We start from the raw sequence: 454635 nt of genomic DNA, 5'->3' as shown, positions 1-454635 counted from the left end.
CGTTCGCGCCGTCCGGCTCGACCCCGACGATCCGGGTGGTGGGGGACGCCTCCTTCACCGCCGCCGCGATGCCGCTGATCAGGCCCCCGCCGCCGACCGGCACCAGCACCAGGGCCGGGGCGGGGCCGTCGGCCAGCAGCTCCCGGCCGATGGTCGCCTGACCGGCGATCACGTCGGGATCGTCGAAGGGCGGCAGCAGGTGGTAGCCGCGGTCGGCCGCGAGGCCCTGCGCGGCGTCCAGCAGGTCGTGGGTGAGGACCACCTCGGCGCCGAGCCGGCGGACCGCGTCCACCTTGGTGGGCAGCGCGCCCGGCGGCATGCAGACCACGGTGGGCAGGGCGAAGGCGCGGCCGACGAAGGCCACCGCGATCGCGTGGTTGCCGGCGGAGAAGGCCACCAGCCCGGCCGGCATGCCCTCCCGTTCGGCGCGGGCGAGCAGCGCGTTCATCGCGCCCCGGGCCTTGAAGCTGCCGGTGTGCTGAAGGTTCTCCGCCTTCACCGAGATGCGGAGGCCCAGTTCCGCGCTGAGCGTGGGTGCCGCCAGCAGCGGGGTCCGGACCACCCGCCCGTCGAGGCGCTTCTCGGCCGCCGTGATGTCGTCGCCCGTCACCAGCCGCATTCGCAGGAGCCTAGCCCGCCGCAACGCGCGGCGGCACCCGGAACACCGGGTCAGCCGGCCGCGGAGCTGGGCAGCGGGTCGGCGGGGGCGTCGGCGACCGCGAAGACCACCACGTTGTCGCGGTAGTGGCCGCGGCGCCGAGCAGCACGGCGCCCGCGGCGGCCAGCAGCCGGCGCGGCGCGGTACGGAGCAGGTGCATGTCTGCCTCCGGAAGCGGTCCGGCCGGTGTGGCCCGGCCTCCAGGGTCCCGTCCACGGGACCCGGCCGCACGTCGGCCGTCCGGACGAACGGACCCGCTGTCCGTCTCCGGAGTGGGCCGTGCCGACGACCGCCCCGCGCGCTCGGTACGGTGCCGTCATGATCGATGCACGCCGCGGGACCGCCGACGACGCCGCCGAGCTGGTCCGACTGCGCGGGCTGATGCTCGCGGCGATGGCCGGTACGGCCCCGGCGCCCGGTCGGTGGCAGGACGCCGCGCGGGCGACCCTACGGGACGGGCTGGCCGAGCCGGCGGAGCTGATGGCCGCCTTCGTCGTGGACGCGCCGGACCGGCCGGGCACGTTGGCCGCCTGCGCCGTCGGCACCATCGAGCGTCGGTTGGGCGGGCCGGCCAACCCGAGCGGCCTGGTCGGATACGTCTTCAACGTCTGCACCGACCCGCGGCAGCGCCGACGCGGCTACTCCCGGGCCTGCATGACGGCCTTGCTGGACTGGTACCGCCGACGCGGGGTGCGCACCGTCGACCTGCGCACCTCGGAGCCGGCGCAGCCCCTCTACCGATCGCTCGGCTTCCAGCTCACCCGCGACCCGGCGATGCGGCTGGCGCTCCCGGCCGAGCCGCTGGACTGACCGTCGGGCCGGGGAGCGGATCCGCTCCCCGGCTGCGGTGGTCAGCTGTCGGCGTACCGACGGGCCGCGGCGAGGGCGGCGCGCAGCCGTTCCGCGTCGACCGGCGCCGGCCGCTCCCAGTCGTTGGCCGGATCGGCCGAGTAGAGCGCGGCGTACGCGGTGGTGTCCCGCTGGAAGCGCCACCCCTCGGCGAGCGCGCCGACGTCGACCGCGTCGTACCCGAGCGAGTCGAGGAACGCGGTGACGGTGGCCTTGGCGGCCGCGTCGTCGCCGGCGATGGGCAGGGCGGTGCGGTCGGCCGCGCCGGCCGGCCGGGCCAGGGCGAGCAGGTGCTTGAAGTAGATGTTGTTGAAGGCCTTGACCACCCGCGACTGCGGCAGGTGCCGCTGGAGCAGCTCGCTGGTGGTGGTGGACTCGTCGTCCAGCTCCGGGAACCGCTCGTCCCGCTCGGGGTAGTAGTTGTTCGTGTCGATGACGATCGTGCCGGCGAGCGGCTCGGCGGGCACCGCGCGGTAGGCCCGCAGCGGGATGGTGACCACCACCAGGTCACCGGCCGCCGCCGCCTCGGCGGGGGTGGCCGCGCGGGCCCGGGGGCCCAGCTCGTCCACCAGATCCTTGAGGGTCTCGGGTCCGCGTGAGTTGCTGAGCACCACGTCGTGACCGGCGGCGACCGCCAGTCGGGCCACGGTGCCGCCGATGTTGCCGCTGCCGATCAGTCCCACAGTTGTCATGTCCGGTGCCAACCCGACGCCCGGCGACGGAATTCCCGACCGCCGCGCTTGGCCATTCGGCGACGCGTTGAACTACACCCACCTCGGCATCTCCTACCACCCGACGGCCGCCGGGCAGGCCGGCGGCTACTACCCGGTCTTCCGCGGCGCGGCCGGCTGACCGAGCTCCGTCCGGGACGGGTCGGTCCCGTCCCGGACGCGAGCGCGCTGTCGGATCCCGCGGTCAGTGCGTCAGGCGGGGAGGACCTTCTCGACGGCGGCGCGCAGCTCGGGGGAGTCCGGGGTCACCGTCGGGGCGAACCGGGCCGCCACCGTGCCGTCCGGGGCGACCAGGAACTTCTCGAAGTTCCACCGGATGTCGCCGGTGTGGCCCTCAACGTCCGGCGTGGACACCAGCTCGGCGTAGAGCGGGTGCCGGTCCGGGCCGTTGACCTCGACCTTCTCCGTGAGCGGGAACGTCACGCCGTAGTTGACCTGGCAGAACTCGTCGATCTCGGCGGCTGTGCCGGACTCCTGGCCGCCGAACTGGTTGCACGGCACCCCGAGCACCGTCAGCCCCCGGTCGGCGTACTCGTCGGCGAGGGCCTGCAGGCCGGCGTACTGGGGGGTCAGCCCGCACCGCGAGGCCACGTTGACCACCAGCAGGGCGCGGCCCCGGTATCGCGCGAGGTCGGCGGGGCCGCCGGTGAGGGCGTCGATCTGGACGTCGAAAACGGTCATGCCGCCGAGGCTACGCGCTCCCCGGACCGGGCGCGGCGAGGCCCGTAGAAATCGATGTATGCACATCTTGACGAAGTGATGACGGCGTGAGTAGCGTCTCAGCATCCAATCTGGAAAGTTTCCTAACTGTTTGGGGAGACGCCACATGAAGAGATCGCTCCGCCGGTCCCTCTGGGCCGGTGCCGTGGTCGCGCTGGCGGTCGCGGCGGTGCCGATGGCCACCGCCTCCGCCGCCGCCAGCGTGACCGCCACGTTCGCCAAGGTGCAGGACTGGGGGACCGGTCACGAGACGAAGGTGACCGTCACCAACGGCACCAGCGCCAGCGTCGACACCTGGCGCATCGAGTTCGACCTGCCCTCGGGCACCACGATCAGCACCTTCTGGGACGCCGACGTCACCAGCAGCGGCAACCACTACGTCGCGGTCAAGAAGAGCTGGGCCGGCCCGCTCGCCCCGGGGGCCAGTTTCAGCTGGGGCTACAACGGCACCGGCCCGTACGCGGGGCCGCTGAACTGCACCGTCAACGGCGCGTCCTGCTCCGGCGGCGGCACCCCCACCACCGCGCCGCCGCCGACGACCGCGCCGCCGACCACCACCCCGCCGACCACCGCGCCCCCCACCACGACGCCACCGACCACCACACCCCCGACCACGACCCCGCCCAGCGGCGACAAGAAGGTGGTCGGCTACTTCGCCGAGTGGGGCGTCTACGCCCGCAACTACCACGTCAAGAACATCCACACCAGCGGGTCCGCCGCCAAGCTCACCCACATCCTGTACGCCTTCGGCAACACCACCGGCGGCCGGTGCAGCATCGGTGACAGCTACGCCGACTACGACAAGGCGTACACCGCGGCGGACAGTGTGGACGGCGTCGCCGACACCTGGGACCAGCCGCTGCGCGGCAGCTTCAACCAGCTCCGCAAGCTGAAGAAGATGTACCCGCACCTGAAGGTGATCTGGTCCTTCGGCGGCTGGACCTGGTCGGCCGGCTTCACCCAGGCCGCGCAGAACCCGGCCGCGTTCGCCGACTCCTGCTACAGCCTGGTCGAGGACCCGCGCTGGGCGGACGTCTTCGACGGCATCGACGTCGACTGGGAGTACCCCAACGCCTGCGGCCTCCAGTGCGACAGCAGCGGCCCGAACGCGTTCAAGAACGTGATCAGCGCCCTGCGCACCCGGTTCGGCTCGTCGGCGCTGGTCACCGCGGCGATCACCGCCGACGGCAGCACCGGTGGCAAGATCGACGCCACCGACTACGCCGGCGCCGCGCCGAACCTGAACTGGCTCATGCCGATGACGTACGACTACTTCGGCGCCTTCAACCCGCAGGGCCCCACCGCCCCGCACTCGCCGCTCACCTCGTACGCGGGCATCCCGCAGCAGGGCTTCAACTCGGACGCCGCGATCCAGAAGCTCAAGAGCAAGGGCGTACCGGCGAACAAGCTGCTGCTCGGCATCGGCTTCTACGGCCGGGGCTGGACCGGGGTGACGCAGTCGGCCCCGGGCGGCACCGCCACCGGTCCCGCCCCGGGCACCTACGAGCAGGGCATCGAGGACTACAAGGTGCTGAAGAACACCTGCCCGGCCACCGGCACCGTCGGCGGCACCGCGTACGCCAAGTGCGGCAGCAACTGGTGGGGCTACGACACCCCGTCCACCATCGGCGGCAAGATGACCTACGCGAAGAACCAGGGCCTCGGTGGCGCCTTCTTCTGGGAGCTCTCCGGTGACACCGGCAACGGCGAGCTGATCGGCGCCGTCAAGGGCGGTCTCGGCTGAGCCGAGTGCCGACGCACCACCCCACCCGGCGGGGAGGGACCACACCCGTCCCTCCCCGCCCGCACCTCCGTCCGGCCCCGGGCAGCCCGCTCGCGGTGCTTCCGAGGCGAGAGCCCGTATGCCGTCCGGAACGCCCGGCTGAAGTGGGCCGGGTCCCGTCGTCAGTCCGCCATGACGCGGAGCCGCTCGACGGCGTCGAGGCGATACCCGACGCCGCGCACGGTGGTGATGATCGGGCCGCGCCCGGCCAGCTTCTGCCGGATCCGCCGTACGTGCACGTCGACGGTACGCGCCCCGCACCAGTCCTCGTATCCCCAGACCTCGCTCAGCAGCTGTCCCCGGGTCAGCACCTGGTGCGGATGGCGGGCCAGGAAGAGCAGCAGGTCGTACTCAAGCCGGGTCATGGCGGTCGGAGCGCCGTCGAGCAGGGCGGTCCGTCGAACCGGTCGCAGCACGAGTGCCGGCTCTGCCGGTCCGGGCGCGACCCGCAACCGGCGCGCCGGTGCGAGGCGAGCGTCACGGGGGTGCGCCGTCGCGGTGTCCCCGGCAACGTGAGCCGCCTGGGCGGGGATGTTCTCGATCCGCGCTCCGCCGCGGGCGACCGCGCAGAGCCGCTCGGCGAGGTCCTGGGCGGCCTCCGCGGCGGACTCGACGGCGCGGATCACGATCGAGATCTCGACGGTGACAGCGGGCTCGTCGGCGTCGTCTGCCGTCCGGCCGCGGAGCGGTGCCGGCGGCAGCAGGATGAGGCGGGACGACATGTCAGCCCCGCCGGGCACCCGCGAGCACGGGTGCGGCCTGGATGGGGATGAGGTGCCGGGGCGTGCCGACGGCTTCCGGCTCGACCCGGGGCGCGACCAGGAGCGGGTCGACCTGGATGCGGTCGATGCCCAGCGGGGCCAGCATGGCCCGCAGGGCGGACTCGCAGAGCCGGGTCCACGGCTGGTCCGCGCCCATCGCGTTGGCGAGCTTGTCCGGCGTGGTGAAGGCAAGACCCACCCGCTGCCCCTGTGGGAGCCGGCCGGTCCGCACGGTCAGCAACTGCCGTCCGGGCACGGTACGTACCGGGACGACGTAGGTATCCGGGACCTCGTCCATCGTGGTTGCCTTCCTTCCGTTGTGGCCGCCCGACCGGGGGGCGAAGCTCGACGTTACGACCGGGGTTCGCGGGGACTGCCGCCCCGCTACACGATTCGCACGGCGACCCGGCCAATCACTACGCGTCCTTGACGCCGACCGCGCCGACCGCGTCGACTGGCCGCCGCGGCACGGCATCCGCGGTGTCCCGAGATCGGTCACCGGGTGAACCGTTCGAGGTCACGGCTGAAGCGGCGGATGGTGTCCGCGCGGGCCCACGCCGGCGCGGGCACCGCCACGACCGGCACGGCCGCCCGCGTCACGCAGTACCGGGTGACGTGCCCACCGCCCGCACCGAACCGGCCACGACGAGGCGTGCCCACGACGAGGAGGTCGGTCTCCCGGCAGGCGTGGTCGACCAGCACCTGCCCGGCGTAGCCCTGCTCCACGACGATTCGCACGGTCACGTCCCAGGGGACGCTGCCGAAAGCCCCGTGGAACACCTCCCGCACGTAACGGTGAGCCGCCCGGGCGTACTCCTCCCGCCAGAGCTGGGGCATGATGCCGGGACGCCAGAGCGGTGTGAACGTCCACGCCCGTACGGCGTGCAGGTGCGCGCCGTCGCGGCGGGCCAGCTGCACGGCGGTTCGGAGCGCCTGCAACCCGGCGAAGGACCGGTCGACGCCGACCACGATCCGGGGGGCGGGGGACGGGCGGCGGCTCATGCGGGTGACGGGACGCGTGCCGGGGCCGCCTGCGCGGTGGGTGGTTCGGCGGCATCGGAGAGGTCGAGCGCGCGGAGGATGGTGTGCGTGACGACCACCTCCGCGCCGCCGCGCCGCCGGAGGTCCGCCACGGCGCGGTGCAGCACGGTCAGGCTGGCCGCGGAGAGCCGGACCACCGCGTCGATGTCGGCCGCGATCCACCAGGCCCCCACGGCGCATGGTTCGGTGCGCAGGTACTCCAGCAGGTGGCTCCCGGGCGTGGCGGTGGTCAGCCGGACGCAGACCAGCGCCTCGTGCCGCCGTTCCGGCTCCTTCGGTGCGGTCGGCGGGCCGACCAGCCCGTCCGGCCCCTGGGCCGACGGTGGTCCGGCGTCCGCCGGCACGGGCCCGGGGACCTGCCGTCCCCTCCGCCATGACGTCATGTGAACATCGTTCCGCGGCGTTGGCGGCGGTTCGATCGCTGATACGGCGATTTGACGGAGGAGCGGTCTTTCTTGACGCTCCGTTGACGGGTGCGCCCGGGGGCGGCTCAGCGTAAGGAAAGTTAACAGAAAGTTTCGACCGCGACGGGCGGTTCATGTGAAGGCGCAGATGTGACAGACTCGCCGCTCGGCATGTCCCGATGTCCGCGCCGATGGAAGGAGACCGATGGGCCTGACGCACCCGAGGGTGGCGAGCGCTGTCGCTCTGCTCGCGCTCCTGCCGCTCACCCTGGCCGGCTGCGGCTTCGGCGGGAACGACGACGCCCAGGCCCCGGCGACCCGGACGGAGCGCGCGCCGGCCGAGGAGGCCGCCGCCAAGTCCCGTGAACGGGTGCAGGCGTACCTCGACGCGATGGCGGCCAAGGACACCGACGCCGGCCGCAGCCAGCTCTGCGCCCCCATGCAGAAGCCCTTCGACGCCGCGGCCACCGGCCCGAACGGCGACTTCGCCGACCACTTCACCGTCCCGCAGGCCACCATCACCGACGTCCGGTCCGGCCCGCACGGGCAGGAGGTGAGCACGGCGGTCACCGTCGCCGTCGGCAGCCGCAAGGCCACCCGGCCGCTGCTGTTCACCGTCACCCGCAGCGGCGCCGACTGGTGCATCTCCGCCGAGGCCCCGGGCGGCAGGACCCCCGAGCCGGGCGTCACCCCCTGACCGCGCACCGGCGCTGACCTGCGGCCGGCCCGGCTGTGTCGGTGATCTCCCAACTGCCGGAACCGTCCCCCTCGGCGGCGGGCCGCCCCGGCCGTCGCCGTAGGCTTTCTGTCATGCGCCATGAGTGGCATCAGTTGAGTCACCCCGCGGTGGGTAGCCCGGGCCTGCAGACCAGTCGTCCGACCGTCGACTCCGCCGAGGACGCGGCCCTCGGCCTGGACCGCTGGCGGGAGCTGCCCCGGGCGCAGACCCCGCCCTGGCCGGACCAGGCCAAGGTCGCCGAGGTCTGCAAGGTGCTCGACACCGTGCCGTCGGTCGTCGCGCCCTACGAGGTCGACCAGCTCCGGCAGCGGCTCGCGCTGGTCTGCGAGGGCAAGGCGTTCCTGCTCCAGGGCGGCGACTGCGCCGAGACCTTCGCCGACAACACCGAGAGCCACCTGCTGGCCAACGCCCGCACGCTGCTCCAGATGGCGATCGTGCTGACCTACGGCGCGTCGCTGCCGGTGGTCAAGGTGGCCCGGGTCGCCGGCCAGTACACCAAGCCCCGGTCGCTGCCGACCGACGCGCGCGGCCTGCCCGCCTACCGCGGCGACATGATCAACTCGCTGGAGACGACGCCGGAGGCGCGGGTCGCCGACCCGCAGCGGATGATCCGGGCGTACGCCAACTCGGCCGCCGCGATGAACATGCTCCGCGCGTACCTGGCCGGCGGGCTCGCCGACCTGCACGCCGTGCACGACTGGAACAAGGGCTTCGTCAAGAACTCCCCGGCCGGCGAGCGCTACGAGGCGATCGCCCGGGAGATCGACCGGGCGCTGGCCTTCATCCGGGCCTGCGGGATGACCGACGACGAGGCGCTGCGCACCGTCACCCTCTACTGCTCGCACGAGGCCCTCGCCCTGGAGTACGACCGGGCGCTCACCCGGGTCTCCGGCGAGCGGGCTTACGGCCTCTCCGGGCACTTCCTCTGGATCGGCGAGCGGACCCGGCAGATCGACGGGGCGCACATCGACTTCATCTCCCGGATCGCCAACCCGATCGGGGTGAAGCTCGGCCCGACCACCACCCCGGACGAGGCGATCGAGCTCTGCGAGAAGCTCAACCCGGACAACATCCCCGGCCGGCTCACCCTGATCAGCCGGATGGGCAACCACCGGGTCCGGGACGCCCTGCCGCCGATCGTCGCCAAGGTCACCGCGGCCGGGGCCAAGGTGGTCTGGCAGTGCGACCCGATGCACGGCAACACCCACGAGTCCTCGAACGGCTACAAGACCCGGCACTTCGACCGGATCGTCGACGAGGTGCTCGGCTACTTCGAGGTGCACCGCGGCCTGGAGACCCACCCGGGCGGCCTGCACGTCGAGCTGACCGGCGAGGACGTCACCGAGTGCCTCGGCGGCGCCCAGGGCATCGAGGACCTCGACCTGCCCGACCGGTACGAAACCGCCTGCGACCCGCGACTGAACACCCAGCAGTCGCTGGAGCTGGCCTTCCTGGTTGCGGAGATGCTGCGTGGCTGATCTTGTTGATTTTCGGTCCGACACGGTGACCCGGCCCACCGCCGGGATGCGCGAGGCGATGGCGACCGCCGAGGTCGGCGACGACGTCTACGGCGAGGATCCGACCGTCGCCGCGCTGGAGGCCGAGGTCGCCGCGCTCTTCGGGCACGAGGCGGCGCTCTTCGCCCCGACCGGCTCGATGGCCAACCAGATCGCCCTCCAGCTCGTCGTGCCGCCCGGTGACGAGCTGCTCTGCGACGCCGACGCGCACGTCGTCACGTACGAGATCGGGGCGGCGGCCGCGTACGGCGGAATCTCGTCGCGGACCTGGCCGGCGGTCGGCGCGGAGATCGACCCCGACCTGGTCGCCGGGATGGTCCGGCCCGACGGCTACTTCGCCGTCCCCACCCGGGCGATCGCCGTGGAGCAGACCCACAACCGGGGCGGCGGTGGGGTGATCCCCCTCGCCACCCTGCGCGAGCTGCGCCGGGTCGCCGACGACAACGACCTCGCCCTGCACTGCGACGGCGCCCGGATCTGGCACGCGCACGTCGCCGACGGCGTGCCGCTGGCCGAGTACGGCGCGCTCTTCGACACCCTCTCGGTCTGCCTCTCCAAGGGCCTCGGCGCACCGGTCGGCTCGCTCGTCGTCGGCAGCGCCGAGAAGATCGCCCGGGCCCGGTTCGTCCGCAAGCGGATGGGCGGCGGCATGCGGCAGGTCGGCATCCTCGCCGCCGCCGGCCGGTACGCCCTGGCCCACCACGTCGACCGGCTAGCCGACGACCACGCGAAGGCGGCCCGGCTGGCCGAGGCGATCGCCCCGTTCGGGGTGCTCGCAGCCCCGGTCCGGACGAACATCGTCCCGCTGGACCTGACCAAGCACCCGCTGGACGCGAAGGCCCTCGCGGCCGCGGCCCGGGCGGAGGGCGTGCTGATCTCGGTCCTCGGCCCGCGCGCCGCCCGCCTGGTCACCCACATGGACGTCGACGACGCGGCGATCGATCGCGCCGCGACCGCCCTCACCCACCTCCTCCGCGCCTGACCCGCCCACCTGCCCTGTTGATCAAGAAGTTTGCGTCTGATTCCGGCTCCGGGCGGACGCAAACTTCTTGATCAACACGTTGCCCCCGGGGGGTGAGGGTCAGGGGTGGAGGCGCTTGAGGGTGGCGATGTCGGCGGCGTGGCCGACGTGCTTCTCCGAGGGGGTCTCCACCACGATCGGGATTCCCTCGGTGGCGGGGTGGCGCATCAGCTCGGCGAACGCCGGCTCCCCGATGCTGCCCTTGCCGATGTTCTCGTGCCGGTCCCGGGTCGAGCCGACGAGGTCCTTCGAGTCGTTGGCGTGCACCAGCTTCAACCGGTCCGCGCCGACCGTCGCCACCAGGGTGTCCAGCGTCGCGGTCATGCCGCCCTCGGCGGCCAGGTCGTGCCCGGCCGCCCAGGCGTGGCAGGTGTCGAAGCACACCCCCAGCCCGGGGTGCCGTTCCACCGCGTCCAGGTAGGGGCCGAGCTGCTCCACCCGGGAGGCCAGCGACCGGCCGCCGCCCGCGCTCGGCTCGACCAGCAGCATCGGGCCGCCCGTCGCCGCCGCCTCGTCCAGCAGCGGCAGCAGCGCCTCGCGGACCTGCCGCATCGCCGCCTCCGCGTGCCCCGCGTCCACCGCGCTGCCCGCGTGGAACACCACGCCCCGGGCGCCGATCGCCGCCCCCCGGCGCAGCGCGTGCGCCAGGGTCAGCGCCGACTTCTCCACCGTCGCCGGGGTGGGGGAGCCGAGGTTCACCAGCAGCGACGCGTGGATGTAGACCGGCACGCCGCGCTCGGCACAGCCGTCCCGGAACAGCGCGTCCTGGGCCGGGTCACCGGCGGGCAGCGCCCAGCCGCGCGAGTTGGAGACGTAGACCTGCACCACCTCGGAGCCGGTCGCCTCGACGTACGGCAGGGCCGCCTTCGCCAGGCCACCCGAGGTGGGAGTGTGTGAGCCGACCGGCCGGTGCGCGTTCACAGGCAGGTGATCGTGACCGGGGTGCCCGGGGGCACCTGCGAGTTCTCGCCCGGGTTCTGGAAGCGGGCCACGCCGTTCGGGTTGAGCTGGATGCTGGTCGGGAAGCCCTGACTCTCCAGCACCTGCTTCGCCTGCTGACAGGGCAGGTCGATCACCCGGGGGACGACGACCGCCGCGGGGCCCTTGCTGATCTCCAGCCTGACCTGGGCGCCCTTCTCCACGCCGGTGCCGTCCGCCGGGCTCTGACCGAGGACCTCGTCCTTCGGCTTGTCCGAGTCCTTGTACGTCTCCACCGGGGTCAACCCGAGCTGCGCCAGCGTCGCCCGGGCCTCGTTGACGTTCTTGCCGACCAGGTTCGGCACCGAGATCGGGGCCTTGCCCTTGCTCAGCACGACGGTGACCTTGCTGCCCGGCTTGACCACGGTGCCCACCTTCGGCTCGGTGGCCACCACCACCCCGGCGGGCAGGTTGTCGTCGTACCGGGCGGCGCCCTTGGCCACCACCAGCTTGGCGTCGGTCAGCTCCGCCTGGGCCAGCTCGAAGTCCTTGCCCAGCACGTCGGGCACCGGCAGCCGCTCCGGCCCGAGCGACAAGGTGAGGGTGATCGTGCCGCCCTTGACGATCCGGGCCGCGGAGACCGGGTTCTGGCCGAGCACGCTGTCCTTGGGCGCCTTCTCGTCGTACCGCGGCTCGGCGTAGGCCAGGGTGAAGCCGGCCCGGGCGGCCCGCGCCTCCGCGTCGGCCTTGCTCAGGCTCACCAGCTGTGGGGCGACCGTGTACCGCCCCACCCCGAACCACCAGCCGCCGAGCGCGGCCACCAGGCCGAGCACCACGGCCGCCGCGGCGATCGCCAGCCGGCCGCGGGGCGAGCCCAGCACGCGGGTACGCAGCCCGGTCAGCCGGGCGCCCACGTCGACGCTCGCCGGCGCGGCCCGGCGGCGGTGCGGGCGTTGCCCGCCGCCCTCGGGCAGCCGGGCCCAGGCGGGCCGCTCGGCGGGGCGGACGGCGGCCACCGCCATGGTCGGCTGGGACATCGGCGTGGTGTCGCCGAGCCGGCGCAGCACCGTGGTGTGCGAGTTCGCGTTGCCCAGGTCGTCCCGGGCCACCTGCACCTCGGCCAGCAGCGCGCCGGCGTCGGCCGGCCGGGCCCCCGGATCGCGCCGGGTGGCCCGGGCGACCAGGTCGTCGAGTGCCCGGGGCAGGCCGGGCACCAGCGTCGAGGGGACCGGCACGTCCCGGTCGACGTGCTGCCAGGCCACGTCCACCGGCCGGTCGCCGTCGTACGGGACCCGGCCGGTGAGCATCTCGAACAGCACGATCCCGGCCGAGTAGACGTCGGTGCGGGTGTCCGCGCGCCCCTCGGTGACCAGCTCCGGGGCGACGTACGCCACGGTGGCCATCAGCTGGTTGCCGTTCTCCTCCTCGGCGCTCGCCTCGACCGCCCGGGCCAGCCCGAAGTCGGCCACCTTGACGACGCTGTCGACGAGGTTGGCCGGGCCGCCGGTGGGCGCCTCGGCGACCAGGACGTTCTCCGGCTTGACGTCGCGGTGCACCAGGCCGGCCCGGTGGGCGGCGGCGATCGCGGCGAGCATCTGCTCGGCGATCGCGAGGGCCTCGTCCGGGTTGAGCCGGCGCCGCTCGGCGAGGACGTCGCGCAGGGTGCGCCCGCGGACGTACTCCATCACCAGGTAGGGAAGGCCGCCGTGGGTGCCCTGGTCGTAGACCGCGACCACGTTCGGGTGGGTCAGCCGGGCGATGGTCTTCGCCTCGTCGGTGAACCGTGCCACGAAGCCCGCCATCCGGGTCCGGGCCTCCGGGGCCTGGGTCGGATGAATGATCTTGACCGCCACGGTGCGCTCGAGGCGCTCGTCGGTGGCGGTGTACACGGTCGCCATGCCGCCACGGGCCACGCGACCGCGAATGCGGTAGCGCCCGTCGATCAGCGAGCCCAGCAACGTGTCGGCGACCTGTGTGTCCATCGGCAGGCAGTCTATGTGTCGGAAGGGTGAAGGTTGAACAGGATGCTACAGCCGGAGTCCAACCCGCCCTGTCCCGCCGCGCTCGCCCGCCCGCGGGCTCCCGGCGGCAGCGTCGGACGGGGGTGCCGTTGCCGGGTCCGTACCGGGCACGTGGCAGGGTGGTCGGGTGACCGATTCCGTACCCGCCGACCAGGCCGCCACCGGCGCGGACCTGCCCGGACCGACCGACCCGGCCGCCTGGCTGACCCTGCCGGACGTCGCCGAGCGGCTCGACCTGTCGATCAGCAAGGTCCACCAGATGATCCGGGACCGCGAGCTCCTCGCGGTACGCCGCGACGGCGTCCGTCGGATCCCCGCCGACCTGGTGGCCAACCGCACCGTGCAGAAGCACCTGCCCGGCGTGCTCAACCTGCTCGCCGACGCCGGCTACGACGACGAGGCGGCGCTGCGCTGGCTCTACGAGGAGGATCCCACCCTCCCCGGCACCCCCGCCGTCGCCCTCGGCGGCGACCTGGCCCGCGAGGTCAAGCGCCGCGCCCAAGCCCTCGGCTTCTGACCCCGTCCCGCCCGCCCTTCGGTGCGGTGATCATGAAGCTGTCGCCCGTGACACCGGCGTGTCCCGACAACAACTTCGTGATCACCGGGCCGGCGGGCGGGCCGGGCGGAGGTGGGGTCAGTCGGTGCGGCGGGTGGCGGCGATGGCCAGGTCGACGAGGGCCTGGCGGGCCTCGGTGTCCAGGTCGACCGTGGTGAGGGCGGCCAGGGCGCTCTCGGTCAGCGCGCCGATCCGCTGTTCGGTGCGGGCCAGCGCGCCGCTGTCGGTGATCAGCTCGCGTAGCCGGGCCACCCCGGCGCCGTCGAGCCCGGGGTCGCCGAGACCGCCGAGCAGCAGCTCCCGGCCGGTGTGGTCGAGCGCTTCCAGGGCCGCCGCCACCAGGTAGGTCCGCTTCCCCTCGCGCAGGTCGTCGCCGGCCGGCTTGCCGGTCTGCGCCGGATCCCCGAAGACCCCCAGCACGTCGTCGCGGAGCTGGAACGCCTCGCCCAGCGGCAGCCCGTACGCCGAGTACGCCGACCGCACCTCGGCCGGCGCGTCGGCCAGCGCGGCGCCGAGCAGCAACGGCCGCTCGACGGTGTACTTCGCCGACTTGTAGCGGGCCACCTTGCCGGCCCGCTCCAGCGAGGTGTCCCCGGTCGCCTGGGTCAGCACGTCGAGGTACTGCCCGACGGTGACCTCAGTGCGCATCTCGTCGAATACCGGACGGGCCCGGGCCACCGTGCGCGGGTCGAGGCCGGCGGAGTGCAGCAGCTCGTCCGACCAGACCAGGCAGAGGTCGCCGAGGAGGATCGCGGCGGCGTCGCCGAACCCGTCCGGGTCGCCGCCCCAGCCGGCCGAGCGGTGCCGGGCGGCGAACCGGCGGTGCACCGCCGGCTCACCGCGCCGGGTGTCCGAGCGGTCCATCAGGTCGTCGTGGATCAGGGCGCTGGCCTGCACGAACTCCAGCGCGGCGAGGGTGGTCACCACCTGGTCGGAGTCGACGCCGCCGGCGCCCCGGTAGCCCCAGTAGGCGAAGGCCGGCCGGAGTCGCTTCCCACCGCCCAGCACGAACGCCTCGATCGCCTCGGCGACCGGTGCGAGGGCGTCGTCGACACCGGTCATCCAGCCGCGTTGGCCGGCGAGGAACTCGGTCAGGGCCTTGTCGATCCGCTGACGCAGGCCGGCGCGGTCGACGGGGGAGACGGGAGCAGCGTGGGTCACGCCAGAACGCTAGCCGGTCCCCGCCGGTCGCGTCGTGTCGCCGGGTCGGCGCGCCGCGCGGAGCGACGACCGGGGTGGCCGGCCGCGGGCCGGCCCGGGTGCGGCCGCCGCCCCGACCGGCAGGTACGGGCGGGCCGCCGCGAGGAGCGCGGCGTAGCGCCGTACCGCCGGCTCGTCGCGGTGCGCGGCGAGCCGTCGACGTACGTCGGTGAGCTGGCCGATCGCTCGGGGCGAGCCCGACCGGACGGCGTCGAGCAGTGCGTCGCCGGCCACCGCGCAGGCCTGCTCCACCTCGCCGAGCTGGAGGTGGCCCCGGGCCAGCCAGGCGCCGTAGACCGCCGCCCGGCGTGGGCGGCCCCGACCGTGCACGGCGGCGCGCAGCAGCGGTGCGGCGGGTCCGGGGCGGCCCAGCGCGACGAGGGTGCGCCCCGTCATCGCCGCCAGCTCCGCGTCGTCGAGCCAGTAGAGCCAGGGTGGTTCCCGGTCCGGCTCCGGCCCGGTCATCCGGCCGGCCGCGGCGAGCGCCTGCCGGGCGGCCCGCTGCCGTCCACCGAGCGCGGCGGCCAGCGCCACCCGGTGCAGCAGCAGGGCCCGCAGCCCCGGCGAGGCGGCGCCGCGGGCCCCGGCGTACCCGGTCCGGGCCAGGGTCAGCGCGCCCGCCGCGTCCCCGGCGCCGGCGAGCAGGTGGCTGGCCGACCCGAGCACGTGCCCGGCGAGGGCGGGGTCACCGGCGGCGACCGCGGCGCGCAGCGCCAACCGGTAGGCGTCCAGGCCGCCGGTCAGGTCGCCCGTGTCGGCGGCGAGCCAGCCGGAGAGCTGGGCCGCCTCGGCGAGGACCGGCAGCAGCCGGCGGCGCGTTCCCGGGCCGGCGCCGGAGAGCGTCCGGGCCGCCCGGCGGAGTCGGCGGGCCGCGTGACCGGCCAGGTCCGCCCCGCCGAGCAGGTCGTCCCACCGGCGCAGCTCGGCCAGGTCGTCGACGCCCGGCCCGCCCCCGCGCGGCCCGGCGCGCAGGCCCGTCCCTGTCGCGTCCGGGCCCGCCCCTGTCGCCTCCGCGCCCGGCCTGGCCGGGCCGGGGCAGACCACACCGGGCCCGCCGGTCGGTCCGGCGGGGGCGGGGCCGGGCAGCCGGCCTAACGCCGGGCCGCCGAGCGCGGCGCCGGCCGGATCGGCCAGCCAGCGCTGCGCGAGGGCCAGCAGCGCCGCCCTCGACCGGGCGCCGCCCCGGGCGGTCGCCGACGCGCCGCCGGGGTGGCGGCTGCGCGCCGCGGCCTCGGCGAGCAGCTCGCCCGGCACGTCGAGGACGACGGCGAGCCAGCCCAGCCAGAAGCCGCCGGGGAGCCGGAGCTGCCGTTCCCAGCGGGAGACCTCGTGCCTGGTGAGGGTGGGCACGCCGGAGGCGGCGCAGAGCTCGGCGGCGATCCGCTGCTGACTCCAGCGGCGGGCCAGCCGCAGCTCGGCCAGGAGCGGCCCGAGCAGGCGCGGGCCGGGTGGCGGGAACGGGGTCATCGGTCCTCCGCTGGGCGTCGACGCGGTCGGGCGGCGCGGACACCCGGCCAGACCTGGACCGGACCCTCCGCGTCGCGGATCGTGCTGACCCCCGCGCGGCCCCCGGGAACCGGCCACCGGCCGGCCCCACCACGCTGCCCCGTTTCTACCCTCGGGGTACGACGCTCCCGGCGGCCGCCGTCCGCCCGCTGGGAAGCTCATGGGTGCCTCGAGCGCCGACCGCTAGAGTCGATTCGTGGCGCTCGGTCTTCCCTCGGTCCTCCCGAATCCCCAGCCGGCGATCGGGGAGCTGATCCGTGCTGGCCAGCCGACCTTCTCCTTCGAGTTCTTCCCGCCCAAGACGGAGCAGGGGGAGCGGCTGCTCTGGCAGGCGATCCGCGAGCTGGAGTCGCTGCGCCCCTCGTTCGTCTCGATCACCTACGGCGCCGGCGGGTCGACCCGGGACACCACGGTCGCGGTGACCGAGCGGATCGCCACCGAGACCACCCTGCTGCCGATGGCGCACCTGACCGCGGTCAACCACTCGGTCGCCGAGCTGCGGCACGTCATCGGCCGGCTGGCCGGTGTCGGGGTGCGCAACGTGCTCGCCGTGCGGGGCGACCCGCCCGGCAACCCGGGCGGCGAGTGGGTGCCCCACCCGCAGGGCGTGCAGTACGCCGAGGACCTGGTCCGGCTGGTCCGCGACGCGGGTGACTTCAGCGTCGGGGTGGCGGCCTTCCCGTACAAGCACCCGCGCTCGCCCGACGTGGCCAGCGACACCGCGCACTTCGTCCGCAAGTGCCGGGCGGGGGCGGAGTTCGCCATCACCCAGATGTTCTTCGACGCCGACGACTACCTGCGGCTGCGGGACCGGGTCGCGGCGGCCGGCTGCATCACCCCGATCCTGGCCGGGGTGATGCCGGTGACCCAGATCGGCACCATCGAGCGGTCGGTGCAGCTCTCCGGGGCGCCGTTCCCGCCCGCGCTGGCGGAGCGGTTCGAGCGGGTCGCCGACGACCCGGAGGCGGTCCGCCGGCTCGGCATCGAGCAGGCCAGCGAGATGTGCGCGACGCTGCTCGACGAGGGTGTGCCGGGGATCCACTTCATCACCCTCAACCGGTCCACCGCCACCCGCGAGGTCTGGCAGCGCCTCCAGGCCGGCGCGCGGGTGTGACCACCCGTCCCGCCGACACCGGCAGCGCCCTTCTACGTTGATCCGTGGTGGGCACACAGCTGAACTGGGACCAGTACGCGACGGCGTGGGCGCGGCTGCACGGCGGGTTCGACCCCCGGGTGGCGGCGCCGGTGGTCCGCGCCTGGCTGCGCTTCGCCTACCACGTCGGGTACGTGTTGGGCCGGCTCCGGGTCGGGCCGACCCCGGTCACCGTGGTCGGGGTGCTGCTGTGCTTCTGCGTGCCGCTGTTCGTCGGGCGGGCGGGGAACGGCCCGTTCCTGGCGGCGCTGTTCGTGCTGCTCGCCGCGGTGGCGGACAGTGTCGACGGCGCGGTGGCGGTGGCGACCAACCGGACCACCCGGCTCGGCTACGTCTACGACTCGGTTGCCGACCGGCTGGGCGAGGCCGCCTGGCTGACCGCGTTCTGGCTGCTCGGCGCGCCGGGCGCGCTGGTCGCCGCCGCCGGTGGCCTCTCCTGGCTGCACGAGTACGTCCGGGCCCGGGCGGTCTCCGCCGGCATGCGGGAGATCGGCGTGGTGACCGTGGGGGAGCGCCCCACCCGGGTCTGTGTGGCCCTGGTCGGGCTGCTGGTCGCCGGGCTGACCGGGCTGATCGACGTGGATCTCCCCGCCGGCACGATCACGATGGCCACCACGGTCTGGGTGCTGCTGGCCGGGTTCGGCCTGGGGCAGCTCCTCTCCGCCGTCCGCCGCGCGCTGATCGACGCCGGCTGACCCGCCCCCGCGCGCACCACCGACGGGGCGGGGCTACCAGGCCGGGCCGATCTCCTCGGCGACGATCTGGGCCGACATGGTGACCATCGGCAGGCCGCCGCCGGGGTGGCTGGAGCCGCCGACCAGCCAGAGCCCGTGGGCCGGACCCCGGTTGGCCGGGCGGAGCAGCCCGCCCGCCGTGCCGTAGATCGTCCCGCCCGGCGCGCCGGTCGCGGCGTCCAGGTCGGCCGGGGTGCGGATCTCCCGGAACACCAGCCGGTCCCGCACGTCCGCGCCCCGCTCGGCGAGCACGTCGAGGATCCGGTCGGCGTACGCCTCGGCGAGCCCCGGGCGACGCCAGTCGACCGCGCCCGGGGCGGTGCCGTGCCGGGCGGCGTTGACCAGCACGAACCACGCCTCGTGCCCGTCCGGGCGGACCATCGGGTCGTCGGCGACGGTGACGAAGACGGTCGGGTCGACCGCCGGCCGGGCCCGGACCCCGCGCCCCGGGTCGCCGAAGACCGCGTCGAACTCGGCGTCGTGGTCGCGGGGGAAGAAGACGTTGTGGTGGGCCAGCCCGGAGTCGCCGCGGACCCCGAGCAGCAGCACGAAGCCGGCCAGGCTGCGGTCGGTCAGCCCGGTCAGCCGGCGGGGGCTGGGCAGCAGGTCCCGGTAGACGGTGAGCGCGTCGACGTTGGCCACCACCACGTCGGCGGGCACGGGCGCGGCGACGCCGGCGAGGCGTACGCCGTGGACCCGGCCGCCCACCGCGTCGATCCGGGTGACCGTGGCGCCGGTCCGCACGACCACGCCGAGGTCGAGGCAGCGGGAGAGCAGCGCGTCCGCGAGGGTGCCCAGCCCGCCGCGCAGGTACCAGCCGCCGAAGGTCAGCTCGGCGTAGGGGACGGCGACCAGCGCGGCCGGGGCCCGGCGCGGGTCGGCGCCGGTGTAGGTGGCGTACCGGTCGAGCAGCATCCGCAGCCGGGGGTCGGAGAGGTGCCTGCGACCCAGCCCGCGCAGGCTGCGGCCGGGCCCGATGGCGGCCAGGTCGCCCAGCCGCCAGGCCAGCCCGGCCAGGTCGCGGGGGGAGTCGATGGCGCGGCGCAGGATGTCCCGGTGCGACGCCTCCCAGACCCGGGCGGCGCGCCGCCAGAGCCGCTGCCAGTCGGCGGCGGCCCGGTCGCCGAGCGCCGCGCCGATCCGCGCGGCGAACTCGGCCGGGTCGGCGCAGGAGTCCAGGGCGGGCCCGTCGCCGGGGAAGACGTGCCGGACGATCGGGTCCAGCGGCGTCAGGTCGAGGTACTCATCGAGCTTGGCCCCGGTCGCCTCGAACAGGTCGTGGAAGACCTGCGGCAGGGTGAGCAGGCTCGGCCCGGTGTCGAAGTGGAACGACCCCGCCGGGGTGTCGTGGGCGTACCGGCCGAGCTTGCCGCCGACGGTGTCGGCCCGCTCGAAGACGGTGACCTCGTGCCCCGTGACGGCCAGCCGGGCCGCGGCGGCCAGGCCACCCACGCCGGCGCCGATGACCACGATCCGCGCCATGCCGCGCCTCCTAGCTGACCGGGCGGCCCCGCCAGGACAGCCGGCGCCGCTTCCGCAGATGGTACGACCGGAATGTCAGCCAACCGAGGACCACGACCGACACGGGGTGTGCCAGCGCGTCGGGCCAGGCCCGCCCGCCGGTGGCCCGGGCGCTGAACGCCCGCCCGGCGACGCCCAGCGCGTAGGTCGCCAGGGCGAGCGCCGCCACCACCGGCGCGCCGGCCGCCAGCGCCGCGACCGCGACCAGCGGGGGCACCGTGTAGAGCAGGAGCAGCAGCGTCACCACGACCGCCGCTGCCGCCGGGTGGCCGAAGGAGGCCCAGAGCGACTTGGTGTAGCCGTCGCGCAGCTGCGGCCAGGTCTCGTACATCCGGCAGGCGGCCAGCTTCGAGCCGTCGGCGAGGGCGATCCGGCCGCCGGAGCGCTTCACCGCCCGAGCCAGCTCGATGTCCTCCAGCACCTTGTCGGCGACCGCCGCGTGCCCGCCGGCCCGCAGGTAGCCGGCCCGGTCGACGACGAGGAACTGCCCGCCGGCCGCCGCCAGGGACGGCCGCGGCGAGCGCTCCATCGCGCGCAGCGGCAGGAAGCTCAGCCACAGCCACTGCAGCAGCGGCTGCACCAGCCGGTCGGCCCCGCCGCGCACCAGGATCCGGGGGTACGGCGACAGCAGCGCCGCCCGGGCCGCGCGCAGCTCGGTCACCGCCGCGGCGACGGCGTACGGGGCGAGCACCACGTCGGCGTCGACGAAGGCCAGCACGGTGGCGCCCGGGTCGGTGCGGGTGGCGAGCTGCCAGCAGGCGTGCGGCTTGCCCAGCCAGCCCGGCGGCGGGGCGACCCCGGTGAGCAGGGTGAGCCGCGGGTCGTCGCCGGCCACCCCGCGCACCACGTCGGCGGTGCCGTCGGTGGATCCGTCGTCGAGCACCACGATCCGCAACCCGGGCACGCCCCGCTGGGCGAGCAGCGCGCGCAGGCACGGCTCCACCCGGTCGGCCTCGTCGCGCAGCGGCAGCAGCACCGCCACCGGTTCGGTCACCTCGACCGGACCGGCGTCGGGGCGGCGCAGCCAGCGGGTGGCGTTGACCCAGGTGTGCGCGGTGAGTGCGGCGACCGCGACGACGAGCGTGAGGACGGCGGTCATGCCGCCGCGTCGACGCCGGGGCGTGGCGCCCGGTGCGGCTCCCGCGGGTCGGCGCCGTCGCGCCGGGCGCGCAGCAGCGTCACCGTCAGGGGCACGGCGGTCACCGCCATGCCGACCGCGCCCCAGACCGCCGAGGCGGGCAGGCGGAGGAAGACCGCGTGCGCCAGCACGCTGGAGAAGTACGTCCACAGGTAGAGCCCGAACATCGGGGCGTCCCGCCCGTCGGCGCGGTCGGCGGTGGCCCCGGCGAGGGGGCGCAGCGCGCTCATCAGCAGCACCGCGAAGAGCAGCCAGCCGAGGTAGTTGCTGACCGGGATACCGGGCAGCCCGGGCAGCGCCGGGGTGGCGTCCCGCCACACCCAGTACCCCTCGGCCACCATCTGCGGGTCGAGGAAGAGGTCCCAGGCGGCCAGCCCGACCGCGGCCAGTGCGATCCGCCCGGTTCGGGACGAGGTGAGCCGGATCGCGGCCAGCCAGGCCGGCCAGGCCATCCAGGTCCAGGCGAGCGGGATGATCAGCGGCACCCCGGCCAGCTTCGGTCCCAGCTCACCGGAGTAGTCGTAGCTGCCGAACGGGACGCCGGTGGCCACCCCGGCCGCCTCGATCGCGAACCCGCCGCCGGTGGCCACCGCGACCAGCGCCCCCGCCGTACGCGCACCCCGGCTGAGCAGCGCGTGGCCGACCGAGAGCAGGTACCCGAGCACGACGGTGGCCACGGTCAGCCCGGCCCGGGTCGTGCCGCCGGTGAGCGGGTAGCAGATCTGGGCGAGGACCAGGACGGCCAGCAGCGCCCAGGGCAGCCGCCGCCGGATCACGTCGCGGCGGGGCCGGGCGCGGCGGCCGGCGCGGGCAGCGGCAGGTCCCGGCCGAGCACGCCGAACGGCCGCTCGTCGCCGGGGAAGTGGAAGTGGCGCAGGATGTCGACGAAGCCGAACCGGCGGTACAGCCGCCACGCCCGGGACTTCTGCTCGTCGGCCTCCGGCGTGGAGAGCAGGGTGGTCGTCCCCTCCGCCATGCTGAGCAGCGCGCGCAGCTGGCCGGCGCCCAGGCCGTGCCCCTGCGCGGGCGGCCGGACGTGCAGCTCCACCACCTCGAAGCAGTGGGTCAGCCACCGTCGGCGGGCGTCGCCGTCGAGCGCCCGGTACACCTGGTCGTGCCACCACTGCCCGGCGGCGCCGAGGTAGCCGTACCCGAAGCCGGCCAGGTGGCCCTCGGTGGTGAGGCTGGCGACGGCCCGGAAGCCGGGGCGGCGGACGTGGGTGGCGATGTAGCCGCGCCGGGCATCCAGCAGGTCGGCGCGGTAGCCCATCGCCTCGCCGTAGACGGCCACCACGTCGTCCAGCCGCCGGACCAGATCGTCCGGCGTCCACCGCACCAACCTCATGCGCGTCCTCTCGCAGTTTCCGGATCGCCCTCGGCGACCCACCCGAGCACCGTCCGGTCGCCCAGCACGTCGCGCACCTCGAACCGCGCGAAGAGCTCCTCCGCGTACCACCCCTCGGTGGGGGTGCGCGTGATCGCGGCGCGGTGCTCCGGGTGACGGTACGCGAACGCCACCAGGTCCGCCGGATCGCGCCACACGCTCACCGTGCCCTGCCAGCCGAGTGGGGCCTCGCCGACGCCGAACCGGGCGAGCAGCCCGGGCGCGGCGTGCAGGGCGGCGGCGACCGGCGGGATCGCCCGCCAGAAGGTGACCGCCCGGCGGGCCCGCAGCCGGGCCCGGGTCAGCGCCAGCACCGGCCCGTCGACCCGGCCACCGGGCGGGTCGCCGAAGGGGCGGACCCCGGACCACTCGCCCCGGCTGGTCAGCGGGCGCAGCTCCACCCGTACGGACGCGCGGGCGATCCGGGCCCACGAGCGGCCCACCGGCGAGTCGTCGAAGCCGGCCGCCGCGGCGGGGGAGTCCCACACCACCAGCGCGGCCCACCGGGTCAGGTCGGCGTCGGCGGGGCCGAAACCGGTGCCGGTCCCGGTGCCGAGCAGCTTGCCGAACCGTACGCCGGGGGTGCGGCGCAGCCGGAGCGGGTGCAGCGCCATCCGGGCCAGCGCCCGGGGCACCGCGGTGCGGGGGATCCGCCACACGTGCAGCGTGACCAGTTCGGGAGCGCTCACGCCACCTCTGCCGGGGTCCCGGCGGTGATCCGCAGCAGCTCCGCGTACGTGGTGGGGAAGACCGCCTGGGGCACACCGCCGGCGGCCCACACCTCGTCGTGCCCGGCGAGGGCGGTGTCGACGAGGGTGCGCAGCGGCCGCGGGTGGCCGACCGGGGCGACGCCGCCGATCACCTGACCGGTGTGTTCCTTGACGAACTCGGGGGTGGCCCGGCGCAGCCGGGTGACCCCGATTGACGCGGCGAGGCCGGCGACGTCCACCCGGTGCGCGCCGGAGGTGAGCACCAGCAGGGGCCCGTCGTCCGCGTTGAAGATCAGCGAGTTGGCGATGGCGCCCACGCCGACGCCGAGCGCCTCGGCCGCCGCCGCGGCGGTGTGCACCGCCTCGGGCAGCAGGCGGACCTGGCTGGCGTCGCCGGCGCCGTCCCGCGCGCCCGCGTCGTCGAGCGCCCGCTGCACCGCCTGCACGTTCGGGTGTGGCTGCATGCCGGTCATTCTTCCCGGTCCACCGTCCCCCGGTTCACCCGACCACGCCGCAACTCCCACCGGCGGGGGGTCAGGGGCGGCGGGTCCGGATGAGGAGGTCGACGCCGTCGAGGATGCGGGCCAGTCCGAAGTCGAGGGCCTGGTCCTGGGCGGCGTGCGCGGCCGCCGACCCCACCGCGGCGAGCAGCGCCGGGAAGCGCTCCTCCCGGCCCCGGAGCAGGGCCGTCAGGCCGGATTCCAGCGCCTGCTCGGGCGTGCCGGTATCCATCGCCGCCACCTGCTGGGCCAGGTTGCGGGCGTGCCCGAGCAGGAGCACCGCGACGTCCAGCATCTCGCCGCCGTTCAGGCCGGTGCCGGTGAGGGCGGCGAGGGCCCGCTCCAGCCAGCCGAGCTCGTTCGGGCCCATGACCCGTGCGCCGACGGTGGCCGTCAGGGCCCAGGGGTGCCGCCGGAAACGGTCGAACAGCTGCCGGGCCCAGTCGTCGAGCTGGTCGCGCCAGCCGGCGCCCTCCGGTGGGGCGGGGGGTTCGCCCACGGCCGTCTCGATCATGAGGGCGACCAGCTCCGCCTTGCCGGGGACGTACCGGTACAGCGCCATCTTGGTGACGTCCAGGGACTCGGCGACCCGCTGCATGGTGAGGCCGTCGAGCCCGTCGGCGTCGGCGATCGCGATGCCGGCCCGGGCGATCGCCGTCAGGGTCAGCGTGGGGCGGGGCCCACGCCGCGGCGGGCTCGGCGTCCCCCACAGCAGCTCGTGGAGCGTGCGCTTGTCCGCCGCACCACCGGCACCCGCCCGGTCCATGGGCCTCCCTCGATCGGTCTTGTCGGAACCCGAAACTGTGTCTAGAGTACTCTGTATCCAACGGACACAGTTCTGATTCGACGGGGGAACCGATGTCTCACACCCTTCCGCTGCGCGGCCGGCACGTCCTGGTCTCCGGGGCCGGGGTCGCCGGGCCGGCGCTGGCCTGGTGGCTGGCCCGCTACGGCGCCGAGGTCACCGTGGTCGAGCTGGCCCCGGCCCTGCGCGCCAGCGGCTTCGCGGTCGACTTCCGCGGACCCACCCACCTCGGCGTGCTGGCCGCCATGGGGGTGCTCGACGAACTGCGCGCCCGGCAGACCCACGCCGGGGCGATCAGCTGCGTGGACGAGCACGACCGGGAGATCTTCCGGCTGCCGGCCGAGTTCGCCGGGGGCGAGCTGGAGGTCTACCGCCGGGACCTCTCCCGGATCCTGTACGAGCGCGGCGCCGACCGGGTGGAGTACCTCTTCGGGGACGTGATCATCGCCCTCGCCGAGACCACCGACGGGGTACGCGTCGACTTCGCCCGCGCCGCGTCGCGCACCGTCGACCTGGTGGTCGGCGCGGACGGGCTGCACTCGGGTGTACGGCGGCTGGTCCTCGGCCCGGAGTCGGCGTACGTGCGGCACCTCGGCTACCACCTGGCCGGCTGGGACCTCCCCAACGAGCTGGGGGTGGGCGCCGTCCCCCGGCAGTACAACGTCCCCGGGCGGATGGCCAGCGTCGCCGCCGACCAGCGTGACCCGGACCGGGCCGGCGCCCTCGTCGTCTTCGCCGCCCCCCGGCTCGACTTCGACTGGCGTGACCTCGACCAGCAGAAGAAGCTCATCGCGGACGCCTTCGCCGGGCTGGGGTGGCACGTGCCGCACCTGCTGGCCGGCCTGCGCGACGCCCCGGAGCTGTACTTCGACTCGATCAGCCGGGTGCGCGTGCCCCGCTGGCACACCGGCCGGACGGTGCTGCTCGGCGACGCGGCCTGGGGCGTCACGCTCGGCGGGATGGGCGTCGGCACCGGCGTCGTCGGTGCGTACGTGCTCGCCGGCGAGCTGGCCCTGGCCGGCGGCGACCACCGGGTCGCCTTCGCCGCGTACGAGAGGCGGCTGCGCGCCTACGCGATGCGCTGGCAGCGGGGCGCCAGCCCGGGCCGGTTCCTCGCCCCCGCCAGCGGATGGGGGCTGTGGCTGCGCAACCGGCTGCTGGCCACCCGGCCGGTCCAGTCGATGCTCCTGCGCAGCACCGGCTCGCTGGCCACCGATCTCGACCTGCCCGACTACCCGGCGCGGGTCTGAGCCGCCGGCCGGGTGCCGGGCCAGTTCGGGGTGGCCCGGACCCGACCGGCGGCGTCCACCAGCGGGCCGGCGTACCCGTCGAGGGTGGCCAGCCAGTCGAGCGCGTCCGCGCCCCGGGCGACGGCCGCGGTCGCGTACACGTCGGCCCAGAGCAGGTCGGGGCCGACCACGGTGACCGACCGGACGGCCTCGGCGGGCCGGCCGGCGCGCGGGTCCACGATGTGCGCGCCGCGCCGCGAGGTTCCCGACGTGGCGACCGCGCCGCGCTCCCGCTCCAGCACGTCGAGCAGCCGTTCGGGGCGCCCGGGGTCCTCCACCCCGACCCGCCAGGCGGGCCGGCCCGGCGCGGTCCACAGCAGCACGTCCCCGCCGGCGTTGAGGCAGCGGTCGTGGTCGGGCAGGTCGGCCAGCCACCGCGCGGCCCGCTCCACCGCCCAGCCCTTGACCAGGCCGGACGGGTCGAAGCCGGTGCCGCCGGCCGGCAGCGGCAGGCGGTCGGCGTCGAACCACCCGTCGGTCCGCAGCCGGGCCAGCTCGCAGAGCTCCACCACCTCGCGCACCACCGGCGCGGCGGTGGCCGGGTCGGGCCGCCGGCCGCCGAGCCGGCCCAGCACGCTCTCCGGCCGGTACGTGCTGAACACGGCGTCGATCTCCCGCAGCTCGGTGAAGACCCGCTCCACCCGCTCCGCCACCGGGTCCGTGCGCACCAGCGGTCCGCGCAGGTGCACGCTGACCGGCAGCCCCATCACCTGCAGCACCCAGGCCCGCCGGTCCAGCTCCGCCGCCAGGTTCATGGTCACCACCCCGTTCACTTCAGGTGCGTCGCGTCGATGGCGGACTGGAGGGACTCGCGGTAGCCGTCGCTGGTGACGGTGGCCCCGGAGACGGTGTCGATCTGCGCGCTCTGCGCGGCCAGGGCCTGCTGCCGCAGGATCGGCACCGCGTAGTCGTTGATCTCCTGGTCCCGGTGGTTGCCGTCCGGCACCCGCAGGGCGGTGACGTCGGTGATCTTCCCGGCGGAGACGGTGATCTGGACCTGCACCGGCCCCCACCGGGTCTGCGCCACCGACCCGGTGGCCTGCCCACTGGCCGAGGAGCCGTTGGACGACGAGCCGCCCGACGAGTCCGAGCCGGTCGGGTCCGAGCCGTCGGGTCCGAGCCGCCCGAGTCGTCGGTCGCGGTCCAGGAGCCCGCGGCCGAGCCGCCGGAGCCGGCGGCGATCGCGCTGCTCTCCCCGCCGGGGCCCATCGTGCTGGTCTTGTAGCTGAACAGCAGCACCAGGGCGGCCACGGTGGAGAGCAGCCAGACGGTGATCCGTCGCATGGATCCTCCTTTCGCGCCTGTCACCAGGCGAAGCGTTCGTGATGGGTGTGCGCGTCGGGCACCCCCGCCGCCCGGGTCGCGGCGCGGGCCGCCTCCACCCAGCCGTCGGGGCCGCAGAGGAAGACGTCGTGACCGGCGATGCCGGGGGAGAGCCGGCGCAGGGCCTCCGCGTCGGGCCTGCCCTCGGCGTACGCCGGCAGCCACGCGGGCCGCCGGGCCCGGGGGCCGACCAGCAGGTGCACCACCACCCCGCGCTCCGCCGCGAGCCGGTCCAGCTCCGCCCGGAAGGCCAGCTCCTCGGGGGTACGCGCGCGGTACAGCAGCACCGCCTCGCCCGGGGCGTACGGCAGCTCCCAGAGCAGCGCCAGCAGCGGGGTGATCCCGACGCCGCAGGCGAGCATGGTGACCCCGCCGCCCCGCCAGTGCTCCCCGGTCAGCCGCCCGTACGGCCCCTCCAGCAGGACGCGGGTGCCCGGGCGCAGGGTGCCCATCCGGGAGCTGTCGTCCCCGAGGTCCTTGACCGTGATCCGCATCAGGTCCCCGGACGGGGGCGCCGACAGCGAGTACGGGTGCGCCCGGGACCAGCCGGGGCCGTCCAGGAACCGCCAGAGGAAGAACTGCCCGGCCCGGGCGGGCAGCCGGTGCAGGTCGCGCCCGCGCAGCCAGACCGAGGTGATGCCGGGGGCCTCGGGGACCACCGCGGCCACCTGGACCCGGTGCCGCAGCGAGCGCCGGGCCGGCAGGCCGAGCCGGAAGACCAGCACGCTGGCCAGTGCCAGCAGGTACACCGTCCACCAGTAGGCGCGGGCGGCCGCCGAGTCGACGAAGTCGGACCCGGTCCAGAGCTGGTGCGGCAGCGCCAGGGCGATGCCGAGGTACGCGTACAGGTGCAGCAGGTGCCAGGACTCGTAGCGCAGCCGGCGCCGGGCCGCCCGGACCGAGGTCACCACCACCAGCACCAGCAGGGCCAGCGCCGCGGTGGCCAGCAGCATCCCCGGGTACGTCGTGACCAGCTCCCAGGTCTCGACCAGCACGTTGCGCCGGGCGGTCCCGGCGTACCCGAGGGTGGTCAGCAGCACGTGGGCGAGGAGCAGGTGGAACGAGGTGAAGCCGGCGAGCCGGTGCCAGCGGGCGATCCGGTCCTGGCCGAAGCGCCGCTCGATCAGCGGCACCCGGGCCATCAGCACCACCTGGATGAGCATCAGGTCGGCGCTGACCAGGCCGGTGAGCCGACCCAGCGAGGTGAGGCCGGTGGCGAGGCCGCCGAACAGCTCCTGCACCCCTCGGTCCGCGGTCCAGAGCGCGGTGACGACCAGCAGGCTGAGCACGGCCGCGCTGCCCGCGACGTCGGCCCACCAGCCGGGGACCGCCGGGAGGGTGCGACGCGTGGCTCGCCGGTCGGCGACGGCGACGGTCACCGGACGGTGGTCTCGGTACGGCTTACGACGTTCATGTGGTCAACCCTGCGATGACCACCTCCGTACCGCCTTTGCCGTTGCTGTGCGCGAACTGAGAATCCGCAGCGGCCGACGGCGTGTCGGTCGGACCGCCGGATCCGCTCCGGTCCCGACCCGGGACGGCATCGACGACGATCGCGTCCGGAGCTGGCGCACGGGGCGCCCGACCGGGCGGTAGACAGTGTCTACGAACCTTGGTAGACAGTGTCTATGGATGAGCGGGACGGTGGCCTCCGCGCCCGGTTGGTCGAGGCGGGCGTCGAGCTGGTGACGCGCGAAGGCGCGGACGCCCTCTCGCTGCGCGAGATCGCCCGTCGGGCCGGTGTCTCACACGGCGCGCCGCGCCGCCACTTCCCCACCCACCGGGCGTTGCTGGCCGCGATCGCGCGGGAGGGCTATCTGGATCTCGGCCGACAGGTCGCCGGGCTGCTCGGCGAGGGTGACCGGGATCCGTACGACCAGCTGCTCGCGCTGGGCCGGCTGTACCTGGACTTCGCGCGCACCCACCGCGGCATGTTCGAGCTCATGTTCCGGCACGACCTGTTGCGGGGCAACCACATCGGCCTGCGGGAGGCCGGCGCCCGGCTGTTCGAGGTCCTCGTCGACCTGGTCGTCCGCGCCCGGCCCGAGCCGCCCGACGCGCCGTCCCCCGCCGTCGTCGCCGGCGCGTTGTGGGCGAACCTGCACGGCATCGCCCAGCTCCGGCTCTGGGGAAGCCTGCAGATGGTGGTGGGCACCGATGACGCCGAACCGCTGCTGCGCCGCGCGGTGGAGGCGCATCTGAGGCGATGAGTCGTGGACCGCGCCTCCCGGTTCGTCGCCGAGTCGACGGGCGGACCGTTGAGCACCGACCGCACCGAAAGGGAGCACATGCAGATCGCCATCCTTCTCTTCGACCGGTTCACCGCGCTCGATGCCGTCGGGCCCTACGACGTCCTGTCCCACCTGCCCGGCGCTGAAACCGTGTTCGTCGCGCAGCGGGTCGGGCCGGTCGTCAACGAGGTGGGAAGCCTGCACCTGACCGCCACGGCGGCCTTCGCCGACGTGCCCCGACCGGATGTCGTCGTGGTGCCCGGCGGGCCCGGCTGGCACGCCCAGATGACCGACGGCCCGGTCCGGCGGTGGCTGCGGGCGGCCGACGAACACCGCCTGGACCGCCTCGGTGTGCACCGGGTCGCTCCTGCTCGCCGGGGCCGGCCTGCTCGCCGGTCGGCGGGCCACCACGCACTGGCTGGCCGCCGACGAGCTCGCCCCGCTGGGTGCCGTCCCGGTCGCCGAGCGCGTGGTGATCGACGGCAAGTACGTCACCGCCGCCGGGGTCTCCGCCGGCCTGGACATGACGCTCACCCTCGCCGGACGCATCGCCGGTGACGCCGTCGCCCAGACCGTCCAGCTCGCCCACGAGTACGAGCCCCGACCGCCCTACCGGGCGGGCTCTCCCGACCTGGCGCCCCGGGAGATCGTGGCCGCGCTGCGCGCCCGCCGTGACGCCATCCTGTACTGACGCGGAGGAAACGTGTTGCTGCAAGCGGCCGCACGGCTGGTGGTCGCCCCGCTCGCCCGGCTGCTCTACCGGCCCGTGGTGACGGGGCGCGACAACGTGCCGGCACGGGGGCCGGTGATCCTCGCCGCCAATCACCTCTCCGTCATCGACAGCGTGGTGATCCCGCTGGTGGCGCCACGGCCGGTCGCCTTCCTCGCCAAGGCCGAGTACTTCCGGCGTCCCGGGCTCAGGGGCTGGCTGACCCGCGCCTGCCTCACCGGGATCGACGCCGTACCCGTGCCGCGGGGCACCCACCGGGCCGCCCGGGCGGCACTGGACGTCGCCCTCGGTGTTCTCGCCGACGGACGAGCCTTCGGTATCCATCCCGAAGGGAGCCGGTCGCGCGACGGGCGGCTCTATCGTGGCCGTACCGGGGTGGCCTGGCTCGCGCTCGCCTCCGGCGCTCCGGTAGTTCCCGTCGCCGTCCTCGGCACCGACCGGATCCAGCCCGTCGGCGCCCGACTGCCCGGGATCGGCCGGGTGACCGTGCGCTTCGGCGCGCCGCTTCACTTCGTGCCGCCGCCGTCGGGCAGCGCCGGTCAGGTGCGTCGCGCGGTCACCGACGAGATCATGGCCGCCATCCGGGAGCTGTCCGGCCAGGAGGCGGCCGAGGGCTACAACGAGCTGTCCTCCCCCACGCCGTGACGGCGACCCGGACGGTCCCGGCACTCTCGCGCGTCACACGTTGCATTTTCGTCGGAGGGGAGGTGTACTGTCAGGGCAGTTAGAACGAGTGTTCGATTCAGTCGTACGCCCGTTCCAACGCCCGGGAGAGGTGTTTCGCGGCGCCGGCTCCCGGGAGGTGCGGTTCCGCGGACCGCACCGCACCGGGTTCCGGACAGTCGCGAGTCCGGCCCCGTCAGGCAGGATCGTCGCCCGCCGCCCACGACCCCCGGGCGGCGGGCGACGAACCCGCCGGTACGCCGGCCGGGTGTGGTGTGGGGAAGCGTCCACACCCGGCCGGCCCCACCACGGTGCGTCTTCCTCCGCACCACCCGCTCCGGGCGCCCGCTCGGCGGATCCGATCCGTCATGCGACCGCGCCCGCCCCGGCCACGCGGAGGAGACCACCATGCCGACCAGTCCGGCTCAGGCACCGACGGTGCCGGCGCACGTGCTGCCGCACCGCACCCCCGCCCAGCTGCTCGCGGTGGCCCGCCACGGGCTGGCCGAGGCCGCCCGGACCCGTCCCGACGGTCTCCGGTACGCCGCCGCCCACCTCGCCGCGCTGCGCGCCGCCGCCGCCCTGCTCGCCGCCCGGGCCCGCCCCGCGCCCACCCGTCGCAACCGGATCACCAGCGTCTGGGTCCTGCTCTCCGGCGTCGCCCCCGAGCTCGACGAGTGGGCCCGCTACTTCGCCGCCGGCGCCGGCAAGCGGGCCGCCGCCGAGGCCGGCATCCCCCGGGTGGTCACCGCCCGGGAGGCCGACGACCTGCTCCGCGCCGCCGAGCAGTTCGTGACGGTGGTGGAGACCGCGCTCGGCCTGGCGCACCAACCGGCGCTCGACGGGCTCGCCGCCTGAGTCGTGGCGTCCGGCCACCACCGGCGGGACCCGGGGTGGCCGGACGCCGCCCGGCGCGTGTCCCGCCCGGCGCGGCAGCCGCCGCGCTTTCTGATCCAGCAGCACACGACGGGGTAGGTCCCCGCGCGACACGACGGGGGGTTGGTCCGATGGCGGGCCGCATGGTGGTCGGTTCCGCCGCACTGGCCGGTCTGGTGCGTCCGGCGAGCGCGCCCGACCCGGCCGGCGGCCACCGGGTGCTCCCGGTCCGGCCGGAGCTGACCGGGCTGCTGCCCAATCGTGGGCTGCGCCGCGGCAGCACCATCGCCATCGGCTCCGGGCAGCCCCGGCGCAGCGGTGCGACCTCGCTGATCCTGGCGCTGCTCGCCGAGGCGTCCCGGGCCGGCTCGTGGTGCGCCGTGGTCGGGGTCCCCACCTTCGGGGCCGGCGCGGCGGCCGAGGCCGGAATCGCCCTGGACCGGCTGGCCCTGGTGCCGAACCCCGGGCCGGAATGGCCCACCGTCGTCGCCGCGCTCATCGACGGGGTGGACGTGGTGGTCACCGCCGTGCCGACCACGGTCTCCGCCTCGGTCGCCAACCGGCTGGCCGCCCGGGCCCGGCAGCGCGGCAGCGTGCTCGTCCCGTACGGCCGCTGGGACGGCGCGGACGTCACGTTGCAGGTGGTCCGGGGCGTCTGGGAGGGGCTCGGGCCGGGCCGGGGGCGGCTGCGACGCCGGGAGGTGACCGTCTCGGCGCGCGGGCGCGGCGCGGCCGCCCGCCCGAAGGAGATCAAGGTCTGGCTCCCCGGTGACGGACTCACCCGGGTCATCCCCCGGGCGACCGGGGTGGCCGGGGCGGGCGCCGGGCGGCTCCGCCCGGTGACGCCGGCCGCCTCGGCTGCCCTCGCCACCCCGTCCCGCCGCGGCGCGCTCACCCTGGTCGGGCCGGCATGACCGCCGCGCCGGTGCGGACGCTGCTGCTCTGGTGCCCGGACTGGCCGGTCCTCGCCGCGGAGATCGTCGACGGGGTGCCCGCCACCGACCCGGTCGCGGTGCTGCACGCCAACCGGGTGGTCGCCTGCTCCGAGCGGGCCCGCGCCGAGGGGGTGCGCCGGGGGCTGCGCCGGCGCGAGGCGCAGGGGCGCTGCCCGCAGCTCACCGTCGTCGAGTACGACCCCGGCCGGGACGCCCGGGCGTTCGAGCCGGTGGTCGCCGCCGTCGAGGAGGTGGCCGCCGGGGTCGAGGTGGTCCGCCCCGGGGCCTGCGCGCTGGCGGCCCGGGGCCCGAGCCGTTACCTCGGCGGCGAGGAGGCGGCGGCCGAGCGGATCATCGAGCACGTCGCCCAGTCCTGCGCGGTGGAGAGTCAGGTCGGCATCGCCGACGGGGTCTTCGCCGCCGGGCTGGCCGCCCGGGACGGGCGGATCGTGCCGCCCGGCGGGACGCCGGAGTTCCTGGCCGCCCTGCCGGTCGAGGCGCTCGGCCGCCCCGCCCTGGTCGACCTGCTGCGCCGGCTGGGGGTGCGTACCCTCGGCGACTTCGCCGCCCTGCCCGCCGGCGACGTGCTGGCCCGGTTCGGCTTCGACGGGGCGCTGGTCCACCGGCTCGCCGCCGGGCAGGACCACCGGCCGCTCGCCGTCCGGCAACCCCCGGCCGACCTGACCGTGACCGCCGACCACGACGAGCCGATCGACCGGGTCGACGCCGCGGCGTTCGCCGCCCGGACGCTGGCCGAGCAGCTGCACGAGCGGCTCGCCGCGTACGGGCTGGCCTGCACCCGGCTCGGCATCGAGGCGGTCACCGCGCACGGTCAGGAGCTGCACCGGGTCTGGCGGCACGACGGCCTGCTGACCGCCGCGGCCATCGCCGACCGGGTGCGCTGGCAGTTGGACGGCTGGCTCTCCGGCAGCACCGGCCGGGGCGGCGCCCGCCCGACCCGGCCGACCGCCGGGATCATCCGGCTGCGGCTGGTGCCGGACGGGGTGCTCGCCCAGGCCGGCCTGCAACCCGGGTTGTGGGGGGAGACCGGCGAGGAGCGGGAGCGGGCGCACCGCGCGTTGAGCCGGGTGCAGGGCATCCTCGGCCCCGAGGCGGTGGTCACCGCCGTGCTCGGCGGCGGCCGGTCCCCGGCCGACCAGACGCGGCTGGTGCCGTGGGGCGATGAGCGGCTCCCGGCCCGGCCCGGCCCGCCGGCGCTGCCGGACGAGCCGGCCGCGGCTGGCGCCGACCGGGCTGCCGGTCGGGGTGGTGGCATCCCGCCCTGGCCCGGCCGGCTCCCGCCGCCCGCGCCGGCGGTGGTGCTGCCCAGCCCGCTCGCCGCGGCCGTGCACGACGCCGCCGGCGAGCCGGTCGTGGTCAGCGCGCGCCTGGCGGTGAGCGCCGCGCCGGCCCGGCTCACCGTGGGTACGGGCCGCCCGGCGGAGATCGTCGGCTGGGCCGGCCCGTGGCCGGTGGACGAGCGCTGGTGGGCGCCGGCCGAGGCGCGGCGGCGGGCCCGGTTCCAGGTCTGCCTCGCCGACGGCGCCGCCCTGCTGCTGGCGGTCGAGGCCGGCCAGTGGCTGGTGGAGGCGATCTATGACTGAGCGGGGACGGTCCGCGACCGGGTCGGGGCGGTTCGGCTCCGGTCGGGAGACGGGTGTCCCGGTGAGCGGTATGACTCTCCGGCATATTTATGACCCACCGGCATATCGCTCACCGACCGTTCCCTCGTCGGCGGGGTCGGTCGCCGCCCGGTGGCCGGTCGCGCCGGTCGCGCGGGTCACCGTCGACCGCCGGACGCGGCCGTACCCGGCGCTGCCCGAGGCCGCTCCACCCGGAGCGGCGGGATGAGCTTCCACAACCCCAACCTGCCCTGGTCCGAGCTGGAACGCGTGCTCTCCGGCCGCCCCGGCGACGGGCGCTCCGGCGACGGTGGGCGGCCACGGGGCGGCCGGTCGCGGGGCGGCCGGGCGCGGGACGAGCGGCACCTGCACGTGGTGGATCCCCTCGCCGTGGACGCCGACGGCGGGGACTCCCCGGCCTGGAGCCGCAAGCGGCAGCACTACGAGCCCCCCGAGCTGCCCCGCCCGGACGGCACGGTGCCCTACGCCGAGCTGCACGCGCACACCAACTTCAGCTTCCTCGACGGCGCCAGCCACCCGGAGGAGCTGGCCGAGGAGGCCGCCCGGCTGGGGCTCACCGCGCTCGCCGTCACCGACCACGACGGCTTCTACGGGGTGGTCCGCTTCGCCGAGGCGGCCCGCGCGCTGCACCTGCCGACCATCTTCGGCGCGGAGCTCTCCCTCGGGCTGCCCGGCCCGCAGAACGGCGAACCCGACCCGCTCGGCCGGCACCTGCTGGTGCTCGCCCACGGCCACGAGGGGTACGCCCGGCTGGCCGCCACCATCTCCCGCGCCCAGCTGCGCGGCGGCGAGAAGGGCCGCCCGGTCTACGGCGAGCTGGAGGAGGTCGCCGCCGAGCTGCGCGACCACGTGCTGGTGCTGACCGGCTGCCGCAAGGGGCACGTGCCGGGCGCGCTGCTCACCGAGGGCGTCGACGCGGCGGCCCGGGAGCTGGACCGGCTCACCGCGCTCTTCGGCGCGGAGACGGTGGCGGTGGAGCTGACCGACCACGGCCACCCGGTCGACGCCGACCGCAACGACGCCCTCGCCGAGCTGGCCGCCGCCGCCGGGCTGCCCACGGTGGCCACCAACAACGTGCACTACGCCACCCCGGGCCGGCGGCGGCTGGCCACCACCGTGGCCGCGGTGCGGGCCCGGCGCAGCCTGGACGAGATCGACGGCTGGCTGCCCGCCGCGGCCACCGCCCACCTGCGCAGCGGCGCGGAGATGGCGGCCCGGTTCGGCGCGTACCCGGGGGCGGTGGCGCGGGCCGCCGAGTTCGGCGCGGAACTCGCCTTCGACCTGCAACTGGTGGCGCCGCGGCTGCCGGCGTACCCGGTGCCGCCGGGGCACACCGAGATGAGCTGGCTGCGGCACCTGACCGAGCAGGGGGCCCGGGAGCGGTACGGGCCGCGCGAGGCGCACCCCGAGGCGTACGCGCAGCTGGAGCACGAGCTGCGGATGATCGACGAGCTGGGCTTCCCCGGCTACTTCCTGGTGGTCTACGACATCGTCGCGTTCTGCCGCGCGCAGGACATCTACTGCCAGGGCCGGGGCTCGGCGGCGAACTCGGCGGTCTGCTACGCGCTGCGGATCACCAACGTGGACGCGGTCCGGCACCGGCTGCTCTTCGAGCGCTTCCTCGCCCCGGAGCGGGACGGTCCGCCCGACATCGACGTGGACATCGAGTCCGACCGCCGGGAGGAGGTGATCCAGCACGTCTACGCCCGGTACGGCCGGGAGCACGCCGCCCAGGTCGCCAACGTCATCTCCTACCGCCCCCGGTCGGCGGTGCGGGACGTGGCCAAGGCGTTCGGCTTCTCGCCCGGCCAGCAGGACGCCTGGAGCAAGCAGATCGACCGCTGGGGCTCAGTCGCCTCGGTCGACGTGGAGGACATCCCGGAGCAGGTGGTCGCGTACGCCAACGAGTTGCAGACCTTCCCCCGGCACCTGGGCATCCACTCCGGCGGCATGGTGATCTGCGACCGGCCGGTGATCGAGGTCTGCCCGGTGGAGTGGGGCCGGATGCCCGGGCGCAGCGTGCTCCAGTGGGACAAGGACGACTGCGCGGCGGTCGGGCTGGTCAAGTTCGACCTGCTGGGCCTCGGCATGCTCTCCGCGCTGCACTACGGCTACGACATGATCGGGACGACCCTCGACCTGGGCGACATGACCCTGGACGACCCGGAGGTCTACGACATGCTCTGCCGGGCCGACTCGGTCGGGGTGTTCCAGGTGGAGAGCCGCGCCCAGATGGCCACCCTGCCCCGGCTCAAGCCCCGCTGCTTCTACGACCTGGTGGTCGAGGTGGCGTTGATCCGCCCCGGCCCGATCCAGGGCGGCTCGGTGCACCCGTACATCCGGCGCAAGAACGGCCAGGAGCCGGTGACGTACGCGCACCCGCTGATGCGCAACGCGCTGGAGAAGACCCTGGGCGTGCCGCTGTTCCAGGAGCAGCTGATGCAGCTCGCCATCGACCTGGCCGGCTTCGACGCGGCCGGCGCCGACCAGCTGCGCCGGGCGATGGGGGCGAAGCGGTCGGTGGAGCGGATGGCGCAGATCGCCGACCGGCTCTACGCCGGGATGGCCGAGCGGGGCATCACCGGCGAGCTGGCCGACGACGTCTACCGCAAGCTCACCGCATTCGCCAGCTACGGCTTCCCGGAGAGCCACGCGATGAGCTTCGCCTACCTGGTCTACGCCAGCTCCTGGCTCAAGCGCTACCACCCGGCGCCGTTCCTGGCCGCGCTGCTCAACGCCCAGCCGATGGGCTTCTACTCGCCGCAGACCCTGGTCGACGACGCCCGCCGGCACGGCGTCGAGGTGCGCCGGCCGGACATCAACGCCAGCGGGGCGAAGGCCGTGCTGGAGTCGACGCCGGAGACCCGGTGGGGAAGTCAGCCGGGGGAGCCGCCGCACGCCTGGGGGTTGGGCGGCCCGACGGTCCGGCTCGGGCTGGGCAGCGTACGCAGCCTCGGTGACGACGTGGCCGAGCGGATCGAGGCGGAGCGGACGGCCAACGGGCCGTACCGGGACATGCCGGACCTGGCCCGGCGGGTCGGTCTCACCGCCGCGCAGCTGGAGGCGCTGGCCACCGCGGACGCCTTCGCCTGTTTCGGGCTGACCCGGCGGCAGGCGCTCTGGGCCGCCGGCGCGGCGGCCCAGGACCGGCCGGGCCGGCTGCCCGGCACGGTGACCGGCGCGGCCGCGCCCACCCTGCCCGGGATGGAGGCGGTGGACCGCCTCGTCGCCGACGTCTGGGCCACCGGGCTGTCGCCGGACAGCCACCCGGCCCGGTTCATCCGCGACCGGCTCGACACCCTGGGCGCGGTGCCGATCGCCCGGCTCGGCCGGGTGGAGCCCGGCCAGCGGATCCGGGTCGGCGGGATCGTCACCCACCGGCAGCGCCCGGCGACCGCGGGCGGGGTCACCTTCCTCAACCTGGAGGACGAGACCGGAATGCTCAATGTCACTTGCTCCCCGGGCCTCTGGCAGCGCTACCGTCGAGTCGCCCGCACCAGCACCGCACTGGTGGTGCGGGGCCGGTTGCAGCGGCACGAGGGAGTCACCAGCCTCACCGCGGACCGGCTGGACGCGATCGAGCCTCCCGTGGCTCCGGCATCCCGGGATTTCCGCTGAGCGGAGTGATCCACATTACGGTTTCCGGGGCCGGTAGGCGGGAGACTTCCGGCACGCGCGGGCAGAGTGGCCCGCCCGGCATGGGGGAAGAACGATGACCCTGAACAGCACGCACATCGGTGGAGTGGCGAACGCCCGGCGCACCCGGCTGGCCGCCGGTTGGTCGCCGGCTTCCGACCCGGAGGCCCGCGAGTACCAGGTGACCGACGGCCCGGTGGCCAACGCCCACCGCTCCCGCGCGGAGGAGCAGGACCCCGCCGGCGGCGGCGAGTCCTGACCCGGAGCGCCACCACCGGCCTGCGGGAGTCGGGTGGCGCGGGTGACTAGGCTCGACCGGGTGGAGCAGACTCGAACGCTGACCCCCCGTACCGCCGTCATCTGGTCGGTGCTCCGGGGCGAGCTGGAGCGCCGTGCCGGTGAGCGGCTCACCGTGCTCGACGTCGGCGGCGGGACCGGCGGATTCGCCGTTCCGCTCGCCGAGGCCGGTCACTGGGTCACCGTGGTCGACGCCAGCCCCGACGCGCTCGCCGCGCTGGCCCGCCGGGCCGCCGAGGCCGGGGTCGCCGACCGGGTCCGCGCGGTGCAGGGCGACGGCGACGCGCTCGCCGGGCTGGTCGAGCCGGCCAGCGTCGACCTGGTGCTCTGCCACTCCGTCCTCGAGGTGGTCGACGAGCCGGCGTCGGTGGTGTCGGCGCTGGTCGGCGCGCTGCGCCACGGCGGCGCGGCCAGCGTGCTGGTGGCCGGCCGGGCCGCGGCCGTGCTCGGCCGGGCGATGAACGGTCACCTCGACGTGGCCGCCGCGCTCGCCGCCGACGCGCACGGCAACGCCGGGCCGCGGGACACCCTCCGCCGCCGGTACGACGTCGACGGCGCCGCCGCGCTGCTGACCGACGGCGGCCTCACGGTCGAGGAGATCCACGGGGTACGCGTCCTCGCCGACCTGCTCCCCGCCGCGGTGGCGGACGGCCAGCCGGCCGCCCTGGTCGAGCTGGAGCGGGCCCTGGCGGCCCGGTCGCCGTACCGGGACCTCGCCGCCCAGCTGCACCTCTTCGCCCGCCGCCCGGCATGACCGGCCCGTCGCCCGCCTCGGCCGGGCGACCCGGTCCGCTCGACCCGGTCGCCCCGCGCTACGGCGGCGGCAGCCTCGCCGACGTGCTGCCCAGCGCCCTGGCGGTGCTCGGCGTCCCCGGTGCGGTCGACCTGCTCGGTCTGGGTCCCCGGCTGGCCGGGGTACGCCGGATCGCCGTGCTGCTGGTGGACGGGCTCGGCTGGTACCAGATCCCGACCGCCGCCCCGTACGCGCCGACCCTCGCCGGCCTCGCCGCCACCGTCGGCGCCCCGCTCACCTCCGGCTTCCCCTCCACCACCCCGACCAGCCTGGTCAGCCTGGGCACCGGCGCCGCCTCCGGCGCGCACGGCGTGCTCGGGTTCAAGGTCCGGGTCCCCGACACCGACCGGGTGCTCAGCCACATCGAGTGGGCCGGGGACCCGGATCCGCTGGCCTGGCAGCCGGTGCCCACCCAGTACGAGCGGGCCCGCGCCGCCGGCGTCGCGGTCACCGTGGTCAGCCGCCCCGAGTACGCCGGCAGCGGCCTCACCCTCGCGGCCAACCGGGGCGGCGACTACCGGGGCGCCTCCGAGGTCGACGGGCTCGCCCGGCAGATGCTCACCGCCCTCGCGGCGGGCGCCGGCCCGACCCTGGTCTCCGGCTACCACCCCGACCTGGACCGCACGGCCACCTCACCGGGGTCGACTCGGCGCCCTGGCGGCTCGCCGCCGCCGGCGTGGACCGGCTGCTCGTCCGGCTGGTCGACGGGCTGCCGCCGGACGCCGCACTGCTCGTCACCGCCGACCACGGCCAGCTCAACGTGCCGCAGGGCCGGCGCGTCGACTTCGACACCGACGCCCGGCTGCGGGCCGGGGTGCGGGTGATCGCCGGCGAGCCCCGGGTCCGCTACCTGCACGTCGAGCCGGGCGCGGTCGCCGACGTGACGGCCGCCTGGTCGGCGGTGCTGGGCGACGCCGCGCGGGTGACGACCCGCGACGAGGCGGTGGCGACCGGCTGGTTCGGGCCGGTGCCCGAGGAGCACCTGCGCCGGATCGGCGACGTGGTGGTGGTCTGCCGCGACACGTGGGCGGTGGTCGCCACCCGGTCGGAGAAGCCGATGGAGTCGCGCCTGGTGGCGTACCACGGCGCGGACACCGCGGCCGAGATGACCATCCCGCTGCTGGTCGTCCGGGGCTGACCGGCGGCCGCCGGGTGGTCGGACCGTTCGGTTGTCGGACCCGGCGGCTAACCTGCGGGGATGGGCCGCAGCCAGTCGTTGCCCCGGGGCGACGATCCGCGCTTCGGGCCGGACGCCGACGACACCGGCTGCTCGATCCTGCACGTGGACATGGACGCGTTCTTCGCCTCGGTCGAGGTGCGCCGCCGCCCCGAGCTGCGCGGCCGGCCCGTCGTGGTCGGCGGCATCGGGCCGCGCGGCGTGGTCAGTTCCGCCAGCTACGAGGCCCGCCGGTACGGCGTCCGCAGCGCCATGCCCACCGCTCGGGCCCGGGCGCTCTGCCCGCACGCCGTCTACCTGCCGCCCGAATTCACGCAGTACACGGCGGCCTCCCGGGCGGTGATGCGGATCTTCCGGGACGTCACCCCGCTGGTCGAGCCGCTCTCCCTGGACGAGGCCTTCCTCGAGGTGGCCGGCGCCCGGCGGCTCTTCGGCTCGCCGGTGGAGATCGCCCGGCTGATCCGCCGTCGGGTCGCCGAGGAGCAGCGGCTGAGCTGCTCGGTCGGGGTGGCGCCGAGCAAGTTCGTGGCCAAACTCGGCTCCACCCGGGCCAAGCCGGACGGCCTGCTCGTGGTGCCGGCGGCCCAGGTGCTCGACTTCCTGCACCCGCTGCCGGTGTCGGCGCTGTGGGGGGTGGGGGAGCGGTCCGCCGAGGCGCTGCGCCGCCTCGGCCTGAGCACCGTCGGCGACCTCGCCGAGGCGCCCATCGGCCTGCTCCGCCGGGCGGTCGGCGAGGCCTCCGCCACCCACCTGCACGAGCTGGCCTGGGGGCGGGACCCGCGCCGGGTCAGTCCGGAGCACGTGGAGAAGTCGATCGGCGCGGAGGTGACCTTCGACGTCGACGTCGTCGACCCGACGGAGATCCGCCGGTCGCTGCTCGCCCTCGCCGAGAAGGTCGGCGCCCGGCTGCGCGGCGCCGGGCAGGTGGGGCGGACGGTGTCGCTGAAGGTCCGGCTGGCCGACTTCCGCACGGTCAACCGGTCCCGCACCCTGGGCGTGTCGACCGACACCGCCCGGGAGCTGTTCGACACCGCCTGGGCGCTGTGGACCGCCCTCGACCCGGGGGAGCCGATCCGCCTGGTCGGCGTACGGGTGGAGGGGCTGGCCGCTGCCGGTGAGACGCCGCGCCAGCTCACCCTGGGGGCGCCGGAGCGCGGCTGGCGGGAGGCGGAGGCGGCGGCCGACGCCGCGGCTGCCCGATTCGGGCGGTCCGTCATAGGTCCGGCCAGTCTTCTCGGCAAGCGTCATCCGGGTCGAGACGAAAATCCGACCCGGCCATAGGTCGTCCCGCTTTCCGACGCGCGAGCCCCCTCGTAGACTTGCGGGTAAGCAGCCGGTTGGCTGCCACGGTCTGTCGGCCCGAGCGGGCCGACCAACGTGACCGGGGAGGAGTGCCGTGCCGCTCTCGGAGCACGAGCAGCGGCTGTTCGAGCAGATCGAGCGGTCGCTTGCCGAGGACCCCAAATTCGCCTCGGCCGTGCGCGCCAGCGACCCGCGTTTCCACGCGCGGCGTCGCGTGCTCGTCGCTGCCGGCGTGGTCATCGCTGGTTTGGCCCTGTTGGTCTACGGCGTCGTGATCACGACCCCGCTGCTGTCGGTGGCGGGTTTCGTCATCATGCTGGCGGCGCTGGGCTACGCGGTGCAGTCGCACCGCCGGTCCCAGTCGCCGGACCTCCACGTGGTCGGCGGCACGACGAGCCGCCGTCGCCCCCGTGGTCGTACGGGTCGGCGGGGGTCGTTCCTCGACCGGATGGAGGACCGGTGGCGGCAGCGCCCGGAGGGGCACCGCTGACCGCGTCACGCTGCTGACCACGTCGCACCGCTGAGGCGGGGTGACGCGACGGCGTGTCGTCGGATTCGTCCGGCGAGCGTGGTCGCCCTTCTGCGCCCTGCTGCGCCCCCCACGAGCCGGGCGAACCGCCTTCCCGGCGATCCTGCACCCGGCGCCCCTTGAACCCCGGCGGCTGGGCGGTGTCCCGTCCGCCGGCGGGGGAGCGCCGGCGGACGGGACCCGGTCAGCGGGCCAGGCGGCCGGCCAGCAGGCGACGCGGACTCCACCGCACCACGAGGTGCCGCACCTGGCCGGCCGCGGCGACCAGCCGGGTGGAGGCGTCCGAGATGGCCCGCCGCCAGCGCAGCAGCACCGACGGCGGCAGCACGGCCGCCAGCAGGCGGGTACGTCGGTCGGCCTGCGCGGCGAGCGCCCCGCGGACGCTGCGCAGCGCCGGGTGCAGCGCCTCGCCGGTGAGCGGATCGCGCGCGTACCGGGCCCGCTCCTCGGCGCGGCCGAGCAGCCGGGCCGCGGTGGCCGCCGAGGCGTCCCCGGTGAGCGTGTCCCGGACCAGCCGGTCGGCGGTCGCCCGGGGCGTCTCCGTCCGGTCGACCGGCACCCGGAAGTCCACCAGCGTGTCCAGCAGTTCGTCCCAGGCGGCGTGGGCGTCCGCGCGGGCCCGGTCGGCGTCCGCACCGACCATCACCTCGCGGGCCCCACCCGGGCTGCCGGGGCCGGCGTCCAGCACGGTGGCCGTCGGCCCGTGCGCCCGGGCGCGCCGGCGCCGGCGCAGCGCCCTGCGCAGCAGCGCCGGCGCGGCGAGCAGCGCCAGCAGGGCGAGCGCGCCGGCCGTCCACCACGGCCAGACCGGGGCCTGCCGGGTCGGGCCGCCACCGTCCAGGGCGAGGCCCCCGTCGGTCTCCTTGTCGGTGCGGTCCGGCCCGTTCGGACCGGCCGAGGGGTCGGCCGCGCCCGGGGCGGACGTGCTGCCCGTCGTCGGGTTGGTCTCCTCCGGAGCGTCGGTGTCCGGGGCCCAGGGCGACCGGATCGAGCCCTGGATGCTCGCCGCCGGGGTGGCGTCGAACGGCACCCAGCCGATGCCGCCGAAGAAGACCTCCGTCCAGGCGTGCAGGTTCCGGTTGGTCAGCACGTACGCGCCGCCGCCGGAGTTGCTGCCGTTGGCGAAGCCGAACGCCACCCGGGCCGGGATGCCGGCCCGGCGGACCAGCCACGCCAGCGCGGCGGCGTACTGCTGGCAGAAGCCGACCTTGGTGGCGAGGAAGTCGGTGATGTCGTCGCCGCTCGTGCCGCCCTTGGTGGCGAGCGAGTAGGTGAAGCCGTTCTCGACCGAGAAGTAGTCGTAGATGGCCCGCACCTTGTCGTAGTCGTTCTGCCTGCCCTTGACGAGCTGGTCGACCAGCTTGTCGACCTCCCGTACCACCGGGGCCACGGTCTGCTGGCGCAGCACCGGGTCGTCGGCGGAGAGCGACGGCGCCGCGCGCAGCGCCGAGGGGTTGTACGTCGAGCGGACGTAGTCGAACGAGTAGCGCTTGCTCCGGGAGTTCTCCCGGTTGGAGAAGAGGATCTGCAGGTTCGGGTCGTAGAGCCAGCTGCCGCTGAGGTCGTCCGTCTTCACCGGCTCCGCGTACACCGGCAGCAGGGGCATGTTGAGGTTCTTGGTCACCTCGACGGTCGCCCGGTAGTGCTGCTGCTCGACGCCCCGGCCGGCCCGCTCGGTCGGGTCGGGCAGGCGCCGGTTGGCCGGCTGGCCGGTCGGGACCCGCACCCGGAAGCCGTCCGGGCGCAGCTCGTCGGCCACCCCGAAGCGCAGGTAGAACGGGGACGCCTCGGTGGTGGTGACCTTGACCAGGTCGGTCACGTCGGACTGGTTGAGCTGGCCGCTCAGCGCGGCGAAGAGGTCGATCCGGCCCGGGCTGCCGCCCTGCCCCGGCCGCCCGGTGCCGTTGCCCGTCCCGGAGCCGACCGCGTCCATCAGGCCACCGGTCATCCCCGGCACGACCAGCGGCAGCGCCACGGCCAGCGCGACGCCGACCACGGCGAGCCGGCGACCGGCGGCGGCCAGCGGCGACGCCTCCCACACGTCGACGTCCCGGCCCTCGCCGGTGAACCGGCGGCCGAACCGGCGCACCCGGTCGACGTTGTCGGTGACCAGGAGCCAGAGGTACCCGCAGGCGCCCACCACGAACGGGGTCGCGGGGACGCTGTCCACGTAGACCGCCACCGGCACCGAGTAGATCGCCAGCATCGGCAGGCCGGCCAGCGCCGGCCGGCGCAGCCCCACGGTCAGCACGTCGACCACGATCGCGACCCCGCCGATGCCGAGCACCGCGAGGAACAGCAGCGAGTCGACGTCGGGCACCTGCACGCCGTACGACCGCATGTCCTGCACCGACGCGCCGAGCAGCTCGCCGAAGTGGCCGAAGGTGCTCGGGGTGGGCAGGAACGCGAGCACCTCGGTGCCGCCCGGGAAGATCCAGGTCAGGCCGAGCAGCAGGCCGGCGAGCATGGCCAGCACCTGGCCCCAGAGCGGGGCCCGGACCAGCCGGCTCAGCGCGGCCGCCCCGGCCACCACCGCCACCACGATGGCCGCCTGGATCAGCCACGTCCAGCGCTCGAAGATGGCCGACAGCGGCGCCGCGGCCAGCAGGGTCGCCGCGGCGGCGACGAAGCCGAGGTTCCGGGTCGCGGTCACGAGGTCGTCCTTCCGGTCATCGCACGCCCCCGGCGACCGTCTCGGCGAGCGCCGCGCGCAGCGCGAAGCCCTGCGAGCCGCGGGCCGCCTGCGGCCACAGCACCGGCAGCCGGCCGCCGTGGTCCACGCCGATCACCCGCCACCCGCTCTGCAGCAGGGCGAGCGCCGCGGCGCCGTGCGCGTGCTCCGCCTCGGCGCGGGCCTTCGGCGGGAGGTTGAGCCAGGTGGAGCTGTCCAGCACGAAGCCGACGCAGGTGGCGCCGTTGCCCCGCAGCCCGCCGAGCAGTTCCGCCTCGGCCGTGCTCAGCGAGCCGAACAGGCCGATGATCAGCCCGCCGTCGGCCCGCTGCCGGACCCGGTGCACCAGCGTGGCGATCTCGGCCCGCTTGTCCAGCCGGACCTCGGCGAGGTGGTCGAGGAGCACCCCCTCGCCGGTTCCCTCGGTCGCGTCCACGTCGGTGTCGGAGCCGGTGACCAGGCGCAGCTTGTAGCCGGCCTGACGCAGGTGCACCGCGATGCTGGCCGCGGCGGACACCGCCCACTCGAAGCTCGCCGTCGGGCCGTCGCCCCGGTGGCCGAAGGCGCGGGTGTCCAGCACGACCGTCGCCCGGCTCTCCCAGGGCTGCTCCTCGCGACGCACCATCAGCTCGCCGGTGCGGGCGGTCGACTTCCAGTGCACCCGGCGCAGGTCGTCGCCCATCCGGTACTCCCGGGTGGCCGCGTCGTCCTCGCCGTGCACCGCCACCGAGCGGGCCCGGCTGTCGCCGCTGCCGGCGTACTCGCCGGGGAGGCGGACCGAGGGGAGCGGGGTGACCTGCGGGATGACGGTGAGGTGGTCGGTGCTGGGGAAGGCGCGGGTCAGCTCGCACAACCCGAACGGGTCGGTGAGCCGGACCACCAGCGGGCCCACCTCGTACCGGCCACGCACGTCGGCGCGGACCGTGTACGCCACCGAACTGGCCTGGTGCGCGCCGAGCCGCTCCAGCACCACCCGGGGTCGACTGCCCAGGGCGTACGGCAGCCGGTCCTCCAGCAGCAGGGTGCCGGTGGGCAGCCGGGACAGGTTCTGCAGCCGCAGCACCACCCGGGAGCTGGCCCCGACCGGCGCCCGGTGCGGCTCCAGGGACCGGTTGCAGGCGAGCTTGTAGCGGCTGCGCCCGACGTAGGCCGCCGCGAGCAGCGGCAGGACGGCGAGCAGGATGGCCACCCGCAGCAGGTCCTTCTCGCCGAGGATGCCGGCGGAGACCGCGGCGGCCACCGCGGCCGCCAGGAAGGAGCGGCCCCGGGTGGTGAGTCCGCGCAGGCCGTCGCGCACCTCACGGCCTCCGCGGCTCGAACGGACCGCGGCCGTTGCCGGTGGCGGGCCGGGTGTCGTACGGGGAGCGCTTGCGGTCGTGCGGCAACGGCAGCCGGTGCACCAGCTCGGCGACGATCGCGTCGGTGGTGCGGCGGGCCAGCTGCGCGTCGGCGGTCGGGATGATGCGGTGCGCCAGCACCGGCACCGCGAGCGCCTGCAGGTCGTCGGGGAGGACGTAGTCGCGCCCCTCCAGGGCGGCCACCGCGCGGGCCGTGCGCAGCAGCTGGAGGGTGGCCCGGGGGGAGGCGCCGAGGCGCAGGTCCGGGGCCTCGCGGGTGGCGGTGACCAGGTCGATCGCGTACTGCTTGACGGCGTCGGCGACGTGCACCTGCCGGACGGTGGCGATGAGCTGGCGGACGGTGGCCGCGTCGGAGACCGGGCGCAGCTCGTTCAGCGGGTCGGTGGCCCCGTGACCGTCCAGCATGGCCAGCTCGGCGCCGACGTCCGGGTAGCCCATCGCGATCCGAGCGGTGAACCGGTCGCGCTGCGCCTCCGGCAGCGGGTACGTCCCCTCCATCTCGATCGGGTTCTGCGTCGCGATCACCATGAACGGGGTCTGCAGCTGGTAGGTGACCCCGTCGACCGTGACCTGCCGCTCCTCCATGCACTCCAGCAGGGCGGACTGGGTCTTCGGCGAGGCCCGGTTGATCTCGTCGCCGACCACCAGGTTGGCGAAGACCGCGCCGGGGCGGAACTCGAAGTCGTGGTTCTCCTGGTTGTAGACGCTGACCCCGGTGACGTCGCTGGGCAGCAGGTCGGGGGTGAACTGGATCCGGCGCACCGAGCAGTCGATCGAGCGGGCGAGAGCCTTGGCCAGCTTGGTCTTGCCGACGCCGGGGACGTCCTCGATGAGCAGGTGACCCTCGGCGAGCAGCACGGCCAGGGCGAGCCGGACGGTCGCCGTCTTGCCCTCGATCACCTGCTCGATGTTGGTCACGATGGCTTCGCTGGCAGCGCGGAACTCGTCGTGCGGCAGCAGACCGCCCACCTCGTCCCAGGTCTGTTGTGTCACGGGCCTCCTCCTCGTCGCCGGACGGCAGCTCTGTATAGAGCACCTGGACCCGCCGTTGGGTTCGCGACGTGCGAGCCTCGTCTGCCGCAAAAATCTCACTGGTTCTCAGGCTAACCATGTTTACCGCTGTCGCCGACCCCCGCAGCCGGTCGGTCGGTTACGCCCGGAATATTCGTCAGGTCGGGGGAATCGGGCGGTCACGGGCCGTCGTCGCCGGGCCGTCCGGGGGCCGGTCCAGCCCGGCGCGCGTCCCGACCAGCGGTAGTGGTCGGCGTGGACGGCCGCGGGGCGGGTACACTCCCGGGCATGGCCGGAGTCTTCCTGCTTCTTACCGGGCCGTGCTGATGCGCTGACGCGCGACAGCACGGCGGCCCCTCCTGCGCGAGGGGCTTTTTTGTGCCCTGAGCAGAGCTCCCCACATCCGACCTGAAGCGCCGAGGAGACGCCATGAGCGAGGCAGCCGCACCGGCGACCGACATCCCCCCGTTCCGGTACACCGCGACCCTGGCCGGCGACATCGAGCACCGCTGGCAGGAGACCTGGGCGCGGGAGGGCACCTTCCACGCGCCGAACCCGACCGGGCCGCTGGCCGACCCGGACCATCCGCGGGCGGGCGCGGAGAAGCTGTACGTGCTGGACATGTTCCCCTATCCCTCCGGCGCCGGCCTGCACGTCGGTCACCCGCTCGGCTACATCGGCACCGACTGCTTCGCCCGCTACCAGCGGATGGCCGGGCGGAACGTGCTGCACGCGATGGGCTTCGACGCGTTCGGCCTGCCCGCCGAGCAGTACGCGGTGCAGACCGGCACCCACCCGCGGACCACCACGGTGGCGAACATCGAGCGGTACAAGGAGCAGCTGCGCCGGCTGGGCCTGGCCCACGACGAGCGCCGCACGGTGGCCACCATCGACACCGACTTCTACCGCTGGACCCAGTGGATCTTCCTGCAGATCTTCAACTCCTGGTACGACCCGGACGCGAAGAAGGCCCGGCCGGTCGCCGAGCTGATCGCCGAGTTCGAGGGGGGCACCCGGCCGACCCCGGACGGCCGCCCCTGGTCCGAGCTGACCGTGGCCGAGCGGCGGGCGATCGTCGACGACCACCGGCTGGCGTACGTCTCCGAGGCGCCGGTGAACTGGTGCCCGGGGCTGGGCACCGTGCTGGCCAACGAGGAGGTCACCGCCGACGGCCGCTCCGAGCGGGGCAACTTCCCGGTCTTCAAGCGCAACCTGAAGCAGTGGATGATGCGGATCACCGCGTACGGCGACCGGCTGCTGGACGACCTGGACACCCTGGACTGGCCGGAACCGATCAAGCTGCAGCAGCGCAACTGGATCGGCCGGTCCCAAGGGGCGCACATCGACTTCCCGGTCGCGCCCACTGGTTCCGGTTTTGCGGGCGAAGCCCGCATCGGAGTATTCACCACCCGGCCGGACACCATCTTCGGCGCCACCTACATGGTGCTGGCCCCCGAGCACGAGCTGGTCGACCTGCTGGTGCCGGCGAGCTGGCCGGAGGGGACGAAGGACGCCTGGACCGGCGGGCACGCCAGCCCGCGGGCGGCCGTCGAGGCGTACCGGAAGGCCGCCGCGGCCAAGACGGAGGTGGAGCGGCAGGCCGACACCCGGGAGAAGACCGGCGTCTTCGTCGGCGCGTACGCGACCAACCCGGTCACCGGCAGCCCGATCCCGATCTTCATCGCCGACTACGTGCTGGCGGGCTACGGCACCGGCGCGATCATGGCGGTGCCGGCGCAGGACGAGCGGGACTGGGCGTTCGCCGAGGTCTTCGACCTGCCGATCGTGCGTACCGTGCAGCCGGCCGGCGGCTTCGACGGCAAGGCGTACACCGGGGACGGGCCGGCGATCAACAGCGCCGCGCCCGACCGCGGCCTGGACCTGAACGGCCTGGGGGTCGCCGACGCCAAGGCGACGATCATCGCCTGGCTGGAGGCGAACGGGCACGGCGCCGGCGCGGTGACCTACCGGCTGCGCGACTGGCTGTTCTCCCGGCAGCGCTACTGGGGTGAGCCGTTCCCGATCGTGTACGACGAGACCGGCGCCGCCATCGCGCTGCCCGAGTCGATGCTGCCGGTCGAGCTGCCCGAGGTGGACGACTTCTCGCCGAAGACGTTCGACCCGGAGGACGCCGGCAGCAACCCGGAGACCCCGCTGTCGCGGCGGCGCGACTGGGTGGAGGTGGAGCTGGACCTGGGTGACGGGCCGAAGCGCTACACCCGGGAGACAAACGTGATGCCGCAGTGGGCCGGCTCCTGCTGGTACGAGCTGCGCTACCTGGACCCGACGAACTCCGAGCGGTTCGTCGACCCGGCGAACGAGGCGTACTGGATGGGGCCGCGCGGGGCGGGCGACTGCGGGGGCACCGACCTGTACGTCGGCGGCGCCGAGCACGCCGTGCTGCACCTGCTGTACGCCCGGTTCTGGCACAAGGTGCTGTTCGACCTGGGGCACGTCTCGTCGTTCGAGCCGTTCCGCAAGCTGTTCAACCAGGGCATGATCCAGGCGTACGCGTTCCGGGACTCCCGCGAGGCCGTGGTGCCGGCGGAGGAGGTCGTCGAGGTCGACGGCCGCTTCTTCCACGGCGAGGCCGAGGTGCGTCGCGAGTACGGCAAGATGGGCAAGTCGCTGAAGAACGTCGTCACCCCGGACGAGATGTGCGCGGCGTACGGCGCGGACACCTTCCGGGTGTACGAGATGTCGATGGGCCCGCTGGAGGTGTCCCGCCCCTGGGACACCCGGGCGGTCGTCGGGTCGTACCGGTTCCTGCAGCGGGTCTGGCGGGCGATCGTCGACGAGCAGACCGGTGACCCGCGGGTCACCGACGTGCCGGCGGACGAGGCCACCCGGCGGCTGCTGCACCAGGTGGTCGACGGGGTCCGCGGCGACATGGAGGGGATCCGGTTCAACACCGCGATCGCCAAGCTGATCGAGCTGACCAACGCGCTGACCCGGCTGTCCGCCACGCCGCGGGAGGTGGCCGAGCCGCTGGTGCTGATGCTGGCGCCGTTCGCCCCGCACGTCGCCGAGGAGCTGTGGCGGCGGCTGGGCCACGACAGCTCGCTGGCGTACGCGGACTTCCCGACCGCCGACCCGGCGGTGCTGGTCGCCGAGACGGTGACCTACCCGGTGCAGATCAACGGCAAGGTCCGCGGCCGGATCGAGGTTCCCGCCGACGCCGACGAGGAGTCGGTGCGGGCCGCCGCGCTGGAGGCGGTCGCCGGTCAGCTGGCCGGCAAGGAGCCCCGCAAGGTCATCGTGGTGACGGGCCGGATGGTCTCGGTCGTCGCCTGACGCTCGCCGGCCCGGAGGCGCGCCCCAGCTCGGGGCGCGCCTCCGGCGTGTCCGGGTCAGGGCTCGCGGTGGTGGGCGGCGGTCACCGCGACCAGCGCGGCCACGACGGGCCAGACCGCGAAGACCACCCAGGAACCCCGGACGGTCGGGGGACAAGGCCGTCAGGCCAGGACGCCGGCCTCGACCGTGGCCCGGTGGACGCGCAGCCACTCCTGCGAGTGCCGAACCGCGTCGCACCGGGGCGCCAGGCCGACGCCGGCCCGGTCCGGGTGCCGCAGCAGCGCGGCGACGAAGCCGGCGTTCGCCGGGGGCGTGCGGCGGACGGTGTCGCCGACCCGGACCACCTCGGCGGGCATCAGCCCGGGACCGCCCGGCGCTGCCGTTCGGCGCGCCACCAGCGGTGGATCAGCACCACGCTGGCGATCAGGCCGAGGCTGGCCGGCGCGGCGGCGTACCAGTTGACGTGGCCCGGCGAGCCGACCGCCGCGCCGATGGCGGCGTAGCCGAAGGCGGTCGGAGCGGAGGCGATCACGCTGCCGGCCAGGAACGGCAGCACCCGGGCGCCGGTCGTGCCGTAGCCGTAGCTGACCAGCCCGAAGCTGGCGATCGGCAGCAGCCGGACGGTGACGACGCCGAACACGCTCTGCCGGGCGAACCAGCCGTCGAGCCGGGCCAGCCGGCCGCGCACCCGTTCGGCGACGAAGTCCCGGCCGAGCAGGCGGCCGACGGTGAAGCCGAGCGCCGCCGCCAGCAGCGCCGCGCCGAGGGCGTACGCGGCGCCCTCCAGGGGACCGAAGATCGCCCCGGCGGCGAGCGTGACGAAGGTCCGCGGGACCAGTGCCACCAGCAGCAGCGCCCCGCCGATGATCGCGGCGACCGGGGCGTACCCGTCGACGGAGTCGGCCAGCCGGGGGAGTTGGGCCGGGTCCGGCCGGGGCACCAGGAGCAGCAGGACGGCGAAGCCGGCGAGCAGCGCCAGGAGCAGGGCGAAGCGGCGCGCCGACGGCTGTCGGAGCAGCCGCCGGACGGCGAGGATCACGCCCGGGCGGCGGCCGCCACCGCGGCGCGGCGTTCCGAGCGGAGCCGCTCGGACCAGGTGTCGTCGAGCGCGGGGAGCTGGTGGATGCCGGTGGCCCAGCGCAGCAGCAGGTCGGCCAGGGCCGGGTTGCGGGCCAGGGCGGGCCCGTGCGAGTACGTGCCGAGCAGCTTGCCCCGCCACGCGCCCTCGGTGCCGCCGTCGTTGCCGACCCCGGCGGTGACCCGGGCCAGCGGCGACACGCCCGGTCCGAGGTGGGTGCGTCCGCCGTGGTTCTCGAAACCGGTCAGCGCGGGGACGCCCAGCCGCGGGTCGACCTCGCCGGCCAGCTCGCCGACGGCCCGGGTGGGGCCGCGGTCGGAGGAGAGGTCGAGCAGCTCCAGCCCGGCGCACTTGGTGCCCTTGGCGAAGAACGAGGTGCCGAGGAGCTGGTAGCCGGCGCAGACGCCGAAGACCACCGAGCCCTGGGCCACCGCGCGGTGCAGGCCACCGTCGGCGAGCAGCCGCTGGGCGCCGAGCGCCTGCGGGCCGTCCTCGCCGCCGCCGATCAGGTAGATGTCGGCGGTGGCGGGCAGCCGCTGGTCGGAGCGGACCTCCAGCACCTCGACCGGCATGCCGCGCAGCTGGGCCCGGCGGGCCAGGATCAGCATGTTGCCCCGGTCGCCGTAGGTGGAGAGCAGGTCGGGGTAGATCCAGACGATGCGGAGGCTCTCAGTTGACACGGTCCAGCTCCGCTCGGATGTCCTGGAAGGCGGTGTAGTTGGCGATGACCTCAAGGCGGCCCGGTGGCACCGCCCGGATCGCGTCGTCGAAGGTCCGGACGTGCTGGAACGGCACGCCGTTGACGTCCAGCCGGACGGCCAGGTCGTACGCCCGGTCGCCGGTGATCAGGACCTGCCGGCCGCGCAGCGGGGCGAAGTCGACGTCGAAGAGCCAGGAGGTGTCCAGCCCGTCGGGGTCGCGGGCGTTGATGGAGAGCAGGGTGGGCGCCTCGTCGGCCATGTCGAACGCCTCCAGCCAGCTGGCCGGGTTCTTGGCCAGCAGCAGCCGGATGTTGCGCCCGTCCCGGTCCACCTGGGCGTAGCGGCCGGCGACCGAGGCGACCGTGCCGAGCCGGGAGACCGCGTCCACCGGGCGGACGCCGAACTCGGCGGCGACGGCGAGGGCGGTCGCCGCGTTGCCCAGGTTGACCTTGCCGGGGAGCTGGAGCTGCACCTTGTGCCAGGCGCCGGTCGGGTCGAGCACGCCGTCGTCCTCGACGGTCCACTGCGGCTCGGGGCGGCGCAGCGGGCAGCCGGTGCACCACCACTGCTCACCTGAGCGCTGGATGGTGGAGCCGCACTCGGGGCACACCCACGAGTCGTCGTGCCAGCGCTGGCCGGCGCTGAACCAGCTGACGTGCGGCGGGATGTGGCCGCGGGCCGGGTCGGCCGGCGGGGTGGCGGCCCAGACCACCATCGGGTCGTCGGCGTTGGCGACCACCCGCACGTCGGGGTGCTGGACCAGCGCAGCGCGCCAGAGCTGCGCCATCATGGCGACCTCCTTGGCCCGGTCGAGCTGGTCGCGGGAGAGGTTGAGCAGCGCCACGACGTGCGGCTCGGTGGCCTCCAGCACCTGGGCGAGGTAGTGCTCGTCGACCTCCAGCACGGCGTACGGGGTGCTGCCGGCCTTCGCCAGGGCCGAGGTGTGGCCGGTGGGCATGTTGGCGCCGAAGGAGTTGGTGGCGACCCGGCCGAGCACGCCGACGGCCGCGGTGGTGAGCCGGGTGGTGGTGGTCTTGCCGTTGGTGCCGGAGACCAGGGCGATCGCGCGCCCCGCCGCCAGGTGTACGAGCAGGTCCGGGTCGATCTTGAGGCCGATCCAGCCGCCGATCACCGAGCCGTCGCCCCGGCCGGCGGCCCGCGACAGCGCCGCGGCGGTCCGCGACACAGAGCTGGCCACCTTTGCCCGCAGGGGCATCTTCGCGTCCGTCACCCGAGCGAGGTTACCGGACCCGTGGACCCGCCAGATCGCCGCCGACGGCGATCCGTTCGGCCGGGGTGGCGCGGCGGACGGCCGGCCGGCGTTCGGCCGGATGGGGTCGATCAATGTCGGGTAGCGGACGCCGCTCGGGGGCGGCTCCGGCCCTCCACTCCGCTCCACCCCTTCTGACGTGCTCTTTTGCGCTCGGAAACGCCGCGCCACGCGGGCGTTTCTGGTTGCGGGTGGAGGGAAGTGGAGTAGAGTGGGGCGCAATGGTGAGGCCGGGAGGGCCGCACCGGCCCGGGGGGTCAGCGGCGCCGCGAACGCCGCTCAGGGCGAGGGGGTTGGGCCGATGTTCCTCGGCACCCACACTCCGCGCCTGGACGACAAGGGCCGGTTGATCCTTCCGGCGAAGTTCCGGGATGAGCTGGCGGGGGGTGTCGTGATCACCAAAGGGCAGGAGCGCTGTCTCTACGTCTTCCCGATGCCCGAGTTCCAGCGGATCGCGGAGCAGTTGCGCGCGCAGCCGATGACGCACAAGGCGGCCCGGGCCTACAGCCGGGTCTTCTTCGCCAGCGCGCACGACGAGGTCCCGGACAAGCAGGGCCGGGTGACCATCCCGGGGCACCTGCGCTCGTACGCCGCCCTCGACCGCGATCTGGTCGTGATCGGCGCGAGCACCCGGGTGGAGATCTGGGACAGGGCGGCCTGGGAGGCCTACCTCGCGGAGAGCGAAGACGACTTCGCCGACATCGAGGAGGGGGTGCTGCCCGGCGGTCTGTAGGGCGTGGCGACGCCCGGCGTACTGCGAGATCTCCAGCCGCTTTCGAGTTCCTGGCACCCCTTCCCCGGTGCCAGGCGCACGATCCGTATCGGGGGGCCGCGGCCTCCGGCGGGCGGGGAGCGGATGGGGATCTGGCGGTATGGCGAGGCGTCGTGGCGACGACAGGACGCGACAGGACGGAAGCGGGTTTCAACCAGTGGGGGTCGACATGGGGGAGCTACGTGGCACGCACGTGCCGGTGCTGCTCGAGCGGTGTCTCGAGTTGCTGGCCCCCGCGCTGGGTCGGAACGGACGCACCGTCCACGTCGACGCGACGCTCGGGCTCGCCGGGCACGCCGAGGCGGTCCTGGAGGCGCACCCGAACACGGTGCTGATCGGCCTGGACCGGGACACCGAGGCCCTCGCCCACTCGCGGGTCCGGCTGGCCCGGTTCGCCGACCGGATCCACCTCGAGCACGCCGTCTACGACGAGCTGCCCGAGGTGCTCGACCGGCTCGGCTACCCGGCGATCGACGGGATCCTGTTCGACCTCGGCGTCTCGTCCCTGCAACTGGACGCGCCCGACCGCGGGTTCGCGTACGCGCAGGACGCGCCGCTGGACATGCGGATGGACCAGACCCGGGGGGTGACCGCCGAGGAGGTGGTCAACACGTACGGCCACCCGGAGCTGGCCCGGGTGCTGCGGGTGTACGGCGAGGAGAAGTTCGCCGGGCGGATCGCCTCGGCGATCATCCGGGAGCGGGAGCGGGCCCGGATCACCTCGTCGGCGCGGCTGGCCGAGCTGGTCAGGGAGAGCATTCCGGCACCAGCCCGACGAACCGGTGGACACCCGGCAAAGAGAACGTTTCAGGCTTTACGGATCGAGGTAAACAAGGAGCTGGCAGCGCTGGAGACGGCGCTGCCGGCCGCTCTCGACAAGCTCACCGTGGGCGGCCGCATGGTGGTCCTGTCCTACCACTCGCTGGAGGACCGGCTCACCAAGCAGGCGCTCGCCGACCGGGTCCGCAGCAAGGGCCCGGTCGACCTCCCGGTCGAACTGCCCGGGTCGGGCCCGACGTTCCGGCTGCTCAGCCGGGGTGCCGAGCTCGCCGGGGAGGCGGAGGTGGCCGCGAACCCGCGGGCCGCCTCGGTGCGGCTGCGGGCCGCGGAGCGGCTCGACCCGGAGGCGGCCCAGCAGGGGCGTACCGACCGCGAACGGTACCGCCGCCGGGTCAAGGCGATGCACCAACCGGGGACGGGGTCACCGGGATCCGCGACGGATTCCCGGTCGACCCCCGGGGACGGCAGTGGGACGGACGAAGAGGGGGAGGGGACATGAACGTCAACAAGCGCGACGGCCGGGACACCGGCATCAGGCAGCGCGCACCGCGGTCGGGGGGCCGGACCGCGGCGCAGCGCACCACGCGAGGGGCGACCGCGACGGCGGAGGCCGACCGGCTCGACCGCCGGGAGGAGAACCGCGCCCGGGGGGCGCGCGAGTTCCCCACCCAGGGCAGCGCCGCGCTGCGGCCGGCCGAGCGGACGAAGGCCACCGCGGCGGGGTCGCCGCGGCTGCGGGTCGCCCCGCCGCCGCCGGTCTCCGTGCCGCGGGCCCCGTTCGTGGGGCTGATCCTGGTGCTGGTGGTCGGCGGGGTGCTCGGCATCCTGCTGGTCAACACGAAGATCAACGAGAACGCCTTCAGGCTGGAGAAGCTCCAGCAGCAGCAGGCCAAGCTCGACGTCGACCAGCAGCAGCTGGAGAAGGAGATCGCCGAGCAGAAGGCGCCGGGCAACCTGACCGCCAACGCCCGCAAGCTCGGCCTGGTCGAGTCCGGCGAGCCCGCGTACATCCGGCTGCCGGACGGGAAGACGATCGGTGTTCCGCACCCGGCGGAGGGCGCGCCGGCCATCACCAGCCAGCAGGGCAACGGGGGGTAGTCAGGTGCCCCCGAGATCGGAGGAACCGCGCCGGGACCCCACGGGCTCCCGGCGCGGCTCGTCCCGGGGCGGTCGGGGCGCCGACCCGCGCTCGGGCGAGCCCGGCGTCGGCGGGATCTCCGACGCCCGGGCGTACACGCCCCGGGGGCGCACCATCCGCGAGGGCGGCGGGGCCGCCCGCTCCGCGCCCACCGGGGGCGCGGAGCAGCGGCGTACCCCGCGCAGCAGCCGCTCCGGCGACCCGTTCCGTCCCGCGTTGCAGGTGCTCGACGGCGGTCGCGCCGGCGCCGGCCGCACCGGCCGGCGGGAGACCGCCGCGGGCGGCCGGGCCGGCGTGGTGCGGACCGTCTCGCCGCGTCCGACGCGGGAGCCGTTCGACGACGACGAGGCGCCGGCGCCGCGCCGCCGGCCGGGCCCGCGCCGGCCGGACCGGCCCGCCGCCCGGCGGCCGTCGCGCAAGCCGCGCCGCCCGCCGAAGCTCGCCGACCCGCGCCGCCGGCTGCGGCTCGGCACGCTGCTCACCCTGACGCTCTTCGCCGCGATCGGCATCCGGCTGGTCTTCCTGCAGACCGTGGACACCCCGGCGTACGCCGACGGCGGCGTCACCGACCGGCTCGCCGTGGTCGACCTGCCCGCCCCGCGCGGCGCGATCCTGGACCGGACCGGCGCCCCGCTGGCGCACAGCGTCGAGGCGCGGTACGTCTTCGCCGACCCGACCCGGGTCAAGGACCGGTTCGCCACCGCCCGGCTGCTCTCCCCGCTGCTCGGCGTGTCCGCCTCGGACCTGGCCGCGAAGATGAAGCCCCGCAAGCTCCCGACAGGCAACCCGTCGCAGTTCGAGTACCTGGCCCGCGGGGTCGAGATCGGCAAGGCGAAGCAGATCATGGCGCTGGACCTGGCCGGCATCGGCGTGCACCGGGACGAGCGGCGCGAGGTGCCCGGCGGCGACCTGGGCGCCAACCTGATCGGCTTCGTCAGCCAGGACATGGTCGGCCTGGAGGGGCTGGAGGCGAAGTACGACGACCTGCTCCAGGGGCAGGCCGGCAAGAAGACCTACGAGGTCGGGCAGGGCGACCTGGCCGCGCCGATCCCGGGCGGCTACAGCCAGACCACCCAGCCCAAGCCGGGCAGCTCGCTGGAGCTGACCATCGACCGGGACCTCCAGTTCCAGACCCAGCGGATCCTCACCGCCCAGATGGCCCAGACCAGGGGCAGCGTCGGCGCCGCCGTGATCATCGACGTGCGCACCGGCGAGGTGCTGGCCCAGGCCAGCAACCCCACCTACGACGCGGCGGACCCGGAGGGCAGCAACTGGACGGACCGGGAGGACGCGGCGACCAGCTTCGTCGTCGACCCGGGCTCGATCCACAAGGCGATCACCTACGGCGCCGCCCTCCAGGAGGGCGTGATCACCCCGGACACCACGTTCCCGGTCGCCAACACGATCACCAAGGGCGACACCACCTTCCGGGACACCCACCCGGCCAACGGGCAGAAGATGAGCATCCCCGGCATGCTGGCCTTCTCGTCCAACGTCGGGACCATCGAGATCGCCGACAAGCTGGGTCGGGACCGGCTCATCGACTACCAGAAGCGGTTCGGGCTCGGCCAGCCCACCGGCGAGGGCATGCCGGGGGAGGCGTCCGGGCGGCTGCTCCCCGCCGACCAGTGGAGCGGCTCGTCGGACGGGTCGGTGCCGATCGGGCACAGCGTGGACGCCACCCCGCTGCAGATGGCCGCCGCGTACGCCGCCATCGCCAACAACGGGACGTACGTCCAGCCGCACCTGATCAAGGAGGTGATCGGACCGGACGGCAAGAAGACCCCCGGCCCCGTCCCGATCACCCGCTCGGTGCTCAGCCCGCAGAACGCCGCCGCGCTGCGCACCATGCTGGAGGCGGTCACCACGGTCGACGGGCCCGATGGGCGGGCCACCGGCCTGGCCGCCGCCGTCCCCGGCTACCGGGTGGCCGGCAAGACCGGTACCGGGTTGCGGTACGCCGAGGGCAAGCTGCAGCCCGGCGAGGTCGGCTCGTTCATCGGCATGGCCCCGGCCGAGCATCCCCGGTACGTGGTGGCGGTCTTCGTCTGGAGTCCCGGCGGCGAGGGCGGCGCGGTCGCCGCGCCGGCCTTCCGGGAGATGATGGGCTACACCCTGCGGCACTACCGGGTGCCCCCGTCGGCGACCAGCAGGTCCCCCAAGTTCGAGGTCTTTCCGCGCTGAGCGGGGCGGACGGGACATCATCGGTGAGTGGCGACGAACCACCGGGGCGGCTGTGCGGTCGGAACCCGGACGACCGGGTAGGGTCTGACGCCGTGCCCGGCAATCCACGTCCCCGTACCGTGAATCCCGTCCGGCTCGGCGACCTCGCCGGACGGCTCGCCGTCGCGCCGCCCGAGGGCGCCGCCGAGGTGGCCGTGACCGGGGTGACCCACGCCAGCCAGGAGGTCCGCCCCGGAGACCTGTACGCGGCGCTGCCCGGCGCCCGCCGGCACGGCGCGGAGTTCGCCGCGGGAGCGGCCGAGGCGGGCGCGGTGGCCCTGCTGACCGACCCGGCCGGGGCCGAGCTGGCCGCCGCGGCGGGCCTGCCGACGCTGGTGGTCGACGACCCCCGGGCGGTCCTCGGCGACGTCGCCGCCGCCGTCTACGGCGACCCGACCGCGGGGCTGACCGTGATCGGGGTGACCGGCACCGCCGGTAAGACCTCCACCAGCTACCTGATCGAGTCGGGGCTGCGCGCCGCCGGCCACACCACCGGCCTGATCGGCACCGTGGAGACCCGGCTGGGCGACCTGGTGATCGACAGCGTCCGGACCACCCCGGAGGCGACGGACCTGCACGCCATGCTCGCCGTCGCCCGGGAGCGCGGGGTGAGCGCGGTGGTCATGGAGGTCTCCAGCCACGCCCTGGCCATGGGTCGGGTCGGCGGGGTCCGCTTCACCGTCGGCGGCTACACCAACTTCGGCTCCGACCACCTGGACTTCCACGCCGACTCGGCGGACTACTTCGCGGCCAAGGCGAAGCTCTTCGACGGGCGCTGCGAGGTCGAGGTGCTCAACCACGACGACCCGGCGCTGCGGCCGCTGTTCAAGCCGGCCACGATCAGCTACTCGGCGGCCGGCGACCCGACCGCCACCTGGTGGGCCGACGGGATCGACGGCGAGGGGTACGCCCAGCGCTTCACCGTGCACGGCCCGGACGGGCTGGCCCTGCCCGCCGCGGTGGCGTTGCCGGGCCGGCACAACGTGGCGAACGCGCTGCTGGCCGTCGCCACCCTGGTCGCCGCCGGGGTGGACCCGGGCACCGCGGTCGCGGGGGTCTCCGCCTGCGGCGGGGTGCCGGGGCGGCTGGAGCTGGTCAGCGGCGACGCGCCGGTGCGCGGGGTGGTGGACTACGCGCACAAGGCGAACGCGATCGAGGCGGTCCTGGTCGCGTTGCGCGAGCTGAGCAGCGGGCGGTTGATCTGCGTGATCGGCGCGGGTGGCGACCGGGACCGGGGCAAGCGGCCGGTGATGGGCGCCGCCGCGGCGGAGGGAGCCGACGTGGTGCTGGTGACCGACGACAACCCGCGCACCGAGGACCCGGCCGCGATCCGGGCCGAGGTGCTCGCCGGGGCGTACGCGGCGAACGCCGCCGCCCGGATCATCGAGGCGCCCGGCCGGCGGGCCGCCATCGCCGAGGCGGTCCGGCTGGCCGAACCGGGCGACGTGGTGGCGCTGCTGGGCAAGGGGCAGGAGCGTGGCCAGGAGATCGCCGGCGAGGTGCTCCCGTTCGACGACCGGGTCGAGCTGGCCGAGGCGTTGCGCGCCCGCTTCGGAGACCTGGCGGGTCGACGGTGATCCCGCTGACCCTGGCCGAGGTCGCCTCGGCCGTCGACGGGCGGCTGCTCGCCGCCGACCCGGCGGCCCGGGTGACCGGGTCGGTCGAGTTCGACTCCCGCAAGGTCGCCCCCGGCGGGCTCTTCGTGGCGTTCCCCGGGGAGAAGGTGGACGGGCACGACTACGCCGCCGGCGCGGTCTCGGCCGGCGCGGTGGCGGTGCTCGGCACCCGGGAGGTCCCCGGCGTGCCGATGGTGCTGGTCGACGACGCGCTCGCGGCGATGGGGCGGCTGGCCCGCACGGTGGTCGACCGGCTGCCCGGGCTCACCGTGATCGGGCTGACCGGCTCCTCCGGCAAGACCACCACCAAGGACCTGATCGCCCAGCTCACCGCGCGGCTCGGCCCGACCGTCGCGCCGCCCGGCTCGTTCAACAACGAGCTGGGCCACCCGTACACGGCGCTGCAGGCCGGCCCGGAGACCCGCTACCTGGTGATGGAGAAGGGCGCCCGCGGGGTGGGGCACGTCCGCTACCTCTGCGACGTGGTGCCGCCGCGGATCTCCGTGGTGCTCAACGTCGGGGTGGCGCACATCGGCGAGTTCGGCTCGGTGGAGACCATCGCCCTGGCCAAGGGGGAGCTGGTCGAGGCGTTGCCCGCCGACGGGCTGGCCGTGCTCAACGCCGACGACCCGCTGGTCGACGCGATGGCCACCCGGACCCGGGCCCGGGTGGTCCGGTACGGCGAGTCGGCGAACGCCGACGTGCGGGCGGTGGAGGTGACGCTGGACGGGCGGGGGCGGCCGTCGTACACCCTGGTGACCCCGGAGGGCAGCGCGCCGGTGCGGCTCGGGCTGACCGGGCGGCACCAGGTCTCCAACTCGCTCGCCGCCGCGGCGGTGGCCCGCGAGCTGGGGATGCCCCTGGTCGAGCTGGCCGTCGCCCTGGGCGAGCTGGGGCTGGTCTCGACCCGGCGGATGGACGTCTTCGAGCGCTCCGACGGGGTCACCGTGATCGACGACTCGTACAACGCCAACCCGGCCTCGATGGCGGTCGCGCTGCGGGCGCTGGCGGGCCTGCGCGGGCAGGGGCGTACCGTCGCGGTGCTCGGCTACATGGCCGAGCTGGGGACGTTCGAGCGGGAGGGGCATGAGCAGGTCGGCCGGCTCGCGGCCGAGCTGGGCGTCGACCGGTTGCTCGTGGTGGGCGAGCCGGCGGCGCCGATCCAGGAAGGCGCGACAGCGGTAAGTGACTGGGGAGGAGAGTCGGTGCTGCTCACCGATCAGGCGGCGGCCGTCGAGGTGCTGCGGGGCGAGCTACGTCCGGGGGACGTGGTCCTGGTGAAGGGCTCGCGGTACCGCACCTGGGAGGTGGCCGACGCGCTGCGCGAGGCCACCGGGGAGGGGGTCACCTCATGAGGGCGGTCATCGTCGCCATCGGGGTCGCCTTCCTGATCTCGCTGCTCTGCACCCCCATCGCGATCAAGGTGTTCACCCGGCTGAAGGCCGGCCAGCCGATCCGGGCCGAGGGCCCGGCCATGCACCAGGGCAAGAAGGGCACGCCGACGATGGGCGGCGTGGTCTTCATCCTGGCCACGGTGATCGCGTACGTCGCCGGTCACCTCGCGCTGACCACCCTGCCGGACGCGCAGATCGCCCAGGTGGAGCCGACCATGACCGCGCTGGTCCTGCTCGGCCTGATGGTCTTCTCCGGCGCGGTCGGCTTCATCGACGACTTCCTGAAGGTCCGCAAGCGGCACAGCGGCGGCCTGAACAAGCGCGGCAAGCTGGCCGGCCAGATCCTGGTCGGGGCGATCTTCGGCGTCGTGGCGCTCTACTTCCCGAGCAGGATGTACGACGCCACCGGCACCCGGACGAACGCCGAGACGGTCGGCAGCACCACGCTCAGCTTCATCCGGGACATCCCGGCGCTGGAGATCGGCAAGGTCGCCTCGATCATCGTGATCATCCTGGTGGTGATGGCGGCGACCAACGGCGTCAACCTCACCGACGGCCTGGACGGCCTGGCCACCGGCGCCTCGGTGATGGTGCTCGCCGCATATGCGCTGATCGCCTTCTGGCAGTATCGGCACTGGTGCGCGGACCCGAACTACACCGAGGCGTACTGCTACACGGTCCGGGACCCGCTGGAGATCGCGCTGATCGCCGGGGCAGCGGCCGGCGCCTGTGTCGGCTTCCTGTGGTGGAACACCTCGCCGGCCCGGATCTTCATGGGCGACACCGGGGCGCTCGGCCTGGGCGGCCTGATCGCCGGCATGGCGATGTCCACCCGGACCATCCTGCTGCTGCCGATCATCGGCGGGCTCTTCGTGATCATCACGATGTCCGTGGTGATCCAGATCATCTCCTTCCGGACCACCGGCAAGCGGGTGTTCCGGATGTCGCCGTTGCAGCACCACTTCGAGCTCGCCGGCTGGAGCGAGGTCAACATCGTGGTCCGGTTCTGGATCATCGCCGGGATCGGCGTGGCCATCGCGCTGGGCCTGTTCTACAGCGAGTTCCTCGCCGCGGTCACCTGAGCCGGCACACCGACGATGCGAAGGAGGGGCCCTGGTGGCCCCTCCTTTCGCGTTTCGACACGCCGACCGGCCGGTTGGGCCACGAGCGGGCCGGCGCAGCCGCGATGATGGGCGGGTGGGGGAGGAACGAGACACCGAGGGCACGACCGAGACGCAGACCCGCCGACCGCCCGCGGCGGCGCGGCCGGCGGAGCCGCCGGGCGCGCTGTTCGGGCTGGACGCGGCCGGTGGGCTGGCCGCGCTGCGCGGCCTGCTGGCCCGCCCGCTGGCCTCCTACTACCTGCTGCTCTCCAGCGCCGGGCTGCTGCTGCTGATCGGCCTGACCATGGTCTTCTCGGCGACCAGCGTGAAGGACTACGCCGAGGACGGCGACGCCACCGCCTCCCTGGTCAAGCAGACGATCTTCGCGGTGATCGGCATCGTGGCGTTCTGGGCCTGCCAGCGGCTGCCCGCCCGCACCTTCCGGGCGCTGGGCCGGCCCGCGCTCGGCGTGGCCGTGGCGTTGCTGCTCATCCTCAATGTGCTGGTCGCGCTGGAGTCGCTGTTCCGGGTCAAATCGGTCGGCCCGCTGCACGCCGAGCTGCTCTGGCTCTACCTCGGGCCGATCCAGGTCCAGCCCGCCGAGCTGGCCAAGTTCGCGCTGGCGCTGTGGGGCGCGCACGTGCTGGTCCGCAAGGGGGCCGCGCTGGGCTGGTGGAAGGAGCTGGCCGCCCCGCTCTTCCCGGTGGTCGGCCTGCTCTTCGTGCTGGTCGGCTACAACGACCTCGGCAGCATGCTCTGCCTGCTGGCCCTGGTCGTCGGGCTGCTCTGGGCGGCCGGCGTTCGGCTGCAGGTCTTCGCTGCGCTCTCCGCGGTCGGCCTGGCCGGCGTCGGCCTGCTGGTCGCCGCCGCGTCCCTGGGCGCCGGCTCCGGCTCCCGGGACGCCGACAACTACCGGCTGGCCCGGCTCACCTCGTTCCTCGACCCGGCCAACTGCTCCCGGGACGACTGCTACCAGATCATGCAGGCGCGCAACGCGATCGAGCACGGCGGCTGGTTCGGGGTCGGGCTCGGCAAGAGCAGCTTCAAGTGGGACTGGCTGCCCGAGGCGCACAACGACTTCATCTTCGCGATCATCGCGGAGGAGCTGGGCGTGGTCGGCTGCACCGTGGTGCTGGTGCTCTTCGCCGTGCTGGCGTACACCGGGCTGCGGATCGCCCGGCGGGTGGAGGACCCGTTCCGCCGGCTCGCCGCCGCCGGCGTCACCGCCTGGCTGGTCGGCCAGGCGGTGATCAACATCGGTGGGGTCACCGGCCTGCTGCCGCTGACCGGCGTGCCGCTGCCGTTCATCTCCGACGGCGGCAGCGCCCTGGTGGTCACCCTGGCGGCGATCGGGATGCTCGCCTCGTTCGCCCGCGCGGAGCCGGACGCGGCCCGAGCCCTGCATGCCCGTCCGCCGGCCCGGTGGGTCCGACTAGTCTGGGCCCCGTTGCCGCCGCTTCCCGGCCGGCGACGCCGCCCGGCGTCGCCACCGGGCGACCGTGGGTCCGTACCCCGGTCCCGGGCGCGGCGGGAGGACGACCAGGCCGCGACCCGCGGCGCCCGGCCGAGCCGGACGCGCGCCGGCACGGCGAGCGAGAGGAGGCGCTGATGGGTCCGCTGCGTTCGGTGGTGCTCTGCGGAGGAGGCACGGGTGGGCACATCTACCCGTTGCTCGCGTTCGCCGACTGCCTGCGCCGACACGACCCGGGCGTCCGGATCACCTGCCTCGGCACTCCGAAGGGCCTGGAGAACGAGCTGATCCCGCCGGCCGGCTATGACCTGCGGCAGATCCCGGCCTACCAGCTGCCCCGCTCGGTGAACATGAGCCTGGTCCGCACCCCCGACCGGATGTGGAAGGCGGCCCGCGCGGCGGGCAAGGTGATCGACGAGGTGCAGGCCGACGCCGTGGTCGGTTTCGGCGGGTACGTCTCCGTCCCCGGCTACCTCGCCGCCTGGCGGCGCGAGCTGCCGATCGTCATCCACGAGGTGAACGTGCCGCCGGGCGTGGCGAACCGGCTCGGGATGAAGTTCACCAAGAACATCGCGGTGGGCTTCCCGCACCAGCCGGTGCAGGCCGAGTCGCTGCGCGACGCCCGGGTGGTCGGCGTGCCGCTGCGGCGGGGGATCGCCGGGCTGGACCGGGCGGCCATGCGGAACGCCGCACGCGCCCACTTCGGACTCCGCCCCGACCTGCCGGTGCTCTTCGTAGCCGGCGGCTCGCAGGGCGCCCGCTCGATCAACCTGGCGGTCTCCGGGGCGGCCAAGGAGCTGGCTCGCAACGGCGTGCAGGTGCTGCACGTCATCGGCGCCCGCAACGAGCCGGTCTCGGTCCCCACCGACCTGCCGGTGCCGTACGTGACCCTGCCCTACCTGTCCGAGATGGAGCTGGGCTACGCGGCCGCCGACCTGATGCTGGCCCGGGGCGGGGCGATGACCTGCGCCGAGGTGGCCGCGATCGGGCTGCCCGCCATCTACGTGCCGTACCCGCACAGCAACCAGGAGCAGAAGCGCAACGCACTGCCCGTGGTGGAGGCCGGGGGCGGGCTGCTCGTCGACGACGCCGAGCTGACCCCGGACTGGCTGGAGCGGACGGTCATCCCGCTGATCCGGGACCCGCAGCGGCTGGCCGCGATGGGCGCCGCCGCAGGCGCGTACGGGCGCCGCGACGGCGATGCCGCGCTGCTGAACTTCGTCTACGAGGCGGTGGCCCGATGATGCCGGCCACCGCGACGGGAAGGTACTCGGAATGAACACCGCGCAGTTCACCCCCGCCGGCACGCTGACCGCGGAGGACCTGGGCCGGATCCACCTGATCGGGGTGGGCGGGGTCGGCATGAGCGGCCTGGCCCGGCTCTTCCTCACCCGGGGGCTGCCGGTCTCCGGCAGCGAGCTGCGGGAGTGGCCGTCCCTGGCCGGCCTGCGGGCGCTCGGCGGCACGATCCACATGAGCCACGAGGTGTCCAACCTCGACGGCGTGGACACCGTGGTCTACTCCTCGGCCATCCCGCAGGACCACCTGGAGATGGTCGAGGCGCGCCGGCGCGGGCTGCGGGTGCTGCACCGCTCCGAGGCCCTGGCGGCGGCGATGACCGGCCGGCGGACGGTGGCGGTCGCCGGCACCCACGGCAAGACCACCACCACCTCGATGGTGACCATGGTGCTCCAGCAGGCCGGCGCCGACCCGTCCTTCGTGATCGGCGGGGAGATCTCCGAGGTGGGCTCCGGCGCGCACCACGGCACCGGCGAGTACTTCGTGGTCGAGGCGGACGAGAGCGACCGCTCCTTCCTGATCTACCGGCCGTACGTCTCGATCATCACCAACATCGAGGCGGACCACCTCAACACGTACGGCGACCTGGCGAACCTGGAGGCGACGTTCGCCGAGTTCGCCCGGCTCACCGACCCGGACGGGTTCATCATCACCTGCGCCGACGACGCGGGCGGCCGGCGGCTGGCCGCGACGCTGCGCGCCGAGGGCCGCCGGGTGTGGACGTACGGCGAGTCGCCCGACGCCGACCTGCGGCTGAGCGAGATGACCTCCTCCGCGCAGGGGGTGCGCTACCTGGCCGAGATCGATGGCCGCTCGCTGGGCGAGATCCGGCTGCCGCTCCCGGGCCGGCACATGGGGCTCAACAGCGCCTCCGCGGTGCTCGCCGCGTACCTGCTGGGGCTGCCGGTCGAGGCGGCGGAGGCCGCGCTGGGCGCGTTCCCCGGCGTCCGGCGGCGCTTCGAGCGCAAGGGCGTCGCGGACGGCGTGCTGGTCTACGACGAGTACGCGTACCACCCGACCTCGATGACGCTGGCCCTGCAGACGCTGCGCGAGGTGGCCGGCGAGGGCCGGTTGATCGTGGTCTTCCAGCCGTACCGGCTGTACCGCACCCGGGACCTGCAGGCCGAGATCGCCGCGGCGCTCGGCATCGCCGACGAGCTGGTGCTGCTCGAGGTCTTCGGCCCGGGTGAGCTGCGCCAGCCCGGCGAGGGCTCGGCCGCGCTGATCGAGGCGGTGCCGCTGCCGGCCGACCGCAAGGTCTTCGTCGACTCGTGGGACGAGGTGCCGGCCGAGGTGGCCCGCCGGGCCCGACCGGGCGACGTCGTGGTGACCATGGGCGCGCCGCCCATCTCGCTGATGGGCGACCAGCTGCTCGACGCGCTGCTGGCCCGGACCGGCGGCGCGACGGCCATGGGCGCCGCCGTCGACACGGACGGCGCGGCCGCCACGGCCGGATGAGTCCCGGCCCGGCCCGGGGCCGGACACCCGGCCCGGACGGCGGCGCCGGCCGGCGCGGACCGGTGCGGCGCTGGCAGCTGGTCCGGGCCGGCACCGACGCGGTCCCGCCGTCCACCCGCCGGTTCATGGCCCGGGCGCGGCAGCGCCGGATGCGGGCCGCCCTGCCCTGGGCGGTCACGGTCGGGGTGCTCGCGCTGACCGGGCTGGTCGCCTGGACCGTGCTGGGCACCGGCCTGTTCGGCGTCCGCGAGGTCCGGGTGGTCGGCGCGAAGCTGGTCACCCCGGTCGAGGTGCGGGACGCGGCGGCGGTCCCGGACGACCAGCCCCTCGCCCGGGTGGACCTGACGGCGACCGCCCGGCGGGTCGGCGCGCTGGCGCCGGTGGAGCGCGCGTCGGTGTCCCGGGACTGGCCGGGCACGCTGGTGATCCGGGTGGTGGAGCGGACGGCCGTGGCGGCGGTGCCGCAGGGGGAGCAGTTCGCCGTGATCGACCGCGCCGGCGTGGTCTTCCGGACCGTGCCCCGGGCCCCGGACGCGCTGCCGCTGGTCCAGGTCGGCCGGCCGGGGCCGGACGACCCGGGCACCCGGGCGGGGCTGGCGGTGCTCGCCGTGCTCAGCCCGCAGCTCCGCGCCGAGCTGGTCTCGGTGGACGTGGCCGGGCTGGCCCGGATCACGCTGCGGCTGCGGCACGACCGGACGGTGGTCTGGGGGGACGCCACCCGGGGGGCGGACAAGTCGCGGGTGGCGACCGCGCTGCTCGGTCGGCAGGCCGACACCATCGACGTGAGCGCGCCGGACGTGGTCACCTTCCAGTGATCCGCCGGGCAGCGGGGGTGTCCGGCGGCGGGCGGAACGTGACTCGTCCCGCTATGGGCGGCGACACGCCGGGCGGGTCCTTGGCTCTCGGCGTGGAGGCGCTTACGTTGCCCCGAAGAGGATCAGTGGTTGACATAACTGTAAGCCTCTAGTAGAGGGTGAGGGTTTCGACCCACGCCCTCGCTGGGAACTGCGTCGACCGCCGGTCTGGCCAAGCCGTGTGGGGTCGGCCCATGCCAATCTCGAAGGGAAAGGACCGGAGATGACACCTCCGCACAACTACCTGGCGGTCATCAAGGTCGTCGGCATCGGGGGTGGCGGCGTGAACGCCGTCAACCGGATGATCGAGGTTGGGCTCAAGGGCGTCGAGTTCATCGCGATCAACACCGACGCGCAGGCGCTGCTGATGAGCGACGCCGACGTCAAGCTCGACGTGGGCCGGGAGCTGACCCGGGGGCTCGGCGCCGGGGCGAACCCGGACGTCGGCAAGAACGCCGCCGAGGACCACCGCGACGAGATCGAGGAGGTGCTCAAGGGCGCCGACATGGTCTTCGTGACCTGCGGCGAGGGCGGCGGCACCGGCACCGGCGGCGCGCCGGTGGTGGCGAACATCGCCCGCAAGCTCGGCGCGCTGACCATCGGCGTGGTGACCCGGCCGTTCTCGTTCGAGGGCAAGCGCCGCCAGGTGCAGGCCGAGTCCGGCATCGACGAGCTGCGCAACCAGTGCGACACGCTGATCGTCATTCCGAACGACCGGCTGCTCGCGCTCGGCGACCGCAACATCTCCATGATGGACGCCTTCCGGACCGCCGACCAGGTGCTCCTCTCCGGTGTCCAGGGCATCACCGACCTGATCACCACCCCGGGTCTGATCAACCTGGACTTCGCCGACGTCAAGAGCGTGATGAGCGGCGCGGGCAGCGCGCTGATGGGCATCGGCAGCGCCCGCGGCGAGAACCGCGCGGTCGAGGCGGCCGAGGCGGCCATCTCCAGCCCGCTGCTGGAGCAGAGCATGGACGGCGCCCGCGGCGTGCTGCTCTCCATCGCCGGCGGGTCCGACCTGGGCCTGTTCGAGATCAACGACGCCGCGCAGCTGGTCACCGACGCGGCCCATCCGGAAGCCAACATCATCTTCGGCGCGGTGATCGACGACGCGCTCGGCGACGAGGTCCGGGTCACCGTGATCGCGGCCGGCTTCGACGGGGGCACGCCCGCCTACAAGGCGGCCGAGCCGACCCGCAAGCCGAACCAGAACCAGCCGGCGCAGTCCGGCACGCCGGTCGCGCCGCCGGCCACCACGGCGGCGCCGCAGCAGTCGCCGCGCCGGGTGCTCTTCGACGACGTGGACGTGCCGGACTTCCTCAAGAACGGCTCCTGAGCCGCGCCGATGACGGAGACACCAGCCACGGTACGACCGGACCGGCGTGCCGAGCTCACGGCCGGGCTCGCCCGGGTGCGGGCCCGGATCGCCGACGCCTGCGCCGCCGCCGGCCGGGACCGCGCCGAGGTCACCATGATCGCGGTGACCAAGACCTACCCGGCCGGCGACGTGGTCGCGCTGGCGGCGCTCGGCGTCGCCGACATGGGGGAGAACCGCGACCAGGAGGCGGCCGCCAAGGCCGCCGAGGTGGCGGCGGCCGGGGTGACGCCGCGCTGGCACTTCATCGGCCAGTTGCAGCGCAACAAGTGCCGCTCGGTGGTCCGGTACGCCGACGTCGTGCAGTCGGTCGACAGCGTCCGGCTGGCCGGGGCGCTGGACGCCGCGGCGGCGGCCAGCCCGGACCGGGACCGGCCGCTGGACGTGCTGGTCCAGGTCAGCATCGACGGGGACCCGGCCCGGGGCGGGGCGCTGCCGGACTCGACCGACCCGGACCGCGGCCTCGGCCCGGTGGCGGAGGCGGTGGCCGGCGCGGGGGCGCTGCGGCTGGGCGGGCTGATGGCGGTGGCGCCGCTGGGCTGGGAGCCGGAGCGGGCGTTCGCCCGGCTGGCCGAGGTGGCGGAGTGGTTCCGCCGGCGGCATCCGGCGGCGACCATGCTGTCGGCCGGAATGAGCGGGGATCTGGAAATCGCGATCGGGTACGGCGCGACACATGTCCGCGTCGGCAGCGCGTTGCTCGGAATGCGCCGCACGCTGCGGTAGCCTGACCGCGAAAGAAGCAAATTACATCAGTGTTGTTAGGAACGGCATCCCGTTGTCGGGGGCCATGGCGGGCGGACCGCGAATCGCGCGCCAGGGGATTGCCGATCCGGTCCGGTGGGCATCGTTGTCCACTAGTGATCAAGCGATACGGCACGGGGGCGCGTGCCGCACGGCGGACGGAAGGGCGCGGGATGGGTGCACTGCGCAAGGCGGGGGTCTGGCTCGGTCTGGTCGAAGAGGACGACGAGCGGGCCTACGAGGACGGTGGCTACGACAAGGGTGGCTACCGTGACTCGCGCTACCGGTCGAGTCGTTACTCCGAGGAGTTCGCCGACGAGGAGGACGACGAGTCCGAGGAGCCGCCGGCGACGCGGTCCCGGGTCGGCGACCGGGGTCGGCTGACCGAGCGCGCCTCGAGTCGCGCGGCGGAGGCCGACCGCGCCGAGAGCGAGCGGCCGGAGCGGGTCGAGCGGTCGAGCGTCCGGTCGATCACCCGGTCGGGGGCCGGGGAGACGTCGGGCGCGCTGACGTACCACACCCGGGACAACCTCGCCCTGGCGCCGCAGGTCCAGCCCCGCGAGCGGGCCGTGGTGGCGGAGGAGGAGCAGCGCTACCAGATCACCACGCTGCACCCCACCACCTATCGGGAGGCGCGCACCATCGGCGAGCACTTCCGCGACGGCGTGCCCGTGATCATCAACCTCACCGAGATGGACGAGGCGGACGCCCGCCGACTGGTCGACTTCGCCGCCGGGCTGGCGTTCGGACTGCGCGGTACGATCGAGCGCGTGACCAACCGGGTGTTCCTGCTCTCACCGGCCAATGTCCAGGTCACCGCGGAGGACAAGGCCAAGATTGCTGAGGGCGGCTTTTTCAGCCTGAGCTAGCCCGCCCGACCGAGGGACGTCGCCTGCCGTGTTGTCGATCCTGTTCCAGGTGCTGTATCTGCTCACCTATTTCTTCCTGCTTGTGCTTCTGGCCCGATTTGTCCTTGGGGCCGTCCTCGCATACGGTCGCCGCTGGCAACCGGGCCGTGGAGCATCGGCGGGACTGGAATTGGTGTGGAGCGTCACTGATCCGCCTCTGCGGACGTTGAGGCGTGTGATCCCTCCGCTGCGGATTGGTACCGTGAGCATCGACCTGGCTTCCCTTGTGCTCCTGGTTATCCTGTTCGTGCTGATGGAGTTCGTGTTAGACCGGCTGATCAGGAACTTCTCCTGACCAGCGCGCGCTTTCGCGGCCGCAACTGACCCGAGGAGTTTCGATGCCGCTGACCCCGGCCGACGTACACAACGTCGCCTTCAAAAAGCCGCCGATCGGCAAGCGGGGGTATGACGAGGAGGAGGTCGACGCCTTCCTGGACGAGGTCGAGCGCGAGCTCGCCCGTCTGATCGAGGAGAACAACGAGCTGCGCGCCCAGGTGGAGCGCGGCGGTCGCGGCCCCGCCCCCGCCGGTCCCGGCGGCGACCCCCGTCTCGCGGCCGAGCTCAACGACGTCAAGGCCCAGCTGGACCGGGTGCAGCGCGACAAGGCGGCCGCCGAGCAGGCGGCCCGGGCGATGCAGGCCGAGCTGGAGCAGGTCCGCGCCCAGGGCGGCCCGGCCGTCGGCGGTGACGGCGAGCAGCAGGCGCTGCGGGTGCTGATGATGGCCCAGCGCACCGCCGACGACCACGTGTCGGACGCCCGTCGCGAGGCCGACCAGCTGCTCTCCGAGGCCCGTTCCAAGGCCGAGGAGGTCACCCGCGAGGCCCGCGCCAAGGCCGACGCGCTGGAGCGCGACGCCCGCCAGCGGCACCAGGAAGCCATGGGCGGCCTCGACGCCAAGCGCACCGCGCTGCAGAAGCACATCGAGGAGCTCAAGCAGTTCGAGCGGGAGTACCGCACCCGGCTCAAGGCGTACCTGGAGAGCCAGCTGCGGGACCTCGACGGCCGGGCCCAGGGCCTGGAGGCCGAGGTCAACCGCACCGAGGGCAATCGCTCCGGTGGTGGCAACAACGGCCTCGCCGCCGCCAGCCTCGCCGGCTCGTACGGTGGCGGTCGCTCGGGCTCGCTGGAGCCCGGCCGCTGATCCCGCCGTCGGCGGCCGTCCCCGCGATGGCCGCCGACCGTTCGCAGACCGACCCGATGCGGCGGGGGTGAGCCGTGACAGTCGCCAGCATCCTGCTCATCCTCGTCGCCGCCGTGCTCCTGGTGGCCGGGTTGGCCGGCGGGTCAAGCCCGCTGCTGATCACCTCCATCGCGGCCAGCCTGCTGGCCGCCGTCGCCCTCGTCGTGGGTGCCCGCCAGGCAGCCGCCACCCGGGCGGCGACCGGCCGGACGCGTCCGGCCGGGCCGGCAGGGCCGCGCATGGCGTACGGCGCGGGCGTCGGGCAGCCAGAGATTCCGCTGCAGCACGTCCCTCCGACGGTTGGCACCGGGTGGCGGCAACCACCCGGTGCGCCGTCGGGCTCCGACCTGCGGCCACGGCCGGCCCCGGGGCCCGGCGCCGACGAGCCGCTCGACGAACCGGACGCCCAGCAGGTCCGGCCCGACGACGAGGCGCTCGTCGCCCGACTGGCCACCCCGGTCCACGTGGTGCAGGGCCGGCCGCGGTACCACCTCGCCAGTTGCCCGCACCTGCTCGACCGGGTGCCGTCCCGGATTCCGGTGGCCGAGGCGGTCGAGCTGGGCTTCACCCCGTGCGCCCGGTGCGCCCCGGCCACCGCGCTGCTCGCCGACTCGCGACCGAGCTGAGTGCCGGTTCCCATGGACGACACGCTCACCGTCGCGGTACGGGTGAAGCCCGGCGTCTCCCGGGCCCGGGTCGGCGGCCGCTTCGACGGTCCGCACGGGCCGGCCCTGGTGATCGCCGTGAACGCCCCGGCGGTCGACGGCCGGGCCACCGAGGCGGCCCGCCGCGCCCTCGCGGACGCGCTCGGCGTCCGGGCGGCGGCGGTCTCGCTGCGCACCGGCGCGGCCAGCCGCGACAAGCTCTTCCTGGTCGAGCGCCCGCCGTCGGAGCTGCCCGGGGTGCTGCGCCGGCTGCGCGACGGATCGGCCGAGTGACGGCAGACCGGGCCGGCCGCGGATGACCCCCGGGCTGGATCTCGCGCTGCTGCTCGGCGCGGCCGTCCTGCTGGTGGCGGTGGGCGCGGTGCGCTTCTCCACCCGGCTCGGGGTGCCCAGTCTCCTGGTCTACCTCGCGCTCGGGGTGGCGATCGGCGAGGCGGGCCTGGGGATCCGCTTCGACGACGTCGAGCTGACCCGGGTGCTCGGGTTCTGCGCGCTCATCGTGATCATCGCGGAGGGCGGGCTGAGCGCCCGGTGGAGCACCCTGCGTCCGGTGCTCGGGCTGGCCGCCGCGCTCTCCACGGTCGGCGTGGTGGTCAGCATCGTGGTCGTCGGGCTGGTCGTGCACCTGCTGCTCGGCCTGGACTGGCGGTTGGCGCTGCTCTACGGCGCGGTGCTCTCCTCCACCGACGCGGCGGCCGTCTTCGCCACCCTGCGCCGGCTGCGCCTGCCGCCCCGGCTGGTGGCCACCCTGGAGGCCGAGTCGGGCATGAACGACGCCCCGGTGGTGATCCTGGTGGTGCTGCTGTCCCGGGCCGCTCCCGCCGCCCACCCCTGGTGGTACGAGGTCCTCCTGGTCGGGTACGAGCTGGGCGCCGGCGCGGCGGTCGGGGTGGCGGCCGGGATCGCCGGTCGGTGGGCGCTGCGCCGGGCCGCGCTGCCCTCGGCGGGCCTCTACCCGATCGCGGTGGTCGGCTTCACCGTGCTCGCGTACGCCGCCGGAGCGGTGCTGCACGCCTCCGGCTTCCTCGCCGTGTACGTCGCCGGGGTGCTGCTCGGCAACGCCCGGCTGCCGCACCGCCAGGCCATCCTGGGCTTCGCCGACGGGCTGGCCTGGCTGGCCCAGATCGGCCTCTTCGTGCTGCTCGGCCTGCTGGTGTCGCCGGGCCGGCTGGACGCCGCGGTGCTGCCGGCGGTGGTGGCCGGCCTGGCCCTGGTGCTGGCCGCCCGGCCGCTGTCGGTGGCGGTCTCCGCGCTGCCGTTCCGGTTCAACCTGCGCGAGCAGGCGTTCCTGTCCTGGGCCGGGCTGCGCGGCGCGGTGCCGATCGTGCTGGCCACCATCCCGCTCTCCGAGCGGGTCCCGGGCGCGGAGCAGCTCTTCGACGCGGTCTTCGTGCTGGTGGTGATCTTCACGCTGGTGCAGGCCGGGACCCTCGCCCCGGCGGCGCGCCGGCTCCGGGTGACCGCTCCGGCCGAGGCGGCCGAGATCCGGGTCGAGACGGCCCCGCTGGAGCGGATGCGGGCGGACCTGCTCCAGCTGGAGGTGCCGCCGGGCTCCCGGCTCGGCGGGGTGCACGTGGACGAGCTGCGGCTGCCGGTGGGCGCCTCGGTGACCCTGGTGCTGCGCGACGGGTCGGGTTTCGTGCCCGGGCCGGACACCCGGTTGAAGGTCGGCGACAGTCTGCTCATCGTCGCCGCCGCTGGGGTCCGGGACGAGGTGGAGCGGCGGTTGCGGGCGGTCAGCCGCCGGGGCCGGCTGGCCCGGTGGTTTGGCGAGTACGGCGAGGACCGGGACGAATAATCTGCTAGCGTTCCCTTTGCCCTAATTGGTGGCTGTTCGGGGCTGAATCGCGGAGCAACGGTGCGGCACGTTGTCGGACGCCTGTACGTTCCGTATTCTTGCCACCCTCCGGAGTGCGCGGCCCTGGTCGCCGTGCGCCCGTTTCGTACATGGGGGACGCCGAGGCCGGTGGCCCCTGCCCAGGCACCGCACCGCCGACCGCCGCGCATCCCGCGGCCGAGGGAGCTGACGATGGCGAAGCCAGCCGATACCAGGACCGCCGGCCGCAAGCCGGTGGCGAAGGCCACCCGCAGCGCGGCGGAGACCGAGAAGATCCGGGCGGCCCTGGCGGCCCGGCGGGACGAGCTGCGAGCCGAGTACGATCAGACGCTGAGCGAGATCACCGAGCTGCAGCGCGACCGGCTGACCGACTCGGCCGGGGACGACCAGGCCGACACGGGCACCAAGACGTTCGAGCGCGAGCAGGAGATCTCACTCGCCAACAGCATTCTGGAACGGATCACGCAGGTCGAGCGGGCCCTGGAGCGGCTCGACGAGGGTGGTTACGGCTGGTGCGAGCGGTGCGGCAACCCCATCCCGGTGGAGCGGCTCGCCGCCTTCCCGTCGGCCACCCTCTGCGTGACCTGCAAGCAGCTGGAGGAGCGGCGCTAGGCCCGCTCCCCGGCGGCGGAGTGGAGACGGTGAGCGATCACCGCCGAGAGCGTCGATGGGGAGCAGATGACCGCAGCACCGCCCGCCGGAGCCGGCACCGCTGAGTCGGGCGGCGGCACGCCCCGACGTCGGGCGGTCGGGGTCCTCCTCGGCGTCGCCCTGGTCGCGCTCCTGGCCGACCTGGTCACCAAGCAGCTCGCGCTCAGCGCGCTCACCGGCCGGGGGCCGGTATCGCTGCTCGGTGGCGCCGTCTACCTGACGCTGACCCGCAACAGCGGGGCGGCGTGGAGCATCGGCTCCGACCACACCTGGGTATTCCCGCTGATCACCATCGGGGTGATCGGCTGGATCGCCTGGATGGCCGTGCGGTTGCGGTCGGTGCCGTGGGCGGTCTCCCTCGGCCTGGTGCTGGGCGGGGCGCTCGGCAACCTCACCGACCGGATCTTCCGCGCGCCCGGCCACTTCATCGGGCACGTGGTCGACATGATCAGCCTCTTCGACCCGTACGGGCAGGTCTGGCCGGTGTTCAACCTGGCCGACAGCTCGCTGGTCTGCGGCGTGCTCCTCGCCGTGCTGCTGGAGCTGACCGGCCGGCAGCGCGACGGCCGCCGGGCCGGCGACGAGCCGACCGCCGTGGCGGAGTCCGGCGACGGGGCAACCGCCGGCAGCGAGCAGCGGGGGCGGGCATGACCTCGGCCTTCGCCGCCGGCGGCGACCACCGCTCCCTGCCCGTGCCGGACGGCCTCGACGGGATGCGGCTGGACCAGGCCGTGTCCCGGCTCTTCGGGCTCTCCCGGACGGCCGCCGCGGCGCTGGTCGACGCCGGGGACGCGCTGGTCGACGGCACCGTCCGGGCCAACTCGCACAAGGTCAAGGCCGGCTCCTGGCTGGAGGTGACCCTGCCCGCCCCGGTCGCCCCGCCGACCGTGGTCCCGCAGGCCGTGCCCGGCCTGACCGTGGTCTACGCCGACGACGACATCGTGGTGGTGGACAAGCCGGTCGGCGTCGCCGCCCATCCCAGCCCCGGCTGGACCGGCCCGACGGTGATCGGCGCCCTCGCCGCGATCGGCCACCGGATCTCCACCAGCGGCGCCGCCGAGCGCCAGGGCGTGGTGCACCGGCTCGACGTGGGCACCACCGGGATCATGGCGGTGGCCAAGAGCGAGCAGGCGTACACCGCGTTGAAGCGGGCCTTCAAGTACCGCGAGGTGGAGAAGCGCTACCACGCCGTGGTGCAGGGCCACCCGGACCCGCTGCGCGGCACCATCGACGCGCCGATCGACCGGCACCCGCACCACGACTACCGCTGGGCGGTGGTCACCGGGGGCAAGCCGAGCATCACCCACTACGACACGCTGGAGGCGTTCCCGGCGGCGAGCCTGCTCGACGTCCGGCTGGAGACGGGACGCACCCACCAGATCCGGGTGCACTTCTCGACCCTGCGCCACCCGTGCGTCGGGGACATCACGTACGGCGCCGACCCGACCCTCTCGGCCCGGCTCGGGCTGAGCCGGCAATGGCTGCACGCCCGCTCGCTGAGCTTCGCGCACCCGCGTACCGGCGACGAGGTGACCTTCGTCAGCGAATACCCGGAGGACCTGGCGCGCGCGCTGGAGATCCTGCGCGACTGACCCCGCCGCGCCGACTTACCGACCGCCCGACGAGGGGATGACCCGTGCCCGCCGACCGACCGCCGCGCCCGCGCCCTGGGCCGTCGAGGTCCGCGGTGCTGACCTGGGTGGCGCTGCTCTGCGCGGTCGCGGTGCTGTTCGCCGCCGCCCGGGCCGGGCAGCGCGAGCCGGTGGGCGACCGCACCGTCGGCGAGGTCACCCGGGTCGGCGTGGCGGCCGGCGACCCGGTGCCGGCGTACCTGCGCGTCGCCGCCGACGAGCTGGCCCGGCTGACCGACCCCACCGGACCGGCGCCCGGCACGTACGCGCTGGTCTCCTTCTCGGCGTACCTGACCCCGCAGCGGGTCGCGGCGACGCTCGGCGCGACGCCGGTCTCGGCGGTGGTGGCCCGGGTACCGCTGCCCGGCCGGCAGACCGAGATCGTCCGGATGGCCGCGCTGCGCGTACCGCAGGACGTGGTCGCCGGGATGGCCGAGGTGGCCGCCCGCAAGGACGGGGAGGCCGCCGACTACCGGGCGCGCGCCGCCGCCCCGGCCGCGTCCGCCGACGCCGAGCTGCGCCGGCTGTACGACACCGGCGCGCGGGTCGCGGCCGAGGAGGCCGCGGCGTACCGGTCGGCGTGCGCCTGCGTGTACGCGGCGGTGACCCGCGCCACGTCGGTCGCGCTGCGCGGCCTGGCCGCCCGGCCCGGGGTGCGGGCCGTCGACCCGGCCCCGGAGGTGAGCCGGCTGGACCGGACGGTCTTCACCCCACCGCTGCCCGAGCAGCGTGACGTCGCCCGGCCGCCGGCCGACGCGGGGCTGGCGCCCGCCACGCCGGCCGGGAGCGCCCCGGCGGTGGCCGATTCGTCGGAAGCCGCACCGACGGTGAGCGACTCCTCACCGGGCTCCGCCGGGTCCACACCGGGCGGAACGCCGCCCAGCACCGCCCCGACCTCCCCGGACGCGGCCGGCGGGGGTTCACCGGGGGCTCACCGGTGAGTATGCCCACCGGGGGATGTGCGCGGACAGGTGTGGTCCGAATAGGGTTTCGTTCGTAGCCTGTCAGGCGGAGATCGATGTGGCTGGGGAGGGCGAGCCTTGGACGGCAGCGAAACCGGCTGGGGTCGGCAGGCTGAGCCGGCACCGCGGTGGCGGGCGCTGCTCGACCGGGCCCGGCTCGGCCGCGGCGCGGAGCAGGCCGAGGTCGACCGCCGCGCCGAGGAGCCGGCCGCGCCGCCTCCCGAGGCGCCGCCCCGGCGCGGCGAGGGCAACGGCTGGTCCGGGCGGGCGCGGGCGATCGGGCACCCCGCCGAGCTGTCGTACGGCGCCGAGCCGGCCTACCGCGTCGAGGCGACCTACAAGGTCGAGCCGGCCTACCGGGTGGACCCCGGGTACCAGGCCGAGCCGCGCTACCGGGCGGAGCCGGCCTACGGCGCTGAGCCGGCCTATCCGGCGGAGCCCGGCTACGCCGCGGAGCCGGCCTACCGGGCCGAGCCGCCGTACCGGGCGGAGCCCGAAGCGGGCTACCCCGACCGGGAGCCGCGCCGGGGGTCCGCCTCCGTCGAGTCCCGGTACGCGGCCCTGGACAACGGCTACCAGCACGAGCCCCCGCAGGTCGAGTCCCGGTACGCGCTGCTGGACAACGGCGGCTACCGGCCGGAGACGTACCAGCAGCCCGAGCCCGCCCACCAGCCGCCGGAGCCGGTCGCCCCGGCGCCGGCCGGGTACCAGCAGCCGGCGATCGCCGACTCCTACCCGGCCCGGATCGCGCCGGCCCGGGTCGAGTGGCGGGCCCCCGTCCCGGAGAGCGAGCTGGACCGGGCCGCCGGCGTGCTCCGCCGCGAGCTGGGCACCCCCCGGGTGCTCGCCTTCGCCAACCCGAAGGGCGGGGTGCACAAGACCACCGCCACCGTGCTCGCCGCCGCCACCGTGGGCAGCGTCCGCGGTCGCGGGGTGCTCGCCTGGGACGACAACGAGCTGCGCGGCACCCTCGGCCTGCGCGCCGGCAGCGCCCGGCACGCCCGGACCATCCGGCACCTGGTCCACGACCTCGCCCAGATCGAGATCCTGGAGGGCGAGACCCTGCTGGAGCACCTCGACGACTACCTGCGGCACGCCTCCGACGGCTCGTACGACGTGCTGGCCGGGGAGGAGAGCCCCCGGTTCGCCCAGCGGCTGGACCAGTTCACCGTCAAGCGGGTGCTGGAGCTGCTGCGGCGTACCCACGACGTGGTCTGCGTGGACACCGGCAACAACGTGGAGAGCTCGAACTGGCGGACCGTCATGCAGGCCGCCGACCAGCTCGTGGTGACCACCGTGCCGCGCGAGGACGCCGCGTTCAGCGCGGACTGGATGCTCGACCTGCTGCACGAGGTGGGGATGGGGGAGCTGGCCGACAACGCGGTCACCCTGATCTCCTGCCCGACACCGGGCCGCTCGTCGCTCCAGGACGACCTGGAGCGGCACTTCGCCACCCGGACCCGGGCGGTCGCCGTGGTGCCGTACGACCCGGCGCTGGAGACCGGCTCCTCGATCGAGTACCACCAGCTCCAGCCGGAGACCAGGCAGGCCTGGCTCAAGGCCGCCGCGGTGATGCTGGAGCCGTTCGCCCGCTGACCGCCACCGCCGCCCCACGACTGACCGCCGCCTGAGAGGATCATCGGGTGAGTTCGGACACCCCTGATCCCGAGCGGGCCGCGCACCGGCCCGGCGAGCCCGGTCGCGCCGGCGCCGAGCCCGAGCCCGGGCAGCCGGCCGGGTACCCACCCGCCGGCCTGCCGGTGCCGGCCGGCACCCCGGCCGGCGCGCCCGGCGCCGACCCGTTCGCCTGGGCCGGCCCGGGAGCCGAGCACCGCCCGGCGACGGTCGCCGGGCCCGGCGGGCCCGCCGTGACCGCCCGACCCGCCCCCGGGGTCCGCCGGACGGTCGGGCTGACGCTGGGGGTGGCGCTCCTGCTGGCCGTCCTGGGCGCCCCGCTGGGGCTGCTCTGGGCGGCCGTCGCGCCGGACATCCCGGTCGTGAAGACCGCCGAGGGGGCGATCTACGCCACGCCCCAGCCGGAGCAGCCGATCGCCGCCGACGGCTGGTTCAGCCTGCTCGGACTCGGCTTCGGCGTGCTCGCCGCAATCGCCCTGTGGTTCCTGCTGCGCCGCCGCCGGGGCCCGGTCGGGCTGCTCGCCGGCACGTTGGGCGGCCTCGGCGCGGCGGTGGTGGCCTGGCAGGTCGGCCGGCGGATCGGGCTCTCGACCTACCAGCGGCTGCTGGAGACCGCCCCGGACGGCCAGGCCTTCACCAAGCCGGCCGACCTGCGGGCCGGCGGATTGGAATGGTTCGTCGTCCCCTACGGCAACCTGCTGCTGCCCGCGTTCGGCGCCGCGGTGACGTACACCCTGCTGGCCGGCTGGTCGCGCTGGCCGTCGCTGCGCCCGGAGCCGCAGCTCTACGGGGCCTGGCCGCCGCCGGCGGCGACGGCGGCCGGTGGCTGGGGCGTCGGCCCGGCGGAGGGGCTCAGTTCGGCGCCGGCGGACCGGCCAGCTCGCTCAGCGGCACCGGAACCGCCCGGACCTGACGCAGCAGAGCCGCCTCGCGGTTGAGCAGTCGCAGCTCGGCGCGGAGCCGGCCGGCGGTGTCGTCGATGTCGAGCAGCCGCTGCCGGTCGGCGACCGTCAGCGCGGCGGTGGCCGCGACCAGGTGCGACAGCACCGTCGGGTCCTCCGGCAGCTGCTCGGAGATCTCCTGCGGGTCCGGCCGGATCAGTCCCAGGTACTGCCGGAAGACCGAGATCACCCGGGCGGCGAGCAGGTCGGCGACCTCGTCCGTGCCGGTCGGCTCGGGCAGCCACTCCACCGCTGCGGTGAGGTACGGCGCCGAGCGGTCGTCGACGTCGGCGATCCGGAACCGCCGCCGGCCGACGGTGACGATGTCGAAACCGCCGTCGGCCAGCTCGGTGACCTGCCGCAGCTCGGCGGTGCAGCCCACCTCGTGCAGCGTCACGTCCCCGCCGCCGGGCGTCGGGGTGACCTCCCAGCCGGCCCGGATCGCCACCACGCCGAACTCGCGCGGCGCCCCCTCGGGCAGCCCGACCAGGTGGCGCACCAACTCCCGGTAGCGCTCCTCGAATATGTGCAGCGGCAGCACCAGCCCCGGGAAGAGCACCGTTCCGAGCGGAAACACCGGCAGCCGCGCAGTCACGCGTCGAGCGTAGTGCGGTTTCCACTGAAGGATCCAGACGACGAGGCATGAACCGCGGTCGACATCCCCCGTACGACACTTTGCCAACGGCGGGCAACGCGGCGGCGTTCATCGACAGCGCCTCAGTTCGATCGAGACCCGTCGGCGTGTCCCGGCTCACCGTCCCGGCGTACGGGCGGCGCGGGTCGGCTCCGGACGGGCCGCCTAGACTCGCAAGGGTGCTGAATCGGATCGACCTGCGCGGCGGGGTGCGTGACCCACGCCACCTGCTGCCCCGTGCCCAGCTCGACGTGTCGGTGGCCGTCGAGCGGATCCGCCCGCTGGTGGAGGCGGTCGGGGAGCATGGTTACCCGGCGATCCGGGAGGCGAGCGAGCGGTTCGACGGCATCTCCCCGGAGCGCCTGCGGGTGCCCGCCGAGGCGATCAAGGAGGCCGAGGGGACCCTCGACCCGCAGGTCCGCGCCGCGCTGCTGGAGTCGATCACCCGGGCCCGCAAGGTCCACGCCGACCAGCGGCGCACCGACCACACCACGCAGGTGGTGCCCGGCGGCACGGTGACCGAGCGCTGGGTGCCGGTCGACCGGGTCGGCCTGTACGTCCCGGGCGGCCTGGCGATGTACCCGTCGACCGTGGTGATGAACGTGGTCCCCGCCCAGGCGGCCGGGGTCCGCTCCCTGGTGGTGGTCAGCCCGCCGCAGCGGGACAACGGCGGCCTGCCCGACCAGCGTGTCCTCGCGGCCTGCGCGCTGCTCGGCGTCGACGAGGTCTACGCCGTCGGCGGCGCCCAGGCGGTGGCGATGCTCGCGTACGGCGCGACCGTCGACCCGGACGGCGCGGAGCGCTGCGACCCGGTCGACATGATCACCGGCCCGGGCAACATCTGGGTGACCGCCGCGAAGCGGCTGCTGCGCGGCGTGGTCGGCATCGACGCCGAGGCCGGCCCGACCGAGATCGCCATCCTCGCCGACGACACCGCCGACCCGGCGCACGTCGCCGCCGACCTGATCAGCCAGGCCGAGCACGACCCCCTGGCCGCCAGCGTGCTGGTCACCCCGTCGGTCGCCCTCGCCGACGCGGTCGAGCGGGAGCTGGCCCGGCAGGTGCCGGCCACCAAGCACGTCGAGCGGGTCACCACGGCGCTCACCGGCGAGCAGAGCGGCATCGTCCTGGTCGACGACCTGGCCGACGGGCTGCGGGTGGTCGACGCGTACGCGGCCGAGCACCTGGAGATCCAGACCGAGAACGCCCGGGAGTGGGCACTGCGGGTCCGCAACGCCGGGGCGATCTTCGTCGGCGCCTGGTCGCCGGTGTCGCTCGGCGACTACTGCGCCGGCTCCAACCACGTGCTGCCCACCGGCGGCTGCGCCCGGCACTCCTCGGGCCTGTCGGTGCAGTCCTTCCTGCGCGGCGTCCACCTGGTGGAGTACACCCGGGACGCGCTGCGCGACGTCGCCCCGCACGTGGTCATCCTGGCGACCGTGGAGGACCTGCCGGCGCACGGCCAGGCGGTCAGCGCCCGCTTCGCCGAGGAGAGATCGTGACGACGCTGGACGACCTGCCGCTCCGCGACGACCTGCGCGGGCTGAAGCCGTACGGGGCGCCGCAGCTCGACGTGCCGGTGCGGCTGAACACCAACGAGAACTCCTACCCGGTGCCCGAGCCGGTGGTGGACGCGATCGGCAAGGCCGTCGCGGCCGAGCTGCGCGACCTCAACCGCTACCCGGACCGGGACGCCGTGGCGCTCCGCGCCGACCTGGCCGGCTACCTGGGCCACGGGCTCACCGTCGACCAGGTCTGGGCGGCCAACGGGTCCAACGAGATCCAGCAGCAGCTGCTCCAGGCGTTCGGCGGCCCGGGGCGGACCGCGCTCGGGTTCACCCCGGCGTACTCGATGCACCCGCTGCTGGCGCTCGGCACCGGCACCGGCTGGATCCCGGCCGCGCGCGGCGCCGACTTCGGGCTGACCGCCGCCGACGCGGTGGCCCAGGTCCGCGCGCACCGCCCGGACGTGGTCTTCCTCTGCTCGCCGAACAATCCGACCGGCACCGCCCTCGACCCGGCGGTGGTCGCGGCGGTGCTCGACGAGGCGCCCGGCATGGTGGTGGTGGACGAGGCGTACGCCGAGTTCGCCCGCCCCGGCACGGTCAGCGCCCTGGCGGTGCTGTCCGGCCACCCACGGCTGGTGGTCACCCGGACGATGAGCAAGGCGTTCGGCTTCGCCGGCGGGCGGCTGGGCTACCTGGCCGCCGACCCGGCCGTGGTGCAGGCGGTCCAGCTGGTCCGGCTGCCGTACCACCTCTCCGCGCTCACCCAGGCCGCGGCCCGGGCGGCGCTGGCGCACCGCGACGCCCTGCTCGGTACGGTCACCGCGATCATGGCGCAGCGCGACCGGATCGTCGGCGAGCTGCGCGCCCGGGGCCACCGGGTCGCCGACAGCGACGCCAACTTCGTGCTCTTCGAGGTGGGCGGCGACCAGGCCGCCGCCTGGCGCATCCTGCTCGACGCCGGCGTGCTGGTCCGCGACGTCGGCCTGCCCGGCTGGCTGCGGGTCACCGCCGGCACCCCCGCCGAGACCGACGCCTTCCTCTCAGCGATGGAGAAGGTCCGTGAGCGCGAGGAGTGAGCCGCTCTCGCGAGCCCCGCAGTCGCGAACGAAAGGTTGCACAGCATGAGCCGGACCGCCCGGGTGGAGCGGATCACCAAGGAGACCAAGGTCCTCGTCGAGATCGACCTCGACGGCACCGGCAAGTCCGAGATCGAGACCGGCGTCGGCTTCTACGACCACATGCTCAACCAGATCGCCCGGCACGGCGGCTTCGACCTGACCGTGCGCACCGTCGGCGACCTGGAGATCGACGCCCACCACACCATGGAGGACACCGCGCTCGCCCTGGGCGCCGCGTTCGACCAGGCGCTGGGGGACAAGGCCGGCATTCGGCGGTACGGCTCGGCCACCGTCCCGATGGACGAGGTCCTGGTCCGGGCCGCGGTCGACCTCTCCGGCCGGCCGTACGTGCTGCACGACGAGCCGGCGCTCGCGCCGTACATCGGGCCGGTCTACCCGACCAGCATGACCCGGCACATCTGGGAGTCGTTCGGCCAGGCGGCCCGGATCACCCTGCACGTGGACGTGCTGCGGGCGGCCCGGCCCGGCGGCCACCCGGACGCCCACCACGTGGTCGAGGCCCAGTTCAAGGCGGTCTCCCGCGCGCTGCGCGAGGCCACCGCGATCGACCCGCGCAACGCCGGGGCGATCCCCAGCACCAAGGGCGCGCTCTGATGAGCGCGCGGAGCGCAGCGCAGCGGAGCACCGCAGTCGCGAATGAAGGATGGCACTGATGAGCGCGAGGAGCGCAGCGCAGCGGAGCACCGCAGTCGCGAATGAAGGACGGCACTGATGGGGACCGTGCTGTTGATTCTGGCCGGCGTGCTGGTCGGCGGGACCTGGTCGTTGCAGAAGCAGGGCGCGGCGCGGGCCGCGGTGGTGGTCACCGGGGTGCTGGCCGCGCTGGCCACCGCCGGCGGGCTGCTCTGGCTGCTGCCCGGGGAGGGCTGATGACCACGCGGATCGTGGTGCTCGACTACGGCTCGGGCAACCTGCGTTCGGCCGAGCGCGCCCTGGAGCGGGCCGGCGCGGACGTCACGGTGACCGACGACCTGGCCGCCGCCGCCGAGGCGGAGGGCCTGGTGGTGCCGGGGGTGGGCGCGTTCGCCGCCTGCATGGCGGGGATCGAGGCGCTCGGCGCCGGTCCGGTGATCGCCGAGCGGGTGGGAGCCGGCCGTCCGGTGCTCGGCATCTGCGTCGGCATGCAGGTGCTCTTCGAGCACGGTGACGAGCACGGCGTGGTGACCAAGGGGCTCGGGCTGCTACCCGGCGGGGTGACGAAGCTGCCCGCCGAGCGGCTGCCGCACATGGGCTGGAACACGGTGCGGCCACCGGAGGGCTCGGTGCTGTTCGCCGGTCTGCCCGCCGACAGCCGGTTCTACTTCGTCCACTCGTACGGGGTGAACGACGTGGCCGGGCTGGCCGCCGCGGGCGCGAAGGTCACCACCGCGCACCACGGCACCGACTTCGTGGCGGCCGTGGAGCGGGGCCCGTTGTCGGCCGCCCAGTTCCACCCGGAGAAGTCGGCGGACACCGGCGCCGCGCTGCTGCGCAACTGGCTCGCCACCCTGTGAGCGCGAGGAGCGAGCCGGGTCTGCGAGCCCCGCAGTCGCGAACCATGGTGGGCCGGTGAGCAAGGAGCGGGCCCGCCGTCGGGCGGCCCGCCAGGCCGAGCTGGAGGCCGAACGCGCCGTCCGCCGCCGCCGGGTGGCCCGCCGGGAGCGCCGTCGCGCCGTCGTACGCCGGCTGACGCCGAAGGTGCGGCGGGGCCGCACCGGCCGGCTGGCCCGGCACACCCGGGGCGAGCGGGCCGCGATCGTGCTGCTCACCGGGGCGACGCTGGCCGGGATCTGGTATTTCGTGGACGACCTGGCGCTGCGACTGGCGTTGATCGTGTTGTTACTGCTGGTCCTGCCGGCGATCGTGGTGATCGCCCTGGACCGTCGTACCTGAAGCGAGGAGAAGAGCGTTGAGCCTCATCCTGTTGCCCGCCGTGGACGTCGCCGACGGCCAGGCCGTCCGGCTCCTGCAGGGCGCCGCCGGTAGCGAGACCACCTACGGGGACCCGCTGGAGGCCGCGCTGGCCTGGCAGTCCGACGGCGCGGAGTGGATCCACCTGGTCGACCTGGACGCCGCGTTCGGCCGGGGCACCAACGCGCACCTGCTCGCCGAGGTGGTGCGGCAGCTCGACGTCAAGGTCGAACTCTCCGGCGGGATCCGGGACGACGAGTCGCTGCACGCGGCGCTGGGCACCGGCGCGGCCCGGGTCAACATCGGCACCGCCGCGCTGGAGGACCCGGAGTGGTGCGACCGGGTCTGCGGCGAGTACGGCGACCGGGTGGCGATCGGGCTGGACGTGCGGGGTCGTACCCTCTCGGCGCGGGGCTGGACCCGCGACGGCGGTGACCTGTACGAGGTGCTGGAGCGGCTCGACAAGGCCGGTGCCTCCCGCTACGTGGTCACCGACATCACCAAGGACGGCACGATGCGCGGGCCGAACCTGGACCTGCTGCGCGAGGTCTGCTCCCGCACCGACGGCCCGGTGATCGCCTCCGGCGGCGTCTCGACGCTCGACGACCTGCGCGCGCTGGCCGGCCTGGAGCCCGTCGGCGTGGAGGGCGTGATCACCGGCAAGGCGCTCTACTCGGGCGCGTTCACCGTGGCCGAGGCGCTGGAGACGCTGCGGGCCGCCGGGTGACGGCCGTCGCGGGGGACGGCGCGGCCGTGACCCGGCTCGGTTCGGGTGGCCCGTGGGAGGCCGTCTACGGCTACTCGCGGGTGGTCCGGGCCGGGAACCTGGCCTGGACGGCGGGTTGCACGTCGACCGTCGACGGCCGGGTGGCGCACGTCGGGGACGCCGCGGCGCAGACCGCCCAGGCGCTGCGGATCGGCCTGGACGCGCTGGCCGAGGTGGGCGCGGAGCTGGCCGACGTGGTCCGGACCCGGATGTACGTGACCGACCGGAGCTACGCCGACGAGGTGGGCCGGGCGCACAACGCGGTCTTCGGGGCGGTCCGCCCGGCGGCGACGATGGTGGTGGTGGCCGGGCTGATCGACCCGGAGCACCTGGTGGAGGTCGAGTTGGAGGCCTGGCTCGGCGACCGGTGACCCCGGCCGCCCCGACCGGACGGCGGGTGGGCGCGGTCACACCACCACCCCGATCGGTTGTGCACAACTTTATTGGACGCTACGGTTTTCGACGTGACCGATGATCTGGTGCTGCGCCGGCAGGTGTGCTTCGCCCTCTACGCGGCGTCGCGCGCCCTCACCGACGTCTACCGGCCCATCCTCGACGAGCATGGGCTGACCTACCCGCAGTACCTGGTCCTGCTGGTGCTCTGGGAGCGCGGCGACGAGGCCCCCACGGTCTCCGAACTCGGCGCCCAGCTCCGGCTCGACTCCGGCACCCTCTCCCCGCTGCTCAAGCGCCTCGAGGCGGCGGGCCTGGTGGTCCGCAGCCGCTCGGCACGCGACGAGCGCCGGGTGGAGGTGGGCCTCACCGAGCGGGGCCGGGAGCTGCGGCAGCGGATGGACGAGGTGCCGCTGCGGGTCGCCCGCGCCACCGGCCTCACCGAGGCCGAGCTGATCAACCTGCGCGACACCCTCACCCGGGTCACCGAGACGATCCACCGACAGAAGGAGCAGTGACATGCAGGTGCTCTACACCGCCTCCGCCCGCGCCACCGGCGACGGCCGGGACGGCCACGTCCGCACCTCGGACGGCACGTTCGACCTGGACCTGGCGATCCCGAAGGAGATGGGCGGCGCCGGCGGCGCGGCCAACCCCGAGCAGCTCTTCGCCGCCGGCTACGCGGCCTGCTTCCACTCCGCGCTGCGGCTGGTCGCCCGCCGGGCCAAGGCCGACGTCAACGGCTCGGTCGTCGAGGCCGAGGTGGGCATCGGCCCGAACGGCAGCGGTGGCTTCGGCCTGACCGTCGCCCTCGTGGTCGACCTGCCCGCCGTCGAGCGCGCCGCCGCCGAGCAGCTGGTCGAGGCCGCCCACCAGGTCTGCCCGTACTCGAACGCGACCCGTGGCAACATCGAGGTCGCCCTCACCGTCCGCGAGGCCGCGTCGGCCTGAGCGCCGGCCACAGCCCCGACCCCTCGCGTACGAAAGGACGAACTCCGATGAGCGCCAACCGTGAGATCCACCTGGCCTCCCGCCCCCAGGGCTGGCCGACGGCCGAGAACTTCCGCCTCGTCACCACCGAGGTGCCCACCCCGGGCCCGGGCCAGATCGTGGTCCGCAACCAGTTCATGTCGGTCGACCCGTACATGCGGGGCCGGATGAACGACGTCAAGTCGTACGTGCCGCCGTTCCAGCTCGACGCCCCGCTCGACGGCGGCGCGATCGGCGAGGTGGTGGCCAGCGAGGCCGAGGGGATCAAGCCCGGCGACACCGTCCTGCACGGGCTGGGCTGGCGGGAGTACGCGCTGCTCGACGAGAAGGCGGCCCGCAAGGTCGACCCGAGCCTGGCGCCGGTGAGCGCGTACCTGGGCGTGCTCGGCATGACCGGCCTGACCGCGTACGCCGGTCTGCTCGACGTGGCCGCGATGAAGCCCGGCGAGACCGTCTTCGTCTCCGGCGCGGCCGGCGCGGTGGGCAGCATGGTCGGCCAGATCGCCAAGCTCCGGGGCGCCTCCCGGGTGATCGGCAGCGCCGGCTCGGCGGCCAAGGTCGAGCGGCTCAGGGCGCTCGGCTTCGACGCCGCCTTCGACTACCACGACGGGCCGGTGCGCGACTCGCTGAAGGCCGCCGCCCCGGACGGCATCGACGTGTACTTCGACAACGTCGGCTCCGAGCACCTGGAGGCCGCGATCGGCGCGCTGAACCTGCACGGCCGGGTCGCCATCTGCGGCATGATCGCGCAGTACAACTCCAGCGAGCCGCCGGCCGCGCCGCGCAACCTGGCGCTGGTCATCGGCAAGCGGCTAACCCTGCGCGGCTTCCTGGTCAGCGACCACGGCCACCTGCGCGACCAGTTCGTCCAGGAGATGTCCGGCTGGCTGCGCGACGGCAGGATCTCGTACGACGAGACGATCGTCGACGGCATCGAGAACGCCCCGGATGCGTTCCTCGGCGTGCTGCGCGGCGAGAACCTGGGCAAGATGCTCGTCCGGGTGTGACCCGGAACTCGGTCACGGCGGTCGGCCCGGTCGGGTCGGCCGCCGTGCCGTTCGCGTTGGATAGGCTCGCGGCATGACGGTGGCGGTACGGGTGATCCCGTGTCTGGACGTGGACGCCGGTCGGGTGGTCAAGGGGGTCAACTTCCTCGACCTGCGCGACGCCGGCGACCCGGTGGAGCTCGCGGCGGCGTACGACCGGGCCGGCGCGGACGAGCTGACCTTCCTCGACGTCACCGCCTCCGCCAGCGACCGGGGGACCATGCTCGACGTGGTCCGCCGCACCGCCGAGTCGGTGTTCATCCCGCTGACCGTCGGCGGCGGCGTACGCCAGGTCGCCGACGTCGACACGCTGCTGCGCGCCGGCGCCGACAAGGTCGGCGTGAACACCGCCGCGATCGCCCGGCCGGAGCTGATCGCCGAGATCGCCGACCGGTTCGGCCGCCAGGTGCTGGTGCTCTCGCTCGACGTCCGACGCGCGCCTGCCGGCACCACCCCGAGCGGCTTCGAGGTGACCACCCACGGCGGTCGCCGGGGCACCGGGATCGACGCCGTCGAGTGGGCGCGGCGCGGCGCGGAGCTCGGCGCGGGGGAGATCCTGCTGAACTCGATGGACGCCGACGGCACCAAGGCCGGCTTCGACCTGGCGCTGATCCAGGCGGTCCGCGCGGTGGTCGACGTGCCGGTGATCGCCAGCGGCGGCGCCGGCGAGGTGGCGCACTTCCCGCCGGCGATCGGCGCGGGCGCGGACGCCGTGCTGGCGGCCAGCGTCTTCCACTTCGGCGAGCTGACCGTCGGCCAGGTCAAGGACGCCCTGCGCGGAGCCGGCCACCCGGTCCGCTGACCACCAGGGTTCGGGCCGGGGTCAGCCGCGGCCGGAGTGGCCCTCGGGGGAGCGGCGCGGGGCGGGGATCGAGCGGACCGCGTACTCCTGGACGGCGGCGGCGTGGTCGTCCTCGGCGAGGCTCCAGTCGGTGGTGCCCGGGGTGTGCCGACGGCTCAGCACCCCCTGCACGGTGTCCACCGTGGTCGCCACCCCGGCGCTGGGCCGGGTGCGCCAGAGCCGTTCCCCGTCCGGCGTGAGCCGGAACCAGCCGTCCGAGACGCTGACCAGCCCGGCGCCGGCCAGCCGGCGGACCGCGCCCTCCACCTCGTGCCGTTCGGGGATGGACTGGTTGAGGTGGTCGGCGGTGGAGAGCACGTCAGCCAGGCGCACGCCCTCGGGCCGCCGCGTCGAGGCCGACCGACGGTGTCGGCCGGCGCCGCTCGCGATGACCAGTGAGACGAAGATCCACGCGTCGGTCCAGCGCCATCCGTTCTCCCCCATGCACGAATGATGCCCGGCGCCGACGGCGGAGAAAACACCCGGTTTTCCACTGGCGCATCACCGCAGCTCACCGCGGGTCCGGGCGATCCCATCCGGTGGCGGTCGGTGGGCCACCGGTGGCCGTGCGTGTCCGGGGGCCGCGATCGGGGCGCGGCAGGGGCCGGGCCGGGGGAGCGGTCAGGCCGCCTCGGTGGCCGGGCCGGTCGTGCAGACCGCCGGGTCCGGGGTGGACCGCGCCGGCTCCGGCCGGGGGGCCACCGCGAAGAGCGGGATGAACACCTGGGCCAGCGGGCCGATGGCGAGCGCGTAGGCGACGGTGCCGAGTCCGACGGTGCCGCCGAGCAGCCAGCCCAGCGCCAGCACCGTCACCTCGATGACCGTGCGGACCAGCCGGACGGACCGGCCCGGGCGGCGGGCGACGTACCCGGTCATCAGGCCGTCGCGCGGGCCGGGGCCGAGCTGCGCGCCGAGGTAGAGGCCGGTGGCGGCGCCGTTGGCCACGATGCCGACGACCAGCAGGCCGATCCGGATCGGCAGCGGTCCGCCGGATGGCAGCACCGCGAGGGTGGCGTCCACCACCAGGCCGATGACCACGACGTTGCTGACCGTGCCCAGGCCGGGGCGCTGCCGCAGCGGGATCCAGAGCAGCAGGACGAGGGCGCCGACCCCGATGGTGACCGTGCCGAAGGAGAGCCCGGTCTGCCCGGCGAGGCCCTGGTGGAACACGTCCCAGGGGTCCAGGCCCAGTCCGGACCGGATCATCAGCGCCATGCTGACCCCGTAGAGGGCGAGCCCGACGTAGAGCTGGCTCAGCCGCCGGGTCGGCCGGTACCGGAGATTGCCAATCGCTGCCATGCATGCCACCCTAGGGGCCAATCTCGGCACTTCAAGGAGCCAATTTGGGAGGGGTGGCCATGACGAGTCAGGTGCGTGGCACCCAATTGGCCCGGCTGCTCGGTCAGTGGCACGCGCTGCCCGGCCGTCGGCGCAGCCCGGACTACGCCGCGCTCGCCGCCGCGGTCCGCGGCCTGCTCGCCGACGGCCGGCTCCCCCTGGGGGTACGCCTGCCAGCCGAGCGGGAGCTGGCCGAGGCGCTGCGGATCAGCCGGACCACGGTCACCGCCGCGTACCGGGAGCTGCGGGAGACCGGCCACCTGGCCAGCCGGCGGGGCGCCGGCAGCTGGACCATGCTCCCGGGCACCCACCGGGTGGCCAGCACCGGCCTCTGGACCCCGCTGGACGACCGGGACATGATCGACCTCGGCGTCGCCGCGCTGGCCGCGCCCGCCCAGCTCGTCCCGGCCGCCCGGGCCGCCGCCGAGGACCTGCCGCGCTACCTGAGCGGGGCCGGCTACCACCCGACCGGGATCATCGAGCTGCGCGAGGCGGTCGCCCGGTCGTACACCGAGCGGGGCCTGCCCACCAGCCCCGAGCAGATCATGGTCACCAGCGGCACCCAGCACGCGCTGGACCTGGTGCTGCGGCTGGCGCTGTCGCCCGGCGGCGGGGTGCTGGTCGAGTCCCCGACCTACCCCAACGCCCTCGCGGCGCTCGCCGCCCGCCGGGCCCGGATCACCACCCACGGGCTGGCCGCCGACGGCGCGGGCTGGGACGCCGACCTGCTGCTCGGCAGCATCCGGCAGACCCGGCCGAAGCTGGCGTACCTGATCCCGGAGTTCCAGAACCCGACCGGCCACCTGATGGCGGCCGAGCTGCGCGAGCGGGTGGTCGGCGCCGCCCACGCCGCCGGCACCGACCTGGTCATCGACGAGTCCTTCGTGGACCTGCCGCTGGACGGCACCGAGCTGCCCCCGCCGACCGCCACCTTCGACCGGCACTCCCGGGTCATCTCCATCGGCGGGATGAGCAAGCCCTACTGGGGTGGCCTGCGGATCGGCTGGGTCCGCGCCTCCGCCCCGCAGGTGCAGCGGCTGGCCGCCGCCCGGGTCGGGGTCGACATGGCCAGCCCGGTGCTCGACCAGCTCGTCGCGGTGCACCTGCTGGCCGACGCCCCGGCCATCGTGGCCGCCCGCCAGAGCCAGCTCACCACCCAGCGCGACGCGCTGATCGGCGCGATGGCCGAGCGGCTGCCCGACTGGCGGGTCACCGTCCCGCGCGGCGGCGTGACGCTCTGGGCCGAGCTGGACGGCCCGATCTCCAGCGCCCTGGCCCGGGCCGCCGAGGAGGTCGGCGTACGACTGGCGCCCGGCCCCCGGTTCGGCCTGGACGGCACCCTCGAACGGTTCCTGCGGCTGCCCTTCACGCTGCCGGCCGCCGACCTGGTGGAGGCGGTGGGCCGGCTCGCCGCGGTCCGCTACGACCTGGACCGCGCCGGCCGCCCGCAGTGGCGGGAGCCCTCCGTCATCGCGTGAGGCCGGCCACGCCCCGGCGGCGCACCGGACCTTCGGGGACACCGGTGGTCCGGGCCGGCTGCGAGACTGTGCGCCGTGACGGACGGGACGCGGCGCGCGCCGCGGATGCGGGTGATGACCGAGGGCGCCACGGTCACGCCGTTGGAGCTCTTCTTCGACCTGGTCTTCGTCTACGCGCTCACCCAGGTGACCGCGCTGATGGCGACCGACCTCACCTGGCGCGGGCTGGGCCGGGGCATGCTGGTGCTGGCCCTGCTCTGGTGGTGCTGGTGCTGCTACGCCTGGCTCGGCAACACCGTACGGGCCGACGAGGGCGTGGTCCGGGTGGCCCTCTTCGCGGTCATGGCCACCATGTTCGTGGTCGCGGTGACCATCCCCGAGGCCTTCGTGGACCTGCCCGGTGGCCTCTCCGGCCCGGCGGTCTTCGCCGCCTGCTACCTGGTCGTCCGGGTGCTGCACCTGGTGATCTACTGGCACGCCGCGCGGGGTGACGACGGACTGCGCCGCCAGGTGCTGCGCGCGGCGCCGCCGATGCTCGGCGGGGCGACCCTGCTCTTCGCCGCCGCGCTGCTGCCCCAGCAGCTCAGCGAGGACCCGCAGCGGGTCGGCACCATCCGCACCCTGCTCTGGGTGCTCGCCCTCGCCATCGACTACGGCGGCATCATGGCCATCGGCGCCCGGGGCTGGCGGATCTTCTCCGCCGCGCACTGGACCGAACGGCACGGTCTGATCATCATCGTGGCGCTCGGCGAGTCTCTCGTCGCGATCGGCGTCGGGGTCACCGCGCTCCCGATCTCCTGGCCGATCATCGTCGCCTCGGCGTTCGGCATCGCGGTCGCCGCGTCGCTGTGGTGGGCGTACTTCGACGTGGTGGCGATCGCCGCCGAGCGGGTGCTGCACCGGGCCCAGGGTGCCGAACGGGCCGCGCTGGGCCGGGACTCCTACACCTACCTGCACCTGCCGATGGTCGCCGGGATCATCCTGCTCGCCCTCGGCTTCAAGAAGGTCCTCTCGTACGTCGGGGACGACAGCCACCACCGGCTGACCGACCCGCTGCACGGCCTTGGCCTGCTCGCCCTCTACGGCGGGGTGATCCTCTACCTGCTCGGGCACCTGGGCTTCCGGCTCCGCAACATGGGCTCGGTCAACTGGCCCCGGGTGGCGGCGGCGGGCCTGCTGGTGGTGCTGCTGCCGGTCGCCGACCACCTGCCCGCGCTGGCCGCCCTCGGGCTGCTCGCCCTGGTCTGCGCCGGCATGGTCGCCGCCGAGGTGGTGCTCTTCGGCGAGGCCCGCCGGGCGCTGCGGGACGCCTTCCTCGACGAGCACGGCGCGGGCGCGCCGCCCGGCCGCTAGGCCTCCGATCCGGTACGGATCGGCGGATCGGGGCCAGTGTCGGCCCGGCCGCTGCTGGCGACGGTGGCGGTGCTCGCCTTGGTCGCCCCGGTGGCCGCCCGGCTGCCGGAGCTGGCGGCGGTGGCGCTGCTGGCGTTGCTCTGCCTCGCCACCACGGTGGCCGAGACCGTCAATGAGGACGGGCGGCGGCGGCAGATCCGCCAGCTCGCGCTGGAGGAGCAGATCGCCGCCGAGGTGGAGCAGAGCCGGTGGCGCCAGCGCCACCTGTGACCGTCCGACGAACCGGCGGCCGTGCCCCGGGACGGAGGGGCACGGCCGCCGGCCGCTACGGGTGGATCAGAGCTCGGCGAGCGTCCCGGCGTACATCTTGTCGATCTCGGCGGCGAAGTTGCTCTCCACACCCCGGCGCTTGATCTTCAGCGACGGGGTGATCTCGCCGTGCTCGATCGTCAGGTCGCGGGGGAGGATGGCCACCTTCTTGATCGTCTCCCAGCGGTTGAGCTTGGCGTTCAGTTCGGCCACGTACCCGTCGACCATCGCCTGCGCCTCCGGGGAGGCGACGACCTCCGCGTACTCCTTGCCCTCCAGCGGGCCGCCGGCCGCCCAGCCCTTGATCGCGTCGGGGTCGAGGGTGACCAGCATGGTGCAGTAGTTGCGGGCCTGGCCGATGACGATCGCCTGCGAGGTGTACGGGCAGATCGCCTTGAACATGCCCTCGATGTGCGACGGCGCGATGTACTTCCCGCCGGAGGTCTTGACCAGATCCTTCTTCCGGTCGGTGATCCGCAGGTAGCCGTCGTCGTCCAGGCTGCCGATGTCGCCGGTACGGAAGAAGCCGTCCTCGGTGAACGCCGCGGCAGTCTCCTCGGGCAGGTTGTGGTAGCCGCGCATCACCGGCGTGCCCCGGACCAGGATCTCGCCGTCGGTGTCGATCTTGCACTCCAGGTCGCCCATCGCGTTGCCGACGGTGCCGATCCGCAGCCCGTCCGGCGGGTTCACGAAGTTGCCCGCGCTGGTCTCGGTGAGGCCGTACCCCTCGGAGATGGGCAGGTTCGCGGCGGCGAAGAAGGTGGCGATCTCCGGGCTCAGCGGGGCCGCGCCGGAGACCAGCACCCGGATCCGGCCGCCGAGCCGGGCCTGGAGCTTGCTGAACACCAGCTTCTCGGCCAGCGCGTACTTCAGCTTCAGCCCGGCCGGAACCGGCTTGCCGGCCTGCTCCAGGGCGACCTTCTCCTTGCCGGTGCGCACCCCCCAGGCGAAGATCTTGGCCTTCGCGCCGCCGGCGGTCTGGGCCGTGGTGACCGCCTTGTTGTAGACCTTCTCGAAGACCCGGGGCGCGCCGCACATCAGCGTCGGCTTGACCACGGCGAGCAGGTCGACCAGCTTGTCCACCCGGCCGTCGACGTAGGTTGGCAGGCCGACGTGGGTGGCGCCGCAGAGCAGGGTCTTGCCGAACGAGTGGGACAGCGGCAGCCACAGGTACTGCAGGTCGTCGTCGCGCAGCAGGCCCATCTCGGCCTGCGCCACGCCCTCCCAGCACCAGCCGCCGTGCAGCAGTTCGACCCCCTTGGGCCGTCCGGTGGTGCCCGAGGTGTAGATCAGGGTGGCCAGGTGCTCCGGGCCGATGCCGGCGACCAGCATGTCGATCAGGTCCGGCTCGGCCTCGAGGGTCCGCGCCCCGCGCTCCTCCAGCTCGGCCAGGGTGAGCTGGGGAACGGCGGCGGCCGGGTCGGGGTCGCCGTCGAAGAGCACCACGTGGGTCAGCGCCGGCAGCTCGGCGCCGGCGATCTTCGCGGCCTGGGCCGGGTTCTCGGCGAAGAGCACCCGGGACCCGGAGTCGGCGATGATGTAGGTCGCGTCCTCGGGCTCGGTGGTCGGGTAGACCGTGGTGGTCGCGCCGCCCGCGCACATGATGCCGAAGTCGGCGATCACCCAGTCCAGCCGGGTGTTGGCCAGGATCGCCACCGGATCCTCCAGGCCGACGCCGAGTCCGTGCAGCCCGGCGGCGACCGCCCTGGCGCGCCGGCCGACCTGCTCCCAGCTCAGCCAGACCGGTCCCGAGTCGTCGGCTGCGGGATGGGCGAAGGCGTGGCGGTCGGGGGTCGCCGCCACGCGCTTGAGGAACATGTCGGGGATCGAACGGTACGGTACATCGAGAGCCATCGCTGTAGCCGCCTTCAGAGGGTGGAGAGACGTGACGGGGGTCACGTCATTCTGCGGTTACCGAAGAGTATTGCCTGCACGGGGGCAGCGGCTAGCCCCCATCCCGCGGCGGCCGGCGTCCCGCGACGTGGAAGGCCGGATCAGGCGTACCGGGAGACGGCGAGCGACCAGTCGTAGGTGGCCCGGATCCAGTTCCGGCGGGTGACCAGGAAGGCCTGGACCGACTCGTCCCCGGTGCCCGTCAGCGCGGCCTCCCGCTCGGCGTACGCGGCCAGGCCCTCGTTGAACCGCGCCGCCGCCGCCCGCAGCGCCGCCTCCTCGCCCTGCCCGGCCTCCCCGGCGATCGTGGTCACCAGGTTGTGCACGTCCGGCGCGCTGCTCAGCTCCTTGCCGTAGGAGAAGAGGTCGTTGCACCAGCAGACCAGGTCCGCGGCGAGGCCGTCCAGCGCGGCCAGCGCCGGGTCGGCCCGCCGGCCCGCACCGGGCAGACCGTCGTACGCCAGGTCGGTGAGGGTGAAGCTGGGTCGGGCCCCGCCGGTGTGCCGGCGCATCTGCACGTACTCGGCCACCCCGGGCACCCGGCGGTGCTCCCGGTTCGCCGCCTCCCAGAGCAGCGCAAGCAGGTACTCCCGGAGCTGGCTGATCAGCCGCAGCAGCAGCGTCGGCCGGTGCAGGGCGCGGGCCCGCCGGCAGAGGTCGTCCAGCCCGACGCCGAGCGGCCCGGCCGCCACCGGCCGCGGCGCCGCCGGATCACCGTGCCCGTCCAGCACCTCCAGCAGCTCCGCCACGGTGGGCGCGAGCCGGGTGGGGCTGGCACCGAGCCCGTCCTCGTCGCAGGCGTCGTCCATCACGAACAACCAGGAGATCAGGTCGGTCAGCAGCCGCAACCGGTCGACCGGCGCATCCGGGCAGGCCCGGCCGGCCAGCTCCGCCGCACCGGCTCCGCGCAACCGGCGCAGGCCGGCCGCCGTGGCCACCAGGCCGAGGTCGCGCGCCCATCCGGTGCTCTCCCCGGCGACCAGCTCGACGGCCGCGTGCCGGCGTGCCGGGAAGGGAGGTTCGCGCAGTGCCGAGACCGCGAAGCTCCGCATCCGTGCCCCCTGCCCGCCACTCCCGGTCGGGGCGGCGGGCAGCAGCGTACGGGAGCATCAATCGGCGCCGGTCGCTGGGTCGAGGTCGGCTCACATTGCCTGGTGACCGTTCCCGCACACCCGGTCAGAAGCCCAGGCTGGCCGCCCGCAGCCGGTCGGCCGGGGTGGCCGGCCCGTCGATCTGCACCCGGGACACCCGCTGCCGGCCGGAGAGGAAGAGGGCCAGCTCTCCCGGCGCGCCCACCAGCCGCAGCCGCTCCCCGCCCCGGCCGACGGTGAGCTCACCGAACCCGGGCGCCTGGACGAGCAGGTCGGCGGGGAACCGGCGCAACGCCACCCGGGCCAGCATGGCGGCCCGCTTCCAGAGCACCGCCGACAGGCCGGCCGGCAGATCCCGGGGCAGCCAGCCGGGGCGGGCCCGCCGCACGTCCTCATGGTGGATGAAGAACTCCATCGTGTTCGCCAGCTCGTCGGTGAGCGGGTTGCTCACCGGGCTCCAGGCCGGTGGGCGGCGTACCTGCGCCACCAGCTCCGGGTACGGGCGGGCGGCGACCCGGCGGCGGACCGCCTCGGCGTACCGGCGCAGCGGCGGCAGCAGGATGCCCGCGGCGGCGTCCGGCCGGCGCTCCCGGACGATCAGGTGCGCGGCGAGATCCCGCGTGCCCCACCCCTCGTTGACCGTCGGCGCGTCCGGTCCCAGGTCCAGCAGCAGGTCGGCGAGCGCCTCGCGCTCCGATCGGGCGTACCGCGGCATGGCCCGATCGTAGGGCCCCGGCGGCGTCCCGGCGCGCCCGGCGCGACGCGGCACTGCCGCGCCCGGCGTCGAGGTGACCGACCGCGACGCCGACCGCCCTGGTCGGCGCCCCGTCGCCGGGGGAGTGACGCTGGACATATCCGCCCGGCTCGGCGGAGCTGGCACGGACCGGTAAGGATGAGGGAGATAATTGCGGCTTACGGCGGGGGAGAGCGTGGCGAGCGGGACAAGTCGGGACGTCCTCGGCAGAGGGCTGTGGGTCCTCGGCCGGGCCATCCGGGAACAGCCGCGGATCTTCACGGTCGCGGTGACCGGGAGCGTGCTCTTCGGCCTCATGGTGATCGCCAGCGCGTTCGTGGTCGGCCGGGTGGTCGGCGACGTCGTGGTGCCCGCGATCGCCCGCGGCTCGGTCGGCGCGGGGGTGCTCGCTCTGGCCGCCGCGTCGCTGTTCGGGATCAGCGTGCTGCGGGTGGTCGGGATCTTCGGCCGCCGGCTCGGCGCCGGCTACATGCAGTTCCGGCTCCAGGCCGCATACCGCCGCCGGGTCACCCGGCGCTACCTGGACCTGCCGCTGTCCTGGCACCACCGCAACGCCACCGGCACGCTGCTCTCCAACGCCAACTCCGACGTGGAGGCGGCGTGGTATCCCATCGCGCCGCTGCCGTTCGCGGTCGGCACCCTGGTCATGCTGATCGGCGCCATCGTCTCGCTCTTCCTCACCGACTGGGCGCTCGCCCTGGTCGGCCTCGCCGTCTTCCCCGCGCTCTTCGCGCTCAACGTGGTCTACTCGCGGCGGATGGCGCCCCGCCAGGCCCGGGCCCAGCGGCTGCGCGCCGAGGTCAGCGGCATCGCCCACGAGAGCTTCGACGGCGCCCTGGTGGTCAAGACGATGGGCCGGGAGGCGCAGGAGACGGCGCGTTTCGCGTCCCGCGCCGGCGAGCTGCGCGACGCGCTGATCTCCGTCGGCCGGCTGCGCGGCATCTTCGACCCGATGCTGGAGACCCTGCCCAGCCTCGGCACCCTCGCCGTGCTGGTGGTCGGCGCGGTCCGGCTCCGGCAGGGCGCGATCAGCGTCGCCGAGCTGGTCAGCGTCGCCTTCCTCTTCACCGTGCTGGCCTTCCCGGTCCGGGCCATCGGCTGGGTGCTGGCCGAGCTGCCGCGCAGCGTCGCCGGCTGGGACCGGGTGCGCCGGGTGCTCGACGCCACCGGCGAGATGCCGTACGGCGACACCGTCCTCGATCCGGCCGCCCCGACGCCGGCCACGCTCGCCTTCCACGACGTGCACTTCGGCTACGAGCCGGCGGAGGCGCACCTGCCCGGCGCCGAGGTGCTCGGCGAGGTGAGCTTCACCGTGCCGGCCGGGAAGACCGTCGCCCTGGTCGGGCCGACCGGCGCCGGCAAGTCGACCATCGCGTCGCTCGCGGTCCGGCTGGTCGACCCGCGCGCCGGCACCGTCACGCTGGACGGCGTCGACGTCCGGGACCTCACCGCCGCCTCGCTCGCCTCGACGATCGCCCTGGTCGCCCAGGTGCCGTTCGTCTTCGACGACACGGTCCGGGCCAACATCACCCTCGACCGGCCGGGCATCGGCGACGACGAGGTGTGGGCGGCGCTGCGGCTGGCCGAGGCCGACGGGTTCGTCGCCGCCCTGCCCGACGGGTTGGACACCATGGTCGGCGAGCGGGGCACCTCGCTCTCCGGCGGCCAGCGGCAGCGGCTCACCCTGGCCCGCGCGCTCGCCGGCCGGCCCCGGCTGCTGGTGCTCGACGACGCCACCAGCGCGGTCGACCCGCGGGTCGAGGCGGCCATCCTGGCCGGCCTGCGCGCTCCGACCGGCGGCTCGGGCGCCGCCGCGTCGATCCTGGTGGTCGCGTACCGGCGGGCCACCATCGCCCTCGCCGACGAGGTGATCTACCTGGAGCAGGGGCGGGTCCTGGCCCGGGGCACCCACCCCGAGCTGCTGGCCACCGTCCCCGGCTACGCCGACCTGGTCACCGCGTACGAGCAGGCGGAGCACGACCGCGAGCAGCCCCGGACGTACGACGAGGTCACCCCGTTGACCTCCGGCCTGGAAGTCGAGGTTGACCGGTGAGTACCACCACCAAGGAGCCGGAGCAGGAGGCCGAGTCGACCTGGCGGACGCTGCGGCGGGGGCTGGCGCTCTCCCCGGAGCTGAAGACCGGGCTGGCCGGCACCGTGGCGCTGGCGCTGGCCTACATGATCGGGCGGGTCGCCGTCCCGGTCGCCGTCCAGCGCGGCATCGACCACGGCATCGTCGGCGGCCTGGACCTCGGCGTGGTGTGGCGGGTGGTCGCCGTCACCGCGGCCGTGTTGGTGATCACCACCACCTGCGGTTACCTGATGATGCGGCGGCTCTTCACGGTCAGCGAGACCGCCCTGGCCGGGGTGCGGACCCGGGCGTTCCGGCACGTGCACGACCTGTCCATGCTGCACCAGCAGTCCGAGCGGCGGGGCTCGCTGGTGTCCCGAGTGACCAGCGACGTCGACCAGATCACCACGTTCCTCCAGTGGGGCGGCGTGATCCTGATCGTCAACCTCGGTCAGCTGGTGGTCACCACGATCGTCATGCTGGCGTACTCCTGGCAGCTCACCCTGGTGGTGCTCGCCGCGTTCGCTCCGGCGGTGCTGGTGATCCGGCTGCTGCAGCGCCGCCTCGCCGGCGCGTACGGCCTGGTCCGGCAGCGGATGGGCACGCTGCTCGGCACCATCGCGGAGAGCGTGGTGGGGGCTCCGGTGATCCGGGCGTACGGGATCGCCGGGCGGACGGCCCGGCGGCTGGACACGGCGATCGAGGGGCAGCGGCAGGCCCAGCAGCGGGCCATCCGGATCAGCATCGTGGGCAGCTCGGTGGGGGAGCTGGCGGCCGGCCTGGCGCTGGCCGGCGTGGTCGTCGTCGGGGTGACCCTGGGCGTCGACCGCACCCTGTCGATCGGTCAGCTGACCGCGTTCCTGTTCCTGGTGACGCTCTTCATCCAGCCGGTGCAGATCGCCACCGAGGTGCTCAACGAGGCGCAGAACGCGATCGCCGGCTGGCGCCGGGTGCTGGACGTGCTGGACGTCGCCCCGGACGTGGCCGACCCGGGCACGCAGGGGCGGGAGCTGCCGCCCGGCCCGCTGGACATCCGCTTCGCCGGGGTGACCTTCGCCTACCCGGGCGGCCCGCCGGTGCTGCACGACGTCCGCCTCGAGATCCCGGCGAAGAGCCGGGTGGCCGTGGTCGGCGAGACCGGCAGCGGCAAGACGACCTTCGCCAAGCTGCTCACCCGGCTGATGGACCCGACCGCCGGCGAGGTGCTGCTCTCCGGGGTGCCGCTGCGGCAGGTCCGGTTCGACTCGCTGCGCTCGCGGGTGGTGATGGTGCCGCAGGACGGCTTCCTCTTCGACGCCACCGTCGGGGAGAACGTCCGCTTCGCCCGGCCCGAGCTGACCGACGAGCAGCTGACCGCCGCCTTCACCGAGCTGGGCCTGGCCGACTGGCTGGACGGGCTGCCGGCGGGGCTGGACACCCCGGTCGGCGAGCGCGGCGAGGCGCTCAGCGTGGGGGAGCGGCAGCTCGTCGCACTCGCCCGGGCGTACGTCGCCGACCCCGACCTGCTGGTGCTCGACGAGGCGACCAGCGCGGTCGACCCGGCCACCGAGGTACGCCTCCAGCGCACCCTGGACGCGGTCACCCGCGGCCGGACCACGCTGGCCATCGCCCACCGACTCTCCACCGCGCAGGCCGCGGACGAGGTGATCGTGGTGGACCGGGGCCGCGTCGTGCAGCGCGGCCCGCACGACGAGCTGGTCCGGGACCCCGAGTCGATCTACGGGCTGCTCTACGCCTCCTGGCTGGAGCAGACCCGGTAGGAGAGGCCTCCCGCCGGCGCCGGCCCGCATCCGGCGCCGGCGGCGCTGCCGGCAGGTCCCCGGGCTGCGCCGCCGCTGCGGTCACCGTGCCTGACGGCAGCTCGTAGCCCGCGGCCGGTCAGGCGGAGAGGTCGCCGGTGAGGTAGCGCTGCACGGTCGGGCCGATCGCGGCGGCCAGGGTCTCCGGGTCGGCGGAGGCGACCGGCTCCAGTCGGACGACGTAGCGGGTCATCGCCAGCCCGAGCATCTGGGTGGCCACCAGCGAGCCGCGCAGCGGCAGCTCGGCCGGGTCGATGTCGAGGTGGTCGAGCACCCGGCGGAACACCTGGGTGACCAGGAACTCGCGCATCAGGCGGGCGGTCCACTCGTTGTTGACCGCCGACCGGAGCAGGGCGACCGCCGGCGCTCCGGCCGGGGAGTCCCAGACCCCGAGGAACGTCCGGACCAGCCGCTGGCCGACCCCGTCCGGGCCGCCGGCCAGCACGCGCGGCAGCAGCTCCGCCGGGTCGATCGGCACGTTCATGGTGGTCCGGAAGAGCTCCTCCTTGGTGCCGAAGTAGTGGTGCACCAGGGCCGGGTCGACCCCGGCGGCAGAGGCGATGCCCCGGATCGAGGCGGCGTCGAAGCCACGCTCGGCGAAGGCCGCCCGGGCCGCCGTGAGGATCGCCTCCCGGGTGTCCGGGTTGCCGGGCCGCCGGCCGGTCCGGCGGGCCATCATTCGCTGCGCCGCCGCAGGGTGGCCGCGGCGAGCACCAGGGCCGCCACCGCCGCGCCGGCCACCACCGCCAGGTCCCGCCACATGGTGGCGGTCGGGTCGACGTGCCGGCCGACCTCCTGCAGGGCCTCGACCGAGTACGACAGGGGGAGCACGTCGCTGACCGCCTGGAGCCAGCCGGCCATCTCGCCGCGGGGCACGAACAGCCCGCAGAGCAGCAGCTGCGGCACCGCCACGACCGGCAGGAACTGCACCGCCTGGAACTCGGTGCGGGCGAAGGCGCTGCAGAACAGTCCCAGGGCCACCGCCAGCACGGCGTTGACGACCGAGATCAGCACCACCAACCCGATGCTGCCGGCGGTGTCCAGGTCGAACACCCAGTACGCGACCGCCGAGGCGATGGTCGCCTGGAACGCGCCGGCGAGCCCGAACGCGATGCCGTAGCCGAAGAGCAGGTCGAGCTTGCCCAGCGGGGTGGTGAGCAGCCGCTCCAGGGTGCCGGTGGTGCGCTCGCGCAACATGGCGATGCTGGTCACCAGGAACATGATGATGAACGGGAAGAAGCCCAGCATGATCAGCGCCACCCGGTCGAAGACCGCGGGCTGCCCCGGCGGGGTGGGCTGGTCGACGTACATGAAGTAGACCAGGGTGAGCAGCACGGTGGGCAGCACCACCAGCAGGGCGACGGTGCGCCGGTCGTGACCGAGCTGGCGCAGGATGCGGCCGGTCGTCGCGGCCAGGATCCGGGGATTCATGACTGCTCCTCCCGTCCGGCGTGCCGCTGGCCCGCCTCGTTCGCCCTGATCAGTCGCAGGAAGGCTTCTTCCAGGTCGTTGACGCCGGTGGCGGCGCGGACCGCGTCCGGGGTGTCGTCGGCGATCAGCCGGCCCTCCCGGATGAGCAGCAGCCGGTCGCAGCGGGCCGCCTCGTCCATCACGTGGCTCGACACCAGCAGCGTCGTCCCGGCCGCGGCCATTTCATGGAACCGGGCCCACAGGTCGGCCCGGAGCACCGGGTCCTGGCCGACGGTCGGCTCGTCGAGGACGACCAGCTCGGGATCGCCGACCAGGGCGCAGGCCAGCGAGGCCCGGCTGCGCTGACCGCCGGAGAGGGTGCCGACGAGCTGACCGGCGGCGTCGGCGAGCCCGACGTCGGCGACCGCCCGGTCGGCCTCGGCGTGGCCGCGGCCGTGCAGGGCGGCGAAGTAGCGGGCGTTCTCCCGCACGGTCAGGTCGGCGTAGACGCTGGGCGCCTGGGTCAGGTAGCCGACCCGGCGGCGCAGCTCCGGCACCCCGGCCGGCCGGCCGAGAACGGTGACCGTGCCCGACCTGACGGTCTGCACCCCGACCAGCGCCCGCATCAGCGTGGTCTTGCCGCTGCCGCTCGGCCCGAGCAGCCCGGTGACCGTGCCGCGGGGCACCGCGCAGCTGATGCCCTGGAGCACCCGCCTGCGTCCCCGGTCGACGACCAGGTCACGGACCACCACCGCATCCTCCATCGCCCGCCTCCAAAACTCATCATCCGTTGAACTCAACGGTAGATGAATTGTCCGCCCACGCGCAACGGTTGACTTCGAGTGCCCTCCAACTGGAAGCCTGGGGGCGTGGACATCAGCACGCGGGAAATGAGCCTCACCGTCGGTGAGGCGGCGGAACGGGTCGGCCTGACCACCTACACGCTGCGCTGGTACGAGCAGGAGGGGCTGGTCGCCCCGGTCGGCCGGGACTCCGCCGGCCGGCGGCGCTACACCGAGGGCGACGTCAACTGGTTGTTCCTGCTCACCCGGCTGCGTCGGACCGGGATGCCGGTCCGGGACATGCGCCGCTACGCCGAGCTGGCCCGCCAGGGCGACCGGACGCTGGGCGCCCGGCGGGCGCTCTTCGAGGCGCACCGGGCCCGGGTGCTGGCCCGGATGGCCGAACTGGAGGAGGACCTGAAGGTGCTCGACTACAAGATCGACGCGTACCGCAGGGCGGAGGAGGAGAGCGCATGATCCGGCGACGAGTGGGTGCCACCGGGCCCGAGGTCTCGGCGATCGGCCTGGGCTGCATGGGGATGAGCTTCGCGTACGGCCCGGGGGACGACGCCGAGTCGACGCGGACCCTGCACCGCGCCCTCGACCTCGGCGTCAACCATCTGGACACCGCCGACATGTACGGCTTCGGCGCGAACGAGCGGCTGCTCGCCCCGGTGGTGCGGTCCCGCCGGGACGAGGTCTTCCTGGCCACCAAGTTCGGCAACCGCACCACCGGCGACAGCTTCGGCGGCACCGGCACCCCGGGCGCCTTCGTGGACAGCAGCGCCGCCTGGACCCGGGAGGCCTGCGACGCGTCGCTGAGCCGGCTCGGGGTGGCGAGCATCGACCTGTACTACCTGCACCGGCGCAACCCGGAGACCCCGATCGAGGAGACCGTCGGGGCGATGGCCGACCTCGTGGCGGCCGGCAAGATCCGGCTGATCGGGCTCTCCGAGGTCAGCCCGGCGACCCTGCGGGCCGCGCACGCGGTGCACCCGATCTCCGCGGTGCAGATGGAGTACTCGCTGTTCAGCCGGGACGTCGAGGGCGAGATGCTGGCGACCTGCCGGGAGCTGGGCGTGTCGCTGGTGGCGTACTCGCCGGTCGGGCGGGGGCTGCTCACCGGGGCGATCACGGGTCGCGACCAGCTCGCCGAGGACGACTGGCGGAAGACCGTGCCGCGGTTCGCCGAGGGCAACCTCGACGCCAACCTGCGCCTGGTCGAGGCGGTCCGGGCGGTGGCGGGGGAGATCGGCTGCACGCCCGCCCAGGCGGCGCTCGCCTGGCTGCTGGCCCAGGGCGAGGACATCCTGCCGATCCCGGGCACCAAGCGGGTCCGCCACCTGGAGGAGAACGCGGCGGCGGCCGACATCAAGCTCACTCCGGAGCAGCAGGCCCGGCTCCGCGACGCGGTGCCGGCCGGGGCGGTGGTCGGGGAAAGGTACACCGCGGCAGGAATGCGAACCGTCGGGCACTAGCCCCGCCACCGGACACCAGCCGGCCGTCGCGCCCTCCGCGCCCGGTGGTCGGGACGCGGCGCCGGTCCCGGCGCCGCGTGCGGGACAATGGGTCACTGTGCCCGCCTCTGACGCGCCGCTGACCGGCGCTCCCGCCACGTCCGGCGAACCCGCGGCCCCCGGCCCGGTCCGCCCGTCCCGGCTCGACCCGGCCGTCGCCGCCCGGTTGCGCCGTACCCCCGACGGCCTGGTCGCCGCGGTGGTGCGCCAGCACGACACGGGCGAGGTGCTGATGGTCGCCTGGATGGACGACGAGGCGCTGCACCGCACCCTCACCACCGGCCGGGCCACCTACTGGTCGCGCAGCCGGCAGGAGTACTGGGTCAAGGGCGCCACCTCCGGCCACCACCAGCACGTCCGCTCGGTCGCGCTGGACTGCGACGGCGACGCCCTGCTGGTGAGCGTCGACCAGGTCGGCGCGGCCTGCCACACCGGGCACCGGACCTGCTTCTTCACCGAACTGCCGGTGACCGCCCCGGAGGCGACCTCATGACCGACGGTGCGGTCAGCCCGGACGAGGCCACCTTCACCGACCTGGCGGCCCGCTGGCGGGTCGTCCCGGTCACCCGGCGGCTGCTCGCCGACGCGGAGACCCCGGTCGGGGTCTACCGCAAGCTCGCCGGCGGCCCCGGCACCTTCCTGCTGGAGTCGGCCGAGCAGGGCGTCGGCTCGGCCGGGATGGCCTGGTCCCGGTACTCCTTCATCGGCGTCCGCAGCAGCGCCACGCTGACCGAGCGGGACGGCGCCGCGGTCTGGACCGGCGAGCCGCCGGCCGGCCTGCCCGTCGACGGCGACCCGGTGCGGGTACTGCGGGAGACCGTCGCGGCCCTCGCCGGGCCGGCCTGGGACCCGGCCAGCGGCATGCCGCCGCTGACCGGCGGCATGGTGGGCTATCTCGGGTACGACCTGGTCCGCCGCTTCGAGCGGTTGCCCGAGCTGACCGAGGACGACCTCGGCGTGCCCGAGCTGGGCATGATGCTCGCCACCGACCTGGTGGTGCTCGACCACTACGACGGCTCGGCGATCCTGGTCGCCAACGCGATCCTGCCGCCGGCGGACGCGCCGGACCGGGCGCCGCTGGTCGCGGCGGCGTACCACCACGCCGTGGGGCGGCTCGACGCGATGACCACCGCGCTGTCCCGACCGATTCCGCCCATGATCTCGACGGTCGACCGGCCGCCCGCGGGCGAGGTGGTCAGCCGCACCCCGGACGGCGGCTACCCGAAGGCGGTGGAGGGGGCGAAGGAGGCGATCCGGGCCGGCGAGTGCTTCCAGATCGTGCTCGCCCAGCGCTTCGAGCGGGAGACCCACGCCGACCCGCTGGACGTCTACCGGGTGCTCCGCACCACCAACCCCAGCCCGTACATGTACCTGCTGCGCTTCGACGGCTTCGACATCGTCGGCTCCTCGCCGGAGGCGCACCTGAAGGTCAGCACCGGCGCGAACGGCCGGCGGCGGGCGCTGCTGCACCCGATCGCCGGCACCCGCCCGCGCGGCGGCACCCCGGAGGCCGACGCCCGGCTCGCCGCCGAGCTGCTCGCCGACCCGAAGGAACGCTCCGAGCACGTGATGCTGGTCGACCTGGGCCGCAACGACCTGGGCCGGGTCTGCCGGCCCGGCACCGTCGAGGTGCCGGAGTTCGCCACCATCGAGCGGTACAGCCACGTCATGCACATCGTCTCCACCGTGGTGGGGGAGCTGCGGGAGGACCGGACGGCCTTCGACGCGCTCGCCGCGACCTTCCCGGCCGGCACCCTCTCCGGCGCGCCGAAGGTGCGGGCCATGGAGATCATCGAGGAGCTGGAACCGGTGCGGCGGGGACTCTACGGCGGCACGGTCGGCTACTTCGGCTTCGGCGGCGACCTGGACATGGCGATCGCCATCCGCACCGCGCTGATCCGCGACGGGCGGGCGTACGTCCAGGCCGGGGCGGGCGTGGTGGCCGATTCCGATCCCGCCGCCGAGGACCAGGAGACCCGGAACAAGGCCGCCGCGGTGCTCGCCGCGATCGCCGCCGCCGAGACCCTCCGGCCGGCCCGATGAGCGCCGCGCCCGAACCCGCCGCCGACCACCCGTCGGCCACCGCTCCGGCCGGCCCGCCGGTCGCGCGGCGGCGGCGCGAGCTGACGTACGCGGTGCTGCTCTGCCTGGCCGGGGCGGGCCTGGCGTTCTGGGCGGCCACCCGGACCTGGTCGGTCGAGCTGACCGCCCGCGGGTCGTTGCCGCCGTCCCGGCACGCCCGCAGCGGCGCGGACCTGCTGCCGTGGGTCTCCGCGCTGGCGCTGGTCGCGCTGGCCGGTGGCGGCGCGGTGCTCGCCACCCGGGGTCGGGTCCGGCGCCTGCTGGGCGGACTGCTGACCCTGCTCGGCCTGGCCGTGGCGGCCGGCGGCGGGTACGGCCTGACGGCCGACTTCGGCGGCGGGGTCAGCCGGCAGTGGCCGGCGCTCTGCCTGCTCGGCGGGCTGGTCGCCGCGGCCGGCGGGCTGGTCACCGCGCTGCGGGGTGCGGACTGGCCGGCGATGGGGGCCCGCTACGAGCGGCCGGGTCGGGCGGCGGAGCAGCCGGCGGCGGACGGCCCGGCGGTCGGCCGGGGCACCCGGGACGCCTGGGACGCGCTGGACCGGGGTGAGGACCCGACGGTCAGCTGACCGACTGCGGGTGGCGCACCTCGCGGCGGTCCCGCGCGGCGGCCCGGGCGGCGGCCAGCTCGGCGACCAGGCGGTCCAGCTCCCGACGCTGCTCGGCGCGGGCCCGGTCGGCGCAGACCGCCTCCCACGCGTTGCCGCGGGCGGTCCGCATCCGGCCGTCGCCGACCACCGCCCGTTCCAGGGTGTGCACCACGCCGACGGCGAGCGAGGCGACGGTCCGGGAGATGGTGGTCAGTCCGATGGTCGGGCTCGGCCCGTTGGTGCTCATGGTCACCCCGCACGAGATCGTTGGCGAAGGTTGGCGGACGCCTCATCGAGTCTGCCCGAGGAGGATGCTGCCCGGCTCAGGTTTCGCGGCCGTGACGGCCAGGTCAACTGTGCCTTCGGGGGGACGACCTGGACAGGGCCGTTCGTCCTTGAGCTTGGTCACAACATCGACCGGCATCGTCGTCCTGCGCCCCGGGTCCGGCCATGGTGAGATGGAGCATGGGCGGCGATCTATGGGCGGTCGACGAGGGCTCAGGGGCGGAGGTGACGCCGGTCGATGGGCACCGTGGCGCTACGTGACATTCCGTTCACCGGAAGTCCGGCATCATGCCACAGCCCATCTCGTGAGGAGCGCCATACCCCCGGCACTCGTGGCCAGGTGGCGCCCCCTAGCATCGGCCCATGACACCCGGAGAGGGGAGTCCGTTGGTGACTGCTGAGCATGCGCACGCGGAGGGGGACGAGGCCGGGTCGGCGGCGTCCGTAAGCGTGCTCGACGAGATCCTGGCCGGCGTCCGGGAGGACGTGGCCCGACGGCAGGAGCAGGTTCCGCTGGAGCGGATCCGGGAGCTCGCCGCCGCCGCGCCGCCGCCGCTGGACGCGTACGCGGCCCTGCGCCGGCCCGGGGTGGCCGTGATCGCCGAGGTGAAGCGCTCGTCGCCGTCCAAGGGGCGGCTGGCGGAGATCGCCGACCCGGCCGACCTGGCCGGCGACTACGCCGCCGGTGGCGCCCGGGCGATCAGCGTACTGACCGAGGGCCGCTGGTTCGGCGGGTCGCTCGACGACCTGGCCGCCGTGCGGGCCGCGGTGAACGTCCCGGTGCTCCGCAAGGACTTCGTGGTCTCCAGCTACCAGGTGCACGAGGCGCGGGCCCACGGCGCCGACCTGGTACTGCTGCTCGTCGCCGCGCTCGAGCAGAACGCGCTCGTCGGGCTGCTGGAGCGGATCGAGTCGCTCGGAATGACCGCGCTGGTCGAGGTGCACACCGAGGAGGAGGCCGACCGGGCCCTGGAGGCCGGCGCGCAGGTGATCGGGGTCAACGCCCGTGACCTGCGTACCCTGGAGGTCGACCGCTCGGTGTTCGAGCGGATCGCGCCCGGCCTGCCCAGCAGCGTCGTCAAGATCGCCGAGTCCGGCGTGCGCGGCCCGCACGACCTCATCCGGTACGCCTCGGCGGGTGCCGACGCGGTCCTGGTCGGCGAGGGCCTGGTCACCCAGAAGAGCCCCCGCGAGGCGGTCGCCGAGCTGGTCAACGCCGGCAACCACCCGGCCACGCCCCGCCCGGTGCGCTGACCCGCGCCGGGGAGAGTCCGCAGCGAGAGGAAGCCCGCGATGAGCGCCAACGCGTCGGCCCCGGCCGGCCAGGTCCCCGACGCCGCCGGCCACTTCGGTCGGTTCGGCGGCCGGTTCGTGCCGGAGGCGCTGGTCGCGGCCCTCGACGAGCTGGACGCGGCGTACCGGAAGGCGATGACCGACGAGGCGTTCCTCGCCGAGTTCGACGCCCTGCTGCGCGACTACGCCGGCACCCCGTCGCTGCTCTACTCCGCCGAGCGGTTCTCCGCCAAGGCGGGGGCGCGGATCCTGCTCAAGCGGGAGGACCTGAACCACACCGGCGCGCACAAGGTGCGCAACGTGCTCGGCCAGGCGCTGCTCACCAAGCGGATGGGCAAGAAGCGGGTGATCGCGGAGACCGGCGCCGGCCAGCACGGCGTGGCCACCGCCACCGTCGCCGCCCTGTTCGACCTCGAGTGCGTGGTCTACATGGGCGAGGTGGACACCCAGCGGCAGGCGCTGAACGTGGCCCGGATGCGGATGCTCGGCGCCACCGTCGTCCCGGTCACCACCGGCTCGCGGACCCTCAAGGACGCGATGAACGAGGCGATGCGGGACTGGGTCGCCAACGTCGACGACACCCACTACCTGATCGGCACCGCCGCCGGCCCGCACCCGTTCCCGGAGATGGTCCGGGACTTCGTGCGGGGCATCGGCGCGGAGGCCCGCCAGCAGTGCCTGGACCTGACCGGCGCGCTGCCCGACGCGGTCGCGGCCTGCGTCGGTGGCGGTTCCAACGCGCTCGGCATCTTCCACGCGTTCGTGCCCGACACCGACGTCCGGCTGTACGGCTTCGAGGCCGGCGGCGAGGGCGTGGAGACCGGCCGGCACGCGGCCAGCATCACCGGCGGCAGCTCCGGTGTGCTGCACGGCACCCGGACGTACGTGCTCCAGAACGAGGACGGCCAGACCATCGAGTCGCACTCGATCTCGGCCGGGCTGGACTACCCGGGCGTCGGTCCGGAGCACGCCTGGCTGCACGACAGCGGCCGGGCCAGCTACGCGCCGGTGACCGACACCGAGGCGATGGCCGCGTTCGAGCTGCTCTGCCGGACGGAGGGGATCATCCCGGCGATCGAGAGCGCGCACGCGCTGGCCGGCGCGCTGAAGATCGCCCCGACGCTCGCCGCCGAGCTGGGCCGGGAGCCGGTCATCGTGGTCAACCTCTCCGGCCGGGGCGACAAGGACGTGCACACCGCCAGCGAGTACTTCGGCATCCTCGACAAGGAGTGACAGCGTGAGCCGCATCGGGGTCGCCTTCGACAAGGCCCGCGCCGACGGGCGGGCCGTGCTGGTCGGCTGCATGCCGGCCGGGTTCCCCACCGTCGAGGGCAGCATCGCCGCGATGACCGCGATGGTCGAGGCGGGCGTGGACGTCATCGAGGTGGAGATCCCGTACTCCGACCCGGTGATGGACGGCCCGGTGATCCAGAAGGCCAGCGACATCGCCCTGGCCGGCGGGGTGCGCACCGCGGACACCCTGCGCATCGTCGAGGCGGTCGCCGCCACCGGCGCGCCGGTGGTCACCATGACCTACTGGAACCCGATCGAGCAGTACGGCGTGGACGCCTTCGCCCGCGACCTCGCCGCCGCCGGCGGCACCGGCCTGATCACCCCGGACCTGATCCCGGACGAGGCCGACGAGTGGCTGGCCGCCTCCGACGCGTACGGCCTGGACCGGACGTTCCTGGTCTCCCCGTCCTCCACCGACGCGCGGCTGAAGATGACCGTGGAGCACTGCCGGGGCTTCGTCTACGCCACCGCGATCATGGGCGTCACCGGTGCCCGCGCGCAGACCTCCGACGCCGCGCCGATCCTGGTCTCCCGGCTGCGCGAGGTCACCGGCCTGCCGGTCGGCGTGGGGCTGGGCGTGGGCACCGGCGCGCAGGCCGGCACGGTCGCCGGATACGCCGACGGCGTCATCGTCGGCAGCGCGCTGGTCCGCTGCCTGCTCGACGCGCCGGACCAGGCCGCCGGCCTGGCCGCGCTGCGTACGCTCAGCGCCGAGCTGGCCGAGGGCGTCCGCACCCCGCTCCGCTGAACCGCGGCCTTGGACGGGCGGGCGTGGCGTGCCGCTTCCGTGCGCCCGGTCGGGCCCTGCTTCGTCCCCCCGCGCCCCGACGCCGGTATTCGCTGACGGAGGCTACGAAGCTGATGTCGCAGATGACTCAGCCCGGCCGGCGCCGCCAGGCTTTGCCGCGAGCCGAGGCCACTCCTTGCGGGTAAGTGTGCGGATCCTGAACGGACGGCGAGGCGGCTGCCCCGTGAATCATTTGCGACATCAGCTTCGTAGGGGGCGCCGGGCCCAGGCGACGGCGCCGGCGCGGGCGGTGACGGCGCGGGCGGCGACGGCGCGGGCGGCGACGGCTCAGCGTCGGGCGATCGGGGTGTCGTCCGGCTCGGCCCGTTGCCCGGGCGCGACGAGGTCCCCGCCCGGGCCGCGCGCGCCGGGATCTCCGCCGGCCCCGACGGCGGACGGGCCGGCCGCTGGTCGGGCCGGCTCCCGCCCGGCGTCCCGCAGCACCCCAGAGCGGCCGGCCAGCGCGTCGGCGACGGCCGCCCGGGTGATCGGGGTGACGGCGTCCGGCAGCTCGGCCGGGGCGTGCCAGCCCAGGTGGCAGCCGCCCACCGGGTCTCCGGTCGGCGTCCCCCCGGTCACCCGGGCGCGGAAGACGTGCACCAGCACGTCCGGTAACGGCCCGCACCGGCCCGCGGCGGGGGGCGGAGCGCCCGGGTCGCCGAGCCGGTAGAGGCCCACCAGGTCGACGACCCGGATCTCCCAGCCGGTCTCGGCGCGGATGTTCCGGAGCACCGCCGCGGCGGGGCTCTCGTCCCGGCGCAGCCGCCCGCCGGGCAGCCCCCAGCGGCGCTCGCCCCGGCCCTGCCGGCAGAGCAGCACCCGACCGGCGTCGTCGCTGACGACCGCCGCGACCGCCCAGGTGAGCGCGCTCATGGACAAAGAGCCTACGACCGCGCAAACCAGAAGTCAGCCGGCCGGCGAAGCCGATCGGACCGGGGTGCCGCGGAGCCGGCCCGCACCGGTAGCGTGTGCACCCGTGACCCACGCCCCGATGACCCCCCTGGCGGCCCTGCCCAGCCCCAGCACCGCCGTCTGGCAGCTCGGACCGGTTCCGATCCGGGCGTACGCCCTCTGCATCATCGTCGGCATCGTGGTGGCCTGCCTGGTCACCGAGCGTCGGCTGCGCCAGCGCGGCGTCGCACCGGGCGCGGTGCTCGACATCGCCGTCTGGGCGGTGCCCACCGGCATCATCGGCGCCCGGATCTACCACGTCATCACCTCGCCGGAGAAGTACTTCGGCGCCGACGGGCAGCCGCTCAAGGCGTTCGCCATCTGGGAGGGCGGTCTCGGCATCTGGGGCGCCGTCGCCGGTGGCGCGCTCGGCGCCTGGATCGCCGCCCGGCAGCTCGGCATCCCGTTCGCCGTGGTCGCCGACGCGCTGGCGCCGGGCCTGCCGCTGGCCCAGGCCGTGGGCCGGTTCGGCAACTGGTTCAACAACGAGCTGTACGGCGGCCGAACCTCCCTGCCCTGGGGGCTCGAGGTGCACGTGATGGACCCGGACAACCCCGGGCACGCGCTGCGTGACGACGCCGGCAACGCGGTCCTCCTGCCGGGGCTCTACCACCCGACCTTCCTCTACGAGGCGCTCTGGAACATCGGCGTCGCCGCGCTGGTCCTCGTCCTCGACCGGAAGCTGCGGCTCGGCAAGGGCCGGGCGTTCGCGCTCTACGTGATGGGCTACACCGTGGGCCGGTTCTGGATCGAGCTGATGCGCACCGACGAGGCGAACCACATCCTCGGCCTGCGGCTCAACGTCTGGACCGCGGCGCTGGTCTTCCTCGGCGCGCTGATCTACTTCCTCCGGGTCCGCGGTCCGCGGGAGTACCTCATCCCGGTCGGCACGCCGGCGACGCCGGTCCCGCCGGCGGGCGGCGACGTGTCGCAGGTCGACCTCTCCGCCCGGGAGGCCGGGCCGCGGGCGGTCGCGCCGGAGGGCTACCGGGTGGTCAGCGAGGAGCAGTTCCGCGCGTACCAGGAGACCGGCGCGGTGCCCGACGAGCCGACGGAGACCACGCCCGAGGAGGGGACCGCGGGCGACGGCACGGCCGTCGCGGACCCCGACGACCGGGCCGAGCCGCACGACCGGATCGAGCCGCACGACCGGATCGAGCCGCACGACCGGATCGAGCCGGACGAGCGGACCGAGCCGGACGAGCCGGACGATCGGGCCGGCGCGGCCGGCGCCCGCCCCGCCGACCGGGACAGCTGAGCGGGGCGGCGATGCGTACCGCGGTGGTGGTCGGCGCCGGGCTCGGCGGGCTGGCGGCGGCCGGCGCGCTGGCCCGGTCCGGGTGGCGGGTCAGCCTCCTCGAACGGGCCGACCGGGTCCGCCCGGAACCGACCGCCCTCGTGCTGTGGCCCAACGGGGTACGCGCGCTGCGCGCCCTGGGCCTCGGCGCGGGCCTCGACGCGATCGCCACGCCGCTGGCCGACGGCGGCGTCCGCCGCCCGGACGGGCACTGGCTGGTGCAGCCCCGCGCGACGCCGGCGGAGCGGATGCCGGTGGTGGTGCACCGGGAGGACCTGCACGACGCGCTGATCGCCGGCCTCGGTGACCGGGTGGAGCTGCGGACCGGGGTGGCCGTCCGCACGGTCCGCGCGGTCCCCGGCGAGCGCCCGGCGGTCGGCGACGGCCGGCACACCGTCGAGGCGGACCTGGTAATTGCCGCCGACGGCACCGACAGCGAGATCCGCCGCCAGCTCGCCCCCGAGGCGGGGGTGGTCAGCTCCGGCTGCGCCGCCTGGCGCGCGGTGATCCCCTGGTACCGGGCGCCGAAGCTCCCCGCCGACCAGCCCGTGGGCGGGGAGACGCTGGGCGCCGGTTACCGCTTCGTGGCCGCCTCGCTCGGTGAGCGGGGCACGGCGGGCGGATCCACCCGGGGCGGCATCTACTGGGTGGCCACCGCCGCCGGCGCGCCCCGCCCCGAGCCGCCGGAGACCCAGCTCGCCCTGCTCAAGCGCTGGTATGCCGGCTGGCCCGCGCCGATCGCCGAGCTGCTCGACGCGACCGACCCGGCCGACCTGGTCCAGCAGGAGATCCGCGAGCTGCGTCCGCTGCCCCGGGCGTACGGCTTCCGGGCCGGCCCGGGCGGCGTGGTGCTGCTCGGCGACGCCGCGCACGCCATGCCGCCGCACCTCGGGCAGGGCGCCTGCCTCGCCTTCGAGGACGCCGCCACGCTCGCCTCGCTGCTGCGCGAGTCCCGGCTGCCGGACGCCGTGCAGGCGTACGACCGGTTGCGTCGCCCCCGCGCGGCGACCATGGTCCGGCAGACCCGCCGGATGTCCGCGGTGCTGCAGACCCGCGGCCGCCTGGCCCTGCGGGCCCGCGACGCCGCCCTCGGCACGATCAGCCCCCGGCTGCGCAACACCGCCGCCTCCGCCGCCGCCCAGTGGCACCCGCCCGCCTGAGCCCGGACGCCCCCGCTCACCACGGCGGGTTCGGGGGGCCGGTCAGCCGATGAGGGCGGCCGGTTCGGCGATGCAGGCGGTGCCGACGCGGCGGAAGCCGACCCTCAGGTAGACCCGTGCGATCTCCTCGCTGCCGGCGGAGAGGAAGATCAGGTCGGTGCCGGCGGCGCGCAGCTCACGGGCCAGGGTGGCGGTGACCGCGGCGCCGAGGCCACGGCGACGGGCGACCGGCAGGGTGGCCACCCCGGCGATCTCCGCGACGTCGCCGACCCGCATCGCCATCCCGCTGGCCAGCGCCCCCTCGTCGGCGGTCTCCGCGAGCACCGAGATCCGCCGGCCGTCCGCGATCCGGACGCCCTCCTCCTCCAGCGCGGCCACGTCGAGCCGGGCCAACGTCGCGTCGCGTTCCGCCGGTCCGGCGTCGCCCCGGGCGGTGCCGCCGTTCGAGAAGCCGACCGCCGCGACGGCCCGGCGGATCGCCACGTCGGCGGCGAAGCCGGGGGAGGCGGGGTCGAGGACCCGCACCGGTACGTCGCTGAGCGTTCCCGGGTCCGGCAGGCCGGCCGGGTCGAGCACCATCAGCGGCGCCTCCAGCACGCTCAGCCCGGCGGAGCGGGCCACCGCGAGCAGGTCGGGGGTGACCTCGTGCACCCACTCGAACGTTTCGGGCAGCCCGAGCTCCCGCTGCCGGGTCCGGACGGCGGTCACGTCGGCCAGCGACGGCGGCGTGGTGGCGTCGAGCCGGGGGCGGGCGTAGAACGGCCAGCCGAGGCCGTCCCGGACGAAGAGGACCAGGGCGCCGTACTCCTCCGTGCGGGCCCCGTCGCGGGGCACCGCGTCGTAGAAGGTCTCCAAGCGGTCGAACAGCTCAGCGCGTACGACATCCACCGCGCGAGACTACACGTCCCAGATTCTGGAAGTGTGATCAATCCGAACTGGCCTTGCGCGGCACGCCCTAACGTAGACTCAATAAACCCACAAGGGCCGACGTCGTCCCGACCATGATCCAACCTGAGTGACGACAGGAGGCCCGGTGGCCTTTCCGTACCCTCTCAGCCCGCAGTCGGCCCCGCCCGCGACGGGCCTCTACGACCCCGCGCAGGAGCACGACGCGTGCGGCGTGGCTTTCGTGGCCGACCTGCACGGACGCCGGTCGCACGAGGTCGTCGCCAACGGTCTCGGCGCGCTCTGCCGGCTGGACCACCGGGGCGCCCGGGGCGCGGAGCACAACACCGGTGACGGCGCCGGCATCATGATCCAGGTGCCGGACGCGTTCCTGCGCGCGGTGGTCGACTTCCCGCTGCCGCCCGCCGGCCGGTACGCGACCGGCCTGGTCTTCCTCCCCGACGACGACGCCGGCGAGGCGCTGGCCCGCCGCGTGGTGGAGAAGTACGCCCTGGTCGAGGGGGCCGACGTGCTCGGCTGGCGGGACGTGCCCACCGACCCGAGCGGCCTGGGCGAGACGGCGCTCGCGGCGATGCCCCGGGTCCGGCAGCTCTTCCTCGCCGCGCACCGGCTGACCGACTCGCCGGCCGGCCCGGGCGGGTCCCCGCTGGCCGGGCTGGACCTGGACCGGGTGGCGTTCTGCGTGCGCAAGCAGGCCGAGCGGGAGACCGCCGAGCGGGGCGTGCCGGCGTACTTCCCGTCGCTGTCCGGGCGGACCATGGTCTGGAAGGGGATGCTCACCCCGGACCAGCTCCCGGCGTACTACCCGGACCTGACCGACGAGCGGGTGGTCAGCGCGATCGCGCTGGTGCACTCGCGCTTCTCCACCAACACCTTCCCGTCCTGGCCGCTGGCCCACCCGTACCGGTTCATCGCGCACAACGGCGAGATCAACACGATCCGCGGCAACCGGAACTGGATGCAGGCACGAGAGGCGCTGCTGCGCACCCCGAACATCCCGGGCAACATCCGCCGGGTCTTCCCGGTCTGCACCCCGGGCGCCTCCGACTCGGCGAACTTCGACGAGGTCCTGGAGCTGCTGCACCTGTCCGGCCGGAGCCTGCCGCACGCGGTGCTGATGATGATCCCCGAGGCCTGGGAGAACGACCCGGAGATGCGCGTCGACAAGCGCGCCTTCTACCGCTTCCACGCCAGCCTCATCGAGCCGTGGGACGGGCCCGCCTCGGTCGCCTTCACCGACGGCGAGATCGTCGGCGCGGTGCTGGACCGCAACGGGCTGCGCCCTGGCCGCTGGTGGCGGACCGCCGACGGCCTGGTCGTGCTGGGCAGCGAGGCGGGCGTGCTCGACCTCGACCCGGCCCGGGTGGTCGCCAAGGGGCGGCTCCAGCCCGGGAAGATGTTCCTGGTCGACACGGTCAACCACCGGATCGTCTCGGACGACGAGATCAAGGCCGAGCTGGCCGCCGCCCAGCCGTACGACGAGTGGCTGCACGCCGGCCTGATCGACCTGGGCGACCTGCCGCCGCGCGAGCACATCGTCTACACCCACGACTCGGTGCGCCGCCGCCAGCAGACCTTCGGCTACAGCGAGGAGGAGTTGAAGATCCTGCTCGCGCCGATGGCACGCAGCGGCGCGGAGCCGATCGGCTCGATGGGCACGGACACCCCGATCGCCCCGCTGTCGACTCGGCCGCGGCTGCTCTACGACTACTTCCACCAGCTCTTCGCCCAGGTCACCAACCCGCCGCTGGACGCCATCCGCGAGGAGCTGGTGACCAGCCTGGCGTCGACCATCGGGCCGGAGGGCAACCTGCTCGACCCGGGCCCGGCGAGCTGCCGGCAGATCGTGCTGCCCTACCCGGTGATCGACAACGACGAGCTGGCCAAGATCCTCTCCATCGACGAGGACGGCGATCTGCCCGGCTTCAAGGCGGTCCGGGTCTCCGGGCTCTACCGGGTCCGTGACGGCGGCGCCGGCATCAAGGCCCGGCTGACCGAGATCTGCCGGCACGTCTCCGAGGCGATCGAGGACGGGGTCCGCATCCTGGTCCTCTCCGACCGGGACTCCAACGCCGACCTGGCGCCGATCCCGTCGCTGCTGCTCACCGCGGCGGTGCACCAGCACCTGGTGCGGGAGCAGACCCGTACCCAGGTGGCGCTGATCGTGGAGTCCGGCGACTGTCGGGAGGTGCACCACGCGGCCGTGCTGATCGGCTACGGCGCGGCAGCGGTCAACCCGTACCTGGCCTTCGAGTCGGTCGAGGACATGATCTCCACCGGCGCGTTGGTCGGCATGGAGCCGGCCAAGGCGATCCGGAACTACGTCAAGGCGCTCGGCAAGGGCGTCCTGAAGATCATGTCGAAGATGGGCATCTCGACGGTCTCGTCGTACTGCGGCGCGCAGGTCTTCGAGGCGGTCGGCCTGGACACCCGCCTGGTCGAGCGCTACTTCCGCGGCACCCCCAGCAAGATCAGCGGCATCGGCCTGAACGAGATCCACGCCGAGGTGGCCGCCCGGCACGCCCTGGCCTGGCCCGCCCCCGGCGCGCAGAGCTCCGACCGGCTGGAGGTCGGCGGCGAGTACCAGTGGCGCCGCGAGGGCGAGCTGCACCTGTTCAACCCGGAGACGGTCTTCCTGCTCCAGCACGCCACCCGCAGCCGGCAGTACGACGTCTTCCGGCAGTACACCGCCAAGGTCGACGAGCTGGCCGCGCAGGCCGGTTCGCTGCGCGGGCTGTTCACCCTGCGTACCGGGGTGCGCCCGCCGGTGCCGCTGGACGAGGTGGAGCCGGCCAGCGAGATCGTCAAACGGTTCGCCACCGGCGCCATGTCGTACGGGTCGATCTCGGCCGAGGCGCACGAGACCCTCGCCATCGCGATGAACCGCCTCGGCGGCAAGTCCAACACCGGCGAGGGCGGCGAGGACGTCGAGCGGCTGCACGACCCGGCCCGCCGCTCCGCGGTCAAGCAGATCGCCAGCGGCCGGTTCGGGGTGACCAGCGAATACCTGGTCAACGCCGACGACCTCCAGATCAAGATGGCCCAGGGCGCGAAGCCCGGCGAGGGCGGCCAGCTCCCCGGCAACAAGGTCTGGCCGTGGATCGCCCGGACCCGGCACGCCACCCCGGGCGTCGGCCTGATCTCCCCGCCGCCGCACCACGACATCTACTCCATCGAGGACCTCGCCCAGCTCGTGCACGACCTGAAGTGCGTCAACCCGGCCGCCCGGGTGCACGTCAAGCTGGTCAGCGAGGTCGGCGTGGGCACCGTCGCGGCGGGCGTGGCCAAGCTGAAGGCCGACGTCATCCTGATCTCCGGCCACGACGGCGGCACCGGTGCGTCCCCGCTCAACTCGCTCAAGCACGCCGGCACCCCCTGGGAGCTGGGCCTGGCCGAGGCGCAGCAGACGCTGCTGCTCAACAAGCTCCGCGACCGGGTCACCGTGCAGGTCGACGGCCAGCTCAAGACCGGCCGGGACGTGCTCATCGCGGCGCTGCTCGGCGCGGAGGAGTTCGGCTTCGCCACCGCCCCGCTGATCGTCGAGGGCTGCGTGATGATGCGGGTCTGCCACCTGGACACCTGTCCGGTCGGCATCGCCACCCAGAACCCGGTGCTGCGCGAGCGCTTCAACGGCAGGCCGGAGTTCGTGGAGAACTTCTTCCTCTTCCTCGCCGAGGAGGTCCGCGGCTACCTGGCCGAGCTGGGCTTCCGCTCCGTCGAGGAGGCGATCGGGCAGACCGAGCTGCTCGACCTCACCCCGGCGATCGACCACTGGAAGGGGCACGGGCTGGACCTGTCGCCCGTACTCCAGCTGCCGGAGCTGCCGGCGGACGCCGCGCGGCGCGGGATCCGGGCCCAGGACCACGGCCTGGAGCTGGCCCTGGACAACGAGCTGATCGCGCTGGCCGAGCCGGCGCTGCGCGACCGCACGCCGGTCCGGGTCGAGGTGGCGGTGCGCAACGAGCACCGCAGCGTCGGCGCGATGCTCGGCGGCGAGGTGACCCGCCGCTTCGGCGGCGCGGGCCTGCCGGAGGACACCATCGAGTTCCTGCTGCACGGCACCGCCGGCCAGTCGTTCGGCGCGTTCCTGCCGCCCGGGGTGACCCTGCGGCTGCACGGCGACGCCAACGACTACGTCGGCAAGGGCCTCTCCGGCGGCCGGCTCATCGTCCGCCCGGACACCGCGGCGCCGTTCGTCGACGGCGAGGCCGGGCCGGGGGAGCGGGCCGAGGACCAGATCATCGCCGGCAACACCATCCTGTACGGCGCGACCGGCGGCGAGGTCTTCCTGCGCGGCCGGGTCGGCGAGCGCTTCGCGGTGCGCAACTCGGGCGCGGTGGCCGTCGTCGAGGGCGTCGGCGACCACGGCTGCGAGTACATGACCGGCGGCACGGTGGTGGTGCTCGGCGAGACCGGGCGCAACTTCGCCGCCGGCATGTCCGGCGGCACCGCGTTCGTCTGGCGGCTCGACCGGGCGCGGGTCAACGCCGAGCTGGTCGACCTGTCGCCGCTGCGCGCCGAGGAGCGGGACCGGCTGCACGAGCTGGTGCAGCGACACTTCGCCGAGACCGACTCGGCGGTCGCCGAGGAGCTGTTGAAGCGTTGGCCGGAGGCGGTGGAGGAGTTCACCGCCGTGGTGCCCCGGGACTACCGCCGGGTGCTGGAGATCATGCGGGCCGCCGAAGCCGCCGGCCGTGACGTCGACGACGCGGTGATGAGCGCATTGGCGGCGCACGCCGCCCCGACACCGCAGTCGGCGCCGTCCGCTTCGTCCATGCCGGTGCCGCCCGCCCCGCGGGCGGTCGCCCAGGAGGTGGCTCGTGCCTGACCCGAACGGTTTCCTGCGCTACAACCGGCGGCTGCCGGCGCGCCGCCCGGTGCCGGTGCGGATCTCCGACTGGCGGGAGGTCTACCCGCCAGCCGGCGAGGAGCTGATCCGCGAGCAGGCGACCCGGTGCATGGACTGCGGCATCCCGTTCTGCCAGAGCGACACTGCCGGGTGCCCTCTTGGGAATCGAATCCCGGACTGGAACGACCTGGTCCGGACCGGCAACTGGGACGCCGCGGTGGAGTCCCTGCACGCCACCAACAACTTCCCCGAGTTCACCGGCCGGCTCTGCCCGGCGCCCTGCGAGGCCGCCTGCGTGCTCGGCATCGGTGGCGGGGAACCGGTCACCATCAAGCAGGTCGAGGTGGAGATCGCCGACGCGGCGGTGGCCCGCGGCGGGCTGCGGCCCCGCCCGGTGCCGGCGCCGACCGGCCGGTCGGTCGCCGTGGTGGGCTCCGGGCCCGCCGGGCTCGCCGCCGCGCAGCAGCTCGCCCGCGCCGGTCACGCCGTCACGGTGTACGAGCGGGACGACGCCCTGGGCGGCCTCCTCCGGTACGGCATCCCCGACTTCAAGCTGGAGAAGCAGCACATCGACCGGCGGCTGGCGCAGCTCGCCGCCGAGGGTGTCGAGTTCCGCACCGGGGTGAACGTCGGCGTCGACGTCACCGCCGAGCAGCTGCGCGCCGAGCACGACGCGGTGCTGCTGGCCTGCGGCGCCCTGCAGGGCCGGGACACCCCGGAGACGCCGGGCCGCCAGCTGCGCGGGGTGCACCAGGCGATGTCGCACCTGGTGGCCGCCAACCGGGTGGTCGCGGCCGCCGGTGAGGGCCGACCGGCGCTGGCGACGCTGGCCGACGGCACGCCGATCGACGCGGCCGGCAGGCACGTGGTGATCATCGGTGGTGGCGACACCGCCGCCGACTGCCTCGGCGTGGCCCACCGGCAGGGTGCGGCCGGCGTCCACCAGCTCGACCTCTACCCGGAGCCGCCGACCAGCCGGGACGCCGACCGCGACCCGTGGCCCACCTGGCCGTGGGTGCTGCGCAACTACCCGGCGCACGAGGAGGGCGGCGAGCGGGTCTTCGCCGTCGCGGTGCAGGAGTTCGTCGACGACGGCACCGGCCAGGTCAAGGGCGTCCGGATCACCGAGGTGAGCGTGGAGAAGCGGGACGGCCGGCGGATCGTCACCGCGCTGCCCGGCTCCGAGCGGGAGCTGCCGGCCGACCTGGTGCTGCTGGCGATCGGCTTCGAGGGCACCGAGGAGCAGCCGCTGCTGACCCAGTTCGGGGTGGCCCGCAACGCCCGCGGCGCGGTCGACGCCCGGTCGGACTGGCAGACCGACGCCGACGGGGTCTTCGTCGCCGGCGACATGCACCGGGGCGCCTCGCTGATCGTCTGGGCCATCGCCGAAGGGCGGGCCGCCGCCGCGGCGATCCACTCGTACCTGGGCGGGGTCGGCGCCCTGCCCGCCCCGGTGGACCCGGCCCGGCAGCCGCTCGCCGCCCGCTGACCCCGGCCCCACCCGACCCGAACACCCCCGTCCGGAGACACTCGTCCCGGATCGGGGTGTTCGGCGTCGGCGTCCGGTCCGTGACGGGGGCTACCCGCCTGGTGGGGCGTGCCCACCGCCGGGCGCCGCCGAGCCGGTGAACCTGCTCACGAAGGCGGCGAATCGGTTTGACCTCGGGTCAGACTTGGCGGCTGCCGCACCCACCGTGGTGCGGCTTTCTCATGTCGTCGAAACGGGGAGGCCGCCGTGGCCCTCGGAGCCACGTTCGCCGCACTGCGCCACCGGAACTACCGGATCTGGGCGGGCGCGGGGTTCGTATCGGTGATCGGGACCTGGATGCAGGTGCTCGGCGTCAACTGGTACGTGCTCGCGCAGACCCGCTCGGCGACCTCGATGGGCCTGGCCGTCCTGCTCCAGGCCCTGCCGACGCTGCTGCTCAGCGTCTGGGGCGGGGCGCTGGCCGACCGGCTGCCGGCGAAGCCGCTGCTGATCGCCGCCCAGGCGGTGCACGCCGCCCTTGCCGCGGGGCTGGCGGTGGTCGCCGTCACCGGCGTCGGCGGCCTCCCGGCGATCTACGCGATCGCCCTGGTCACCGGCGCGGTGTCGGCGATCGAGGGGCCGGTGTCGGGGCGCTGGTCGTCGACCCTGGTCGACCGGGAGAACCTCGGCAACGCCCTCGCGCTCGGCTCGCTGACCAACTCCGCCGGGCGCATCCTCGGCATGAGCGTCGGCGCCGTGGTGGTCGCCGCCGTCGGCCCCGCGCTGCTCTTCGCCATCAACGCGGCCAGCTTCGTCGCGGTCGTCGCCGCCCTGTTCGCCGTACGCGAGCGGGAGCTGTACCGGGGAGAGGCCGCGACGGACGCGGTGGTCGCCGCCGGCGACTCCGCCGTACGCGAGCGGGAGCGGCGCGCAGGCGAGCCGGCGGACGGCGGCATCCGGGCCGGCTTCCGCTACCTGCTGGGCCAGCCGGTCGTGCTGGTCGCGCTGGCGCTGTCGTTCGTGCTGGGCAGCCTGGGCCGCAACTACCAGGTGACCATGGCGGCGATGAGCGACGGCCCGCTGCACGGCGGGGCGTCCGGCTACGGCCTGCTCTCCACCGTCTTCGCGGTCGGCACGGTGCTCGGCGCGCTCGTGGCGGCCCGCCGCCGGGAGCTGGGCTACGGGATGCTGGTCGGCGCCGGCCTGCTGGCCAGCGTGCTGCAGATCGTCGCCGGGCTGGCCCCCGGCACGCTCAGCTTCGCCGCGGTGATCCTCCCCGTGGCCGCGGCGGCGGTGGTCATCGACACCACGGTCGGCGCCCGCGCCCAGCTCGACACCGACTACGCCATGCGCGGTCGGGTGCTGGCCGCCCTGGCGGTCACCGGCTCGGTCTCCGCCGCGGTCGGCGCGCCCCTGCTCGGCTGGCTCTCCGAACACGCCGGCCCCCGGCAGACCCTGGTGCTGGCCGGCGCGGTGACCGCGGTCACCACCGCCGCCGCGGGCGTGGCCCTCGACGGGCTGCGCGGCCGCCGGCTGCGCCGCCGGGTGAGCCTGGTGCTGGGCGCGCCCGCCGTGCGCCGGCCGGCGCGCCGGGTCGCCGCCACGGCCGCCCGCGTCGTCCGGCCCGTGACCCCGGCCCTCGTGCCCGCCGGCCCGGCCGCGCTGCCCCGGCCGATGGGGAGCCTGCCGGCCGGCCTGCGCCTGGCCGGGCTCCGTCCGGGGTCCGGGCGGCTGCGGTCCAGCCGGGCCGTCCGGGCAGCCCACGAGTGCGCGGGCTGCGCGCCGCCCCGGTTCCGCCGGCGCCCCCGGCTGGCCGGCGCGGCCCGGCTGATCGGCGGGGCCCCGACCACCCACCTGGCCGACTGCCCGCATTCCGGCTGACGTCGGCCGGGGTGCGCCTCGGGCGCTACCAGGCTGATGTCGTGAATGACTCGGGCGGGCCGGTGTCCGCGGCCGCGGTTCCGACCGGGTGTCGGCCACCGACCACACTCGGCCTGGCGCGGTCGACCTTGGGTGTGAGCGAGGACATGGCGCTCGCGCCCGGTGGCGGCGCTTCCGGGACCGGGCGCGACGAAGATCATCGTTACGCTGCGAACATGGACGTCGAGAAGCGCCTGCGCCGGGTGCGCGGGTGGCTGTGGGTCGTGGTGCTGGGTCTGTTCCTCAGCGGGGTGACCGCGTTTCCACTGGAGATCGAGGTGCGCTGGCTGCTGCGGGCGCTGGACCCGCTCTCCGGTCAGCTCCCGGCGCTGGTCGCCTGGATCGAGCGGGTCCACACCGGACTGGTGGAGACCGGGGACCGCTATCCCTTCATGCGCTACGGCACCGACTGGCTCGCCTTCGCCCACCTGGTGCTCGCGGTGGCGTTCTGGGGGCCGCTGCGGGACCCGGTGCGCAACGTCTGGGTGGTCCAGGTCGGCATGATCGCCTGCGCCGGGATCGTGCCGCTGGCGCTGATCTGCGGGCCGGTCCGGGACATCCCCTGGTTCTGGACGCTGGTCGACCTTTCGTTCGCGGTCGGCGCGTTCCCGCCGCTCTGGATCGCGTACCGGCACATCCGCGCGATCGAGGCGGCCACCGCCCGGCTGACTGATTCACCGGTGACATCAGCTCCGTAGCGTCTGCTCGGACCACCGCGCCGGGCCCCGGGCAGTGCCGACCGACGGCTGGGCCACCGACGGGCAGTGCCGTCCGACGGGCCGGCCGGGCGCCCACTCCGGCGGCCCGGCGGCCGGCGGTCCACCCACGGACCGCCGGCCGCCGGCAACCCGGGCTGCCGGCCCGCCTGACCGCCGGACGGCCGGCGGCCCCTCGTGAGGACCGCCGGCCGTGGTGTGGCGCGGGTCAGGCGTCGGCGGCGACGTCCGCGTTGCTCGGCCGGCCCCAAGGGCCGGTGATGGCGAAGACGTAGCCGGGGGTCTGGATGTTGGCGAAGAGGATCTTCCCGTCCGCGCTGAACGTCGGGCCGGTGAACTCGCTGTCGTTGAGCTCGTTGCGGGCCAGCGGGAACGCCTTGCCCTCCGCGGTCACCCCGACCAGGTGGGACACCCCCTCGCCGTCCTCGGCCAGGATCACCCCGCCGTACGGGGAGACGGTGATGTTGTCCGGCCCGTCGAAGTTTCCGGCGTCGGCGTCCGGGTCCTGGTTCACGCCGAAGATGGTCTTCAGGGTGACCGTCTCGGTCTGCGGGTCGTAGAACCAGACCTGGCCGTCGTGCTCGTTGGTGCTGCCGTCGGAGAGCCGGGCGAAGCTGGCCACGAAGTAGGCCCCACCGTCGGCCCACCAGGCGCCCTCCAGCTTGCGGCTGCGGGTCACCTGCTCGTCGGTGAACTGCTTGCGGACCGAGACGGTCTTCGCGTCCCGGTCCGGCACGTCCACCCACTCCACCTTGTACCGGGTGCCCGGCGTGGTGGCCTCGGACAGGTCGGCGACGTGGTTGCTGCCCAGGTAGCAGCTCATCGCCTGGAGGCTGCCCACGGTGTCGCCGTCCGGCCGCTGCGCCAGCGCGCGCAGCGCCCCCTTGCCGCCGCGGAAACCGGCCGGCGGGGTCCACCGGAAGTACAGCCCGTTCGGCCCGCCCGCGTCCTCGGTCAGGAAGATCGCGTGGGTGTACGGGTCGACGGCCACCGCCTCGTGCGAGTACCGGCCGAGGAACTTCAGCGGCACCGGGTTCTGGTTGGCGGCCCGGTCGTGCGGGTCGACCTCGAAGACGTACCCGTGGTCGTAGAGGAACTTCCCGCCCTTGCGCTGCTCGGTCTCCTCGCAGGTCAGCCAGGTACCCCACGGGGTGATGCCGCCGGCGCAGTTGTTGTGCGTGCCGGCCACGCTGACGTACTCGCGCAGCCGCCGGCCGTGCCCGTCCACCTCGATGGTGGTCGTGCCGCCCTCGGCGCCCGGGTCGTAGGTCAGACCAGCCAGCGCCGGCACCGGGTACGGCTCGCCGCCGCCGATCTCGTGGTTGTTGACCAGCACCGAGCCCTCGCGGCCGAGGAAGCAGCCGGTGCCGTCGGCGTCGCTCGGGGTCGGCTGACCGGACTCCAGCAGGGTCGCGCCGGCCTGCGCCACGATCGTGTACGAGAAACCGGGCGGCAGCGCCAGCAGGCCCGCCGGGTCCGGCACCAGCTCGCCGTAGCCGACCGCCGGACGGGTGGCGGCCAGGGCGGTCGCCGGTCCCGCGATCGCTTCCAGGTTGCCGGCCAGCACGATGCCGAGGCCGCCGGCCGCGCCGCCGCGCAGCACGGCGCGCCGGGAGATGGGGGAGGAGGTCACGTCGTCGCCTTCCTGTTCACCATTGTTGTTCCGTTGAGCAGGCAAGCGGGACCGGGCCAACGACGCCGGCGTGGCTGGCGGCAGCCAGGTGAACAGTCGACCAACCCTCGGTGCGCCGCGCGCCGTGCCGGGTCGCCGAGGGTCCGTTAGGGTTCGGATCGATCGTGGACCGCGGCGGCGTCGGGGGGCAAGGGGTGGGCAGGCTCGCGTCGGCGTACGGGCAGGCGGTCGCCGCGCACCGCGAGGCCGTACGGCGCTGGGAGAACGCCCGCCGGGCGTTCGCCGCCGCCGGACCGCCGGCCCCCGACAACGCGGAGCTGGTCGCCCGGCTGGCCCGGGTCGGCGCCGACCTCGCCGGCCCGCCGCCCGGCGCCGCCGACCTCACCGCCGCCCCCGTGCCGGTACGCGTCGGGGAGGCCACCACCCTGGACGGTGCTTTCCCGGTGCTGCTGCCGCTGGCCGGCGGCGCCCACCTCGCGGTGGACTGCGACGCCCGGGATCCCCGGGTCGGCGAACTGCTGCGGGCGGTGGTCGTGCGGCTGCTCGCCGCCGCCCCGGCCGGCGCGGTCCGGGTCGCCGGGATCGACACGGTCGCCTTCGGGGCCGCCTTCCTGCCGCTGCGCCCCCTGCTCGACGCCGGGGTGCTGGCCCCGCCGGCCACCACCGCCGTCGACGTGGCCGCCCTCCTCGACGAGGCGGAGCGGCACGCCCGCGCCGCCCAGCACGGCGGCCCGGCCGACCTGGAGCTGCTGCTGCTCGTCGCCGCGGCCGCGCCGCCGCCGCGGGAGCTGGCCCGGCTCGCCGCGTTGACCCACGCCGGCGCGGACGCCGCGGTCTGCGTGCTGCTCGCCGGTCACCCGCCGACCGGCCCGGGTGACGCCCCGCCGCCGCTGGGCGCGACCACCCAGCTCCGGCTGAACGAGCGGTACGCGCTGGTCGGCGACCCGCCCGGGCAGCCGTACAGCGCCGACGGCAGCGGGCTGGCCGCCGCGGTGCTGCTCGACGGGGATCCGCCGGCCGCCTCGGTGGCCGCGCTGGGCGCGCGGCTCGCCGCGGCCACCCGGCGCGCCGAGGCGCTGCGCTTCACCGACCTGCTCCCCGCCCGGCGCTGGGGGGAATCGGCCGGGCCCGGACTGCGTACGGTGCTCGGCCGGGCCGGCCGGGAGCAGGTGACGGTCGCCTTCGACGACGCCACCCCGCACTGGCTGGTCGGGGGTCGCACCGGGGCGGGCAAGACGGTGTTCCTGCTCGACGTGCTCTACGGGCTGGCCGCCCGGTACGCCCCGGCGGAACTCCAGCTCCTCCTGCTCGACTTCAAGGAGGGGGTGAGCTTCACCGAGTTCGTCCCCACCGAACGCGACCCGTCCTGGCTGCCGCACGCCCGCGCGGTCGGCATCGAATCCGACCGCGAGTACGGCGTGGCCGTGCTGCGGGAGCTGCGCGCGGAGCTGACCCGGCGGGCCGACCTGCTCAAGCGGCACGGCGTCACCAAGCTCGCCGACCTGCCCCCGGACGCCCGTCCGCCCCGGATCGTCACCGTGGTCGACGAGTTCCAGGTGCTCTTCGCCGGCAACGACGCCCTCGCCCGGCAGGCCGTCGACCTGCTGGAGGAGCTGGCCCGCAAGGGCCGCTCGTACGGCCTGCACCTGGTGCTGGCCAGCCAGAGCACGACCGGCGTCGAGGCGCTCTACGGCCGGGCCGAGGCGATCTTCGGCCAGTTCCCGCTGCGGGTGGCGCTGCCCGGCGGGGGCGGTGTGCTCGACCCGCTGAACGACGCGGCGAAGGCCCTCGGGATCGGCTCCGCCGTGGTCAACACCGCCGGCGGGGCGGCGGGCGCGAACACCGTGGTCCGGTTCCCGGACGCGCACGGCGCCGCCGCGGACCTGGCCACCCTCCGCCACGAGCTGTGGGCGGCCCGGCCGGCGGGTTCGCGGCCACCCGCCGTCTTCCGGGGGTACGAGACGCCGCGGCTGACCGACGATCCCACCTGGGCCGGGCTGCGGCCGGGCGGCGACGTGCCGCTCGCCCTGGTCGGCCGCGCGGTCGACGTGGCCGGCAGCGCCGCCGGGTTCACCCTGGACGCCAGCCCCGGCCGGCACCTGGCCGTGGTGGGCACCTCCACCGCCGGGGCGGACGTGCTCCGGTCGGCCACCCTCAGCCTGGCCCGGCAGCACGCCCCCGGCACCGCCCGCTTCCTGCTCGCCCCGCTCGCCGCCGGGACGGGCGACCTGGCCGACGACCTGGCCATGACCCTGGCCGCCGCCGGCCACCCGGTCGAACGCCTCGACGCGGCCGCCCTGCCGGACCGCATCGCCGCGCTCGCCACCCCGGACGCGCCCGGTGGCTCCGCCGACAGGGCCGCCGTCGACCCCGCCGGCCCCGCGCCCGACGCCGCCGGCCGGACCTACCTGGTGGCGTTCGGCGTGGACGCCGCGTCCACCGCACTGGGTGCCACCGACCCGGCCACCTTCCGCTCCGGTCACGAGGACCTGCGGGCCCTGTTGCGCCAGGGGCCGGGCCACGGGGTGCACCTGCTCGGCTGGTGGCGGGGGCTGCGCCGGCTCGCCGAGGACCTCGGCGGCGCGCAGAACCGGGACGACGTAGCCTGCCTGGTCGCGTTGAACGTGCCCGGCGCCGAACTCGGCCTGCACCTCGGCGTGCACGACCTCAGCTACACCCCGCGCGCCGGCCGGGCCCTGCTGGTGGACCGGCACGACCATCGCGTCCGGCTGATCGTGCCGTTCGTCCACGAGGGACCCGAGCCGGACGGGGGCGACGACCGGTGACGGCGTTCGAGGAGTACGCGGCGCTGGCCCGGCAGCTCGCCGGCCAGCGGCGTGGCGCGGACCGGGCCGCCACCGCCGAGGCGGAACGCCGCCGGGCGCTGCACGCCGGAGTCGACCAGCTCGGCCAGCGGCTCGCCGCCCAGCGGCAGCGGCTCGACCAGCTCGGCCGGGCCATCGGCGCCGCCGCGTCCGCCGCCGTGCCCCGCGCCGGCCTCGCCCCGTCCGGCGGGGACCTCGCTGCCGCGTCCGGGTCGGCGGTGCCGTCGGCCGCGTCGGCCGCGCCCGCCTCGACCGTCGTGGCGCCGTCCGGTCCCGGTCACCCCGGGGCGGCGGGTCCCGGCGGCGCAGCCGCCGCGGCGGGGCGGCCCGAGGTCGGGGCGTACCCGCAGGGGGTGGTGGCGGCGACCGGCGCGACGCCGACGACGGGCGCCGGCACGACGGGCGCCGGGGTGCCGGCCCCCCGCGTGCCGGAGGCCGACCCGGCGGCCGAGCTGGCGGCGGCCCGGCAGCTCGCCGACGAGGCGGACCGGCACGGGCAGCAGGCCGACGCGCTCGCCCGGCGGCCCGCGTTGCTGCCGACCTGGTCCCCGCTGGCCCGGGCGGCCGCCGTCTACACCTGCTCCGCACTGGCCGGGGCGGTGCTGATGCTGGCCATGGTCGTCGCCTCCGGCCTGGAGGTGGTCGGCCTCGGCGCCCTGTACGCCTCGATGTGCGCCGGCCTGCCGGTGGCGTCGTTCGTCGCCGGCTACCTGGTGCTCGGCCGGTGGGGGCGACCGGTGATCGACGGCGGTGCCCCGCCGTCGCGGTTCGTCCCGCTCGGCTTCGTGATCTGCGTACTGCTGGTGCCGCTGGTCTACTGCGCCTACCTGCTGGCGTTCCGCGTGCTGCGCTGAGCCGGCCGCGGCTCGTCCGCGTCGTCCAGCGCCAGCCGGGCCACCTCGGCCGCGCAGCCCCACGACAGGGTGACGCCCGCGCCGCCGTGGCCGTAGGCGTGCACCAGCCGCCGCCCGGGCGGACCCTCCGACGCCACCGCCACCCGCGGACCGCCGTGCCGGCCCGGTCGCAGCCCGACCCGTTCGGCGAGGACCGGCGCGGCGGCCAGCTCCGGCACCAGGGCCACGCACCGGCGCCGGATCGCCGCCGAGGTGGCCGGGTCGGGCCGGGTGTCCCACTCGCCCGGCTCGAACGTGCCGCCCAGCACCACGTCGTGCCGGCGCGGGTGCACGTAGGTGATCCCCACCGGGTTCTCCTCGTCGCGGACCGAGGTGGTCAACCCCGGGTTCGCGACCAGCACGACCTGCCCCCGTGCCGGGTGCACGGCCGGGTCGTCGGCGAGCCGGCCGGCGGCCAGCCCGGTGGCGTTGACGACCGTCGGCGCCAGGGCGAAGCCGTCGGTGAGCCGGTCGAGCCGGCCGCGCAGCAACCGCCCGCCGACGCTGGCGAACCGCTGCCGCAGCCAGCCCAGGTACGGCAGCATCTCCACGGTCGGCGCGGTGAACCGCAGCTCCGTCGAGTACGGCCCGCTGCCCGGCCGGGCGACCAGGTCCCCGGTCGCCGCCGCCCACCAGGGCGGGCCCGCCCACGGCCGGCGCAGCAGCATCCGGGTCGGCCGGGCCACCACCCCCGGCACGCCCGCCTCGGCCTGCCGGCCCAGCTCGGCGTGGGTCTCACGGGCCCAGCGCAGCACCCGCGGGTCCTCCTCGGTGTGGCTGGGGTACCAGACCGCGGCGGCCACCGCCGAGACGGTGTCCGCCGGGTCGTCGGCGGCCATCAGGGTCACCCGCGCGCCCCGCTCCCGCAGCCGCACCGCCGTCGTCAACCCGATGATCCCGCCACCGACCACCAGCACGTCCGCCCGGTTCGTCATCGTCGGGCCTCCCCCGTCGGGCCGCCCGCGGCGGGCGGCTGGACCTGGATCGTCTCCCCGGCGGGTCGGCGCGGTCCACACCACCCGGATCCGCGACCTGGTCCGTGGCCGGGGCGGCCGGCTCCGGCTGGCGTACACCCGCTCGGCGCGGGGCGGCCGGGTGGACGCGCTGATCGCCCGTTTCCGGGCGGAGAACCCGGAGGTGGAGGTGGTTGCCGAGACCGGCTGGACGGCGCCGAACGTCGCCGGCCTGCTCGCCGGCCGCCTCGACGCGGCCTTCGTCCGCCCGCCGGTGCCCGAGCCGGGCCTGACCTGCCGGATCGTCGACACCGAGGAGCTGCTGCTGGCCGTGCCGGCGGGGCATCCGCTCGCCGCCGGCCGCCGCCGGCTCGACCGGGCCGAGGTGGTCGACCTTCCCGCGGTGATGTGGCCGCGGGAGAACGGCCCCGGCATGTTCGACCGCACCATCGCCCAGATCTGGCCGGACGAGGGCTTCCGCCTCGTCCGCCAGGAGCCCGACGACGAGCAGTTGCTGCGGGCGGTCGCCGAGGGGGACGCGGTCGCGGCGGTGCCGGCCGGCCGGGCCCGGGCGCTGACCGTGCCCGGGGTACGGCTGCGCCGGTTCACCGCTCCCACCCCGACCGTCAACATCGGACTCGCCTGGCGTCGGGGCACCACCAATCTCGCGGTACGCCGCCTCGCCGCCCTGCTCGCCGCCGACTGACGGGTGCCGGCCGGGCCGTTGTCGTGTCAGGATTCAGCACCGGCCCGCGGCGTGACCCGGCCGGAGCGGTCCGACCAGGGGAGGGCGCGTGAGCGCGGCGCAGATCATGGCGAGGCTGGCGGCGGCGGCCCAGAAGCTGGACGAGGCGAAGGCCAAGACGGCCGCCGCGGCGCAGGACGCCGCCGAGGCCCGGGCGCTGGTCGCCGGCGCCCTCGAGGGCGTGGCGGCCGGCCCGCTGATCGGGGTGATCGACGCCTACCGGCAGGCCCTGACGCAGGCCGTGCAGGGCGGCGAGCCGGCGAAGCAGCACGTCCAGGAGACCATCGCCAAGGTGCGGGCGCTGGGCAGCTGACGGCGGTCACCGGGCCCGGGCCCAGGTGAGGAAGCGGTCGGCCAGGTTCTCCGGCGCGGCGTGCCCGTTGAGCTGGGAGAGCTGGGCGCCGGCCTCGGCCATCAGGGTGCTCAGGTGCACCAGCAGCGCGGTGCGGTCGGCCCGGTACTCGACCAGCAGGGCCAGCCGCGCCGGTTGGCAGGGCCACTCGACCCCGCAGGCGCGGCAGCGCCACAGTGGACGCATCGGCAGGTGCGGTCGGGACTGCCGACTCACTGCGGGCCGCCGTTCTGCCGCCACCCGCCGGCCCGCCATCGCTGCGCCCGGGGTTGCCGGCGCGGCCCGGGTCGGGCGTGGGGAAGACGTGGGTCGGGGTGGTCGTCCACGTTGGCCGCTCGTTGAGCAGTGTCCGTTGCTGGGGGACAGGGAGCGTCGGTTCGGGCTTGCTGCGCCAGAACAGGAAACGCATGGGGAGGCCTCCTTCAGAGTGGATGGGATCGCCTCGACGGCGTTGGCGGGGTGGCCCTGCGCCGACGCCGCCGGGCTGCTCGCCTCCACCGGTCCCGCCGACAAGGCGAGGAGTGGTCGAATAGCGGTGCTGACCAGGGAGTACCGCTATGCCGCCAAGCCCCAAGTGGGTTGAGCTTGCCGAGCACATCCGCAAGCAGATTTCCTCGGGCGAGTTGTCGCCCGGAGAGAAGCTGCCCTCCACCTCGCAGCTGTGTCAGATCCACGGCGTCTCCGCCATCGTCGTGCGGAACGCGATGCTGACCCTCAAAGCCGAAGGCCTCGTGGTGGGCGTGCCAGGAGTCGGTGTCTTCGTCGCCGACCGCTGAGGCCGGCCCCTCGCTGTGGCCAGGCCGACCGGCCCGGCGCTGACCTTCGCCCCTGCGGCCTGGCGCGCCGTCGTGGCCCGGGTTGGCGAGCGGGCCTGACCCACCCGTACCCGAAACGGCGCCGCCCCGGCTTCCCGGGGCGAGCGCCCGCGTTTCCGGCCCCCGGTCGACCGTCCACTATGCCGGATTGTGCCTCCGGCGCGATAACTGGTTACCGGCGCGTAACTTTCCATTGACGATTGTGAAATCTACCACGCATCATCGTTTCCACGATCGATCGGATCCCCCCACCCACCGTCCCGGCTCCCCGGGTGCCTCCCACCGGAGGTGCAGCCATGCTGCTCCGAACGATCCTCGCCGCCACCACCGTCGCCGCCCTGCTGGTCCCGGCCACCGCCGCCCAGGCCAGCCCCCACCGCGCCGCCCCCACCACCAGCGCCGCCATCAGCGCCGTCGCCACCACCGCCCGCACCGCAGCGAGCGAGGTGACCGCCGCCGCAGGCGCCAACCCCGTCATCGTCGTCGGGGGACTGATCGGGGTCTCCATCGCGTACGAGCCGATCGCCGCCCGGTTGCGCGCCGACGGCTTCCAGGTCTTCATCTACCAGCTCCCCGGGCTCGGCTTCGGGGACATCCGCGAATCCGCCCGCGCCCTCGCCGCCTACGTCGACCAGGTCCGCGCCGCCACCGGGGCGGCCAAGGTCGACTTGGTCACCCACTCCGAGGGCGGCCTGGTCGCCCGCTGGTACGTCAAGTTCCTCGGCGGCGTCGACAAGGTCGACCACTACCTCAGCCTCGGCAGCCCCCAGCAGGGCACCTACGCCGCCAACATCCTGAAGTTCATCGGGCTCGGCAGCTGCGCCGGCATCATCGCCTGCCAGCAGATGTCGATCGGCTCGGACCTGCTCACCGCCCTCAACGGCGGCGACGACACCCCCGGATCGGTGCGCTGGAGCACCGTCCGGACCTGGCAGGACGAGCTGGTCTGGCCGATCGCCAACGCGGCCCTCGCCGACGGCGCCACCAACGTGCTGATCCAGTCGTGGTGCCCGCTGCGAGTGGTCGGCCACCTGGGTCTCGTCCTCGACGGCACCACCTACACCGTGGTCCGCCAGGCGCTCACCGACGCCACGATCCGCCCGAACTGCTTCGCCCTGTAGACCGCACGACGCGGCCGGCCGCCGAGGTGGCGGCCGGCCGTCGCGCGTACCGGAAGTCAGGTGGCCTTGGCGAGCGCCTCGAACTCGTCGTCGGTCAGCCGCACCTCGGCCGCGGCGATGTTCTCCTCCAGGTGCGCCACGGAGGACGTACCGGGGATGGGAAGCATGACCGGCGACCGGCGCAACAGCCAGGCGAGCGCGAGCTGCGCGGGCGTCGCGCCGTGCTCGGTGGAGATCGCATCCAGCGGACCGCCCGGCTTGGCCAGGTTGCCGGTGGCGATCGGGAACCACGGGATGAACGCCAGGTCGTTGCGCTCGCAGTGGTCGAGCACGTCCTCCGCGCTGCGGTCGGCGAGGTTGTAGAGGTTCTGCACCGAGACGATCGGGGTGATCCTCCGGGCCGCCTCGACCTGCTCGACGGTCACCTCGGAGAGCCCGACGTGCCGGATCTTGCCCTCCTGCTTGAGCAGCGCCAGCTCACCGAGCTGGTCCTCCAGCGGCACCTTCTCGTCGATCCGGTGCAGCTGGTAGAGCCCGATGCTGTCCAGGCCCAGGTGGCGCAGGCTCAGCTCGCACTGCTGGCGCAGGTACTCCGGGCGGCCCACCGGCCGCCAGTCGCCGGGGCCCGAGCGGGTCAGCCCGGCCTTGGTCGCGATGACCAGGTCGTCGGCGTACGGGTGCAGCGCCTCCTTGATCAGCAGCTCGCTGACGAAGGGGCCGTACGAGTCGGCGGTGTCGATGAACGTCACGCCCAGCTCGTACGCCCGGCGGAGCACCCGGACCGCCTCGGCCGGATCCTTCGGATCACCCCAGACCCCCGGCCCGGTGATCTGCATCGCCCCGTAGCCCAGCCGGTCCACCTGGAGGTCGCCGCCGATCCGGTACGTCCCGGAGGCCTTCGCGGGCTGCTTGCCGGCTTCGATCGCCATGAACGGTCCCCAATCCTGTCCGTCGTCGTCAACGTCCCGATTGTTCCCGGGACCCGGCGAGTGCGACGCCGAGACCCGGATTGTGGGTGCGGACACGCTCAGCCGACGTGCCGGATCACCACCAGGGCCTGGTCGTCCTCGCCGCCGGCGAGGTCGGCCAGCAGCGCGTCGGCGATCGCCTCCACCGGTCGGTCACGGACCGCCTCCACCGCCCGGTGCAGCGCCGCAACCCCCTCGTCGTACCCCTGGTCGCGGCGCTCCACCAGCCCGTCGGTGTACGCCACCAGCAGGTCACCCAGGCCGAACGGCACAGTGGTGACCGTCATCGGCTCGTTCACCATGCCCATCGGCAACGCGTTGACGGTGTGCACCGGCTCCGCCGGCCGGCCCCGGGGCAGCAGCACCGGATGCGGGTGACCGGCCCGGGCGACCCGTACCTCCCCGGCCACCGGGTCGACCACCATCACCAGGCAGGTGCCGAGGAAACCCACCCCCAGCAGGTCGGTCAGCCGGAGCAGCACCTCCTCCAGCGGCACCCCCAGCCGGATCAGCGTGTCGAGCATGGTGCCCAGCTGCGCCATGTCGGCGGCCGCCTCCACCCGGTGCCCGACCACGTCGCCGACCACCACCGCGAGCCGGTCCTGGTCCAGCCGGACCAGGTCGTACCAGTCGCCGCCGAGGTGCAGACCGCTCATCGCCGGCTGGTAGCGGGTGGCGATCTCCAACCCGCTCGGGGTGCTCCGCGCCGAACTGCGCAGCCGCCCGGCCAACCGGGTCACCAGGTTGTGCTCGGCGGCAGCCAGCCGGACCGCTCCAGGGTCTGCTCGCACAGATCGGCGAGGGTGTCCAGCAGCGTCAGGTCGTTCTCGCGCAGCGGCCGTTCCCGCCGCCACCCGAAGCCCAGTGCGGCGATCGGCCGGCGCTGCGCGTCGAAGAGCGGCAGCGCCACCGTGGTGACCATGCCGTGCGCCCCGACCGGATCCGGCGCGTACCAGCGGCGCAGCCGCTCGGCGTTTCTCGATCTTGCCGGGCCGCGATCCCGCGGGACGAAGGGCCCAGCACGTCGGCTACCGGGCCGGCCCGGGGGCAGTTGCGGCGAGCGCCCGCTACGGCGGTCCGGCTCGTGCGACGCTGTGGCCGGGTCGGACGTACGTCGGGAGGGGGCGCCATGCCGGACACGCCGCAGGTCGACTTCGCGCTCGACACGTTCGAGTGCATCGTGCTGTACCCGGGGCCGTCGGGTCGGGCCCTGCCGGACGAGACGGTGCAACGGTTGCAGGCCGAGCATCTCCAGCATGTGCAGGCGCTGCAACGGCGGGGCATCATCCTGGTCTCCGGCTCGGTGGACGGACCGGCCCGCGAGCCGGACCCGCCGATCGGCTTCGGCCTGGCCCGGACCGGCTCGGTGGACGACGTCCGCAGCGTGATGGAAGCCGACCCGGCCGTGCAGGCCGGCCTCTACCGGGTGGACGTGCTGACCTTCCTCTGCCCGTCCGGCTCCCTGGAGTTCCCGCTGGCGACGACGCAGCGCTGAGGCCGCGTCTCCGCTCCGGCTGCCCGCCCGACCACGCGTTCCACCTCGGCCGCACCCCCCGGGCCCGGCGCGGACCCGACTCCAGGAGCACCCAGTCGGGGTACGAGGGCGAGCGGTACGATTTCGGCCGCGCGGTCGCCGATGCCCGCCGAACACACGACGTTTCCGGTGCGGTTCCGTCCGCCCGCTGCGCGGGGATCGCGCGTCGTTGGACAAAAGTTCCGCAGTCCGCAAGGGGTCGGCCGGTAGGCCGAACCGAAGGAGAGACTAGCCTGATGGGCGTGACACGCCGCGCGAAGATCGTCTGCACTCTCGGCCCCGCCACCTCGTCCCCGGAGCGCATCCGGGGCCTGGTCGAGGCGGGCATGAACGTGGCGAGGCTCAACTTCAGCCACGGCAGCCACGAGGACCACGAGTCGGTGTACCGCCTGGTCCGCGAGGCGGCCGACGCGGCCGGTCACCCGGTGGCGATCCTCGCCGACCTGCAGGGCCCCAAGATCCGGCTGGGCCGGTTCGCCGACGGCCCGCACGAGTGGCGCACCGGCGACTCCGTCGTGATCACCGGAGACGACATCCTCGGCACCAAGGACCGGGTCTCCTGCACCTACCGCAAGCTGCCGCAGGAGGTGAAGCCGGGCGACCGGCTGCTGATCGATGACGGCCGGGTCGCGGTCGAGGTCAGCGACGTCACCGGCAACGACATCCGCGTCCTGGTCACCGAGGGCGGGCCGGTCTCCAACAACAAGGGCGTCTCGCTGCCCAACGTGGCGGTCAGCGTGCCGGCGATGTCGGAGAAGGACGCCGCGGACCTGCGCTTCGCGCTCGGCCTGGGCGTCGACCTGATCGCGCTCTCCTTCGTCCGCTCGGCCGAGGACATCAAGCTGGTGCACGGCATCATGGCCGAGGAGGGCGTGTTCCGCCCGGTGCTGGCCAAGGTCGAGAAGCCCGAGGCGGTGGACCACTTGGAGGCGATCGTGCTCGCCTTCGACGGCGTGATGGTCGCCCGCGGCGACCTCGGCGTCGAACTCCCGCTGGACCAGGTGCCGCTGGTGCAGAAGCGCGCCGTGCAGCTCTGCCGGGAGAACGCCAAGCCGGTCATCGTGGCCACCCAGATGCTCGACTCCATGATCGAGAATTCCCGGCCGACCCGCGCCGAGGCCTCGGACGTGGCCAACGCGGTGCTCGACGGCGCGGACGCGGTGATGCTCTCCGGCGAGACCAGCGTCGGCAAGTACCCGGTGCTGACCGTCAGCACCATGGCGAAGATCATCACCACCACCGAGTCCGGCTCGATCGGGGTGCCCCGGCTCCAGCACGACCCGCGTACCCACGGTGGCGCGCTCACCGTCGCCGCCTCGTCGATCGCCCGCGCCATCGGCGCCAAGGCGCTGGTCGCCTTCTCGCAGACCGGCGACACCGTCAAGCGGCTGAGCCGGCTGCACTGCGACCTGCCGCTGCTGGCCTTCACCCCGGTCCCCGAGGTGCGTAACCAGCTCGCCCTCTGCTGGGGCGTGGAGACCTTCCTGATGCCGTTCGTCGAGCACACCGACGACATGTTCCGCCAGGTCGACCAGGCGCTGCTCGGCCTCAACCGGGCCAACCCCGGCGACCACGTGGTGATCGTGGCCGGCAGCCCGCCCGGCACCCCGGGCTCCACCAACACCCTGCGCGTGCACCAGCTCGGCTCGCTGGTCGACGCCGCCTCCGCGCGGGCCCTGCGGTGACCGAGCGTCCGCCGGCCGGCCAGGCCGCGGTCGACCAGCTGCTGGAGGTCCTCGACCTCGACCACACCGGCGAGATGACCTTCCGAGGGATGAGCCCGCCGGTCGGCCCGCAGCGGGTGTACGGCGGTCAGGTCGCCGGCCAGGCACTGGTCGCCGCCGGACGCACCGTCGACCCGGAACGCTTCGTGCACTCGCTGCACGGCTACTTCGTCCGCCCCGGGGACCCGGTCGAGCCGATCGAGTACCAGGTGGAGAACGTCCGCGACGGGCGCTCCTTCTCGGTGCGCCGCTCGGTGGCGTTCCAGCACGGTGAGCCGATCTTCTTCATGTCGGCGTCGTTCCAGCGGCAGGAGGAGGGGCTGGACCACCAGGCCCCCACCCCGCCGGACGTGCCCGGGCCGGAGGACGTGCCCACCATGACCGACCGGCTCTCCCGCTACCCGGAGCGGCTCGGCATCTGGGGGCAGATCCCGCGCCCGATCGACGTCCGGTACGTCGGCGAGCCGGGCTGGGTCCGCCCCGGTGACCGGCCCGCCGACCCGTACCAGCGGGTCTGGATGCGGATCGACGGCAAGCTGCCCGACGACCCGCTGCTGCACGCCTGCGCCCTGACGTACGCCTCCGACCTGACCCTGCTCGACTCGGTGCTGTCGGTGCACGGCGAGGTCTGGGGCCCCGGCGGCGTGGTGGGGGCGAGCCTCGACCACGCGCTCTGGTTCCACCGGTCGTTCCGGGCCGACGAGTGGTTCCTCTACGACTGCTGGAGCCCTTCCGCCTCCGGTGCGCGGGGGCTGGCCACCGGCCGGATGTTCACCACCGACGGCCGGCACATCGCCAGCGCGGTGCAGGAGGGGTTGCTCCGCCGCGTCGGCGCCTGACCGGCCGGGGCCGGGTCGTGACCGATCGGCCGAGGGTCGCCACCCCGGGCGGCTGATCAGCGGACTAACCTTGCCGACATGCGTCTCTCCGCCCGGGTCGACTATGCCCTCCGCGCGGCGGCCGAGCTGGCCTCGGTCGCCGACGGCACGGCGGCCGAACGCAGCCGACCGGTGACCGCCGAGCAGATCGCCCGGGCCCAGGAGATTCCGCCGAAGTTCCTGGAGAGCATCCTGCTCCAGCTGCGCCGGGGCGGGATCGTGCACGCCCAGCGCGGCCCGGAGGGCGGCTACTGGCTGGCCCGGCCGGCGGCGGAGATCTCCCTCGCCGAGGTCATCCGGGTGATCGACGGCCCGCTGGCGCACGTCCGGGGGCAGCGACCGGAGCAACTCGGCTACCAGGGCGCCGCGCGGGCCCTGCAGGACGTGTGGATCGCGCTGCGGGCCAGCGAGCGGGAGATCCTCGACCTGGTCACCATCGCCGACGTGGCCAATGGCACGCTGCCCGGCCGGGTCAACGAGCTCGCCGCCGATCCGCGCGCCTGGAGCTGACCCGCGCCTCACCGGGTCCGTCCGGCGCGTCCCATCAACCGGATAGGGGACTTGACCGGAGCGTCTCCGTGCCGCATTGTCGACCAAGTCGATAGGAGATACCGAAAAGTCAGGGGGCGCTCGTGCGCAAGCTGCTGATCCTCGCTCTGGTCGGGCTCGCGGCGCAGCTGGTCGACGGCGCGCTCGGCATGGCGTACGGGTTGACCTCGTCCACCCTGCTGCTCTTCGCCGGGGTGGCGCCGGCCGCCGCCTCCGCGTCGGTGCACCTGGCCGAGATCGGCACGACGCTCGCGGCCGGGGTGGCGCACTGGCGGTTCGGCAACGTCGACTGGCGGGTGGTCGGCCGGATCGCCGTGCCGGGAGCGATCGGCGCGTTCGCCGGCGCCACCTTCCTGAGCTCCATCTCCACCGAGGCCGCGGGGCCCTGGATGGCCGCGATCCTGTTCACCCTCGGCGCGTACCTGCTGGTGCGCTTCTCCCGACCGCTGCGCGCCAACCGGGCCGCCGGCCCGCTGCGCGGGCGGTTCCTCGGTCCGCTCGGCCTGGTGGCCGGCTTCGTCGACGCCACCGGCGGCGGGGGCTGGGGGCCGGTGGCCACGCCGGCGCTGCTGGTGTCCGGCCGGATGGAGCCGCGCAAGGTGATCGGCTCCGTGGACACCGCCGAGTTCGTGGTGGCGGGCGCGGCCAGCGCCGGCTTCCTGATCGGACTCGGCGCCGAGGGCTTCCTGCTGCCCACCGTGGCGGCGCTGCTGGTCGGCGGCCTGGTCGCCGCGCCGATCGCCGCCTGGCTGGTCCGGATCGTCCCGGCCCAGCTGCTCGGCGCCACCATCGGCGGGGTGATCGTGCTGACCAACGCCCGGACGCTGATCCGCGCCGGCGAGCTGGGCGGGCCGGTCCCGTCCCTGCTCTACGTGCTGCTCGCCGCCGGCTGGCTGGTCGCGCTGGTCCTGGCGGTCCGCGCGTTGCGGCGTGCCCGCCGGGCCCGGGCCGTCGCCGACGCGGCGCTCGCCGCCGACGCCACCCCGGCGACGACGGTCGCCACCGACGCCAGTGGGACGGTCGAGCCCGCGATCGCCGACGCGGACGGGTCCCGTCGACTGGCTGCGGCCGTCGAGGGCTGATCCGCTCCTGACGGCTGCGCCTCGGGGGGCGGATCTCGCCCCCGCCCGGCGCTGGCCGACGAAGGTCCGTGACCACCGACGTGGCCGCCGCGAGATCTCGACGTATGTCACCGACGGTTGCAGCCCAGCGCGGCCGGCTTCCCCGCACCATCCCCTTTGCTCTGCTTCAACCGACGCAACACCCCCTTGACCAGCGCCATCCTCGTTCGCGGCTGGCGGTGGCCCGCCGGGTCCCGCGACTCTGCGTCACTGTTGCCTCCGGTGAAGCAGAGCAAAGGATGTCCGCGAGACCCTGCCGGCCCGGCCGCCGCTCGCGATGAGGGCTGTCCGGTGTGGACGGCTGGCCTGTGCGGGCGGCTGGCCGACGCCCTGGCCAGTAGTCGTCCTCTTCGGCCTCGCGATCGGCGCGCTGATCGGACCGCTGGCGGGTGTGGGTGGCCCGGCCGGCACGGAGCCGCCGCCCCCACGTCGCGCGCTGGCGGTCGCGTGGGCGGGCGCCGGCCCCGAGCCGGTCGTCGTCGGGTCAGCCGGCCAGCAGGCCTTCGGCGGCTGTGGAGAGCAGGTCCCACGCCTCGTCGACGTGCTTCTCGGTGGTCAGCGGCGAGCCGACCGCCAGCCGCAGCGTGTACCGCCCTTCCACCCGGGTGTGCGTCAGGTGCACCCGCCCGGTGTCGTTGACCCGGCGCAGCAGCTCGGCGTTCGGCTCGTCGCCCGCCCGCAGCCGGAAGCAGACCAGCGAGAACGGATGCGCGGCGGTCAGTTCGAACCGGTCGTCGGCCTCGATCCGTTCGGCGAAGCGGTCGGCGAGGGCCACCCCGGTGCGGATGTGCGCCCGCAGCCCCTCGACCCCGTACCAGCGGAGCACGAACCAGAGCTTGAGCGCCCGGAACCGCCGACCCAGTGGCACCTGCCAGTCCCGGTAGTCGAGCACCGCGCCGGACTCGGTCGCGGCGTTGCGCAGGAACTCCGGCATCACCGTCAACGCCTCGATCAGCTCGCCCCGGTCGGCCACCCAGAATGCGTCGCAGTCGAAGCCGGTGAGCAGCCACTTGTGGGGGTCGAAGCAGTAGGAATCGGCGTGTTCCAGGCCGGCGTGCGACCAGCGCAGCTCCGGGCAGACCGCGGCCGCTCCCGCGTACGCGGCGTCGACGTGCAGCCAGACGCCGTACTCCGCGCAGATTGCGCCGATCTCCGGCAGTGGGTCGACGGCGGTGGTGGAGGTGGTCCCGATCGTCGCCACCACGATGGCCGGCGTCGCCCCGGCGGCCCGGTCCGCCTCGATCGCCGTCCGGAGCGCCTCGGGGCGCATCGCGTGGGTCCGCGGGTCCACCTCGACCGCTCGGACCCCGTCCGCGCCCAGCCCCGCGATCCGGGCGGCCTTCTCGATGGAGGAGTGCCCCTGGGTGGACGTGTACGCCCGGTAGCGCCGGTCGATCCCGTCCACCCGCCAGCGGCCCTTGCTGGCCCGATGCAGTGCGGCGAGCGTGGCGACCAGCGTGGCCGAGGACGCGGAGTCCTGGATCACTCCGCCGCCCCGGCCGGTGGAGCGGAAGCGCTCCGGCAGGTCGAGCAGCCCGGCGAGCCAGTCCAGCATCACCGTCTCCAGCTCGGTGCAGGCCGGACCGGTGGCCCAGAGCATGCCCTGCACGCCGAGACCGGAGCTGACCAGGTCGCCGAGAATGCTCGGCCCGGAGGTGTTGGCCGGGAAGTAGCCGAAGAAGCCCGGATGCTGCCAGTGGGTCAGCCGCGGTGCGATCACACTGTCCAGATCGGCCAGCACCGCCTCGACCGGCTCGCCCCGCTCGGTCGGGCCGGCCGGCAGCGCGGCGGCCACCGCGCCCGGCGGGTCCTGCGAGGTCACCGGTCGCTGCCCGAGCGTCGCCCAGTAGTCCGCGATCCAGTCGACCACCGCGTAGCCGGCGCGCCGGAACTCCTCGGGGTCCATGTGCTCTGCCATGACCCCGAGTCGATCAGGTGGGCCGCCCCCGGATCAAGGGGCGGCACGGTTCGCGGAAACCGGCCCGGAAAAGCAGGCACCGGGTCGCCGACCGCGGAATCCGCACAGTCGGCGACCCGGTGCACCACACCGCAGCACCCCCGACCCGTCCCGACCGGGAATGCCGTACCACCACCGGTCACAAAGCTATGGGAGCTCCGCGACGGTGGGGTGACGTCGCTATGAAGAGCGTGTTTCAGCCGTTCCGACGCAGGCCACCGGCCACCTTCTCGGCTACCAGCTCGAAGGAGCGCACCCGGTCGGCCACGTCGTACACCATCGTGGTCAGCATCAGCTCGTCCGCGCCGGTGCGCTCCAGCAGCTCGCCCAGCTGCCGGCCCACCGTCTCCGGCGAACCCATCGCCTGGCCCTCCCGGCGCTGCCGGACGAAGTCGCGCTCCACCTCGTCGTACGGGTACGCCGCCGCCTCCTCCGGGCTGGCCAGCGGCTCCGGGCGACCCGAGCGCAGCTTCAGGAACGACAGCGAGCTCGGCCCGGCCAGCCACTCCGCCCGCTCGTCGGTCTCCGCGCAGACCACGTTCACCGCGACCATCGCGTACGGCTGCTCCAGCCAGCGCGACGGCCGGAAGCTCTGCCGGTACAGCGCCAGCGCGGGCAGGGTGTTCTGCGCGCTGAAGTGGTGCGCGAACGAGAACGGCAGCCCGAGCAGCCCGGCGAGCTGGGCGCTGAACCCGCTCGACCCGAGCAGCCACACCGCCGGGGACTGGCCGCGCCCCGGGGTGGCCGTGATCGGCCCCGGCTCCTCGCCGCTGAAGTAGTTCATCAGGTCCGCCAGCTCCCGGGGGAACCCCTCGGCCGACAGCCCCTCCATGGTTCGGCGCAGCGCCAGCGCGGTCACCTGGTCGGTGCCCGGCGCCCGGCCGATGCCCAGGTCGATCCGGCCCGGGTGCAGCGCCTCCAGGGTGCCGAACTGCTCGGCCACCACCAGCGGCGCGTGGTTGGGCAGCATCACCCCGCCCGAGCCCAGCCGGATCGTCGAGGTGTTGCCGGCCAGGTGGGCGAGCAGCACCGCCGGGGCGGAGCTGGCGATCGCCGGCATGTTGTGGTGCTCGGCCACCCAGAACCGGCGGTAGCCCAGCTCCTCGGTGCGGCGGGCCAGCTCGGTGGTGTGCCGCAGCGCCTCGCCGGAGGTCGCCCCACGGGCCACGGGAGCAAGATCAAGAACAGACAACGGTACGTCGATCACGCGTGGAGCAACCCCTCCCACGCCGGAATTGTTCCGGCTGGTGCTCTAGCCCATACCGCGCGCCTGCTCGAAGATCAGGCTGGTCTGGGTGTGCTGCACTGCCGGATCCACCGCCAGGTGGTCGAGCACGAAGTCCCGCAGCGCGTCCCCGGAGGCCGCCCGCACGTGCAGCACGTAGTCCTCCGCGCCGGCCACGTGGAACACCGACACCACCCCCGGCAGTCGGACCGACCGGGCTCGGAACGCGTCCACCGCCGCCCGTTCGTGCGCGGTCAGCCGCACCGACACCAGCGCCTGCAACGGCAGTCCCACCGCGGCCGGATCGACCTCGGCGTGGAAGCCCCGGATCGCCCCGCACTCGCGCAGCGCCCGGGTCCGGGTCAGGCACGTCGACGGCGCCACCCCCACCCGCTCGGCGAGGGCGTTGTTCGGCAGCCGGCCGTCGGCGGCCAGCTCGGTCAGGATCGCGCGGTCGACGTCGTCCAGGGCCGCGAACGGCCGCACATCATTCGGTGCAACGGGCATGTGAGCATCCTTCACCGAACCGTGGAACGTTGGAAGGGCTGGCAGCAGAATCTTCTTCGCACCTATTGCCTCTTGCTGGGCTGATGTTCGACCCTTCCGGTCATGACAGCCGTGGACACCAGAGCCGTGCACGCCGGGCGCGACGACCTCGCCGGTCTCGGCGTCCACGTGCCGCCCATCGACCTCTCCACCACCAACCCGCTGCCGTCGGTCGACGACGGCGGCGACGCGTACGAGACCCTCGCCACCGGCGGCACCCTCCCGGCCGGCGGCAGCGCCGTCTACCAGCGGCTCTGGAACCCCACCGTGGCCCGGTTCGAGACCGCGCTCGCCGAACTCGAGGGCACCGCCGAGGCCGTCGCCTTCGCCAGCGGCATGGCCGCCCTCACCGCCGCCCTGCTCGCCGCCACCCGCGACGGGAAACGCCACGTCGTCGCCGTCCGCCCCCTCTACGGCGGCACCGACCACGTGCTCGCCACCGGCCTGCTCGGCACCGAGGTCACCTGGGCCCGCCCGGACGAGGTCGCCGCAGCCGTCCGCCCCGACACCGCGCTGGTCATCGTCGAGACCCCGGCCAACCCCACCCTCGACCTGGTCGACATCGCTGCCCTGGCCGACGCCGCCGGCGACGTCCCCCTGCTGGTCGACAACACCGTCGCCACCCCTGTGCTCCAGCAGCCCGCCCGGCACGGCGCCGCGCTGGTGCTGCACAGCGCCACCAAGAGCATCGGCGGCCACGGCGACGTCCTCGCCGGCGTGGTCGCCTGCGATTCCGGCTGGGCCACCCGGCTGCGCCAGGTCCGCGCCGTCACCGGGGCGATCCTGCACCCGCTCGGCGCGTACCTGCTGCACCGCGGCCTGCAGACGCTGCCGCTGCGGGTCCGCGCCCAGCAGGCCGGGGCGGAGAAGCTGGCCAGCTGGCTCGCCGGCCACCCCGCCGTCGAGCGGGTCCACCACCCGTCGGTGTACGACCCCGCCGGGCTGGTCGGCCGGCAGATGTCCGGCACCGGCAGCCTGCTCGCCTTCGAGGTACGCGGCGGCGCGCCCGCCGCGGCGGCCGTCGCCGGGGCCTGCGAGCTGATCACCCACGCGGTGTCGCTCGGCGGGGTGGACACCCTGATCCAGCACCCGGCGTCGCTGACCCACCGGCCGGTGGCGGGGGAGGCCAAGCCGTGCGGCGGGCTGCTGCGGGTCTCCGTCGGGCTGGAGGACCCGGAGGACCTCCGTGCCGACCTGGAACGGGCGCTCGCCGCGATCGGCTGAGCGCCCCTCAACCCAGGTCGCGGCTCTCCAGCACCCGCCGGGGAGAGCCTTCCCGGGCCACCCGCAGCATCGCGCGGCCGACCAGCTCGGTGGTCGTGACCTGACCCGGGAAGAGCCGGCGCAGCACCGGATAGAGCGGCGTCGTCATCCGGTACAGCACCCGGTACCAGCCGGTCTTCGACACCGCGCCGTGCATCGGCTGGATGAAGCCCGGTCGGAAGGCGTACCCGTTGGGCAGGAGCGCGAGCACCGCGTTCTCCGTCCGGCCCTTGACCCGCGCCCACCTGGCCCGCCCCCGCTCCGACGAATCGGTGCCGGCCCCGGAGACGTAGACGAAGGTGAGGCCGGGGCTCGTCGCGGCGAGGGTGCGGGCCGCCGCGAGCGTGTAGTCGTAGGTGACGCGGGTGTAGTCCGCCTCGTTCAGCCCGGCCGCGGAGACCCCGAGGCAGTAGAAGCAGGCGTCGAGGCCGGCGAGCTCGTCGGCGATCGGGGCGAAGTCCGTGAAGTCGCGGTGGATGATTTCGCGCAGCTTCGGGTGCCGTAGCCCGGTGCCGGTGCGGCCGACGACCAGCACGCTCTCCACGTCATCGGCGAGCAGGCACTCCCGCAGCACGCCCTGCCCGACCATGCCGGTCGCGCCGAAGACGACGACCCTCATGCGGCGTCGGGACGGGTGCGCGGGGCGGGTGCCGGGGATCCGGTGGGGGTCATGGCAGGAGCATAGGCCGGTCAGGACTTCGGGCCGACGTGCCGGTCGAGGGCGGCGACGGCCTCCCGGCGGGCGACGGAGAGGGAGTTGCGGCGGTTCATCCTCCAGTCGATGCCGAGCAGGTCCAGCGCCCACCGGCAGAGGCCCATGATGTCGGCGGACTCGTTGATGAACATGTAGCGCGGGTAGACGTATCGCTTGCCGCGGACGGTGATCCGATTGCTGCCCCGCCAGCCGTCGGAGTGGAAGAGGCCGCGCAGGAAGTCGCCGGGGTGGCGCTCGACGATCTCTCGCTGCCAGTCGGCCAGGACGATCGGGCGCTCGTGCTTCTTGCCGGGCCCGTGCTGGGGGAAGAGACAGGGCCAGTGGACGCCGTAGCTCTGCACTCCTACGCACCCCTGCTTCTGGACCCGTTGGACGGAACTCGCCATGACGTCCCGCATCGCACGGTCGCAGAGTTCGATCAGGTTCGGCCAGGCGTCCGAGCAGTAGATGCGGAGGACGGGGACGTGCGCCGTAGTGACCAGATGGCCGTCGCCCAGGTAGAGGCCGAGGAGGTAGACGTAGGACGCCGGGTCTGTCGGATTGTCGACGACTGAACGGCAACGGAAGCAGCGCACCTGGCTGCCCAGTTGCTTCGGTTCCGCTCGATCCTTGCACCAGTGCCGAGCTGTCGGGTAGGGCAGGCCGAGGTGGCGGGCGACCTCTGCGACAGTGTTGCCGGCCAGGTACTGCTGACGGGCGCGGGAGCGGATCTCAAGCGAGTGCACGGGTTCATTTTCGAACGCCCGTACGACACTTTGGTGCCCCCGGTGGGACTCGAACCCACACTGTCGGAGGTTTGAGCTCCGTCTCTCTTCCGGTTGGAGTACAGGGGCCTTCCGTGATTCGGCGTTGACAGACTACCCACTACGCTAAGGGCGGCGACACCCGGCACGGCGGGTGTCGGGCTCAGACTGGTGGGAGTGGCTCGTGGCCGAGACGCAGACGGACGCTGAGCGCAGGCGGGTGCTGATCGCCGAGGACGAGGCGCTCATCCGGCTTGACCTGGCCGAGATGCTGGTCGAAGAGGGTTACGAGGTGGTCGGCGAGGCCGGTGACGGCGAGACCGCCGTCAAGCTCGCCGAGGAGCTGAAGCCGGACCTGGTCATCCTCGACATCAAGATGCCGATCATGGACGGGCTGGCCGCCGCCGAGCGGATCGCCGGCGCCCGGATCGCCCCGGTGATCATCCTGACCGCGTTCAGCCAGCGGGACCTGGTGGAGCGGGCCCGGGCGGCCGGCGCGATGGCGTACCTGGTCAAGCCGTTCCAGAAGAGCGACCTGGTGCCGGCGGTGGAGATCGCCCTCTCCCGCTACTCGGAGATCGCCGCGCTGGAGGCGGAGGTGGCCGGCCTCACCGACCGGCTGGAGATCCGCAAGACCGTGGAGCGCGCCAAGGGCGCGCTGATGACCACGTACGGGATGAGCGAGCCGCAGGCGTTCAAGTGGATCCAGCGCACCGCGATGGACCACCGGATGACCATGAAGGAGGTCGCCGAGCGGATCCTCACCGAGACCGCCGGCGGCGAGGTGACCGAGCCCGCCTCCTGACCGCCCGTCCCACGTCCCGATCGCCCCGCACCCCCGCGCGATCGGCGCACGTCCGCGCGGCGGACCGGTCGCGAAGGCCCGCGCTCGACGGATCGCCGGCGCGGGAATTCGCGCGTCGGCGCCCCCCGTAGCTCGTCGGCGGTCGATACGATCGCGGCCATGCGTGCTCGGCGTCCCCTGGCGGTGCTCGGCCTGGCGGCCGTGCTGCTGGCCGGCTGCCGGTCGACCGGGCACGCCGACCCGGCGCCGGAGCCGGCCCGCCCCGCGTGGCAGCCGGTGACGCTGCCGGCGCCGCCCGGCGCGTCCGGGCGGCTGCTGCTGCGGGACGCGACGGCCTGCGCGGGCCGGTGGTTCGTGGTGGGGGCGGTCGCCGACGCGGCGGGTGGCACCCGCCCGGCGGCCTGGACCAGCGTCGACGGCCTCGCCTGGACGGCGCTGCGTCCGGTGCCGCGCAGCCCGTACGGCGAGGAGAACGTGCTGACCGCGGCGGGCTGCCGGGACGGCCGGCTGGCCGCGGTGGGCGGCAGGAGCGGCGGCGTGCACGGCAATCCGCGGATCAGCACCTGGCGGCAGGTCGCCGACGGCTCGCTGGTGGAGGTGCCGGCCGAGTTCGAGGTGTTCGGCGGCCCGGACGCGGTCAACGTGGGCCGCATCGCGGGGGGCCCGCGCGGCTGGCTGATCGCCGGTAACCGGGCCACCGGGGCGGCGGCCTGGGTCTCCGCCGACGGGACGGATTTCCGGCTGGTGAGCGGGGTGCCGGGGCTGGCCACGGAGGCGGCCGGCCGGCCGTGGGCGGCGGACGGCACGGCGACGGCGTCGGGGTGGCTCATGGTGGGCTCGGTGCTGCCGTCGGGGCGTACCGGCGTCGATCCGGCGGTGTGGACCTCGCCGGACGGTCGGGCCTGGCGGCGCGCGGTGCTGCCGGCCGCCGGGGCCGACGCGGACCTGCAGCGGGTGGTCCGGGTGGGGGAGCGCGCGGTGGCCGTCGGCCGCCGGGGTGACGGCCTGGGCGCCTGGCTGGGTGACGGCGGGAGCTGGCGCGCGGGCGGCGGTTTCGGCGGCGCGGGGACGGCCCGGCCGGGCCGGGTATGGGGGCTGGCCGCGGTCGCCGACGGTGCGCTCGCGGTGGTCGCGGGCGGGATGACCGGTGCCGGGTGGTTCTCCCGGGATGGCGCGGCCTGGTCGCCGGTGGCCCTGCCGGTGGCGGTGCCGCCGGGCAGCGACCGCACGGTGGCGGTGGCCGGTGCCGGGGAGGCCGTTCTGTTGCTGGAGGACAACAACTTTGGGGCCACGATCTGGTCGGCGCGCGGGCCGTGGAGCCCCGGCTGACCTTCCCACCAGCGGGTTTCCGCCCGGTGTCGGATGTCCGATTTTCCCATCTCGCGGGCGCGTGTGTTACAGCACATCCGTGAATCCGGCCACTCAACGTAACGGTTAGGTCAACCCCGCTATCTAGGTCTTACGGCATACCCCGCCGGTGGGATAACGTCCCGGCCCAGACCGGGATCGCGGTCGGTCCGGCCAACCTTCGCAAGGTCCAATTCGCGGTGGGTGGTCCGGGCCTTCGGACGGAGGAGGGTACGAGCCGTGAGGCAGAAGCTCGCACGGGTGCTTGGTGGCGTGGCCATCACCGCGCTCGTTTTCAGTGGCGCGGCCTGCAAGGCCGACAGCGGTAATGAGGCCGGCGGCGGGAAGGCCGCCTGCGACCTGAAGATCGGCTTCTTCGGCCCGCTGACCGGTGACGCCGCGGGTCTCGGTATCCACATGCGCAACGGCACCAAGCTGGCCATCGACCAGTACAACAAGGACAACGCGGACTGCAAGGTCAACCTGGCCGAGTACGACTCGCAGGGTGACCCGGCCAAGGCCGCCCCGCTGGCCCAGCAGGCGGTCGGCGACAGCAAGGTCGTCGGCATCATCGGCCCCGCCTTCTCCGGCGAGTCCGAGGTGGCCGACCCGATCTTCGACCAGGCCGAGCTGCCGATCATCACCCCGTCGGCCACCCGCCCGAGCCTGAGCACCAAGAACTGGAAGATCTTCCACCGGGGCGTCGGTAACGACACCTCCCAGGGCCCGGCCGCCGGTCGCTACATCAAGAACGTGCTCAAGGCCGACAAGGTCTACGTCGTTGACGACCAGTCGGCGTACGGCGCGGGCCTGGTGGACGAGGTCAAGAAGATCATCGGCACCCCCGCCGGCGAGGACAAGATCCAGGTCAAGCAGACCAACTTCTCCGCCGTGGTGACCAAGATCCAGAGCAGCGGCGCGAACGTCCTCTTCTTCGGTGGCTACTACACCGAGGCCGGCCTGCTGCTCAAGCAGCTCAAGGGCGCGGGCTGGAAGGGCACGATGGTCGCCGGTGACGGCGTCAACGACGCCAACTTCATCAAGGTCGCCGGCGAGCAGGTCGCCGAGGGCACGATCCTGACCTGCCCGTGCGCCCCGGCCACCGCGGCCAAGGGCACCTTCGTGACCGACTACAAGGCGGCCTTCGACAACGCCGAGCCGGGCACCTACGCCGACGTGTCGTACGACATCACCAAGATCATGCTCGAGGGCATCAAGGCCGGCAAGGGCACCCGGGCTGACCTGCTGAAGTTCATCAACGAGTACAACAAGGCGGGCGGCGCCACCGGCGTGACCTACAAGTTCGAGGCCAACGGTGAGCTGGACCCGACCCAGGTGCTGGTCTGGGCGTTCAAGGTGAACGCGGGCAAGGTCGTCCCCGACATCGAGATCCCCAAGGCCTGACCGGTTCTGTCCGGTCCCGCCACGGGACACCAGGTGTGTGCGGCCGGGAGTCTTCCTCCCGGCCGCGCCGCTTGGCCGCAACAGTTGGAGCCCTCACTTGAACTTCGATGAGCTGTTCGGGAACTTCCCGGCACTGACCATCACCGGGCTGGAACAGGGCGCGATCTACGCGCTCGTCGCCCTCGGTTACACCCTGGTGTACGGCGTCCTGCGCCTGATCAACTTCGCCCACTCCGAGGTCTTCATGGTCGGTACCTTCACCGCCCTGTGGACCTGGGAGGCCCTCGGCTACAACCAGAACTCCCCGGCGCCGGCCTTCGGCCCGCTGATCGTGGCGATCCTCGCCGGCCTCGCCGTCGCGATGGTCGCCTCGGCGGCGACCGCGGTCACCGTCGAACTGGTCGCCTACCGCCCGCTGCGCCGGCGGAACGCCCCGCCACTGGCCTTCCTCATCACCGCCATCGGCGCCTCGTTCGTGCTCTCCGAGTCGTTCGGCATCAGCACCGAGCGCGCGCCGTTCGGCATGCCGACGCTGATCCCGTCGGAGACGGTCTTCACCGTCTTCGGCGCCGCGGTGACCAACGTCCAGCTGCTGATCCTCGCCGTGACCCTGCTGATGATGGTCGGCCTGGACCAGTTCGTGAACCGCAGCCGGCTCGGGCGGGGCATCCGCGCCGTCGCCCAGGACCCGGACACCGCCGCCCTGATGGGCGTCAACAAGAACCGGGTCATCCTGCTGGTCTTCGTGCTCGGCGGCATCATGGCCGGCGTGGCCGCCCTGCTCTGGGACGTCCGCTACGGCTACACCAAGTTCAACGTCGGCTTCCTGATCGGGCTCAAGGCGTTCTCGGCCGCGGTGCTCGGCGGCATCGGCAACCTGCGGGGCGCGCTGCTCGGCGGTCTGCTGCTAGGGGTGGTGGAGAACTACGCGGCCGGGCTCTTCGGTGGAGAATGGAAGGACTTCACCGGTTTCGTGCTGCTGGTCGTGCTGCTGATGTTCCGGCCCACCGGCCTGCTCGGCGAATCTCTCGGGAGGGCGCGCGCATGACCGCCACCGTGAACAAGGGACGGACCTCGGCGCTCAAGGGTCGCTGGGCGGCGATGCCGAAGCAGGTGCGCTGGACCGCGATCGCGGCGCTGGTGGTACTGCTCTACATCCTGCCCAACAAGTGGTTCTACGAGTACCTGGGCTTCCCGATCGGCAGCGAGTACTTCGCCTTCTACACCACCAAGTCGGATTTCGCGGCGGTGCTCTTCGACACCGCGATCTTCGTCCTGCTGGCGGTCGGTCTGAACGTCGTGGTCGGCTTCACCGGCCTGCTCGACCTCGGCTACTTCGGCTTCTACGCGGTCGGCGCGTACACCGTGGCGCTGTTGACCTCGCCGGAGAGCCGGTTCGGAACGAACTGGCCGTGGCTGGCGGCGGTGCCGGTGGCGATCGCGGTGGCGATGATCTCCGGGGTGATCCTCGGTGGTCCGACCCTGCGGCTGCGCGGTGACTACCTGGCCATCGTGACCCTCGGCTTCGCCGAGATGATCCGGCTCTACGCCGCTCGGCAGGACGGCCTGCTCGGAGGCCAGCGGGGCATCCCGCAGGTGCCGCACCCGCCGGGCACCGGCTCGGACGGCAAGCCGCTCTTCGGCGTGGTGGACTCCAAGCCCTACTACTGGCTGATCCTGACCCTGATCATCGTGATCATCTTCGCGATGCGGAACCTGGCCAACAGCCGGGTCGGCCGGGCCTGGGTCGCCATCCGGGAGGACGAGGACGCCGCCGAGATCATGGGCGTGCCGACGTTCAAGTACAAGCTCTGGGCGTTCGCCATCGGCGCGGCGGTCGGTGGCCTCACCGGCGCGATCTTCGCCGGCAAGCAGACGTTCATCAACTCGGACAGCTTCCAGCTGGAAAGCTCGATCCTGGTGCTCGCCGCGGTCATTCTCGGCGGTGCCGGCAACATCAAGGGCGCCATCGTCGGTGGCGCGATCACCTGGTACCTGCCGGAGTGGCTGCGCGGCGCCGGCGACCTGATCGGGGTCGAGTTCAACGCGGCCGAGTACCGGATCCTCATCTTCGGCCTGGTCGTCATCGTCATGATGATCTTCCGACCGCAGGGCATCGTGCCCAACCGGCGGCGGGCGGCCGAGTTCGCAGACCGGCGCAAGGAAGCGGTTCCCCAGGAGACGGTGCCCAATGAGTGAGCCGCAGATGCACAGCGAGCGGGACGAGACCAGCGAGCGGGACATCGCCGACGACGGTCGCAGCACCGTCGGCACCCCGCCGGAGAAGGGTTCGGACACGCCGGTGGAGTCCACCCCCGGCGCCACGGATCCGGCCGGCCGGGAGCCGCTGCTGGAGGTCGACCACGTCACCCTCCGCTTCGGCGGTGTGGTCGCCCTCAACGACGTCGCGTTCACCCTGTACAAGGGGGAGATCCTCGGCCTGATCGGCCCGAACGGCGCCGGCAAGACGACCTGCTTCAACGCGATGACCGGCGTCTACCGGCCCACCGAGGGCGAGATCCGGTTCAAGGGGCAGCGCACCAACGGCAGGCGCCGGTCCTGGATCACCAAGGCCGGCATCGCCCGGACGTTCCAGAACATCCGGCTCTTCCCGGAGATGACCGCGCTGGAGAACGTGATGGTGGGCGCGGACGCCCACCACAGGACCAGCGTGATCTCCGCGATGTTCCGGCTGCCCCGGCACTGGCGGGAGGAGCGGCAGGGCCGGGACAAGGCGTACGAGCTGTTGCGCTTCGTCGGTATCGAGCGGCGCGCCGGCGAGCTGTCGCGCAACCTCTCGTACGGCGAGCAGCGGCGGTTGGAGATCGCCCGGGCCCTGGCCACCGATCCCACCCTGCTCTGCCTGGACGAGCCGGCCGCCGGCTTCACCCCGGCGGAGAAGGAGGAGTTGCTCGGCCTGATCCGTAAGATTCGGGACAACGGCACGACGGTGCTGCTGATCGAGCACGACATGCGTCTCGTCATGGGCGTGACCGATCGGATCGTGGTGCTGGAGTTCGGCAAGAAGATCGCCGAGGGCCTGCCGGCCGAGGTCCGCGAGGACCCGAAGGTGATCGCGGCGTACCTGGGGGTGCCGACCGATGCTGCTTGAGATCAAGGACCTGACCCTGCTGTACGGGCGGATCCAGGCGCTGCACGGGATCAGCCTGGCGGTCAACGAGGGTGAGGTGGTGGCCCTGATCGGCGCCAACGGCGCCGGCAAGACCACCACCATGCGGGCCATCTCCGGGCTCCGCCCGGTGGCCCAGGGCTCGATCGTCTTCGACGGCACGGACGTCACCCGGATGCGGGCCGACCTGCGGGTGGTCCGGGGCATCGGGCAGGCGCCCGAGGGCCGGGGCGTCTTCCCCGGCATGACCGTCCTGGAGAACCTGGAGATGGGGGCGTACACCCGCCGGGACCGGGGCGGCATCGCCGAGGACATGAAGATGGTGATGGACCTCTTCCCCCGGCTGGCCGAGCGGCGCAAGCAGGCCGGCGGCACCCTCTCCGGCGGTGAGCAGCAGATGCTGGCGGTCGCTCGGGCGCTGATGGCCCGGCCGCGACTGCTGCTGCTCGACGAGCCCTCGATGGGGCTCGCCCCGATGCTGATCCAGCAGATCTTCGAGATCATCACCCGGATCAACGAGCAGGGCACCACCATCCTGCTGGTGGAGCAGAACGCCCAGCAGGCGCTCTCTCGCGCCCACCGGGGGTACGTGCTGGAGACCGGCCGGATCGTCAAGGAGGGGTCCGGCCAGGACCTGCTGCACGACCCGGCGGTCAAGGAGGCGTACCTCGGCGTTGCCTGAGGTCGTACCGACGCGGCCGGCCGCCCCTAGCGGGGTGGCCGGCCGTGGGCGTTTTCGCGCCGGGCGCGCCGGGCGCCGGTTTTCCGGCGCCGGCGCGGTAGCGCGGCCGGAGGGATGTCGGTCGTACGGACTAGAGTCGCTGCCGTGACAGCTACGACGCCGCGCCTGCTCCTCGTCGACGGACACTCCCTGGCATACCGGGCGTTCTTCGCCCTGCCGGTGGAGAACTTCTCCACCACGACGGGCCAGCCCACCAACGCGGTGTACGGCTTCACCTCGATGCTGATCAACGTGCTCCGCGACGAGCAGCCCAGCCACATCGTGGTCGCCTTCGACGTCTCCCGCCGCTCCTTCCGCACCGACCGGTACGCCGAGTACAAGGCCGGCCGCAGCGAGACCCCGACCGACTTCAAGGGCCAGGTCAGCCTGGTCAAGGAGGTCCTCGCCGCGCTGCGCATCCCGGTCGTGGAGAAGGAGGGCTACGAGGCGGACGACGTCATCGCCACCCTCGCCTGCCAGGCCCGCGACCAGGGCATGCAGGTGCTGATCACCAGCGGCGACCGGGACGCGTTCCAGCTCGTCGGCGACAGCGTCACCGTGCTCTACCCGCGCAAGGGCGTCTCCGACCTGGCCCGGATGGACCCGGCCGCGGTCGAGGCGAAGTACGGCGTCGGCCCGCAGCGCTACCGCGACCTGGCCGCCCTGGTCGGCGAGACCAGCGACAACCTCCCCGGCATCCCGGGCGTCGGCCCGAAGACCGCGGCCAAGTGGATCAACACGTACGGCGGGGTGGAGGGCGTCATAGCCCGGGCCGACGAGATCAAGGGCAAGGCCGGCGACAGCCTGCGCGAGCGGCTCGCCGACGTGATCCGCAACTACGAGATCAACTGCCTGGTCTCCGACCTGGAGCTGCCCGTCCGCCCCGAGGACGCCCGCTGGCAGGGCTGGGACCGGGAGGCCGTGCACCAGGTCTTCGACACCCTGCAGTTCCGCATCCTGCGCGACCGGCTCTACCAGTACCTGGAGGCCGTGGAGCCGGAGGCCGAGGCCGGCTTCGACCTGACCGGGGAGGTGCTCACCGAGCCCGGCGCCCTGGCCGGCTGGCTGGAGACGCACGCCCCGGTCGGCGCCCCCGTCGGGCTGGCGGTCAAGCTCGACACCGGCCCCAACCGGCGGCACACCGCCTCGGTGACCGGAATGGCCCTGGCCACCGCCGCCGGCGCGGCCGCCTGGTTCGACCCGGCCACCCACGAGCCGGCCGACGAGTCGGCCCTCGCCGCCTGGCTGGCCGACGGCGACCGCCCCAAGGTGCTGCACGACAGCAAGCCGGCGGTGCTCGCCTTCGCCGCGCACGGCTGGGAGCTGGCCGGCATCGCCCGGGACACCCAGATCGCCGCCTACCTGGCCCGCCCCGACCAACGCTCCTACGACCTCACCGACCTGGCGCTGCGCTACCTGCACCGGGAGCTGCGGGTCGACGCGCCGGAGACCGGCCAGCTCACCCTGGAGGGGCTGGGCAACGACGGCGCGGCCGAGCAGAACCTCATGCTCCAGGCCCGGGCCACCCTCGACCTGGCCGACGCGATCGACGCCGAGCTGTCCCGCGACGGCGAGCAGTCCCTCCGGCTGATGGCCGGGGTGGAGCTGCCGCTGATGCGGGTGCTCGCCGCGATGGAGCGCACCGGCATCGCCGCCGACACGCACTACCTGTCGGAGCTGGAGGCGCACTTCGCCGCCGAGGTGAAGGCCGCCGCGCAGGGCGCGTACGCGGCGGTCGGGCGGGAGTTCAACCTCGGCTCGCCCAAGCAGCTCCAGGAGATCCTCTTCAACGAGCTGGGCCTGCCGAAGACCAAGAAGATCAAGACCGGCTACACCACCGACGCCGACGCCCTGCAGTGGCTCTACGCGCAGCAGCCGCACCCGGTGCTGGCGCACCTGCTGCGCCACCGGGACGTGGCCAAGCTCAAGTCGACCGTCGACGGGCTGCTCAAGTCGGTCTCCGACGACGGCCGGATCCACACCACCTTCAACCAGACGGTGGCGGCCACCGGCCGGCTCTCCTCCACCGAGCCCAACCTGCAGAACATCCCCATCCGCACCGAGGAGGGCCGGCGGATCCGCCGCGCCTTCGTGGTGGGGGAGGGCTACGAATGCCTGCTCACCGCCGACTACAGCCAGATCGAGATGCGGATCATGGCGCACCTGTCGTCGGACGACGCGCTGATCGAGGCGTTCAACTCGGGCCACGACTTCCACGCGGCCACCGCCTCGTCGGTCTTCTCGGTCGAGGTCGGCGCGGTCACCCCCGACCAGCGGCGCAAGATCAAGGCGATGAACTACGGCCTGGCGTACGGGCTGAGCGCGTTCGGCCTGTCCCAGCAGCTCGGGATCAGCGCCGAGGAGGCGCGCGGGCTGATGGAGAACTACTTCGCCGGCTTCGGCGGCGTCCGCGACTACCTGCAGGAGGTGGTCGCCCGGGCCCGCCAGGACGGCTACACCTCCACCATCCTCGGCCGCCGCCGGTACCTGCCCGACCTGGTCAGCGACAACCGGCAGCGCCGGGAGATCGCCGAGCGGATGGCGCTCAACGCCCCGATCCAGGGCTCCGCGGCCGACATCATGAAGGTCGCCATGCTGCACGTCGACAGCGCGCTGCGCGACGCCGGGCTGCGCTCCCGGATGCTGCTCCAGGTGCACGACGAGCTGGTCGTCGAGGTCGCCCCGGGTGAGCGGGAGGCCCTGGAGGCGCTGGTGCGCAAGGAGATGGGCGAGGCGTACCCGCTGTCGGTGCCGCTGGAGGTCTCCGTCGGCGAGGGCCGCGACTGGAACAGCGCCGACCACTGACCGGCCGTCGTCCCCGTCCGGGCGCCCCGGGTGGGGACGGGGCGACCCGGTCAAACCTTCGCCCGCGCCGCGCGTCGAGGCTGCTCGTCCAGGCCCACGGCGTCGGTGGCTACCGGGTGGTCCGGGCGGTGTTCTCGGGCACGAGGGCGGTCAGCTCGGCGACCTCGGCGTCGGTCAGCCGGATGTGTGCGGCGGCGATGTTCTCCCGCAGGTGGGTGAGGCTTGTCGTGCCCGGGATGGGCAGCATCGCGGGGGACCGGTGCAGTAGCCAGGCCAGTGCGATCTGCTGGGGCGTCGCCTCGTACCTGGCCGCGAGCGGGGCGAGGGCGTCGGCGATCTGGTCGGCGTTGTCCTCGCCGTCGCGGAGGCTGACGGGATGCCAGGGTGAGAACACCGCGCCGGACTGCTCCGCGGCCGCGAGAAGGTCCGCGCCGGTGCGGTTGCCGATGTTGTACAGGGCCGTCACCGCGGCGATGTCGGCGATCGACCGGGCGACCTCGAACTGGGCGGCGGTCAGGTTGGACAGGCCGATGTGCTTGAGGTACCCCTCTTCCTGCATCTTCTTCAGCTCGCCGATCTGCTCCTCGAAGGGAGCGTCAGTGGCGTAGCCGCTGTGCAGGTAGTAGAGGTCGAACCGTTCCAGGCCGAGGCGCTGCAGGCTCATCATCGCCGACTGGCGGAGGTACTTCGGGTTGCCCACCCAGCCGAGGGTGGAGTAGTCGAATCCGCCCCGGACGAAGCCGCCCTTGCTCGCGATGACCAGGCCCTGCGGGTAGGGGTGCAGTGCCTCGCGGATGAGGAGTTCGTTCGTGTGCGGGCCGTAGACGTCGGCGGTGTCGATGAAGGTCACTCCCTCGTCGACGAGCGCGCGGAGCAGCGCCACTCCACCGTCGTGGTCGGGATACGGACCCCAGACCTGCTCTCCGGTGAGCTGCATCGCGCCGAAGCCGACGCGGCCGACCTGGAGATCGGCGCCGACCGTGATCGTGGGCAGGGAGGGCGTGGGTTGACGTGGCATGGCCATCTCGATTCAGCTCAAGATCCGATAAGGCGGAGCGATCCTCTGGCTTACCGGAGGAAGCCTCCACGTGCTCGTGGAGGGCTCCTGGCCTTCAACCCGGGCGCGTATCGGGCCGCCCGCGACGCGCTCTACGCCGCAGCGGGAGCGGGCGCCGCCACCCTCGCACCGCCGGAGCGGGCAGGGCCGATCGGCCGCCGGCGGTCTCCGACCCCGCCGTCCGCGCCGGGGTGAGCCGGCCGGCACCGCTCAGCCCTTCAGCGGGTCGTGGCCCCAGTTCATCAGCGACCAGCGCCACCTGGTGTGCCGGATGTCGCCGGAGGGGCGCTGTGCCATGTGCCGGTGCACGTACCCGATGACCTTGCGCATGTGCTTGTAGTCGGCGGCGTCGAGGTCCGCACGCCTGCGGCGCAGCAGGTCGATGATCTTTCGGCCGGATTCGTGGCCGACCGACTCGCCGCCCTTGGTGCCCTTCTTCCGCCAGCCGACGTGCTTGGACTCGTCGGTCTCCAGCCACGTCGACAGCTCGCCGGGCTTCATGTTCACCGCGTCGGTGAACTCGCGATAGGTGTCCCGGCCGCCATCATTTCGGCTCATGGCGCAGCGCCTGCGGTCGGTGGGCGACGTCCCGGCCCGAGTCGTCGTTGCGGATCCGGTACTGCGGGTCATCCTCCGACGCGTTCACGGGGTGCCCGCGGATGTGCGTCCGGTCGATGAGCTTCTCCTTGACCACGCCGTGCGCCCGGCCGCTGTGGCTGGCCCAGGAGACGTGGTCGCCCGGGTGGAACTCCTTCTCGGCCATGCCCTCGGGTACCCGGAGGGCAGGGCCGAAAACGACCGTTGAACGGACTACCCCTCGGCGGGCTTCTCGGCGACGAAGATGGCGGTGCCGGGGAAGAGACGGCCGCGCAGCGGGCTCCACTGCCCCCAGATCCCCTCGTGCCCCTCGGGCCACTCCGGCTCCACCAGGTCCAGGAAGCGGAACCCGGCCCCGACGATCTCCCGGATCCGGTCCCCGAGGGTGCGGTGCTGCTCGACGTAGGCGGCCACCCCGCGCTCGTCCTGCTCGACGTAGGGGGAGCGGTCGAAGTACGAGTGCACCGCGGTCAGCCCGCCCTCGCCGGGGTCGTCGAGGAAGATCCAGCGCATCGGGTGGGTCACCGAGAAGACCCAGCGGCCGCCGGGGCGCAGCACCCGGAACACCTCCCGCATCACCGCGGCCGAGTCGTCGACGAACGGGATCGCGCCGAACGCCGTGCAGGCGGTGTCGAACGCCGCGTCGGCGAAGGGCAGGGCGAGGGCGTCGGCCTGCACCAGCGGCACGCGTACGCCGGTGCTGGCGGCGGCGAGCGCGGCGTGCCGCAGCATGCCGGCGGAGAGGTCCAGGGCAACCGGCCGGGCGCCCTGGGTCGCCAGCCACCGGGCGGCCGCCGCGGCGCCGCTGCCGAGCTCCAGCACCCGGCGGCCCGCGAGGTCGCCGAGCAGTCGGGCGTCGGCCTCGCGCAGCCCCTCGGGGCACCAGACGAAGTCCACGTCGCCCAGGAACGCGCCATGCTCCGCCTGATACTCGTCGGCGTCGGTGTCCCACCAGCCCCGGTTGGCCCGGCATACCTCGGCGTCGCCGACCCGGCGTCGGGTCACCCTGTCGTCATCCACCCGGTCACGCTAGGCCCCGCCCCCCGTTCCCGGCCCATCGGCCGCACCGAGCGGTGGGGCGGGTGGTGCGGATGTGACGGACGAGACAGCTGTGGCACCTTACGTTCGAAATCTCCGCTTTCGCAGCTGACGAGGTCGCGAGGAGACGGGAGGGCTTGCACGCTGTGGTAATACAGCGGGTAGGCTAGACGATGCGCTCGCGGATCGTGTGCCTCGGCAGGGAGCAGGTGCGCGGTCACCGGAGCCACTAATGATCTTCACTTGGCGATCGTTCGGTGTGCCCGGCGGCGAATCCGCTGGCGCGAAAAGGTCACCGCGACACCACGCCTGCTGTGACAACCCATCCGACCGGAGCAACCGCCCACATGACGAGCAGCATCGAGGCCCCCTCGAGCGCCACCCGGGTCACCCACGACGATCTCGGTTCCGAGGAGGCATTCCTCGCCGCGATCGACGAGACCATCAAGTACTTCAACGACGGCGACATTGTCGAAGGCACCGTCGTCAAGGTCGATCGGGACGAGGTCCTGCTCGACATCGGCTACAAGACCGAGGGTGTCATCCCCTCTCGGGAGTTGTCGATCAAGCACGATGTGGATCCCGCCGAGGTCGTCTCGGTCGGTGACCACATCGAGGCCCTGGTCCTCCAGAAGGAGGACAAGGAGGGTCGTCTGATCCTCTCCAAGAAGCGGGCGCAGTACGAGCGGGCCTGGGGCACGATCGAGAAGATCAAGGACGAGGACGGTGTCGTCCGCGGCTCGGTCATCGAGGTCGTCAAGGGTGGTCTCATCCTCGACATCGGGCTGCGCGGCTTCCTGCCCGCCTCGCTCGTCGAGATGCGGCGGGTGCGTGACCTGCAGCCGTACGTCGGCCGCGAGCTCGAGGCCAAGATCATCGAGCTGGACAAGAACCGCAACAACGTGGTCCTGTCCCGCCGGGCCTGGCTGGAGCAGACGCAGTCCGAGGTGCGCACCGAGTTCCTCAACAAGCTCCAGAAGGGGCAGGTCCGCAAGGGCGTCGTCTCCTCGATCGTCAACTTCGGCGCGTTCGTCGACCTGGGCGGCGTGGACGGCCTGGTGCACGTCTCCGAGCTGTCCTGGAAGCACATCGACCACCCGTCCGAGGTCGTCGAGGTCGGCCAGGAGGTCGAGGTCGAGGTCCTGGACGTCGACCTGGACCGCGAGCGGGTCTCGCTGTCGCTGAAGGCGACCCAGGAGGACCCGTGGCGGCAGTTCGCCCGCACCCACGCGATCCAGCAGATCGTGCCGGGTAAGGTCACGAAGCTGGTGCCGTTCGGCGCCTTCGTCCGGGTGGACGACGGCATCGAGGGCCTGGTCCACATCTCCGAGCTGGCCGAGCGCCACGTGGAGATCCCGGAGCAGGTCGTCCAGGTCGGCTCCGAGGTCATGGTCAAGGTCATCGACATCGACCTGGAGCGCCGCCGGATCTCGCTGTCGCTGAAGCAGGCCAACGAGGGCTTCGTCGAGGGCGAGGAGCACTTCGACCCGACCCTCTACGGCATGGCCGCGACCTACGACGCCGAGGGCAACTACATCTACCCGGAGGGCTTCGACCCGGAGACGGGCGAGTGGCTCGAGGGGTACGACAAGCAGCGCGAGACCTGGGAGAACCAGTACGCCGAGGCGCGTCAGCGCTGGGAGGCCCACACCAAGCAGGTGCAGACCTCCCGCGCCGCCGACGCCGAGGCCGCTGCGAACCCGGCTCCGGCCGTGCCCGCCGGTGGCACCACCACCACGACCACCACGGCTCCGAGCCGGCAGGCCGAGGAGCCGGCTGGCACCCTGGCCACCGACGAGGCGCTCGCCGCTCTGCGGGAGAAGCTCGCCGGCGGCAAGTGACCCGCTGACGACGACGGGCCCCGCCCCCGCGATCCGGTTCCACCGGGTCGCCGGGGGCGGGGCCCTCGCCATGTCCGGCGTCGTCCGGTGCCGGCCCCGTTTGGCAGCGGACGGGTGATCGGGTTGACTGGTCCGGTGCTGATGGTGGGACTGACCGGTGGGATCGGGTCCGGCAAGAGCGCCGTGGCGGCCCGGCTGGCCGCGCTCGGCGCGGTGGTGATCGACGCCGACCAGGTCGCCCGTGAGGTGGTCGCCCCGGGCAGCGCCGGGCTGGCCGAGATCGTCGCGACCTTCTCCGACCGGGTGCTCGACGCGCACGGCGCGCTGGACCGGGCGGCGCTGGGCGCGGTCGTCTTCGCCGACGAGTCGGCCCGCCGCCGGCTGGAGGCGATCACCCACCCCCGGGTGCGGGCGCGTACCGCCGAGTTGGTCGCCGCGGCGCCGTCGCACGCCGTCGTGGTCAACGACGTACCGCTGCTGGTGGAGGTGGGGCTCACGCCGACGTACCACCTGGTGGTGGTCGTGCAGACGGCGGTGGCCACCCGGCTGGAGCGGTTGACCCGCGATCGCCGCATGGACCCCGCGGAGGCCGAGCGGCGGATCGCCGCGCAGGCCGACGACGCCCGCCGGCGCGCGGCGGCCGACGTGGTGCTGAGCAACGACGGAGACCTGGCGGAGCTGCACGCGGCGGTGGACGGGCTGTGGCGCGACCGGCTGGTCCCCTACGAGGAGAACCTGCGGGCGCGGCGGGCGGTCCGGCCGGAGCAGGCGGTGCTCACCGAGCCCGACCCGACCTGGCCCGAGCAGTACGCCCGGCTGGCCGCCCGGATCCGGCACGCGCTCGCCCCCGCCGACCTGCGCATCGAGCACATCGGCTCGACCGCCGTCCCCGGGCTCGCCGCGAAGGACGTCATCGACATCCAGCTCGGCGTGCCGTCGCTGGCCGAGGCCGACGGGCCGCTCGCCGAGCGGCTCGCCGACGCCGGCTTTCCCCGGCTGCCCGGCGAGTGGTGGGACAACCCTCGTCCGGCCGGCAGCGGACGGTGGGAGAAGCGGCTGCACGGCAGCGCGGACCCCGGCCGTCCGGTGCACCTGCACCTGCGGGTGACCGGCTCCCCGGGCTGGCGGTACGCCCTGTTGATGCGCGACCACCTGCGCGCCGACCCGGACCAGCGGGCCGCCTACCTGCAACTCAAGCGGGAGCTGGTGGCCTCGGCCCCGGACGGCGCGACCTACGGCACGCTGAAGGACCCCTGGTTCGACGAGGAGCACCTCCGGGCCGAGGAGTGGGCCGAGCGGACCGGCTGGCGGCCCTGACGGCCCGACCCTGACCGGCCGCCGGCCGGCTTCGTCGGGTTCTCGTTCCGGTCGGGGCGGCTCGACCGGCTCAGCAGGGCTTCACCGTCCTGCGGGCGGAGGCGTGGTCGTGGGCAGCGCCGGGACCCGCCCCGGGGTGAGGTCGAGCTGCGCCCACACGCCGCGCCCGGTCCGCAGCTCCACCCGGCGCAGCAGCCCGGCCCGGTCGATCCAGTAGCGAAGTTGGCCCCGCAGCTCGATCACGTCGACGGTGCGCCCGGCCAGCCGGTCGCCGCGTAGCCGGACCGCTGAGCGGGCGTCGACCGGCGGGCCAGCCGCCCGCAGTGCGGCGCCGACCAGCCGGTCCAGGTCGTCGGTCGCGCGCGTGGGGCGGGGCCAGGAGACGCCGGCCGGCGGCGGCAGCGGCGGTCGGGCCGGCAGCTCCGCCGTGCCGCCGTCCGTCGGTACCTGCACCCGGGCGACCCGGCCCGCCCGGTGGCGCAGCAGCGTCCGGCGTCCGGGCGTGCCGGCCTCGCTCACCGCGAGGTACGCGGCGGAGCCCGCCCAGTCCAGCCAGCCGGCGGCGCGCAGGTTCGCGGTCGGGTCGAGCGGCGCGGTCCCGGTCAGCGCGGCGCCGCCGGCGGCCCGCAGCCGGGTCGGCAGCCGGGTCAACCGGTCCGCCTCGACGTCGCTGAGCGCCCGCGGCAGACCGGGCCGGCCGCCCAGGGCGTCGACCGGTCGCAGCGTCGGCCGGTCGCTGCGTTCCAGCTCCACGGTGACCGGTGTGTCGTCGGGCAGCCGGCCCGTGAGCCGGTGCAGCCGGCCGTCCTGGTCGAGCCAGAGCCGGAACTGCCGGACCGGTGCCGGGGTCGCCGGGGACACGGCGGCCGGGCCGGCGGTGAGCGGTGCCTGGAGCAGGTCCACCGGGGTGCCGGCGGTGGACTCCCGGCCCAGCCAGCGCGCCTCGGCGGCGACCGCGTCGGGTCGGTCCCGGCCGAGGGCGAGGAGCAGGTCGCGCACGGCGGTCAGGCCGCGGCCGGGGGGAGGTTCGCGCAGCTGCCAGCGGTCGGTCGGGGGCAGCAGTGGTGGGGAGGGGGTGGCCGCCGCGGTCGGGTCCGGCCGGGCCACCAGCGCCGTCGGGGTGGCCTGGACCAGCCCCCGGTCCGGGCCGGCGCCCGGGCCGCCGACGTCGAGGTAGAGCAGCGGCCGGGCCCAGTCGACCCAGCCGACCAGTTCGGTCCGGGCCGCCCCGGCGCCGACGGTGACGCGCACCCCGGAGCGGACGTCCCGGTAGGCGGTGACCCGCATCGCCGCCAGCCGCTCCGCCTCGGCCGCGGTCAACGGGCGGGCCGGGTCGGCCGGCTCGGGGGCGTCCCAGCTCGCCAGCCCGGCGACCAGCGCCGCGGCGGAGGCCGTCGCCACCACCCCGAGCGCGAGCAGGATGCTCCGGCGCCGGCCCGGGCGCCCGGGCGGGTCCCCCGCGCCGTCCGGCTCGGTCCGGGGGTCGGGGTCGGTTCCGTGGTCGGCCCGGGCGGTGCCGGTGGGCGGTGCGGCCGACCCGGTGGGCGGTGCGGGGATCCGCCGGCGCCGGCCGGGGCGGCCGGCGGCGGGTGCGGGGGTGGGGCGGGGGGGCCGCCCGGGAGACGTCTCCACAAGTGGATAACGCGGCTGCGGGAATCGGGTGACGAGCAGGGGCGCTCGCGGCGGCCGGTCAGCGCCTCCAGCGCGACCACGTCGGATGCGCACGCCGGTGATGTCCGGGTGCTGCGACCCTCGGTGCCGGGGGCGGCCGTCCCCTGAGGGGGGCCACCGGCCCGGTCGGCCGCCGCGAGCGGCCTACGTCGAGAGCCTAGCTCGGTGAGATGTGGCACACAATGGGAATATCGAAGCCGATCACGGACCCTCCGTGGTCGGCCCGGAACTGTCGGACCTGCGGCGTACCGTTTAGTTCATGGCGCTCGACATTCCCCGGCTCGACGGCCGCTTCCAGGTCGTCAGCGACTTCCAGCCGGCCGGTGACCAGCCGGCTGCCATCGATGATCTTGAGCGTCGGGTTCGGCGCGGCGACCGCAACACGGTGCTCCTCGGCGCGACCGGCACCGGCAAGAGCGCCACCACGGCGTGGCTGGTCGAGCGGCTGCAACGACCGACCCTGGTGATCGCGCCCAACAAGACCCTCTGCGCCCAGCTGGCCAAGGAGTTCAGCGAGCTGCTCCCGCACAACGCGGTGGAGTATTTCGTCTCCTACTACGACTACTACCAGCCCGAGGCGTACATCCCACAGACCGACACCTACATCGAGAAGGACTCCTCGATCAACGAGGAGGTCGAGCGGCTGCGGCACAAGGCCACCATGTCGCTGCTCACCCGGCGGGACGTGGTCGTGGTGGCGACGGTGTCGGCGATCTACGGTCTCGGCACCCCGGAGGAGTACCTCGACCGGGCCGTCCGGATCCGGGTCGGTCAGGAGATCGAGCGGGACAAGCTGCTGCGCCGGCTGGTCGACATTCAGTACAGCCGTAACGACATGGCGTTCAACCGGGGCACCTTCCGGGTCCGCGGCGACACGCTGGAGATCATCCCGGCGTACGAGGAGCTGGCGCTGCGGATCGAGTTCTTCGGCGACGAGGTGGAGAAGCTCTACTACCTCAACCCGCTCACCGGCGACGTGGTTCGCGAGGTCGACCATCTGCTGATCTTCCCGGCCACCCACTACGCGGCCGGGCCGGAGCGGATGGAGCGGGCGATCACCGACATCGAGACCGAGCTGGGTGAACGGCTGGCGGAGCTGGAGCGGCAGGGCAAGCTGCTGGAGGCGCAGCGGCTGCGGATGCGCACCACGTACGACATCGAGATGATGCGTCAGGTCGGCTTCTGCTCCGGCATCGAGAACTACTCCATGCACATCGACGGCCGGCTGCCGGGCAGCCCGCCGCACTGCCTGCTCGACTACTTCCCGGACGACTTCCTCACCGTCATCGACGAGTCGCACCAGACGGTCTCCCAGATCGGCGGCATGTACGAGGGTGATGCGTCCCGCAAGCGGATGCTGATCGACCACGGCTTCCGGCTGCCCAGCGCCGCCGACAACCGGCCGCTGCGCTTCGACGAGTTCCTGGAGCGGGTCGGCCAGATGGTCTACCTCTCCGCCACCCCCGGCCCGTGGGAGCTGGAGCAGGCCCAGGGGGAGTTCGTCGAGCAGGTGATCCGCCCGACCGGCCTGATCGACCCGCAGGTCATCGTCAAGCCCACCAAGGGTCAGATCGACGACCTGATGCACGAGATCAAGCTGCGTACGGAGCGGGACGAGCGGGTGCTGGTCACCACGCTGACCAAGAAGATGGCCGAGGACCTGTCGGACTACCTGCTGGAGAACGGCATCCGGGTGCGTTACCTGCACTCGGAGGTCGACACGCTGCGCCGGGTGGAGCTGCTGCGCGAGCTGCGCAAGGGCGAGTACGACGTGCTGGTCGGCATCAACCTGCTGCGGGAGGGTCTCGACCTGCCCGAGGTCTCCCTGGTCGCGATCCTCGATGCGGACAAGGAAGGCTTCCTGCGCAGTGGCCGGTCGCTGATCCAGACCATCGGCCGCGCCGCGCGTAACGTCAGCGGCCAGGTGCACATGTACGCCGACAAGATCACCCCGTCGATGGCGGGCGCGATCGACGAGACCGACCGCCGGCGGGCCAAGCAGATCGCGCACAACGAGGCGCACGGGATCAGCCCCGAGCCGCTGCGCAAGAAGATCCACGACATCCTCGACGACATCTACCGCGAGGCCGAGGACACCGAGAACAGCCGGGTCGGCGGTGCGGCGCGACAGCTCTCCCGGGGCAAGGCGCCGGTCAAGGAGACCCGCAGCCGCAGTCGGGCCGGCGGCGCCGCCCCCTCGCGGGAGGGGATGGCCCGGGCCGACCTGGCCAACCTCATCCAGGAGCTCAACGACCAGATGCTGGCCGCCGCGCGGGAGCTGCAGTTCGAGCTGGCGGCCCGGATCCGGGACGAGGTCGCCGACCTCAAGAAGGAGCTGCGAGGGATGGACGCCGCCGGCGTGAAGTGACGGACGGAGGCCGGGGATGGGCGCGTTCGAGGTCAGAGCCGATTGGTTCGGTAGTAGTGGGGCACGAGGCCGGGGAACTTCTGCCGCAGTCGGCGGGAGGATTGTTGAGGGAGTTGACCAGCTTCGACAGGGCGACCGTGGGCGGGAAGTTCACCAGCACGTAGACGTTGCTGTCCTCGCCGTTGAACTCGGTCAGCTTGCAGTCGAAGTTCGCGCACACCGCCCGCATGATCGCCTCCATTCGGTTCACCTGTGGGGCGGCGAACGGTTGGTGCCGGGACTTGTCGCGGAACCAAGTGGGCATGCAGGAAGCGCAATATCGACCGACATGCAGCCCGTTCGTTGTGTCGTAGGGCGATGGAAGACTGTCCGATGTGCAGCTTCGGTACAACTATCGGGTCTATCCGACGCCGGGCCAGCAGCAAGCGCTGGCGCGGGCGTTCGGCTGCGCGCGAGTGGTGTTCAACGACGGGCTGCGCGCACGGCAGGCGGCCCGGGACAACGGCGAGCGGTACCTGTCGGACGGCGAACTGTCAAAACGGGTGATCACCCAGGCCAAGCAGACGCCTGAACGGGCGTGGCTTTCCGAGGTGTCCACCGTCGTGCTCCAGCAGGCCCTCGCGGACCTGAATGCCGCGTACAGGAATTTCTTCAACTCGCTGACCGGCAAGCGCAACGGCCGCACGGTCGCCCCGCCGAAGCTCCGTTCGCGCAAGGACAACCGGCAGGCCATCCGCTTCACGAAGAACTCCCGCTTCCGGCTGCTGGACAACGGGCGGCTGAGATTGCCGAAGATCGGCGACGTGGCGGTGCGGTGGTGCAGGGCGCTGCCGGCCGAACCCCGCTCGGTCACGATCATGCGGGACGCTGTCGGGCGGTACTTCGCCTCGTTCGTCGTGACCACCACCGACAAGCCGCTGCCGCCGGTCGACGTTGAGGTGGGTATCGACCTGGGTCTGACCCATTTCGCTGTCCTGTCCGACGGCACCAAAATCGCGGCGCCGAAGTTCCTGCGCCACGCCGCCGGCAAGCTCAGGCGGTTGCAGCAGGACCTGTCCCGCAAGCAGCGGGGCAGCGCAAATCGCAAGAAGGCCGTCGTCAAGGTCGCCAAGGCGCACTCCCGGGTGGCCGACAGCCGGCGGGACTGGCAGCACAAGCTCTCGACACGGATCATCCGCGACAGCCAAGCGGTGTACGTCGAGGACCTGTGCGTGACTGGTCTCGCCCGGACCCGGCTGGCCAAATCCGTCTACGATGCCGGCTGGTCACAGTTCGTGCACATGCTGGAATACAAAGCCGCCCGATACGGGAGAACGTTCGCCCGCATCGACCGGTTCGCGCCCACCTCACAGAGGTGCTCGGTGTGCGGCCGGATCGACGGACCCAAGCCGCTGAACATCCGTTCGTGGACCTGCCCCTGCGGGGCCGCCCACGACCGGGACATCAACGCGGCCAGAAATGTGCTCGCGGCGGGACGCGCCGAGAGCCTAAACGCCTGTGGAGCGCGAGTAAGACCGGCACCCGTGCCGGCACCGTGCCGAGAAGCAGGAATCCGCCCGGGCGCAGCGCCTGTTCCAGGCGCAGCGCGGAGGGAATCTCCATCCTTTACGACGGAGAGAGCGTCAATACGACCAGTCCCACCTGACTGATCGTGGAGTTCCGCGAGTTCGCCAGGGAAACCGCGGCCGGACTGCTCGTGTCAAATCTGCCCAGTCCCGTCTGAGCGCGGGGTGGCACGGGTGCATGCGAATCGTCCCGACGGTCGGTCGCACTGTGCGAGCGAGGTATTGCCCTGAGTGATGGCCGTGCGTACTCTCCCTCGGTGGGAGGCTGGGATGCCGTTGTCAGCAAGTCCTGTCATCCGGCGGGTGCGGCTCGGCGCCGAGCTGCGCCGGCTACGCCACCGGGAGTCGCTCACTCTGGAGCAGGTCTGCGGCCGGCTCGGCTGGGCGTCCACGTCCAAGTTGTCCCGCATCGAGCTGGGCCAGAGCCGGCCGGATCTGGCCGACGTGCTCGACCTGCTCGACGTCTACGCGGTGCCGCCGGGCCAGCGGGAGGCGCTCATCGTCATTGCCCGGGACGCGGCGACCGGCCGCGGCTGGTCGAAGGCGCTGGGCGAGATGGGGGAGCGGCAGCGGGCGTACGCGGAGCTGGAGGCGGGCGTCGCCCGCCTCGTCGAGTACCAGCCCGCCGTGCTGCCCGGGCTGCTCCAGACCCCGGCGTACGCCCGCCTGCGGGTGATTGCCGGCGCGCTGCCCGACGACGAGGTGGACGTCGAGGCCGACCTGCGGGCCCGGCTCGCGCGGCAGGAGGTGCTGCGCCGGGCGGACCCACCCGAGTACACCGCGCTGCTCGACGAGCGGGCCTGCGATCGGGGCGGCACGCCGGTCGAGGTCTGGCGGGAGCAGCTCCGCCAGCTGGTGACCCTCGCCGACCGGCCGAACGTCACCATCCGGCTGGTGGCGCGGGACGCGGCGCCGCACGGCGGCGTCGAGCCGTTGACGGGGTTCTCGCACTACGCGTTCCCCGACCCGGCCGATCCCCGGACGGTGCTGGTGGAGACGCTCACCACCGATCTCCGCCTGGTCACCGAGCCCGACGTGGCCCGGTACGAGCGGCTGGTCGAGTGGTTGCTCGCGGTCGCGCTGTCGGCCGAGGAGACGGCGGCGGTGCTGACCCGGCGGGCCGAGCAGACAGCGGTGCCGCGCCCCCGCGCCGCGCCGGACGTCCCGGTCCCGGACACCCGCTGAGCGGGCCCGCCAGGTGGACGGCGGTCCGCGAGGCCGTGCCGTGCCGGTTCACCGGTGGCGCTGGAAGCCGCCCTCGGAGTCGATCACCTGGCCGGTGATCCAGTCGGCGTCGGCGGAGCAGAGGAAACGGACCAGTCGGGCGGCATCCTCCGGGGTGCCCCAGCGGCCGGCCGGGAAGTGCCGGGCCACCGTGGCCAGTCGCTCCGGGTCGGCGTAGCCGGTGTCGGTCGGGCCGGGGTTGACGCAGTTGACCGTGATGCCGTTGGGCATCAGCAGCGGGGCGAGCTGGAGCGTGAGGTTCTCCACGGCGGCCTTGCTCGCCGCGTACGCCAGCTCGCCGGGCATCGGGCCGAGCCGCTGGCCGCTGGAGAAGAGCACCAGCCGCCCGCCGTGCCCGGCCGGGTGGGCGGCGGCGAACGCCTCCGCGAGCAGCAGCGTCGCCCGGACGTTGACCAGCAGGTGCCGGTCGATCTCGGCGGCGTCGAGCGCGCCCAGCGGGGTGTGGGTGGAGTAGGCGTGCACCGCCACCACCGCGTCGAGGCGGCCGTGCCGGCGGACCGCCTCGGCGACCAGCTCCGCCGGCACCGGCGGGTCGAGCAGGTCGGCGGGGCGATGCTGGGTGTCGTTGCCCAGCTCGGCGAGGAGCGCCGGCACGCCGTCCGGGTCGCCGCCGTAGGGCTGGGAGTCGTCGTACCCGGGCAGGCCGGTCAGCAGCAGCCGCCAGCCGTCCGCGGCGAGCGCGCGGGCGACCGCCGCGCCGATGCCGATCCGCCGGCTCACGCCGGTGACCAGGGCGACCCGTTCCGTCATGATCGACAGCCAACCGGGTGCGACCGCATCCCGCAAGGCAGTTGTCGGCGCGCGGCCACCGGGCCCGGCGCCCCCGATGCCCGTCGGGACCGGCGGCCGGCGCGTCGCACGCACGCTAACCGGGGGATACGACAGTTCAGGACGGCACGTCGACGAAGTGCTCGACCAGCGGCGGGCCGGCGAAGTGCGGGCCGATCAGGGCGCGCCACTGCGGGAACTTCTCGCTCTGCCGGAAGTTGACGTCGTGCGCCTCGACCGAGTCCCACTCCACCAGCAGCACGAACCGGGAGGGGGACTCGACGCCCCGGGTCATCCGGACCGAGCGGCAGCCCTCCGTGCTGGTGATGATCGGGTACGCCTGCGCGTACGCGGCGGCGAAGGCGTCCTCGTGCCCGGGGGTTACGTCGATCAGCGCGACCTCAAGAACCATGACCGAAGCCTCGCACGCCGCCCTGGCGGCCACGGGGCAGGGGTCTTTCCCGGTCCGGTCCGGAGCTCTAGGGTGAGCGCTCGGAAACACGGGGGAGGACCACATGCTCGACTGGCTGACCGGTACGGCGTTCACGGTGGCGGGGACCGGCACCACCTGGGCGGAGCTGCTCGGCTTCGCCACCGGCGTGGTCAACGTCTGGCTCGTAGCCCGGCAGCACATCGCGAACTGGCCGATCGGCATCGCCAACGTGCTGCTGCTCATGCTGCTCTTCTGGACCGCCGGCCTGTACGCCGACGCCGGCCTCCAGGTCGTCTACGTGGTCCTCGGGGTGTACGGCTGGTGGCACTGGCTCTTCGGCGGGGAGCGGCGCAGCCGGCTCATCGTGGCCCGTACCGGCCGGCGGGAGTGGTGGGCCCTCGGGGTCGCCGGGGTGCTGCTCACCGCCGGGCTCTGGGCGTTGCTGGACCGGGCCACCGACTCGACGGTGCCGTTGGCCGACGCGCTGACCACCGCGCTCTCGCTGCTCGCCACGTACGGGCAGACCCGCAAGCTGGTGGAGAGCTGGTGGCTGTGGATCGTGGCGGACCTGATCTACATCCCGCTCTACGCGTACAAGGGGCTCTGGCTGACCGGCGGGCTCTACCTGATCTTCCTGGCCCTCTGCGTGGTGGGGTTGCGGGCCTGGCGGGCCGACCTGCGCGAGCGGTCGGCGGCGACCCTGGTGCCGCCCGGCCCGGCCCCGGTGGCCGCGTGACCGCACGGCGCGAGGAGCCGGAGTTCCGGCACGGCATGGTGGTGGGGAAGTTCTACCCGCCGCACGCCGGGCACCACGCGCTGATCGAGGCGGCGGCGGCCCGCTGCGCGGCGGTCACCGTGGTCGTCGCGCCGTCCCGGCGGGAGTCGATCCCGCTGGACGAGCGGGTCGCCTGGCTGCGCGAGGCGCACGCGGCCACCCCGTGGGTCCGGGTGGTCGGGCGGTACGACGACCATCCGGTGGACTATGCCGACCCGGTGGTCTGGGACGCCCACTGCGCGGTGTTCCGGGAGGCGGTCGGGGCGGAGCCGGTCGACGCGGTCTTCTCCTCGGAGGCGTACGGCGCGGAGCTGGCCCGCCGTTTCGACGCCGTGCCGGTCTGCGTGGACGCCGACCGGCGGGCGGTGCCGGTCTCCGGCACCGCGGTGCGGGCGGACCCGGCGGGGCACTGGCGGTGGCTGAGCCCGCCGGCGCGGGCCTGGTTCGTCCGCCGGGTCGTGGTGGTGGGGGCCGAGTCCACCGGCACCACGACGATGGCCGCGGCGCTCGCGGACCACTACCGCACCGGATGGGTCCCCGAGTACGGGCGGGAGCTGACTGTCCGCAAGCTCGTCGAGCTGCGGCGCCGGCGCCCGGCGGCGACGGTCTTCGACGTGACCTGGGACCGGGACGACTTCGTCGAGGTGGTCCGGGCGCAGCAGGCCGCCGAGGACGCGGCGGCCCGGACCAGCGGCCCGCTGCTGTTCTGCGACACCGACGCCCGGGCCACCGCGGTCTGGGAGGAGCGGTACCTCGGGTCGGCCTCGCCGGCGGTCCGGGCGGCGGCCCGCCGGCCGGCGCTGTACCTGCTCACCGACCACGAAGGCGTCCCGTTCGACGACGACGGGTTGCGCGACGGGGAGCACCTGCGGGCCTGGATGACCGGGCGGTTCCGGGCCGGACTGGCCGACTGCGGGGTGCCGGTGGTGGAGCTGCGCGGCCCGCACCCCGAGCGGCTGGCCACGGCGGTGGCGGCCTGCGACGCGCTGCTGGCGGCCGGCTGGTCGCTCGCCGACCCCCTGCTGCCCGCCGCCTGACGCCGGCGCCGGAGCCGGCAATCCGGACACCTAGCCTCCTAGGACGCCGTAGCCGGTGTGGCCTCCCGCACCCCCGGAAAGTGATCCCACCGTCAATCGGGCCTGCCGGAGATGCGCCGGCCACCCCGGATGGTGAAGAATGGCGGCCGAGGAGGGGAGTATTCCCCCGCGACGGAGTCGTCAGCACGGACGGCCGCCGACCCCTGGCGGCACGACCCGGCTCCGTCGGTCAGCGGCCCGTCTCCCGGGTCGGTGGCGGAAGAGACCTCCGACAGTCACCAGAGTCAGCGTCGACGCACCCCGACCCCTTACTCGGCGTACGGTGTGCCCGACGCTGCGTGTCTGCCGGAGGATGGAAATTGAACGTGTCCGGATGGGTGTGGGCTGGGACTCTCGTCGCGATGACGGCGGTCCTGCTCGTCGACCTCTTCATCATCGGTCGTCGCCCGCACGAGCCCAGTGTCCGGGAGTCGAGCCTCTGGGTCGGCTTCTACGTCGGGTTGGCCCTGCTCTTCGGGGTCGGCCTCTGGCTCACCTCCGGCCCGAGCGTGGCCGGCCAGTTCTACACCGGGTGGCTCACCGAGTACAGCCTCTCGGTGGACAACCTCTTCGTCTTCGTGATCATCATGGCCCGCTTCGGGGTGCCCCGGCGGTACCAGCAGAAGGTGCTGCTCGTCGGCATCGTGCTGGCGCTGGTCATGCGCGGTGGCTTCATCGCCGCCGGCGCCGCGCTGATCTCGCAGTTCTCCTGGGTCTTCTACATCTTCGGCGCGTTCCTGATCTACACCGCGGTCAATCTGGCCCGGCAGGGCGAGCCGGACGAGGACGAGTTCACCGAGAACCTGCTGATCCGGTGGAGCCGCAAGGCGCTGCCGATCTCCCGTGACTTCGACGGCGCGAAGATGACCACCCACGAGAAAGGCCGGCGGCTCTTCACCCCGATGCTGATCGTGATGATCGCGATCGGCACCACCGACCTGATCTTCGCCCTCGACTCGATCCCGGCGATCTTCGGCATCACCCAGGAGCCGTACCTGGTCTTCACCGCGAACGTCTTCGCGCTGATGGGGCTGCGGCAGCTCTACTTCCTGCTCGGCGGGCTGCTGGACCGGCTGATCTACCTCAGCTACGGCCTGGCCGTGGTGCTCGGCTTCATCGGGGTCAAGCTGGTCCTGGAGGCCCTCGCCGACAACAACCTGCCGTTCATCAACGGCGGCCAGCACGTCGGCTGGGCCCCGCACATCCCGATCTGGCTCTCCCTGACGGTCATCCTCGGCACCCTGGCCGTGGCCACCGCGGCGAGCCTGGTCAAGTCGTCCCGCGACCGGCGCCGCGAGCTGGCCGAAGCCCGGCGCTGACCCGTCGGGAAAGGGCGCTCCCGTCGTCGGGAGCGCCCTTTCTTCGCGTACGGGGGTCAGACCCGGTGCGCGCCCACCAGGGTGGCCAGCCGGTCGGCGGGCAGCTGCTCCTCGACCAACCGGCGCTGCCGGTAGCAGGCGTGCAGCATCCGCCGCTGCTCGCCCTGCGGCTCGGCGGTGACGATGCCGACGTGGTGGATCCGGCGGCCGGGCCGGGCGAAGAAGTAGAGGTCGCCGGGGATTTCCTCGCCGAGCGCCAGCGGGGTGGTGGCCTCGGCCTGATCGTCGGCGTCCCGGGGGAGCGTCACCCCGAACCGCCGCCAGGCCAGGTGCACCAGGCCGGAGCAGTCGATGCCGAGGCTGGAGAGCCCGCCCCAGATGTAGACGAGGCCGCGGAGCCGGTCGGCGACGGCGAGGACCTCCTTGGCCTCCGGCCGCTCGGCGGGAAGGGGGACCACGTCGGTCTCGGAAACCCAGAGCGGTTCGGCGTGCCCGGGAACGTGGCACGGCAGCCAGCCGTCGAAGAGCGGACCCGCCCGGTGCAGCCGCGTGCCGAGCACCACCCCGGGACGCGCCAGCGGACCACCGGGCGTGGCGTGCAGGTCGGCCACGAGGGCGTCGATCACGAACTGCGGCGACCGCTGCCGCTCGGGCAGGAGCGGGGCCAGCTGGGCGGTGGGCAGCCAACCGGGGTAGCCGCGCGGGTCGAGCTTCGCCGCCGGCTGCTCGACGGCGACCACGTGCGCCCAGCCGTCGGCGCGCAGCTCGGTGACCAGCACCCGCTCCCCGAGCAGCAGCTGGCTGAGCACGCAGTCGCCGACCTGCTGGTCGTGGTCCAGCCCGGCGATCCAGGCCGGGACGTCCGGGTCGCCGGCCAGGGCGCGACGGTCGACCGGCCGGACCGCGTCGGGGGAGACCCAGAGGGTCGCCACCGGGACCCGGACGACGGCCTCGCGGCCCGGTTGCAGCTCCACGTCCACCCCCACCTCGCGCCGCTGTCACCCGCGACCCTATGAAAGATTCCAACGATCATCAACCACGGGTCTGCATCTTTGCTTCAGTCACCGAGGTGACGCCGAGCCCGGGGGTGTCCGGCAGCACGACCGTCGCGCCGTCGTACCGGATCCCGCCCCGCACCGGTGACCAGGCCAGCCACCAGGCCGCGTCGAGGTCCGACACGGCGGTGGTGCCGTAGGCCGCGACCAGGCTCGCCGCGGCGCCGACGCCGATCTGGCTCTCCATCATCGAGCCGACGATCGTCCCGACGCCGTGCGCGGCGGCCAGGTCGAGCAGGGTGCGGGCCGGGTGCAGGCCGCCGCACTTGGCGAGCTTGACGTTGACCATGTCGGCGGCCCGGCGACGGATGACCTCGACCAGGTCGCGCACGCCGAAGACCGACTCGTCGGCGAGGATCGGCAGCTCGACGCGGTCGCTGACCCAGGCCAGCCCGTCCAGGTCCCAGCGGGCCACGGGCTGCTCGACCAGTTCGACGTCGAGGCCGGCGTCCTCGATGCCGCGGATGATCCGGACCGCCTCGCGCGGCGTCCAGCCCTGGTTGGCGTCCAGCCGGATCCGCACCCCCGGCCCGACCGCGGAGCGGACCGCGCGGACCCGGTCCAGGTCCCCGCGGGCGTCGGTGCCGACCTTCAGCTTGAGCACGTCGAACCCCTCGCCCCGGCGCTGCTTCGCGGCGGCGGCCAGATCCACCGCGTCGCCGGCGGCCAGGGTGACGTCCGTCGGGACCCGCCGGGTGGTGCCGCCGAGCAGCCGGACCAGCGGTACGCCGAGCCGCCGGGCGGCCAGGTCGTGCAGCGCGGTGTCGACGGCTCCCTTGGCGGACTCGTTGCCGGCCACCACCCGCTGCACCTCGCCGCAGCGGGCCACCAGGTCGTCGGCGTCCCGCCCTGCGAGGGCCGGGGCGATGAGCTCCCGGACGCACGCCTCCGCACCGGCGACGGACGCGCCGGTCACCTGCCAGACCTGCGGCGCCTCGCCGAAACCGGACCGCCCGTCGTCGTCGATCACCTCGACGACCAGGGTGTCCACGGTGGTGGTCCGGCGCAGCGCGGTGACGAACGGGGTGTGTAAGGGGGCGGAAAGCCGGTGGGTGCGTACCGCGGCGATCGTCATGTGCGGCACCCTATACGCAGGCGGGCGCGAACAGGGGAGGCCGGACGATGCAGCGGGACTGGGAACTGGTGGGCGCACCGAACGCCCGTGACCTGGGCGGCCTGCCCGCCGCGGACGGGCGGCGGGTGCGGGCCGGCCGGCTGATCCGGACCGCCGCGCTGGGCCGGTTGACCGACGAGGACCTGCCGGTGCTGGGCAAGCTGGGGCCGGCCTGCGTGGTGGACCTGCGGGACGCCGCCGAGCAGGAGGTCGCCCCGCCGGACCGGCTGGTGGGCGAGCCGCGGGTGGTGCACCTGCCGGTGTACGACCCGGCGCACCCGGTCTTCACGTACGTCTCGGCGGTGCTGCTCGGCCACGACCTGACCGCCTACGACGAGTTGGCCCGGGAGGGCATGCCGGCGGCGATGGTGCAGATCTACCGGTGGTTCGTCTCCGGGGCGGCGGCCCGGGAGGGCTTCGGGGCGGCGGTGCGGCTGGCGGCCGAGGAGCGGAACCTGCCCCTGCTCTTCCACTGCTCGGCCGGCAAGGACCGCACCGGCTGGCTGGCCGTCGTGCTGCTCACCGCGCTGGGGGTGGACGAGGCGGCGATCCGGGCGGACTACCTGCGGCACAACGAGCTGACCGAGAGCCTGCGCGAGGTGCTGCTGGCCGCGATGACCCGGCGGCAGCCGCACCTCGACCCGGCGACGGCCCGGCCGCTGCTGGAGGTGCGGGCGGAGTACCTGGACGCCGCCTACGACGAGGTGCGGCGGGTGCACGGCTCGTTCGGGGCGTACCTGCGCGACGGGCTGGGCGTGACCGACGAGGTGGTCGCCGCGCTGCGGGACAACCTGCTGGACTGAGGTGGCGCCGGCCGGGGCGGGCAGCGGTGTGGCGGGTCAGTCGGCCAGGGCGTGCCGGGCGTCCCAGACGCGGGCCGAGACGGTGGCGATCAGGCGGCAGGCGTCGTCCTCGATCTCCTCGCCGCTCGGCCCGCCGTCGGCCAGGTCGGTGGTGGTGCAGACGACGATCGCGTACGGCGGGGCGTCGGCCGGGAAGACCACCCCGGCGCCGTGCCGTACCCCGCGTACCCAGCCGTTCTTGTGCGCGATCCGGGTGCCCTCGGGCAGCCCGGCGGCGAGGTCCTCCCGGTGCTCCTGGGCGAAGAGCACGTCCAGCATGGCGGCGCAGCTCGCCGGGGCGGCCAGCGGGCCCGGGCGGTCGGCGCCGACCGCCAGCCCGCCGAGCAGGGCGGCGAGGTCGCCGGCGGTGACCAGGTTGGTGATGCCGGCGTCCCGGGCGGCGAAGTCCTCGATGCCCCGGCCGGTGACGCTGTGCCGGGCCCCGGCGAGCGCCCAGGCCCGGGCCGCCGCCGGCAGCCCGACCTGGCTGAGCACGATGTTGGTGGCCAGGTTGCTGGACCGCACGATCATCCGTTCGGCGAGCCAGCGCAGCGGCGCGGTGCCGCCGACCCGGTCCCACACGGCGTCGTCGTTGTCGTAGTGCTGGGCGCAGGCGAACCGTGGCACGCCCGGCAGCGCGGAGTCGAACTCGTTGCGCACCGGGATCGGTGTGTCCAGGTCGAGGGTGCCGGCCTCGGCGGCCCGGTGCAGCGCCACCAGCACGGCGACCTTCATGGTGCTGGCCGCGTAGTGGGTGGCGTCCGGCAGCCGGGTCCAGGTCGGTCGGGCGTCCAGCCGCCCCACGTACGCGGAGACGGTGCCGGGCACCTTGTCCAGGTGGGCGTCGAGGTCGTCCCAGATCATGCCGGTGACCGTAGCCGATCATCACCCCGCGTGGGGCAGCGGTACGCCGCCGGGCCGCCTAGCGTGCGGGGGTATGACGACCTCTGCATACGACGCCATCGCCGACTGGTACGAGGACTACGTCACCACCTCCGCCGTCGACTACAGCGATCGGGTCAGGGGCCTGCTGCGGGAGCTGCTCGGCTCGGGTCCGGGCCGCTGCCTCGACCTCTGCTGCGGCACCGGCGCGCACGCGGCGGAGCTGCGCCGGTTGGGCTGGGACCCGGTCGGGGTGGACCTGTCGGCCGGGCAGTTGCGCCACGCACGCCCCCGGCTGCCGGTGGCCCGGGCCGACGCGACCGCGCTGCCGTTGGCGGACGTCGCGGTGCCGGCCGCGGTCTGCGTCCTCGCCCACACCGACATGCCGGACTACCCGGCGGCGATCGCCGAGGCGGCCCGGGTGCTCGCGCCGGGCGGACGCCTCGTGCACCTCGGGGTGCACCCCTGCTTCGTCGGCGCGTTCGCCGATCGGTCCGAGAGGGACCGGATCGTCATCGACGGCGGCTACGCCGAGCGGGAGCGCTCCTTCCGGGCCTGGAACGCGGACGGGGTACGAGCCCGGGTCGGCGCCTGGCACCTGCCGCTGGCCGATCTGCTCAACGCGGTGACCGACGCCGGCCTGACGCTGACCCGGGTCGCGGAGTCCGGCTCCGGCCCGGTTCCCGACATCCTCGCCCTCCAAGCCACCAGACCCACCTGACGCCGCCCCGCCCCTGCCTCCTGCTCAGACAAGTGGATCACGAAGGTGTTGTCACCCGCCCCGGCGTGTCGTGGCGACAGCTTCATGATCAACGGGGCGGGGTGGGGGAGAGGGCGGCGGGGGCGGATACGGCGGAGCCCGGGCCGCCGGGGGCGGTCCGGGCTCCGGTGGGGCCGAGGGTGGGTCAGCCGGCGTGCTTGCGGCGGGCGGCCATCCGGCCGCGCTGGGTCTGGTCCAGCACCACCTTGCGGATGCGCACCGCGGCCGGGGTCACCTCGACGCACTCGTCCTCGCGGCAGAACTCGAGGGCCTGCTCCAGCGACAGCTTGCGCGGCGGGATCAGCTTCTCGGTCTCGTCGGAGGTCGAGGCGCGCATGTTCGTGAGCTTCTTCTCCTTGGTGATGTTGACGTCCATGTCGTCGGAGCGGGAGTTCTCCCCGACGATCATGCCCTCGTACACCTCGGTGGTCGGCTCGACGAAGAGCTGGCCGCGCTCCTGAAGGTTGATCAAGGCGAACGCGGTGACCGCCCCCGACCGGTCGGCCACCAGCGACCCGTTGTTGCGGGTACGCAGCTCGCCGAACCACGGCTCGTACGACTCGAAGACGTGGTGCAGGATGCCGGTGCCCCGGGTGTCGGTGAGGAACTCGGTGCGGAAGCCGATCAGGCCACGCGCCGGGACCAGCCACTCCATCCGGATCCAGCCGGTGCCGTGGTTGACCAGCTGCTCCATCCGGCCCTTGCGGGTCGCGAGGAGCTGGGTGATCGCGCCCAGGTACTCCTCCGGGGCGTCGATGGTCAGCCGCTCCACCGGCTCGCAGGTCTTCCCGTCGATCTCCCGGGTGACCACCTGCGGCTTGCCGACGGTCAGCTCGTAGCCCTCCCGGCGCATCTGCTCCACCAGGATGGCCAGCGCCAGCTCACCACGGCCCTGCACCTCCCAGGCGTCCGGCCGCTCGGTCGGCAGGATCCGCAGCGACACGTTGCCGACCAGCTCCTTGTCGAGCCGGTCCTTGACCATCCGCGCGGTGACCTTCGAGCCCTTGACCCGGCCGACCAGCGGCGAGGTGTTGGTGCCGATGGTCATCGAGATCGCCGGCTCGTCGACGGTGATCAGCGGCAGCGGCTGCGGGTCCTCCGCGTCGGCCAGCGTCTCGCCGATCATGATCTCCGGGATGCCGGCGACCGCGATGATGTCGCCCGGGCCGGCCGAGTCGGCCGGCTTACGCTCCAGCCCCTCGGTCATCAGCAGCTCGGAGATGCGCACCCGCTGGGTGCTGCCGTCGGTGCGGCACCAGGCCACCGTCGCGCCCTTGCGGATGGTGCCCTGCCGGACCCGGCACAGCGCGAGGCGGCCGAGGAACGGCGAGGCGTCGAGGTTGGTGACGTGCGCCTGCAGCGGCGCGCCCTCTTCGTACGCGGGCGCCGGGATGGTGTCCAGCAGGGTGCGGAACAGCGGCTCCAGGGAGCTGCTGTCGTCCGGCACCGAGCCGTCGGCGGGCTGGGTCAGCGAGGCGACGCCGTCGCGGGCGCAGGCGTAGACGATCGGGAAGTCGATCTGCTCCTCGTCGGCGTCCAGGTCGAGGAAGAGCTCGTAGGTGTCGTCCACGACCTCCTTGATCCGGGCGTCCGGCCGGTCCACCTTGTTGATCACCAGGATGATCGGCAGGCGCGCGCGCAGCGCCTTGCGCAGCACGAAGCGGGTCTGCGGCAGCGGGCCCTCGCTGGCGTCGACCAGCAGGATCACTCCGTCGACCATGGTCAGGCCGCGCTCGACCTCGCCGCCGAAGTCGGCGTGGCCGGGAGTGTCGATGATGTTGATGGTGACCGGATCGGACCCGTCCGCCGGCAGGTAGTGCACGCCGGTGTTCTTGGCCAGGATGGTGATGCCCTTTTCCCGCTCCAGGTCCCCCGAGTCCATGACCCGCTCGGTTACCTCACCGCGGGCGCCGTAGGCGCCGGCCTGCCGCAACATGGCGTCGACCAGGGTCGTCTTGCCGTGGTCTACGTGGGCGATGATGGCGACGTTGCGGAGGTCGGTGCGAAGCTGCATACCCTCCATACTCCTGTCTGCGGTTGCCGGGGCGCGTGTCGGGGTGACCCCCGATATCGCCCGGATCTCTGCCGAAACTGCTGTTCCGACCGTTCCTGCGGCTGGCATGCTGGCCCCCGTGCTGCTGGGGACCGGATGCCTGACCTGCTGATGTCGCTGCAGGGCCTGCCGTCCCTGCTGATCTACCTGGTCGCCGCGACGATCGTCGCAGGTGAGACGGCGGTGATCTTCGGCTTGCTGGTGCCGGGAGAGGCGACCCTGTTGCTGGTCGGCTTCTTAGCCTACGCGGGGACGCTGCGGATTATTCCGGCGCTGCTGGTGATGACGGGTGCTGCCGTGATAGGCGACACACTCGCCTTCCGGGCCGGCCGCCGCTACGGCCCGCGGCTGCGCGCCTCCGGCCTCGGCGACCGGATCGGCCCCGAGCGCTGGCACCGGGCGGACGCCATGCTCGCCCGGCTCGGCGGGCGGGGGTACTTCGCCGCCCGCTGGGTGGCCTTCGCCCGCACCCTGGCGCCCCGCCTGGCCGGCGCGGCGGGCCTGCCGTACCGGCGGTTCGCGCCGTGGAACCTGGCCGGGGTGGTCACCTGGGTGGGCGCCTCGGTCCTGCTCGGCTACCTCGCCGGCGAGTCGTACGAGCGGGTCTCCCACCTGCTCGGCCGGGCCACCGGCGCGGTCGGGGTGCTGCTGCTCTGCCTGGTGGCCGTGGTGCTGGCCGGGCGGTGGCTGGGCCGCAACCCCGACCCGGCGCGGGCCCTGGCGTCCCGGGCCGCCGCGCTGCCGCCGCTGCGCTGGCTGCGGGCCCGCTACGGGGTGCTCTTCTTCCTGCTCACCACGCGGATCGGACCGGCCTGGACGCTGCTGCTCAACCTCGCCGCCGGCCTGGTGCTGCTCTTCACCGCCGGGCTGGCCATCGCCTTCGCGCTGGAGGCGGGGGTCCGGTACAGCGGGCTCGCGGTGGTCGACGGCCTGCTCACCGACTGGTTCGCCGACCGGCGTACCACCGGGGTGGTCCACGCCGCGTCGACGGCGGCCTCGGTGCTGCGCGGGTCGTTCCTGATCGTGGTGGTCGCGCTGGTCGCCGCCGTGCTCGCCTGGCGGCACCGGCCCTGGCGGGCCGACCTGCTGAGCGTCGTCGGCACGGTGGGGGCGTTCGTGCCGCTGGTGGTGCTGGCCGTGGTGGCCGATCTCACCGGACCGGGCGGGGCGGGCGACGCCGCTGTCCTGTTTCCGACCCAGAACGCGGTGGTGACGGCGAGCCTCGGCACGTTGGCCTGGCTGCTGTCCCGCGGAGCGCACTGGCCGGCTGCGGTGGCCGCCTGGACGGTCGCCGTCGCGGGCGTGGTGGCGATCGGCGGCGCCCGGCTCTATCTCGGCTGGAGCACGGCCAGCGGCACCGCCACCTCGGTCCTGCTCGGCATGGCCTGGACGGCGGTGTTCATGGTCGCCTGGGCCACCCGGGACCGGGCGGTCGGCGACGGGCGGGCGGCCGACGGCCCGGCCGGCGACGAACCGACCGCGGCGCCCGGCCGGCGACGCGCGCTCCCGGAAGACCCGACGGGAGCTGTCGGGGGCGGCGCGCCGGAGCCGGCCCGGCGTCGATGGACCGGTCGGTGAGCGGCCCTCGGGGTCCCCGCGACCCGGCCGGTCCTTGCTAGGGTCCGGCGCAGAGCCACGGGGAGGGGTCAGATGCGTCGAGGGATGGGTCGGATGGGCGCCGCGGTGGTGGCCGGCCTGCTGCTGGCCGGCGGGATCACCGGCTGCGGCGGCGCGGACCCCGCGCCCCGTGAGCTGGCCGCGCCGGTCGCGCTGCCGACGGAGGCGCCCGTCGAGGCGCCCGGCGACCAGCCGAGCGAGGTGCCGCCGGGGGTCGAGGCGATGGGCGCGGCGCCCAGCGCCAAGGCCAGCCCGAGCGCCAGTCCGACGGTGAAGCCGAAGCCGAAGCCCACCCGGACGTCGGCAGGGCCGCTCTCCACCCCGAAGCCGCCGACCGAGACGCGGGTGCCGCCGCCCCCGCCGAAGCCGGCGCCGAGCGGCTGCCAGCCCACCTACCAGGGCACCCAGGCGACGCGCAGCCAGGTCAAGGCGGCGCTCGGCGACGCTGCCGCCCGCACCTACTGGCCGACCTCCGCGCCGGACATCGCCATCCCGCTCAATCTGCTCAAGGCGACCGCCTGGCAGGAGAGCGGCTGGCAGTCCAACATCGTCGCCTGCGACGGCGGGATCGGGCTGATGCAGATCATGCCGGCCACCGCGGACTGGATGAACCAGCGCTTCGGCCAGTCGTACGACATCGGCGACTACCGGGACAACGCCTACCTCGGCGCCAACTACCTGGCCTGGCTGACCAAGTACATCGGCGACATGTACTTCGAGTCCGACTACCGGCTAAACGCCTCGCTCTGCACCGACGAGCTGAACTCCTGCCTGCTCAACGCGATCATCTCGGCGTACAACTATGGGCACAACGCGGTGGCCCGGGAGGGCGAGCCGCTGACCATCCCCAACCCGCAGTACGTGCGTAACGTGCGCGCGCTGATGACCGAGTGCGTCTGCCTGACTTACTGACCGGGCGGGGGATGCCGATGCGGTGACCAGGTGACGAAGATCTCCTGTGGACCGGTCCCGACCGACGGGGCCACCGGCGACAAAGGAGTCCCGATGCCCGATGTCAACCGGCGTTCCCTGCTCCGCGGGGCCGCGGCGGCGGCTGGCGGCGCCGTCCTCGGCGGCCCGTTCCTCGGGTTCGTCGCCCGCGGTGAGGCCGGCGCGGTGGGCCGCCGCCCGGCGCCGCACCCCACCCTCGGCCCGGTGCCGGACCTGCGCGACGGCAAGGTCCGCCTGCACCTGCCCGAGGGCTTTCAGTACCGGTCGTTCCACGACACCGAGTTCCCGGTCATCCTCGACGACGGCACCCGGCTGCCCGGTCGGCACGACGGCATGGGCGCCTTCCGGGGCCCCGGCGACACGATCCGGCTGGTCCGTAACCACGAGGTGAACAGCCCGGGTCCCGCCTTCGGCGACGCCTCCCTGGCGTACGACCCGATGGCGCAGGGCGGCACCACCACCGTCGAGGTCACCCGGTTCGGCGAGGTACGCCGGGCCTGGACCAGCCTGAACGGCACCATGATGAACTGCTCCGGCGGCCGGATGCCGTGGGGCAGCTGGATCAGCTGCGAGGAGACGGTCAACGGGCCCGACGTCGGCCCCGACTTCACCCGCACGTCGAACGTGCCGCTCACCCAGCCGCACGGCTTCATCTTCGAGGTCCCGGTGGACGGGCCGTCCGACCGGCGGCCGGTCACCGCGGCCGGCCGCTTCGCCCACGAGTCGGTGGCGTTCGACCCGGTCGACGGCCACCTCTACCTGACCGAGGACAACTTCGGCTATGCGTCCGGCTTCTACCGGTACACCCCGCCGGAGCACCCGATGCGGTCGGGTCGGCTGGGCGACGGCGGCCGATTGCAGATGCTCGCCGTGCGCGGCCGGCCCAATCTCGACCTGGCTGCGGCGCAGCGCCGGCACGCGACCTACCCGGTGGAATGGGTGGACATCGACGACCCGGCGCCCGAGTTCCCGTACACCCCGGGCCAGGTGGCGCCGACCAGCAACGACACGGCCTTGACGTACGTCTCCCGGCAGGGCTGGGCGCGCGGCGCCGCCTACTTCTCCCGGCTGGAGGGCTCGGCGTACGACGACGGGGCGGTCTACTTCACCGCCACCCAGGGCGGTGGGCCTGCCGAGGCGTCCACCGGGCCGATCGCGGACGGCTACGGCAACGGGCACGGCCAGGTCTGGGCGTACGACTGCCGGTCGCAGGTGCTGCGCCTGGTCTACGAGTCGCCCGGGCCGGATGTGCTCGACTTCCCGGACAACGTGACCACCAGTCCGCGCGGCACCATCGTCGTCTGTGAGGACAACGTGGACGACAACTACGTACGCGGCCTGACCCCGCGCGGCGAGCTGTTCGACATCGCGTTGAACCGGCTGGTCAGCAGCACCGGGGCGGACCGGTCGAACGACGAGTTCGCCGGGTCCACCTTCAGCCCGGACGGGCACACCCTGTTCGTCAACATTCAGGCGAGCCGGGGGCTGACGTTCGCGATCTGGGGCGACTGGCGCGGCATCGGCGTCTGACCGGACGACGTGCTGGACCGGCTCGCTACCCGACTCGCCACCGCCGTGCTGCGGCTGCCCGCCGCACGGCGGTGGCTGGTCGCGGTGACCCGGGACATCCCGGTCCGGGTCCGCGACGGCGTCACCCTCCGTACCGACCATTACGCCCCGGACCTGCCCGGCGCGCCGGCCGTGCTCATCCGCACCCCGTACGGGCGGGGCGGGCCGATGCGCCTGCTCGGCCGGCTCGCCGCCGAGCGCGGCTTCCACGTGGTCATCCAGTCCTGCCGGGGGACGTACGGCTCCGGCGGGGAGTTCGCGCCGCTGGTGCACGAGCGCGACGACGGCCTGGACACCGTCGAGTGGCTGCGCCGGCAGCGCTGGTGGTCCGGCGCGTTCGGCATGTTCGGCGCCAGCTACCAGGGCTTCGTGCTGTGGGCCGTCGCCGCCGAGACGGCCGACGAGCTGAGGGCGATGGTCGCGGTGGTGACCGCCTCGGGCACCCGCGATTCGACGTACGCGGGCGAGTCGTTCGCCCTGGACACGGTGCTGACCTGGGCGGAGCTGCTCCAGGCGCAGACCGTGCCGTGGCTGGCCCGGCAGTGGGAACTCAAGCGGGGCCAGCCCCGGCTGGCCGCCGCGCTGGCCCACCTGCCGTTGGCCGAGGCCGACCGGATCGCCACCGGCGTCACCGTGCCCTTCTTCCAGGAGTGGCTGCGCCACCACACCCCGGACGCCGACTACTGGCGGTCCCGGGTCTTCGGCGACCGGATCGCCGAGGTGCGCGCCCCGGTGGCGATGATCAGCGGCTGGCACGACATCTTCCTCCCCGCCCAGCTCGACGACTACGCCGCGCTGCGGGCCGCCGGCGCCCACCCGCGACTGACCGTCGGACCGTGGACCCACGGCAGCCCCGGGCTCTTCGTGGCCGCCCTGCGGGACGGCCTCGACTGGCTGGACGAGCACCTGGCCGGCCGCCCGGTCGCCCGTGCCGCGCCGGTGCGGGTGCACGTCGGGGGAGCGGGCGGTGGCTGGCGGGACCTGCCCGACTGGCCCCCGCCGGCCGCGTCGACCCGGTGGTACCTGCACGCCGGGGGCGGCCTCACGCCGGACCCGCCGGCCCCGTCCGTGCCGGATTCGATCTGGTACGACCCCACCGACCCCACACCGTCGCTCGGCGGACCGCTGCTGGTCGCCCAGCGGGCCGGCGCGGTGGACAACCGGCCGGTGGAGGCCCGGCCGGACGTGCTGACCTACACCAGCCCGCCGCTCGACGCGCCGGTGGAGGTGATCGGCCCGGTCCACGCCGAGATCCAGGTCCGCAGCGAACTCTCCTACCTGGACGTCTTCGTGCGGCTCTGCGACGTGGACCGCCGGGGTCGTTCCTGGAACGTCTGCGACGGGCTGGTCCGGGTCGCGCCGGGCCGCTTCCCGACCGGTCCGTCCGGCGTGGTGCGGGTGCCGGTGACCCTCTGGCCGACCGCGCACCGGTTCGCCCCCGGGCACCGGTTGCGGGTCCAGGTCTCCGGCGGCGCCCACCCGCGGTACGCGCGCAACCCGGGCACCGGCGAACCGCTCGGCACGGCCGTCACGCTGCGTGCCGGTAGGCGGGAGATCCTGCACGATCCGGAGCATCCGTCGGCGGTCGTCCTGCCGCTCATCGGCGTTGGTCCACAGTCTTCTCTCAGTTCCAGATAGTGCCGCTGACCTGGGCAGACCGCTGAAAGAGCAGCTTTGGTCGGGTCAACTGCCCGGTGCCGTGCAGCACTCGCCGGGGGCATCCCCGGATCACCCCGTCCTCTACCCGGTGTGATATCTGTGCCGGCCGGCCGGCGAACGATCGGGAGGGGGAAGCCATGACGCGGGCTCCGGCGGCGGGTCACCGGATCCCGCAACGATGGCTTCGCAATAGCTGTTGCGCAACTGCTGTTGCGGGTATCAGGATGGGGGCATGCCGAACCCCGACGTCCGACACGTGACCGACTCCCGCGTCCTCGCCGCGCTCTCCCACCCGCTCCGCCGCCGCCTGATGGACGTGCTCAAGGTGCACGGGCCGGCGACGGTCGGGCTGCTCGCCGAGCGGACCGACCAGGCGCCGGCGAACGTCAGCCACCACCTCAAGGTGCTGGCCACCGCAGAGCTCGTCACCGAGGCTCCCGAGCTGGCCCGGGACCGCCGGGAGCGGTGGTGGCGCCTGCAGAGCCGCGGCGTGCGCTGGTCCAACACCGACTTCGACGCCGACCCCGCCGCCCGGGCGATCGCCGACGCCGCCACCTCGCTCAACCTGGACCGACAGGTCTCCCTCGCCCGCGCCTGGCACGCCGCCACCGACGAGGCCCAGGCCGCCTGGGGCGACGGCCCCTTCTCCACCGACCGCTGGCTGCACCTCACCCCTGAGGAGCTGGCCGAGCTGGGGCGCGAGATGATCGACCTGCTCGCCCGGTGGGCGGACCGGGCGGTGCCCGACGACGGGCGGCGGCGCGAGCCGGTCTTCCTGTTCGCGTACGGCATCCCGGCCCAGCCGTGAGCACCGCCACCATGAGCCGGGTGCCCGACCCGCCGGTACGCCCGCGCGGCGGGCTGTTCCGGCACCGGGACTTCCGGCTGCTCTGGACCGCGCAGGCCGTGAGCAGCGTCGGCAGCAACGTGACGACGGTGGCGCTGCCGCTGGTCGCGCTGGCCGTGCTGGACGCGACCACCTTCCAGGTCGCGGTGCTCACCGCCGCGGCCTGGCTGCCCTGGCTGCTGGTCGGCCTGCCCGCCGGAGCCTGGGTCGACCGGCTGCCCCGCCGCCCGGTGATGATCGTCTGCGACCTGGCGTCGGCCCTGCTCTTCCTCAGCGTGCCGGTGGCCGCCGTCCTCGGGGTGCTCACCATCGGCCAGCTGCTGGCCGTGGCGCTCGGCGGGGGCCTGGCCCGGGTCTTCTTCGAGACCGCCGACCAGGCGTACCTGCCGACCCTGCTCCGGCCCGAGGAGGTGCCGGAGGCCAACGCGAAGCTGCAGGCCACGCAGACCGCGAGCTACGTCGTCGGTCCGGGGCTGGCCGGCCTGGTCGCCCAGCTCGCCGGGGCGGTCACCGCCCTGCTGCTCGACGCGCTGAGCTTCCTCGTCTCCGCGGCCTGCCTGGGCCGCATCCGCGCGGTGGAGCGCCCGGCGCCCCGCCTCGACGGGCCGCCGTCGCTGCGCCGGGAGGTGGCCGTCGGGATCCGCTTCGTCGCCCGGGATCCCTACCTACGGGTGATGACCCTCTTCGGGGCCGCCAGCAACATCGGGCTCACCGGCTACCAGGCCGTCCTGGTGGTCTTCCTGGTCCGCTCGGCGGGGCTGCCGCCCGGCCTGGTCGGGCTGCTGATCGGTCTGGCCAGCCTGGGCGGCATCGTCGGCGCGACCATCGCCACGACCGTCGCCCGCCGGATCGGCACCGCCCGCGCGATGCTGCTGGCCGCCCTGGTCAGCGGGCCACCCGCCCTGCTCATCCCGCTCGCCGGGCCCGGGCTCGGGGTGGTCTGGCTGCTCCTCGGCGGAGTCGCGGTCAGCCTCGCCGTCAGCGTGGGCAACGTCGTGAAGGGCAGCTTCCGGCAGACGTACGCCCCGCAGGCGCTGCTCGGCCGGGTGACGGTCAGCATGCAGCTGCTCAACTTCGGGACGATCCCGCTGGCGGCCGTGCTGGCCGGGGCGCTCGGTGCCGCGTACGGGCCGGGCCGGGCGATCTGGGTGATGACCGGTTGGCTGGCGCTGACCCCGCTGATCCTGCTGGTCGGGCCGCTACGGCGGCGACGCGACCTGCCGGCGGCGCCGGAACCGGCCTGAGATGCGCTGCGGCGGCGGTCGGAAACCGACCGCCGCCACCGGCACGGAGCTACATGGGACGGACGTTGTCCGCCTGCGGCCCCTTCTGCCCCTGGGTCACCTCGAACTCGACCTTCTGGCCCTCGTTGAGTTCCCGGTAACCACTGCTCGCGATGGCCGAGTAGTGGACGAACACGTCCGGGCCTCCGCCGTCCTGCTCGATGAAGCCGAAGCCCTTTTCCGAGTTGAACCACTTGACCGTGCCGGTTGCCATGCAATCTCTCCCTGTTCAAAGCGGGTGAGCACCGACCGCGCGGCCGGTGATCGCCCTGTACTTCCCTGACAGTAGCCGCCCGGGGCGCGATTCGCTGCCGGAAGTGCCGGCGCGCCTCAGGAAACCGCGCGGAGTGGGAAAAGCCACCCGGTCCGGACCGGCCAGGGGCATGCTTCCCCGGTGAGGGATCGCACGGCGCTGGCCGACCTGGAACGGGAGATCACCGTGCCCGGCTCGGGTCTGGACCGGCTCCGGCTGATGGAGACCCCGTTCGTGCCCGAGGTGCGGCTGCACCTGGCCGAGGACGCGATCGTCTGGTGGGCCCGGATGGAGGCGGTCGCCGGCCACCCGCTGCCGCCGCCGTACTGGGCCTCCGCCTGGGCCGGCGGCCAGGCCCTGGCCCGCTACCTGCTCGACCACCCCGAACTGGCCGCCGGCCGCCGGGTGCTCGACCTGGCCGCCGGGTCGGGGCTGGTGGCCATCGCCGCCGCGCTCGCCGGCGCCGACCAGGTGGTCGCCAACGACATCGACCCGTACGCCGTCGCGGCGGTCACCGTCAACGCGCGGGCCAACCGGGTGCTCGTCACCGCCTGCGCCGACGACCTGCTCGACTCCACGGTGACCGCGGACCTGCTGGTGGCCGGGGACATCCTCTACGACGCGGCGCTGGCCGAACGGGTGCTGCCGTTCCTGCAGCGCGCCGCCGCCGGCGGTGCCGAGGTGCTGGTCGGCGACCCCGACCGGGGGCACCTGCCCACGGGGCGGCTGGAGGTGGTGGCCAGCTATCCGGTGCCCACCACCGAGCCGTCCGTGGACTCCCCGGTGCGTCGGGTGCAGGTGCTGCGCCCCGCCTGAGCGCCGGCGGCGGATCGGGGTCGACCCCGAGCCGGGATCAGGGGCCGGTGGGGGATCGAACCCGATGTGTGGGGCGCCCGGCCGGCCATAGCGTACGGGCATGACGGATCTGCTGGCCCAGTTCGGTGAGCTGCCCACCGCCCTGCTGATGAGCACCCTCGGCATGGTCATGCTCGCCGACGCCGTACCGCTGCTCGGGGTGCTGGTGCCCGGCGACGCCGCGATCCTCGCCGCGGTCGGCGCCGGCCGGCCCGCGACCGGGCTGGCGACCGTGGCGGCCGTGGTGGCCGGCTGCCTGTCCGGCTGGTCGCTCAGCTTCCTCGCCGGCCGGCGCTGGGGCGACCAGCTGCGGCGCAGCCGGGTGGGCGGCTGGATCGGCGAGTCACGGTGGGCGGCGGCCGAGGTGATCCTGCGTCGCGGCGGCGGCCGGATGGTGCTGGTGGCGCCGTTCCTGCCGGTGTTCAACGCGCTGCTGCCGCTGGCGGCGGGCGGGCTGCGGATGTCGTACCGGCGGTTCGCGGTCTGCGCGGCGCTCGGCGCGACGGCCTGGGCGGGCCTCTACGTGCTCCTCGGCACGGCGGCCCGGGCGTTGACCGGGCTGCTGCCCGGGGCGCCGAACCCGACGGTGCTGACGATGGCGGTCGGCCTGCTGCTCGCCGGCCCGGTGCTGCTCGGCACCCGGCACCGGCTCCGCGCGCTGGCCGGGATGGGCACGTCCGCCTGACCGGTCACGCCGGCGACGGGGGTCGACGGTGGCCGCGGCGCGCGGCCACCGTCGGGGTCGGACCGGGCGGCCGGTGCGGACGGTCGGGCCCGCACGGGCCGGGGACTCACCAGCCGCGGGCGCGCCACTGCGGCAGCGAGGCCCGCTCGGCGCCGAGGGTGCTGTCCCTGCCGTGGCCAGGGTAGAACCAGGTCTCGTCCGGCAGCCGGTCGAAGAGCTTGTGCTCGACGTCGTCGACGAGCTGCCCGAACCGCTCCGGGTCCTTGTTGGTGTTGCCGACCCCGCCCGGGAAGAGACTGTCGCCGGTGAACAGGTGCGGAACGCCGGCCGGGTCGCGGTAGAGCAGCGCGATCGAGCCGGGGGTGTGCCCCTTGAGGTGGATGACCTCCAGCGCGCAGTCGCCGACCGCGACGGTGTCGCCCTCGGTGAGGGTCTCCGTCTCGATCGGCAGCCCGTCGGCGTCGTCGGCGTGCACCAGCGGGCGGGCGCTGGTCTTGGCGACCACCTCCTCCAGCGCCACCCAGTGGTCCATGTGCCGGTGGGTGGTGACCACCGCGGCCAGCCCGCCGTCGCCGACCAGTTCGAGGAGGCGGGGCGCCTCGTTGGCGGCGTCGATCAGCACCTGCTCGCCGGTGTCCCGGCAGCGCAGCAGGTAGGCGTTGTTGTCCATCGGGCCCACCGACATCTTGGTGATGGTGAGCCGGTCGAGCTCACGTACCGCCGGCGCGCCGCCGGGGGTGACGTCTCCGCTGTAGGTCATGGCGTCTCTAGATCCATTCCGGTGGAGTCGGCAGGGGACCGTCGGGCGTGACGGTGAGCACCTCGCCCGCGCTCCGGCCGATCAGCCAGGCCGCGAGTTCGGGTGCGGGGGCGGTGATCGTGGGCGCCCCCTCGGGATCGCCGACGACGAGTTCGTGGCGGACGCCGTCGAAGCGCAGCACCATGGCCGGCGCGTCGGGCCGGCCGGCCAGCCCGGTGGCCACCTCGTGCAGCAGCCGCTGGCCGAACGCCTCCGGCCAGTCGGCCGGCCGGTAGCCGGCGGCCAAGTCCACGTGGTGCACCTCGATCTCGCGGAGCCGGCCCCAGACCAGCATCGCCGCCGGCCACGGGCCGCGCCGCGTCTCGACGGTCGCCGCCCACGCCTCGACCGGCATCGCGTCGACCGCCTCGGTGAACCGCTCCGCGGTACGACGCAGGTCGTCCAGGAGGGCGGCGGGCGGGCGACCGGCGCCGGCCTCGATGTCGGTGGTACGGGCGTCCGCGCTGGCGTACATCGGAATCCGCTCGCCGGTGCGGGCGGCGGTGAGCAGGTTGACGAAGCCGTCGGCGTTGCGGGCGAGGTGGGTCAGCACGTGCCCGCGGGTCCAGCCCGGGAGCAGGGAAGCGGCGGCGACGTCCGCGGCGTCGAAGGCCGCCGCGGTACGCAGCAGCCGGGCGGTGGCGTCGTCCAGCTCGCCGGTCAGCAACAGGGGATCGCTGGTCACCCGTCGACCCTAACGGTCCGCCGCCCGCGCGTCGCCGGGGAAATCGCTTTCGGCGCGTCGGCCCGCGCCCTACCGTCGTTTCGAACGCGGCACCGGAACGACGGAGTGGGGGTGGTGATCATGCCGGTCGTAGCACGCGTGTTCCGCCATGTACCGCCTCGACACCGATGAGGATGCCATGACCATCGATCTGACCGCCCTCGGCTGGGACGCCGGATGGGCGGCACACGTACGACGGGGCAGCGACCACCGTCCGGGCCGGGTGGCCCGGGTCGACCGTGGGGTCTGCACCGTGCTCTGCGCCGACGGCCCGGTCCGGGCCAGCCTGGGCGGCGGGGTCCTCGCCGCCGCCGCCCGGGACCTGGGCGCGCTGCCCTGCGCGGGTGACTGGGTGCTGGTCGGGACCTGGCCGGACCGGCGGCGGACCGTCGAGGCGGTGCTGCCGCGGCGCTCCGCGCTGGTCCGCCGCACCGCCGGCAAGGACGCCAGCGGGCAGGTGCTCGCCGCCAACCTCGACGCCGCCGCGGTCGTCGAGCCGGTGCACCCGGCGCCCGACGTCGGCCGGATCGAGCGGGCGCTCTCCCTGGTCCACGAGTCGGGGGCCCGGCCCCTGATCGTGCTGACCAAGGTCGACCTGGCCGCCGATCCGGCCGCGCTCGCCCGCCAGCTCGCCGCCGTGGCACCCGGGGTGCCGGTGCTGCCGGTCAGCGCCGAACAGGGCCTCGGGCTCGACCCGCTGCGCCCGTTCGTCGCCCCCGGGCGGACGCTCGGCCTGCTCGGGCCCTCCGGGGCCGGCAAGTCGAGCCTGGTGAACGCCCTCGCCGGCGCCGTCGTCATGCCGACCCAGTCGATCCGCCGGGTCGACGGCAAGGGCCGGCACACCACCACCTGGCGGGCGCTGGTGCCGCTCCCGCACGGGGGCGCGGTGGTGGACACCCCGGGGGTCCGGGCGGTGGGCCTGCTGGACGGGTCGGCCGGTCTGGACCGGGCCTTCGCCGACATCGTCGAGCTCGCCACCGGCTGCCGGTACGCCGACTGTGCGCACGACGGCGAGCCCGCCTGCGCCGTGCGGGAGGCGTTGGAGACCGGGGAGCTGCCGACGCGGCGCTGGGAGAGCTGGCGCCGGCTGCAGCGGGAGGTGGCCTTCGAGAGCCGCCGTCGGGAGGTCCGGCTGGCCGCCGAACGTCGCGGCGGCTGGCGCGGCGGCCGACGGCGGACGGGGCGTCCGGCACCGCCCCCGTCGCCGGGCGGATACTGACCCCTCAGCGGTGTACGCCGGCCCGGACCGGGCCGGCGTACACCGGTGTGAGCTGGGGGAATGTGCGGGCGCGGAATGTTGTCGTACCTCGGGGCTAAAGTTGCCGAGGCGTCTCTTCTGCGCCCGTAAACCGCTCAGACCTCGCTCGGAGCGGACAGATCCGCCCCACTTTCTTCTTCCGGGAGTACACGGACCGTGGCCGACCGACTGATCATCCGTGGCGCGCGCGAGCACAACCTGCGTGACGTCAGTCTCGACCTGCCCCGGGACGCCCTGATCGTCTTCACCGGGCTCTCCGGGTCGGGCAAGTCGAGCCTGGCCTTCGACACCATCTTCGCCGAGGGCCAGCGGCGCTACGTCGAGTCGCTGTCGTCGTACGCCCGGCAGTTCCTCGGCCAGATGGACAAGCCCGACGTCGACTTCATCGAGGGCCTCAGCCCCGCCGTCTCCATCGACCAGAAGTCCACCTCGCGCAACCCGCGCTCCACCGTCGGCACCATCACCGAGGTCTACGACTACCTGCGACTGCTCTTCGCCCGCATCGGCGAGCCGCACTGCCCGGTCTGCGGCGAGCGGATCTCCAAGCAGAGCCCCCAGCAGATCGTCGACCGGGTGCTCGCGATGGACGAGGGCACCCGGTTCATGGTGCTCGCGCCGGTCGTCCGCGGCCGCAAGGGCGAGTACGTCGACCTCTTCGCCGAGCTCCAGGCCAAGGGCTACGCCCGGGCCCGGGTCGACGGCGTGGTGCACCCGCTGACCGAGCCGCCGAAGCTCAAGAAGCAGGAGAAGCACACCATCGAGGTGGTCATCGACCGGCTGAGCGTCAAGGCGAGCGCGAAGCAGCGGCTGACCGACTCGGTGGAGGCGGCGCTCGGCCTCTCCGGCGGCCTGGTGCTGCTCGACTTCGTCGACCTGCCCGAGGACGACGCGGATCGCGAGCGGCGCTACTCCGAGCACCTGGCCTGCCCCAACGACCACCCCCTGGCGATCGAGGACCTGGAGCCCCGGGTCTTCTCCTTCAACGCGCCGTACGGCGCCTGCCCGGAGTGCACCGGCCTGGGCACCAAGAAGGAGGTCGACCCGGAGCTCCTCGTGCCCGACCCGGAGCGCAGCCTGCGCGAGGGCGCCATCCAGCCCTGGGCGACCGGGCACAACTTGGAATACTTCCTCCGCCTGCTGGAGGCGCTCGGCGAGAGCCAGCACTTCGACATCGACACGCCCTGGCGGGCGCTGCCGTCGCGGGCGCAGAAGACGATCCTGCACGGCTCCGACGACCAGGTGCACGTGCGCTACCGCAACAAGTACGGCCGCGAGCGCTCCTACTACACCGGCTTCGAGGGCGTGGTGCAGTGGATCGAGCGCCGGCACACCGACACCGAGTCGGAGTGGTCGCGGGACAAGTACGAGGGCTACATGCGGGACGTGCCCTGCGCGGCCTGCGGCGGCACCCGGCTCAAGCCGGAGGTGCTCGCGGTCACCCTGGCCGGCCGGAGCATCGCCGAGGTCTGCAACCTGTCGGTGGGGGAGGCGGCGGAGCTGCTCGCCGGCATCGAGCTGACCGACCGGCAGAAGATGATCGCCGAGCGGGTGCTCAAGGAGATCAACGCCCGGCTGAAGTTCCTGCTCGACGTCGGCCTGGACTACCTCTCCCTGGACCGCGCGGCCGGCACCCTCTCCGGCGGCGAGGCGCAGCGCATCCGGCTCGCCACCCAGATCGGCTCCGGCCTGGTCGGCGTGCTCTACGTGCTGGACGAGCCGTCGATCGGCCTGCACCAGCGGGACAACCACCGGCTGATCGAGACCCTGATCCGGCTGCGCGGGCTGGGCAACACGCTGATCGTGGTCGAGCACGACGAGGACACCATCCGGGTCGCCGACTGGATCGTCGACATCGGCCCGGGCGCCGGCGAGCACGGCGGCAAGATCGTGCACAGCGGCTCGGTGCCGGCCCTGCTGGAAAACCAGGAGTCCGTCACCGGGGCGTACCTGTCGGGGCGCAAGTCGATCCCGACGCCGCGGCAGCGGCGCCCGCAGACCCCCGACCGGGAGCTGGTGGTGCACGGGGCGCGGGAGCACAACCTGCGCAACCTCACCGTCTCGTTCCCGCTCGGCCAGCTCATCGCGGTCACCGGCGTCTCCGGGTCCGGCAAGTCGACGCTGGTCAACGACATCCTGTACGCGGTGCTGGCCAACCAGATCAACGGCGCCCGGCTGGTCCCCGGCCGGCACACCCGGGTCACCGGCCTGGAGCACGTGGACAAGGTCGTCGGCGTCGACCAGTCGCCGATCGGCCGGACGCCGCGGTCCAACCCGGCCACCTACACCGGGGTCTGGGACCACGTCCGCAAGCTCTTCGCGGAGACCACCGAGGCCAAGGTCCGGGGGTACGGCCCGGGTCGGTTCTCGTTCAACGTCAAGGGTGGCCGCTGCGAGGCCTGCTCCGGCGACGGCACCATCAAGATCGAGATGAACTTCCTCCCGGACGTCTACGTCCCCTGCGAGGTCTGCAAGGGCGCCCGGTACAACCGGGAGACCCTGGAGGTGCACTACAAGGGCAAGACCGTCTCCGACGTGCTGGAGATGCCGATCGAGGAGGCGGCCGAGTTCTTCTCCGCCATCCCGGCCATCCACCGGCACCTCAAGACGCTGAACGACGTGGGCCTCGGCTACGTCCGCCTCGGGCAGCCCGCGCCGACCCTCTCCGGCGGTGAGGCGCAGCGGGTCAAGCTCGCCTCCGAGCTGCAGAAGCGCTCCACCGGCCGGACGGTCTACGTGCTCGACGAGCCGACCACCGGCCTGCACTTCGAGGACATCCGCAAGCTGCTGATGGTGCTCGAGGGCCTGGTCGACAAGGGCAACACGGTGATCACCATCGAGCACAACCTGGACGTGATCAAGACCGCCGACTGGCTCATCGACATGGGCCCGGAGGGTGGCCACCGGGGCGGCAGCGTGCTCGCCACCGGCACTCCCGAGGAGGTCGCCGAGGTGACCGAGAGCCACACCGGCCAGTTCCTGCGCCAGGTGCTCAAGCTCGACGGCGAGGCGAAGGGCGCCCGGGCGGCCACCACCCGGGCGGCCAAGGCCAACGGCGCCAAGCCCCGGGGTACGAAGAAGGTGCCCGCCGGGGCACGCTGACCTCCTCGCCTCCACGATGGGGTGACCGGCCCGGTCGTGGCCGGCCAGAATCCCCGCAAACCGGGTGAACCGTCTGACAGAGTGGTCTCTGCGTGCAGGAACGTGACCGCGACTCATGACAGGCGCGGCGGCAGAGAGGGGCGAGGCATGAGCGAGGATCAGGTGATCACCGAGCCCGGTACGCAGAGCCGTCGGGCCCTGCTCACCGGTGCGGGCGCGGTCGGCGTGGCGGCGGTCCTGGCCGCCTGCGGCGACGACGACTCCGACGACGCCGCCGCCCCCCCAACCACCGTCACCGCCAGCCCCACCCCCACGAGCACCGGCGGCGGCGATCCGGCGGCCGGCCGGCCGCTGGCCAAGACCACCGACATCCCGGTCGGTGGCGGCAAGATCTTCGGCGACCAGGGCGTCGTGGTCACGCAGCCGAACCAGGGTGAATTCAAGAGCTTCAGTTCGATCTGCACCCACCAGAACTGCACGGTTTCACGCGTCGAGGGCGGCACGATCGACTGCCTCTGCCACGGCAGCAAGTTCTCCATCGTCGACGGCTCGGTCAAGACGCCCCCGGCCAAGCGGCCGCTCCCGCCCAGGGAGATCAAGGTCACCGGCGACCAGATCTCCCTGGCCTGACCCGCGCCGCCCGGTTCCGGCCCCGTCCGTCCCGTTCCGGCCTGCGCCTCGCCCAGCGATAGCCCACCCGACCGGCGCCCACCCCACCAGCCGCGCGGCTGGTGCTCGGGCGCCGGGCGGCGGGTCCCCCTCCGCTGGCCGGGAGTGCCGGGTCATAGTGATCAAGCGCGTTACGGGACGCCATCCACCGGCATCGGCGGTGGTTTGTGGGCGATTGGGTGAACCCTCCGGCACAGTGTTGCGTGTGCACGGTGTGGCCGCCGATCGCGACCGGCGGTGGCAGTCGACAGGGAGGCCGGAGATGAGTGACGATCAGGTATTGACCGGACCCGGTACGCAGACCCGGCGGGCGCTGCTCGCGGGCGCCGGGGCGGTGGGAGCATCGGTGCTCTTGGCAGCCTGCGGCGGCGGCGACGACTCCGGCGACGGCGCCACCGCGCCAACCAGCGGTGGCCCGGGGGCGACGGCCGGTGACGCCGAGGGTGGCGACCGGCAGGGTGCGGCATCGATCGCCAGGACCGCGGACATCCCGGTCGGCGGGGGCGCCATCTACGCCGCCCAGGGTGTGGTGATCACCCAGCCGAACCCGGGGGAGTTCAAGGCCTTCGATCCGATCTGCACCCACCAGAACTGCCCGGTGTCGAACATCGACGGCGGCACGATCAACTGCACCTGCCACGGCAGCAAGTACTCGATCACCGACGGATCGGTCAAGCAGGGCCCGGCGACCAGGCCCCTGCCGCCCAAGGGGATCAAGGTCCAGGGCGACCACATCTCCTTCGCCTGACCCCCCGGCATCGTCGATCATGAGGTTGGCGGCAGTGGAGGAGATCCAGACTGACGCAACTTCATGATCACCGGAGTGGCGGGTGGGGGAGGGTGTCGGAGGGGCGGATTAGGCTTGGTGGGTGGCTGATCCGTCGACCTACCGTCCCGCGCCCGGCACCATCCCGGAGTCGCCAGGGGTCTACCGCTTCCGCGACGGCACCGGCCGGGTCATCTACGTCGGCAAGGCGAAGAACCTGCGCAGCCGGCTCAACTCCTACTTCGCCGACCTGTGGGGCCTGCACCAGCGCACCCAGCAGATGGTCACCACCGCCGAGTCGGTCGACTGGGTCACCGTCGGCACCGAGGTCGAGGCGCTCCAGCTCGAATACACCTGGATCAAGCAGTACGACCCGCGGTTCAACGTCCGCTACCGCGACGACAAGTCGTACCCCTACCTCGCCGTCACCCTCGACGAGGAGTACCCGCGGCTCCAGGTGATGCGGGGCGCCAAGCGCAAGGGGGTGCGCTACTTCGGGCCTTACTCGCACGCCTGGGCGATCCGCGAGACGCTCGACCTGCTGCTCCGGGTCTTCCCGGCCCGGACCTGCTCGTCCGGGGTGTTCAAGCGGGCCGGCCAGGTGGGTCGTCCCTGCCTGCTGGGCTACATCGGCAAGTGCTCCGCGCCGTGCGTCGGCAGCGTCTCCGCCGAGCAGCACCGTGACATCGTCAACGGGTTCTGCGACTTCATGGCCGGCCGCACCGACACCATGGTCCGCCGGCTCGAACGGGAGATGACCGAGGCCAGCGAGCAGCTGGAGTTCGAACGGGCCGCCCGGCTCCGCGACGACGTCGCCGCCCTGCGGCGGGCGATGGAGAAGCAGACCGTGGTGCTCGGCGACGGCACCGACGCCGACGTGGTGGCCTTCGCCGACGATCCCCTCGAAGCCGCCGTCCAGGTCTTCCACGTGCGCGACGGGCGGGTCCGCGGCCAGCGCGGCTGGGTGGTGGAGAAGACCGAGGACGTGAGCACCGGCGACCTGGTGCACCACTTCTGCACCCAGGTCTACGGCGGGGAGCAGGGCGAGACCGACGTGCCCCGCGAGCTGCTCGTGCCCGAGCTGCCCGCCGACGCCGACGCGCTCGCCGACTGGCTAACCAGTCACCGGGGCAGCCGGGTGTCGCTGCGGGTGCCGCAGCGCGGCGACAAGAAGTCGCTGATGGAGACCGTGGAGCGCAACGCCAAGGACGCCCTGGCCCGGCACAAGCTCAAGCGGGCCGGCGACCTGACCACCCGCAGCAAGGCGCTCGACGAGATCAGCGACGCGCTCGGCATGCGGACGTCGCCGCTGCGCATCGAGTGCTTCGACGTCTCCCAGATCCAGGGCACCGACGTGGTGGCCAGCATGGTCGTCTTCGAGGACGGGCTGCCCCGCAAGGGCGAATACCGCCGGTTCATCGTCCGGGGCGCCACCGACGACCTCTCCGCCATGTCCGAGGTGCTGCGCCGGCGCTTCGCCCGCTACCTGGAGACCCGCGCCGAGACCGGGGAGATCGGCGAGGAGACCGCCAGCGACCCGGACCGGCCCGGCATCGACCCGACCACCGGCCGGCCGCGCAAGTTCGCGTACCCGCCCCAGCTGGTGGTGGTCGACGGCGGCGCGCCCCAGGTCGCCGCCGCCGCGCAGGCCCTCGCCGAGCTGGGCATCGACGACGTGGCGCTGTGCGGGCTGGCCAAGCGGCTGGAGGAGGTCTGGCTGCCCGACGACGAGTTCCCGATCATCCTGCCGCGCACCTCCGAGGGGCTCTACCTGCTGCAACGGGTCCGCGACGAGGCGCACCGCTTCGCCATCACCTTCCACCGGCAGCGGCGCTCGAAGCGGATGACCGAGTCGGCGCTGGACAACGTCCCCGGGCTGGGCGACGTACGGCGCAAGGCGCTCCTGCGGCACTTCGGCTCGCTCAAGCGGCTCTCCACCGCCACCGTCGAGGAGATCACCGAGGTGCCCGGCGTCGGCCGGCGCACCGCCGATGCGATCCTGGCCGCCCTCGACCAGGACGCCAAGGCGTCCCCCGCCCCCTGACACTCCCGCCGCGCACGGCCGGACCGCCCCAATCCGCGCGACCCGCAAGCCCACCGTTTCCGACATCGGCCCGCTGACGATCGGAGCAGGGCACCAGGCACCACGGGTGGAACTCCATGGACCTCTCCACCCCGCCGAGACAGCAACAGCGCGTTCCACTCAGCGCGCCGCGCCCGGCCGCCCTGCCGGCGTGCGCACCAAGATCCGCACAACATCAGGGAAAGTGCTGCCGCGCCGCGCGATGCCGGGTGGCGGTGGGTCGGGTGCGGTCGATGTGCGGCTCGTCGGGCGGGGGCGGGATGCGGCCGGATGTCCCGGTTGCGGTCGGCCCCAGTGGGCGCGGTGTCCGGTTTTGGGCCTGGTGAGGCGTGGTCGGGGCCACCCCGGGGGTGGAATCATGCCGGGGGCCGGGTCGTTGAACATGGCAGACCGCGCGGCAGCCCGCACCACCGGGGAGCCCCGGCGGAATGATCCGCCACCGGCCGTCGTTACATCCCCCCGGGCCGCCCGAGCAGGTCACCCCCCGATCGCCGGGCGGACCCCTCCAAGACTTTTTGCCCTTTCGCGGCCGCACCGCGTTTTGCGGGTGTGCCGCACACCCCCCGAACGAGAGGCGTGACGTCATCATGCGTACCGATCTGCTGCGTAAGACCGTCCTGACCGCCGCTGGTGTCGCCGCCACCGCCGGTGGCATCGCCGGCCCCGCCATCGCCGCGCAGGCCACCCCCGCCGAGAAGGCCGCGTCGTCGGTCACCACCGACCGCAAGGGACACGGTGAGCGGGAACTCAACGTCCGCTACGAGGCGCAGCCGAACTTCTACTACTGCGGCCCGGCCGCGACCCGTAACGCCCTGTCCGTGCAGGGCAAGGACATCAACGTGGACGCCATGGCCAAGGAGATGGGCACCACCGAGGCCGGTACCAACTCCATCAACGACATCACCCCGGTCCTGAACAAGGAAACCGGTAAGAACGTCTACAAGTCGGTGGAGATCCGCGACAACAAGGCCGACGACAAGCAGACCGACAAGCTGCGCGTCGACATCGTCCGCACCGTGGACGACGGCCGGGCCGTGGTCGCCAACATCGCCGGCACCGCCACCGACACCGACGGCAACACCCACTCCTTCGAGGGCGGCCACTACATCAGCGTCATCGGCTACCGCGACGACGGCCACACCGTGACCATCGCCGACTCGGCCGACCCGAACATGGCCTCCTACCGGATGAGCGTGGACAACCTCGCCGACTGGATCGCCACCCGCGGCTACACCGCCTCCTGACGATCCCCAGCAACCACGAAGGGCCCGACCCCACCCGGGGCCGGGCCCTTCGGCGTCTCCGCGACGGTCAGTCCTCGGCGAGGACGGCCAGAATTGACTCGCCGTACTTCGCCAGCTTGTTCTCGCCGACGCCGTTGATCCGGGACAGCTCGGCCAGCGAGGCCGGCGCGTCGGTGGCGATCTGCCGCAGGGTGGCGTCGTGGAAGATCACGTACGCGGGCATGCCCTGCTCCTTCGCGGTGGCCGCCCGCCACGCGCGCAGCCGCTCGAAGATCGACCCGGCGGCCGGGTCCAGCTCGGCGGCCACGGTGGCCGCGCCGCGTGGCTTCGCCGACCGGCTGGATGCCGGCTTCTCCGGCTCGCGGCGCATGGTCACGGTGCGCCGGCGGCCCAGCACCTCGGCGCTCGCCTCGGTCAGCGCCAGGGTGCCGTAGTCGCCCTCGACGGCGAGCAGGCCCTCGGCGAGCAGTTGCCGGACCACGCCCCGCCACTCGGCCTCGCGCAGCTCGGTGCCGATGCCGAAGACGGTCAGCGAGTCGTGACCGTACTGGGTGATCTTGTCGGTCTGCTTGCCGAGCAGGATGTCGACGCAGTGCCCGGCGCCGAACCGCTGGTTGCGCTCCCGGTCCAGCCGGAAGACGGTGGAGAGCAGCTTCTGCGCGGCGACGGTGCCGTCCCACGACTCCGGCGGGTTGAGGCAGGTGTCGCAGTTGCCGCAGGCCGCCGTCGCCGTCTCGCCGAAGTACTCGAGGAGCTGGACCCGCCGGCACCGGATCGTCTCGCAGAGCGCGAGCATCGCGTCCAGGTGGGCGGCGAGGTTGCGGCGGTGCGCAAGGTCGCCCTCGGACGTCTCGATCATCTTCCGCTGCTGCACCACGTCCTGCAGCCCGTACGCCAGCCAGGCCGTGGACGGCAGGCCGTCCCGGCCGGCGCGACCGGTCTCCTGGTAGTAGCCCTCGACGGACTTCGGCAGGTCGAGGTGGGCGACGAAGCGGACGTCCGGCTTGTCGATGCCCATCCCGAAGGCGATCGTGGCCACCATGACCAGGCCGTCCTCGCGGAGGAAGCGCTGCTGGTTGGCGGCGCGGGTCGCCGCGTCCAGGCCGGCGTGGTACGGCAGCGCGGGGATGCCGTTCTGCACCAGGAACTCGGCCGTCTTCTCCACCGAGGCGCGGGAGAGGCAGTAGACGATGCCGGCGTCGCCCGGGTGCTCGTCGCGGAGCAGGCTCAGCAGCTGCTTGCGCGGCTCCCGCTTCGGCACGATCCGGTACTGGATGTTGGGCCGGTCGAAGCTGGCCACGAAGTGCCGGGCGTCGGTGAGCCGGAGCCGGGTGGCGATCTCGGCCCGGGTGGCGCTGGTGGCGGTGGCGGTCAGCGCGATCCGCGGCACCCCCGGCCACCGCTCGTGCAGCATCGAGAGGTTGAGGTAGTCGGGACGGAAGTCGTGCCCCCACTGGGACACGCAGTGCGCCTCGTCGATCGCGAAGAGCGCGATGGTGCCGCGTTCCAGCAGCTGGAGGGTGGATCGGACGGCCAGCCCCTCCGGGGCGAGGTAGAGCAGGTCCAGCTCGCCGGCGAGGAAGGCCGCCTCCACCCGCCGCCGCTCGGCCAGGTCCTGCGTCGAGTTGAGGAAGCCGGCCCGCACGCCGACCGCGGTGAGCGCGTCCACCTGGTCCTGCATGAGGGCGATCAGCGGCGACACGACGACCGCGACGCCGTCGCGGACCAGCGCGGGGATCTGGAAGCAGAGCGACTTGCCGCCACCGGTCGGCATCAGCACCAGCGCGTCGCCGCCGGCCACCACGTGGTCGACGACCTCGTGCTGGAAGCCGCGGAAGGCGTCGTAACCGAACACCCGGTTGAGCACCCGCAGGGCGTCCTCGGTCCGCAGATCGGTGGGGGAGACCATCCGCGCAGTCTACGAGCGTCCCCCGACACGCCGGCCGACGCCGAGCCGCGCGCCGGCCGGGGGAGCGACGCGCGGGCGGTCCCCGGCCTCCGCCGGCTCTCGGGCCGGAACCGGACAAGCCGGTGTTCCGGTCGTCACCCCGTGGAATCCCGGGCGGGGTCCCAGCCGTTAGAGTCGCTGATTGACCACGCGCGGCCGACCGGGCCGCGGCGCCACGGCTTGGGGGTAGTGGGTGAGCGAGGCGCGGACGACGGCGGACCTGGTGCCGGCCGAGACTGAGAGGGCGGAACCGGTGATCGGGCAGCCGGCGCCGACCGAGGCGGAGACCAGCCTGGTCGTGGTGACCGGCCTCTCCGGCGGTGGGCGGAGCACGGTGGCCCGGGCGCTGGAGAACGTCGGCTACTACGTGGTCGACAACCTGCCCCAGGCGTTGATGTTGGACATGGCCGAGCTGGCGTTCAAGGCCGGCGGCGCCGCCCGGCGTACCGCGATGGTGCTGGACGTCCGCTCGCGCGCCTTCTCCACCGACCTGGCCGGGGCGATCCGGGAGCTCAAGGACCGCGGCTTCTCCCCGCGGGTGGTCTTCGTCGACGCCGACGACGAGGTGCTGATCCGCCGGTTCGAGAGTGTCCGGCGCTCGCACCCGTTGCAGGGCGAGGGGCGGTTGGCCGACGGCATCGCCGTCGAGCGTGCCCTGCTGGAGGAGGCCCGCGACCAGGCCGACGTGATCATCGACACCAGCCACCTCAACGTCAACCAGCTCCGGCGGCGGGTCGAGGAGCTCTTCGGCGGCGAGGACGCCCGCCGGCTGCGGATCACCGTCCTCTCCTTCGGCTTCAAGTACGGGCTGCCGACCGACGCCGACTTCGTGATGGACGCCCGGTTCCTGCCGAACCCGTACTGGGTGCCGGAGTTGCGGGAGCACACCGGGCGGGAGGAGGCGGTCAGCTCGTACGTGCTGGGCCAGGAGGGGGCGGACGCCTTCGTGGCCGGGTACGCCGACCTGGTCAACGCCACCACCGCCGGGTTCGAGCGGGAGGGCAAGCGCTACCTGACCGTCGCCGTGGGGTGCACCGGCGGCAAGCACCGCAGCGTGGCCATCGCCGAGGAGCTGGCCGCCCGGCTGCGCCAGTCCGGCATCGCCGCCAACGCCCAGCACCGGGACCTGGGGCGGGAATGATCCGCCGGAAGGTGGTCGCCTTCGGCGGCGGGCACGGCCTGTCGGCGTCCCTGCGGGCGCTGCGGCACTGCGTACCGGAGCTGGACCTGGACATCACCGCGGTGGTCACGGTCGGCGACGACGGCGGCTCCAGCGGCCGGCTGCGCGCCGAGCGCGGCGGGCTGCCCCCGGGCGACCTGCGGCAGGCGCTCGTCGCGCTGGCCGGCGACCACCCGGCCACCCGGCGCAGCGCCGGGCTCTTCCAGCACCGCTTCGCCGCCGCGGCCGTCGCGGCGGATGCCGGGGGAGCGGCCGGCACCGACCCGCTGGCCGGGCACGCGGTCGGGAACCTGGTCCTCTGCGGCCTGATGGAGCTGCTCGGCGACCCGGTCGCCGCGCTCGACCACGCCGGAGCCATGCTCGGCGCGGTCGGCCGGGTGCTGCCGATGTCCCGCCAGCCGGTGGGCATCGAGGCCCGGGTGCGCGGCGCCGACGCCGACCACCCCGACGAGGTACGCACCGTGCGCGGCCAGCACCAGGTCGCGGTCACCAGCGGCCGGGTCGAGTCGCTCCGGCTCACCCCGGCGGCGCCGGCCGCCTGCGCGGAGGCGGTGGCCGCGGTCTCCGAGGCCGACTGGCTGATCTTCGGGCCGGGCAGCTGGTACACCAGCGTGCTGCCGCACCTGCTGGTGCCGGGGCTGGCCCACGCGATCGTGTCGAGTCCGGCCCGGCGGCTGGTCACCCTCAACCTGGTGGCCGAGAAGGAGACCCTCGGGCTCTCCCAGGCCGACCATCTGGCCACCCTGCACCGCTATCTGTCCGAGTTGAAGGTGGACGTGGTGCTGGCCGACTCCAAGGCGGTGGGTGATCCTGAAGCGGTCGAACGTGCGGCAGAATCGCTGGGTGCCCGGCTGTTCCTCGCGCCCGTCGCCGTCATCGACGGCACGCCCCGGCATGATCCGGCCGCCCTGGGCGCCGCGCTGGTGCCTGTCCTGGGCGCCGATCGTTAAGCACGTACGTAATCACCGGCGACACGCCGGTACCGGTCCGTGAGGGGGCGCACTATGGCGATGACGGCTGCGGTCAAGGACGAGCTGAGTCGGGTCGACGTGCCCAAGCCCTGCTGCCGGCGGGCGGAGATGGCGGCCCTGCTGCGCTTCGCCGGCGGGCTGCACATCGTGTCGGGTCGCGTGGTGGTGGAGGCCGAGCTGGACACCGGCGCGGTGGCCCGGCGGCTCCGGCGGGAGATCGCCGAGGTCTACGGCTACCCGAGCGAGATCCACGTGCTCGCCTCCGGCGGGCTGCGCAAGGGCAGCCACTTCATCGTCCGGGTGGTGAAGGACGGCGAGGCCCTGGCCCGGCAGACCGGGCTGCTGGACGTGCGCGGCCGGCCGGTGCGCGGTCTGCCGCCGCACGTGGTCGCCGCGAACGTCTGCTGTGCGGTCTCCGCCTGGCGGGGCGCGTTCATGGCGCACGGCTCGCTGACCGAGCCGGGCCGCTCCAGCGCCCTGGAGATCACCTGCCCCGGCCCGGAGTCGGCGCTGGCGCTGGTCGGCGCCGCCCGCCGGATCGGCATCGTGGCGAAGAACCGCGAGGTGCGTCAGGTGGACCGGGTGGTGGTCAAGGACGGCGACGCGATCGCCGCGCTGCTCACCCGGATCGGCGCGCACTCCAGCGTGCTGGCCTGGGAGGAGCGGCGGGTGCGCCGGGAGGTCCGGGCGACCGCGAACCGGCTGGCCAACTTCGACGACGCCAACCTGCGCCGGTCCGCCCGCGCCGCGGTCGCCGCGGCCGCCCGGGTGACCCGCGCGCTGGAGATCCTCGCCGACGACGCGCCCAACCACCTGACCTCGGCCGGTCAGCTGCGGCTGGAGCACCGGCAGGCGTCGCTGGAGGAGTTGGGCGCGCTCGCCGACCCGCCGTTGACCAAGGACGCCATCGCCGGGCGGATCCGCCGGCTGCTGGCGCTGGCCGACAAGCGGGCGCGCGACCTGGGCATCCCGGATACGGAAGCGGCCGTCACGCCCGACATGCTCGTGGTCTGATAGGACGGTGGGGCGGCATGATGCGAGCGGGATCACCACCCGGCGCAGCGCGACGCCGCACGCTCGGATAAGGTCGCTGCGTACGGCAAGGGGGCCGGCACAGGCATCCCTCGCCGTGCTCACCGCCTCGGGCGGTCAGGTCCTTGAGACCGCGGCGGGGTGGCCGAGATGAACCGTCAACGGCCGGCTCCACCGGTCGGCGAACACACCTCCGCCGGCCCGGGTCTGACGCCGGCGGACCAGAACGCGAGGAGATGGGACCTGTGACCATCCGGGTTGGCATCAACGGCTTCGGCCGGATCGGCCGTAACTTCTTCCGGGCAGTGCTGGCGTCCGGCGCTGACATCGAGGTCGTCGCGGTCAACGACCTGACCGACAACGCGACGCTCGCCCACCTTGTCAAGTACGACAGCATCCTGGGTCGCCTCCCGCACGAGGTGAAGGCCACCGCTGACGAGATCACCGTGGGCGGCAAGACCATCAAGGTGTTCGAGGAGAAGGACCCGGCGAAGCTGCCGTGGGGCGACGTCGGCGTGGACGTGGTCATCGAGTCCACCGGCTTCTTCACCGACGCCACCAAGGCGAAGGCGCACGTCGACAGCGGGGCCAAGAAGGTCATCATCTCCGCCCCGGCGAAGAACGAGGACGTCACGGTCGTCATGGGCGTCAACCACGACCAGTACGACCCGGCCAAGCACACGATCATCTCGAACGCCTCCTGCACCACCAACTGCCTCGCGCCGATGGCGAAGGTCCTGCAGGACACGTTCGGCATCCAGCAGGGTCTGATGACCACGATCCACGCGTACACCCAGGACCAGAACCTGCAGGACGCGCCGCACAAGGACCTGCGTCGCGCCCGGGCCGCCGCGCTGAACATCGTGCCGACGTCGACCGGCGCCGCCAAGGCGATCGGACTGGTGCTGCCGGAGCTGAAGGGCAAGCTGGACGGCTACGCGCTGCGGGTGCCGATCCCGACCGGCTCGGCCACCGACCTCACGGTGAACGTCAACCGGGAGACCACGGTGGACGAGGTCAACGCCGCGATGAAGGCCGCCGCGGACGGCCCGCTCAAGGGCTTCCTGGTCTACAACGAGGACCCGATCGTCTCCTCGGACATCGTCACCGACCCGGCGTCCTGCATCTTCGACGCGCCGCTGACCAAGGTCGTCGGCAACCAGGTCAAGGTGGTCGGTTGGTACGACAACGAGTGGGGCTACTCCAACCGCCTCGTGGACCTGGTCAAGCTGGTGGGTTCGTCGCTGTGAGCATCCGGACCCTCGACGACCTGCTCGCCGAGGGGGTGTCGGGTCGGCGCGTGCTGGTGCGCGCCGACCTGAACGTCCCGCTCGACAAGCAGACCGGTGAGATCACCGACGACGGCCGCATCCGGGCCGTCCTGCCGACCCTGAGCGCGCTGGTGCAGGCGGGCGCGAAGGTGGTCGTCTGCTCCCACCTGGGCCGCCCGAAGGGCGCGCCGGACCCGCAGTTCAGCCTCCGCCCGGTCGCCGGGCGGCTCGGCGAGCTGCTGGGCGCGCCGGTGCGCTTCGCCTCCGACACCGTCGGCGACTCCGCCCGGTCCACGGTGGACGGCCTGGCCGACGGTCAGGTCGCGCTGCTGGAGAACCTGCGTTTCAACAAGGGCGAGACCAGCAAGGACGAGACCGAGCGGGGCGCGTTCGCCGACCAGCTCGCCGCCCTCGGCGACGCGTACGTGGACGACGCCTTCGGCGCCGTGCATCGCAAGCACGCCAGCGTCTTCGACGTGCCGGCGCGACTGCCGCACGTGGCCGGCCGGCTGGTGCTGCGCGAGGTCGAGGTGCTCAGCAAGCTGACCGGGGACCCGGAGCGGCCGTACGTGGTGGTGCTCGGCGGCTCCAAGGTCTCCGACAAGCTGGCGGTGATCGAGGCGCTGCTGCCGAAGGTCGACCGGCTGCTCATCGGCGGCGGGATGTGCTTCACCTTCCTCAAGGGCCAGGGCCACGAGGTGGGCAGCTCGCTGCTGGAGGAGGAGATGGTGGAGACCTGCCGCAACCTCCTGGAGCGCTCCGAGGGCAAGATCATGCTGCCGGTCGACGTGGTGGCCGCGACCGCCTTCTCCCCCGACGCCGACCACGACGTCTTCCGTGCCGACGGCATCCCGAGCCACCGGGTCGGGCTGGACATCGGCCCGGAAACGGTCGCCGGCTTCGCCGCCGCCCTGAAGACCTCCGCATGTGGAGATCCGGGGAACGCGCGGACGATCTTCTGGAACGGTCCGATGGGCGTGTTCGAGATGCCGCCCTTCGCCGCGGGCACCCGGGGCGTCGCCGAGGCGATCGCCGACTCCGACGCGTTCAGCGTGGTCGGCGGCGGTGACTCGGCGGCCGCGATCCGGGTCCTCGGCTTGGACGAGAAGGCGTTCTCGCACATCTCCACCGGTGGCGGTGCCTCCCTGGAATATCTGGAGGGCAAGACCCTCCCCGGCATCGCGGCGATGGAGGGCTGATGGCGGGCGTCACCCGCCGGCCGCTGATGGCCGGCAACTGGAAGATGAACCTGAACCACCTCGAGGCCAACCTGCTGATGCAGAAGCTGGCCGCGAGCCTGACCGAGAAGCAGCTCACCGACGTGGAGACGGTGGTCCTGCCGCCCTTCACCGACCTGCGTACCGTGCAGACCGCGGTGGACGGCGACAAGCTGCTGATCGGCTACGGCGCGCAGGACCTGTCGCCGTACCAGTCGGGGGCGTACACCGGGGACATCTCCGGGCCGATGCTGGCCAAGCTGGGCTGCACGTACGTGGTGGTCGGGCACTCCGAGCGGCGGGCCTACCACTACGATGACGACGCGGTCGTCAACGCGAAGGTGGCGGCGGCGCTGGCCAACGGGCTCACCCCGATCCTCTGCATCGGCGAGGGCCTGGAGATCCGGGAGCAGCTCAAGCACGTGCCGCACTGCTGCGACCAGCTCGACGCCGCGCTGAAGGGGCTGACCGCGGAGCAGGTCACCAGGGTCGTCGTCGCGTACGAGCCGGTCTGGGCGATCGGCACGGGCAAGACGGCCACGCCGGAGGACGCCCAGGAGGTCTGCGGCGAGGTCCGCAAGCGCCTGGTGCAGACCTTCGACGAGGGCACCGCGCAGCAGGTCCGTATCCTCTACGGCGGGTCGGTCAAGGCGTCGAACGTCGCCGCGATCATGGCCCAGCCGGACGTGGACGGGGCCCTGGTGGGCGGGGCGAGCCTGGATGCCGAGGAATTCGCGCAGATCTGCCGGTTCCCGGAGCACATCGCCCGCTGACGGCTCGCTATTCTTGACTCCGCCCGTCCGCCGGCCGGTGCCGCGTGCCCGACCTGCCCGGGCAGATGATCGCTACGAGAGGACTGACCCCAGCCATGCCGATCGCGTTCGCGTACACGTTGATCGTGTTGTTGATCATCACGAGCATCCTGCTCACCCTGCTGATCCTGCTGCACCGAGGTAAGGGCGGCGGGTTGTCGAGCATGTTCGGCGGCGGCGTCAGCTCCAGCCTGGCCGGCTCCTCGGTGGCCGAGAAGAACCTCGACCGCTACACCGTTCTGGTGGGGATCGTCTGGTTCGCGTGCATCGTCGGGATCGGCCTCTGGCTTCGGCTGCAGATGAGCAGCGGGTCCTGAGCGAGCTCGTCTGGTCGTACAATCTGCGCGCGGTCCGTCACGACGGGCCGCGCGCAGTTCTTTGTCCGCCGCACCGCGTCGCCGCCGCCCGCCCGAGCGGCGGTCCCCCGAAGACGACAGGAGCGTGCAGCCGTGCCGAGTGGCAACGTCATCCGTGGCGCCCGGGTCGGATCCACCCCCGAGCGGCCGGCCGAGCGGTCCGTGCCGGCCCCGCGCCGGCCGGTCGCCTACTGGTGCCGCAACGACCACCGGGTCGAGATTCTGCTCGCCGCCGAGGCGGAGGCACCGCCGGTCTGGGACTGCCCGCGCTGCGGCCAGCCGGCCGGGCCGGACGCGCAGAACCCGCCCGGCCGGGCCCGCACCGAGCCGTACAAGTCGCACCTGGCGTATGTGAAGGAGCGGCGGACCCCCGAGCAGGGCGAGGCGATCCTCGCCGAGGCCCTGGCCGCGCTGCGCCAACGCCGCGGCGGCGCCTGAGCAGCGGCAGACCCGGTCCCGCCGGGACCGGGGCTCGCGGTCCGTCGGTCAGCGCAGGCTGCGCAGCCGGGGCGGCACATCGGCCGCCGCGGCCCGGTCCAGCAACCAGAGGGTACGACCGACGCCGTGCACGCCGGCCGCGGGCAGCTGCACCGGCCCCGCCCCGGCCAGCGCCATGCCCACCGCCCGGGCCTTGTCGGCCCCGCTGGCGACCAGCCAGACCTCCTCGGCGGTGTTGATCGCCGGCAGGGTGAGGGTGATCCGCACCGGTGGCGGCTTCGGGCTGCCCCGGACCGCGCTGACCGGCCGGTTGTCGTGGTGCACCGGGTGCTCCGGGAAGACCGAGGCGACGTGCCCGTCCTCCCCGACGCCGAGCATCAGCACGTCGAAGTGGGGGAGCGCGGCGTGCCCCGGCCGGGCCGCCCGGGCCAGCTCCTCGGCGTACCGGGCGGCGGCGGCCTCCGGGTCGTTGCCCGCCGGCCCGTCGGAGGGCGGCATCGGGTGGATCCGGGCCGGGTCCAGCGGCACCACGTCCAGCAGCGCCGCCCGGGCCTGGGTCTCGTTGCGATCCGGGTCGCCGGCCGGCAGGAACCGCTCGTCGCCCCACCAGACGTCGACCCGGGACCAGTCGACGGCGTCCCGGGCCGGCAGCGCCGCCACCGCCCGGTACACCGCCGCGGCGATCCGCCCGCCGGTCAGCACCACCGACGCCTGGCCCCGGTCCGCCTGCGCGTCCAGCAGCTTCACCACCAACCGGGCCGCCACCGCCTGCGCCAGCAGGTCGGCGTCGGCGTGTACGGCGACACTCGCCTCACTCATTCGTCGTGCCTCGCGTTCCGACCGCGTACGCGGTCACCTGTGCTCTCCGACCGACCAGCGGTCCCCGTCTGCGACCGCCGGGCGGGCGCCCGTGCCGGCCGCCCGCGACCGTCGCGGCCCGCCCGCTCAGTGGTCCGCGCTCGTGCCGGCGTGCGCGGTGACCCCGGCCTCGGCCCGCTGGGCGGTCGCCGGATCCTTCCACACGTGCACCCGGTGGGCGGGACGCTGGTCCAGGCCGGTGAGGTCGGCCGTGGCGCCGAGCGCCTCGGCGTAGATCTGGTCGGCGTCGAGCCGGCGCAGCTCCTCGGCCAGCTCGTCGCCGAGCGGCCGGCGGACCAGCGGCAGGGTCCGGTCGTCCTGCCCGGAACGCCGGAAGGTGGCGATGCTGTCCTCCCGGGTGAGGGTCAGCTCGTCGCCGTTGGCGCAGCGCAGCTGCACCTCCCGCATCCGGGGATACCCCTCGGTGTGCTCCCACACCGGCTTGATGCCGAGCCGGGCGGCCAGCCAGCCGCGCATCAGCGCCGCCGTCGGGTCCGACCGGGGCGCGACGACCGTCGCCTCGGTGACCCGGGCCTGGGTGGTGTCGAACGCCCCGGCGACCAGGGTGCGCCACGGGGTGATCCGGGTCCAGGCCAGGTCGGTGTCGCCGGGGGCGTAGTCCCGGGCCCGCTGCCGGATGGCCTCGATCGGGTCGGCGGCCTGCGCGGCGTCGGTGATCCGCCGGTCCGCGACCACGCCGAGGAAGTCGGTGGCGATCTCGGCCGGCGGTTCGCCGTGCCACCAGGTGACCACCGGCACGTCGGGCACCAGCAGTGGCATCACCACCGACTCGGCGTGCAGGGCGAGCCGGCCGTACATCCGGGTCACCACCGCCTCGCACGGGCCGAGCCGGCCGCCGACGACGATCTCCGCGTCCAGCCGGTTGCGGTCCCGCTCGACGTCCGAGCGGACCACCACCACGATCCGGCAGGGGTGCGCGGCGGCGGCTATCGTCGCCGCCGCCTCCGCCTCGCGGACCCGCTTCTCGTCCACCACCACGACCAGGGTGAGCGCCATGCCGCTGGCCACCCCGCCGGCGCTGCGCCGCTCGGCGGCGAGCGCCTTGACCACCTCGTTGCCGGTGGTGTCCCACAGCCCGATCAATGGAGCCTCCTGGTTCCCTCGCTGTGCCCGCTCACGCCCGCCGCCAGGCCCGGCCCTCGCGGGCCAGCATCTCGTCGGCCGCCCGCGGGCCCCACTCGCCGGCCCGGTACGGCTCCGGCTTCGTGCCCGCCCAGGCGTGCTCCAGCGGGTCCACCGCCTGCCAGCTCTGCTCGACCTCGGCGGCGTCCGGGAAGAGGGTCCGGTCGCCGATCAGCACGTCCAGCACCAGCCGCTCGTACGCCTCGGGGCTGGACTCGGTGAACGCCTCGCCGTACTGGAAGTCCATCGCGATGTCGCGGACCTCCATGGTGGTGCCGGGCACCTTGGAGCCGAACTTCAACACCACGCCCTCGTCCGGCTGGACCCGGATGACGAGCTGGTTGGGGCCGAGCGACTCCATGTCCGCCGCGTTGAACGGCAGGTGCGGTGCCTTCTTGAACATGATGGCCACCTCGGTGACCCGCCGGGGCAGCCGCTTGCCGGCCCGGATGTAGAAGGGCACCTCCGCCCAGCGGCGGTTCTGGATGCCGAGCCGGACGGCCACGTAGGTCTCCGTGGTGGAGTCCGCCGGCACGCCGTCCTCCTCCAGGTAGCCCACCGCGCGCTCGCCGCCGACCCAGCCGGGCAGGTACTGCCCGCGGACGGTGTCCCGGGCGACGTCCTTCGGCACGGTGATCGCCTTGAGCACCTTGAGCTTCTCGGTCCGGATCTCGTCGGCGTCGAAGCTGGTCGGCTCCTCCATCGCCACCAGGGCGAGGAGCTGGAGCAGGTGGTTCTGGAGCACGTCGCGGGCGGTGCCGACGGTGTCGTAGAAGCCGGCGCGGGTGCCGATGCCGACGTCCTCGGCCATGGTGATCTGCACCGAGTCGACGTACTTGGAGTTCCACAGCGGCTCGAACAGGTTGTTCGCGAACCGCAGGGCGAGGATGTTCTGGACCGTCTCCTTGCCCAGGTAGTGGTCGATCCGGAAGACGTCCTGGCGGGTGAAGACGTCGTCGACCAGGTCGTTGAGTGCCTTCGCCGAGGGCAGGTCGTTGCCGAACGGCTTCTCCACCACCACCCGCCGCCAGCCGCCGGACTTGGCGTTGTCCGCCATGCCGGTGCGGGCCAGCTGCTTGAGCACCACCGGGAAAGCCGCCGGGGGGATGGAGAAGTAGAAGGCGGCGTTGCCCGGGATGCCGTGGGTGTCGCGCAGCTCGTCCAGGCTCGCGGCGAGGTGGTCGAATGCGGCGTCGTCGTCGAACGAGCCACCGACGAACTTGATGTTGCCGGCGAGCCGCGCCCACACCTCCTCCCGCCACGGGGTCCGGGCGTGCTTCTTCGCCGCCTCGTGGGCCAGCGACTCGAAGTCGCCGTCGCCCCAGTCGCGCCGGGCGAAGCCCAGGACCATGAAACCGGGTGGCAGCAGGCCCCGGTTGGCCAGGTCGTAGACCGCCGGCAACAGCTTCTTGCGGGCCAGGTCCCCGGTCACCCCGAAGATCACCAGGGCGCAGGGCTCCGGGATCCGCGGCAGCCGTCGGTCCTGTGCGTCGCGCAGCGGGTTCACGCCGCCTCCTCGCTCCGCCTGGTTCACGTCATTCATCGTCACGTCCGTGTCCGTCCGGCCGCATCCAGCAGCTGGGCGACGCCCGCCGCCCGCTCGGTCAGGTGCAGTCGCAGCACCGGTCGCTCCCGGCCGGCCAGGGCCTGCCGGTCGCCGGCGGCCTGCGCCGCCTGAAGCTCTCCGAAGGTGTACGGGCATCCCGGGACCGGCAGGTCCTCGGTGACCGCGCCGGTCACCTGGAGGAAGCTGCCGACCTGCGGGCCGCCCTTGTGGTACTGCCCGGTCGAGTGCAGGAAGCGCGGTCCCCACCCGAAGGTCACCGGCCGGCCGGCCGCCTCCGCCAGCAGCGGGCGCAGCCCGGCCGCCGCCGCGTCGGCCTGCCGGTCGAGGTACGCCAGCACCGCCAGGTACCCGTCGTCGCCCAGCCCGTCGAGCAGCCACCGCAGCACGCCGGTCAGGTCGCCCGGGGCGGCCGGCGGCGCGTACACCTCGATGGCGCCCTCGACGAACGACGGCGTCTCCGCCGGCGGACCGGAGGCGAGGATCCGGCTGGTGTTCTCCTTGCTCTCGGTGACGTTCGGCTGGTCGAACGGGTCGACCCCGAGCACCACGCCGGCGATCGCGGTGGCGTACTCCCAGGTCAGGAAGTGCGCGCCGAGCGGACCGTTGACCGCCACGTCGGGGCTGCCGCCACCGCCGGGCACGTCGCCGGCGGTCAGCGCCCCGCCGTAGGACACGGTCAGCACGTCGGGGCCGGCCGCGCCGGGCGCCTGCGGGGACTCCACCACCACCGGCAGGATGCCGACCCCGGCCTTGCCCGTCGACTCGGCGAGCAGCTGCTCCGCCCAGTCGCCCAGCCCGTCGATGCCGGTGCCGTCGCCGACCAGGGCGACCTTGTCGCGGCCGGTGGTGGCGGCCGCGGCCAGGGCCGCCCCCAGCGCCAGGCCCGGGTTGTCCCGGTCCCGGCCGAGCGACCCGCTCAGCGCCTCGGCCTCGTCGAGCAGCTCCGTCACCTCGGCCCCGGCCAGCGCGGACGGGACCAGCCCGAACGCGGTGAGCGCCGAGTACCGGCCGCCCACCTCGGGGTCGGCGAAGATGGTGACCACGCCCATCGCGGCGGCGGTCTCCGCCAGCGGCGAGCCAGGGTCGGTGACCACCACGAAGTGCCGGGCGGCCTCCGCCTCGGTCATGCCGGCGTCGAGGAACGCCTGCCAGTAGGCGCGCTGGTGGCTGTCGGTCTCCACCGTCGAGCCCGACTTGCTGGAGATCACCACGACGGTCCGCTCCAGCCGGTCGGCCAGCGCCGCCCGGACCTGGCCCGGGTCGGTGGTGTCCAGCACGGTCAGCGGCCGGCCCAGGGTCCGGGCGATCACCTCGGGGGCGAGCGACGAGCCGCCCATCCCGGCGAGCACCACGTGGTCGAGGTCCTCCAGCTCGGCGGTCAGCTCGGCCAGCTGCGGGAGGAGTTCCCGGCTGCGCCGGTGGGTGTCCAGCCAGCCGAGGCGGGCCCTCGCCGTCGCCTCGGCCTCCGGACCCCACAGCGTCGGGTCCTTCGCGGCCAGCGCGGCGGGCACGCCCCGGGCCACCAGGGCGTCGCGCGCCGACGCGGGCGCGGACCGGTCGACCGCGTCCGCGCCGTACACCGCCAGCCCGGCGGCCGCGTCGGCCGGGCCGGCCAGCAGGTCGCTCACCTTGCCACCCCGTCGGGTACGGCGACGGCGTGGAGCGCCCCGGGTCGGCCCGGGGCGCATCCGGCGCCGTTCGTCACGCGTTGCCCCCGGCCTGCTCGGCGGCCCGGGCGTTGCCCTTGGCGGCCTGGCCCGGCCTGCCGGCGCCCTTCGCCGCCTCGGCCAGCGACTTCTTCACGCCGTCGAGCAGCTCCAGCCAGCTCGCCTCGAACTTCTCCACGCCCTCGCGCTCCAGCGTGGCGATCACGTCGGACATGTCCACGCCGACCGCCTCGAGGTCGGCGAAGACCTTGCGGGCCTCGTCGTACGAGCCGGTGATGGTGTCTACGCGGGTCTCCCCGTGGTCGGCGAACGCGTGGATGACCGACTCCGGCATGGTGTTGACCGTGCCGGGGGCGATCAGCTCCTCGACGTAGACGACGTCCCGGTAGTCCGGGTTCTTTGTGGAGGTGGAGGCCCACAGCGGGCGCTGCGGGTGGGCGCCGGCGTCGGCCAGGGCCTGCCACCGGTCGGAGCCGAAGACCTCGCAGTAGCGCTCGTACGCCAGCTTGGCGTTGGCGATCGCGGCCTTGCCGCGCAGCGCCTTGGCCTGGTCCGAGCCGATCTTTTCCAGCCGCTTGTCCACCTCGGTGTCGACCCGCGAGACGAAGAACGAGGCGACCGAGCCGATCTTGGACAGGTCGTGACCGTTCGCCTTCGCCTGCTCCAGGCCGGCGAGGAACGCCTCCATCACCTCGGAGTAGCGGTCCAGCCCGAAGATCAGCGTCACGTTGACGCTGATCCCCTGGGCGAGGGTCGCGGTGATCGCCGGCAGGCCCGCCTTGGTGGCCGGGATCTTGATGAAGAGGTTGGGCCGGTCGATCAGCCACCACAGCGCCCCGGCCTCGGCGACGGTCTTCTCCGTCTCGTGGGCCAGCCGCGGGTCCACCTCGATGGAGACCCGGCCGTCCACCCCGGCGCTCGCGTCGTGCGCCGGCCGCATCACGTCGCAGGCCCACCGCACGTCGTACGTGGTGATCATGCGGACGGACTCCTCGACGTCCACCCCACGGATGGCGAGGTCCTTCAGCTGCCAGTTGTACTCGTCCGCGTCGCTCAGCGCCTTCGCGAAGATGGTCGGGTTGGACGTGACCCCGACCAGGTGCTTCTCCCGGCGGAGCTGGTCCAGCCCGCCGGAGCTGAGTCGGGTCCTCGAAAGATCGTCGAGCCAGATCGCCACACCCGCGGCGCTGAGCTCACCCAGCCTGTCCGTCATGTCGTCCACGCTCCCTCAGTTGCCGGTCGTGTAACCGGTGATCTCGCCCACCCGGGTCAGCGCCGCGTGCGCGGCTGCCACGATCCGGTCGGGGGTGAACCCGAACTGCTCGAAGAGCACGGTGTGCGGCGCGCTCGCCCCGTAGTGCTCCAGGCTCACGCTCTCGCCGCTGTCGCCGACGATTCCGCGCCACGACATGGCGATGCCCGCCTCCACGCTCACCCGTGCCTTTACCCCGCGTGGCAGGACCGACTCCCGGTAGGCCTCGTCCTGCTCGAAGAACCACTCCTGGCAGGGCATGGAGACCACCCGGGTGGGGGTGCCGTCGGCCTCCAGCCGCTCCCGGGCGGTGAGGCAGAGCTGCACCTCGGAACCGGTGCCGACGATGATCACCTGCGGCATGCCGGTGGACGCCTCGGCCAGCACGTAACCGCCCTTGGCGGCGCCCTCGGCGCCGCCCAGCCGCTCCCGGTCCAGGGTCGGCAGCGGCTGCCGGCTGAGCGCCAGCGCGGTGGGCCGGTCGGTGTGCTCGAGGGCCTGCCGCCACGCCCACGCGGTCTCGTTGGCGTCGGCCGGGCGGACCACGTCCAGGCCGGGGATGGCCCGCAGCGCGGTCAGCTGCTCCACCGGCTGGTGGGTGGGGCCGTCCTCGCCGAGGCCGATCGAGTCGTGCGTCCAGACGTAGGTCACCGGCAACTTCATCAGCGCGGCGAGCCGGACGGACGGGCGCATGTAGTCGCTGAACACCAGGAACGTGCCGCCGTACGGGCGGGTGCCGCCGTGCAGGGCGATGCCGTTGAGGATCGCGCCCATGGCGTGCTCACGGATGCCGAAGTGCAGGGTGCGGCCGTACTCGTCGCCCGGGAAGTCCTTGGTCGCGTGCACCGCCGGGATGAAGGACGGCTCGCCCTTCATCGTGGTGTTGTTGCTCTCCGCCAGGTCGGCCGAGCCGCCCCAGAGCTCCGGCAGCACCGGCGCGAGCGCCTCCAGCACCTTGCCGGAGGCGGCCCGGGTGGCGACGCCCTTGGCGTCGGCGGGGAAGGTCGGCAGCGCGTCCGTCCAGCCCTGCGGCAGCACCCGGCCGGCCATCCGGTCGTAGAGCGCCTTGCGCTCCGGGTTGGCCGCGGCCCACGCGTCGAAGGCCGTGGTCCACGCCTGCTGGGCTTCCGCGCCGCGCTCCAGCACCCCGCGGGAGTGCTGGAGAACGTCCTCGTGGACCTCGAAGGTCTTCTGCGGGTCGAAGCCGAGGATCTCCTTGGTGGCCTTCACCTCGTCGGCGCCGAGCGCCGAGCCGTGGATCTTGCCGGTGTTCTTCTTGTTCGGCGCGGGCCAGCCGATGATGGTGCGCAGCGCGATGAAGGAGGGGCGGCCGGTCTCGGCCTTCGCCGCCAGCAGCGCCCGGTACAGCGCCTCGACGTCCTCGTGGTAGTCGCCCTGGTCGGCGTCGCCGCGGCGCCAGTCGACGGTCTGCACGTGCCAGCCGTACGCCTCGTACCGGGCCGCGACGTCCTCGCTCTTGGCGATCCGGGTGTCGTCCTCGATGGAGATCTCGTTGTCGTCGTAGATCACCGTGAGGTTGCCGAGCTGCTGGTGGCCGGCGAGCGAGCTGACCTCGTGGGAGATGCCCTCCTCGATGTCGCCGTCCGACGCGATGCACCAGATGTCGTGGTCGAAGACCGACTCGCCGCGCTCCGACTCCGGGTCGAAGAGGCCGCGCTCCCGACGGGCCGCCATCGCCATGCCGACCGCGTTGCCCAGGCCCTGACCGAGCGGACCGGTGGTGGTCTCCACGCCCGGGGTGTGCCCGTGCTCCGGGTGGCCCGGGGTGAGCGAGCCCCACTGCCGCAGGGCCTTGAGGTCGTCCAGGGCGAGCGGGTAGCCGGTGAGGAAGAGCTGGATGTAGAGGGTCAGGCTGGAGTGCCCGGCGGAGAGCACGAAGCGGTCGCGGCCGGCCCAGTTCGGGTCGGCCGGGTTGTGCCGGATGACCCGGTTGAAGAGCAGGTACGCCGCCGGGGCGAGGCTCATCGCCGTGCCCGGGTGGCCGTTGCCGGATTTCTCCACGGCGTCCATGGCCAGCACGCGGACCGTGTCGACGGCCCTGCGGTCGAGGTCGGACCAGTTGAGAGCGGGAAGCTCGGGTCGGTTGGCAGCCACGATGGTTGTGCTCCTCGGCAGATGGGCGGAACCCTCACTGATGACCCTATCGAGCGGTTCTAAACATGCGCCCGGGGATCTCTGCATGCTGGTCTGTACGTCTCCGACCGGATCGGTCGTTCAACGTCGACTGTGACGACCCGCACCGTTGTCGGGTCCGCCGGGCAGCCAAAACGACGACGCGTAGTGTGTGGGCGGTGTGTGGACCCCGGACGGGGTCCGGGCCGACCCGACCTCCCCCTGCCGACGACGGAAGGTGGCAATCCGTGAGCATGATCACCGAGCGCCCCGTCAGCAACTCTGCCGGGCAGCCGCCGGTGCGCACGGTGGGGGAGGCGTCGGCGACCGGCCGGCGGGACGTCCGGGCGGTGGTGTCGGCGTACGTGGCGCTGACCAAGCCGCGGATCGTCGAGCTGCTGCTGGTCACCACCGTGCCGGCGATGATGCTCGCCGACGGGGGCATGCCGTCGCTCTGGCTGGTCGCCGTGGTGCTGGTCGGCGGCTCGCTCGCCGCCGGCGCGGCCAGCGTCCTCAACTGCTACATCGACCGGGACATCGACCAGCTGATGCGGCGCACCAAGCGCCGTCCGCTGCCGGCGCACACCGTGACGCCCCGCAACGCGCTCGTCTTCGGGCTGGTGCTGGCGGTGATCTCGGTCGCCCTGATGGCCGCCGCCACCAACTGGCTGGCGGCCGGGCTGACCCTGGCGGCGATCGCCTACTACGACCTCGTCTACACGCTCTGGCTGAAGCGGACCACCGCCGCCAACACCTTCTGGGGCGGGGCGTGCGGGGCGGCGCCGGTGCTGATCGGCTGGGCCGCGGTCACCGGCTCGCTGGCCCCCGCCGCGTGGGGCCTGTTCGCGGTGGTCTTCTTCTGGCAGATGCCGCACTTCTACGCGCTGGCCATCAAGTACAAGGCCGACTACGCCCGGGCCGGCATTCCGATGCTGCCGGTGGTGGCCTCGGTGCGCCGGGTCAACGCCGAGATCATCATCTTCTCCTGGCTGACCCTGCTCTCCTCGCTGGCCGTCTGGCCGCTGGGGATGAGCCCGATCTACGGGGTCACCGCGCTGGTGGTGGGCGGCATCTTCGTGGTCGAGGCGCACAAGCTCTGCCGGCGGGCGGCGCGCGGCGAGGCGGTCAAGCCGATGCGGCTGTTCCACTGGTCGACCACGTACCTCACGATCCTCTTCGCGGCCGTCGCGCTCGACGCGCTGATCTGACCTGTCTGACCCACTTCGGGCAGTCACCGGGGTGGATGAATTTACCCGGGTCGCAGATTTCTCAGAATTTTTTCGCCCTGAGTGCGGGGGGCTCAAGTCGGACAGACTGTGACTATCCGCCCCGCCCGTTTCGCCCAGACTTACCGGACATGTCCGGGCGAATCACCTGTGGTCTTCCTTAAACCCGTAGGTAATTGGCATCACAAATTGTTCATGCTTCTCGCACATGTGGGTGGAAGTCTGCTTAGGCTTCGCGTCATGGCAGATGGTTCCGATACGACGCTGACGGCTCAGCAGGCCGCCCCCGAACAGGCCCCCAACGGTCTGGTTTCGGGCATCAAGTCGTTCGCCGCCGGGCACGGCGGCGCGAAGGCGGTCATCGAGTACGTCGGCAAGCGTGGTGCACGGATCGTCCTCGTGGGTGAGGACGGGGCGTGGGCCGACCAGTTCGCGGACGGCACGGACGTCGCGCGGCAGGCCTGCGCCAAGGCGGGAGTCACCGTCGAGAACGCCTGGGAGCGTGAACTGATGGACCAGATGCGTCCGAGCAACGACCTCTGGCGGTCGATGGCACGGCGCACGATGGCCCGTTGACAGATAAATTGATCGATCACCAGCAGTCGGCCCGGGGGGAACCCCGGGTCGCTCTCGTCACCTGCACCGAGCTGTCGGACCTCGACCCGGACGACCGGCTCGTGCTCGCGCCGCTGGCCGCCCGGGGGATCGCCGCCGAGGCGGTGGTCTGGGACGACCCGGCCGTCGACTGGCCCGCGTACGACCTGGCCGTGCTCCGCTCGCCCTGGGACTACGCGCTGCGCCGCGACGAGTTCGTCGGCTGGGCCCGGACCGTGCCGGCCCTGGCCAACCCGGCCGAGGTGGTCCGCTGGAACACCGACAAGCGCTACCTGGCCGAGCTCTCCGCCGCCGACGTGCCCACCGTGCCCACGGCGTGGGTGGCGCCCGGGGAGAGCTGGGTGGCCGCGCGGTCCGGCGAGTACGTCGTCAAGCCCGCGGTGAGCGCCGGCAGCCAGGACACCGGCCGGTACGACCTGGCCGACCCGGAGCACCGTGAGCTGGCCGTCGCGCACGTCCGGCGGCTCTCCGACGCGGGGCGGCTGACCATGGTGCAGCCCTACCTGCACGCGGTCGACACGGCCGGCGAGACGGCGCTGCTCTTCCTGGCCGGTCCGGACGGGCTCCGGTTCAGCCACGCGATCCGCAAGGGCCCGATGCTGACCGGCCCGGACCTGGGTGTCGAGGGGCTCTACAAGGTCGAGGAGATCAGCGTCCGGACGGCCGCCCCCGCGCAGTTGGCGGTCGCGGAGCAGGCGCTCGCCGCGGTGCCCGGCGGCACCGGGCAGCTGCTCTACGCGCGGGTGGACCTCATCCCGGGCCCGGACGGGTCGCCCGTCCTGGTCGAGCTGGAGCTCACCGAGCCCTCGCTCTTCATCGGCTACGCCGACGGCGCCCCCGACCGCCTGGCCGACGCGATCGCCACCCATCTGGCCCGCCCGGCCTGACCATCTCCGGGTGCGTTCGTCGTCGCGTCAGCGGCGACGGACGCACCCGATCCCGTCCCGCCGACCGGCGGGGCGGGCTCAGGCGGCGGCGGCGACCGGCTCGGCGGCCGGCACGGTGTCCGCGGTGGGCGGGACGGGTCGACGCTCGCGGGTCGACCAGAGCACCCCGAGGGTGGCCAGCAGGACCAGGCAGGAGCCGAGCATGTGCGCGGCGACCAGCATCGCCGGCAGGTGGGTGAAGTACTGCACGAAGCCGATCAGGCCCTGCCCGAGCTCCACCGCGACCAGCACGACGGCGGCCCGGGCGGCCCGGGTCGCGCCGACCGCCCGGAAGGCGAAGATCAGCGCCACGGAGAGGCCGATCAGCAGGAAGACGCCGTCGGCGTGCACCTGGGAGATCGCCTCGGGGTCCAGGCCGTTGCGGGCGGCGCCCTGGTCGCCGGCGTGCGGGCCGCTGCCGGTCACCCAGGTGCCGACCACCAGCACCGCCGCGCCGACCAGCGTGGTGAGCAGGGCGAGGGCGCGCAGCGGGGCGGGCACGGTGGGGGTCGTCGGCCCGTCCGGCTCGACGGTGCGCCGCCAGAGGGCGTACGCGGCGGCGATGACCACCATCGAGGCGAGGAAGTGCAGCCCGACCACCCACGGGTTGAGGTTGGTCAGCACGGTGATCCCGCCGATCACCGCCTGCGCGGGGATGCCCAGGAAGACCGCGACCGCCAGCGGCAGCAGCCCGCGCGGGCGGGGCCGCCGGGCCAGCACGGCGAGCAGCACGGCGAGCGCGATGATCCCGACCGCGAAGGTGAGCAGCCGGTTGCCGAACTCGATCACCCCGTGCGCGCCCATCTCGGCCGTGGTGACGTACGACCCGTCGGTGCACCGGGGCCAGGTGGGGCAGCCGAGGCCGGATGCGGTGAGCCGGACGGCCCCGCCGGTGACCACGATCGCGACGTTCGCGATGATCGAGGCGTACGCGAGGCGGCGGAGCAGCGAGGCGGAGACCGGGAACCGGACGGAAGGCTTCACGGAGCGAATCCTACGCACCGTAGTTGACCCCGATCGGGCGACTCGGCCGGGCCGGTGGTCGGGATCACCGGGACCCGGGTTTGCGGGCCTCCGACGAATTACGTAACGTTGGTGTTGTGAAAAACGCGGCGGAGCTCTCCGGGCACCTGCCGGCGACCGCTCCGGTCGCCGGTGCGGCCGCGTCCGATCTTTCCACCCGGGACCGGGTCACTCAGCTCCTGCTGGAGCGGGGGGCGACCACCGCCGCGCAGCTGGGCTCGGCGCTCGGGCTCAGCCCGGCGGCGATCCGCCGGCACCTCGACGCGATGCTCGCCGACGGCGACGTGATCGCTCGCGAGCAGACCGTCCGGGGCAGCCGCGGTCGGGGGCGCCCGGCCAAGGTGTTCCTGCTGACCGACGCCGCCCGGGTCCGCTGCGGCACCCACCACTACGACAACATCGCCACCGCCGCGCTGCGCTGGATCGCCGGCAACGGCGGCCCCGAGGCGGTGGACGCGTTCGCCGCCGATCAGGTCGCCGCCCTGGAGGACCGCTGCCGGGCCGCGATGGAGGACGCCGGCGACGATCCCCTCGCGCGGGCGGAGGCGCTCGCCGAGGCGCTCACCGCCGAGGGTTACGCTGCCAACGCGTCCACGATCGCCTCCGGCGGCCAGCTCTGTCAGCACCACTGCCCGGTGGCGCACGTGGCCGCCGAGTTCCCCCAGCTGTGCGAGGCCGAGACCGCGGTGATCTCCCGTCTGGTCGGCACCCACGTGCAGCGCCTGGCCACCATCGCGCACGGCGACGGGGTGTGCACCACGCACATTCCGACCCAGCCGCGTGCCCAGTCCGGTAACACCGTCACCACTGTGAGGACAGATAAATGACCGAGCAGATCGTCCAGCCCCTGACCCAGGAGGAGCAGCTCGCCGCCCTCGGTCGCTACGAGTACGGCTGGGCCGACTCCGACGTCGCCGGGGCCACCGCCCAGCGTGGCCTGAACGAGGCGGTGGTGCGGGACATCTCGGCGAAGAAGAACGAGCCGGCCTGGATGCTCGACCTGCGCCTGAAGGGCCTGCGGCTGTTCGGCCGCAAGCCGATGCCGGCCTGGGGCGCCGACCTCACCGGGATCGACTTCGACAACATCAAGTACTTCGTCCGGTCCACCGAGAAGCAGGCCGCCAGCTGGGAGGACCTGCCCGAGGACATCAAGAACACCTACGACCGGCTGGGCATCCCCGAGGCGGAGAAGCAGCGGCTGGTCGCCGGTGTCGCGGCGCAGTACGAGTCCGAGGTCGTCTACCACAAGATCCGTGAGGACCTCGAGGAGCAGGGTGTCATCTTCCTGGACACCGACACCGCGCTGCGTGAGCACGAGGACGTCTTCAAGGAGTACTTCGGCACGGTGATTCCGGTCGGCGACAACAAGTTCGCCGCGCTGAACACCTCCGTGTGGTCCGGTGGCTCGTTCATCTACGTGCCGAAGGGCGTGCACGTGGAGATCCCGCTGCAGGCCTACTTCCGGATCAACACGGAGAACATGGGCCAGTTCGAGCGGACGCTGATCATCGTCGACGAGGGCGCGTACGTGCACTACGTCGAGGGCTGCACCGCGCCGCTGTACTCCTCCGACTCGCTGCACAGCGCGGTCGTGGAGATCATCGTCAAGAAGAACGCCCGGTGCCGCTACACGACCATCCAGAACTGGTCGAACAACGTCTACAACCTGGTCACCAAGCGCGCCGTGTGCCACGAGGGCGCGACCATGGAGTGGGTCGACGGGAACATCGGCTCCAAGGTCACCATGAAGTACCCCGCGGTCTACATGACCGGCGAGCACGCCAAGGGCGAGGTGCTCTCGGTGGCCATGGCCGGCGAGGGCCAGCACCAGGACGCGGGCGCCAAGATGGTGCACGCCGCGCCGCACACCTCCTCCACCATCATCTCCAAGTCGATCGCCCGCGGCGGCGGCCGCACCTCGTACCGGGGCCTGGTGCAGGTGCTGGAGGGTTCGCACAGCAGCCGGAGCACGGTCAAGTGCGACGCGCTGCTGGTCGACACCATCTCCCGCTCGGACACCTACCCGTACGTCGACATCCGTGAGGACGACGTGTCGATGGGGCACGAGGCGACCGTCTCCAAGATCAGCGACGACCAGCTCTTCTACCTGATGAGCCGGGGGCTGAGCGAGGACGAGGCGATGGCGATGATCGTGCGCGGCTTCATCGAGCCGATCGCCAAGGAGCTCCCGATGGAGTACGCCCTGGAGCTCAACCGCCTGATCGAGCTCCAGATGGAGGGCGCGGTCGGCTGACGCCGTCCACGTTGCGGCGGGCCGTGCCTGGCCCGGCCCGCCCTCCGGTTTAACTGACACCGTCGTCGTAGAACACAAGGAAGAGATGACTACCCAGGCTTCCGCGCCGCCCAGCACCAAGTCGCAGGCGCTCCGCTCGTACGACGTCGCCGACTTCCCGGCCCTGACGGGCCTGGAGGAGGAGTGGCGTTTCACCCCGCTCAAGCGCCTGCGCGGCCTGGTCGGCGGGGCGCCGGCCGCGACCGGCACCGTCCGGCACGAGTACGGCGACCTGCCCGAGGGCGTCACCGTCTCCCGGATCGGCACGGACGACCCGCGGGTGGGCAGCGTGCTCACCCCGGTCGACCGGGTCAGCGCGCTCGCCTACGGCGGCGCCGCGGACGCGCTGCTGGTCCAGGTGGATCCCTCGGCCGTGGTTGCGGCGCCGGTGAGCCTGCGGGTGGTCGGCGACGGCGCCGAGGGCGTGGCGTTCGGGCACACCTTCGTCGAGGTGGGCCGGTTCGCCGAGGTGACCGTGGTGCTGGAGCACGCCGGCTCCGCGACCCTCGCGGACAACGTCGAGGTGGCGGTGGCCGAGGGCGCGAAGCTGACCCTGGTCACCATCGCCGACTGGGCGGACGACGCGGTCCAGGCGCAGCACCTGAAGGTCAAGCTGGGCCGGGACGCCAAGGTGATCCACGTCCAGGTCAGCCTCGGCGGCGACCTGGTCCGGCAGTACACCAGCGTGGAGTACGCCGACCGGGGCGGCGAGGCCGAGCTGTACGGCGTCTACTTCGCCGACTCGGGCCAGCACCTGGAGCACCGCCAGCTGGTCGACCACACCGTGCCGGACTGCCGCAGCTACGTCGGCTACCGGGGCGCCCTGCAGGGCGAGAGCGCGCACACCGTCTGGGTGGGTGACGTGCTGATCCGCGCCGGGGCGACCGGCACCGACACCTACGAGATCAACCGGAACCTGCTGCTCACCGACGGCGCCCGGGCGGACTCCGTACCGAATCTGGAGATCGAGACCGGCGAGATCGCCGGCGCCGGCCACGCGAGCGCGACCGGCCGGTTCGACGACGAGCAGCTCTTCTACCTGATGGCCCGGGGCATCCCGGAGGGCGAGGCCCGCCGCCTGGTGGTCCGCGGCTTCTTCGCCGAGCTGATCAACAAGATTCCGGTCGAGGAGCTGCGCGAGCGGCTGGGCGACGCGATCGAGGCGCGACTCACCAAGGCCGGCGCCTGATGATCAAGATCTGCTCGACCGAGGACGTGCCGAAGGGCACCGCGATCAGCGCCGACGTGGACGGCACCCAGATCGCCATCGTGCACGGCGAGGACGACGTCTTCTACGCCGTGTACGACGAGTGCTCGCACGCCGCGGTGGCCCTCTCCGAGGGCGAGGTCGACGGGTGCACGCTGGAATGCTGGCTGCACGGATCCCGTTTCGACCTACGGACGGGTGAGCCCACCGGGCTGCCCGCGACCGAACCCGTTCCCGTCTATCCCGTCGAAGTCCGCGACGGCGACATCTACGTCAGCCTGACGCCGAGCAATGGAGTGACCCGATAATGAGCACCCTGGAGATCCGCGACCTGAAGGTGTCGGTCAAGCTGCCCGAGGGTGAGCTCAAGCCGATCCTGGCCGGTGTCGACCTGACCGTGAAGTCGGGGGAGACCCACGCGATCATGGGCCCGAACGGCTCCGGCAAGTCCACCCTGGCGTACTCGATCGCCGGCCACCCGAAGTACGAGATCACCGGCGGCTCGGTGACCCTCGACGGCGAGGACGTGCTGGCCATGTCCGTCGACGAGCGGGCCCGCGCCGGCCTCTTCCTGGCCATGCAGTACCCGGTCGAGATCCCCGGCGTCTCGGTCGCCAACTTCCTGCGGACCGCCAAGACCGCCATCGACGGCGAGGCCCCGAAGCTGCGCACCTGGGGCGGCGAGCTGCGCGGCGCCATGGAGCGCCTCCAGATGGACCCGGCGTTCGCCCAGCGCAACGTCAACGAGGGCTTCTCCGGCGGTGAGAAGAAGCGGCACGAGATCGTGCAGCTGGAGCTGCTCAAGCCGAAGATCGCGATCCTCGACGAGACCGACTCCGGCCTCGACGTGGACGCGCTGCGCGTGGTCAGCGAGGGCGTCAACCGGGTCCGCGACACCGGCGACACCGGCCTGCTGCTGATCACCCACTACACCCGGATCCTGCGCTACATCAAGCCCGACTTCGTGCACGTCTTCGTCGCCGGCCGGATCGTCGAGCAGGGCGGCCCGGAGCTGGCCGACAAGCTCGAGGAATCCGGCTACGAGCGGTACGTCGCCGGAGCCGGCGCCGCGCGGGCCTGACACGAACGACAGGGGCCGCTGAGATGACCACCATCGCCATCCCCGAGGGGATGCCGCAGTACGACGACGTGCCGCGTTTCGACGTGGCCGCGGTGCGCGCCGACTTCCCGATCCTCGACCGGGAGATCAACGGGCACCGGCTGGTCTATCTCGACAGCGCCAACACCGCGCACAAGCCGCGGCAGGTGCTCGACGTGCTCGCCGAGCACTACGCGATGCACAACGCCAACGTGTCGCGCTCGGTGCACACCCTGGGCACCGAGGCGACCGAGGCGTACGAGGGGGCGCGGGCGAAGATCGCGGCGTTCATCAACGCGCCGAGCGTGGACGAGGTGGTGTTCACCAAGAACTCCACCGAGGCGATCAACATCGTGGCGTACGCGTTCTCCAACGCCTCGCTGCGGCCCGACGCCGATCCGCGGTTCCGGCTGGGGCCGGGCGACGAGATCGTGATCTCCGAGATGGAGCACCACTCGAACATCGTCCCGTGGCAGCTGCTCTGCGAGCGGACCGGCGCGACCCTGCGCTGGTTCCCGGTCACCGAGCAGGGCCGGCTGGACGAGTCCGGGCTGGCGGACCTGGTCACCGAGCGGACGAAGATTGTCTCGCTGGTGCACACCTCCAACATCCTCGGCACGGTCAACGCCACCTCGCGGATCACCCAGCGGGTCCGTGAGGTGGGCGCGCTGCTGCTGCTCGACTGCTCGCAGTCGGTGCCGCACATGCCGATGGACGTGGTCGACTACGACGCCGACTTCATCGTCTTCACCGGTCACAAGATGTGCGGCCCGACCGGCGTCGGCGTGCTCTGGGGCCGGGGCGAGCTGCTCGCCGCGATGCCCCCGGTGTTCGGCGGTGGCTCGATGATCGAGACGGTCACCATGGCCCGGTCCACCTTCGCGGCGCCGCCGGCCCGGTTCGAGGCGGGCACCCCGCCGATCGCCGAGGCCGTGGCGCTCGGTGCGGCGGTGGACTACCTCAGCGGGGTCGGGATGCGCGCCATCCAGTGGCACGAGAAGGAGCTGACCGCGTACGCGCTGGACGCCCTCGCCACCGTGCCCGGGCTGCGGGTCTTCGGCCCGAACGTGCCGGTCGGCCGGGGCGGGACGATCTCGTTCGCGCTCGGTGACGTCCACCCGCACGACGTGGGGCAGGTCCTCGACTCGCTCGGCGTGCAGGTGCGGGTGGGGCACCACTGCGCGAAGCCGGTGTGCACCCGGTTCGGCGTACCGGCCATGACGCGGGCGTCGTTCTACCTGTACACCACCACGGAGGAGATCGACGCGCTGGTGGCCGGTCTCGAGCAGGTGCGGAAGGTGTTCGGCTGATGCAGCTCGACCAGCTCTACCAGGAGATCATCCTGGACCACTACAAGCACCCGCAGGGCCGTGGCCTGCGGGACGCGGCGGACGCGGACGCCCGGGTCGGCGAGGCGCATCACGTCAACCCGACCTGCGGTGACGAGATCACCGTGCGGGTGGCCACCGACGGCAAGGTGTTCACCGACATCTCGTACGACGGCATGGGCTGCTCGATCAGCCAGGCGTCGGCGAGTGTGCTGCACGAGCTGCTGCGCGGTCGGGCCGCGGACGACGCGGCCACGGTGCACGAGGCGTTCGTCGAGTTGATGTCCGGACGTGGCCAGGTCACGCCGGACGAAGAGGTGCTCGGAGACGGGGTGGCGTTCGCGGGTGTCGCGCGCTATCCGGCCCGGGTGAAGTGCGCGCTGCTGTCGTGGATGGCGTTCAAGGATGCCGCGGCACGCGCCGGCGTGGGCGTGAGCCCTACGGAGGTGAAGGCATGAGTTCTGAGGAGACCAGCGGCACGGCGGCCGGCGCTGTGGCGGAGGCGGGCGCGGCTCCCGAGGCGACGGGCGGCAAGGCCGCCGTCGCCGACATCGAGGAGGCGATGAAGGACGTCGTCGACCCCGAACTGGGCATCAACGTGGTCGACCTCGGCCTCGTGTACGGCGTGCACGTCGACGACGACAACGTGGCCACGCTGGACATGACGCTGACCTCGGCGGCGTGCCCGCTGACCGACGTGATCGAGGACCAGGCCCGGCAGGCGTTGACCACCGGACCCGGCGGGGGACTGGTCAACGACATCCGGATCAACTGGGTCTGGCTGCCGCCATGGGGTCCGGACAAGATCACCGATGAGGGTCGGGACCAGCTCCGTTCCCTCGGCTTCAACGTCTGACCCGACTGCGGTCGGTCGTCATCGAGCGCGGCGCCCCCGAGGGGCGCCGCGCTCGACGCGTTCCCCGCCTGGCGGCGGGGCGGATGCCTCCACCCGCCATGATCGTTTGCGGTTCGCGGGCCTGACACGCCGGGTGGAAGGACCGAGGACGTCAGACGATCTTGTCGGTCCCCGGAGGCCCCGCCTCGGTTCCCGGCGGGGCGGCCCCGGCCGTCGGCGCGAAATCCGCTTCCGCCGCCCCTCCGGCGCGGCCACAATGGCCCGGTGACCGATCTCCGCATCCGCCCTGCCGTCCCCGCCCACGCCCTCGTCGGCGCGGGGCGACAGCAGCCGACGGCTGCCGGGAGGTGGTCCGGGCCCGCCCGCCATGGGTGACGCCCTCCTCGCCGGCCTGATCGCCGGCTACGGCGTGGCCATCCCGGTCGGCGCCATCGCGATCCTCATCCTCGGCCTCAGCGCCCGTACCTCGTTCCGGGTCGGGGCCGCCGCGGCGCTCGCCGTGGCCACCGCCGATGGGCTCTACGCGGCCGTCGCGACGATCGGCGGCGCGGGTCTGGCCGGCGTCATCGCCCCGGTCGCCGGGCCGCTGCGGGTGGCCGCGGCGCTGGTGCTGCTCGGCCTCGCCGCGCACGGGCTGCGCTCCGCCTGGCGGGCGCGCCGGCCGGACGCCGGGCCCGCGCCGGCGCGGGCCGGCAACGGGCTGACCACCCCGGGCCGGGCCTTCGTCGGCGTCCTCGGGCTGACCCTGCTCAATCCGACCACCGTGCTCTACTTCGCGGCGCTGGTGCTCGGCCGGCGGGACGCGGCCGACCCGGACGCCACCACCGCGGCGCTCTTCGTGGCGGGCGCCTTCCTCGCCTCGGCGAGCTGGCAGCTGCTCGTCGCGGGCGGCGGCACGCTGGTCGGCCGGGCACTGTCCGGACAACGTGGCCGGCTGGTCACCGGGCTGGTCTCCAGCGCGCTCATCGCCGCCCTCGCGGTGGCCACCCTGCTGCCGGGCTGACCCGGGGGCCGGGAGCAGGATCCGCTGCCCGGCCGATCGGGGGCCGGGAGCGCGTATCTGCTGTCCGGCTGACAAGGGGCCGGGAGCACGGACGGGGTGGGCCTTGCCGTACGGTCGGGCGGTGACCAGCCGACCCGCAGCCGGGGGCGGCCGGTGGGTCGAGGTCGACCCGGCCCGCGTCGCCCGCTGGGTCGAGGGCTTCGCCGACCGGCACGGCCCGCCCACCACCAGCATCGAGGGGTACGGCCTGCTGCTCGCCGCCGCGGACGGCGCGACGGCCGAGCTGCACACGCCGCCCGGGGCGCCGGCCGCGGCCGACGTACCGGGCTTCGTGGCTGCGGCCGCCGCGCCACGCCGGCTCGGCCTGCTGCTGGCCCGCAAGGGCGCGGTGGCGGTCGGCGTCGCCGCGGGGACCGACCTGGTGGTCTCCAAGGTGGACACCCGGTACGTGCAGGGGCGCACCGCCGCGGGCGGCTGGTCCCAGCAGCGCTTCGCCCGACGCCGGGACAACCAGGCGAAGGCGGCGCTCGCCGACGCGGTCGAGCTGGCCGTCCGGCTGCTGCTGCCGGAGGCGGCGACCCTGAACGCCCTGGTCTGCGGCGGGGACCGTCGTGCGGTGGACACCGTGCTGGCCGAGCGCCGGCTCGCGCCGCTGGCCGCGCTGCGTGCCGAGCGGCTGCTCGACGTGCCGGAGCCCCGGCACGCGGTGCTGGTCGGCGCGATCGCCGCCGCCCGCGCGGTGCGGATCCTGGTCCGCGACCCGGCACCCGACCGCGCGGGCTGACCTCAGCGGTTGGCGGCGGTGCCCGCGGCGGCCGCATCCGGCCGAGGAACTAGCGGCGACAGTCGCGTCCCATAAGAGCAGTTTCCGCGCAAAATATGCAGTGTTGTGCGCCAGGCGAAGGGAGTATCAGCAGTGGAGTTTCTGGTTGACATGGTCACCACGGTGCCGGACGGCACGTCAGACGATGAGGTCGCCGACATGCGCAAGCGCGAGGCGGCGCGGTCGGCTGAGCTGGCGGCGCAGGGCAATCTCCTGCGGCTGTGGCGGCCGCCGCTGGCGCCGGGCGAGTGGCGTACGTGGGGACTTTTCCGCGCGGACGATGCGGATCAGCTGGAAGTGGTCCTCGCGTCGATGCCGCTGCGCGCGTGGCGGCACGATTCCGTTACTCCGTTGTCACCGCATCCGAACGACCCGGGTCAGCCGGCCCGGTAAGCCCGGAACGGGTCGCCCGACGGGATCCACGCCATGTCGGTGTCGAGACCGAGCGTGCCGACGTCGCGCGTCAGCGCCTCGACAGTGGCCCGTACGGCCGTCCGGGTCTCGTCCCGGCGGGACACCAGGGCCCAGGTCCAGTACGGCGCCGGATCTACCACCGGTCGCTGTGTGAGGTCGGGCGGCACCGGGGTGTTCTGTCCTTTCGGCGAGTTGATGACCGGGCGGCGCAGCCGGCGTACGTGATCGAAGAAGGTGGGGCCGGTGATGCCGCCGTCGTCAACGCGCACGATACGGGCTCCGGCGTCGCGGGCGAACTCCTCCGCGTAGCGGTTCCAGGACGACCAGGTGGCGATGTCGGCGTCCAGCAGCACCAGCGTGTCCTTGGCCTGCACGGCGGATGTGTCGGTTCCGGCGGAGATCGCGAAGAGCCGGTCCGCGCCGATCAGCCGTGCCTCGAGGTCGTAGTTGACCAGGTCGTCGGCCCGCACCCAACAGATCGCGAGGTCGATGCTGCCGTCGGCGACCCGGCTCGCTTGTGTGTGGGACGGCATGACCCACGCGTCGATGTGCAGCTGCGCGACGCCCGAGGCGCGCGTGGCCAGGTCGGCCGGCCGCCAGCTGACATAGCCGAGCCGCACCGCCTCGGCGGCGGACATGCCGGCCGCGGAGCGGCGCAGTTCGTCGGCCTGTTCGAGCAGCGCCCGGGTCCGGGGCAGCAGCGCCTCCCCGGAGGCGGTCAGCGTGACCGCGCGGCGGTCACGGTCGAAGAGGCGTACGCCCAGGTCGCGTTCCAGGGCCTTGATCTGCTGTGAGAGCGACGGGCCGGCGATGCGCAGGCGGACCGCGGCTCGGCCGTAGTGCAGCTCCTCGGCCACCGCGACGAAGTAGCGCAGCTGGCGTAGCTCCACCCGCACATAGTAATGCGGTGGGAGTCTCCACCTCCCACCAGAGAGCAAGCCGGTCGTGGCGGACGGCGGCTGGTCGGGCCGACGATTGGGTCACGAAGCGGCGCAGGTCGCGCGGATCCGCACCCCGATGCACCCGGTCGAGACCCACGAGTTCGTAGCCGGGCTGCACCCGGTAGGACGGATGGGCGAGATCAGCGACATTGTCGGCGCGATCACCTGTCTCGAGACCGCCGTGTTCGTCACCGGCGAGATCCTGCACGTCGACGGCGGCCAGCGCGCCGGGCACGGAATTCCGTCGAGGCCGGGGCGGGCCGCAGCGGCGGGCGCGGGCCGCCCCAACCGCGGGAAGAGGGCACATGGTGACTGCCGAGCACACCTCGGGCATCGGGGCGACCTCGTGGGATCGGTTCTGGCGAGTCGTCGGGCAGGGTGCCGCGGCGCTGGCCGCGGGCATGGGTGTCGGCCGGTTCGCGTACACCCCGATCCTGCCCTTGATGCACGCGCACGCCGGGCTGTCCCCACGGCTGGGCGCGGAGCTGGCCACCGCGAACTACATCGGCTACCTGATCGGGGCCGTTGCCGCGATCCTCGCCCCGGCGCTGGTCCGCTCCCGGCTGACGCTGCGCCTGTCGTTGGTGGTTCTGGTCGGTACGTTGGCCCTGATGCCGGCCACTCACGTCGGCGCACTCTGGTTCGTTCTCCGGCTGGGCGCCGGGATCGTGAGCGCGCTGATCTTCGTCATCGCGGCCAGTGCCGTGCTCTCCGGGCTGCGCGCCCACGCCCACCACCTCACCGGATGGGCCTTCGGTGGGGTCGGCGCCGGGATCGCCCTGTCCGGCCTCCTCGTGCTGAGTCTGCGCACGTGGCAGGAGGCCTGGTGGTGTGCGGCCGCGTTGGCCGCCGTCTTCACGGTCCTGGCATGGCCGCTTGAGACTGGCCCGACATCGGGCAACACGGCCGCGGCCCGGCTCCGTCGCGGCCATGCCTTCGGGCTGCGCTGGTTTGGCCCACTACTCGCTAGTTACTCTCTCGAAGGGGTCGGCTACATCATCGCCGGGACATTTCTGGTCGCCGCGATCGATTAGACCGCGCCCGGCTGGGTCGGCGGCGCCGCCTGGGTCCTTGTCGGCCTCGCCGCCCTGCCCTCCTCGGCGCTGTGGTCGTGGCTCAGCCGTACGCGGTCCCGGCCGACACTCCTCTTCACCGCGCTCGTCGTGCAGGCCGTCGGCATCGCACTGCCGGTCCTCGGCGGCCGGATCGTGGCGGCCCTGATCTCGGCGATTCTCTTCGGCGCGACCTTTCTCGGCGTCGTCACCATCGCCCTGGCCATCGGCGCACACCTGCAGGTCCCGCGCGCGGTCGCGATCCTCACCACCGGCTACAGCACTGGGCAGATCCTCGGCCCGCTGGCCGTCACCCCGCTCCTACGCAACGGCTACCACCAAGCATTGCTGGTCGGCGCCGCACTCGTTGCACTGGCTGCGGTCGCGGCCGGCGCACTGCGCCACCGTTTCCCGCCCATCAGCACAGGAGGAACATCATGACCAGCACCGAGGCCCAGATTCTGCGTACCGTCCTCGGCCAGTGGAGGTCCGCCGTCGACGCCCACGACCCCGATCGCGTCGCCTCGTACTTCACCGACGACGCGATCTTCCAAGGCCTGCACCCGTACACTGTCGGCCGCGACGGCGTTGCCGAGTATTACGCCTCCCAGCCGATCGGCATGACCGCCGCGTACGACATCCGCGAGACCCGGCGCCTCGCCGACGACCTTGTCCTCGGCTACCTGAGTGTCGACTTCGCCTTCACCGACCGGCCGGTCCTGACCGTCCACCTCAGCGTGATCGTGCGCCGGATCGGCGAGGCCTGGTTCATCAGCCACTACCAGGTATCCCGGCTCGGCTGACCCGAAGCCCTCGATCACCGAAGCCCTGGCCGGACGTCATGGATGTGGTGGCCTCATGGCGACCGTGATGCCACCACCTGCGGGATCGAGCGCAACCGTGGACGTCGCGCCCGAGCGGCGGGCGCGTGCGGGGCGCGACGGCGCGGGTCAGCGGGCGGTGGGCGGTGCCCAGGCCGGGTCGATCCGGCCGAGGAACTCGTCCTGGTGGTCGGCGAGCCGGGCCGCCAGCGGCAGCGGGGCGAACCGGCAGGCGAAGCGCAGCCCGTCGTCCTCGCCGCTCCCGGCGACCTGGTGGGTCCACTCGCCGACCGGGCCGCCCGCCGCGCTGAGCTGGACGTACGTGGTGCGCCGGGCCCGGCCGGTCTCCGGGTGGGGGCGTTCGCTGACTCCCAGCTCGGCGACCATCTCGACGCAGGTCAGTCCGGTCTCCTCGGCGACCTCCCGGACCGCGGCCTCGGCGGTCGTCTCGCCCGGCTCAATGCCGCCGGCCGGGACCTGAGTGTCCGCCTCGGGGAAGTCGACATGGTCGAAGACGAGCAGTTCGGGGTCGGGCGTGCGGCGGATGACGTACGCGGCGACCCGGCTGCGGGGTGGATCTCCGGTCATCCGGTCATCCTGCCCGGCCCGGGCCCCGCGCGCCGCCCGGACACGGAGGGACCCCGGCGCTGGGTCGCCCACCGTGGCGCCGGGGTCCTGGTGCGGTCCGGTCGGCGTCAGAGGCTGCCGCCGAAGGTGTCGCAGGCCTTCGGGTCGCCGGTGGAGTAGCCCTTGGTGAACCACTGCTTGCGCTGCTCGGAGGTGCCGTGGGTGAACTCGTCCGGGTTCACCGGCCGGCCCGAGCGCTTGGAGATCGCGTCGTCGCCGATCTTCTCGGCGGTGTCGATCGCCTGCTGGATGTCCTGCTCGGTGATGCTCTTGAAGATCTTCTGCCCCTGCTCGTCCGCGGTGCCGGTGGCGTTCTTGGCCCAGGCGCCCGCGTAGCAGTCGGCCTGCAGCTCCAGCTTCACCGACAGGGCGTTGGCGTTGTTCGGGTCACGCTGCTGCTGGCGGCGCATCTGCGCCTCGGTGCCGAGCAGGTCCTGCACGTGGTGGCCGTACTCGTGGGCCAGCACGTACGGCTGGGCGAACTCGCCCTCGGCGCCGAGCTGGTCGGCGAGGAGCTTGTAGAAGGTGAGGTCGATGTAGACCAGGTCGTCGGCCGGGCAGTAGAACGGACCGACGCCCGAGTCGGCCTGGCCGCAGCCGGTGTTGACGCCCTGGCTGAAGAAGACGGTCTTGGACGGCTTGTACTGCTCGCCGAAGACCTCCGGCAGGGCCTTGGTCCAGTACGCCTGGATCGAGTTGACGTACAGGGTGTTGCGGCAGTCGAGCTGCTCCAGCGCGTCCTGGGCCGAGCACTTCTGCTGCAGCGAGGTGTTGTCGCCCTCCTGCGAGCCGCCGTCGTTCATCGCGTTCAGCCCGAAACCGCCGCCGACCAGGGCGACGAGGACGGCGATGATGATGCCGACGATCCCACCACGTCCGCCGCCGATCGGGATCGGAATGCCCATCCCGCCGCCTCCGCCGGACCCCCGGCGATCGTCCACCTGGCTGGTGTCGATCCGCGCGTTCTCGTTCAGCTCCATGTTGACCCCGATCGCCGATTGATCCGTTTTTGGTGGTTGCGGTACCGGACCGGGTCCGGACGGCAGATTCGGTACCCGATGATCTTGCTCGGTAATCCGGACGGGGCGCCGCGGGCCGCCCGGTACACTTGGCGGGTGCTGCGCTGCGAAGGCTGAACGGCCCCGCGCCGACGGGAACATCCAACCCGCCGGCTCTTTCGCGTGCCCTGAGTCAGCCCTTCCGGATCCCCCCGAGAGCGAGTACTGCGACATGATCACTGCCACCGGCCTGGAGCTGCGCGCCGGTTCCCGGATCCTGCTGTCCGACACCACCCTGCGGGTGCAGCCGGGCGACCGGATCGGCCTCGTCGGCCGTAACGGTGCCGGCAAGACCACCACGCTGAAGGTGCTGGCGGGGGAGGGGCAGCCGTACGGCGGCCAGATCGACCGGCGCAGCGCGATCGGCTACCTGCCGCAGGACCCGCGGACCGGCGACCTGGAGGTGACCGGGCGGGACCGGGTCCTCTCCGCCCGGGGGCTGGACGTGCTGATGGCCCAGATGAAGGAGATCGAGGAGAAGCTCGCCGACGACGCCGACGAGAAGCTGGTCCGCCGCTACGGCGCGCTGGAGGACCAGTTCGCGGCCCTCGGTGGGTACGCCGCGGAGGCCGAGGCGGCCCGGATCTGCGCCAACCTCGGCCTGCCGGACCGGGCCCTCGCCCAGACCATCGGCACCCTGTCGGGCGGCCAGCGCCGCCGCATCGAGCTGGCCCGGATCCTGTTCCGCGACGCCGGCGAGAACGGCGGCGGCATCCTGCTCCTCGACGAGCCCACCAACCACCTCGACGCCGACTCGATCACCTGGCTGCGCAGCTTCCTCGCCAACCACAAGGGCGGCCTGATCGTGATCTCCCACGACGGCGCGCTGCTGGAGTCGGTGGTCAACAAGGTCTGGTTCCTCGACGCCACCCGCTCGGTGGTCGACGTCTACAACCTGGGCTGGAAGGCGTACCTGGAGGCCCGGGAGACCGACGAGCGGCGCCGCCGCCGGGAGCGGGCCAACGCCGAGAAGAAGGCCGGCGCGCTGATGGCGCAGGCCGACAAGATGCGGGCCAAGGCCACCAAGACGGTCGCCGCGCAGAACATGGCCCGGCGCGCCGAGAAGCTGATGTCGGGCCTGGAGGAGGTGCGCGTCGCCGACAAGGTGGCCAAGGTGCGCTTCCCCACTCCGGCTCCGTGCGGCAAGACCCCGCTCACCGCGACCGGCCTGTCGAAGTCGTACGGGTCGTTGGAGATCTTCACCGACGTCAACGTGGCGGTGGACCGCGGTTCCCGGGTGGCCATCCTCGGCCTCAACGGCGCCGGCAAGACCACCCTGCTCCGGATGCTCGGCGGGCTGCTGCAGCCGGACACCGGCGAGGTGCACGCCGGGCACGGGCTGCGGCTGGGCTACTACGCCCAGGAGCACGAGACGCTGGACGTGGACCGGACGATCCTGGACCACATGCGCAGCGCCGCCAGCGACCAGACCGACACGGACCTGCGCAAGATCCTCGGCGCGTTCCTCTTCTCCGGGGAGGACGTCGACAAGCCCGCCGGGGTGCTCTCCGGCGGGGAGAAGACCCGGCTGGCGCTGGCCACCCTGGTCTGCTCCGGCGCGAACGTGCTGCTGCTCGACGAGCCGACGAACAACCTCGACCCGGTCAGCCGCGAGCAGGTGCTCGACGCGATCGCCCGCTACCCCGGCGCGATCGTGCTGGTCACCCACGACCCCGGCGCGGTCCTGGCGCTCAAGCCGGACCGGGCGATCCTGCTCCCCGACGGCGACGAGGACGCCTGGAGCGACGACCTCCTCGAACTGGTCGAACTGGCCTGACGGCGGTCAGCCGGCCAGCCCCGGCCAGGCGGGGGAGGACGCCGCAGGTGACCAGGATCGTCGCGCCGATCGCGATGAAGACCGCGGGGACCAGCCAGCGACGACCAGCAGGCCGGCGGCGACCACCACCGCGACGGCGACCAGCGCCCCGATGCCCGGGTACTGACCGGCGACGATGTGCCAGGGGTGGGGCCGGCCGGCGTGCCGGGCCGCCACGAAGAACACGGTGAGCACCACGATGTCGTCGATGTTGGTGGCGGCGAAGACGGCCGCCGCGCCGGCCGCTGCGGCGAGGAGGTCGGTCACCGGGGCAGCGTACGGGCCGGCGCGCCATGATCGATCGGACGGCCGGCCTGGCCGGGACGGTCGGGCGGCACGGTGTCAGCCGGTCAGAAGGATCACTCTATCGGGAAGCTGACATTGCATAGCGTGTCGGTTGGCGAAGAGTTGATATCTGGCGCATGATCGTTCGAGGCGGTCTAATAGGTGGGACCGTATCCGAACCGCACAGTCTGGGACGTGAGGAATCAGCATGGCAGCCACTGGCACAGCCACCAGCACTGAGAAGGGTCGCCGGATCGTCGGGGCCGAGCGTCAGACGCTCGCCAAGGACCTGGTAAAGCGGTACACCTCTGGGGAGAGCATCCGTGCGCTGGCGGCCTCGACCGGCCGTTCCTACGGGTTCATCCACCGGGTGCTCACCGAGTCCGGGGTGCAGCTGCGGCAGCGCGGCGGCGCCCGGCGCCGCAAGAAGGCGTGACCCGCCCGCCAGCGTCGTCCATCAGCGCCGTGCCCCGGGCGGTCCGGTGACCGCCGAGACGACCGGGGTGCGACTCGACTGCGACGGGCCGGTCGCGACGGTCACGTTGTGCCGGCCCGACGTGCTCAATGCCCAGACCCCGGCGATGTGGCGCGCGATGAGCGACTTCTCCCGGGAGCTGCCCGGCGACGTCCGCGTCGTCGTCGTCCGCGGCGAGGGGCGGGCCTTCTCCGCCGGCCTCGACCTGTCGGTGGCCGGCGCCTCCGGGCCCGGCTCCTTCGCCGAGCTGTCCACCCTGCCCGAGCAGGAGTGCGCCGACCGCATCGCCGAGTTCCAGGCCGGTTTCACCTGGCTGCACCGCCCCGACGTGATCTCGGTGGCCGCCGTGCAGGGGCACGCCATCGGCGCCGGCTTCCAGCTCGCCCTCGCCTGCGACCTGCGGGTGCTCGCCGAGGACGCCAAGCTCTCCATGGCCGAGGTGACCCTCGGTCTCGTTCCCGACCTCGCCGGCACGAAGCGCCTGGTGGAGCTGGTCGGCTACGCCCGCGCGCTGGAGATCTGCGCCACCGGCCGCCGGATGGACGCCGCCGAGGCCGACCGGATCGGGCTCGCCAACCTCGTCGTGCCGACCGCCGAGCTGGACGGCGCGGTGCGGGATCTGACCGCCGGCCTGCTGGCCGGCAACCGGGACGCGGTGGTCGAGATCAAGGCGCTGATCGCCGGCGCCGGTGGTCGTACCCACGCCGAGCAGCAGCGCGCCGAGCGGGAGGCGCAGACCCGCCGCCTGCGGGACCTCGCCGGGCGGGGAGAATAGTAAGGACCGTTAGGGAAGATCCGGGTTACTCGCGAGGTTGTCGTAGTCGTCGGGAGAATTGACCCGACGGTCCAGGCTGCCCACGACCCGGAGGTGACGAGTGTCCAGTCCGATGCACGGCGGGGGCATGGCGGGCTGGAGCATGCTCCGGTCGATGCGCAGCCAGGATGAGGTGACCGCGCACCAGCTCAAGCGCGGCACCGCCAAGCGGATCGTCGCCTTCGCCCAGCCGTACCGGCGCGACATCGTGGTCTTCCTGGTCACCGTGGTGATCGCCGCGGTCATCGGGGTGGCGACCCCGGTGCTCGCCGGTGACGTGATCAACGCGATCAACCGCGGCGGCGCCGAGGCTGGCTCGGTGGTCGTCCGGCTCGCCGTGGTCATCGCCGTGCTGGCGGTCGCCGACGCGCTCTTCTCCCTGGCCCAGCGCTGGTACTCCGCCCGGATCGGCGAGGGGATCATCCTCGACCTGCGTACCCGGGTCTACGACCACGTGCAGCGGATGCCGTTGCAGTTCTTCACCCGGACCCAGACCGGCGCTCTGGTCAGCCGGCTCAACAACGACGTGCTGGGGGCTCAGCGGGCCTTCACCTCGACCCTGTCCGGCGTGGTCAGCAACGTCATCCAGCTGGTGCTCACCGCCGGCGTGATGTTCACCCTCTCCTGGCAGATCACCACGCTCTCGCTGATCCTGCTGCCGATCTTCATCATCCCGGCCCGCCGGGTCGGCAAGCGGCTCGCCGAGATCACCCGCGAGTCGTACAACCTCGACGCCAAGATGAACGCGACGATGACCGAGCGGTTCGGCGTGGCCGGGGCGCTGCTGGTCAAGCTCTTCGGCTCGCCCGAGATGGAGGCGCGCCGCTTCGCCGGCCGGGCCGAGCGGGTGCGCGACATCGGCATCCAGTCCGCCATGTACTCGCGGACCTTCTTCGTCGCGATGCTGCTGGTGGCCTCCCTGGCCCAGGCGCTCACCTACGGCCTGGGCGGCTGGCTCGCGGTCACCGGCGCGGTCAGCGCCGGCACCGTCGTCACCCTGGCGCTGCTGCTCACCCGCCTGTACGGGCCGCTGACCGCGCTCTCCAACGTCCGGGTCGACGTGATGAGCGCGCTGGTCTCCTTCGACCGGGTCTTCGAGGTGCTCGACCTGCACCCCGGCATCGAGGAGAAGCCGGACGCCGTCCGGGTGCCCCGGGGCAACGGCCGGGTCGAGTTCCGTGACGTGCGGTTCCGCTACCCGAGCGCGGCCGAGGTGTCGCTGGCCTCCCTGGAGGAGGTCGCCACCCTGGACCGGACCATCAACGAGCCGGTGCTCAAGGGCGTCTCGTTCACCGTGGAGCCCGGGCAGATGGTCGCCCTGGTCGGCCCCTCCGGCGCCGGCAAGTCGACACTGTCCATGCTGATCTCCCGGATCTACGACGTCAGCGACGGCCAGGTGCTGGTCGGCGGCGTCGACGTCCGGGACGCCACCCTCGCCTCGTTGCGCGACGAGATCGGCGTGGTCACCCAGGACTCGCACCTGTTCCACGAAACCATCGCGGAGAACCTGCGGTACGCCAAGCCGGACGCCACCGACGACGAGATCTGGGCCGCGCTGGCCGGCGCGCAGGTGGCCGACCTGGTCCGTTCCCTGCCCGACGGGCTGGAGACCACGGTCGGGGAGCGGGGCTACCGCTTCTCCGGCGGCGAGAAGCAGCGCATCGCGATCGCCCGGCTGCTGCTCAAGGCGCCGTCGATCGTGATCCTCGACGAGGCCACCGCCCACCTGGACTCGGAGAGCGAGGCGGCCGTGCAGCGGGCGCTGTCGGTGGCGCTGACCGGGCGTACCGCGCTGGTGATCGCGCACCGGCTCTCCACCGTCCGGGACGCCGACCAGATCCTCGTCCTCGACGAGGGGCGGATCGTGGAGCGGGGCCGGCACGACGAGCTGGTCGCCGTCGGCGGCCTCTACGCCGAGCTGTACCGCACCCAGTTCGCGGTCGCCGACTCGCCCACCCCGTACGTCGACGCCACCGGCCCGGAGCCGGTGATCACCATGCCGATGGCGACGTACGTGGCCGACGAGGCGATGCCGCCCGCCGCGGCGAACTGACCCGGCGGCGACGACCACCGGAGATCAGCCGGCGGTCGCCGCCGCGCGCAGCTCGCCGAAGGCGGCCCCGAGCGTCTCCGGGGTGAAGTGCGCGTTCAGGCCGCTCGGGTTGGGCAGCACCCAGAGCCGGGCCCCGCCGAGCAGCTCGGGCTGCGGGCCGAAGGTCGCCTTCGGCCGGGCGAAGCCGATCCGGTACGCGGTCACCCCGACCACCGCCACCCACCGCGGCCGGTACCGCTCGACCTTCCCGCCGAGGGTGTCCGCGCCGGCCAGCAGCTCCTCTGCGGTCAGCTCGTCGGCCCGGGCGCTGGCCCGGGCCACCATGTTGGTGATGCCGAGCCCCCAGCCGAGCAGCTCGCCCTGCTCACTGGGGTGCAGCTGGCGCGGGGTGAAGCCGCCGCGGTGCAGCGCCGGCCAGAACCGGTTGCCCGGCCGGGCGAAGTGGCAGCCGGTGGCGGCCGACCAGAGCCCCGGGTTGATCCCCACGAAGAGCACGTCCAGCCCGGGTGCGATCAGGTCCGGAAGGATCCTGTCGGCCGCCGCCGCCAGCTCCTCCCGGCTCGGCCGGGTAGGGGACGCAGTCGTCGCCGCACCACCCTGGATCGAGCCACCCGCCCGCCGACGCCCGCCGGGCGCCTCGGCCGGGCCGCCCTCGGCCGGTCCCCGCGCCGCCCCGCGCCCGCCCGTCACCGGTCCGCCGTCACAGGCCGCGCAGCGCGCCGCCGTCGACCGGCACGGTGATCCCGGTGACGTAGCCGGCGGCGGGGGAGAGTAGGAAGGCGGCGACCCGGCCGAACTCCGCCGGCTCGCCGATCCGGCGCAGCGGGATGCCGGCCTCCGCCTGGGCCCGGGCCCGCTCGGCGTCCCCGGTGGCGGCGAAGAGCTCCCGGTTCCGGTCCGTCATGATCCGACCCGGCAGCAGGCCGATCACGCGGACGCCGCGCGGGCCGTACTCGTCGGCGATGTCCTTGGCCACCCCGACCAGGCCGGGGCGCAGGCCGTTGGAGATGCCCAGACCGGGCAGCGGGCTGCGGGCCGAGGTGGAGAGGACCAAGCCGATCGCGCCGCCGTCGGTGAGCGCGGCGGCCACCGTCCGGGCGGCGCGGACGCTGCCCAGGAAGACCGTCTCGAAGGACTCCCGCCACTGCTCGTCGGTCACCTCGGCGGCGGTACCCCGGGGTGGCCCCCCCACCGAGACCAGCGCCCCGTCGAGGCGGCCGAACTGCTCCCGCGCGGCGGCGACCAGCCGCTGCGGCGTCTCCGGGTCGCTCAGGTCGGCGGTCAGCCCCATCGCCCGCTCCGGGCCGCCGAGCGCCTCGACCGCCGCGGCCACCTGCTCCGGGGCGCGCGACGAGATCACCACCCGGGCGCCGTCCGCGACGAGCTGTTCCGCGGTGGCGAAGCCCAGGCCACGGGAGGCGCCGGTGAGCACGTACACCCGGCCGGCCAGTCCGAGATCCATGGGGCCGATCCTGCCGTACCCGGCAGGACCGCGCCAACCGGCTCAGCGACGGGCGGGGCGCAGCAGGCGTACCCGACCGGCGAGCTGCACCACGACGGCGCCGCCGGCCCGGCCCACGGCCGGGAGTCGACGCGGCCGCGGGGCGCCGCGGCCGTCGTAGCGGGTGACGGCCTCGCGGGTGGCCAGCTCCTCCGCGCCGAGCGCCGGCAGCGTGCCGTGGTCGCGCAGCTCCCGGGCCAGGTCCCAGCCGTCGCGCAGCGACCCGTTCGTGGGGCGGCCCGCCGCCCAGTCGGCGAAGGTCGCCGGCCAGGCGGCGCCGAGGCCGGCGGCGAGCAGCGGCCAGTGCCGGGCCACGTCGCCGCCGCGCTTGCGCAGTAGCGCGCGACGCGCGGCGTCGACCGGCGCCGGGGCGAAGCCGGACGGCAGCGGTCCGCCCGCGACCAGCGTCGCGACCAGCTCCGCCTGCCGCGTCGCCAGGCCGCCGGCCGGCCCGGCACCGCCGGTCGGTGGCCGACCGACCGGAGCGGGGACGGGCGGCCCGGGGCGGTGGTCGTCGGCCGCGCCGGTGACCGCCGTCGCGGGGGTGACCGCCGCGCCCGCCGCGGTGTCGGGGCCGGTCACGTGACCACCGGGAAGCCGGCGGCGGTGGCGAGCGCGTCCAGCTCGCCGAGCAGCTCCGCCGCGGGCGGGTAGCGCCCGTCCCGCTCGAGCAGCAGGGCCGGCGGCCGGCGGCGGGCGCAGAGCTCGCCGACCAGGTCGAGCACCTCCGGGGGGATCGGGTCGGTGTGCGTGTCGTGGTAGAAGCCACCCTGCTCGGCGCCGCCCGCCACGTGCGCGTAGGCGACCCGGTCCAGCGGCAGCCGGTCGAGCAGCGCGAGCGGGTTCGTGCCCCGGTTGCGGGCGTTGGCGTGCACGTTGGCGACGTCGAGCAGCAGCAGGGCCCCGGTGGCGTCGAGGATCTCCGTCAGGAAGGCCGCCTCGTCCAGCTCGTCGTCCGGCCAGTCGAAGAGCGCGGCGATCGGCTCCAGCGCGATCGGCACCGGCAGCTCGGCCTGCGCCCGCCGGACGTTCGCCACCACCGCGGCGACCGCCTCCCGGCTGCGCGGCAGCGGCAGCAGGTGCCCGGCCTCCAGCCCGCCGGCCCGGACGAACGCGATGTGCTCGCTCACCAGCGGCGCGTCGACCAGCGCGGCCACCGCGGCGAGGTGCGTCACCCGGGCCGGATCGACCGGCTCGGCGCCGCCGAGGGAGAGCTTCACCCCGTGCGGTACGACGGTGACCCCACGCCCGCGCAGTTCGGCGAGGCCGGGCGGCAGCGGCCCGGCCGGGGCGACCGTCTCGGCGACCACCTCGACGAAGCGCAGCCCCGGCAGGTCGGCCACGAACCCGGCGATCTCCGGCCGCCAGCCGATGCCCACCCCGGACGGCCCGGTCATCCGCCACACCCGCCCCCGCCGCCGCAGCCGCCGCCACCCCCGCAGGAGCTGCCGCCGCCGCAGGAGCTGCCGCCGCCGCACGAGCTGCTCCCGCTGGACGAGCTGCCGGTGCCGGAGAGCGCCTGGCGCTGGATCTCGGCCTGCTCGGCGAAGCCCGGGTCCATCGTCCAGATGGTGGCGGTGCCGAAGAGCGCCACCCCCAGCGCCGCATCGGACGGTCCGTAGGTGGCGTACGCGGGCGCCGAGGCGGGCGCCAGGTGGGTGTGCCGGCGACGCAGCTCGCGCAGCGCCCGGTCGGCCGCGCGGGTCCGCCAGGGCACCCGGCCGAGCAGCAGGAAGGCGATGAAGAGCGGGACCAGGGTGAGCATCAGGAAGCCGGCCGGCCGGCCGTTCGACAGCCCCACGAAGAGCCGGATCCCGCCGAGCACGAGGAGGGCGGCGAGCAGCAGCGGGCCGCGTCGGACGGCGGCCCGCCGGGCCGGGCCGAGCGCCAGGCCGCGCTCCTGGAGGCCGTCGCGGAGCTGGTCGAGCGCGCGGGTCACCCACTCGTCGCGACGCAGCTCCCGGGCGAAGACGTGCCGGCCGGCGGCGTTGTAGATCGCCTGGTCGAGCGGGGTGACCCCGGCCGGCATCGAGGCGCCGGTGGTAAGCCGCCGGTCGGGTCGCACGTCCACCACGCCGCCGCGCCGCAGCCCGCCGAGCGCGGTCCAGACCGCGAGCTGGTCGCCCCCGTTGAGGTACGCGACCTGCTGCGGTCCGAGTTGCCCGTCGCCGACGGTGGGCGTACCGGCCAGGGTGCGGAAGCGGTGGACCAGGGTGCCGGCGAGCACCACGGCCACGGACAGGAGGTACCAGCGCAGGAATACCGGGCCGGGGATGCCCCAGGTGTCGCCCGGTGCGGCGAGGACCGTCATGCTCTGCTCCTGACGCCCGAGGTGAACGTGGGCCCCCATTGTGGAGCAGACCCGCCAGGGCTGATCCCGCCCGCGGGCCGAGTTACCGGACCGAGATCCGGCGCCGGGCGGTCAGCGGCGGCGGACCGCCTCTTCGACCAGGTCCAGCACCCGCCCCAGGTCCCCGGCCGGGCGTCCCATCGCCAGGTGCAGCACCAGCCCGTCGTAGGCCAGCTCCAGGAACTGGGCCAGCACGTCGATCGGCACGTCTTCGCGAAGCACCCCGGCCTCCCGCTGGCGGACCAGGCGTTCCCGGGTGGCCTCGGCGATGGCGGCTGACCGTTCCGCCCAACGCCGCGCGAAGGCCGGGTCGGTACGCAGCCGCCGGGACACCTCCAGCTGGCTGCCCAGCCAGCCGGTGGTGTCCGGGGAGATCGCCCGGGCGAGCAGGTCCCGCATGACCTGGACGAGGCCGTTGCGGGCCACCGTCTCGACCATGACGGCGGCATCGTCCTCGGCGACGGCAAGGAAGAGCGAGTCCTTGTCGCGGAAGTGGTGGAAGATGGCGCCCCGGGACAGCCCGGTGGCCTCCTCCAGCCGGCGTACGGTGGCGCCCTCGTATCCGTGCCGGGCGAAACACGCCCGCGCGGCGGCGAGGATCTCCTGCCGGCGCGCGTCGAGCTGGTCCTGACTTACTCTGGGCACGGGACGATCGTGTCAGGTGCCCGGGGCCGATGCAAACCGTACGTACGGCTTGGGAGCGGGTTTCGCCGGAAACCTCCGCCCCAGGGAGCCGGCTAGTGCCGTGTGCACAAACGTTGGCCGTGGTTGGTCGGGGTTGGGAAATGTCGTAGGGCTGGTGCTCGCTTCGGTTCGTGCCTCGTCGTCGGGATCCCGCCGCCCCGCGGGTGGTGCACCGCACCGCCCGTGTCGCGCTGCGGGTGACGCCTGGCCAGCGGCGGCGGTGTTTCGGGCTGCTGCGCTCGGCCGGTGATGTGTGGGCGTGTGTGTTGGAGGTCAACGCGTGGCGTCGCCGCCGGCAGGACTCGCCTCTGGTCGGCCTCCAGCAAGTGTTCGGGGAACTGGCGGCGTCGGGGCCGGGCACGTTCGCGGAACTGGATTCGGTTGGGGCCCGGTCGGTGTTGCGCCGGTTCTCCGATGCGTGGTTCGCGGCGGCGAAACGCCGCAAGGGCGGTGACCTGTCGGCCCGGTTCCCGCGTCGTCGGCGGGGGTTGGTGCCGGTGCGCTGGTATCACGGCACGTTCACCCTCGACGGGCGCCGAGTTCGGATCCCGACCGCGAAAGGCACGTCGCCGTTGTGGGTGCGTCTGGCGCGGGAGGTGCCGTATCCGGTCGAGCAGGTCCGGTCGATCACCCTGCTGTGTGAGGGCGGGCGCCTGTTCCTCGACGTGACCGCCGAGGTGCCGGTGGCGGTGTACCCGCCCGGTGAGGAACCGGACCCTGGCCGGGTGGGCGGGGTGGACCTGGGGATCATCCACCCGTACGCGGTGGCCGGCCCCGGCGGGGAGGGGTTGCTGGTGTCCGGGCGGGCGATCCGCGCCGAGCACCGCATGCACCTGGCCGACACCAAGGCCCGCCGCCGTGCCGTGGCCCGCCGCGCGCCGAAGCCGGGCCAGAAGGGGTCGCGGCGGTGGCGGCAGTACCGTCGCCGGGCACGCCTCGTGGAGGGTCGGCACCGGCGCAGGGTCCGGCAGGCCCAGCACGAGGCCGCCCGCAGCGTGGTCTCGTGGGCGGTGCGGCAGCGGGTGGGTGTGCTGCACGTCGGGGATCCACGCGGGGTGTTGGACCTGCCTGCGGGGCGGCGGCACAACCTGCGGTTGCGGCAGTGGCAGATCGGCCGGCTCATCCAGGTCCTCACCGACAAGGCCACCCTGGCCGGTATCACCGTCCGACTGGTCGACGAACGCGGCACCTCCTCCACCTGCCCCGCCTGCCGCAAACGCGTGCCGAAACCCCGTGGGCGAACCCTGTCCTGCCCGCACTGTCGATTCTCTGGGCACCGCGACCTGGTCGCGGCCGCCAGCATCGCCACCCGCACCCCGGACGGCGGATCCACCACCCCGACAGCGATCGTGCTGCCGGAGGTGGTCACGCACCGTCGAGCCGGCCGGCACCTGCCCGGTGCCGGTCGGTCCCGACGTGACCCCCGCCGCCCACCCCGGGCGGCGCGCGGATCAGTTGGCCCGCAGTGGCCCGCCCCACCAACCGGTGGGGAGTCGCTCGCCCTCAAGGCGAGGATCCACAACACTCACCGGAAACCCGGTGAACGTTAGTGGACACCGCACTAGGATCGCGCGATGACGCTGCCCACCCCCCTCCCCGAGCACCGACTGACCGTGGCGGCCGTCCAGGCCGAGCCGGTCCCCGGCGACGTCGCCGGGAACGCCGCCACCGCCGCCCGACTGGTCGGCCGGGCGGCCGGCGCCCGGATCGTCGTGCTGCCGGAGCTGTTCCTGCCGGCGTACCACCCACCGACCCTGGCCGCCGACCCGGCCGGCACCGACGTGGCCGCCGGCCCGGACGGTCTGGTCGACGATCCGCGGCTCGATCCGCTGCGCGGGGCCGCCCGGGACGGCGGCGCCACCGTGGTGGTGGGCGCGGCCGTCCGGCACCCCGACGGGCGGCGGACCATCTCCTCGCTCGTCGTCGACGCCGCGGGGGTCGCCCGGTCGGCGTACGACAAGCAGCAGCTCTGGGGCGGCGAGCGCGACCTGTTCGACGCGGGCCGGCGCGGTGCCACCCTGCTGGTCGACGGCTGGCGGCTCGGCCTGGGCATCTGCTACGACGGATGCTTCCCCGAGCACGGCCGGGCCGCCGCCGCCGACGGCGCGCACGGCTACCTCTGCCCCAGCGGCTATCTGGCCGGCTCGGCGCACCGGCGCGACCTCTACTACGCCGCCCGCGCCCTGGACAACACGATGTACGTCGTCTTCGCCAACGCCGTCGGCGGCGCCGACCCGTGGCGGTTCAACGGCGGTGCGGCGGTGTACGACCCGGAGGGCCGGCCGCTCGCCCGCGGCGCCGACGCGGGGGAGGACGTGCTGGTCGCGACCCTCGACCCCGGGGCCCTCGCGGCCACCCGGGCGGCGCATACCATGCTCGCCGACCGCCCTGCCGACCAGGGGCTCCCCCGAACGGTGCTGGCCGGCTGACCGACGGCGCAGTGTCGCCCGGCCCCTGTCGGCCGTGCACCTCGGTCCCGTAGGGTGCGCGAGTGCCGCTGCTCCTGCTGGATCTGGACAACACCCTGCTCGACCGGACCGGGGCGTTCCGTACGTGGGGAGAGCGCTTCCTGGACAGCGTCGGCGCGCCGGCCGTCGACATCGACTGGCTGCTCTCCGTCGACGCCGACGGGCTGACCGACCGGTGGGACGTTGCGGACGCCATCCGGAACCGGTACGGGTTGCGCATCCCCTCCATCGACCTGGTCGACGAGCTGCACGACGGGGTGGTGGCGAACAGCCGGCTGGATCCGCTGGTCGCCTGCGCGCTGCGGATCGCCGACGACGCGGGCTGGGTGCCGGTGGTGGTCAGCAACGGCGCGGTACGCCAGCAGGACGCGAAGATCCGCCGCACCGGTCTGGACCGGTACGTCGCCGACTGGGTGATCTCCGAGGAGGCCGGGGTCAGCAAACCCAACCCGAGGATCTTCGCGCTCGCCGCCCAGCGCGCGCGGATGCCGCTGCGCGGCGCCTGGGTGGTCGGGGACAGCCCGGAGGCGGACATCGGCGGGGCCGCCGCCGTCGGCCTGCCGAGCGTCTGGCTGCACCGCGGCCGGACCTGGTCGGACACCCGATTCGCGCCCACCCGCACGGTGGACGGGCTGATCGCCGCGGTGGCCACCGTGCTCGCCGGCTGAGCCGGCGCGCGTCCCGCCGGGGCCCGGTTAATCGGTTGACCCGGCGGCAGCCCGGCGGTGAGCATGGGGGCCGCGCGCAGGCGCAGCCGGGCGGCGCCCGGTCGAGGAGAGGAGGTCGGTAATGGCCGTCTTTGCAGGGTCGTTCCACCTGACCTCACCAGCCTCGATCAAGGGATCACCGAACCCGTGCGTGAACACGACCTCCCGGCGCGCGAGCGCCGTGGCCGCGGCAAGAGCCGCTTCGACGACGACGAACCGTATTTCCTGAAGCACGGCCGGCACGCCGAGCCGGCCCTGACCGAGCCCGATGACGAGTCCGACCCCGAGGATCCCTGGTCCTCCTGGGACGGGGCCGTGCACGGGCCGGAACCGCACCCCGAGTGGCTGGTCACCGAGCTGGCCGCGCGGGACACCGAACTCGGCGTGCTCAAGACCGGCAAGGAGGCGGACGTCCACCTGGTCCGCCGGGCTGTGCCCGAGACCGGCCGGTCCTGCCTGTTGGCGGCGAAGCGCTACCGGGACGCCCAGCACCGGCTCTTCCACCGGGACGCCGGCTACCTGGAGGGGCGGCGGGTCCGCCGGTCCCGGGAGAATCGGGCGATGGCCGGGCGGACCGCGTTCGGCCGGCAGATGATCGCCGGGCAGTGGGCGGCGGCCGAGTTCGCGGCGCTGGCCCGGCTCTGGGAGATCGGCGCCGAGTCCGGGCGGATCGCCGTGCCCTACCCGGTGCAGCTGCTCGGCACCGAGCTGATGCTGGAGTTCGTCGGGGACGCCGCCGAGGGGCAGGCCGCGCCGCGGCTGGCCCAGCTCCGGCCCGAACCGGCCGAGCTGCGCGACCTGTGGGAGCAGCTCGTCGACGCGCTGGTCGTGCTCGCCCGCGCCGGGTACGCGCACGGCGACCTCTCGCCGTACAACCTGCTGGTGCACCGGGGGCGGCTGATCATGATCGACCTGCCGCAGGTGGTCGACGTGGTGGCCAACCCGCAGGGGCCGGAGTTCCTCACCCGGGACGTCCGGGTGGTCGGTGCGTGGTTCGCCGCGCGGGGGCTGCCCGCCCTGGACGCCGACCCGGCCGCGCTGACCGGGCTGCTGCTGCGCGAGGCGGGCATCGGCTGAGCGGACCGGGTCCCGGGCGGGGCGACCCGCCCGGGACCCGAGTTCACTGGAGGTAGCGCTCCACCTCCGGCACCGGGCGCTCGCCCTGGGCGTCCGGGTCGCCGTGCGCCTGCCGGGCCGCCCGGCGGCGGCGCAGCAGGTCCCAGCACTGGTCGAGGGATTCCTCCAGCGCCCGAAGCCGTTCCTTGGCCTCGTCGTCGGTGCCGGACTCGTGCTCCTGCGCGGCCGAGCGCAGCCGGTGCTCCTCGTCGACCAGTTCGGAGATCCGGTTCAGGATGGTCTTGTCGTCCATGCCCCTGAGCCTGGCACAGGCCGCCCGGACACGCCCACGTTCTCCCCCGCGTCGGTTCGCCGGTCCGGGACAGCGGCACGCGGGGTGGCGACCGGCCGGGTACGGTGCCACGCCATGATCTCCGTTCCGCGTCCGTTCCGCCCGGCCGACGCCCCGGCCGTCGCCGCGCTGCTGCGGGCCGCCAACCCGCACAGCGTGTTCACGCCGGAGCTCATCACCTGGCAGGTGACCGCCGGCCCGGCCGCCGAGCGGTACGCGCTGCTCGTCGCCGAGTCCGCCGGGGAGGTGGTCGGCGTCGCCCGTACCGGCTTGCTGCACGAGAGCGCCGAGCCGGGCCTGGCCTTCGCCAACGTCACCGTGCACCCGGGGTGGCGCGGGGGCGGCGCCGGGTCCGCCCTGCTCGCCGCGGCCGAGGAGCGGCTCGTCGGGCTGGGCGCGCGGACGGCGTACGCCAAGGTGGCCGACGATCCGGTGGCGGTCGGCTTCGCCGAGCGGCGGGGCTACCGGCGCGGCCGGCGGGCTCTGTTCCTCCGTCTGGAGCTGGCCGCGGCGGCGCTGCCCGACCTGCCGGTGCCGCCCGGGGTGGAGCTGGCCACGGCGGCCGACCTGGCCCACCCGCGCCCGCTGTACGAGGCGGACCTGGACGCCGCCCGTGACGAGCCCGGCGACGTGGGCATGGACGACATCAGCTACCCCGACTGGCTGGCCGCCTACTGGCACCGCCCCGACCTGGACCGGGCGCTGACCTGTCTGGCCATCCTGGACGGTGTGGTCGCGGCGTTCAGTCTCGCCCTGACCGACGGCCGTCACGGCTACCAGTCCGGGATGACCGGCACCCGGCCCGCCCACCGTCGGGCCGGCCTGGCCGGGTTGGTCAAGGTGGCCGCGCTGCGCCGGGCCCGCCGGGCCGGCTTCCGGTACGCGGTCACGACCAACGACGCCGGCAACGACGCGATGCTGGCGCTCAACCGGCGGCTCGGCTACCGGACGGTCGCCGGCGAGTGGCGCTACCTGCGGAACCTTTGCGGCTGAGCGATTCCCTGACCGCTCCATTGTCGACAGCGGGAATGTTGTTCCGTGAGATATTTTCTTCTCCGTCTTCTGATCCGCCTTCCCGGGTGGCATGCTCGGCGGCGACATCACGGGTCATGACGGCGTCGCGACAGTGAGTTGACCCAAGGGGGAGCACACCACGTGGACCATCCGGCACCCGAGCCCACCGGGCAACTCCGCACCGTCCCGCTGCACCGGATCCTGCCGGGCCTGCTCCGCGATCCCGCCCGCGCGCTGATCGACGCCGGCAACCGGACCGGGGGGGCGGTAGTCCGGCTCAACCTCGGGTCGTTCCGCCCCTACCTGGTCACCCACCCCCGGCACGTGCAGCACGTCCTGCGCGATCGCGCGGACAACTACGAACGGGCGGGCGACGGACTGTTCTGGCGGCCGGTCAAGCGGCTCTTCGGCGAAGGGATCCTCGGTGAGGGCCAGATCTGGTCGGCCAGCCGCCGGATGCTCCAGCCGATGTTCACCGCCAGGCGGGTGGAGGCGCTGGTCGACGGGATGGCGGAGGCCATCGGCGCCGCCGTCGACGAGCTGGGCGAGCCGTCCCGGGCGGGGCGGACCGTCGACATCGGCGTCGAGCAGGCCAGGATCGTGAGCCGCGCGATCATGCGGGTGCTCTTCGCCGACAAGATCTCCGTGCCGGACGCGATGCGGGTGATCGACGCGCAGGACGTCATCGCCACCGCGGTGATCCCCCGGATCATCGTGCCGTTCGCCCCGCTGTCCCTGCCGATGCCCGGTGACCGCCCGTTCCGCCGCGCGGTGCGCATCGTGGACGACGTGCTGGTGCCCATCGTCCGGGCGACCCGGGCGGTGGCCGACGACGGCGACGACATCATCTCCACGCTGTGGCGGGCCCGTACCGAGGACGGCCGGCAGCTCGACGAGCGGCAGGTCCGCAACGACACGGTGGCGATGTTCGCGGCGACCACGGAGACCACCATCAACGTGCTCACCTGGCTCTGGCCCCACCTGGACCAGCATCCCGACGTCGCCGACCGGCTCTACGCCGAGATCGACCAGGTGGTGGGCGGCGGACCGGTCCGCCGCGAGCACCTGCGCGACCTGACCTACACCAGGATGGTCCTGGACGAGTTGCTACGGCTGTACCCGATCGGCTGGATCATCCCGCGCCGCGCGGTGGCCGCGGATGTCATCGACGGCGTGCCGATCGAGGCCGGCGCCACCATGGTGGCGAGCCCGCTGATCACCCAGCGGATGGCGCAGTTCTGGGAGCGGCCGGACGAGTTCGACCCGGAACGGTTCCGGCCGGAGCACGTCCGCACCCGTCACCGGTACGCCCACTTCCCCTTCGGCGGCGGCCCGCACCAGTGCCTCGGGATGTACCTGTTCTACCTGGAGGCGCAGCTCATCCTCGCCACGATGCTCAGCCGCTACCGGTTCCGGTTGCGCCGGCCGGGCGTGCCCGGCCTGCGGTTGGCCGCGGCGCTCCGGCCGCGTGAACGGGTCGAGCTGACCCTGCTGAGCAACTGAGAGGGAATGACCATAGTGGACGCACACGGCGACCGGCTCGCTTCGGCCGCGGAACAGGGACGAATCTGCGCGCTCGCCGCGCGGGGACAGCGGGAACTCCAGCGGCGGACCGCCGCCCAGCCGGACCTCTTCCCCAGCCGGCCCTTCGACGCGGCCCTGCTCAGCAGCGTCTCGCTGGCCATGGCGTTCAGCGCGCCGTGGTGCACCGCCGAGGAGCTGGCACTCACCGGCCGCGCGGTTCTCTGGGGCTTCGCGGTCGACTGGCAGGTCGACCACCTGGCGACGTCCCGGTCGGAGATCGACCTGATCACCAAGACGTCCCTGGCGGTGGCCGACGGCGCGGCGGCCGAGGACCCGCTGGGGCGGTTCCTCGCCGAGCTGCGCGACGACCTCGCCGCCACCCCGGGCTTCGCCGGGCTGCGGGGCCTGTGGCGGGAGGAGCTTGATCGCACCCTGACCGCCATGGCCCGCGAGTGGGACTGGAAGACCGCGGCGGAGGCCGGGGCCGGGGGGCGGCCGACCCTGACCGAGTACCTCGCGAACGCCGACAATCTCGCCGCCACGGTGGTCAACGTCGCCCACTGGATCCACACCGGAACCCCCGGGACGCACCGCCAGCTGCCACGGCTCGTGGCGGTGAGCGACGAGGTGCAACGGGCCCTGCGGCTCGTCAACGACCTGGCCACCTATGAGCGCGACCTCGAGTGGGGGGACCTCAACGCGATCATGCTGGTGGACGACCGCGCGGAGATCGAACGGCGGACGGCGGCGCAGATCGACCACTGCCGGCACCTGCTGGCCGAGCTGGCCGCCAACTGCCCGCGGGAGGCCGACTACCTGTCCCGGCAGCTCGGGTTCACCAGCGGCTTCTACCGCCTCACCGACTTCTGGGGGACCCGGTGAGCCTGGTCGCCGACCGCCGGGTGGCCGCCCACCCGGGCGGGGGCGGCGAGCCGCCCGGTGCCGGGCGCGAGTACGCCGACCAGGTCCGGGACCTGATCGCGGCGATGGCGCACAACCCGGCCGGGGAGACCTCGGCGTCGGTCTACGAAACCGCCCGCCTGGTCGGCCTCGCGCCCTGGCTGCCCGGCCACGACGTGCGGATCGGCTGGCTGCTCGACCGGCAGCGGGCCGACGGTGGCTGGGGCGGCCCGGACGGGTACGCCCTGGTGCCGAGCCTGAGCGCCACCGAGGCCCTGCTGACGGTGCTCCACCGCGGCGACCCCGGCCCGGGAGCGGTCGCGGCGCTGGTCCGCGCCGCGGACCGCGGCCTGCGCTTCGTCGCCGGTCATCTCGGCGACCCGGCCGCGCCGACCCTGCCCGACCTGCCGGCCACCGACCTGATCGTGCCGGCGCTGATGGAGTCGATCGACGGGCTGCTGAACCGCCCGGAGGGACCGCCGGCCGGTCTCGAGGCGTGGCGCGGCCGGCCCCGGCTGCCCCTGCCGCCAGGCCTGGACCCCGGCCGCCTCGACCGGGTACGCGGCCTGCTGGACACCGGCCGGCCGATCCCCGAGAAGCTGGCGCACGCCCTCGAGGTGGCCGGCGACCGGGCGCGCGGGGCGGCCGGCATCTCGCCGGTGGGCCCGGGGACGATCGGCGCCTCGCCGGCGGCGACCGCCGCCTGGATCGGGCACGTGCCCGACGACCCCGGCGGCTCCGCCCCGGACTACCTGCGGGACGTCGGCCGGGACGGCCCGGTGCCCTGCGCCACCCCGATCGCCGTCTTCGAACGGGCCTGGGTGCTCAGCATCCTCGCCCGGGCGGGGGTGCCGGCGACGGTGCCCGAGGCGCTGGTGGCCGAGCTGCGGGCCGCCCTCGGCCCGGACGGCGCCGCCACCGGGCCCGGCCTGCCGGCCGACGCCGACACCACCTCGGTGACCCTGTACGCCCTCGCCCGGCTGGGGCTGCCGCTCGACCCCGCCAGCCTCTGGTCCTACGACACCGGCGCCCACTTCTGCACCTGGCAGGGGGAGGACGGGGCCTCGGTCACCACCAACGCCCACGTGCTCGACGCCCTCGGTCACCACCTCACGCCCGGCGGCCCGGCGGTCGATCACCGGGCGGCGGCCGCCGCGGACCGGGTCGCCGCCTGGCTGGTCGCCCGACAGCGGGCCGACGGGGAGTGGTGCGACCGGTGGCACGCGTCGCCCTACTACGCCACGTACTGCGCGGTGCTCGCCTTGGCCGACCACGCCTCGAGCGCCGGGGCACGCGCCGCCGTCGGGCGGGCCGCCGACTGGCTGCTGGACACCCAGCGACCGGACGGTTCCTGGGGACGGTGGGCCGGCACCGCGGAGGAGACCGCGTACGCCGTGCTGGCCCTGCTGGCCGCCGACCGGTCGTCCGACGCGAAGGTCGCTGTCGCCGTCGCCGACGGCCGCCGCCGATTGTCCGAGCTGGACGGTCGGGACGGCGAGCCGGCGTTGTGGCACGACAAGGATCTGTACCGGCCGACGCTGATCGTGCGGGCGGCGGTGCTCGCGGCGCTCTGGTCCGGCGACGGGACGACCGGCACGACACCCCGTCCCGACCTCGCCATGATCAGGATCGCTTGAGTCAACTTCTGGACACTGCTAGCGTGCGCCGGGGTCGATCGGAACGTCGACGGCTCTCACTCGGGCACATGACCGAATACCCGGCCAGGACGGTGTGATGGGTTCCCGCAGTACGAATCTCCGTACCAAAGTCATCGCCCTGCTCGTGTCGCTGATCGCACTGTGGGCCTTCGCGGCGTGGGTGACCGTCCGGGACGGCTTCAACCTGCTCGGCGTCCAGACGCTCAACGCGCGGGTCTTCGAGCCGAGCGATCCGCTGCTGCTGCAACTGCAGAGCGAGCGGCGGCTTTCGCTGTCGTACCTGGGTCAGCCCGACCCGGACCAGCTCAAGGAGTTGGCCGCGCAGCGGCAGCGGACCGACGAGACCGCCGCCGCGCTCTGGCGGTCCGCCCAGGACTGGCGGACCGAGCTGCCGGCGGGCGACCAGCTCGAACAGCGGATCGCCGCGCTCAGGACCGAGGTCGACCAGCTCGGCGGCATCCGCGCCGAGGTGGGACAGAGGACCATCGACCGGACCGCGACGCTGGCCGCGTACAACGAGGCGATCGACGCGATCTTCGGGGTCTTCGACGCGCTCGGCGGTCTCGACGACGACCAGATCGCCCGGGACACCGCCGCGCTGATCGACCTGAACCGGGCCCGCGAGCTGCTGTCGCAGGAGGACGCCCTGCTGACGGGCGTCCTGGCGGCCAACCGGATGACCGTGGCCGAGCAGACGGCCTTCGCCCGGCTGGTCGGCGCCCAGCGGTACCTCGCCGCGCGCACCGCGAACGACCTGTCCTCGCCGGACCGGGACCGCTACCGGGCGATGGTCGACGGTGCCGCGTTCCGGCAGCTGCGCGGCTTGGAGGAGCGGGTCCTGGTGGCCAAGGGCACCGACGTCCAGCCGCCCGTGTCGGCGCCGGCGTGGCAGGCTGCCGCCCCGCAAGCGATGGAGGGCCTGCGTGGCGTCATCCTCGCCGGCGGCGAGGACATCGTGTCCCGGGCGACCCCGGTCGCCGTCATGGTGATCGTGCGGCTGGTGCTGGCGGCCGGCCTCGGCCTGCTCGCCGTCATCGCGTCCATCGTGGTCTCGGTGACCACCGCGCGGTCGCTGGTCCGGCAGCTCGAACGGCTGCGTGAGGCCGCGTTCCGGCTGGCCAACGAGCGGCTGCCCGGCGTGGTGGAGCGGCTCGGCCGGGGCGAGGAGGTCGACGTCGACCGGGAGGCGCCCCCGTTGCAGTTCGGCGACGACGAGATCGGTCAGGTGGGCAAGGCCTTCAACGTCGTGCAGGAGACCGCGATCCGGACCGCCGTCGAGCAGGCCGAGCTGCGCCGCAGCGTCCGCGAGGTGTTCCTCAGCCTGGCCCGGCGCACCCAGGCCCTGGTGCACCGCCAGCTCACCCTGCTCGACGCGATGGAACGCCGCGAGCACGACGCCGAGGAGCTGGAGGACCTGTTCCGGGTGGACCACCTGGCCACCCGGATGCGGCGCAACGCCGAGAACCTGATCGTCCTCTCCGGCTCGACCCCGGGCCGGGCCTGGCGCCGCAACGTGCCGATGGTCGACGTGGTCCGCGGCGCGGTGGCCGAGGTCGAGGACTACACCCGGGTGAACGTGCTGCCGCTGGGCCCGGTGTCGCTCGCCGGCCGGGCCGTCGGTGACGTCATCCACCTGCTGGCCGAGCTGATCGAGAACGGACTGTCGTTCTCGCCCCCGCACACCACCGTCGAGGTGCGCGGCCAGGTGGTGGCCAACGGGTTCGCCATCGAGATCGAGGACCGGGGCCTCGGCATGAACGAGGAGGACCTCGCCGCCGCCAACCACCGGATCGTCGACCGGTCCGAACTGAACCTGGCCAACGCCGCCCGGCTCGGCCTCTACGTGGTCAGCCGGCTCACCGGCCGGCACGGCGTGCGGGTGCAGCTCAAGGAGTCCGCGTACGGCGGGACGACGGCGGTGGTGCTCATCCCGCTCGACCTGGTCACCGACGACGGCCCCGACCCGACCACCTCCGGCGGGTTCCGGGTCGGCACGGGGACCGGCCGGCCACTCATGGTGGGCACCGGGAGCGGACGGTCCGAACCGGCCGGCGAGCAGCCCACCACCCCGGTGGCGCTGGCCGAGCCGACCCGCCCGGCCACGCCGGACGCCGGGCGCCGGGAGGCCGCCGCGGACGACGTACCGGCCGGCACGGACCCGGTACCCGACCGCGTCGCGGTGGCCGCGCCGGACGAGCCGCCGGTGACGGAGACGGGGCTGCCGACCCGGCGGCGGACCGGGCAGCCGGGGCTGGACGATCCGACCTTCCCGACCGGCCTGCCGGTGACGGCCGGACGGTCCACCGGGGACGGTGCCGCCGCCCCGGCGGCCGACGCCGCGCCGGACGGGGCCGCCGGCCCGGCGGAACCGGCCCGGACCGACTCCGGGCTGCCGGTGCGGGTCCGGCAGGCGAGCATAGTGCCGGAGCTGCGTGACGAACCGTCCCCTTCGGACGCTGACGAGGACGACGACACGGTACGGCCGCCGGAGCAGGTGCGCCGGATGATGAGCTCCTACCAGAGCGGCACCCGACGCGGCCGGACCGACGCGGCACGGCTGCTCGGCGGGGTGACGCGCGGGTCCGATAGCGGGCCGGACACCGGGGACGAGCAGGCGACCTGAGGACGACGTCGGTCCGGCGGCACCCGATGCGGCCGGTACGACGGAGCGAGCACGGCGAAACCAGCCGGGGGAGAAGAGGACGACGAGTGGCGCAGAAGACGGCTTCGAGCGCGGACCTGACGTGGCTGCTGGATGATCTGGTCGGCCGGGTGAAGCAGGCGGAACACGCCGTGGCGCTCTCCACCGACGGTCTGCTGATGGCCTCCTCACAGGGGCTGAGTCGGGACGACGGTGAGCACCTGGCGGCGATGGCGGCCGGCATCCAGAGCCTGGCCCGGGGCGCGGGCAAGCGGTTCGGCGGTGGTCAGGTGCAGCAGACCATCATCGAGATGCAGTCGTCGTTCCTGTTCGTCACGGCGGCCGGCCGCAACGCCTGCCTGGCGGTGCTGGCCTCCGAGGACGCCGACGTGGGCCTGATCGCGTACGAGATGGCGATGCTGGTCACCCGGGTCGGGAGGTTCGTCGCCTCGCCGACGCGGACACCCGACCAGTCGGCCGGCGAGGCCCCGACGCGATGACCGTGCAGGGGGACTCCGCGGAGCACGAGTGGGTGGACGACCACGCGGGCCCGGTGGTGCGCCCGTACGCGGTCACGCGCGGCCGGGCCCGCCCGGTCACCGGCACGTTCGACCTGATCTCCCTGGTGACGGCGACCCGGGCCGACGTGGGCGTGGAGTCGGGGCTGGGCCCCGAGCACGTGGCCATCGTCGGCCTCTGCCAGCGGATGCAGTCCGTGGCGGAGGTCGCCGCCCATCTCGACCTGCCGGTGGGCACCGTCCGGGTCCTCCTCGGTGACCTGGTGGCCCGCAACCTGGTGCAGGTCCGTGAGCCGCGCGCCACCACCGCCGGCCTTCCCGACGACAGTGTTTTCGAGGCGGTTATCAATGGACTTCGGGCCCTCTGAGCGGCCGGCGGGAGCGGCGCCGCTGCCCACCGCGATCAAGATCCTGATCGCCGGCGGTTTCGGCGTGGGCAAGACCACCATGGTCGGCGCGGTCAGCGAGACCCGACCGCTGCGGACGGAGGAGGTGCTGACCGAGACCGGGGTGGGGATCGACGACCTCTCCGGCGTGGAGCAGAAGGGCACCACCACCGTCGCGATGGACTTCGGTCGGATCACCATCAGCGACGACCTGGTGCTCTACGTCTTCGGCACCCCGGGTCAGGACCGGTTCTGGTTCGTCTGGGATGAGCTGGCGCTGGGCGCCATCGGCGCGGTGATCCTCGCCGACACCCGGCGGCTGGCCGACTGCTTCCCGTCGATCGACTACTTCGAGGGTCGGGGCACGCCGTTCGTGGTGGCGGTGAACTGCTTCGAGGGCGCCAAGGAGTACCGGCTGGACGAGGTCCAGGTGGCGCTCAACCTCGACCCCGGGGTCCCGGTGGTGCTCTGCGACGCCCGGCAGCGGGAGTCGAGCAAGGAGGTGCTCATCACGCTGCTGGAGCACGCCATGAAGACCCGCGAGGCCCGCCGCCGGGCCGCCGGCGACTGACCCCCGAACGCCGAAGGGCCCCTCCCCGCAGTCGCGGGAAGGGGCCCTTTCGCTGGTACGTCAGCTGGCGATCATGCGACGCAGCACGTACTGCAGGATGCCGCCGTGCCGGTAGTAGTCCGCCTCACCGGGGGTGTCGATCCGGACCACGGCGTCGAACTCCACGCCGGTGTCGGTGGTGACCTTCACCGTGCGCGGGCTGTCGCCGTCGTTCAGCGCGGTGACGCCGGTGATGGAGAAGGTCTCCGTGCCGGTGAGCCCCAGCGACTCGGCGTTCGTGTCGACCGGGAACTGCAGCGGCAGGACGCCCATGCCGATCAGGTTCGAGCGGTGGATCCGCTCGTACGACTCGGCGATGACCGCCTTGACGCCGAGCAGCATGGTGCCCTTGGCCGCCCAGTCGCGCGACGAGCCGGAGCCGTACTCCTTGCCGGCCAGGATGACCAGCGGGACGTCGGCCTCCTGGTACGCCATGGCGGCGTCGTAGATCGAGGTCTGCTCGCCGGTCAGGTGGTTGACCGTGAAGCCACCCTCCACACCCGGGACGAGCTGGTTGCGCAGCCGGATGTTGGCGAAGGTGCCCCGGATCATCACCTCGTGGTTGCCCCGGCGGGAGCCGTACGAGTTGAACTCGTGGCGCGGCACGCCGTGCTCGGCGAGGTACTTGCCGGCGGGGGAGTCGGCCTTGATCGAGCCGGCCGGGGAGATGTGGTCGGTGGTCACCGAGTCGCCCAGCTTGGCCAGCACCCGAGCCGGACCGATGTCGGAAACAGGCGCCGGCAGGCGCCCCATGCCCTCGAAGTACGGGGGCTTGCGGACGTAGGTGGAGCCGCCATCCCAGGCGAAGGTGTCACCGGTCGGGGTGGGCAGCGACTGCCACCGCTCGTCGCCGGCGAAGACGTCCGCGTACGCGGCGCTGAACCCGGTGGCGCCGATCGCCTGGGCGATGACGTCCTGGATCTCGGCGCTGTTCGGCCAGATGTCGCGCAGGAAGACCGGGTTGCCCTGGCTGTCGTCGCCGAGCGGCTCGTTGGCCAGGTCGATGTCCATCGTGCCGGCCAGCGCGTACGCCACCACCAGCGGCGGGGACGCCAGGTAGTTCATCTTGACGTCCGGGTTGATCCGGCCCTCGAAGTTCCGGTTGCCGGAGAGCACGGAGACGACGGCGAGGTCGCCCTCGTTGACCGCGGCGGAGACCTCCTCCGGCAGCGGGCCGGAGTTGCCGATGCAGGTGGTGCAGCCGTAGCCGACCAGGTTGAAGCCGAGCTTGTCCAGGTACGGCGTCAGGCCGGCGCGGTCGTAGTAGTCCATGACGACCTTGGAGCCCGGCGCCAGAGTGGTCTTGACCCACGGCTTGCGGGACAGGCCCTTGTCCACCGCGTTCCGGGCCAGCAGCGCCGCGCCGATCATCACCTGCGGGTTGGAGGTGTTGGTGCAGGAGGTGATCGCCGCGATCACCACGGCGCCGTGGTCCAGCTCGTACTCGACGCCGTCGGCGGAGGTGACCCGGATCGGGTTGGTGGCGCGCCCACCGGCGCCCGCAGCGGCGGTCTCCAGGTCGCGCGGCTCGTCGGCCGGGTCGCTGAACTCGTTCGCCGGCGGGTCGCTGGCCGGGAAGGACTCGGCGCTGGCCTCGTCGGCCGGGCCGTTCGCGCCGCGGGGCAGCTGCTCGCGCGCCACGCCCGGCTTGAGCTCCTTCTCGACGCCGGCGGCCTCCTCGGCCACGTAGTCGGTCAGCGCGGAGCGGAACAGGGTCTTGGCGCTGCCCAGCGGCACCCGGTCCTGCGGGCGCCGCGGGCCGGCCAGGGACGGCTCGATGGTGCCCAGGTCGAGCTCCAGGCGCTCCGAGTACTCCGGCTCGTGGTTTGGGTCGTGCCAGAGGCCCTGCTCCTTGGCGTACGCCTCGACGAGCGCGACCTGCTGCGGGTCGCGGCCGGTCAGCTCCAGGTAGCGGACGGTCTCGGCGTCGATCGGGAAGATCGCGACGGTGGAGCCGTACTCCGGGGACATGTTGCCGATGGTGGCCCGGTTTGCCAGCGGCACGGCGCTCACGCCGGGGCCGTAGAACTCGACGAACTTGCCGACCACGCCGTGCTTGCGCAGCATCTCGGTGATGGTGAGCACCAGGTCGGTGGCGGTGGTGCCGGCCGGCATCTCGCCGGAGAGCTTGAAGCCGACGACCCGCGGGATCAGCATGCTGACCGGCTGGCCGAGCATCGCGGCCTCGGCCTCGATGCCGCCGACGCCCCAGCCCAGCACGCCCAGGCCGTTGACCATGGTGGTGTGCGAGTCGGTGCCGACCACGGTGTCCGGGTACGCCTGGCCGTTACGCTCCATGATCGTGCGGGCCAGGTACTCGATGTTGACCTGGTGCACGATGCCGGTGCCCGGCGGGACGACCTTGAACTCGTTGAACGCGGTCTGGCCCCAGCGCAGGAACTGGTAGCGCTCCCTGTTGCGCTCGTACTCCAGCTCGACGTTGCGCGCGAAGGCGTCCTCGCGGCCGAAGAGGTCGGCGATGACGGAGTGGTCGATGACCAGCTCGGCCGGCGCGAGCGGGTTGACCTTGGTGGCGTCGCCGCCGAGGTCGCGGACGGCCTCCCGCATGGTGGCCAGGTCCACGACGCAGGGCACGCCGGTGAAGTCCTGCATGAGCACCCGCGCCGGGGTGAACTGGATCTCCACGCTCGGGTTGGCGGTGGGGTCCCAGCCGCCGAGCTCGCGGATGTGGTCGGCGGTGATGTTCGCGCCGTCCTCGGTCCGCAGCAGGTTCTCCAGGAGGATCTTCAAGCTGTAGGGCAGCCGGTCGTGGCCCTCCACCTTGCCGATCTTGAAAATCTCGTAGCTCGCGTCTCCGACGCGTAGCTGGGTCTTCGCACCGAAGGTGTCGAGGCTCGCCACGTCGTACTCCTTCACACCAGCGACCGTGAGTAGTCCTGAGCAGTCTGGCGCACCGACCGGGGTGACGCCCCAGTTAGGTGACACTTACCGCCGAATCTCGCTTTCAACAAAACCGTACGTCCGTCTTGCTATTGATGCAACCTCGTGCCAGGGTTCGGGACGAGGAGGTGCCACCATGATCCATCACGTCCTGCTCGCCTGCCCACCCGGCTCCGAGGCCGCGTCCCGGGCGTTCTACGCCGGCCTGCTCGGCATGACCGAGAAGGCCAAGCCGCCGGCCCTCGCCGCCCGTGGTGGCTGCTGGTTCACCGGGTACGGCGCCGAACTGCACCTCGGCGTCGAAGCGGACTTCCGGCCGGCCCGCAAGGCCCACCCGGCGCTGCTCCGCCCCAACCTCGACGACCTCGCCGCCCGGCTGGCCGCCGCCGGCCACCCGGTCACCTGGGGCGACGAAGAGATCCCCGGCATGCGCCGCTTCCACACCCACGACCCGCACGGCAACCGCCTCGAACTCCTCGCCCCGATCTCCTGACCAACCGCCCGGCCGGCGTCGCGGCCGTCGGCCGGCGCGCCCGGCCGAGTGGTGCCGGGGTTCGCGGGCGGCCGGCGCCCCGGACCGCAGGTAGGGTTCGAGGTCGGACCGGAAGGGGTGGCGGGTGGTCGACGTACAGCACTGGCTCTCCGCGCTGCCGCCGGGCGTGGTCTACCTGATCGTCGCCGCGGTGATCGGCGTCGAGAGCATGGGCGTGCCGCTGCCGGGCGAGATCGTCCTGGTCAGCTCCGCTCTGCTCGCAGCGGCCGGCGTGGTCGAGCCGGAGTGGGTGGCCACCGCCGCGGCGGCCGGCGCCATCATCGGCGACTCGGTCGGGTACGCGGTGGGCCGCCGGGGTGGCCGTCCGCTGCTGGCCCGGCTGGGCCGGCGCTTCCCCCGACATCTCGGCCCCGCGCAGCTCGCCCGCGCCGAGCAGAGCTTCGCCCGGCACGGCGTCTGGGCGGTCTTCTTCGGCCGCTTCGTGGCGCTGCTGCGGATCCTCGCCGGCCCGCTGGCGGGCGCGCTGCACGTGCCGTACCGCCGCTTCCTGGTGGCGAACGCGGCCGGCGGCCTGGTCTGGGCCTTCGGCACCACCTACCTGCTCTTCACCGTGGGCCGGGCGGCCGAGCACTGGCTCAAGGACCTCTCCTGGGCAGGCCTGGTAATCGCGATCCTCGCCGGGCTCGGCAGCACCTGGTGGCTGCGCCGCCGGGCGCACCGGCTCGACCCGGCGGAGGCGGCCGACGACGCCGAGCCGGTCCGGGCCGGCAGCGACCGCTGACCGTCCCGTACGCGGAGACGGCGAAAGGGCCGGCCCCCGGGTGGGGGTCGGCCCTTTTCGTTGGTTGGTGCTGGCGGTCAGGAGGCGGTGTAGCCGCGGGTGGCGATCCAGTCGGCGAGGTTGTCGACGCTCATCCGGTAGGAGGCCATGTTGGGGTTGGCCGAGTCGGCGATGGTGACGGTGTGGCCGTTGTCGCGGTAGCCCACGACGCTGATGTAGTGGCCGCCCTCGAAGGAGTGGGTGTTGCCGTCGGTGTCGGTGGCGGTGCCGGCGATGTTGGCGACCACGGCCCGACCGTCGTCCACGGTGCGGACGATGTCGGCGCGCAGCTTGTCGGTCTGCTTGTCGTCGGCCTTGTTGTCGCGGATCTCCACCGACTTGTAGACGTTCTTACCGGTTTCCTTGTTCAGGACCGGGGTGATGTCGTTGACGCTGTTGGTGCCGGCCTCGGTGGTGCCCATCTCCTTGGCCATGGCGTCCACGTTGATGTCCTTGCCCTGCACGGACAGGGCGTTACGGGTCGCGGCGGGGCCGCAGTAGTAGAAGTTCGGCTGGGCCTCGTAGCGGACGTTGAGTTCCCGCTCGCTGCCGTGCTTGCGGTCGGTCTGCACCTGCGCGGCGGGCTTGGCCTCGGCGGCGTGGGCGGCGATCGCGGGGCCGGCGATGCCACCGGCGGTGGCGGCGAGGCCGGCAGCGGTCAGGGCGGTCTTACGGATCAGATCGGTACGCATGATGGCGTGCTCCTCTGCCTTGGGGGTACACGACACACCGCAGGGGGGTGCGGTGACGCGCGAAAAAGGGGGGAAAGTCCTGGGGGATCTGCCCGGCGGCTCGGCCTGCTCGGGTGTCCCGGGGATATAACCGTCCCGGCCGGCCGGGTGTTCCCACGGCCAGGGCTTCGGGCTCTACCACCCGGCAGACCCGCGGTGGTATGCCATGTACAACGCCCCGACCCCCGCCGGCATTCCACCGCCGGGGTGGCCCGGCCCACTGGACGGCCCGCCACAAACCGGACAGCCGGCGCAGGCCGTCCCAGCGAAACCCGACACGCCCGCCCATGGCGCTCACAAGCGGCCACCGACCCCCCGCGCCCGCCGGGTCTCGACGGGCCAGGATCCGCGCACCTTGCGGGAAACGGCTGCCTCCCGGCGCGCTGGCCGCACTTCTCGCAGGTTTGTGCGGATCTTGGGGGCGTGCGCGAGGCGCAGGGGCTGGTCAGGGGGCGGTCAGGCGGGTCCAGCTGCCCGCACGACCTACGGGGGATCTGCCACCATGTCGGTCATGGAGATCTGGCACAACCCGGCCTGCTCGAGGTGCGCCACCGCGCGGGCGACCCTCGACGAGGCGCGGGTGTCGTACCGGCTGCGGGCGTACCTGGAACAGCCGCCGAGCGCGGCCGAGCTGACCGAGGTGCTGCGCCGGCTCGGTGCCCGCGCGTGGGACATCTGTCGGACCGGTGAGCCGGCCGCGGTCGCCCAGGGCATTGCCGAGTGGCCGCGCGACGACGCCGAGGAGCCCCGCTGGATCGCGGCGATGGTCGCCCATCCGGAGCTGATCCAGCGCCCGATCCTGCTGCTGGACGACGGCGGCGCGCTGGTTGGTCGTACCGCCGAGGCGCTCGACCTGGCGGCGCGCCGGACGGCCCGCGACGGCGGGTGAGCGGCGCGGGTGCCGGGTCAGGGCCGGTCGTCGGCCGGCGTGGCGGCCCCCGCGGCCTTCGCGTGCCGCTCGCGCAGCCGGTCCCGGATCTCCTCCGGGGTGTACGCCCGCCGCCGCCGCTCCGCCCGGGCGATGACCACTCCGGACGCCGCGACGCCGGCGAGGCCGGCCAGTCCGAGCACCTTCCACCACCGCATTCGTTGCCGCATCCGCTTAGGGTAGTCGTCCATGAGCATCAGCCTGGACGAGGCCGTGGAGCTGACCCGGACCGGCGACCTGTGGGTGTTCCGGGGCCGCAGCGCTCCCGACCGCGCGATCCAGTTCACCACCAACAGCCCGGTGAACCACGTCGGCATGGCGGTGGTGCTCGACGACATGCCGCCGCTGATGTGGCACGCCGAGCTGGGCCGTTCCCTGACCGACATGTGGACCGGTACCCACCAGCGCGGCGTGCAGCTGCACGACCTGCGGGACGCGGTCTGCGTATGGGCGAACCGGTACGGGCAGCGCGGCTGGCTGCGCCAGCTCGAACCGCCGGCCGACGCCGCGATGGAGGAGGCGGTGCTGCGGACCGTCGCCCGCCTCGACGGCACCCCCTTCCCGTCCACCGCGCAGCTCGCCTGGCGCTGGGCGCGGGGGCGGGTGCCCGACGTGCGTCGCCGGACGCCCTCCGGCAGCGACGGTGGGGGTGTGCCGGTGCGCGACCGGGCGCTGGAGACGGCGTACTGCGCCGAGGTGGTGGCCGTGACGTACGAGGCGATGGGGCTGCTGCCCGCCGGCCGCCGTCCGAACTGGTACGACCCGGGGCGGTTCTGGAGCGGCGACGACCTCGACCTCACCGGCGGCGCCCAGCTCGGCGCCGAGATCGAGGTACGCATCCCGCCGCGCTGAGCAGGTTTGACGCGCCGCGTGCGCGGCAATTGAGACCGGCGTGAAGGCCTCGACGCATCTCGACACGCTCACCGACTTCTTCGACCGGTACGGCGTGGCGCTGACCGCCGGCGACGTGCCCGCCATCGCCGGCTGCTACTCCCTGCCCGGGCTGGTGGTGGCGGACACCTACAGCTTCTCGTTCACCTCGGCGGCCGCGGTGGCGCTCTCCTTCGTCGGCGCGGCGCCGGACTACCAGGAGCGCGAACTCGTCGCGGCCAACGCGCAGTTCGAGGACGTGCAGCAGATCTCCGCGCTGCTCACCGAGGTGGCGGTGCGGTGGGAGTTCCTGGACAGCCAGGGCCGGGCGGTGCCGGGCGAGCGCTACCGCTACGTGCTGCGGTCCACCGAGGACGGCCCGGCCATCTGCACCGTCATCCGCACGGCGTGACGGGGATGGCCTCTCCGCCCGTCGGCCCCGCCTGGTACCGGGTCCTGCTGACGGTCCTCTGCGTGATCGGCGTGGTCTGGTTCGCGGTCGGCCGGGCCTGGGTTCCCGCCCTGGTCTGCGCGCTCGGCGCGGCGCTGGGTGTCATCGACGTCGTACGGCTGCGCCGCGCCGCGCGTGTTCGGGCCGGTCAGCGGTGAGCCGTCGGCACCCAGAACCGGAGCTTGCCGGCCCGCTCGTCCTCCAGCACGCCGCCGTTGCGCTCGATGACCCGCCGCGAGGCCACGTTCTCCGCGTCGCAGGTGACCAGCGCCCGGTCGATGCCGAGCGCGTGGGTCACCGGCAGCGCCGCGCGGAGCATGGCGGAAGCGTGGCCCCGCCGACGGGCGCTGGCGCGTACGTCGTAGCCGATGTGGCCGCCCATCTCGAGCAGGGACGGGGTGAGCCGGTGCCGGACGGCGATCCGGCCGAGGTACTCGTCGCCGTCGGCCCACCAGAGGGTCGTGGCGGGCACCCAACCCGCCGGGCGGGGCGTCTCCTCCAGCTCCTGCGCGCGCAGCTCGGCGACGTACCGGGCGAACCCCGGCGCGGTGTGCCACGTGCCGCCGTGCTCCCGGATCTCGCTGCCGACCATGGTGTGGTCCTGCCGGTCGCCGCGCCCCTCGGCGCGGAATTCGGTCATCGCGGCGAGGAAGCTGGCGCGCAGCCGTTCGGTGGGCGGGATCAACGCGGGCATGGTCGTGAGTAGACCCGAACCGCCGGTCGCCGGCCACCCGTTTTCCGAGTCCCGCCGACCGGACGGTCGGATCGGGGTGGGCGGGACGCGCCAGGCGGGTCAGGCTGGCTACGCTGGCGCGTCGGCTCCGACGAGGGGGGACCTGATGAGCATCGAGCAGGACGAGCAGGCGGGTTCGTCGTCCGTACCGAGGTTGCTGACTTCGGTGCCCTGGGTCGTGGTGCTGCTGGGCGTCAGCCTGCTGACCGTCCTGCTGCTCGTGACCCTGGTCTCCCTGCGCGGGCCGGAGCAGCAGTCGGCGGTGCCGCCGCCGGCCCCGCCGATCTATCTGCCCACCGTGGGTGCGATGGCGACGTCCGCCCCGCCATCCGATGCTCCGCTGGTCGCCGTCGACGCCAGCGCCTCGCCGAGCCTCTCCGCCAGTGGCACCCCGTCGCCCCGGGCCAGCTCGGCCCGGCCGTCCGTGTCGGCGTCCGGCGTGGGCGCCGCGCCGCGGAGCGGCACGCTGTCCGCGCGTTACCAGGCCACGGCGAGTGAGCGGGACTACTTCGAGGCCCAGCTGACGGTCAGCAACGGCTCCGCCCGGAGTCAGGACTGGCAGGTGGAGCTCCTCTTCAGCGGCAACGTGAAGAGCATCCATGCGTCCTCCGGCTCAGGGCTCTCGGTGACCTCCCAGGGCAGCGGTGCGTTCGTGCTGCGCGGCACCGGCCCGCTCGGCGCCGGGCAGAGCGCCGTCGTGCAGATGCGGTTCAGCCGTACGGGCACCGGTGACCGGCCGGGTCAGTGCACCGTCAACGGCACGGCCTGCGTCATCGGCTGACCGCACGGCTGTCGGGGACCGGGCACTTCTCGACACTGCTCCCGATCGTCACGCTCGCCCGGACCGCGTGGGGCTGGACGGTCCGGTTGGTCTTTCCGCGGGGACGGCTCGTCACGTCCTAAGTGGACGGTGCGGGGCAGGGCAACGGCGACTTCTCCGACGGCGTCTTCACGTACCGCAGCGGGTGGACCTGGCGGCCGGCGCGTCGGTGCCGCCGCGGTTGCACGTCGAGGGTGTGTTTCGCAAGATGGCTGCTTTGTTGCGACGTGGTTTGCAAGCTATTGCAGAATGTTTCGGCAAGAGCTAGCGTGCGGGCGAATCAGCGACCAGAGGAAGGCCGTCGATGAAACCCCCGCCGATATCCCGCAAGGCGCTGCTCGCCTTGGTCTCCACCCTCACCCTCGCCCTCGTCGGCGCGCCGGTCGCCGTTCACCAGCTGGGCGCCGACGCCACCGACCGGTCCGCCGGCACGGACCTCCTCGCTGCCGCCGGCGCGGCCCAGTGGCGCCAGGAGCCGTCCGCCGAGGCCCTGCTCAAGGCCAGCACCAACACCGCGAAGGCCGACCAGTTCTACTTCGTCCTGCCGGACCGCTTCGCCAACGGCGACAAGCGCAACGACACCGGCGGCCTCAGCGGTGACCGGCTGAGCACCGGGCTCGACCCCAAGGACAAGGGCTTCTACCACGGCGGCGACCTCAAGGGCGTCATCAACAAGCTCGACTACATCCAGGGGCTCGGCACGACGGCCATCTGGCTCGCCCCGATCTTCAAGAACCGGCCCGTCCAGGGCACCGGCGCGGACGTCTCCGCCGGCTACCACGGCTACTGGATCACCGACTTCACCCAGGTCGACCCGCACTTCGGCACGAACGAGGAGCTGAAGAAGCTGGTCACGCTCGCGCACCAGCGCGGCATCAAGGTCTACCTCGACGTCATCGTCAACCACACCGCCGACGTCATCAAGTACGCCGAGGACAAGTACGCCTACGTCGACAAGAAGACCGCGCCGTACAAGGACTCCCAGGGGCGGGCCTTCGAGGACCGCAACTACGCCGACGGCACCCGGGACTTCCCGCAGGTGAACCTGAAGTCGTTCCCGTACACCCCGACCTTCGCCACCGCCGCCGACGCGAAGGCGAAGGTCCCGGCGTGGCTGAACGACCCGACCATGTACCACAACCGCGGTGACTCGACCTTCGCCGGCGAGAACAGCGAGTACGGCGACTTCTTCGGCCTGGACGACCTGTGGACCGAGCGGCCCGAGGTGGTGCGCGGGCTGACCAAGGTCTACGGCGACTGGATCGGCAGCACCGGCGTCGACGGTTTCCGGCTGGACACCGTCAAGCACGCCAACCTCGACTTCTGGCCGCAGTTCAGCCAGGGCATCAAGCGGGCCGCCGAGAAGGCCGGCAAGAAGGACTTCTTCATGTTCGGCGAGGTCTACAGCGCCGACCAGGAGATCGAGTCGACGTACGTCCGGCAGGGCGGCCTGCCCGCCACCCTCGACTTCTCCTTCCAGGAGGCCGCCCGCGGCTACACCGCCGCCGACGGCTCCGCCAAGGCGCTCGCCGACCTGTACGCAAGGGACGACCTCTACGCCGCCCGGGACACCGACGCCAACCGGTTGACCACCTTCCTCGGCAACCACGACATGGGCCGGATCGGCTCGTTCATCGCCGCGACCGGCGGTGACGACGCCAGCCAGCTCGGCCGCGACCAGCTCGCTCACCAGCTGATGTTCCTCACCCGCGGTCAGCCCGTCGTCTACTCCGGCGACGAGCAGGGCTTCACCGGCCCGGGCGGGGACAAGGACGCCCGGCAGGACATGTTCGCCAGCAGCACGGCGGACTACCTCGACGACGACCTGATCGGCACCACCCGCACCCACGCCAGCGATCAGTACGACAAGAGCCACCCGCTGTACCGCACCATCGCCGAGCTGGGCAAGCTGCGGCAGGCCCACCCGGCCCTGCGCGACGGCGTCCAGGTCACCCGGTACGCGGCCGACGGCGCCGGCGTCTTCGCCTTCTCCCGGATCCTGCCGGAGGACCGCACCGAGTACGTCGTCGCGGCCAACAACGCCGCCACCGCGCAGACTGTCTCCGTGGACACCTGGTCGGCCGGCGCCACTTTCACCGGCATCTACGGCGACACCGCCACCCCGGCGGCCGCCGCAGACGGCAAGCTGTCCGTAACCGTGCCGCCGATGTCGGCGGTGGTCTACCGGGCCGGCACGCCGATCCCGCAGGCCGACGCCGCTCCGGGCATCACCATCACCGAGCCGGGCGACGCCCCGGTCGCCACCAAGGCCGCCGTCACCGCCCAGGTCACCGGCGACCCGCTGGCCACGGTCACCTTCGCCGCCCGGGTCCCCGGTGGCAAGTGGACCCTGCTGGGCAGTGCGCACAAGGCCCCGTACACCGTCCACCACGACCTGACCGGGCTGGCCGGCGGCACGAAGGTCGAGTACAAGGCCGTGGTCCGCGACGGCAAGGGCCGGGTCGCCAGCGCCCGCTCCACCGGTGTCGTCGGCACCCCGGCGCAGAGCGCGTCGCGGGACTGGGCGGTGGTGCACTACCAGCGCCCGGCCGGCGGGTACGACGACTGGGGCCTCTACACCTGGGGCGACATCGACCCGGCGTACGCCACCGATTGGCCCAAAGGGCAGCCGTTCGCGGGTGAGGACTCGTTCGGCCGGTTCGCCTGGGTCAAGCTGAAGCCGGGCGCCAGGTCCGTCGGCTTCCTCGTGGTCGACAAGAACGGCAACAAGGATGTCGGCAACGACCGCACCATCGACGTGACGCAGACCGGCGAGGTCTGGGTCAAGCAGGGTGACACCGCGCTCTACCCGACCCGGCAGGCCGCCACCGGCGAGCCCGACCCGGCCGTCGACCAGAGCACCGCGGTCATCCACTGGCGCAAGGCGGACAACAACTACGACGGCTGGGGCCTGCACCTCTGGGACGGCGCCGCCAACCCCACCGACTGGGGCAGCCCGCTCAAGCCGGAGAAGATCGACTCCTTCGGCGCGGTCTTCCGGGTGCCGCTGGCGTCCGGGGCCACCGGCCTGAGCTACATCATCCACAACGGCGACACCAAGGATCAGCCCGACGACCAGCGGCTCGACTTCGCCGCCGCCGGGCACGAGGTCTGGCTGCTCGCCGGCGTCAAGGGCCGGCTGCTGCCGTCCACCTCCTCCGGCGTCGCCAAGGACGTCGACATCACCATGCAGAAGGCGCAGTGGATCGACCGGTCCAGCGTGGCCTGGCAGACCGGGGCGACCGACGGCAAGCGGTACGCCCTGGTGGCCGCCCCGACCGGTGGGCTGAGCATCGCCGACGGCGAGCTGGCCGGGACGTACACCACGCTGCCGCTGCGGGCGCAGCGCAACGGGCTCACCGAGGCCCAGCGGCAGGCCTACCCCCAGCTGTGGGCGTACCACGCCTTCAGCCTCGACACCGGTGACCTGGCCAAGGTGCCGGCGGCGCTGCGCGGGCAGCTCGTGGTGACCGAGCGGGACGCCGAGGGCAAGCTGCTCGGCGCGACCGGCGTGCAGATCCCGGGCGTGCTCGACGACGTCTACCGGGCAGCCACCACCGCGAAGCTCGGCCCGACGTTCGCCGGCAAGGTCCCCACCCTCGCCGTCTGGGCGCCCACCGCCCGGAAGGTCGCGTTGCAGCTCTTCGACTCGCCGACGGCCGAGCCGAAGACCGTGTCGATGACCCGCAACGACCGCACCGGCGTCTGGTCGGTGCGCGGCACGAAGGGCTGGACCGGGAAGTACTACCGCTACCAGGTGGAGGCCTGGCAGCCGGCGGCGCAGAAGGTGGTCACCGCCACGGTGACCGACCCGTACTCGGTGGCTCTGGCGCCGGACTCGACGCACAGCCAGATCGTCGACCTGACCGACCCGGCGCTGGCGCCGGCCGGCTGGGCGAAGCTGCGCAAGCCGGCGGCGGTGCCGTCGTCCAAGGCGCAGATCCAGGAGCTGTCGGTCCGTGACTTCTCCATCGCCGACGCCAGCGTGCCGGCCGAGCGGCGGGGCACCTACCTCGCCTTCACGGACCCGGACACGATCGGCATGAAGCACCTCAGGGCGCTCGGCGACGCGGGGGTCAACTACCTGCACCTGCTGCCGGCGTTCGACTTCGCCACCATCCCCGAGAAGCGGGCTGACCAGCAGGAGCCGGCCTGCGACCTGGCCGCGCTGCCGCCGGACTCCGACCAGCAGCAGAAGTGCGTCGCCGCGGTGGCGGAGAAGGACGGCTTCAACTGGGGGTACGACCCGCTGCACTACACCGTGCCGGAGGGCGGCTACGCCGTCGACCCGGCCGGGGCGAAGCGGACCACCGAGTTCCGGCAGATGGTCGCCGGCGTCAACCAGGCCGGCCTGCGCGTGGTGATGGACGTCGTCTACAACCACACCTCGGCCGCCGGCACCGACCCGAAGTCGGTGCTCGACCAGGTGGTGCCGGGCTACTACCACCGGCTGCTGGAGGACGGCAGCGTCGCCAACTCGACCTGCTGCGCCAACACCGCTCCCGAGCACGCCATGATGGGCAAGCTGGTGGTGGACTCCCTGGTCACCTGGGCCAAGCAGTACAAGGTGGACGGCTTCCGGTTCGACCTGATGGGTCACCACCCGAAGGCGAACATCCTGGCCGTGCGGGCCGCGCTGAACCAGCTCACCCTGGCCGGGGACGGCGTGGACGGGAAGAAGATCCTGCTCTACGGCGAGGGCTGGAACTTCGGCGAGGTCGCCAACGACGCCCGGTTCGTGCAGGCCACCCAGGCCAACATGGCCGGCACCGGGATCGGCACCTTCAACGACCGGCTCCGCGACGCGGTGCGCGGCGGTGGTCCGTTCGACGCCAACCCGCGGATCCAGGGCTTCGCCTCAGGGCTGTACACCGACCCGAACGGCGACGACGTCAACGGCTCGGCGGCCGAGCAGAAGGCCCGGCTGCTGCACTCCCAGGACCTGATCAAGGTCGGCCTGGCCGGCAACCTGCGCGGCTACCGGTTCACCGACTCGTCGGGCAAGACGGTCACCGGCGCGCAGGTGGACTACAACGGCTCGCCGGCCGGCTACACGGCCGCGCCGGGCGAGGCGGTCACCTACGTCGACGCGCACGACAACGAGATCCTGTACGACGCGCTGGCGTACAAGCTGCCGCAGGGCACCTCGGCGCAGGACCGGGCCCGGATGCAGGTGCTCGCCTTGGCGACCACCGCCTTCGGGCAGGGGACGGGCTTCATGACGGCCGGCTCGGAGCGGCTGCGCTCCAAGTCGCTGGACCGCAACTCGTTCAACTCCGGTGACTGGTTCAACCAGATCCGCTGGGACTGCGCCCAGGGCAACGGCTTCGGCGCCGGCCTCCCGCCAGCCCAGGACAACCAGTCCAAGTGGCCGTACGCGAAGCCGCTGCTGGCCGATCCCAAGCTGGTGCCGGACTGCGCGGCGATCAACCTGGCCGACGCCCGATACGCCGAGCTGCTGAAGATCCGCGCATCCTCGCCGGTCTTCGGGCTGACCATGGCCGACCAGGTGCAGCAGCGGGTGGCCTTCCCGCTCTCCGGCAAGGACGAGACGCCCGGCGTGCTCACCATGACGCTGGACGCCCGCGGGCTGGGCGGGAAGTGGAAGTCGGTGACCGTGGTCTTCAACGCCACCCCCGAGGCGGCGGAGCAGACGGTGACCGGCCTACGCGGGGCGGACGTGGCGCTGCACCCGGTGCTGCGGGACTCGGCCGACCCGGTGCTCCGGACGGCCTCGTTCGACAAGGCGAGCGGCACCTTCACCGTGCCGGCCCGCAGCGTCGCGGTCTTCGTCGGGGAGTAGTTGGCATGGATCGGCCCCCTGCCACCTCAGGTGGCAGGGGGCCGACTTCTTCCTTTGTCCGCTGAAGCGCTCAGTTGAAGCAGTCTTCGACGGTCTTGGCGCAGTTGGTGGGGTCGTTGTCGGTGATGGTGGAGTCGTCGTCGAGTTTGACCTTGCCGTCGTTGTTGAAGATGCCGCCGGCGATCTTGTGGTCGGACTCGTTGGCCTTGTTCTCCTTGACCTTGGTGTTGGTCAGGGTTACCTTGCCCTCGTTGTTGTAGATGCCGCCGCCGTTCTCGCCGGCGGTGTTCTCCTTGATCTTGCTGTCGCGCAGGACGAGGGTGGCCTCGAAGTCCTCGTGGTGGCCCGTGTGGTTGGACCGGGCGGTCGGGGCGGCCATGCTGCCGCTGTTCTCTTCTTCGACGGGTTCGCCGTTGAAGATGCCGCCGCCGAAGCGGCCCGCGAAGTTTTCGAGGATCTCGGTGTCGGTGATGGTGGCCGTGCCGCGCTTGTCCTTGTCGTTGTGCCTGCCGCTGTGCAGGACGGAGCCTTGCTCCCGCTCTTCGCTGTTGACGTTGTAGATGCCGCCGCCGTCCTCGCTGGCCTTGTTCTTGGCGACGGTGCTGTGGTTGACCGTCAGGACGGTGTCGGTGGCGTAGATGCCGCCGCCGTTCTCGCCGGCGTCGTTGCTCTTGACGAAGGTCCACTTGACCTCGACGAAGCCGTCATCGCTGAACAGGCCGCCGCCGTTCTCGTCGGCCTTGTTGTCCTCGATCAGGGTCTTTTCGATCTCCACGGTGCCGGCCTTGACGTCGTCGTCGTGGCCCCTGCCGTGCTCGTCCTTGCCGCTGCCGTTGGCGATGCCGCCGCCGTTCTCGCCGGCGGTGTTGTTGGTGATGCGGGACTCGCCACGCTTACCGTCGTCGGACCCACCCTTACCGCCGGAGGACTCACCCTTGTCGTCGGAGGACCCCTCGACCTCGAGGACGCCGGCGTTGAAGATGCCGCCGCCGTTCTCCTCGGCCTGATTGTTGTCGATCGTGCTGTTCTTGACCTCGACCCGGCCGAAGTTGGCGATCGCGCCGCCGTTTTCCTCGGCGTTGTTGTGGGTGAACGTGGTGTCCACCAGGTGGGCGCTGCCGCCACGCTCGACCAGCAGCCCGCCGCCGTCCTCCTCGTCGTCCTTGCCCGACCATCGCGACGCCTCGGCGCCGGCTCCGGTCCCGCCCGCGTTGCCGGTCTTCTTCACCGGCGGCGGCACGTGCTTGTGGGGCCGGCGCTCGCGCTCGGAGGCGTTGCCGTTCTTGACGGTGACGTCCTTCAGGGTCAGGTCACCGCCGTCGGCGACCCGGAAGATCCGGAACGCGTCCTTCGAGTCCCGCTTGATCGTGGAGTCCTCACCCTTGATGGTGATCTCCTGCTTGATCGTCGGCAGACCCGCGCCGGACTTCTTGTCGAACTCGTCCAGCTCATAGGTGCAGTCGCGGGCCAGCTTCAGCGTGCCACCCTCATCCCGGTTGGCCAGTTCGAGGGCCTCGATCAGATCATCGTCGTCACAGTCCACCTCCCGAACCTCACCGCGCTCATCCTTGTCCCGGTCCTTGTCCTTGTCCTTGCCCTCTTGGTCCTTGCCCTTGTCGTCCCGGTCCTTGTCCTTGTCCCGGTCCTTGTCTTTGTCGTCCCGGTCCTTGCCGTCGTCGCTGACCAGCTGGGCGGTCGACCACTTCACGTCGGCCAGCCGATGGGCGCCGGTGACCCCGGTGGTGGCGTAGGCGACGCCCGCGAGGCCGACCGCTCCCGTGAGGCTCGCAACGCCGGTAACGAGCCAGAGCCGACGCCGGCGGATCGGGGAGTTCGTCTCGCGGGTGGCGTCATCGTTATTGCGAAGGTAGTTGGACATCGGAGCTCTGCCCTCTCCTGGTACCCAGACAAGGTCGCTTCGCCCTGGCGAGGCGACCTTCGCTACAAATCGGTTGTAGCTGCTGAAGAACACCGTATGGGAATCTTCTTCGCTTGGGGCGTGTATACGAAAAAAGCCCACATTAGGTATGCGGGCAGCGCAGTGGGCAGGAGTGTGGACGGGGGCGTAGCGGCGGTACGAGCGGCGGCGAAGAACGCTGCCGGGGGCGGAAAGCGCGCGGCCGCTCCGCCGACGCTCAATCGTGACGCGCCGCCGCGGGGCATCCGCGGAAGTGGGTGGGTGGCGGGCAGTCCCTCTCCGCCGCGCGGCGGAGAGGGACTCCCGCGTTATGTGGTGGTTCAGTTGAAGCAGTCTTCGACGGTCTTGGCGCAGTTGGTGGGGTCGTTGTCGGTGATGGTGGAGTCGTCGTCGAGTTTGACCTTGCCGTCGTTGTTGAAGATGCCGCCGGCGATCTTGTGGTCGGACTCGTTGGCCTTGTTCTCCTTGACCTTGGTGTTGGTCAGGGTTACCTTGCCCTCGTTGTTGTAGATGCCGCCGCCGTTCTCGCCGGCGGTGTTCTCCTTGATCTTGCTGTCGCGCAGGACGAGGGTGGCCTCGAAGTCCTCGTGGTGGCCCGTGTGGTTGGACCGGGCGGTCGGGGCGGCCATGCTGCCGCTGTTCTCTTCTTCGACGGGTTCGCCGTTGAAGATGCCGCCGCCGAAGCGGCCCGCGAAGTTTTCGAGGATCTCGGTGTCGGTGATGGTGGCCGTGCCGCGCTTGTCCTTGTCGTTGTGCCTGCCGCTGTGCAGGACGGAGCCTTGCTCCCGCTCTTCGCTGTTGACGTTGTAGATGCCGCCGCCGTCCTCGCTGGCCTTGTTCTTGGCGACGGTGCTGTGGTTGACCGTCAGGACGGTGTCGGTGGCGTAGATGCCGCCGCCGTTCTCGCCGGCGTCGTTGCTCTTGACGAAGGTCCACTTGACCTCGACGAAGCCGTCATCGCTGAACAGGCCGCCGCCGTTCTCGTCGGCCTTGTTGTCCTCGATCAGGGTCTTTTCGATCTCCACGGTGCCGGCCTTGACGTCGTCGTCGTGGCCCCTGCCGTGCTCGTCCTTGCCGCTGCCGTTGGCGATGCCGCCGCCGTTCTCGCCGGCGGTGTTGTTGGTGATGCGGGACTCGCCACGCTTACCGTCGTCGGACCCACCCTTACCGCCGGAGGACTCACCCTTGTCGTCGGAGGACCCCTCGACCTCGAGGACGCCGGCGTTGAAGATGCCGCCGCCGTTCTCCTCGGCCTGATTGTTGTCGATCGTGCTGTTCTTGACCTCGACCCGGCCGAAGTTGGCGATCGCGCCGCCGTTTTCCTCGGCGTTGTTGTGGGTGAACGTGGTGTCCACCAGGTGGGCGCTGCCGCCACGCTCGACCAGCAGCCCGCCGCCGTCCTCCTCGTCGTCCTTGCCCGACCATCGCGACGCCTCGGCGCCGGCTCCGGTCCCGCCCGCGTTGCCGGTCTTCTTCACCGGCGGCGGCACGTGCTTGTGGGGCCGGCGCTCGCGCTCGGAGGCGTTGCCGTTCTTGACGGTGACGTCCTTCAGGGTCAGGTCACCGCCGTCGGCGACCCGGAAGATCCGGAACGCGTCCTTCGAGTCCCGCTTGATCGTGGAGTCCTCACCCTTGATGGTGATCTCCTGCTTGATCGTCGGCAGACCCGCGCCGGACTTCTTGTCGAACTCGTCCAGCTCATAGGTGCAGTCGCGGGCCAGCTTCAGCGTGCCACCCTCATCCCGGTTGGCCAGTTCGAGGGCCTCGATCAGATCATCGTCGTCACAGTCCACCTCCCGAACCTCATCGCGCTCGTCCTTGTCCTTGTCCTTGTCCCGGTCCTTGTCCTTGTCCCGGTCCTTGCCCTCGTCGTCCAGGTCCCTGCGGTCGTCGCTGACCTTCTGCTGGGCCGTGGCGGCCTGCGTGTCCGACCCGCGGTCCGTCTTGTCGGACTTGTTGTCACGAGCGGCGAGGCCGCCCAGCGCCGCCAGCCCGACGACGCCGGTCAGCCCGGCCACGCCGGTGGCGACCCAGAGCGCCCGCCGCCTGCTCGTCGGTGGGGTCATCGGGGCCCCGCCGTCGGAAGTCGTTACGTCGTTGGACATCAGAGCCTTCCGCCCTTCGTGCTATCAGACGGGTCGCACCGCCCAAGGCGGGGCGACCAGCTACAAATCGGTTTGCAGCCTCTGATCGCCACCGTATGAGAAGGATCCTCGCGACGCGGACTTATCCGAAAAAACCCCGCATTTCCCCCAGATCAGGCGACAGGGTTATCCGGCGTGCAGGTGGTCCGGAAGGGTGCTGAGTGCGCAAACGCCGACGGGCCCCGCCACCGGTGTCGAAACGACGGAAAACGTCGCAGACGCCGGCGGCGGGGCCCGCCGCTGTGGTCGTACGGCCGGGGTCAGCCCGGCAGGCGAGGCCCGGCCTCGCGCTGCTCGGCCAGCCAGGTCTCCACCTCGTCGGAGCGGCGCGGCAGGCCGGCCGAGAGGTTCACCGAGCCGGTCGCGGTGACCAGGATGTCGTCCTCGATCCGGACGCCGATGCCGCGCAGCTCCTCGGGGACCAACTCGTCCTCGGGCTGGAAGTAGAGCCCCGGCTCCACGGTCAGCACGTAGCCCTCGCCGAGCGCGCCGTCCCGGTAGTTCTCCTTGCGGGCGTTCGAGCAGTCGTGCACGTCGATGCCGAGCATGTGGCTGGTGCCGTGCAGCGTCCACCGGCGGTAGACCGTGGAGGCCGGGTCCATCGCCTCGTCCACGCTCACCGGCAGCAGCCCGAGATCCTTGAGTGCCTCGGCGAGCACCCGCATCGCGGTCAGGTGCACGTCCCGGAACGCCACGCCCGGCTTGATGATGTCGATCCCGGCCTGCTGGGCGGCGTAGACGGCGTCGTACACCTGGCGCTGGAGCGGGGTGAACCGGCCGTCGACCGGCAGCACCCGGGTGACGTCGGCGGTGTAGAGGTGGCGGTTCTCCACGCCCATGTCCATCAGCAGCAGCTCGCCCGGGCGGGTGGCGCCGTGGTTGTGCACCCAGTGCAGGATCGTGGCGTGCTCGCCGGCGCCGACGATCGAGCCGTAGCCGACGTCGTTGCCGTCGTGCCGGGCGCGCAGCGCGAAGATCCCCTCCAGCAGTCGCTCGGAGACACCGCGGTCGGCCGGCAGCGCCCGGGCCACATCCTCGAAGCCGCGGACGGTGGCGTCGCACGCCTCCTGGAGCTGGGCGATCTCCCACTCGTCCTTGACCAGCTTCAGCTCGGAGATGGCGATGGCCAGCTCCCGGTCGCGGGCCGGCTGGCCCTCCTCGCGGGCGCCGTCGAACGGGCGCACGGCCGCGTCCACCCGGGCGTCGAAACCGCGCAACACCCGGGTACGCCCCGGCGCGCAGCCGGCCAGCGCCGCGTCCAGCTCGGTCAGGTCGGCGGTCGGCAGCCCCAGCTCGGTCGACTTCTCGCCGAGGGTGTGCCGCCGGCCCACCCAGAGCTCGCCGTGCCGGCTGCGGAAGAACTCGTCGGTCTTCCGGGACGACCGGGGCCGCATGAACAGCGTGGCGTCGTGCCCGGAGCCGTTCGGCCGCAGCACCAGCACGCTGTCCGGGTCGTGGTCGCCGGTCAGGTACGCGAAGTCGCTGCCCGGCCGGAACGGGTGGTCGGTGTCGTTGGCGCGTACCTTCTCGCCGCCGGTGGGGACGATCAGGGTCTCGCCGGGGAAGGCCGCGGAGAGCGCGGCCCGCCGCTTGGCGTAGTTGGGCACCTCCGGCCGTGGGCCGACCGGCAGCTCGGTGTCCCGCCAGCCCTGCCGCATGAACGTCAGGAACGCCTCGGGGAAGTCCGGGTCGTGCGATTCCGTACCGTCTGCCGGCTTGCCCTGCTGCGCCCGCTCCTCGGCCATCATCCGCCTCCTTGCGCCTCGTCGCTGGTCCAGACGGTACCGCGCGGACCGGGGTGGGAAGAGCCTGCGGTGCCGCGACGTCCGCTCCGGGCGCGTGGAAAGATGACCACCATGTGCGGACTCCTGGCCTTCTTCAGCGCGCGCGGCGACGCCGCCGCCCACCGCGACAACATCGCCGGAGCACTGGAGTGCCTGCATCACCGCGGCCCGGACGAGACCGGGGTCGAGGTGGTCGGCGACGCCTCCGGCCGGTACGCGGACGGGGTGTTCGCGCACAAGCGTCTGGCGATCATCGACGTGGCGCTCAGCCACGAGCCGCTGCCCTACGCGGGCGGGCGCTACCTGCTCACCTTCAACGGCGAGATCTACAACTACATCGAGCTGCGCGACGAGCTGATCCGGGACTTCGGGGCCCAGTTCGCCACCAACGGCGACGGCGAGGTGATCGTCGCCGGCTACCACTACTGGGGCGAGCAGGTGCTCACCCGGCTGCGGGGCATGTTCGCCTTCGTCATCTGGGACCGGCAGGAGCGGCGGGCGTTCGGCGCCCGAGACTACTTCGGCATCAAGCCGCTGCACTACCTGGAGACCGCCGACGGTCTCTACCTCGCCTCGGAGAAGAAGGCGCTGCTGCCGTTCGCCCAGTCGGCGTATGCCGGCGACGCCGGGATCGACGCGGCCAACCTGAGCCACTACCTGACCCTGCAGTACGTCCCGGAGCCGGGCACCCTGCACAAGGGGATCAACCGGATCGGGTCGGGGGAGTACCTCACCTGGACGCCGGGCGGCCGGATCGAGGTGCGCCGGTGGTACCGGCCGGTGTTCCGGCCGGCGCCGGTCTCGGACGAGCAGAAGCTCTACCACGAGATCCGCGAGACGCTGCGGGAGAGCGTCCGGATGCACATGCGTTCGGACGTGCCGGTCGGCTCGTTCCTCTCCAGCGGCATCGACTCCACGGCGGTGGTCGCGCTGGCCCGCGAGTTCAACCCCAACATCCTCACCTTCACCGTCGGCTACGACGTCCCGGGGTACTCCGAGATCGACGTCGCCCAGGAGTCGGCCCGGCACCTCGACGTGACCACCATCCCGACCAAGATCGGGCCGCAGGACATGATCGATGCGCTGCCGAAGATCGTCTGGCACCTGGACGACCCGGTGGCCGACCCGGCGCTGGTCCCGCTCTACTTCGTGGCGAAGAAGGCCGCCGAGCACGTCACGGTGGTCCTCTCCGGCGAGGGCGCGGACGAGTTCTTCGGCGGCTACACGATCTACCGGGAGCCGCTCTCCCTCGGCGCGGTGAACGGCCTGCCCGGCGGCGTGCAGAAGGGGCTGCGGGCGGTCTCCAAGGCCATCCCGCAGGGGGTCAAGGGCAAGAGCTTCCTGGAGCGCGGCACCACCCCGATCGAGCAGCGCTACTACGGCAACGCCCGGATGTTCACCGAGGAGGAGAAGCAGCACCTGCTGCGCCGCTACGACCCCTCGGTGCGCTACACGGACGTCACCGCGCCGATCTACGCGGAGTGCACCGAGCTGGACGACGTCACCAAGATGCAGTACGTCGACCTCTACACCTGGCTGCGCGGCGACATCCTGGTCAAGGCCGACCGGATCTCGATGGCGCACTCGCTGGAGGTGCGGGTGCCCTTCCTCGACCGTGAGGTCTTCAACGTCGCGGCCGGCATCCCGGTGGACCTGAAGCTCCCGCCCCGCTCCGACGCCACCAAGTACGCCATGCGCCAGGCGCTGCAGGGCGTGGTGCCGCCGGCCATCGTCAACCGGAAGAAGCTGGGCTTCCCGACCCCGACCCGGGTCTGGCTGCGCGGCGAGATGTACGAGTGGGCCCGGCACGTGCTGGCCACCTCCGGCGCCGGCGACCTGGTCGACCTGTCGTACGCGATGCGGCTGCTGGAGGAGCACAAGCGGGAGGAGGCCGACCACTCCCGCAAGGTGTGGACCGTGCTGATCTTCTGCATCTGGCACGCCATCTTCGTCGCCAAGACCCTCGACCCGGGCATCCAGCGCAACCAGTCCGCCCTCCTCACCAAGCCGGTGGTCGGCTCCATGGTCCGCTGACCGCCCGGCCCCGCCGGGGCCGTCGCTGTCGATCAAGAGGTTTGGGTCCGCCGGGGTCCGCTCCGGGGACGCAAACCTCTTGATCGTTTCAGGGCGGATGACACCGCGTGGGTTGTCCCGACCCCGGGTCGGATCGCCCCGCGTCTCCCGGTCGCGCGCCTCGCACAACGCCCGGTGGGCCAATACGGTGGCTTCAGCGCCCCCGATCCCGGGGAGTGTGCCAGCCTGGTGCGACAAGATCGGAACGCGGGAGGCGACATGGGGTACGCGGTGGTGCTGGGCGAGGCGCTGGTCGACCTGCTCGACGCCGAATACGAGGGGCAGCCCGTCTACCGGCAGGCGATCGGCGGGGGCCCGCTCAACGTGGCCGTGGCGGTGGCCCGGCTCGGCGGGGACGTCCAGTTCGTCGGGTCGCTCGGCGACGACGCGCTCGCCGACCGGATCCGTGCCTTCCTGCGCGCCGCCGGGGTCGGGGTGGCCGGCGCGGTGACCGTACCGGCGCCGACCGCCCTGGCCGTGGCCACCTTCGCCGGCCCCGAACCGGACTTCCGCTTCTACGGCGAGCCGCGGTCGTACGCGCTGCTCACCGCCGACGACCTGGACGTGGCGCTGGTCGAGGGCGCCGACGTGCTCTACTGCGGATCGGTCGTGCTGCTCGACCCGCCGGTGCGCGCCGCCGCGCGCCGGGCCTGGTCGATCGCCGGCGCGCTGCGGGTGTTCGATCCGAACGTCCGGCCCCGACTGCTGGGCAGGCCGGGGGCCCTCGCGCGGCTGCGTGAGGTGGTGGCCGAGTTCGCCGCGAGCGCGCACCTGGTCAAGCTCAGCACCGCCGACGCCGAGGTGCTCTATCCCCGCGAGCCGGTCGAGGGGGTCGCCGCGTACCTGCGCGAGCTGGGCGCGGGCACCGTCGTGGTCACCCTCGGCGCGGCCGGCGCGCTGGTCGCCGCCGGCCCCGACGTGGTACGGATCCCGGCGCCCAAGGTCCGGGCGGTGGACGCCACCGGCGCCGGTGACTCGGTGATGGGCGCGCTCATCGCCGACCTGCTCGTCGACGGCGAGCCCGCGGACCCGGCCGGCTGGCAGCAGCGGGTGGCCTTCGCCCTGCGGGTGGCCGCCCTGGTCTGCGAGTCTTCCGGTGGGGCCGTCGCCATGCCCACCCGCGCCGAGGTGTCGCGGCGGTTCACCGACTGAGGCTCGTGGGCGGCCGGTTCGCTCTGGCACACTCCGGCGCGTGGCGGTCACCCAGCAACTCGTCCGACTCGCCGGCGAGGTGTTGGCGGCGTGCCGATCGTCGGTCGCCGAGCTCGACCGGCTCTGTTCCTTTCGGATGCGTCCCCCGTCGGATCATCTGGATCTGGACTGGGCCCCGGCCCCGCTCGCGTCCCCCACCTCGACGCCCTGCTCACCCACCTGCACACCGCCCCGCGCGACCCCTCCCCCCTCCCACCCCCCACCCAACCCTGACCCGCCCCCCTCTGCTCCGCGATCTTGCAGTTGGTGCCCGGGCAAAGGACGCGGAACGGGCGAACCGCGGGCCCCAAGTGCAAGATCGCCGGGGCCGGGGCCGGGGCCGGGGCCGGGGCCGGGGCGCGGGTGGGGTGGGGTTAGAGGGTGCCGTCCAGGTCGGCGTAGCCGCGGCGGGCGGCGATCAGGCCGGGGCGGGCGCCGAACGGGGACTCAGCGGCCACCCGCTCGGGCGGGGCGCTGCCGGTGTGGCCGGCGCGGATCATCCAGGCCTGCTCGACGAGCTGCGCGTGCTGGGCGCGGACGAACTCGACGTCGACCGGGTCGCCGTGCCCGGGCACCACCACCGTCGCGGGGGTGGTGAGCCGGAGCAGGTCGGCGACCGCGTCCGGCCACTGCAGCGGGTAGGACTCCTCGAAGGCCGGCGGCCCGCTCTGCTCGACCAGGTCGCCGGCGACCAGCACGTCCGCGTCGGGCACGTGCACCACCAGGTCGGCGTCGGTGTGCCCGTGCCCCGGGTGGCGCAGCACCACGCGCCGCCCGCCGACGTCCAGCACCGTCTCGGTGTGCACGGTGTGCGTCGGGGCCAGCAGCACCGTGTCGGCCAGCTCGGCGGCGAGCGCCGGCCGCTCCTCGCGGGTCTCCTCGTACGCGGCCCGGCGCAGCTGGTCGGGGCGCTCGCGCAGCGCCGCGGCGGCCAGCTCGTGCGCGTACACCGGCCGGGGCGGGTCGGCGGCCAGGGTGGCGTTGCCGAAACAGTGGTCGAAGTGGTGGTGGGTGTTGACCACGATCCACGGGTGCGGGGTGACCGCCCGGGCCGCGGCGGCCAGGTCGCGCGCCTGACCCGCGGTGGAGAGGGTGTCCACCAGCAGCGCCGCGCCGTCGCCCACCACCAGCGTGACGTTGACCTGGAGCAGCGGCTCCTGCAGCACGTGGACGCCGGCGGCGACCTCGACGAAGCGGCCGGTCATGATGCCCGCGAGGCGCGCTCGACGAAACGCTGCCGGTCCACCAGCACCCGCTCGACCCGCCCCTCGGCGACCGTCTCCCCGCCGTCGGCGACCGTCACCTCGAAGAGCAGCCGTCGACCGTCGACCGTGGCGAGGCGGGCCTGCGCGACCACCGTCCGGCCGACCGGCGTGGGGGCCCGGTGGTCCAGCTCCACCCGCAGCCCGACGGTGGTCTGCCCGGCCGGCATCCGGGTGGCGGTCGCGGCCACGGTCGCCGCCTCGGCCAGAGCCAGCACCCGGGGGGTGCCGAGCACCGGTACGTCCCCGGAGCCCACCGCCTGCGCGGTGTCGGCGTCGGTGACGGTCAGCTCGACCCGGGCGGTCAGGCCCGGCGCGAAGGTGGGCTCCGGCGGCTCGTGCATGGTCCCAGCGTAGGTGCTCGCCCGCTGCCCGCGTCACGCCGGGCGACAACCGGTGGATCCCGGCGCGGCCCGTCGACGGCCGACCGCGCCGTACCCGCGGGACCCCGTCGGCGGGTATCACCGACGCGGTCGCCGGCCCCGGTTCCGGCGACCGCCGTCGGCGGGCACGACCGGCGTGGTCGGTCGGGCCGGGGGACGCCGCGGGCGGGCGCCGCCGACGCGGGTGGTGGGGCCGGTCGCCGCCCGGCCCGCGCGACGGGCGGTGGTCGGCGTCGGTCCGCCCGCCGCCCGCCGTTAACCTTGACCGCGATGGCCGTCGTGACAGATCCCCAGCCCCCCGCCCGGACCGGCCCGACCGCGTCGCCCGACGGCGGGCGGCGCCGCGTCGTCGCCATGGCCGTCTGGGCGGCGGCGTTCGTGGCCGGTTGGTTCGCCATCGGCCTGCCCACCGACCCGGCATACGCCTTCGTCTGGATCTGGGCGGCCACCGTCGCCTGGAACTCCTCCCGGCCGTGGCGCAGTCACCTGCGGTTCGCCCGGGACTGGGTCCCGGTGGTGCTGCTGCTCGCCGCGTACAACCTCTCCCGGGGGTTCGCGGACAACGGGGCGACGCCACACGCGATGGAGCTGATCGTCGCCGACCGGTTCCTGCTCGGCTGGGCCACCGGTGGCGAGGTGCCCACCATCTGGTTGCAGCAGCACCTCTACCGGCCCGATGTGCACTGGTGGGACGTGCTGGCCAGCTGGGTCTACTTCTCCCACTTCGTGGTGACCCTGGCCGCCGCCGCGGTGCTCTGGCTGCGGGACCGGACGCGCTGGGCCGCGTACATGCGGCGGTGGGGATTCCTCTGCGCCGCCGGGCTGGTCACCTACTTCGCCTACCCGGCCGCGCCGCCCTGGTGGGCCGCGCAGAACGGCCTGCTCACCGAGGTCGCCCGGATCTCCACCCGGGGCTGGAAGGCGTTCGGCATGCACGGCGCGGGCAACCTGCTCAACGCCGGTCAGATCGCCTCCAACCCGGTGGCCGCGATGCCGTCCCTGCACACCGCGTTCGCCCTCTTCGTCGTGCTGTTCTTCCTGGGCGCCACCCGGCGGCGCTGGTGGCCGCTGCTGCTGGCGTACCCGCTGGCGATGACGTTCACCCTGGTCTACAGCGGCGAGCACTACATGATCGACGTGCTGGTCGGCTGGGCGTACGTCGGGATCACCTTCCTCGTCGTCGGCCTGGCCGAACGCTGGTGGGCGGCTCGGCGCGCGCGGAGCGCGCCCGCGTCGGGGGAGCGGGCGGCGCTCACGGACGGCCCGGCGGCGGACCGGGCGATCCCCGCCGCCGGCCCGCTGGCGGGACGGGACGCCGCCGCCGACCCCGCGCCGGTGCCGGCCGACCGCTGACGGTCCGCCGTCGGCCCGGTCAGGGGCGTGGGTCGCCGCCGGCGCGGCGGGCGGCGTGCGCCCGCGCGGTCAGCTCCGCCGCCAACTGCCAGGCCTCGGCCACGTCCCGGTCGTGCGCGGCCGCACCGGCCCCGCCGGCCGTGTCCGCGTGCACGGTGGCCAACCGCAGCCGCCGCTGCGCCGGCCCCTGCGTCACCCGCACGCTCTGGATCCGGGCGTACGGGACGATCGCCAACCGCCGGGTGAGCAGGCCGGAACGGGCGGCGAAGACGCGCTCGTCGAGGCCCGCCCCGATCGCCGACCGGCTCAGCGGGCGCAGCCAGCGGGCCCGCCGCGGCGGGCGGGTCAGCGGCAGCGCGGTGAGGCGTACTCCGGCCAGCACCTCCGCCACCACCAGCTCGCCGGTGCGGAGGTCGCCGACGGGGAGCAGCCGGTCGGGGCGGTTCCGGTCGTCCGGCTCGGCGGCCGAGTAGCCGGCCACCTCCAGCCGCAGCCGCAGCCAGCCCTTCATCCGCCACAGCAGCGGCCAGGTCACCCCGACGGTCTGCACCCGGTGCAGCGGCACCGTCTGCGCCCGGGTCTCCAGCAGGCCGTTGCGGATGCGCAGCGTGTCGCCGTCCCGGTCCAGCCGGAAGGCCCAGTCGTCGAGCACCCGGCGGACGGGTTGCAGCAGCACGCCTGCCATCGCGGTCAGCGTGCTGGCGACCGCGATGAAGGACCAGGAACCCTCGGAGAGGAACTGCGCCACCACGAAGGCCACGCCGAACGGGAGCAGGAACGCCTGCGGGGTGAGCAGCTGGCTGACCAGCAGGTCCGCGTTGCGTACCGTGTGCAGCCGGCGCCCGGCCGGCGCCGGCGCGGCGGGCTGGCCGGCGGTGGGCGCGACGGCCTCCGGCGCGCGGCCGGCGACGGCGAGCAGGCGTTGGCGCAGCGCGGCCGCCTCGGCCACCCCCAGGTACGCCAGCGGCGCCTCGGTCTTGCCCCCGCCCACCACCTCCAGGCGCAGCTCCGCGAGCCCGGTGAGCTGGGCCAGCAGCGGCCGGACCACCTCGACGGCCTGCAACCGTTCCAGCGGGATGGCGCGGGTACGCCGCCAGATCAGCCCCTCGTGCACCCGCAGTTCCCGGCCCACGATGTGGTAGCCGGTGTTGTACCAGCTGATCACGGCCAGCACGGTGGCGCCGAGGGCGAGCACCGCGGCCATCGCGGCGAACCAGCCGAAGCCCACCCGGGAGAGCGTGGACCAGGAGAGCCCGGCGATCACCACCACCAGCGACTTGGCGCCGTGCAGCGCGGGACTCAACGGGTGCAGCCGCTGCCGGGGCTCCTCGCCGTACGGGGGAGCGACGCCGGCCGGCCCGGGCCAGCCCTGCCCGGGCGCTCCCGGCGCTGGCGCCCCGGAGGGCGGCGCGACCGGCCAGTGCGCCGGGCCGGGGACGCCGGCGTGTGGCCCGGTCGGCCAGTACGGCGGGACCGGGCCGGGGGCGCCGGCGTGCGGTCCGGCCGGCCAGGGCGGCTGGGCCGGGCCGGGTGCGCCGGGTCGGGGGGCCGTCGGCCAGGGCGGCTGGGCGGGGTCGTGGGCCGCGGGTCGTGGCGCGTGCGGCGAGGGGGGCCGGTCCGGGCCGGCGGGTAGCCCGAGCGGTTCGGGGCCGTGGGGTGGCGGCGCGTCGGGCCGCGGGTCGGCCGGACCGTCGCTCACAGGCCCTCCGCCCGGTCCTCGCCGAGCGCGGTCAGCCGGTCGCGCAGCCGGGCGGCCTCCGCCGGCCGCAGGCCGGGCACCCGCGCGTCGCTCGCCGCCGCGGCCGTGTGCAGCTGCACAGTGGCCAGGTCGAACGCCCGCTCCAGCGGCCCGGCGCTGACGTCGACGAACTGCATCCGCGAGTACGGGACGATGGAGAGCCGCCGGACCAGCAGCCCGTGCCGGACCAGCAGGTCGTGCTCCCGCTCGGCGTACCCCCAGGCCTGCACCGCGCGGACGATGGTGGCCACCCGCCAGCCGGCCAGCAGGACGACCGCGCCGAGGGCGGCGCCGAAGAGCCATTGCCCGCTGAACGCCCAGCCGAGGCCGAGCCCGATCAGCAGGACGGCCAGCAGCACGCCGAGCCGGATCAGCTCCACCCAGATCAGGTCACGGGAGATCGGCTGCCAGCGGACGGTGTCCGGCCACGGCTCCAGCGGGCCGGCCGGGGCCGACGGCGGCCCGGCGAGGTTGTCACCGTTCACCGGGGTGGTCCGCTGCGCTCACTCACCCTTCGAGGGTAGGCGATCCGGCCACCGCCGCCACGTCGCGCAGGAAGCCACGCGCGTCGAGAAAAGCGCCGAGCGATTCCCGGTGCTCGGAGCAGGCGAGCCAGGTCTTGCGCCGGTCGGGGTCGTGCAGGCGGGGGTTGTTCCAGTGCAGCGCCCAGGCGGCGGGATTGCGACATCCGCGGGCCGAGCAGATCGGCGCCTCGTCGGCAGGGCGGGGAGTGGTCATCCGGGCCAGTCTAGGCCGCGCACGGGAAGTTTTAGCGCCGGGCGGCCACGGGGGGAGCCGCCCGGCGACGGGGTGAATCGTACACACGCTGTACCCCTTCCTGTCCACCCGTGTTCAGCGTTTTCCGGGCCACGGGACGGCGTGGCGAAAATCGTCCTCTCCCACCCTCGGCTCTCAGCCCGGCATGACAGTCTTGATACGCACCACGCCGCGACGACCGATCATGCTGTGGAGGACCGGTGGCCCAGCCGACCACGCCCGACGCCCCGACCCCGACCGAGGCCCTGCCGGACGCGCAGCCGGTCGGCACGACCCCCGCCGAGGACGCCACCCTGCTGGAACGCGCCCTGTTCGAGATCAAGCGGGTGATCGTCGGTCAGGACCGGATGGTCGAGCGGATGTTCGTCGCCCTGCTGGCCCGGGGGCACTGCCTGCTCGAGGGGGTGCCCGGGGTGGCGAAGACCCTCGCCGTGGAGACCCTCGCCCGGGTGGTGGGCGGCTCCTTCGCCCGGGTCCAGTTCACCCCCGATCTGGTCCCCGCCGACATCATGGGCACCCGGATCTACCGCCAGTCCAGCGAGAAGTTCGACGTCGAGCTGGGCCCGGTCTTCGTGAACTTCCTGCTCGCCGACGAGATCAACCGGGCGCCGGCCAAGGTGCAGTCGGCGCTGCTGGAGGTGATGAGCGAGCGCCAGGTGTCGATCGGCGGCGAGACACACCGGGTGCCCGACCCGTTCCTGGTGATGGCGACGCAGAACCCGATCGAGCAGGAGGGCGTCTACCCCCTGCCGGAGGCGCAGCGCGACCGCTTCCTGATGAAGATCGTGGTGGGCTACCCGACCGACGCCGAGGAACGGGAGATCGTCTACCGGATGGGGGTCGCCCCGCCCGAGCCGATGCCCATCTTCAGCACCCCCGACCTGATCGCCCTCCAGCGCAAGGCCGACCAGGTCTTCGTGCACAACGCACTGGTCGACTACGCGGTCCGGCTGGTGCTGGCCACCCGCGCCCCGGCCGAGCACGGCATGCCGGACGTCGCGCAGCTCATCCAGTACGGCGCCAGCCCGCGCGCCTCGCTGGGGCTGGTCCGGGCCACTCGGGCGCTGGCGCTGCTGCGCGGTCGGGACTACGCCCTGCCGCAGGACGTGCAGGACATCGCCCCGGACATCCTGCGCCACCGGCTGGTGCTCAGCTACGACGCGCTCGCCGACGACGTCCCCGCCGACCACATCGTGCACCGGGTGATGTCCACCATCCCGCTGCCCGCCGTCGCGCCCCGGCAGCAGGCCACCCCGCCGCCACCGGGCGCCCCGGCCGGCGCGGGCTGGCCCGGGCAGCGGCCGTGACCCCACCCACCCCCCTGCCGGCCGGGGCCGGCGCGGAGCGCAGCGCCGCGGTGCTGTCCCGCCTGCAGCTGCTGGTCACCCGGAAGCTCGACGGCCTGCTCCAGGGCGACTACGCCGGGCTGCTGCCCGGGCCGGGCAGCGAGGCGGGGGAGTCCCGCGAGTACCGCCCCGGCGACGACGTCCGCCGGATGGACTGGCCGGTCACCGCGCGGACCACGATGCCGCACGTCCGGCGTACGGTGGCCGACCGGGAGCTGGAGACCTGGCTGGCGGTGGACCTCTCGGCGAGCCTGGACTTCGGTACCGGCCAATGGCTCAAGCGCGACGTGGTGGTCGCCGCGGCGGCCGCCCTGACCCATCTGACGGTGCGCGGCGGCAACCGGATCGGGGCGGTGGTCGGCACCGGCGCCCCGGTGCCCGCGCCGGCCGGCCGCTGGCGGGGCGCGCCCCCGGCGACCGGGCCGGGGACCCTGCTCCGGCTGCCCGCCCGGGCCGGCCGCAAGGAGGCGCAGGGCCTGCTGCGGGCGATCGCCGGGGCCGAGATCCGGCCGGGACGCAGCGACCTCGGCGCGCTGGTCGACATGCTCAACCGGCCGCCCCGCCGCCGCGGTGTGGCGGTGGTCATCTCCGACTTCCTGGCACCGCCGCAGCAGTGGGGTCGGCCGATCCGTAAGCTGCGGGTCCGGCACGACGTGCTGGCGATCGAGGTGGTGGACCCGCGCGAGCTGGAGCTGCCCGACGTGGGGGTGCTGCCCGTGGTCGACCCGGAGACGGGGGAGCTGCACGAGGTGCAGACCGCCGACCCGCGGCTGCGCCGCCGGTACGCCGACGCGGCCGCCGCCCAGCGGGCGGCGATCGCCGCCGAGCTGCGCGCCGCGGGCGCGGCCCACCTGCGGCTGCGTACGGACCGAGACTGGCTGCTGGACATGGTGCGATTCGTGGCCGCGCAGCGGCACGCCCGCACCCGAGGGACGACACGATGATCCGTTTTCTGCAACCGTGGTGGCTGCTGGCCGTGCTGCCGGTGCTCGCCCTGGCCGCCGCGTACGTCTGGCGGCAGCTGCACCGCCGGGCGTACGCGATGCGGTTCACCAACGTGGACCTGCTGCGGACCCTCGCGCCGAAGGGGCTGGGCTGGCGGCGGCACGCGGCGGCCACCGCGTTCCTGCTCTGCCTGCTCGTGCTCGCCACCGCGCTGGCCCGGCCGGCGATGGACACCAAGGAGCCCCTGGAACGGGCCACCGTGATGCTCGCCATCGACGTGTCGCTCTCCATGCAGGCCGACGACGTGGCCCCGAACCGGCTGGAGGCGGCCCAGGAGGCGGCCAAGCAGTTCGTCGGCGAGCTGCCGGAGAACTACAACCTCGGGCTGGTCTCCTTCGCCAAGTCGGCGAACGTGCTGGTCTCGCCGACCAAGGACCGGGAGGCGGTGACCACCGCCATCGACGGGCTGGTGCTGGCCGAGTCGACGGCCACCGGGGAGGCGGTCTTCACCTGTCTGGAGGCCATCCGTTCGGTGCCGTCCGACGGCGCGGCGGGCATCCCGCCGGCCCGGATCGTGCTGCTCTCCGACGGGTACCGCACGTCGGGGCGGTCGGTGGAGGAGGCCGCCGCGGCGGCCCAGGCGGCGAACGTCCCGGTCTCCACGATCGCGTTCGGCACCGACTCGGGGCAGGTGGAGATCGGCGGCCAGCCGCAGCGGGTGCCGGTGGACCGGATGGCCCTCGCGCAGCTCGCGGAGACCACCGAGGGCTACTTCTACGAGGCCGCCTCGGTCAGCGAGCTGAAGCAGGTCTACCAGGACATGGGGAGCTCGATCGGATTCCGGACCGAGCCGCGCGAGATCACCCAGTGGTACGCGGGGATCGCGCTGCTGCTGGCCCTCTGCGCGGGTGCGCTGAGCCTGCTCTGGTCGTCGCGCCTGCTCTGAGCGGGCGCGGCGGCCGACGGCACGGCGGCCGGTGACGACGGCCGAGGGCCGACCGTGGTCGGTCGCCGCGACCGGCGGTGGTCAGTGACCGCCGCCGGCCAGGACGAAGAGGACGGCCACCCAGACGGCGGCGAGGGTGAAGCCCAGGGGGGCGACGTAACGGCTCATGGACAGGCTCCGGTGGCGGCTGGACGGTCCGCGACGGGACCGCGGGGGCAGGCAGGACGCGCACACGAAGTCGTGACCGGGGGGCTCCTCCGCGGCCGGCCCCGGATCGGGGCGGCGCAGCACGCTCACCCCGGCCGGGGCCGAGGGTCACGCGGGGGGAGCGGGAGCTGGGTCAGCTCTCCTGACTGAGTCGTAGCTCAGCGGGGCTGACGTTCGGCCCGGCCACGACTGGGAGGATCGCTATCTCGCACAGCGATCACCTCCTGCGGTCGGCGGGGCCCGGAAGGCGGGCGGTCGACCGCCCGCAAACGTGGATCATCGTACACCCGGCGCGCCGCCACACCGCACTCGGCCGACCGGCCCCCACCCGCCCCACCGGAGGGTCATCCGGTTCCTGACCCGGGGTCTCTCCATCAGCCGCAGCGTACGGACCGGCCGCCGCGACGTCGTCCCGCCACGGGGTGAGCCCGTCCGTCACACCCCGGTGTGACCTGGTCGCGTTAGCGCTTACCTACCGGTAACCCCTAGGCTCCGACCGACGCAGAGATCAGCGGAGCAGAGGGGGACCCGTGGCCCGTACCGTGCTGGTGACCGGCGGAAACCGGGGGATCGGCCTGGCCATCGCGCAGGCCTTCGCCAAGCAGGGCGACCGGGTGGCGGTCACCCACCGCAGCGGCGAGGCGCCCGCGGGGCTGTTCGGCGTCAAGTGCGACGTCACCGACTCCGCCTCCGTCGACGCCGCCTTCAGCACCGTCGAGGCCGAGCTGGGCCCGGTCGAGGTGCTGGTCGCCAACGCCGGCATCACCGACGACACGCTGCTGATGCGGATGTCCGAGGAGCAGTTCACCGGAGTGCTGGACACCAACCTGACCGGCGCGTTCCGCTGCGCCAAGCGGGCCTCGGCCAAGATGCTCCGGGCGAAGTGGGGCCGGATGATCTTCATCTCCTCGGTGGTCGGCCTCTACGGCAGCGCCGGCCAGGTCAACTACGCGGCCAGCAAGGCGGGGCTGGTGGGCGTCGCCCGCTCGATCACCCGCGAGCTGGGCAGCCGCAACATCACCGCGAACGTGGTCGCGCCCGGCTTCATCGCCACCGACATGACCGCCGCGCTGCCCGAGGAGCGCCGCGCCGAGTACCGCAAGGCCATCCCGGCCGGCCGGTTCGCCGAGCCGGACGAGGTCGCCGGCGTGGTCGCCTGGCTGGCGTCGGACGCGGCCGGCTACATCTCCGGCGCCGTCATCCCGGTCGACGGCGGCCTGGGCATGGGCCACTGAGCCACCCGTCCCGAGAAGAACGCACGGAGGAACCTCTCGATGTCTGGACTGCTCGCCGGTAAGCGGCTGCTCGTCACCGGCGTCATCACCGACGCCTCGATCGCCTTCTCGGTGGCGAAGCTCGCCCAGGAGAACGGCGCCCAGGTCGTGCTCACCGGCTTCGGCCGGCTCTCCCTGGTCGAGCGGATCGCCAAGCGGCTGCCTGAGCCGGCCCCGGTGATCGAGCTCGACGTGACCAACGCCGAGCACCTCGCGGGCCTCGCCGACAAGGTCCGGGAGCACGTGGACGGCCTGGACGGGGTGGTGCACTCGATCGGCTTCGCCCCGCAGAGCTGCCTCGGCGGCGGCTTCCTCGACGCTCCCTGGGAGGACGTGGCGACCGCGTTGCAGGTCTCCACGTACTCCTACAAGTCCCTGGCGATGGCGGCGCTGCCGCTGATGTCCGCGGGCGGCGCGGTGGTCGGCCTCACCTTCGACGCCACCAAGGCCTGGCCGGTCTACGACTGGATGGGCGTGGCCAAGGCCGGGCTGGAGTCCGCCTCCCGCTACCTGGCGCTGCACCTGGGCAAGCAGGGCATCCGCAGCAACCTGGTCGCGGCCGGCCCGCTGCGGACCATCGCCGCCAAGTCCATTCCCGGCTTCGACCAGTTCGAGGACGCCTGGACCGAGCGCGCACCGCTCGGCTGGAGCCTCACCGACCAGGAGCCCGCCGCCCGGGCCTGCCTGGCGCTGCTCTCCGACTGGTTCCCGGCCACCACCGGCGAGATCGTCCACGTCGACGGCGGCTACCACGCGATCGGCGCCTGAGACGGCGCCGAAACCCGACCGTCCCGGGGTCGTCGTCGGGTCGTCACGGCCGTCGGGGGAGAATGGCGCCATGGCGTACGACGCGTTGGTGCTGGTCTCCTTCGGCGGTCCGGAGCGGCCGGAGGACGTGCTGCCCTTCCTCCAGAACGTGACCCGGGGGCGGGGCGTGCCGCCCGAGCGGCTGGCGGAGGTCGCCGAGCACTACCTGCACTTCGGCGGGGTCTCCCCGATCAACCAGCAGTGCCGGGAGCTGCTCGCCGCGATCCGGGCCGACTTCGCGGCGAACGGCGTCGACCTGCCGGTCTACTGGGGCAACCGCAACTGGGATCCGATGCTCGCCGACACCGTGGCGCAGATGCGCGACGACGGGGTCGAGCGGGCGCTGGCCTTCGTCACCAGCGCGTACGGCGGCTACTCGTCCTGCCGGCAGTACCAGGAGGACATCGCCGCCGCCCGGGCCGCCGTCGGCCCGGACGCTCCGGTGATCGAGAAGCTGCGGCAGTTCTGGGACCACCCCGGCTTCGTCGAGCCGCACGCCGACGCGGTGCGTACCGCGCTGGCCCAGCTCGACCCGGCGCAGCGGGACACCACCCGCCTGGTCTTCACCGCGCACTCCGTCCCGACGTCGATGGCCGCCACCGCCGGGCCGAACGGCGGCCGGTACACCGCGCAGCTGGCGGAGACCGCCCGGCTGGTGCACGCCGCCGCCGCGCCGGACCTGCCGTACGACCTGGTCTGGCAGAGCCGGTCCGGCCCGCCGCAGATGCCGTGGCTGGAGCCGGACATCAACGACCACCTGGCCAGCCTCGCCGAGTCCGGCGTCACCGGCGTGGTGGTCAGCCCGATCGGCTTCGTCTCCGACCACCTCGAGGTGGTCTGGGACATCGACACCGAGGCGCTGGAGACGGCCAAGCAGCTCGGCCTGGACTTCGTCCGGGCCGGCACCCCGGGCACCGACCCGCGCTTCGTGGCGATGGTCCGCGAGCTGGTCACCGAGCGGACGGCGCCGGACGGGGAGCGGGTGCGCCGCCGCCTCGGCGAGCTGCCGATGTGGGACACCTGCCCGACGCCGTGCTGCGTGCCCGCCGCCTGGCGTCCGTGAGCCCGACCGACCCCTACACCCCCTTGGGACGACGACTGATGCATGACCGCAAACCGGTGCAGAGCTGGCTCACCGACATGGACGGCGTGCTGGTGCACGAGGGCCAGCCGGTGCCCGGAGCACCCGAGTTCATCAAGCGGCTCCGTGCCTCCGGCAAGCCGTTCCTGGTGCTCACCAACAACTCGATCTACACCCCGCGCGACCTCCAGGCCCGGCTGGTCCGGATGGGGCTGGACGTGCCGGAGGAGGCGATCTGGTCGTCGGCGCTGGCCACCGCCCAGTTCCTCGCCGACCAGCGGCCGGGGGGCACCGCGTACGTGATCGGCGAGGCCGGGCTGACCACCGCGCTGCACGCGGTGGGGTACGTGCTCAGCGACTTCGCGCCCGACTACGTGGTGCTGGGGGAGACCCGCACCTACAGCTTCGAGGCGATCACCAAGGCGGTCCGGCTGATCAACGACGGCGCCCGGTTCATCTGCACCAACCCGGACGCGACTGGCCCCTCGGTGGAGGGCGCCCTGCCGGCGGCCGGCTCGGTGGCGGCGATGATCTCCAAGGCGACCGGGGTGGATCCCTACTTCGTGGGCAAGCCCAACCCGATGATGATGCGTTCGGCGTTGAACACCATCGAGGCGCACTCCGAGAGCACCGCGATGATCGGCGACCGGATGGACACCGACATCCTCTGCGGGCTGGAGGCGGGGCTGGAGACGATCCTGGTGCTGACCGGGATCAGCAGCCGCGCCGAGGCGGAGCGTTACCCGTACCGGCCGTCCCGGGTCGTCGACTCGGTGGCCGACCTGATCGACGAGATCTGAGCCTGCGGCCCCGGCTGCACCCTCAGGGGCGCAGCGGGGCGTTGCAGGCGGCGACCAGGGCCTGCCGGCAGGCGGTGGTGAGCGGGCGCAGCGCGGCGTCGCGCTGCTGGGCCTCGTAGTTGTTGATCGCCCCGCCCGGCGCGCTGTGCCCGGCGAGGGCGAGCACCCGGTCCAGCACCGCGGCCCGGGCGAAGAGTCGCCGGGCCCGCGGGTCGAAGCCCGGCGGCAGGTCGGTGGCGCCGTCGGGGCGGCGCAGCGCGGCGAGCGCCCCGGCCAGCTCCGGCCGCCACTGGGCGACGTCGAGGCGGGTCAGCGCGGCGGTGGTCTCCGCGAGCGCGGCGGCCAGCTCCGCCTCCGCCTCGGCCGCGCCGGGCGCGGTGAGCGACGCCGCCGGCGCGTTGGGGGGCAGCGGGTACACCCGCCAGAGCACGGTCTCCCAGGTCATCCCGGAGCCCGAGGTGTGGCTGCGCACCTGCGGGATCAGGCCGAGCCCGCCGGCGACCACCGCCTCCCCGGCGAGCAGCGCCGCGCCGGCGAAGTCACCGGGGCCGGGCAGGCCGCGCGGGTCGCCCGGCGCTGGCAGCACCAGCCTGATCTCGTCGGGGGTGAGCTTGGCCAGGGTGGGCAGCGCGTCCCGCAGCGGGACGTCGGTCCAGGTGCCGGGGGCGTCCGCGACCAGGTGCTCCTCGTCGCCGGCGATGGAGTCGGCGACCTCGTCGAAGGGCACCAGGCCGGCGCGCCAGGCGCGCACCCAGGCAACGAACCGGCTGGACCGGCGCGGAGCCAGCGTGGCCGCGCCGGTGGCGGGGAGGGACATGCGGAAAGGGTACGTGCTCGCCGCCGCCCCTGTCTCGACTGCCGCTCCGGCCGCGTAGCCTGCCCCGAACTGCCTTCTTCGCCCCTTTTTGCGGGGCCGTGGCGTCCGCCGCCCGGGCGGGCCGGCGTCCCGGCGGCGCGTCGGCGGGCGGCGCGCCGGACCGCCGGTTAGCGTGATCCACATGGCGGGGCGATACGGCGAGGACGTGCTGGCGGGGGACTGGCGACGGCGGAAGGTCACCCCCGAGGTGGACGCCGAGCCGGACCTGGTGGTCGAGGACGCCGACTCCGGTTTCTGCGGCGCGGTGGTCGGCTTCGAGGCCGGCGCGGTGGTGCTGGAGGACCGGCACGGCCGGCGGCGCAACTTCCCGCTGCTACCGGCGGCCTTCCTGCTCGACGGCCGGCCGGTGACGCTGCGCCGGCCGACCCGCGCCCCCGTGCCGGCGGCCCGACGGCGTACCGCCTCCGGCTCGATCGCGGTCGACAACGTCCGCGCGCAGGTCGCGAAGGCCAGCCGGATCTGGGTCGAGGGCGTGCACGACGCCGCGCTGGTGGAGCGGATCTGGGGCGACGACCTGCGGATCGAGGGCGTGGTGGTGGAGCCGCTGGACGGCATCGACGCCCTCGACGCCGAGGTCCGTGCCTTCGCCCCCGGCCCGGGCCGGCGGCTCGGCGTGCTCGTCGACCACCTGGTGCCCGGCTCCAAGGAGAGCCGGATCGTGGCGGCGGTGACCTCGCCGCACGTGCTGGTCACCGGGCACCCGTACGTCGACGTGTGGCAGGCGGTCAAGCCGGCGGCGCTCGGCATCCGGGCCTGGCCGGTGGTGCCGCCCGGACGGCCCTGGAAGGAGGGCGTCTGCGCGGCCCTCGGGGTGGCCGAGCCGGCGGAGATGTGGCGGCGCATCCTGTCCCGGGTCGACAGCTTCGCGGACGTGGAGACGCCGCTGATCAACGCGATGGAACGGTTGATCGACTTCGTGACCGAGCCTTTGTAGTCGTCGGTCGACTCCTTGCCGCTTGCCGCTTGCCGCTTGCCGCTTGTCGCGGTTCAGGGCCGGGGGCCGCCGTGCCCGGCTCCGGCGGTCAGGCTCGATCCCTCCGCCGGACACGGCGGCCCCCGGCCCCGTCGTGGGCGGGCTGCGCGGTCCGGTTGCGGAGGGGGGTGTCCTTCGGGGCGCTACGAAGCTGATGACGTGAATGGATCAGGGGCGATCCATCCACGTCATCAGGTTCGTAGCGGTGGCGCACCGATCCCGCCCGCCAACCGGCCGGGGCCGGCCCGGCCCGGCCAGGTCCGAGCCCGGCCGGGTCGGGGCGGCGTGGTGGGTCAGGGTTCCTGGTCGGGAGTGCGGGTGAAGACGAAGGTGGCGATGTCGAGGGCGACCGCCCGGCCTGCCTCGTCCCGGACGACGGTGAGGATCTCGCCGTCCTGGCCGCCGGAGCGACCCCGCCAGCGGTCCGGGCCCTCCGGGGCGAAGCGGAGCACCGGCTGACCGACCGGGCCGGCCAGCAGGTCGCCGGTGCCGTCGGGGCGGACCTCGTACTCGGCGCCCATCCACCACCACCGGCCGGTGAGCTCGGCGAGGTCGGCCGGGGGCGGCGCCGCGGCCGGGCGCCACGGCGGCACCGCGGCCGGTTCGGCGTCCAGCACGAGGGTGAGGATCTGCCGGGCCAGCCCGACGATGTGGTGCCCGCCGCGCAGGCCGTACGAGTTGGCGAAGTCGACCACGGCGGTGCGGCTGGGCCGGTGGACCGCCAGCCCGGCGATGTACCCGGGCATCGAGCCGCCGTGGCCCAGGTACACCCGGTCACCGACCCGGTAGAGCTCCACGCCGAGGCCGTGCCCGCCGGTCCACGAGTCCAGGTCGCTGATCACCACCGGGGCGCACATCGCGGCGAGCGTCTCCGGGGCCAGCACCTCCGGCGCCGGGTCGGCCAGGAACGCGGCCCAGCGGGCCAGGTCCTCGACGGTGGACCAGAGCTGACCGGCGGGGGCCATCGCCCCGGTGTCGGTACGCGGCTCCTCCCGCAGGGTGTCGTGCCAGGGGTGCACGACGTAGCCCCGGGCGTACGGCTCGGTGGCGTGGTAGGTGGTCCGGCGCATCCCGAGCGGTTCGAGGATCCGCTCGCGGAGCAGGTCGTACCAGGGCGTGCCGGTGATCCGCTCAAGCACCCCGCCGAGCAGCCCGTACGCCAGGTTGGAGTAGTGGTAGACGTGGTGCGGCGGGTAGGCGATCTTGTCCGGGGTCAGCCCGGCGACCAGGGTGGCCAGGTCGACCCCCTCGGTCCGCTCCCACCAGGAGCCCTCCGGCTCCCGCTGCAGGCCGCTGGCGTGCCCGAGCAGCTGGCGCAGGGTGAGCGCGCCGACCGGGGTGCCGGGCAGGTGCCGCTCGAGCGGGTCGTCCAGGGCGAGCCGGCCGGCGTCCCGCTGCTGCATCACCAGCACCGCGGTCATCGTCTTGCTGATCGAGCCGATCCGGTACTGCCGGTCGGCGTCCGGCCGGGGGTGCTCGCCGGCGACCGCGAGGTGCGCGAGGGCCCCGTCCCGGGCCACCCCGACGGCGAGCGAGGGCGCCCGCCCCTCCGCCTGGGCCCGGCTGACCAGGGCGTCGACCTGTCGGGCGGTGTCGGGCAGCAGGGGCACGGCGTTCTCCTCGGTCGGGGGGATCGGGTGCCGCCGAGCTTACTGATCATCGCGGGACGCCGGTGCGTGCTTCGACGTGTCACGATTGCTGCGTGGACGCCGTGGTGTGGATCGTGTTGGGTGTGGTGCTGGCGGTCGCCGAGATCTTCACGACGACGCTGTTCCTGATCATGTTCGCTGCCGGGGCGTTCGCCGCCGCCGGGGCGGCCGCGCTCGGTGCCCCCGTGGCGCTGCAGGCGTTGGTCTTCGCGGTTGTGTCCGCGCTCTCGGTGGCGGTGGTCCGGCCGGTCATCTGGCGGCACGCCCAGTCGGCGCTGGAGAGCGGCGACCAGCCGTTCGGCGTGGAGGCGATCGAGGGCTCCAGCGCGCTGGTGCTGGAGCGGGTGGACGCCGAGCACGGCATGGTCAAGATCGACGGCGAGCTGTGGAGCGTCCGCTCGTACGACGTGACGCAGAGCTTCGCCCCCGGTGAGCGGGTGCAGGTGATCAAGGTCCGGGGCGCCACCGCCCTGGTCTGGCAGGACGACATTTCCCACCCCGGTGAGCTTCCCGAAGCGAAAAGGTGAACGGTATGGACATTGCATTGGTGCTGTTGGCCGCCGTGGCGTTGATCGTCGTGGTGACGCTGGTCAAGGCGGTGCGGATCGTGCCGCAGCAGCGCCAGGACGTGGTCGAACGGCTCGGCAAGTACAAGCGCACCCTGAACCCGGGCCTCAATCTGCTGGTCCCCTTCATCGACGCGGTCCGCACCAAGGTCGACATGCGGGAGCAGGTGGTCAGCTTCCCGCCGCAGCCGGTGATCACCTCGGACAACCTGGTCGTCTCGATCGATACGGTGCTCTACTTCAAGGTGGTCGACGCGGTCCGGGCGACCTACGAGATCTCGAGCTTCCTCCAGGCCATCGAGCAGCTCACCGTCACCACGCTGCGCAACGTGATCGGTTCGCTGGACCTGGAGCGTGCGCTGACGAGCCGGGATGAGATCAACCGGCACCTGTCCGGGGTGCTGGACGAGACCACCGGACGCTGGGGTATCAAGGTCACCCGGGTCGAGATCAAGGCGATCGAGCCGCCGGCGAGCATCCGGGACTCGATGGAGAAGCAGATGCGCGCCGAGCGGGACCGGCGGGCGGCGATCCTCACGGCCGAGGGGCACAAGCAGTCGCAGATTCTCACCGCCGAGGGTGAGAAGCAGTCCGCGGTGCTCCGCGCCGACGGTGACCGGCAGGCCCGGATCCTCCAGGCGGAGGGCCAGGCGAAGGCGATCCGGACGGTCTTCGACGCGATCCACCAGGCCAACCCGAGCCAGAAGGTGCTCGCCTACCAGTACCTCCAGGCCCTGCCGCAGATCGCCAACGGCACCGCCAACAAGGTCTGGATCATCCCGGCCGAGCTGACCAAGGCTCTCGAGGGGATGGGTGGCGCACTGGGCGGTCTGAGCCAGATGGTGGGTGATCTCCCGGCGCCGGAAGCGGCCGACCACGCGAGCCAGGTCGAGCGCGAGGCCGCCGAGGCGGCGCAGGCCGCCGCCGCCGCGGCCCAGCAGATCCACGACGAGGTACGCGTCGCCGAGGCGCAGGCCACCGGCGGTGCGAAGCCGCAGGGGCTGCCCGCGCCGGAGCCGGTCTCCCCGGACAGCCTGCTCAACGACCCGTCGGACCAGCGCGCGCGGGGCTGATCCGGCCGCCGTCCGAGCCGGGCGGCAAATGCGAGAAACACTCATACGGCGCCCCGGCGCCTGCCACGATCGGTCTGAGGACGGGTGGTGAGCAGGAGCCGGGGCGCCGTACGCGTCCGGCGCCGCCCGCAGGCGGAGCGAGGTGACGCATGAAGGATCCGGCGAACAGCTTGTGGTCCAGGGAGCCGGTCCCCGGCGACCACGATCCCGCCGGTCCGCTGGGCAGCCGGCGTACCGGGGGTGGGTTCGGGGTGCTGCCGTTCGTCTCCGACCCCGGGCCGGCCGCCCCGGCCACCAACGCGAGCTGGGCCTGGTCGGTACGGCGGTTCGCCCGCGCGGCGGTCTGGCTGCTGCCCGCGTACGCGATCCTCTACGGCGCGGTGGCGATGGCCAGCGACGGCGGCGTGGGCAACGACCCCTACCCGGCCGACGGCCGGGCGCTCTACCTGGTGGGCTGGGTGGCCGCGGTCTGGCTCGGCCTGCTCGCCCTGCTGGCCCTGACCGGCCTGCTCGCCGCCACCCGCTGCCGCCGGGTCGCCGCGGCGGGCCTGCTGGTCAGCATCGCCGGCACCGTGCTGATGCTGCCGTTCGCCGGGCTGGTCGAGGAGGCGCCGGTCTTCGGCACCACCGCGCGGAGCCTGGTCCTCTTCGGGGCCACCTGTTACAGCCTGGGGTGGTTCCTCACCGGGTGGTCGGTCGCCCGGTCCGGGATGTTCAGCTACGGCGACGGGGTCATGCTGATGATCGCCGCCCCACTGCTCGGCCTCGGCGGCGCGCTGATCGGCTCGTTGCAGACCTTCGGCGCGCTCTTCGTGCTGGTCGCCGGGATCGGCATCGGCTACCGCTCGGGCCGGCTGGTGCCCGCCATCATCGCCCGGGACGCCGCCGCCGCCAGCGTCTCCACCCCGACCGTGCCCGGATCCTCCCCGAACGGCCCGCTCGCCACCTGATGACCCGCCCGTAGCTGGGAAGTCACCGTGAGGTAACTGACAGTTGCCTGGCGGAGTGGCTGATTGGCGGCTTTCGCGGTAATCCTGGTGTGCATGCCGTCACCCCGGTCGCCGCTGTCGCGGCTCTTCACCGTGCTCCTCGCCGGCGCCCTCGCCGGGCTCGTCCTCGCGCTCGCCGCGCTGCCCAGCGGCCTGCTCGGCGGGCAGGTCGCCAAGGCGGCCCTCGGGGCGTACGTGGAGCTGCCCGACGCGCTGCGCACCCCCGCGCAGCCCCAGCGCTCCTACCTCTACGCCAACGACGGCAAGACCCTGATCACCACGTTCTACGACGTCAACCGCACCGACGTGCGGCTGGCCGAGATCGCCCCGGTGATGCGGCGGGCGATCGTCGCGGCCGAGGACCGGCGCTTCTACTCCCACGGCGGCGCCGACCTGCGCGGCATCGCCCGCGCGCTGGTCGCCAACGTCCGCGGCGGCGGCACCGAGCAGGGCGGCTCCACGCTCACCATGCAGTACGTCCGCAACGTGCTCAAGACCGACCCCACCCGCACGGCCGAGGAGCGGCAGGCCGCCACCGAGCAGACCGTCGGGCGCAAGGTCCAGGAGATCCGGTACGCCTCCGCGCTGGAGAAGTCCCTCAGCAAGGACGAGATCCTCAACCGCTACCTGAACATCGCCTACTTCGGCTCCGGGGCGTACGGCGTCGCGGCGGCCAGCCAGCGCTACTTCGGCAAGGCGCCGGCCGACCTGACCCTGGGCGAGGCGGCCCTGCTCGCCGGGCTGGTGCAGTCGCCGGACGAGTACAGCCCGATCAACGGTGACAAGGCCCGGGCGCTGGAGCGCCGGGCGTACGTGCTCGACGCCATGGCCGAGACCGGCGCGATCAGCGAGGCGCAGGCCGCCGCGGCCACGGCGGAGCCGCTCACGCTGCACCCGATCGCCCAGCCGAACGGCTGCACCGCGGTTTCCCAGGGGCACGACGACTGGGGCTTCTTCTGCGACTACCTCCGCCAGTGGTGGCTGACCCAGCCCGCGTTCGGCAACACGGTCAAGGAGCGCGAGCAGGCGTTGCGCCGCGGCGGCTACACCGTGGTCACCTCGCTGGACCCGAAGGTCCAGCAGACCGCGCAGCAGCAGGCCACCGGCGTCTACGGGTACGACAACAAGCGTGCCCTGCCGATCGCGGCGGTCGAGCCGGGCACCGGCCGGGTGCTCGCCATGGCGGTGAACCGGCACTACAGCCTGGACGAGAACCCCGCCGGGCAGGCCAACCGCCCGAACACCGTCAACCCGCTGATCTCCGGCGGGGACAGTGTCGACGGCTACCAGGCCGGCTCCAGCTTCAAGCTCTTCACCATGCTCGCCGCGCTGGAGGCCGGCAAGACCCTCTCAACCGGCTTCGATGCCCCCAGCAAGCTGCCCACCCGGTACGCCGCCGAGGGCGAGGGCGCCTGCGACGGCAAGTGGTGCCCGGCCAACGCCAACCCGGAGTGGATGGACGGGTACCGGATGATGTGGGACGGCTTCGGCCGCTCCGTGAACACCTACTTCGTCTGGCTCGCCGAGCAGGTCGGGCCGGCGAAGGCGGTCGAGATGGCGCAGCGGCTCGGGATCAAGTTCCGGGCCGACTCCGACGCCGCATTCGCCAGGGACGACGCGGAGAACTGGGGCGCGTTCACCCTCGGCGTGGCCGCCACCACCCCCCTCGACCTGGCCAACGCGTACGCCACGGTGGCCGCGGAGGGGACGTACTGCACCCCGCTGCCGGTGGTCTCGGTGACCGCCGGAAACGGCGAGAAGGTGGCCGTGGGGCAGCCGTCCTGCAAGAAGGTGCTGGAGCCCGACGTGGCCCGGGCGGCCACCGACGCGGCCCGCTGCCCGGTCGGCCAGCAGTCGGCGTACGGGCAGTGCAACGGCGGCACCGCGACCTCGGTCGACCGGATCGTCGGCCGGCCGGTGGCCGGCAAGACCGGCAGCTCGGAGCGGAACGCCACCGAGACGTTCGTCGGCTTCACCCCGCAGGTGGCCGTCGCCGGCATCGCCGCCAACCCGGACGACTCGACCGACCTGGTCGGCGCGCCGGTGCAGGCGAAGGTGATCGACGCGGTGGCCCGGGTGATCAAGACCACGGTCAGCGGGCAGCCGGTGCAGGACTTCACCGCGCCGAGCCGCGAGCTGGCCGGCGATCCGCAGCGGCCGAAGCCGCAGCCGACCCCGCGGCCCGAGCAGCCGCGGCAGCAGCAGGACCGGGGCATCCCCTCGGACCTCCTGCGCTGGCTGCAGAACCGCCGCGGCTGAGCCGACGGAACCGGGCCGGGCCTAGCGACCCGGCCCGCCGTGCGGGGGCCGGTACGGGCCGACGCGGAACATGCCGGTCATGTCGTCGTGCGCGGCGTACCCGAAGCGGCGGTAGAGGCCGACCGACTCGCCGGCGGCGAAGAGCCCGATGAACGTCCGGGGCGAGGCCCGGGCGGCGATCCACTCCTCCAGCCGGCCCAGGATCGCCGCGCCGACCCCGCGCCGCTGCCGCTCCGGCCGCACCGCGAGGTCCTGCAGGTAGTAGTAGATCGCCCCGTCGCCGACCAGCCGCCCGATCCCGATCACCCGGTTGTCCTCGACCGCGACCACCCCGTGCAGCGAGGCGGCCAGCGAGGCCGGGATCGCCGCCGGGTCGTACGCGTCGGTCCAGCCGACGGCGGAGGTGACGGCGACGAACTCCTCGACGGTGGGCAGCCGGTCCACCAGGCGGTACTCCATGATCGACAATCTAGCCCGGCGGGCGCGTGGTCAGCCCCGGACCAGGGGTGACACCACCCGGTCCAGCGCCGCCGCCACCTCGTCCGGGTCGCCGTCCCCGTCGACCATCACGAACGTCCCGAACTCGGGCAGCGCCCGGTCCCGTCGCGCCGGCCGAGGGCCCGGGCGAGCCGGTTCCAGAGCGGGCGCCCGCCGGCGTTCCCGAAGTAGCTCGCCGGGGTGCCCCCGGCGGTGTCGGATCCGGCCGGGCGGCTCCGACCCACCGGTGACCGCGCCCGCGGGGGTGCGGCCGATGGAGGAGAACACCATGGGCAAGATCATCTACTGGGTGCACCAGTCCGTCGACGGCTTCGTCGAGGGGCCGAACGGCGAGTTCGACTGGCCCGTGATGGGGGCGGAGCTGTCCGCGTACTCCCTGGAGCAGAGCGAACGGGCCGGCGCGTTCGTCTACGGGCGCAAGGTCTGGGAAATGATGTCGTACTGGTGGCCGCGGGCCGAGTCGATGTCCGACGCGCACGGTCGGGCGTTCGGGCCGATCTGGCGGCGCACCCCGAAGATCGTCCTGTCCCGCACCCTCGAAACGGCCGACCACGGGGCCCGGGTCATCGGCGCCGACCTGGTCGAGCAGGTCGCCGCCCTCAAGGCGGAGCGGGGCGGGGACCTCCTGCTCACCGGCGGCTCGGGTGCCGCCGCGGCGCTGACCGACCACGGTCTGATCGACGAGTACCAGGTCATCGTGCACCCGGTCGTCCTCGGCGGCGGCAAGCCGGTCTTCCCGCCCAAGGACCGGCTCGCCCTGCGCCTGGTCGGATCCCGCAGCTTCGACGGCGCGAGCGTGCTGCTGCGCTACGAACGAGCCAGCTGACCAGCGGCGCCCGCCGCGCCCATCCGCTCCGCGACGCGGCCGGTGGCCGGGGCGGTGCGGGGCGTCCGGCAGAATCGTCGGGTGCCCGTCCACGAGATCACCGACCCCGACGACGACCGGATCGCCGACTACCGCGCGCTGACCGACGTCGAGCTGCGTACCCGCTGGGAGCCCCCGCACGGCCTGTTCATCGCCGAGGGGGAGCTGGTGCTGCGGCGGGCGCTGCGGGCCGGCTACCCGGCCCGGTCGTACCTGGTCGACGCGAAGCGGGCCGACCAGCTCGCCGACCTCGACACCGGCGACGCCCCGGTCTACGCGGCCACCCAGGAGGTGCTCCAGCGGGCCACCGGCTTCCACGTGCACCGGGGCGTGCTCGCCTCGTTCCACCGCAAGCCGCTGCCGAGCGCGGCCGAGGTGCTGGCCGGCGCCCGGCGGGCGGTCATCCTGGAGGACGTCAACAACCACACCAACCTCGGCGCGATCTTCCGGGCCGTGGCCGCCCTCGGCGTGGACGCGGTGCTGCTCTCCCCGTCCTGCGCCGACCCGCTCTACCGGCGCAGCGTCCGGGTCAGCATGGGCGAGGTCTTCGCCGTCCCGTACGCGAAGCTGGAGCCCTGGCCGGACGCATTGGCGCAGGTCCGGGCGGCCGGCTTCACGGTGCTGGCGATGACGCCCGCGCCGGACGCGGTGCCGATCCAGCGGCTGGACGCGGCGCAGCGCGCCCGCGCGGCCCTGCTGATGGGGGCCGAGGGGGCCGGCCTGACCCGGGCCGCCATGGAGGCCAGCGACGTCCGCGTGGTGATCCCGATGCGGCGCGGCGTCGACTCGCTCAACGTCGCCGCCGCCACCGCCGTGGCCTGCTGGGAACTGGGCCGCGACGACCCGCTCTGAGCCCCCACGGCCGGCGTCCGGATCGGTAGGGTCCCGCGCATGAACCCGGTCGCGGCACGTCGTGGGGTGGTGTGGAGCGCCCACGGGGTCGGCGTCGGAGGCGCCGGGTGCCTGTTGTGGGCGTTCAGCGTTCCGGGGTTCGCGGTGCTGATCGCGATGGCAGCCGTCGCCATTCTCGGCGTCGCGGTCGTGCTGTGGACGGTCGGGGCGCAGCTGTCGCACAGCACCGGCCGGACCTGGCCGTGGTGGCTGCCCCTCGGGCCGGCGATGGCGGTCGTCATGCTCGTCCTGCTGGTCACGGGCGTGCCGCTGCGGGCCCGCTGGGCGCTGAGCCGGGACGCGTTCGAGGCCGTCGTGGCGGAGCTGCCCGAGCGCTCGCCAGCCACCGGATTCGACCCGGTGCGGGTGCCGACCACGGTGGGCAGCTACCGGATCACCCGGGCCTATCTGGTGTCCGGCGGAGTCGTCTTCTACGAGGAGAACGGCGCGTTCTTCGACGACGCCGGCTTCGCCTACCTGCCGGACGGGCCCACCCCGTCGCTCGGGAACGGGTCGTTTGAGTCCCCGGTCTTCCGGCCGCTCGGCGGCGGCTGGTACCGCTGGACGGCGAGCTGGTGAACCACGGCCGAGCGGCTGTTCGGGATCAGGGGTGACGCAGGGTAGCGTGTCGGCCGTGTTCCCTACCGTCCGTGAGGTTCTCGCGCTCGACCCGGTCCGCCACGGCGCCCCGCGCCTGGTTGCCGGGGAAGCGGGGCTGGACCGGCCGGTCCGCTGGGTGCACGTGGCCGAGGTGCCGGACATCGCCACCCTGCTCAACGGGCGGGAGCTGGTGCTCACCACCGGGATCGGGCTTCCGGCCGACGACGCCGGGCTGCGCGCCTTCATCGGCGCCCTGGCCGACGTCGGCGTCTCCGGGCTGGTGGTCGAGCTGGGTCGACGCTACGTCAGCGGGGTGCCGCGGGTGATGGCCGCCGCCGCCGAGCGGCGCGGGCTGCCGCTGGTGGAGCTGCGGCGGGCCACCCCGTTCGTCCGGATCACCGAGGCGGTGCACGCGCTGATCGTGGACGCCCAGCTCACCGAGCTGCGCGCGACGGAGGAGATCCACCAGCGGTTCACCGAGCTCTCCGTCGAGGGCGCCGACGCGGCCGAGGTGGTCCGGCAGGCGGCCGAGCTGGCTGGCAGCCCCGTGGTGCTGGAGAACCTGTCCCGGCAGGTGCTCGCGTACGACCCGGCGGGGGAGAGCGCCGAGCTCCTGCTGGACGGCTGGGAGCAGCACTCCCGGCGGATCCGGCCGGACGGGCGGACCGCGTACGACCTGGACAGCGGCTGGCTCGTCACCACCGTCGGCGCCCGCGGTCAGGACTGGGGGCGGCTGCTGCTGCGCTGGCCGAGCGGCGACCTCGCCTCCGCCGGCACGCCGGCCGGCGACGGCTCGCCACCGACCCGGCTGACCATCCTCGTCGAGCGGGCCGCGTCGACGCTGGCGCTGGGCAGGCTGATCCGACGCGACGCCGAGGGGCTGGAACGGCAGATCCACCGCACCCTGCTCACCGCGCTGCTCGACCACTCCCGACCGGTGGACGAGGTGGGGCTGCGGGCCCGCGCGCTCGGCGTGGTGCTGGAGCGTCGGCACCTGGTCGGCGTGGTGGTCCGGCACCGGTCCGACGACCCCGACGGCGGACCGCAGGCCGGCCCGGCCCGGCTGCGGGACCTGGCCGAGGCGGTCGGGCAGGCGCTGCGCGAGGCCAAGCTCACGGCGCTGACCAGCGCCATGGACGATCAGGCCGTCGGCGCGCTGCTCGCGCTGCCGGAGGCCGAGGCGGAGGAGCGGGCGCTCGCCGCGTTCGCCGCCGCGCTGCGGCGGGTACGCCTCGATCCCCGGCCGGCGCCGGGCACCCCCGCTGCGGTGATCGTGGCCGCCGGTTCCGGGGTGTCCAGCCTGCGCGAGGCGCGCCGCTCGCTGGTGGAGGCGCGGCAGATCGCCGACGCCGCCCGCCGGGACCGCCGGGAGCTGCCCGTCTTCAGGCTGCCGCACGTCGGCCTGGCCGGCCTGCTGCACCTGCTGCGGGACGAGCCGCGGTTGCAGACCTTCGTCGAGCGGGAGCTCGGCGGCCTGCTGGCCTACGACGCCCAGCATCCCCGCGAGCAGCTCCTCGGCACCCTGCGGGCGTACCTGGAACAGGGCCGGAACAAGTCCGCGGCGGCCGCGGCGGCGCACCTGTCCCGGCCCGCGTTCTACGAGCGGCTGGCCCGGATCGGCCGGATCCTCGATGTCGACCTGGACTCCGTCGACGCCTGCCTGTCCCTGCATGTCGCCCTGCTCGCCCTGGACGCGGTGCGCGACACCTGAGTCGTCCCGCCCGACCGGTGGGGACGCGTCAGAAGGGGATGCGGGCCTGGCGGAGCGAGGTCAGGACGGCTGCGTCGCCGGAGACGAGTTCCAGGTCGACGTTGTCGTCGCGGCCTGCCAGGGCGCGCAGGTAGGCGACCGCGTCGGCGCGGACGACGGCCACGAGCTCGCCCGAGCCGATCAGCCACGTGCCCCCGGCCGGGCCGGTGAGTTCCAGCGCGACCGGTGCCGCCGACCACTGGAGCGCGAGATCCCGCATGACCTGCGCGACGATGTGCCGATCGTGCTCGGCGATGACGAAGAGTTTGCCGGTGGCCCGGGCCAGGTCCGCCCGGTGCATCCACAGGTCCCGGTTGAGGATGACGTCGAGCAGGTAGGCGACGCGGACGCGCGGAACCCCCGGTATCCCCAGGCTCATCCTGGCCCGGCGCAGGAGCGCGGGCCTGCGCCGACGGGCCCGTACCGCCTGCGGCCACAACACCGCGAACCGCTCGACCAGCTCCGGCCCCCGGTCCGACCGGTGCTCGTCGACCCCGACGGCCGTGTGGGCGTCGACGGGGATCTTGCCGCGGCGGTGGAGGCGTCCCACGAGTTCCCGGCGCACCATGGTGCGCAGTCGGAGCGCGTCCTCGGCCTGGGCGACGAGGTGGGAGACCATCGTGCGGACGTCCCATTCGGTGGCGTCGGTACGGCGTTGCCAGTCGTCGTCCCGAAGCTGCCGGAGCAGGGCCAGGGTCGCCCGCCCCTCGGCCTCGCCGACCGCCGCCGCCTGGTCGCGGTCAGCCTGCCGCTGCTCCGCGGCCACGACGAGGGACTGGGTCATCGGACTCACCGTGCCTTCCGGACGCCGGCGGACGGACCTCTCCAGTGTCGTCGAGATCGACCAGATGAGGTGGCGGTTCGGCCAGCTCCGGCCGGTCCTCCTCAGGTGAGGGCGGTGAGGGCCTTGGCGTAGGCGGTGGGCACGAAGTTCGGGCCGCCCGGGGTGAAGACGTCCGACGTGGCGGCGGCCGACCAGGCGGTGTCGGGGAGCGCCTCGACCAGGGCGCGGACCACCGGGGCGTCGCGCCACTGCTCCTGCTGGGCGAGGAGGCTCAGCGCCACCACCGACTCCTCGACCTCGCCCACGCACTCGAACGGCTTGTGCCCGTCCACGCCGAGCAGCTCCCGGTAGCCGGGGACCTGGGTCTCGTCGGCCAGCAGGTCGCCGCCGAAGATGTGGGTGATCCGCTCGCGCGGCATGAACGGCGCCATGGCCAGGAAGACGAACCGGCACTTCGGGCAGTTCCGGCACCAGCGCTCGCTCGCGTCGCGCAGCTTGAACGCCGCGTTGCAGCTGGTCACCACGTCGTCGTACCGCTCGATCTCGGCGAAGAGTCGGGCGATGTGCAGCTCGGAGAGCGAGCGCAGCAGGGAGAAGTACGGCTCGGTGAGTCCGGCGTGCTCGGCCAGCGCGGCCCGCAGCAGCCCTTCCGCCTCGACGCCCTTGGACCACTGGTGGTTGATCTCGTGACCGTTCCAGACCAGGTTCGGGTCGGAGGCGGAACGCTCGTTGGACATCACCACCGGGCCGAGCCCGTGCAGCACCGCGGTGGCGACCGCGATCAGCGAGTTGATCGCGGTGACCGGGATGTGCCCGTTCAGCGCGCCGGCCGCGTTGAGGTCGAACAGCACCGGGTCGATCCGGCGGCGGGCGGCCAGCGGAGGCAGATCGGAGGCCTGGTTGACCGCGATGATGACGTGGTTCGGGTTGACCGAGAAGGGCACCGGGTCGAAACCGGCCCGGCGCAGCGCCTCCAGGCTGACGATGGAGTCCTTGCCGCCACCGACCGCGGAGAGCGGCCGGCGGTCCGAGTCGTCGTACACCCGGGGTGGAATGACCTCGCCGGCCGGCACCTCCGGACGCAGCTCCAGCACGTGCGGCAGCCGGTTGCGGTACGCGTACTCGGCGAGGCCCTTGGTGTAGACGGCGGTGACCAGCTCGGTGGCGGCCGCGCCCAGCGGCGTCGGCAGCACCAGCCGGTGCGGCGCGGCGGCCTTGTAGTAGCTGACCCCGGCGACCACGTGCAGCAGCTCCAGGACCCGGTCGAGGGTGGCCACGGTCTCGTCCGACGGCGGCTCGGCCGGCAGCGGGAGCGTGATCACCTCGGTGAACCGCTGCTCACCGTGGGGGCCGGTGAGGGTGTAGTCGAACAACGCCTCGCCGGTGGCGAAGTCGATCGAGTAGGACGGGAAGGTGAAGGCGTCCATCCGCCGGAGCTGCTCGTTGGGCACACGCCATACTAGGCCCTGGTTCGTCCGGCCGTGTCCGGCTGCGTCGGACCCTGCCCGCCGATCGCCGTCGAAACCCACGAGGAGAGCCCGTGCGCCTGTCTGACCTGCGCGGACGTACCGTCGCCGTCTGGGGCGCCGGCCGGGAGGGCCGGGCGGCGGTGACCGCGATCGCCGCGCACGGCCCCGCCGGCCTGGTCGTCGTGGACGACAGCGCCAACTTCCTCACGCTGCCCTGGGAGGGGCCGCTCGCCGAGGCCGCGCCCCTGGTCACCGGCGAGGAGGGCTTCGACCGGCTGGCCGCCGCCGACGTGGTGGTCCGCTCGCCGGGGGTGCCGAACACCCACCCGTGGATGGTCGAGCTGCGCCGCCGCAACGTGCCCGTCACCCAGGGCAGCGCGCTGTGGATGGCCGACCACGCCGACCGCACGGTCGGGGTGACCGGGAGCAAGGGCAAGAGCACCACGTCGAGCCTGATCAGCCACCTGCTGACCGCGATGGACCGGCCCAACGTCTTCGGCGGCAACATCGGCGTGCCGCTGCTCGACCTGCCCGAGGCCGAGCTGTACGTGCTGGAGCTCTCCAGCTACCAGTGCGCCGACCTGACCGATTCGCCCCGGGTGGCCGTGGTCACCGCCCTCTTCCCCGAGCACCTGGACGCGCACGGCGGCGAGCGGGAGTACTACCAGGACAAGCTCAACCTGCTCGCGCACGGCCCGCGGACGGTCGTGGTCAACGGCGCCGACCCTCGGCTCGCCCTGGAGCTGGGCGACCGCGCGGCCGTCCGCGCCGGCTCGTCGGACGCCACCTACGTCGTCAACGGCCCGGACGGCACGCCCTGGTTCCACCTGCGGGACCAGCCGCTCTTCCCGCGGGCGGTGCTGCCCCTGGTCGGCCGGCACAACGAGGGCAACCTCTGCGTGGCGCTCGCCGTGCTCGACGCGCTCGGCGTCGACGTGGTCGCCCGGAAGGACTCCCTCGCGCTCGCGGTCGCCGAGTTCCAGGGGCTCGCCCACCGGCTCACCGAGATCCCGGACCCGTCCGGTCTCACCTTCGTCGACGACACCCTCGCCACCAGCCCGTACGCGGCGATGCACGCGATCGACGCGTACGAGGGACGGCCGCTCACTGTGATCGTCGGCGGCACCGACCGGGGGCTGGACTACACGCCGCTGCGGGACCACCTGGCCGAGCGGGAGATCACCGTGATCGGCATCCCGGACAGCGGGCCCCGGATCGTGGCGGCGCTCGCCGGGCTGCCGGCGGTGCGCACCGAACTCGCCGACGACCTGGTCGCCGCGGTGGGGCTGTCCCGCAAGCTCACCCCGGCCGGCGGAGTGGTGCTGCTCTCCCCGGCGGCCCCGAGCTACGGCCGGTTCCGCAACTTCGAGCACCGCTCCGAAGTCTTCGCCCAGGCGGTCGCCGACACCGCCCGCTGAGCCGCGACCGACGTGGTCGACCTGGCGGGACAGGCCTACGACCGGTTGATCGTCGAGGTGGACCGGCCGGCGGAGGTGTCGCGGGCGATCGCCCGCGCCCGGTTCCGCTGAGCCGGACGAGTCAGGCCGGCGTCAGCGCGGCGTTCAGGGCGCGCAGGGACCGGATCGCCGAGCGGATCTCCTGGAGGTAGCGCCCGGGGGTGAGGGTGGGTTCCGGCACCCGGGCCAGCCCGGTCAGCGCCCGGTCGACGCCGACCGTGTCGATCCGGCAGCCGTACGGCACGGTCAGGGTGCGCAACGCGTCGCAGTGCTGGAACGGCACGTAGATCGGCGCGGTCACCATCAGCACCGGGTCGCCGGCGCGCAGCTGGACGTGCTCGGCCCAGAACCGCTGGGTGTCGGCGGTGTGCGCCCGCCGCCGCTCCGGCTCGGTGGACGGCGCGGCGAGCACCCGTACCGGCGGCGACCCGGCCGGGCGGTAGGTCCGCGAGGACCAGGAGTGGTGCGGGTGGGCGGCGTCGTGGCCGTCCTCCTCGGCCGGCGCGGCGAGCCCGAACGCGGCCCGGACCCCGGCGTCGAGCGCGTCTACCTCGGTGACGCAGCCGGTCACCCCGGCGTCGGCCAGGACCTGCCGCTCGGGCCCGGTCAGCGGCCGGAAGCTGCCGAGCACGGCCACCTCCCCGGTCACCGCCGGGCCGGTGCGCAGCAGGTGGGCGGCGTACGCGACCCGCCGCAGGCAGGCGTGGGCCAACCCGCCGAGCACCACCAGGTGGGCGTACCGGGGCAGGGGTGGGGGCAGCGCCCGGACCAGGCCGAGCGCGGTGGCCGAGTCCAGGATCAGGCCCACCGTGCCGAGGTCGAAGGCGGGTTCGCGGGCGTCGGGGCGTTCCCGGCCGTCCCGGAAGTCCCAGTGCCGGGCCGAGAAGTCGTCCAGCCCGGCCAGCACCGCGGTCAGGTCCCCGGCCGGCCAGTCGCCGCCGAAGCGCCCGACCAGGTCCCGCAGCGGGGGCGACTCCACCCAGGTCCGTACGCCGGCCGCCAGCTCCGCGCCGGTGGTCCCGGCCGGCAGCGCCACCTCCACTGTCCGCACCGGCCGGATGCTACCGGCGCCGCGCGGTCACGTCGGTCCACCGCCCCACCGCTGCGGAATGAGTGGTTGACCAGCGCAATGACGGACGGAAAGGTGAGTGACGATCACGCCGCGCCCCGGAAACCGCAGCACCCCCGGTTGACGCGCTGTCAGGCGCGCACCGTCGCTGCGCTACACAGTGACAGTTGTCCCTGCCGCCGCCCGGTGAAAGCGTGCGAGGACGCCAATCGCCTGAAGGGTGCCACGATGACCTCCGACGACCTGCTGGCCCGGCACCGGGCCGTGCTCCCGTCCTGGATGCCGCTCTACTATGACGAGCCGATCGAGCTGGTCGACGGCTCCGGTCGCCGGGTGACCGACGCGCAGGGGCGCAGCTACCTGGACTTCTTCGGCGGGGTGCTGACCAACATGGTCGGTTACGACATCCCGGAGATCCGGGAGGCGGTGCAGCGGCAGCTCGCCACCGGCATCGTGCACAGCTCGACGCTCTACCTGATCCGTCAGCAGGTCGAGCTGGCCGAGAAGATCGCCCGGGTCTCCGGCATCCCCGACGCCCGGGTCTTCTTCACCAACTCGGGCACCGAGGCCAACGAGGCGGCGCTGCTGGTCGCCACCAACTACCGCCGCTCGCACCAGATCCTGGCCGTGCGCAACAGCTACCACGGCCGGTCGTACGCGGCGATGGGCGTAACCGGCAACCGGAGCTGGTCGGCCAGCGCGCTCAACCCGCTCCAGGTGGCCTGGCTGCACTCCGGCGAGCGGGTCCGCGGCCTGCTCGCCCGGCTCGGCTCCGACGAGCAGGTCGACGCGGCGGTGGAGGACCTGCGCGAGGTGCTGGCCACCCAGACCGCCGGGGACGTGGCCTGCCTGATCGCCGAGCCGATCCAGGGCGTCGGCGGCTTCGTGCACGCCCCGGACGGGCTCTTCGCCGCGTGGAAGAAGGTGCTCGACGAGTCGGGCATCCTGTTCATCTCCGACGAGGTGCAGACCGGCTGGGGCCGGACCGGGGAGCACTTCTGGGGCTACCAGGCGCACGGCGTCACCCCGGACCTGCTCACCTTCGCCAAGGGCATCGGCAACGGGTTCGCCCTGGCCGGCGTGGTCGGCCGGGCCGACGTGCTGGAGGCGGTGCCGGCGATCAGCTTCTCCACCTTCGGCGGTAACCCGATCTCCACCGCCGCCGGCAACGCGGTCCTCGACTACCTGCTCGACCACGATCTTCAGGCCAACGCGGCCCGCGTCGGCGCGATCCTCGCCGACGGCCTGCGGTCCGCGGTGGGCGGCCTCGACTGCGTCGCCGAGGTACGCGGCAAGGGGCTGATGCTCGGCGTCGAGTTCGTCCGCCCGGGCACCACCGAGCCGGACCCGGCGATGACGGTCCGGGTCTTCGAGGCGTGCAAGGCCGGCGGGCTGCTCGCGGGCAAGGGTGGCCTCTACGGCAACGTGCTGCGGATGGGCCCGCCGCTGACGCTGACCGAGGAGGAGGCTCGCGAGGGCCTGGCCATCCTGGTCGACGCGATCCGCTCCTCGGCGGAGGTGACTCAGTGAGCGCGAGGAGTGAGCCGGGTCTGCGAGCCCCGCAGTCGCGAACGGAAGGTGACTCAGTGAGCGCGAGGAGTGAGCCGGGTCTGCGAGCCCCGCAGTCGCGAACGGAAGGTGACTCAGTGAGCGCGAGGAGTGAGCCGGGTCTGCGAGCCCCGCAGTCGCGAACGGAAGGTGACTCAGTGACCATCGGGCACTTCATCGACGGCAAGCGGGTGAACGGCAGCTCCGAGCGGCGGGCCGACGTCTTCGACCCGGCCACCGGCCGGCGTACCGGTCGGGTGGAGCTGGCCTGCGCCGCGGACGTCGCGCGGGTGGTGGAGGCCGCCGAGCGGGCCGCGCGGGCCTGGCGGGACACCTCCCTGGCCAAGCGGACGGCCGTGCTCTTCGCCTTCCGTGAGCTGGTCAACGCCCGGCGTGACCGGCTCGCCGAGGTGGTCACCGCCGAGCACGGCAAGGTGCTCGCGGACGCCGCCGGCGAGGTGCAGCGCGGCCTGGAGGTGATCGAGTACGCCTGCGGCATCCCCTCGGCGCTGCGCGGCGGCTTCAGCGAGAACGTCTCCACCGAGGTGGACTCGTACAGCCTGCGCCAGCCGCTCGGGGTGGTCGCGGTGATCTCGCCGTTCAACTTCCCGGTGATGGTGCCGCTGTGGTTCGTGCCGGTGGCGGTCGCCTGCGGCAACGCGGTGGTGCTCAAGCCGAGCGAGAAGGACCCGAGCGCGGCGCTGCTGCTGGCCGAGTGGTTCGCCGAGGCGGGCCTGCCCGACGGCGTGCTGAACGTGGTCAACGGCGACAAGGAGGCGGTCGACGCGCTGCTCGACCACCCCGGCGTGAAGGCGGTCTCGTTCGTCGGCTCCACCCCGGTCGCCCGGTACGTGCACCAGCGCGGTTCGCTGGCCGGCAAGCGGGTGCAGGCGCTCGGCGGCGCGAAGAACCACATGGTGGTGCTTCCCGACGCCGACCTGGACCTGGCCGCCGACGCGGCGGTCAGCGCCGGCTTCGGCTCGGCGGGGGAGCGGTGCATGGCGATCTCCGCCCTGGTCGCGGTGGAGCCGGTCGCCGACGCGCTGGTCGCGAAGATCGCCGAGCGGATGGCCGGCCTGCGCACCGGGGACGGCCGGCGCGGCTGCGACATGGGCCCGCTGGTCACCGCCGCGCACGCGGCGAAGGTCCGCTCCTACGTGGAGTCCGGGATCGCGGCCGGCGCGGTGCCGGTGGTCGACGGCCGGGACGTCACCCCGGACGGCGAGGCGGGCGGGTTCTGGCTGGGCCCGACCCTCTTCGACCACGTCACCCCGCAGATGTCGATCTACACCGACGAGATCTTCGGCCCGGTGCTCAGCGTCGTCCGGGTCGGCTCGTACGACGAGGCGGTCGACCTGGTCAACGCCAACCCGTACGGCAACGGCACGGCGATCTTCACCAACGACGGTGGCGCCGCGCGGCGCTACCAGCACGAGGTGGAGGTGGGCATGGTCGGGATCAACGTGCCGATCCCGGTGCCCATGGCGTACTACTCCTTCGGCGGTTGGAAGGCCTCGCTCTTCGGCGACCTGCACGCGCACGGCGCCGACGGGGTCGCCTTCTTCACCCGGGGCAAGGTGGTCACCAGCCGCTGGCTGGACCCGCGCCACGGCGGGGTCAACCTCGGCTTCCCCACCCAGACCTGAGCAGCCGCAGCACCCCCGCCCCGGCCAGGTACGCCACCAGCGCCGGGGCGGGCAGCCCCAGCGGCTCCGGCGCGGCCTTGCGGGTCAGGCTGTTCAGCAGCAGCCCGGCGACCACGCCCGCGTACCCGGCCACCGCGAGCACGGTCCGGACGGCCGGCGTGCGACGGGTGCCCTCGGTGCCGGGCGCGCGGGTGCCGGGCCGGGCCGGGGCGGGTCGGCGGGTGCGGGCCTCGATCGGGCCGAAGACGGCGACGAGCCCCGCCAGCACCAGGGCCAGGGCGAGCAGCCAGGGCACCCGCCACGCCCACCAGGCCGCCGAGCCGACCCGGGGGGTGGGCAGCACGCCGACGGCGTCCAGCAGTCCGACCAGCAGCACGGCGGCGGTCAGGTGCCAGAGGAAGACGGTCAGGACCACGGAGTTCGCCGCGATCACCACCTGCCACGGGCCGCTCCGGCGCAGCCAGCGGCGCGCCGGGGCCTGGAGCAGCAGGATCAGCCCGAGCTGGGCGGTGGCCACGGCGAGCAGCGCCAGGCTCGGCGGGGCGGCGTTGTCCAGCCGCTCGCCGGGCACGTTGAGCATCACCACCGGGTACGGCCCGACGATCGTCAGCAGCACCAGCGCGACCAGCCCGCCGGCCAGCAGGACCGCCCCGGCCCGGCGCGAGGTGGGCAGCCGCCGGCGGCGCGGCGTGTCCGGGGAGCGGGCGTCGTACCAGGCGAAGCCGAGCTGGTGCACGGCCAGCCAGCCGAAGAGGTAGTTCCCGGTCGCCAGGCCGGCCGGGCCGAGCAGCCGGCCCAGGTCGCCGAGCGCCACGAGGCCGACCAGCACCAGCGGCACGACCAGCCCGAAGCGACGGTGCAGCGCGTACATCGGCGGGGTCAGCGGGACGACGATCAGGTAGGCGACCAGGAACCAGAGCGGGATGGTGGCGAACCAGACCACGGTGCGGATCTCGGTGGCGTCGGCGCCGCGCAGCCGGGCGACCGCCGCGGCGATCGCCAGCACCACCAGCAGGGCGGTGGTCGGGCGGACCAGCCGGGCGCTGCGGTCGATCAGCCAACCGGTGGCCTCGCCGCCCCGGGCGCGGCGGGCGGTCAGCGAGGCGGCGTTGGCGTACCCGCCGACCAGGAAGAAGACCGGCATCACCTGGGCCACCCAGGTCAGCGGCCAGGCCCAGGGCAGGTCGCCCAGGGCGGAGTGCCCGGTGGGCCGGCCGGCCCGGTCGTACCCGATGACGGTCACACCCCAGTGACCGATCACGACCATGGTGATGGCGAGTCCCCGGAGCAGGTCGACGTAGCGCTCCCGCCCCGCCGGCGTGCGCTCGGCGAGCTGCCGCAGGCGGCGCATGAGGCCAGGCTATGCCAGCCGGCGCCGGCCGGTGGTGATAACGGTTCGGTCGTCGGGTCTTGTGGTCCGCGTCCCACTGTCGTAGAAATTCTTCAGCAAGAATATGCGAAATGAAGACAAGCAACACACGACACCCCCGTGCCCTCGACGCCACGGCCGCCATCCCCCAGTCCGGCGGCCCGCCCGTACTCGAACCGAGGAGATGTGATGAACAGGCGTGACATCCTGCGGCGCTCCGCCGCTGCCGGCCTGCTGGCCACCCCCGCCGCCGGCCTGCTCGCCGGCTGTGCCACCTCCGGCGGCGACGACGACAAGGGCGACTCCGGCAGCTACAAGGGGACCAAGAGCGAGCAGAACCCGCTCGGGGTCAAGGAGGACGCCCCGCTCGAGGTGGTGATCTTCAACGGCGGCTTCGGCGAGGAGTACGCCAAGAGCCACGAGGCCATGTACAAGGAGAAGTACCCCAAGGCCGAGATCAAGCACTCCGCGACGCAGGAGATCAACAAGACCCTCCAGCCGCGCTTCGTCGACGGCACCCCGCCCGACGTGGTGAACAACTCCGGCGCGGGCCAGATCGACCCCAACGGCCTGGTCTCCCAGAACGCCCTCGCCGACCTGGGCGAGCTGCTCGCCGCCCCGAGCCTCGACATCCCGGGCAAGACCATCAAGGACACCCTGCTGCCCGGCGCCGTCGACGTCGGCTCGTACGACGGCAAGTTCCTGGTGATGAACTACACCTACACCGTCTACGGCATCTGGCACTCCACCAAGCTCTTCACCGAGCGCAACTGGCAGTACGCGAAGACCTGGGACGAGCACATCGCGCTCTGCAAGCAGATCAAGGCCGCCGGCATCGCCCCCTGGACGTACGCCGGCATCCACCCGCGCTACATGAGCTGGCCGCTGATCTCCACCGCGATCAAACTCGGCGGCCCCTCGGTCGCCCTGGCGATCGACAACCTGGAGCCGAACGCCTGGAAGTCCGACGCGATGAAGACCGCGGCCGACGCCTGGTACCAGATCGTCAAGGACAAGTACATCCTGGAGGGCTCGCCCGGCCTCGACCACAAGCAGTCGCAGACCGCGTGGTGCCAGGGCAAGGCCGCCTTCATCTCCTGCGGCTCCTGGCTGGAGAGCGAGCAGAAGGACGTCACCCCGGCCGGGTTCAACATGACCGTCGCCCCGACGCCGAGCCTGGGCAGCGGCGACAAGCTGCCCTTCGAGGCGATCCGCGGCACCGCCGGCGAGCCGTTCATCGTGCCGGCGAAGGCGAAGAACGTGGCCGGCGGCCTGGAGTACTTCCGGACCATGCTCTCCAAGAAGGGCGCCCAGGACTTCACGAAGAAGGTCGCCAGCCTCACCGTGGTGGCCGGCACCACCGAGGGCGTCGAATTGCCGTTCGGGCTGACCAGCGTGGTCAAGGCGCTGGAGGCGTCCGGGTCCAACGGCTTCAACTGGGTCTACAACAACTACTACCGCAAGCTGGAGCGCAACCTCGTCGACGCCGCCTGCGGCGAGTTCTTCAGCGGCCGGTCCACCCCGGCGGAGTTCCTCGACCAGTGTCAGAAGGGCGCCGACTCGATCGCCCAGGACAGCTCGATCAAGAAGTACAAGCGGGCCGCGTGACGTCCCCGGTGGGGGCGGGGCGTCCCGCCCCCACCGACCGAAACCAGGGAGGGTCGCCCCGGTGCGACATGGCAGATACCCGCTGATCGTCAGCTTCCTGCTGCCGCCGCTGGTGCTGTACGGCATCTTCGTGCTCTCGCCGTACCTCCAGGCCTTTCAGATCTCGACCACCGACTGGCTGGGGTACTCCGCGCAGGCCGACCCGGTCGGCCTGGCCAACTTCCGCACCCTGCTGCACGACGGTTACGTCTGGAATGCGTTGAAGAACAACGCGTTCCTGCTCGCCCTGGTGCCGGTGCTGACCATCGCGCTCGGCCTCTTCTTCGCCACCATGCTCACCATGGGCGGCCGCAAGGGCAGGGCCGGGGTTTCCGGGGTCCGCGGCACCTCGGTCTACCGGCTGGTCTACTTCTTCCCGCAGGTGCTCTCGGTGGTGATCATCGCGCTGCTCTGGAAGGAGATCTACCACCCCAACAGCGGCCTGCTCAACGGCGCGCTGCGGGCGGTGGGCCTGCCCGCCCCGACCTGGCTGGGCGACCCCCGGTTCGCCTTCTGGTGCGTGCTGGCGGTGATGGTCTGGAGCAACGTCGGCTTCTACGTGGTGCTCTTCGGCGCGGCCATGCAGGCCATCCCGCGCGACATCTACGAGGCGGTGCTGCTCGACGGCGCATCCCGGGCGGTGATGCTGCGGAAGATCACCATCCCGCTGCTCTGGGACACCGTGCAGGTGGCCTGGATCTACCTGGCCATCGCCGCGCTGGACGGCTTCATCCTGGTGCAGCTGATGACCAACGGCGGCCCGAACTTCTCCTCCGACGTGATCGGCAACCGGATGTACGACACCGCCTTCGGCAGCGAGACCAAGTTCGGGTACGCCTCGGCGATCGGCGTGGTGATGTTCTTCCTGACCCTCTCGGTGGCGGTGCTGGCGCTGCGGGCCGCCCGGCGCGATCGGATCGAGTACTCTTGACATATTCCGCCCTATTTCGAGGCGGACGCCGCGATCGCTCGTCGGGCTTCCTGCTTCGTCGGGCCGTGCCGTCGCCGCGCACGCGGTTCCGGTCTTACCGGTCCTCCACAGGCGTTTTGTCTCTCCGCCAGCCCAGCGGCGAGAATATTCTTAGCAGCATTGACGTCCCGGTCGTGCGTTGCCCCACAATGGCAGTTCCAAGAACGGATGTTCAACGGCATCCGCTCGGCGTAATGGCCGCAGGAGGAGCATCGCTTGGAGGACGGGAACCATCGGCTGACTACGATGACGCTGCGGCCGTACCACTGGGCCTTGTATTCCAGCATCGAGCGCAGTTCCGACCACCCAGCATCGGAGATTGCCCTTGCCAGGCTGTGATTTTGAAGCATGTTCTTGACGCTGAGGTCCTCGATTACGACCGTTTGGTTCTCGCGGACGAGTCGGGTGGTCAGCTTATGAAGCTCGTCGCGACGTCGGTCGGCGATCCGCGCATGGATCTTGGCGACATGGAGCCTGGCTTTCTCGCGGTTGGCGGATCCTTTCTCTTTACGGCACAGGCTTCGCTGGGCCTTTCGCAGTCGCCTCCGCTCGGGGGCCGCATGTCTCGGGTTGGCAACCTTCTCTCCAGTGGAGAGGGTGACCAGCGCACTCAGGCCCACGTCCACGCCGACGACGCGGTCAGTGGCTGGCAGTGGTCTCACCGATCGATCCTCGACGCGAAGCGAGACGAACCAGCGGCCTGCGGCGTCGCGACTTACGGTAACCGTAGACGGGTCAGAACCCGGAGGCAGCGGACGCGACCAGGCAATCCGCAGCGGACGGCGCATCTTTGCCAAGGTGAGCTGCCCATCCCGCCATGTGAAAGCGGAGCGCGTGAACTCAGCCGAAGCGCGGGAACGCCGCCTGGTTTTGAAGCGAGGGTATCCAGACCGCTTAGCAAAGAAGGAATCAAAAGCTGTCTGCAGGTGACGGCCCGCTTGCTGGAGCGGAACGGACGAAACCTCGTTCGAGTCCACTGTGACATTTCTGAGGGGAGGGAGCGGCGTGACTGCTAACCCGGACCAGACCTCGCCGTCCCGCACGGCGGACCCTGCGACCGCCGTCGGCGCCACAGCCGTTGAGAAGGCTGGCGGTCAGCCCATACCTCGGCATGCCGACCGGCCGCTGCGGCGGGAACTGGGCGTGGCGAACGCCTTCTCGCACACGTTCCTGCTGCTCTGGGCGGCGATGACCGTGCTGCCGCTGGCCTGGATGTTCGTCAGCTCGCTCAAGAGCAACAATGAGATCCTGGCCGACCCGTGGGGGCTCCCGGGCGAGCTGCGCCTGGACAACTGGGCCCGGGCCTGGACGAAGGCGCACATCGGGCAGTACTTCCTGAACAGCGCGGTGGTGGTGGCCGGCTCGCTGACCCTGACCATGCTGCTCGGCGCGGCGGCGGCGTACGTCTTCGCCCGGTACGAGTTCCGCGGCCGCCAGGTGGTCTACTACCTGTTCGTCGGCGGGATGATGTTCCCGGTCTTCCTGGCCCTGGTGCCGCTCTTCTTCGTGGTCCGCAACGCCGGGCTCTTCGGCACCTGGACCGGCCTGATCCTGGTCTACGCGGCGTACTCGCTGCCGTTCACCGTCTTCTTCCTGACCGCGTTCTTCCGGACCCTGCCGACCTCGGTGGCGGAGGCCGCGCTGATCGACGGCTGCGGTCACTTCCGGCTCTTCTTCCGGGTGATGCTGCCGATGGCGCGACCGGGACTGATCAGTGTCGGCATCTTCAATTTCCTCAGCCACTGGAACCAGTTCCTGCTGCCGCAGGTGTTGATGCAGGGCGACGAGTCGAGGTGGATGCTCGCCCAGGGGTTGAACGCGCTCGCCGTCAACCAGGGCTACGCCGGCGACTACGCACAGCTCTTCGCCGGCCTGACCATCGCGGTGCTCCCGGTGCTGGTCGTGTACGTGACGTTCCAGCGGCAGATCCAGGCGGGGCTCACCGCGGGCCAGCTCAAATGAGGTGTCGCCCGCCACAGGAAACGGGGCAGCGGAGTCTCCGGGTGCTCCTCTATGGTGGTTCGGCACATTCACCGGATTGACGGGGATCACATGTTTGAACTTGTCTACGAAATCCTGCTGATGCTCGGCGGCATCGCGATGATCGTGATCGGTCTCGCGATCCGCGAGCAGGGCACGGGCTCCCGGATCCTGAACGTCGTCGTGGGCCTCGCCTTCTTCTGCTACGGCTTCTACCTGATGTTCCTCGCTCCCGTGGGCAGCAGGTACACGATCTACTTCTACGCCTTCATCCTGCCGATCCTGCTGATCGTCCGGGCCGTGAAGGCGCGCAAGGAGGCCAGGGAGGAGGCCGCGGCCCACCAGTTCGCCGCCCAGGGCCACCCGGGCCAGCCCGCGCAGGGTTGGTCGGCGCCGCAGGGCCAGTCCGGCCCGTACGGCCACGCGCCGGAGGGGCAGCCCGGCCACCCGGCCCCGCAGGGCCAGTACGGCGCGGCCCCGCAGGCCCAGCACGGCCAAACGCCGCAGGGTCAGCCCGGCTACCCGGCGCCGCAGGGCCAGTACGGCCACCCGCAGGGCCAGCAGGGCCAGTACGGCCAGCCGCAGGGCCAGCAGGGCTATCCGGCCAGCTGAACGCGGATCTCGGAGCAGGCCGGTCGACGGCGTCGGCCGGCCTGCCCTCGACTTGACCCGTAGGAAATCTCCTACCTATTGTGGCGGCATGACAGTGACCCATGTGCAGCTGGTCTCCGTGCCGGTGAGCGACCAGGACCGGGCCCGTGACTTCTACGTCGACACCCTCGGCTTCGACCTGGTCCGGGACAACCCGATGGGCCCCGGCGGCCGGTGGGTGCAGGTCGCCCCGAAGGGGGCGGCGACCGCGCTGACGCTGGTCACCTGGTTCCCCACCATGCCGCCGGGCTCGCTCAAGGGCCTGGTGCTGGAGACCGACGACCTCGACGGCGACGTGGCCGCGCTGCGCGCCCGGGGCGTGGCCTTCGCCGACGGCGGGATCCAGACCGCGCCCTGGGGCCGGTACGTCACCTTCGACGACCCCGACGGCAACGGCATCGTGCTCCAGGCCACCCGTGTCTGAGGGGGACGTCTTCGCCGCGCTGGCCAACCCGACCCGGCGGGAGCTGCTCCGGCTGCTGCTGGAGCGGGGCGAGCAGCCCGTGCAGCGGCTCGCCGACCACTTCGACATGCGCCGCCCCAGCCTGTCGGAGCACCTGAAGGTGCTCAAGGACGCCGGGCTGGTGGTGGAGCAGCCGCTCGGCCGGCAACGGTTCTACGCGCTGCGCCCCGAGCCGTTGCGGGAGGTCGCCGACTGGCTCGACCCGTACGAGCGGTTCTGGCGCGCCCGCCTCGCCGACCTGCGCGACGTGCTGGACGGGCTGCCCGATGACTGACCGGGCGACCATCGCCGTGGATCAGTTCCTGGCCCACCCGCCGGCCAAGGTCTGGCGAGTCTTGACCGATTCTGATCTGTTGGCCCGCTGGCTGATGCCGAACGACTTCCGCCCCGTGCCGGGTCACCGCTTCACCTTCCGCACGGAGCCGCGGCCCGGCCAGGGCTTCGACGGGGTGGTGCACTGCGAGGTGCTGGAGATCGATCCGCCGCGCCGGCTGAGCTGGGCCTGGCGCGGCGGCCGGCTGGACACCGTGGTCACCTGGACCCTCGCCCCCGAGGGGCGGGGCACCCGGCTCTTCCTCGAGCACGCCGGCTTCGACCCGGACGACCCGGTGCAGCGCCGCACGTTCACCCTGCTCGACGGCGGCTGGCGCAGCCACGTCTGGCGCCGGCTCGAGGCGGCCCTGACTGCCGTCGAGTAGCGGCTCGCCGGACGGGGTGCGCTGCGTCCTGACCCGGCGCGGGAGCGTCCGGGGCCGACCCCGCGTCGCACCCCGAGGGGGCGGCAGCCGCAGCCGGCCGCGGCGCCGGACGACCGCGGCGGTCGCCGGCAGGGCCGTCAGGCCGGCGGGACCAGCACCGCGTGCAGCGCGGTCGGATCCGACACCTCGGGCAGGTCACGGGCGGCGAGCCAGGCCGCCGCGGCGGCGCCGTCGCCCGCCGTGCGCAGCGGCGCGTCCGGCCAGCGGCGGGCCAGTTCGGCGCGGGCCGCCGCGGCGAGCGGGGTGTCGCCGGTGAGCAGCCCGCCGCCGAGCACCACCGGGTCGCTCGCCCCGGCCGGCCGGATCCGGTTCACGCTCTCGGCGAGCAGCGCGGCGGCCTCGGCGACCAGGTCGAGACCGGACGGCTCACCGTCGGCGGCGGCCGCCACCACCAGCGGGGCGAGCCCGGCCAGCTCCACCGGCGGGCGGCGGGTCACCGCCTGCACCACCGCCTCGGCGGTCGCCCGGGGGCGGGCCGCCACCTCGGCGGTGCCGGTCAGCTCGGCGAGCACGCGGGTGGCGAGGGCGCCCGGCGGGCGGGCCTGGTCCAGGTCGGCCAGCAGCCGCCGGACCGCCTCTCGGCCGAGCCAGAAGCCGGAGCCGGCGTCGCCGAGCAGCCAGCCGTGCCCGTCCGCGGTGCGGTCCAGGCGCAGGTCGCGTACCTGGGCGGCGATCGCGCCGGTCCCGGCGATCAGCACGGTGCCGTCCGGGACGGCGGTGCCCGAGGCGTACGCGACGAGGGCGTCGCCGTGCACCGCGTACGGGCAGCGCAGGCCGGCGTCGTGCCAGGCGCGGTCGAACGCCGCCCGGCCAGCCGGGTCGGCGAGCAGCCGCCCCGCGCCGGCCAGCCCGATCGCGCCGGCGCGCACCCGGGACGGGTCCACCTCGGCGAGCGCCGCGCGCAGCGCGGCCGACAGCTCGACCGCCGCCCGCTCGGCGCCGTGACTGGTCGGGTTGCCGCCGCCGGCCCGGCCGGAGCCGAGGCGTACGCCGTCGAGGCTCAGCGCGGCCGCCCGGGTGGACGTACCTCCGACGTCGAGACCGACCACGACGATGCCGGACATCCGGTGGGCCTCCCTGGGGTCGCTGCTGGCGGCCTTCATGCTGGTCGGCCCGGCTCCTCGAGGCAAGATCCGCGAGCGCGCCGCGCGCTGTGCGCCAGGTAACAGTTTGAAAACTTCGCCCACGCCCTTGACACGGAGGGCCCTTCAGTAAGAACTTTTACCACTAACAGTTAACACTCTTTTCCGAAAGGCGTCCCATGGTTGATCACGAGGTGGACACCCCCGCGTTGCACCTGCACGCGGTGGTCGACGCCGACGCGGTCGACCGGCCGAGCGCGGTGGCCGTCGCCGCGGACGGGGTGCTGGCCAGGGTCCGGGCCGGGGCGGGAGAGCTGACGGGGGCGTTGCGCCGGGTCGCTGAGCACGTGCTCAGCGATCCGGAGGCGGCGGCCCGGGCCACCATCGTGGAGCTGGCCGAGCGCAGCGGCACCTCACCGGCGACCATCACCCGGTTCTGCCGGGCGATGGGCTTCGAGGGCTACGCCGACCTGCGACTCGGCATCGCCTCGGAGACCGGCCGGGCCCGGTCGGCGGGCTGGACGGTCGACATCGGACGAGAGATCCAGCCCAGCGACCCGCTGACCCGGGTGCTGGACCAGATCATGGCCGCCGACACCCGGGCCATGCACGACACGGCCGCGCTGCTCGACCTCGCCGAGGTGGAGCGGGCCGCGGTGGCCATCGCCGGGGCGAGCCGGGTGAACATCTTCGGCGCCAGCGGCAGCGCCCTGGTCGGCGAGGAGATGCAGTTCAGCCTGCACCGCATCGGGGTGGCCGCGTGGGCCTGGAGCGACGTGCACGAGGGCCTGGCCAGCGCCGCGCTGCTGGGCGCCGGGGACGTCGCGCTCGGCATCTCGCACACCGGGCAGACCCGGGAGACCATCGAGATGCTCGCCGAGGCGGGCAGCCGGGGCGCCACCACCGTCGCGCTGACCGGCTTCCCCCGCTCGCCGCTGGCCGAGCTCGCCGACATCGTGCTGGTCACGGCCAGCCAGGCCACCACCTTCCGACCGGACGCGCTCTCCGCCCGGCATCCCCAGCTCGTCGTCCTCGACCTGCTCTACATCGCGGTGGCGCAGCGGACCCACGACCGCGCCCACGCGGCCTTCCGGCGTACCGCCCAGGCCGTCGACGGGCACAAGGCCGCGAAGGGGGCCGCCTCATGATCAGCGCACAGCGGTACGCGGACGCCGTCCGCCCGGTGCTCGACCGCCTGGTCGACACCCAGGCCGAGGCGGTCGACCGGGCGGCCGACCTGATCGCCGCCGGGCTGCGGGCCGGCGGGGTCCTCCAGGGCTTCGGCGCCGGGCACTCCGAGGCGTTCGCCGCCGAGCTGGTCGCCCGGGCCGGCGGGCTGGTCCCCACCAACCGACTCTCCCTGCACGACCTGGTGCTGCACGGCGACGCGCCCCGCGACGTGCTCGCCGACCCCAAGCTGGAACGCGACCCGGCCGTCGCGCACCAGCTCTACGCGCTCGCGGCCCCGCACCCGCGGGACGTGTTCGTGGTCGCCTCCCAGTCCGGCATCAACGGCTCGGTCGTCGAGCTGGCGACGCTGGTCAAGGAGCACGGCCATCCGCTGATCGCGGTCACCTCGGTCGAGCACACCGCTCGGGTCGCCCCGCGGCACCCGTCCGGGCACCGGCTCGCCGACCTCGCCGACGTCGTGCTGGACAACGGCGCGCCGTACGGCGACGCACTGCTGCCGCTCGAGGGCGGCGGCGCGGTCTGTGCGGTCTCCTCGGTCACCGCGGCGCTGCTGGCGCAGCTGCTGACCGCCGAGGTCGTACGACGGTTCCACCAGGTCGGGGAGGTACCCCCTATCTACCTCTCCGCCAACGTCCCCGGTGGGGACGAGCACAACCTCGCCCTCGAGTCGCGGTACGCCGGTCGCCTCCGGCGGACCGCCTGACCCGGACACCACAAGGAGAGACAGAGATGTCGATTACCCCCGAGAACCTCGGCGACCTCAGCCGCCGGACCCTGCTGCGGCGGGCCGCCGCGGCCGGCCTGCTGGCCACCCCGGCAGCCGGCCTGCTCAGCGCCTGCGCCGGCAGCGAGCCGAGCAAGTCCGACGACACCGGCGCCGCCAAGAGCAAGGACAACCCGTTCGGCGTGAAGGACGGCAGCGCCGTCAAGGTGGTCATCTTCAACGGCGGCCTCGGTGACCAGTGGGCGAAGGAAGACAAGGTCGTCTTCAACGCCAAGCACCCGAACATCACGGTCAACATGAGCTCCACCCAGAAGATCAAGACCGAAGAGCAGCCGAAGATGGCGACCCAGCCGAGCGACCTGGTCATGAACTCGGGCGCGGACAGCATGGACCGCGCCACCCTGATCAACGAAGGCGCGATCGAGCCGCTCGACGACCTGCTCACCGCGCCGGCGTGGGACGGCGAGGGCACGGTGGCCGACACGCTGCTGCCGGGCACGGTCGGCGACGGCACCCAGAACGGGAAGTTCTACGTCGTGAACGTGGCGTACACGGTGTGGGGCAACTGGTACAACGCGGCCCTGTTCAAGAAGGAGGGTTGGCAGGCGCCCACGACCTGGGACGAGTTCTTCGCCCTGGCCCCGAAGATCAAGGCGAAGGGCATGGCGCCGTACGTCCACGACGCCGTCCACGGCTACTACCCCCGCTGGGCGCTCATGGCGAGCATCTGGAAGTCCGCGGGCAAGCAGGCGGTCATCGACATCGACAACCTCAAGGACAACGCCTGGAAGGCCGACGGCATCCTCAAGGCGCTGGAGCCGTGGGAGAAGCTCGTCAAGGACCGGCTGCTCCTGCCGGGCAAGCTCGACCACACCCAGTCGCAGCAGGCCTGGCTCGACGGCAAGGCGGCGTTCATCCAGGTCGGCACCTGGCTGAAGAACGAGATGACCGCGACCATCCCGCCGGGCTTCGAGCTGACCCTGTCGGACTACTGGTCCAACGCGGGCGACAAGGCGGCGAAGGACGTGTTCGCCGGCTCCGGTGAGGGCTTCGTCGTGCCGAGCAAGGCGCCGAACAAGGAGGCGGCCAAGGAGTTCCTGCGGGCGATCCTGTCCAAGGCCGGCTCGGCGAAGTTCGCGGAGCTGACCAAGTCGCTGGCCTCCACCAAGGGCTCCGGCGACAACGTGCAGGACTCGGCGCTGGCGTCCGCGAACGCGCTCATGAAGAACGCGACGTCGGACCTGATCTCGGTCAAGATCTGGGACTTCTACGCTGACATGAACAAGGCGGGCGAGAACCTGTCCGAGGAGCTGATGGCCGGCCGGCTCACCGCGCAGCAGTTCATCGACAAGATGCAGGCGGCCGCCGACAAGGTCGCCAAGGACGCGAACGTGAAGAAGCAGACCCGGACGGCCTGACCAACCCCGGATCAACTAGAGAAGTGAGTGACCATGCGGCACGGTGTTGCACGTTTCGTCACGGGCTTCCTGGCCCTGCCGGTTGCGCTGTACCTCTTCTATGTGGTGTGGCCCTTCCTGCAGGCGGCGGGGTACTCGTTGACCGACTGGGGCGGCTTCTCGAACACCCAGAACTTCGTCGGTCTTGACAACTACGTCCGTTTGTTCCAGGACGAGCTGGTCAGGATGGCCTTCTGGCACAACGTGTTCTTCCTGGTCATGTTGCCGCTGGTCACGATCACGCTGGCCCTGTTCCTCGCGTTCCTGCTGAATGTGGGCGGACGGGGGAACAGGGCCGGCATCCGGGGTGTCTTCGGCTCCAGCGTGTACAAGGTGATCTACTTCTTCCCGATCACGCTGTCGCTGGTGGTCATCGCGGTGATGTGGCAACAGGTCTACCGCGCCGACGACCAGGGTCTGATCAACGGCGTGCTCATGAAGCTCGGGCTGGTCGACCGGGAGAATCCAGTCGCGTTCGTCATCGACCCGGAGCCGTTCCTCGGCGTACCGGCGGTGCTGTGGTGGCTGCTGCTGATCGCGGTGTGGAGCGGCGTCGGCTTCTACATGGTGCTGTTCTCGGCAGCCATGCAGTCGATCCCGAAGGACATCTACGAGGCCGCGTTGCTCGACGGGGCTTCCCGGGTGCACACCTTCTTCCGGGTTACGCTGCCGCTGCTGCGCGACACGGTCTCCGTGGCCTGGATCTACCTGGGTTTCATCGCGCTGGACATGTACGCGCTGGTCTACGTCATGACGCCGAGCCAGGGCGGCCCGAATCACACCAGCGAGATCTTCGCCTCAGTGATCAGCTTCACCGCGTTCCAAAGGGGCCAGTACGGCTACGCCTGCGCGATGGCGGTGGCTCTGGCGATCTTCACGATCCTGCTGGCCGCTGCCCAGTTGAGAATCACCCGCCGCGAGCGGATCGAGTTCTGAGGAGGTCTGGGCGATGAGCACGGTGACACAGCCCTCGGGCCGGCTGACCCGGCCCGACGAAACCCCGCCCGGGCGTGGGACGCCGAAGACCGGCCGGCGCAGCGGTGGCCTGGGCGAGCGCATCTTCAACGGCTTCTCACACCTCTTCCTACTGGTGTGGGCCGTAATGGTGGTCTACCCGCTGCTGTGGGTGGTGATGTCGTCCCTCAAGTCCGACCGGGCGATCATCAAGGAGCCACTGTCGCTGATCCCGGACGGGCTGCACTGGGACAACTTCGTCCGAGCCTGGGGCCAGGGGCACATCGGGGCGTTCTTCCTCAACACGCTGCTGGTCCTCGTCTTCAGCGTGACCCTGACCATGCTGCTGGGCTCGATGGCCGCGTACGCGCTGGCCCGCTTCAACTTCCCGGGTAACCGGCTGATCTACTTCATGTTCCTGTCCGGTCTCACGCTGCCGATCTACCTCGCCGCGGTGCCCCTGTTCAAGGGCGTCTACAACACCGGCGTCGTCTTTCCGCTGCTTGGGCCGAACAAGCACGTCATGCTGATCGTCGTCTACGTGGCCTGGTCGCTGTCGTTCACGGTGTTCTTCATGCACTCGTTCTTCCGGACGCTGCCGTCCACGGTCGCGGAGGCGGCGATGGTCGACGGTGCCTCGCACACGGCGACCTTCTTCAGGGTCATGCTGCCGATGGCCAAGCCCGGTCTGATCAGCATCGGCATCTTCAACGTGCTCGGCCAGTGGAACCAGTGGTACCTGCCGGTGCTGCTGATGCAGTCGGTCTCCGGTGAGCCGAAGCACCAGGTCATCTCCCAGGGGCTGATCGAGCTCTCGGTCAACCAGGGCTACAAGTCCGACTGGTCCGGCCTCTTCGCGGGCGTCACCATGGCGATGCTCCCGGTGCTGATCGTGTACATGGTCTTCCAGCGCCAGGTCCAGTCCGGCCTGACGGCCGGCGTGGGTAAGTAACCCGCCCGCCGCGGAGGCGCGGCTGCACGCGGCGAGTGGCCGTCCCGGTCGGGACGGCCACTCGCTGTCGGGAAAGAGGGCAATGGGCGGCGCGGAGCGGACTGTCGCAGGGGCGGGGCAGAATCGTGTCCGTGCTGGTGGCGGTGGTGGCGGACGAGCGGGGCGGGGGAGTGCTGCAACCCCTCGACGCCGCCGGCCGGCCCGCGGGGCCGGCGGAGCCGGTGGCCGACCTCGCCGCCGCGGTGGCCGCCCGGGAGGCCGCCGAGCGCCCGCGCTGGGTCTGGGCCGCCGGGTCGGGGGTCTACCCCGCGCTGCTGCGCGCCGGGGTCCGGCTGGAGCGCTGCCACGACGTGGAGCTGACCGAGGCGCTGCTGCTCGGGCACGCCGGCCGGTGGGGCGAGCCCCGGTCGCTCGCCGCGGCCTGGGCGCGGCTGACCGGCGCGCCGGTCCCGCCCGACCCGGCGCCCCGGGCGCCGGAGCCGCCGGGCCACGGGCAGGGCGCGCTCTTCGACGCGCCGTCCGGTCCGCCGGGCCCGGGCATCGAGGCGCTGACCCGGGTGTACGCCGACCAGCTCGGCCGGATCGCGGCAACCGAGCACCCCGGCCGGTTCCGGCTGCTCGTGGCGGCCGAGTCGGCGGGCGCGCTGATCGCCACGGAGATGGGGGTGGCCGGGCTGCCGTGGCGGGCCGAGGTGCACGACGCGATCCTCGCCGAGCTGCTCGGGGAGGCCTCCCCGGTGGGCGGGCCGCCCCGCCGGCTGGCCGAGTTGGCCGCCCGGATCGCCGAGGCGTTCGGCGTACGGCAGCTGCACACGGACTCCCCGGCGGAGCTGCTGAAGGCGTTCGCCCGGGCCGGGGTGGAGCTGCCGAACACCCGGGCGTGGGTGCTGCGCGGGGTGGAGCACCCGGCGGTCCCGCTGGTCCTGGAGTACAAGGAGCTCTACCGGATCTGGACGGCGCACGGCTGGGCGTGGCGTGACGCCTGGGTCTCCGGCGGTCGCTTCCACCCGGAGTACGTGCCCGGCGGCGTGGTTTCCGGCCGGTGGGCCACCCGGGGCGGCGGAGCGCTGCAGATCCCGAAGGTGATCCGGCGGGCGGTGGTGGCCGATCCCGGCTGGACCTTCGTCGTGGCCGACGCGGGCCAGTTGGAGCCGCGGGTGCTGGCCGCGGTCTCCGGTGACGCCCGGCTCGCGGCGGCCGGCGGGGCCGGCGACCTCTATGCCGCGCTCGCCCGGGACGCCTTCGCCGGTGACCGGGCCCGGGCGAAGGTGGCCCTGCTCGGCGCGATGTACGGGCAGACCGGCGGAGCGGCGGTGCCCGCCCTGGCGGTGCTCAAGCGGAGCTACCCGACGGCGTTCGGCTACGTCGAGGCGGCGGCGCGGACCGGCGAGGCCGGTGGGCTGGTGCGCTCCTGGCTCGGGCGGACCTGCCCGCCGGGCTCGGTCGGCTTCGCGGACGGCGACGAGGCGGACCCGGACGCCGGGGCGGACCCGCAGGGGCCGCGGGCCCGTGCCGCCCGCTCCCGGGGCCGGTTCACCCGCAACTTCGTCATCCAGGCGACGGCCGCCGAGTGGGCCTCGACGCTGCTGGCCACGTTGCGGACGGCGCTGGCCGGCACGCGGGCCGAGCTGGTCTTCTTCCAGCACGACGAGGTGATCGTGCACTGCCCGGCCGGGCAGGCCGACGCGGTGGCGGAGGCGGTCACCGCCGCGGGCGCGCGGGCGGCGGCGCTGCTCTTCGGCGACACCCCGGTCCGGTTCCCGCTGGACCTGTCCATCGTCGACTGCTACGCCGACGCGGCATAGTCGGGCAATTTTCCCTTTTGCCCCGCCACCCCGGCGCGGGGGCGCTCGTTGGGCCCGGTGTGCGTACGACGGGACGGACCGGACGCGGGTGAGCCGGTGCCGACCCCACGGTCGAGGGGGCGCAGCTGAACCGGATCGCAGGAATGATCATCGCAGCGGGCGGGGGACGTCGCATCGGCGGACCCGAGGCGCTGCTGCACCAGGGGGAGAAGCCCCTGGTGAACCGGATGATCCACACGTTGGTCGAGGCGGGCTGCGAGCAGATCGTGGTCGTACTGGGCGCGGCGGCCGACCAGGTCCGCGAGACGACGGACCTGACCGGGGCCACCGTGGTGGTCAACCGGGCATGGGGGACCGGCGTCGGCTCCTCCATCCGCGCCGGCCTGGCGGCCCTGACCGACGAGGGGATCGAGGCGGTCGTCGTGGTGCCCGTGGACATGCCGGGGCTGACCGCCAAAGCGGTCCGGCGGGTGGCCGCGCTGCCGTACCCCGACGTGCTGGTCTGCGCGACCTACGACGGGCTGCGCGGCTACCCGATGCTCTTCGGCCGCCGGCACTGGGCCGGCATCGCCACCCTGGCCAGCGCCGACGTCGGCGCCCGGCCCTACCTGCTGGCGCACAAGGACCAGATCGTCGACATCTCGTGCGAATCGGTGGCCGACGGCAGCCGGGTGGACAGCCCCGAGCTGATGGCGCTGTACGGGCTCACCGTCCCCGAGCAGCGGGTGGGCGTCTGACCTCCGGCCCTCCGGTGGGTCCGCCGCCCCGACTCAGGTCAGGTCGAACAAAGCCGCCGCGTTGTCCCAGCAGACCGCCCGCAGCCAGTCGTCGCCGAGTCCCAGCTCGGCCAGGCCGGTGAGCTGCTCGGCGTACGGGTAGGGGATGTTCGGGAAGTCGCTGCCGAGCAGCACCTTGCCGGCCAGCCCCAGCTCGCGCAGCCGGGGCAGCTCCCCGGCCGGGAACGGCATGAACCGGTCGAAGAACGAGGTGAACGCCATCGTCGTGTCCAGCCGCACCCGCTCGTGCTTCTCCGCCAGGTCGAGGAACGCGGCGTAGTCGGGCGCGCCCAGGTGGGCCACGATCGCGGTCAGCCCCGGATGCCGGGCGAGCAGCGCGGCGAACGGCTCCGGGCCGGTGTGCGCGGTGCCGACGGGCGCGTGCCCGGCGTGCACCACCACCGGTACGCCCGCGTCGGCGAGCAGCCCCCACACCGCGTCCAGCGCCGGATCGGTGGGGAGGAACCCGCCGACCTGGACGTGCACCTTGAACACCCGGGCGCCGGCGTCGAGCGCCTCGGCGACGTAGCGGACGGCCCCCGGCTCCGGGTAGAAGGTCGCCGAGGGCAGGCAGCCGGGGGTGGCGCGGGCGAACCCCAGCGTCCACCGGTTCAGTGCCTCCGCCATGCCGGGCCGGTGCGGGTACGCCAGCGCGGTGAACGCCCGTACGCCGAGCCGGCGCAGGTGCGCCACCCGCTCCGCGTCGCCCCACCGGTACCGGATCGGCCACTCGGTGCCGACCAGCGGCCCGGCCGCGTCGAAGTACGCCCAGACCTTGCGCAGCAGGCGGGGTGGCAGGAAGTGCACGTGCACGTCGGCGAGCCCGGGCAGGCCGAGCCGGCGCCAGAACGCCGGCACGGTGGCGTCCTCGGCCGGCGGCCGACCCGCGTCGGCCGGAATGTCCTCGATCTCCGTCACACCTCGATGTTGAACCGGTGCAGCACCGACGGCGCGACCAGCCCCACCGCGGCGAGCACCGCCAGGACGGTCAGCGCGGCGCGCAGCACGATCACCTCGGTCTTGCTGCCGGTGCGCAGCGCGAGGCTGTTGGGCAGACCGACCATCAGCCACATCCGGCGTCTGATCGGGATCGGCCAGAGGATCGGCACCCCGGCCCGGGTGATCATGTCGCCGAGGATGTGCACGAAACAGCCCACCCCGACGGCCAACCCGATCAGCGGGTAGCCCCGGTCGCCCGGCAGGTTGGCGAAGGTGAACCAGGCGGCGGCCGCCGAGGCCAGCGTCACGATCACCCAGCCGGCCCGCTCGGCCCACTCGTCGAAGAGGCCGCGCAGCGCCAGCCCGATCATGAAGAACAGGATGCTGACCACCGCCCACTTGCCGTAGTGGGCGCAGAGCGCCGTGGTGCCCCAGCCGACCAGCCCGGTGAACGGGAGGGTGTGGGTCAGCGTGCGGTGACCGTTGTTGCGGCGCGGGTCCTTGCTGAGCTTGGTGGCGTAGTAGACGCCCAGCGAGATCTTCTCCATCACCTCGGCGATGAAGAGGCTGAACACGCCGAAGGTCCGGGCCACGGTCGCCCCGCCCTGGTTCCGGGTCACCTTGCCGGAGAGGTCGAGGTCGGGGAAGAGCGCCCCGCCCGCGCAGACCGCGGTCCCGACCGCGAGCGCCAGCGGCGTCTGGTGGTAGTCGGCGAACTGGTCCAGCGCCCAGGACCCGGTCAGCCACACCGCCGCGCCGGACAGCGCGTGGGACGGTCCCATCATCTCGGCTCGCCCTCCCCAGAGATCTTGATCGACAAACTACGCCACTGTAATTCGCCGTCGCGATCGAGGGGCATCACCCGGACGGTCCACAGCGGAGGGGGTCAGGGACCATGCGTACCGAGCCCGCTGTCGGTCACCACCACCGTCGTCATGCTGTGGGCTGTCGTGGTCACCGCCATCCGTTAGCGGCCGCCCCGAGGAGATTTCCCTCCGGGATGTCGATCCGCGGCCGTCCGCCGGCGAGCAGGGCGGCGGCGCGGCGAGCCTGGAACGTGCTGTTTTCCCGGCGGGCGGCGGCGTAGCTGGTCGCGGTGCGGGCCGCGACGGCGGCCCAGCCGTACCGCTCGGCGACCATGGTCCGGGCGCGCCGGGCGACCCGGCGGGCGAAGACCTCGTCGCCGAGGAGCTGGTCCACCGCGCCGGCGAGCGCGTCGGGGTCGCTGTGCGGGAAGGTCACCCCGGTCACGCCCGGCTCGACGATCTCCGCGAGCCCGCCGGTGCTCGCCACCGCGAGGGGTGCCCCGGCGGCGGCCGCCTCCAGGGCGATCATGCCGAACGGCTCGTAGAGGCTGGGGATCACGGTCGCGTCGGTGGCGGCGAGCACCGCCGGCAGCTGGGTGGCGTCCATGAAGCCGGCGAAGCGCACCGTGTCGCCGAGGTGCAGCCGCCGCGCCTCGGCGACCAGTTCCTCCCGGTACGGCCCGTCGCCGGCGATGACCACCCGCAGCCCCGGGTGCCGGTCCCGCAGGTACGGCACCGCGTGCACCAGGTGCTGCACGCCCTTCTCGTAGACCAGCCGGCCGGCGTACCCGACCAGCGGGCCGTCCCCGGCGTAGCGGGCCCGGGCGGAGGCGACGGTCCGCGGGCGGGCGCGCCAGGCCCGGTGGTCGACCCCGTTGGGGACCACGTCGATCAGCCCGGTCGGCACGTCGAAGAGCCGGGTCACCTGGTCCCGCATGTAGCCGGAGCAGGCGATCACCCGGGCCGAGGCGTTACTGAGCCAGTGCTCGACGCCGTGGATGGTGCGGTTCATCTCCGCCGGCAGCCAGCCCTGGTGCCGGCCGGCCTCGGTGGCGTGGATGGTGGTGACCAGCGGCACGTCGAGGTGTTCGGCGAGGGTGACCGCGGTGTGTGCGACGAGCCAGTCGTGGGCGTGGATGACGTCGTACGCGCCGGACTCGGCGGCGCGCAGCGCCGCCCGGGTGAGCGTGTGGTTGAACGCCATCGTCCAGGCCAGCAGCGAGCCGGTGGCGAGCGGGAAGGTGACCGGGTCCTCGGCGGCGCGGAGGACCCGGACGCCGTCGGCGTACTCCTCCAGCGGGGCGCCCTCGGCGTGCCGGGTGACCACGGTGACCTCGTGGCCGGCGGCGGCCAGGGTGACGGAGAGGGCGTGCACATGGCGGCCGAGCCCACCGACGAGCACGGGTGGGTACTCCCAGGAGAGGATCAGCACCCGCTGGTGCCGGGCGGGGTGGATGTCGATCACGTCGGCGTCAGGTGACATGCGGCCCCCTTTGAGTTGTCCCCGGACCGCGGCGGCCGCCACCACAGCGGGTGCCCGCCGGCTCGCGTGGGTCGGGGCCAATCCTGCCGACCGGTCGATAACCAGCGGAGACGCGCTGGTTGCCGGTGTGTAACGCGTGCCTATCCGGCCCGCCGGACGCGCAGCAGTTCGGCGACCGACCACGCCTGGAACGGGCAGCCGGTCGCGGCGTGCGGGGCGAGCGCCTCGGCCGTCTCACTCACCGACCCCAGGCCGTACTCCGCCAGGTGGCCCTCGAGTCCCACCAGGAGGTCATCGGTGGGCAGTCCGGCCCGCCGGTACGCGTCGACGAGCGGCCCGATCAGCCACGGCCAGACGGTGCCCTGGTGGTAGGCCCCGTCCCGCTCCGCCGGACCGCCCCGGTGCCGGCCGACGAAGCCCGGCGAGTCGGGCGAGAGGCTGCGCGGCCCGAGCGGGGTGAACAGCCCGGCGGTGATCCGGCGCAGCGTCGCCTCGTCCGGTTCGAGCGGGGCGTACGGCAGCGACCAGGCGAGCAGCTGGTTGGGGCGGAGCAGGTCGTCGTCGTGGTGCGGGGCCCCGCCCAGCGGGTACGCCGGGGCCGGCGCGTCCACCACGTCGTGCAGCCAGCCCACCGGCGCCGGGAACCGCTTCCGGAACGCCGTGGTCGCCTTCGTGTGCAGCCCCCACAGCGCGGTGGCGTCCCGACCGGTCAGCTCGCTCAGCTCGGCCAGGCCGGCCAGCCCGTTCACCCAGAGCGCGTTGACCTCCACCGGCTTGCCGGTACGCGGTGTCACCGGCACCCCGTACACCCGGGCGTCCATCCAGGTGAGCGCGGTGTCCGGCGGGCCGCCCTGAGTGAGCAGCCCGTCGGCCGGGTCGACCGCGATGCCGTACCGGGTGCCGGCCAGGTGCGCCTCGACCACGGCGTGCAGCGCGGGCAGCAGCTCGTCGGCGAGGTCGGTGTCCCCGGTGACGGTGACGTGCCGGCTCACCGCGTGCAGGAACCACAGCGTCGCGTCGACCGTGTTGTACTCCACCCGGCCGGTGTCGGCGGTGTTCGCCAGCATCCCCTCCGACAGCGTCGCCGCGTACGCCCGCAGCAGCTCCCGGCCCTCGTCCGCGCGGTTGGTGCGGAGCAGGAGCCCCTCGTAGGAGGTCATGGTGTCCCGCGACCAGGCGCCGAACCACGGGTAGCCGGCGACCACGTCCGGGCGCGCGGCGGTGCGCACCACGAACGCGTCGGCGGCCAGGGCGAGGGTCGCCTCCACCGGGTCGGCCGGCTTCGCCGCGGCCATCACGTCCCGGTTGCGCCGCCGGGCCGCCTCGACCACGTCGGTCGCCGCGGGCGGGTGGTCGGCCAGGTCGTCGGCCCAGGCCAGCACCGACACCGTGTCGCCCGGGCGGTCCAGCGCCCCGGCGAAGCGGCCCGCGTACCAGAGGTCCTCGTCCGGGTTGAGCCCGCGGGCCGCCTCCTCGCGGTGCCGCACGCCCAGCCACCACTGCCCCTCGGGCCTCCAGTCCGGCCCGGCCAGCCGGTACGCCCCCTCGATCACCGCCCCGCCGGCGGCCGGCTCCATCCGGGGCGTCGGCCCGTCGGCCCGCCGCTCGCCGTGCGCGTCCCGCCAGGTGCAGGCCGCCGCCAGGTCCAGCCGGACCGGGCCGCCCGACACCAGCCGGTGCACCACCGCCACGCAGGACCGGCCGTGCGCCATGGCGATCTCCCGCTCGATCACCACGTCGCCGATCCGCCAGCGCCAGCGCGGCACCCCGTCGACCAGGGCGAACTGCTCCAGCAGCTCGAAACCGCGCGGGTCGACGGCACCGGAGGACCACTCGTGCGCGCCGAGGCGCACCCGGGCCCCGGACGGCAGGGTCACCGCCGGGTCCAGGTCGACCAGCCCCATCCGGCGGGTTGCCGGCGTTTCCCCGGCGACCACGAGCAGGCCGTGGTATCGGCGGGTGCGCAGCCCGCTCACCGTGCCCATGGCGTAGCCGCCCCGGCCGTCCGGGACCAGCCATTCCCGGGTCGCCCCGGTGTCCAGCTCCCCGCAGACCTGCGGCCCGCAACGAAAGTCGATCAACTTTCCTCCACTGGCGGCGAGGTGCTACACGCCACGACGACAATGGCCGCTGTGGTGATGTACCCCGGCGGCGTCGAAGATGTGCAGGTGATCACTGACCGTCCGACCTCCGCCGCCCCCGACCCCGAGCGGCACCGGCTCGCCCAGGCCGATGCCGGGGAGCAGGACTGGCGCGCATGGGGTCCCTATCTGTCCGAGCGGGCGTGGGGGACGGTACGGGAGGACTACAGCGAACACGGCACGGCGTGGGACTACTTCCCCCACGATCACGCGCGGTCCCGAGCCTACCGGTGGAACGAGGACGGCATGGCGGGCGTCTGCGACGACCGGCAGACGTTCTGCTTCGCGCTCGCCCTCTGGAACGGGAAGGACCCGATCCTCAAGGAGCGGATGTTCGGCCTCGGCGGCGACGGCGGCAATCACGGCGAGGACGTGAAGGAGTACTGGTGGTACGAGGACTCCACCCCCACCCACTCCTTCATGCGCTGGCGCTACCACTACCCGCAGGCCGCCTTCCCGTACGACGAGCTGGTCGCGGTCAACGCGCTGCGCGGCCGGGACGACACCGAGTACGAGCTGGTCGACACGGGGATCTTCGACGACGACCGGTACTGGGCGGTAACCGTCGACTACGCCAAGGCGTCGCCGACCGACATGTGCATCCTGGTGACCGTCGCCAACCGGGGTGACCGGGCCGAGCGGCTGCACGTGCTGCCCACCCTGTGGTTCCGCAACACCTGGACGTGGGGGCTGCCCGGCGGCGACCGGGTGCCGAAGCTGGTCGGCGAGGATGCCCGGCTGGTCGGCGAGCACTGGGTGCTCGGCCAGATCCTGCTGGAGGGCGACGGCGCGCCGACCCCGCTGCTCTGCGACAACGACACCAACGCCGAGCGGCTCTGGGGGCTGCCGGGCCGGTCGGCGTACCCGAAGGACGGGATCAACGACCACGTCGTGGCCGGCGCGGCCACGGTCAACCCGGACCGGGAGGGGACGAAGGGGGCGCTGCACTACGTCCTCGACGTGCCGGCCGGCGGGCAGCGGCAGATCCGGCTGCGGCTGACCCGGACGGCCCCGCCGCCGGCGAGCACCCCGCCGCCGCCGGCCGATCTCGGCGACGACTTCGACAGCGTGCTCTGGGCCCGGCGCGCCGAGGCGAACCGGTTCTTCACCGGCGTCATCCCGGAAGGGGCCAGCGCCGACGAGGCCCTGGTGGCCCGGCAGGCCATCGCCGGGCTGATGTGGGGCAAGCAGTTCTACCACTTCGACGTCAAGCGCTGGCTGGAGGGCGATCCGGGTTCACCGCCGCCCCCGCCGGGCCGCCGGCACGGGCGCAACGGCCACTGGTGGCACATGACCAGCTTCGACGTGATCTCCATGCCGGACCCCTGGGAGTACCCCTGGTACGCGGCCTGGGACCTGGCCTTCCACTGCGTCACCATCGCCCGGGTCGACCCCGGCCTCGCCAAGGAGCAGCTGCTGCTCCTGCTCCGCGAGTGGTACCTGCATCCCAACGGGCAGATCCCGGCGTACGAGTGGGCGTTCGGCGACGTGAACCCGCCGGTGCACGCCTGGGCGGCGCTGAAGGTCTTCGAGATCGACGGCTCCCGGGACCACGAGTTCCTCGCCCGGGTGATGCACAAGCTGCTGCTCAACTTCACCTGGTGGGTCAACCGCAAGGACACCGGCGGCAACAACGTCTTCGAGGGCGGCTTCCTCGGGCTGGACAACGTCGGCCCGTTCGACCGCTCCGCCGCGCTGCCGGTGGCCGGGGTGCTCGAACAGTCCGACGGCACCGGCTGGATGGCCATGTACGCGCTCAACCTGCTCGACATGGCCATCGTGTTGGCCGAGCACGACCGGGCGTACGTGGACACCGCGACGAAGTTCTTCGAGCACTTCTCGTACATCGCCGCCGCCGCGTACGACCAGGGGCTCTGGGATGACGAGGACGCCTTCTTCTACGACGTGCTGCGGCTGGCCGACGGCAGCCAGGTGCCGCTGAAGGTCCGCTCGGTGGTCGGGCTGCTGCCCCTCGCGGCGACCACCCGGCTCACCGCGAAGACCCTGCGCCGGCTGCCCGAGCTGGGCGCCCGGCTGCGCTGGTTCCTCACCAACCGCCCCGAGTACGCCGACGTGATCGGCGCCCGCCGGCTCGGCCCCGACGGGCGGCAGCAGCGGCTGCTCTCCATGGTCGGCCCGGATCAGGTGGTCCGGCTGCTCGCCCGGATGCTGGACACCGACGAGTTCCTCTCCGAGTACGGCCTGCGCACGCTCAGCCGTGCCCACCTGGACAAGCCCTTCACGGTGACCCTCGGCGGCCAGGAGTTCAGCGTCGGATACGAGCCGGCGGAGTCGACCAGCGGGCTTTTCGGCGGCAACTCCAACTGGCGCGGCCCGATCTGGATGCCGACCAACTTCCTGCTGATCAGCGCGCTGCGCGACTACGCCGCCTTCTTCGGCGACGACCTCCAGGTCGAGTACCCGACCCGGTCCGGCCGCAAGTGCTCCCTCGACGAGATCGCCGACGACCTCTCCGCCCGGCTGATCTCGCTCTTCACCCGGGACGGCTGGGGCCGGCGGCCGATCTACGGCGCCGCCCAGCTCTTCCAGACGCATCCGGACTGGCGGGACCTGATCTGTTTCCCGGAGTACTTCCACGGGGACAACGGCGCCGGGCTGGGGGCCTGGCACCAGACCGGCTGGACCGCGCTGGTCGCCGACCTGATCCTCACCCGGCGCCGCTGATCCGCCGAACCGGTCCGGGGCGCGGCGGTCAGGAGGATCGACCGCCGCGCCCGTGCCGGCACGGGTCAGGGCACCGGGAAGAAGGCGATCTTGGCGTGGTACTCACCGGCGACGGTGTTGGTGTCGCTACCGACCCAGAGTCCGCGCTCGGTGGCGTACAGCTCGGCGGTGCCGACCCCGCGATCCTTGGTCGGGTTCCAGGCCAGCGCCTTGCCGGTCACCGGGTGGATCGCCCCGATCCCCGGCCGGGACACCGCGCCCGCCCCCGCCGAGTTGCGGCCGTACGGGTTGTCCAGCCAGCGCTGGTGCCCGCCGACGTACACCGCCGGGCCGGTGATGGCCACCGAGAGCAGGGTGTCCCCACCGGTGTAGTTCGCCCAGGTCGGCTGCTTGCCGCCCGTCTCGGTGCCGAACTCGAAGCGGGCCGCCGCGTCGCAGAGCCGGCCGGTGTACATGTAGCCGGTCGTCACCGCGACGAACCAGGTCCCGTCGGGGGAGATGTCCACCCCGCGCATGTACGTCGGGAAGCTGCTCGCGCAGGTCGGCTGGTACCGGTCGGTCCACCAGCCGGAGAGCGTCGCCCCCGTGGAACTCAGCCGCGCCACCGCGAGCTGGTGCCGGGCCTGGCCGGCGACCGTGCTGAAGTTCCCGACGAAGATCAACCGGCTGCCGTCGGCGGAGACGTCGAGCGCCTCCACCTTGACCGGGCCGGTGACCCCGGTCGTGGTGGTGCGCGGCCCGTCGAGCCGCAGGTTCACCGACGAGTCGGCGGCGCCGGTGCCCGCGTTCAGCGCCGCCAGACCGCGCCGGGTCACCCCGCCCACGGTCTGGAACGCGCCGCCCACGATGAGCCGGTCGCCGACCAGCCGCATGTCGTTGACCTGGCCGTTGAGCGCGGCCGGGGCGAAGCCGGCGAACCGCGCCCCGGTGGCCGCGTCGATCCGGGCCACCCGCGGGGCGGCCACGCCGTTGACCGAGGTGAACGACCCGCCGATGTAGAGCGACCGACCGTCCGCCGCGGCGGCGAGGCCCTTGACCGTGCCGTTGACCACCGGCCGGAAGGTGGTGTCGATCCGGCCGGTGGTGGCGTCGAAGGCCACCAGCCGGGGCATGGCCAGATCGGTGGTGCTGCCCGCGTTGCGGACCTTGGTGAAGGAACCGGCCATGTAGACCCGGTTGCCGATCTGGATGATCCGGTAGACCGTGCCGTCGAGCGCGTGCGGCGTCCAGTTCGCCGGGTCGGCGCTGACCACGGTGGCATGTGTGGCGTTGACCGCGAGGGCCGGGGTCGCGGGAAGGGCGCTGCCCGCCGCGACGAGGGCGGCCGCCAGTCCGGTGGCCGCGCTCCGGTGACGCCAGGTCCGGCCGGTCGGCCGGGCCCGCGTCGAACGTGGATGATCGCGAGAGGTCGTCATCGCCGAAGCATCACCCGGCGACGCCGGTACGCGCAGTCGGGTGGCCGCCGCCGGTACGTCGGCGTTCGGTCAATCCGCACCGGCCGTCCGGCCGCAACCGCGGGACATAACCGGATGTCCCGGTCGGTCGGGCGCAGTAGCGTGTCCCCGGTCCGGACACGGAAGGGGAACGCGATGCGGCAGCGCCGGGAGGCGACGGTGCTCATCTTCGACGCCGACGACACGCTCTGGGAGAACAACGTCCTCTTCGAGCGGGTGATCGACGACTTCCTCGCCTGGCTGGATCATCCCACGCTGGACCGGACCGAGATCCGGGCCGTCCTCGACGACATCGAGCGGGCCAACGCCGTGGCGCACGGCTACGGCAGCAAGGTCTTCCTGCGCAGCCTGGGGGAGTGCCTGGAGCGGCTGCGCGCGCGGCCGGCCACCGAGCGGGAGCGCCGGGAGCTGGACGAGCTGGCCGCGGCGCTGGTCGGGCACACCGTCGAGCTGATGGCCGGGGTCGCGGAGACGCTGGACGACCTCGCCACCCGCCACGAGTTGCTGCTGCTCACCAAGGGGGAGCAGGAGGAGCAGCAGCGCAAGCTGGACGCCTCGGGCCTGCTGCGCCACTTCCGCGCCGCGCACATCGTCCGGGAGAAGGACGTCGAGACGTACCGGTGGCTCGCCGCCGAGCACGGGTTCGACCCGGCCGGCGCCTGGATGATCGGGAACTCCCCGCGGTCGGACATCCTGCCGGCCCGGGCCGCCGGCCTGAACGCGGTCTTCATCCCGAACGAGAACACCTGGGTGCTGGAGCACGACGAGCTGGACCCGACCGACACCGGGGTGGTCCGGCTGGCCGCCTTCCCCGACCTGCTCCGGCACTTCTGATCCGCCGGTAATGTCTCAGTCGTGCCGCTGACGTTCCCCTCGCACCTGGCTCCGGTGCTGCCGCTGAAGCTGTGGCGCCCGCACTGGTTCGACGGGGTGGCGCTGGCCACCGGGGCGGTGTCGCCGGACGTCTGCTACCTGTTCAGTGGCACCCGGTACGACCTCGGGTTGCGGACCCACACGCTGGGCGGGCTGCTCTGGTGGTGCCTGCCGGTGGCGCTCGGCTACGCCTGGATCGTCCGCCGGACGATCGCCGGGATCGCGGTGCACCTGCCCGGCGACCGTGCCTTCGCCTGGCGGGACCATGCCGCCCTCGGCGGCGTCCGGCATCCCTGGCAGGTCACCGTCTGCTCGGCGCTGATCGGCGCGGCCAGCCACGTCGCCTGGGACCGGGTCACCCACACCGACCGCTGGCTGCGCGCCCTGGGCGTCGACTGGCACGCGCTCACCGGCATGTACTGGTGGCTCTTCGCCGACCTGCTCAGCACGGTGGGCGGCGGCGTCGTCGTGGTCGGCCTGGCGCTCCGCGCCGCCCGCCGGCATGAGATCTTTGACGGCGTACGACCGCCGGCGCCACCGGCGCGACCAACGGCCTTCTGGGGGGTGGCGCTGATCGTCACGGCCGCCGGCGCGGCCGTGCTGCCGGCGCTGCCGTACGCGACGGTGCCGGCCCCGGGCGGGGTGCGGCTGCTGCATCTGGGCGCGCTCGCGCTGATCGCCGGCGCCGTGGCGGCCGGCCGGTCCGAGGCGCGACGGGTGGGCGGGCGGACCGGTCGCTCCGAGGAGAAACAGCGCCACTCCGGCTGACCCTGTTACGCCGACATGCCGTATTTCAACGTTGGCATCAATCACATTCTCCCCGGCCCGCAGAAGCTTGTTCGACCTGCGGCGGGATGCCTAACCTGGGCCCGCGTTCACGGCTCTTCGGGGTGAGTCGGGGACGCGCCGAAGTCCGGTAGTTGGGCACCGTGGAGCTGAGTGCATGCGGGCCGGCTCGCCGTGTTGAGCCCGGCGTTGGCGGCGTGCCACGCCTGCCGCGCTCGCAACGGCGAATTCCGCTACCACGCCGGACGGCTGGGGGTCAGGACCGGGGAGTTGCGGACCCGGTCCTGACCCGTCCCCGGCGAGATTCCTCCGCGTCGTGCCATCCCAAAGCGTTTACGGCGGGCCGACCTCGACGAATGTCCGTCCGGGTGGCACCAACATCTGCTCGTTCTATCAACTCCCGAATTGGAATTGAGATGCAGGTTGAGCTAGTACGGCAGCCGCCGTTCGGGATCATGGCTGAGGTTCGAGCCTGAGCCGACGTGTGTAGTGGGATCGTCAAGTTTGGAAGCCGGTGTCTGCGGGGTCGTCCACCGACGGCGATTCCCGTGCCCACCGCCGCTGCCTGTGAAGGCTCAATTTCCCAAAACGGACGTGAGGTGTCCGATTTAGGAGGGCTACTTCAGCCGCAACAACTCGTCCGACACGATCCACGGCGGATGCTCGACGTCACGGCCTCAACGTCGGAAGATCGCGGCGAGCTTGTACGCCCGGGCGCGGGCCAGCAGCTTGAGGAGATCCCGCTTGCGGGGTTCGGTGTAGAGGATGAAGTCGTCGAACCGCCGAACCCCCGGGTGGCCCACGGCGGACGCGGCTGCGTCGCGGATCGCCGTCAAGTGGCCCGCGGTCAGCTGCAGGGCCCGCTCGTCGGGCTGGTACTCCGCCCCGAGTGGGTAGTCGCGGCCGGGCCGGTTCCTCATCTCGATGTGGCAGCCGAGCACGTGCGTCACCGGCCGGGTGGCGGCAAAGGCGACCAGCCGGTTGAGCGTTGCGAGGTACGCCGCGGCGTCGAACGCGTACAGCCGGCCGGGCAGGGCCGTGTCGCCGGTGAGCAGGATCCCGGTCCACGGGTCGTAGATGGTGATCGCCGCCTGGTGGTGGCCCGGGGAGCCGAGGATCTCCAGCGCCCGGCCGCCGAGGTCCAGGGTGACGGTCTGCGCGGGCCAGCTGTCGCCGAATCCGAAGAACGACCGGACCGCATCCACCTCCCGCGGCACCACCGTGGTGTTCGGGCGGCCGGCGAACTGCGCATCGGCGGCAACGTGGTCACCGTGCCCGTGCGAGTGCGCCACCACCAGCTCGTACCTCTCGCGCGGGTGCGCATCGAGCCACTCGGCGATGAGCCCGTCGACCGTCGCGCGCAGCGGGAATAGGTCGGAGTCGGCGGTGGCGCCGGTGTCGAGCAGAAGCGCGCGTTCGTTGCCAAACAGCAGGAAGAGGAACGGGGCCTCGTAGCTGGTGGCCTTGCTCTGCCGCAGGATGATCGTGTGCTCGTCGTACGCGTGGACCTGGATCTTCGGGTCGCGGTCGCGCCGCTTCGAGGGCACGCCGTGGTTCCAGCGCACAGCGAGCGACCCCTTCGCGGGGGCGGCGCTCACGAAGTCGATCAGGTCATCAGTCATCGGAATCACTTTCGCTGTCCACTAGGTCGAAGTTCGGCAGCGGTGTGGCCGCCATGAAGTACCGGACGTGCTGCTGGCCGGGCTGGAGCCGGACACCGCCGGCACTGATCCGGGCGATGTACGGCTCGAGGATCGACGTGACCTTCTGCTTGATGTCGGCGGCCTCCTCGGCCGACATGACCGCCACCGCGGTCATGAGACTCTTCTGCCACGCCGAGCTCTCCTCGTCATTGCGGTCCACGTAGCCGAGGATCGCCTGCATCTCCCGCTCGACCACGACCCGCTCGAGCTGCCGCTGGACGACCGCATCTCCGCTAGCGGCGATCCGCAGGCGCCGCTGGGGATCGGTCACGCGCCACTTCCGCTCGCGCTTGTCGCCGCCCGGCCCGGCGTCCTCCGCGAACCCGTACTTGGCCAGCTGGCGCAGGTGGAATGAGCAGTTGGCCTGCGGCACGCCGAGCGCGCGGCCGCACTGGGCGGCTGTGGCCGGGCCGGTCGCGGCCAGCAGCTCCAGCAGGTCCAGCCGGACCGGATGGGCCAGCGCCCGGATGGCCATGGCGTCGCTGATACGCATATGCCAAAGGATACTTTGGGGTTGCGAGATGTCAAGCACTTCTTTGGCATTGTCGACAATATCGACCGAGTTGAAACCTTGAGTCCCACTGGTACGGCAGTTGCCGTTCGGGATCATGACTGAAGTTCGAGGTTGAGGCGTCGTCGGTAGTGGGATCGTCGGGCACGGGCTTGATGGCGGCGGCGCCATTGTGACCAGTGCAAACGGTGCGTGAGGCCGCGGATTGGCCGGATGATGAGGGTGTTGATCAGACGGCGGATCTCGTTGACGGTCAGTGGGATCAAGCCGGGGTCGTCGGGCTCGTCGGTGGTGGCGTCGGCGGCGCAGATCGCCAGGATGGCGAGGGCCCTCGTCGCCGGCCCGGGTGGCGCACACCGTCCGGGTACCGGTCACCCCGGCGCCGGGTGAGCCACTGCCCGTCCTGGTCCAGATCCAGGTCGGTGACCACCCGGCCGAGGGGTTCAGCCGGATCACCTTCGGCTTCCGCGGCCCCACGCCGAGCTACCAGGTCGGCTACGTCGCCCGGGTGGAGTCCGACGGCAGCGGCGCCCCGGTCGAGCTGCCCGGCACCGCGTTCCTCGCGGTCCGCTTCAACCCGGCGCAGGGGCATGACAGCAGCGGACAGAGCACGGTGAGCGCGCCCGCGCGGACCATCGGCCACCCCACGCTGCGCGGCTGGGCGCCCGCCGGGGACTTCGAGGGGTACCTCAGCTTCGGGCTCGGGCTCCAGCCGCCGTCCGGCGCGACCGTGCCGGTGCGGCTGGGCGAGTCCACCCGTCCCGACGGCACCCACGTCGTCTCCGTCGACGTGCGCCGGAGCTGAGCCGCGGCGGCGTTCGCCGTGGTCGAGGCGGGCGCCCCGGCCGACGGAACCGACCGCGCCGACCGAGGGTCGGCGCGGTCGGCTCAGGCGTGCCTCAGGAGGCCCCGCCCCGGACGATCGCCACGGCGACCCGGCAGAACTCGTCCATGTCGGGGTTGAAGCCGGCGGCGATGTCCGGGTGCAGTCCGGCGCGGGTCTCGTCGAGCAGCCGCCGGCAGACCTCCTCGACCGGCTCGCCCGCGTAGCTGGACCGGACCCGTTCGATTGCCGCCTGCAGGGCCGAGGTCAGCTGATCCTCCAGCGGGCCGCGCAGCTTCTGCTGCACTGCATCGAGCCCGCTCGGGTCGAGCGTGACATGTGGCTCCGACATCGGCGCTCCCTTCATCGGCGTCCGCGGTACCCCACCGCGGCCGTCGGTCAAACCACGGTGGGTACGGCGGCCACCCGGACCTGGTACGAGAAGTCCTCCGCCGGCTCCTCGAGGTAGGACAGCCGGCGGATCTGCCGGTCGTCGTCGTAGAGGGCGACGTCGACCAGGACGCCGAGGTGGGCCAGCCCGATGTTGGCCACCCGCTTCTTGTCCTGCAGCACCGCGCAGACCCCGCCCAGCAGGGTGCTGGCGTCGGAGGTGCGGTGCCCGGGCGGGCAGCGCAGGGTCAGGTCCACCTCGATCGGCCCGGCGAGCGGGGTCCAGCCGGTGCGCTGGGCGGCTTCGCAGGCCGCCTGGAGCAGGGCGCGGACCCGGGTCGCCTGCCGGTGCCCGGCGGCGAAGATGGACAGGGCCTCGGTCTTGACCGGGGGCAGGCCGCTCACCTCGAACGTCAGGGCGAGAGCGCGGGTGTCCTGCACGACAACCTCCTCGTTGGGGACGATCCTGCCCAACCGGTGACGCGGCAGAGGGGGGTTCCCGCGATTACCAACCGATCGGACGGGTCGGGGGTCGGCCGGAGGCGTATCGACTTCGACGGCGACGCGCTGGCTGCGGAGCTACCGAAACGCTAGTGCACCGGGCGCACGCTGGGTAGCCTCGCCGTTCACTGGGTGGGACGGGGCGGGAAGGCGCAGAACTCGTTGCCCTCCGGGTCGGCCAGCACCCACCAGCCGGTCCGGTCGTCGAGCTCGCGCAGCAGCGTGGCCGCCGGCCGCGATCAGCCGCGGCGTGCGACTCGCGTACCGCCCGGTCCCAGCGCTCGTCGTCGAGGGCCGGCGCGGCCGTGGTGAGGCCGGCCGCCTCGACGGCCGCGGTCACGATCTTGTCGCCAAGCGGGTTGCCGGCGTCGTGGGTGCGGGCGCCCAGCTCGGCGTAGAAGCGGCCGGCGTCGTCGTGGCGGCCCTCGGCGCGCTGCGCCTCCACCGGCCGGAGCGCCGGCCGGTGGCGGCCATCGCGTCGGCGCCCTCGGGGGCGATCCGGCCCTCGTTGAGGATGGCCAGGCTGAACGCCCGCCACTCGACGCGCAGCCCCCGGGCCCCGGCGACGGCGACCAGCCAGCGGGAGGTGCGCCAGGTCCACGGGCAGGCGGGATCGAAGAAGAAGGTGGCGTCCATCCGCCGAGCGCAAGGGCCGCCCGGCCGGCGCGCAGGGTGGTGATCCCGCTCACCCCAGGCCCTGTCTTTCCCGTTCCGTGACGCTCAGGTTTCGCAGCGTCGCAGGTCGGGCACTGTTGGCGCACGAAACGCCCGGGGCCGAGTGGATTTGCCGCAACCAGCGCCCGGACCGTCTCGCCGTGCGCCGGGGCACGGGCAACTCCCCCGGCTCTCGCCAAAGAAAGGGGGAGGGCGATGACGACAGACCCCGACGAGGCCGCGGGTCGGCGACGAACACGGTTCCGTGCGGCGGCGGCAGCCGCCGCACTGACGTTGGTGGCGCCGCTCGCGGCCTGCGGGTCCGGCGGCGACGGCGGTACGCCCACGATCAACCTGTACTACCCGCCGGAGCAGAACCTGCAGAAGGTCGTCGACGACTGCAACGCGCAGGCCCAGGGGCGATACAAGATCGTCTATCGGGTGCTGCCCCGGCAGGCCGACGACCAGCGGGTGCAGCTGGTGCGCCGGCTCGCCGCACAGGACAGCGGCATGGACGTGCTCGGCCTCGACGTCACCTGGACCCAGGAGTTCGCCAGCGCCGACTGGATCCGCGAGTGGACCGGCCAGGACAAGGCGGAGGCGGAGCAGGGCACGCTGGCGGGCCCGCTGGACACCGCCCGCTACGAGGGCAAGCTCTACGCCGCGCCGAAGAACACCAACGTCCAGCTCCTCTGGTACCGGACCGACCTGGTGCAGCAGCCACCGAAGACCTGGGACGAGATGATCTCCGCCGCCCAGCAGCTCAAGCAGCAGGGCAAGCCGTACCAGGTGCTCACCATGGGCGCCCAGTACGAGGGTCTCGTCGTCCTCTACAACACCCTGGCCGAGAGCGCCGGCGGCAAGATCCTCAGCGACGACGGCAAGCAGGCCGTGATGGACGAGGGCACCGTCAAGGCCCTCGACCAGCTGAAGAAGTTCGCCACGTCGGGCGTGACGTCGCCGTCCTTCACCAACGCCACCGAGGACCCGGTCCGGCTGGAGTTCCAGGGCGGCTCGGGCGCCTTCCAGGTCAACTGGCCCTTCGTCTATCCGGCGATGCAGGAGGCGAACCCGGACCTGGCGAAGAAGGTCAAGTGGGCCCGGGTCCCCGGCATCGACCCGAACACCCCGAGCAAGGTCACCATCGGCGGCGTCAACATGGCCGTCAGCACGTACTCCAAGCACCCGACCGAGTCGTTCGAGGCGGCCAGGTGCATCCGCAACGAGAAGAACCAGAAGTTCTCCGCGGTCAACGACGGCGTGCCGCCGACCATCGAGAAGGTCTACGACGACCCGGAGATGGAGAAGGCGTACCCGATGAAGGAGACCATCCTGGAGGAGCTGAAGGAGCCGGCGGTCCGTCCGCTGACCCCCGCCTACCAGAGCATCTCCACGGTCATGTCGGCGATCCTGTCGCCGCCGTCAGGCATCCGGCCCGAGCAGACCGCGAACGAGCTGCGGGACGCCATCGCCGACGCCCTCGAATCCAAGGGGGTCCTCCCGTGAGCATCAACGCCACCCCTACGGGTGCGGACGTCGCGGCCGACGAGACCGCCACCCGGTCCGCCGGCCGGCACGCGGCGGTGCCCGCCCAGCGGGCCAACCAACGGGCCAGGGCGCCGCTGAGCGAGAACAAGCGGGCCGAGCGCCGCCTCGGCTGGCTGCTCTGCGCGCCGGCCGCGCTGGTCATGGTGCTGGTCACCGCCTACCCGATCCTCTACTCGGTCTGGCTGTCGCTGCAGCGCTTCGATCTGCGCTTCCCCGACCAGCGGGAGTTCATCGGGCTGGAGAACTACGCCACCGTGCTGACCAACCAGTTCTGGTGGACCGCGTTCGGGGTCACCGCGCTGATCACCGTGGTCACGGTCGCGGTCGAGCTGGTGCTCGGCATGGGACTCGCGCTGATCATGCACCGCACGCTGGTCGGCCGGGGCATCGTCCGCACCGCGGCGCTGATCCCGTACGGGATCGTCACCGTCGTCGCCGCCTTCTCCTGGCGGTACGCCTGGACCCCCGGCACCGGCTACCTGGCGAACGTCTTCGACGGCAGCGCGCCGCTGACCGAGCGGGCCAGCTCACTGGCGATCATCATGCTGGCGGAGATCTGGAAGACCACGCCGTTCATGGCACTGCTGCTGATGGCCGGCCTGGCCCTCGTCCCGGAGGACCTGCTCAAGGCGGCCTCCACCGACGGCGCGACCTCCTGGCAGCGGTTCACCAAGGTGATGCTGCCGGTGATGAAGCCGGCGATCCTGGTCGCCCTGCTGTTCCGCACGCTGGACGCGTTCCGGGTCTTCGACAACATCTTCGTGCTCACCGCGGGCGGCAACGAGACCTCGTCGGTGTCGATGCTCGCCTACAACAACCTGATCCGGGGTCTGAACCTCGGCATCGGCTCCACGATGTCGGTGCTGATCTTCCTCACCGTGGCGATCATCGCCTTCGTCTTCGTGAAGCTGTTCGGTACCGCTGCCCCGGGCAGCGACGACGGGGAAAGGCGCTGAGATGGCTGTCGAAACCACCGCGCGGGCGAAGCTGCGCTGGGGTCTGCTGGACGTCATCGTCGTCGTCTTCGCGCTGATCCCGGTGCTCTGGATCGCCTCGCTGTCGTTCAAGACCCCGGCCACCCTCACCGACGGGAAGTTCTGGCCCCGGGAGTGGACGCTGGACAACTACCGGACGATCTTCCAGACCGACCAGTTCGTCCGGGCCCTGGCCAACTCGATCGGCATCGCGCTGATCGCCACCCTGATCGCCGTGGTGCTCGGCGCGATGGCCGCGTACGCGATCTCCCGGCTGGACTTCCCCGGCAAGAAGCTGCTGGTCGGGGTCTCCCTGCTGATCGCGATGTTCCCCCAGGTGTCGCTGGTGTCGCCGCTGTTCGAGATCGAGCGTCAGCTCGGCCTCTTCGACACCTGGCCGGGGCTGATCCTGCCGTACATCACCTTCGCCCTGCCGCTGGCCATCTACACGCTGTCGGCGTTCTTCAAGCAGATCCCGTGGGACCTGGAGAAGGCGGCGAAGATGGACGGCGCCACCCAGGGCCAGGCGTTCCGGCGGGTCATCGCCCCGCTGGCCGCGCCGGGGCTGTTCACCACGGCGATCCTGGTCTTCATCTTCTGCTGGAACGACTTCCTCTTCGCGATCTCGCTGACCTCCACCGAGCGGTCCCGCACGGTGCCGGTGGCGCTGTCGTTCTTCACCGGCGAGTCGCAGTTCGAGGACCCCGCCGGGGCGATCTGCGCGGCCGCCGTGGTGATCACCATTCCGATCATCCTGTTCGTGCTCTTCTTCCAGCGCCGCATCGTCTCCGGCCTGACCTCCGGCGCAGTCAAGGGATAGGTGGTAGTCATGGCTGACATCGTGCTGGACAAGGTGAGCAAGCGGTTCCCGGACGGGACCGTCGCGGTGCAGGACGTCGACCTGGAGATCGCCGACGGCGAGTTCGTGATCCTGGTCGGTCCGTCGGGCTGCGGGAAGTCCACCACCCTCAACATGATCGCCGGGCTGGAGGACATCAGCTCCGGCGAGCTGCGGATCGCGGGGGAGCGGGTCAACGACAAGGCGCCCCGGGACCGGGACATCGCCATGGTTTTCCAGTCCTACGCGCTCTACCCGAACATGACCGTCCGGGAGAACATGGCCTTCCCGCTGCGCCTGGCGAAGCTGGACAAGGCCACCATCGACGCCAAGGTCGACGAGGCGGCCAAGGTCCTGGAGCTGACCCCGCTGCTGGACCGCAAGCCGGCCAACCTCTCCGGCGGCCAGCGCCAGCGGGTGGCGATGGGCCGGGCGATCGTCCGGCAGCCCAAGGCCTTCCTGATGGACGAGCCGCTGTCCAACCTCGACGCCAAGCTGCGGGTGCAGATGCGCACGGTGGTGTCCCGGCTGCAGAAGCAGCTCGGCACCACCACCGTCTACGTCACCCACGACCAGACCGAGGCGATGACCCTCGGCGACCGGGTGGTCATCATGCGGGGCGGGGCGGTGCAGCAGGTCGGTCCGCCGCAGGAGCTCTACGACCACCCGCGCAACCTCTTCGTCGCCGGCTTCATCGGCTCGCCGTCGATGAACTTCCTGCACGCCGCGGTGGAGGACGGTCGGCTGCGGACCGCGCTGGGTGACGTGTCGATCGGCGAGCGGGTGCGCCGGGAGCTCGACGGCGCCGACGCCCCGCGCGAGCTGATCCTCGGCATCCGCCCCGAGCACTTCGAGGACGCCGAGTTGATCGACGAGGAGACCCGCCGCCGGGGCATGGAGTTCGAGGCGCCGGTGGACATCGTCGAGTCGATGGGCTCGGACAAGTACGTCTACTTCACCGTCGAGGGGGAGCGGGCCACCGCCGCCGAGCTGGAGGAGCTGGCCGCCGACGCGGGCGCGGCCGACTTCGCCGGTGCCGGGTCCAGCCTGGTCACCCGGCTCTCCGCCGAGTCGGCGGTGCGGGAGGGGGAGAACCGGCGGGTCTGGTTCAACCTGGACAAGATCCACCTGTTCGACCCGTCCACCGGCCGGAACCTCACCCTGCACGAGGGCCGGGCGGCCGGCGCCCTCGCCGACTGACCGACGCGAACGGGGGCCGGTGGCAGCAGCCGCCGGCCCCCGTTCCCGTCGAGGGGGTCGGGGGTTAGATCACCCTCAGCTCCACCCCAGGTCAAAGGCCGTTTCCGCTAGTCGGAGACGGCCTTTTTCGATCTTGTTCGGCAGCGGAGTACAGCAGCTCAGATGAATCTGCTCGCCGAGGCGCTTGAGTGCCGTCACGATCGTCTCCGCGGTGCAGGAGCTGCCGGCGAGCCCCATCAGCGGCAGGAAGGCCGCTCGGCAGCTGCGAGGTCGATTCCAGCGATCCGGCGGAAAGGCGGCGCTGGCGTGCTCGACGGTCGGCAGAGTTGCACCCGGTGCCGATACGTCAACCTGCCGTGATCGCCCCGGATCGTCGACAGTGGAGGTCGGCCAGGTCGATTGAAATCGACCTTCCAAGGTTGTTGCTGAATGTGGCCCTCGAACCACCGATGCCGATTCGAATGATCGGGTTGCCATTACGGAGGAACACCATCCAGATCAGGTTCTCCTGCGGGTCGAGTCGCGCGAAGAACCCCTCGGACCCGTGGGCACCCTCACCGCAACACAGGAAGCCCGAACCGTCCGGCAACTTCACTCTCGCCGACTCATCAATCTGGGCAACCTCCTCAGGGTCGGCGGATAGCAGATCATCCAGGTCAAAGGCGCCACCGATCCGGATGAACGACAGATCAGGGCCGTCTGAGCGCACGATGTGGGCAGATCCGTCCACGCGGTAAAGCCCGCTGACACCCGGCGCGGAGCCCTGCCGCCAGAGGTCGACGATGCGGCTCACTTCTCCTAACTCCCGCCCAGGTCGCTCGTAGAGCCCGTGTCCTGGCACAGGGCACCATACCGCCAGGCCCATCCTTACCAAACGTTCTGCCGAACCCCAGTCCCGGGCACCCATGCATCCACGTCGGTTTGCCGTTGTCGCCATGGGTATTCCCTTCTGTGGGTATCCCAGGCCGCAAGAAGCTCCCCATGCTGACGCCCGCCCTCGGCGGCGCGGAGCGGTACGGTACGAGACGGTTCCTCATGGCCGAGGGCGGGGATGCTGGGTGGGTGGGAAACCACCGGCCGCTAGGTGCGCTAGCTGGCAGGCGACTGTCCGGTCGATGTCGGCGCTCCGAGGAGTTGAGGACGCGGCGGCACCGGACACGGCTACCTCTCGATAAACCTCGGTGGTGTCAGGCGCTGCGGGGCGGCGGGGGCGAAGACGGCGACGCACGGTACGCGTCGTACGTTGCGGTGCCGGCTCCTCTGCTGGCCCCGGTCGCGTTGGTGCGCACGGCGCTGGTCGTCGCGGCTGCCGTCGCCGCTGGTTGGCTCGTGGGCTGGCTCATCGGCGTAGCCATCAAGAAGGCGGCGAGGGAGCCCTACCGGTCGTTGTTGATGCCGACCTATCGCGCCTGCCGCCGCCTGACAATCCTCATCCTGGCACTCGCTGCCCTGTACTTCACACTGCAATACACCGACCTGCCCAATGAATGGTTGCCCCACGGCCGTAACGCGCTGCGCCTGGTATTGGTCCTTGCATTCGCTTGGCTGGCGGCCAAGGCGCTGCGCGTCACCGAGGCAGGCGCCCTGCTACAACTCCCCCCGCACAGCAAGGATCCGTCCATCCGGCGGACCCGCAACGAGATCCGGCTGCTTCGCAAACTGGCCGGGGCTATCGTCGCAGTGCTGGCGATCGGCTGGGTCCTGACAACCTTCGACACCCTGCGGGCATTCGGCATATCCCTGCTGACATCCGCGGCAGTCCTCGGCGTCGTCGTCGGCCTCGCCGCCCGGAACACGCTCGGCAACGTCCTCGCCGGACTCCAGGTGGTTGTCTCCCACGCCATGCAGGAAGACGACGTCGTCGTGGTGAACGACGAGTGGGGCCGCGTCGAGGAGGTGAACCTCACCCACGTCGTCGTGCGGATGTGGGACGAACGGCGGCTGACCGTGCCCACCACCTTCTTCACCGAACGCGCTTTCCAAAACTTGACCCGACACGACGCTCGGGTGATCAGCGAAGTCACCCTGCACTTGGACTTCACCGCCGAATTGAACGAGCTGCGCAGCGAGGCGCAACGCCTCTTGGAGGCGAACCCGCTGTGGGAACGCGACAACAAATGGCAACTACAGATGGTCGACGTGACACCGCAAGCAGTCGCCGTCAAGCTACGCGCCTGGGCCGCAGACTCACCCAGCGCCTGGAACCTCGCCTGCGAAATGCGGGAGGCCCTCACCACGTACGTCCGGGACCAACACCCGCAATGGCTCCCACGCACCCGGGGCGAGTATCACCCGTAATACCCTCGCCCGGGACGGCCGCAGGTCGGCTGCGGCAGCAGCGCCGAGCCGGGTAGCGCGGAGGCGGACTCCGGTGGCAAGCCGCTGTGGCGGGGATCCGCAAGCCCTACGGCCGCGAGGTTCCACCGTTACGGTCCGTCGCAGCCGGTGCTGCACAGCCGGCTGCCGGCCGGCTGGCTGCCGGACACCTGACGCATCGCGTCGAGGTGCGCTGGGTCGGCCGTTCCCGCCTCGGCTACCCTCGCGGCATGATCGATCCGGTCGGGCTTGTCATCTTCGACTGCGACGGCGTGCTGGTCGACAGCGAGCCCATCGCCGTGCGTGTCAACGTCGCAGTGGGCGCCGAACTGGGCTGGCCGTTGAGTGAGGCGGAGGTCATCGAGCAGTTCGTAGGGCGCTCCAGTGCGTCCATCGGTGAGTTGATCGCCGCCCGCCTGGGTGCCGATACGGCCGCCATGTGGGCCCTGCGGTTCGACCAGGCTCACCGGCGGGAGGTCGACGTGGCGCTGACTCCAGTGGACGGGATAGTCGAAGCTCTCGACGAGATCGTGACGCCGACGTGTGTGGCATCCAGCGGTTCGCACGAGAAGATGCGGCACACTCTCGGCCGTACCGGCCTGTACCACCGGTTCTCCGGGCGCATCTTCAGCGCGAGCGAGGTGGCCCGGGGTAAGCCCGCCCCAGATCTGTTCCTGCACGCCGCCGCCCGGATGGGCGTGCCGCCGCACGCGTGCGTGGTGGTCGAGGACAGCCGCTACGGCGTGCAGGCGGCCCGCGCCGCCGGGATGCGGTGCTTCGGCTACGCCGGCGGGCTGACCCCAGCGACATGGCTGGAGGGTCCAGACACGGTCGTCTTCGATGACATGCGCAAGCTGCCGGCCCTGCTGGCGGCCGCGTGAGCCACCGGGTTGCGGGCCGACCGGCGACCGCGGACACCTCAACCGCCAGCGTTCGATTGGAGAAGATCCTTTGGTGGCACCACGTGGAATCACCGGCTACGCCGAAGTAGCCGACACGCTGGCCCGCCAGTACGAGAGCGTGTCGTTCGGCGAAGTGCACCGCGAAGTGTTGCACCTGTTCCCGGAACGGCCAAGCCAAGTCATGGACGTCGGCGCGGGCACCGGCCGGGACGCCGCCGCGCTGTCCGCGCTCGGACACCGGGTCGTTGCCGTGGAGCCGACGGCCGAGCTTCGCAACCACGGCCGACGCCTGCACCCCGACATGGACATCGACTGGGTCGACGATGCACTGCCCGACCTCGCGGTGATTCACAGGCGGGGCCTGCGCTTCGACCTCATCCTGGTCACCGCCGTGTGGATGCACCTGGACCGGGCCGAGCGGGATACGTCGATGCGGCGGCTGGGGAACCTGCTGGAGCCGGGCGGGCAGATGATCCTCTCAGTGCGCCACGGGCCCGTGCCGGCGGGGCGGCGGATGTACGACGTTCCGGCCCGGGAGACGATCGCACTGGCTCGTGAGTACCGGCTTGACGTAGTCCACTCCAGCAGGCGGTCCGACCTGCACGGCCGCGCGGACGTGTCGTGGACTCTGCTGGGTTTGCGGCGCCCGGCGAACGGGCGATGAAGGCCACCGACCACGGCTCGACAGCACTGGCCGAAGCAAAGGCGGCCTGCATCTCGTCGCCGCGTCCCGGTTGCCGTCAGTGCTGACGGGGCGACGGCCCCGTCACCGTGTGGGCGGTCGGTCCAGCAGCTTGTCGAGCCGGACAGGCAGGTCCCGGACCCGTACCCCGGTCGCGTGGTACACGGCGTTGGCGACCGCCGCGGCGCTGCCGACGATGCCGATCTCGCCGATCCCCTTCACCCCGGCCGGGTTCAGCTCGGGGTCCTCCTCCGGCAGCCAGTACGCCTCGATCCGCTCCACGTCCGCGCAGACGCTGACGTGGTACATGGCGAGGTCGTGGTTGACCCAGTCGCCGTACCGCTCGTCGAGCAGGCCCTCCTCGTGCAGCGCCATCGACAGCCCCATCGTCATGCCGCCGATGAGCTGGCTGCGGGCGGTGGTCGGGTTCACCACCCGGCCGGCGGCGAAGACCCCGAGCATCCGCCCCACCCGGATCTCGCCGGTGTCCGCGTCCACCCGCACCTGCACGAAGTGGGCGCCGTACGCGTAGCGGGGCCGGGCGGGTTGCGCGCGGACCTCGTCGGCGGTGCTCACCTCGACGGTCAGTCCCTCGGCCGGCACCGCACCCCCGGGAGCCCCGCGGATCCGTTCGCGCAGCGCCTCACCGGCGCGGATGACCGCCCAGCTCCACGACGCGGTGCCCATCGAGCCGCCGGCCACGCCCGCCGGGGGCAGGTCGCTGTCGCCGACCCGGATCACCACCCGGTCGACGGGTACGCCCAGCGCGTCGGCGGCCACCTGCCACAGCGCGGTCCGGGCGCCGGTGCCGATGTCGGTCGCGTTGATCCGTACCTCGAAGGTGCCGTCCGGCGCGGCGGTGGCCGCCGCCGCGGCCGCGCGGGACCGGGCCGGGTAGCTGGAGCCCGCCACCCCGGTGCCGACCAACCACCGCCCGTCGCGCCGAACCCCCGGCGTCGGGTCCCGGTCGGCCCAGCCGAACCGGCGCGCCCCCTCCCGCAGGCAGGCGATCAGGTTCCGGCTGCTGAACGGCTGCCCGGTGTCGGGATCCACGGCCGGGTCGTTCCGGATCCGCAGCTCGACCGGGGTCGACGCCGCACGCCGTCGCCAGCTCGTCCATCGCGGACTCCAGCGCGTACGCGCCCGGGCACTCGCCCGGCGCGCGCATCCAGAACGGGGTCGGCACGTCCAGTCGGACCAGTCGGTGGGTGGTGCGCCGGTGCCGCCCGGCGTACATGCTGCGGGTGTAGACGGCGGTCTGCTCGGCGAACTCGGTCAGCGTCGAGGTCTGGCTGATGGCGTCGTGGCAGACCGCGGCGATCCGGCCGTCGGCGTCGGCGCCGAGCCGGACCCGCTGGATGGTCGGGGTCCGGTACCCGATCGGACCGAAGAGCTGCTGCCGGGTCAGGGCCAGCCGGACGGGCCGGTCCACCTGCCGGGCGGCCAGCGCGGCGAGCACCACGGCCGCCTTGGCGTACCCCTTGCTGCCGAAGCCGCCGCCGACGTGCTCGGCGACCACCCGAACCGCCTCCCGGGGCAGCCCGAACAGCTCGGCGAGGGTCGCCTGCACCGGGGATGAGCCCTGGTTGGAGTCCTGCACCAGCAGCCGCCCGTCCCGCCAGCGGGCAGTGGTGGCGTGCGGCTCCATCGGGTTGTTGTGGTAGGCCGGGGTCCGGTAGGTGGCGTCGACGCGCACCTCGGCCGCCGCGAAACCGGCGTCGAAGTCGCCCTCGGCGGTGTCCGTCGGATAGCTCGGGTTGACCTTCTCCGGCCGGTACAGCTCGGGGTGGTGTTCCGAGAGCACGGTGCTGTGCGGCTCGGTGTCGTACTCGATCCGGACCAGCCGGGCCGCCTCGCGGGCCGCCTCGATGGTCTCCGCCACCACGACGGCGACGAACTGCCCCCGGTAGTGCACGGTCGGCTCCTGGAGCAGGAACAGGTCCGCGTCCACCCCGGGCGCCAGGCGGGGCGCGTTGCCGTGGTGCAGCACGTCGAGCACCCCGGGCAGGGCCAGCGCCGGGGCCACGTCGACCCGGACGATCCGGCCGCGGGCCGCGGTCGCCGGCACCGCCCAGCCGTACGTCACGCCGTCCATCGGGTACTCGACCGCGTACCGGGCCGCCCCGGTGACCTTGTCCCGACCCTCCAGCCGCGGGTGTTCCCGGCCCACCGCGCCGACCGGTGCCGCGCTCATGTCCGCCCCGAAGCGGCCAGCCCGGTCAGCGCGCGGACGGTGATGTTGCGGATCAGCGGCACCTTGAACCCGTTGTGCCGCAACGGCCGGGCCGCGGCGAGCTCGGCGTCCGCGGCCCGGGCGGCCAGCTCGGCGGTGAACGGCCGGCCGCGCAGCAGCTCCTCCGCCCGGTACGCCCGCCACGGCCGGTGGGCGACCGCGCCGTACGCCAGCCGGACGTCCCGGACCACGTCCCCGTCGAGGTCGAGCGCCGCCGCCACCGAGCCGACCGCGAACGCGAACGCGGCCCGGTCGCGCACCTTCAGGTACTCCGACCGCCGGGCGAACGGCAGCGGCGGGACCCGTACCGCGGTGATCAGCGCGCCGCGGGGGAGCGTGGTCTCCCGCTCGGGGTGGTCGCCGGGCGTCCGGTGCAGCTCGGTGAGCGGCACCTCCCTGGGTCCGGCCGGCTCGCGTACCTCCACCACGGCGTCCAGCGCGACCAGCGCGACCGCCAGGTCCGACGGGTGGGTCGCCACGCAGTGCTCGGACCAGCCGAGGATGGCCAGCTCGCGGTTCTGTCCGTGCAACGCCGCGCAGCCGGCGCCCGGCTCGCGCTTGTTGCACGCCTTCGCGGTGTCCTGGAAGTAGCCGCACCGGGTGCGTTGCAGCAGGTTGCCGGCGGTGGTCGCCATGTTGCGCAACTGCCCGGAGGCGCCGGCGAGCAGGGCCCGGGCGAGCAGCGGGTAGTCCCGCCGGACCAGCGGGTGCGCGGCGAGGTCGCTGTTGCGGGTGGTGGCGCCGATCCGCAACCCGCCGTCCGGTCCCGGTTCCACCGTGTCCAGCGGCAGCCCGCTGACATCCACCAGCAGACCGGGCCGTTGCACGCCGAGCTTCATCAGGTCCACCAGGTTGGTCCCGCCGCCCAGGTACGCCGCCTCCGGGTCCGCGTCGAGCAGCGCGACCGCCTCCGCGACGTCGACGGCCCGGCGGTAGCGGAAGGCTCTCACCGGGCCGCCGCCGCCGCGCGGATCGCGGTCACGATGTTCGGGTACGCGGCGCAGCGGCACAGGTTGCCGCTCATCCGTTCGCGCACCTCCGCGTCGGTCAGCTCCACCGGCGCGGTCAGGTCGTCGGTCACCACGCTGGGCCAGTCCCGGGTCACCTCGTCGAGCATCCCGCGCGCCGAGCAGAGCTGGCCGGGGGTGCAGTAGCCGCACTGGAAGGCGTCGTGGGCGACGAAGGCGGCCTGGAGCGGGGAGAGCGCGTCCGGTCCGGCGAGTCCCTCCACGGTGGTCACCTGCCGACCGTCCAGGGTGGCGGCCAGGATCAGGCAGCTCTTCACCCGCCGGCCGTCGAGCAGCACCGTGCACGAGCCGCACTGGCCGTGGTCGCAGCCCTTCTTGCTGCCGGTCAGGCCGAGTCGCTCCCGTAGCGCGTCCAGCAGGGTGGTCCGGTTGTCCAGCGTCAGGTCGTGGTCGACACCGTTGACGGCGAGGGCGACTCGGGACGACGATCCGCCGTCCGCCGGATTCCCGCTCCCCCGTCCGCTGCGCACCCGGTCAGACTACCGTTGTCCGTACTATTAACGGACAAATCCGGGCTAATGCCCGGCCGGTGCGATCGGCGGAGCGGCATGCGCGAGGTGCTGGGCGTGGTGCACGGCTGGGCGGACGGGGTGGCCCGACGGCAGGGCGGCACCGGCCGGGCGCTGCGCGGACTGCGCGGCCCGATCCACCGCGCCCCGGACCGGGCCCGCCAGCCCGCGGGGTCGCCGCGGTGACCGTCGCCGGGCTGCTGCTCGCCGCCGGGGCGGGGCGCCGGTTCGGCCGGCCCAAGGCGCTGGTCGAGCTGGACGGCGAGCCGCTCGTCCGGCGCGCGGTGCGGCTGTTGCGGTCCGCCGGCTGCGCGCCGGTCCACGTCGTCGTCGGCGCCGGCGCGGACGCGCTGCCCGAGCTTCCCGGGGCCGTGCCGGTCGTCAACCCGCACTGGCGGGACGGGCTGGGCGGCTCGCTGCGCCGGGGTCTGGCGTCGCTGCCCGGGCACGTCCCCGCCGCCGTGGTGGTGCTCGTCGACCAGCCGTCACTCACCCCGGCGGCAGTGCGCCGGGTGTGCGCGGCCCACGCCGCCGGCGCGCCCGTCGCCGCCGCCGCCTACGCCGGGCGGATCGGGCATCCGGTGCTGCTCGGCCGCGCCGTGTGGCCGCTGCTCGACCGGTACGCCACCGGGGACCGGGGCGCCCGCGACCTGCTGCGGGCCCGTCCCGACCTGGTGACCGTGGTGCCGTGCGACGACCTCGGGTCACCCCTGGACGTGGACACCCCGGCCGACCTGGCCCGACACGCCGCCGCCGGTCACCAGGAGTGACGAAGGGGCAGGCCGAGGAAGTGGGCGTAGCCGTCCAGCGCCGCCTCGACCCGGGTCCGCAGCCCGCCGTCGAACGGGACCAGCGGTTGCACGGTGACCGTGGCCCGGGTCTTGCTGAGGGTGCGCTTCCAGGTGCCCACCACCCGACCGGCGCGGACGACCGTGGACTGGAAGACCCCGTTGCCGCCGGGGATGACCGCCTGCTTGTCCGCCGGGTCGAGCATCAGGGCCCGGTCCTTGAACCCGAGCAGGTATTCGTCGAAGCCGGGGAGCACGTGCAGGTCGTCGACCGGCCCGCGCGGCGCGTCGAGCAGCGCCGCGTCGACGACCGCCTCGGTGCCGTCGACCCGGACGGTGGCCAGGGCGTCGCCGGCCACCGCGATGCCCCGCCGGGCATCGGCGGCGGTCAGCCCGGTCCAGCCGGCGAAGTCCTGCCGGGTGGTGGGGCCGTGGCTGCGGAAGTAGCGCAAGGCCAGGACGCCCAGCGCCTCATCGCGCTCCGGCCGGTGCGGGTCGGGCGCCCACTCGTCCAGCAGGGCGAACGTCTGCTCCGAGCCGACGTGCGGGGCGATGCAGGTGACACCGCGCTGGCTGGCGTACCAGAGCAGGTGGTAACCGCGCTGCCCGGCGGTGTCGATCCCCGCCGCGGTCACGGTGGCGAGGCACTGGGCGCGGGTGAGTCGGCCGCCGCCGGCCAGCGCGGCGCCCAGCGCGTCGGCCGCCCGGTCGGCCTCGGCCTCGGTGAGGCCCAGGACCGCCCGCCGGGCCGCGGCGCCGGCCAGCGTGCGGACGCCGGTCACCGCCAGCATCCAGCGGGCGTCCCGCGCCGGTACGAGGTGGACCGTCCCGCGCATCGGCCAGGTGCGCAGCGCCTCCCGGCGCTCCAGGGCCGCCCGCACGTCGGCGAGGGTGCGCCCCGGCAGGCGGACGCCCAGCGACCACATGCCGCTCGCGGCGTCCTGGGCCTGCATGGCGCCGAACCACTCGACCACCCCGGCCACGTCGTCCGGCCGGGCGGTCGGGTGCGGGCGCAGCAACAGGCTGGTCATCCGCAGGGCCAGGGCCTCCGCGCCGGTGAGCCGCACGTCCACGGGCCGCCTTCCGTCGATGGTGGCGGCCAGCATAGGCGGCCGGTCCGACATGCCCGGCGGGTTAGGGTGGGCGACGTGCTCCGACAGGTCACCGGGATCCGGTACGTCACCCCGCTGCGCGAGGGCGGCTCGCTGCCCGGCGTGGTGGAGGCCGACGACCTCGGCACCTACGTGGCGAAGTTCCGTGGCGCGGGGCAGGGGCCGAAGGCGCTGGTGGCGGAGGTGATCTGCGGCGAGCTGGCCCGCCGGCTCGGGCTGGCCGTGCCGCGCCTGGTGGTGCTCACCATCGACCCCGTCATCGGCCGGGCCGAGCCCGACCAGGAGGTGCAGGAGCTGCTGCGCAACAGCGGCGGGGCGAACCTGGGGATGGACTTCCTGCCCGGCGCGCTCGGCTACGACCCGGTCGCCCACCCGGTCGACCCCGCGCTGGCCTCGCGGGTGCTCTGGTTCGACGCGTACACCGAGAACGTCGACCGGAGCTGGCGCAACCCCAACCTGCTGATGTGGCACCGGCAACTGTGGCTGATCGACCACGGTGCCACCCTCTACTTTCACCACAACTGGCCGCGCGCCGAGGCCGCGGTGCACCGGGCCTACCGGGCCGACGACCACGTGCTCGCGCCGTACGCCACCCGGCTGGCCGAGGCGGACGCCGAGCTGGCCCCGCGGATCGGCCGGGAGCTGCTCACCGAGGTCCTGGAGCTGGTGCCGGGAGAGTGGCTGGCCGGTCCGGACTTCGACACGCCCGACGCCGCCCGGGCGGCGTACGTGGACCACCTGGCCCGGCGGGTCGCGCGGACCGACGCCTGGCTGCCCACCGGGAGCGCGGCATGAGAGAGCCCTTCGAGTACGCGGTGATCCGGCTGGTGCCCCGGGTGGAGCGCGGCGAGCAGATCAACGTGGGCGTGATCCTCTACTGCCAGGCCCGCGACTTCCTCGGCGCGCGTACCCATCTGGACGCCGACCGGGCGCGGGCACTGGCCCCCGACGTGGACCTGGATGCGGTGGCGGCGGCGCTGGGCTCCTGGGACCGGACCTGCGGCGGCGACGGACCGGCGCGGACGATGAAGCGGGGGGAGCGGTTCCGCTGGCTGGCCGCCCCGCGGAGCACGATGATCCAGGCCGGCCCGGTGCACACCGGGCTGACGGCCGATCCGGCGGCGGAGCTCGACCGGCTGATGGCGGCCCTGGTCCGCTGACCCCTGATCGCGCTACGCCAGCCTCGTTGCCGGCGGAGCGCGATCCCCCGTTCAGGTTCGCCGGTGTGGGGCGGCGGCGGGGTTCCGCCGACACCGGTGCGAACAGGATCCCCGGCGGGCGGAGCGCCGGCACCGTTGCGGATCGGAACTTGCGGAAATCTTGAGCAGCCGCAAGCTATCGACCCCGATCATTGTCGCCGGGCGACCGTTTGACCCCGCAAGCAACGGGTAGTCGCCGGAGCTGATCCGATTTGAGGAGGGAACGTCTGATGGATGGTCGGACCAAGGTCGCGGTGATTTACTACAGCGCGACCGGCATCACCTACCAGATGGCGCAGTCAGCGGTCGAGGCCGCCGGCGATGCCGGGGCCGAGGTGCGCCTGCGCAAGGTACGTGAGCTGGCGCCCGACGAGGCGATCCGCTCCAACTCCGGCTGGCAGGCGCACCACCTGGAGACCCAGGACGTGATGGAGGCCCAGCTCGACGACCTCTCCTGGGCCGACGTGGTGATCTTCGGCTCGCCCACCCGGTACGGCATGGTCGCCGCCCAGCTCAAGCAGTTCATCGATACCACCGGTCCGCTCTGGGCCCAGGGTTCGCTGGCCAACAAGGTGTACTCGGGCTTCTGCTCGACGGCCACCTCGCACGGCGGACAGGAGTCCACCCTGCTGGCGTTGTTCAACGTCTTCTACCACTGGGGTGGCATCGTGGTGACCCCCGGCTACACCGACCCCAGCCAGTTCGTCGCGGGCAACCCGTACGGCGCCTCGCACACCAGCAACAACGGCGAGACCGCGCCCGACGACATCGCGCGCAACGCGACCGCGCTGACCGCCCGACGCGCGGTGCAGATCAGCACGGCGTTGAAGAAGGGCCTGGCCGGCTGACCCCGGCCGGTGGCGACCGGTGGTCGGACGGGGGCTCTCGGCCCGTCCGACCACCGGTCGCCCTGAGCCCTACCCCCGATCGGCCGGACCATGCCCGGTCAGGGCCGGATTGGCGAGCAGATGCCCGAGGAGGTCGGCCAGCACGGCCAGGCCGTCCCGGCTGAGCACCGACTCCGGGTGGAACTGCACCCCGGCGAAACCCGGCCCGCGCAGCGCGTGCACCGCCCCGTCCGCCGGGTCCCGCGACAGCTCCACCGGCCCGTACGCGCTGGCCACCCGGTCGGCGTCGGCGCGCGCCGTGAAGGTGGAGTAGAAGCCCACCCGGCGGGTCGCGCCGAAGACCGGCACGTCCCGCTGGAGCCCCTGGTACGGCGCCTCCCGCCGGTGCAGCGGCAGCCCGAGCAGCCCGGAGAGCAGCTGATGCCCGAGGCAGACCGCCAGCGTGGGCCGGCCGGACTCCAGCAGGCCCACCAGCAGCGCCCGCATCGCCGCGATCTTCGGCGCGGACAGATCGCCCGGGTCGCCCGGCCCGGGACCGACCACCACCAGGTCGTAGCCGTCCACCGGGGCGGGCTCCCGCCAGTCGCGGCGGTCGACCCGCAGCCCGAGCGCGCCGAGCTGGTGGGCGAGCATGCCGGTGAAGGTGTCCTCCCCGTCCACGATCAGCGCCCGCAGGCCGGTGAGCCCGGCCAGCGCGGACGCGCCGGGCGTCCGCTGGTCGAGCCAGAACCGGGCCAGCGGGGCGTTGCGGGCGGCCAGCGCGGCGCGGACCTCCGGGTCGTCGGCGTACGACTGTTCCGGGTCGCGGCGCGGCGTCAGGCGCGCCGAGCCGGAATGGTCGTACCGGCCCGCCGGGCGGGGGCCGGGCTCCGGCGCGTCCGGGCCGAGGCCGAGCGCGGCCAGCACCCCGGCCGCCTTGGCGTGCGTCTCCGCCACCTCGTCCGCCGCCGTGGAGTGCCGCACCAGGGTCGCCCCGACCGGCACCCGCAGCTCGCCGGCGGGGGAGAGCTCCGCGGTCCGGATCAGGATCGGCGCGTCGAGGGTCTGCCGGCCGGCGTCGTCCCGGCCGAGCAGCGCGAGGACGCCGGCGTAGTAGCGGCGGCCGGTCCGCTCGTGCCGGGCGATGACCCGGCAGGCGTTCTCCATCGGGCTGCCGGTGACCGTCGGGGCGAACATCGTCTCCCGCAGCACCTCCCGGACGTCCCGCGAGCCGCGCCCCGCGAGCAGGTACTCGGTGTGCGCGAGGTGCGCCATCTCCCGCAGGTACGGCCCGACCACCTGGCCGCCGTGCTCGGCGACGGTGGCCATCATCTTCAGCTCCTCGTCGAGCACCATGTACAGCTCATCGACCTCCTTCGGGTCGTGGAGGAAGCGCAGCAGCGCGTCGCGGTCCGCCGCCGCGCCGGTGTGCCGGAACGTGCCGCTGATCGGGTTCATCATCACCAGGCCGTCGTCGACGCTGACGTGCCGTTCCGGGCTGGCCCCGACCAGGATCCGGGAGCCGGTGTGCACCACGAACGTCCAGTACGCGCCGCGCTCGCGCAGCAGCAGCCGGCGCAGCGCGGCCAGCGCCGCCACCAGCGGCGACCCCTGCACGGTGGCCCGCATGGTGCGGTGGATGACGAAGTTGGCGCCCTCGCCCCGGCCGATCTCGTCGGCGAGCACCCGGCCGACGGTCGCGGCGTACTCGTCGTCGGCGATGTCGAAGCCGCGCCCGGTGCTCCGCACCGGGCGGTCGGGCAGGACGTCGAGCGCCTCGGCCAGCCCGATCCGGTGCTGTGTGGAGATCACCAGGCATTCCAGCGGCACGCCGTCGTCGACGCAGGCGAAGCCGCGCTCGCCGATCTGCCGGTACGGGACCAGGGCCAGCGTGCGCGGGCCGGGCGGGCCGTCCGGCAGTGGGATGTCGGCGAGCCGGTCGGCGGTGCGTACCGTGCCGGTGAAGAGCTCGAGGTGGTCGGCGCCCTCGCGGCGGACGAGCGCGAACGGGCCGGGGTCGACGCCGTCGGCGACGGCGGCGAGCAGGTCGTGCGGGCGGGTCATCGGGGTCTCCTCGGGCCGGGAGCCGCCGGCGGGGCGGCCCGGGATGCCGGGGAGAGACCGGCGGCCGCCTCGTCGGGCGGCCGCGTGGGAAAGCTACGCGCGGGGATGGGCCGCCGGGTCGGCGGGCCACCAGCAGGACAGGTGCGCGGGCATGGCGATCACTGTACGCGACCCGACGGTCCCCGGGAACCCGATCGCCGCGTCCCGGCCGAGTCGGGATCTTGGCTTCACCGCCCGCCCTGCCGGGTAGGTTGACCGGCGATGAACATTCTCGCTCTCGACCTGGGCACCTCCTCCGTACGGGGACTCGTGCTGGACGCGGACGCCATCCCGCGGCCCGGCGCGCTGGCCCGGCGGAAGGTGCACCTGGCCACCGGCGAGGACGGCACCGGCACGCTGGACGGCCGCATGTACCTCGCCTGCCTGGCGGAGTGCCTGGACGAGCTGGCCGACGCCGGCCACCTGCGCGACATCGAGCTGGTGACGGCCTGCGCGCAGTGGCACTCGGTGGTCCCGCTGGACGCCGACGGCGAGCCGCTCGGGCCGGTGCTGACCTGGATGGACACCCGCCCGGCGCCGGCCGCGGGCGCCGCCGGTCCGGCCGACCCGGACGCCTTCCACCAGCGCACCGGCGCCTGGTGGCACCGCTGCTACTGGTCGATGCGGCTGCCCTGGCTGCGGGAGCGCGCGGCCACCCCGGTCGCCCGCTTCGCCGGCCTGGCCGAGTACGTCCTCGGGGTGCTGCTCACCGAGGCGCCGATCTCCATCTCGATGGCCTCCGGAACCGGGCTGCTCGACCTGCGCCGGCTGGACTGGGACGCGGAGGCCTGCGACCTGGCCGGGGTACGCCCCGGCGAGCTGCCCCCGTTGGCCCCGACGGGATGGCGCGGCCGGCTGCGGCCGGAGCACGCCCGGCGCTGGCCGCAGCTGGCCGGGGCGCGGTGGACCGCGCCGGTGGGCGACGGCGCGGCGTCCAACGTGGGCTCCGGCTGCGTCGACCCGTCCCGGGCCGCGGTCACCGTGGGCACCTCGGCCGCGGTACGCCTCATCCAGCCGGTGCCGGCCGGGGCGGAGCTGCCGCCGCTGTCCGACCAGCTCTGGCGCTACCGGGTCGACCACGAGCACGTGGTGACCGGGACGGCGTACTCCAGTGGCGGGAACCTCTTCGCCTGGGCCAAGCGGGAGCTGCGGTTGCCCGGCGGCGTCGAGCTGGAGGCGGCGCTGTCCCGGGTGCCAACGGACGGTCGGGTGCTGGCCGATCCCCGCTTCGGCGGTGACCGTCCGCCGGGCCTGGCGCCGGCCGGCTCCGGTGAGCTGCGCGGGCTCAGCTTCGGCGCCACCGCCGTCGACCTTCTCGCCGGCCTGATGACGGGCCTGTGCCGGCTGGTCGCCGAGGACCTGACGGTGCTGGAGTCCGGTGTGGTGAAGCCGGCCGAGGTGGTGCTCGGCGGGGGAGCGATGGCCGCTTCGGCGTGGTGGCGGGAGGCGTTCGTCGCCGCGCTGGCGCCACGGCCGGTGCGGCACCAGCGGCATCCGGAGATCGGGGCGACCGGGGCCGCGCTCGTGGCGCTCGGGCGGGTCGCCGACGGAGCTCGCGTGGGTGGCATCGGCCGGACGGACGAGGCGGACGCGCCGAACACCGTAGCCGGTGCGCGGCCGGGCTGCCCTTCCTGGTCAACCGGCCGGTCAGGCCGTTGACACCGTCCGTCGGCCTGGTTGGATGGACTGCGCTCCCCGAGGTGGCGGAGGCGAGGGACCGAGGAGGCATGTGTGGGCGCAGGTCCCGACCCCGATCGGGGCGCGGTCTCGAACCACCGCCGGAACCGGTTCGACGTCCGGGTCGTGCCGCACCGCCGCCGTTCGGCCCTGCGGCTGCGGGACTGGCGGATGCGCACGAAGCTCGCCACCGTGCTGATCATCCCCTCGGTGGCGTTCCTGGTCCTGGCCGGAGTGCAGACCCGGGCGCTGGTCGGGCAGACCACCGCCCTCAGCGCCTTCGCCCAGCAGGTCGGCATCGGCCGGCAGATCACCGCCGCGGTGGACCGGCTCCAGCAGGAGCGGGACCGGACCGCGGGCGAGCTGGCCGCGCTGCGCACATCCGCCGGCGGACCTGACCGGGACGCCGCGATCGCCGCGCTGAAGCCACTGCAGACCGCCTCCGACCAGGCCCTGGCCGACCTGCGTGGGGCGGCCGAGCCGCTCGCCGACGCCGACGCCGCCTGGCGGGTCGCCTACTCCGAGGTGCTCGAGGCGTACGACCAGGTCATCTACATCCGGGCCGCGGTGCCGCCGGCGGTGCTCAGCAGCGACACCATCCTGAGCAACTACCACCGGGCCATCGGCGCCCTGCTCAACCTGCTGGCCGAGCCCTCGCCCGGCGACGACCAGCGGGCGCTCACCGACGCGGTGCTGCGCTACGTCCAGCTGTCCCGGGTCAAGGAGCTCTCCTCGCGGATCCGCGGGCAGCTCTACGCGGCCGCCCGCGCGGGCCGGTACGAGCTGGACGATCAGGTGAGCCTGACCGACCTGCGGGCCCAGCAGCTGACCGCCCTGGGCGCGTTCCGGGTGGCGGCCACCGCCGACCAGGTCCGCCGGTACGACCAGACCTCCGTGAACCCGGGGTTCGTGGTGGCCACCAAGCTGGAGGAGACGACCCTGCCCGGCACCGCCGAACCGGCGGTGCTGCTCGCGCCACAGTGGTGGATGGTCAGCGAGCAGCGTCAGGACCTGCTGCACCGGCTCGAGAACGAGGTCCTCGACGACGCCGTACGCCGGGCCGACGACGCCAGCTCGGGGCAGCTGCGGGACACCCTGCTGGTGGTCGGCGGCATCGTCGCGGTGCTGCTGGTCGCCGTGCTGATCTCGCTGCTGATCGGTCGGTCGATCGCCCGGTCCATGCGGCTGCTGCGCAGCCAGGCTCTGCGGATCGCGCAGGTGGAGCTGCCGGATGCCCTCGACCGGCTGCGCGCCGTGGACAGCTCGGTGACCGGGATCGACGTGCCCCCGGCGGTGGTCCGCTCGCTGGACGAGATCGGCGAGCTGGCCGAGGCGTTCGTGGCGGTGCACCGCAGCGCGGTCAGCGTCGCCGTCGAGCAGGCGCTGATGCGCCGCAACGTCAACGCGATGTTCGTCAACCTCGCCCGGCGCAGCCAGGTGCTGGTCGAGCGGCAGCTCGAACTCCTCGACGACCTGGAACGCGAGGAGAGCGACGCGGAGCAGCTGGAGAACCTGTTCAAGCTGGACCACCTGGCCGCCCGCATGCGCCGTAACGACGAGAGCCTGCTGGTGCTGGCCGGCACGGAGTCCACCCGGCGGTGGAACCGTCCGGTCGGCCTCGCGGCGGTGCTGCTCGGCGCCAGTGCCGAGATCGAGCAGTACCAGCGGGTCCGCAACTCCTCGACGGGGGACCTGCACGTGGTCGGGCACGCCGTCGGCGACCTGGTGCACCTCTTCGCCGAGCTGCTGGAGAATGCGACTGCGTTCTCCCGCCCGGACACCGTCGTCCGGGTCACCGTCCGGCCCGAGGGCCACGGGGCGCTGGTGGAGATCGCCGACCAGGGGCTCGGGATGAGCCCGAGTGCGCTGGCGGAGGCGAACGCGCTGCTGGCCGAGCCGCCGGCGGCCGACGTCGCGGCGTCCGAGCGGATGGGTCTGTTCGTGGTCAGCCACCTGGGCGCCCGGCACCGCGTGCAGATCCGGTTGCAGGGCGGTCAGGACGGCCTGGTCGCCCAGGTCCGGATCCCCGCCGAGCTGCTCGCACCGGCGCCCGCTCCCGAGCTGGACGCGCCGGCCTCGCCCCGGATGCTGACCACCGAGGTCGGCGCGGCCACCCGGTCGGCCACCCCGTCCGCCGTGCCGGTGCCGGTGCCGCGCCGGCCGGACCCGCCGGCGGAGGTGCCGGTGGCGGGTCGCCGGCCGGAGGCTCCGATGGAGCTGCCGGTGGCGGGTCGGCGGCCGGAGGCTCCGACGGAGCTGCCCGTGGCGGGCCGGCGGCCGGAGCCGCCGGCGGCGCCGCGGCAGCACCGGCAGGTGCCGGTCCGGACCGAGAACGTGCTCACCCCGTCGGCCGGACGGGCCGAGGGTGGCGGCTGGTTCTCCCGGCAGGGGCCGGCGTCGTCGACGCTCGGTGTAACACCGCCGCCGGCCGAGACGCCGGTGACCGGTGGGACCAACGAGCGGGGCCTGCCGGTACGGGTGCCGATGGCGCAACTGGCCGCGGTCACCCGCTCCGCCCGCCCCGACGAGCCCGCCCCGCGCCACGAGCCCGACCCGGACGCGGTGGGCGGCATGCTCTCCAGCTTCTACGGCGGGGTGCGGCGGGCCGAGGCCGAGGAGACCACAGTGTTGATCATGCCGCCCGTCGGCGATCGCAGCGAAGGAGAACAACAATGATGACGTTGAGCCAGGAGGCGCGTGACCTGAGCTGGCTGGTGAACGCGTTCGCCGAACGGGTCCCCGGGGTGGCGCACGCGGTGGTGGTCTCCTCCGACGGGCTGCTGGTGGCGATCTCCGCCCACCTGCCCCGCGACCACGCCGACAAGCTGGCCGCGGTGACCTCGGGGCTGATGAGCATCACCGCGGGCGCCGCCCAGATGTTCGACGGCGACATCGTCAAGCAGACCGTCGTGGAGATGGGGCGCGGGTACTTCCTCGTCATGCAGATCCGGGACGGCTCGATCCTGGCCACCCTGGCCGCCGCCGAGGCCGACATCGGCGTGGTCGGCTACGAGATGGCGCGACTGGCGAAGCAGGCCGGCGAGATGCTCACCCCGGCGCTGCGGGCGGAGCTGCAGCAGGCCCTGCCCCGCTGACCGGGGCGACCGGGCTGGGGCGTCCGCCCCGGCCGGGTCGTCGTCGCGGCGCTCAGCGGCCGTTGTCGCGGATCACCGTGCGGTACCAGTGGGCGCTGCGCTTGAGCACCCGGCGCTGCGTCGGGTAGTCGACGTAGACCAGGCCCCAACGCTGGTCGTACCCCTCGGCCCACTCGAAGTTGTCCAGCAGCGACCAGACGTGGTAGCTCCCCAGCGGCACCCCGTCGGCGATCGCCCGGTGCGCCGCGGCGAAGTGGTGGCGGAGGAAGTCGATCCGGCCGGCGTCGTCGACGGTGCCGTCGGGGCCGAGCGTGTCCGGGCAGGGCAGGCCGTTCTCGGTGATCGTGATCGGGATCCGGCGTAGTCGCGGGTGACCCGGGTCAGGATGTCGTAGATCCCCTCGGGGTGGATCTGCTGCCAGTCCGCCGCCGAGGTGGGCCAGCGGCGGGTGGTGTCGCCGGTGGCGGTGACGTGGATGGGCGTGTAGTACTGCACTGCGAGCAGGACCACCGGGCTGGCGATGACGTCGAGGTCGCCGTCGTGGATCCCGGCGACCATCCGGCTGCCCGGTCCGAGGTCGGCCAGCACGTCCTGCGGGTACCCACCCTTGAGGACGGAGTCGAGGTAGAGGCGGTTCTCGTAGCCGTCGTACAGCCGGTCGCCGCGGCCGCCTCGGGGCTGCGACTCCCAGCCGCCGGCGTCCTGCAACGCCTGGGGCAGGTCCCAGTGGAACAGGGTGGCCATCGGCGCGATGCCGCGCTCGTGCAGCCCGTCGAGCAGCCGCGGGTAGAAGTCGAGGCCGTGCTGGTTCGGCCTGCCGGCGCCGTCGGCCTGGATCCGCGGCCAGGAGACGGAGGACCGGTAGCCCTGTGGGAACTGGAGAAGCCCGGTCGGCGGACGGCCTGATTCCCACGGTCAGGCCGGGTGGGCCGGCCGTCCGGCCGACGCAGCGGACCGGCCGGCCCACCACTCCGTCCGGAGACGAGACTGCCGCGAAAAAGCCCGGGAAATCCGTACTCCACGGGATCACACGGCGGCGGTGGACGGAGTAACGTACATCACCGGAGAGGCCGCTCCCCCCGTGGCGGCCTCTCTTTAACATTCCCGGGCCCGGTGGTCCCGACCGGCCGGTGCCGTCGGGACGCCGCAGCTCCGCGGGCGCCGTCCGGTCTTCCGCAGCACCGCGCCCGGCCCCCCGGGGCACCGCGGCCCTGGTACGCCGCAGTCTCGCCGCGCGCCGACCCGTGCCGGCCGTTACGGTGTGCGGGTGCGGGAGACGGCGAGGGGTTGGGCGGCGGTCTGGTTGGTCGTGCTGGCCCTGGTGCAGGCGGCCGCCTTCCTCGTGGTGTGGCGCTTCGCCGTGCACACCGAGGTCGGCCAGTGGCTCGACACGGTGGCGCTCACCGGCAACCGGATCGGCCAGGAGCGGATCGACGGGCCGGTGGACCGGATCCTCAACGCGATGTCGGTGGTGTCCCTGCTGGTGGTCACCGCGGTGATCGGCTTCATCGCGCTGATCCGGGGCCGCAAGGCCCTCGCGGTCACGGCCACCCTGCTGATCGCCGGCGCGACCGTCAGCACCCAGCTGCTCAAGCACTTCCTGACCCGGCCGGACTTCGGCGTCGACCCGGAGCGCGCGGCGGCGGGGAACAGCCTGCCCAGCGGCCACACCGCCATCGCGGCGTCGGTCGCGGTGGCGCTGATCCTCGTGCTGCCCCGCAAGGTCCGGGTGCTCGGCGCGTTCCTCGGCGTTGGCTACGCGGCCGCCGCGGGGGTGGCCACCCTCTCCGCCGGCTGGCACCGGCCCAGCGACGCCGTGGCGGCGTTCCTCGTGGTCGGGGTCTGGGCCGCGCTGGCCGGCCTGGTCCTGCTGTTCTTTCAGCGGGAACGGGCGCAGGTGTCGTCGGCCGACTCGCACCGGGTCGCCGCCGCGGTGCTCGGGATCAGCGGAGTGCTCGCGGTCGTCGGGTGCGGGCTCGCCCTGTCCTGGCTGCTCGACCTCCGCGACGTCCCGGCGGCCGAACTCGGCCGCCGGCCGCTCTTCGTCGGGTACGCGGGCAGCGCGGCCGGCATCGCCGGGACGATGGCCATGGTGGCCGCGCTGGTCCTCGCGGTGGTGCACCGCCTGGTGCCCCGCTACAAGGGCTAACTGCGGTAGTAGGTGCCGACCATCGTGCCGCTGGCGATCTCCTTGTCGGTGAGCGCGCGGTGCACGTCGGTCGCCTGGGGCGCCTCGGGCAGGTCCAGCGGGCGCTCCAGCGCGTAGAGGCGGAAGAAGTAGCGGTGCGGGTCCTCGTGCAGAGGTGGATGCGGGCCGCCCCACCCGGCCGTGCCGAAGCTGTTGGGCCACTCGCGGCCCCCTTCGGGCACCGCGCCCTCGGCGACCCCGCCGGACCCGGGCGAGATCCCGGTGACCAGCCAGTGCAGGAAAGGAGCCTTCCCGGCGTCCGGGTCCTCGACGATCAGGACCAGCTCCTCGGTCGCATCCGGAACCTGGGACCACTCCAGCGGCGGCGAGACGTTTTCGCCCTCCCGGGCGAAGCGTCCCGGTAGCAGGTCGTGGTCATTGAACGCGGTGCTGCGCAGCATGATGCCGGCCATCTCGGCGCCCCCTCTCGTCCGGTCGTCGGCGGGTACCCGGCCCGGTGGCGGCGAAACGGCCGTGGCACGGTAGGGCCGACGGGTCATCGCAAGGTCGGGGAGGAACGGGTGGACGGGGTGCGGACGGCGTTCCGGGACGAGTGCGCGCGGCTGGAGGAGGTGCTGCGCGGGCTGGCCGGCACCGACCTCGACCGGCCCACCCCCTGCCCGCCCTGGCGGGTACGGGACCTCGTCGCTCACGTCCGGACCGGCGCCGGCCGGCTGGTCGACATGCTCGCCGCACCCGCCCCGGACCGGGCGGAGGTGGACGCCGCCGGCTACTTCGGGGCCGCCAAGTTCACCTCCGAGGTGGACAGCGCCCGGATCGACAGCGCCCGGCGCGAGGCGCGGGAACTGGCCGGCGTACCGGAGGTGGCGGCGGACTTCGCGCGGGCCTGGCGGGCCACCGACGCGGCCGTCGCCGCGCAGCCTCCCGGCCGGCTGGTCCGCACCCGGCACGGCGACGCGATGACGCTCACCGAGTTCCTGCGGACCCGGGTGGTGGAGGTCGGCGTGCACGGCCTGGACCTGGCCGAGGCGCTGGACCGGCGGCCCTGGCTGACCCCGACGGCCGCCGCGGTGGTGGCCGACCTGCTGACCGGTGGCCGGCCCGTCCCGGCCGGGCTCGACTGGAACCCTCTGACGACGATCCGCAAGGCCACCGGCCGGTTCGACCTGACCGACCGGGAGCGCACCCTGGTCGACGAGGCCGGCCTCCGCTGGCTCTCCTTCGGCGGCTGACCCCGGCGCGGTCCGGCGTCGTGACCGACTCCGGGTCGCCGGCCTGGCGCGGTCCGGCGGGCCGGGTCAGTCGCCGGTGCGGGCGGCCGGGACGTGCGGCGCGGTGCGGCGCAGGTGGTCCAGGACGATCGGGTCGATCCGACCGGGCACCAGCCGCTCCTCGAGGTTCTCCACCCCGGCCCAGGAGGCGAGCGCGTCGTCCAGGCCGGCCGCGCCCACTCGGTGGCCGACCGCCGCGAGCAGGCCGGCGACCTCGTCGGCGAGCGGCCCGGCCAGGTCCCGCAGGGTCGCCGGGTCGGGCCTGCCGAAGAGCATGGTGTGCGTGTCGAGCAGCCGCCCCAGCTCGGTCACCGGGTCGGGATGGTCGTCCACCCGCAGGTCGACCAGGGTGTCGCCGGTGCCGGCGTACCCGCCGTGGCGCTCCACCACCAGCAGCCCGGCGCTCTGCCGGCCGCGCCGGTCGCCGCCGGCCCGGTCCCCGGCGTGCAGCGCGGCGAGCAGCCGCTGCGGGAACGGCCGGCCCGTGCCGGCCAGCCAGGCGTCCCGGACCGCGTCGATGACGTGCGGCCCGGCGAGGATGTTGCCCTGCGCGGCCCAGCCGTCGCCGGCCTGGCCGCCCGCCCACGGGTGGCAGCGCGGCCCGCTCCAGGTCGCGCCGTCGCCGGTCGCCCCGACCACGCCGAGCTGCCGGTCGTCCCGGCCCGGGTCGGCGGCGACCAGGCCGGCCACCACGTCCGCGGCGGCCACACCGGTGCGCAGCAGCGCCAACCCCTGCGGCCGGTACGCGAGGTTGACGTGCGCCTGGGTGGCGACGGCGCCCACCTCCGCCTCGGCGGCCGGCACCAGCGCGCCGGCGGCGAGGAACTTGCTGGCCACGGCGACGCCGTGCAGGCGGCCGTCGGCGGACCGGGCGACGATCGAGAAGGTCACCCGCGGATGGTAGCGCCGCGACGCCGCGCCGGCGTCCCGCGGAAGCGCCGGGACGGGAGTTCCAGGAAGGTCGCGCGCTCGGGGTTCTTCGCCGGCAGCAGGCCGCTCGGGCCTTCGCCCGTCATGGTCGGCATTCCCCGCCGTCGCTCCACCTCACCTGGCAGTCGTAACACTCTTTCCGGGCGTAACCGCTGGTATCGCCCGATCGCCGCCGGTGCGACCGTTCTGGATCTTGCTCGGGGCGACGGCGAGCGGGCACGATCGACCGGTGACGAATCGATGGGGCATGACGGTGCCGCTGAGCGGCATCCCGCTCGCCGACCACGCCGCGGTCTACGCGGCCCTCGACCAGGCCGGCTTCACGGACGTCTGGTCGTCGGAGGTGGCCGGCGCCGACGCGTTCACCCCGCTGGCGCTCGCCGCGGCCTGGCAGCCGGGGCTGCGGCTCGGCACCGCGATCACCCCGGTCTTCACCCGGGGACCCGGGCTGCTGGCGATGACCGCCGCCGCCCTCGCCGAGACCGCCCCCGGCCGCTTCGCCCTCGGCATCGGCGCTTCCTCGCCGGTGCTGGTGCGGGACTGGAACGCGGTCCGCTTCGACGAGCCGTTCCGGCGGACCCGGGACGTGCTGCGGTTCCTCCGCGCCGCGCTGCGCGGGGAAACCGTCGACGAGGTCTACGACACGTTCACCGTCCGCCGGTTCACCCTGGAACGCCCGCCGGCCGTCCCGCCACCGGTGCTGCTGGCCGCGCTGCGCCCCGGCATGCTCCACCTCGCCGCCGCCGAGGCCGACGGGGTGATCCTCAACTGGCTCGCCGCCGACGACGTGCCCCGGGCTCTCGCCGAACTCGGCGACCGGCGGCCGGGCTTCGAGGTCGTCGCCCGGATCTTCGTCTGCCCCACCGAGGACGCCGCGCACGCCCGCGCGCTGGGCCGCCGGCTGATCACCGGCTACCTCACCGTCCCCGCGTACGCCGCCTTCCACCGCTGGCTCGGCCGGGAGGCGACGCTCGGTCCGATGTGGGCGGCGTGGGCGGCCGGGGACCGGCGGGGCGCCGCGGCGGCCGTGCCCGACGAGGTGGTCGACGCGCTGGTGCTGCACGGCTCGCCCGAGCACTGCGCGGCGCAGGTCCGCCGCTACGCCGACGCCGGGGTGGACGTACCGGTGATGGGACTGCTGCCCACCCCGGAGCTGGCCGCCAGCGGCGCGGAGGCCCTGGCCACACTGATCCCGCGACTTGGCATCGCTGCGGAGGCCTGAGCAAGACCGTGGCGGGCTCGGTCAGTCAAAGCCTTGCGGCGCATCTGATGACGAAGATCCCACGTGCCAGGTTCCCGGGGGGCGCTGTAAGCGTTGTGCATATCGGGTGCCAGCAGGTCAACGCACGACATAGACGAGCGTTAGGATGTCGCTCGTGCAGCTGCGATACCGCTACCGACTGGATCCGGCACCACATCAGCGCATAGCGTTGGCCAAGGCGTTCGGGTGCGCTCGGGTGGTGTTCAACGACGGGTTGCGCCTGCGCGAGCAGGCCCGCCTTGCGGGCGCCGGATTCGTCAGTGACGCCGACGTCCAAAAGGCGGCGATCACCGAGGCAAAGAAGACCGACGAGCGGGCGTGGCTGACCGAGGTGTCGTCCGTGGTCCTGGTGCAGGCGGTTAGGGACCTCCACCGCGCGTACCGCAACTTCTTCGACTCCCTGTCAGGAAAGCGCAGAGGCCGCGGCGTTGGAGCCCCCCGGTGGCGTTCGAAGCGGGGACGACAGTCAATCCGGCTTACCCGCAACGGGTTCTCTCTGCGGCCGGACGGCCGGCTGTACGTGGCCAAGGTCGGCGACATTCCTGTCAACTGGTCCCGAGCCCTTCCTTCGGATCCGTCGAGCGTCACGGTGACACTCGACGCGGCCGGACGGTACTGGGCTTCGTTCGTGGTCGAGGTCCGGAGGCATCCGTTGCCTGTTGTTGATCAGGAGGTCGGCGTCGATCTCGGTCTCTCGCACTTCCTTATCCCTTCTCGAGGGGACAAGGTCGACAACCCGCGGTGGCTGGGTAGCGCGCAGTGTCGCCTTAGCCGCGCCCAACGTGCGCTGAACCGCAAGAAGAAGGGCTCCAGCAACCGCAAGAAGGCGGCCCGCAAGATCGCCATGTTGCACGCCCGGGTGGCCGACACCCGGCGTGACTGGCTGCACAAGCTGTCCACCACGTTGATCCGCGACAACCAAGCGGTCTACGTGGAGGACCTGTGTGTCGCTGGTCTCGCCCGGACCCGATTGGCCCGCAGCGTGCACGATGCTGGCTGGTCCATGTTCGTCGGCATGCTCGACTACAAAGCCCAGCTCTATGGCCGAACCTTTGCAAAGGTCGATCGCTGGTACCCGTCTACCCGCACTTGCTCTGTGTGCGGCCGGCTCGGCGACAAGCTCAGCCTGGCCGTCCGTACCTGGACATGCTCTTGCGGGGCAACTCATGACCGCGACATCAACGCGGCACGCAACATCCTCGCGGCGGGGCGCGCCGAGAGGCTAAACGCCTGTGGAGGCGACGTAAGACCACTGCTTGCGGTGGCTGCCGCTGGTGAAACAGGAACCCACCGGAGTACAACATGAGCCCGGTAAAAGGACTATCGGCTCGTCAGCGCCGGGAGGACGTCAAATGAACCTCACCGATCGGGTGGCCGTGATCACTGGCGGGGCCGGCGGCATCGGGTCCGCGCTGGCCCGCCGCTTCGTCGCCGAGGGCGCCGCCGCCGTCGTCCTCGCCGACCTGGACGCCGACGCGGCCCGCGCGGTCGCCGCGGAGATCGGCCCGGTCGCGCACGCCGTCGGCCTGGACGTGACCGACGAGGAGCAGGTCCGCGCGCTGGTGGAGGAGACCGAGCGGCGGTACGGGCGGATCGACCTGTTCTGCGCCAACGCCGGCGTGGCCACCGGCGGGGGAGTGGAGGCCCCCGACGCCGACTGGGACCGGGCCTGGCGGGTGAACGTCCTCGCCCACGTCTACACCGCCCGGGCCGTGCTCCCGGCGATGCTGCGCCGCGGCTCGGGGCACCTGCTGCTCACCTGCTCGGCGGCGGGCCTGCTCACCGCGGTCGGCGACGCCCCGTACAGCGCGACCAAGCACGCCGCGGTCGGCTTCGCCGAATGGCTCGCCATCACCTACCGGGACGCCGGCATCCGGGTCAGCGCGCTCTGCCCGCAGGGCGTGGACACCCCGATGCTCGCCGACGGCCTCGCCGCCGGTCACCTCGGCGCCCGGGTCATCGCCGCCTCCGGGGCGGTGCTCACCCCCGACCAGGTCGCCGACGCGACCATCGCCGGGCTGGCCGAGGAGCGGTTCCTGATCCTGCCCCACCCGGAGGTCGCCGACTACGCCCGGCGGCGCGCCGAGGACCCGGACGGCTGGCAGGCCGGCCTGCGCAAGCTGATCCGCAAGCTGCGCGCCTGAACCGTCCACGCCCGTCGGTCAGATCGACCCGGTACCACCGCCGACGTCGCTCGGCGGGCCGCCCATGAAACTGGACCAGTTGTCGGCGGGGCGGGCGCTCTCCGTGTCGGAGAGACCGGGGCCGGCGCGGCGGGCGGTGCGGCGCAGCCCCCGCGCCGCCTTCCTGGCCGCGGCCAGCTTCTGCTCGCGGGTGAGTGTGCGACGGCGACGAGCGCGGCGCGTCCAGCCGACCATGACCAGCGGGGCGGCGGTGAGGAGGGCGATGACCGCCCAGAGGGGACCGGGCATGCCCCGACGGTAGGGCCCGGCGGCAAACGTCAGCGGCGCCAGCGCAGCGGGCCCGGGTGCACCGTCCACAGCAGCCGCCGCCACCGCGGCCGCGCGGACCGCAGCGCCGAGACATACCCGTCGGCGACCGCCGCCGCGCGGTCCGCCTGCTCCGGCGTCGCCGTGCCCGGCGCGAAGGCCACCTGGTTGAGCAGCCCGGCGAGCTCGTCCACGTCGTCGGGCGGGACGGCCTCGGCCCGGGTGTCCGCGCCGCGGGTCCGCGTCGGATCGGGAGTCAGTGCCGCCCGGGCCGCCGCGAGGGTCCGCCCGGCCGCCTCGGCCACCTCGCCGGCGGACAGGTCGTCGCCGACCGGGTGGCCGGTCAGGCGCAGCGCGTCGGTCACCTCCCGCCAGGCGCCGGCGATCCGCCGACCGGGGTCACCCCGCCCCAGCCGGGCCCGGGTCAGGTTCCGGCGCAGCGCGGCGAGGGTCAGCAGCACCAGCCCGACCAGCAGCACCAGGCCGCCCGCGCCGCCGGCCACCAGGACCGGGGCGGAGAGCCCGGACCGGTCGCCCGCCGGGCCGGACGCGGCCTCGGCCGGGGGCGTCGCGGGCGGCTCCACGGTCGGCTCCGGCACCTCTGACGGGGGCGGGTCGTCCGGGGTGGGCCGGAAGTCCTCCTCCACCGGGCGCGGCTCCTCGTCCGGCTGTGGCATCGGGTCGAACGGCACCCAGCCGACCCCCTCGAAGAGCACCTCCGGCCAGGCGAACGCGTCCGCGGCGCGGACCGGACCGTCCCCCCGGGGCTCGAAGCCCACCACCACCCGGGTGGGCAGCCCGGCCAGCCGACCCAGTACCGCGAACGCCGCCGCGAACTGCTCCGAGGTGCCCCGCTGCCCGCCGCCGTTGCGCGGTCCGAAGAGGAAGAACGCCAGGTTCGGGTACGCGTGCCCGCTCGGCGCGTCCGCGGTGACCCGGTAGTGCTCGGCGAGGAACTGTTCGATCGCGGCGGCCCGCGCGTACGGGGCGCCGTTGGACTCGGCGAGCTGGGCGGCGAGCCGGCGCACCTGCTCCGGCGCCCCGTCGGCCACCCGCAGCACCCGGGACACCGCGTCACCCGCCGGCACGTTCGCGGTGGCCAGCAGGTTCCCGTCGGGGCGCTCCCGCAGCGAGGTGACCGTGTAGCGCAGCCCGGGAGCCAGCCCCTCCGGCCGGATCAGCGTCCCGGTCGCCGGGTCGTACGCCACCCGGGCGCCGGTGATCTCCCGGGGCGTGGCGACCGCCGGCAGCAGCCGCCCGGTCAGGTCGGCCACGGTGATCTCCTGGCGGACCGTGTCGGTGGCACCGCCCGGGGCCGGCTCCACCGCCGGCAGGATCCGGCCGGCGTTGCGGTAGGTGGCCCCGACCCGCCAGGTCACCCCGTCGTAGTCACTGAGCACGGCGAGCCGGATCCGGGCCGCCCCCGACCCCGATCCGCCCGCCTCGGTGCGGACCTCCAGCAGCCGCTGGTCCGGGTTCAACGCCCAGCCGGAGATCCGGATCAGCGGGTTCTCGTCCAGCGACTCGACCTGCGGCGGTTCGACGTACCGGCGCGGGTCCACCGGGTGCTCGTCCACCTGACCGGCCACCAGCGGGGCGAGCAGGGCGGCGAGCCCGACGACCACCGCCACCCCCGCCGCGCCGGCCGCGAACAGCCGGACCCGGACTGCGGCGCGGACCGCCGGAGCGAGCCCTGCCGACGGGTCGGCGGTCGCCGGCCCGTCCCGCCGCGACGGCGCCGCCAGGCCCACTGCGGCGACCGCCGCGAACGCCACCGACGGCCAGATCGCCGGCTGCGCGTTCGGGCCCACCACGTACAGCGCGCCCGCATAGAGCAGGGCTGGCGGCAGGTAGCCGAGCAGCACCCGGCCGGCCCGCAGCGCCACCTCCGCGCCGGCCAGCCCCGCCAGCCACCCGGCGACCAGCGGCAGCAGCACCGTGTCCGGCGCCGGTTCGACCGGGATCATCGCGGTCAGCAGCCGGGGGATCGCGTTGCGGGCGGCGTCCGCGGTCACCGCGCCCAGGCTTCCCGGCAGGTCGGCGTGCGCGGCGGCCAACCGCAGCGCCAGCGCCGTCCACCCGGCCAGGGCGAGCACCGACAGCGGTGCGACCAGCCAGGACGGCAGCCGCCGGGCGGCCACGCTGACCAGCACCGAGCCGACCGCCGCGCCGACCATCAGCCGGGTCAGCAGCGACCCCGCGTACACCCGGTCGAGCACCACGCCGGCCAGGGCGATCATGGTGATCAGCGCCAGCGGCGCCGGCACGGCGGCAAGCAGCCGCACCACGGCCCCGCCGCGCCGGTCCTGCCCCGGCGGCGGTCCGGCCGACGCGTCCGCGTCGCGCGGCGGCGCCAGGCTCACCACCGGCGGACCCCGTCCCACTCGGCGGCGAACTCCGCGCCGTCCGCCGCGTCCACCACCAGCAGGCCGGCCGCGCCGGCCGGCGTCGGCTCCGCCGCCCCGAGGACCCCCACGAGCACCGACGGGTACGCCCCGCGCAGCGCGCCGACCTGCCCCAGGTCCCCGCGGCCACCCGGCCCGGTGAGGAAGACCAGGGTGTCGCCGAGCCGCTCCTGCCGCAGCCGGCTCATCGCGGTCCGCAGCACGTCGTCCCCGGCGTCGGCCAGGTCGACCGCGGCGAGCCGGTCCAGCGGCCCACCGGCGCCGGCCGGATCCCCGTCGGCGGGTACGACCAGCAGTAGGCTCACCGGCAGGTCCTCCCGGACCGCGGCGGCGACCACCGACGCCGCCGCCTCGCAGCCGGACTCGAAGGAATCGGCCACCCCGTCGACCCGCTCCGGGTGCGCGGCCGCCCGGTTGTCCAGCACCACCACGATCCGGGGCAGGCTGGTGTCCACGTTCTCCCGGACCATCAGCTCGCCGACCCGGGCGCTGGTCCGCCAGTGCACCCGGCGCAGCTCGTCGCCGACCACGTACTCCCGCAGGGAGTCGAAGGTGATCGAACCGTGCGGCACGCTGTCGGTGCGGCCGTCGAGGCTGCGCCCGGCCCCGGTCGGCACCGCCCGCAGCGGATGGATGCGCGGGTGCACCCAGACCGGCACCGTCCCCCCGTACGGGCGGGCCGACGCGACCAGCCCGAGCGGGTCGCGCCGGGTCACCCGCAACGGACCGACCGGCACCACGCCCCGCCGGCGGGTCGGCACGTCGTAGCGGACCGTGGTGTCCCGGCTGGGACGCAGCCGCAGCAGCGGCACCGGCACCAGCGCCGCCCCGCAGCGGTCCTCGGCGACCAGGTTCGCCGCCCGCAGCCGCCCGGTGTTGCGCACGGTCAGCGTCATGCTGGCCGGCTCACCGCGGGCCACCCGGTCCGGGTCGGCGCTGCGCTCCACCGCCAGCCGGGGCCGCCACGCGGCGGTGACCAGCGCGTACCCGACGGCGACGGCGGCCGCCGCGCCGAGCACGGTCAGCTCCGGGTACGCGTACCGGAAGCCGACGCCGAGCAGCGCGACGGCGGCGACGAGCAGTCCGATACCGCGGGCGGTGATCCCCACGGCTCAGCCGTGCACCGGGGCGGGCTGGCCGGACGGCAGCGGCACCGGCACCGAGGCGACCGCCTGGCGCAGCACCTCGACCGCGGTCACCCCGCGCACCTGCGCGTCCGGGGTGAGCAGCAGCCGGTGCGCGAACACCGGCTCGACCAGGGCCTTCAGGTCCTCTGGCATGATCCAGCCCCGCCCGTCGATCAGCGCGTACGCGCACGCCGCCCGGGTCAGCGCGATGACGCCCCGGGGGCTGACCCCGACCCGCACCTGCGGGTGGCCGCGGGTGGCCGCGGCCAGCCGCACCGCGTACGCGTAGAGCGGCTCGGCGATGTGCACCCGGAGGGCCATCCGCACCATCTCGCCGACGGTGGCGGTGTCGGTGACCGGGCTGAGCGAGTCGGGGGAGCGGACGGCGGCCCCGCGCAGTACCTCCACCTCGACCGCCTCGTCCGGGTAGCCCACCGAGAGCTTCACCAGGAACCGGTCGAGCTGGGCCTCGGGGAGGCGGTAGGTGCCGTCCATCTCCACCGGGTTCTGGGTGGCCACCACCAGGAACGGCTGGGGCACCGGATGCCGTACCCCGTCCACGGTGACGGTCCGCTCCTCCATCACCTCCAGCAGCGCCGACTGCGTCTTCGGCGACGCCCGGTTGATCTCGTCGGCGATGACGATGTTGGCGAAGACCGGGCCCGGGTGGAACTCGAAGCCGCGGGTGGCCTGGTTGAAGATGGTCACCCCGGAGACGTCCGAGGGGAGCAGGTCCGGGGTGAACTGGATGCGCCGCCACTGGCCCTTCACCGTGGCGGCGACCGCCCGGGCCAGGGTGGTCTTGCCGACCCCGGGCACGTCCTCCAGCAGCACGTGCCCCTGGGCGAAGAGCGCGGTCAACGCCAGCCGGACCACCTGCGGCTTGCCCAGCACGACCGCGTTGACGTTCTCGGCCAGCCGGGCGGCGAGGGCGGCGAAGCCCTGCACCTCCGCCTGGGTGAGCGGTTCGGGGGTGTTCACTGCGGGTGCTCCTCGACTGGGTCGTACGCCGTCAGCAGGTGGGCAGGACGTTGATGTTGTCCCCGCCCTCCAGGTTGAGCCAGGCCCACGGGATGTAGTTCCGCCCCGCATAGTCGACCTGCACCCACCAGGTGCTGCGCTTGTTGTCGTTGTAGATGTAGGCGTAGACCTCCTCGCCCTGCCTCTTGCAGTACGCCTTCAGCCGCGTGCCGGGCTTCGCCCAGCCGACCTGCTTGGCGTTGTCCTGCCGGGGCACCGAGAAGACCTCGTTGCCGTTCCGGCCGTCCACGTCCGCGTTGCAGTACGTCGCCTCCGGGCCGGAAGCACCGTTGTTGCAGGTGGCGACGCCGTACAGCGGGTCGGTGGACTGCGCGCGGGTCGCGGTGCCCTTGCCGGCCGCGTTGCTCGCGGTCACCGTCACCGTGTACGCAGTGCCCGGCGTCAGCCCGGTCACCCGCAGGCTGGAGCAGCTCCCGCTGGCGGTCTTCCCGCCGGTGGCGGCCGAGCAGGTCGCGGTGCCGCCGCCCGCGTCGACGGTGAACGTCACCGTCACCGAGGTCGCGTCGGCCGACGAGCCGGTCACGGTGATCCGCGGCGCGGCCACGGTCCGCGCCGTGGTGGACGCCTCCGGGCCGGGACCCGCCTCGTTGACCGCCTTCACCTTCACCGTGACGTTCTGCCCGTCGCCGAGCCCGCTGACGGTGGTCCGGACGTCGGTCACCTCGCTGGTCTTCCCGCCGACGTCGACCAGGTACTTCGTGACCGGGCGGCCGTTCTCCACCGCCGGCGACCACTGCACCGCGATCGTGCCCGGCTGGTCGGCCACGGTGCTGGCCCGCAGGTCGGCCGGCGCGGCGGGGGCGGTGAACGGCGCCACCGTGTTGCTGACCGGGGAGGCCGCCGAGCCGGCGTCCTTGTCGTTCACCGACACCACGGTGAACGCGTACTGGGTGCCGTACTCCAGCTCGCCGGCGGGGATCACCAGCTCCGTCTTCGTCGACTCGCCGGCCGGGGCGGTGGCGCCGGCCGACGCGGCGGTGACCGCGTACCGGGCGATGGTGTTGCCCTGGCCGTTGGCCGCGGGCCACTTCACCAGCACCGTGCCGTCCGGGCGGGCCTCGGCGGTCACGCTGGCCGGCGGGTCGGGCACCGCCGCGGTCGGGGTGACCGGGTTGCTCTTCCGGGCCGGCCCGTCGCCCTTGGCGTTCACCGCGTGCACGGAGAAGGTGTACGTCTCGCCGTTGGTCAGCCCGGTGATCTCCACCGCGCGCTGGTTGGCGCCCACCTCGTGGCGCTGGTCGGCGCCCTCCACCACGTACTTGCTGATCTCGGCGCCGTTCGCGGCGGCCGGCCGCCAGCTCACCCGGGCCGAGGCGTTGCCGGCCGCGGCGGTGACGGCGCGCGGCGCGCCCGGCTTGCCCACCCGGGGCTTCTTCGGCGGGGGCGGCGGCGGGGGCGCCGGCGGCGGGTCGCCGCCGAGCACGTCGTTGGCGTACTTGTTGACCTCGCGGACCTGGTTCTTGTCGTCGACCACCCGGGCGGTCGGCGAGTTGGGCGCGTTGATGAAGAGGTGGTTCTCCCGCACCTCCAGCTCCAGCGGGCCGGACGTCCCGGAGCCCTTGATGGTGTCCACCAGCTTGCCGTCGGCGTCGAACGAGTAGACCGTGCCGGTCGCCTCGTCCGCGCAGTAGAAGCGGTTCGCCCAGGCGACCGCCGGACTGAGCCGGTCGCCGGCGCCCGGGACGGTGAACTGCCGCACCTCGTCGGCGCCGCGGACCACGTGCACCCGCCGCTCGCCCGCCACGGTGACCGGCACCTGGGGCCCGCTGGTCCGCGCGGGCAGGGTGCCCGGGGAGGTCATCGTCAGGTCCGCCCGCCGGGTCTGGCCACCCTGGACCGTCACCAGTGAGGCGGAGGTGCGGTCGAGCACCGCGACGCCCTCATCCAGGGTGGAGAGCGCCAGCTCGTGACTGGGCTCGGCCACGTCGTACGTCTGGACCTGCTTCGGGCTGAGCCCGGCGCCCGCCGGCGGCGCGGCCCCGGGCGTGGCGGGCAGCTCCGCGGCGGTGATCGCCGAGACGGTCCCCTCGCTGGGCACCGCGATCCACAACCGACCCTCGCCGTCGAACGAGCCGCCGGTGATGCCCGGGGGATAGCGCACCGGCTCGCCGACCGGCGTCAGCGAGCGCGGGTCAAGCTGCCGGATGATGCCCTGCACCGCGTCCACGACGAAGGCGGCGTCCTCGTGCAGCGCGACGTTCACGCCGAAGCCGGGGGTGGTCGGGGTGGTCGCGGTGATCTGGAGCGTGGCCAGGTCCAGCGAGCTGACCTGGCCGGTGTTCAGGTCGCGCAGGATCAGCAGCCGGTCGGTCTGGGTGACCTGCATCTGGTGCCGACGGGCGCCGGGGACCTCGACCCGGGTGTCGACCCGCGCGGTGACCCCGTTGACCCGGGCCATCTCGCTGCGGGTGGTGCTCCACAGCCAGGAGCTCGCGTCGTAGTTGGCGACCGCGTTGTCGGCGGCGCCCAGCCCGAGGACGGTCAGCCCCATGGCGGCCAGCAGCGCCGCCACGGTGCCGATGGTCACCAGCCCGCCCCGCATCCGGGACCGGGGTCGGGGCGTCTCCGCCCCGGTGCTCACGACGTCCTCGATGGTGGCCACTGCCGGCTGCCTCCCACTGTCGGTGCGGGGAGACGTGCCGGGCGGCGACGACCCTCCCCAGAGCCGGGAGCCATCATATGGGCCGCCCCGACGCGGGGGAACCCGCACCGTCCCGCTGTGGACACCCAGCGTGTTGCGGGTGGACGGTCGGTCAGCCCGGCGGGGTGGCGCGTTCCCGGTCGGTGCAGACCTGACCCGAGGTGGCGAACGTGTCCGTCGAGTAGACCGCGAGCACGGTGAAGCAGTAGTCCAGCTTCCCGTTCAGCCCGTTGACCGTGTAGCTGGTCTGCGCCGGGTCCACCGTGGCCATCACCCCCAGCTTCTGGCCCGCCCGGCCGCCGGCCACCATGAACGGCACGCCGCCGCCGGTCGGGTCCGTCCAGGTGATGGTGATCGCGGTGGTGTCGTCGCGCAGCCGCAGGTCACCGGGGGGCGCGCCGGTCACCACCGGCTTCGCCCGCGTCGGCCCGGGCGCGGGCGCCGGCGCCGCGTCGCGGTTGAGCACCACCGCGCCCACGCCGATCGCGGCGGCCACGGCCACCACCGCCGCGCCCGCCGCCACGGCGATCACCGTACGGTTGCGGCCGCGCGGCTCGGCCTCCTCGACCTGCGGGTACGCGGGCGGCTGGTGGAACGGCGCCGGCACCGCCGGCCACGCCCCCTGCGCCGGGTACGCCTCCGTCCCGGGCGCCGGGTCGACGTGCCGGGGCTCGGGGAATTCCAGCAGGTCGTCGTAGACCGGCAGCGGTGCCGGGGCGGCGGACTCGGTCGCCGGAGCGGGCCCGGGCAGCGGATGCGGGTCCGGCTCGTCGGCGTCCTCCTCTGCCGGCGCGTCGAGCCCCGCGTCGGCCGGCCGGTCGAGCGGCTGCGGCGGTGCGGCGCTGCTCCACGGCGGCGCGGTCAACCCCCACGGCGGTACGGGCGACGCGCTGACCGGGGCCACGGCAGGCGGCCCGCTCACCGGCGACGGTCCCGGGTGAACCACCCCGCCCGGGTACAGGTGCTGCCGGTCGACGCCGGGCGGGCCGCTCACCGGATACGCCGGGTGCCCCGGCGGGCCGCTGACGGGGTACGCGGGCGTCGGTGGTGCGCTCACCGGATGGTTCGGGGGCCCCGGCGGGCCGCTGACCGGATATGCGGGTGGCGGAGGTGCACTCACCGGCGGCATCGGTGGGCCGCTGACCGGGTGGGCCGGCGTTGGCGGAGTGTTCGTCGGTGCGCTGCTGACGGGCGTGGCGCTCAGGGGTGGCGGGCCGACGGGCGGACCGCTGACGGGCGCGGCGTTGAAGGGCGGCGCGCTGAAGGACGGGCCGCTGGCGGGTGGGGTGCTGAGGGGCGTGGCGGCGGCCGGCGGCGTGCCGGGCGGTGGGGGCGGTGCCGCCGCGGCGGCCCGGTCGGCCTCCTCCCGAAGCAGGGGCGCGATCTGCTGCACCTGGATGGTCGGCTTGGTCCAACCGGGCGCCGGGGTGATCGGCTGCTGCTGGTCGCTCCCGCTCGCGGCGGCACCCGCCACGGCGGGCTGACCCGGCGGGGACGGCAGATCGGCGACCGGCTGCGGCCCGGACTGCGGCCCGGTGGTCGCCGGGGGGCCGGCGGACGAGGTGGGCGGGCGCAAGACCGGTGCCGGCGCGGAGACAGGGACAACACCGGGCGGAGCTTGCGGTGGTGCGGCCGGGCCGGAGACCGGCGTCGCGGCGGAGCTCGGCGGAACCGGAGGAGGCGAGTTCGGTGCGGGAAGGCCCGACGCGGGGGGCGCCGAGCTGGGCGCGGGCGGTTGAGGCGCGGGGGGCGTTGCGGTCGGCATGCCGGGTGCGGGTGGCGCGGAGGTCGGGACCCGGATGACCGGGGCCGGCGGCAGGGGCGCCGGGGGCGCCGAGGGCATGGACGGGGCCCAGGTGGGCGCCGGAGCGGTGCCGGCCGGCGGTGCCGGCGCGGAGCCGGGTGCCGGGTGGGGCGCCGCAGTCGGCGCGGGTGGGGCCGGTGCCGGAGCCGGAATGACCGGGGGCGGCGGCAGGGGAACGGCGGGGACGGGCGGCGCGGAGGTGGGAGCCGTGCTGGTCCGGTTCAGCGCGGCGATGACCGGCGGAGGAGGCGGCGACGCCGCCGGCCCGGCGGCGGGGGCAGGCGGCGGCGCCCACCCCGACGACGCCGGGTGCGGGTGCGCCGGCGTCGAGACGGGCGGGGGCGACTGCGCTGCCCTGACCTGCGGCGGCTGCGGCACCCCGGCCCGGGGCAGCCCGGGCTGCGGCGCCCACTCCGACCCGGGTACGGCCGGCGCCGGCGGGGCGGACCGCGGCGCGCCGGTGAGCGGCGGGGGTGGCGGGGCCTGGGGTGCCGGTGGGGCGGGTACGGCCGGCAGGGACATCGTCGGCCCGGAGAGCGCTGCCGGACCGGGGGGCGGTCCGCCGGCGGCGGGAGCGGCGGCGGAGTCGCCGAGGTAGCTTCGGGCCGTGCGCACCGCGGGGTGGTCGGGGCCGAGCACCGCGGGCCCGGCGGTGGCCACGCGGGTGTAGTTGCGGCGGGCCTCGTGCCGGTTGCCCAATTCCTCCGCCACCCCGGCCAGGTCGAAGCTGAGCGCCAGCATCAGCGGGTCGGCGTCCCCACGGCGGCGCTCGCCGGCCGCGTACGCCTCCTCCAGGACCCGCCGGGCCGCGGCCGGGTCGTCCGCCTCCCGGTGCAGCCGCGCCAGCAGGTGGGCGCTGCCGAGCACCTCGGGGTGGTCCTCCCCGTACGCCGGGCGGGCCGCCGCGACCGCGTCGGTGAGCAGGCGGCGGGCGCTGGCCAGGTCACCGGCGGCGCGCAGGGCGAGGGCCTGGTGCTGAGCGGCGGTCAGGGGGGAGGGGTGGGACACGTGAGCAATGCTGCCGGTAATCGACGGTCGGACGCTACCCGCCCGCACGCATGGTGGGACCAGGTCGCCGACGAGGTCCGTGATCCGACCCCCGTGAGCTGCGGAAACGTCCGTCGCCGGAGCGCGGCGGGCGGCGATGTGCATGATCCATCCGGGCCGTGTACAGTAATGCCCCGTGCGGCCCACCGGGGCGGCTGACGGGTGACGAGGTCACCGTGGCCGACAGGGTAGGCTGGACGAGCAGGTCCGGGTGGCGGAATGGCAGACGCGCTAGCTTGAGGTGCTAGTGCCCGTATAGGGCGTGGGGGTTCAAGTCCCCCCTCGGACACGACTCATAGCCCCACGGTGCGCGCTGAGATCAGCTTCAGCGCGTACCGTTTGCGTTTCTGGCTGGTAGGCGAGTCGGAGGCTGAGCTGACGGTAGACCTCGGCCTTGTCGGCGGGATCGGCGTCGCGGAGCACGGCGGCGATATCTCCGAGCGCCGTCACCAGGCTCGCGATTTCTGCTCGGCTCATCCGGCGCGGGCGGTTGCCCGCGTTCGCGTGGAGATCTGCTTCGGCGCGGGCGCGTTCGGCCTGGGTCTGGGCGATCCAGCCGGTGACCACCGCCGGGTCCGCACCGGCGTCGAGGGCCGCCCGGTAGCGCTCCAGCTTGGCGTCGCATGCGGTGATGATCGTCTGGGCTGCCGCAGCAAGACCGGGCGGATGATCCAGGGGTTGGGCGTCGGCCATAGCGGTGATCGTCTGTTCGATGCGGTGGGGTGCGAAGGCGGAGGCCAGCCAGGTGTCGAGCGGGTCGGTGAGGGCGTTCTCGCGCAGGTACACGTTGCTGGGATGCGCGACCTGGTTGGCGAGGGCGTACTCCTGGGGGAAGCGACAGCGGTAGTAGGCGTCGCCGTGGTTGTACTGGCCCTGCATGCGTCGGTCGCAGGCGGCGCAGTAGATCAGGCCGCGGAAGACGTACGGGTTGCGGGTGCGCTGCCTGACGTGTTGACCGCCGGTTTCCCGTCCGCGCCGTTGGAGGATTGCTTGGGCCTGTTCGAAGGTTGCGTCGTCGATGAGTGGTTCGTGGGTGATCTCCTTGGAGACCACCCACTTGTCTCGGGCGTTCCAGCGCATGACGCCGGTGTGGCCCATTGCTACGTCGTCGACGTCGAGCAGCACCTCGTCGGTGCGTTGCTTGTTCCATACCTGTCGCCCGGTGTAGCGGGGGTTGGTGAGGATGACGCGGACGGCGCTCTTGGACCACGCGATGCCGCTGCGGTGCGGGTTGCGGGCGCGGTCGTGGGCTGACGGGCACGGTACGTGGTTGGCGGTGAGTCCTTCGGCGATGGCGAAGAGGCCGATGCCGGCGAGGAACTCGGCGAAGATCCGCCGGACGATCGGCGCCGTGTGGTCGTCGGGAGTGAGGCCCTTGAGGCGTTTGCCGTCGGCGGCCTTGGCGGGGTTGGGGTGGGGTCCGAGGTCGCGGAGGGTGTAGCCGTAGGGTGGGCGTCCGCCGAGGTAGCGGCCTTCGAGGAGGGTCTGAGCGGTCATGGCGGTGCGGACGCGGAGCTTGATCCGGTTGCGTTCGCCCTTGCTCATGCCGCCGAAGACGGACATGACGAGTTCGTGTGCCTCGTTGTCAGGGTCGATGGGGCCGCCGATCTCGGGCACCCAGAGTTCGACGCCGTAGTGGGCGAACAGCGGCACCGTGAGACCGAACTGGTTGCCGTAGAAGGCGCGGTGGGGTTCGCCGACGACGACGGCGGAGAACCCGCGCCGTGGGTCGCGCAGCGCCGCGAGAAGCAGGCTGGCCTGGACCCGGCGTTGCCAGGGGAGGGAGCGGCTCTGGCCGACGTCGAAGTACTCGGTGACGATGCGTCCACCGTGGGGCTGGATGAGTGTGGTCGCGCGGGTGAGTTGCCAGCTCCGGGACGATTCGGGGTCCTGGTTGTCCTCGGTCGAGACGCGGCCGTAGAAGGCGAAGGGTTTCGGTTGAGGGGTGGTCATCCGTTCTCCTCGATCGAGTTGTCCGTGCGGCGGTCGTTGACGCGTCTGAGCAGCTTCAGTAGGGCGGCAGCTGCGCCGGGGTGCAGCTCAGGTGGCTGGCGGGGAGCCTCCACCCTGATGAACGCGGTCGTCGCACGCCCGTCGACGTCGTCGACCGTCCATGAACGGTCGCCTTCACTGGACCGGTCAAGTCGCTTGTCCGGTGCCGCGTCCGTCGCCGGATCGGACTCCTTGCGTTGCTGATGTTGGTGATCGGACGGCAGAGTCATACGCCTCCGTCCGGTGGCTGACCCGGCGGAGACATCCGTCGGTGGGCGTGCATCGTTCGCTCCTTGGCCGCCGCGACCCCGTTCCGAAAGAGGGCGGGCTGGAGGGCGATGCGGGCATTGGCGTCGTGAGCGAGCGCGGCGGTCGTGCTGCAGCTCGATGCGTTTGAGGCTCGCTCCGTGTCGGATGGGTGGGTTGTCATGGAGAGGTCCTCCGAAGTTGGTTGGTGTGCCGGTTGCTCCGGCGGGCATGAAGAAGCGGCCGATGCCGTCAGGCATCGGCCGCTCGCTGAGCAGGGGCAGGCGTTACATCTATGCGGTTGTCATGTCCCTCGGGGGCCTCGAGACGGGCTAGCGCTGGGCTAGCGCTGCTGGGCGGCGCGTGTTGGTGGCCAGTCGAGATTCCCCACTAGCGGCCACTTGGTGGGGAGCTATCTGGCCACGAATGTCACAACGGGTAGCTGTGCACGCGGCCGTGTTGCCGAGAGCCTGTGACGAGCTGATCGCTGGGCGTGGCGGGTCCGGTCCGCGGAGGTCAGTCGCTGCCTTGTCATCCTGCCCGTCGGACGAGGCGGCATGATGTGGGCATGGCGTTGTCGACGGCGTTCACGGAGATGCTCGGCGTGCGGTACCCGATCGCGCTGGCGCCGATGGGTGGGTCGGCCGGCGGCGCGCTGGCCGCAGCTGTCTCCCGCGGTGGCGGGTTCGGGATTCTGGGCGGCGCGTACGGGGACCCGGAGTGGCTGGCACGTGAGGTGCCGATCGTCGCGGGCACTGAAGGGCCGTGGGGTGTCGGATTCCTGACCTGGGGGATCGATCTCGCCGCGGTGGAGCTGGCGCTGAGCTACGGCGCCAGCGCCGTGATGCTGTCCTTCGGCGATCCGAGCCCATACGCGGAGCATGTCCGCCGGGCAGGGGCTCTGTTGATCCTCCAGGTCACAGATCTGGAGGAGGCCAAGCGGGCCGTGGACCTGGGCGCCGATGTGATCGTGGCTCAGGGAACCGAGAGCGGTGGGCACGGAGCCGTGCGCGGGCGGTCCACTTTGCCGTTCGTGCCCGCGGTGGTGGATCTCGTAGCTCCGGTGCCGGTGCTGGCAGCGGGCGGGATCGCCGATGGACGTGGTGTGGCGGCGGCGCTCGTGCTGGGCGCTGCCGGAGCGCTCATCGGCACCCGCTTCCAGGCCACCACCGAGGCCCTGGTCGATCCGTCGATCACCAAGGCGATCCTCGAGGGGCGGGGGCAGGACACCGAGCGCAGCACCGTGCTGGACATCGCGCGCGGCTCCCGATGGCCGTCGAAGTACCCCGCCCGCACCCTCGGCCACCCCTACCTCGACCGCTGGCGCGGCCGGGAGGCCGAGCTCGCCGCCGATCCCCAAGCCCGTCAGGCGTACCAGGACGACGTGGCACGCGGCGCGGTGCCCCCGCTGCCGGTCTGGGCGGGCGAGGCCGTCGACCTCATCACCGACCTGCCCTCGGCGGAGGACCTGGTCACCGCCATGGTCACCCAGGCCCAGGACGCCCTGACCCGAGCGGGACGCCACTGACCCACCAGCCGTCAGCGCCGTTCCGGCTCGCTCGTCACGCGCCGCGGCGAAGCTACCGAGCCAAGAGCGATCACTCACAGCCACACCGCAACTGGCCGTCCATGGGGAATTTTTGGTGGCCGCTGTCAGGCGCGGCTTGCTGGTGCGCGTCTGCGTGGACTAGCGACGCTCCGGAGACCACTCCTTTTCACACCGAAGAGTTCGGGTGCCTGATGCATGCGAATCGTCTGGGGCAGTGCGATGTGAAGATCCAGTCGAGGCCGTCTTCCCGGGGACTGTCGAGGTGTTCGGCGCGATGTAAGCCGGCCTGGTGTAGCGACGCGCTGGGAGGCTGCGGTATCCGGGCGGCGGTCAGGCGGTCCGCCACCGCAGCCGATTGTCCCCGGCCGAGGGCTTGCACACCATCAGCTTCCCTGTGCTGGTGCGTTCCACTGCGCCAGCCGCCTTGCACGGCCCACCCGGGTGAACGATCGGCGAGCACAAGCATCGGCGGCGAGGGCGGCAATGACTCAGGACAACGGTGTCGCGCAGCTCTCGCTGACTGCGCGGCAAGCAGACATCTATCGCGGTCTCCTGCGCCTGGTAGGGCCTGGGGCGGCAGAGTTCTGGAAGGAAGCCTGCGACCGGATGGCTGAGTCGCCCGTGCGCCCAGTGACCACCCACATGGTCGGCCACGCGCTCCGCGAGGTCGATAGTGCGCTGCGTGCCGTCTTGGAGGAGCGCGCGATGGCACAGGTCGGCCCGGCCGAGATCCGAGCGGCCGGCAAGGCTAAGAAGTCCGGAAGCCTGAAGATCTCTGCGATCTGCGCGGATCTTCAGATACCGGAGTCGCACCCGCTGAGGGAGTTCTGGCTCGGCCAAAGCCCCGAAGTGCCAATCGGACTGCACAAGCGTGCGCACCGCAACGGGCTTGAGTATCCCCGGCCCATGGATGCCGGCTTCCGAGAGTTCTTCGCTCAGATGGAGGCACTGTTCGATCTCGTCCTCGAGCGCTTCGAGCTGCGTTACAGCACAGTATTCGATAGCCTCGACTTGCTTCTAGCGGTGCAGAACCCGGTAGCGGAGCACGCTGAGCGCCTTGCGCAGAAGTTCCCCGCGAACGAGACGGCTCGACGCTACTTTTTCAATCGAGCATCAACCGCGTGGCTAGGCGCTCTGCGCGAGCATGGGTTCTTCATCAATCCTCCGCCTGCGATCCTGGAGCCCGGCAACGATGCAGCCGTCCTGCGCCGGTGGCCGGAGTCTGAATACCTCGTCCGGGTAGCCACCGACAACCCACAGGCGACGATCGAGGCGGCACTTGATATCCCGGCGACGGACAACAGCTACGTTATCTGGGACCTGGTGAAGATCGCCCTGACCCTCCCGCCAGCTCACGGGGTGGGGCTGGTGCCGACGATCGTCGCCTCGATACCCGGCCCCTTCGGGGTGATCGCGGCCGACGAGATTGGAGAGCTCGCTGTTCGGCTGGCGGAGGCAGGATACGCCGAGGCCGCCGACGATCTCATCCGTGGTGTGCTGAAAGACGTGCCCAAACGCGGCCAGGAGGCAGTCCGGATCTACGACTACGTCAGCATCGTTCGGACCCCGCTGCCAGCCGTTGCGTCCGTCGTCGGCCTGCCGATGCTGACCTTCGCCGCGGGCCTGCTCGATGCCGCGGTCGAGACCTTCAAAGCGGACGGCGAGGACAACTCGCGGTTCTGGCGGCCGTCGCTGCTCGCCGACGAGGACGATTCGTCCGGCCCGGATGCGCGAGACGCTCTCGTGGACGCCGTGCGTTCCATTGCCGAGAAACTGGTGTCGTCCGGTCAAACAACCTTGCAGCACGCTCTCGATGTTCTGGAGCAGCACCACGCGTTGATCTTTCGGCGGCTTGCGCTGCACCTGGTACGAGAACACGGTCAGGACGACCTGAGCCTGGTCCGCCGCTACCTGTTCGATCGAGACCTGCTGGCTGACCGCGGCGCCGAGTACGAATTTCAGCTGTTCCTGCGCGATGTCCATGCCTTGCTGGAGCCGCACGAGGTGCAGCAGCTTGTCGATGCGATCCTGGCCGGCCCAGACACTGGCCCGTGGAAGAACCGCTTCTCCGAAGCCCACGACCATCCGGATCCGGACGCGACGGTGCAGCAACTCGCTGGCATGTGGATCCGCGACCGCCTCGCACCCCTCGAACCAGTCCTCGATACGGCCGCTCGAGACCGATACCAACAGCTCGTGACCCAATGCGGGCCGGCTTCGGATCTATCCGTCGTGCCCGTGCGCTTCACCAGCTCCTGGACCCAGGAATCCCCGGTTGACGCAGGCGAGCTCCAGGCACTTCCGGCAGCGGAGCTCGTTGAGTTTTTGGCACGCTGGCAGCCCCCGCAGGATTGGCGCGGCCTCGACCGCTCGGCGATCTGCAATGCCCTGAGCGCGTCGATCGCTGCCGCCGCCGAGCAGCGTTCACACGATGCCGGCGCGTTCACCGGAGTCGATCCCGCGCACGCCAGCGCGATCCTCGAAGGCTTCGCCGATGCCGCGCGTGATCGCCGCGAGCTCGATTGGGCCGCGCTGATCGAATTCTTCGGCTGGGTTGACGATCAAGCCGCGGCGGAGCTTGCGGCCATGGTGACGACGCGCGCCGTCCGGCAGTGGCGGCGGGCGCGCTACAACGTCCTGCACATCCTCGGGACCGCGCTGCGCCACACCGACAGCCCGATTCCGGCGGGATGCGAGCCCGGGATCTGGGCGATCGTCCGCTCCGCCATCGCTGATCCCGATCCCCAGGACGAGCCCGATCCCGCCTCATCCGCGCTCGACGCCGTCCGTCCGGCCGCGCTGCACACCGCCATCCAGCTCGGCTTGTGGAAGCGCCGGGCAGACTCCCAGCCGCCGGCAGAGGTCCTAGCCCTCATCGAGCAGCACCTCAGCGGACCCGATGGGTCAGCAGCGGTACCTGAAACCCTTGGCCGTAACCTGCCGGTGCTGCACTTCATCGATCCGTCCTGGACACGCGAGCACCTCGATCAGATCCTGCCCGAAGACAGCAGCCTTAACGACACCTGGACGGCCGCCTGGGACGGCTTCCTCGACAACCCAGCCCCGTCAGATCAGCTCTGGGATCTTCTGCTGCCCCACTACGAGCGCGCCGTTCGCGAGCTGTCTCCGGACGGCGACGACGATTGGGCGGTGATGCGAGCCAGCCAGCTCGCCAGCCACCTCGGTCGGCGCTACTGGTTCGGCTACATCGGCCTGGACGACCCGGACCAACTGCTGCACAGGTTCTATCAACAAGCGCCGGCCCAAGCTGCGGCCGTCATCGTGGAGATGTCGGGAAATTCGCTCGCCGCCGCTGTCCCGCTCGACCCAGCCCACCGCGCCCGCCTCATGAAGCTCTGGGAATACCGGCTCGCCACGGCCAACCCGAGTTCGGGGCACCGCGAGCTGCAGACGTTTGACGACTGGTACCTCAGCGGCGCCTTCGACGAGGATTGGTCCCTTGCCCAGCTGCGCAACATCATGGTCAGCGACCCGGAATTCCATCCGAGTTTCCGGGCTCTGCAACGAATGAGCAGCAACGCCACTCAGCACGCTCCGGCCTGCCTCGACATCTTCGGGACGTGGCTCGACAACGGCCCGAAGTACTGGGACTACGCCCGGAGAATCGACGATGTGAAGGCCATCCTGCGTGCTGCGGCCGGCGCGGGCGCCGCAGAGCGCGTCAGGGTTGAGCACATCGTCAGCCGTTTCTCAGCCCTTGGTACCGATCTACGCGACGTCCTGACGCAGGATTTTTTTCGCGAGAACGGCGCTGGCTGAAGTTCCTTTAGAGCCTGGCAAATAAGGGGTTGAGGCGGCCGCTGGGGCCCAGTTGAGATCGATGATCTCGCGTGTCCGGCGTGGCGGCGTGACATGGGGAAGGGCCTTCGGTACGAGCAGAGGCGACTAAACCAGCACGACCGAAGGCCCAACCCTGTCTGTATACCTTGTCGCCGGTGTCGCCGCATCTACCGCCCCGGGCAGCCTCGCCGATCACCTGCCGACCGCCCGGCCACGGCACTACCCGTCCGACACCACGGATGCCGAATGGGCCGTCCTGGCCCCGCACGTGCCGGCCGGGACCGGACGCGGCCGGCCGATCACCTACCCTCGCCGGGACGTGGTGGACGCGATCCGCTACCTCGACCGGACCGGCTGCCAGTGGGATGCGCTGCCCGCCGATTTCCCCCACTACAAGCTGGTCTACCACTACTTCACGGCCTGGACCCGCGACGGGACGTTGAACCGGATGCACAACAGTCTGCGGGAACAGGTCCGCGAACAGGTCGAGGGCCGCACCCGGCAGCCGACCGCCGCGCTGGTCGACTCCCAGTCGGTACGCGGCGCAGAGACCGTCGGCCGCCCCGGGCGTGGCTACGACGCGGGGAAGAAGGTCAACGGCCGCAAGCGTCACATCGCCGTGGACACCTGCGGCCTGCTCCTCGCTGTCCTGGTCACCGCCGCCGGCGTGCAGGACCGCGACGCCGCCCGCCCGCTGCTGTGGGCGCTGCGCACCTGCTTCCCCACCATCCGGCTGACCTGGGCCGACAGCGGCTACACCGGCCGGCTCGTCGACTGGGCCGCCACCCACCTCGCCCTGACCGTACGCATCGTCGCGAAACTCGCCGGGCAGACCACGTTCGTCGTCCTGCACCGCAGGTGGGCGGTCGAGCGCACGTTCTCCTGGATCAACCGGTGCCGACACACAGTCCGCGACTACGAACGGCTACCCGACCACCACGCCGCGATGGTCCAATGGGCCATGATCATCGTCATGACCCGCCGCCTCGCCCGCCACCAACCGCCTGAAACCCTTATTTACCAGGCTCTAAGAAGATCTTGGGGATGCACGCCAGCGGACACGGAGGGCGATCACGGCTCACGGCTACGCGCCTCGCGCCAAGGCCGACCGGACACTGGCCGACGTGACCGGCGAGGATTTCGGCAGTCACGGACCGACAATAGAAGCCGAATGAGCGGCCATCACCGCCGCGGCAACGGCCCTCGAAGCCGAGCTGTCCTTCCCGCTAAGCCGACTCATCGACGAATCGCTCGACGTGCAGTAGCACCGGGCAGCTCCGGGACGAAAGGTCTGGCCGCGGGCGGTCAGCAGGATAAGCGCCGCAACCCGCAAGGCGGCCCACGCCGTAGACGTCAGCCAACACACTCATCTCGGCATGTCCGGACACTCCGAGGGCTGCTGCTGGGTGGTCACGCTCCGCAGCGCGCGGATCGCGGCAGACGCGTGCGTTACCGGGATCCCAGTCGGCCGATGAACCCCAACAGCACGTTGAACCTTTTTCAAACGTGGTCAGGGCGGCAACATCCGGCGCCGGCCAATGGCCCGGATGCTCGGCCCGATGTCAGGTTGAAAAAGATTCATAGGAGCTGCGCGGCCCGCGACTCCAGATAGCGCTGCTCGGGCCGGCTGAGCGTGAGCCGCGCCGCCAGCCGGTAATGCTCCTGCGCCCCGGCCCGGTCGCCGGCCAGCTCCAGCAGATGGGCCCGCACCGCCGCGGTCCGGTGGTGCCGGGCCAGCACCGGATCCTCGGCGATCTGGTCCAGAGCGGCGAGCCCGGCTTCCGGGCCGTCGACCATGGCACGCGCCACGATCCGGTTCAGCGTGACCATCGGGCTCGGGGCGAGTGCGTGCAGCATCCCGTACAGGGCGAGGATCTGCGGCCAATCGGTGTCCTCGGCGCGCGCTGCCTCGTCGTGCACCGCCGCGATCGCGGCCTGCAGCTGGAACGGGCCGATCGGGGCCCGCGCCAGCGTGTGGGTGATGATCGCGACGCCTTCGGCGATCGCGGCCGCGTCCCAGCGGCGCCGGTCCTGCTCGGCGAGTGGGACCAGGGTGCCGTCCGGCCCGGTACGCGAGGGCCGGCGCGCGTCGTTGAGCAGCATCAACGCGAGCAGCCCGGCCACCTCGCCGTCGTCCGGCAGGCGCCGGTGCAGCTGCCGGGTCAGCCGGATCGCCTCCCGGGTCAGCTCCACCCGGTTCAAGGCGTCGCCGGAGCTGGACGTGTAGCCCTCGTTGAAGATCAGGTAGAGCACGTGGCAGACCGCGGTGAGACGCTCGCCGAGCTCGCCCGGCGCGGGCATCTCGAACCGGGTGCCGGTGTCGCGGATCCGCTGCTTGGCCCGGCTGATCCGTTGGCTCACGGTGGCCTCTGGCAGCAGCAGCGCCCGGGCGATCTCCGCGGTGGTGAGCCCGCCGACCGCCCGCAGGGTGAGCGTGACCTGCGCCGGCACGCTCAGCGCGGGATGGCAGCAGAGCAGCAGCAACGCCAGCTCGTCGTCGCCACGGACCTGCGGCGCGGGCTCGTGCCGGACCGCCTCCTCGCGGCGCCGGCGGGCCGTCTCGTTGCGCAGCAGGTCCACCCGCCGGCGGCTCGCCACGGTGATCAGCCAGTTCCGCGGCTGCTCCGGGACGCCGGTCTCCGGCCAATGCCGGGCGGCCGCGACCAGCGCCTCCTGCACCGCGTCCTCACAGGCCTCGAAGTCGCCGTAGCGGCGCACCACGGCGGCCAGGACCTGCGGCGCGCACTCGCGCAGCAGGTCCGGCAGCCCGGTCACAGCTCCCATGTGCTCATATCGAGGATCGAGCGCACCTCGACCCGGGTGTACGCGGCGTCCGGCGCCTTCGCGGCCCAGGCGACCGCCTCGTCGAGATCCGCGACGTCGATCAGGTAGAAGCCGGCCAGATGCTCCTTGACCTCGGCGTACGGGCCGTCGGAGGTGATCGTCCTACCGTCACGCACCGAGACCTGGGTGGCCAGGGCCGGATCGCCCAGCCCTTCGCTGACCACCAGCACGCCAGCCTCGCGCATTTCCTCGGTCAGCCGCAGGTGACCGACGCCGAAATCGGTCCGCTGCTGATCGGTCAGCGTCTCCCAGACGGCCAGCGACTGCGGGTTCGACTGGATCAGGATCAGGTATTTCACGGCTTCTCTCCTTCTCTCTTGCCCGGGATGTCGAAACCGGCCAACCCGGCTTCGACATCCCGGGCAAGAGAGAAGGGTAGGAACTGTCATGGACAAGATCCGGGAAGCCATCGAGGGCAAGGCCGCGCTGCTGCAGCAAGGTGACGCCAAGGCCATCATGTCGTACTACGCGCCCAGCTACGTCGAGTACACCCTCGCCCCGCCGCTGCGCCAGCCCGGCGACGGCCGGAACCCGGCCGCGCTGGAGGCCTGGATGGCCACCTTCGAGGCGCCGCCGCGCCGCGAGGTCACCCAGCTGGAGATCACCACGGACGGCGACGTGGCGTTCGCGACCAGCCTCGACTGCCTGACCGCCGTGCCTCGCGGCTCGACCGAGCCCTTCAGCCTGTGGTTCCGGGTGACGCTGGGCCTGCGCCGCATCGACGGGCGCTGGCTGGTGACGCACGAGCACGAGTCGGTGCCGTTCGAGATGGACGGCTCGTTCCGCGCCTCGACCGGGCTGACCCCCACCGACTGAGGTGATCAGGAGCGCTGGGCCCGCCGCCGACGCCCCTCGGCGGCGGCCCTCAGCCGGAGGAAGGCTTTAGGCCGCGGTGGGCTTCGCCGCGGCGAGCGCCTCGCGTACGACCTGCGCGCTCGCGGTGTACCAGGAGGCACCCGTAAGCACCGTAGGGACTCACGTAGACCCGGGCGCCCCACTGGGCGCGCCAGTTCCCGGCGAGCGGGCCGGCGTTGTAGACCGCGAGGTCGGCCTGCTCAGCGCGTCGTGGAACGCGGAGAGAGTGGTGGAGCCACGACCGGTCGCCTGACGACGCGAATCTGGTCCTAACCCGCGGAGGTGTGCAAACCAAGCCATCCTTTACTGAGCCTTTCTCATCCCGCGTAGCGGTTGGCTTCGACATGGTGCAGGACGAGGATGGCTTGCACGATCGCGGTCGCGCGGCGCGGGCAACAGCGCAGCTTGGCCAGGACCTTCCAGGTCTTGAGGGTGGCGATCGCTCGTTCGCCGCGGGCGCGGATCTTCGCGTGGGCGCGGTTGACCGCCTTCTGCCGGCGTGACAGCTTGGGCCGGAAGCGGCGCCGTTTGAACGGCGTGCGTACGCTGCCGCGGGCGCCTTGGTAGCCCTTGTCCGCGAAGGTCATCACGTCTTCCCTGGTCAGGGCGTCGATAATGCCGTGGGTGCGGGCGGCGCGGCGATTCGCGCCTGCGAGGCGGCACTGGGTCAAACCCTGCCTCGCGACCTTGCCGAGCTTCTCCGGGAGAGCGACGGTGTCAAGGGCGAGTACGGCCTCGAACCCGTCTGGCCCGTAGAACGGATCAGGACCGACAACGTGGAGTTTCGCACCGACGCCACGTTCCCCAAGCTGTACATGCCGTTCGAACCCTTGTTGTTCTTTGCGGACGCTGGCAACGGCGATCAGTTCGCCTTCGTCATGCGTGACCGTCCGGCCGACGTGTTCGTCTGGGATCATGAAACGGACAGCCGGACGATGGTCGACCCGAGCCTGGCTACCTATCTGGAGTGGTGGCTCGACGGAAGGATCGAGATCTGACCCTGCATTCGGCTTGAACATACGCTTCTCGGCACGACCGGATGCCAGTGCCGCCGACCTCCGCTACGCCAAGTGACGAGCGGATCGTGCCATGAGCGTGCATTCGAGGGACGCCGAAAGGCGGATCGGTCGCAGGGCAGCGTGAGGGTGTCGTCTGCTGGTGGTGGTTAGGGCAGGCGCCGGTCGTGAGAGGCTGGGCCGGTAGCCTCGGCTACGTGTCCGTTTAGCCCGCCGTGATCGGGCACGTGATGGGCCGAGTCTTCGGGACGGACCCGAGGCGCTGCCGGCCGGACTCGCCGAGTGGCGTCGGCGGCATCCCGAGGATGGTTCTCTGGCGGAACGGCTGGTGCGGCGGGGCAGCCGCCGCACCAGCAATCAGTCAGTCGCCGGTAGGCGCGTTCCAGTCGACGAGCTGGATGATGACGCCGTTGGGGTCTCTTACCTGGAAGGCACGCTCTCCCCACTCCCAGGCAGCACGGCCTGCAATTGCCACGCGCCCGCGGCGAGGTTGACCACTGCCGCGCCGACGAGCGCGACAAGGTACGCGGCCGGCATCCGCTGGATCGATGCCCACGCCTGCGAGTAGTCGGCGAACCGAGGAAAAGCGCCCACGAACACGGCCACGAGAACGGCGACCGTCACGGCGGACACGATCACTCTTCGCCTGAGATGCCTGCGGCGCCGCGTGCGGGGCCCCTGCCCGGTATCGTCCCGCCCGCGCATGCCCTCGGTAGGTCGGCCATCGTCGACCCGACCACGGCGGCGGCCTACCCATCAACGCCTGACTCATCGCTCCCCCACGGTCCTTCGCCATTGTCGCCAATGTGACGGCGGTGTCTAACCGATTCACGGGACTACAGCCCTGTCGCGCCCAGCCAGCACGGCACGTATGACCGGACTCCTACCGATCTCGGTCTGCTTCTTGAGATCGGAGAATTTACGAGCAGGACTCGGACGCGAGCGGCGGTCCCGCGCGTGCGGCGGGTTCCCCGGCCGCGGCCGGCCTTTCCGGATCATGACGAGGCCGTCCCCGGGCCCGTGGTAGCGCCCGTCGGGTCGAGGAAGACGAACCGGATTGCCGGGTTACGCGCGGTGAGCCGTCGTCCGGCCTCGTCGGCCACGGCCTCGATATCCGCGGCGCTGACCTGGTCGACGAAATCGATCTTCGCGGCGACGAGGATGTCGTCGGGACCGAGCTGCAGGGTCAGCAGCTCCACGATGCCTTGCACGTTCGGCAGAGCGGCCAATTCCCGGCGGATCTCGTCCTGGACCGGCTCCCTGGCCGCCCGTCCGACGAGCAGGGAGAGGTTGTTGCGGGCCAGGGTGGTGGCCACCACCAGGAGCAGAACACCGATGGCGACGGATGCCATGCCGTCCCACACCGGGTCACCGGTCAGCTCGGCGAGCCCCAGGCCTGCTCCGGCCAACCCGAGGCCGACCAGGGCGGCGCTATCCTCCAGGAACAGGGCCTTGATGGTGGTGTTGGGCGTGCGCCGCAGGACCCTCACCGGACTGATGCCCCAGCGCTTGGCCCGGTGCCGTACCTGCCGCACCGTCCGGGTCAGGGACACCGACTCCAGGACGAAGGAGACGACCAGCACCACATACGAGACGAGGTAGTCGCCGGTCTCCTGGGCCGATACGATGACGTGGACGCCGTGGGTGATCGAGAAGCCGGCGCCACTGACGAAGGTGAAGACCGCGGCGAGGAACGCCCAGATGTAGCTCTCCCGGCCGTAGCCGAAAGGGCGCTCGGGGTCGGCCCGGCGGCCGCCACGATGCAGCGCCACGAACAGCAGCACCTCGGTGGTGGTGTCGGCGAACGAATGCGCGGCTTCCGACAGCATGGCCGCCGAACCCGCGAGCAGACCCGCAACCACCTTGGCCACGGCGACAGCGACGTTGACGGAACCGGCCACGATCACGGTGCGGACGCTCTGCGCCTGCACGTCCGACTCGGTCATAAAAGCCAGGCTATGGGCCCGGTCCCCGGCCAGGCGGACAAAACCGACAGTCGCCGGCGACGTGAAGGGTGCAACCGCCTGAAACCCTTATTTACCAGGCTCTTAGATGTCCAGGCCGGCGGCGATGCCGTCCAGGACGTAGTCGAGGCCGGTCTCGAACTGCCAGCGGGCGTCGTCCTTGCGGGTGGCTGTGCCCAGGTAGTGCTGGAAGGTGGGGTAGCGCCCGGTCTGCATGTGCCAGATCATCTGCGGTGCTAGCTCGCTGCGCAGCTTGCCGCCGTCGGACCAGCCCTGCTGGCGCATGAGGTTCTGCACGGCGATCTCGTAGGTCATGGCGCCGTGTACGTAGGCGTCGACGGCACGGAACACGCTCATCATCGCGTCGGCGTCCAGGCCCAGGCCGTCCAGGGCCGACAGAGCCTTCTCGGCGATGGCCATGCGGTTGGGGGTAAGCGAGAGCATGGCCGTTGGGGGCAACTGAGCCAGCCACACGTGTCGCAGCATCAGCTTGCGGGTCTGGAGCGCCAGGGCGCGCATCGTATCGCGCCAGCCGAGGTTCCCGGGCACGCGCAGGTCGTCGTAGACATGGTTGACCATCAGTTCCAGGAGGTCATCCTTGCCCGACACATAGCGGTAAGGCGCCATGGGCGCGACGCCGAGCTCGGTGGCCAGGCGGCGCATGGTGACGGCGTCCAGGCCCTCCGCGTCGGCGATCTTTACCGCGGCGGTGGCGATGCGCTGCGGCGAGAGGGTCTGGCGCGGAGCGGGGGCCGGACGTTCCAGGCGCGCCCACAGCGGTTCGCCCGGATTGTCTTTCTCGGTGGCCATGGATACGGCTCCCTTCACCTGGTCGGGATACAGCGTATCGCGAGTAGACAACGTACACAGCCGGTGTGTACGTTGTATCTCGCCAATACGTTGTACACAGCGGAGGAGTTATCCCCTCATGAACGACAACCAGCTCAAGATCGCCGTCATCCTCGGCAGCACCCGGGACGGCCGCTTCGGTCCGGCCGTGGGCACCTGGATCCTCGACCAGGTCGCCCAGCGCGGCGATATGGAAGCCGACCTCATCGACCTGGTCGAGACGCCGCTGCCCACCGTCTTTCCGGTCCTCGGCCAGCCGCCGGCGTCGCACGAGGCCAGGGACCTGTTGGCCGCGGTGTCGCCGCGCATGGCGGCGGCCGACGCCTTCGTCATCGTCACGCCGGAGTACAACCACAGCTTCCCCGCCATGTTGAAGAACGCCATCGACTGGCACACCACCGAGTGGCACGCCAAGCCGGTCGGCTTCGTGTCCTACGGGGCCTTCTCCGCCGGGTTGCGCGCGGTCGAGCAGCTGCGCCTGGTGCTTGCCGAGCTGCACGCGGTCACCATCCGCGACAGCGTCGGCTTCCAGCGCGTCTGGGAGCAGTTCGACGGCGACGGCAAGGCAGTCGATCCGGCCGCCGAGGCCGCCGCCAAAGTGATGCTGGATCGGCTCGCCTGGTGGGCGCACGCGCTGCGCGAGGCCAAGGCCCTCCGGCCGTACGCGGCGTGACACGCATGACTCGATCTCTCTATGTCGGCGTGTTCGGCCTGCTGCTCGGCATGTTCCTGGCCATGCTGGACGGCCTGATCGTGGGTACCGCGCTGCCGACGATCGCGGGCGACCTCGGCGGCCTGGACCACCTGGCCTGGGTGGTGACCGCCTACATGCTCGCTGGTGCGGCCACCACCCCGATCTGGGGCAAGCTCGGCGACCTACTCGGCCGCAAGGCAACCTTCATCACCGCGATCACGCTCTTCCTGCTCGGCTCGGGACTGGCCGGCCTGTCGCAGGACATGAGCCAGCTCATCGCCTTCCGCGCCGTGCAAGGTCTCGGCGCGGGCGGGCTCATGGTCGGCGCGCTGGCCATCATCGGCGTGCTCGTGCCGCCCCGCGAAAGCGGCCGGCTGCAGTCGATGATCGGCATCATCATGCCGATCGCCTACGTCGGCGGGCCCCTCGTGGGCGGCCTGCTCACCGACTACCTGAGCTGGCGCTGGACCTTCTACGTCAACCTGCCCATCGGCGCCCTGGCGCTCCTGATCATCGCCACCCGGATCCGTCTCCCGCCCGCCGAACGCGTCAAACCCCGCATCGACTACGGCGGCGCGGCCCTGCTCACCGTCGCCATCGTGGCCCTGACCCTGCTGGCCACCTGGGGCGGCACCACCTACCCCTGGTCCTCACCCCACATCCTCGCCCTGACCACAGTCGCCGTACTCGCCCTGGCCGGATTCACCGCCGTCGAACGCCGAACCGCCGAACCGGTCATCCCGCCCAGGCTGTTCTCCGACCGCAACTTCACCCTCGCCCAGATCCTCAGCTTCCTGGTCGGCGCCGCCATGGTCAGCGTGACCAACTACCTGCCGCAGTACATGCAGTTCGTCCAAGGCGCCTCGCCAGCGGCCGCCGGCATGCTGCTGCTGCCGCTGATGTTCGGCATGCTCGGCGCGCAACTGGCCACCGGCCAGCTCATCAGCCACAACGGTCGCTACCGCCTCTATCCGATCCTCGGCGGCGCGCTCATGATCGCGGGGGCTCTCGCCCTGCTGCTGCTCGACGCGGACACCGCCGCGGCGGCGGCCTCGGCACTCACCCTCGTCATTGGGGTAGGAATGGGCCTGGTGATGCAGAGCACCACGCTGATCACGATGAACAGCGCCGACCCGCGCGACATGGGTGCCGCCAGCGGAACACTCACCCTGCTGCGCACCATCGGCGGATCGCTGGGCATCGCCCTGCTAGGGACCCTGTACGCGTCCCGGATGCAGGCGGACCTGACCACGCGCCTCGGCCAGGACACAACCAGCCAACTGGAGCGGGGCGGCGAACTCACACCCGAGCGGCTGCCGAACCTGCCGGCTCCGATGGCCGACGCCGTTCGCGAAGCCGTCAGCAGCGGCCTGCACGGCATCCTCCTCGGCGCCGCCGCCCTCGCGGTGATCGCGTTCGCAGCCTCCTGGCTCATCCGCGAGACCCCGCTACGCACCGGCATCCCATCACCGACCGGCGCCGCCACGGACAGCCATGCCGCCGACCGCCAGGTGAACGCCTTACGAGCGTCACACCGCCGGACCGCACCAGCTCACAACGAAAGTGTGGGACCACGGTGGTAGGACGAGGCCATGCATCTCGTTCACCTGTCGCACGCCGGCCCGCATTGGGATCTTGCGAGGCCGATGGAAGAACAGACCGACTGGCTCGCGCACGCGTCGTACATGGACCTGCTGGTCGACGAAGGGATCATCGTATTGGGCGGTCCGCTCGACGACGTGCGCGTGGTGCTGGCTATGGAGGCGGAGTCCGAGCAAGCCGTCCGGACGGCTCGGCCGGGATCCGTGGAGCGGCACCCACCTGCGGATCGACAGGATCGACCCGTGGACGATCCGCCCGGACGGCCGCCATTCCAGGGCTGACCGGTCGAACATTCGCTCGTAGCCGTGAACCGCACCGACCCCGTCAACGCCGACCGGGTGGGCGAGGCCGAGCAAGGTAAGGCCCGCCCGCACACAGCCGCACGCGTGACCGCTCATGCCGCCGACCGCGCGTCACGCAACGGCACAGTTGCTCGATCAAGTCAACGTCACCGGTCGTGCCGAGATCCGTGCGTTGTTCCGAGGTTGGCGTGGAACCGACGGAGGCAGCATTAGGTCTCATAGACGTGATGACCCGATTTCGACTTGTCTCGGTGTTGGTGTGGACGTCCCTGGCGGCCCTGACGGCGGCATGTGGGGCCGCCACCGAACCATTTACCGCAAGATCAGGTGGGACCTCTGAGCCCGAGTCGAGTACATCGACACAGACGAGCGCGGGTGGCGATGCTGCTGTCTGGGGTCTCGGTCCGGACCAGAGCCTTCAGAGATCGTCCACGAAGTTCACTGCCCTCGTCTCGCGACTGGGCTGCAACAACGGGGTCACGGGGCAGGTCTTGGCGCCGGAAATTCACATGAGCGAGTCTGAAGTCGTCGTGACTTTCAGCGTCGCTCGGAAGCAGCCCGGTGGTGCAGCGTGCCCCGGCAACGATCAGGTTTCCTACGAGGTCGATCTCGGTGAGCCGCTGCGGGACAGAGCGCTGGTTGATGGCCAGTGTCTGCCTGGCGGGGAAGCGGTAACCACATCCTTCTGCACCACTGGCCCCACGCGCTTCAGGCCGTAATGCCCATCAGGGCGTGCCTCCTGGCGTCCCTCACCGCACTGACATGCCGCTGGTCGAGCGGTCATGCCGACGTGAGTGCGCCGTTGCCGGTGGTGGGGATGCGATGGTGGGCCCCGATTCAGCAGCGCGGCTCTCCCCTGGGCGCAATCCCCGGCTCGTACATCTGCTGGCCGGTGCTGCATCTTGATAGCATGTTGCCGTTCCTCGCTGCGCTCGCCGCCGACCCCGCTCAGCTGACTCGACGGCTGACGGTGGCCGGTACCCCGTTCACGATCCGGGCACTGCGAGCCGACGATGGCGCCGCGCTGAGGTCGTTTCTCGCGGGACTGTCCGACACAAGCCGCCGCTACTGGCACGGCGACGCCGACCCCGCCGACGAGGCCACCGGCTGGATCGACGGCATCGGACGCTACGACAAGCTGCGGCTTGTCGCCCACCACGCGGACCGGACCGGTCACCTCGACGCTGTCGTGGATCTCAGCTTCGCGCTACCGCCCGAGGCGGAACTGCTCCGGTACGCGGCCTACGGCCTCCCGCTCGACCCCGCACGAACTGTTCGTTTCGGACCGTGTGTCGCGGACGACTGGCACGGCTCCGGTCTCGCCGCTGCGCTGCTGCCTCCAACCTGGGACGCGGTGCGGCTCCTGGAGCGCGACCGCATCGTGCTGCTCGGCGGTGTCCACGCCGACAACCACCGCGCCCGTAGGTTCTATCGCCGCAGCGGCTTCGTCGAAGCTGGCACCTTCACCACCGACGCTGGAGTAAGCATCGACATGGCGCTCGACCTTCCCTGACAGGACGGCCGCACCACGTCCGCGCGCCGTTGTCCGGGTGTTCGCTTCGCCAATAACTCCGACACAGCCTTTAGGGCGCGTCTCATTTGGTGAGGCGGCGGTAGCAGATCAGGGTGCTGGCGATGGTGGCGAAGGCTTCGAAGTGATCGCCCTTGCGGTCATAGCGGCGAACGAGGCGCCGGTAGCGCATCAGCCAGGACATGCAGGCTTCAACGACCCAGCGGTGCCGGCCCAGACGCGTGGAGGACTCGATGCCCTTACGGGCGATGCGTACCTTGATGCCCCGTCGCCGGACCTCGCGGCGCAGCTCGCGGGCGTCGTACGCCTTGTCGGCGTGCAACTTGTCTGGCCGCCACCGGCGGCGCCCGTTAGGTGTGCGGATCGCCGGGACGCTGTCGAGCATCGGCAGCAGCAGTTGGCTGTCGTGGACGTTCGCGGCGGTGACCAGCACAGCCAGGGGCAGCCCGTTGCGGTCGCAGATGACATGGAGTTTGCTGCCTGGTTTGCCGCGGTCGACCGGGTTTGGGCCCGTCAGATCGCCCCCTTTTCCGCCCGCACACTGATCGAGTCGACCACCGCCCTCGACCAGTCGATCCGCCGGTCGGCGCCGAGCCGGTCCAGGGTCGCCTCGTGCAGCCGGAGCCACAAACCGGCCGCGGTCCACTCGGTGAACCTGCGGTGCGCGGTGGCCCTGGTGACACCGAACGACGCCTCAGGCAGCTTCCACCAGGAACAACCCGCCTGGGTCACGTACACGATCGCGGCCAGCACCGCCCGGTCATCCACCCGCCGGCGACCACCACCCTGCCGACGAACCGGCGCGGGCGGGATCAACGGCGCCGCAATCTCCCAGAGATCATCCGGCGCCCAGGTGCGGATCATGGCCCCGTCCACGGGAGCAGATCATGCCCCAGGCCAACGACCATCCAAATGAGACGCGCCCTTAATCCAAGGGTCGTCGGCGGACGACGAACGCGTGGGTGGCTAACGACAGCAACGGTGACAGCAACGAACCGGGACGAGGACAGCGGCCGGCGGCCGCGCACGGACAGTCGCCCGAGGTCGCGGACGCGGACGGACCCCACCGGACGACGCGCCCAGAAACTTGTAAGCGAGACGTCCTGGGCCGCTTCGCAGGCAGGTGCTGACCTCAGCCCAGACACCGGTAACCAGGCACGGACGGCAACGTCCTATCCAAATCTGCGGCGCTGCGGTGGCCCCCCGCTACCGGTCAGTTGGAGGTTGACATGCGCGGCGTGAAGCTCCGGGTGGCGCTCGCCACGTAGAGCGGCACCACAGGCAGGAACGCCACCCCGATGCCGAGTGCCAGCAACACGCCCCAGCCGCAGATGACGACCGCGGCGACGATGTCGGCAATCCCGGCCAGCCGGTCGGAACGCCTGGCCAGCACTGGAGCCGTCGCCGCGAGGACTGGCACACCGAGTAGGTAGCTTGCCGCTGGCCCAGAATCCTGCACGGTCCATGGGGTGAGAACGGCGGCGACCAGCACGGTGATCACCAGACCAGCCAGGCGGACGAGCCGTTTGGCGGCCGCGGGCCGGCGAATCAGCAGCAGGAGACCGACCGCCAGGACAGCCGCGAAAGCGCCCGCCGTCACGAAACTGGTCATGGCCCCCGCCATGCAGCTCACGATAGCGCCGTTTGGAGCGGTGGCGCGCCGCTGTCAGACAGCAAGTCCACCACGTCCACCGCGCGTCGCCTTTCGGATAGCAGAAATCCGACGAGCTGCGCTTGGATGGACTCGACGATGCGGCGCGCCGGGGCAGCGTGCTGTCGTTCCCCGCAGGTGTCGGCAACCCGTCACCGCTGCTGCTGTTTCGGCCCAGTGACTAGCAGTAATGCGTCAGGCAACGTGTGTGGATGACCACGAGCTTGGCCGTTCTAGTCATCATCAGTGTTGCGATCGGGTTTCTGGCCGGCCGGGCCTACCAGGTCGCTCACCGGGCCTGGGCGGACTACAAGAAGACCAAGGCGCTCGTGCCCGAGCTGCTGAAGGCGTTTTGGGCGGCCGTGCGGGCGGCTATCGTGATCCTTGCCGTGGCCTTCGCGTGGATGGTTGGGTCCGCATGGGCGGCAAGCAACTCGACCGAGGGTCCCTCGCCGTCGCCGTCATCGCCAGCTCCATCACCCAAACGGTAGAGCGCGGGCGACGTCGCCGACCTGACTGCGAGCGGCAGCCGACGCCGGTGCTGCGCTGGCTGTGGGGCAGGGAGGGGGCCAGCGAGCCGAGCGGCGTGACGGTCGAGGGCGCTGGAAACCAACTCGGGACTGCGGAGCGAGCGGGTAGCAGCAGCCGGGAGCGGACTGGTGATGGGCGATTCACCGGCGAGGTGAGGGCGGCGCGGCATGTAGACGGCCGCACCGCCCTCACTCGTCATCGCTAGAAGCGGCGAACCCGAAGAGGGAACCAAGGCGGCTACGCTTGCGTGAGTTTCAAAGTCTTGCCGATCGTCATCGGCGGTGGGGCAATGGTTCGTGTGGCCCCTTGGACACGAACCATTGCCCCACGGTGCGCGGTGCGATCCACTGCAGCGCGCACCGTTTGCGTTTCAGGCTGGTAAGTGAGCCGGAGACCGAGTTGTCGATAGATCTCGGCCTTGTCGTCGGGGTCGGCGTCGCGGAGCACGGTGGCGATGTCGCCTAGCGCTGTCACCAGGCTCGTGATTTCCGCCCGGCTCATCCGTCGCGGGTGTTGCCCGCGTTCTGGTGGAGATCTGCTTCCGCACGGGCGCGTTCGGCCTGGGTCTGGGCGATCCAGTCGGTGACCACCGCCGGTCCGCCCCCGGCGTCGGGGCGGCGCGGTAGCGGCTGGCTCAAACGCCTCGGCATGAGCGGCACGGCCAAAAACTGCCGCACCCTCACCGCCATCGCTGGCATGCTCACATCAGACAGCCAATGGCCCCGGTCACGTTTCCCCGGCGCACGTCCCGGGATCGCTGCCTGGCGATCCCGGGACGGTACGTCAGACGCCGGCGGGCTCGCGATCCCTGGCCGGTGTGTTGCGCGGTAGCAACCTCACCAGCGACGGGCCGGCCGCGAGCAGGACGGCGAGGGCCAGCACGACGAGGGCGATGGGGTGTGAGAGGACGATCAGCAGGTCACCGTCACCGAGGGCGGAGGTCTGGGTGAGCGCCTTCTCGAAGAGGGGCCCGATGACCAGGCCGAGGACAAGGGGGGCCACCGGCAGGTCGTAGAGCTTCATGAAGTATCCGGCGACGCCCGCGACGAAGACGATCCAGACACTGAACATGTTGTTGTCGATCGAGTACGCCCCGACGAAGCTCGTGAACAAGATGATCGGGTAGAGGTATGCGTACGGGATCCGCAGCATCTGGGCGAAGATCGGGGCCATCGGCAGGTTGAGCACCAGGAGCATCACGTTGCCGATGAAGAAGGAGACCAGCAGCCCCCACACCAGCGTCGGCTGGCTCTGAAAGAGCAGCGGGCCGGGTTGTAGGCCGTACATGGTGAACGCACCCAGCAGGACGGCCGTCGTACCGCCGCCCGGGATGCCGAGGGTGAGCGTCGGCACGAAGTTCGCGTTGGCCGCCGCGTTGTTGGCGCTCTCCGGCGAGGCCACACCTTCGATGGCTCCCTGACCGAGCTGGCTTCGGTTCCGGGAGACCCGCTTCTCGACGCCGTAGGCGATGAAGGAGGCGAGGGTTGAACCGGAGCCGGGCAGGCAGCCGAGGAGGAACCCCAGGACGCTGCCGCGCCCGATCGGGCCGATACTGCGCCGCAGTTCGCTCCTGGTGATGAGTAGTTCCCGGAAGCGGGTCCGGATCGGCGCGGCCGCACCGACTCGGATCTGGTACATGACCTCGCCGACGGCGAACAGCCCGATCATGACTTCGACGAACGGCACCCCGCTGAGTAGGTTGACGTTGTCGAATGTGAACCGTGCCGTGCCGGTCGCGGCGTCCATGCCGACGGTCGCCAGCAGCAGCCCGGCCGCGGCCATCGCGAAGCCGCGGATCCGGGACTCGCCGGAGAAGCTGACGATGGTCGCCAGTCCGAGGATCATGATCGACAGGTTCTCGACGGGGCCGAACTTCAGCGCGAAGTTCGCGAACGGCGGGGCGAGCACCATCAGCAGGACCAGGGAGAAGATGGCGGCCACGAAGGACCCGATGGCGGCGATGGACAGCGCCGCGCCGGCCCTCCCACGCCGGGCCATCTGATAGCCGTCGAGGGTTGTCACGACGCTCGACGCCTCGCCGGGGGTGGAGATGAGCACCGAGGTGATGGTCCCGCCGTACTGGGCCCCGTAGTAGATGCCGGCGAGCATGATGAGGGCGGTCACCGGCTCGAAGTCCAGGGTCAGCGGCAGGAGCACCGCCACGCCGGTGGTGGAGCCCAGCCCCGGCAGCAAACCGATCACGGTGCCCGCGAGGACCCCGACGAAGCACCAGAGCAGGTTCTGGGGCGTCAGCGCGGTCTGAAACCCGAGAATGACGTTGTCGATCACCGCTCAGCCTTCCGTTCCCAGCCCGAGCAGCCCACCGGGCAGGGGGATCTCGAGGAACAGCCCGAACACGCCGTAGATCAGGCCGGTGGCGGCCGCCGCGATCACGGCTGATTTCAGCAGCGGCTGCCGTTCGATCCAGGTGGAGATCACGAATACCAGGGCACCGAACGCGGCGAGGAAACCCACCACCTGCACGAGCAGGATCGCACCGAGGGTCAGCCCGAAGACCTTCCAGAGGTTGTGGATCCGCTCCCGCCTGGTGCGCCCGCTGATGTCGACGTCGTCGTCCGTACCGTTGTCCACCGAGTCGATGTCCACCGGGTCGATGTCCTCGACAAGGTGCGGCTCGACGCCCTCCGCAGGCCCGCCCGGAGGGTGGCTGCGCTCGCCGTGCACGCATCGCAGGGCGAGCCAGCCGCAGAGGACCGTCGTCAGGCCGCCAGCGACGAGCGGCAGGAAGCCGGGACCGACGCGGCCGCCGTCGACGAACACGCCGTAGAAGGCGCCGGACACCGCGGCGGCGAGGCCGACCAGGGCGAGCACGGCGTACACGGTCGCCTCGCCGTTGTCGCGGATTCGGACCAGCGTGCTCACTTGCCCAGGGCCTTGCTGAGCATGTCGTTGTTCTCGTTCAGGTATGCGGTGAAGTCGTCACCGAACAGGGCGTTGGGCTGCAGGTAGTTGCTGGCGATGTACTGCTTCGCCTTGTCGGACTCGACGAACTTCTTACTCGCGTCGATCCAGAACGTCCTGGCGCTGTCGCTGATCCCGCCCGGAGCGATCAGGCCACGGAACTGGGCGTACGCGACGTCGACCCCTTGCTCCTTCGCCGTCGGGATGTCCTTCAGCTCGGGGTACTCGTACCGCTTCTCCGCGAACGCGCAGAGCGCCTTGAGCTTCCCGGCCTTGAGCTGCTCGACGACCTCACCGGGGTTGAGGGACGCGACCTGGATCTGGTTGCCCAGCAGCGCCGCGAGCAGTTCCTCGCCCGACTCGAACGGGACCCGGTCGAACTTCGCGCCGGTGGCCTGCTCGGTCAGCGTGAAGACCACGTTGTCCAGGCTGGTCGCACCGGAGACGCCCGCGATGACGCGCCCGGCCTTGCTGGCGTTCACGGCATCCGCGCACGTCTTCCACGGCGATCCGGTCGGTACGACGGCGAGGGTGAAGTCGTCACCGACCTTCATGATCGGGGTGAACTTGGTGTAGTCGAAACCCACCTTGGTGTTGAGCGGCAGGGCCAGCAGCGCGGTCTCGCTGGGCAGCAGATAGTTCGGGTTACCGGTCTTGCTCAGGAAGTACGAGTAGCCGACCGCGCCCGAGCCGCCGTCGCGGTTCTCCGTGTTGATTTTCAGGCCGGGGGCGACTGCCTCCAGACCCGCCGCGATGGACCGGCCGGACATGTCGCTGCCGCCGCCCGCGCCGAACGGGACGACCATGGTGACGTTGCCCTTGGGCTTGAAGGTCTCCGCGTCGCCGCCGGCCGACGTCTGCCCGTTGGCGGCGCCGCAGGCTGTCAAGAGGAGGACCGACGCGGCCGCGACCGCGGTGAGCAGCACATTGTTGCGCTTCATGACGACCCTTTCGTTGGTGGTGGTGGTGGTGGTGGAGGTGGTGGTTGAGCCTGGTGTTCGTGGACGAATGGGGTGCCGCGGCGACGGTCCCGGCGCGGGTCAGCGCGGAACGGTCGCCGCCGCTACCTCGCCGGCCTCCTGGGCCACGTCCGCCGCGATGCGTAGCAGGTGCAGGTATCCGTTGACGTCCCAGGCGCTGCGCCCGACAAACAGCCCGGTGACGCCGGGGGTGTGCAGCAGGTCCCGCGCGTTCGCCGTGCTAACCGACCCCCCGTACAGCAGGGCGGTCATCACGGCGCCGTACTCCGCGTCAAGGGCCTGGGTGACTTCTGCGATCTCGTCGATGGCGGGTTCCCGGCCCTTCTCTCCGATCGCCCAGACGGGTTCGTAGGCGAGCAGGACGCGGGATCCGCCGGGCACCCCGTCCAGAGCGGCGGCGACCTGCGAGAGCACGTGCTCACGCGCGCCTCCGGCCGCCCGCACCTCGGCGGGCTCGCCCACACAGACCAGCGCAGTCAGGCCGTGGCGAAGAACCGCCCGTACCTTCCAGTTGACGGTCCGGTCGGTCTCGCCGAAGTGCTCGCGCCGTTCCGAGTGCCCGATCTCGACGAGTGTCGCGCCCGCATCGGCGACCTGCGGCACCGACACCTCGCCGGTCCACGCGCCGGCGTCCTCCCAGTGGGCGTTCTGAGCGCCGACGACGAACGGGGAATCCGGCCCCAACGCGTCGCGGACCACGGAGATCGCGGTCGCCGGCGGAACGACGAACGGCTGCACACCGGGCCCTCCGCCGGCTGCCGCCCCGATCCGGAGCCGACTGGCGAACGCGATGGCCTCGGCCTGCGTCTTGGTCATCTTCCAGCTGGTGCCGATCCACAGGACCACGGTCAGTCACCCTCGTACGAGCAGATGGCCGCGACCTTGGCCGCGGAGGCGGAGGCGGGGTCGAAGGAGTAGGTGAGCCACTCCCGGGCGAGGCGGCGGGCCAACTCAAGCCCGATGACGCGTTGGCCGAAGGTCAGTACCTGAGCATTGTTGGACAGGATCGCTCGTTCGACCGAGAACGAATCGTGCGCCGTGACGGCCCGGACTCCGGGCACCTTGTTCGCGGCGATGGCCACACCCAGTCCGGTGCCGCACACGAGCAGGGCGCGGTCGGCCGCTCCCTCGGCGATCAGCCGCGCGGCTGCCACCGCCACGTGCGGGTAAGCGGTGTCCTCGCCCGAGGCGACGCCCACGTCGACGATCTCGCGCACCCGCGGGTTGTGGGCCAGGTCGGCCTTGAGTGCCTCCTTGTAGCTGAAGCCGGCGCTATCGGCGCCGACGACGATCCGAAGAGTCATGACTGCTCCCGGGACTGGTCGGTGGGGAAGTGGATGCCAAGAGCGCTGACGATCAGGGCGAAGGACACCGCCCCCGCGTCGGGCGTGCCGATGCTGCCGTCCCCGTGGGTGCGCGCGCGGCCGAGACGCGCGGGGATGCCGGCGGTGGCCTCGGCCGCCTCCGTCGCCGCCTCCGCGGCGGCCGACCACGCGGCGGCCAAGGGTGTTCCCGCCGCGGTCCAGGCCTGGAGCACGTCTACGAACGGCATGGCCGCGTCGACCAGCGTCTTGTCGCCGGGCTTGGCGCCGCCGAGCCGCACGACGGTGTCGACAGCCGCTCTGCTGGCCCGGACGATGTCGTCCGGCGTCGGGGTGTTCTCGTCGTCCAGAGCGCGGGCGGCGGCGGTGAGGCCCGCACCCCACAGGGCGCCGGAGGTGCCGCCGGCCCGTTCGGACCAGGCCTCGGCGGCGTGCACCAGCAGCCCCCGCACACCCGCCCGTGCGCTGACCGCCTCCGCCGCCGCCCGCGCCGCGGCCGCACTGCCGCGCGCCATACCCATGCCGTGGTCTCCGTCGCCGGCCACCGCGTCGATCTCGCCGAGGCGGGCCTCGTGCTGGGTCACGACATCCCGGACATGGGCCAGGGCGCCGGCGACCCAGGCGGCACAGGCGCGCGAGGCGGGTGAACCCGGCTGAATGCGCCGCCCAGCCGGGGCAGCCGCGAGGACCCGGCGGGGCTGCTCGTCGACGACCGGGCCGCGGTGGAAGGCGGGGGTGTCCGCCGGGGCAGTCCAGTACCTTTCGAGGTCGTCGTCGAGGAAGGTGACGGTCAGCGAAAGGCCGGACATGTTCAGGCTGGTGACCTGCTCTCCGACCGTCGGCCGGACCACGGTCAGGTCGGCCTTCGCGAGTCGATGGGCGACCCGCCGGTAGACGATGAACAGCTCCTCGTACTTGACCGATCCGAGCCCGTTGACCAGCACCGCCACGCGGCCGTCCGGCTGGCTGGTCCCGGCCTCGTCGAGGATCTCGCCGACCAGCAGATCCGCCAGCTCGTCGGCGCCGAGAAGTGGCTGCTCGCCGATCCCCGGTTCGCCGTGGATGCCCAACCCGATCGCCATCTGCCCCGGTTCGACCGTGAAGAGCGCACGCCCCGCACCGGGAAGGCTGCAACCGTCGAAGGCGACCCCGAACGAGAAGGTGGCGTCGTTGGCGCGGCGGCCGATCGCCTCCACCGCATCCAGCTCCAACCCCTCCTCCGCCGCGGCGCAAGCGACCTTGAAAACGATGAGGTCACCCGCGACACCGCGGCGTTGGTCGCGTTTCTGCCGCGGCGCCGAGGCGATGTCATCCGTCACGGCGAGCGTACGGACGTCGACGCCCTCGGCGCGCAGCCGCTCCGCGGCCTGCCCGAAGTGCAGGACGTCGCCGGCGTAGTTGCCGAAGCCGAGGACGACGCCGCCGCCGGCATCGGCGGCCCGGGCCACCGAGTACACCTGACTCGCCGCCGGCGACGCGAAGGTGTTGCCGCAGACGGCACCGTGCGCGAAGCCGGGACCGACCCAGCCGGCGAAGGCGGGATAGTGGCCGGAACCGCCACCCAGCACGACGGCGACCTGGCCGGCCGGGGTAGCCGAGGCGCGTACCACCCCGCCGTGCACGGGGAGGACGTGACCGCTGTGCGCGGCGACGAATCCTTCGAGCGCCTCCCCGGCGAAGTTCGGGGCCGCGTTGACCAGGCGGGTCATCGCCGGGCTCCGAGCTTCGCCCGAAGGATGCCCCGCAGGTAGTCACGGTTACGGGCCGACACGCTCAGCCCGTCGCCCCCGTAGTGCTCCACGCAGATGGGGCCCTGGAACCCCGCCTGCAGGGCGATCTCGATGGCGCGCCGGTAGCTGATGAGGCCCGACTCGGCGGGGGCGGGGACCGTGAAGTACGCGCCGGTCGCCGGGTCATGGTCGCGGTAGTAGTTCTTGATGTGCCAGTAGTTGGCGTAGGGGAGGGTCTTCAGGTGCATCTCTTCCCAGTCCTCGATGGGCCGGTGCAGCCGGATGAGGTTGCCGATGTCCGGGTTCAGGCCGACGTTCGGCAGATCGATGGCGCGGACCAGCGCGACGGCATCGTCCGCCGTGCCCAGCAGGGTGTCCTCGTAGATCTCGAGCGAGAGCTGGATGCCGAAACCTGCCGCGTGCCGCCCAATGCGGGAGAAGCGCTCGACGGCACGGTCGAAGCTGGCCTCGTCGCGCTGCTGGTCGGCCCCGGGCTGGGTCCAGAACCACTCCGCATCCCGCTGCCGCGCGGTCAGGGGCCGATGCAGCCCCAGGCAGACCACTCCCGTGCCGATGCCCGCCGCGGCTTCGACCGTACGCAGCGCGTAGTCGACGTTGGTTTCGCCGTGCTCTGGGTCGAGGATGCTGCGCCGGACGACCGAGATCGCGCTCACCCCGAGGTCTGCGTCCTTGAGCGTGCGGACCAGGTCCTCGCGTTGGCCGTCGGTGAGGTTGCCGGGACGCAGCCAGGTGTCGGTAAGGTCGACGTGGTCGAACCCGCAGGCGGTGACCTCGGCGAAGACCCTGGCCCATTCGATGGGGCCGGCGTCCGCGACGTTGGTGCCATCGCCGGTACGCCCTGGGAACTGGATCAGGGCAGCGCCGATGGGCCACTGCTCCGCCGTCCAAACCATGCGTTGTCTCCGATCGCGGGTGCCGGGTCGTTGCCACGCGGTTGCTGCGTGGTTTCCGTATCGTTGCCGATAGATCCTGTAGGATCCACGATCGTGCGGGCTATGTCCAGAGATTCGGACGGTAGGATCTCAACCACCATGACAACGTCGATGACTTCCGATGGCGCCCAGCTCGGGCCGGACCAGAGTCGGCCCGTCGAGCGGCGCGCCCTGCGAGATGGCGTCTACGACGCGATCCTCGAACTTCTCCTAGAGGGCCGGGTCAAACCGGGCGCCTCCCTGAGCATCGACGCCCTCGCCCGGCAGCTTGGCGTCTCACCCACGCCCGTGCGAGAGGCGATGGTGCAGCTGGAGCACACGGGCCTGGTCACCCGGGCCGCCCTCAAGGGCTACCGGGTGGCTCCGCCGCTGTCGGCGGAGCGCATGTCCGAGCTCGTCGACGCGCGCACCATCCTCGAGATCGCCGCCGTGCGTGGCGCGGTACCAATAACCGGCGCGGCGCTGCTGGAGCTGAAGGCCGCGCACTCCGACCACGTGCTCGCGGCCGACTACGTCAAGCGCGTACGGGCCGGAAACGACGAGCAGAGATGGTCGGTCATCCGCCGGTACTACACCGCGGACTGGGCGTTCCATCGGGTGATCCTCAACCACTGCGGCAACCAGTACCTACTGCAGTTGGCGGAGTTCCTCTCGCCGCAGGTGCATCGACTGCGGCAGTCGCTCGGTCACGGCCTCACGGACGTGGACCAGGCCGTGGCCGAGCACGGCGACATCCTCGAGGCGATCGCTTCGGGGGACAACGACCGGGCAGAGAACGCCATGCGGGCCCACCTCATGGGCGTACGCGCACGCTCGCTCGCCGAGAGCTGACCGATCCGGGCAGCGGGAGGAGCTCCTTGACGCGCCATGACGGGGCAGTAGATCCTATAGGAAACAGGGTGCTGTTCGGCTCCGGACACCCCGAGAGAGGACTCCCAATGCCCCACACCGCCGCCGAGGTTCTACCCCGGATCGCCCTGATCATGGGGGATCCCGCCGGCATCGGGCCTGAACTTGCCGCCCGGCTCCTCGCCACGCCCGAAAACCTGCACAAGGCCGAGGTCTACGTCCTGACCGACGCCACCGAACTCAAGGCGGTCGCCGCCGAGCTCGGTGTCGACGTTCCGGTGGCCGACGAACCGATTCCAGGCCACGCCGTCCTCGTCGGCAGCGGCCTGTCCGGTCCGCCCGTGCAACGCAGGACCGTCAGCAAGGCCGCTGGCGAACGCGTCATGGCCGACCTGCTCAAGGCGCTCAACCTCTACCGCTCCGGCGTGGTCGACGCGATCATGTTCACGCCGCTGAACAAGGCCTCGCTGCATCTGGCCGGCATGCACGAGGAGGACGAACTCCGCTGGTTCGCCAAGAACCTGGGCTACCAGGGCACCACCTCCGAGCTCAACTTCATACCCGGACTGGTCACCTCCCGGGTAACCTCACACGTCCCGCTCAAGGACGTCGCAGCGCGGATCAACGCCGACTCCGTCCTCGCCGCCATCCGCCTCCTCGACGACGTGCTCAAGGGATCAGGGATCCCCGCACCCCGCCTCGCCGTCTGCGCCCTCAACCCGCACGCCGGCGAGAACGGCAAGTTCGGCCGCGAGGAGATCGAGCACATCACCCCCGGGATCGAGGCCGCACGGGGACAGGGGATCGAAGCGACCGGGCCCTATCCGTGTGACACGGTCTTCATCAAGGCCAAGAACGGCGACTTCGACGGTGTGGTGACCATGTACCACGACCAGGGCCAGATCGCGATGAAGCTCATGGGCTTCGACCGGGGCGTCACCGTGCAGGGCGGCCTTCCCGTCCCGATCGCCACACCGTCGCACGGCACCGCATTCGAGATCGTCGGCAAAGGCGTCGCCTACCTCGGTCCCAGCCAGCACGCCTACGATCTGGCCGTCGCTCTCGGACGACGCAACCGGCAGAACCGACGATGACCACAACAGTCGGGGGCGCCGTTGCGTTATCGGATCGGCGGACGCGTTGAACCCGTGCCGGGTCTGCGGTCAGATCGCTTGGGCGAGTTCGGTGAACGCAGCGGCGACCCGCAGAGCGGGCGGGGTGTCGACGGCGAGTTCGTAGTGTCCGCGGCGGAGGTTCATCATGAACGCGTGGCCGGCGATGATTACCTGTGCTGTCTTGTCCGTTCGTAGCCCGCGCATCGGTCTCAACCGCTGTTTGAGTCCCCGATGACTCTGTCGTGACGCCCGTGCCGTGCGTGAAAATCGGGGGTGGTCGCCCGCCGACGTCGAGCCTGCTTGGTGCTTCGAGCCCGCGTTTGAGTCTGACGCTGGAAGCGTGATCTAGGGGCCCTGCATTGTTGCTTCGAGCACGCGAGTCCGCCTCTGTTGTTGCCCCGCAACGCTTCCGCGGGTGACCGCCTTTGTAGGTCCCGTGTGGATGAAGGGCGGTGCGATGGAGGAGATCACGCAGGAGCCGGTGCAGGTGGTCGCGCGGGTGTGTGCGATCGATATCGGCAAGGCCGGTCTGGTGGCGTGTGTGCGGGTGCCGCACGCGAGTCGGCCGGACCGGCGAGTGCAGGAGGTCCGCGAGTACGCCACGGTCACGCCGGCGCTGCTGGCGTTGGCGGACTGGCTGCGGGTCGAGCGGGTCGAGTTGGTGGCGATGGAGGCCACGTCGGATTATTGGAAGCCGGTGTTCTACCTGCTGGAGGCCGAGGGCTTCGAGTGCTGGCTGCTGAACGCCAAGCATGTCAAGAACGTGCCCGGCCGGCCGAAGACCGACCGGCTGGACGCGGTGTGGCTGGCCAAGGTCGTCGAGCGGGGAATGTGCCGGCCCAGCCTGGTGCATCCCAAGCCGATCCGCCGGCTACGGGACGTGACCCGCTACCGGCGCAGCCTGGTACGCGAGCAGACCCGGGAGAAGCAGCGGCTGGAGAAGACCCTCCAAGACGCCCAGATCAAACTGGACTCGGTCATCAGTGACCTGCACGGGGTCTCCGGCCGGCAAATGCTGCAGGCCATGATCGCCGGCCAGCGGGACCCGAAGGTACTCGCTGAGCTGGCGCACACCACGATGCGCCGCAAGATCCCCCAGTTGCGTCAGGCGTTGGCCGGCCACTTCGACGACCATCACGCGTTCATCTGCGCCACCATGCTGCGCCGCATCGATGCCCTCGCCGCGGACATCGCGCAGTTGGACAACCGGATCGAGGAGATGATCGCCCCTTTCGCGGCGGCGGTGGCCAAGCTGGACGAGATCACCGGTGTCGGCATACGTGCCGCCCAGGAGATCATCGCCGAGATCGGCGTGGACATGACCGTCTTTCCCACCGCCGCGCACCTGGCATCCAGGGCGAAGTTCGCACCCATCGACGCCCGGTCAGCCGGCAAGAAGAAAGGCAACTCCACCGGCAAGGGCAACCCCTGGCTAGCCGGCACCCTCGGCGAAGTCGTAGCCGCAATCGCCCGCACCAACACCTTCCTCGGCGAACGCTACCGCCGCCTGACACGCCGACGAGGTAAGAAACGCGCGATCGTCGCGGTCGGCAACTCGGTACTGACCATCATCTGGCACCTACTGTCCGACCCCAACGCCCGCCACCACGACCTTGGCTCCGGCTACCACGAATCCAGGATCAACACGCAGCGTCGCCAACGCGACCTGATCCGCCAGCTTGAACAGCTGACCGGCCAGAAGGTCGATCTTCAACCCCGACCGGAGCTACCCGCCGCCGCATGAGAGCGCCAAACCCAATGCCCGGCTCCGCTGCGCTACGCCGGGCGCTGCCGCCTGCCCACTCACTCACCGATTTTCGAGTCAGCAGGCCGTGATCAGCCTCGATCGGATTGTTCGCGTACCGCTCGACGTGGTGCCACGCCGACGGGACCAACTGGTCGAGCACGCCGGGGTAGACCGCGGCAGCGTCGGTGACTACCTCTGCAGGCGTCACCTTCAACGTCGACAGCGCCCGGTGGAAGAACCGCCGGGCCGCGCCGGCGTCCCGGCGGACCGAGACCAGCACGTCGACAACCTGCCCGTCCTGGTCAACCGCTCGGTACACGTACCGCCAAAGCCCGTTGACCTTGACGTAGGTGGGGCTGCCGGTCCGGCTGCCAAGCCAGAGGTGCGCGGGCAACGTTTAGCCGACCGACCTACGCTGTTCACTTCTCTGCGGTGGGCGGCGTTGTTCGGCTCTTTAGCCTCGGCCATGATCAACCAGAGCAGCCGATCGAGGAGCTGAGTATGAGCCATCCCCCAGGGCACCTCCAGTCGGGAGACATCGCCACCATTGGCCGGCGGAGTCTCCTTGCGTCCGCCGCCGCATTGGGCGGCACGGCGGCGCTCGGTCTCGCCTCCGGCGCCAGCGCCGCCCCGGCCAGCGCCGAGGCAGCCGGTACGGGCGCTGCGGACGGCGGGGCTGGTACGCCGCTCAGCTTCGCGGTGGTCACCGACACCCACGCGACTCCACCGGACACCACCCGTACGGAGCTGTTGCGCCGGATCTTCGCCGCGATCGAGAAGGCTGCGCCGGACTTCGTGCTGAACTGCGGTGACATCACCGAATACGGCGGTGACGACGAATTCCAGAGCTACCTGTCGGTCATCCCGCCCGCATTGCGCCCTCGCCTGCGGCACGTGCCCGGCAACCACGAGGCGCGCTGGGACGTACACGCCAAGGAGCTGTACCACCGGCTCTTCGGCCCGACGCCGTACTCGTTCGACGTCGCCGGACTGCACGTGGTCGGGCTGGATCCGACCCAGGTGCTGCAGGAGCCCGGCGTCTTCGGCCGCGACCACCTGCGCTGGCTCGCGAACGACCTGCGCCAGGCCGGGCAGCAGCCGAGCCTGCTGTTCCTGCACTACCCGATCGGCGGCGCCAACTACTACGTGAACGATCAGGACGAGCTGCTGGACCTGCTGGCCGACTTCCCGGTACGGGCGATCTTTGCCGGCCACGTCCACACCGAGAGAGTCGACCGGGTCAACCAGCTGACCCAGGTGGCGGCCTACGCGACCAAGGACGCCTACTACTACTGGGTCCGGCGGGAGATCGTCGACCGGCTGCCGGTACTGCGGGTGTGGCAGGTGACCGTCGCGCCCGACGGCTCGGAACAGCGCCGGGAGGTGACCACGATCCCGCTGGCCGATGGGGGTGTCGGCATGGCCGCGCCGGCGGCGACCGTGGTCGGACAGCCGGCGGGGGCGGCGATCGCGGTACGGGTACGGCCCGCCCAGCCGGACGCGGTCGCCGCGGTGCAGACCCGGATCTACCCGCAGCACGTGTACGGCGGGCGGGACACCAGCGCGTGGACGGATCTGCCGCGCGCCGGTGACCAGTGGTGGGACGGCAGCGCCGACATCTCCGCGCTGCCGCCGGGTGCGCACCGGCTGCAGGTACGGGTGACCGGCTCCGACGGCTCGTGGCACGAGGTGACCCGGGCGTTCGAGATCGCCCCCGGCGACCAGGATCCGCGGGAGCGGTGGGGGGTGCGGCTGACCGGCAGTGTCCAGGGAGCCCTCGCCGCGCACGGCGACCTGATCGTGGCGGGCTCGACCGGTGGCGACGTCGAGGCGTTCCGGGTGGGCCGTCCGGCCGACGCCGACGAGCAGGCGTTCCGGAGTCATCCAGCGCCGCGGCCGGCCTGGCGTACGCGGGTCGGCGGGATCTACCGGGGTGCCGCGTTCACCGGCGACGGCCGTACCGTCCTGATCGGATCCACCGACCAGCACCTGTACGCGCTGGACGCCCGCGACGGTGCGCCGATGTGGCGGCACCGCACCGAGGAGCCGGTGCTGAGCAACCCGCTGGTGGCGATCATCGGCGGAGTCGAGACCGTTCTGTTCACCGCCGGGTTCACGCTGTACGTGCTGGATGCGGCCACCGGGCGGGTCCGGTGGACGGCCGACCTGCACGGCTTCTTCGCCGGCCGGGTGGCCTGCGACGGGGAGCGGGTGTACGCCGGCAGTGGCGACGGCAAGGCGTACGCGTTCGACGCCGCCACCGGTCACGAGCTGTGGTCGTACGCCACCAACACCCGGACCACGCCGTACCAGCGGCTCATCTACGGTCCGTGGGACAACGTCGTCACGTTGCTTCCCGGCGGGCTGGTGCTGGTCTCCACCGTCAGCAACGCGCACGCCCTGGATCGGGAGACCGGCGCGCAGCGCTGGCGGGTGTCCGGCGGGTTCGCGTACGCGCCGCCGGTGGTGACGGAGTCCGGGCTAGTCCTCATCGACGAGTTCGGCCGAGCCCGGCGCGTCGACCCGCTCACCGGAGCGCAGGCGTGGCTGACCCAGCTCGGGTTGCGGGTCTTCAACGCCGGTCCCGTGGTGCTGGGGAACACCATTTGGGTGCCAGCTGCCACCGGCCAGCTCGTCGGTCTGGCGCTGGCCAGCGGCGAGGTCACCCATCGCGTCGCGCTCACTACGGCCAACACCTTCAGCACTCCTGTCGTCGTCGATGATCTGCTGGTCAGCGGCGACCAGTCCGGCGTCGTACGCGGCATTGCCCTGCCCTGAACCGACGCGGCCACCTCTGCGGGCACGGGTAGGCACACGACTTGTGATCGTTGGGTGTGGCCCCCGGGTTGCTCATGGGGACAGCCCTTGGTTGATCATTCCTCCTGTCTGGGGGAAGAAGATCAATAGCCAAGGGCTGTCCCGGTGATCAGAGTGTTGCCGCTGACCTGTGGGCCGGCCACGCCGAGGACCGCTAGGCTCGTTGCGGAGGTGTCGACGACGTGAAGCTCGGGCTGCACTACTGGACCTACTCGACCCCGGCCGACCCTGCGGCGATCGCGCCGACCCTGGCCGACGCGGCCACCATCGCCGACCAGGCCGGTGTCGCGTCCTTCACGGTGATGGACCATTACTTCCAGATGGAGGCGCAGGTCCCGGCCGAGGAGCCGATGCTGGAGGCGTACACCACGCTGGGCTTCGTCGCGGCGAACACCCAGCGTATGACGTTGGGTGTGCTGGTCACCGGCGTGATGTACCGGTACCCGGGGCTGCTCGCCAAGATCGTGACCACCCTCGATGTGCTGTCCGGCGGTCGGGCCCGGCTCGGCATCGGTGCGTCCTGGTACGAGCGGGAGCAGCGGGGCCTTGGCGTACCTGTCGTCCCGATGGCCGAGCGGTTCGAGCGACTGGAGGAGACGCTGCGGATCTGCCGCCAGATGTGGAGCGACGACAACGGGCCGTTCGACGGCCGGCACTACCAGCTCGCCGAGACGCTCAACTCGCCGCAGCCGCTGAGCCGTCCGCACCCGCCGATCATGATCGGCGGCAGCGGTGAGAAGAAGACTTTGCTCCTGGTGGCCCGGTACGGCGACGCCTGCAACCTCTTCGGCACCAGCTCCGCCGACGTGGCGCACAAACTGGACGTGCTGCGTGGGCACTGCGCTGCCGAGGGCCGTGACTACGACAGCATCGAGAAGACGGTGGTCGTGACTCGGCCGGTGTTGGCGGACGTCGACGCGTTCGTCGCAGAGGTCGCCGAGTACGCCGCGCTCGGGGTGACCGAGGTGCAGGTGACGCCGGACGGGCATCCGGTCGAGTTCACCCAGCGGATCGCCGACGAGGTGCTGCCGAAACTGGCCAACATCGGCTGAACCGGTCTCCCTGAGGCGCTGTTGCGTTGCCGGATCCCAGGGGCCGAGGCAGGCTTGACGGGTGACGCCGTCCAGCCTTCGTCGCCCTTGGTCGCCACCGGAGTCGGCGTTCACCGGGTTCCGCTTCCCGTCCGAGGTGATCGTCGCCGTGCGGTGGTACCTGCGGTGCTGCCTCTCGTACCGAGTCGTGGAGGAGCTGCTCATCGAACGCGGTGTTGACGTCGGACCCCGTCACCGTGTTCCGGTGGGTGCAGCGGTTCACGCCGCTGCTGGCCGACGTGGCCCGGTTCGCCCGCCACTCGCCTGGTGACCGGTGGTTCGTCGACGAGACCTACGTCAAGGTCAACGGCGTGTGGCGGTACGTCTACCGCGCGATCGACCAGCACGGCAGGTCATCGACGTGCTCGTCTCGGCCCGCCGCGATGCCGCCGCGGCCCGGCGGTTCTTCCAGCGGGCGCTGCGGATGCTGAAGGTGACGCCCAGCGGCCGAACGTCTCGGCGATGCTCCGGCCGACGATCAGCGGGGACGCCGACCGGGGTAGCCAGAACGCCTTGAGCGTGCTGCGCTCCTTCGCGGTCCTGGCCTGCAACGCGCAGGCCGCGGACTGCACGGATGCGGCGAACTTCCAGCGTGTCTGGACCAGCCCGGCCGACGCGTACCGGACGTACACCCGGGACTCAACTTGCGCTCGTCCGAGATGCCGACCACCAGCACCGACTGCGTGACCCGTAACCGATCACGGGCAGGGCCCTCCCGCGCAGACGTCGATGATCTCGCCGGTGAGCAGGAACCTCGCCTTCTGTTCCTGCGCGCCGGGCTGGGCGCGTGGGAACTCGTGCGGGTCGTTGCCGTACTCCGCTCCGGCCGGGGCGAGGTTCGTCGGCGGTGGCGCGTACGCCGCACTGCTGTTCCAGATCACGATCGCCGAGCCGGTATACGGGTAGGCCGCGATCGGCGCGATGCCCCAGTACGGCTTCACGTCGAGTGACCAGCCGTCGGCGAGGGCCGGGGTGTGCAGGCGGGCGCCGATGGTGCGCGCTTCGACCTCGGCCGCGGCGGGGGAGACCTGGTGGTCGCCGAAGGCCACGTGCATCAGCACCTGATGCGCCGGGGTGCCCGGCAATGGGTTGTCGGTCATGTGCTGGGCGTACCCGTTGGCCTCGGACCGGTCCCACAGCATTTGCAGCAGCGCGAAGATCAGCTGCTGGTCGATCTTGTCCGGGTAGTACTGGTTCATGATGGCCTGGAACGGGGCGAAGTCGACGCTGCGCTGCAGCAGGGTGGAGTAGTTCATCGCCGGCACGCCGAGCACCGACCGGGTCCAGTCTTGGGCGATGGCGGTGAGCGCACCGCCGTTGATGCCGCCCTGGCTGTTGCCGTCGTAGTGCAGCCCGCCCCGCACGTCGATCAGGGGCTGCCCGTTGGCGTCCTGGAACGCCGGGTCAGCGGCGAACCCGTCTGGGTGGATCATCGTCCGGCCCAGGAAGAGGAAGTCCAGGAAGCTCTGCTGCAGCCGGTCCGCCACCGCGGGGAAGGCGCTGAGGTTGGTGAAGGCGCCGGCCACGTACGGGACGTCAGCGTTGGCCATGCCGATCCAGTTGGTCGCGCAGAAGGTGAAGTCATGGGTGGCCGACATGGCCTTGACGTTGCCGGCGTTGATCTCGGTCGGCCTGCCGAGCAGGCCGTGGCCGTAGAGCGAGAGGTGTGCCGGGTCGGCGGCGGAGGCGCTGCGCGGGATGTTGCAGACGAAGTCCGCCTGCAGCGTCGCGCCGGACGGCGTGGGCAGCGCGTACGCCGTTGGCGCCGTCCCGTCGCCGTCGGCCGGCCCGTAGTGCAGCCGAGAACCGGGTCCGCCGCTGCCGGTGAGATAGGACGGTACGCCGATGGTGCCGCTCACCTGCCGGGCGATCCGCGAATCCTGTTCCGGCGTGTAGTCGGCGACGTTGGTGACGGTGAACGACGGTGCGGCCGCGCCGAGGGTGGCGAAGGCGTCGTCGCGAATCGCCAGCATCCGTCCGGTCAGACCCTGCCGGCTGGCCACGGTGAAGTCCCAGGCCAGGTAGAGGTCGCCGCGCTTGACCCCGGCCGTCGTCAGGTCGGCGAGGATTCGCTTGATCTGCGGGGCGCGGGAATCCAGGGGGTCGACCCCGGCGCCGGTGACGTACGCCTTGAACGCGGCCGGCGCCGGGATCACGGTCCCGTTACTGTCACGCATGCCACGCAGGCCCACGACGTACCGGGTGCCCTCGGCCAGCGCCTCCGCCGGCCGGATGATGAGCAGCTGCCGGTCGGGCTGGCCGGTCGCGTGCGCGTCCAGCTCGGCCCAGTACGGCGTGCGCTGGCCGGTGGCCGTGTTGAGCAGCACGACCGGCGCGTCCGGCGCCAGCGAGCGGCCGATGTTGGTGACCGGCGCGATGCCCGTGGCCGCCGCATCAAGGCCGGGCACGTGCACCAGGATCGGCTGGCCCGGGCTGAACCCGTCCTGCCGGTTCCATTCGCTCGGATCGATCGGGTTGCCCTGCACGTTGGCCGGCATCGAGGAGGCCTCGAACTGCACCCGCTTGCCGGTGGGGCTAGCCGGATCGGGCACGGTGAAGTAGTCGTTCGGGAACGGCAGCAGGCACGCCGTGGGGTCCATCGGGTCGCAGGCACCGTGCGCGGACAGCTGCGGCGGCACCGAGGGCGGTGCCGCGGCGGCGGCCGTACCGAGCAGTAGAGCACCGGCTGCCACCAGCACGGACACGGCGAGACGCAGGCGTCTGGGGGTAGTCACACGCATCTCCTCTGACGGTGGACGGAGTGGACGATGCACGGAGCCGACGGTGGTGAGAGAAGCCTGCGGCGGAGCGAGAGCGGGGGAGTGCTGTTCTTCCTACGCTCGTAGAGGATTCTCGGCAAGGGTCCGACCAGCGTGTCGGGCTCGTAAATTCGGTGAGGGTCTGTGACGTGCGCCTATGTGTGAGGTCTGCCCGGGCGGTAGCGGCAACGATGGGGTCATGACCGCTTCGCTGGTGTACCTGCTCCTGCGCCAGATCTTGCAGATGCTCACCCAGCTCGCCCGCGACGGCGGCGCGAAAGACGTCGAACTGCTCGTGTTGGGCCACCAGGTGGCGGTGCTGCGCCGGCAGGTGCACCGCCCCGATCTGCAGCCCGAGGACCGGGTGGTGCTGGCGGCGTTGGCACGGTTGCTGCCCCGACCACAATGGTCAGCGTTCTTCGTCACCCCGGCCACGCTGCTGCGCTGGCGCCGGCAACTGATCGCCCGACACTGGTCTCGTACCTCGTTAGAGGCGTTGCCCGCGACGGGGTTGGGAACGTCCGCGTCGGCCGTGACGAGTGACTGCATGATCACAGGGAGCCCAGCTTGGTAATGCATTCTCGGTAGGTGTTGACGTTCGAAGCGCCGCCGCCGGCTGGCCATCCACTTTGGATGGAAGCGGCGGTCCGGCGGTAGGTGGTGGCCGCCGGGTCACGGGGCGTCCCCGGAGCGCGTACCCTCGGCCGGGTGATCCGCAGGACGGCGCGTACCTCGCTGGCGGCGCTGACGGCGGTCGCGGTCGGCGTCGGGCTGGCCGGATGCGCCGCCGGATCGACCGGCCCGGCGCCGGTCTGGCGCGGGGCCACGCCGGGTCCGACGCCGTCCGCCACCGGCACCGCGACGCCGGAGCCGAGCGCGCCGGTCGAGGTGCGGCTGGCCTTCGCCGGTGACGTCCACTTCACCGGCCGTACCCTGCGCCTGCTCGACGATCCGGAGACGGTTTTCGGGGCGATCGCGTCGACGCTGCGCGACGCCGACGTCACGCTGCTCAACCTGGAGACGGCGGTGACCGACCGGGGCACCCCGCAGCCGAAGACGTACCACTTCCGGGCTCCGAAGACCGCCTTCGCGGCGCTGCGCGCGGCCGGGGTCGACGCGCGTCGATCGCCAACAACCACATCCTCGACTACGGCCAGCAGGGACTCTCCGACACCCTCGACGCCGCGACGCGGCCCGGGTCAGCCAGTCCATCAAGGCGCAAGAGCGGCGCATCGGCGCACCCCTGTTCGAGCGCACCACCCGCAACGTGCGCCTGACCCCGCTCGGCAAGCAACTGCAGCGCGACCTGGCCGCCGCCCACCGGCAGATCACCGAAGCCGTCCAGAACGCCGCCTTCCTCGCCAGCGGGATCACCGGCACGCTCACGCTCGGCTCCATGGGCGCGCAGCCGTTCACCATCACGCACGTCCTGGAGCTCTTCCGCGCCCGCCACCCGGCGGTCGACCTGCACATCCGAGAGATCCAACCAAACCGCTCCGCTTCACGAGCTGCGCTCGGGCGAGGTCGACGCGGCCCAGGTCTGGCTGCCTGTCCACGAGCCCGACCTGACGGTCGGCCCGGTCGTGCACACCGGCGACATCGTGCTGATGGTCCACGCCAGCCACCCATTCGCCAGCCGCGACTCGGTCACCCTGGAAGATCTGGGCGACTGCACCGTGCTCCGCGGCACCGACGTGCCGCGCTCGATGGAAGACACCTTCCACCCCTACCTGACGCCCAGCGGGCGCCCCATACCCCGCGTCCGGTCGCCTCAAGCTGGCACGAGGAGATGTCCCTCGTCGCCGCCGGCAAGGCCGGCACCGCGGTCGTCGCCGACGCCATCCAGTTCTATCCCTGGCCCAACATTGTCTACCTGCCCATCCAGGACGCACCCCAGTGCCAATGGGCCTTCGTGTGGCGTACCTCGAACGAGACACCCCTCATCCGCGCCCTGGCCCACGCCGCCGCCGACGCCGGACAGGCATAGCCCAAACACGAGATCGCAACCAAACCAGCTCCGGTGCACGGATCTGCCGCAGACCGAGCGGTTGAGGTGCGTGGCTGGATCGCCGGGCGTCGCCGGCTCGTACGCCGTCTGGCCGCCACCGTGGATGGCGCTGGCGATTGGCAGAGGCCCGTGGTCGTGGACGACGCTCGCCGCAACCGGCACGTGCACGAGGAGTCCGACATGCCGGCCCGACGTCGAGACCGTCCTGAGCGTCGAGGTCCTGCCCCCGACGGTCCGCCGAGCGACCGGCGCGCCGGCAGCCCGACGAGTCGGGCTGGCCCACAGGCAGAGGCTGCGGCAACGGCGCAGCGATAGCCTGCCGTCATGGCGAGTGCCGAACTGGATGAGTTGATCGTCGCGGACGCCGACGCGCTGCGCGCGTGGTTGTCGGCCAACCACGCCACGTCGCCCGGCGTCTGGCTCGCCCTGACCAAGAAGGGCGGCACAGTCACGACGCTGACCTGGCAGCAGGCGGTCGACGAGGCCCTGTGTTTCGGCTGGATCGACGGGCAGGCCCGTAAACGGGATCAGGAAACCTCCTGGATCCGGTTCACCCCTCGCAGGCCCCGCAGTTCCTGGTCACAACGCAACATCGCCCACGTGGCCCGGCTGGAGGCGCAGGGGCGAATGCTGCCCCCAGGCCGCGTCGCGGTAGAAGCCGCGAAGGCGGACGGGCGGTGGGCGGCCGCCTACGCCCCACCCTCGGAAGCCGAGGTGCCCGCCGACCTCCTCGCCGCCATCGCCGCCGACCCCGCCGCCCAGGCCATGTTCGACGTACTCACCAAAACCAACCGGTTCGCTCTCATCCACCGCGTCAATGCCGTCAAACGGGCGCAGACCCGCGAGCGGAGGATCAGCGAGTTCGTTGCCATGCTGGCCCGTCACGAGACGATTTACCCGCAGAAGGCCAAGCCTCCGAACTCGCCGTAATCGGCATCTTCATGATCATGTGCACTCATCTGCCGCGATCCGCGCGCTACGCAGTTGCGGCAAGTCGGCGCCGTCAGCGCACGGACATGCCGAATTGAGTGCGCCCGATCTTGGTCTGGTCGCGGGCCATGGAACCTTTCGCGCGCAGCGCCGACGATATCCCGCCACCTCGCCTGGACCTGGTTCTGACCGGGTAGGGGGAACCGCCTGCGGCACGGATGATGGGTCAGGTCGTGGGACCGGCTTTGGCGGTGGCGCCGTCGATGACCACTTCCAGACACTCGCGGAACAGGTCGTCCACGGTGCGACCGGGCTGGAAGTATTCGGCGATCGCGGCGATCGCGGTCGGGTGTTGCTCGGTGAATGCGGCCATGTCGAAGTCTTTCAGTGCTTCCGCGTCGGGGCGGGGGGCCTGTTCTTCGAGGACGTGGCCGACCGTGAAGCGCTCGACGGTCAGGACGATTACGCGGGCCTGTCGCAGCGGGATGCCGCGTGCCACCAGGGTACTCATGGCCAGTTCGGAGATCGCTGCCATGGTGAGGGAGAGCTGGGAGGCTGAGATGACCCGGGCGCCGTCCGGATGGGCGAGCAGCGCTCGGCGCAGCCGCTCGGCTAGGCCGCTTAACCAGTCCTGCCAGTGTTGATCCGGCTCGGGCGGTGACATGTCGCCGAACTGCTGGTCGAGGATCGCGTCGGCAATCGCGGTGACCAGGGCCGCCTTGTTGGGCAGATGCCAGTAGAGGGTCGGCGATTGCACACCGAGCCGCGCGGCGAGTTTGCGCGTCGTCACGCCGTCGAGACCCTCGGCGTCGAGCAGGGCGACGGCCTCGGCGACGATCCGCTGCCGGTCTAGCGCCAATTCGGTACCTCCCGTCGGCACTCTATCAGTGCTAGAGTGTCTCTATCACTGATAGAGAGAGGGAGATGAAGATGACAACCGAGCACTCCTTCCGCGGCCTGCTGCACTGGGCGACACATCGCATTCCCGGAGTCCCCGCGCACGCCGAGCGGCCGGCCGGACACCAGGGCACGGCGGTCCACGGCCGCGCGCGGCGCCGCGGCGTCGCCCCTCACCCTTCGCCGAGCCACCGGTGGAACCACTCACCCGCCCGCCCTCCCCGGTTCATGCCGGCCTGGCAGCGTCGGATCGCGGCGTTCTTCGGCCGGGAGCTGTGATGAAGGCGGCGGTGTTGCACGAGATCGGCGGCATCCCTCGCTACGAGGACTTCCCGGATCCCGTGGCCGGCGACGACGAGGTGGTCATTGACGTGAAGGCGGTCGCGGTCGAGAACGTCGACAAGCGCATCGCGGCCGGCACGCACTACGCGAGCCAGCAGTACACCGCACAGTTGCCGGCGATTCCCGCCTTCGACGGCATCGGCGCACTGCCGGACGGCACCGTCGTCGGGTTCGGCAACACACGTCCACCCTATGGCGCGCTCGCCGAGAAGACCGTGGTGCCGAAGGGCGCGTACGTGCCGATCGCGGAGGGTATCGATCCGGCGATGGCGACCGTGCTGGGCACGGCGATCACCGGCATGTCCATCAAGACCGCCGCCGGCTTCGTGCCGGGCGAGACGGTGCTCGTGCAGGGTGCCACCGGGGTCGCGGGGCGGCTTGCGGTGAAGGTGGCCCGGCTGGTCGGCGCCGGACGGATCGTCGCGACCGGCCGTGACGACGACCAGCTCCAGGAGGTGCGGCGCCTGGGTGCCGATACGGTGATCAACACCGCCGTCCCGGACCAAACGCTGGCGCAGGCATACTCCGATGCCAAGGGAGACGGCTACGACGTCGTGGTGGATTTCCTCTGGGGCCGCCCCACGGAGATCCTGCTGCGATCGCTGGTCCCGGAGTCATTCGCGTTCCCGAAGCCGACAAGGCTGATCCAGGTCGGTGAGTCGGCCGGCAGCACGCTCGTTCTCGCCGCAGAGAGCCTGCGCACCTCCGGGGTCGAGATTTACGGCGCGGCCAGAGGGCTCGACCCGCAGACCATGGGCGAGGTGTACGGGCAGATCGTGACGTGGACGCAGTCCGGCGAGCTCACGTTCGACGTGGTGAAAGTCCCGCTCAGCGACATCGAGACCGCCTGGCAACGCACCGACCTCCGGGGTAGCAGGCTCGTCGTGGTGCCGTGACAAACGGGCCGGACCGCGATCGCCGCTGCGTCACAACCGAGCGCATCGCCGCCATCGAGAAAGCCCAGGCACTACGCCGTCACATCCGCCAGCATAATCAGGTATACGCTTCTGCCGCGAGCCGCGAGCCGCGCGTTACGCAACGTGACTCAAACGCCGGTGGGCCGCCGGTCGAGACTGTCGATGAGCGGGCGTCACCCGTGGATCAGATCCATCCGCGAGCCCGCATGCAGAAGGACGGCTATGCCGCGGGAATCCAGGTCGGGCTCACCGGGAGCGCCGCCCGACCGCTATGCCGACCGCCGCGCTGCCGGATTCATGATCGTTTGCCAGCCGACTGTCGTCCTTGGCCGGAGTTCACGTGTGGAACCAGTGTCGTATGTGACGTGCTGATTCGGAACATGATCGGCGGCGGCTCTCGGCTGGGTGAAACGCCGATTGATACCACCACACCGTCGCACGGTGCCTTGACGTGATGGATGCGGCGCCTCACCTGTAGCCGGGTTACTTCCTCACCGGCGGTGACGTGGACTCCTACGGACGGTACGAAGACCTCCTGCACCGTGATGGCCGCGGTTCGGGTTGCCGGTCGGCGCAGCTCGACGAGGCGGCGTTGGTCGGATGGCGGGATGAGGTTGGTCAGGCCTTCCCGTACGGCGATCGCTTCGATCGCGTCCAGGGCAAACTCCCGGGTCCCCAAAGCTGTCTTCACCGCTTCGGAGATGTGCTGCAAGGCGGGCAGCGAACGGGCGTCGCCGTGCTCAATGGCAGCCGTGACGGCCGCGAACCTCACGGACGAGTCCCGGTCTTTCACCAGTCTGACCAGCAGGTCCGGTACCTGTGGATCGGCCAGCCGGATCAGCGATCCGATGGCGTACCTGCGGCCGAAGGCGTGGCCGGTGCGGCGCTGGTTGACCGCGGCGACGAGCAGTGCTCGTGCTGCCGGCCGGTCCACCTCGCCGAGAGCGTCGAGGATCTCGATGTCGTCGTGCAGGGCTGGATTTGACAAGACGTGCTCGAGGAAGCGATCCGGCCATCGCCGTGCGGCGACGACGAATGCGTGCCACACGTCCTCCGCGATGTCTCTGGGATGCGCCGTCCTGGCGCCGATCGGAACGTCACTCGGGCGGTCGCGTACCGCGAAGAGTAGATCGCAACCGATATCACCGAGCCGTTCGAACTCGGTGAGCCGCGATTCGTACAGCCGGCTACCCGCTGCCGCCAAGAGCTGGTGGACGACAGCCGTCGCGTCCAGATCGGTCACGTCCGCCATTGTCATAGCATCAAGCAAGTTTCCGAGAGTCTGAGCCCTTGCAGGCCGCTACGAAGTACGTCGGTCCGTCGGACGACCGGGTTTGCCGCGATCCGCGCGTGGCGGAGCGTGACGGCGGCCGCTGCCGCTCGGCATCCTGATCTGCCGATGTCAGTACAGCCGATCATGTCGTCGCGCCTTCTGTTCTTACCCTGCCGCCGTGCGTCCCGGTTGGGGAGGCTACCGACTCCAACCACACGCCACCCCGGATCTGATCGGAGCCGGGTCCGGAACGTGTGAGCGCACCGGACCGGATTGACGGATCCGTGCTCAGCGTGGAGGGTCGACGTGTATCAGGGAGGCGAGCTTCTCTGCAAAGTCATCCTCAACCGGGAGTTGGCGCAGCACGACGCGGACCCAGACCGCGCCCGCGAGCGCGTCCACGACGAGCATCGGATCGGTCTCGGTAGCCAGTTCGCCGCGTTCCGCGGCGCGCGTGAACATTGCCAGCTCGCTGGCGAGGCGGTCGGCGAAGAAGGCCCGCGCGTATCCGGCCAGTTCCGGGTTCTGCGCAGCGGCGCCGAGCGCGGGGACCACGAGGGCCGCCGATGGCGGCTCGGTGAGCAGTTCGATCAATGCCCGGACGAGGGCCACCAAATCGCCGTGCAAGCTGCCGGTGTCTGGCACAGCGAACCGCAGCAACGGCGCATCAATCAGCGCTGTGCCCACAAGCGCGGCTTTGGACGGCCACCAGCGGTAGATAGTGGTCTTGTTGACGCCGGCGTGTTCGGCGACACCCTCGATCGTGAGCCCTTCGTAGCCGTTCTCGGCGAGTAGGTGCAAGGTCGCGTCAAGGATCTCGGCGGTGCGACGAGGGCCACTTCCCTGAGTCATGGTGGGAGTCTACCATCAAATGCAACGCAACGTTGCGTTGTACATGGTCCTTCCGAGGAGGCGTTATGGTCCCGACGGTGTTCGTCCACGGCATCCGGCTCAGCGGCAGCATGTGGGGGCCGGTCGCCGCCCTGATCCACGGCCGCACAGTCGCGCCGGATCTGCCCGGCCACGGGGCGCGGCACGCCGAGCCGTTCACAGTCGACGATGCCGTCAACACGATCGTCGCCGCCATCGACAGCGTCGGCGGCCGCGCTGTGCTCGTCGGCCACTCGCTCGGCGGTTTCATGGCGATCGCCGCCGCCGGCCGACACCCGGACCGGGTCGCGGCCCTCGTCGTGGGCGGCTGTACCGTGCGGCCACAGGGCGCATTCCGTACCGCGTACCGCCTCATGGCCCGGCTCGCGGCAAGCCGTCCGGATATCGCAGACCCGCTCACCGTGAGCAGCTTCCGCCGGGCGCTGCCGGCTCCGACCGCCGAGGCAATGGTCGCCGGAGGCGTGCGATGCGCGGTGATGCCTGAGGTGGTCGCAGCAGTGTCCGCGTTGGACGTGATCGGGGAGCTCCGTCGCTATCCGGGACCGACGCTGCTGTTCAACGGTGCCCGTGACCCGTTCCGCGCGGACGAGCGCAGGTTCTTGGCGGCAGCGGCCGACGCCCGCCTCCTGCTCGTGCCACGCCGCGGCCATATCGGTGTGATGGCCGAAACCGCCACGCTCGCCGGGCTGGTCACCACTGCGGCCGCACTGGCGATGCCGGCAGCGGCGGGTTGCGACCCCGGCATCCATCCACCGACATCCGACCTTGACCCATCCAGGTAGGCAACAACACGCACTCATCTGCTGCGATCCGTGCGGCACGCAGGGTGACCGCGGCGCTGGCTGCTCGCCGTTCGGAACAGCGATGAGCGTGCGTTTGAGGCGAGATGCAGTCAGCCCACGTCATGGTGGTGGTGTGTCGCGTCAGCGTGGCATGGCGCGGGCCAGAGCGTCGGCAAGTTCCCGCAGACGGACTGGGTCGCCCAGCGCGCCGATTCCGCCAGGGCCCACCGAGATATCCCGTGGGTCCAGCGTGGCACGTGCGTGCAGCGAAGGTACAGCGCGGCCAGCACGGTCGACAAGAACGAGCGCGGTGGCGAGGAAGCCCTCCAGCAAAGACCTCAGAATCGCGTGGCTGGAGGACAGGTATTGCTTGACCATGGCGTCAACGAAGCCGACAAAGACGTCCAGATCAACTTCGTACTCGTCGGCGTCCATCGCACCGATCCCGGTTGGCGTGGCCACCAGCGGGGCGACTGCCTCACTGGTACGGACGAAGAGCTCCGCCACGCGGTTGGAAGGGTTCCACAGGACCAGGTCGCCAACCTGGAAGTACTGACTCACCGAAGCATGATCACTGACCGGTGCCAGTCAGCCAAGACCGCGTCCGTGACACGTCTGTCAAGCACTGCGCCAAGACAGCCACGAACGAAGTGATCCCTCACCGTCACACCACGATCGCCGCCTTCGTCGCGCATGCTCATCTGCCGCGATGAGCGCGGTCATGGCGAGTTGAGGACGGTTGCCTCGGGTTTGTTATTAATAGCGCTTTGGCGCTGACCGCCGTGTCGGCTGGCGCTGCCGCTGCGTTCTGGTGGAGGGGCCCGGCGGGGTCGAAGCCGCGCTAGCTAGCGCGTGCGGCTGGGGTCCCCCGCGCGGGATTGTCCGGGTGCCGGTCAGCAGGCTTCGGTTGCCGCGCAGAGCCGGGCTGCGACCCGGTCGCCCAGCGCGCGAAGCGCCTCCTCGGTCCACCGTTGGTCGCTCAGCCAGATGTACGCCAGGAGGTCACCCTGCCGCACCAGCAGATGGAAATCCACGTTGGAGAGCATGCCATTGCGCTCGATACGCTGCCGCACCGCGAGGGAGTCGGCGCCGGCGAAGCCGTTGCCCAGCACGGTCCAGGTCGTCGCGACGGTCACCCCGGGGTCGGCTGCTTCCTCGTACCGGGCACACGCCGTCAGCCTCCGTTGCGCGTACTCCATCGCGGCGGCTGCGCCGTCGCCGGCGTACCTCAGCACCTGGAGGGCGTCGTAATGGCCGCGCGGGGCGCGGAAGGTGCGGGCCGACCCGGCCACGACCTGGCCCTCCGCGGTGCCGGCCGGCGGCCGCCAGCTCGGGCAGGCGGAGACGAACCGCACGGCTCCCGGATCGGCCGGCCCGTCCGAGTCAACCGCATAGCCCGGACCGAAGTCCGCCGGCGTCAGCAGGGCGGCCGCTACCGCCGTCAGGGGCGACGCCGTCGCGGCTGGGGGCGGAGTCGGTGTGGCCGACGGTGCCGTGGCCGTGGGGTCTGCTGTAGCGGTTGGGCTGGCGGCGCCGCTGGGGAGAACGGCGGGCAGGTTGTTGGCGGTGCGGTGCATCACAAGGAAGGAGCCGGTGGCCACAATGGCACCCACCGCGACGGCGGACAGCACGCCGACCGCGGCGCGGTGGCGGTTGCGGCGCTGGTCGCCGCGCTGGCGGATCAAAGACGACGCCCGCATCGGGCCGGCCTCCTCGGCTGCCTTAGCGATATCAGTGAGCATGGTTACGAACTGGTCAGGCATTGCTGCGCGCCCCCAACTGTGAGGTGCTGGCTGATTCGTCGGCGAACTCGGAGACCTTGCTGGCCAGGGCCTTGCGGGCGCGGGCCAGGCGGGTCTTGACGGTATTGACCGGGCAGTCGGTTTCCTGGCTGATTTCGTCGATCGACATGCCGACGTAGTAGCGCAGGACGATCGCGCGGCGTTGGTCGGCGGGGATGCGGCCTAACGCGTCAACCGGGGCGACGTGGTCCGGGGTGAGCCCCGGCACGTCGCCCGCCCGGCCGTGACGGCGGTGCGCCAGCAGCCGGTTGGTCGCCTTGCGCCACGTGCTGACGCTGATCCGGTACGCGGTAGTGCGAACCCACGCCTCCGGGGCGGCGTGAGCGCTGACCGTGGGCCATTGCTGCCAGGCCCGGGCGTATGCCTCCGCGACCGCGTCCTCGGCCTCAGCCCGGCTGCCCGTCATCATGAACAACTGACCGAGAACGCGTGGAGGTCGATGCGTAGAACGCATCGAAGTCAGCGGTCTCCCGCATCGTTTCTCCCTCGAACACTGGCGGCCCCTTGCCGCCACCATGCATACGCCTGAGATCGGCAGCAGGTTCCCACCAGATCCAAATCTTTCAAACTTGCGGGGAAGGAGACGAGCGGTCATAAACCGGCTAACCGGAGGCTGCGAGCGTGGGGTCCGCTGGAACAGCTCAGGCTGCTCGGGGCGCTGGCTGACATCTACCGCTCGCAGCCCGGCACACCTCCGATACCTCTTCAAGTACTGCGTGGAGGCCGAGGCGAGCAGCGCCCTGAGCCCAGATACCCTGGCGCAAGTCGTTGGACGAACGGCTGACGGACCCGGAGACCGCGATCGCCTGGCCACCATCGGCGATCATCACCGCCAGGTCGACCAGCACCCGGCCCCGATCGTGAACCGGCCACCGGCCTCGCCGTCCCAGCACACCCGACAACACCGCGGTCAACCCGGCACGGTCCGCCAGCATCCGCAACAACGCTGCACCCACGTGCGACACCACACCCGTACCGTCCGCGGTGACCCGCAGATCCTTCGACCAGCCAGTAAGCTGCACCTCGGAGTTGCCTCCTCGTAGAGAAATCTGTAGATGTCGCAATCACAAGTTTCCCTTGCAGGAGAGGCGCTTTCGCTCATCTACACACCGACGACAGCACGTCGAGCCGGGCGAGTGCCGACTGCTGATCACCCGTGTCGCCAGCCCTCCCGGCATCGGCATCCCTCATAATCAGTCAGCGTTAGGCCGCGGCCGCGGAACGGTCGAACGCAAGGCTTGGCGGAGGAGCGCGACGGCCGGGGGGATGTCGGTGTCGCTGATGTTGCCGTAGCCGAGGACGAGCCCGCGCTCCGCCGACCGCTTCGCGCGGTAGTCGTCGAGGTCCGCCAGGCGCAGCCCGGCGGCGGCCGCGGCCTTGACCGCCCCGCGGGTGTCGGCGCCGTCCGGTAGGTGTAGCAGGATGTGCAGCCCGGCGGCGGTGCTGGCGACCCGGCCCTCCGGCACCTGGGCGCCGAGCGTGCGGACCAGCAGGTCACGGCGGGAGCGGAACCGCCGCCGCGCCGCGCGCAGGTGGGCGTCGTACCACCCGCGGTCGATGAAGGTGGCCAGGGCGAGTTGGTCCAGCACCGGTGGCGCGGCGGCGACGAGGTTCGTCGCCCGCAGCGCCGGGGTCATCACGGCAGGCGCGACCAGCCAGCCCAGGCCGAGGGCCGGCGACAGCGTCTTGCTGACCGAGCCGAGGAGGAAGACGCGGCTCGGATCCATCCCCTGCATGACGGCGACCGGATGGTGGTCGTAGCGGAACTCGGCGTCGTAGTCGTCCTCGATGACGAAGCCGTCCACCTCGCGGGCCCAGCGCACGAGACGTGCCCGGCGTGCCGGGGACAGCACCGTGCCGGTGGGAAACTGGTGGGCCGCGCCGACGATGACGGCCCGGGCCGGCGTACGCGCGAGGTCGTCGACGCGGAGGCCGTCGTGGTCCACGGGCACCGGGTGCACGCGCAGGCCGGCGCTCGTTGCGGCGTCCCGCAGCCGCCCCCAACCCGGGTCTTCCACGGCCACGTCGGCGATCCCCTCGGCGCGCAGCGCTCGGCACGTGCGTACCAGACCGTCGGTGACGCCCGCACACACGGACACGGACACGGACGCGGCGTGCGCGTCCGCGCCACGCGAGCGCCGCAGGTACTGTGCGACGGTGGTACGCAGCGCCGCGTGCCCGGTGGGGTCGGGCAGGCCGAGGTCATAGTGGACGGCCGAGCCGGTGACCGCCCGGACGGCGTCCGCCCAGCGGCGGCGCGGAAACGCCCGCAGGTCGGGCAGGCCGGGCGCGAGGTCGTACCGGATCGGTGGCCGCGCTGGTGCGCGAGGCGGCGGCGCGGTGTCCGGTGACGTGTCCGGTGTCCATGAGACACGCGTGGCAGATCCCACCCGGGCGGAGAGGTAACCCTCCGCGATGAGCTGCCCGTACGCCTCCGTCACGACCCAACGGGAGTAGCCGAGTTCCTCGGCGAGCGCCCGGCTCGGTGGCAAGGCGGCGCCCTCCGCCAGCCGGTCGTCCCTGATCGCGGTGCGCAGCGCGTGAGCCAGGCGATCGTGCAGGCGGCGCCGGCCGCGCTCCGAAGGACCGACGTCCAGCAGCGTCGTCCACGCGAGATTGGTCTGGGAAACCGCCACAAGATTGGAGCGTACCGCCGATCCGAATCCGCCTACCGTGACGGACATGATTGAAAACTTGGCTCTTGGTGCCATGTGCTTCGGCACGCTCACCGATGAGCGCCGATCGTTCGAGATCCTGGACCGCTTCGTGGACGCCGGAGGCGTCTGGATCGACACCGCCAACTGCTACGCGTTCTGGGAAGACCCGACCGGCTACGGCGGGCAGAGCGAAGCGGTGCTCGGGCGCTGGATGGCAAGCCGCCCGGGCGTCCGTGACCGCGTCAAGATCAGCACCAAGGTGGGCTGCGAGCCGACCGGGGCCGGGCGATTCCCGCAGACGGCCGAAGGCCTCTCGGCCGGGGTCATCAAGAGCGGGATCGAGGGCAGCCTCCAACGACTCGGTATCGACCACGTCGACCTGTACTGGGCCCACAAGCCCGATCCGGCCACACCGCTGGAAGAGACGGTCGCCGCCTTCGACGAGTTGGTGTCCGCGGGTACGGTCGGGCGCCTCGGTGGCTCCAACTACCCCGTCTGGCAGATCGAGCGGGCCCGGCAGATCGCGCGGGACAACGGCGGAGCCGGCTTCACCGCAGTGCAGCAGCACCACACGTACCTGCAACCGCGCCCCGCGACCCAGCCCACCGTGGTGCACCGGTTCGGTGCGGTCACCGACGAGGTGCTCCACTACCTGGAGCACCACCCGGACATGGCGCTGTGGGCGTACACGCCGCTGCTGAGCGGCAACTACACCCGCGCGGACAAGCCATTGCCGGCGGAGTACGACCACCCCGGCACCGCCCGCCGCCTCGCGGTGCTAGACGAGATCGCCGCCGAGACCGGCACGAACCGCAACCGGGTGGTGTTGGCGTGGCTGACCGGAGGGAACCCGGCCGCCACGCCGATCGTCGGCGTCAGCACGGTCAAGCAGCTGGACGAGGCGGTCGCGGGGGTGTCCCTGGAGTTGACCGCCGAGCAGCGCGAACGCCTAGACTCCGCCGTGTGACCTATCAGGACAGCTCATTGGCATCCGGGCGCGCCGGTCGAAGTCCGCCTGCGGCGTAAGTCGGCCATCCGCATTTCCCGCGGCGGGCCACGCCGCAGCCTGCTCCCGGTCGGCAGCGCGGACCCGCCAGCGTCGGCATCCACAGCAGCACCGCACCGACATGCGACACCACACCCGTACCGTCCACGCTCACCCGCAGATCCCTCGACCACGCCGTAAACCTCGCCTCGGAGGTGCCTCCCTCGCAGAGAAACCTGTAGATGTCGCAAACACAAGTTTCCCTTGCAGGAGAGGCACTTTCGCTTATCTACACGCTGACGACAGGCTCATCTTGGTGATCACCGAGAATCACCAAGGTTAGCGCCAGCGGTCGCAGCTCTATGCTGGCGGATGAGCGGTATCGGGCGGCGCGGTGGACGCGACGGACTGCGGTGACCGCGCTAAGTGGCGGCCGAGGGATGGCGCGTTGTCGGTGTCACGGCCGCTGGTTCTGGGTTCGGGCCTGGAAGTAGCTGTGGCAGTCTCGTTTTTCACGTTTGGTCCAGGCGACTAGGCAGGTGATGCTGATGCGGCGCGCGTGTCGGTCCGACGCGATGGGCACCAAAGAGTGCGTACTCCTCTCGCAGCGTCAGCGCCCGTTACGCTTCCACATCGCAGTCTTTCCAGCAGGGAAGCCGGCCGCAGTTCCTGGGAGGCAGTCACGTGAGCACCATTCCGCTCAACGATGCCGCGCCCGCGGTCGAGGACACACCCGACCACGCCGGCGGCGAGCAGCGGGTCGCGTGGGCCGAGCTGTTCTTCGACCTGATCTGGGTCTTTGCCATCACCCAGATCACCACGACGCTGGCCGCCGCACACGATGCCGGTGAGGTGGCCAGAACACTGCTGCTGTTTGTACCCCTGTGGTGGGGCTGGGTTGGCACCACGCTTCTGGCTAACCTGGCCGGCGATCTCGTGGACCGGGCCGCCGGTCGGCTGGTGCTGTTCGGCGTCGCCGGCTGCGGACTGCTGATCTCGGTCGCCGTCGGCGACGCGTACGGCGACCGTGCCCTGGCCTTCGGCATCGGGTACGCGGTGCTGCGCCTCGTGTTGTGGGCGGCGTGGCGAAGGCTGCCGTTGGCGTCGAGCCGCCCGCTACTGGAGCCGTTCGCGGTCGCGGCGTTCGTTGTCGCGCCACTGTTTGTGCTCGGCGCCCTCATCGACGGGTCGGGGCAGATCGTCGCCTGGTCGGCTGCGGCGCTGATCGAGGTGGCCAGCCCGCGACTGCTGCGCGGGCGCCTCAGCCGATTGAGGTTCGAGACGGCACACCTGCCGGAGCGGTTCGGCCTGTTCCTGATCATCGCTCTGGGCGAGACCGTCGTCGCTGTCGGCGGCCAGGCTGCCGGCGCGCACCTCGACGGGCCCGGTTACCTCGCCCTGGCGCTTGGGTTCACCCTGATCGTCCTGCTGTGGTGGACGTACTTCCACTTCGGCGCACCCGCGGTGCGGCACAGCCTGGAGCATGACCCCGCGCGTGCCCGGATCGTCACCGACGTGTTCAGCTACGCACACCTCGGCTACGTCATCGCGATCATCCTGATCGCGGTCGGCCTGAAGAAGCTCCTCGCCCACCCGATGGACGTTCCGCACACGCTGCCCGAGCTGTTGCTGGGCCCCGGTCTGGCGGTCTACCTCCTCGGCTTCTGTTACGCCCGCTGGCGGATGTTCGGCGCCGCCACCCTGCAGCGTTCCACCGCCGCGCTCGCCTGCTGCGCCGTCGCCGCCGCCGCGCCGCTGCTGCCGCAGATCGTGACCGCGGCCCTGGCTATAGCGGTGCTACTCGCGCTCAACGGATACGAGGCGTGGCTGGTCCACACCCACCGGCCCCTGCCACTGCTGCGCCCGTCGAGACGCTGACCGCCGACGCGCCGCTCGCAGGTCGGCCGTCCGCGTTGGTCCCGAGGTTGTTCGTCGGCTCCCGCCCAGCTCAGGCCGGTGCCGTCCGGCTGGGGGTCTCACCCATCTGTGGCGGGGCATGCGCTTCAGGTCGTTATGCCACGTCCAACGGGTCCAGATTCTCAATTCGGGTAGCTGGCGGAGTGTAGGAATTCGAAACCTGCTCCTGCATCTTGACTGTGCCCTGCGGGCACAGCTGTCCGCCGGTCGCCGAGCCGCCCGCAGGGGCACAGAGCCGCCCGCCCTGTCAGCGGCAGAAGTGGATGACCGACGACACCGCTACGGGGTTGACAGGTGTGCGCTCCTTATCGATTATCGAGGTATCGGTAATCGATAAGGAGGTCAAGGTGAACGTCCGTGAGTCACTGCGTCGAACTGACTGGTTGCGTGAACTGCATGGGCTGCTGCTCGTTGCCATGGTGGTGAGCGGCGTCGTGGGCATCGCGAGCGCGATCGCGACGCTGACCGGCCAGCTGTTTGACATCGCCGTGCCGAGCGGGGACGTCCTGCGTCCCGACGCTCTGGTCAACGCGCGCCCCGGCGCGACTATCGACGCCGACGCCAGCATTTTCCTGCGAGTCGAGCACCCCACCGGTGTCCAACGCAGTTTGGCGACCGCCGCGACGCTTCCCAGCTATGCGCTGACCACGACGATGCTCGTGCTGCTGTGGCGGTTGGTCGCCAGGGCGCGCCGCGACGATCCGTTCACCGGTGCCACGGTCAGTCGCCTCCGGGCGCTCGGCTGGCTGCTTGTCGTCGGCGGCCCCGCTGCGTGGGCGGTGGAGTTCATCGCCCGGTTCGCGCTTAGCGATACCGTCACGACCAGCGGACCACGCGCCACGCTCGATCTCGGCGCCCCGGCGGTGTGGTTCCTCGCCGGCTTCGGGATGCTCGCGATCGGCGAGGTCGTGCGCCGCGGGCAGACGCTACGCGCCGAACTCGACGAGGTGGTGTGATGCCGCCCGACGATGAGCATCGCGTCGAGGTACACATCGACAAACTGATCGCCGAGCGTGGGCTCACGCTGACCGAACTCGCCGACCGGGTCGGTATCACGCTCGCGAATCTTTCCGTGCTCAAGAACGGACGAGCCCGGGCCGTGCGCTTCAGCACGCTCACCGCGCTGTGCGACGCGCTACAGTGCCAGCCCGGCGACCTGTTCACCGTCGGCGGGCCACCGCACTCGCAGATGCGCACCTGACCAGCTCCCGTGCCCTCCCCGACACCCCGCGCATGTTGCTCGGCACAGCGATCAACCCCGAGGCGTCCGCTCATCGGCTACGTCCGCAAGGGAACCGCACCGAGGCTGACCGACACAGCGTGACCGGTGTGCCGAGGCCCCAGCGCGCACGATCGGCGGCAGATGTGGGCGCTCAAGACTGCCGGTCGACCGCGGCGGTGCCCAGCGCCGAACGCCGGTAGCGGATCTCGTGCCGGTGGCGTTCGCCGATGATGAACCCGGCGTCGCGCAGCACCGTCAGGTGTTCCGAGACGGTGGCCGGGGCGAGAGCGTGCCGGTGGGCGAGCGTGGTCGTCCTCGCGGGTTCGGTCAGCCCGCTCAGCAGTGCGGCCCGGGTCCGCCCGATCAGGCGACCCAGTGCGGCGTCGGGCGTGCCGCTGAGCTGCTGCCAGAGCGTGCCGGATCCTGTGGGGCTCGTAAATCGGGTTTCGGCTACGCGGCCTGCGTGTATTCGTTGATCAGCCCGCCCAGAATCGGCCGTCGTTGAACGCGGGCGGCGGTGAGGTCGACGACCTGCGATGGTGGGTTCGGTGGTTGCTGGCCGAGCGATCGGTGTGGCCGGTGGCCGTTGTAGTGGGCGGCGTACTCGGTCAGGACGCTCGACAGGTGCCGTTCGCCGACGATGAGCATCCGGTCGGTGCACTCGCGTCGTACCGTGCCGACCCAGCGTTCCGCGAAGGCGTTCGCCCTCGGCGCCTGTGGTGGTGTGCGGAGCACATCGATACCGGCGGCGGTGAACACCGTGTCGAACGCCGCGGTGAACTTCGCGTCCCGGTCACGCAGCAGGAACCGCAGCCCGTCGGCGCTCTGGTCGAGACTCATCAGCAGGTTCCGGGCCTGCTGCGCCACCCAGGCGCCGGTGGGATGTGCGGTGACGCCGACAACGTGGACCTGGCGGGTGGCGAGCTCGATGAAGAACAGGACGTAGGTCCGTTTGAGGAGCACAGTGTCGACCGTGAAGAAGTCACACGCCAGCATCGTGTGGGCCTGGGCAGTCAGGAACTGCTGCCAGGTGGGTCCGGTCCGGCGGGGAGCCGGGTCGACGCCGGCCCGGTGCAGGATCTTCCAGACCGTGCTGGCCGCGATCCGGTAACCCAGACCAGCCAGCTCACCCTGCACGCGGCGATGCCCCCATGTCGAGTTCTCCGCGGCCAGACGCAGCACCAGCTCGCGAAGCTCCCGGTCGACCGGTGGCCGGCCGGGCCTCGCATGCGGATAGGTCCAGTGTCGGGCGATCAGTTGCCGGTGCCAGCGCAGCAGCGTTGCTGGGGTGACGAAGAACGCTGACCATTGTGGTCGGGGCAGCAGCCGTGCCAACGCCGCCAGCACCACCCGGTCCTCGGGCTGCAGATCGGGGCGGTGCACCTGCCGGCGCAGCACCGCCACCTGGTGGCGCAACACGAGCAGTTCGACGTCTTTCGCGCCGCCGTCGCGGGCGAGCTGGTGAGCATCTGCAAGATCTGGCGCAGGAGCAGGTACACCAGCGAAGCGGTCATGAGCCCATCGTTGCCGCTACCGCCGGGGCAGACCTCACATAAAGGCGCACGCCACAGACCCGCACCGAATTTACGAGCCCGACAGGTTCGCAATGAATTCACCGCCTCGAAGTGCGTCGGGCAGCGGCGTCGCGTAGCAGGCGGCGGGCGAGGTCTGCGGGCTCGCTGGTGGACAGCGGACCGGGCTGTGTCGGGATCAGGTAACTGCTGAGTGGGTGGCATTCGTCGGCGTCCTCGAACAGCTCCGCGAGCAGCTCGTCCAGCGCACCCGGGTCATGTGGTCCAGGAGGCGGCAGGGGTGCCGTGACTACATCGGAGGCCCCTGGTAGCGGCACAGCTCGTTGCCGGCTGGGGCGTTCCACCGCCACCGTGCCGTCGGGGTGTTCTCCGACGGGTGCGTAGCCGGCGTTGCGGAGAGCGGTCAGGGTTTCCGCGATGGGGGCGGTGCTGGCCACCACGGTCGGCGCGAGCAGCGTCAGGCCCAGTGTGCTCAGTGAGCGGGCGTGCAGGATCTCCTTCAGGAGCACCGGGTCGTCGCTGCGCAGGCAGCAGGCGACCGGCCTGACCCGGATCGCGCCGTGCCGCCGGGCCGTATCGCTGATGAGGTATGCGAGTGGCTGCGGTAACCGGGCACCGGCGGCCCGGTCCCGTAGTGCGGTGAGCAGCTCGGTCTCGCTGCTGCCCGCGTCCAGCGCTCGGCGTATCGAGGACGGGGTGAAGCGCCACGTCGACGCGCCACCGCGGGTCTCCCGGTCCGCCGCCGCGTCCAGCACCACGGTGAGCGTCCGCGACGGGGTTCCCACGACCACGGCGGTCAGGTCGGCCTGCAGCAGGACGGTCTCTTCCGCCGGCGGTAGCAGCCGATCCAGCACGGTCGCCAACTGCTCAGGCTGGTCTGCGGCGAGCGCCCTGCCGAGATCAGTGACTGCTCCGTGGGCAACCGCTCCCAGCAGCTGGGCCTCCCGCCACACGCCGTCGACCAGGCCGGTGGCATCGTCGAGATGGTCCAGGAGCATCGGGTTGCGCCACCGGGCGAGCGAGATGACGGCCTGCGCGTCGGCGGCGGCAGCGCCGGGCGGCAGTCCCGCGGTTACCCTGAGCACCGCGGCTCGCAGCAGGGGCATCGCCGCGCCGTCCTCCGTGTGGACGAGGGCGGGCACCGGCTGCCCCGCACCGGCCGGTTGGTGCAGGGGAGCGCCCTCGCTGGACAGCCAACCCGCCAGCAATCCGGTCAGCTGCTCTGCGGGCTGCTGATCGCACCAGGTGTCGTACTCCTCGGTCGGTAGCAGGCCTGTCTCGGTCGGTGCCAGCAGCCCGGTGGCCATCGCGAGCTCCAGCCACAGCCGGATGTGGTCCGCGCTGCCGCCGATCGCCTTGGCGAGCCGGCGCAGCTCGCGTACGCCGACTCCGCCGGTCTTGAGAGGTGCGACGGGTGTCCGGCCGCACTCTTCCAGCAGGTTCACCATGCGGGCGAGCGCAGTTGCCGCCGTCGAGGCGGATTCCCGCTCGACGGACTCCCCGTCGACCGGCCTGGTCGGTGCGGACGGCGGCGCGGGGTCGAACGGGAGCCGGTAGTCGGGTCCGCGCAGCGCCAGCGCGACCTCGCAGGGCATCTGTAGGGGTGCGCCCCAGTGGGCGGCGACGTGGATCAGTCCGTGCTCCACCGCCCACTGGGTCGGCCCTGTCCGGCGACCGTAGCGGTAGGTCGGCTCGTCGAGGTAGGGGCCCTGCCAGGCGAGTTGGTGGAGTAGCTCCTGAGTGTCCGCGGGGGCTGTGGCGCTGACCTTCCGGACGTTCGCGCCGTCGGCCAGCCAGGCGGACAGGTTCCGTACCGTGACGGCTTTCTGCGTGCCCGCGGGTACCCCGAGCCTCCGGGCGATCCGGCGCAGGTCATCGGCGCGCTGCTCGGTGAGCAGCGCGGACAGCGGCGCCCCGAGACCCAGCGGGCACGGCCAGACGTGCCCCAGCGGTACGGTGCGCAGGCGGTCACCGTCCGGCCAGGCCACGGCGACCTCACCCAGCCGGACGAGCGCCGCGTCCAGGTCGGCGTCGTCGCTGGCCACGCCGAGGGCCGCCGCCAGCACTGCGCGGTCGCATCCATCGCCCAGTGCCGCCAGCGCCTCGGCGATCTGCAGCTCCCGTCGGCTCAGTCCGAGCAGCGCGACGCCGATCAGCGGCGCAGCACTCAGCCGCTCGGCCAACTCGGTCATCGTCGCGGGCTCTGGCGGCAGCAGCGCCTCCGGTCGTGCGGCGATCAGCTCACTGAGCTGCTCAGGCGTCAGAGCTGCCAGGTGGGTGATGAGACTCCGCACGCTCCAGGCTCCGTCCTCCGTCGGCTTGATAAAGCGACGCTACGGCATACCCTCAGTGACCCGGGGGCTCGGCCTTCAGCTGTATCCGCTGGATGGCGTTTTCGGCACCCACAGGGCGAGCTTTCCTGGACGCGGTGACCTACTCCGACTCAGGAAGCCAAGAACTTCAGCAGGTCGTAGATGACGAAGGCCGGCCACACCAAGGCTTTGAGGATCCCGAGGATGATCGACCAGAACCCGTCCGCGGCCTGGATGTAGTATACGAGAGCGCCGATCAGGCCGAGACCGTAGACGGCGTTACCGCCGCCTCGGGCGCCGCGGTTGGTCCACCGGGTTCTGTCCTTCCCGCTCATGCGATGACCTCCCTGGTGAACGAAACCCGGAACGTAGGTAGATCCCCGATGGCCTCGTTACATCCGCCCGAGGGCCCCGGTTCCGCCGGGCATTCGTCCAGCAGCCCGAGGATGTCGCCCGCAGGATCGCGCATGTGTGCGGAGGTTCGGACGCCCACGGACGCGTCATCGCGTCACCTTCCTATCTGTCTAGTCTTCCCGGGCGCGCGGTCCGTTCCCACGGCCAAAAGGCCCCCTGAGCGTTGGCCGACCGGGGACATCCACGGGACGAAGGTCCCTGTACGGGTGCCAAAACTCATCGCACTGCCTGTGAACCGCGATTTCGCCGAGCGGCGCGCGATCAGGTGTGGTCGGCGGTGGCTGACTGTCCGGAAGAGCCCCGAGCGATTCCTGGCTCATCCCTCCCGGCCGAGTAGGAACTCCATGGTTAGGAGGAACGGGCGTGGGGTTGTGGGGCAAGTCGGTCCTCGGACACCAAATTGCAGCATCCATGCTGCGTTTCGCGTACGCGTGGTCAAGCACGCTTGACCACGCCAATCTCAGCGCAGCGACGCCCCTGATCGACCCTGTCTCGATCGGGGCGATTGTCGTGGCTGATCGTTCCGTGGCTCCAGTCATCCCTCCCGTCAGGCTGGCCGACCGGGAGCCGGGCCACCGTCGACCACGTGGTGGAGTTCCTCGCCGCCCGCCGCCCGCCGCCCGCCGCCCGCCGCCCGCCGCCCGCCGCCCGCCGCCCGCCGTTGCCGCTGCCGGTCCTGCCGTCGCCGCGCGCCGGCACGATGGTGTACGGCCTGGCTGCCATCGACAGCAGTGGCCGAATCGCCGACCGCACGGTCATCCGGGCCCTCGGATGGGCGCCGGGCACTCGCCTGCACATCCGCGAGGGCTCCGGAGTCATCGTCGTCCGGCTGGATCGGCAGGGCGTCTTCACCGTCACCGGCCAGGGCCATCTCCATCTGCCATCGGCACCGGGCTGGGCCAGGTCGGCGCTGGCTGGCGAACATGCGTAGCCGCGGCGTCGGCGGTCGCCTTGGCCGCTCTAGGCCGGCGCCCGTGGCCTCGCCCGCCTCGCCCGCAACTCACGCCAAGATTCCTCACATCACCTATAGGTTGCTCCCTGGTTGGTCCTGGCCGTCGCCTCCACCTGCCAGGCGACAGCCCAGAAGCTAGTTGCTTTATCGACGCATGACGTTGCAGTCCGTCGTGCTGGCGCTGGTATAGATCCCGCGAGATGGGACTCGAATCCCACCGACAACGCCGTGACCAGCGCCCGCTGCCGGCAGACCTCTTCGGCGGCGCCGGAGGTGCCGACTTGTGGGTTCACTCGACGGTCGCCGGCGCACTGTCATGGCGAGATCAGTGCATCAGTGTGTGAGGGATGCGGCGCGTTGGGAAGCTTCGATAATTCGTTGCTCGCTTGTTGGAGGCGGCCGTCCGGCACGCACTCGGCGCGGCGGGTGCGGGTCCGGCCCGTGGCAGCGGGTGAAGGGGATAAATGGCTTGCACAGGCGCCGGGCTGAGAGTTTGACTGCTCGCCATGCCTTTCCCCTCACCGATCTTCGTTGCGGGTACGGGTCGTTCGGGAACGTCACGGATCGCCGACATCATCGGCGAACATCCGCTGATCCATCGGATTCCCATGGAGACCCGGTTTCTCATCGACCCGGGTGGCCTGCGGGACCTGGCCGACGCGCTCACCGATCGATACGACCCCACCGTCGGTGAGGACGCCCTGCACCGGCTGAGCGACTTCCTCACCGTACGAGTGCCCGGCCGGCGCGACGATCGCGGCAAAACCGTTCCCGAGCTGGTCGGCGAGCGGCGCTACCGGGACGCGGTGCAACAGCTCTGGCCGCAGTTGATCGCGTACACATACGACGAACCTGCGCCCGCGGAAGGCTTCGGGAACGCCGACCGGCCTGCCGGGCCGTTCGAGCCGCTGAGCCGCCGGCGGGTACTTCCCAGGTATTTCAGCGACCGGGGCGAACTGCTCGGAATCTTGCGGGGCCTGATTGACACCATGTTCGGCGGAGCAGCCGCCGATGCGGGCAAGCCGACCTGGTGCGAGAAGACACCGTTCAACCTGCTGTGCATGGAGTTCCTCTGGGAACTGGTCCCCGAAGCGACCATCGTGCACATCAAGCGTCACCCGGTCTCAGTGCTCGCATCCCACCTGGCCCAGCCATGGGCACCGCCCACCGTCGACGGCGCGCTCGCCTACCTCAAGCCGGTCTACCACCGATGGCTCACCTGGAAGAACACGGTCGACCTGACGGGCAGGCGATACATCGAGGTGAAAGCAGAAGATCTCGCAGCCGACTGGCCCGGGCAGCGCCGCGCCCTGTTCGAACGGCTCGACGTCGACGACTTCGCCACCCCTTCAACGTTTCAGTCGCACAAGCTGACGAACCGCAACGACCAATTCGACGACGAAACCCGCGAGTTCATCGAAGAAGCACTCGGCAAGGTCATCCCGGCCATGGGGTATGAGTGACGGCTCTGGCTCTCCACCTTGACGACGCCGCGTCGCGCCCCTCGAACACCCGGTAAACGCTGCTTCAGCCGAACCGCATCGCAGACCACTCGTTCCTAACTTTCCGGCCGT

The 454635-nt window shown here is 72.9% G+C and carries 421 protein-coding genes, 2 tRNA genes and 12 pseudogenes (1 of these 435 cut by a window edge); 263 read left to right on the top strand and 172 right to left on the bottom strand.

The genetic code is table 11. The features are described from left to right. Positions 1-619 carry the 5' portion of a threonine ammonia-lyase gene (locus ACTWO6_RS24340; RefSeq protein WP_446216108.1) on the bottom strand. It extends 329 nt beyond the left edge of the window, so the window shows 619 of its 948 coding nt (coding positions 1-619); its start codon is at positions 617-619; its stop codon lies off the left edge, out of view. Between the two features lie 357 nt (positions 620-976). Here ACTWO6_RS24340 and ACTWO6_RS24335 point away from each other — a divergent pair, with 357 nt between their 5' ends. Continuing rightward, positions 977-1468 (top strand): GNAT family N-acetyltransferase, encoded by a 492-nt coding sequence (locus tag ACTWO6_RS24335; protein ID WP_446216107.1) that lies wholly within the window; start codon positions 977-979, stop codon positions 1466-1468. A 41-nt stretch (positions 1469-1509) separates the two neighbouring features. Here ACTWO6_RS24335 and ACTWO6_RS24330 read toward each other — a convergent pair whose 3' ends face one another. Then, positions 1510-2199 carry an NADPH-dependent F420 reductase gene (locus ACTWO6_RS24330; protein ID WP_446216106.1) on the bottom strand — a complete coding sequence of 230 codons (690 nt, stop codon included), beginning with the start codon at positions 2197-2199 and terminating at the stop codon, positions 1510-1512. On the opposite strand from ACTWO6_RS24330, the gene ACTWO6_RS24325 reads away from it, so the two are divergent. Further along, a complete protein-coding gene (locus ACTWO6_RS24325; RefSeq protein ID WP_446216105.1) occupies positions 2198-2359 on the top strand; it encodes a hypothetical protein in 162 nt (53 codons plus the stop codon). The two genes, ACTWO6_RS24330 and ACTWO6_RS24325, sit on opposite strands and share 2 nt — an antisense overlap. A 71-nt stretch (positions 2360-2430) precedes the next feature. On the opposite strand, the gene ACTWO6_RS24320 is transcribed toward ACTWO6_RS24325, so the two are convergent. Beyond that, positions 2431-2919 carry a glutathione peroxidase gene (locus ACTWO6_RS24320; protein WP_446216104.1) on the bottom strand — a complete coding sequence of 163 codons (489 nt, stop codon included), beginning with the start codon at positions 2917-2919 and terminating at the stop codon, positions 2431-2433. 145 nt (positions 2920-3064) lie between these two features. Here ACTWO6_RS24320 and ACTWO6_RS24315 point away from each other — a divergent pair, with 145 nt between their 5' ends. Then, positions 3065-4702: a glycosyl hydrolase family 18 protein gene (locus tag ACTWO6_RS24315; RefSeq protein WP_446216103.1), complete on the top strand. Its 1638-nt coding sequence runs from the start codon at positions 3065-3067 to the stop codon at positions 4700-4702. A 161-nt stretch (positions 4703-4863) separates the two neighbouring features. Here ACTWO6_RS24315 and ACTWO6_RS24310 read toward each other — a convergent pair whose 3' ends face one another. From ACTWO6_RS24310 to ACTWO6_RS24295, 4 genes are all read right to left on the bottom strand, one after another. Then, positions 4864-5463, bottom strand: coding sequence for a winged helix-turn-helix domain-containing protein (locus ACTWO6_RS24310; protein WP_446216102.1), 600 nt, complete (start codon positions 5461-5463; stop codon positions 4864-4866). Between the two features lies 1 nt (position 5464). After that, on the bottom strand, positions 5465-5800 hold the full coding sequence (locus ACTWO6_RS24305) for an SAV_915 family protein (RefSeq protein WP_446216101.1): 336 nt from the start codon (positions 5798-5800) through the stop codon (positions 5465-5467). Positions 5801-5997: 197 nt separating this feature from the next. Beyond that, positions 5998-6504: a universal stress protein gene (locus tag ACTWO6_RS24300; protein WP_446216100.1), complete on the bottom strand. Its 507-nt coding sequence runs from the start codon at positions 6502-6504 to the stop codon at positions 5998-6000. After that, complete coding sequence (locus tag ACTWO6_RS24295) at positions 6501-6926, bottom strand: hypothetical protein (RefSeq protein ID WP_446216099.1); 426 nt, start codon at positions 6924-6926, stop codon at positions 6501-6503. Before ACTWO6_RS24295 ends, ACTWO6_RS24300 begins: the two co-directional genes overlap by 4 nt. 226 nt (positions 6927-7152) lie before the next feature. Here ACTWO6_RS24295 and ACTWO6_RS24290 point away from each other — a divergent pair, with 226 nt between their 5' ends. The 3 genes from ACTWO6_RS24290 (at position 7153) to ACTWO6_RS24280 (ending at position 10185) form a co-directional block, all read left to right on the top strand. Further along, positions 7153-7644 carry a hypothetical protein gene (locus tag ACTWO6_RS24290; RefSeq protein WP_446216098.1) on the top strand — a complete coding sequence of 164 codons (492 nt, stop codon included), beginning with the start codon at positions 7153-7155 and terminating at the stop codon, positions 7642-7644. Between the two features lie 113 nt (positions 7645-7757). Beyond that, positions 7758-9164 (top strand): class II 3-deoxy-7-phosphoheptulonate synthase, encoded by a 1407-nt coding sequence (locus ACTWO6_RS24285; protein ID WP_446216097.1) that lies wholly within the window; start codon positions 7758-7760, stop codon positions 9162-9164. A 46-nt stretch (positions 9165-9210) separates the two neighbouring features. Continuing rightward, positions 9211-10185 carry a threonine aldolase family protein gene (locus tag ACTWO6_RS24280; protein ID WP_446220750.1) on the top strand — a complete coding sequence of 325 codons (975 nt, stop codon included), beginning with the start codon at positions 9211-9213 and terminating at the stop codon, positions 10183-10185. Between the two features lie 99 nt (positions 10186-10284). On the opposite strand, the gene ACTWO6_RS24275 is transcribed toward ACTWO6_RS24280, so the two are convergent. Then, entirely contained in the window at positions 10285-11145 is an 861-nt protein-coding gene (locus ACTWO6_RS24275) for a deoxyribonuclease IV (RefSeq protein ID WP_446216096.1), read from the bottom strand. Next, positions 11142-13124 carry a Stk1 family PASTA domain-containing Ser/Thr kinase gene (gene pknB / locus ACTWO6_RS24270; RefSeq protein WP_446216095.1) on the bottom strand — a complete coding sequence of 661 codons (1983 nt, stop codon included), beginning with the start codon at positions 13122-13124 and terminating at the stop codon, positions 11142-11144. Before pknB ends, ACTWO6_RS24275 begins: the two co-directional genes overlap by 4 nt. 166 nt (positions 13125-13290) lie before the next feature. Between pknB and ACTWO6_RS24265 the strand changes: the two genes are divergently transcribed. After that, positions 13291-13680 carry an Rv2175c family DNA-binding protein gene (locus tag ACTWO6_RS24265; protein ID WP_446216094.1) on the top strand — a complete coding sequence of 130 codons (390 nt, stop codon included), beginning with the start codon at positions 13291-13293 and terminating at the stop codon, positions 13678-13680. 117 nt (positions 13681-13797) lie between these two features. On the opposite strand, the gene ACTWO6_RS24260 is transcribed toward ACTWO6_RS24265, so the two are convergent. Together ACTWO6_RS24260 and ACTWO6_RS24255 are read right to left on the bottom strand one after the other, a co-directional pair. After that, on the bottom strand, positions 13798-14880 hold the full coding sequence (locus tag ACTWO6_RS24260) for a polyprenyl synthetase family protein (protein WP_446216093.1): 1083 nt from the start codon (positions 14878-14880) through the stop codon (positions 13798-13800). 9 nt (positions 14881-14889) lie between these two features. Continuing rightward, a complete protein-coding gene (locus ACTWO6_RS24255) occupies positions 14890-16386 on the bottom strand; it encodes a helix-turn-helix domain-containing protein (RefSeq protein WP_446216092.1) in 1497 nt (498 codons plus the stop codon). Positions 16387-16621: 235 nt separating this feature from the next. Here ACTWO6_RS24255 and metF point away from each other — a divergent pair, with 235 nt between their 5' ends. Both metF and ACTWO6_RS24245 read left to right on the top strand, forming a co-directional pair. Then, on the top strand, positions 16622-17539 hold the full coding sequence (gene metF / locus ACTWO6_RS24250) for a methylenetetrahydrofolate reductase [NAD(P)H] (RefSeq protein ID WP_446216091.1): 918 nt from the start codon (positions 16622-16624) through the stop codon (positions 17537-17539). A 44-nt stretch (positions 17540-17583) separates the two neighbouring features. Beyond that, on the top strand, positions 17584-18273 hold the full coding sequence (locus ACTWO6_RS24245) for a CDP-alcohol phosphatidyltransferase family protein (RefSeq protein WP_446216090.1): 690 nt from the start codon (positions 17584-17586) through the stop codon (positions 18271-18273). Positions 18274-18306: 33 nt separating this feature from the next. Here ACTWO6_RS24245 and ACTWO6_RS24240 read toward each other — a convergent pair whose 3' ends face one another. The 7 genes from ACTWO6_RS24240 to ACTWO6_RS24210 form a co-directional block, all read right to left on the bottom strand. Then, positions 18307-19794: a phytoene desaturase family protein gene (locus ACTWO6_RS24240; protein ID WP_446216089.1), complete on the bottom strand. Its 1488-nt coding sequence runs from the start codon at positions 19792-19794 to the stop codon at positions 18307-18309. Between the two features lie 10 nt (positions 19795-19804). Beyond that, entirely contained in the window at positions 19805-20932 is a 1128-nt protein-coding gene (locus tag ACTWO6_RS24235; protein ID WP_446216088.1) for a glycosyltransferase, read from the bottom strand. Then, positions 20929-21744 (bottom strand): carotenoid biosynthesis protein, encoded by an 816-nt coding sequence (locus ACTWO6_RS24230; protein ID WP_446220749.1) that lies wholly within the window; start codon positions 21742-21744, stop codon positions 20929-20931. The genes ACTWO6_RS24235 and ACTWO6_RS24230 overlap by 4 nt, the downstream gene beginning before the upstream one ends. Then, positions 21744-22316, bottom strand: a complete 573-nt coding sequence (locus ACTWO6_RS24225; RefSeq protein WP_446216087.1) for a GNAT family N-acetyltransferase — start codon at positions 22314-22316, stop codon at positions 21744-21746. Before ACTWO6_RS24225 ends, ACTWO6_RS24230 begins: the two co-directional genes overlap by 1 nt. Beyond that, positions 22313-23044 carry a monooxygenase gene (locus ACTWO6_RS24220; protein ID WP_446216086.1) on the bottom strand — a complete coding sequence of 244 codons (732 nt, stop codon included), beginning with the start codon at positions 23042-23044 and terminating at the stop codon, positions 22313-22315. Before ACTWO6_RS24220 ends, ACTWO6_RS24225 begins: the two co-directional genes overlap by 4 nt. Further along, positions 23041-23529 (bottom strand): YbaK/EbsC family protein, encoded by a 489-nt coding sequence (locus ACTWO6_RS24215; protein WP_446216085.1) that lies wholly within the window; start codon positions 23527-23529, stop codon positions 23041-23043. Before ACTWO6_RS24215 ends, ACTWO6_RS24220 begins: the two co-directional genes overlap by 4 nt. Positions 23530-23599: 70 nt before the next feature. After that, positions 23600-24331, bottom strand: a complete 732-nt coding sequence (locus ACTWO6_RS24210) for a TetR/AcrR family transcriptional regulator (RefSeq protein WP_446216084.1) — start codon at positions 24329-24331, stop codon at positions 23600-23602. 92 nt (positions 24332-24423) lie between these two features. Here ACTWO6_RS24210 and ACTWO6_RS24205 point away from each other — a divergent pair, with 92 nt between their 5' ends. Beyond that, entirely contained in the window at positions 24424-25620 is a 1197-nt protein-coding gene (locus tag ACTWO6_RS24205; protein WP_446216083.1) for an FAD-dependent monooxygenase, read from the top strand. Here the strand turns inward: ACTWO6_RS24205 and ACTWO6_RS24200 are convergent. The 3 genes from ACTWO6_RS24200 to ACTWO6_RS24190 all read right to left on the bottom strand — a co-directional run bounded on the left by ACTWO6_RS24200 (position 25602) and on the right by ACTWO6_RS24190 (position 28361). Next, positions 25602-26414 (bottom strand): FAD:protein FMN transferase, encoded by an 813-nt coding sequence (locus ACTWO6_RS24200; RefSeq protein ID WP_446216082.1) that lies wholly within the window; start codon positions 26412-26414, stop codon positions 25602-25604. The genes ACTWO6_RS24205 and ACTWO6_RS24200 overlap by 19 nt on opposite strands. 14 nt (positions 26415-26428) lie before the next feature. Beyond that, entirely contained in the window at positions 26429-26662 is a 234-nt protein-coding gene (locus ACTWO6_RS24195; RefSeq protein ID WP_446216081.1) for an FMN-binding protein, read from the bottom strand. A gap of 301 nt (positions 26663-26963) precedes the next feature. Next, positions 26964-28361, bottom strand: coding sequence for a ferredoxin reductase family protein (locus ACTWO6_RS24190; RefSeq protein WP_446216080.1), 1398 nt, complete (start codon positions 28359-28361; stop codon positions 26964-26966). A gap of 249 nt (positions 28362-28610) precedes the next feature. Here ACTWO6_RS24190 and ACTWO6_RS24185 point away from each other — a divergent pair, with 249 nt between their 5' ends. The 13 genes and pseudogenes from ACTWO6_RS24185 (at position 28611) to ACTWO6_RS24125 (ending at position 41755) form a co-directional block, all read left to right on the top strand. Next, the gene (locus tag ACTWO6_RS24185) at positions 28611-29192 is read left to right on the top strand and encodes a TetR/AcrR family transcriptional regulator (protein WP_446216079.1); all 582 of its coding nucleotides are present in this window, start codon (positions 28611-28613) and stop codon (positions 29190-29192) included. Between the two features lie 78 nt (positions 29193-29270). Beyond that, positions 29271-29468, top strand: a pseudogene (locus ACTWO6_RS24180) (DJ-1/PfpI family protein); the annotation flags it as partial. Positions 29469-29562: 94 nt separating this feature from the next. Continuing rightward, positions 29563-29904 carry a DJ-1/PfpI family protein gene (locus tag ACTWO6_RS24175; protein ID WP_446216078.1) on the top strand — a complete coding sequence of 114 codons (342 nt, stop codon included), beginning with the start codon at positions 29563-29565 and terminating at the stop codon, positions 29902-29904. Between the two features lie 12 nt (positions 29905-29916). Further along, entirely contained in the window at positions 29917-30588 is a 672-nt protein-coding gene (locus ACTWO6_RS24170; RefSeq protein WP_446216077.1) for a lysophospholipid acyltransferase family protein, read from the top strand. Between the two features lie 426 nt (positions 30589-31014). Further along, positions 31015-31464: an SAV_6107 family HEPN domain-containing protein gene (locus tag ACTWO6_RS24165; protein ID WP_446216076.1), complete on the top strand. Its 450-nt coding sequence runs from the start codon at positions 31015-31017 to the stop codon at positions 31462-31464. Between the two features lie 149 nt (positions 31465-31613). Continuing rightward, positions 31614-32396 carry a hypothetical protein gene (locus ACTWO6_RS24160; protein ID WP_446216075.1) on the top strand — a complete coding sequence of 261 codons (783 nt, stop codon included), beginning with the start codon at positions 31614-31616 and terminating at the stop codon, positions 32394-32396. Next, positions 32393-34021 carry a DNA polymerase Y family protein gene (locus tag ACTWO6_RS24155; protein WP_446216074.1) on the top strand — a complete coding sequence of 543 codons (1629 nt, stop codon included), beginning with the start codon at positions 32393-32395 and terminating at the stop codon, positions 34019-34021. Before ACTWO6_RS24160 ends, ACTWO6_RS24155 begins: the two co-directional genes overlap by 4 nt. 243 nt (positions 34022-34264) lie before the next feature. After that, entirely contained in the window at positions 34265-37678 is a 3414-nt protein-coding gene (locus tag ACTWO6_RS24150) for an error-prone DNA polymerase (protein WP_446216073.1), read from the top strand. Positions 37679-37772: 94 nt separating this feature from the next. Then, a complete protein-coding gene (locus ACTWO6_RS24145; RefSeq protein ID WP_446216072.1) occupies positions 37773-37955 on the top strand; it encodes a hypothetical protein in 183 nt (60 codons plus the stop codon). 42 nt (positions 37956-37997) lie between these two features. Next, the gene (locus tag ACTWO6_RS24140; protein ID WP_446216071.1) at positions 37998-38747 is read left to right on the top strand and encodes a methyltransferase domain-containing protein; all 750 of its coding nucleotides are present in this window, start codon (positions 37998-38000) and stop codon (positions 38745-38747) included. Further along, a pseudogene (locus tag ACTWO6_RS24135) lies at positions 38744-39924 on the top strand (alkaline phosphatase family protein). Before ACTWO6_RS24140 ends, ACTWO6_RS24135 begins: the two are co-directional and overlap by 4 nt. 60 nt (positions 39925-39984) lie before the next feature. Beyond that, on the top strand, positions 39985-41244 hold the full coding sequence (locus tag ACTWO6_RS24130) for a DNA polymerase IV (protein ID WP_446216070.1): 1260 nt from the start codon (positions 39985-39987) through the stop codon (positions 41242-41244). A 115-nt stretch (positions 41245-41359) separates the two neighbouring features. Continuing rightward, entirely contained in the window at positions 41360-41755 is a 396-nt protein-coding gene (locus ACTWO6_RS24125; protein ID WP_446216069.1) for a DUF3040 domain-containing protein, read from the top strand. A gap of 223 nt (positions 41756-41978) precedes the next feature. Here ACTWO6_RS24125 and ACTWO6_RS24120 read toward each other — a convergent pair whose 3' ends face one another. The 3 genes from ACTWO6_RS24120 to ACTWO6_RS24110 are packed head-to-tail and all read right to left on the bottom strand — an operon-like array spanning position 41979 to position 46816. Beyond that, on the bottom strand, positions 41979-44447 hold the full coding sequence (locus ACTWO6_RS24120) for a transglutaminase TgpA family protein (protein WP_446216068.1): 2469 nt from the start codon (positions 44445-44447) through the stop codon (positions 41979-41981). Positions 44448-44463: 16 nt separating this feature from the next. After that, positions 44464-45762 carry a DUF58 domain-containing protein gene (locus ACTWO6_RS24115; protein WP_446216067.1) on the bottom strand — a complete coding sequence of 433 codons (1299 nt, stop codon included), beginning with the start codon at positions 45760-45762 and terminating at the stop codon, positions 44464-44466. Position 45763: 1 nt separating this feature from the next. Then, the gene (locus ACTWO6_RS24110; protein ID WP_446216066.1) at positions 45764-46816 is read right to left on the bottom strand and encodes an AAA family ATPase; all 1053 of its coding nucleotides are present in this window, start codon (positions 46814-46816) and stop codon (positions 45764-45766) included. Between the two features lie 447 nt (positions 46817-47263). Here ACTWO6_RS24110 and leuS point away from each other — a divergent pair, with 447 nt between their 5' ends. After that, a complete protein-coding gene (gene leuS, locus ACTWO6_RS24105) occupies positions 47264-50128 on the top strand; it encodes a leucine--tRNA ligase (protein WP_446216065.1) in 2865 nt (954 codons plus the stop codon). A gap of 161 nt (positions 50129-50289) precedes the next feature. Here leuS and ACTWO6_RS24100 read toward each other — a convergent pair whose 3' ends face one another. Genes ACTWO6_RS24100 through ACTWO6_RS24085 form a run of 4 tightly spaced genes read right to left on the bottom strand, consistent with a single transcriptional unit; the run spans position 50290 to position 53123 of the window. After that, the gene (locus tag ACTWO6_RS24100; RefSeq protein WP_446216064.1) at positions 50290-50484 is read right to left on the bottom strand and encodes a hypothetical protein; all 195 of its coding nucleotides are present in this window, start codon (positions 50482-50484) and stop codon (positions 50290-50292) included. Further along, complete coding sequence (locus ACTWO6_RS24095) at positions 50484-51224, bottom strand: TVP38/TMEM64 family protein (protein ID WP_446220748.1); 741 nt, start codon at positions 51222-51224, stop codon at positions 50484-50486. Before ACTWO6_RS24095 ends, ACTWO6_RS24100 begins: the two co-directional genes overlap by 1 nt. Next, positions 51164-51886 carry a type 1 glutamine amidotransferase gene (locus tag ACTWO6_RS24090; RefSeq protein WP_446216063.1) on the bottom strand — a complete coding sequence of 241 codons (723 nt, stop codon included), beginning with the start codon at positions 51884-51886 and terminating at the stop codon, positions 51164-51166. Before ACTWO6_RS24090 ends, ACTWO6_RS24095 begins: the two co-directional genes overlap by 61 nt. Beyond that, a complete protein-coding gene (locus ACTWO6_RS24085; RefSeq protein WP_446220747.1) occupies positions 51876-53123 on the bottom strand; it encodes a MurT ligase domain-containing protein in 1248 nt (415 codons plus the stop codon). The genes ACTWO6_RS24090 and ACTWO6_RS24085 overlap by 11 nt, the downstream gene beginning before the upstream one ends. A 355-nt stretch (positions 53124-53478) precedes the next feature. On the opposite strand from ACTWO6_RS24085, the gene mraZ reads away from it, so the two are divergent. From mraZ to ACTWO6_RS23960, 25 genes are all read left to right on the top strand, one after another. Further along, positions 53479-53910, top strand: coding sequence for a division/cell wall cluster transcriptional repressor MraZ (gene mraZ, locus ACTWO6_RS24080; protein WP_089013373.1), 432 nt, complete (start codon positions 53479-53481; stop codon positions 53908-53910). A 208-nt stretch (positions 53911-54118) separates the two neighbouring features. Further along, positions 54119-55228: a 16S rRNA (cytosine(1402)-N(4))-methyltransferase RsmH gene (rsmH, locus tag ACTWO6_RS24075; protein WP_446216062.1), complete on the top strand. Its 1110-nt coding sequence runs from the start codon at positions 54119-54121 to the stop codon at positions 55226-55228. Further along, complete coding sequence (locus ACTWO6_RS24070; RefSeq protein WP_446216061.1) at positions 55225-55827, top strand: hypothetical protein; 603 nt, start codon at positions 55225-55227, stop codon at positions 55825-55827. The genes rsmH and ACTWO6_RS24070 overlap by 4 nt, the downstream gene beginning before the upstream one ends. A 4-nt stretch (positions 55828-55831) precedes the next feature. Continuing rightward, complete coding sequence (locus ACTWO6_RS24065) at positions 55832-58051, top strand: peptidoglycan D,D-transpeptidase FtsI family protein (protein ID WP_446216060.1); 2220 nt, start codon at positions 55832-55834, stop codon at positions 58049-58051. Between the two features lie 92 nt (positions 58052-58143). After that, on the top strand, positions 58144-59667 hold the full coding sequence (locus tag ACTWO6_RS24060) for a UDP-N-acetylmuramoyl-L-alanyl-D-glutamate--2,6-diaminopimelate ligase (protein ID WP_446216059.1): 1524 nt from the start codon (positions 58144-58146) through the stop codon (positions 59665-59667). After that, entirely contained in the window at positions 59664-61061 is a 1398-nt protein-coding gene (locus tag ACTWO6_RS24055) for a UDP-N-acetylmuramoyl-tripeptide--D-alanyl-D-alanine ligase (RefSeq protein ID WP_446216058.1), read from the top strand. The genes ACTWO6_RS24060 and ACTWO6_RS24055 overlap by 4 nt, the downstream gene beginning before the upstream one ends. Continuing rightward, positions 61058-62182, top strand: coding sequence for a phospho-N-acetylmuramoyl-pentapeptide-transferase (gene mraY / locus ACTWO6_RS24050; protein WP_130338400.1), 1125 nt, complete (start codon positions 61058-61060; stop codon positions 62180-62182). Before ACTWO6_RS24055 ends, mraY begins: the two co-directional genes overlap by 4 nt. A 232-nt stretch (positions 62183-62414) precedes the next feature. Next, entirely contained in the window at positions 62415-63812 is a 1398-nt protein-coding gene (locus ACTWO6_RS24045; RefSeq protein WP_446220746.1) for an FtsW/RodA/SpoVE family cell cycle protein, read from the top strand. Next, entirely contained in the window at positions 63812-64918 is a 1107-nt protein-coding gene (gene murG / locus ACTWO6_RS24040; protein ID WP_446216057.1) for an undecaprenyldiphospho-muramoylpentapeptide beta-N-acetylglucosaminyltransferase, read from the top strand. Before ACTWO6_RS24045 ends, murG begins: the two co-directional genes overlap by 1 nt. A gap of 31 nt (positions 64919-64949) precedes the next feature. Next, the gene (gene murC, locus ACTWO6_RS24035) at positions 64950-66431 is read left to right on the top strand and encodes a UDP-N-acetylmuramate--L-alanine ligase (protein ID WP_446216056.1); all 1482 of its coding nucleotides are present in this window, start codon (positions 64950-64952) and stop codon (positions 66429-66431) included. Further along, a complete protein-coding gene (locus tag ACTWO6_RS24030; protein ID WP_446216055.1) occupies positions 66428-67246 on the top strand; it encodes a cell division protein FtsQ/DivIB in 819 nt (272 codons plus the stop codon). Before murC ends, ACTWO6_RS24030 begins: the two co-directional genes overlap by 4 nt. 262 nt (positions 67247-67508) lie before the next feature. After that, positions 67509-68624 (top strand): cell division protein FtsZ, encoded by a 1116-nt coding sequence (gene ftsZ, locus ACTWO6_RS24025; RefSeq protein ID WP_446216054.1) that lies wholly within the window; start codon positions 67509-67511, stop codon positions 68622-68624. 9 nt (positions 68625-68633) lie between these two features. Then, the gene (locus tag ACTWO6_RS24020) at positions 68634-69386 is read left to right on the top strand and encodes a YggS family pyridoxal phosphate-dependent enzyme (protein WP_446216053.1); all 753 of its coding nucleotides are present in this window, start codon (positions 68634-68636) and stop codon (positions 69384-69386) included. A 191-nt stretch (positions 69387-69577) separates the two neighbouring features. Beyond that, entirely contained in the window at positions 69578-70273 is a 696-nt protein-coding gene (locus ACTWO6_RS24015; RefSeq protein WP_446216052.1) for a cell division protein SepF, read from the top strand. A 28-nt stretch (positions 70274-70301) separates the two neighbouring features. After that, on the top strand, positions 70302-70607 hold the full coding sequence (locus ACTWO6_RS24010; RefSeq protein ID WP_130338386.1) for a YggT family protein: 306 nt from the start codon (positions 70302-70304) through the stop codon (positions 70605-70607). A 43-nt stretch (positions 70608-70650) separates the two neighbouring features. Beyond that, entirely contained in the window at positions 70651-71454 is an 804-nt protein-coding gene (locus ACTWO6_RS24005; protein WP_446216051.1) for a DivIVA domain-containing protein, read from the top strand. Positions 71455-71528: 74 nt separating this feature from the next. Continuing rightward, positions 71529-72119 carry a hypothetical protein gene (locus ACTWO6_RS24000; protein ID WP_446216050.1) on the top strand — a complete coding sequence of 197 codons (591 nt, stop codon included), beginning with the start codon at positions 71529-71531 and terminating at the stop codon, positions 72117-72119. Between the two features lie 12 nt (positions 72120-72131). Continuing rightward, positions 72132-72431: a DUF167 domain-containing protein gene (locus ACTWO6_RS23995; protein WP_446216049.1), complete on the top strand. Its 300-nt coding sequence runs from the start codon at positions 72132-72134 to the stop codon at positions 72429-72431. Positions 72432-72453: 22 nt separating this feature from the next. Beyond that, positions 72454-73956 carry a potassium/proton antiporter gene (locus ACTWO6_RS23990; protein ID WP_446216048.1) on the top strand — a complete coding sequence of 501 codons (1503 nt, stop codon included), beginning with the start codon at positions 72454-72456 and terminating at the stop codon, positions 73954-73956. A 231-nt stretch (positions 73957-74187) separates the two neighbouring features. Next, on the top strand, positions 74188-74607 hold the full coding sequence (locus ACTWO6_RS23985; RefSeq protein WP_007463005.1) for a TraR/DksA family transcriptional regulator: 420 nt from the start codon (positions 74188-74190) through the stop codon (positions 74605-74607). A 66-nt stretch (positions 74608-74673) separates the two neighbouring features. After that, a complete protein-coding gene (gene lspA, locus ACTWO6_RS23980) occupies positions 74674-75297 on the top strand; it encodes a signal peptidase II (protein ID WP_446216047.1) in 624 nt (207 codons plus the stop codon). Continuing rightward, positions 75294-76238 (top strand): RluA family pseudouridine synthase, encoded by a 945-nt coding sequence (locus ACTWO6_RS23975; RefSeq protein WP_130338374.1) that lies wholly within the window; start codon positions 75294-75296, stop codon positions 76236-76238. The genes lspA and ACTWO6_RS23975 overlap by 4 nt, the downstream gene beginning before the upstream one ends. A gap of 95 nt (positions 76239-76333) precedes the next feature. Beyond that, positions 76334-77218, top strand: a complete 885-nt coding sequence (locus ACTWO6_RS23970) for a hypothetical protein (protein ID WP_446216046.1) — start codon at positions 76334-76336, stop codon at positions 77216-77218. A gap of 99 nt (positions 77219-77317) precedes the next feature. Further along, on the top strand, positions 77318-78835 hold the full coding sequence (locus ACTWO6_RS23965; protein WP_446216045.1) for an AAA family ATPase: 1518 nt from the start codon (positions 77318-77320) through the stop codon (positions 78833-78835). Positions 78836-78882: 47 nt separating this feature from the next. Beyond that, on the top strand, positions 78883-79812 hold the full coding sequence (locus ACTWO6_RS23960; protein ID WP_446216044.1) for a DUF2567 domain-containing protein: 930 nt from the start codon (positions 78883-78885) through the stop codon (positions 79810-79812). Here the strand turns inward: ACTWO6_RS23960 and ACTWO6_RS23955 are convergent. Beyond that, positions 79727-80410: an LON peptidase substrate-binding domain-containing protein gene (locus ACTWO6_RS23955; protein ID WP_446216043.1), complete on the bottom strand. Its 684-nt coding sequence runs from the start codon at positions 80408-80410 to the stop codon at positions 79727-79729. The genes ACTWO6_RS23960 and ACTWO6_RS23955 overlap by 86 nt on opposite strands. A gap of 218 nt (positions 80411-80628) precedes the next feature. Between ACTWO6_RS23955 and hisD the strand changes: the two genes are divergently transcribed. The 12 genes from hisD to hisF all read left to right on the top strand — a co-directional run bounded on the left by hisD (position 80629) and on the right by hisF (position 88983). Continuing rightward, the gene (gene hisD, locus ACTWO6_RS23950) at positions 80629-81951 is read left to right on the top strand and encodes a histidinol dehydrogenase (RefSeq protein WP_446216042.1); all 1323 of its coding nucleotides are present in this window, start codon (positions 80629-80631) and stop codon (positions 81949-81951) included. Beyond that, positions 81948-83033 carry a histidinol-phosphate transaminase gene (locus ACTWO6_RS23945; protein WP_446216041.1) on the top strand — a complete coding sequence of 362 codons (1086 nt, stop codon included), beginning with the start codon at positions 81948-81950 and terminating at the stop codon, positions 83031-83033. The genes hisD and ACTWO6_RS23945 overlap by 4 nt, the downstream gene beginning before the upstream one ends. Before the next feature lie 45 nt (positions 83034-83078). Then, positions 83079-83690 (top strand): imidazoleglycerol-phosphate dehydratase HisB, encoded by a 612-nt coding sequence (hisB, locus tag ACTWO6_RS23940; protein WP_446216040.1) that lies wholly within the window; start codon positions 83079-83081, stop codon positions 83688-83690. A 117-nt stretch (positions 83691-83807) separates the two neighbouring features. Continuing rightward, complete coding sequence (locus ACTWO6_RS23935) at positions 83808-83966, top strand: hypothetical protein (RefSeq protein WP_446216039.1); 159 nt, start codon at positions 83808-83810, stop codon at positions 83964-83966. After that, positions 83966-84589 (top strand): imidazole glycerol phosphate synthase subunit HisH, encoded by a 624-nt coding sequence (gene hisH / locus ACTWO6_RS23930; protein ID WP_446216038.1) that lies wholly within the window; start codon positions 83966-83968, stop codon positions 84587-84589. Before ACTWO6_RS23935 ends, hisH begins: the two co-directional genes overlap by 1 nt. Before the next feature lie 55 nt (positions 84590-84644). Continuing rightward, positions 84645-84968, top strand: coding sequence for a hypothetical protein (locus tag ACTWO6_RS23925; RefSeq protein ID WP_446216037.1), 324 nt, complete (start codon positions 84645-84647; stop codon positions 84966-84968). 16 nt (positions 84969-84984) lie between these two features. Continuing rightward, positions 84985-85713 (top strand): bifunctional 1-(5-phosphoribosyl)-5-((5-phosphoribosylamino)methylideneamino)imidazole-4-carboxamide isomerase/phosphoribosylanthranilate isomerase PriA, encoded by a 729-nt coding sequence (priA, locus tag ACTWO6_RS23920; protein WP_446216036.1) that lies wholly within the window; start codon positions 84985-84987, stop codon positions 85711-85713. Next, positions 85710-86123: a RidA family protein gene (locus tag ACTWO6_RS23915; RefSeq protein WP_446216035.1), complete on the top strand. Its 414-nt coding sequence runs from the start codon at positions 85710-85712 to the stop codon at positions 86121-86123. Before priA ends, ACTWO6_RS23915 begins: the two co-directional genes overlap by 4 nt. 93 nt (positions 86124-86216) lie before the next feature. Beyond that, on the top strand, positions 86217-86663 hold the full coding sequence (locus ACTWO6_RS23910; RefSeq protein WP_446216034.1) for a MarR family winged helix-turn-helix transcriptional regulator: 447 nt from the start codon (positions 86217-86219) through the stop codon (positions 86661-86663). 1 nt (position 86664) lies between these two features. Next, positions 86665-87096, top strand: coding sequence for an organic hydroperoxide resistance protein (locus tag ACTWO6_RS23905; protein ID WP_446216033.1), 432 nt, complete (start codon positions 86665-86667; stop codon positions 87094-87096). A gap of 47 nt (positions 87097-87143) precedes the next feature. Next, a complete protein-coding gene (locus tag ACTWO6_RS23900) occupies positions 87144-88142 on the top strand; it encodes an NADP-dependent oxidoreductase (RefSeq protein ID WP_446216032.1) in 999 nt (332 codons plus the stop codon). Between the two features lie 73 nt (positions 88143-88215). Then, complete coding sequence (gene hisF, locus ACTWO6_RS23895; RefSeq protein ID WP_446216031.1) at positions 88216-88983, top strand: imidazole glycerol phosphate synthase subunit HisF; 768 nt, start codon at positions 88216-88218, stop codon at positions 88981-88983. A gap of 21 nt (positions 88984-89004) precedes the next feature. On the opposite strand, the gene ACTWO6_RS23890 is transcribed toward hisF, so the two are convergent. Further along, positions 89005-89466 carry a hypothetical protein gene (locus ACTWO6_RS23890; protein ID WP_446216030.1) on the bottom strand — a complete coding sequence of 154 codons (462 nt, stop codon included), beginning with the start codon at positions 89464-89466 and terminating at the stop codon, positions 89005-89007. A 177-nt stretch (positions 89467-89643) separates the two neighbouring features. Beyond that, on the bottom strand, positions 89644-90321 hold the full coding sequence (gene yczE, locus ACTWO6_RS23885) for a membrane protein YczE (RefSeq protein ID WP_446216029.1): 678 nt from the start codon (positions 90319-90321) through the stop codon (positions 89644-89646). 59 nt (positions 90322-90380) lie between these two features. On the opposite strand from yczE, the gene yczR reads away from it, so the two are divergent. From yczR to ACTWO6_RS23870, 3 genes are all read left to right on the top strand, one after another. Beyond that, on the top strand, positions 90381-91838 hold the full coding sequence (gene yczR, locus ACTWO6_RS23880; RefSeq protein ID WP_446216028.1) for a MocR-like transcription factor YczR: 1458 nt from the start codon (positions 90381-90383) through the stop codon (positions 91836-91838). 75 nt (positions 91839-91913) lie between these two features. Then, positions 91914-93191, top strand: a complete 1278-nt coding sequence (locus ACTWO6_RS23875) for a low temperature requirement protein A (RefSeq protein ID WP_446216027.1) — start codon at positions 91914-91916, stop codon at positions 93189-93191. Positions 93192-93227: 36 nt separating this feature from the next. After that, a complete protein-coding gene (locus ACTWO6_RS23870) occupies positions 93228-93461 on the top strand; it encodes a hypothetical protein (protein ID WP_446216026.1) in 234 nt (77 codons plus the stop codon). Between the two features lie 66 nt (positions 93462-93527). Here the strand turns inward: ACTWO6_RS23870 and ACTWO6_RS23865 are convergent, their stop codons facing one another. From ACTWO6_RS23865 to ACTWO6_RS23855, 3 genes are all read right to left on the bottom strand, one after another. After that, positions 93528-95354, bottom strand: coding sequence for an AMP-dependent synthetase/ligase (locus tag ACTWO6_RS23865; protein ID WP_446216025.1), 1827 nt, complete (start codon positions 95352-95354; stop codon positions 93528-93530). A gap of 140 nt (positions 95355-95494) precedes the next feature. Next, entirely contained in the window at positions 95495-96445 is a 951-nt protein-coding gene (locus tag ACTWO6_RS23860) for a terpene synthase family protein (protein ID WP_446216024.1), read from the bottom strand. A gap of 124 nt (positions 96446-96569) precedes the next feature. Next, positions 96570-97199, bottom strand: coding sequence for a TIGR03085 family metal-binding protein (locus tag ACTWO6_RS23855; protein ID WP_446216023.1), 630 nt, complete (start codon positions 97197-97199; stop codon positions 96570-96572). A gap of 214 nt (positions 97200-97413) precedes the next feature. On the opposite strand from ACTWO6_RS23855, the gene ACTWO6_RS23850 reads away from it, so the two are divergent. Continuing rightward, positions 97414-99291, top strand: a complete 1878-nt coding sequence (locus tag ACTWO6_RS23850) for an ABC transporter ATP-binding protein (RefSeq protein WP_446216022.1) — start codon at positions 97414-97416, stop codon at positions 99289-99291. Beyond that, on the top strand, positions 99288-101069 hold the full coding sequence (locus tag ACTWO6_RS23845; RefSeq protein WP_446216021.1) for an ABC transporter ATP-binding protein: 1782 nt from the start codon (positions 99288-99290) through the stop codon (positions 101067-101069). The genes ACTWO6_RS23850 and ACTWO6_RS23845 overlap by 4 nt, the downstream gene beginning before the upstream one ends. Positions 101070-101187: 118 nt before the next feature. Here the strand turns inward: ACTWO6_RS23845 and ACTWO6_RS23840 are convergent, their stop codons facing one another. Genes ACTWO6_RS23840 through ACTWO6_RS23830 form a run of 3 tightly spaced genes read right to left on the bottom strand, consistent with a single transcriptional unit; the run spans position 101188 to position 103282 of the window. After that, positions 101188-101784, bottom strand: a complete 597-nt coding sequence (locus ACTWO6_RS23840; protein ID WP_446216020.1) for a TetR/AcrR family transcriptional regulator — start codon at positions 101782-101784, stop codon at positions 101188-101190. Further along, positions 101784-102539 (bottom strand): ABC transporter permease, encoded by a 756-nt coding sequence (locus ACTWO6_RS23835; protein WP_446216019.1) that lies wholly within the window; start codon positions 102537-102539, stop codon positions 101784-101786. Before ACTWO6_RS23835 ends, ACTWO6_RS23840 begins: the two co-directional genes overlap by 1 nt. After that, positions 102536-103282 carry an ABC transporter ATP-binding protein gene (locus ACTWO6_RS23830; RefSeq protein ID WP_446216018.1) on the bottom strand — a complete coding sequence of 249 codons (747 nt, stop codon included), beginning with the start codon at positions 103280-103282 and terminating at the stop codon, positions 102536-102538. The genes ACTWO6_RS23835 and ACTWO6_RS23830 overlap by 4 nt, the downstream gene beginning before the upstream one ends. A gap of 105 nt (positions 103283-103387) precedes the next feature. Here ACTWO6_RS23830 and ACTWO6_RS23825 point away from each other — a divergent pair, with 105 nt between their 5' ends. The 5 genes from ACTWO6_RS23825 (at position 103388) to ACTWO6_RS23805 (ending at position 107465) form a co-directional block, all read left to right on the top strand. Further along, a complete protein-coding gene (locus ACTWO6_RS23825; RefSeq protein ID WP_446216017.1) occupies positions 103388-103777 on the top strand; it encodes a MerR family transcriptional regulator in 390 nt (129 codons plus the stop codon). Further along, positions 103774-104778 carry an aldo/keto reductase gene (locus ACTWO6_RS23820; protein ID WP_446216016.1) on the top strand — a complete coding sequence of 335 codons (1005 nt, stop codon included), beginning with the start codon at positions 103774-103776 and terminating at the stop codon, positions 104776-104778. The genes ACTWO6_RS23825 and ACTWO6_RS23820 overlap by 4 nt, the downstream gene beginning before the upstream one ends. A gap of 97 nt (positions 104779-104875) precedes the next feature. Next, on the top strand, positions 104876-105310 hold the full coding sequence (hisI, locus tag ACTWO6_RS23815; RefSeq protein ID WP_446216015.1) for a phosphoribosyl-AMP cyclohydrolase: 435 nt from the start codon (positions 104876-104878) through the stop codon (positions 105308-105310). Beyond that, entirely contained in the window at positions 105307-106860 is a 1554-nt protein-coding gene (locus tag ACTWO6_RS23810; protein ID WP_446216014.1) for an anthranilate synthase component I, read from the top strand. The genes hisI and ACTWO6_RS23810 overlap by 4 nt, the downstream gene beginning before the upstream one ends. Continuing rightward, positions 106857-107465 (top strand): Trp biosynthesis-associated membrane protein, encoded by a 609-nt coding sequence (locus ACTWO6_RS23805; RefSeq protein WP_446216013.1) that lies wholly within the window; start codon positions 106857-106859, stop codon positions 107463-107465. Before ACTWO6_RS23810 ends, ACTWO6_RS23805 begins: the two co-directional genes overlap by 4 nt. On the opposite strand, the gene ACTWO6_RS23800 is transcribed toward ACTWO6_RS23805, so the two are convergent. Beyond that, positions 107458-107733: a hypothetical protein gene (locus tag ACTWO6_RS23800; protein WP_446216012.1), complete on the bottom strand. Its 276-nt coding sequence runs from the start codon at positions 107731-107733 to the stop codon at positions 107458-107460. The two genes, ACTWO6_RS23805 and ACTWO6_RS23800, sit on opposite strands and share 8 nt — an antisense overlap. Before the next feature lie 488 nt (positions 107734-108221). Here ACTWO6_RS23800 and trpC point away from each other — a divergent pair, with 488 nt between their 5' ends. Genes trpC through trpA form a run of 3 tightly spaced genes read left to right on the top strand, consistent with a single transcriptional unit; the run spans position 108222 to position 111105 of the window. After that, positions 108222-109025 (top strand): indole-3-glycerol phosphate synthase TrpC, encoded by an 804-nt coding sequence (gene trpC / locus ACTWO6_RS23795; RefSeq protein WP_446220745.1) that lies wholly within the window; start codon positions 108222-108224, stop codon positions 109023-109025. 39 nt (positions 109026-109064) lie between these two features. Beyond that, positions 109065-110297 (top strand): tryptophan synthase subunit beta, encoded by a 1233-nt coding sequence (gene trpB / locus ACTWO6_RS23790; protein ID WP_446216011.1) that lies wholly within the window; start codon positions 109065-109067, stop codon positions 110295-110297. Positions 110298-110301: 4 nt separating this feature from the next. Further along, complete coding sequence (gene trpA / locus ACTWO6_RS23785; protein WP_446216010.1) at positions 110302-111105, top strand: tryptophan synthase subunit alpha; 804 nt, start codon at positions 110302-110304, stop codon at positions 111103-111105. Between the two features lie 327 nt (positions 111106-111432). On the opposite strand, the gene ACTWO6_RS23780 is transcribed toward trpA, so the two are convergent. Continuing rightward, on the bottom strand, positions 111433-112017 hold the full coding sequence (locus tag ACTWO6_RS23780) for an NUDIX hydrolase (protein WP_446216009.1): 585 nt from the start codon (positions 112015-112017) through the stop codon (positions 111433-111435). Positions 112018-112120: 103 nt separating this feature from the next. Between ACTWO6_RS23780 and lgt the strand changes: the two genes are divergently transcribed. Further along, a complete protein-coding gene (gene lgt, locus ACTWO6_RS23775) occupies positions 112121-113353 on the top strand; it encodes a prolipoprotein diacylglyceryl transferase (protein ID WP_446216008.1) in 1233 nt (410 codons plus the stop codon). An 11-nt stretch (positions 113354-113364) separates the two neighbouring features. Continuing rightward, a complete protein-coding gene (locus ACTWO6_RS23770) occupies positions 113365-114552 on the top strand; it encodes an FAD-dependent oxidoreductase (protein WP_446216007.1) in 1188 nt (395 codons plus the stop codon). A 42-nt stretch (positions 114553-114594) separates the two neighbouring features. Here the strand turns inward: ACTWO6_RS23770 and ACTWO6_RS23765 are convergent, their stop codons facing one another. Further along, positions 114595-115440, bottom strand: coding sequence for a GNAT family N-acetyltransferase (locus ACTWO6_RS23765; protein WP_446216006.1), 846 nt, complete (start codon positions 115438-115440; stop codon positions 114595-114597). A 145-nt stretch (positions 115441-115585) separates the two neighbouring features. On the opposite strand from ACTWO6_RS23765, the gene gltB reads away from it, so the two are divergent. From gltB to ACTWO6_RS23745, 4 genes are all read left to right on the top strand, one after another. After that, on the top strand, positions 115586-120286 hold the full coding sequence (gene gltB, locus ACTWO6_RS23760; protein ID WP_446216005.1) for a glutamate synthase large subunit: 4701 nt from the start codon (positions 115586-115588) through the stop codon (positions 120284-120286). After that, the gene (locus tag ACTWO6_RS23755) at positions 120279-121796 is read left to right on the top strand and encodes a glutamate synthase subunit beta (protein WP_446216004.1); all 1518 of its coding nucleotides are present in this window, start codon (positions 120279-120281) and stop codon (positions 121794-121796) included. Before gltB ends, ACTWO6_RS23755 begins: the two co-directional genes overlap by 8 nt. 246 nt (positions 121797-122042) lie before the next feature. Beyond that, on the top strand, positions 122043-123656 hold the full coding sequence (locus tag ACTWO6_RS23750; RefSeq protein WP_446216003.1) for an MFS transporter: 1614 nt from the start codon (positions 122043-122045) through the stop codon (positions 123654-123656). A 215-nt stretch (positions 123657-123871) separates the two neighbouring features. Beyond that, complete coding sequence (locus ACTWO6_RS23745) at positions 123872-124393, top strand: hypothetical protein (protein WP_446216002.1); 522 nt, start codon at positions 123872-123874, stop codon at positions 124391-124393. Between the two features lie 226 nt (positions 124394-124619). On the opposite strand, the gene ACTWO6_RS23740 is transcribed toward ACTWO6_RS23745, so the two are convergent. Beyond that, positions 124620-126044 carry an alkaline phosphatase PhoX gene (locus ACTWO6_RS23740; protein WP_446216001.1) on the bottom strand — a complete coding sequence of 475 codons (1425 nt, stop codon included), beginning with the start codon at positions 126042-126044 and terminating at the stop codon, positions 124620-124622. Between the two features lie 194 nt (positions 126045-126238). Here ACTWO6_RS23740 and ACTWO6_RS23735 point away from each other — a divergent pair, with 194 nt between their 5' ends. Together ACTWO6_RS23735 and ACTWO6_RS23730 are read left to right on the top strand one after the other, a co-directional pair. Continuing rightward, positions 126239-128830: an FtsK/SpoIIIE domain-containing protein gene (locus tag ACTWO6_RS23735; protein ID WP_446216000.1), complete on the top strand. Its 2592-nt coding sequence runs from the start codon at positions 126239-126241 to the stop codon at positions 128828-128830. Then, positions 128827-129723, top strand: a complete 897-nt coding sequence (locus tag ACTWO6_RS23730) for a hypothetical protein (RefSeq protein ID WP_446215999.1) — start codon at positions 128827-128829, stop codon at positions 129721-129723. Before ACTWO6_RS23735 ends, ACTWO6_RS23730 begins: the two co-directional genes overlap by 4 nt. Here ACTWO6_RS23730 and ACTWO6_RS23725 read toward each other — a convergent pair. Further along, complete coding sequence (locus tag ACTWO6_RS23725; protein ID WP_446215998.1) at positions 129693-130697, bottom strand: FAD-dependent oxidoreductase; 1005 nt, start codon at positions 130695-130697, stop codon at positions 129693-129695. The genes ACTWO6_RS23730 and ACTWO6_RS23725 overlap by 31 nt on opposite strands. Between ACTWO6_RS23725 and ACTWO6_RS23720 the strand changes: the two genes are divergently transcribed. Together ACTWO6_RS23720 and ACTWO6_RS23715 are read left to right on the top strand one after the other, a co-directional pair. Next, positions 130654-131421, top strand: coding sequence for a LysR family substrate-binding domain-containing protein (locus ACTWO6_RS23720; protein ID WP_446215997.1), 768 nt, complete (start codon positions 130654-130656; stop codon positions 131419-131421). The two genes, ACTWO6_RS23725 and ACTWO6_RS23720, sit on opposite strands and share 44 nt — an antisense overlap. Positions 131422-131509: 88 nt before the next feature. Then, the gene (locus tag ACTWO6_RS23715; protein ID WP_446215996.1) at positions 131510-131773 is read left to right on the top strand and encodes a DUF6244 family protein; all 264 of its coding nucleotides are present in this window, start codon (positions 131510-131512) and stop codon (positions 131771-131773) included. A 6-nt stretch (positions 131774-131779) separates the two neighbouring features. On the opposite strand, the gene ACTWO6_RS23710 is transcribed toward ACTWO6_RS23715, so the two are convergent. Further along, positions 131780-131998 (bottom strand): flavin reductase, encoded by a 219-nt coding sequence (locus tag ACTWO6_RS23710; RefSeq protein ID WP_446215995.1) that lies wholly within the window; start codon positions 131996-131998, stop codon positions 131780-131782. 371 nt (positions 131999-132369) lie between these two features. On the opposite strand from ACTWO6_RS23710, the gene ACTWO6_RS23705 reads away from it, so the two are divergent. Together ACTWO6_RS23705 and ACTWO6_RS23700 are read left to right on the top strand one after the other, a co-directional pair. Beyond that, the gene (locus ACTWO6_RS23705; RefSeq protein ID WP_322442051.1) at positions 132370-132588 is read left to right on the top strand and encodes a winged helix-turn-helix domain-containing protein; all 219 of its coding nucleotides are present in this window, start codon (positions 132370-132372) and stop codon (positions 132586-132588) included. A 335-nt stretch (positions 132589-132923) separates the two neighbouring features. Then, on the top strand, positions 132924-133748 hold the full coding sequence (locus tag ACTWO6_RS23700) for a lipase family alpha/beta hydrolase (protein WP_446215994.1): 825 nt from the start codon (positions 132924-132926) through the stop codon (positions 133746-133748). 56 nt (positions 133749-133804) lie between these two features. Here ACTWO6_RS23700 and ACTWO6_RS23695 read toward each other — a convergent pair whose 3' ends face one another. The 3 genes from ACTWO6_RS23695 to ACTWO6_RS23685 all read right to left on the bottom strand — a co-directional run bounded on the left by ACTWO6_RS23695 (position 133805) and on the right by ACTWO6_RS23685 (position 135965). Next, complete coding sequence (locus ACTWO6_RS23695) at positions 133805-134677, bottom strand: aldo/keto reductase (RefSeq protein WP_446215993.1); 873 nt, start codon at positions 134675-134677, stop codon at positions 133805-133807. Between the two features lie 98 nt (positions 134678-134775). Further along, positions 134776-135456 (bottom strand): PP2C family protein-serine/threonine phosphatase, encoded by a 681-nt coding sequence (locus ACTWO6_RS23690; protein ID WP_446220744.1) that lies wholly within the window; start codon positions 135454-135456, stop codon positions 134776-134778. Then, the gene (locus ACTWO6_RS23685; RefSeq protein WP_446215992.1) at positions 135453-135965 is read right to left on the bottom strand and encodes a GAF domain-containing protein; all 513 of its coding nucleotides are present in this window, start codon (positions 135963-135965) and stop codon (positions 135453-135455) included. The genes ACTWO6_RS23690 and ACTWO6_RS23685 overlap by 4 nt, the downstream gene beginning before the upstream one ends. On the opposite strand from ACTWO6_RS23685, the gene ACTWO6_RS23680 reads away from it, so the two are divergent. From ACTWO6_RS23680 to ACTWO6_RS23660, 5 genes are all read left to right on the top strand, one after another. Beyond that, positions 135846-136211, top strand: a complete 366-nt coding sequence (locus ACTWO6_RS23680; protein WP_446215991.1) for a YciI family protein — start codon at positions 135846-135848, stop codon at positions 136209-136211. The genes ACTWO6_RS23685 and ACTWO6_RS23680 overlap by 120 nt on opposite strands. Before the next feature lie 275 nt (positions 136212-136486). Then, positions 136487-137935 carry a pyruvate kinase gene (pyk, locus tag ACTWO6_RS23675; protein WP_446215990.1) on the top strand — a complete coding sequence of 483 codons (1449 nt, stop codon included), beginning with the start codon at positions 136487-136489 and terminating at the stop codon, positions 137933-137935. After that, complete coding sequence (locus ACTWO6_RS23670; RefSeq protein ID WP_446215989.1) at positions 137932-138813, top strand: acyl-CoA thioesterase; 882 nt, start codon at positions 137932-137934, stop codon at positions 138811-138813. The genes pyk and ACTWO6_RS23670 overlap by 4 nt, the downstream gene beginning before the upstream one ends. Before the next feature lie 78 nt (positions 138814-138891). Beyond that, a complete protein-coding gene (locus tag ACTWO6_RS23665; protein ID WP_446215988.1) occupies positions 138892-139362 on the top strand; it encodes an RrF2 family transcriptional regulator in 471 nt (156 codons plus the stop codon). Between the two features lie 122 nt (positions 139363-139484). After that, positions 139485-140483, top strand: coding sequence for a sulfite exporter TauE/SafE family protein (locus tag ACTWO6_RS23660; RefSeq protein WP_446215987.1), 999 nt, complete (start codon positions 139485-139487; stop codon positions 140481-140483). 523 nt (positions 140484-141006) lie between these two features. On the opposite strand, the gene ACTWO6_RS23655 is transcribed toward ACTWO6_RS23660, so the two are convergent. The 3 genes from ACTWO6_RS23655 to ACTWO6_RS23645 form a co-directional block, all read right to left on the bottom strand. After that, on the bottom strand, positions 141007-142440 hold the full coding sequence (locus ACTWO6_RS23655; protein WP_446215986.1) for a pyridoxal-dependent decarboxylase: 1434 nt from the start codon (positions 142438-142440) through the stop codon (positions 141007-141009). Between the two features lie 235 nt (positions 142441-142675). After that, positions 142676-143686: an LLM class flavin-dependent oxidoreductase gene (locus ACTWO6_RS23650; protein WP_446215985.1), complete on the bottom strand. Its 1011-nt coding sequence runs from the start codon at positions 143684-143686 to the stop codon at positions 142676-142678. A gap of 45 nt (positions 143687-143731) precedes the next feature. After that, a complete protein-coding gene (locus tag ACTWO6_RS23645; RefSeq protein WP_130338252.1) occupies positions 143732-144211 on the bottom strand; it encodes an Lrp/AsnC family transcriptional regulator in 480 nt (159 codons plus the stop codon). 102 nt (positions 144212-144313) lie between these two features. Between ACTWO6_RS23645 and ACTWO6_RS23640 the strand changes: the two genes are divergently transcribed. Then, a complete protein-coding gene (locus tag ACTWO6_RS23640) occupies positions 144314-145474 on the top strand; it encodes a trans-sulfuration enzyme family protein (protein WP_446215984.1) in 1161 nt (386 codons plus the stop codon). Positions 145475-145481: 7 nt separating this feature from the next. On the opposite strand, the gene ACTWO6_RS23635 is transcribed toward ACTWO6_RS23640, so the two are convergent. The 3 genes from ACTWO6_RS23635 to ACTWO6_RS23625 all read right to left on the bottom strand — a co-directional run bounded on the left by ACTWO6_RS23635 (position 145482) and on the right by ACTWO6_RS23625 (position 147061). Beyond that, complete coding sequence (locus ACTWO6_RS23635; RefSeq protein WP_446215983.1) at positions 145482-146132, bottom strand: NAD-dependent epimerase/dehydratase family protein; 651 nt, start codon at positions 146130-146132, stop codon at positions 145482-145484. 71 nt (positions 146133-146203) lie between these two features. Beyond that, a complete protein-coding gene (locus ACTWO6_RS23630) occupies positions 146204-146953 on the bottom strand; it encodes a terminase gpP N-terminus-related DNA-binding protein (protein WP_446215982.1) in 750 nt (249 codons plus the stop codon). A 31-nt stretch (positions 146954-146984) separates the two neighbouring features. Continuing rightward, a tRNA-Leu gene (locus ACTWO6_RS23625) sits at positions 146985-147061 on the bottom strand. Positions 147062-147155: 94 nt separating this feature from the next. On the opposite strand from ACTWO6_RS23625, the gene ACTWO6_RS23620 reads away from it, so the two are divergent. The 8 genes from ACTWO6_RS23620 to polA all read left to right on the top strand — a co-directional run bounded on the left by ACTWO6_RS23620 (position 147156) and on the right by polA (position 157183). Next, complete coding sequence (locus tag ACTWO6_RS23620; protein ID WP_446215981.1) at positions 147156-147776, top strand: ANTAR domain-containing response regulator; 621 nt, start codon at positions 147156-147158, stop codon at positions 147774-147776. 159 nt (positions 147777-147935) lie between these two features. Beyond that, on the top strand, positions 147936-149105 hold the full coding sequence (locus ACTWO6_RS23615) for a hypothetical protein (protein WP_446215980.1): 1170 nt from the start codon (positions 147936-147938) through the stop codon (positions 149103-149105). A 258-nt stretch (positions 149106-149363) separates the two neighbouring features. Further along, positions 149364-150527, top strand: a complete 1164-nt coding sequence (locus ACTWO6_RS23610; protein ID WP_446215979.1) for a branched-chain amino acid ABC transporter substrate-binding protein — start codon at positions 149364-149366, stop codon at positions 150525-150527. A gap of 97 nt (positions 150528-150624) precedes the next feature. Further along, on the top strand, positions 150625-151575 hold the full coding sequence (locus tag ACTWO6_RS23605; protein WP_446215978.1) for a branched-chain amino acid ABC transporter permease: 951 nt from the start codon (positions 150625-150627) through the stop codon (positions 151573-151575). Further along, a complete protein-coding gene (locus ACTWO6_RS23600) occupies positions 151572-152726 on the top strand; it encodes a branched-chain amino acid ABC transporter permease (RefSeq protein ID WP_446215977.1) in 1155 nt (384 codons plus the stop codon). The genes ACTWO6_RS23605 and ACTWO6_RS23600 overlap by 4 nt, the downstream gene beginning before the upstream one ends. Then, positions 152719-153639 (top strand): ABC transporter ATP-binding protein, encoded by a 921-nt coding sequence (locus ACTWO6_RS23595; protein WP_446215976.1) that lies wholly within the window; start codon positions 152719-152721, stop codon positions 153637-153639. The genes ACTWO6_RS23600 and ACTWO6_RS23595 overlap by 8 nt, the downstream gene beginning before the upstream one ends. Continuing rightward, a complete protein-coding gene (locus tag ACTWO6_RS23590) occupies positions 153629-154339 on the top strand; it encodes an ABC transporter ATP-binding protein (RefSeq protein ID WP_446215975.1) in 711 nt (236 codons plus the stop codon). The genes ACTWO6_RS23595 and ACTWO6_RS23590 overlap by 11 nt, the downstream gene beginning before the upstream one ends. Positions 154340-154483: 144 nt before the next feature. Continuing rightward, positions 154484-157183 (top strand): DNA polymerase I, encoded by a 2700-nt coding sequence (gene polA / locus ACTWO6_RS23585; RefSeq protein WP_446215974.1) that lies wholly within the window; start codon positions 154484-154486, stop codon positions 157181-157183. A 109-nt stretch (positions 157184-157292) separates the two neighbouring features. Here polA and ACTWO6_RS23580 read toward each other — a convergent pair whose 3' ends face one another. From ACTWO6_RS23580 to ACTWO6_RS23565, 4 genes are all read right to left on the bottom strand, one after another. After that, a complete protein-coding gene (locus ACTWO6_RS23580) occupies positions 157293-158201 on the bottom strand; it encodes an aldo/keto reductase (protein WP_446215973.1) in 909 nt (302 codons plus the stop codon). 249 nt (positions 158202-158450) lie between these two features. After that, on the bottom strand, positions 158451-158798 hold the full coding sequence (locus ACTWO6_RS23575) for a DUF3140 domain-containing protein (protein ID WP_446215972.1): 348 nt from the start codon (positions 158796-158798) through the stop codon (positions 158451-158453). Next, positions 158785-159003 carry a DUF2945 domain-containing protein gene (locus ACTWO6_RS23570; protein WP_446215971.1) on the bottom strand — a complete coding sequence of 73 codons (219 nt, stop codon included), beginning with the start codon at positions 159001-159003 and terminating at the stop codon, positions 158785-158787. The genes ACTWO6_RS23575 and ACTWO6_RS23570 overlap by 14 nt, the downstream gene beginning before the upstream one ends. A gap of 47 nt (positions 159004-159050) precedes the next feature. Further along, positions 159051-159857 carry a class I SAM-dependent methyltransferase gene (locus ACTWO6_RS23565; RefSeq protein ID WP_446215970.1) on the bottom strand — a complete coding sequence of 269 codons (807 nt, stop codon included), beginning with the start codon at positions 159855-159857 and terminating at the stop codon, positions 159051-159053. A gap of 365 nt (positions 159858-160222) precedes the next feature. Here ACTWO6_RS23565 and rpsA point away from each other — a divergent pair, with 365 nt between their 5' ends. Then, positions 160223-161716 (top strand): 30S ribosomal protein S1, encoded by a 1494-nt coding sequence (gene rpsA / locus ACTWO6_RS23560; RefSeq protein WP_446215969.1) that lies wholly within the window; start codon positions 160223-160225, stop codon positions 161714-161716. 135 nt (positions 161717-161851) lie between these two features. Next, entirely contained in the window at positions 161852-163033 is a 1182-nt protein-coding gene (gene coaE, locus ACTWO6_RS23555) for a dephospho-CoA kinase (RefSeq protein ID WP_446215968.1), read from the top strand. Positions 163034-163114: 81 nt separating this feature from the next. On the opposite strand, the gene ACTWO6_RS23550 is transcribed toward coaE, so the two are convergent. After that, on the bottom strand, positions 163115-164665 hold the full coding sequence (locus ACTWO6_RS23550; protein ID WP_446215967.1) for a hypothetical protein: 1551 nt from the start codon (positions 164663-164665) through the stop codon (positions 163115-163117). A gap of 298 nt (positions 164666-164963) precedes the next feature. On the opposite strand from ACTWO6_RS23550, the gene uvrB reads away from it, so the two are divergent. Further along, entirely contained in the window at positions 164964-167072 is a 2109-nt protein-coding gene (gene uvrB / locus ACTWO6_RS23545) for an excinuclease ABC subunit UvrB (RefSeq protein WP_446215966.1), read from the top strand. Here uvrB and ACTWO6_RS23540 read toward each other — a convergent pair. Beyond that, positions 167029-167313, bottom strand: coding sequence for a transposase (locus ACTWO6_RS23540; protein ID WP_446215965.1), 285 nt, complete (start codon positions 167311-167313; stop codon positions 167029-167031). The genes uvrB and ACTWO6_RS23540 overlap by 44 nt on opposite strands. Positions 167314-167446: 133 nt before the next feature. On the opposite strand from ACTWO6_RS23540, the gene ACTWO6_RS23535 reads away from it, so the two are divergent. Next, positions 167447-168721, top strand: a complete 1275-nt coding sequence (locus ACTWO6_RS23535; protein ID WP_446215964.1) for an RNA-guided endonuclease TnpB family protein — start codon at positions 167447-167449, stop codon at positions 168719-168721. Positions 168722-168907: 186 nt separating this feature from the next. Further along, positions 168908-169822 carry a helix-turn-helix domain-containing protein gene (locus ACTWO6_RS23530; RefSeq protein ID WP_446215963.1) on the top strand — a complete coding sequence of 305 codons (915 nt, stop codon included), beginning with the start codon at positions 168908-168910 and terminating at the stop codon, positions 169820-169822. Positions 169823-169870: 48 nt separating this feature from the next. Here ACTWO6_RS23530 and ACTWO6_RS23525 read toward each other — a convergent pair whose 3' ends face one another. Beyond that, on the bottom strand, positions 169871-170632 hold the full coding sequence (locus ACTWO6_RS23525; RefSeq protein WP_446215962.1) for an SDR family oxidoreductase: 762 nt from the start codon (positions 170630-170632) through the stop codon (positions 169871-169873). Positions 170633-170768: 136 nt separating this feature from the next. Next, entirely contained in the window at positions 170769-171062 is a 294-nt protein-coding gene (locus ACTWO6_RS23520; RefSeq protein WP_446215961.1) for an antibiotic biosynthesis monooxygenase family protein, read from the bottom strand. Between the two features lie 103 nt (positions 171063-171165). On the opposite strand from ACTWO6_RS23520, the gene pnuC reads away from it, so the two are divergent. From pnuC to ACTWO6_RS23505, 3 genes are all read left to right on the top strand, one after another. Next, the gene (gene pnuC / locus ACTWO6_RS23515; RefSeq protein WP_446215960.1) at positions 171166-171819 is read left to right on the top strand and encodes a nicotinamide riboside transporter PnuC; all 654 of its coding nucleotides are present in this window, start codon (positions 171166-171168) and stop codon (positions 171817-171819) included. Further along, positions 171816-172895 (top strand): AAA family ATPase, encoded by a 1080-nt coding sequence (locus ACTWO6_RS23510; protein ID WP_446215959.1) that lies wholly within the window; start codon positions 171816-171818, stop codon positions 172893-172895. Before pnuC ends, ACTWO6_RS23510 begins: the two co-directional genes overlap by 4 nt. Before the next feature lie 359 nt (positions 172896-173254). After that, positions 173255-174253: a TerC family protein gene (locus ACTWO6_RS23505; RefSeq protein ID WP_446215958.1), complete on the top strand. Its 999-nt coding sequence runs from the start codon at positions 173255-173257 to the stop codon at positions 174251-174253. 56 nt (positions 174254-174309) lie between these two features. Here ACTWO6_RS23505 and ACTWO6_RS23500 read toward each other — a convergent pair whose 3' ends face one another. Both ACTWO6_RS23500 and ACTWO6_RS23495 read right to left on the bottom strand, forming a co-directional pair. Then, a complete protein-coding gene (locus ACTWO6_RS23500) occupies positions 174310-175227 on the bottom strand; it encodes a C40 family peptidase (RefSeq protein ID WP_446215957.1) in 918 nt (305 codons plus the stop codon). 58 nt (positions 175228-175285) lie between these two features. After that, complete coding sequence (locus ACTWO6_RS23495; protein ID WP_446215956.1) at positions 175286-176383, bottom strand: mandelate racemase/muconate lactonizing enzyme family protein; 1098 nt, start codon at positions 176381-176383, stop codon at positions 175286-175288. Between the two features lie 47 nt (positions 176384-176430). Here ACTWO6_RS23495 and ACTWO6_RS23490 point away from each other — a divergent pair, with 47 nt between their 5' ends. Then, complete coding sequence (locus ACTWO6_RS23490; RefSeq protein ID WP_446215955.1) at positions 176431-177225, top strand: tyrosine-protein phosphatase; 795 nt, start codon at positions 176431-176433, stop codon at positions 177223-177225. Between the two features lie 36 nt (positions 177226-177261). On the opposite strand, the gene ACTWO6_RS23485 is transcribed toward ACTWO6_RS23490, so the two are convergent. Continuing rightward, positions 177262-178128: a serine hydrolase gene (locus tag ACTWO6_RS23485; RefSeq protein WP_446215954.1), complete on the bottom strand. Its 867-nt coding sequence runs from the start codon at positions 178126-178128 to the stop codon at positions 177262-177264. A 73-nt stretch (positions 178129-178201) separates the two neighbouring features. Here ACTWO6_RS23485 and ACTWO6_RS23480 point away from each other — a divergent pair, with 73 nt between their 5' ends. Continuing rightward, positions 178202-178867: a class I SAM-dependent methyltransferase gene (locus ACTWO6_RS23480; RefSeq protein ID WP_446215953.1), complete on the top strand. Its 666-nt coding sequence runs from the start codon at positions 178202-178204 to the stop codon at positions 178865-178867. A gap of 184 nt (positions 178868-179051) precedes the next feature. Here the strand turns inward: ACTWO6_RS23480 and typA are convergent, their stop codons facing one another. Then, the gene (gene typA / locus ACTWO6_RS23475) at positions 179052-180920 is read right to left on the bottom strand and encodes a translational GTPase TypA (RefSeq protein WP_446215952.1); all 1869 of its coding nucleotides are present in this window, start codon (positions 180918-180920) and stop codon (positions 179052-179054) included. A 135-nt stretch (positions 180921-181055) separates the two neighbouring features. On the opposite strand from typA, the gene ACTWO6_RS23470 reads away from it, so the two are divergent. The 6 genes from ACTWO6_RS23470 (at position 181056) to ACTWO6_RS23445 (ending at position 188846) form a co-directional block, all read left to right on the top strand. Further along, the gene (locus tag ACTWO6_RS23470) at positions 181056-182537 is read left to right on the top strand and encodes a DedA family protein (RefSeq protein ID WP_446215951.1); all 1482 of its coding nucleotides are present in this window, start codon (positions 181056-181058) and stop codon (positions 182535-182537) included. Positions 182538-182609: 72 nt separating this feature from the next. Beyond that, complete coding sequence (locus ACTWO6_RS23465) at positions 182610-183488, top strand: transglycosylase SLT domain-containing protein (protein WP_446215950.1); 879 nt, start codon at positions 182610-182612, stop codon at positions 183486-183488. A 93-nt stretch (positions 183489-183581) separates the two neighbouring features. Then, positions 183582-185057: a PhoX family protein gene (locus ACTWO6_RS23460; RefSeq protein ID WP_446215949.1), complete on the top strand. Its 1476-nt coding sequence runs from the start codon at positions 183582-183584 to the stop codon at positions 185055-185057. Between the two features lie 9 nt (positions 185058-185066). Next, the gene (locus ACTWO6_RS23455) at positions 185067-186734 is read left to right on the top strand and encodes a CocE/NonD family hydrolase (protein ID WP_446215948.1); all 1668 of its coding nucleotides are present in this window, start codon (positions 185067-185069) and stop codon (positions 186732-186734) included. A gap of 253 nt (positions 186735-186987) precedes the next feature. Next, positions 186988-187563: an ArsR/SmtB family transcription factor gene (locus tag ACTWO6_RS23450; protein ID WP_446215947.1), complete on the top strand. Its 576-nt coding sequence runs from the start codon at positions 186988-186990 to the stop codon at positions 187561-187563. Beyond that, entirely contained in the window at positions 187560-188846 is a 1287-nt protein-coding gene (locus ACTWO6_RS23445) for an MFS transporter (RefSeq protein WP_446215946.1), read from the top strand. The genes ACTWO6_RS23450 and ACTWO6_RS23445 overlap by 4 nt, the downstream gene beginning before the upstream one ends. A 49-nt stretch (positions 188847-188895) precedes the next feature. Here the strand turns inward: ACTWO6_RS23445 and ACTWO6_RS23440 are convergent, their stop codons facing one another. Further along, positions 188896-189099 carry a cold-shock protein gene (locus tag ACTWO6_RS23440; protein ID WP_007462771.1) on the bottom strand — a complete coding sequence of 68 codons (204 nt, stop codon included), beginning with the start codon at positions 189097-189099 and terminating at the stop codon, positions 188896-188898. Positions 189100-189279: 180 nt separating this feature from the next. Between ACTWO6_RS23440 and ACTWO6_RS23435 the strand changes: the two genes are divergently transcribed. After that, on the top strand, positions 189280-189954 hold the full coding sequence (locus ACTWO6_RS23435; protein WP_446215945.1) for a class I SAM-dependent methyltransferase: 675 nt from the start codon (positions 189280-189282) through the stop codon (positions 189952-189954). 100 nt (positions 189955-190054) lie between these two features. After that, positions 190055-190678 (top strand): DedA family protein, encoded by a 624-nt coding sequence (locus ACTWO6_RS23430; RefSeq protein ID WP_446215944.1) that lies wholly within the window; start codon positions 190055-190057, stop codon positions 190676-190678. 106 nt (positions 190679-190784) lie between these two features. On the opposite strand, the gene ACTWO6_RS23425 is transcribed toward ACTWO6_RS23430, so the two are convergent. Then, positions 190785-191438: an MBL fold metallo-hydrolase gene (locus tag ACTWO6_RS23425; protein WP_446215943.1), complete on the bottom strand. Its 654-nt coding sequence runs from the start codon at positions 191436-191438 to the stop codon at positions 190785-190787. 7 nt (positions 191439-191445) lie between these two features. After that, on the bottom strand, positions 191446-192162 hold the full coding sequence (locus tag ACTWO6_RS23420) for a maleylpyruvate isomerase family mycothiol-dependent enzyme (RefSeq protein ID WP_446215942.1): 717 nt from the start codon (positions 192160-192162) through the stop codon (positions 191446-191448). Positions 192163-192340: 178 nt separating this feature from the next. Between ACTWO6_RS23420 and rsgA the strand changes: the two genes are divergently transcribed. The 6 genes from rsgA (at position 192341) to ACTWO6_RS23390 (ending at position 201320) form a co-directional block, all read left to right on the top strand. Continuing rightward, a complete protein-coding gene (gene rsgA / locus ACTWO6_RS23415) occupies positions 192341-193420 on the top strand; it encodes a ribosome small subunit-dependent GTPase A (protein WP_446215941.1) in 1080 nt (359 codons plus the stop codon). A 195-nt stretch (positions 193421-193615) separates the two neighbouring features. Further along, positions 193616-196558, top strand: coding sequence for an excinuclease ABC subunit UvrA (gene uvrA, locus ACTWO6_RS23410; protein WP_446215940.1), 2943 nt, complete (start codon positions 193616-193618; stop codon positions 196556-196558). A 147-nt stretch (positions 196559-196705) separates the two neighbouring features. Beyond that, positions 196706-197188, top strand: coding sequence for a Rieske (2Fe-2S) protein (locus tag ACTWO6_RS23405; protein WP_446215939.1), 483 nt, complete (start codon positions 196706-196708; stop codon positions 197186-197188). A 301-nt stretch (positions 197189-197489) separates the two neighbouring features. Then, complete coding sequence (locus ACTWO6_RS23400; RefSeq protein ID WP_446215938.1) at positions 197490-197975, top strand: Rieske (2Fe-2S) protein; 486 nt, start codon at positions 197490-197492, stop codon at positions 197973-197975. 121 nt (positions 197976-198096) lie between these two features. Continuing rightward, the gene (gene uvrC, locus ACTWO6_RS23395; protein WP_446215937.1) at positions 198097-200037 is read left to right on the top strand and encodes an excinuclease ABC subunit UvrC; all 1941 of its coding nucleotides are present in this window, start codon (positions 198097-198099) and stop codon (positions 200035-200037) included. Between the two features lie 626 nt (positions 200038-200663). Then, positions 200664-201320: a C39 family peptidase gene (locus ACTWO6_RS23390; RefSeq protein WP_446215936.1), complete on the top strand. Its 657-nt coding sequence runs from the start codon at positions 200664-200666 to the stop codon at positions 201318-201320. 67 nt (positions 201321-201387) lie between these two features. On the opposite strand, the gene recQ is transcribed toward ACTWO6_RS23390, so the two are convergent. Next, a complete protein-coding gene (gene recQ / locus ACTWO6_RS23385; RefSeq protein ID WP_446215935.1) occupies positions 201388-203229 on the bottom strand; it encodes a DNA helicase RecQ in 1842 nt (613 codons plus the stop codon). 292 nt (positions 203230-203521) lie between these two features. On the opposite strand from recQ, the gene rapZ reads away from it, so the two are divergent. The 8 genes from rapZ to ACTWO6_RS23345 all read left to right on the top strand — a co-directional run bounded on the left by rapZ (position 203522) and on the right by ACTWO6_RS23345 (position 210545). Next, positions 203522-204409: an RNase adapter RapZ gene (gene rapZ / locus ACTWO6_RS23380; RefSeq protein WP_446220743.1), complete on the top strand. Its 888-nt coding sequence runs from the start codon at positions 203522-203524 to the stop codon at positions 204407-204409. After that, positions 204406-205398 (top strand): gluconeogenesis factor YvcK family protein, encoded by a 993-nt coding sequence (locus tag ACTWO6_RS23375; RefSeq protein ID WP_446215934.1) that lies wholly within the window; start codon positions 204406-204408, stop codon positions 205396-205398. The genes rapZ and ACTWO6_RS23375 overlap by 4 nt, the downstream gene beginning before the upstream one ends. Before the next feature lie 54 nt (positions 205399-205452). Then, positions 205453-206433 (top strand): DNA-binding protein WhiA, encoded by a 981-nt coding sequence (whiA, locus tag ACTWO6_RS23370; RefSeq protein ID WP_446215933.1) that lies wholly within the window; start codon positions 205453-205455, stop codon positions 206431-206433. A 263-nt stretch (positions 206434-206696) separates the two neighbouring features. Next, a complete protein-coding gene (gene gap / locus ACTWO6_RS23365) occupies positions 206697-207701 on the top strand; it encodes a type I glyceraldehyde-3-phosphate dehydrogenase (protein WP_446215932.1) in 1005 nt (334 codons plus the stop codon). After that, positions 207698-208921: a phosphoglycerate kinase gene (locus tag ACTWO6_RS23360; protein ID WP_446215931.1), complete on the top strand. Its 1224-nt coding sequence runs from the start codon at positions 207698-207700 to the stop codon at positions 208919-208921. Before gap ends, ACTWO6_RS23360 begins: the two co-directional genes overlap by 4 nt. Then, complete coding sequence (gene tpiA, locus ACTWO6_RS23355) at positions 208921-209712, top strand: triose-phosphate isomerase (protein ID WP_446215930.1); 792 nt, start codon at positions 208921-208923, stop codon at positions 209710-209712. Before ACTWO6_RS23360 ends, tpiA begins: the two co-directional genes overlap by 1 nt. Before the next feature lie 95 nt (positions 209713-209807). Beyond that, on the top strand, positions 209808-210068 hold the full coding sequence (gene secG, locus ACTWO6_RS23350) for a preprotein translocase subunit SecG (RefSeq protein ID WP_109805976.1): 261 nt from the start codon (positions 209808-209810) through the stop codon (positions 210066-210068). A 132-nt stretch (positions 210069-210200) separates the two neighbouring features. Then, positions 210201-210545: an RNA polymerase-binding protein RbpA gene (locus tag ACTWO6_RS23345; RefSeq protein WP_446215929.1), complete on the top strand. Its 345-nt coding sequence runs from the start codon at positions 210201-210203 to the stop codon at positions 210543-210545. 48 nt (positions 210546-210593) lie between these two features. Here ACTWO6_RS23345 and pgl read toward each other — a convergent pair whose 3' ends face one another. From pgl to tkt, 6 genes are all read right to left on the bottom strand, one after another. Then, entirely contained in the window at positions 210594-211364 is a 771-nt protein-coding gene (pgl, locus tag ACTWO6_RS23340) for a 6-phosphogluconolactonase (protein ID WP_446215928.1), read from the bottom strand. A gap of 126 nt (positions 211365-211490) precedes the next feature. Continuing rightward, positions 211491-212507 carry a glucose-6-phosphate dehydrogenase assembly protein OpcA gene (locus ACTWO6_RS23335; RefSeq protein ID WP_446215927.1) on the bottom strand — a complete coding sequence of 339 codons (1017 nt, stop codon included), beginning with the start codon at positions 212505-212507 and terminating at the stop codon, positions 211491-211493. Between the two features lie 31 nt (positions 212508-212538). Continuing rightward, positions 212539-214089 carry a glucose-6-phosphate dehydrogenase gene (gene zwf / locus ACTWO6_RS23330; protein WP_446215926.1) on the bottom strand — a complete coding sequence of 517 codons (1551 nt, stop codon included), beginning with the start codon at positions 214087-214089 and terminating at the stop codon, positions 212539-212541. A 2-nt stretch (positions 214090-214091) separates the two neighbouring features. Continuing rightward, positions 214092-215741, bottom strand: a complete 1650-nt coding sequence (locus ACTWO6_RS23325; protein WP_446215925.1) for a glucose-6-phosphate isomerase — start codon at positions 215739-215741, stop codon at positions 214092-214094. A gap of 73 nt (positions 215742-215814) precedes the next feature. Further along, positions 215815-216993 (bottom strand): transaldolase, encoded by a 1179-nt coding sequence (gene tal / locus ACTWO6_RS23320; RefSeq protein ID WP_446215924.1) that lies wholly within the window; start codon positions 216991-216993, stop codon positions 215815-215817. Positions 216994-217008: 15 nt separating this feature from the next. Then, positions 217009-219147, bottom strand: a complete 2139-nt coding sequence (gene tkt / locus ACTWO6_RS23315) for a transketolase (protein WP_446215923.1) — start codon at positions 219145-219147, stop codon at positions 217009-217011. Positions 219148-219413: 266 nt separating this feature from the next. Between tkt and ACTWO6_RS23310 the strand changes: the two genes are divergently transcribed. The 3 genes from ACTWO6_RS23310 to ACTWO6_RS23300 all read left to right on the top strand — a co-directional run bounded on the left by ACTWO6_RS23310 (position 219414) and on the right by ACTWO6_RS23300 (position 221893). Continuing rightward, complete coding sequence (locus ACTWO6_RS23310) at positions 219414-220373, top strand: heme o synthase (RefSeq protein ID WP_446215922.1); 960 nt, start codon at positions 219414-219416, stop codon at positions 220371-220373. A 258-nt stretch (positions 220374-220631) separates the two neighbouring features. Then, complete coding sequence (locus ACTWO6_RS23305; protein WP_089013506.1) at positions 220632-220967, top strand: hypothetical protein; 336 nt, start codon at positions 220632-220634, stop codon at positions 220965-220967. 8 nt (positions 220968-220975) lie between these two features. Further along, positions 220976-221893: an ATP-grasp domain-containing protein gene (locus tag ACTWO6_RS23300; RefSeq protein ID WP_446220742.1), complete on the top strand. Its 918-nt coding sequence runs from the start codon at positions 220976-220978 to the stop codon at positions 221891-221893. A 78-nt stretch (positions 221894-221971) separates the two neighbouring features. Here the strand turns inward: ACTWO6_RS23300 and ACTWO6_RS23295 are convergent, their stop codons facing one another. Beyond that, complete coding sequence (locus ACTWO6_RS23295; RefSeq protein ID WP_446215921.1) at positions 221972-222934, bottom strand: COX15/CtaA family protein; 963 nt, start codon at positions 222932-222934, stop codon at positions 221972-221974. Between the two features lie 98 nt (positions 222935-223032). Between ACTWO6_RS23295 and ACTWO6_RS23290 the strand changes: the two genes are divergently transcribed. From ACTWO6_RS23290 to ACTWO6_RS23240, 11 genes are all read left to right on the top strand, one after another. Beyond that, on the top strand, positions 223033-223782 hold the full coding sequence (locus tag ACTWO6_RS23290) for a helix-turn-helix transcriptional regulator (RefSeq protein WP_446215920.1): 750 nt from the start codon (positions 223033-223035) through the stop codon (positions 223780-223782). Then, the gene (sufB, locus tag ACTWO6_RS23285) at positions 223779-225209 is read left to right on the top strand and encodes a Fe-S cluster assembly protein SufB (protein WP_446215919.1); all 1431 of its coding nucleotides are present in this window, start codon (positions 223779-223781) and stop codon (positions 225207-225209) included. Before ACTWO6_RS23290 ends, sufB begins: the two co-directional genes overlap by 4 nt. A gap of 85 nt (positions 225210-225294) precedes the next feature. Continuing rightward, positions 225295-226437, top strand: coding sequence for a Fe-S cluster assembly protein SufD (sufD, locus tag ACTWO6_RS23280; RefSeq protein ID WP_446215918.1), 1143 nt, complete (start codon positions 225295-225297; stop codon positions 226435-226437). Then, positions 226437-226763: a non-heme iron oxygenase ferredoxin subunit gene (locus tag ACTWO6_RS23275; protein ID WP_446215917.1), complete on the top strand. Its 327-nt coding sequence runs from the start codon at positions 226437-226439 to the stop codon at positions 226761-226763. Before sufD ends, ACTWO6_RS23275 begins: the two co-directional genes overlap by 1 nt. Further along, positions 226763-227536, top strand: a complete 774-nt coding sequence (gene sufC / locus ACTWO6_RS23270) for a Fe-S cluster assembly ATPase SufC (RefSeq protein WP_446215916.1) — start codon at positions 226763-226765, stop codon at positions 227534-227536. Before ACTWO6_RS23275 ends, sufC begins: the two co-directional genes overlap by 1 nt. 23 nt (positions 227537-227559) lie before the next feature. Then, on the top strand, positions 227560-228864 hold the full coding sequence (locus tag ACTWO6_RS23265; RefSeq protein WP_446215915.1) for a cysteine desulfurase: 1305 nt from the start codon (positions 227560-227562) through the stop codon (positions 228862-228864). Then, positions 228864-229340: a Fe-S cluster assembly sulfur transfer protein SufU gene (gene sufU, locus ACTWO6_RS23260; RefSeq protein WP_446215914.1), complete on the top strand. Its 477-nt coding sequence runs from the start codon at positions 228864-228866 to the stop codon at positions 229338-229340. Before ACTWO6_RS23265 ends, sufU begins: the two co-directional genes overlap by 1 nt. Beyond that, a complete protein-coding gene (locus ACTWO6_RS23255) occupies positions 229337-229738 on the top strand; it encodes a metal-sulfur cluster assembly factor (protein ID WP_446215913.1) in 402 nt (133 codons plus the stop codon). The genes sufU and ACTWO6_RS23255 overlap by 4 nt, the downstream gene beginning before the upstream one ends. 367 nt (positions 229739-230105) lie before the next feature. Continuing rightward, entirely contained in the window at positions 230106-230741 is a 636-nt protein-coding gene (locus ACTWO6_RS23250) for a LysE family transporter (RefSeq protein WP_446215912.1), read from the top strand. 121 nt (positions 230742-230862) lie between these two features. Further along, a complete protein-coding gene (locus tag ACTWO6_RS23245; RefSeq protein ID WP_446215911.1) occupies positions 230863-231525 on the top strand; it encodes an acVLRF1 family peptidyl-tRNA hydrolase in 663 nt (220 codons plus the stop codon). 132 nt (positions 231526-231657) lie between these two features. After that, positions 231658-231957 (top strand): muconolactone Delta-isomerase family protein, encoded by a 300-nt coding sequence (locus tag ACTWO6_RS23240; protein ID WP_446215910.1) that lies wholly within the window; start codon positions 231658-231660, stop codon positions 231955-231957. On the opposite strand, the gene ACTWO6_RS23235 is transcribed toward ACTWO6_RS23240, so the two are convergent. Then, on the bottom strand, positions 231942-232868 hold the full coding sequence (locus ACTWO6_RS23235; RefSeq protein ID WP_446215909.1) for a LysR family transcriptional regulator: 927 nt from the start codon (positions 232866-232868) through the stop codon (positions 231942-231944). The genes ACTWO6_RS23240 and ACTWO6_RS23235 overlap by 16 nt on opposite strands. 356 nt (positions 232869-233224) lie before the next feature. Between ACTWO6_RS23235 and ACTWO6_RS23230 the strand changes: the two are divergent. After that, a pseudogene (locus ACTWO6_RS23230) lies at positions 233225-234412 on the top strand (YbfB/YjiJ family MFS transporter). Further along, positions 234409-234774, top strand: a complete 366-nt coding sequence (locus ACTWO6_RS23225; RefSeq protein ID WP_446215908.1) for a YybH family protein — start codon at positions 234409-234411, stop codon at positions 234772-234774. The pseudogene ACTWO6_RS23230 and the gene ACTWO6_RS23225 overlap by 4 nt, the downstream one beginning before the upstream one ends. A 147-nt stretch (positions 234775-234921) precedes the next feature. Here the strand turns inward: ACTWO6_RS23225 and ACTWO6_RS23220 are convergent, their stop codons facing one another. Further along, on the bottom strand, positions 234922-235380 hold the full coding sequence (locus ACTWO6_RS23220; RefSeq protein ID WP_446215907.1) for an NUDIX hydrolase: 459 nt from the start codon (positions 235378-235380) through the stop codon (positions 234922-234924). Between the two features lie 107 nt (positions 235381-235487). Beyond that, entirely contained in the window at positions 235488-236399 is a 912-nt protein-coding gene (ypfJ, locus tag ACTWO6_RS23215) for a KPN_02809 family neutral zinc metallopeptidase (RefSeq protein WP_446215906.1), read from the bottom strand. Positions 236400-236649: 250 nt separating this feature from the next. Between ypfJ and ACTWO6_RS23210 the strand changes: the two genes are divergently transcribed. Next, complete coding sequence (locus tag ACTWO6_RS23210; RefSeq protein WP_446215905.1) at positions 236650-238254, top strand: ABC-F family ATP-binding cassette domain-containing protein; 1605 nt, start codon at positions 236650-236652, stop codon at positions 238252-238254. Positions 238255-238260: 6 nt separating this feature from the next. Here ACTWO6_RS23210 and ACTWO6_RS23205 read toward each other — a convergent pair whose 3' ends face one another. Beyond that, positions 238261-238560, bottom strand: a complete 300-nt coding sequence (locus tag ACTWO6_RS23205; RefSeq protein WP_446215904.1) for a hypothetical protein — start codon at positions 238558-238560, stop codon at positions 238261-238263. 226 nt (positions 238561-238786) lie between these two features. Between ACTWO6_RS23205 and ACTWO6_RS23200 the strand changes: the two genes are divergently transcribed. The 3 genes from ACTWO6_RS23200 to ACTWO6_RS23190 all read left to right on the top strand — a co-directional run bounded on the left by ACTWO6_RS23200 (position 238787) and on the right by ACTWO6_RS23190 (position 241920). Next, entirely contained in the window at positions 238787-239014 is a 228-nt protein-coding gene (locus ACTWO6_RS23200) for a helix-turn-helix domain-containing protein (RefSeq protein ID WP_007462679.1), read from the top strand. Between the two features lie 46 nt (positions 239015-239060). Beyond that, positions 239061-239828 carry an enoyl-CoA hydratase/isomerase family protein gene (locus ACTWO6_RS23195; RefSeq protein ID WP_446215903.1) on the top strand — a complete coding sequence of 256 codons (768 nt, stop codon included), beginning with the start codon at positions 239061-239063 and terminating at the stop codon, positions 239826-239828. A gap of 112 nt (positions 239829-239940) precedes the next feature. Continuing rightward, a complete protein-coding gene (locus ACTWO6_RS23190; protein WP_446220741.1) occupies positions 239941-241920 on the top strand; it encodes an ABC transporter ATP-binding protein in 1980 nt (659 codons plus the stop codon). A 24-nt stretch (positions 241921-241944) separates the two neighbouring features. On the opposite strand, the gene mug is transcribed toward ACTWO6_RS23190, so the two are convergent. The 6 genes from mug to ACTWO6_RS23160 form a co-directional block, all read right to left on the bottom strand. Beyond that, complete coding sequence (gene mug, locus ACTWO6_RS23185; RefSeq protein ID WP_446215902.1) at positions 241945-242610, bottom strand: G/U mismatch-specific DNA glycosylase; 666 nt, start codon at positions 242608-242610, stop codon at positions 241945-241947. Positions 242611-242620: 10 nt separating this feature from the next. After that, the gene (locus ACTWO6_RS23180) at positions 242621-243382 is read right to left on the bottom strand and encodes an SDR family oxidoreductase (RefSeq protein WP_446215901.1); all 762 of its coding nucleotides are present in this window, start codon (positions 243380-243382) and stop codon (positions 242621-242623) included. Positions 243383-243424: 42 nt separating this feature from the next. After that, on the bottom strand, positions 243425-243859 hold the full coding sequence (locus ACTWO6_RS23175; RefSeq protein WP_446220740.1) for a hypothetical protein: 435 nt from the start codon (positions 243857-243859) through the stop codon (positions 243425-243427). A gap of 140 nt (positions 243860-243999) precedes the next feature. Beyond that, the gene (locus tag ACTWO6_RS23170) at positions 244000-244818 is read right to left on the bottom strand and encodes a DUF692 domain-containing protein (protein WP_446215900.1); all 819 of its coding nucleotides are present in this window, start codon (positions 244816-244818) and stop codon (positions 244000-244002) included. Then, entirely contained in the window at positions 244815-245732 is a 918-nt protein-coding gene (locus ACTWO6_RS23165) for a TIGR04222 domain-containing membrane protein (RefSeq protein ID WP_446215899.1), read from the bottom strand. The genes ACTWO6_RS23170 and ACTWO6_RS23165 overlap by 4 nt, the downstream gene beginning before the upstream one ends. Before the next feature lie 111 nt (positions 245733-245843). Continuing rightward, positions 245844-246416, bottom strand: coding sequence for a TetR/AcrR family transcriptional regulator (locus ACTWO6_RS23160; RefSeq protein ID WP_446215898.1), 573 nt, complete (start codon positions 246414-246416; stop codon positions 245844-245846). A gap of 170 nt (positions 246417-246586) precedes the next feature. Here ACTWO6_RS23160 and ACTWO6_RS23155 point away from each other — a divergent pair, with 170 nt between their 5' ends. The 4 genes from ACTWO6_RS23155 to ACTWO6_RS23140 all read left to right on the top strand — a co-directional run bounded on the left by ACTWO6_RS23155 (position 246587) and on the right by ACTWO6_RS23140 (position 250707). After that, positions 246587-248005 (top strand): RNA-guided endonuclease InsQ/TnpB family protein, encoded by a 1419-nt coding sequence (locus ACTWO6_RS23155; protein WP_446215897.1) that lies wholly within the window; start codon positions 246587-246589, stop codon positions 248003-248005. A gap of 24 nt (positions 248006-248029) precedes the next feature. Continuing rightward, the gene (locus ACTWO6_RS23150) at positions 248030-248884 is read left to right on the top strand and encodes a carbon-nitrogen hydrolase family protein (protein WP_446215896.1); all 855 of its coding nucleotides are present in this window, start codon (positions 248030-248032) and stop codon (positions 248882-248884) included. Positions 248885-248946: 62 nt separating this feature from the next. Then, positions 248947-249591, top strand: coding sequence for an HAD family hydrolase (locus ACTWO6_RS23145; RefSeq protein ID WP_446215895.1), 645 nt, complete (start codon positions 248947-248949; stop codon positions 249589-249591). A 186-nt stretch (positions 249592-249777) separates the two neighbouring features. Continuing rightward, a complete protein-coding gene (locus ACTWO6_RS23140; protein WP_446215894.1) occupies positions 249778-250707 on the top strand; it encodes a serine protein kinase RIO in 930 nt (309 codons plus the stop codon). A 43-nt stretch (positions 250708-250750) separates the two neighbouring features. Here the strand turns inward: ACTWO6_RS23140 and ACTWO6_RS23135 are convergent, their stop codons facing one another. After that, positions 250751-250999: a DUF2630 family protein gene (locus ACTWO6_RS23135; RefSeq protein WP_130338092.1), complete on the bottom strand. Its 249-nt coding sequence runs from the start codon at positions 250997-250999 to the stop codon at positions 250751-250753. A 114-nt stretch (positions 251000-251113) separates the two neighbouring features. Here ACTWO6_RS23135 and ACTWO6_RS23130 point away from each other — a divergent pair, with 114 nt between their 5' ends. The 8 genes from ACTWO6_RS23130 (at position 251114) to ACTWO6_RS23095 (ending at position 260250) form a co-directional block, all read left to right on the top strand. Beyond that, a complete protein-coding gene (locus ACTWO6_RS23130) occupies positions 251114-252031 on the top strand; it encodes a GNAT family N-acetyltransferase (protein WP_446215893.1) in 918 nt (305 codons plus the stop codon). 162 nt (positions 252032-252193) lie between these two features. Beyond that, entirely contained in the window at positions 252194-253555 is a 1362-nt protein-coding gene (locus ACTWO6_RS23125) for a cytochrome P450 (protein WP_446215892.1), read from the top strand. Between the two features lie 6 nt (positions 253556-253561). Beyond that, positions 253562-254458: a terpene synthase family protein gene (locus tag ACTWO6_RS23120; protein ID WP_446215891.1), complete on the top strand. Its 897-nt coding sequence runs from the start codon at positions 253562-253564 to the stop codon at positions 254456-254458. Then, complete coding sequence (locus tag ACTWO6_RS23115) at positions 254455-256113, top strand: prenyltransferase (protein WP_446215890.1); 1659 nt, start codon at positions 254455-254457, stop codon at positions 256111-256113. Before ACTWO6_RS23120 ends, ACTWO6_RS23115 begins: the two co-directional genes overlap by 4 nt. A 97-nt stretch (positions 256114-256210) precedes the next feature. After that, entirely contained in the window at positions 256211-258757 is a 2547-nt protein-coding gene (locus ACTWO6_RS23110; RefSeq protein WP_446215889.1) for a sensor histidine kinase, read from the top strand. 86 nt (positions 258758-258843) lie between these two features. Further along, positions 258844-259275, top strand: coding sequence for a roadblock/LC7 domain-containing protein (locus tag ACTWO6_RS23105; protein ID WP_446215888.1), 432 nt, complete (start codon positions 258844-258846; stop codon positions 259273-259275). Next, positions 259272-259661, top strand: a complete 390-nt coding sequence (locus tag ACTWO6_RS23100) for a DUF742 domain-containing protein (protein ID WP_446215887.1) — start codon at positions 259272-259274, stop codon at positions 259659-259661. The genes ACTWO6_RS23105 and ACTWO6_RS23100 overlap by 4 nt, the downstream gene beginning before the upstream one ends. Continuing rightward, positions 259642-260250, top strand: a complete 609-nt coding sequence (locus tag ACTWO6_RS23095; protein ID WP_446215886.1) for a GTP-binding protein — start codon at positions 259642-259644, stop codon at positions 260248-260250. Before ACTWO6_RS23100 ends, ACTWO6_RS23095 begins: the two co-directional genes overlap by 20 nt. Positions 260251-260310: 60 nt before the next feature. On the opposite strand, the gene ACTWO6_RS23090 is transcribed toward ACTWO6_RS23095, so the two are convergent. After that, positions 260311-263166, bottom strand: coding sequence for an aconitate hydratase (locus ACTWO6_RS23090; RefSeq protein WP_446215885.1), 2856 nt, complete (start codon positions 263164-263166; stop codon positions 260311-260313). A 160-nt stretch (positions 263167-263326) separates the two neighbouring features. On the opposite strand from ACTWO6_RS23090, the gene ACTWO6_RS23085 reads away from it, so the two are divergent. Both ACTWO6_RS23085 and ACTWO6_RS23080 read left to right on the top strand, forming a co-directional pair. Continuing rightward, positions 263327-263683 (top strand): VOC family protein, encoded by a 357-nt coding sequence (locus tag ACTWO6_RS23085; protein WP_446215884.1) that lies wholly within the window; start codon positions 263327-263329, stop codon positions 263681-263683. Between the two features lie 124 nt (positions 263684-263807). After that, positions 263808-264464: a DedA family protein gene (locus ACTWO6_RS23080; protein WP_446215883.1), complete on the top strand. Its 657-nt coding sequence runs from the start codon at positions 263808-263810 to the stop codon at positions 264462-264464. Positions 264465-264541: 77 nt separating this feature from the next. Here ACTWO6_RS23080 and ACTWO6_RS23075 read toward each other — a convergent pair whose 3' ends face one another. Further along, on the bottom strand, positions 264542-265195 hold the full coding sequence (locus ACTWO6_RS23075; protein WP_446215882.1) for a C39 family peptidase: 654 nt from the start codon (positions 265193-265195) through the stop codon (positions 264542-264544). Between the two features lie 550 nt (positions 265196-265745). Between ACTWO6_RS23075 and ACTWO6_RS23070 the strand changes: the two genes are divergently transcribed. Next, a complete protein-coding gene (locus tag ACTWO6_RS23070; protein ID WP_446215881.1) occupies positions 265746-266123 on the top strand; it encodes an ArsC/Spx/MgsR family protein in 378 nt (125 codons plus the stop codon). A gap of 17 nt (positions 266124-266140) precedes the next feature. On the opposite strand, the gene ACTWO6_RS23065 is transcribed toward ACTWO6_RS23070, so the two are convergent. Beyond that, complete coding sequence (locus tag ACTWO6_RS23065) at positions 266141-266353, bottom strand: hypothetical protein (protein WP_130338066.1); 213 nt, start codon at positions 266351-266353, stop codon at positions 266141-266143. Between ACTWO6_RS23065 and ACTWO6_RS23060 the strand changes: the two genes are divergently transcribed. The 3 genes from ACTWO6_RS23060 to ACTWO6_RS23050 are packed head-to-tail and all read left to right on the top strand — an operon-like array spanning position 266352 to position 267641. Then, entirely contained in the window at positions 266352-267014 is a 663-nt protein-coding gene (locus ACTWO6_RS23060; protein ID WP_446215880.1) for a hypothetical protein, read from the top strand. The genes ACTWO6_RS23065 and ACTWO6_RS23060 overlap by 2 nt on opposite strands. Positions 267015-267054: 40 nt before the next feature. Next, positions 267055-267444: a hypothetical protein gene (locus tag ACTWO6_RS23055; RefSeq protein ID WP_446215879.1), complete on the top strand. Its 390-nt coding sequence runs from the start codon at positions 267055-267057 to the stop codon at positions 267442-267444. Positions 267445-267449: 5 nt separating this feature from the next. Beyond that, positions 267450-267641, top strand: coding sequence for a hypothetical protein (locus ACTWO6_RS23050; protein ID WP_446215878.1), 192 nt, complete (start codon positions 267450-267452; stop codon positions 267639-267641). On the opposite strand, the gene ACTWO6_RS23045 is transcribed toward ACTWO6_RS23050, so the two are convergent. After that, complete coding sequence (locus ACTWO6_RS23045; protein WP_446215877.1) at positions 267632-268177, bottom strand: GNAT family N-acetyltransferase; 546 nt, start codon at positions 268175-268177, stop codon at positions 267632-267634. The two genes, ACTWO6_RS23050 and ACTWO6_RS23045, sit on opposite strands and share 10 nt — an antisense overlap. 145 nt (positions 268178-268322) lie before the next feature. Between ACTWO6_RS23045 and ACTWO6_RS23040 the strand changes: the two genes are divergently transcribed. Further along, on the top strand, positions 268323-268997 hold the full coding sequence (locus ACTWO6_RS23040) for a cellulose binding domain-containing protein (RefSeq protein ID WP_446215876.1): 675 nt from the start codon (positions 268323-268325) through the stop codon (positions 268995-268997). A gap of 343 nt (positions 268998-269340) precedes the next feature. Then, positions 269341-274839 (top strand): pullulanase-type alpha-1,6-glucosidase, encoded by a 5499-nt coding sequence (gene pulA, locus ACTWO6_RS23035; RefSeq protein WP_446215875.1) that lies wholly within the window; start codon positions 269341-269343, stop codon positions 274837-274839. Positions 274840-274909: 70 nt separating this feature from the next. Here pulA and ACTWO6_RS23030 read toward each other — a convergent pair whose 3' ends face one another. From ACTWO6_RS23030 to ACTWO6_RS23020, 3 genes are all read right to left on the bottom strand, one after another. Further along, positions 274910-276718 carry a hypothetical protein gene (locus ACTWO6_RS23030; RefSeq protein WP_446215874.1) on the bottom strand — a complete coding sequence of 603 codons (1809 nt, stop codon included), beginning with the start codon at positions 276716-276718 and terminating at the stop codon, positions 274910-274912. Between the two features lie 359 nt (positions 276719-277077). Next, positions 277078-278823: a hypothetical protein gene (locus tag ACTWO6_RS23025; protein WP_446215873.1), complete on the bottom strand. Its 1746-nt coding sequence runs from the start codon at positions 278821-278823 to the stop codon at positions 277078-277080. A gap of 338 nt (positions 278824-279161) precedes the next feature. Next, positions 279162-280646 carry an aminopeptidase P family protein gene (locus ACTWO6_RS23020; protein ID WP_446220739.1) on the bottom strand — a complete coding sequence of 495 codons (1485 nt, stop codon included), beginning with the start codon at positions 280644-280646 and terminating at the stop codon, positions 279162-279164. Positions 280647-280757: 111 nt separating this feature from the next. Here ACTWO6_RS23020 and asnB point away from each other — a divergent pair, with 111 nt between their 5' ends. Both asnB and ACTWO6_RS23010 read left to right on the top strand, forming a co-directional pair. Then, on the top strand, positions 280758-282719 hold the full coding sequence (gene asnB / locus ACTWO6_RS23015; RefSeq protein WP_446215872.1) for an asparagine synthase (glutamine-hydrolyzing): 1962 nt from the start codon (positions 280758-280760) through the stop codon (positions 282717-282719). Between the two features lie 258 nt (positions 282720-282977). Next, positions 282978-283910: a PfkB family carbohydrate kinase gene (locus ACTWO6_RS23010; RefSeq protein ID WP_446215871.1), complete on the top strand. Its 933-nt coding sequence runs from the start codon at positions 282978-282980 to the stop codon at positions 283908-283910. Between the two features lie 413 nt (positions 283911-284323). Here ACTWO6_RS23010 and ACTWO6_RS23005 read toward each other — a convergent pair whose 3' ends face one another. Then, positions 284324-285154, bottom strand: a complete 831-nt coding sequence (locus ACTWO6_RS23005; protein WP_446215870.1) for an MBL fold metallo-hydrolase — start codon at positions 285152-285154, stop codon at positions 284324-284326. Continuing rightward, positions 285151-285555 (bottom strand): thioesterase family protein, encoded by a 405-nt coding sequence (locus tag ACTWO6_RS23000; protein ID WP_446215869.1) that lies wholly within the window; start codon positions 285553-285555, stop codon positions 285151-285153. Before ACTWO6_RS23000 ends, ACTWO6_RS23005 begins: the two co-directional genes overlap by 4 nt. Before the next feature lie 309 nt (positions 285556-285864). On the opposite strand from ACTWO6_RS23000, the gene ACTWO6_RS22995 reads away from it, so the two are divergent. Next, a complete protein-coding gene (locus tag ACTWO6_RS22995; RefSeq protein WP_446215868.1) occupies positions 285865-286947 on the top strand; it encodes a phosphatase PAP2 family protein in 1083 nt (360 codons plus the stop codon). 19 nt (positions 286948-286966) lie between these two features. Here the strand turns inward: ACTWO6_RS22995 and ACTWO6_RS22990 are convergent, their stop codons facing one another. The 3 genes from ACTWO6_RS22990 to ACTWO6_RS22980 form a co-directional block, all read right to left on the bottom strand. Further along, complete coding sequence (locus tag ACTWO6_RS22990; protein ID WP_446220738.1) at positions 286967-288259, bottom strand: PH domain-containing protein; 1293 nt, start codon at positions 288257-288259, stop codon at positions 286967-286969. 383 nt (positions 288260-288642) lie between these two features. Next, complete coding sequence (locus tag ACTWO6_RS22985) at positions 288643-289170, bottom strand: PH domain-containing protein (protein ID WP_446215867.1); 528 nt, start codon at positions 289168-289170, stop codon at positions 288643-288645. A 22-nt stretch (positions 289171-289192) separates the two neighbouring features. Next, positions 289193-289423, bottom strand: a complete 231-nt coding sequence (locus tag ACTWO6_RS22980) for a hypothetical protein (protein ID WP_446215866.1) — start codon at positions 289421-289423, stop codon at positions 289193-289195. A gap of 239 nt (positions 289424-289662) precedes the next feature. Between ACTWO6_RS22980 and ACTWO6_RS22975 the strand changes: the two genes are divergently transcribed. From ACTWO6_RS22975 to ACTWO6_RS22965, 3 genes are read left to right on the top strand one after another with little or no spacing between them, the layout of a single operon-like run. After that, entirely contained in the window at positions 289663-290769 is a 1107-nt protein-coding gene (locus tag ACTWO6_RS22975; protein WP_446215865.1) for an AAA family ATPase, read from the top strand. Beyond that, positions 290748-291752 (top strand): DUF58 domain-containing protein, encoded by a 1005-nt coding sequence (locus ACTWO6_RS22970; RefSeq protein ID WP_446220737.1) that lies wholly within the window; start codon positions 290748-290750, stop codon positions 291750-291752. The genes ACTWO6_RS22975 and ACTWO6_RS22970 overlap by 22 nt, the downstream gene beginning before the upstream one ends. Beyond that, positions 291749-292699 carry a VWA domain-containing protein gene (locus ACTWO6_RS22965; protein ID WP_130338034.1) on the top strand — a complete coding sequence of 317 codons (951 nt, stop codon included), beginning with the start codon at positions 291749-291751 and terminating at the stop codon, positions 292697-292699. The genes ACTWO6_RS22970 and ACTWO6_RS22965 overlap by 4 nt, the downstream gene beginning before the upstream one ends. A gap of 81 nt (positions 292700-292780) precedes the next feature. Here ACTWO6_RS22965 and ACTWO6_RS22960 read toward each other — a convergent pair whose 3' ends face one another. Next, positions 292781-292996: a hypothetical protein gene (locus tag ACTWO6_RS22960; protein ID WP_446215864.1), complete on the bottom strand. Its 216-nt coding sequence runs from the start codon at positions 292994-292996 to the stop codon at positions 292781-292783. 440 nt (positions 292997-293436) lie between these two features. Here ACTWO6_RS22960 and fabG point away from each other — a divergent pair, with 440 nt between their 5' ends. The 4 genes from fabG (at position 293437) to ACTWO6_RS22940 (ending at position 296868) form a co-directional block, all read left to right on the top strand. Beyond that, entirely contained in the window at positions 293437-294141 is a 705-nt protein-coding gene (gene fabG, locus ACTWO6_RS22955; protein ID WP_446215863.1) for a 3-oxoacyl-ACP reductase FabG, read from the top strand. A 39-nt stretch (positions 294142-294180) separates the two neighbouring features. After that, positions 294181-294948, top strand: coding sequence for an enoyl-ACP reductase FabI (gene fabI, locus ACTWO6_RS22950; RefSeq protein ID WP_109947124.1), 768 nt, complete (start codon positions 294181-294183; stop codon positions 294946-294948). A gap of 70 nt (positions 294949-295018) precedes the next feature. Next, a complete protein-coding gene (locus tag ACTWO6_RS22945; protein WP_446215862.1) occupies positions 295019-296050 on the top strand; it encodes a ferrochelatase in 1032 nt (343 codons plus the stop codon). A 38-nt stretch (positions 296051-296088) separates the two neighbouring features. Further along, a complete protein-coding gene (locus ACTWO6_RS22940; RefSeq protein WP_446215861.1) occupies positions 296089-296868 on the top strand; it encodes an HAD-IIA family hydrolase in 780 nt (259 codons plus the stop codon). Between the two features lie 22 nt (positions 296869-296890). On the opposite strand, the gene ACTWO6_RS22935 is transcribed toward ACTWO6_RS22940, so the two are convergent. Beyond that, complete coding sequence (locus tag ACTWO6_RS22935; protein WP_446215860.1) at positions 296891-297685, bottom strand: hypothetical protein; 795 nt, start codon at positions 297683-297685, stop codon at positions 296891-296893. Between the two features lie 181 nt (positions 297686-297866). Between ACTWO6_RS22935 and ACTWO6_RS22930 the strand changes: the two genes are divergently transcribed. Beyond that, a complete protein-coding gene (locus ACTWO6_RS22930; protein WP_446215859.1) occupies positions 297867-298679 on the top strand; it encodes a DUF3097 domain-containing protein in 813 nt (270 codons plus the stop codon). 332 nt (positions 298680-299011) lie between these two features. Here the strand turns inward: ACTWO6_RS22930 and ACTWO6_RS22925 are convergent, their stop codons facing one another. Further along, on the bottom strand, positions 299012-300328 hold the full coding sequence (locus ACTWO6_RS22925; protein WP_446215858.1) for a serine hydrolase domain-containing protein: 1317 nt from the start codon (positions 300326-300328) through the stop codon (positions 299012-299014). A gap of 92 nt (positions 300329-300420) precedes the next feature. Here ACTWO6_RS22925 and ACTWO6_RS22920 point away from each other — a divergent pair, with 92 nt between their 5' ends. From ACTWO6_RS22920 to ACTWO6_RS22905, 4 genes are all read left to right on the top strand, one after another. After that, positions 300421-300894, top strand: coding sequence for an NfeD family protein (locus ACTWO6_RS22920; protein WP_446215857.1), 474 nt, complete (start codon positions 300421-300423; stop codon positions 300892-300894). Positions 300895-300899: 5 nt separating this feature from the next. Further along, complete coding sequence (locus ACTWO6_RS22915) at positions 300900-302006, top strand: SPFH domain-containing protein (RefSeq protein WP_446215856.1); 1107 nt, start codon at positions 300900-300902, stop codon at positions 302004-302006. A gap of 149 nt (positions 302007-302155) precedes the next feature. Next, the gene (locus tag ACTWO6_RS22910; protein WP_446215855.1) at positions 302156-302956 is read left to right on the top strand and encodes a hypothetical protein; all 801 of its coding nucleotides are present in this window, start codon (positions 302156-302158) and stop codon (positions 302954-302956) included. A 93-nt stretch (positions 302957-303049) separates the two neighbouring features. Beyond that, on the top strand, positions 303050-305254 hold the full coding sequence (locus tag ACTWO6_RS22905) for a transglycosylase domain-containing protein (protein ID WP_446215854.1): 2205 nt from the start codon (positions 303050-303052) through the stop codon (positions 305252-305254). A gap of 21 nt (positions 305255-305275) precedes the next feature. On the opposite strand, the gene ACTWO6_RS22900 is transcribed toward ACTWO6_RS22905, so the two are convergent. Further along, complete coding sequence (locus ACTWO6_RS22900; RefSeq protein WP_446215853.1) at positions 305276-305713, bottom strand: GNAT family N-acetyltransferase; 438 nt, start codon at positions 305711-305713, stop codon at positions 305276-305278. Positions 305714-305743: 30 nt separating this feature from the next. Continuing rightward, positions 305744-306022 carry a hypothetical protein gene (locus ACTWO6_RS22895; RefSeq protein ID WP_446215852.1) on the bottom strand — a complete coding sequence of 93 codons (279 nt, stop codon included), beginning with the start codon at positions 306020-306022 and terminating at the stop codon, positions 305744-305746. Here ACTWO6_RS22895 and ACTWO6_RS22890 point away from each other — a divergent pair. Genes ACTWO6_RS22890 through ACTWO6_RS22875 form a run of 4 tightly spaced genes read left to right on the top strand, consistent with a single transcriptional unit; the run spans position 306006 to position 309819 of the window. Then, positions 306006-306578 carry a dihydrofolate reductase family protein gene (locus tag ACTWO6_RS22890; protein ID WP_446215851.1) on the top strand — a complete coding sequence of 191 codons (573 nt, stop codon included), beginning with the start codon at positions 306006-306008 and terminating at the stop codon, positions 306576-306578. The two genes, ACTWO6_RS22895 and ACTWO6_RS22890, sit on opposite strands and share 17 nt — an antisense overlap. 21 nt (positions 306579-306599) lie before the next feature. Then, entirely contained in the window at positions 306600-307469 is an 870-nt protein-coding gene (locus ACTWO6_RS22885) for a TrmH family RNA methyltransferase (protein ID WP_242624545.1), read from the top strand. Between the two features lie 39 nt (positions 307470-307508). Continuing rightward, positions 307509-308087: a hypothetical protein gene (locus ACTWO6_RS22880; protein WP_446215850.1), complete on the top strand. Its 579-nt coding sequence runs from the start codon at positions 307509-307511 to the stop codon at positions 308085-308087. Positions 308088-308142: 55 nt separating this feature from the next. Then, positions 308143-309819, top strand: a complete 1677-nt coding sequence (locus ACTWO6_RS22875; protein ID WP_446215849.1) for a PucR family transcriptional regulator — start codon at positions 308143-308145, stop codon at positions 309817-309819. 28 nt (positions 309820-309847) lie between these two features. On the opposite strand, the gene ACTWO6_RS22870 is transcribed toward ACTWO6_RS22875, so the two are convergent. Both ACTWO6_RS22870 and ACTWO6_RS22865 read right to left on the bottom strand, forming a co-directional pair. Next, positions 309848-310642 carry a maleylpyruvate isomerase family mycothiol-dependent enzyme gene (locus ACTWO6_RS22870; RefSeq protein ID WP_446215848.1) on the bottom strand — a complete coding sequence of 265 codons (795 nt, stop codon included), beginning with the start codon at positions 310640-310642 and terminating at the stop codon, positions 309848-309850. Positions 310643-310743: 101 nt separating this feature from the next. Beyond that, the gene (locus ACTWO6_RS22865; RefSeq protein ID WP_446215847.1) at positions 310744-312093 is read right to left on the bottom strand and encodes a hypothetical protein; all 1350 of its coding nucleotides are present in this window, start codon (positions 312091-312093) and stop codon (positions 310744-310746) included. Positions 312094-312182: 89 nt separating this feature from the next. On the opposite strand from ACTWO6_RS22865, the gene murD reads away from it, so the two are divergent. Next, positions 312183-313529, top strand: a complete 1347-nt coding sequence (gene murD / locus ACTWO6_RS22860) for a UDP-N-acetylmuramoyl-L-alanine--D-glutamate ligase (protein WP_446215846.1) — start codon at positions 312183-312185, stop codon at positions 313527-313529. A 121-nt stretch (positions 313530-313650) separates the two neighbouring features. Here murD and ACTWO6_RS22855 read toward each other — a convergent pair whose 3' ends face one another. Further along, on the bottom strand, positions 313651-314619 hold the full coding sequence (locus tag ACTWO6_RS22855; RefSeq protein WP_446215845.1) for a hypothetical protein: 969 nt from the start codon (positions 314617-314619) through the stop codon (positions 313651-313653). 246 nt (positions 314620-314865) lie between these two features. Between ACTWO6_RS22855 and ACTWO6_RS22850 the strand changes: the two genes are divergently transcribed. Both ACTWO6_RS22850 and ACTWO6_RS22845 read left to right on the top strand, forming a co-directional pair. Then, entirely contained in the window at positions 314866-316167 is a 1302-nt protein-coding gene (locus ACTWO6_RS22850; protein ID WP_446215844.1) for an aspartate aminotransferase family protein, read from the top strand. A gap of 176 nt (positions 316168-316343) precedes the next feature. After that, positions 316344-317831, top strand: a complete 1488-nt coding sequence (locus ACTWO6_RS22845) for a CoA-acylating methylmalonate-semialdehyde dehydrogenase (RefSeq protein ID WP_446215843.1) — start codon at positions 316344-316346, stop codon at positions 317829-317831. On the opposite strand, the gene ACTWO6_RS22840 is transcribed toward ACTWO6_RS22845, so the two are convergent. Beyond that, the gene (locus tag ACTWO6_RS22840; RefSeq protein ID WP_446215842.1) at positions 317803-319182 is read right to left on the bottom strand and encodes an acyltransferase family protein; all 1380 of its coding nucleotides are present in this window, start codon (positions 319180-319182) and stop codon (positions 317803-317805) included. The genes ACTWO6_RS22845 and ACTWO6_RS22840 overlap by 29 nt on opposite strands. A 207-nt stretch (positions 319183-319389) precedes the next feature. Here ACTWO6_RS22840 and ngcE (ACTWO6_RS22835) point away from each other — a divergent pair, with 207 nt between their 5' ends. Both ngcE (ACTWO6_RS22835) and ACTWO6_RS22830 read left to right on the top strand, forming a co-directional pair. Then, positions 319390-320808, top strand: coding sequence for an N-acetylglucosamine/diacetylchitobiose ABC transporter substrate-binding protein (gene ngcE / locus ACTWO6_RS22835; protein ID WP_446215841.1), 1419 nt, complete (start codon positions 319390-319392; stop codon positions 320806-320808). Positions 320809-320869: 61 nt separating this feature from the next. Then, positions 320870-321778, top strand: coding sequence for a carbohydrate ABC transporter permease (locus ACTWO6_RS22830; protein ID WP_446215840.1), 909 nt, complete (start codon positions 320870-320872; stop codon positions 321776-321778). Between the two features lie 11 nt (positions 321779-321789). Here the strand turns inward: ACTWO6_RS22830 and ACTWO6_RS22825 are convergent, their stop codons facing one another. After that, positions 321790-322794 (bottom strand): RNA-guided endonuclease InsQ/TnpB family protein, encoded by a 1005-nt coding sequence (locus ACTWO6_RS22825; RefSeq protein ID WP_446215839.1) that lies wholly within the window; start codon positions 322792-322794, stop codon positions 321790-321792. Between the two features lie 211 nt (positions 322795-323005). On the opposite strand from ACTWO6_RS22825, the gene ACTWO6_RS22820 reads away from it, so the two are divergent. From ACTWO6_RS22820 to ACTWO6_RS22800, 5 genes are all read left to right on the top strand, one after another. Beyond that, positions 323006-323779, top strand: a complete 774-nt coding sequence (locus ACTWO6_RS22820; RefSeq protein ID WP_446220736.1) for a carbohydrate ABC transporter permease — start codon at positions 323006-323008, stop codon at positions 323777-323779. 90 nt (positions 323780-323869) lie between these two features. Next, a complete protein-coding gene (locus ACTWO6_RS22815) occupies positions 323870-324409 on the top strand; it encodes a hypothetical protein (protein ID WP_446215838.1) in 540 nt (179 codons plus the stop codon). An 88-nt stretch (positions 324410-324497) separates the two neighbouring features. Beyond that, the gene (locus ACTWO6_RS22810) at positions 324498-324872 is read left to right on the top strand and encodes a VOC family protein (protein WP_446215837.1); all 375 of its coding nucleotides are present in this window, start codon (positions 324498-324500) and stop codon (positions 324870-324872) included. Then, the gene (locus ACTWO6_RS22805; RefSeq protein ID WP_446215836.1) at positions 324865-325185 is read left to right on the top strand and encodes an ArsR/SmtB family transcription factor; all 321 of its coding nucleotides are present in this window, start codon (positions 324865-324867) and stop codon (positions 325183-325185) included. The genes ACTWO6_RS22810 and ACTWO6_RS22805 overlap by 8 nt, the downstream gene beginning before the upstream one ends. Next, entirely contained in the window at positions 325178-325609 is a 432-nt protein-coding gene (locus ACTWO6_RS22800) for an SRPBCC family protein (protein ID WP_446215835.1), read from the top strand. The genes ACTWO6_RS22805 and ACTWO6_RS22800 overlap by 8 nt, the downstream gene beginning before the upstream one ends. A 137-nt stretch (positions 325610-325746) precedes the next feature. Here ACTWO6_RS22800 and ACTWO6_RS22795 read toward each other — a convergent pair whose 3' ends face one another. After that, entirely contained in the window at positions 325747-326733 is a 987-nt protein-coding gene (locus ACTWO6_RS22795) for an N-acetylglucosamine kinase (protein ID WP_446215834.1), read from the bottom strand. 197 nt (positions 326734-326930) lie between these two features. Here ACTWO6_RS22795 and ACTWO6_RS22790 point away from each other — a divergent pair, with 197 nt between their 5' ends. From ACTWO6_RS22790 to ACTWO6_RS22760, 7 genes are all read left to right on the top strand, one after another. After that, entirely contained in the window at positions 326931-327899 is a 969-nt protein-coding gene (locus ACTWO6_RS22790) for a MurR/RpiR family transcriptional regulator (RefSeq protein ID WP_446215833.1), read from the top strand. Continuing rightward, positions 327896-328645, top strand: coding sequence for a sugar isomerase domain-containing protein (locus tag ACTWO6_RS22785; RefSeq protein WP_446215832.1), 750 nt, complete (start codon positions 327896-327898; stop codon positions 328643-328645). The genes ACTWO6_RS22790 and ACTWO6_RS22785 overlap by 4 nt, the downstream gene beginning before the upstream one ends. A 26-nt stretch (positions 328646-328671) precedes the next feature. Next, positions 328672-330084: an N-acetylglucosamine/diacetylchitobiose ABC transporter substrate-binding protein gene (gene ngcE / locus ACTWO6_RS22780; RefSeq protein WP_446215831.1), complete on the top strand. Its 1413-nt coding sequence runs from the start codon at positions 328672-328674 to the stop codon at positions 330082-330084. A gap of 33 nt (positions 330085-330117) precedes the next feature. After that, positions 330118-331059, top strand: a complete 942-nt coding sequence (locus ACTWO6_RS22775; protein WP_446215830.1) for a carbohydrate ABC transporter permease — start codon at positions 330118-330120, stop codon at positions 331057-331059. Positions 331060-331072: 13 nt separating this feature from the next. Then, a complete protein-coding gene (locus ACTWO6_RS22770) occupies positions 331073-332029 on the top strand; it encodes a carbohydrate ABC transporter permease (RefSeq protein ID WP_446215829.1) in 957 nt (318 codons plus the stop codon). Between the two features lie 131 nt (positions 332030-332160). Continuing rightward, on the top strand, positions 332161-333834 hold the full coding sequence (locus ACTWO6_RS22765) for a bifunctional 3'-5' exonuclease/DNA polymerase (RefSeq protein ID WP_446215828.1): 1674 nt from the start codon (positions 332161-332163) through the stop codon (positions 333832-333834). 143 nt (positions 333835-333977) lie between these two features. Further along, positions 333978-334571: a nucleotidyltransferase family protein gene (locus tag ACTWO6_RS22760; protein WP_446215827.1), complete on the top strand. Its 594-nt coding sequence runs from the start codon at positions 333978-333980 to the stop codon at positions 334569-334571. 33 nt (positions 334572-334604) lie between these two features. Here ACTWO6_RS22760 and ACTWO6_RS22755 read toward each other — a convergent pair whose 3' ends face one another. The 4 genes from ACTWO6_RS22755 to ACTWO6_RS22740 all read right to left on the bottom strand — a co-directional run bounded on the left by ACTWO6_RS22755 (position 334605) and on the right by ACTWO6_RS22740 (position 339919). Beyond that, on the bottom strand, positions 334605-335519 hold the full coding sequence (locus ACTWO6_RS22755) for an amidohydrolase family protein (protein ID WP_446220735.1): 915 nt from the start codon (positions 335517-335519) through the stop codon (positions 334605-334607). A gap of 5 nt (positions 335520-335524) precedes the next feature. Further along, positions 335525-336334, bottom strand: a complete 810-nt coding sequence (locus ACTWO6_RS22750; protein WP_446215826.1) for a metal-dependent hydrolase — start codon at positions 336332-336334, stop codon at positions 335525-335527. Positions 336335-336503: 169 nt separating this feature from the next. After that, a complete protein-coding gene (locus tag ACTWO6_RS22745; protein WP_446215825.1) occupies positions 336504-337838 on the bottom strand; it encodes a glycosyltransferase family 4 protein in 1335 nt (444 codons plus the stop codon). A 140-nt stretch (positions 337839-337978) separates the two neighbouring features. Beyond that, the gene (locus ACTWO6_RS22740; protein WP_446215824.1) at positions 337979-339919 is read right to left on the bottom strand and encodes an amylo-alpha-1,6-glucosidase; all 1941 of its coding nucleotides are present in this window, start codon (positions 339917-339919) and stop codon (positions 337979-337981) included. A 42-nt stretch (positions 339920-339961) separates the two neighbouring features. Between ACTWO6_RS22740 and ACTWO6_RS22735 the strand changes: the two genes are divergently transcribed. Next, positions 339962-342664 (top strand): MGH1-like glycoside hydrolase domain-containing protein, encoded by a 2703-nt coding sequence (locus ACTWO6_RS22735; RefSeq protein WP_446215823.1) that lies wholly within the window; start codon positions 339962-339964, stop codon positions 342662-342664. A 65-nt stretch (positions 342665-342729) separates the two neighbouring features. Here ACTWO6_RS22735 and ACTWO6_RS22730 read toward each other — a convergent pair whose 3' ends face one another. Continuing rightward, positions 342730-344079, bottom strand: coding sequence for a hypothetical protein (locus ACTWO6_RS22730; protein WP_446215822.1), 1350 nt, complete (start codon positions 344077-344079; stop codon positions 342730-342732). Between the two features lie 174 nt (positions 344080-344253). Between ACTWO6_RS22730 and ACTWO6_RS22725 the strand changes: the two genes are divergently transcribed. Further along, positions 344254-344952 (top strand): HAD family hydrolase, encoded by a 699-nt coding sequence (locus tag ACTWO6_RS22725; RefSeq protein ID WP_446215821.1) that lies wholly within the window; start codon positions 344254-344256, stop codon positions 344950-344952. Positions 344953-344973: 21 nt separating this feature from the next. Beyond that, positions 344974-345759 carry a DUF4184 family protein gene (locus tag ACTWO6_RS22720; protein WP_446215820.1) on the top strand — a complete coding sequence of 262 codons (786 nt, stop codon included), beginning with the start codon at positions 344974-344976 and terminating at the stop codon, positions 345757-345759. Positions 345760-346454: 695 nt separating this feature from the next. Here the strand turns inward: ACTWO6_RS22720 and ACTWO6_RS22715 are convergent. Together ACTWO6_RS22715 and ACTWO6_RS22710 are read right to left on the bottom strand one after the other, a co-directional pair. Beyond that, positions 346455-347399, bottom strand: coding sequence for an MBL fold metallo-hydrolase (locus ACTWO6_RS22715; RefSeq protein ID WP_446215819.1), 945 nt, complete (start codon positions 347397-347399; stop codon positions 346455-346457). Next, positions 347392-348090 carry a winged helix-turn-helix domain-containing protein gene (locus ACTWO6_RS22710; RefSeq protein WP_446215818.1) on the bottom strand — a complete coding sequence of 233 codons (699 nt, stop codon included), beginning with the start codon at positions 348088-348090 and terminating at the stop codon, positions 347392-347394. The genes ACTWO6_RS22715 and ACTWO6_RS22710 overlap by 8 nt, the downstream gene beginning before the upstream one ends. A gap of 247 nt (positions 348091-348337) precedes the next feature. On the opposite strand from ACTWO6_RS22710, the gene ACTWO6_RS22705 reads away from it, so the two are divergent. Continuing rightward, positions 348338-348796, top strand: coding sequence for an AMIN-like domain-containing (lipo)protein (locus ACTWO6_RS22705; RefSeq protein WP_446215817.1), 459 nt, complete (start codon positions 348338-348340; stop codon positions 348794-348796). Positions 348797-348890: 94 nt separating this feature from the next. Here ACTWO6_RS22705 and ACTWO6_RS22700 read toward each other — a convergent pair whose 3' ends face one another. From ACTWO6_RS22700 to ACTWO6_RS22685, 4 genes are all read right to left on the bottom strand, one after another. Beyond that, the gene (locus ACTWO6_RS22700; protein ID WP_446215816.1) at positions 348891-349166 is read right to left on the bottom strand and encodes a hypothetical protein; all 276 of its coding nucleotides are present in this window, start codon (positions 349164-349166) and stop codon (positions 348891-348893) included. Positions 349167-349213: 47 nt separating this feature from the next. Further along, positions 349214-349645 carry a hypothetical protein gene (locus ACTWO6_RS22695; protein WP_446215815.1) on the bottom strand — a complete coding sequence of 144 codons (432 nt, stop codon included), beginning with the start codon at positions 349643-349645 and terminating at the stop codon, positions 349214-349216. A gap of 185 nt (positions 349646-349830) precedes the next feature. Next, positions 349831-349923 carry a VOC family protein gene (locus ACTWO6_RS22690; RefSeq protein ID WP_446220734.1) on the bottom strand — a complete coding sequence of 31 codons (93 nt, stop codon included), beginning with the start codon at positions 349921-349923 and terminating at the stop codon, positions 349831-349833. 118 nt (positions 349924-350041) lie between these two features. Beyond that, the gene (locus ACTWO6_RS22685; RefSeq protein WP_446215814.1) at positions 350042-350341 is read right to left on the bottom strand and encodes a DsbA family protein; all 300 of its coding nucleotides are present in this window, start codon (positions 350339-350341) and stop codon (positions 350042-350044) included. Between the two features lie 234 nt (positions 350342-350575). On the opposite strand from ACTWO6_RS22685, the gene ACTWO6_RS22680 reads away from it, so the two are divergent. From ACTWO6_RS22680 to ACTWO6_RS22665, 4 genes are read left to right on the top strand one after another with little or no spacing between them, the layout of a single operon-like run. After that, entirely contained in the window at positions 350576-351865 is a 1290-nt protein-coding gene (locus ACTWO6_RS22680) for an ABC transporter substrate-binding protein (protein ID WP_446215813.1), read from the top strand. Beyond that, complete coding sequence (locus ACTWO6_RS22675; protein WP_446215812.1) at positions 351862-352863, top strand: carbohydrate ABC transporter permease; 1002 nt, start codon at positions 351862-351864, stop codon at positions 352861-352863. Before ACTWO6_RS22680 ends, ACTWO6_RS22675 begins: the two co-directional genes overlap by 4 nt. 1 nt (position 352864) lies before the next feature. Continuing rightward, on the top strand, positions 352865-353701 hold the full coding sequence (locus ACTWO6_RS22670; RefSeq protein ID WP_446215811.1) for a carbohydrate ABC transporter permease: 837 nt from the start codon (positions 352865-352867) through the stop codon (positions 353699-353701). A 9-nt stretch (positions 353702-353710) separates the two neighbouring features. Then, complete coding sequence (locus ACTWO6_RS22665; RefSeq protein ID WP_446215810.1) at positions 353711-354919, top strand: ABC transporter ATP-binding protein; 1209 nt, start codon at positions 353711-353713, stop codon at positions 354917-354919. 75 nt (positions 354920-354994) lie between these two features. On the opposite strand, the gene ACTWO6_RS22660 is transcribed toward ACTWO6_RS22665, so the two are convergent. Continuing rightward, positions 354995-355117, bottom strand: a complete 123-nt coding sequence (locus ACTWO6_RS22660; RefSeq protein WP_446215809.1) for a hypothetical protein — start codon at positions 355115-355117, stop codon at positions 354995-354997. Positions 355118-355265: 148 nt separating this feature from the next. Beyond that, complete coding sequence (locus ACTWO6_RS22655; protein ID WP_446215808.1) at positions 355266-355712, bottom strand: hypothetical protein; 447 nt, start codon at positions 355710-355712, stop codon at positions 355266-355268. Between the two features lie 455 nt (positions 355713-356167). Here ACTWO6_RS22655 and ACTWO6_RS22650 point away from each other — a divergent pair, with 455 nt between their 5' ends. From ACTWO6_RS22650 to ACTWO6_RS22640, 3 genes are all read left to right on the top strand, one after another. Further along, positions 356168-357217 (top strand): mechanosensitive ion channel family protein, encoded by a 1050-nt coding sequence (locus ACTWO6_RS22650; RefSeq protein ID WP_446215807.1) that lies wholly within the window; start codon positions 356168-356170, stop codon positions 357215-357217. A gap of 248 nt (positions 357218-357465) precedes the next feature. Continuing rightward, positions 357466-358116, top strand: coding sequence for an HAD family hydrolase (locus ACTWO6_RS22645; protein WP_446215806.1), 651 nt, complete (start codon positions 357466-357468; stop codon positions 358114-358116). 73 nt (positions 358117-358189) lie between these two features. Further along, the gene (locus ACTWO6_RS22640) at positions 358190-358801 is read left to right on the top strand and encodes a class I SAM-dependent methyltransferase (protein WP_446215805.1); all 612 of its coding nucleotides are present in this window, start codon (positions 358190-358192) and stop codon (positions 358799-358801) included. 102 nt (positions 358802-358903) lie between these two features. Here the strand turns inward: ACTWO6_RS22640 and ACTWO6_RS22635 are convergent, their stop codons facing one another. From ACTWO6_RS22635 to ACTWO6_RS22620, 4 genes and pseudogenes are all read right to left on the bottom strand, one after another. Next, positions 358904-359872, bottom strand: a complete 969-nt coding sequence (locus ACTWO6_RS22635) for a molybdopterin cofactor-binding domain-containing protein (protein WP_446215804.1) — start codon at positions 359870-359872, stop codon at positions 358904-358906. A 91-nt stretch (positions 359873-359963) separates the two neighbouring features. Beyond that, positions 359964-360914: pseudogene (locus ACTWO6_RS22630) on the bottom strand (xanthine dehydrogenase family protein molybdopterin-binding subunit); the annotation flags it as partial. A gap of 95 nt (positions 360915-361009) precedes the next feature. Beyond that, a complete protein-coding gene (locus tag ACTWO6_RS22625) occupies positions 361010-362002 on the bottom strand; it encodes an FAD binding domain-containing protein (RefSeq protein WP_446215803.1) in 993 nt (330 codons plus the stop codon). Continuing rightward, positions 361999-362550 carry a 2Fe-2S iron-sulfur cluster-binding protein gene (locus ACTWO6_RS22620; RefSeq protein ID WP_446215802.1) on the bottom strand — a complete coding sequence of 184 codons (552 nt, stop codon included), beginning with the start codon at positions 362548-362550 and terminating at the stop codon, positions 361999-362001. The genes ACTWO6_RS22625 and ACTWO6_RS22620 overlap by 4 nt, the downstream gene beginning before the upstream one ends. A gap of 78 nt (positions 362551-362628) precedes the next feature. On the opposite strand from ACTWO6_RS22620, the gene ACTWO6_RS22615 reads away from it, so the two are divergent. After that, positions 362629-362775 carry a hypothetical protein gene (locus ACTWO6_RS22615; protein ID WP_446215801.1) on the top strand — a complete coding sequence of 49 codons (147 nt, stop codon included), beginning with the start codon at positions 362629-362631 and terminating at the stop codon, positions 362773-362775. Beyond that, complete coding sequence (locus ACTWO6_RS22610) at positions 362772-363359, top strand: nucleotidyltransferase family protein (protein WP_446215800.1); 588 nt, start codon at positions 362772-362774, stop codon at positions 363357-363359. Before ACTWO6_RS22615 ends, ACTWO6_RS22610 begins: the two co-directional genes overlap by 4 nt. Here ACTWO6_RS22610 and ACTWO6_RS22605 read toward each other — a convergent pair. Further along, positions 363347-364483 (bottom strand): winged helix DNA-binding domain-containing protein, encoded by a 1137-nt coding sequence (locus ACTWO6_RS22605; protein WP_446220733.1) that lies wholly within the window; start codon positions 364481-364483, stop codon positions 363347-363349. The two genes, ACTWO6_RS22610 and ACTWO6_RS22605, sit on opposite strands and share 13 nt — an antisense overlap. Positions 364484-364525: 42 nt before the next feature. Here ACTWO6_RS22605 and ACTWO6_RS22600 point away from each other — a divergent pair, with 42 nt between their 5' ends. From ACTWO6_RS22600 to wrbA, 3 genes are all read left to right on the top strand, one after another. Beyond that, entirely contained in the window at positions 364526-365284 is a 759-nt protein-coding gene (locus ACTWO6_RS22600; protein WP_446215799.1) for a HipA family kinase, read from the top strand. Then, positions 365281-365649 (top strand): DUF3037 domain-containing protein, encoded by a 369-nt coding sequence (locus ACTWO6_RS22595; RefSeq protein ID WP_130337889.1) that lies wholly within the window; start codon positions 365281-365283, stop codon positions 365647-365649. The genes ACTWO6_RS22600 and ACTWO6_RS22595 overlap by 4 nt, the downstream gene beginning before the upstream one ends. Positions 365650-365918: 269 nt before the next feature. Beyond that, the gene (gene wrbA / locus ACTWO6_RS22590) at positions 365919-366536 is read left to right on the top strand and encodes an NAD(P)H:quinone oxidoreductase (RefSeq protein WP_446215798.1); all 618 of its coding nucleotides are present in this window, start codon (positions 365919-365921) and stop codon (positions 366534-366536) included. Positions 366537-366605: 69 nt separating this feature from the next. Here wrbA and ACTWO6_RS22585 read toward each other — a convergent pair whose 3' ends face one another. Then, positions 366606-368579 (bottom strand): anthranilate synthase family protein, encoded by a 1974-nt coding sequence (locus ACTWO6_RS22585; RefSeq protein WP_446215797.1) that lies wholly within the window; start codon positions 368577-368579, stop codon positions 366606-366608. A 261-nt stretch (positions 368580-368840) separates the two neighbouring features. On the opposite strand from ACTWO6_RS22585, the gene ACTWO6_RS22580 reads away from it, so the two are divergent. From ACTWO6_RS22580 to ACTWO6_RS22570, 3 genes are all read left to right on the top strand, one after another. Next, positions 368841-370277: an FGGY family carbohydrate kinase gene (locus ACTWO6_RS22580; protein ID WP_446215796.1), complete on the top strand. Its 1437-nt coding sequence runs from the start codon at positions 368841-368843 to the stop codon at positions 370275-370277. Positions 370278-370349: 72 nt separating this feature from the next. Then, a complete protein-coding gene (locus tag ACTWO6_RS22575) occupies positions 370350-372971 on the top strand; it encodes a nitrate- and nitrite sensing domain-containing protein (RefSeq protein ID WP_446215795.1) in 2622 nt (873 codons plus the stop codon). After that, entirely contained in the window at positions 372968-373390 is a 423-nt protein-coding gene (locus tag ACTWO6_RS22570) for a roadblock/LC7 domain-containing protein (protein ID WP_446215794.1), read from the top strand. Before ACTWO6_RS22575 ends, ACTWO6_RS22570 begins: the two co-directional genes overlap by 4 nt. A 52-nt stretch (positions 373391-373442) precedes the next feature. On the opposite strand, the pseudogene ACTWO6_RS22565 reads toward ACTWO6_RS22570, so the two are convergent. Then, a pseudogene (locus ACTWO6_RS22565) lies at positions 373443-374260 on the bottom strand (glycoside hydrolase family 1 protein); the annotation flags it as partial. A 391-nt stretch (positions 374261-374651) separates the two neighbouring features. Here ACTWO6_RS22565 and ACTWO6_RS22560 point away from each other — a divergent pair. Next, a complete protein-coding gene (locus ACTWO6_RS22560; protein WP_446215793.1) occupies positions 374652-375539 on the top strand; it encodes a phosphatase PAP2 family protein in 888 nt (295 codons plus the stop codon). On the opposite strand, the gene ACTWO6_RS22555 is transcribed toward ACTWO6_RS22560, so the two are convergent. After that, positions 375536-375991: a YbhB/YbcL family Raf kinase inhibitor-like protein gene (locus tag ACTWO6_RS22555; protein WP_446215792.1), complete on the bottom strand. Its 456-nt coding sequence runs from the start codon at positions 375989-375991 to the stop codon at positions 375536-375538. The genes ACTWO6_RS22560 and ACTWO6_RS22555 overlap by 4 nt on opposite strands. A 108-nt stretch (positions 375992-376099) precedes the next feature. On the opposite strand from ACTWO6_RS22555, the gene ACTWO6_RS22550 reads away from it, so the two are divergent. Beyond that, positions 376100-376771, top strand: coding sequence for a maleylpyruvate isomerase N-terminal domain-containing protein (locus ACTWO6_RS22550; protein WP_446215791.1), 672 nt, complete (start codon positions 376100-376102; stop codon positions 376769-376771). Positions 376772-376837: 66 nt separating this feature from the next. Here ACTWO6_RS22550 and ACTWO6_RS22545 read toward each other — a convergent pair whose 3' ends face one another. Then, complete coding sequence (locus tag ACTWO6_RS22545) at positions 376838-377701, bottom strand: DUF1028 domain-containing protein (RefSeq protein WP_446215790.1); 864 nt, start codon at positions 377699-377701, stop codon at positions 376838-376840. 286 nt (positions 377702-377987) lie between these two features. Here ACTWO6_RS22545 and ACTWO6_RS22540 point away from each other — a divergent pair, with 286 nt between their 5' ends. The 3 genes from ACTWO6_RS22540 to ACTWO6_RS22530 all read left to right on the top strand — a co-directional run bounded on the left by ACTWO6_RS22540 (position 377988) and on the right by ACTWO6_RS22530 (position 381145). Further along, positions 377988-378962 (top strand): LLM class F420-dependent oxidoreductase, encoded by a 975-nt coding sequence (locus ACTWO6_RS22540; RefSeq protein ID WP_446220732.1) that lies wholly within the window; start codon positions 377988-377990, stop codon positions 378960-378962. A 154-nt stretch (positions 378963-379116) separates the two neighbouring features. Next, the gene (locus ACTWO6_RS22535) at positions 379117-380307 is read left to right on the top strand and encodes an RNA-guided endonuclease InsQ/TnpB family protein (RefSeq protein WP_446215789.1); all 1191 of its coding nucleotides are present in this window, start codon (positions 379117-379119) and stop codon (positions 380305-380307) included. Positions 380308-380353: 46 nt separating this feature from the next. After that, entirely contained in the window at positions 380354-381145 is a 792-nt protein-coding gene (locus tag ACTWO6_RS22530) for an SDR family oxidoreductase (RefSeq protein WP_446215788.1), read from the top strand. Positions 381146-381163: 18 nt separating this feature from the next. On the opposite strand, the gene ACTWO6_RS22525 is transcribed toward ACTWO6_RS22530, so the two are convergent. The 6 genes from ACTWO6_RS22525 to ACTWO6_RS22500 form a co-directional block, all read right to left on the bottom strand. Further along, positions 381164-381433 carry a hypothetical protein gene (locus tag ACTWO6_RS22525; protein WP_446215787.1) on the bottom strand — a complete coding sequence of 90 codons (270 nt, stop codon included), beginning with the start codon at positions 381431-381433 and terminating at the stop codon, positions 381164-381166. Positions 381434-381462: 29 nt separating this feature from the next. Continuing rightward, entirely contained in the window at positions 381463-383835 is a 2373-nt protein-coding gene (locus ACTWO6_RS22520; protein ID WP_446215786.1) for a transglutaminaseTgpA domain-containing protein, read from the bottom strand. After that, a complete protein-coding gene (locus ACTWO6_RS22515) occupies positions 383811-384965 on the bottom strand; it encodes a DUF58 domain-containing protein (protein WP_446215785.1) in 1155 nt (384 codons plus the stop codon). The genes ACTWO6_RS22520 and ACTWO6_RS22515 overlap by 25 nt, the downstream gene beginning before the upstream one ends. Before the next feature lie 3 nt (positions 384966-384968). After that, a complete protein-coding gene (locus ACTWO6_RS22510) occupies positions 384969-385964 on the bottom strand; it encodes an AAA family ATPase (RefSeq protein WP_446215784.1) in 996 nt (331 codons plus the stop codon). 31 nt (positions 385965-385995) lie between these two features. Beyond that, positions 385996-388626: a fibronectin type III domain-containing protein gene (locus ACTWO6_RS22505; protein ID WP_446215783.1), complete on the bottom strand. Its 2631-nt coding sequence runs from the start codon at positions 388624-388626 to the stop codon at positions 385996-385998. A gap of 151 nt (positions 388627-388777) precedes the next feature. Next, positions 388778-391477 carry a tetratricopeptide repeat protein gene (locus ACTWO6_RS22500; protein ID WP_446215782.1) on the bottom strand — a complete coding sequence of 900 codons (2700 nt, stop codon included), beginning with the start codon at positions 391475-391477 and terminating at the stop codon, positions 388778-388780. A 244-nt stretch (positions 391478-391721) separates the two neighbouring features. Between ACTWO6_RS22500 and ACTWO6_RS22495 the strand changes: the two genes are divergently transcribed. Continuing rightward, positions 391722-391805: transfer RNA gene (locus ACTWO6_RS22495), tRNA-Leu, on the top strand. Here the strand turns inward: ACTWO6_RS22495 and ACTWO6_RS22490 are convergent. Both ACTWO6_RS22490 and ACTWO6_RS22485 read right to left on the bottom strand, forming a co-directional pair. Then, complete coding sequence (locus tag ACTWO6_RS22490; protein WP_446215781.1) at positions 391787-393469, bottom strand: recombinase family protein; 1683 nt, start codon at positions 393467-393469, stop codon at positions 391787-391789. The two genes, ACTWO6_RS22495 and ACTWO6_RS22490, sit on opposite strands and share 19 nt — an antisense overlap. Continuing rightward, entirely contained in the window at positions 393466-393738 is a 273-nt protein-coding gene (locus ACTWO6_RS22485; RefSeq protein ID WP_446215780.1) for a hypothetical protein, read from the bottom strand. Before ACTWO6_RS22485 ends, ACTWO6_RS22490 begins: the two co-directional genes overlap by 4 nt. Before the next feature lie 584 nt (positions 393739-394322). Between ACTWO6_RS22485 and ACTWO6_RS22480 the strand changes: the two genes are divergently transcribed. The 3 genes from ACTWO6_RS22480 to ACTWO6_RS22470 all read left to right on the top strand — a co-directional run bounded on the left by ACTWO6_RS22480 (position 394323) and on the right by ACTWO6_RS22470 (position 400716). Next, positions 394323-395282, top strand: a complete 960-nt coding sequence (locus ACTWO6_RS22480; RefSeq protein ID WP_446215779.1) for an NAD(P)H-dependent flavin oxidoreductase — start codon at positions 394323-394325, stop codon at positions 395280-395282. Between the two features lie 504 nt (positions 395283-395786). Then, positions 395787-399083: a hypothetical protein gene (locus tag ACTWO6_RS22475; RefSeq protein WP_446215778.1), complete on the top strand. Its 3297-nt coding sequence runs from the start codon at positions 395787-395789 to the stop codon at positions 399081-399083. Positions 399084-399372: 289 nt separating this feature from the next. Then, a complete protein-coding gene (locus ACTWO6_RS22470; RefSeq protein ID WP_446215777.1) occupies positions 399373-400716 on the top strand; it encodes an IS5 family transposase in 1344 nt (447 codons plus the stop codon). Here ACTWO6_RS22470 and ACTWO6_RS22465 read toward each other — a convergent pair. Further along, complete coding sequence (locus ACTWO6_RS22465) at positions 400683-401888, bottom strand: RNA polymerase sigma factor (RefSeq protein ID WP_446215776.1); 1206 nt, start codon at positions 401886-401888, stop codon at positions 400683-400685. The two genes, ACTWO6_RS22470 and ACTWO6_RS22465, sit on opposite strands and share 34 nt — an antisense overlap. After that, positions 401876-402247 (bottom strand): YciI family protein, encoded by a 372-nt coding sequence (locus ACTWO6_RS22460; RefSeq protein ID WP_446215775.1) that lies wholly within the window; start codon positions 402245-402247, stop codon positions 401876-401878. The genes ACTWO6_RS22465 and ACTWO6_RS22460 overlap by 13 nt, the downstream gene beginning before the upstream one ends. 88 nt (positions 402248-402335) lie before the next feature. On the opposite strand from ACTWO6_RS22460, the gene ACTWO6_RS22455 reads away from it, so the two are divergent. Further along, positions 402336-402764 (top strand): YybH family protein, encoded by a 429-nt coding sequence (locus tag ACTWO6_RS22455; protein WP_446215774.1) that lies wholly within the window; start codon positions 402336-402338, stop codon positions 402762-402764. Positions 402765-403120: 356 nt separating this feature from the next. On the opposite strand, the pseudogene ACTWO6_RS22450 reads toward ACTWO6_RS22455, so the two are convergent. Next, positions 403121-403438: pseudogene (locus tag ACTWO6_RS22450) on the bottom strand (transposase family protein); the annotation flags it as partial. Between ACTWO6_RS22450 and ACTWO6_RS22445 the strand changes: the two are divergent. After that, entirely contained in the window at positions 403424-403801 is a 378-nt protein-coding gene (locus tag ACTWO6_RS22445; protein ID WP_446215773.1) for an SMI1/KNR4 family protein, read from the top strand. The pseudogene ACTWO6_RS22450 and the gene ACTWO6_RS22445 overlap by 15 nt on opposite strands. A 397-nt stretch (positions 403802-404198) precedes the next feature. Here ACTWO6_RS22445 and ACTWO6_RS22440 read toward each other — a convergent pair. From ACTWO6_RS22440 to ACTWO6_RS22425, 4 genes and pseudogenes are all read right to left on the bottom strand, one after another. Further along, positions 404199-404267: pseudogene (locus ACTWO6_RS22440) on the bottom strand (VOC family protein); the annotation flags it as partial. Beyond that, positions 404240-404452, bottom strand: coding sequence for a hypothetical protein (locus ACTWO6_RS22435; protein WP_446220870.1), 213 nt, complete (start codon positions 404450-404452; stop codon positions 404240-404242). The gene ACTWO6_RS22435 and the pseudogene ACTWO6_RS22440, both read right to left, overlap by 28 nt. Before the next feature lie 362 nt (positions 404453-404814). Continuing rightward, positions 404815-405765, bottom strand: a complete 951-nt coding sequence (locus ACTWO6_RS22430; protein ID WP_446215772.1) for a cation diffusion facilitator family transporter — start codon at positions 405763-405765, stop codon at positions 404815-404817. A 102-nt stretch (positions 405766-405867) separates the two neighbouring features. Then, positions 405868-406593 carry a TetR/AcrR family transcriptional regulator C-terminal domain-containing protein gene (locus tag ACTWO6_RS22425; RefSeq protein WP_446215771.1) on the bottom strand — a complete coding sequence of 242 codons (726 nt, stop codon included), beginning with the start codon at positions 406591-406593 and terminating at the stop codon, positions 405868-405870. Positions 406594-406711: 118 nt separating this feature from the next. On the opposite strand from ACTWO6_RS22425, the gene ACTWO6_RS22420 reads away from it, so the two are divergent. The 4 genes from ACTWO6_RS22420 (at position 406712) to ACTWO6_RS22405 (ending at position 410743) form a co-directional block, all read left to right on the top strand. Further along, the gene (locus ACTWO6_RS22420) at positions 406712-407305 is read left to right on the top strand and encodes an NADPH-dependent FMN reductase (RefSeq protein ID WP_446215770.1); all 594 of its coding nucleotides are present in this window, start codon (positions 406712-406714) and stop codon (positions 407303-407305) included. Next, a complete protein-coding gene (locus ACTWO6_RS22415) occupies positions 407302-408909 on the top strand; it encodes a DHA2 family efflux MFS transporter permease subunit (protein ID WP_446215769.1) in 1608 nt (535 codons plus the stop codon). Before ACTWO6_RS22420 ends, ACTWO6_RS22415 begins: the two co-directional genes overlap by 4 nt. A 9-nt stretch (positions 408910-408918) precedes the next feature. After that, the gene (locus tag ACTWO6_RS22410) at positions 408919-409209 is read left to right on the top strand and encodes a hypothetical protein (protein ID WP_446215768.1); all 291 of its coding nucleotides are present in this window, start codon (positions 408919-408921) and stop codon (positions 409207-409209) included. Positions 409210-410020: 811 nt separating this feature from the next. Further along, positions 410021-410743: an N-acetyltransferase family protein gene (locus ACTWO6_RS22405; protein ID WP_446215767.1), complete on the top strand. Its 723-nt coding sequence runs from the start codon at positions 410021-410023 to the stop codon at positions 410741-410743. An 82-nt stretch (positions 410744-410825) separates the two neighbouring features. On the opposite strand, the gene ACTWO6_RS22400 is transcribed toward ACTWO6_RS22405, so the two are convergent. After that, a protein-coding gene (locus ACTWO6_RS22400; RefSeq protein WP_446215766.1) for an IS5 family transposase occupies positions 410826-411625 on the bottom strand; the annotation gives its coding sequence in 2 pieces (ribosomal slippage) (positions 410826-411292 and positions 411292-411625; 801 coding nt in all). 349 nt (positions 411626-411974) lie between these two features. Next, positions 411975-412373 (bottom strand): hypothetical protein, encoded by a 399-nt coding sequence (locus tag ACTWO6_RS22395; protein ID WP_446215765.1) that lies wholly within the window; start codon positions 412371-412373, stop codon positions 411975-411977. A gap of 251 nt (positions 412374-412624) precedes the next feature. On the opposite strand from ACTWO6_RS22395, the gene ACTWO6_RS22390 reads away from it, so the two are divergent. Next, on the top strand, positions 412625-412903 hold the full coding sequence (locus ACTWO6_RS22390; protein ID WP_446215764.1) for a hypothetical protein: 279 nt from the start codon (positions 412625-412627) through the stop codon (positions 412901-412903). A gap of 277 nt (positions 412904-413180) precedes the next feature. Here ACTWO6_RS22390 and ACTWO6_RS22385 read toward each other — a convergent pair whose 3' ends face one another. The 9 genes from ACTWO6_RS22385 to ACTWO6_RS22345 all read right to left on the bottom strand — a co-directional run bounded on the left by ACTWO6_RS22385 (position 413181) and on the right by ACTWO6_RS22345 (position 420811). Next, positions 413181-413444, bottom strand: coding sequence for a hypothetical protein (locus ACTWO6_RS22385; protein ID WP_446215763.1), 264 nt, complete (start codon positions 413442-413444; stop codon positions 413181-413183). Next, positions 413441-413632, bottom strand: a complete 192-nt coding sequence (locus ACTWO6_RS22380; protein WP_446215762.1) for a hypothetical protein — start codon at positions 413630-413632, stop codon at positions 413441-413443. The genes ACTWO6_RS22385 and ACTWO6_RS22380 overlap by 4 nt, the downstream gene beginning before the upstream one ends. A 94-nt stretch (positions 413633-413726) precedes the next feature. Then, positions 413727-415232, bottom strand: a complete 1506-nt coding sequence (locus ACTWO6_RS22375; RefSeq protein ID WP_446215761.1) for a tripartite tricarboxylate transporter permease — start codon at positions 415230-415232, stop codon at positions 413727-413729. 3 nt (positions 415233-415235) lie between these two features. Further along, the gene (locus ACTWO6_RS22370) at positions 415236-415826 is read right to left on the bottom strand and encodes a tripartite tricarboxylate transporter TctB family protein (RefSeq protein WP_446215760.1); all 591 of its coding nucleotides are present in this window, start codon (positions 415824-415826) and stop codon (positions 415236-415238) included. Then, the gene (locus tag ACTWO6_RS22365) at positions 415823-416806 is read right to left on the bottom strand and encodes a tripartite tricarboxylate transporter substrate binding protein (RefSeq protein WP_446215759.1); all 984 of its coding nucleotides are present in this window, start codon (positions 416804-416806) and stop codon (positions 415823-415825) included. The genes ACTWO6_RS22370 and ACTWO6_RS22365 overlap by 4 nt, the downstream gene beginning before the upstream one ends. 99 nt (positions 416807-416905) lie before the next feature. Continuing rightward, complete coding sequence (locus ACTWO6_RS22360; protein WP_446215758.1) at positions 416906-417691, bottom strand: triose-phosphate isomerase; 786 nt, start codon at positions 417689-417691, stop codon at positions 416906-416908. Positions 417692-417693: 2 nt separating this feature from the next. Continuing rightward, complete coding sequence (locus tag ACTWO6_RS22355) at positions 417694-418149, bottom strand: ribose-5-phosphate isomerase (RefSeq protein WP_446215757.1); 456 nt, start codon at positions 418147-418149, stop codon at positions 417694-417696. Beyond that, the gene (locus tag ACTWO6_RS22350) at positions 418146-419876 is read right to left on the bottom strand and encodes a dihydroxyacetone kinase family protein (protein ID WP_446215756.1); all 1731 of its coding nucleotides are present in this window, start codon (positions 419874-419876) and stop codon (positions 418146-418148) included. Before ACTWO6_RS22350 ends, ACTWO6_RS22355 begins: the two co-directional genes overlap by 4 nt. Next, a complete protein-coding gene (locus ACTWO6_RS22345; RefSeq protein ID WP_446215755.1) occupies positions 419873-420811 on the bottom strand; it encodes a sugar phosphate isomerase/epimerase family protein in 939 nt (312 codons plus the stop codon). Before ACTWO6_RS22345 ends, ACTWO6_RS22350 begins: the two co-directional genes overlap by 4 nt. Before the next feature lie 150 nt (positions 420812-420961). Between ACTWO6_RS22345 and ACTWO6_RS22340 the strand changes: the two genes are divergently transcribed. Continuing rightward, on the top strand, positions 420962-421681 hold the full coding sequence (locus ACTWO6_RS22340; RefSeq protein ID WP_446215754.1) for a GntR family transcriptional regulator: 720 nt from the start codon (positions 420962-420964) through the stop codon (positions 421679-421681). A gap of 68 nt (positions 421682-421749) precedes the next feature. Continuing rightward, positions 421750-422793, top strand: a complete 1044-nt coding sequence (locus ACTWO6_RS22335) for a 4-hydroxythreonine-4-phosphate dehydrogenase PdxA (protein ID WP_446215753.1) — start codon at positions 421750-421752, stop codon at positions 422791-422793. A gap of 69 nt (positions 422794-422862) precedes the next feature. Here ACTWO6_RS22335 and ACTWO6_RS22330 read toward each other — a convergent pair whose 3' ends face one another. Beyond that, positions 422863-423018 carry a hypothetical protein gene (locus tag ACTWO6_RS22330; RefSeq protein WP_446215752.1) on the bottom strand — a complete coding sequence of 52 codons (156 nt, stop codon included), beginning with the start codon at positions 423016-423018 and terminating at the stop codon, positions 422863-422865. Between the two features lie 283 nt (positions 423019-423301). Here ACTWO6_RS22330 and ACTWO6_RS22325 point away from each other — a divergent pair, with 283 nt between their 5' ends. After that, positions 423302-424558, top strand: coding sequence for an IS110 family transposase (locus ACTWO6_RS22325; protein ID WP_446215751.1), 1257 nt, complete (start codon positions 423302-423304; stop codon positions 424556-424558). A 79-nt stretch (positions 424559-424637) separates the two neighbouring features. On the opposite strand, the pseudogene ACTWO6_RS22320 reads toward ACTWO6_RS22325, so the two are convergent. Beyond that, positions 424638-424913, bottom strand: a pseudogene (locus ACTWO6_RS22320) (DDE-type integrase/transposase/recombinase); the annotation flags it as partial. Positions 424914-425062: 149 nt separating this feature from the next. Between ACTWO6_RS22320 and ACTWO6_RS22315 the strand changes: the two are divergent. The 3 genes and pseudogenes from ACTWO6_RS22315 to ACTWO6_RS22305 form a co-directional block, all read left to right on the top strand. Next, a complete protein-coding gene (locus ACTWO6_RS22315) occupies positions 425063-427339 on the top strand; it encodes an outer membrane protein assembly factor BamB family protein (RefSeq protein WP_446215750.1) in 2277 nt (758 codons plus the stop codon). A gap of 221 nt (positions 427340-427560) precedes the next feature. Further along, positions 427561-428430 (top strand): LLM class F420-dependent oxidoreductase, encoded by an 870-nt coding sequence (locus ACTWO6_RS22310; RefSeq protein ID WP_446215749.1) that lies wholly within the window; start codon positions 427561-427563, stop codon positions 428428-428430. Positions 428431-428491: 61 nt separating this feature from the next. After that, a pseudogene (locus ACTWO6_RS22305) lies at positions 428492-428890 on the top strand (IS6 family transposase); the annotation flags it as partial. A gap of 277 nt (positions 428891-429167) precedes the next feature. Here the strand turns inward: ACTWO6_RS22305 and ACTWO6_RS22300 are convergent. Beyond that, positions 429168-431210 (bottom strand): hypothetical protein, encoded by a 2043-nt coding sequence (locus ACTWO6_RS22300; RefSeq protein ID WP_446215748.1) that lies wholly within the window; start codon positions 431208-431210, stop codon positions 429168-429170. A 217-nt stretch (positions 431211-431427) separates the two neighbouring features. On the opposite strand from ACTWO6_RS22300, the gene ACTWO6_RS22295 reads away from it, so the two are divergent. Further along, the gene (locus tag ACTWO6_RS22295; protein ID WP_446215747.1) at positions 431428-431802 is read left to right on the top strand and encodes a hypothetical protein; all 375 of its coding nucleotides are present in this window, start codon (positions 431428-431430) and stop codon (positions 431800-431802) included. On the opposite strand, the gene ACTWO6_RS22290 is transcribed toward ACTWO6_RS22295, so the two are convergent. Next, positions 431780-432151, bottom strand: a complete 372-nt coding sequence (locus ACTWO6_RS22290; RefSeq protein WP_446220869.1) for a hypothetical protein — start codon at positions 432149-432151, stop codon at positions 431780-431782. The genes ACTWO6_RS22295 and ACTWO6_RS22290 overlap by 23 nt on opposite strands. Here ACTWO6_RS22290 and ACTWO6_RS22285 point away from each other — a divergent pair. From ACTWO6_RS22285 to ACTWO6_RS22270, 4 genes and pseudogenes are all read left to right on the top strand, one after another. Then, a pseudogene (locus tag ACTWO6_RS22285) lies at positions 432117-432361 on the top strand (CapA family protein); the annotation flags it as partial. The gene ACTWO6_RS22290 and the pseudogene ACTWO6_RS22285 sit on opposite strands and share 35 nt — an antisense overlap. Positions 432362-432736: 375 nt before the next feature. Beyond that, positions 432737-432916: pseudogene (locus ACTWO6_RS22280) on the top strand (LysR substrate-binding domain-containing protein); the annotation flags it as partial. Between the two features lie 101 nt (positions 432917-433017). Continuing rightward, positions 433018-433215, top strand: coding sequence for a hypothetical protein (locus ACTWO6_RS22275; RefSeq protein WP_446215746.1), 198 nt, complete (start codon positions 433018-433020; stop codon positions 433213-433215). A 345-nt stretch (positions 433216-433560) separates the two neighbouring features. After that, positions 433561-434166 (top strand): YdeI/OmpD-associated family protein, encoded by a 606-nt coding sequence (locus tag ACTWO6_RS22270; RefSeq protein WP_446215745.1) that lies wholly within the window; start codon positions 433561-433563, stop codon positions 434164-434166. 226 nt (positions 434167-434392) lie between these two features. Here ACTWO6_RS22270 and ACTWO6_RS22265 read toward each other — a convergent pair whose 3' ends face one another. After that, positions 434393-435025, bottom strand: a complete 633-nt coding sequence (locus tag ACTWO6_RS22265) for a TetR/AcrR family transcriptional regulator C-terminal domain-containing protein (protein WP_446215744.1) — start codon at positions 435023-435025, stop codon at positions 434393-434395. 71 nt (positions 435026-435096) lie between these two features. On the opposite strand from ACTWO6_RS22265, the gene ACTWO6_RS22260 reads away from it, so the two are divergent. Together ACTWO6_RS22260 and ACTWO6_RS22255 are read left to right on the top strand one after the other, a co-directional pair. Beyond that, positions 435097-435342 (top strand): hypothetical protein, encoded by a 246-nt coding sequence (locus tag ACTWO6_RS22260; RefSeq protein WP_446215743.1) that lies wholly within the window; start codon positions 435097-435099, stop codon positions 435340-435342. Then, positions 435342-436301, top strand: coding sequence for a quinone oxidoreductase family protein (locus ACTWO6_RS22255; RefSeq protein ID WP_446215742.1), 960 nt, complete (start codon positions 435342-435344; stop codon positions 436299-436301). The genes ACTWO6_RS22260 and ACTWO6_RS22255 overlap by 1 nt, the downstream gene beginning before the upstream one ends. Positions 436302-436617: 316 nt before the next feature. On the opposite strand, the gene ACTWO6_RS22250 is transcribed toward ACTWO6_RS22255, so the two are convergent. Both ACTWO6_RS22250 and ACTWO6_RS22245 read right to left on the bottom strand, forming a co-directional pair. Next, a complete protein-coding gene (locus tag ACTWO6_RS22250) occupies positions 436618-437565 on the bottom strand; it encodes a HEAT repeat domain-containing protein (RefSeq protein ID WP_446215741.1) in 948 nt (315 codons plus the stop codon). Positions 437566-437883: 318 nt separating this feature from the next. Next, positions 437884-438447 carry a TetR/AcrR family transcriptional regulator gene (locus ACTWO6_RS22245; RefSeq protein ID WP_446215740.1) on the bottom strand — a complete coding sequence of 188 codons (564 nt, stop codon included), beginning with the start codon at positions 438445-438447 and terminating at the stop codon, positions 437884-437886. Between the two features lie 65 nt (positions 438448-438512). Between ACTWO6_RS22245 and ACTWO6_RS22240 the strand changes: the two genes are divergently transcribed. Next, positions 438513-439268, top strand: coding sequence for an alpha/beta fold hydrolase (locus tag ACTWO6_RS22240; protein WP_446215739.1), 756 nt, complete (start codon positions 438513-438515; stop codon positions 439266-439268). A 141-nt stretch (positions 439269-439409) separates the two neighbouring features. On the opposite strand, the gene ACTWO6_RS22235 is transcribed toward ACTWO6_RS22240, so the two are convergent. From ACTWO6_RS22235 to pdxR, 5 genes and pseudogenes are all read right to left on the bottom strand, one after another. Beyond that, the gene (locus ACTWO6_RS22235; protein ID WP_446215738.1) at positions 439410-439829 is read right to left on the bottom strand and encodes a DUF6086 family protein; all 420 of its coding nucleotides are present in this window, start codon (positions 439827-439829) and stop codon (positions 439410-439412) included. A 332-nt stretch (positions 439830-440161) separates the two neighbouring features. Next, positions 440162-441031: a hypothetical protein gene (locus tag ACTWO6_RS22230; protein ID WP_446215737.1), complete on the bottom strand. Its 870-nt coding sequence runs from the start codon at positions 441029-441031 to the stop codon at positions 440162-440164. Further along, entirely contained in the window at positions 441024-441479 is a 456-nt protein-coding gene (locus ACTWO6_RS22225; RefSeq protein ID WP_446215736.1) for an RNA polymerase sigma factor, read from the bottom strand. Before ACTWO6_RS22225 ends, ACTWO6_RS22230 begins: the two co-directional genes overlap by 8 nt. Positions 441480-441867: 388 nt before the next feature. After that, positions 441868-442092 (bottom strand): annotated as a pseudogene (locus ACTWO6_RS22220) (IS1380 family transposase); the annotation flags it as partial. A gap of 171 nt (positions 442093-442263) precedes the next feature. Beyond that, a complete protein-coding gene (pdxR, locus tag ACTWO6_RS22215) occupies positions 442264-443706 on the bottom strand; it encodes a MocR-like pyridoxine biosynthesis transcription factor PdxR (protein ID WP_446215735.1) in 1443 nt (480 codons plus the stop codon). Between the two features lie 46 nt (positions 443707-443752). Here pdxR and ACTWO6_RS22210 point away from each other — a divergent pair, with 46 nt between their 5' ends. From ACTWO6_RS22210 to ACTWO6_RS22195, 4 genes are all read left to right on the top strand, one after another. Beyond that, positions 443753-444694 (top strand): aldo/keto reductase, encoded by a 942-nt coding sequence (locus ACTWO6_RS22210; RefSeq protein WP_446215734.1) that lies wholly within the window; start codon positions 443753-443755, stop codon positions 444692-444694. 702 nt (positions 444695-445396) lie between these two features. After that, entirely contained in the window at positions 445397-446590 is a 1194-nt protein-coding gene (locus tag ACTWO6_RS22205) for a low temperature requirement protein A (protein ID WP_446215733.1), read from the top strand. Positions 446591-446892: 302 nt separating this feature from the next. Beyond that, positions 446893-447585 carry a DUF2975 domain-containing protein gene (locus tag ACTWO6_RS22200; protein WP_446215732.1) on the top strand — a complete coding sequence of 231 codons (693 nt, stop codon included), beginning with the start codon at positions 446893-446895 and terminating at the stop codon, positions 447583-447585. Beyond that, positions 447585-447830, top strand: coding sequence for a helix-turn-helix domain-containing protein (locus tag ACTWO6_RS22195; protein WP_446215731.1), 246 nt, complete (start codon positions 447585-447587; stop codon positions 447828-447830). The genes ACTWO6_RS22200 and ACTWO6_RS22195 overlap by 1 nt, the downstream gene beginning before the upstream one ends. A 471-nt stretch (positions 447831-448301) precedes the next feature. On the opposite strand, the gene ACTWO6_RS22190 is transcribed toward ACTWO6_RS22195, so the two are convergent. From ACTWO6_RS22190 to ACTWO6_RS22180, 3 genes are all read right to left on the bottom strand, one after another. Continuing rightward, positions 448302-449270, bottom strand: a complete 969-nt coding sequence (locus ACTWO6_RS22190) for an integrase core domain-containing protein (RefSeq protein ID WP_446215730.1) — start codon at positions 449268-449270, stop codon at positions 448302-448304. 193 nt (positions 449271-449463) lie between these two features. Next, positions 449464-451677 (bottom strand): helicase-associated domain-containing protein, encoded by a 2214-nt coding sequence (locus ACTWO6_RS22185; RefSeq protein WP_446215729.1) that lies wholly within the window; start codon positions 451675-451677, stop codon positions 449464-449466. 149 nt (positions 451678-451826) lie between these two features. Further along, positions 451827-452030, bottom strand: a complete 204-nt coding sequence (locus ACTWO6_RS22180; protein WP_446215728.1) for a hypothetical protein — start codon at positions 452028-452030, stop codon at positions 451827-451829. A 665-nt stretch (positions 452031-452695) separates the two neighbouring features. On the opposite strand from ACTWO6_RS22180, the gene ACTWO6_RS22175 reads away from it, so the two are divergent. Together ACTWO6_RS22175 and ACTWO6_RS22170 are read left to right on the top strand one after the other, a co-directional pair. Beyond that, positions 452696-453040 carry a hypothetical protein gene (locus ACTWO6_RS22175; RefSeq protein WP_446215727.1) on the top strand — a complete coding sequence of 115 codons (345 nt, stop codon included), beginning with the start codon at positions 452696-452698 and terminating at the stop codon, positions 453038-453040. Between the two features lie 527 nt (positions 453041-453567). Next, positions 453568-454524 (top strand): sulfotransferase family protein, encoded by a 957-nt coding sequence (locus ACTWO6_RS22170; protein WP_243420464.1) that lies wholly within the window; start codon positions 453568-453570, stop codon positions 454522-454524. The last annotated feature ends 111 nt before the right edge of the window (positions 454525-454635 follow it).

The sequence above is a fragment of the Micromonospora sp. IBHARD004 genome (genome assembly GCF_052814115.1).
The sequence above is the reverse complement of the archived record's forward strand: the minus strand, read 5'-3'. Positions and strand labels throughout refer to the sequence as shown.

Excerpts from the sequence above, each read along its gene's own strand:
- ACTWO6_RS24150 (WP_446216073.1), top strand. The coding sequence starts at position 34,265 with ATGAGCTTCCACAACCCCAACCTGCCCTGGTCCGAGCTGGAACGCGTG.
- ACTWO6_RS23975 (WP_130338374.1), top strand. The coding sequence starts at position 75,294 with ATGACCTCGGCCTTCGCCGCCGGCGGCGACCACCGCTCCCTGCCCGTG.
- ACTWO6_RS23935 (WP_446216039.1), top strand. The coding sequence starts at position 83,808 with ATGGGGACCGTGCTGTTGATTCTGGCCGGCGTGCTGGTCGGCGGGACC.
- ACTWO6_RS22410 (WP_446215768.1), top strand. The coding sequence starts at position 408,919 with ATGCATCTCGTTCACCTGTCGCACGCCGGCCCGCATTGGGATCTTGCG.
- ACTWO6_RS22485 (WP_446215780.1), bottom strand. The coding sequence starts at position 393,738 with ATGACTCTGCCGTCCGATCACCAACATCAGCAACGCAAGGAGTCCGAT.
- sufD (WP_446215918.1), top strand. The coding sequence starts at position 225,295 with ATGACTACCCAGGCTTCCGCGCCGCCCAGCACCAAGTCGCAGGCGCTC.
- ACTWO6_RS23705 (WP_322442051.1), top strand. The coding sequence starts at position 132,370 with ATGCCGCCAAGCCCCAAGTGGGTTGAGCTTGCCGAGCACATCCGCAAG.
- ACTWO6_RS22910 (WP_446215855.1), top strand. The coding sequence starts at position 302,156 with ATGAAGGATCCGGCGAACAGCTTGTGGTCCAGGGAGCCGGTCCCCGGC.
- tal (WP_446215924.1), bottom strand. The coding sequence starts at position 216,993 with ATGACGGACAGGCTGGGTGAGCTCAGCGCCGCGGGTGTGGCGATCTGG.
- ACTWO6_RS23810 (WP_446216014.1), top strand. The coding sequence starts at position 105,307 with ATGACCGACGGTGCGGTCAGCCCGGACGAGGCCACCTTCACCGACCTG.
- ACTWO6_RS22585 (WP_446215797.1), bottom strand. The coding sequence starts at position 368,579 with ATGACCCGCCCGCACGACCTGCTCGCCGCCGTCGCCGACGGCGTCGAC.
- ACTWO6_RS24300 (WP_446216100.1), bottom strand. The coding sequence starts at position 6,504 with ATGAGCCGCCGCCCGTCCCCCGCCCCCCGGATCGTGGTCGGCGTCGAC.
- ACTWO6_RS22945 (WP_446215862.1), top strand. The coding sequence starts at position 295,019 with ATGGCGTACGACGCGTTGGTGCTGGTCTCCTTCGGCGGTCCGGAGCGG.
- ACTWO6_RS22795 (WP_446215834.1), bottom strand. The coding sequence starts at position 326,733 with ATGTCCGGCATCGTCGTGGTCGGTCTCGACGTCGGAGGTACGTCCACC.
- ACTWO6_RS24165 (WP_446216076.1), top strand. The coding sequence starts at position 31,015 with ATGCCGACCAGTCCGGCTCAGGCACCGACGGTGCCGGCGCACGTGCTG.
- ACTWO6_RS22820 (WP_446220736.1), top strand. The coding sequence starts at position 323,006 with ATGACCGTGCTGCCGCTGGCCTGGATGTTCGTCAGCTCGCTCAAGAGC.
- sufB (WP_446215919.1), top strand. The coding sequence starts at position 223,779 with ATGACCGAGCAGATCGTCCAGCCCCTGACCCAGGAGGAGCAGCTCGCC.
- ACTWO6_RS23655 (WP_446215986.1), bottom strand. The coding sequence starts at position 142,440 with ATGGCAGAGCACATGGACCCCGAGGAGTTCCGGCGCGCCGGCTACGCG.
- ACTWO6_RS23595 (WP_446215976.1), top strand. The coding sequence starts at position 152,719 with ATGAGTGAGCCGCAGATGCACAGCGAGCGGGACGAGACCAGCGAGCGG.
- ACTWO6_RS22890 (WP_446215851.1), top strand. The coding sequence starts at position 306,006 with ATGGAGGAGAACACCATGGGCAAGATCATCTACTGGGTGCACCAGTCC.
- ACTWO6_RS22200 (WP_446215732.1), top strand. The coding sequence starts at position 446,893 with ATGACCGACGACACCGCTACGGGGTTGACAGGTGTGCGCTCCTTATCG.
- ACTWO6_RS24160 (WP_446216075.1), top strand. The coding sequence starts at position 31,614 with ATGGCGGGCCGCATGGTGGTCGGTTCCGCCGCACTGGCCGGTCTGGTG.
- ACTWO6_RS23040 (WP_446215876.1), top strand. The coding sequence starts at position 268,323 with ATGAGCATCGAGCAGGACGAGCAGGCGGGTTCGTCGTCCGTACCGAGG.
- ACTWO6_RS23615 (WP_446215980.1), top strand. The coding sequence starts at position 147,936 with ATGCGTGCTCGGCGTCCCCTGGCGGTGCTCGGCCTGGCGGCCGTGCTG.
- ACTWO6_RS23000 (WP_446215869.1), bottom strand. The coding sequence starts at position 285,555 with ATGCACGAGCCGCCGGAGCCCACCTTCGCGCCGGGCCTGACCGCCCGG.
- ACTWO6_RS24200 (WP_446216082.1), bottom strand. The coding sequence starts at position 26,414 with ATGAACCTGGCGGCGGAGCTGGACCGGCGGGCCTGGGTGCTGCAGGTG.
- ACTWO6_RS23990 (WP_446216048.1), top strand. The coding sequence starts at position 72,454 with ATGACCCCCGGGCTGGATCTCGCGCTGCTGCTCGGCGCGGCCGTCCTG.
- ACTWO6_RS24305 (WP_446216101.1), bottom strand. The coding sequence starts at position 5,800 with ATGGACGAGGTCCCGGATACCTACGTCGTCCCGGTACGTACCGTGCCC.
- ACTWO6_RS22385 (WP_446215763.1), bottom strand. The coding sequence starts at position 413,444 with ATGAGCCGGGCGGAAATCACGAGCCTGGTGACAGCGCTAGGCGACATC.
- ACTWO6_RS24315 (WP_446216103.1), top strand. The coding sequence starts at position 3,065 with ATGAAGAGATCGCTCCGCCGGTCCCTCTGGGCCGGTGCCGTGGTCGCG.
- ACTWO6_RS22915 (WP_446215856.1), top strand. The coding sequence starts at position 300,900 with ATGGACATTGCATTGGTGCTGTTGGCCGCCGTGGCGTTGATCGTCGTG.
- ngcE (WP_446215831.1), top strand. The coding sequence starts at position 328,672 with ATGTCGATTACCCCCGAGAACCTCGGCGACCTCAGCCGCCGGACCCTG.
- ACTWO6_RS23110 (WP_446215889.1), top strand. The coding sequence starts at position 256,211 with ATGGGTTCCCGCAGTACGAATCTCCGTACCAAAGTCATCGCCCTGCTC.
- hisF (WP_446216031.1), top strand. The coding sequence starts at position 88,216 with ATGACGGTGGCGGTACGGGTGATCCCGTGTCTGGACGTGGACGCCGGT.
- ACTWO6_RS23150 (WP_446215896.1), top strand. The coding sequence starts at position 248,030 with ATGACGCTGCCCACCCCCCTCCCCGAGCACCGACTGACCGTGGCGGCC.
- ACTWO6_RS23305 (WP_089013506.1), top strand. The coding sequence starts at position 220,632 with ATGGCAGATGGTTCCGATACGACGCTGACGGCTCAGCAGGCCGCCCCC.
- mraZ (WP_089013373.1), top strand. The coding sequence starts at position 53,479 with ATGTTCCTCGGCACCCACACTCCGCGCCTGGACGACAAGGGCCGGTTG.
- pgl (WP_446215928.1), bottom strand. The coding sequence starts at position 211,364 with ATGAGTGAGGCGAGTGTCGCCGTACACGCCGACGCCGACCTGCTGGCG.
- ACTWO6_RS23770 (WP_446216007.1), top strand. The coding sequence starts at position 113,365 with ATGCGTACCGCGGTGGTGGTCGGCGCCGGGCTCGGCGGGCTGGCGGCG.
- ACTWO6_RS22810 (WP_446215837.1), top strand. The coding sequence starts at position 324,498 with ATGACAGTGACCCATGTGCAGCTGGTCTCCGTGCCGGTGAGCGACCAG.
- ACTWO6_RS23390 (WP_446215936.1), top strand. The coding sequence starts at position 200,664 with ATGCGTACCGATCTGCTGCGTAAGACCGTCCTGACCGCCGCTGGTGTC.
- ACTWO6_RS22295 (WP_446215747.1), top strand. The coding sequence starts at position 431,428 with ATGACCGCTTCGCTGGTGTACCTGCTCCTGCGCCAGATCTTGCAGATG.
- fabI (WP_109947124.1), top strand. The coding sequence starts at position 294,181 with ATGTCTGGACTGCTCGCCGGTAAGCGGCTGCTCGTCACCGGCGTCATC.
- ACTWO6_RS22670 (WP_446215811.1), top strand. The coding sequence starts at position 352,865 with ATGGCTGTCGAAACCACCGCGCGGGCGAAGCTGCGCTGGGGTCTGCTG.
- ACTWO6_RS22195 (WP_446215731.1), top strand. The coding sequence starts at position 447,585 with ATGCCGCCCGACGATGAGCATCGCGTCGAGGTACACATCGACAAACTG.
- ACTWO6_RS22340 (WP_446215754.1), top strand. The coding sequence starts at position 420,962 with ATGACTTCCGATGGCGCCCAGCTCGGGCCGGACCAGAGTCGGCCCGTC.
- ACTWO6_RS24155 (WP_446216074.1), top strand. The coding sequence starts at position 32,393 with ATGACCGCCGCGCCGGTGCGGACGCTGCTGCTCTGGTGCCCGGACTGG.
- ACTWO6_RS22270 (WP_446215745.1), top strand. The coding sequence starts at position 433,561 with ATGGCGAGTGCCGAACTGGATGAGTTGATCGTCGCGGACGCCGACGCG.
- ACTWO6_RS22770 (WP_446215829.1), top strand. The coding sequence starts at position 331,073 with ATGAGCACGGTGACACAGCCCTCGGGCCGGCTGACCCGGCCCGACGAA.
- rsgA (WP_446215941.1), top strand. The coding sequence starts at position 192,341 with ATGACCATCGATCTGACCGCCCTCGGCTGGGACGCCGGATGGGCGGCA.
- ACTWO6_RS23905 (WP_446216033.1), top strand. The coding sequence starts at position 86,665 with ATGCAGGTGCTCTACACCGCCTCCGCCCGCGCCACCGGCGACGGCCGG.
- ACTWO6_RS22790 (WP_446215833.1), top strand. The coding sequence starts at position 326,931 with ATGGTTGATCACGAGGTGGACACCCCCGCGTTGCACCTGCACGCGGTG.
- ACTWO6_RS23460 (WP_446215949.1), top strand. The coding sequence starts at position 183,582 with ATGCCCGATGTCAACCGGCGTTCCCTGCTCCGCGGGGCCGCGGCGGCG.
- ACTWO6_RS22580 (WP_446215796.1), top strand. The coding sequence starts at position 368,841 with ATGAACATTCTCGCTCTCGACCTGGGCACCTCCTCCGTACGGGGACTC.
- ACTWO6_RS22615 (WP_446215801.1), top strand. The coding sequence starts at position 362,629 with ATGCGCGAGGTGCTGGGCGTGGTGCACGGCTGGGCGGACGGGGTGGCC.
- ACTWO6_RS22365 (WP_446215759.1), bottom strand. The coding sequence starts at position 416,806 with ATGAAGCGCAACAATGTGCTGCTCACCGCGGTCGCGGCCGCGTCGGTC.
- ACTWO6_RS22210 (WP_446215734.1), top strand. The coding sequence starts at position 443,753 with ATGATTGAAAACTTGGCTCTTGGTGCCATGTGCTTCGGCACGCTCACC.
- ACTWO6_RS23375 (WP_446215934.1), top strand. The coding sequence starts at position 204,406 with ATGATCCGCCGGAAGGTGGTCGCCTTCGGCGGCGGGCACGGCCTGTCG.
- ACTWO6_RS22425 (WP_446215771.1), bottom strand. The coding sequence starts at position 406,593 with ATGGCCACCGAGAAAGACAATCCGGGCGAACCGCTGTGGGCGCGCCTG.
- ACTWO6_RS23800 (WP_446216012.1), bottom strand. The coding sequence starts at position 107,733 with ATGAGCACCAACGGGCCGAGCCCGACCATCGGACTGACCACCATCTCC.
- ACTWO6_RS23995 (WP_446216049.1), top strand. The coding sequence starts at position 72,132 with ATGGACGACACGCTCACCGTCGCGGTACGGGTGAAGCCCGGCGTCTCC.
- ACTWO6_RS23470 (WP_446215951.1), top strand. The coding sequence starts at position 181,056 with ATGCCTGACCTGCTGATGTCGCTGCAGGGCCTGCCGTCCCTGCTGATC.
- ACTWO6_RS23045 (WP_446215877.1), bottom strand. The coding sequence starts at position 268,177 with ATGCCCGCGTTGATCCCGCCCACCGAACGGCTGCGCGCCAGCTTCCTC.
- ACTWO6_RS22900 (WP_446215853.1), bottom strand. The coding sequence starts at position 305,713 with ATGGAGTACCGCCTGGTGGACCGGCTGCCCACCGTCGAGGAGTTCGTC.
- ACTWO6_RS23855 (WP_446216023.1), bottom strand. The coding sequence starts at position 97,199 with ATGCCGCGGTACGCCCGATCGGAGCGCGAGGCGCTCGCCGACCTGCTG.
- ACTWO6_RS22245 (WP_446215740.1), bottom strand. The coding sequence starts at position 438,447 with ATGACTCAGGGAAGTGGCCCTCGTCGCACCGCCGAGATCCTTGACGCG.
- ACTWO6_RS22530 (WP_446215788.1), top strand. The coding sequence starts at position 380,354 with ATGAACCTCACCGATCGGGTGGCCGTGATCACTGGCGGGGCCGGCGGC.
- sufC (WP_446215916.1), top strand. The coding sequence starts at position 226,763 with ATGAGCACCCTGGAGATCCGCGACCTGAAGGTGTCGGTCAAGCTGCCC.
- ACTWO6_RS24235 (WP_446216088.1), bottom strand. The coding sequence starts at position 20,932 with ATGACCGCCGTCCTCACGCTCGTCGTCGCGGTCGCCGCACTCACCGCG.
- ACTWO6_RS23220 (WP_446215907.1), bottom strand. The coding sequence starts at position 235,380 with ATGACCGGAGATCCACCCCGCAGCCGGGTCGCCGCGTACGTCATCCGC.
- ACTWO6_RS23265 (WP_446215915.1), top strand. The coding sequence starts at position 227,560 with ATGACCACCATCGCCATCCCCGAGGGGATGCCGCAGTACGACGACGTG.
- ACTWO6_RS23840 (WP_446216020.1), bottom strand. The coding sequence starts at position 101,784 with ATGGCCCGCCGGACCGGCCGGCGGCCCGGCAACCCGGACACCCGGGAG.
- ACTWO6_RS22895 (WP_446215852.1), bottom strand. The coding sequence starts at position 306,022 with ATGGTGTTCTCCTCCATCGGCCGCACCCCCGCGGGCGCGGTCACCGGT.
- pnuC (WP_446215960.1), top strand. The coding sequence starts at position 171,166 with ATGCTCGACTGGCTGACCGGTACGGCGTTCACGGTGGCGGGGACCGGC.
- ACTWO6_RS22880 (WP_446215850.1), top strand. The coding sequence starts at position 307,509 with ATGAACCCGGTCGCGGCACGTCGTGGGGTGGTGTGGAGCGCCCACGGG.
- ACTWO6_RS23050 (WP_446215878.1), top strand. The coding sequence starts at position 267,450 with ATGGCCTCTCCGCCCGTCGGCCCCGCCTGGTACCGGGTCCTGCTGACG.
- ACTWO6_RS23085 (WP_446215884.1), top strand. The coding sequence starts at position 263,327 with ATGATCCATCACGTCCTGCTCGCCTGCCCACCCGGCTCCGAGGCCGCG.
- ACTWO6_RS22465 (WP_446215776.1), bottom strand. The coding sequence starts at position 401,888 with ATGGGAGCTGTGACCGGGCTGCCGGACCTGCTGCGCGAGTGCGCGCCG.
- ftsZ (WP_446216054.1), top strand. The coding sequence starts at position 67,509 with ATGACACCTCCGCACAACTACCTGGCGGTCATCAAGGTCGTCGGCATC.
- ACTWO6_RS22570 (WP_446215794.1), top strand. The coding sequence starts at position 372,968 with ATGATGACGTTGAGCCAGGAGGCGCGTGACCTGAGCTGGCTGGTGAAC.
- ACTWO6_RS23640 (WP_446215984.1), top strand. The coding sequence starts at position 144,314 with ATGACAGCCGTGGACACCAGAGCCGTGCACGCCGGGCGCGACGACCTC.
- sufU (WP_446215914.1), top strand. The coding sequence starts at position 228,864 with ATGCAGCTCGACCAGCTCTACCAGGAGATCATCCTGGACCACTACAAG.
- ACTWO6_RS23680 (WP_446215991.1), top strand. The coding sequence starts at position 135,846 with ATGCCGGACACGCCGCAGGTCGACTTCGCGCTCGACACGTTCGAGTGC.
- ACTWO6_RS23780 (WP_446216009.1), bottom strand. The coding sequence starts at position 112,017 with ATGAGCGCGCTCACCTGGGCGGTCGCGGCGGTCGTCAGCGACGACGCC.
- ACTWO6_RS24330 (WP_446216106.1), bottom strand. The coding sequence starts at position 2,199 with ATGACAACTGTGGGACTGATCGGCAGCGGCAACATCGGCGGCACCGTG.
- rsmH (WP_446216062.1), top strand. The coding sequence starts at position 54,119 with ATGGGGGAGCTACGTGGCACGCACGTGCCGGTGCTGCTCGAGCGGTGT.
- ACTWO6_RS23695 (WP_446215993.1), bottom strand. The coding sequence starts at position 134,677 with ATGGCGATCGAAGCCGGCAAGCAGCCCGCGAAGGCCTCCGGGACGTAC.
- ACTWO6_RS23190 (WP_446220741.1), top strand. The coding sequence starts at position 239,941 with ATGCACGGCGGGGGCATGGCGGGCTGGAGCATGCTCCGGTCGATGCGC.
- ACTWO6_RS24205 (WP_446216083.1), top strand. The coding sequence starts at position 24,424 with ATGTCTCACACCCTTCCGCTGCGCGGCCGGCACGTCCTGGTCTCCGGG.
- ACTWO6_RS23255 (WP_446215913.1), top strand. The coding sequence starts at position 229,337 with ATGAGTTCTGAGGAGACCAGCGGCACGGCGGCCGGCGCTGTGGCGGAG.
- pulA (WP_446215875.1), top strand. The coding sequence starts at position 269,341 with ATGAAACCCCCGCCGATATCCCGCAAGGCGCTGCTCGCCTTGGTCTCC.
- ACTWO6_RS24325 (WP_446216105.1), top strand. The coding sequence starts at position 2,198 with ATGTCCGGTGCCAACCCGACGCCCGGCGACGGAATTCCCGACCGCCGC.
- ACTWO6_RS22345 (WP_446215755.1), bottom strand. The coding sequence starts at position 420,811 with ATGGTTTGGACGGCGGAGCAGTGGCCCATCGGCGCTGCCCTGATCCAG.
- ACTWO6_RS23060 (WP_446215880.1), top strand. The coding sequence starts at position 266,352 with ATGAGCATCAGCCTGGACGAGGCCGTGGAGCTGACCCGGACCGGCGAC.
- ACTWO6_RS22785 (WP_446215832.1), top strand. The coding sequence starts at position 327,896 with ATGATCAGCGCACAGCGGTACGCGGACGCCGTCCGCCCGGTGCTCGAC.
- ACTWO6_RS23860 (WP_446216024.1), bottom strand. The coding sequence starts at position 96,445 with ATGCGGAGCTTCGCGGTCTCGGCACTGCGCGAACCTCCCTTCCCGGCA.
- ACTWO6_RS23820 (WP_446216016.1), top strand. The coding sequence starts at position 103,774 with ATGATCCGGCGACGAGTGGGTGCCACCGGGCCCGAGGTCTCGGCGATC.
- ACTWO6_RS23665 (WP_446215988.1), top strand. The coding sequence starts at position 138,892 with ATGCGTCTCTCCGCCCGGGTCGACTATGCCCTCCGCGCGGCGGCCGAG.
- ACTWO6_RS23635 (WP_446215983.1), bottom strand. The coding sequence starts at position 146,132 with ATGAGGGTCGTCGTCTTCGGCGCGACCGGCATGGTCGGGCAGGGCGTG.
- pknB (WP_446216095.1), bottom strand. The coding sequence starts at position 13,124 with ATGGACACACAGGTCGCCGACACGTTGCTGGGCTCGCTGATCGACGGG.
- ACTWO6_RS22475 (WP_446215778.1), top strand. The coding sequence starts at position 395,787 with ATGACTCAGGACAACGGTGTCGCGCAGCTCTCGCTGACTGCGCGGCAA.
- ACTWO6_RS22330 (WP_446215752.1), bottom strand. The coding sequence starts at position 423,018 with ATGCGCGGGCTACGAACGGACAAGACAGCACAGGTAATCATCGCCGGC.
- ACTWO6_RS22180 (WP_446215728.1), bottom strand. The coding sequence starts at position 452,030 with ATGAGCGGGAAGGACAGAACCCGGTGGACCAACCGCGGCGCCCGAGGC.
- ACTWO6_RS23495 (WP_446215956.1), bottom strand. The coding sequence starts at position 176,383 with ATGACGATCGCCGCGGTACGCACCCACCGGCTTTCCGCCCCCTTACAC.
- ACTWO6_RS22395 (WP_446215765.1), bottom strand. The coding sequence starts at position 412,373 with ATGACCAGTTTCGTGACGGCGGGCGCTTTCGCGGCTGTCCTGGCGGTC.
- ACTWO6_RS22815 (WP_446215838.1), top strand. The coding sequence starts at position 323,870 with ATGTTTGAACTTGTCTACGAAATCCTGCTGATGCTCGGCGGCATCGCG.
- ACTWO6_RS23540 (WP_446215965.1), bottom strand. The coding sequence starts at position 167,313 with ATGGAGGCGATCATGCGGGCGGTGTGCGCGAACTTCGACTGCAAGCTG.
- ACTWO6_RS23835 (WP_446216019.1), bottom strand. The coding sequence starts at position 102,539 with ATGAATCCCCGGATCCTGGCCGCGACGACCGGCCGCATCCTGCGCCAG.
- ACTWO6_RS22870 (WP_446215848.1), bottom strand. The coding sequence starts at position 310,642 with ATGACCCAGTCCCTCGTCGTGGCCGCGGAGCAGCGGCAGGCTGACCGC.
- ACTWO6_RS22930 (WP_446215859.1), top strand. The coding sequence starts at position 297,867 with ATGGCGGGGCGATACGGCGAGGACGTGCTGGCGGGGGACTGGCGACGG.
- ACTWO6_RS23485 (WP_446215954.1), bottom strand. The coding sequence starts at position 178,128 with ATGATCTGGGACGACCTCGACGCCCACCTGGACAAGGTGCCCGGCACC.
- ACTWO6_RS23250 (WP_446215912.1), top strand. The coding sequence starts at position 230,106 with ATGGGTGACGCCCTCCTCGCCGGCCTGATCGCCGGCTACGGCGTGGCC.
- ACTWO6_RS23700 (WP_446215994.1), top strand. The coding sequence starts at position 132,924 with ATGCTGCTCCGAACGATCCTCGCCGCCACCACCGTCGCCGCCCTGCTG.
- ACTWO6_RS23530 (WP_446215963.1), top strand. The coding sequence starts at position 168,908 with ATGCCGTTGTCAGCAAGTCCTGTCATCCGGCGGGTGCGGCTCGGCGCC.
- ACTWO6_RS23400 (WP_446215938.1), top strand. The coding sequence starts at position 197,490 with ATGAGTGACGATCAGGTATTGACCGGACCCGGTACGCAGACCCGGCGG.
- ACTWO6_RS23020 (WP_446220739.1), bottom strand. The coding sequence starts at position 280,646 with ATGGCCGAGGAGCGGGCGCAGCAGGGCAAGCCGGCAGACGGTACGGAA.
- ACTWO6_RS23135 (WP_130338092.1), bottom strand. The coding sequence starts at position 250,999 with ATGGACGACAAGACCATCCTGAACCGGATCTCCGAACTGGTCGACGAG.
- ACTWO6_RS22350 (WP_446215756.1), bottom strand. The coding sequence starts at position 419,876 with ATGACCCGCCTGGTCAACGCGGCCCCGAACTTCGCCGGGGAGGCGCTC.
- whiA (WP_446215933.1), top strand. The coding sequence starts at position 205,453 with ATGGCGATGACGGCTGCGGTCAAGGACGAGCTGAGTCGGGTCGACGTG.
- ACTWO6_RS22745 (WP_446215825.1), bottom strand. The coding sequence starts at position 337,838 with ATGTCACCTGACGCCGACGTGATCGACATCCACCCCGCCCGGCACCAG.
- ACTWO6_RS23165 (WP_446215899.1), bottom strand. The coding sequence starts at position 245,732 with ATGACGGTCCTCGCCGCACCGGGCGACACCTGGGGCATCCCCGGCCCG.
- uvrB (WP_446215966.1), top strand. The coding sequence starts at position 164,964 with ATGGCGCTCGACATTCCCCGGCTCGACGGCCGCTTCCAGGTCGTCAGC.
- ACTWO6_RS23985 (WP_007463005.1), top strand. The coding sequence starts at position 74,188 with ATGGCGAAGCCAGCCGATACCAGGACCGCCGGCCGCAAGCCGGTGGCG.
- yczE (WP_446216029.1), bottom strand. The coding sequence starts at position 90,321 with ATGGCAGCGATTGGCAATCTCCGGTACCGGCCGACCCGGCGGCTGAGC.
- secG (WP_109805976.1), top strand. The coding sequence starts at position 209,808 with ATGCCGATCGCGTTCGCGTACACGTTGATCGTGTTGTTGATCATCACG.
- ACTWO6_RS23520 (WP_446215961.1), bottom strand. The coding sequence starts at position 171,062 with ATGGTTCTTGAGGTCGCGCTGATCGACGTAACCCCCGGGCACGAGGAC.
- ACTWO6_RS23745 (WP_446216002.1), top strand. The coding sequence starts at position 123,872 with ATGGACGTCGAGAAGCGCCTGCGCCGGGTGCGCGGGTGGCTGTGGGTC.
- ngcE (WP_446215841.1), top strand. The coding sequence starts at position 319,390 with ATGAACAGGCGTGACATCCTGCGGCGCTCCGCCGCTGCCGGCCTGCTG.
- ACTWO6_RS22455 (WP_446215774.1), top strand. The coding sequence starts at position 402,336 with ATGGACAAGATCCGGGAAGCCATCGAGGGCAAGGCCGCGCTGCTGCAG.
- ACTWO6_RS24100 (WP_446216064.1), bottom strand. The coding sequence starts at position 50,484 with ATGCCCGCCGAGGTGGTCCGGGTCGGCGACACCGTCCGCCGCACGCCC.
- yczR (WP_446216028.1), top strand. The coding sequence starts at position 90,381 with ATGACGAGTCAGGTGCGTGGCACCCAATTGGCCCGGCTGCTCGGTCAG.
- ACTWO6_RS22980 (WP_446215866.1), bottom strand. The coding sequence starts at position 289,423 with ATGACCACTCCCCGCCCTGCCGACGAGGCGCCGATCTGCTCGGCCCGC.
- ACTWO6_RS22380 (WP_446215762.1), bottom strand. The coding sequence starts at position 413,632 with ATGGCGGTGAGGGTGCGGCAGTTTTTGGCCGTGCCGCTCATGCCGAGG.
- ACTWO6_RS23440 (WP_007462771.1), bottom strand. The coding sequence starts at position 189,099 with ATGGCAACCGGCACGGTCAAGTGGTTCAACTCGGAAAAGGGCTTCGGC.
- ACTWO6_RS22355 (WP_446215757.1), bottom strand. The coding sequence starts at position 418,149 with ATGACTCTTCGGATCGTCGTCGGCGCCGATAGCGCCGGCTTCAGCTAC.
- ACTWO6_RS22490 (WP_446215781.1), bottom strand. The coding sequence starts at position 393,469 with ATGACCACCCCTCAACCGAAACCCTTCGCCTTCTACGGCCGCGTCTCG.
- ACTWO6_RS22710 (WP_446215818.1), bottom strand. The coding sequence starts at position 348,090 with ATGATCCCGAACGGCAACTGCCGTACCAGTGGGACTCAAGGTTTCAAC.
- ACTWO6_RS23275 (WP_446215917.1), top strand. The coding sequence starts at position 226,437 with ATGATCAAGATCTGCTCGACCGAGGACGTGCCGAAGGGCACCGCGATC.
- ACTWO6_RS23210 (WP_446215905.1), top strand. The coding sequence starts at position 236,650 with ATGATCACTGCCACCGGCCTGGAGCTGCGCGCCGGTTCCCGGATCCTG.
- ACTWO6_RS23830 (WP_446216018.1), bottom strand. The coding sequence starts at position 103,282 with ATGGAGGATGCGGTGGTGGTCCGTGACCTGGTCGTCGACCGGGGACGC.
- ACTWO6_RS22390 (WP_446215764.1), top strand. The coding sequence starts at position 412,625 with ATGACCACGAGCTTGGCCGTTCTAGTCATCATCAGTGTTGCGATCGGG.
- ACTWO6_RS23180 (WP_446215901.1), bottom strand. The coding sequence starts at position 243,382 with ATGGATCTCGGACTGGCCGGCCGGGTGTACGTGCTCACCGGCGCCTCC.
- ACTWO6_RS22940 (WP_446215861.1), top strand. The coding sequence starts at position 296,089 with ATGCATGACCGCAAACCGGTGCAGAGCTGGCTCACCGACATGGACGGC.
- hisH (WP_446216038.1), top strand. The coding sequence starts at position 83,966 with ATGACCACGCGGATCGTGGTGCTCGACTACGGCTCGGGCAACCTGCGT.
- ACTWO6_RS22255 (WP_446215742.1), top strand. The coding sequence starts at position 435,342 with ATGAAGGCGGCGGTGTTGCACGAGATCGGCGGCATCCCTCGCTACGAG.
- ACTWO6_RS23450 (WP_446215947.1), top strand. The coding sequence starts at position 186,988 with ATGCCGAACCCCGACGTCCGACACGTGACCGACTCCCGCGTCCTCGCC.
- ACTWO6_RS24015 (WP_446216052.1), top strand. The coding sequence starts at position 69,578 with ATGGGTGCACTGCGCAAGGCGGGGGTCTGGCTCGGTCTGGTCGAAGAG.
- ACTWO6_RS24030 (WP_446216055.1), top strand. The coding sequence starts at position 66,428 with ATGAGTCCCGGCCCGGCCCGGGGCCGGACACCCGGCCCGGACGGCGGC.
- ACTWO6_RS23170 (WP_446215900.1), bottom strand. The coding sequence starts at position 244,818 with ATGACCGGGCCGTCCGGGGTGGGCATCGGCTGGCGGCCGGAGATCGCC.
- ACTWO6_RS22935 (WP_446215860.1), bottom strand. The coding sequence starts at position 297,685 with ATGTCCCTCCCCGCCACCGGCGCGGCCACGCTGGCTCCGCGCCGGTCC.
- ACTWO6_RS23645 (WP_130338252.1), bottom strand. The coding sequence starts at position 144,211 with ATGCCCGTTGCACCGAATGATGTGCGGCCGTTCGCGGCCCTGGACGAC.
- ACTWO6_RS22645 (WP_446215806.1), top strand. The coding sequence starts at position 357,466 with ATGATCGATCCGGTCGGGCTTGTCATCTTCGACTGCGACGGCGTGCTG.
- ACTWO6_RS23120 (WP_446215891.1), top strand. The coding sequence starts at position 253,562 with ATGACCATAGTGGACGCACACGGCGACCGGCTCGCTTCGGCCGCGGAA.
- ACTWO6_RS22965 (WP_130338034.1), top strand. The coding sequence starts at position 291,749 with ATGATCCGTTTTCTGCAACCGTGGTGGCTGCTGGCCGTGCTGCCGGTG.
- recQ (WP_446215935.1), bottom strand. The coding sequence starts at position 203,229 with ATGGTCTCCCCCACCGATCTGCGGACCGAGGACGCCCTGCGGGTGCTC.
- ypfJ (WP_446215906.1), bottom strand. The coding sequence starts at position 236,399 with ATGGAGCTGAACGAGAACGCGCGGATCGACACCAGCCAGGTGGACGAT.
- ACTWO6_RS22775 (WP_446215830.1), top strand. The coding sequence starts at position 330,118 with ATGCGGCACGGTGTTGCACGTTTCGTCACGGGCTTCCTGGCCCTGCCG.
- ACTWO6_RS23590 (WP_446215975.1), top strand. The coding sequence starts at position 153,629 with ATGCTGCTTGAGATCAAGGACCTGACCCTGCTGTACGGGCGGATCCAG.
- ACTWO6_RS22525 (WP_446215787.1), bottom strand. The coding sequence starts at position 381,433 with ATGCCCGGTCCCCTCTGGGCGGTCATCGCCCTCCTCACCGCCGCCCCG.
- ACTWO6_RS22665 (WP_446215810.1), top strand. The coding sequence starts at position 353,711 with ATGGCTGACATCGTGCTGGACAAGGTGAGCAAGCGGTTCCCGGACGGG.
- mraY (WP_130338400.1), top strand. The coding sequence starts at position 61,058 with ATGAGGGCGGTCATCGTCGCCATCGGGGTCGCCTTCCTGATCTCGCTG.
- ACTWO6_RS23430 (WP_446215944.1), top strand. The coding sequence starts at position 190,055 with ATGACGGATCTGCTGGCCCAGTTCGGTGAGCTGCCCACCGCCCTGCTG.
- ACTWO6_RS24070 (WP_446216061.1), top strand. The coding sequence starts at position 55,225 with ATGAACGTCAACAAGCGCGACGGCCGGGACACCGGCATCAGGCAGCGC.
- ACTWO6_RS23575 (WP_446215972.1), bottom strand. The coding sequence starts at position 158,798 with ATGAGCCGAAATGATGGCGGCCGGGACACCTATCGCGAGTTCACCGAC.
- ACTWO6_RS22230 (WP_446215737.1), bottom strand. The coding sequence starts at position 441,031 with ATGCCTGACCAGTTCGTAACCATGCTCACTGATATCGCTAAGGCAGCC.
- ACTWO6_RS23490 (WP_446215955.1), top strand. The coding sequence starts at position 176,431 with ATGCAGCGGGACTGGGAACTGGTGGGCGCACCGAACGCCCGTGACCTG.
- ACTWO6_RS23225 (WP_446215908.1), top strand. The coding sequence starts at position 234,409 with ATGACCAGCACCGAGGCCCAGATTCTGCGTACCGTCCTCGGCCAGTGG.
- ACTWO6_RS22260 (WP_446215743.1), top strand. The coding sequence starts at position 435,097 with ATGACAACCGAGCACTCCTTCCGCGGCCTGCTGCACTGGGCGACACAT.
- ACTWO6_RS22315 (WP_446215750.1), top strand. The coding sequence starts at position 425,063 with ATGAGCCATCCCCCAGGGCACCTCCAGTCGGGAGACATCGCCACCATT.
- ACTWO6_RS23710 (WP_446215995.1), bottom strand. The coding sequence starts at position 131,998 with ATGCGTCCACTGTGGCGCTGCCGCGCCTGCGGGGTCGAGTGGCCCTGC.
- ACTWO6_RS24280 (WP_446220750.1), top strand. The coding sequence starts at position 9,211 with ATGCGCGAGGCGATGGCGACCGCCGAGGTCGGCGACGACGTCTACGGC.
- murC (WP_446216056.1), top strand. The coding sequence starts at position 64,950 with ATGAACACCGCGCAGTTCACCCCCGCCGGCACGCTGACCGCGGAGGAC.
- ACTWO6_RS24285 (WP_446216097.1), top strand. The coding sequence starts at position 7,758 with ATGCGCCATGAGTGGCATCAGTTGAGTCACCCCGCGGTGGGTAGCCCG.
- ACTWO6_RS23900 (WP_446216032.1), top strand. The coding sequence starts at position 87,144 with ATGAGCGCCAACCGTGAGATCCACCTGGCCTCCCGCCCCCAGGGCTGG.
- ACTWO6_RS23075 (WP_446215882.1), bottom strand. The coding sequence starts at position 265,195 with ATGCGTACCGATCTGATCCGTAAGACCGCCCTGACCGCTGCCGGCCTC.
- ACTWO6_RS24295 (WP_446216099.1), bottom strand. The coding sequence starts at position 6,926 with ATGACGTCATGGCGGAGGGGACGGCAGGTCCCCGGGCCCGTGCCGGCG.
- ACTWO6_RS23570 (WP_446215971.1), bottom strand. The coding sequence starts at position 159,003 with ATGGCCGAGAAGGAGTTCCACCCGGGCGACCACGTCTCCTGGGCCAGC.
- tpiA (WP_446215930.1), top strand. The coding sequence starts at position 208,921 with ATGGCGGGCGTCACCCGCCGGCCGCTGATGGCCGGCAACTGGAAGATG.
- ACTWO6_RS23865 (WP_446216025.1), bottom strand. The coding sequence starts at position 95,354 with ATGGCTCTCGATGTACCGTACCGTTCGATCCCCGACATGTTCCTCAAG.
- ACTWO6_RS23095 (WP_446215886.1), top strand. The coding sequence starts at position 259,642 with ATGGACTTCGGGCCCTCTGAGCGGCCGGCGGGAGCGGCGCCGCTGCCC.
- zwf (WP_446215926.1), bottom strand. The coding sequence starts at position 214,089 with ATGAATGACGTGAACCAGGCGGAGCGAGGAGGCGGCGTGAACCCGCTG.
- ACTWO6_RS23010 (WP_446215871.1), top strand. The coding sequence starts at position 282,978 with ATGGGGTACGCGGTGGTGCTGGGCGAGGCGCTGGTCGACCTGCTCGAC.
- ACTWO6_RS23065 (WP_130338066.1), bottom strand. The coding sequence starts at position 266,353 with ATGGACGACTACCCTAAGCGGATGCGGCAACGAATGCGGTGGTGGAAG.
- trpB (WP_446216011.1), top strand. The coding sequence starts at position 109,065 with ATGAGCGCCAACGCGTCGGCCCCGGCCGGCCAGGTCCCCGACGCCGCC.
- ACTWO6_RS22700 (WP_446215816.1), bottom strand. The coding sequence starts at position 349,166 with ATGTCGGAGCCACATGTCACGCTCGACCCGAGCGGGCTCGATGCAGTG.
- ACTWO6_RS22730 (WP_446215822.1), bottom strand. The coding sequence starts at position 344,079 with ATGACGACCTCTCGCGATCATCCACGTTCGACGCGGGCCCGGCCGACC.
- ACTWO6_RS23600 (WP_446215977.1), top strand. The coding sequence starts at position 151,572 with ATGACCGCCACCGTGAACAAGGGACGGACCTCGGCGCTCAAGGGTCGC.
- ACTWO6_RS22760 (WP_446215827.1), top strand. The coding sequence starts at position 333,978 with ATGATCATCGCAGCGGGCGGGGGACGTCGCATCGGCGGACCCGAGGCG.
- asnB (WP_446215872.1), top strand. The coding sequence starts at position 280,758 with ATGTGCGGACTCCTGGCCTTCTTCAGCGCGCGCGGCGACGCCGCCGCC.
- ACTWO6_RS23890 (WP_446216030.1), bottom strand. The coding sequence starts at position 89,466 with ATGGGGGAGAACGGATGGCGCTGGACCGACGCGTGGATCTTCGTCTCA.
- ACTWO6_RS23580 (WP_446215973.1), bottom strand. The coding sequence starts at position 158,201 with ATGCCACGTCAACCCACGCCCTCCCTGCCCACGATCACGGTCGGCGCC.
- ACTWO6_RS22480 (WP_446215779.1), top strand. The coding sequence starts at position 394,323 with ATGGCGTTGTCGACGGCGTTCACGGAGATGCTCGGCGTGCGGTACCCG.
- ACTWO6_RS23200 (WP_007462679.1), top strand. The coding sequence starts at position 238,787 with ATGGCAGCCACTGGCACAGCCACCAGCACTGAGAAGGGTCGCCGGATC.
- ACTWO6_RS23720 (WP_446215997.1), top strand. The coding sequence starts at position 130,654 with ATGATCCCGCCACCGACCACCAGCACGTCCGCCCGGTTCGTCATCGTC.
- ACTWO6_RS24335 (WP_446216107.1), top strand. The coding sequence starts at position 977 with ATGATCGATGCACGCCGCGGGACCGCCGACGACGCCGCCGAGCTGGTC.
- ACTWO6_RS23525 (WP_446215962.1), bottom strand. The coding sequence starts at position 170,632 with ATGACGGAACGGGTCGCCCTGGTCACCGGCGTGAGCCGGCGGATCGGC.
- typA (WP_446215952.1), bottom strand. The coding sequence starts at position 180,920 with ATGCAGCTTCGCACCGACCTCCGCAACGTCGCCATCATCGCCCACGTA.
- ACTWO6_RS23130 (WP_446215893.1), top strand. The coding sequence starts at position 251,114 with ATGATCTCCGTTCCGCGTCCGTTCCGCCCGGCCGACGCCCCGGCCGTC.
- ACTWO6_RS22680 (WP_446215813.1), top strand. The coding sequence starts at position 350,576 with ATGACGACAGACCCCGACGAGGCCGCGGGTCGGCGACGAACACGGTTC.
- ACTWO6_RS22225 (WP_446215736.1), bottom strand. The coding sequence starts at position 441,479 with ATGATGACGGGCAGCCGGGCTGAGGCCGAGGACGCGGTCGCGGAGGCA.
- ACTWO6_RS23805 (WP_446216013.1), top strand. The coding sequence starts at position 106,857 with ATGAGCGCCGCGCCCGAACCCGCCGCCGACCACCCGTCGGCCACCGCT.
- ACTWO6_RS24320 (WP_446216104.1), bottom strand. The coding sequence starts at position 2,919 with ATGACCGTTTTCGACGTCCAGATCGACGCCCTCACCGGCGGCCCCGCC.
- ACTWO6_RS24085 (WP_446220747.1), bottom strand. The coding sequence starts at position 53,123 with ATGCCCCTGCGGGCAAAGGTGGCCAGCTCTGTGTCGCGGACCGCCGCG.
- lspA (WP_446216047.1), top strand. The coding sequence starts at position 74,674 with ATGACCGCAGCACCGCCCGCCGGAGCCGGCACCGCTGAGTCGGGCGGC.
- hisB (WP_446216040.1), top strand. The coding sequence starts at position 83,079 with ATGAGCCGGACCGCCCGGGTGGAGCGGATCACCAAGGAGACCAAGGTC.
- ACTWO6_RS24225 (WP_446216087.1), bottom strand. The coding sequence starts at position 22,316 with ATGAGGTTGGTGCGGTGGACGCCGGACGATCTGGTCCGGCGGCTGGAC.
- ACTWO6_RS23070 (WP_446215881.1), top strand. The coding sequence starts at position 265,746 with ATGGAGATCTGGCACAACCCGGCCTGCTCGAGGTGCGCCACCGCGCGG.
- ACTWO6_RS22170 (WP_243420464.1), top strand. The coding sequence starts at position 453,568 with ATGCCTTTCCCCTCACCGATCTTCGTTGCGGGTACGGGTCGTTCGGGA.
- ACTWO6_RS23465 (WP_446215950.1), top strand. The coding sequence starts at position 182,610 with ATGCGTCGAGGGATGGGTCGGATGGGCGCCGCGGTGGTGGCCGGCCTG.
- ACTWO6_RS24020 (WP_446216053.1), top strand. The coding sequence starts at position 68,634 with ATGACGGAGACACCAGCCACGGTACGACCGGACCGGCGTGCCGAGCTC.
- wrbA (WP_446215798.1), top strand. The coding sequence starts at position 365,919 with ATGGATGGTCGGACCAAGGTCGCGGTGATTTACTACAGCGCGACCGGC.
- ACTWO6_RS24130 (WP_446216070.1), top strand. The coding sequence starts at position 39,985 with ATGGGCCGCAGCCAGTCGTTGCCCCGGGGCGACGATCCGCGCTTCGGG.
- ACTWO6_RS22905 (WP_446215854.1), top strand. The coding sequence starts at position 303,050 with ATGCCGTCACCCCGGTCGCCGCTGTCGCGGCTCTTCACCGTGCTCCTC.
- ACTWO6_RS22685 (WP_446215814.1), bottom strand. The coding sequence starts at position 350,341 with ATGGACGCCACCTTCTTCTTCGATCCCGCCTGCCCGTGGACCTGGCGC.
- ACTWO6_RS22850 (WP_446215844.1), top strand. The coding sequence starts at position 314,866 with ATGACCTCCGACGACCTGCTGGCCCGGCACCGGGCCGTGCTCCCGTCC.
- ACTWO6_RS22240 (WP_446215739.1), top strand. The coding sequence starts at position 438,513 with ATGGTCCCGACGGTGTTCGTCCACGGCATCCGGCTCAGCGGCAGCATG.
- ACTWO6_RS24290 (WP_446216098.1), top strand. The coding sequence starts at position 7,153 with ATGGGCCTGACGCACCCGAGGGTGGCGAGCGCTGTCGCTCTGCTCGCG.
- ACTWO6_RS24005 (WP_446216051.1), top strand. The coding sequence starts at position 70,651 with ATGCCGCTGACCCCGGCCGACGTACACAACGTCGCCTTCAAAAAGCCG.
- ACTWO6_RS23425 (WP_446215943.1), bottom strand. The coding sequence starts at position 191,438 with ATGACCTACAGCGGAGACGTCACCCCCGGCGGCGCGCCGGCGGTACGT.
- ACTWO6_RS22420 (WP_446215770.1), top strand. The coding sequence starts at position 406,712 with ATGAACGACAACCAGCTCAAGATCGCCGTCATCCTCGGCAGCACCCGG.
- pyk (WP_446215990.1), top strand. The coding sequence starts at position 136,487 with ATGGGCGTGACACGCCGCGCGAAGATCGTCTGCACTCTCGGCCCCGCC.
- ACTWO6_RS24310 (WP_446216102.1), bottom strand. The coding sequence starts at position 5,463 with ATGTCGTCCCGCCTCATCCTGCTGCCGCCGGCACCGCTCCGCGGCCGG.
- murG (WP_446216057.1), top strand. The coding sequence starts at position 63,812 with ATGGGTCCGCTGCGTTCGGTGGTGCTCTGCGGAGGAGGCACGGGTGGG.
- ACTWO6_RS24210 (WP_446216084.1), bottom strand. The coding sequence starts at position 24,331 with ATGGACCGGGCGGGTGCCGGTGGTGCGGCGGACAAGCGCACGCTCCAC.
- ACTWO6_RS22595 (WP_130337889.1), top strand. The coding sequence starts at position 365,281 with ATGAGAGAGCCCTTCGAGTACGCGGTGATCCGGCTGGTGCCCCGGGTG.
- ACTWO6_RS23100 (WP_446215887.1), top strand. The coding sequence starts at position 259,272 with ATGACCGTGCAGGGGGACTCCGCGGAGCACGAGTGGGTGGACGACCAC.
- ACTWO6_RS23025 (WP_446215873.1), bottom strand. The coding sequence starts at position 278,823 with ATGACCCCACCGACGAGCAGGCGGCGGGCGCTCTGGGTCGCCACCGGC.
- ACTWO6_RS23685 (WP_446215992.1), bottom strand. The coding sequence starts at position 135,965 with ATGCTCGGCCTGCAACCGTTGCACCGTCTCGTCCGGCAGGGCCCGACC.
- ACTWO6_RS24185 (WP_446216079.1), top strand. The coding sequence starts at position 28,611 with ATGGATGAGCGGGACGGTGGCCTCCGCGCCCGGTTGGTCGAGGCGGGC.
- ACTWO6_RS23005 (WP_446215870.1), bottom strand. The coding sequence starts at position 285,154 with ATGACCGGCCGCTTCGTCGAGGTCGCCGCCGGCGTCCACGTGCTGCAG.
- ACTWO6_RS22840 (WP_446215842.1), bottom strand. The coding sequence starts at position 319,182 with ATGCGCCGCCTGCGGCAGCTCGCCGAGCGCACGCCGGCGGGGCGGGAG.
- ACTWO6_RS22555 (WP_446215792.1), bottom strand. The coding sequence starts at position 375,991 with ATGGCCGGCATCATGCTGCGCAGCACCGCGTTCAATGACCACGACCTG.
- ACTWO6_RS22540 (WP_446220732.1), top strand. The coding sequence starts at position 377,988 with ATGACGGTGCCGCTGAGCGGCATCCCGCTCGCCGACCACGCCGCGGTC.
- ACTWO6_RS22300 (WP_446215748.1), bottom strand. The coding sequence starts at position 431,210 with ATGCGTGTGACTACCCCCAGACGCCTGCGTCTCGCCGTGTCCGTGCTG.
- ACTWO6_RS24240 (WP_446216089.1), bottom strand. The coding sequence starts at position 19,794 with ATGGCGCGGATCGTGGTCATCGGCGCCGGCGTGGGTGGCCTGGCCGCC.
- ACTWO6_RS22430 (WP_446215772.1), bottom strand. The coding sequence starts at position 405,765 with ATGACCGAGTCGGACGTGCAGGCGCAGAGCGTCCGCACCGTGATCGTG.
- ACTWO6_RS22750 (WP_446215826.1), bottom strand. The coding sequence starts at position 336,334 with ATGATGGGACCGTCCCACGCGCTGTCCGGCGCGGCGGTGTGGCTGACC.
- ACTWO6_RS24215 (WP_446216085.1), bottom strand. The coding sequence starts at position 23,529 with ATGCAGCCACACCCGAACGTGCAGGCGGTGCAGCGGGCGCTCGACGAC.
- leuS (WP_446216065.1), top strand. The coding sequence starts at position 47,264 with ATGAGCGAGGCAGCCGCACCGGCGACCGACATCCCCCCGTTCCGGTAC.
- ACTWO6_RS22605 (WP_446220733.1), bottom strand. The coding sequence starts at position 364,483 with ATGCTGGCCGCCACCATCGACGGAAGGCGGCCCGTGGACGTGCGGCTC.
- ACTWO6_RS24145 (WP_446216072.1), top strand. The coding sequence starts at position 37,773 with ATGACCCTGAACAGCACGCACATCGGTGGAGTGGCGAACGCCCGGCGC.
- ACTWO6_RS23405 (WP_446215939.1), top strand. The coding sequence starts at position 196,706 with ATGAGCGAGGATCAGGTGATCACCGAGCCCGGTACGCAGAGCCGTCGG.
- ACTWO6_RS24255 (WP_446216092.1), bottom strand. The coding sequence starts at position 16,386 with ATGACCCCGTTCCCGCCACCCGGCCCGCGCCTGCTCGGGCCGCTCCTG.
- rpsA (WP_446215969.1), top strand. The coding sequence starts at position 160,223 with ATGACGAGCAGCATCGAGGCCCCCTCGAGCGCCACCCGGGTCACCCAC.
- ACTWO6_RS23030 (WP_446215874.1), bottom strand. The coding sequence starts at position 276,718 with ATGTCCAACTACCTTCGCAATAACGATGACGCCACCCGCGAGACGAAC.
- ACTWO6_RS22735 (WP_446215823.1), top strand. The coding sequence starts at position 339,962 with ATGGCCGCTGTGGTGATGTACCCCGGCGGCGTCGAAGATGTGCAGGTG.
- ACTWO6_RS22725 (WP_446215821.1), top strand. The coding sequence starts at position 344,254 with ATGCGGCAGCGCCGGGAGGCGACGGTGCTCATCTTCGACGCCGACGAC.
- ACTWO6_RS22995 (WP_446215868.1), top strand. The coding sequence starts at position 285,865 with ATGGCCGTCGTGACAGATCCCCAGCCCCCCGCCCGGACCGGCCCGACC.
- ACTWO6_RS23480 (WP_446215953.1), top strand. The coding sequence starts at position 178,202 with ATGACGACCTCTGCATACGACGCCATCGCCGACTGGTACGAGGACTAC.
- ACTWO6_RS22715 (WP_446215819.1), bottom strand. The coding sequence starts at position 347,399 with ATGACTGATGACCTGATCGACTTCGTGAGCGCCGCCCCCGCGAAGGGG.
- ACTWO6_RS23725 (WP_446215998.1), bottom strand. The coding sequence starts at position 130,697 with ATGACGAACCGGGCGGACGTGCTGGTGGTCGGTGGCGGGATCATCGGG.
- ACTWO6_RS22800 (WP_446215835.1), top strand. The coding sequence starts at position 325,178 with ATGACTGACCGGGCGACCATCGCCGTGGATCAGTTCCTGGCCCACCCG.
- ACTWO6_RS22275 (WP_446215746.1), top strand. The coding sequence starts at position 433,018 with ATGTCCCTCGTCGCCGCCGGCAAGGCCGGCACCGCGGTCGTCGCCGAC.